This is a genomic window from Paenibacillus sp. FSL R5-0810, from assembly GCF_038002285.1.
In the GTDB taxonomy this organism is placed as follows: domain Bacteria; phylum Bacillota; class Bacilli; order Paenibacillales; family Paenibacillaceae; genus Paenibacillus_AQ; species Paenibacillus_AQ lactis.
In genome coordinates this window covers 2,482,229-2,943,601 of sequence record NZ_JBBOCF010000001.1, presented here as the reverse complement: position 1 = coordinate 2,943,601, position 461,373 = coordinate 2,482,229, and the positions used below count along the sequence as shown (strand labels likewise).

At 53.4% G+C, this 461,373-nt stretch carries 443 protein-coding genes, 1 tRNA gene, 1 riboswitch and 1 other annotated feature (2 of these 446 only partly in view); of the genes, 370 read left to right on the top strand and 74 right to left on the bottom strand.

Annotated features, from left to right (window positions below):
* A protein-coding gene (locus MKX76_RS13390; RefSeq protein ID WP_144866493.1) for an ATP-dependent DNA ligase crosses the window boundary here: on the top strand, nucleotides 1-430 show its 3' portion. 428 nt of this gene lie to the left of the window's left edge; the window shows 430 of its 858 coding nt (coding positions 429-858); the start codon falls outside the window, past its left edge; the stop codon is at nucleotides 428-430.
* 329 nt (nucleotides 431-759) lie between these two features.
* Nucleotides 760-1,323 carry a dihydrofolate reductase family protein gene (locus tag MKX76_RS13385; protein ID WP_007129541.1) on the top strand — a complete coding sequence of 188 codons (564 nt, stop codon included), beginning with the start codon at nucleotides 760-762 and terminating at the stop codon, nucleotides 1,321-1,323.
* A 392-nt stretch (nucleotides 1,324-1,715) separates the two neighbouring features.
* Here the strand turns inward: MKX76_RS13385 and MKX76_RS13380 are convergent.
* A tRNA-Val gene (locus MKX76_RS13380) sits at nucleotides 1,716-1,788 on the bottom strand.
* Nucleotides 1,789-1,929: 141 nt separating this feature from the next.
* Here MKX76_RS13380 and MKX76_RS13375 point away from each other — a divergent pair.
* Both MKX76_RS13375 and MKX76_RS13370 read left to right on the top strand, forming a co-directional pair.
* Nucleotides 1,930-2,193 carry a hypothetical protein gene (locus MKX76_RS13375; protein WP_341033938.1) on the top strand — a complete coding sequence of 88 codons (264 nt, stop codon included), beginning with the start codon at nucleotides 1,930-1,932 and terminating at the stop codon, nucleotides 2,191-2,193.
* 377 nt (nucleotides 2,194-2,570) lie between these two features.
* Nucleotides 2,571-3,014, top strand: a complete 444-nt coding sequence (locus MKX76_RS13370; RefSeq protein WP_341033937.1) for a GNAT family N-acetyltransferase — start codon at nucleotides 2,571-2,573, stop codon at nucleotides 3,012-3,014.
* 65 nt (nucleotides 3,015-3,079) lie between these two features.
* Here the strand turns inward: MKX76_RS13370 and MKX76_RS13365 are convergent, their stop codons facing one another.
* A complete protein-coding gene (locus MKX76_RS13365) occupies nucleotides 3,080-3,313 on the bottom strand; it encodes a DUF3892 domain-containing protein (RefSeq protein WP_007129599.1) in 234 nt (77 codons plus the stop codon).
* 142 nt (nucleotides 3,314-3,455) lie between these two features.
* Nucleotides 3,456-4,193 carry an MBL fold metallo-hydrolase gene (locus MKX76_RS13360; RefSeq protein ID WP_341033936.1) on the bottom strand — a complete coding sequence of 246 codons (738 nt, stop codon included), beginning with the start codon at nucleotides 4,191-4,193 and terminating at the stop codon, nucleotides 3,456-3,458.
* Between the two features lie 228 nt (nucleotides 4,194-4,421).
* On the opposite strand from MKX76_RS13360, the gene MKX76_RS13355 reads away from it, so the two are divergent.
* Both MKX76_RS13355 and MKX76_RS13350 read left to right on the top strand, forming a co-directional pair.
* The gene (locus tag MKX76_RS13355; protein WP_007129601.1) at nucleotides 4,422-4,976 is read left to right on the top strand and encodes a hypothetical protein; all 555 of its coding nucleotides are present in this window, start codon (nucleotides 4,422-4,424) and stop codon (nucleotides 4,974-4,976) included.
* Between the two features lie 98 nt (nucleotides 4,977-5,074).
* Nucleotides 5,075-5,398: a DUF1292 domain-containing protein gene (locus MKX76_RS13350; RefSeq protein ID WP_007129602.1), complete on the top strand. Its 324-nt coding sequence runs from the start codon at nucleotides 5,075-5,077 to the stop codon at nucleotides 5,396-5,398.
* 170 nt (nucleotides 5,399-5,568) lie between these two features.
* Here MKX76_RS13350 and MKX76_RS13345 read toward each other — a convergent pair whose 3' ends face one another.
* The 3 genes from MKX76_RS13345 to MKX76_RS13335 all read right to left on the bottom strand — a co-directional run bounded on the left by MKX76_RS13345 (nucleotide 5,569) and on the right by MKX76_RS13335 (nucleotide 8,982).
* Complete coding sequence (locus tag MKX76_RS13345; protein ID WP_028405205.1) at nucleotides 5,569-6,405, bottom strand: endonuclease/exonuclease/phosphatase family protein; 837 nt, start codon at nucleotides 6,403-6,405, stop codon at nucleotides 5,569-5,571.
* A 308-nt stretch (nucleotides 6,406-6,713) separates the two neighbouring features.
* Complete coding sequence (locus MKX76_RS13340; protein ID WP_040738464.1) at nucleotides 6,714-8,189, bottom strand: aminotransferase class I/II-fold pyridoxal phosphate-dependent enzyme; 1,476 nt, start codon at nucleotides 8,187-8,189, stop codon at nucleotides 6,714-6,716.
* 163 nt (nucleotides 8,190-8,352) lie between these two features.
* Nucleotides 8,353-8,982, bottom strand: a complete 630-nt coding sequence (locus MKX76_RS13335; RefSeq protein ID WP_341033935.1) for a YktB family protein — start codon at nucleotides 8,980-8,982, stop codon at nucleotides 8,353-8,355.
* 267 nt (nucleotides 8,983-9,249) lie between these two features.
* On the opposite strand from MKX76_RS13335, the gene MKX76_RS13330 reads away from it, so the two are divergent.
* Together MKX76_RS13330 and gndA are read left to right on the top strand one after the other, a co-directional pair.
* Complete coding sequence (locus MKX76_RS13330; RefSeq protein WP_007129606.1) at nucleotides 9,250-9,846, top strand: hypothetical protein; 597 nt, start codon at nucleotides 9,250-9,252, stop codon at nucleotides 9,844-9,846.
* A 223-nt stretch (nucleotides 9,847-10,069) separates the two neighbouring features.
* Complete coding sequence (gndA, locus tag MKX76_RS13325) at nucleotides 10,070-11,479, top strand: NADP-dependent phosphogluconate dehydrogenase (RefSeq protein ID WP_028405207.1); 1,410 nt, start codon at nucleotides 10,070-10,072, stop codon at nucleotides 11,477-11,479.
* A gap of 42 nt (nucleotides 11,480-11,521) precedes the next feature.
* On the opposite strand, the gene MKX76_RS13320 is transcribed toward gndA, so the two are convergent.
* Nucleotides 11,522-11,884 carry a hypothetical protein gene (locus MKX76_RS13320; RefSeq protein WP_007129608.1) on the bottom strand — a complete coding sequence of 121 codons (363 nt, stop codon included), beginning with the start codon at nucleotides 11,882-11,884 and terminating at the stop codon, nucleotides 11,522-11,524.
* Nucleotides 11,885-12,106: 222 nt separating this feature from the next.
* On the opposite strand from MKX76_RS13320, the gene MKX76_RS13315 reads away from it, so the two are divergent.
* Nucleotides 12,107-12,619 (top strand): shikimate kinase, encoded by a 513-nt coding sequence (locus MKX76_RS13315; RefSeq protein ID WP_028405209.1) that lies wholly within the window; start codon nucleotides 12,107-12,109, stop codon nucleotides 12,617-12,619.
* 124 nt (nucleotides 12,620-12,743) lie between these two features.
* On the opposite strand, the gene MKX76_RS13310 is transcribed toward MKX76_RS13315, so the two are convergent.
* Nucleotides 12,744-13,049, bottom strand: coding sequence for a rhodanese-like domain-containing protein (locus tag MKX76_RS13310; RefSeq protein ID WP_007129610.1), 306 nt, complete (start codon nucleotides 13,047-13,049; stop codon nucleotides 12,744-12,746).
* 176 nt (nucleotides 13,050-13,225) lie between these two features.
* On the opposite strand from MKX76_RS13310, the gene aroA reads away from it, so the two are divergent.
* From aroA to ptsP, 4 genes are all read left to right on the top strand, one after another.
* Nucleotides 13,226-14,518: a 3-phosphoshikimate 1-carboxyvinyltransferase gene (gene aroA, locus MKX76_RS13305; protein WP_341033934.1), complete on the top strand. Its 1,293-nt coding sequence runs from the start codon at nucleotides 13,226-13,228 to the stop codon at nucleotides 14,516-14,518.
* Nucleotides 14,519-14,566: 48 nt separating this feature from the next.
* Nucleotides 14,567-14,989 carry a CoA-binding protein gene (locus MKX76_RS13300; RefSeq protein ID WP_007129612.1) on the top strand — a complete coding sequence of 141 codons (423 nt, stop codon included), beginning with the start codon at nucleotides 14,567-14,569 and terminating at the stop codon, nucleotides 14,987-14,989.
* 198 nt (nucleotides 14,990-15,187) lie between these two features.
* Nucleotides 15,188-17,071, top strand: coding sequence for a glucose PTS transporter subunit IIA (locus MKX76_RS13295; RefSeq protein WP_007129613.1), 1,884 nt, complete (start codon nucleotides 15,188-15,190; stop codon nucleotides 17,069-17,071).
* Nucleotides 17,068-18,831 carry a phosphoenolpyruvate--protein phosphotransferase gene (ptsP, locus tag MKX76_RS13290; RefSeq protein WP_007129614.1) on the top strand — a complete coding sequence of 588 codons (1,764 nt, stop codon included), beginning with the start codon at nucleotides 17,068-17,070 and terminating at the stop codon, nucleotides 18,829-18,831. The genes MKX76_RS13295 and ptsP overlap by 4 nt, the downstream gene beginning before the upstream one ends.
* Nucleotides 18,832-19,086: 255 nt before the next feature.
* Here ptsP and MKX76_RS13285 read toward each other — a convergent pair whose 3' ends face one another.
* Complete coding sequence (locus MKX76_RS13285) at nucleotides 19,087-19,617, bottom strand: type 1 glutamine amidotransferase domain-containing protein (RefSeq protein WP_341033932.1); 531 nt, start codon at nucleotides 19,615-19,617, stop codon at nucleotides 19,087-19,089.
* Nucleotides 19,618-19,914: 297 nt separating this feature from the next.
* Between MKX76_RS13285 and MKX76_RS13280 the strand changes: the two genes are divergently transcribed.
* The 4 genes from MKX76_RS13280 (at nucleotide 19,915) to MKX76_RS13260 (ending at nucleotide 22,725) form a co-directional block, all read left to right on the top strand.
* A complete protein-coding gene (locus MKX76_RS13280; RefSeq protein ID WP_244152689.1) occupies nucleotides 19,915-20,352 on the top strand; it encodes a hypothetical protein in 438 nt (145 codons plus the stop codon).
* Between the two features lie 292 nt (nucleotides 20,353-20,644).
* The gene (locus tag MKX76_RS13270; protein WP_232239316.1) at nucleotides 20,645-20,725 is read left to right on the top strand and encodes a monothiol bacilliredoxin BrxC family protein; all 81 of its coding nucleotides are present in this window, start codon (nucleotides 20,645-20,647) and stop codon (nucleotides 20,723-20,725) included.
* A gap of 170 nt (nucleotides 20,726-20,895) precedes the next feature.
* Entirely contained in the window at nucleotides 20,896-21,906 is a 1,011-nt protein-coding gene (gene ccpA, locus MKX76_RS13265; protein ID WP_007129617.1) for a catabolite control protein A, read from the top strand.
* Nucleotides 21,907-22,023: 117 nt separating this feature from the next.
* A complete protein-coding gene (locus MKX76_RS13260) occupies nucleotides 22,024-22,725 on the top strand; it encodes a 5'-methylthioadenosine/adenosylhomocysteine nucleosidase (protein WP_007129619.1) in 702 nt (233 codons plus the stop codon).
* A 110-nt stretch (nucleotides 22,726-22,835) separates the two neighbouring features.
* Here the strand turns inward: MKX76_RS13260 and MKX76_RS13255 are convergent, their stop codons facing one another.
* Nucleotides 22,836-23,468 (bottom strand): GNAT family N-acetyltransferase, encoded by a 633-nt coding sequence (locus tag MKX76_RS13255; protein WP_007129620.1) that lies wholly within the window; start codon nucleotides 23,466-23,468, stop codon nucleotides 22,836-22,838.
* Between the two features lie 295 nt (nucleotides 23,469-23,763).
* On the opposite strand from MKX76_RS13255, the gene acsA reads away from it, so the two are divergent.
* Entirely contained in the window at nucleotides 23,764-25,488 is a 1,725-nt protein-coding gene (gene acsA, locus MKX76_RS13250) for an acetate--CoA ligase (protein ID WP_028405213.1), read from the top strand.
* 345 nt (nucleotides 25,489-25,833) lie between these two features.
* On the opposite strand, the gene MKX76_RS13245 is transcribed toward acsA, so the two are convergent.
* Complete coding sequence (locus MKX76_RS13245) at nucleotides 25,834-28,908, bottom strand: penicillin-binding protein 1A (protein WP_210095531.1); 3,075 nt, start codon at nucleotides 28,906-28,908, stop codon at nucleotides 25,834-25,836.
* Between the two features lie 117 nt (nucleotides 28,909-29,025).
* Between MKX76_RS13245 and MKX76_RS13240 the strand changes: the two genes are divergently transcribed.
* A complete protein-coding gene (locus tag MKX76_RS13240) occupies nucleotides 29,026-29,376 on the top strand; it encodes a hypothetical protein (RefSeq protein ID WP_341033929.1) in 351 nt (116 codons plus the stop codon).
* Between the two features lie 41 nt (nucleotides 29,377-29,417).
* Here the strand turns inward: MKX76_RS13240 and rpsD are convergent, their stop codons facing one another.
* A complete protein-coding gene (rpsD, locus tag MKX76_RS13235; protein ID WP_007129623.1) occupies nucleotides 29,418-30,020 on the bottom strand; it encodes a 30S ribosomal protein S4 in 603 nt (200 codons plus the stop codon).
* A gap of 478 nt (nucleotides 30,021-30,498) precedes the next feature.
* On the opposite strand from rpsD, the gene MKX76_RS13230 reads away from it, so the two are divergent.
* The 5 genes from MKX76_RS13230 to MKX76_RS13210 all read left to right on the top strand — a co-directional run bounded on the left by MKX76_RS13230 (nucleotide 30,499) and on the right by MKX76_RS13210 (nucleotide 35,579).
* Nucleotides 30,499-32,478 (top strand): sensor domain-containing diguanylate cyclase, encoded by a 1,980-nt coding sequence (locus MKX76_RS13230; protein ID WP_210095530.1) that lies wholly within the window; start codon nucleotides 30,499-30,501, stop codon nucleotides 32,476-32,478.
* A gap of 224 nt (nucleotides 32,479-32,702) precedes the next feature.
* On the top strand, nucleotides 32,703-33,557 hold the full coding sequence (locus tag MKX76_RS13225; RefSeq protein WP_210095529.1) for a hypothetical protein: 855 nt from the start codon (nucleotides 32,703-32,705) through the stop codon (nucleotides 33,555-33,557).
* A gap of 127 nt (nucleotides 33,558-33,684) precedes the next feature.
* Complete coding sequence (locus MKX76_RS13220) at nucleotides 33,685-34,800, top strand: aminopeptidase (RefSeq protein ID WP_007129626.1); 1,116 nt, start codon at nucleotides 33,685-33,687, stop codon at nucleotides 34,798-34,800.
* 97 nt (nucleotides 34,801-34,897) lie between these two features.
* Entirely contained in the window at nucleotides 34,898-35,143 is a 246-nt protein-coding gene (locus MKX76_RS13215) for an HPr family phosphocarrier protein (RefSeq protein ID WP_007129627.1), read from the top strand.
* 148 nt (nucleotides 35,144-35,291) lie between these two features.
* Nucleotides 35,292-35,579 carry a YlaN family protein gene (locus MKX76_RS13210; protein WP_007129628.1) on the top strand — a complete coding sequence of 96 codons (288 nt, stop codon included), beginning with the start codon at nucleotides 35,292-35,294 and terminating at the stop codon, nucleotides 35,577-35,579.
* 135 nt (nucleotides 35,580-35,714) lie between these two features.
* Here the strand turns inward: MKX76_RS13210 and cax are convergent, their stop codons facing one another.
* Entirely contained in the window at nucleotides 35,715-36,794 is a 1,080-nt protein-coding gene (cax, locus tag MKX76_RS13205; RefSeq protein WP_312889674.1) for a calcium/proton exchanger, read from the bottom strand.
* Nucleotides 36,795-36,981: 187 nt separating this feature from the next.
* On the opposite strand from cax, the gene MKX76_RS13200 reads away from it, so the two are divergent.
* Nucleotides 36,982-37,368: an Asp23/Gls24 family envelope stress response protein gene (locus MKX76_RS13200; protein WP_007129630.1), complete on the top strand. Its 387-nt coding sequence runs from the start codon at nucleotides 36,982-36,984 to the stop codon at nucleotides 37,366-37,368.
* Between the two features lie 70 nt (nucleotides 37,369-37,438).
* On the opposite strand, the gene ftsW is transcribed toward MKX76_RS13200, so the two are convergent.
* Both ftsW and MKX76_RS13190 read right to left on the bottom strand, forming a co-directional pair.
* Nucleotides 37,439-38,656 (bottom strand): putative lipid II flippase FtsW, encoded by a 1,218-nt coding sequence (gene ftsW, locus MKX76_RS13195; protein WP_028405217.1) that lies wholly within the window; start codon nucleotides 38,654-38,656, stop codon nucleotides 37,439-37,441.
* 10 nt (nucleotides 38,657-38,666) lie between these two features.
* Complete coding sequence (locus MKX76_RS13190; protein ID WP_007129632.1) at nucleotides 38,667-39,014, bottom strand: YugN family protein; 348 nt, start codon at nucleotides 39,012-39,014, stop codon at nucleotides 38,667-38,669.
* Between the two features lie 257 nt (nucleotides 39,015-39,271).
* On the opposite strand from MKX76_RS13190, the gene MKX76_RS13185 reads away from it, so the two are divergent.
* The 9 genes from MKX76_RS13185 (at nucleotide 39,272) to MKX76_RS13145 (ending at nucleotide 48,309) form a co-directional block, all read left to right on the top strand.
* Complete coding sequence (locus MKX76_RS13185; protein WP_341033927.1) at nucleotides 39,272-39,775, top strand: NUDIX domain-containing protein; 504 nt, start codon at nucleotides 39,272-39,274, stop codon at nucleotides 39,773-39,775.
* A 33-nt stretch (nucleotides 39,776-39,808) separates the two neighbouring features.
* Nucleotides 39,809-40,978, top strand: a complete 1,170-nt coding sequence (locus MKX76_RS13180; RefSeq protein ID WP_144866596.1) for an amidohydrolase — start codon at nucleotides 39,809-39,811, stop codon at nucleotides 40,976-40,978.
* 163 nt (nucleotides 40,979-41,141) lie between these two features.
* Nucleotides 41,142-42,962 (top strand): DNA repair helicase XPB, encoded by a 1,821-nt coding sequence (locus MKX76_RS13175; protein WP_341033924.1) that lies wholly within the window; start codon nucleotides 41,142-41,144, stop codon nucleotides 42,960-42,962.
* Nucleotides 42,959-44,689 carry a helicase-associated domain-containing protein gene (locus MKX76_RS13170; RefSeq protein ID WP_341033923.1) on the top strand — a complete coding sequence of 577 codons (1,731 nt, stop codon included), beginning with the start codon at nucleotides 42,959-42,961 and terminating at the stop codon, nucleotides 44,687-44,689. The genes MKX76_RS13175 and MKX76_RS13170 overlap by 4 nt, the downstream gene beginning before the upstream one ends.
* Nucleotides 44,690-44,785: 96 nt before the next feature.
* Entirely contained in the window at nucleotides 44,786-45,223 is a 438-nt protein-coding gene (locus MKX76_RS13165) for a YlbF family regulator (protein WP_028405222.1), read from the top strand.
* 47 nt (nucleotides 45,224-45,270) lie between these two features.
* Entirely contained in the window at nucleotides 45,271-45,534 is a 264-nt protein-coding gene (locus tag MKX76_RS13160) for a YlbG family protein (protein ID WP_007129638.1), read from the top strand.
* Between the two features lie 363 nt (nucleotides 45,535-45,897).
* Nucleotides 45,898-46,335, top strand: a complete 438-nt coding sequence (locus tag MKX76_RS13155; RefSeq protein WP_007129639.1) for a hypothetical protein — start codon at nucleotides 45,898-45,900, stop codon at nucleotides 46,333-46,335.
* 128 nt (nucleotides 46,336-46,463) lie between these two features.
* Nucleotides 46,464-47,360 (top strand): selenium metabolism-associated LysR family transcriptional regulator, encoded by an 897-nt coding sequence (locus MKX76_RS13150; RefSeq protein WP_210095676.1) that lies wholly within the window; start codon nucleotides 46,464-46,466, stop codon nucleotides 47,358-47,360.
* A gap of 70 nt (nucleotides 47,361-47,430) precedes the next feature.
* Nucleotides 47,431-48,309, top strand: coding sequence for a PHP domain-containing protein (locus MKX76_RS13145; protein ID WP_341033922.1), 879 nt, complete (start codon nucleotides 47,431-47,433; stop codon nucleotides 48,307-48,309).
* 121 nt (nucleotides 48,310-48,430) lie between these two features.
* Here the strand turns inward: MKX76_RS13145 and MKX76_RS13140 are convergent, their stop codons facing one another.
* A complete protein-coding gene (locus MKX76_RS13140) occupies nucleotides 48,431-50,185 on the bottom strand; it encodes an Rqc2 family fibronectin-binding protein (protein WP_341033921.1) in 1,755 nt (584 codons plus the stop codon).
* Nucleotides 50,186-50,371: 186 nt separating this feature from the next.
* Here MKX76_RS13140 and MKX76_RS13135 point away from each other — a divergent pair, with 186 nt between their 5' ends.
* The 18 genes from MKX76_RS13135 (at nucleotide 50,372) to spoVM (ending at nucleotide 71,063) form a co-directional block, all read left to right on the top strand.
* A complete protein-coding gene (locus MKX76_RS13135) occupies nucleotides 50,372-53,161 on the top strand; it encodes a calcium-translocating P-type ATPase, SERCA-type (RefSeq protein WP_007129643.1) in 2,790 nt (929 codons plus the stop codon).
* A gap of 76 nt (nucleotides 53,162-53,237) precedes the next feature.
* Nucleotides 53,238-54,074 (top strand): diaminopimelate epimerase, encoded by an 837-nt coding sequence (dapF, locus tag MKX76_RS13130; protein ID WP_007129644.1) that lies wholly within the window; start codon nucleotides 53,238-53,240, stop codon nucleotides 54,072-54,074.
* Between the two features lie 211 nt (nucleotides 54,075-54,285).
* A complete protein-coding gene (locus MKX76_RS13125; RefSeq protein WP_341033920.1) occupies nucleotides 54,286-56,157 on the top strand; it encodes a bifunctional homocysteine S-methyltransferase/methylenetetrahydrofolate reductase in 1,872 nt (623 codons plus the stop codon).
* Nucleotides 56,158-56,195: 38 nt separating this feature from the next.
* Nucleotides 56,196-57,083, top strand: a complete 888-nt coding sequence (locus tag MKX76_RS13120; RefSeq protein WP_028405229.1) for a YicC/YloC family endoribonuclease — start codon at nucleotides 56,196-56,198, stop codon at nucleotides 57,081-57,083.
* Nucleotides 57,084-57,135: 52 nt separating this feature from the next.
* On the top strand, nucleotides 57,136-57,396 hold the full coding sequence (gene remA, locus MKX76_RS13115; protein WP_006209218.1) for an extracellular matrix/biofilm regulator RemA: 261 nt from the start codon (nucleotides 57,136-57,138) through the stop codon (nucleotides 57,394-57,396).
* Nucleotides 57,397-57,409: 13 nt separating this feature from the next.
* Nucleotides 57,410-57,982 carry a guanylate kinase gene (gene gmk / locus MKX76_RS13110; protein ID WP_007129647.1) on the top strand — a complete coding sequence of 191 codons (573 nt, stop codon included), beginning with the start codon at nucleotides 57,410-57,412 and terminating at the stop codon, nucleotides 57,980-57,982.
* Nucleotides 57,983-58,042: 60 nt separating this feature from the next.
* Nucleotides 58,043-58,243, top strand: a complete 201-nt coding sequence (gene rpoZ, locus MKX76_RS13105; RefSeq protein ID WP_007129648.1) for a DNA-directed RNA polymerase subunit omega — start codon at nucleotides 58,043-58,045, stop codon at nucleotides 58,241-58,243.
* Nucleotides 58,244-58,369: 126 nt separating this feature from the next.
* Nucleotides 58,370-59,653, top strand: a complete 1,284-nt coding sequence (coaBC, locus tag MKX76_RS13100; protein WP_007129649.1) for a bifunctional phosphopantothenoylcysteine decarboxylase/phosphopantothenate--cysteine ligase CoaBC — start codon at nucleotides 58,370-58,372, stop codon at nucleotides 59,651-59,653.
* Nucleotides 59,653-62,181, top strand: coding sequence for a primosomal protein N' (gene priA / locus MKX76_RS13095; protein WP_341033919.1), 2,529 nt, complete (start codon nucleotides 59,653-59,655; stop codon nucleotides 62,179-62,181). Before coaBC ends, priA begins: the two co-directional genes overlap by 1 nt.
* Before the next feature lie 43 nt (nucleotides 62,182-62,224).
* On the top strand, nucleotides 62,225-62,719 hold the full coding sequence (gene def / locus MKX76_RS13090; protein WP_213617033.1) for a peptide deformylase: 495 nt from the start codon (nucleotides 62,225-62,227) through the stop codon (nucleotides 62,717-62,719).
* Nucleotides 62,716-63,657: a methionyl-tRNA formyltransferase gene (gene fmt, locus MKX76_RS13085; RefSeq protein ID WP_213617035.1), complete on the top strand. Its 942-nt coding sequence runs from the start codon at nucleotides 62,716-62,718 to the stop codon at nucleotides 63,655-63,657. Before def ends, fmt begins: the two co-directional genes overlap by 4 nt.
* The gene (gene rsmB / locus MKX76_RS13080) at nucleotides 63,654-65,018 is read left to right on the top strand and encodes a 16S rRNA (cytosine(967)-C(5))-methyltransferase RsmB (RefSeq protein ID WP_341033917.1); all 1,365 of its coding nucleotides are present in this window, start codon (nucleotides 63,654-63,656) and stop codon (nucleotides 65,016-65,018) included. The genes fmt and rsmB overlap by 4 nt, the downstream gene beginning before the upstream one ends.
* A 158-nt stretch (nucleotides 65,019-65,176) precedes the next feature.
* On the top strand, nucleotides 65,177-66,217 hold the full coding sequence (gene rlmN, locus MKX76_RS13075) for a 23S rRNA (adenine(2503)-C(2))-methyltransferase RlmN (protein WP_007129654.1): 1,041 nt from the start codon (nucleotides 65,177-65,179) through the stop codon (nucleotides 66,215-66,217).
* Between the two features lie 6 nt (nucleotides 66,218-66,223).
* Nucleotides 66,224-67,000, top strand: coding sequence for a Stp1/IreP family PP2C-type Ser/Thr phosphatase (locus MKX76_RS13070; protein WP_007129655.1), 777 nt, complete (start codon nucleotides 66,224-66,226; stop codon nucleotides 66,998-67,000).
* On the top strand, nucleotides 66,997-69,150 hold the full coding sequence (pknB, locus tag MKX76_RS13065; protein WP_007129656.1) for a Stk1 family PASTA domain-containing Ser/Thr kinase: 2,154 nt from the start codon (nucleotides 66,997-66,999) through the stop codon (nucleotides 69,148-69,150). The genes MKX76_RS13070 and pknB overlap by 4 nt, the downstream gene beginning before the upstream one ends.
* 97 nt (nucleotides 69,151-69,247) lie before the next feature.
* Entirely contained in the window at nucleotides 69,248-70,156 is a 909-nt protein-coding gene (gene rsgA / locus MKX76_RS13060; protein ID WP_007129657.1) for a ribosome small subunit-dependent GTPase A, read from the top strand.
* Between the two features lie 5 nt (nucleotides 70,157-70,161).
* A complete protein-coding gene (gene rpe, locus MKX76_RS13055) occupies nucleotides 70,162-70,821 on the top strand; it encodes a ribulose-phosphate 3-epimerase (protein ID WP_007129658.1) in 660 nt (219 codons plus the stop codon).
* A 161-nt stretch (nucleotides 70,822-70,982) separates the two neighbouring features.
* A complete protein-coding gene (gene spoVM / locus MKX76_RS13050; protein ID WP_034273235.1) occupies nucleotides 70,983-71,063 on the top strand; it encodes a stage V sporulation protein SpoVM in 81 nt (26 codons plus the stop codon).
* A 532-nt stretch (nucleotides 71,064-71,595) separates the two neighbouring features.
* On the opposite strand, the gene rpmB is transcribed toward spoVM, so the two are convergent.
* Nucleotides 71,596-71,784 carry a 50S ribosomal protein L28 gene (rpmB, locus tag MKX76_RS13045; protein WP_007129659.1) on the bottom strand — a complete coding sequence of 63 codons (189 nt, stop codon included), beginning with the start codon at nucleotides 71,782-71,784 and terminating at the stop codon, nucleotides 71,596-71,598.
* A gap of 368 nt (nucleotides 71,785-72,152) precedes the next feature.
* Between rpmB and MKX76_RS13040 the strand changes: the two genes are divergently transcribed.
* The 4 genes from MKX76_RS13040 to MKX76_RS13025 all read left to right on the top strand — a co-directional run bounded on the left by MKX76_RS13040 (nucleotide 72,153) and on the right by MKX76_RS13025 (nucleotide 77,354).
* Nucleotides 72,153-73,940: a DAK2 domain-containing protein gene (locus tag MKX76_RS13040; protein ID WP_040738474.1), complete on the top strand. Its 1,788-nt coding sequence runs from the start codon at nucleotides 72,153-72,155 to the stop codon at nucleotides 73,938-73,940.
* A 48-nt stretch (nucleotides 73,941-73,988) separates the two neighbouring features.
* Nucleotides 73,989-74,846 (top strand): DegV family protein, encoded by an 858-nt coding sequence (locus MKX76_RS13035; RefSeq protein ID WP_007129661.1) that lies wholly within the window; start codon nucleotides 73,989-73,991, stop codon nucleotides 74,844-74,846.
* Nucleotides 74,847-74,864: 18 nt separating this feature from the next.
* Nucleotides 74,865-76,916 carry an ATP-dependent DNA helicase RecG gene (gene recG, locus MKX76_RS13030; RefSeq protein WP_007129662.1) on the top strand — a complete coding sequence of 684 codons (2,052 nt, stop codon included), beginning with the start codon at nucleotides 74,865-74,867 and terminating at the stop codon, nucleotides 76,914-76,916.
* Between the two features lie 150 nt (nucleotides 76,917-77,066).
* Nucleotides 77,067-77,354: a stage VI sporulation protein F gene (locus MKX76_RS13025; protein WP_007129663.1), complete on the top strand. Its 288-nt coding sequence runs from the start codon at nucleotides 77,067-77,069 to the stop codon at nucleotides 77,352-77,354.
* Between the two features lie 109 nt (nucleotides 77,355-77,463).
* Here MKX76_RS13025 and MKX76_RS13020 read toward each other — a convergent pair whose 3' ends face one another.
* A complete protein-coding gene (locus tag MKX76_RS13020) occupies nucleotides 77,464-78,174 on the bottom strand; it encodes an SOS response-associated peptidase (RefSeq protein WP_028405240.1) in 711 nt (236 codons plus the stop codon).
* Between the two features lie 125 nt (nucleotides 78,175-78,299).
* On the opposite strand from MKX76_RS13020, the gene MKX76_RS13015 reads away from it, so the two are divergent.
* The 8 genes from MKX76_RS13015 (at nucleotide 78,300) to MKX76_RS12980 (ending at nucleotide 86,919) form a co-directional block, all read left to right on the top strand.
* A complete protein-coding gene (locus MKX76_RS13015) occupies nucleotides 78,300-79,601 on the top strand; it encodes an NCS2 family permease (RefSeq protein ID WP_007129665.1) in 1,302 nt (433 codons plus the stop codon).
* Nucleotides 79,602-79,820: 219 nt separating this feature from the next.
* Entirely contained in the window at nucleotides 79,821-80,204 is a 384-nt protein-coding gene (locus MKX76_RS13010) for a hypothetical protein (RefSeq protein WP_007129666.1), read from the top strand.
* Nucleotides 80,201-81,472, top strand: a complete 1,272-nt coding sequence (locus MKX76_RS13005) for a DNA polymerase IV (RefSeq protein ID WP_028405242.1) — start codon at nucleotides 80,201-80,203, stop codon at nucleotides 81,470-81,472. The genes MKX76_RS13010 and MKX76_RS13005 overlap by 4 nt, the downstream gene beginning before the upstream one ends.
* Nucleotides 81,469-81,807, top strand: a complete 339-nt coding sequence (locus tag MKX76_RS13000; protein WP_007129668.1) for a YolD-like family protein — start codon at nucleotides 81,469-81,471, stop codon at nucleotides 81,805-81,807. The genes MKX76_RS13005 and MKX76_RS13000 overlap by 4 nt, the downstream gene beginning before the upstream one ends.
* A gap of 152 nt (nucleotides 81,808-81,959) precedes the next feature.
* The gene (locus MKX76_RS12995) at nucleotides 81,960-82,550 is read left to right on the top strand and encodes a YdhK family protein (RefSeq protein WP_007129669.1); all 591 of its coding nucleotides are present in this window, start codon (nucleotides 81,960-81,962) and stop codon (nucleotides 82,548-82,550) included.
* Between the two features lie 426 nt (nucleotides 82,551-82,976).
* Nucleotides 82,977-84,470 carry an arylsulfatase gene (locus MKX76_RS12990; RefSeq protein WP_341033913.1) on the top strand — a complete coding sequence of 498 codons (1,494 nt, stop codon included), beginning with the start codon at nucleotides 82,977-82,979 and terminating at the stop codon, nucleotides 84,468-84,470.
* A 161-nt stretch (nucleotides 84,471-84,631) separates the two neighbouring features.
* Complete coding sequence (gene dhaK, locus MKX76_RS12985; RefSeq protein ID WP_028405246.1) at nucleotides 84,632-86,398, top strand: dihydroxyacetone kinase subunit DhaK; 1,767 nt, start codon at nucleotides 84,632-84,634, stop codon at nucleotides 86,396-86,398.
* 332 nt (nucleotides 86,399-86,730) lie between these two features.
* The gene (locus MKX76_RS12980) at nucleotides 86,731-86,919 is read left to right on the top strand and encodes a hypothetical protein (RefSeq protein WP_007129672.1); all 189 of its coding nucleotides are present in this window, start codon (nucleotides 86,731-86,733) and stop codon (nucleotides 86,917-86,919) included.
* 134 nt (nucleotides 86,920-87,053) lie between these two features.
* Here MKX76_RS12980 and pdxR read toward each other — a convergent pair whose 3' ends face one another.
* The 4 genes from pdxR to rocF all read right to left on the bottom strand — a co-directional run bounded on the left by pdxR (nucleotide 87,054) and on the right by rocF (nucleotide 91,990).
* Nucleotides 87,054-88,490, bottom strand: coding sequence for a MocR-like pyridoxine biosynthesis transcription factor PdxR (gene pdxR, locus MKX76_RS12975; protein WP_040738478.1), 1,437 nt, complete (start codon nucleotides 88,488-88,490; stop codon nucleotides 87,054-87,056).
* Nucleotides 88,491-88,667: 177 nt separating this feature from the next.
* Nucleotides 88,668-89,588 carry a TIGR01777 family oxidoreductase gene (locus tag MKX76_RS12970; protein WP_251536948.1) on the bottom strand — a complete coding sequence of 307 codons (921 nt, stop codon included), beginning with the start codon at nucleotides 89,586-89,588 and terminating at the stop codon, nucleotides 88,668-88,670.
* A gap of 197 nt (nucleotides 89,589-89,785) precedes the next feature.
* Nucleotides 89,786-90,988 (bottom strand): ornithine--oxo-acid transaminase, encoded by a 1,203-nt coding sequence (locus tag MKX76_RS12965; RefSeq protein ID WP_007129675.1) that lies wholly within the window; start codon nucleotides 90,986-90,988, stop codon nucleotides 89,786-89,788.
* Nucleotides 90,989-91,081: 93 nt separating this feature from the next.
* Complete coding sequence (rocF, locus tag MKX76_RS12960) at nucleotides 91,082-91,990, bottom strand: arginase (protein ID WP_251536946.1); 909 nt, start codon at nucleotides 91,988-91,990, stop codon at nucleotides 91,082-91,084.
* 717 nt (nucleotides 91,991-92,707) lie between these two features.
* Between rocF and MKX76_RS12955 the strand changes: the two genes are divergently transcribed.
* The 7 genes from MKX76_RS12955 to MKX76_RS12925 all read left to right on the top strand — a co-directional run bounded on the left by MKX76_RS12955 (nucleotide 92,708) and on the right by MKX76_RS12925 (nucleotide 99,354).
* A complete protein-coding gene (locus MKX76_RS12955; RefSeq protein ID WP_251536944.1) occupies nucleotides 92,708-93,691 on the top strand; it encodes a LacI family DNA-binding transcriptional regulator in 984 nt (327 codons plus the stop codon).
* Complete coding sequence (rbsK, locus tag MKX76_RS12950; protein WP_251536942.1) at nucleotides 93,691-94,575, top strand: ribokinase; 885 nt, start codon at nucleotides 93,691-93,693, stop codon at nucleotides 94,573-94,575. The genes MKX76_RS12955 and rbsK overlap by 1 nt, the downstream gene beginning before the upstream one ends.
* Complete coding sequence (gene rbsD, locus MKX76_RS12945; RefSeq protein WP_007129679.1) at nucleotides 94,572-94,970, top strand: D-ribose pyranase; 399 nt, start codon at nucleotides 94,572-94,574, stop codon at nucleotides 94,968-94,970. The genes rbsK and rbsD overlap by 4 nt, the downstream gene beginning before the upstream one ends.
* Nucleotides 94,971-94,985: 15 nt before the next feature.
* On the top strand, nucleotides 94,986-96,467 hold the full coding sequence (locus tag MKX76_RS12940) for a sugar ABC transporter ATP-binding protein (protein ID WP_251536940.1): 1,482 nt from the start codon (nucleotides 94,986-94,988) through the stop codon (nucleotides 96,465-96,467).
* Nucleotide 96,468: 1 nt separating this feature from the next.
* Nucleotides 96,469-97,437, top strand: a complete 969-nt coding sequence (rbsC, locus tag MKX76_RS12935) for a ribose ABC transporter permease RbsC (RefSeq protein WP_007129681.1) — start codon at nucleotides 96,469-96,471, stop codon at nucleotides 97,435-97,437.
* A gap of 14 nt (nucleotides 97,438-97,451) precedes the next feature.
* Nucleotides 97,452-98,369, top strand: a complete 918-nt coding sequence (gene rbsB, locus MKX76_RS12930) for a ribose ABC transporter substrate-binding protein RbsB (RefSeq protein ID WP_007129682.1) — start codon at nucleotides 97,452-97,454, stop codon at nucleotides 98,367-98,369.
* A 724-nt stretch (nucleotides 98,370-99,093) separates the two neighbouring features.
* Nucleotides 99,094-99,354: a hypothetical protein gene (locus MKX76_RS12925; protein ID WP_341033912.1), complete on the top strand. Its 261-nt coding sequence runs from the start codon at nucleotides 99,094-99,096 to the stop codon at nucleotides 99,352-99,354.
* Between the two features lie 379 nt (nucleotides 99,355-99,733).
* Here the strand turns inward: MKX76_RS12925 and MKX76_RS12920 are convergent, their stop codons facing one another.
* Nucleotides 99,734-101,344: a helix-turn-helix domain-containing protein gene (locus MKX76_RS12920; RefSeq protein WP_341033910.1), complete on the bottom strand. Its 1,611-nt coding sequence runs from the start codon at nucleotides 101,342-101,344 to the stop codon at nucleotides 99,734-99,736.
* On the bottom strand, nucleotides 101,341-103,089 hold the full coding sequence (locus MKX76_RS12915) for a sensor histidine kinase (protein WP_341033909.1): 1,749 nt from the start codon (nucleotides 103,087-103,089) through the stop codon (nucleotides 101,341-101,343). The genes MKX76_RS12920 and MKX76_RS12915 overlap by 4 nt, the downstream gene beginning before the upstream one ends.
* Nucleotides 103,090-103,405: 316 nt before the next feature.
* On the opposite strand from MKX76_RS12915, the gene MKX76_RS12910 reads away from it, so the two are divergent.
* The 4 genes from MKX76_RS12910 to MKX76_RS12895 all read left to right on the top strand — a co-directional run bounded on the left by MKX76_RS12910 (nucleotide 103,406) and on the right by MKX76_RS12895 (nucleotide 108,100).
* Nucleotides 103,406-104,332, top strand: a complete 927-nt coding sequence (locus MKX76_RS12910) for an ABC transporter permease (RefSeq protein WP_341033907.1) — start codon at nucleotides 103,406-103,408, stop codon at nucleotides 104,330-104,332.
* Between the two features lie 16 nt (nucleotides 104,333-104,348).
* Complete coding sequence (locus MKX76_RS12905) at nucleotides 104,349-105,269, top strand: carbohydrate ABC transporter permease (protein ID WP_007133118.1); 921 nt, start codon at nucleotides 104,349-104,351, stop codon at nucleotides 105,267-105,269.
* 102 nt (nucleotides 105,270-105,371) lie between these two features.
* Nucleotides 105,372-106,937, top strand: a complete 1,566-nt coding sequence (locus tag MKX76_RS12900) for an extracellular solute-binding protein (protein WP_445669853.1) — start codon at nucleotides 105,372-105,374, stop codon at nucleotides 106,935-106,937.
* Nucleotides 106,938-107,041: 104 nt separating this feature from the next.
* Nucleotides 107,042-108,100 carry a Gfo/Idh/MocA family protein gene (locus MKX76_RS12895; protein WP_341033904.1) on the top strand — a complete coding sequence of 353 codons (1,059 nt, stop codon included), beginning with the start codon at nucleotides 107,042-107,044 and terminating at the stop codon, nucleotides 108,098-108,100.
* Nucleotides 108,101-108,152: 52 nt separating this feature from the next.
* Here the strand turns inward: MKX76_RS12895 and MKX76_RS12890 are convergent, their stop codons facing one another.
* Nucleotides 108,153-109,127, bottom strand: coding sequence for a hypothetical protein (locus MKX76_RS12890; protein WP_007133115.1), 975 nt, complete (start codon nucleotides 109,125-109,127; stop codon nucleotides 108,153-108,155).
* Between the two features lie 391 nt (nucleotides 109,128-109,518).
* Between MKX76_RS12890 and MKX76_RS12885 the strand changes: the two genes are divergently transcribed.
* The 21 genes from MKX76_RS12885 to MKX76_RS12785 all read left to right on the top strand — a co-directional run bounded on the left by MKX76_RS12885 (nucleotide 109,519) and on the right by MKX76_RS12785 (nucleotide 135,010).
* Nucleotides 109,519-111,096, top strand: coding sequence for a cobyric acid synthase (locus tag MKX76_RS12885; RefSeq protein WP_445669852.1), 1,578 nt, complete (start codon nucleotides 109,519-109,521; stop codon nucleotides 111,094-111,096).
* A 201-nt stretch (nucleotides 111,097-111,297) separates the two neighbouring features.
* Nucleotides 111,298-112,326 carry a hypothetical protein gene (locus MKX76_RS12880; RefSeq protein WP_341033902.1) on the top strand — a complete coding sequence of 343 codons (1,029 nt, stop codon included), beginning with the start codon at nucleotides 111,298-111,300 and terminating at the stop codon, nucleotides 112,324-112,326.
* Nucleotides 112,327-112,343: 17 nt separating this feature from the next.
* Nucleotides 112,344-112,583 carry a glutaredoxin family protein gene (locus tag MKX76_RS12875; RefSeq protein WP_007133112.1) on the top strand — a complete coding sequence of 80 codons (240 nt, stop codon included), beginning with the start codon at nucleotides 112,344-112,346 and terminating at the stop codon, nucleotides 112,581-112,583.
* Between the two features lie 295 nt (nucleotides 112,584-112,878).
* Nucleotides 112,879-113,097: a hypothetical protein gene (locus tag MKX76_RS12870; RefSeq protein WP_007133111.1), complete on the top strand. Its 219-nt coding sequence runs from the start codon at nucleotides 112,879-112,881 to the stop codon at nucleotides 113,095-113,097.
* Nucleotides 113,098-113,120: 23 nt separating this feature from the next.
* Entirely contained in the window at nucleotides 113,121-113,810 is a 690-nt protein-coding gene (locus MKX76_RS12865) for a hypothetical protein (RefSeq protein ID WP_007133110.1), read from the top strand.
* Entirely contained in the window at nucleotides 113,807-115,006 is a 1,200-nt protein-coding gene (locus tag MKX76_RS12860; protein ID WP_341033901.1) for a glutathionylspermidine synthase family protein, read from the top strand. The genes MKX76_RS12865 and MKX76_RS12860 overlap by 4 nt, the downstream gene beginning before the upstream one ends.
* Nucleotides 115,007-115,684, top strand: coding sequence for a hypothetical protein (locus tag MKX76_RS12855; RefSeq protein WP_007133108.1), 678 nt, complete (start codon nucleotides 115,007-115,009; stop codon nucleotides 115,682-115,684). It begins immediately after the preceding gene.
* Nucleotides 115,681-116,073, top strand: coding sequence for a DUF350 domain-containing protein (locus MKX76_RS12850; RefSeq protein WP_007133107.1), 393 nt, complete (start codon nucleotides 115,681-115,683; stop codon nucleotides 116,071-116,073). The genes MKX76_RS12855 and MKX76_RS12850 overlap by 4 nt, the downstream gene beginning before the upstream one ends.
* A 38-nt stretch (nucleotides 116,074-116,111) precedes the next feature.
* Nucleotides 116,112-117,131, top strand: a complete 1,020-nt coding sequence (locus MKX76_RS12845) for a potassium channel protein (RefSeq protein WP_007133106.1) — start codon at nucleotides 116,112-116,114, stop codon at nucleotides 117,129-117,131.
* A 93-nt stretch (nucleotides 117,132-117,224) separates the two neighbouring features.
* Complete coding sequence (locus MKX76_RS12840) at nucleotides 117,225-117,506, top strand: HPP family protein (protein ID WP_341033900.1); 282 nt, start codon at nucleotides 117,225-117,227, stop codon at nucleotides 117,504-117,506.
* 782 nt (nucleotides 117,507-118,288) lie between these two features.
* Entirely contained in the window at nucleotides 118,289-120,523 is a 2,235-nt protein-coding gene (locus tag MKX76_RS12835; RefSeq protein ID WP_341033899.1) for a hypothetical protein, read from the top strand.
* Nucleotides 120,524-120,571: 48 nt separating this feature from the next.
* Entirely contained in the window at nucleotides 120,572-121,765 is a 1,194-nt protein-coding gene (locus tag MKX76_RS12830; protein ID WP_028407312.1) for a HEAT repeat domain-containing protein, read from the top strand.
* A 43-nt stretch (nucleotides 121,766-121,808) separates the two neighbouring features.
* A complete protein-coding gene (locus MKX76_RS12825) occupies nucleotides 121,809-123,176 on the top strand; it encodes a glycosyltransferase family 2 protein (protein ID WP_007133103.1) in 1,368 nt (455 codons plus the stop codon).
* A 52-nt stretch (nucleotides 123,177-123,228) separates the two neighbouring features.
* A complete protein-coding gene (locus MKX76_RS12820) occupies nucleotides 123,229-124,023 on the top strand; it encodes a response regulator transcription factor (RefSeq protein WP_007133102.1) in 795 nt (264 codons plus the stop codon).
* Nucleotides 124,024-124,223: 200 nt separating this feature from the next.
* Nucleotides 124,224-125,585, top strand: a complete 1,362-nt coding sequence (locus tag MKX76_RS12815; protein ID WP_341033898.1) for a nucleotide sugar dehydrogenase — start codon at nucleotides 124,224-124,226, stop codon at nucleotides 125,583-125,585.
* A 19-nt stretch (nucleotides 125,586-125,604) separates the two neighbouring features.
* Nucleotides 125,605-126,513, top strand: coding sequence for a hypothetical protein (locus tag MKX76_RS12810; protein ID WP_034275207.1), 909 nt, complete (start codon nucleotides 125,605-125,607; stop codon nucleotides 126,511-126,513).
* A gap of 658 nt (nucleotides 126,514-127,171) precedes the next feature.
* Nucleotides 127,172-128,620: a polysaccharide deacetylase family protein gene (locus MKX76_RS12805; RefSeq protein ID WP_341033896.1), complete on the top strand. Its 1,449-nt coding sequence runs from the start codon at nucleotides 127,172-127,174 to the stop codon at nucleotides 128,618-128,620.
* Nucleotides 128,621-128,647: 27 nt separating this feature from the next.
* Complete coding sequence (locus MKX76_RS12800) at nucleotides 128,648-129,958, top strand: nucleotide sugar dehydrogenase (protein WP_341033895.1); 1,311 nt, start codon at nucleotides 128,648-128,650, stop codon at nucleotides 129,956-129,958.
* A gap of 19 nt (nucleotides 129,959-129,977) precedes the next feature.
* Nucleotides 129,978-131,846 (top strand): glycosyltransferase, encoded by a 1,869-nt coding sequence (locus MKX76_RS12795; RefSeq protein ID WP_341033894.1) that lies wholly within the window; start codon nucleotides 129,978-129,980, stop codon nucleotides 131,844-131,846.
* 37 nt (nucleotides 131,847-131,883) lie between these two features.
* On the top strand, nucleotides 131,884-133,641 hold the full coding sequence (locus MKX76_RS12790) for a polysaccharide deacetylase (protein WP_341033892.1): 1,758 nt from the start codon (nucleotides 131,884-131,886) through the stop codon (nucleotides 133,639-133,641).
* A gap of 304 nt (nucleotides 133,642-133,945) precedes the next feature.
* Nucleotides 133,946-135,010 (top strand): glycosyl hydrolase, encoded by a 1,065-nt coding sequence (locus tag MKX76_RS12785; protein WP_341033890.1) that lies wholly within the window; start codon nucleotides 133,946-133,948, stop codon nucleotides 135,008-135,010.
* Nucleotides 135,011-135,792: 782 nt separating this feature from the next.
* On the opposite strand, the gene MKX76_RS12780 is transcribed toward MKX76_RS12785, so the two are convergent.
* Both MKX76_RS12780 and MKX76_RS12775 read right to left on the bottom strand, forming a co-directional pair.
* Nucleotides 135,793-137,940 (bottom strand): YhgE/Pip domain-containing protein, encoded by a 2,148-nt coding sequence (locus MKX76_RS12780; protein ID WP_251536912.1) that lies wholly within the window; start codon nucleotides 137,938-137,940, stop codon nucleotides 135,793-135,795.
* 40 nt (nucleotides 137,941-137,980) lie between these two features.
* Nucleotides 137,981-138,352 carry a hypothetical protein gene (locus MKX76_RS12775; RefSeq protein WP_007133090.1) on the bottom strand — a complete coding sequence of 124 codons (372 nt, stop codon included), beginning with the start codon at nucleotides 138,350-138,352 and terminating at the stop codon, nucleotides 137,981-137,983.
* A 473-nt stretch (nucleotides 138,353-138,825) separates the two neighbouring features.
* On the opposite strand from MKX76_RS12775, the gene MKX76_RS12770 reads away from it, so the two are divergent.
* Nucleotides 138,826-139,515: a YitT family protein gene (locus tag MKX76_RS12770; RefSeq protein ID WP_028407303.1), complete on the top strand. Its 690-nt coding sequence runs from the start codon at nucleotides 138,826-138,828 to the stop codon at nucleotides 139,513-139,515.
* Nucleotides 139,516-139,844: 329 nt separating this feature from the next.
* Entirely contained in the window at nucleotides 139,845-140,444 is a 600-nt protein-coding gene (locus tag MKX76_RS12765) for a hypothetical protein (RefSeq protein ID WP_007133087.1), read from the top strand.
* A gap of 160 nt (nucleotides 140,445-140,604) precedes the next feature.
* On the opposite strand, the gene MKX76_RS12760 is transcribed toward MKX76_RS12765, so the two are convergent.
* From MKX76_RS12760 to MKX76_RS12750, 3 genes are all read right to left on the bottom strand, one after another.
* Entirely contained in the window at nucleotides 140,605-140,787 is a 183-nt protein-coding gene (locus MKX76_RS12760) for a hypothetical protein (protein ID WP_028407302.1), read from the bottom strand.
* An 88-nt stretch (nucleotides 140,788-140,875) separates the two neighbouring features.
* Nucleotides 140,876-141,844, bottom strand: a complete 969-nt coding sequence (msrA, locus tag MKX76_RS12755) for a peptide-methionine (S)-S-oxide reductase MsrA (protein WP_007133085.1) — start codon at nucleotides 141,842-141,844, stop codon at nucleotides 140,876-140,878.
* Nucleotides 141,845-141,930: 86 nt separating this feature from the next.
* Nucleotides 141,931-142,557: a TVP38/TMEM64 family protein gene (locus MKX76_RS12750; RefSeq protein WP_245256268.1), complete on the bottom strand. Its 627-nt coding sequence runs from the start codon at nucleotides 142,555-142,557 to the stop codon at nucleotides 141,931-141,933.
* Nucleotides 142,558-142,837: 280 nt separating this feature from the next.
* Here MKX76_RS12750 and MKX76_RS12745 point away from each other — a divergent pair, with 280 nt between their 5' ends.
* Complete coding sequence (locus MKX76_RS12745) at nucleotides 142,838-143,149, top strand: hypothetical protein (protein WP_210095757.1); 312 nt, start codon at nucleotides 142,838-142,840, stop codon at nucleotides 143,147-143,149.
* Between the two features lie 117 nt (nucleotides 143,150-143,266).
* Here the strand turns inward: MKX76_RS12745 and MKX76_RS12740 are convergent, their stop codons facing one another.
* Complete coding sequence (locus tag MKX76_RS12740) at nucleotides 143,267-144,085, bottom strand: helix-turn-helix transcriptional regulator (protein ID WP_007133082.1); 819 nt, start codon at nucleotides 144,083-144,085, stop codon at nucleotides 143,267-143,269.
* 152 nt (nucleotides 144,086-144,237) lie between these two features.
* Between MKX76_RS12740 and MKX76_RS12735 the strand changes: the two genes are divergently transcribed.
* From MKX76_RS12735 to MKX76_RS12685, 11 genes are all read left to right on the top strand, one after another.
* Nucleotides 144,238-145,338: a Gfo/Idh/MocA family protein gene (locus MKX76_RS12735; protein ID WP_007133081.1), complete on the top strand. Its 1,101-nt coding sequence runs from the start codon at nucleotides 144,238-144,240 to the stop codon at nucleotides 145,336-145,338.
* 250 nt (nucleotides 145,339-145,588) lie between these two features.
* The gene (locus MKX76_RS12730) at nucleotides 145,589-146,674 is read left to right on the top strand and encodes a Gfo/Idh/MocA family protein (RefSeq protein ID WP_007133080.1); all 1,086 of its coding nucleotides are present in this window, start codon (nucleotides 145,589-145,591) and stop codon (nucleotides 146,672-146,674) included.
* A 54-nt stretch (nucleotides 146,675-146,728) separates the two neighbouring features.
* Nucleotides 146,729-147,697, top strand: coding sequence for a sugar phosphate isomerase/epimerase family protein (locus MKX76_RS12725; RefSeq protein ID WP_007133079.1), 969 nt, complete (start codon nucleotides 146,729-146,731; stop codon nucleotides 147,695-147,697).
* Between the two features lie 45 nt (nucleotides 147,698-147,742).
* On the top strand, nucleotides 147,743-148,465 hold the full coding sequence (locus MKX76_RS12720; RefSeq protein ID WP_007133078.1) for a ThuA domain-containing protein: 723 nt from the start codon (nucleotides 147,743-147,745) through the stop codon (nucleotides 148,463-148,465).
* A 197-nt stretch (nucleotides 148,466-148,662) separates the two neighbouring features.
* Nucleotides 148,663-149,325: a uracil-DNA glycosylase gene (locus MKX76_RS12715; RefSeq protein ID WP_007133077.1), complete on the top strand. Its 663-nt coding sequence runs from the start codon at nucleotides 148,663-148,665 to the stop codon at nucleotides 149,323-149,325.
* Nucleotides 149,326-149,478: 153 nt separating this feature from the next.
* Complete coding sequence (locus tag MKX76_RS12710; protein WP_007133076.1) at nucleotides 149,479-149,799, top strand: winged helix-turn-helix transcriptional regulator; 321 nt, start codon at nucleotides 149,479-149,481, stop codon at nucleotides 149,797-149,799.
* Nucleotides 149,800-150,107: 308 nt separating this feature from the next.
* The gene (locus MKX76_RS12705; RefSeq protein ID WP_007133075.1) at nucleotides 150,108-150,770 is read left to right on the top strand and encodes a hypothetical protein; all 663 of its coding nucleotides are present in this window, start codon (nucleotides 150,108-150,110) and stop codon (nucleotides 150,768-150,770) included.
* 177 nt (nucleotides 150,771-150,947) lie between these two features.
* Nucleotides 150,948-153,386: a nitrite reductase large subunit NirB gene (gene nirB, locus MKX76_RS12700; protein ID WP_341033884.1), complete on the top strand. Its 2,439-nt coding sequence runs from the start codon at nucleotides 150,948-150,950 to the stop codon at nucleotides 153,384-153,386.
* A gap of 39 nt (nucleotides 153,387-153,425) precedes the next feature.
* Nucleotides 153,426-153,590 carry a hypothetical protein gene (locus MKX76_RS12695; protein ID WP_341033882.1) on the top strand — a complete coding sequence of 55 codons (165 nt, stop codon included), beginning with the start codon at nucleotides 153,426-153,428 and terminating at the stop codon, nucleotides 153,588-153,590.
* A gap of 173 nt (nucleotides 153,591-153,763) precedes the next feature.
* Nucleotides 153,764-154,090, top strand: a complete 327-nt coding sequence (gene nirD, locus MKX76_RS12690; RefSeq protein WP_341033881.1) for a nitrite reductase small subunit NirD — start codon at nucleotides 153,764-153,766, stop codon at nucleotides 154,088-154,090.
* A gap of 45 nt (nucleotides 154,091-154,135) precedes the next feature.
* Nucleotides 154,136-154,936 carry a formate/nitrite transporter family protein gene (locus MKX76_RS12685; RefSeq protein WP_341033880.1) on the top strand — a complete coding sequence of 267 codons (801 nt, stop codon included), beginning with the start codon at nucleotides 154,136-154,138 and terminating at the stop codon, nucleotides 154,934-154,936.
* A 297-nt stretch (nucleotides 154,937-155,233) separates the two neighbouring features.
* On the opposite strand, the gene MKX76_RS12680 is transcribed toward MKX76_RS12685, so the two are convergent.
* Both MKX76_RS12680 and MKX76_RS12675 read right to left on the bottom strand, forming a co-directional pair.
* Nucleotides 155,234-155,392, bottom strand: coding sequence for a hypothetical protein (locus MKX76_RS12680; RefSeq protein ID WP_007133071.1), 159 nt, complete (start codon nucleotides 155,390-155,392; stop codon nucleotides 155,234-155,236).
* 585 nt (nucleotides 155,393-155,977) lie between these two features.
* The gene (locus MKX76_RS12675) at nucleotides 155,978-156,703 is read right to left on the bottom strand and encodes a Crp/Fnr family transcriptional regulator (RefSeq protein WP_007129684.1); all 726 of its coding nucleotides are present in this window, start codon (nucleotides 156,701-156,703) and stop codon (nucleotides 155,978-155,980) included.
* 383 nt (nucleotides 156,704-157,086) lie between these two features.
* Here MKX76_RS12675 and adhE point away from each other — a divergent pair, with 383 nt between their 5' ends.
* From adhE to MKX76_RS12575, 20 genes are all read left to right on the top strand, one after another.
* On the top strand, nucleotides 157,087-159,720 hold the full coding sequence (adhE, locus tag MKX76_RS12670) for a bifunctional acetaldehyde-CoA/alcohol dehydrogenase (protein WP_341033879.1): 2,634 nt from the start codon (nucleotides 157,087-157,089) through the stop codon (nucleotides 159,718-159,720).
* A 387-nt stretch (nucleotides 159,721-160,107) separates the two neighbouring features.
* The gene (pflB, locus tag MKX76_RS12665) at nucleotides 160,108-162,354 is read left to right on the top strand and encodes a formate C-acetyltransferase (RefSeq protein ID WP_285852556.1); all 2,247 of its coding nucleotides are present in this window, start codon (nucleotides 160,108-160,110) and stop codon (nucleotides 162,352-162,354) included.
* Between the two features lie 106 nt (nucleotides 162,355-162,460).
* Nucleotides 162,461-163,180, top strand: a complete 720-nt coding sequence (gene pflA, locus MKX76_RS12660; protein WP_007129687.1) for a pyruvate formate-lyase-activating protein — start codon at nucleotides 162,461-162,463, stop codon at nucleotides 163,178-163,180.
* Between the two features lie 217 nt (nucleotides 163,181-163,397).
* Nucleotides 163,398-164,750: an ABC transporter substrate-binding protein gene (locus tag MKX76_RS12655; protein WP_341033877.1), complete on the top strand. Its 1,353-nt coding sequence runs from the start codon at nucleotides 163,398-163,400 to the stop codon at nucleotides 164,748-164,750.
* An 84-nt stretch (nucleotides 164,751-164,834) separates the two neighbouring features.
* Complete coding sequence (locus tag MKX76_RS12650; RefSeq protein WP_007129689.1) at nucleotides 164,835-165,719, top strand: carbohydrate ABC transporter permease; 885 nt, start codon at nucleotides 164,835-164,837, stop codon at nucleotides 165,717-165,719.
* Nucleotides 165,720-166,547: a carbohydrate ABC transporter permease gene (locus MKX76_RS12645; RefSeq protein WP_007129690.1), complete on the top strand. Its 828-nt coding sequence runs from the start codon at nucleotides 165,720-165,722 to the stop codon at nucleotides 166,545-166,547. It begins immediately after the preceding gene.
* A gap of 21 nt (nucleotides 166,548-166,568) precedes the next feature.
* Nucleotides 166,569-168,428 (top strand): cache domain-containing sensor histidine kinase, encoded by a 1,860-nt coding sequence (locus tag MKX76_RS12640; protein WP_028403701.1) that lies wholly within the window; start codon nucleotides 166,569-166,571, stop codon nucleotides 168,426-168,428.
* Complete coding sequence (locus tag MKX76_RS12635) at nucleotides 168,403-169,188, top strand: response regulator transcription factor (RefSeq protein ID WP_007129692.1); 786 nt, start codon at nucleotides 168,403-168,405, stop codon at nucleotides 169,186-169,188. Before MKX76_RS12640 ends, MKX76_RS12635 begins: the two co-directional genes overlap by 26 nt.
* A gap of 97 nt (nucleotides 169,189-169,285) precedes the next feature.
* Nucleotides 169,286-170,926 (top strand): glycoside hydrolase family 3 protein, encoded by a 1,641-nt coding sequence (locus tag MKX76_RS12630; protein WP_028403700.1) that lies wholly within the window; start codon nucleotides 169,286-169,288, stop codon nucleotides 170,924-170,926.
* A gap of 172 nt (nucleotides 170,927-171,098) precedes the next feature.
* Nucleotides 171,099-173,918 (top strand): stalk domain-containing protein, encoded by a 2,820-nt coding sequence (locus tag MKX76_RS12625; protein ID WP_028403699.1) that lies wholly within the window; start codon nucleotides 171,099-171,101, stop codon nucleotides 173,916-173,918.
* A 271-nt stretch (nucleotides 173,919-174,189) separates the two neighbouring features.
* Nucleotides 174,190-174,657, top strand: coding sequence for a Fur family transcriptional regulator (locus MKX76_RS12620; RefSeq protein WP_028403698.1), 468 nt, complete (start codon nucleotides 174,190-174,192; stop codon nucleotides 174,655-174,657).
* A complete protein-coding gene (yidD, locus tag MKX76_RS12615) occupies nucleotides 174,654-174,905 on the top strand; it encodes a membrane protein insertion efficiency factor YidD (protein WP_007129696.1) in 252 nt (83 codons plus the stop codon). The genes MKX76_RS12620 and yidD overlap by 4 nt, the downstream gene beginning before the upstream one ends.
* Nucleotides 174,906-175,539: 634 nt before the next feature.
* Nucleotides 175,540-177,528, top strand: a complete 1,989-nt coding sequence (gene metG, locus MKX76_RS12610; RefSeq protein ID WP_341033876.1) for a methionine--tRNA ligase — start codon at nucleotides 175,540-175,542, stop codon at nucleotides 177,526-177,528.
* Between the two features lie 196 nt (nucleotides 177,529-177,724).
* A complete protein-coding gene (locus MKX76_RS12605; RefSeq protein ID WP_341033875.1) occupies nucleotides 177,725-178,798 on the top strand; it encodes a metal ABC transporter solute-binding protein, Zn/Mn family in 1,074 nt (357 codons plus the stop codon).
* Nucleotides 178,799-178,902: 104 nt separating this feature from the next.
* The gene (locus tag MKX76_RS12600; RefSeq protein WP_007129699.1) at nucleotides 178,903-179,652 is read left to right on the top strand and encodes a metal ABC transporter ATP-binding protein; all 750 of its coding nucleotides are present in this window, start codon (nucleotides 178,903-178,905) and stop codon (nucleotides 179,650-179,652) included.
* Between the two features lie 20 nt (nucleotides 179,653-179,672).
* On the top strand, nucleotides 179,673-180,503 hold the full coding sequence (locus MKX76_RS12595; RefSeq protein ID WP_186311071.1) for a metal ABC transporter permease: 831 nt from the start codon (nucleotides 179,673-179,675) through the stop codon (nucleotides 180,501-180,503).
* Between the two features lie 16 nt (nucleotides 180,504-180,519).
* Nucleotides 180,520-181,233: a cytochrome c biogenesis CcdA family protein gene (locus MKX76_RS12590; protein ID WP_007129701.1), complete on the top strand. Its 714-nt coding sequence runs from the start codon at nucleotides 180,520-180,522 to the stop codon at nucleotides 181,231-181,233.
* 165 nt (nucleotides 181,234-181,398) lie between these two features.
* Nucleotides 181,399-181,824 (top strand): transcriptional regulator MntR, encoded by a 426-nt coding sequence (mntR, locus tag MKX76_RS12585; RefSeq protein ID WP_007129702.1) that lies wholly within the window; start codon nucleotides 181,399-181,401, stop codon nucleotides 181,822-181,824.
* A 116-nt stretch (nucleotides 181,825-181,940) separates the two neighbouring features.
* Complete coding sequence (locus MKX76_RS12580) at nucleotides 181,941-183,497, top strand: family 10 glycosylhydrolase (RefSeq protein WP_251536898.1); 1,557 nt, start codon at nucleotides 181,941-181,943, stop codon at nucleotides 183,495-183,497.
* 84 nt (nucleotides 183,498-183,581) lie between these two features.
* Nucleotides 183,582-184,508, top strand: a complete 927-nt coding sequence (locus tag MKX76_RS12575) for a patatin-like phospholipase family protein (RefSeq protein WP_007129704.1) — start codon at nucleotides 183,582-183,584, stop codon at nucleotides 184,506-184,508.
* A gap of 63 nt (nucleotides 184,509-184,571) precedes the next feature.
* Here MKX76_RS12575 and MKX76_RS12570 read toward each other — a convergent pair whose 3' ends face one another.
* Nucleotides 184,572-184,904 carry a hypothetical protein gene (locus MKX76_RS12570; protein WP_028403694.1) on the bottom strand — a complete coding sequence of 111 codons (333 nt, stop codon included), beginning with the start codon at nucleotides 184,902-184,904 and terminating at the stop codon, nucleotides 184,572-184,574.
* A 7-nt stretch (nucleotides 184,905-184,911) separates the two neighbouring features.
* On the bottom strand, nucleotides 184,912-185,904 hold the full coding sequence (locus tag MKX76_RS12565; RefSeq protein WP_007129706.1) for a DUF1385 domain-containing protein: 993 nt from the start codon (nucleotides 185,902-185,904) through the stop codon (nucleotides 184,912-184,914).
* A 155-nt stretch (nucleotides 185,905-186,059) separates the two neighbouring features.
* Between MKX76_RS12565 and MKX76_RS12560 the strand changes: the two genes are divergently transcribed.
* The 31 genes from MKX76_RS12560 (at nucleotide 186,060) to spo0A (ending at nucleotide 212,421) form a co-directional block, all read left to right on the top strand.
* On the top strand, nucleotides 186,060-186,557 hold the full coding sequence (locus tag MKX76_RS12560) for a YqhR family membrane protein (RefSeq protein WP_007129707.1): 498 nt from the start codon (nucleotides 186,060-186,062) through the stop codon (nucleotides 186,555-186,557).
* A gap of 77 nt (nucleotides 186,558-186,634) precedes the next feature.
* Nucleotides 186,635-187,081 carry a type II 3-dehydroquinate dehydratase gene (gene aroQ / locus MKX76_RS12555; protein ID WP_007129708.1) on the top strand — a complete coding sequence of 149 codons (447 nt, stop codon included), beginning with the start codon at nucleotides 186,635-186,637 and terminating at the stop codon, nucleotides 187,079-187,081.
* 52 nt (nucleotides 187,082-187,133) lie between these two features.
* Entirely contained in the window at nucleotides 187,134-188,204 is a 1,071-nt protein-coding gene (locus tag MKX76_RS12550) for a M24 family metallopeptidase (protein ID WP_341033872.1), read from the top strand.
* A 60-nt stretch (nucleotides 188,205-188,264) separates the two neighbouring features.
* Nucleotides 188,265-188,822 (top strand): elongation factor P, encoded by a 558-nt coding sequence (gene efp / locus MKX76_RS12545; RefSeq protein WP_007129710.1) that lies wholly within the window; start codon nucleotides 188,265-188,267, stop codon nucleotides 188,820-188,822.
* Nucleotides 188,823-189,072: 250 nt separating this feature from the next.
* Entirely contained in the window at nucleotides 189,073-190,326 is a 1,254-nt protein-coding gene (locus tag MKX76_RS12540; protein ID WP_341033869.1) for an aspartate kinase, read from the top strand.
* Between the two features lie 175 nt (nucleotides 190,327-190,501).
* On the top strand, nucleotides 190,502-190,768 hold the full coding sequence (locus tag MKX76_RS12535; RefSeq protein ID WP_007129712.1) for a YqhV family protein: 267 nt from the start codon (nucleotides 190,502-190,504) through the stop codon (nucleotides 190,766-190,768).
* Between the two features lie 103 nt (nucleotides 190,769-190,871).
* Nucleotides 190,872-191,870, top strand: a complete 999-nt coding sequence (gene spoIIIAA, locus MKX76_RS12530) for a stage III sporulation protein AA (RefSeq protein ID WP_007129713.1) — start codon at nucleotides 190,872-190,874, stop codon at nucleotides 191,868-191,870.
* Complete coding sequence (spoIIIAB, locus tag MKX76_RS12525; RefSeq protein WP_007129714.1) at nucleotides 191,863-192,381, top strand: stage III sporulation protein SpoIIIAB; 519 nt, start codon at nucleotides 191,863-191,865, stop codon at nucleotides 192,379-192,381. The genes spoIIIAA and spoIIIAB overlap by 8 nt, the downstream gene beginning before the upstream one ends.
* Before the next feature lie 15 nt (nucleotides 192,382-192,396).
* Nucleotides 192,397-192,600, top strand: coding sequence for a stage III sporulation protein AC (gene spoIIIAC, locus MKX76_RS12520; protein ID WP_007129715.1), 204 nt, complete (start codon nucleotides 192,397-192,399; stop codon nucleotides 192,598-192,600).
* Between the two features lie 9 nt (nucleotides 192,601-192,609).
* Nucleotides 192,610-192,999, top strand: coding sequence for a stage III sporulation protein AD (gene spoIIIAD / locus MKX76_RS12515; protein WP_007129716.1), 390 nt, complete (start codon nucleotides 192,610-192,612; stop codon nucleotides 192,997-192,999).
* A gap of 76 nt (nucleotides 193,000-193,075) precedes the next feature.
* Nucleotides 193,076-194,227, top strand: coding sequence for a stage III sporulation protein AE (gene spoIIIAE, locus MKX76_RS12510; RefSeq protein ID WP_051424999.1), 1,152 nt, complete (start codon nucleotides 193,076-193,078; stop codon nucleotides 194,225-194,227).
* Nucleotides 194,228-194,264: 37 nt separating this feature from the next.
* A complete protein-coding gene (gene spoIIIAF, locus MKX76_RS12505) occupies nucleotides 194,265-194,990 on the top strand; it encodes a stage III sporulation protein AF (RefSeq protein WP_340900951.1) in 726 nt (241 codons plus the stop codon).
* A 14-nt stretch (nucleotides 194,991-195,004) separates the two neighbouring features.
* Nucleotides 195,005-195,643 (top strand): stage III sporulation protein AG, encoded by a 639-nt coding sequence (gene spoIIIAG, locus MKX76_RS12500; RefSeq protein WP_007129719.1) that lies wholly within the window; start codon nucleotides 195,005-195,007, stop codon nucleotides 195,641-195,643.
* A gap of 79 nt (nucleotides 195,644-195,722) precedes the next feature.
* Nucleotides 195,723-196,586, top strand: coding sequence for a SpoIIIAH-like family protein (locus tag MKX76_RS12495; RefSeq protein WP_251536890.1), 864 nt, complete (start codon nucleotides 195,723-195,725; stop codon nucleotides 196,584-196,586).
* A gap of 170 nt (nucleotides 196,587-196,756) precedes the next feature.
* Complete coding sequence (gene accB / locus MKX76_RS12490) at nucleotides 196,757-197,257, top strand: acetyl-CoA carboxylase biotin carboxyl carrier protein (RefSeq protein WP_007129721.1); 501 nt, start codon at nucleotides 196,757-196,759, stop codon at nucleotides 197,255-197,257.
* A 55-nt stretch (nucleotides 197,258-197,312) separates the two neighbouring features.
* Nucleotides 197,313-198,656, top strand: coding sequence for an acetyl-CoA carboxylase biotin carboxylase subunit (gene accC, locus MKX76_RS12485; RefSeq protein WP_028403687.1), 1,344 nt, complete (start codon nucleotides 197,313-197,315; stop codon nucleotides 198,654-198,656).
* 120 nt (nucleotides 198,657-198,776) lie between these two features.
* Nucleotides 198,777-199,193, top strand: coding sequence for an Asp23/Gls24 family envelope stress response protein (locus MKX76_RS12480; RefSeq protein WP_007129723.1), 417 nt, complete (start codon nucleotides 198,777-198,779; stop codon nucleotides 199,191-199,193).
* A 70-nt stretch (nucleotides 199,194-199,263) separates the two neighbouring features.
* Complete coding sequence (gene amaP, locus MKX76_RS12475; RefSeq protein ID WP_251536888.1) at nucleotides 199,264-199,803, top strand: alkaline shock response membrane anchor protein AmaP; 540 nt, start codon at nucleotides 199,264-199,266, stop codon at nucleotides 199,801-199,803.
* Between the two features lie 15 nt (nucleotides 199,804-199,818).
* Nucleotides 199,819-200,052 (top strand): DUF2273 domain-containing protein, encoded by a 234-nt coding sequence (locus MKX76_RS12470; protein WP_007129725.1) that lies wholly within the window; start codon nucleotides 199,819-199,821, stop codon nucleotides 200,050-200,052.
* Between the two features lie 282 nt (nucleotides 200,053-200,334).
* Entirely contained in the window at nucleotides 200,335-200,793 is a 459-nt protein-coding gene (nusB, locus tag MKX76_RS12465) for a transcription antitermination factor NusB (RefSeq protein ID WP_007129726.1), read from the top strand.
* A gap of 54 nt (nucleotides 200,794-200,847) precedes the next feature.
* On the top strand, nucleotides 200,848-201,708 hold the full coding sequence (folD, locus tag MKX76_RS12460) for a bifunctional methylenetetrahydrofolate dehydrogenase/methenyltetrahydrofolate cyclohydrolase FolD (RefSeq protein ID WP_007129727.1): 861 nt from the start codon (nucleotides 200,848-200,850) through the stop codon (nucleotides 201,706-201,708).
* A 1-nt stretch (nucleotide 201,709) separates the two neighbouring features.
* The gene (gene xseA / locus MKX76_RS12455; RefSeq protein ID WP_007129728.1) at nucleotides 201,710-203,077 is read left to right on the top strand and encodes an exodeoxyribonuclease VII large subunit; all 1,368 of its coding nucleotides are present in this window, start codon (nucleotides 201,710-201,712) and stop codon (nucleotides 203,075-203,077) included.
* Complete coding sequence (gene xseB / locus MKX76_RS12450; protein ID WP_050954023.1) at nucleotides 203,061-203,339, top strand: exodeoxyribonuclease VII small subunit; 279 nt, start codon at nucleotides 203,061-203,063, stop codon at nucleotides 203,337-203,339. Before xseA ends, xseB begins: the two co-directional genes overlap by 17 nt.
* Nucleotides 203,340-203,361: 22 nt before the next feature.
* On the top strand, nucleotides 203,362-204,237 hold the full coding sequence (locus MKX76_RS12445; protein WP_186311077.1) for a polyprenyl synthetase family protein: 876 nt from the start codon (nucleotides 203,362-203,364) through the stop codon (nucleotides 204,235-204,237).
* Nucleotides 204,238-204,361: 124 nt separating this feature from the next.
* Complete coding sequence (gene dxs, locus MKX76_RS12440; protein ID WP_007129731.1) at nucleotides 204,362-206,269, top strand: 1-deoxy-D-xylulose-5-phosphate synthase; 1,908 nt, start codon at nucleotides 204,362-204,364, stop codon at nucleotides 206,267-206,269.
* Between the two features lie 19 nt (nucleotides 206,270-206,288).
* The gene (locus tag MKX76_RS12435) at nucleotides 206,289-207,155 is read left to right on the top strand and encodes a TlyA family RNA methyltransferase (RefSeq protein WP_007129732.1); all 867 of its coding nucleotides are present in this window, start codon (nucleotides 206,289-206,291) and stop codon (nucleotides 207,153-207,155) included.
* A gap of 69 nt (nucleotides 207,156-207,224) precedes the next feature.
* On the top strand, nucleotides 207,225-207,716 hold the full coding sequence (locus tag MKX76_RS12430) for a hypothetical protein (protein WP_007129733.1): 492 nt from the start codon (nucleotides 207,225-207,227) through the stop codon (nucleotides 207,714-207,716).
* A gap of 22 nt (nucleotides 207,717-207,738) precedes the next feature.
* Nucleotides 207,739-208,188 (top strand): transcriptional regulator AhrC/ArgR, encoded by a 450-nt coding sequence (gene ahrC / locus MKX76_RS12425; RefSeq protein WP_007129734.1) that lies wholly within the window; start codon nucleotides 207,739-207,741, stop codon nucleotides 208,186-208,188.
* A 53-nt stretch (nucleotides 208,189-208,241) separates the two neighbouring features.
* Nucleotides 208,242-209,981, top strand: a complete 1,740-nt coding sequence (gene recN, locus MKX76_RS12420) for a DNA repair protein RecN (protein ID WP_007129735.1) — start codon at nucleotides 208,242-208,244, stop codon at nucleotides 209,979-209,981.
* Nucleotides 209,982-210,081: 100 nt separating this feature from the next.
* Complete coding sequence (gene spoIVB, locus MKX76_RS12415; RefSeq protein WP_007129736.1) at nucleotides 210,082-211,419, top strand: SpoIVB peptidase; 1,338 nt, start codon at nucleotides 210,082-210,084, stop codon at nucleotides 211,417-211,419.
* 198 nt (nucleotides 211,420-211,617) lie between these two features.
* Nucleotides 211,618-212,421, top strand: a complete 804-nt coding sequence (gene spo0A, locus MKX76_RS12410) for a sporulation transcription factor Spo0A (RefSeq protein ID WP_007129737.1) — start codon at nucleotides 211,618-211,620, stop codon at nucleotides 212,419-212,421.
* 371 nt (nucleotides 212,422-212,792) lie between these two features.
* On the opposite strand, the gene MKX76_RS12405 is transcribed toward spo0A, so the two are convergent.
* Complete coding sequence (locus MKX76_RS12405) at nucleotides 212,793-213,695, bottom strand: ArsR/SmtB family transcription factor (protein ID WP_028403680.1); 903 nt, start codon at nucleotides 213,693-213,695, stop codon at nucleotides 212,793-212,795.
* Nucleotides 213,696-213,978: 283 nt separating this feature from the next.
* Between MKX76_RS12405 and MKX76_RS12400 the strand changes: the two genes are divergently transcribed.
* From MKX76_RS12400 to MKX76_RS12375, 6 genes are all read left to right on the top strand, one after another.
* Entirely contained in the window at nucleotides 213,979-215,220 is a 1,242-nt protein-coding gene (locus tag MKX76_RS12400) for an extracellular solute-binding protein (RefSeq protein ID WP_387731126.1), read from the top strand.
* An 84-nt stretch (nucleotides 215,221-215,304) separates the two neighbouring features.
* Complete coding sequence (locus MKX76_RS12395; RefSeq protein WP_341033864.1) at nucleotides 215,305-216,180, top strand: carbohydrate ABC transporter permease; 876 nt, start codon at nucleotides 215,305-215,307, stop codon at nucleotides 216,178-216,180.
* Nucleotides 216,181-216,242: 62 nt separating this feature from the next.
* Complete coding sequence (locus MKX76_RS12390) at nucleotides 216,243-217,157, top strand: carbohydrate ABC transporter permease (RefSeq protein WP_007129741.1); 915 nt, start codon at nucleotides 216,243-216,245, stop codon at nucleotides 217,155-217,157.
* 68 nt (nucleotides 217,158-217,225) lie between these two features.
* Nucleotides 217,226-218,200: a glycoside hydrolase family 43 protein gene (locus tag MKX76_RS12385; RefSeq protein WP_251536880.1), complete on the top strand. Its 975-nt coding sequence runs from the start codon at nucleotides 217,226-217,228 to the stop codon at nucleotides 218,198-218,200.
* 273 nt (nucleotides 218,201-218,473) lie between these two features.
* Entirely contained in the window at nucleotides 218,474-219,361 is an 888-nt protein-coding gene (locus tag MKX76_RS12380; protein ID WP_007129743.1) for an NAD-dependent epimerase/dehydratase family protein, read from the top strand.
* Nucleotides 219,362-219,403: 42 nt separating this feature from the next.
* Nucleotides 219,404-219,616, top strand: a complete 213-nt coding sequence (locus MKX76_RS12375) for a hypothetical protein (protein WP_251536878.1) — start codon at nucleotides 219,404-219,406, stop codon at nucleotides 219,614-219,616.
* A gap of 156 nt (nucleotides 219,617-219,772) precedes the next feature.
* Here the strand turns inward: MKX76_RS12375 and MKX76_RS12370 are convergent, their stop codons facing one another.
* Entirely contained in the window at nucleotides 219,773-220,078 is a 306-nt protein-coding gene (locus tag MKX76_RS12370; protein WP_028403675.1) for a DUF2627 domain-containing protein, read from the bottom strand.
* A 158-nt stretch (nucleotides 220,079-220,236) separates the two neighbouring features.
* Here MKX76_RS12370 and lpdA point away from each other — a divergent pair, with 158 nt between their 5' ends.
* From lpdA to lipB, 5 genes are all read left to right on the top strand, one after another.
* On the top strand, nucleotides 220,237-221,658 hold the full coding sequence (lpdA, locus tag MKX76_RS12365) for a dihydrolipoyl dehydrogenase (protein WP_341033862.1): 1,422 nt from the start codon (nucleotides 220,237-220,239) through the stop codon (nucleotides 221,656-221,658).
* Between the two features lie 173 nt (nucleotides 221,659-221,831).
* Nucleotides 221,832-222,872: a thiamine pyrophosphate-dependent dehydrogenase E1 component subunit alpha gene (locus MKX76_RS12360; RefSeq protein ID WP_007129747.1), complete on the top strand. Its 1,041-nt coding sequence runs from the start codon at nucleotides 221,832-221,834 to the stop codon at nucleotides 222,870-222,872.
* Complete coding sequence (locus tag MKX76_RS12355) at nucleotides 222,863-223,849, top strand: alpha-ketoacid dehydrogenase subunit beta (protein ID WP_007129748.1); 987 nt, start codon at nucleotides 222,863-222,865, stop codon at nucleotides 223,847-223,849. The genes MKX76_RS12360 and MKX76_RS12355 overlap by 10 nt, the downstream gene beginning before the upstream one ends.
* 18 nt (nucleotides 223,850-223,867) lie before the next feature.
* Nucleotides 223,868-225,262 carry a dihydrolipoamide acetyltransferase family protein gene (locus MKX76_RS12350; protein WP_341033861.1) on the top strand — a complete coding sequence of 465 codons (1,395 nt, stop codon included), beginning with the start codon at nucleotides 223,868-223,870 and terminating at the stop codon, nucleotides 225,260-225,262.
* Nucleotides 225,263-225,399: 137 nt separating this feature from the next.
* Nucleotides 225,400-226,095 (top strand): lipoyl(octanoyl) transferase LipB, encoded by a 696-nt coding sequence (gene lipB / locus MKX76_RS12345; RefSeq protein ID WP_028403671.1) that lies wholly within the window; start codon nucleotides 225,400-225,402, stop codon nucleotides 226,093-226,095.
* Nucleotides 226,096-226,103: 8 nt separating this feature from the next.
* On the opposite strand, the gene prli42 is transcribed toward lipB, so the two are convergent.
* Nucleotides 226,104-226,205 carry a stressosome-associated protein Prli42 gene (gene prli42 / locus MKX76_RS12340; RefSeq protein WP_007129751.1) on the bottom strand — a complete coding sequence of 34 codons (102 nt, stop codon included), beginning with the start codon at nucleotides 226,203-226,205 and terminating at the stop codon, nucleotides 226,104-226,106.
* A 111-nt stretch (nucleotides 226,206-226,316) separates the two neighbouring features.
* On the opposite strand from prli42, the gene MKX76_RS12335 reads away from it, so the two are divergent.
* Nucleotides 226,317-227,444, top strand: coding sequence for a tripeptidase T (locus MKX76_RS12335; protein WP_341033860.1), 1,128 nt, complete (start codon nucleotides 226,317-226,319; stop codon nucleotides 227,442-227,444).
* A gap of 146 nt (nucleotides 227,445-227,590) precedes the next feature.
* Here MKX76_RS12335 and tnpA (MKX76_RS12330) read toward each other — a convergent pair whose 3' ends face one another.
* From tnpA (MKX76_RS12330) to mciZ, 3 genes are all read right to left on the bottom strand, one after another.
* A complete protein-coding gene (gene tnpA / locus MKX76_RS12330) occupies nucleotides 227,591-228,064 on the bottom strand; it encodes an IS200/IS605 family transposase (protein WP_007128375.1) in 474 nt (157 codons plus the stop codon).
* Between the two features lie 276 nt (nucleotides 228,065-228,340).
* Nucleotides 228,341-229,555: a tetratricopeptide repeat protein gene (locus MKX76_RS12325; protein WP_341033859.1), complete on the bottom strand. Its 1,215-nt coding sequence runs from the start codon at nucleotides 229,553-229,555 to the stop codon at nucleotides 228,341-228,343.
* 97 nt (nucleotides 229,556-229,652) lie between these two features.
* Nucleotides 229,653-229,817, bottom strand: coding sequence for a Z-ring formation inhibitor MciZ (mciZ, locus tag MKX76_RS12320; RefSeq protein WP_084046461.1), 165 nt, complete (start codon nucleotides 229,815-229,817; stop codon nucleotides 229,653-229,655).
* Between the two features lie 95 nt (nucleotides 229,818-229,912).
* On the opposite strand from mciZ, the gene MKX76_RS12315 reads away from it, so the two are divergent.
* The 16 genes from MKX76_RS12315 to MKX76_RS12240 all read left to right on the top strand — a co-directional run bounded on the left by MKX76_RS12315 (nucleotide 229,913) and on the right by MKX76_RS12240 (nucleotide 243,479).
* Nucleotides 229,913-230,494: an NUDIX hydrolase gene (locus tag MKX76_RS12315; RefSeq protein ID WP_341033858.1), complete on the top strand. Its 582-nt coding sequence runs from the start codon at nucleotides 229,913-229,915 to the stop codon at nucleotides 230,492-230,494.
* Between the two features lies 1 nt (nucleotide 230,495).
* On the top strand, nucleotides 230,496-231,716 hold the full coding sequence (locus MKX76_RS12310; protein WP_251536874.1) for an endonuclease Q family protein: 1,221 nt from the start codon (nucleotides 230,496-230,498) through the stop codon (nucleotides 231,714-231,716).
* Between the two features lie 98 nt (nucleotides 231,717-231,814).
* Nucleotides 231,815-232,438, top strand: coding sequence for a stage II sporulation protein M (gene spoIIM, locus MKX76_RS12305; RefSeq protein WP_028403667.1), 624 nt, complete (start codon nucleotides 231,815-231,817; stop codon nucleotides 232,436-232,438).
* A 109-nt stretch (nucleotides 232,439-232,547) separates the two neighbouring features.
* Nucleotides 232,548-233,012 carry a ferric iron uptake transcriptional regulator gene (gene fur, locus MKX76_RS12300; RefSeq protein WP_007129758.1) on the top strand — a complete coding sequence of 155 codons (465 nt, stop codon included), beginning with the start codon at nucleotides 232,548-232,550 and terminating at the stop codon, nucleotides 233,010-233,012.
* Nucleotides 233,013-233,260: 248 nt separating this feature from the next.
* Complete coding sequence (locus MKX76_RS12295) at nucleotides 233,261-233,494, top strand: YqzK family protein (RefSeq protein ID WP_341033857.1); 234 nt, start codon at nucleotides 233,261-233,263, stop codon at nucleotides 233,492-233,494.
* Nucleotides 233,495-233,529: 35 nt separating this feature from the next.
* On the top strand, nucleotides 233,530-234,414 hold the full coding sequence (locus MKX76_RS12290; RefSeq protein WP_340900937.1) for a site-specific tyrosine recombinase: 885 nt from the start codon (nucleotides 233,530-233,532) through the stop codon (nucleotides 234,412-234,414).
* 66 nt (nucleotides 234,415-234,480) lie between these two features.
* On the top strand, nucleotides 234,481-235,305 hold the full coding sequence (locus MKX76_RS12285) for a purine-nucleoside phosphorylase (protein WP_341033856.1): 825 nt from the start codon (nucleotides 234,481-234,483) through the stop codon (nucleotides 235,303-235,305).
* 180 nt (nucleotides 235,306-235,485) lie between these two features.
* Entirely contained in the window at nucleotides 235,486-236,673 is a 1,188-nt protein-coding gene (locus MKX76_RS12280) for a D-alanyl-D-alanine carboxypeptidase family protein (protein WP_341033855.1), read from the top strand.
* Nucleotides 236,674-236,764: 91 nt separating this feature from the next.
* Nucleotides 236,765-237,118, top strand: coding sequence for an anti-sigma F factor antagonist (spoIIAA, locus tag MKX76_RS12275; protein ID WP_007129763.1), 354 nt, complete (start codon nucleotides 236,765-236,767; stop codon nucleotides 237,116-237,118).
* A complete protein-coding gene (spoIIAB, locus tag MKX76_RS12270; RefSeq protein ID WP_007129764.1) occupies nucleotides 237,115-237,573 on the top strand; it encodes an anti-sigma F factor in 459 nt (152 codons plus the stop codon). The genes spoIIAA and spoIIAB overlap by 4 nt, the downstream gene beginning before the upstream one ends.
* A gap of 11 nt (nucleotides 237,574-237,584) precedes the next feature.
* A complete protein-coding gene (sigF, locus tag MKX76_RS12265; protein WP_007129765.1) occupies nucleotides 237,585-238,340 on the top strand; it encodes an RNA polymerase sporulation sigma factor SigF in 756 nt (251 codons plus the stop codon).
* Between the two features lie 221 nt (nucleotides 238,341-238,561).
* Nucleotides 238,562-239,206, top strand: coding sequence for a stage V sporulation protein AA (locus MKX76_RS12260; RefSeq protein ID WP_341033853.1), 645 nt, complete (start codon nucleotides 238,562-238,564; stop codon nucleotides 239,204-239,206).
* Nucleotides 239,203-239,631 (top strand): stage V sporulation protein AB, encoded by a 429-nt coding sequence (locus MKX76_RS12255; RefSeq protein ID WP_007129767.1) that lies wholly within the window; start codon nucleotides 239,203-239,205, stop codon nucleotides 239,629-239,631. Before MKX76_RS12260 ends, MKX76_RS12255 begins: the two co-directional genes overlap by 4 nt.
* 25 nt (nucleotides 239,632-239,656) lie before the next feature.
* Nucleotides 239,657-241,294, top strand: coding sequence for a spore germination protein (locus MKX76_RS12250; RefSeq protein ID WP_007129768.1), 1,638 nt, complete (start codon nucleotides 239,657-239,659; stop codon nucleotides 241,292-241,294).
* A gap of 117 nt (nucleotides 241,295-241,411) precedes the next feature.
* Nucleotides 241,412-242,743, top strand: coding sequence for a diaminopimelate decarboxylase (lysA, locus tag MKX76_RS12245; RefSeq protein ID WP_341033852.1), 1,332 nt, complete (start codon nucleotides 241,412-241,414; stop codon nucleotides 242,741-242,743).
* Nucleotides 242,744-243,047: 304 nt separating this feature from the next.
* Complete coding sequence (locus tag MKX76_RS12240) at nucleotides 243,048-243,479, top strand: peptidylprolyl isomerase (protein WP_007129770.1); 432 nt, start codon at nucleotides 243,048-243,050, stop codon at nucleotides 243,477-243,479.
* A 396-nt stretch (nucleotides 243,480-243,875) separates the two neighbouring features.
* Here MKX76_RS12240 and MKX76_RS12235 read toward each other — a convergent pair whose 3' ends face one another.
* Nucleotides 243,876-244,280: an acyl-CoA thioesterase gene (locus tag MKX76_RS12235; protein ID WP_007129771.1), complete on the bottom strand. Its 405-nt coding sequence runs from the start codon at nucleotides 244,278-244,280 to the stop codon at nucleotides 243,876-243,878.
* A 208-nt stretch (nucleotides 244,281-244,488) separates the two neighbouring features.
* Nucleotides 244,489-244,640: riboswitch (FMN riboswitch) on the top strand.
* 260 nt (nucleotides 244,641-244,900) lie between these two features.
* Here MKX76_RS12235 and ribD point away from each other — a divergent pair.
* From ribD to MKX76_RS12145, 18 genes are all read left to right on the top strand, one after another.
* Nucleotides 244,901-246,004 carry a bifunctional diaminohydroxyphosphoribosylaminopyrimidine deaminase/5-amino-6-(5-phosphoribosylamino)uracil reductase RibD gene (ribD, locus tag MKX76_RS12230; protein ID WP_007129773.1) on the top strand — a complete coding sequence of 368 codons (1,104 nt, stop codon included), beginning with the start codon at nucleotides 244,901-244,903 and terminating at the stop codon, nucleotides 246,002-246,004.
* 27 nt (nucleotides 246,005-246,031) lie between these two features.
* Complete coding sequence (gene ribE, locus MKX76_RS12225; RefSeq protein ID WP_007129774.1) at nucleotides 246,032-246,697, top strand: riboflavin synthase; 666 nt, start codon at nucleotides 246,032-246,034, stop codon at nucleotides 246,695-246,697.
* 53 nt (nucleotides 246,698-246,750) lie between these two features.
* Nucleotides 246,751-247,992, top strand: a complete 1,242-nt coding sequence (locus MKX76_RS12220; RefSeq protein WP_007129775.1) for a bifunctional 3,4-dihydroxy-2-butanone-4-phosphate synthase/GTP cyclohydrolase II — start codon at nucleotides 246,751-246,753, stop codon at nucleotides 247,990-247,992.
* A gap of 1,148 nt (nucleotides 247,993-249,140) precedes the next feature.
* A complete protein-coding gene (gene ribH, locus MKX76_RS12215) occupies nucleotides 249,141-249,608 on the top strand; it encodes a 6,7-dimethyl-8-ribityllumazine synthase (RefSeq protein ID WP_007129777.1) in 468 nt (155 codons plus the stop codon).
* Between the two features lie 51 nt (nucleotides 249,609-249,659).
* A complete protein-coding gene (locus tag MKX76_RS12210) occupies nucleotides 249,660-250,469 on the top strand; it encodes a segregation and condensation protein A (RefSeq protein WP_186311073.1) in 810 nt (269 codons plus the stop codon).
* A complete protein-coding gene (gene scpB, locus MKX76_RS12205) occupies nucleotides 250,438-251,040 on the top strand; it encodes an SMC-Scp complex subunit ScpB (protein ID WP_007129779.1) in 603 nt (200 codons plus the stop codon). The genes MKX76_RS12210 and scpB overlap by 32 nt, the downstream gene beginning before the upstream one ends.
* A gap of 271 nt (nucleotides 251,041-251,311) precedes the next feature.
* Nucleotides 251,312-251,995 (top strand): DUF2953 domain-containing protein, encoded by a 684-nt coding sequence (locus MKX76_RS12200; protein WP_210094618.1) that lies wholly within the window; start codon nucleotides 251,312-251,314, stop codon nucleotides 251,993-251,995.
* Nucleotides 251,968-252,417, top strand: a complete 450-nt coding sequence (gene ytfJ / locus MKX76_RS12195) for a GerW family sporulation protein (protein WP_007129781.1) — start codon at nucleotides 251,968-251,970, stop codon at nucleotides 252,415-252,417. The genes MKX76_RS12200 and ytfJ overlap by 28 nt, the downstream gene beginning before the upstream one ends.
* A 119-nt stretch (nucleotides 252,418-252,536) precedes the next feature.
* Nucleotides 252,537-253,715, top strand: a complete 1,179-nt coding sequence (locus MKX76_RS12190; protein WP_445669843.1) for a D-alanyl-D-alanine carboxypeptidase family protein — start codon at nucleotides 252,537-252,539, stop codon at nucleotides 253,713-253,715.
* Nucleotides 253,716-253,778: 63 nt separating this feature from the next.
* Nucleotides 253,779-254,411: a nucleoside recognition domain-containing protein gene (locus tag MKX76_RS12185; protein ID WP_251536872.1), complete on the top strand. Its 633-nt coding sequence runs from the start codon at nucleotides 253,779-253,781 to the stop codon at nucleotides 254,409-254,411.
* Between the two features lie 6 nt (nucleotides 254,412-254,417).
* A complete protein-coding gene (locus MKX76_RS12180; protein ID WP_007129784.1) occupies nucleotides 254,418-254,951 on the top strand; it encodes a spore maturation protein in 534 nt (177 codons plus the stop codon).
* A 163-nt stretch (nucleotides 254,952-255,114) separates the two neighbouring features.
* On the top strand, nucleotides 255,115-255,456 hold the full coding sequence (locus MKX76_RS12175) for an N-acetylmuramoyl-L-alanine amidase (protein ID WP_251536870.1): 342 nt from the start codon (nucleotides 255,115-255,117) through the stop codon (nucleotides 255,454-255,456).
* 21 nt (nucleotides 255,457-255,477) lie between these two features.
* A complete protein-coding gene (locus MKX76_RS12170; RefSeq protein ID WP_007129786.1) occupies nucleotides 255,478-256,233 on the top strand; it encodes a pseudouridine synthase in 756 nt (251 codons plus the stop codon).
* Between the two features lie 124 nt (nucleotides 256,234-256,357).
* Entirely contained in the window at nucleotides 256,358-256,885 is a 528-nt protein-coding gene (locus MKX76_RS12165) for a redoxin domain-containing protein (RefSeq protein ID WP_007129787.1), read from the top strand.
* The gene (locus MKX76_RS12160) at nucleotides 256,882-258,576 is read left to right on the top strand and encodes a cytochrome c biogenesis protein ResB (RefSeq protein ID WP_341033850.1); all 1,695 of its coding nucleotides are present in this window, start codon (nucleotides 256,882-256,884) and stop codon (nucleotides 258,574-258,576) included. The genes MKX76_RS12165 and MKX76_RS12160 overlap by 4 nt, the downstream gene beginning before the upstream one ends.
* On the top strand, nucleotides 258,573-259,826 hold the full coding sequence (ccsB, locus tag MKX76_RS12155) for a c-type cytochrome biogenesis protein CcsB (RefSeq protein WP_007129789.1): 1,254 nt from the start codon (nucleotides 258,573-258,575) through the stop codon (nucleotides 259,824-259,826). Before MKX76_RS12160 ends, ccsB begins: the two co-directional genes overlap by 4 nt.
* A gap of 98 nt (nucleotides 259,827-259,924) precedes the next feature.
* Nucleotides 259,925-260,641, top strand: a complete 717-nt coding sequence (locus MKX76_RS12150) for a response regulator transcription factor (protein WP_007129790.1) — start codon at nucleotides 259,925-259,927, stop codon at nucleotides 260,639-260,641.
* Between the two features lies 1 nt (nucleotide 260,642).
* Nucleotides 260,643-262,073, top strand: coding sequence for a HAMP domain-containing sensor histidine kinase (locus MKX76_RS12145; RefSeq protein WP_007129791.1), 1,431 nt, complete (start codon nucleotides 260,643-260,645; stop codon nucleotides 262,071-262,073).
* Between the two features lie 94 nt (nucleotides 262,074-262,167).
* Here MKX76_RS12145 and serA read toward each other — a convergent pair whose 3' ends face one another.
* Nucleotides 262,168-263,760 (bottom strand): phosphoglycerate dehydrogenase, encoded by a 1,593-nt coding sequence (serA, locus tag MKX76_RS12140; RefSeq protein ID WP_028403649.1) that lies wholly within the window; start codon nucleotides 263,758-263,760, stop codon nucleotides 262,168-262,170.
* Between the two features lie 186 nt (nucleotides 263,761-263,946).
* Nucleotides 263,947-264,179 (bottom strand) — a binding site (T-box leader).
* A 237-nt stretch (nucleotides 264,180-264,416) separates the two neighbouring features.
* Here serA and MKX76_RS12135 point away from each other — a divergent pair.
* Genes MKX76_RS12135 through MKX76_RS12125 form a run of 3 tightly spaced genes read left to right on the top strand, consistent with a single transcriptional unit; the run spans nucleotide 264,417 to nucleotide 266,237 of the window.
* Nucleotides 264,417-265,016 (top strand): CPBP family intramembrane glutamic endopeptidase, encoded by a 600-nt coding sequence (locus MKX76_RS12135; protein ID WP_213615251.1) that lies wholly within the window; start codon nucleotides 264,417-264,419, stop codon nucleotides 265,014-265,016.
* Nucleotides 265,003-265,425: a hypothetical protein gene (locus MKX76_RS12130; protein WP_007129794.1), complete on the top strand. Its 423-nt coding sequence runs from the start codon at nucleotides 265,003-265,005 to the stop codon at nucleotides 265,423-265,425. Before MKX76_RS12135 ends, MKX76_RS12130 begins: the two co-directional genes overlap by 14 nt.
* Nucleotides 265,422-266,237: a metallophosphoesterase gene (locus tag MKX76_RS12125; protein ID WP_213615249.1), complete on the top strand. Its 816-nt coding sequence runs from the start codon at nucleotides 265,422-265,424 to the stop codon at nucleotides 266,235-266,237. Before MKX76_RS12130 ends, MKX76_RS12125 begins: the two co-directional genes overlap by 4 nt.
* Nucleotides 266,238-266,298: 61 nt before the next feature.
* Here MKX76_RS12125 and MKX76_RS12120 read toward each other — a convergent pair whose 3' ends face one another.
* Entirely contained in the window at nucleotides 266,299-267,213 is a 915-nt protein-coding gene (locus MKX76_RS12120; RefSeq protein WP_213615247.1) for a polysaccharide deacetylase family protein, read from the bottom strand.
* Nucleotides 267,214-267,306: 93 nt separating this feature from the next.
* Between MKX76_RS12120 and MKX76_RS12115 the strand changes: the two genes are divergently transcribed.
* The 44 genes from MKX76_RS12115 to MKX76_RS11900 all read left to right on the top strand — a co-directional run bounded on the left by MKX76_RS12115 (nucleotide 267,307) and on the right by MKX76_RS11900 (nucleotide 304,536).
* Nucleotides 267,307-267,678: a hypothetical protein gene (locus MKX76_RS12115; RefSeq protein WP_341033846.1), complete on the top strand. Its 372-nt coding sequence runs from the start codon at nucleotides 267,307-267,309 to the stop codon at nucleotides 267,676-267,678.
* Nucleotides 267,679-267,880: 202 nt separating this feature from the next.
* Nucleotides 267,881-268,492, top strand: coding sequence for a genetic competence negative regulator (locus MKX76_RS12110; protein WP_007129798.1), 612 nt, complete (start codon nucleotides 267,881-267,883; stop codon nucleotides 268,490-268,492).
* A 57-nt stretch (nucleotides 268,493-268,549) separates the two neighbouring features.
* Nucleotides 268,550-269,245: a glutamic-type intramembrane protease PrsW gene (prsW, locus tag MKX76_RS12105; protein ID WP_007129799.1), complete on the top strand. Its 696-nt coding sequence runs from the start codon at nucleotides 268,550-268,552 to the stop codon at nucleotides 269,243-269,245.
* A 76-nt stretch (nucleotides 269,246-269,321) separates the two neighbouring features.
* Nucleotides 269,322-269,468: a hypothetical protein gene (locus MKX76_RS12100; RefSeq protein WP_007129800.1), complete on the top strand. Its 147-nt coding sequence runs from the start codon at nucleotides 269,322-269,324 to the stop codon at nucleotides 269,466-269,468.
* 89 nt (nucleotides 269,469-269,557) lie between these two features.
* Nucleotides 269,558-270,907, top strand: coding sequence for a germination protein YpeB (gene ypeB, locus MKX76_RS12095; RefSeq protein WP_028403646.1), 1,350 nt, complete (start codon nucleotides 269,558-269,560; stop codon nucleotides 270,905-270,907).
* A gap of 181 nt (nucleotides 270,908-271,088) precedes the next feature.
* The gene (locus MKX76_RS12090; RefSeq protein WP_341033844.1) at nucleotides 271,089-271,751 is read left to right on the top strand and encodes a flagellar brake protein; all 663 of its coding nucleotides are present in this window, start codon (nucleotides 271,089-271,091) and stop codon (nucleotides 271,749-271,751) included.
* Nucleotides 271,752-271,873: 122 nt separating this feature from the next.
* Nucleotides 271,874-272,119, top strand: a complete 246-nt coding sequence (locus MKX76_RS12085; protein ID WP_034272109.1) for a DUF5359 family protein — start codon at nucleotides 271,874-271,876, stop codon at nucleotides 272,117-272,119.
* Nucleotides 272,120-272,304: 185 nt separating this feature from the next.
* Entirely contained in the window at nucleotides 272,305-273,009 is a 705-nt protein-coding gene (gene cmk / locus MKX76_RS12080; protein WP_007129803.1) for a (d)CMP kinase, read from the top strand.
* A complete protein-coding gene (locus tag MKX76_RS12075; RefSeq protein ID WP_007129804.1) occupies nucleotides 273,006-273,599 on the top strand; it encodes a lysophospholipid acyltransferase family protein in 594 nt (197 codons plus the stop codon). The genes cmk and MKX76_RS12075 overlap by 4 nt, the downstream gene beginning before the upstream one ends.
* Before the next feature lie 117 nt (nucleotides 273,600-273,716).
* Nucleotides 273,717-274,940, top strand: coding sequence for a 30S ribosomal protein S1 (rpsA, locus tag MKX76_RS12070; RefSeq protein WP_007129805.1), 1,224 nt, complete (start codon nucleotides 273,717-273,719; stop codon nucleotides 274,938-274,940).
* A 209-nt stretch (nucleotides 274,941-275,149) separates the two neighbouring features.
* A complete protein-coding gene (gene der / locus MKX76_RS12065) occupies nucleotides 275,150-276,472 on the top strand; it encodes a ribosome biogenesis GTPase Der (protein ID WP_007129806.1) in 1,323 nt (440 codons plus the stop codon).
* An 11-nt stretch (nucleotides 276,473-276,483) separates the two neighbouring features.
* Nucleotides 276,484-277,113, top strand: a complete 630-nt coding sequence (gene plsY / locus MKX76_RS12060) for a glycerol-3-phosphate 1-O-acyltransferase PlsY (RefSeq protein WP_341033839.1) — start codon at nucleotides 276,484-276,486, stop codon at nucleotides 277,111-277,113.
* Nucleotides 277,106-278,146: an NAD(P)H-dependent glycerol-3-phosphate dehydrogenase gene (locus tag MKX76_RS12055; RefSeq protein WP_007129808.1), complete on the top strand. Its 1,041-nt coding sequence runs from the start codon at nucleotides 277,106-277,108 to the stop codon at nucleotides 278,144-278,146. Before plsY ends, MKX76_RS12055 begins: the two co-directional genes overlap by 8 nt.
* A gap of 64 nt (nucleotides 278,147-278,210) precedes the next feature.
* Complete coding sequence (locus MKX76_RS12050; protein ID WP_007129809.1) at nucleotides 278,211-278,486, top strand: stage VI sporulation protein F; 276 nt, start codon at nucleotides 278,211-278,213, stop codon at nucleotides 278,484-278,486.
* Nucleotides 278,487-278,630: 144 nt separating this feature from the next.
* Entirely contained in the window at nucleotides 278,631-278,810 is a 180-nt protein-coding gene (locus MKX76_RS12045; RefSeq protein ID WP_007129810.1) for a DUF2768 family protein, read from the top strand.
* A 42-nt stretch (nucleotides 278,811-278,852) separates the two neighbouring features.
* Entirely contained in the window at nucleotides 278,853-279,443 is a 591-nt protein-coding gene (locus tag MKX76_RS12040) for a hypothetical protein (RefSeq protein WP_213615243.1), read from the top strand.
* A gap of 61 nt (nucleotides 279,444-279,504) precedes the next feature.
* A complete protein-coding gene (locus tag MKX76_RS12035; RefSeq protein ID WP_007129812.1) occupies nucleotides 279,505-279,864 on the top strand; it encodes a 2Fe-2S iron-sulfur cluster-binding protein in 360 nt (119 codons plus the stop codon).
* 18 nt (nucleotides 279,865-279,882) lie between these two features.
* Nucleotides 279,883-280,641, top strand: a complete 759-nt coding sequence (locus MKX76_RS12030; RefSeq protein WP_373872048.1) for a hypothetical protein — start codon at nucleotides 279,883-279,885, stop codon at nucleotides 280,639-280,641.
* 459 nt (nucleotides 280,642-281,100) lie between these two features.
* Nucleotides 281,101-282,579, top strand: a complete 1,479-nt coding sequence (gene spoIVA, locus MKX76_RS12025; RefSeq protein ID WP_007129814.1) for a stage IV sporulation protein A — start codon at nucleotides 281,101-281,103, stop codon at nucleotides 282,577-282,579.
* A gap of 258 nt (nucleotides 282,580-282,837) precedes the next feature.
* On the top strand, nucleotides 282,838-283,110 hold the full coding sequence (locus MKX76_RS12020; protein WP_007129815.1) for an HU family DNA-binding protein: 273 nt from the start codon (nucleotides 282,838-282,840) through the stop codon (nucleotides 283,108-283,110).
* 85 nt (nucleotides 283,111-283,195) lie between these two features.
* The gene (gene mtrB / locus MKX76_RS12015) at nucleotides 283,196-283,420 is read left to right on the top strand and encodes a trp RNA-binding attenuation protein MtrB (protein ID WP_007129816.1); all 225 of its coding nucleotides are present in this window, start codon (nucleotides 283,196-283,198) and stop codon (nucleotides 283,418-283,420) included.
* A 172-nt stretch (nucleotides 283,421-283,592) separates the two neighbouring features.
* Nucleotides 283,593-284,135 (top strand): hypothetical protein, encoded by a 543-nt coding sequence (locus tag MKX76_RS12010; RefSeq protein ID WP_007129817.1) that lies wholly within the window; start codon nucleotides 283,593-283,595, stop codon nucleotides 284,133-284,135.
* A gap of 110 nt (nucleotides 284,136-284,245) precedes the next feature.
* Nucleotides 284,246-285,106: a heptaprenyl diphosphate synthase component 1 gene (locus MKX76_RS12005; RefSeq protein ID WP_007129818.1), complete on the top strand. Its 861-nt coding sequence runs from the start codon at nucleotides 284,246-284,248 to the stop codon at nucleotides 285,104-285,106.
* A 3-nt stretch (nucleotides 285,107-285,109) separates the two neighbouring features.
* The gene (locus tag MKX76_RS12000) at nucleotides 285,110-285,871 is read left to right on the top strand and encodes a demethylmenaquinone methyltransferase (RefSeq protein ID WP_260985699.1); all 762 of its coding nucleotides are present in this window, start codon (nucleotides 285,110-285,112) and stop codon (nucleotides 285,869-285,871) included.
* Nucleotides 285,864-286,736, top strand: coding sequence for a UbiA-like polyprenyltransferase (locus tag MKX76_RS11995; RefSeq protein ID WP_007129820.1), 873 nt, complete (start codon nucleotides 285,864-285,866; stop codon nucleotides 286,734-286,736). Before MKX76_RS12000 ends, MKX76_RS11995 begins: the two co-directional genes overlap by 8 nt.
* A complete protein-coding gene (locus MKX76_RS11990; protein ID WP_007129821.1) occupies nucleotides 286,736-287,338 on the top strand; it encodes a UbiX family flavin prenyltransferase in 603 nt (200 codons plus the stop codon). Before MKX76_RS11995 ends, MKX76_RS11990 begins: the two co-directional genes overlap by 1 nt.
* A gap of 1 nt (nucleotide 287,339) precedes the next feature.
* Nucleotides 287,340-288,203 carry a menaquinone biosynthesis protein gene (locus tag MKX76_RS11985; RefSeq protein ID WP_007129822.1) on the top strand — a complete coding sequence of 288 codons (864 nt, stop codon included), beginning with the start codon at nucleotides 287,340-287,342 and terminating at the stop codon, nucleotides 288,201-288,203.
* Nucleotides 288,200-289,174 carry a polyprenyl synthetase family protein gene (locus MKX76_RS11980; protein ID WP_251536865.1) on the top strand — a complete coding sequence of 325 codons (975 nt, stop codon included), beginning with the start codon at nucleotides 288,200-288,202 and terminating at the stop codon, nucleotides 289,172-289,174. Before MKX76_RS11985 ends, MKX76_RS11980 begins: the two co-directional genes overlap by 4 nt.
* 109 nt (nucleotides 289,175-289,283) lie before the next feature.
* A complete protein-coding gene (gene ndk, locus MKX76_RS11975) occupies nucleotides 289,284-289,727 on the top strand; it encodes a nucleoside-diphosphate kinase (protein ID WP_028403634.1) in 444 nt (147 codons plus the stop codon).
* Nucleotides 289,728-289,781: 54 nt separating this feature from the next.
* On the top strand, nucleotides 289,782-290,582 hold the full coding sequence (locus MKX76_RS11970; protein ID WP_251536863.1) for a CheR family methyltransferase: 801 nt from the start codon (nucleotides 289,782-289,784) through the stop codon (nucleotides 290,580-290,582).
* 250 nt (nucleotides 290,583-290,832) lie between these two features.
* Entirely contained in the window at nucleotides 290,833-292,002 is a 1,170-nt protein-coding gene (gene aroC, locus MKX76_RS11965; RefSeq protein WP_077565432.1) for a chorismate synthase, read from the top strand.
* A gap of 1 nt (nucleotide 292,003) precedes the next feature.
* Nucleotides 292,004-293,104 carry a 3-dehydroquinate synthase gene (gene aroB / locus MKX76_RS11960; protein WP_251536861.1) on the top strand — a complete coding sequence of 367 codons (1,101 nt, stop codon included), beginning with the start codon at nucleotides 292,004-292,006 and terminating at the stop codon, nucleotides 293,102-293,104.
* Nucleotides 293,101-293,487 carry a chorismate mutase gene (gene aroH, locus MKX76_RS11955; RefSeq protein ID WP_007129828.1) on the top strand — a complete coding sequence of 129 codons (387 nt, stop codon included), beginning with the start codon at nucleotides 293,101-293,103 and terminating at the stop codon, nucleotides 293,485-293,487. Before aroB ends, aroH begins: the two co-directional genes overlap by 4 nt.
* Before the next feature lie 366 nt (nucleotides 293,488-293,853).
* A complete protein-coding gene (gene trpE, locus MKX76_RS11950) occupies nucleotides 293,854-295,407 on the top strand; it encodes an anthranilate synthase component I (protein WP_341033832.1) in 1,554 nt (517 codons plus the stop codon).
* A 19-nt stretch (nucleotides 295,408-295,426) separates the two neighbouring features.
* Nucleotides 295,427-296,467 carry an anthranilate phosphoribosyltransferase gene (gene trpD, locus MKX76_RS11945; RefSeq protein ID WP_028403632.1) on the top strand — a complete coding sequence of 347 codons (1,041 nt, stop codon included), beginning with the start codon at nucleotides 295,427-295,429 and terminating at the stop codon, nucleotides 296,465-296,467.
* A complete protein-coding gene (gene trpC / locus MKX76_RS11940) occupies nucleotides 296,457-297,263 on the top strand; it encodes an indole-3-glycerol phosphate synthase TrpC (RefSeq protein WP_341033830.1) in 807 nt (268 codons plus the stop codon). Before trpD ends, trpC begins: the two co-directional genes overlap by 11 nt.
* Before the next feature lie 14 nt (nucleotides 297,264-297,277).
* Nucleotides 297,278-297,952, top strand: a complete 675-nt coding sequence (locus MKX76_RS11935) for a phosphoribosylanthranilate isomerase (RefSeq protein ID WP_341033829.1) — start codon at nucleotides 297,278-297,280, stop codon at nucleotides 297,950-297,952.
* Nucleotides 297,949-299,148 carry a tryptophan synthase subunit beta gene (gene trpB / locus MKX76_RS11930; protein WP_341033828.1) on the top strand — a complete coding sequence of 400 codons (1,200 nt, stop codon included), beginning with the start codon at nucleotides 297,949-297,951 and terminating at the stop codon, nucleotides 299,146-299,148. Before MKX76_RS11935 ends, trpB begins: the two co-directional genes overlap by 4 nt.
* Nucleotides 299,145-299,972: a tryptophan synthase subunit alpha gene (gene trpA, locus MKX76_RS11925; RefSeq protein ID WP_341033826.1), complete on the top strand. Its 828-nt coding sequence runs from the start codon at nucleotides 299,145-299,147 to the stop codon at nucleotides 299,970-299,972. Before trpB ends, trpA begins: the two co-directional genes overlap by 4 nt.
* 53 nt (nucleotides 299,973-300,025) lie before the next feature.
* Nucleotides 300,026-301,123, top strand: coding sequence for a histidinol-phosphate transaminase (hisC, locus tag MKX76_RS11920; RefSeq protein WP_341033824.1), 1,098 nt, complete (start codon nucleotides 300,026-300,028; stop codon nucleotides 301,121-301,123).
* 68 nt (nucleotides 301,124-301,191) lie between these two features.
* Nucleotides 301,192-302,286 carry a prephenate dehydrogenase gene (locus MKX76_RS11915; protein ID WP_341033823.1) on the top strand — a complete coding sequence of 365 codons (1,095 nt, stop codon included), beginning with the start codon at nucleotides 301,192-301,194 and terminating at the stop codon, nucleotides 302,284-302,286.
* 402 nt (nucleotides 302,287-302,688) lie between these two features.
* On the top strand, nucleotides 302,689-303,282 hold the full coding sequence (locus tag MKX76_RS11910) for an RNA polymerase sigma factor (protein ID WP_028403627.1): 594 nt from the start codon (nucleotides 302,689-302,691) through the stop codon (nucleotides 303,280-303,282).
* A complete protein-coding gene (locus MKX76_RS11905; RefSeq protein ID WP_144871492.1) occupies nucleotides 303,279-303,881 on the top strand; it encodes an anti-sigma factor family protein in 603 nt (200 codons plus the stop codon). Before MKX76_RS11910 ends, MKX76_RS11905 begins: the two co-directional genes overlap by 4 nt.
* Nucleotides 303,882-303,915: 34 nt before the next feature.
* Nucleotides 303,916-304,536: a histidine phosphatase family protein gene (locus tag MKX76_RS11900; RefSeq protein WP_341033822.1), complete on the top strand. Its 621-nt coding sequence runs from the start codon at nucleotides 303,916-303,918 to the stop codon at nucleotides 304,534-304,536.
* A gap of 113 nt (nucleotides 304,537-304,649) precedes the next feature.
* On the opposite strand, the gene MKX76_RS11895 is transcribed toward MKX76_RS11900, so the two are convergent.
* Nucleotides 304,650-305,408, bottom strand: a complete 759-nt coding sequence (locus MKX76_RS11895; protein ID WP_341033821.1) for a class I SAM-dependent methyltransferase — start codon at nucleotides 305,406-305,408, stop codon at nucleotides 304,650-304,652.
* Nucleotides 305,409-305,903: 495 nt separating this feature from the next.
* Here MKX76_RS11895 and MKX76_RS11890 point away from each other — a divergent pair, with 495 nt between their 5' ends.
* The 8 genes from MKX76_RS11890 (at nucleotide 305,904) to MKX76_RS11855 (ending at nucleotide 311,942) form a co-directional block, all read left to right on the top strand.
* Nucleotides 305,904-307,040 carry a hypothetical protein gene (locus tag MKX76_RS11890; protein WP_341033819.1) on the top strand — a complete coding sequence of 379 codons (1,137 nt, stop codon included), beginning with the start codon at nucleotides 305,904-305,906 and terminating at the stop codon, nucleotides 307,038-307,040.
* Between the two features lie 111 nt (nucleotides 307,041-307,151).
* On the top strand, nucleotides 307,152-307,331 hold the full coding sequence (locus MKX76_RS11885; protein WP_007129842.1) for an IDEAL domain-containing protein: 180 nt from the start codon (nucleotides 307,152-307,154) through the stop codon (nucleotides 307,329-307,331).
* A gap of 104 nt (nucleotides 307,332-307,435) precedes the next feature.
* Entirely contained in the window at nucleotides 307,436-307,852 is a 417-nt protein-coding gene (locus MKX76_RS11880) for a DUF2487 family protein (RefSeq protein ID WP_341033818.1), read from the top strand.
* Between the two features lie 194 nt (nucleotides 307,853-308,046).
* On the top strand, nucleotides 308,047-308,592 hold the full coding sequence (locus MKX76_RS11875; protein ID WP_007129844.1) for a ubiquinol-cytochrome c reductase iron-sulfur subunit: 546 nt from the start codon (nucleotides 308,047-308,049) through the stop codon (nucleotides 308,590-308,592).
* A gap of 15 nt (nucleotides 308,593-308,607) precedes the next feature.
* Nucleotides 308,608-309,279 carry a menaquinol-cytochrome c reductase cytochrome b subunit gene (gene qcrB / locus MKX76_RS11870; protein ID WP_006209500.1) on the top strand — a complete coding sequence of 224 codons (672 nt, stop codon included), beginning with the start codon at nucleotides 308,608-308,610 and terminating at the stop codon, nucleotides 309,277-309,279.
* A 21-nt stretch (nucleotides 309,280-309,300) separates the two neighbouring features.
* Nucleotides 309,301-310,185 (top strand): menaquinol-cytochrome c reductase cytochrome b/c subunit, encoded by an 885-nt coding sequence (locus MKX76_RS11865; RefSeq protein WP_007129845.1) that lies wholly within the window; start codon nucleotides 309,301-309,303, stop codon nucleotides 310,183-310,185.
* A 183-nt stretch (nucleotides 310,186-310,368) separates the two neighbouring features.
* Entirely contained in the window at nucleotides 310,369-311,004 is a 636-nt protein-coding gene (locus MKX76_RS11860) for a DUF1405 domain-containing protein (protein ID WP_028403620.1), read from the top strand.
* 68 nt (nucleotides 311,005-311,072) lie between these two features.
* Nucleotides 311,073-311,942, top strand: a complete 870-nt coding sequence (locus MKX76_RS11855) for a sporulation protein YpjB (RefSeq protein WP_341033816.1) — start codon at nucleotides 311,073-311,075, stop codon at nucleotides 311,940-311,942.
* A 63-nt stretch (nucleotides 311,943-312,005) separates the two neighbouring features.
* Here MKX76_RS11855 and MKX76_RS11850 read toward each other — a convergent pair whose 3' ends face one another.
* Complete coding sequence (locus tag MKX76_RS11850) at nucleotides 312,006-312,875, bottom strand: YitT family protein (RefSeq protein ID WP_341033815.1); 870 nt, start codon at nucleotides 312,873-312,875, stop codon at nucleotides 312,006-312,008.
* A 220-nt stretch (nucleotides 312,876-313,095) separates the two neighbouring features.
* On the opposite strand from MKX76_RS11850, the gene MKX76_RS11845 reads away from it, so the two are divergent.
* From MKX76_RS11845 to MKX76_RS11695, 31 genes are all read left to right on the top strand, one after another.
* Entirely contained in the window at nucleotides 313,096-313,431 is a 336-nt protein-coding gene (locus MKX76_RS11845) for a nucleotide pyrophosphohydrolase (RefSeq protein WP_373872047.1), read from the top strand.
* A 51-nt stretch (nucleotides 313,432-313,482) separates the two neighbouring features.
* On the top strand, nucleotides 313,483-314,049 hold the full coding sequence (locus MKX76_RS11840) for a tetratricopeptide repeat protein (RefSeq protein WP_213615207.1): 567 nt from the start codon (nucleotides 313,483-313,485) through the stop codon (nucleotides 314,047-314,049).
* Complete coding sequence (gene dapB, locus MKX76_RS11835; RefSeq protein ID WP_144871499.1) at nucleotides 314,039-314,842, top strand: 4-hydroxy-tetrahydrodipicolinate reductase; 804 nt, start codon at nucleotides 314,039-314,041, stop codon at nucleotides 314,840-314,842. The genes MKX76_RS11840 and dapB overlap by 11 nt, the downstream gene beginning before the upstream one ends.
* Nucleotides 314,843-314,859: 17 nt before the next feature.
* Nucleotides 314,860-315,282, top strand: coding sequence for a methylglyoxal synthase (mgsA, locus tag MKX76_RS11830; protein WP_028403615.1), 423 nt, complete (start codon nucleotides 314,860-314,862; stop codon nucleotides 315,280-315,282).
* The gene (gene bshB1, locus MKX76_RS11825) at nucleotides 315,279-315,986 is read left to right on the top strand and encodes a bacillithiol biosynthesis deacetylase BshB1 (RefSeq protein WP_341033814.1); all 708 of its coding nucleotides are present in this window, start codon (nucleotides 315,279-315,281) and stop codon (nucleotides 315,984-315,986) included. The genes mgsA and bshB1 overlap by 4 nt, the downstream gene beginning before the upstream one ends.
* A gap of 32 nt (nucleotides 315,987-316,018) precedes the next feature.
* Nucleotides 316,019-317,182, top strand: coding sequence for an N-acetyl-alpha-D-glucosaminyl L-malate synthase BshA (gene bshA, locus MKX76_RS11820; RefSeq protein ID WP_341033813.1), 1,164 nt, complete (start codon nucleotides 316,019-316,021; stop codon nucleotides 317,180-317,182).
* Between the two features lie 49 nt (nucleotides 317,183-317,231).
* Nucleotides 317,232-318,530, top strand: coding sequence for a CCA tRNA nucleotidyltransferase (locus MKX76_RS11815; protein WP_341033812.1), 1,299 nt, complete (start codon nucleotides 317,232-317,234; stop codon nucleotides 318,528-318,530).
* Nucleotides 318,517-319,506: a biotin--[acetyl-CoA-carboxylase] ligase gene (locus MKX76_RS11810; protein WP_341033811.1), complete on the top strand. Its 990-nt coding sequence runs from the start codon at nucleotides 318,517-318,519 to the stop codon at nucleotides 319,504-319,506. The genes MKX76_RS11815 and MKX76_RS11810 overlap by 14 nt, the downstream gene beginning before the upstream one ends.
* Nucleotides 319,507-319,797: 291 nt before the next feature.
* Nucleotides 319,798-320,676, top strand: coding sequence for a 3-methyl-2-oxobutanoate hydroxymethyltransferase (gene panB, locus MKX76_RS11805; RefSeq protein ID WP_007129857.1), 879 nt, complete (start codon nucleotides 319,798-319,800; stop codon nucleotides 320,674-320,676).
* The gene (panC, locus tag MKX76_RS11800; RefSeq protein WP_341033810.1) at nucleotides 320,673-321,563 is read left to right on the top strand and encodes a pantoate--beta-alanine ligase; all 891 of its coding nucleotides are present in this window, start codon (nucleotides 320,673-320,675) and stop codon (nucleotides 321,561-321,563) included. The genes panB and panC overlap by 4 nt, the downstream gene beginning before the upstream one ends.
* A complete protein-coding gene (panD, locus tag MKX76_RS11795) occupies nucleotides 321,556-321,939 on the top strand; it encodes an aspartate 1-decarboxylase (RefSeq protein ID WP_341033809.1) in 384 nt (127 codons plus the stop codon). Before panC ends, panD begins: the two co-directional genes overlap by 8 nt.
* Nucleotides 321,940-322,049: 110 nt before the next feature.
* The gene (locus tag MKX76_RS11790; protein WP_341033808.1) at nucleotides 322,050-322,679 is read left to right on the top strand and encodes a hypothetical protein; all 630 of its coding nucleotides are present in this window, start codon (nucleotides 322,050-322,052) and stop codon (nucleotides 322,677-322,679) included.
* Between the two features lie 228 nt (nucleotides 322,680-322,907).
* Nucleotides 322,908-325,775: an ATP-dependent DNA helicase DinG gene (gene dinG, locus MKX76_RS11785; RefSeq protein WP_341033807.1), complete on the top strand. Its 2,868-nt coding sequence runs from the start codon at nucleotides 322,908-322,910 to the stop codon at nucleotides 325,773-325,775.
* Nucleotides 325,776-325,843: 68 nt separating this feature from the next.
* Complete coding sequence (locus MKX76_RS11780; RefSeq protein ID WP_007129862.1) at nucleotides 325,844-326,506, top strand: redox-sensing transcriptional repressor Rex; 663 nt, start codon at nucleotides 325,844-325,846, stop codon at nucleotides 326,504-326,506.
* Nucleotides 326,484-327,782, top strand: a complete 1,299-nt coding sequence (locus tag MKX76_RS11775) for an amidohydrolase (protein WP_341033806.1) — start codon at nucleotides 326,484-326,486, stop codon at nucleotides 327,780-327,782. Before MKX76_RS11780 ends, MKX76_RS11775 begins: the two co-directional genes overlap by 23 nt.
* Nucleotides 327,783-327,810: 28 nt before the next feature.
* A complete protein-coding gene (locus MKX76_RS11770) occupies nucleotides 327,811-328,329 on the top strand; it encodes a cell wall elongation regulator TseB-like domain-containing protein (protein ID WP_213615191.1) in 519 nt (172 codons plus the stop codon).
* Between the two features lie 263 nt (nucleotides 328,330-328,592).
* Nucleotides 328,593-329,126: a hypothetical protein gene (locus MKX76_RS11765; protein WP_007129865.1), complete on the top strand. Its 534-nt coding sequence runs from the start codon at nucleotides 328,593-328,595 to the stop codon at nucleotides 329,124-329,126.
* Nucleotides 329,119-330,621 carry an AAA family ATPase gene (locus MKX76_RS11760; protein WP_007129866.1) on the top strand — a complete coding sequence of 501 codons (1,503 nt, stop codon included), beginning with the start codon at nucleotides 329,119-329,121 and terminating at the stop codon, nucleotides 330,619-330,621. Before MKX76_RS11765 ends, MKX76_RS11760 begins: the two co-directional genes overlap by 8 nt.
* Nucleotides 330,622-330,805: 184 nt before the next feature.
* The gene (locus MKX76_RS11755; RefSeq protein ID WP_007129867.1) at nucleotides 330,806-331,678 is read left to right on the top strand and encodes a 3-hydroxyacyl-CoA dehydrogenase family protein; all 873 of its coding nucleotides are present in this window, start codon (nucleotides 330,806-330,808) and stop codon (nucleotides 331,676-331,678) included.
* The gene (locus tag MKX76_RS11750) at nucleotides 331,675-332,883 is read left to right on the top strand and encodes an acetate/propionate family kinase (protein ID WP_341033805.1); all 1,209 of its coding nucleotides are present in this window, start codon (nucleotides 331,675-331,677) and stop codon (nucleotides 332,881-332,883) included. The genes MKX76_RS11755 and MKX76_RS11750 overlap by 4 nt, the downstream gene beginning before the upstream one ends.
* 29 nt (nucleotides 332,884-332,912) lie before the next feature.
* A complete protein-coding gene (gene asnS, locus MKX76_RS11745; protein WP_341033804.1) occupies nucleotides 332,913-334,208 on the top strand; it encodes an asparagine--tRNA ligase in 1,296 nt (431 codons plus the stop codon).
* An 18-nt stretch (nucleotides 334,209-334,226) separates the two neighbouring features.
* A complete protein-coding gene (locus MKX76_RS11740) occupies nucleotides 334,227-334,973 on the top strand; it encodes a DnaD domain-containing protein (RefSeq protein ID WP_007129870.1) in 747 nt (248 codons plus the stop codon).
* 181 nt (nucleotides 334,974-335,154) lie between these two features.
* The gene (gene tnpA, locus MKX76_RS11735; RefSeq protein WP_213613863.1) at nucleotides 335,155-335,628 is read left to right on the top strand and encodes an IS200/IS605 family transposase; all 474 of its coding nucleotides are present in this window, start codon (nucleotides 335,155-335,157) and stop codon (nucleotides 335,626-335,628) included.
* Nucleotides 335,629-336,148: 520 nt separating this feature from the next.
* Nucleotides 336,149-336,421 (top strand): CD3324 family protein, encoded by a 273-nt coding sequence (locus MKX76_RS11730; protein WP_007129871.1) that lies wholly within the window; start codon nucleotides 336,149-336,151, stop codon nucleotides 336,419-336,421.
* A gap of 136 nt (nucleotides 336,422-336,557) precedes the next feature.
* Complete coding sequence (locus MKX76_RS11725; RefSeq protein WP_341033803.1) at nucleotides 336,558-337,583, top strand: phosphotransferase enzyme family protein; 1,026 nt, start codon at nucleotides 336,558-336,560, stop codon at nucleotides 337,581-337,583.
* Between the two features lie 238 nt (nucleotides 337,584-337,821).
* A complete protein-coding gene (locus tag MKX76_RS11720) occupies nucleotides 337,822-340,329 on the top strand; it encodes a WD40/YVTN/BNR-like repeat-containing protein (protein ID WP_341033802.1) in 2,508 nt (835 codons plus the stop codon).
* 270 nt (nucleotides 340,330-340,599) lie between these two features.
* Nucleotides 340,600-341,406: a CPBP family intramembrane glutamic endopeptidase gene (locus tag MKX76_RS11715; protein WP_028403599.1), complete on the top strand. Its 807-nt coding sequence runs from the start codon at nucleotides 340,600-340,602 to the stop codon at nucleotides 341,404-341,406.
* Between the two features lie 359 nt (nucleotides 341,407-341,765).
* Complete coding sequence (locus tag MKX76_RS11710) at nucleotides 341,766-342,377, top strand: RNA polymerase sigma factor (protein ID WP_007129875.1); 612 nt, start codon at nucleotides 341,766-341,768, stop codon at nucleotides 342,375-342,377.
* Entirely contained in the window at nucleotides 342,374-342,829 is a 456-nt protein-coding gene (locus MKX76_RS11705; protein WP_007129876.1) for a hypothetical protein, read from the top strand. Before MKX76_RS11710 ends, MKX76_RS11705 begins: the two co-directional genes overlap by 4 nt.
* A 25-nt stretch (nucleotides 342,830-342,854) precedes the next feature.
* Nucleotides 342,855-343,970 carry a hypothetical protein gene (locus tag MKX76_RS11700; RefSeq protein WP_028403596.1) on the top strand — a complete coding sequence of 372 codons (1,116 nt, stop codon included), beginning with the start codon at nucleotides 342,855-342,857 and terminating at the stop codon, nucleotides 343,968-343,970.
* Between the two features lie 29 nt (nucleotides 343,971-343,999).
* Nucleotides 344,000-344,140 carry a hypothetical protein gene (locus tag MKX76_RS11695; protein ID WP_007129878.1) on the top strand — a complete coding sequence of 47 codons (141 nt, stop codon included), beginning with the start codon at nucleotides 344,000-344,002 and terminating at the stop codon, nucleotides 344,138-344,140.
* A 64-nt stretch (nucleotides 344,141-344,204) separates the two neighbouring features.
* Here the strand turns inward: MKX76_RS11695 and MKX76_RS11690 are convergent, their stop codons facing one another.
* The 8 genes from MKX76_RS11690 to MKX76_RS11655 all read right to left on the bottom strand — a co-directional run bounded on the left by MKX76_RS11690 (nucleotide 344,205) and on the right by MKX76_RS11655 (nucleotide 352,053).
* The gene (locus MKX76_RS11690; protein WP_007129879.1) at nucleotides 344,205-344,498 is read right to left on the bottom strand and encodes an SdpI family protein; all 294 of its coding nucleotides are present in this window, start codon (nucleotides 344,496-344,498) and stop codon (nucleotides 344,205-344,207) included.
* Nucleotides 344,499-344,626: 128 nt separating this feature from the next.
* The gene (locus MKX76_RS11685; protein ID WP_007129880.1) at nucleotides 344,627-345,292 is read right to left on the bottom strand and encodes a methylthioribulose 1-phosphate dehydratase; all 666 of its coding nucleotides are present in this window, start codon (nucleotides 345,290-345,292) and stop codon (nucleotides 344,627-344,629) included.
* 1 nt (nucleotide 345,293) lies between these two features.
* Nucleotides 345,294-345,974 carry a 2-hydroxy-3-keto-5-methylthiopentenyl-1-phosphate phosphatase gene (locus MKX76_RS11680; RefSeq protein ID WP_341033800.1) on the bottom strand — a complete coding sequence of 227 codons (681 nt, stop codon included), beginning with the start codon at nucleotides 345,972-345,974 and terminating at the stop codon, nucleotides 345,294-345,296.
* Nucleotides 345,971-347,185, bottom strand: coding sequence for a 2,3-diketo-5-methylthiopentyl-1-phosphate enolase (locus MKX76_RS11675; RefSeq protein WP_341033799.1), 1,215 nt, complete (start codon nucleotides 347,183-347,185; stop codon nucleotides 345,971-345,973). The genes MKX76_RS11680 and MKX76_RS11675 overlap by 4 nt, the downstream gene beginning before the upstream one ends.
* A complete protein-coding gene (proC, locus tag MKX76_RS11670; RefSeq protein ID WP_213615175.1) occupies nucleotides 347,182-348,051 on the bottom strand; it encodes a pyrroline-5-carboxylate reductase in 870 nt (289 codons plus the stop codon). The genes MKX76_RS11675 and proC overlap by 4 nt, the downstream gene beginning before the upstream one ends.
* Before the next feature lie 38 nt (nucleotides 348,052-348,089).
* Complete coding sequence (locus tag MKX76_RS11665; RefSeq protein WP_341033798.1) at nucleotides 348,090-349,337, bottom strand: glutamate-5-semialdehyde dehydrogenase; 1,248 nt, start codon at nucleotides 349,335-349,337, stop codon at nucleotides 348,090-348,092.
* A 47-nt stretch (nucleotides 349,338-349,384) separates the two neighbouring features.
* Nucleotides 349,385-350,488, bottom strand: coding sequence for a glutamate 5-kinase (proB, locus tag MKX76_RS11660; protein ID WP_040738589.1), 1,104 nt, complete (start codon nucleotides 350,486-350,488; stop codon nucleotides 349,385-349,387).
* Nucleotides 350,489-350,862: 374 nt separating this feature from the next.
* The gene (locus MKX76_RS11655) at nucleotides 350,863-352,053 is read right to left on the bottom strand and encodes a pyridoxal phosphate-dependent aminotransferase (RefSeq protein ID WP_251536840.1); all 1,191 of its coding nucleotides are present in this window, start codon (nucleotides 352,051-352,053) and stop codon (nucleotides 350,863-350,865) included.
* A gap of 281 nt (nucleotides 352,054-352,334) precedes the next feature.
* On the opposite strand from MKX76_RS11655, the gene MKX76_RS11650 reads away from it, so the two are divergent.
* On the top strand, nucleotides 352,335-353,147 hold the full coding sequence (locus tag MKX76_RS11650; protein ID WP_341033797.1) for a carbon-nitrogen family hydrolase: 813 nt from the start codon (nucleotides 352,335-352,337) through the stop codon (nucleotides 353,145-353,147).
* 118 nt (nucleotides 353,148-353,265) lie between these two features.
* Nucleotides 353,266-353,451: a hypothetical protein gene (locus tag MKX76_RS11645; RefSeq protein WP_007129888.1), complete on the top strand. Its 186-nt coding sequence runs from the start codon at nucleotides 353,266-353,268 to the stop codon at nucleotides 353,449-353,451.
* A gap of 195 nt (nucleotides 353,452-353,646) precedes the next feature.
* On the opposite strand, the gene MKX76_RS11640 is transcribed toward MKX76_RS11645, so the two are convergent.
* A complete protein-coding gene (locus MKX76_RS11640; protein WP_040738633.1) occupies nucleotides 353,647-354,576 on the bottom strand; it encodes a LysR family transcriptional regulator in 930 nt (309 codons plus the stop codon).
* Nucleotides 354,577-354,758: 182 nt separating this feature from the next.
* On the opposite strand from MKX76_RS11640, the gene leuC reads away from it, so the two are divergent.
* The 20 genes from leuC (at nucleotide 354,759) to MKX76_RS11540 (ending at nucleotide 384,677) form a co-directional block, all read left to right on the top strand.
* Complete coding sequence (gene leuC / locus MKX76_RS11635) at nucleotides 354,759-356,183, top strand: 3-isopropylmalate dehydratase large subunit (RefSeq protein ID WP_028403588.1); 1,425 nt, start codon at nucleotides 354,759-354,761, stop codon at nucleotides 356,181-356,183.
* A 19-nt stretch (nucleotides 356,184-356,202) separates the two neighbouring features.
* Entirely contained in the window at nucleotides 356,203-356,805 is a 603-nt protein-coding gene (gene leuD, locus MKX76_RS11630; protein ID WP_028403587.1) for a 3-isopropylmalate dehydratase small subunit, read from the top strand.
* Between the two features lie 257 nt (nucleotides 356,806-357,062).
* Nucleotides 357,063-358,493, top strand: coding sequence for an N-acetylmuramoyl-L-alanine amidase family protein (locus tag MKX76_RS11625; RefSeq protein WP_341033796.1), 1,431 nt, complete (start codon nucleotides 357,063-357,065; stop codon nucleotides 358,491-358,493).
* Nucleotides 358,494-358,623: 130 nt separating this feature from the next.
* Nucleotides 358,624-359,325: a GerMN domain-containing protein gene (locus MKX76_RS11620; RefSeq protein ID WP_341033795.1), complete on the top strand. Its 702-nt coding sequence runs from the start codon at nucleotides 358,624-358,626 to the stop codon at nucleotides 359,323-359,325.
* 202 nt (nucleotides 359,326-359,527) lie between these two features.
* Complete coding sequence (locus MKX76_RS11615; protein WP_341033794.1) at nucleotides 359,528-360,907, top strand: N-acetylmuramoyl-L-alanine amidase family protein; 1,380 nt, start codon at nucleotides 359,528-359,530, stop codon at nucleotides 360,905-360,907.
* A 38-nt stretch (nucleotides 360,908-360,945) separates the two neighbouring features.
* Nucleotides 360,946-361,542, top strand: a complete 597-nt coding sequence (locus MKX76_RS11610; protein WP_007129895.1) for a GerMN domain-containing protein — start codon at nucleotides 360,946-360,948, stop codon at nucleotides 361,540-361,542.
* A 77-nt stretch (nucleotides 361,543-361,619) separates the two neighbouring features.
* On the top strand, nucleotides 361,620-364,346 hold the full coding sequence (locus MKX76_RS11605) for an S-layer homology domain-containing protein (protein ID WP_341033793.1): 2,727 nt from the start codon (nucleotides 361,620-361,622) through the stop codon (nucleotides 364,344-364,346).
* A gap of 92 nt (nucleotides 364,347-364,438) precedes the next feature.
* The gene (gene nth, locus MKX76_RS11600) at nucleotides 364,439-365,125 is read left to right on the top strand and encodes an endonuclease III (RefSeq protein WP_007129897.1); all 687 of its coding nucleotides are present in this window, start codon (nucleotides 364,439-364,441) and stop codon (nucleotides 365,123-365,125) included.
* A 25-nt stretch (nucleotides 365,126-365,150) separates the two neighbouring features.
* Nucleotides 365,151-365,432 carry a hypothetical protein gene (locus MKX76_RS11595; RefSeq protein WP_007129898.1) on the top strand — a complete coding sequence of 94 codons (282 nt, stop codon included), beginning with the start codon at nucleotides 365,151-365,153 and terminating at the stop codon, nucleotides 365,430-365,432.
* A 995-nt stretch (nucleotides 365,433-366,427) separates the two neighbouring features.
* Complete coding sequence (locus tag MKX76_RS11590) at nucleotides 366,428-370,081, top strand: dynamin family protein (RefSeq protein WP_341033792.1); 3,654 nt, start codon at nucleotides 366,428-366,430, stop codon at nucleotides 370,079-370,081.
* Between the two features lie 753 nt (nucleotides 370,082-370,834).
* Entirely contained in the window at nucleotides 370,835-372,613 is a 1,779-nt protein-coding gene (locus tag MKX76_RS11585; protein WP_007129900.1) for an ABC transporter ATP-binding protein, read from the top strand.
* Entirely contained in the window at nucleotides 372,610-374,475 is a 1,866-nt protein-coding gene (locus tag MKX76_RS11580; protein WP_144879101.1) for an ABC transporter ATP-binding protein, read from the top strand. Before MKX76_RS11585 ends, MKX76_RS11580 begins: the two co-directional genes overlap by 4 nt.
* Before the next feature lie 142 nt (nucleotides 374,476-374,617).
* A complete protein-coding gene (locus tag MKX76_RS11575; RefSeq protein ID WP_007129902.1) occupies nucleotides 374,618-375,079 on the top strand; it encodes a GNAT family N-acetyltransferase in 462 nt (153 codons plus the stop codon).
* Between the two features lie 232 nt (nucleotides 375,080-375,311).
* Nucleotides 375,312-376,052: a CAP domain-containing protein gene (locus tag MKX76_RS11570; RefSeq protein WP_028403579.1), complete on the top strand. Its 741-nt coding sequence runs from the start codon at nucleotides 375,312-375,314 to the stop codon at nucleotides 376,050-376,052.
* Nucleotides 376,053-376,196: 144 nt separating this feature from the next.
* The gene (locus MKX76_RS11565) at nucleotides 376,197-377,093 is read left to right on the top strand and encodes a GDSL-type esterase/lipase family protein (protein WP_028403578.1); all 897 of its coding nucleotides are present in this window, start codon (nucleotides 376,197-376,199) and stop codon (nucleotides 377,091-377,093) included.
* A 48-nt stretch (nucleotides 377,094-377,141) separates the two neighbouring features.
* On the top strand, nucleotides 377,142-378,110 hold the full coding sequence (locus MKX76_RS11560; protein WP_341033790.1) for an ABC transporter ATP-binding protein: 969 nt from the start codon (nucleotides 377,142-377,144) through the stop codon (nucleotides 378,108-378,110).
* A complete protein-coding gene (locus MKX76_RS11555) occupies nucleotides 378,103-379,092 on the top strand; it encodes an ABC transporter permease (RefSeq protein WP_007129906.1) in 990 nt (329 codons plus the stop codon). The genes MKX76_RS11560 and MKX76_RS11555 overlap by 8 nt, the downstream gene beginning before the upstream one ends.
* Before the next feature lie 243 nt (nucleotides 379,093-379,335).
* Nucleotides 379,336-381,315 carry a DNA topoisomerase IV subunit B gene (gene parE, locus MKX76_RS11550; RefSeq protein ID WP_028403576.1) on the top strand — a complete coding sequence of 660 codons (1,980 nt, stop codon included), beginning with the start codon at nucleotides 379,336-379,338 and terminating at the stop codon, nucleotides 381,313-381,315.
* A gap of 11 nt (nucleotides 381,316-381,326) precedes the next feature.
* Nucleotides 381,327-383,786 (top strand): DNA gyrase subunit A, encoded by a 2,460-nt coding sequence (gyrA, locus tag MKX76_RS11545; RefSeq protein ID WP_144869462.1) that lies wholly within the window; start codon nucleotides 381,327-381,329, stop codon nucleotides 383,784-383,786.
* Between the two features lie 459 nt (nucleotides 383,787-384,245).
* Nucleotides 384,246-384,677, top strand: coding sequence for a MarR family winged helix-turn-helix transcriptional regulator (locus tag MKX76_RS11540; RefSeq protein WP_040738635.1), 432 nt, complete (start codon nucleotides 384,246-384,248; stop codon nucleotides 384,675-384,677).
* 167 nt (nucleotides 384,678-384,844) lie between these two features.
* Here the strand turns inward: MKX76_RS11540 and MKX76_RS11535 are convergent, their stop codons facing one another.
* The 5 genes from MKX76_RS11535 to MKX76_RS11515 all read right to left on the bottom strand — a co-directional run bounded on the left by MKX76_RS11535 (nucleotide 384,845) and on the right by MKX76_RS11515 (nucleotide 391,054).
* Complete coding sequence (locus MKX76_RS11535; protein ID WP_341033787.1) at nucleotides 384,845-386,206, bottom strand: lytic polysaccharide monooxygenase; 1,362 nt, start codon at nucleotides 386,204-386,206, stop codon at nucleotides 384,845-384,847.
* Nucleotides 386,207-386,672: 466 nt separating this feature from the next.
* On the bottom strand, nucleotides 386,673-387,407 hold the full coding sequence (locus MKX76_RS11530; protein WP_341033786.1) for an RluA family pseudouridine synthase: 735 nt from the start codon (nucleotides 387,405-387,407) through the stop codon (nucleotides 386,673-386,675).
* Nucleotides 387,408-387,411: 4 nt separating this feature from the next.
* The gene (locus tag MKX76_RS11525) at nucleotides 387,412-388,275 is read right to left on the bottom strand and encodes a class I SAM-dependent methyltransferase (protein ID WP_007129912.1); all 864 of its coding nucleotides are present in this window, start codon (nucleotides 388,273-388,275) and stop codon (nucleotides 387,412-387,414) included.
* A 165-nt stretch (nucleotides 388,276-388,440) separates the two neighbouring features.
* A complete protein-coding gene (locus MKX76_RS11520; protein ID WP_341033784.1) occupies nucleotides 388,441-388,959 on the bottom strand; it encodes a GNAT family N-acetyltransferase in 519 nt (172 codons plus the stop codon).
* A gap of 76 nt (nucleotides 388,960-389,035) precedes the next feature.
* Nucleotides 389,036-391,054, bottom strand: a complete 2,019-nt coding sequence (locus tag MKX76_RS11515; RefSeq protein WP_341033783.1) for an endonuclease MutS2 — start codon at nucleotides 391,052-391,054, stop codon at nucleotides 389,036-389,038.
* Nucleotides 391,055-391,655: 601 nt separating this feature from the next.
* Between MKX76_RS11515 and pepF the strand changes: the two genes are divergently transcribed.
* On the top strand, nucleotides 391,656-393,455 hold the full coding sequence (gene pepF, locus MKX76_RS11510; protein WP_144879109.1) for an oligoendopeptidase F: 1,800 nt from the start codon (nucleotides 391,656-391,658) through the stop codon (nucleotides 393,453-393,455).
* Nucleotides 393,456-393,512: 57 nt separating this feature from the next.
* On the opposite strand, the gene MKX76_RS11505 is transcribed toward pepF, so the two are convergent.
* Nucleotides 393,513-396,542: a PAS domain S-box protein gene (locus MKX76_RS11505; RefSeq protein ID WP_341033782.1), complete on the bottom strand. Its 3,030-nt coding sequence runs from the start codon at nucleotides 396,540-396,542 to the stop codon at nucleotides 393,513-393,515.
* Between the two features lie 418 nt (nucleotides 396,543-396,960).
* Here MKX76_RS11505 and MKX76_RS11500 point away from each other — a divergent pair, with 418 nt between their 5' ends.
* The 4 genes from MKX76_RS11500 to MKX76_RS11485 all read left to right on the top strand — a co-directional run bounded on the left by MKX76_RS11500 (nucleotide 396,961) and on the right by MKX76_RS11485 (nucleotide 399,431).
* Complete coding sequence (locus MKX76_RS11500) at nucleotides 396,961-397,305, top strand: hypothetical protein (protein ID WP_007129917.1); 345 nt, start codon at nucleotides 396,961-396,963, stop codon at nucleotides 397,303-397,305.
* A gap of 266 nt (nucleotides 397,306-397,571) precedes the next feature.
* On the top strand, nucleotides 397,572-398,027 hold the full coding sequence (locus tag MKX76_RS11495) for a VOC family protein (RefSeq protein ID WP_007129918.1): 456 nt from the start codon (nucleotides 397,572-397,574) through the stop codon (nucleotides 398,025-398,027).
* Entirely contained in the window at nucleotides 397,994-398,818 is an 825-nt protein-coding gene (locus MKX76_RS11490) for a DNA alkylation repair protein (protein ID WP_232239199.1), read from the top strand. Before MKX76_RS11495 ends, MKX76_RS11490 begins: the two co-directional genes overlap by 34 nt.
* A gap of 28 nt (nucleotides 398,819-398,846) precedes the next feature.
* Nucleotides 398,847-399,431, top strand: a complete 585-nt coding sequence (locus MKX76_RS11485) for a TetR/AcrR family transcriptional regulator (RefSeq protein ID WP_007129920.1) — start codon at nucleotides 398,847-398,849, stop codon at nucleotides 399,429-399,431.
* 205 nt (nucleotides 399,432-399,636) lie between these two features.
* On the opposite strand, the gene MKX76_RS11480 is transcribed toward MKX76_RS11485, so the two are convergent.
* Both MKX76_RS11480 and MKX76_RS11475 read right to left on the bottom strand, forming a co-directional pair.
* Nucleotides 399,637-400,590, bottom strand: coding sequence for an aldo/keto reductase (locus MKX76_RS11480; protein WP_341033780.1), 954 nt, complete (start codon nucleotides 400,588-400,590; stop codon nucleotides 399,637-399,639).
* A gap of 22 nt (nucleotides 400,591-400,612) precedes the next feature.
* The gene (locus MKX76_RS11475) at nucleotides 400,613-401,608 is read right to left on the bottom strand and encodes a Gfo/Idh/MocA family protein (protein ID WP_341033778.1); all 996 of its coding nucleotides are present in this window, start codon (nucleotides 401,606-401,608) and stop codon (nucleotides 400,613-400,615) included.
* Between the two features lie 126 nt (nucleotides 401,609-401,734).
* Between MKX76_RS11475 and MKX76_RS11470 the strand changes: the two genes are divergently transcribed.
* Nucleotides 401,735-402,571: a helix-turn-helix transcriptional regulator gene (locus tag MKX76_RS11470; RefSeq protein ID WP_007129923.1), complete on the top strand. Its 837-nt coding sequence runs from the start codon at nucleotides 401,735-401,737 to the stop codon at nucleotides 402,569-402,571.
* A gap of 163 nt (nucleotides 402,572-402,734) precedes the next feature.
* Nucleotides 402,735-403,325 carry a hypothetical protein gene (locus tag MKX76_RS11465; protein ID WP_007129924.1) on the top strand — a complete coding sequence of 197 codons (591 nt, stop codon included), beginning with the start codon at nucleotides 402,735-402,737 and terminating at the stop codon, nucleotides 403,323-403,325.
* Between the two features lie 202 nt (nucleotides 403,326-403,527).
* Here the strand turns inward: MKX76_RS11465 and MKX76_RS11460 are convergent, their stop codons facing one another.
* Both MKX76_RS11460 and MKX76_RS11455 read right to left on the bottom strand, forming a co-directional pair.
* A complete protein-coding gene (locus tag MKX76_RS11460; RefSeq protein WP_034272088.1) occupies nucleotides 403,528-404,340 on the bottom strand; it encodes a hypothetical protein in 813 nt (270 codons plus the stop codon).
* Between the two features lie 217 nt (nucleotides 404,341-404,557).
* Nucleotides 404,558-405,172 (bottom strand): DUF1796 family putative cysteine peptidase, encoded by a 615-nt coding sequence (locus MKX76_RS11455; protein ID WP_341033777.1) that lies wholly within the window; start codon nucleotides 405,170-405,172, stop codon nucleotides 404,558-404,560.
* 469 nt (nucleotides 405,173-405,641) lie between these two features.
* Here MKX76_RS11455 and MKX76_RS11450 point away from each other — a divergent pair, with 469 nt between their 5' ends.
* From MKX76_RS11450 to MKX76_RS11410, 9 genes are all read left to right on the top strand, one after another.
* Complete coding sequence (locus tag MKX76_RS11450) at nucleotides 405,642-407,027, top strand: MATE family efflux transporter (RefSeq protein WP_028403564.1); 1,386 nt, start codon at nucleotides 405,642-405,644, stop codon at nucleotides 407,025-407,027.
* Between the two features lie 179 nt (nucleotides 407,028-407,206).
* Nucleotides 407,207-407,467 (top strand): metal-sensitive transcriptional regulator, encoded by a 261-nt coding sequence (locus MKX76_RS11445; RefSeq protein ID WP_007129928.1) that lies wholly within the window; start codon nucleotides 407,207-407,209, stop codon nucleotides 407,465-407,467.
* A 136-nt stretch (nucleotides 407,468-407,603) separates the two neighbouring features.
* Nucleotides 407,604-407,831, top strand: coding sequence for a sulfurtransferase TusA family protein (locus MKX76_RS11440; RefSeq protein WP_007129929.1), 228 nt, complete (start codon nucleotides 407,604-407,606; stop codon nucleotides 407,829-407,831).
* A gap of 63 nt (nucleotides 407,832-407,894) precedes the next feature.
* Nucleotides 407,895-408,380 carry a DsrE/DsrF/DrsH-like family protein gene (locus tag MKX76_RS11435; RefSeq protein WP_028403563.1) on the top strand — a complete coding sequence of 162 codons (486 nt, stop codon included), beginning with the start codon at nucleotides 407,895-407,897 and terminating at the stop codon, nucleotides 408,378-408,380.
* A gap of 145 nt (nucleotides 408,381-408,525) precedes the next feature.
* Nucleotides 408,526-409,113, top strand: coding sequence for a sulfurtransferase TusA family protein (locus MKX76_RS11430; protein WP_251536819.1), 588 nt, complete (start codon nucleotides 408,526-408,528; stop codon nucleotides 409,111-409,113).
* Between the two features lie 101 nt (nucleotides 409,114-409,214).
* A complete protein-coding gene (locus MKX76_RS11425; RefSeq protein ID WP_213615140.1) occupies nucleotides 409,215-410,342 on the top strand; it encodes an MBL fold metallo-hydrolase in 1,128 nt (375 codons plus the stop codon).
* Nucleotides 410,343-410,447: 105 nt separating this feature from the next.
* Nucleotides 410,448-411,230 carry a sulfite exporter TauE/SafE family protein gene (locus tag MKX76_RS11420; protein WP_007129933.1) on the top strand — a complete coding sequence of 261 codons (783 nt, stop codon included), beginning with the start codon at nucleotides 410,448-410,450 and terminating at the stop codon, nucleotides 411,228-411,230.
* A gap of 174 nt (nucleotides 411,231-411,404) precedes the next feature.
* On the top strand, nucleotides 411,405-412,010 hold the full coding sequence (locus tag MKX76_RS11415) for a class I SAM-dependent methyltransferase (RefSeq protein WP_213615138.1): 606 nt from the start codon (nucleotides 411,405-411,407) through the stop codon (nucleotides 412,008-412,010).
* A 58-nt stretch (nucleotides 412,011-412,068) separates the two neighbouring features.
* A complete protein-coding gene (locus tag MKX76_RS11410; protein WP_213615287.1) occupies nucleotides 412,069-413,070 on the top strand; it encodes a phosphotransferase in 1,002 nt (333 codons plus the stop codon).
* Here MKX76_RS11410 and MKX76_RS29750 read toward each other — a convergent pair.
* The 7 genes from MKX76_RS29750 to MKX76_RS11380 form a co-directional block, all read right to left on the bottom strand.
* On the bottom strand, nucleotides 413,018-413,287 hold the full coding sequence (locus MKX76_RS29750) for a cysteine-rich CWC family protein (protein WP_213615136.1): 270 nt from the start codon (nucleotides 413,285-413,287) through the stop codon (nucleotides 413,018-413,020). The two genes, MKX76_RS11410 and MKX76_RS29750, sit on opposite strands and share 53 nt — an antisense overlap.
* Nucleotides 413,288-413,477: 190 nt before the next feature.
* Nucleotides 413,478-414,083 (bottom strand): YjgB family protein, encoded by a 606-nt coding sequence (locus MKX76_RS11405; protein ID WP_213615134.1) that lies wholly within the window; start codon nucleotides 414,081-414,083, stop codon nucleotides 413,478-413,480.
* Nucleotides 414,084-414,450: 367 nt separating this feature from the next.
* On the bottom strand, nucleotides 414,451-414,729 hold the full coding sequence (locus MKX76_RS11400) for a YxcD family protein (RefSeq protein WP_007129937.1): 279 nt from the start codon (nucleotides 414,727-414,729) through the stop codon (nucleotides 414,451-414,453).
* A 3-nt stretch (nucleotides 414,730-414,732) separates the two neighbouring features.
* Nucleotides 414,733-415,200 (bottom strand): hypothetical protein, encoded by a 468-nt coding sequence (locus tag MKX76_RS11395; protein WP_213615132.1) that lies wholly within the window; start codon nucleotides 415,198-415,200, stop codon nucleotides 414,733-414,735.
* Between the two features lie 80 nt (nucleotides 415,201-415,280).
* Nucleotides 415,281-415,838, bottom strand: a complete 558-nt coding sequence (locus MKX76_RS11390) for a PadR family transcriptional regulator (protein ID WP_028403557.1) — start codon at nucleotides 415,836-415,838, stop codon at nucleotides 415,281-415,283.
* 203 nt (nucleotides 415,839-416,041) lie between these two features.
* Nucleotides 416,042-416,611, bottom strand: a complete 570-nt coding sequence (locus MKX76_RS11385) for a beta-class carbonic anhydrase (RefSeq protein ID WP_007129940.1) — start codon at nucleotides 416,609-416,611, stop codon at nucleotides 416,042-416,044.
* A 34-nt stretch (nucleotides 416,612-416,645) separates the two neighbouring features.
* Nucleotides 416,646-416,975 carry an iron-sulfur cluster biosynthesis family protein gene (locus MKX76_RS11380; RefSeq protein WP_007129941.1) on the bottom strand — a complete coding sequence of 110 codons (330 nt, stop codon included), beginning with the start codon at nucleotides 416,973-416,975 and terminating at the stop codon, nucleotides 416,646-416,648.
* Between the two features lie 135 nt (nucleotides 416,976-417,110).
* Between MKX76_RS11380 and MKX76_RS11375 the strand changes: the two genes are divergently transcribed.
* The 24 genes from MKX76_RS11375 to MKX76_RS11260 all read left to right on the top strand — a co-directional run bounded on the left by MKX76_RS11375 (nucleotide 417,111) and on the right by MKX76_RS11260 (nucleotide 445,467).
* A complete protein-coding gene (locus tag MKX76_RS11375; RefSeq protein WP_251536817.1) occupies nucleotides 417,111-418,628 on the top strand; it encodes a carboxypeptidase M32 in 1,518 nt (505 codons plus the stop codon).
* 249 nt (nucleotides 418,629-418,877) lie between these two features.
* On the top strand, nucleotides 418,878-419,885 hold the full coding sequence (locus tag MKX76_RS11370) for an ABC transporter substrate-binding protein (protein WP_251536815.1): 1,008 nt from the start codon (nucleotides 418,878-418,880) through the stop codon (nucleotides 419,883-419,885).
* Nucleotides 419,886-419,925: 40 nt separating this feature from the next.
* The gene (locus tag MKX76_RS11365) at nucleotides 419,926-420,699 is read left to right on the top strand and encodes an ABC transporter ATP-binding protein (RefSeq protein ID WP_251536813.1); all 774 of its coding nucleotides are present in this window, start codon (nucleotides 419,926-419,928) and stop codon (nucleotides 420,697-420,699) included.
* 65 nt (nucleotides 420,700-420,764) lie between these two features.
* Nucleotides 420,765-421,544: an ABC transporter permease gene (locus tag MKX76_RS11360; protein WP_373872050.1), complete on the top strand. Its 780-nt coding sequence runs from the start codon at nucleotides 420,765-420,767 to the stop codon at nucleotides 421,542-421,544.
* A gap of 121 nt (nucleotides 421,545-421,665) precedes the next feature.
* Nucleotides 421,666-422,646, top strand: a complete 981-nt coding sequence (locus MKX76_RS11355; protein ID WP_028403553.1) for an aromatic acid exporter family protein — start codon at nucleotides 421,666-421,668, stop codon at nucleotides 422,644-422,646.
* Between the two features lie 129 nt (nucleotides 422,647-422,775).
* Nucleotides 422,776-423,342, top strand: a complete 567-nt coding sequence (locus tag MKX76_RS11350) for an outer spore coat protein CotE (protein ID WP_007129947.1) — start codon at nucleotides 422,776-422,778, stop codon at nucleotides 423,340-423,342.
* Nucleotides 423,343-423,449: 107 nt separating this feature from the next.
* The gene (locus MKX76_RS11345) at nucleotides 423,450-424,706 is read left to right on the top strand and encodes a putative amidoligase domain-containing protein (protein ID WP_007129948.1); all 1,257 of its coding nucleotides are present in this window, start codon (nucleotides 423,450-423,452) and stop codon (nucleotides 424,704-424,706) included.
* A 59-nt stretch (nucleotides 424,707-424,765) separates the two neighbouring features.
* A complete protein-coding gene (gene mutS / locus MKX76_RS11340; protein ID WP_213615128.1) occupies nucleotides 424,766-427,570 on the top strand; it encodes a DNA mismatch repair protein MutS in 2,805 nt (934 codons plus the stop codon).
* Between the two features lie 301 nt (nucleotides 427,571-427,871).
* Complete coding sequence (gene mutL, locus MKX76_RS11335) at nucleotides 427,872-429,851, top strand: DNA mismatch repair endonuclease MutL (RefSeq protein WP_007129950.1); 1,980 nt, start codon at nucleotides 427,872-427,874, stop codon at nucleotides 429,849-429,851.
* A gap of 17 nt (nucleotides 429,852-429,868) precedes the next feature.
* Nucleotides 429,869-430,648 carry a class I SAM-dependent methyltransferase gene (locus MKX76_RS11330; RefSeq protein ID WP_007129951.1) on the top strand — a complete coding sequence of 260 codons (780 nt, stop codon included), beginning with the start codon at nucleotides 429,869-429,871 and terminating at the stop codon, nucleotides 430,646-430,648.
* Complete coding sequence (gene miaA / locus MKX76_RS11325) at nucleotides 430,638-431,585, top strand: tRNA (adenosine(37)-N6)-dimethylallyltransferase MiaA (protein ID WP_007129952.1); 948 nt, start codon at nucleotides 430,638-430,640, stop codon at nucleotides 431,583-431,585. Before MKX76_RS11330 ends, miaA begins: the two co-directional genes overlap by 11 nt.
* 54 nt (nucleotides 431,586-431,639) lie before the next feature.
* Nucleotides 431,640-431,879, top strand: coding sequence for an RNA chaperone Hfq (hfq, locus tag MKX76_RS11320; RefSeq protein WP_007129953.1), 240 nt, complete (start codon nucleotides 431,640-431,642; stop codon nucleotides 431,877-431,879).
* A gap of 262 nt (nucleotides 431,880-432,141) precedes the next feature.
* Nucleotides 432,142-434,823, top strand: a complete 2,682-nt coding sequence (locus tag MKX76_RS11315) for a transglycosylase domain-containing protein (protein WP_213615126.1) — start codon at nucleotides 432,142-432,144, stop codon at nucleotides 434,821-434,823.
* Nucleotides 434,824-434,924: 101 nt separating this feature from the next.
* Nucleotides 434,925-435,482: a DUF402 domain-containing protein gene (locus MKX76_RS11310; RefSeq protein WP_028403546.1), complete on the top strand. Its 558-nt coding sequence runs from the start codon at nucleotides 434,925-434,927 to the stop codon at nucleotides 435,480-435,482.
* Complete coding sequence (locus MKX76_RS11305) at nucleotides 435,482-436,141, top strand: YdcF family protein (RefSeq protein WP_028403545.1); 660 nt, start codon at nucleotides 435,482-435,484, stop codon at nucleotides 436,139-436,141. Before MKX76_RS11310 ends, MKX76_RS11305 begins: the two co-directional genes overlap by 1 nt.
* An 82-nt stretch (nucleotides 436,142-436,223) precedes the next feature.
* Nucleotides 436,224-437,207 carry an AAA family ATPase gene (locus MKX76_RS11300; protein WP_213615124.1) on the top strand — a complete coding sequence of 328 codons (984 nt, stop codon included), beginning with the start codon at nucleotides 436,224-436,226 and terminating at the stop codon, nucleotides 437,205-437,207.
* A 126-nt stretch (nucleotides 437,208-437,333) separates the two neighbouring features.
* Entirely contained in the window at nucleotides 437,334-438,620 is a 1,287-nt protein-coding gene (hflX, locus tag MKX76_RS11295; RefSeq protein ID WP_213615122.1) for a GTPase HflX, read from the top strand.
* Nucleotides 438,621-439,069: 449 nt separating this feature from the next.
* Entirely contained in the window at nucleotides 439,070-440,323 is a 1,254-nt protein-coding gene (locus MKX76_RS11290; protein ID WP_213615120.1) for a methionine gamma-lyase family protein, read from the top strand.
* A gap of 82 nt (nucleotides 440,324-440,405) precedes the next feature.
* Entirely contained in the window at nucleotides 440,406-440,816 is a 411-nt protein-coding gene (locus MKX76_RS11285; RefSeq protein WP_007129961.1) for a MerR family transcriptional regulator, read from the top strand.
* Nucleotides 440,817-440,867: 51 nt separating this feature from the next.
* Nucleotides 440,868-442,196 carry a type I glutamate--ammonia ligase gene (gene glnA / locus MKX76_RS11280; protein ID WP_007129962.1) on the top strand — a complete coding sequence of 443 codons (1,329 nt, stop codon included), beginning with the start codon at nucleotides 440,868-440,870 and terminating at the stop codon, nucleotides 442,194-442,196.
* Between the two features lie 329 nt (nucleotides 442,197-442,525).
* Entirely contained in the window at nucleotides 442,526-443,068 is a 543-nt protein-coding gene (locus MKX76_RS11275) for an RNA polymerase sigma factor (RefSeq protein ID WP_321184922.1), read from the top strand.
* The gene (locus MKX76_RS11270; protein ID WP_213615118.1) at nucleotides 443,065-443,880 is read left to right on the top strand and encodes a hypothetical protein; all 816 of its coding nucleotides are present in this window, start codon (nucleotides 443,065-443,067) and stop codon (nucleotides 443,878-443,880) included. The genes MKX76_RS11275 and MKX76_RS11270 overlap by 4 nt, the downstream gene beginning before the upstream one ends.
* 285 nt (nucleotides 443,881-444,165) lie before the next feature.
* The gene (locus tag MKX76_RS11265) at nucleotides 444,166-445,230 is read left to right on the top strand and encodes a YeeE/YedE family protein (protein ID WP_034272143.1); all 1,065 of its coding nucleotides are present in this window, start codon (nucleotides 444,166-444,168) and stop codon (nucleotides 445,228-445,230) included.
* Between the two features lie 12 nt (nucleotides 445,231-445,242).
* Complete coding sequence (locus tag MKX76_RS11260) at nucleotides 445,243-445,467, top strand: sulfurtransferase TusA family protein (RefSeq protein WP_007129966.1); 225 nt, start codon at nucleotides 445,243-445,245, stop codon at nucleotides 445,465-445,467.
* A gap of 205 nt (nucleotides 445,468-445,672) precedes the next feature.
* Here the strand turns inward: MKX76_RS11260 and lexA are convergent, their stop codons facing one another.
* On the bottom strand, nucleotides 445,673-446,299 hold the full coding sequence (gene lexA / locus MKX76_RS11255; protein ID WP_007129967.1) for a transcriptional repressor LexA: 627 nt from the start codon (nucleotides 446,297-446,299) through the stop codon (nucleotides 445,673-445,675).
* A gap of 177 nt (nucleotides 446,300-446,476) precedes the next feature.
* Here lexA and MKX76_RS11250 point away from each other — a divergent pair, with 177 nt between their 5' ends.
* The 5 genes from MKX76_RS11250 to MKX76_RS11230 all read left to right on the top strand — a co-directional run bounded on the left by MKX76_RS11250 (nucleotide 446,477) and on the right by MKX76_RS11230 (nucleotide 449,583).
* Nucleotides 446,477-446,848: a LysM peptidoglycan-binding domain-containing protein gene (locus tag MKX76_RS11250; RefSeq protein ID WP_213615116.1), complete on the top strand. Its 372-nt coding sequence runs from the start codon at nucleotides 446,477-446,479 to the stop codon at nucleotides 446,846-446,848.
* Nucleotides 446,849-447,121: 273 nt separating this feature from the next.
* Nucleotides 447,122-447,328: a DUF896 domain-containing protein gene (locus MKX76_RS11245; RefSeq protein WP_007129969.1), complete on the top strand. Its 207-nt coding sequence runs from the start codon at nucleotides 447,122-447,124 to the stop codon at nucleotides 447,326-447,328.
* Between the two features lie 216 nt (nucleotides 447,329-447,544).
* The gene (locus MKX76_RS11240; protein WP_007129970.1) at nucleotides 447,545-448,069 is read left to right on the top strand and encodes a hypothetical protein; all 525 of its coding nucleotides are present in this window, start codon (nucleotides 447,545-447,547) and stop codon (nucleotides 448,067-448,069) included.
* A gap of 39 nt (nucleotides 448,070-448,108) precedes the next feature.
* Complete coding sequence (locus tag MKX76_RS11235; protein WP_007129971.1) at nucleotides 448,109-448,900, top strand: HAD family hydrolase; 792 nt, start codon at nucleotides 448,109-448,111, stop codon at nucleotides 448,898-448,900.
* A gap of 278 nt (nucleotides 448,901-449,178) precedes the next feature.
* Nucleotides 449,179-449,583 carry a FixH family protein gene (locus tag MKX76_RS11230; RefSeq protein ID WP_007129972.1) on the top strand — a complete coding sequence of 135 codons (405 nt, stop codon included), beginning with the start codon at nucleotides 449,179-449,181 and terminating at the stop codon, nucleotides 449,581-449,583.
* A gap of 108 nt (nucleotides 449,584-449,691) precedes the next feature.
* Here MKX76_RS11230 and MKX76_RS11225 read toward each other — a convergent pair whose 3' ends face one another.
* Nucleotides 449,692-450,228, bottom strand: coding sequence for a cupin domain-containing protein (locus tag MKX76_RS11225; protein WP_007129973.1), 537 nt, complete (start codon nucleotides 450,226-450,228; stop codon nucleotides 449,692-449,694).
* Nucleotides 450,229-450,396: 168 nt separating this feature from the next.
* Between MKX76_RS11225 and metH the strand changes: the two genes are divergently transcribed.
* The 10 genes from metH to MKX76_RS11175 all read left to right on the top strand — a co-directional run.
* The gene (metH, locus tag MKX76_RS11220) at nucleotides 450,397-453,837 is read left to right on the top strand and encodes a methionine synthase (RefSeq protein ID WP_007129974.1); all 3,441 of its coding nucleotides are present in this window, start codon (nucleotides 450,397-450,399) and stop codon (nucleotides 453,835-453,837) included.
* An 87-nt stretch (nucleotides 453,838-453,924) separates the two neighbouring features.
* Nucleotides 453,925-454,854: a ribonuclease Z gene (rnz, locus tag MKX76_RS11215; protein ID WP_007129975.1), complete on the top strand. Its 930-nt coding sequence runs from the start codon at nucleotides 453,925-453,927 to the stop codon at nucleotides 454,852-454,854.
* Between the two features lie 413 nt (nucleotides 454,855-455,267).
* A complete protein-coding gene (locus MKX76_RS11210) occupies nucleotides 455,268-456,056 on the top strand; it encodes a TIGR01457 family HAD-type hydrolase (RefSeq protein ID WP_007129976.1) in 789 nt (262 codons plus the stop codon).
* Between the two features lie 53 nt (nucleotides 456,057-456,109).
* The gene (mutM, locus tag MKX76_RS11205) at nucleotides 456,110-456,928 is read left to right on the top strand and encodes a DNA-formamidopyrimidine glycosylase (RefSeq protein WP_007129977.1); all 819 of its coding nucleotides are present in this window, start codon (nucleotides 456,110-456,112) and stop codon (nucleotides 456,926-456,928) included.
* Nucleotides 456,918-457,766 (top strand): deoxyribonuclease IV, encoded by an 849-nt coding sequence (locus MKX76_RS11200; RefSeq protein WP_007129978.1) that lies wholly within the window; start codon nucleotides 456,918-456,920, stop codon nucleotides 457,764-457,766. The genes mutM and MKX76_RS11200 overlap by 11 nt, the downstream gene beginning before the upstream one ends.
* Nucleotides 457,767-457,784: 18 nt before the next feature.
* Nucleotides 457,785-458,126: a cyclic-phosphate processing receiver domain-containing protein gene (locus tag MKX76_RS11195; RefSeq protein ID WP_007129979.1), complete on the top strand. Its 342-nt coding sequence runs from the start codon at nucleotides 457,785-457,787 to the stop codon at nucleotides 458,124-458,126.
* On the top strand, nucleotides 458,123-458,470 hold the full coding sequence (locus MKX76_RS11190) for a thioredoxin family protein (RefSeq protein WP_007129980.1): 348 nt from the start codon (nucleotides 458,123-458,125) through the stop codon (nucleotides 458,468-458,470). The genes MKX76_RS11195 and MKX76_RS11190 overlap by 4 nt, the downstream gene beginning before the upstream one ends.
* Nucleotides 458,467-459,240 carry an ABC transporter ATP-binding protein gene (locus MKX76_RS11185; protein WP_341033768.1) on the top strand — a complete coding sequence of 258 codons (774 nt, stop codon included), beginning with the start codon at nucleotides 458,467-458,469 and terminating at the stop codon, nucleotides 459,238-459,240. Before MKX76_RS11190 ends, MKX76_RS11185 begins: the two co-directional genes overlap by 4 nt.
* Before the next feature lie 5 nt (nucleotides 459,241-459,245).
* Nucleotides 459,246-460,310, top strand: coding sequence for an SAM-dependent methyltransferase (locus tag MKX76_RS11180; RefSeq protein ID WP_028403538.1), 1,065 nt, complete (start codon nucleotides 459,246-459,248; stop codon nucleotides 460,308-460,310).
* A 155-nt stretch (nucleotides 460,311-460,465) separates the two neighbouring features.
* Nucleotides 460,466-461,373, top strand: partial view of a serine/threonine protein kinase gene (locus MKX76_RS11175; protein ID WP_028403537.1) — the 5' portion only. Its footprint extends 556 nt past the window's final position; only the first 908 of its 1,464 coding nucleotides appear in the window; the start codon lies at nucleotides 460,466-460,468; the stop codon falls past the right edge of the window.

The following is a 461,373-nucleotide window of genomic DNA, read 5'->3' as shown; positions in this document are numbered from 1 at the left end:
CTTCGGTATCATACCCTTTGTGGAGGGAGCAGGAGAGGCACTGTTTGGGCAAATGAGGGCCCAGGAGCTCGAGGGGATGGTCGGGAAGCTTCAGGGCAGCCGGTACGAGAGTCGCCGATCACCAGCCTGGCAGAAGGTCATCAATTGGACCTATGCCGAAGTGTTTATCACCGGCTACCGGAAAGAAGAATTCGGTTGGTTAACGACTGTGATGACGGAAAACGGGCGTCTGCGGCCGACTGGTATTGTCGAGCTGGGCGTGCCGCCGAAGGCCAAACGAGCCTTTTACGGAGTGAGCCAGCAGCTTGTAACGGGTGAGGATAAAAATTTCGTTCACCTGAAACCACGGATCCGGGCGAAGGTGAAAACCCGGAACTGGACCAAGGCAGGCATGCTGCGGTCGCCGGCGTTTGTTGAATTTGTCATTTGAATAGCAGAAGGAAAATCCCCTCTTCTTATCAAACCTATGGCTGTAAGGAAAAATAGAAGGGATTACTTGACCTGAAATAACTTATAACGGAGATACAACTGAAGGAGATTGAAAGGATAAAAAGCTGCCCTTAGGCGGCTTTTTCTTTTACATAAGAACGCAGGAAGAAGGTGTATGATATGATTCCGTTGCCGAAGAGCGTTGGGTTTATAATTTATTTGGGAAATGCAGGGATCGACTTCTCGATGTCGAAATACCAAATACCAATGAGTGAGAATCAAATCGGCTCCATGTTGTGGAAGTACTGACCATTAGAAGGGTGGTATCCTATGATTGAACTGGTGTATCATGTTGCCGTAACTGCTGATCTGTTCATTGCGGACAAAAATGGCGTTGCGGATGATTCCGTATTTCTGTATGCGGATGACGGCGGTGATTTCTTCGAAAGTGTCCGGCAGTATCATGCTGTATTGATGGGTAGAAAAACATATGAATATGGATTTCAATATGGATTGAAGCCGGGTGAACCTTCCGGAATTGCGCAGGCGGCTCATCCTGGACTGAAGCATTATATTTTCTCGAATCAAATGGAATTTGAATCCAATGAGCAAGTGGAGCTTGTCAAAGAGGATGTGGTGTCGTTTTGTACGAGGCTAAAACAGGAAACTACGGATCAGCAGAAAAAAATATGGTTATGCGGAGGAGGAAATCTGGCCGGAAAGCTCCTCGACCACCAATTGATTGACACGTTGATTTTGAAGGTCAATCCCATCATTCTTGGTGAAGGCATTCCGTTGTTTGGAGCCAGCAAGAAGAAAATCAATTTGAAATTAACTGACATCAAGTCTTATGAAAGCGGAGTGATCGTGCCTACTTATCAGATTATATATTGAGAGTCTGTATGCACCAGAAAGAGCTGCGCTATACTTACGAGTGCTGAATTTGTAAATACAAAGGAAGTACAACTTTAGCTTTATCTAGTGCCCTTCTACTCCTTGACGGGAAATCGTGTGTCATATAAAAAAAGCACCTAATCGGGTGCTTTTTTTATGGGATTTGATTAACGGGATGAGTGATGTGTCAACTTACCGCGCAAACATATCAGGAAAAGAACCTGCCATTCACCCGGATCGACAAATTTGTTTGAGATATGGGGTAAAGCCCAATGAACAACAGATTTACTTTACCCTCAATAAAACCCTTTCGGCACCAATTCGACATTTCTGGACTGGTGAGTGAATGAGATAAAACAAAAGAACCCTTGCTACGCAAGGGTTCTCGGTGATGATCTGTAGTGGGCTCGAACCACTGACCCCCACCCTGTCAAGATGGTGCTCTCCCAGCTGAGCTAACAGATCAGAAATAAAATAAAAAATTGAGGTAATTCATATACTACCAGCAGACAAGCTGGCTGTCAACGGTTTTTTCGTTATAAAATAGGACGTTTCGGTTCAGACTAGGAAAAGTGCCATTTTTCCATAAACAGGAGCGTGAATTCCATGAAACAAGCAGCTTACTTCAGCATGAATCGAATCGCGGTTGCTGCTGTAACCCTAACCACCATCGCAGTCGTCAGCGGATGCAGCGTTCCGGAACGGACGTCGGTTCAGCTTGAGCCCTTGAACTCGCCTTCGGCTCCCGTTCTGCTGGATGTATACAGCCGTTCGGTTCAAAACGAAGTATATTCAAGGGATGGGGAGTTTCGTCCCGAACCGATGTCAACGCTTGAATCCGATCCAACGCTGCCCGAGCTGACCCATTGATTCCGTTTGGCATCAATCGTTCATCAGAGGAGCGGTAGTCCCGCTACTCGATCGGTTCCTTGTCATAACGTGCAAGCGCGGATGTTCGGTAACCGCCGGCCACAAGGCTGGCGGCCGCAATTTAACCAAGTTATCTATTCCTCATCCCATTTGCGGGAGTAACCCTTCTTTATTGCCCAGAATACTGGAAAAATGATGAGGACGGCAATGATAGCGGCTACAAAAATCGTGCCTCCGATTCCCATGCTCGGCCTAGCTCCTTTCTAAGAAGACGTTAGCTTCTACTATACAGGAAATCAAATCTTTTGTATAATATTTCGATCTGATAAAGATAGAGGGTTCCGATAGACGAATCTACATAAAGAGGTGTGAATCAAGTGGCAGCAGAGATTATTAATGTGACGACCGAGGAGCAGCTGGAGCAAGCACTGGACATCCGTAAAGATGTATTCGTGCTGGAGCAGAAGGTGCCGATTGACCTGGAGATTGACGATTATGACCGGTTGGATGCGGAGGCCTGGCATGTATTGATCAAATCGGAAGGGCAGTATGCCGCAACCGGCCGTTTGACCTACTATAATAAGGATTCGGCGAAAATGCAGCGGATCGCCGTCCGCAAGCCGTTCCGCTCCAAAGGCATCGGCCGGGTGCTGATGATGGCATTAGAAGCGCAGGCTCGGGAGCTGAAGCTGCCTTATGCAGTGCTGGATGCCCAAGTACAGGCAGAGCCGTTTTACCGTAAGCTCGGATACGAGACGATATCGGATGAACCGTTCGACGATGCGGGGATTCCCCATGTTCGGATGAAAAAAGAGCTGTAATCCTGCTCATCCCCGGCATGAAGAAGAGGCCCAGCGTTGGATCGCAGGGCCTCTTTATCGATCTTTTAGAATGTCGGCAGATTGTCCAAATTGTTGCTTGGATCGCCATCGGCATTCGAACGGAGATGCTCGTCACCGTCACGTCCGCGAAATACATTCACATTCTTGATTTGTTTATTTTTCGCCATTTGCTGGGCTGTTTTGTAATCGACGACCGTTCCGTCCTCGAGCTTCAGCTCGACGATATCGCCATCGCCGTTTTTCCGTACGCCTACGACTTCTTGCGAATTGTTTTCCATGATATATCGCCTCCCGGGTATAGAGTTCCCGGGTCCGATCCTATCTATGCACCCCAAAACCATGCAGTATTCTGAATCTTCCGTCGGTCTGCTGCGGATATTCAAGCCTCGGACAGCTTGGAATCTCTTTTCCCGTTTCGACCTATAACTCGTAGATACGCTGCTGCTCCAGAAATTCCATCAATCCGGTCTTGCCGATATAATCTTTGGCATTGTCCCCATAGTGCATTAGATAAGTGCGTTCTTGAATATTCTCCGGCAGACTAAGCAGCTCCTCCAGCGTGGTGTGGACCTCGCCCGGCCCCTGCAGCTGACACTCATGCAGAATTACCTCGCACCCCCGGTCCTGTACCAGTGTACGAAGCAGCGCAGGATCGAATACCATATCGGCGCTGTAAAAAATCCGTTCATTCAAATAAAGCGAATAGCTGCTCTTCCCCGGGATATGCCGGGTTTGAATCAGCTCCACGGACAATCCGGACGAAATATCCGTCTTTACCCCCGGCTTCAGCGGACGGACGTCAAAGATATCGTCCAGCGAGGTGATTTGACCTTCTTGATACATGCCGCCCCGCAAGGTGTTCTCCCACAGCGGCTGGACAAGCGCTTCGCCGATGTAGAGCGGAAGCTTGCGCTTGTATTGCAGCTTTGTGATAAAAGCAAGCTCCTCCAAACCGCCGACATGGTCCCCATGAATGTGGGTGATCAGCACCGCATCGATGTCATTGAACGTAGCCCCGAGCTGGTGCAACGCCATAGGGGCTGTAATCCCGCAATCGACCATCAGCGTATACCCGTTGTCATCAATCAGCGCGTTATTGTTGTAGTACTGCTTGGCAAACGCACCGCCGGTGCCAAGCATTTGCAATTTCAAAGTCAATGTGCGTAACCTCCTGATGTATGATGTGAAAATCCTGGCAAGCTACTTTATATTGTACCGAAACCAGGGCGGAAGTACACGGTCTTTAAATACCTTCTTAGGCGGTAGTTTCATCAACAAAATCAGACAAATTTTTTTTCGCAAACTGCTGGACAGAGCGCAACTTGTTATTTGGGTTGTAGTATACACATATAACAACATGATGAGCTATTGGGGGGAACGGATAAGATGAAGTGGAAGAAAGTGATGGCGTGCGTTCTGGTCCTTTCGTTAATGGGTGGCAGTACGCTTTTATTTGCGGATTCCGTCCAAGAGCGTGTTCGGGTATGGCTCAACGGACGCGAATTAAAGGACGGCGGTTATGTGATCGACGGCAAAACCTACGTGCCGGTGCGGGAGTTTGACGGTGCCGTGGACTGGAATTCGAAGACAGGCAATGTCGAAGTGATTAAACCTAATGTGCATATTTTCCTGTTCAAAGGGGACACTGTATTCGGGAACGTCAACAGGGGCAAGCTGAAATTCAACGTATTCAGCCAGGTCGACAGCCTGAATAACGATATCCATGCGGTGAAGGTTGCGATCGAAGACCCATCCGGTCATGTCAAGGATATTCAATCCCAGGTCGTTCAAGACCGGAAGGACAATTTTTGGTTCCGCACCTATGATTTTACGTATGACTTTAAAACGTCAGGCAAATACTCGGTCGGCTTTTATGTCCAGGTTAAACCCGATTCCGGCTTCGTCAAGGTTGCCGAAAAGGTGATCACGGCGCTGAACTAAACGCAGGTTGTGGCCGCCTCAGGAAAAATTGACCTGAAGAAGCCTTACGTGATACGATACGAAAGTATGATAATTTAACCCGAAGTGAGGTTTTTTCAATGAGCGAACACAAACACGAACACGGAGATGCTTGCGGCTGCGGTCATGATCATGACCACGACCATGATCATGAGGAGTTTGTGCTTACATTGACGGATGAGCAGGGCAAAGAAGTGGAAATGGTTCTCGTAGAAACCTTTGATGTGGGCGAGAAGCTTTATGCACTGCTGCTTGAGCGCGACAATCCGGAAGCGGACGGCGTCATCCTGCGTATGGAAGAAGAGAACGAGGAAATGGTTCTTTACAATATCGAGGACGAAGCGGAATGGAACGAAGTAGAGGCCGCTTATAACGAGCTGGTCGCTGCAGCGAATCAGGAATAACATCCGCATAGGAGCAAGAAAGCAGGCTGCCTCTGGGAGATCTCCCGGAAGCGGCCTGTTTTTGCGTTCGATAAAGGAACCGGATTTCATCCTGGTATGCGCCGCTCTATGCGTTCACTCCATCAGGTTAGTGATAAGTATTTGTGCCACACCTCCAGATTACAGTATCGTTAACGGCCGCCCTTTCTTGCGAAGACGACCTCCGTCACGATCGGCAAATGATCCGATGCCTCTGTGTGGATGACACGCTGGTTTGCGTGCGAAACGCCGGGAGAGGTTAAAATATAGTCAATCGTCACCGACGGGTTGCGAACCGGAAAAGTATAGGCGTCCTCGATGCCTTGGAAGCTGTCGACGAATAAGCCGCTGTTCAGCAATAGCCCAACTTCCTCGCTTGCAGGCTCGGCGTTCAGATCACCAAGCAGCAGGGCCGGACCATCGGAGGCGGAGGTCGAAGCGAGATCGACGATTTCCTGCGCCTGCGCCAATCGGCTCGTTACATCAAGGCCAAGGTGCGTGTTATATACATTGACATGGACTCCCCGTACATTGATCACGGCATGCAATACACCGCGTTGCTCCTTGCCGAAGCTGCTAAGCCACACGTTTTCGGACTTCAGGATCGGATATTTGCTAAGAATCGCGGTTCCGTACTGACGGTTCTCAGTCTGTCCTTCGGCTGGAGCCAAATCCAGGTTTGCCCCGTAAGCATAATGATAGCCAAGCAATTCAGCCAATTCTTTGGCTTGATCCTGGAAGCCGCTTCGCTCCCCATAGAACCGGTCCACTTCCTGCAGACCGACGATGTCCGCTCCGGCATCCCGGATGACTCCTGCAATCCGTTCGAGACTTAATTGATTATCCAGGCCGACGCCATGGTGGATGTTGTACGACATAACGGTTGCCGGCACCTTGCCTCCATATCCGTTGTCCGCGGCCTGAGCGCCGAATGGAAGCATGGACATAAGCAGCAGGGCAGTGAAGAGCGAAACTACTTGTTTTTTCATCAACAAATCTCCCTTCTATGAATAGATGCTGGAAGAACAAATAACCATGATATGGATGGATGAAGCGGTTCCAAACTTATTATACATCGCTACTGTAAATGCCGGATGAAATTGGATAGAGGGAGGGGGAAATTGAGGAGAAGGACATAGCCTTCCGTTAAGCAAAGCCCTCGGGTGATTCAAACGGCCAGTGTCATTAGCCCGTGTTATTTGCAAAAAGGAGAGACTATGGTCCCTGATCGACCATCGCAAAACCAAAAACCCGGAGCAAACCTGCTCCGGGTTAGACTTGCGTAAAATAAGTTTCATTAGAAGATCGGATCGGCTTCTACAATAACCTTAACATTCTGAATGCTGCGGTCCTCAGGGCCTTTCACCGGGAGTCCGACCTCGACGTGATCGATAATGTAGTCGATGTTTTCCTGGGAAATAACTTCACCCGGCAGCAGGATCGGGATTCCCGGCGGATAGACATAAATAAATTCGGCGATGATCCGTCCGGCCGATTCTTTAAATGGAATGATCTCGGTATCCCCGTAGAAGGCATCGCGCGGGATAAGCGACAGCTGCGGAATCTCCGGTGTCTTCACAACAAGCTCATTGATTTCATTCACATGAATATATTCGTTGGACAGCTCGCGCAGAGCGGTCAGCAGCGTATCGATCGTATCCCGGTTATCCCCCGGGGTAATGAGGCACAGGATGTTGTACATATCGCTGAGCTCTACTTCGATATTATAATGATCGCGGAGCCAGTTCTCGGTCTCGTACCCGGTAATGCCCAGATGGCGGACATGGATCGTCAGCTTGGTCGGGTCATAGGAGTAAGTCGCCTCGCTGCCCAGAATTTCATCCCCGAAGCAATATAGCCCTTCAATCTCGTTGATCTGACGACGGGCATACTGTGCGAGCTCGATCGTTCTCGCAGCCATTTCCTTCCCGTGCAGCGCCAAATTGCGGCGTGACGTATCCAGCGATGCAAGCAGGATATAGGAGGTCGAGGTCGTCGTCAGCATGCTGATGATGGTCTGCACCCGATACGGATTAATATAGCCGTTCTTCGTGTTTACGTTCAGCACCGAGCTTTGCGTCATGGAGCCGCCGAGCTTATGGACGCTGGTCGCAGCCATGTCGGCGCCCGCTTCCATAGCGGACATCGGCAGCTCCTCATGGAAATGGATCAGCACGCCATGCGCTTCGTCAACTAGAACGGGCACGTTATAGCTGTGGGCAAGATCGACAATTTCCTTCAGATTGGCGCTGACGCCGAAATAGGTCGGGTTGATGACTAAGACGGCTTTGGCGTCCGGATGGCGCTTCAGTGCTTTGCGCACCGAGCTGATCGTAATCCCGTGGTCGATCCCGACGTTGGGGTCCTGAGCCGGGGATACGAATACGGGCTTGGCCCCGGTGAAAATAATGGCGGACAAAACGGATTTATGCACGTTGCGGGGAACGATAATTTTATCCCCCGGGGCACACACGGACATGATCATGGTCATGATCGCCCCGCTTGTCCCTTGTACGCTGAAAAACGTATGGTCCGCGCCAAAGGCGTCGGCGGCCAGCTTCTGGGCCTCTTCGATCACGCCGGTAGGCTGATGCAGATCGTCCAGCGGCGCAATGTTGATCAGATCTATGGAAAGGGCGTTATCCCCTATAAACTCTCGAAACTCGGCATCGGTGCCTAAGCCCTTCTTATGCCCCGGAATGTGAAATTGAACAGGGTTTTTGGCCGCGTGTTCCTTGAGTGCGGTGAAGAGCGGTGTACGGCTATGGTCCATTGACGCTGTCACAACCTTTCCTTATGTGTATGGTTAATATTTGTCGGTTACTGCTTTTATATAAGCAAAATTGAGTATAGCAAAATGGGGGGGGAATGCAAGAAATTTTCAAGCACGAAAAAAAGAGCTGCTCAAGCAGCCCTTTCAAATGATGATCCTGCGATCAAAACGACATTTTGTAAAGCGGCAGAAGCGTCTCGAAGGTCTCCTGGACCTTCTCCAGCAGCTTGTCCCCGCTCAGCTTGACCGCTTCCTCGCGCGGGATGCGAAGTCCGCACATCACTTCAGCCTTCTTGACCTCCTTCAGCTTATGAATAAGCTTCTCGAAGTCGCCTTGGCTCATCGCTTGATGGGGCGTTCCCTCGGGGTTCATATGGTCCATAGACCAATAGAAATGACCCGGCAGCGCTTTGATCGTCTTCTTCAGCTTCGCTTCAAGGTTGGCTGCGAACACGGCTTTGTTCGGGCTTTCGTAAATGATCGCAAAAATAACAAACAGATGTGTGCCGAAAAGACCCACTTCAAAATGAGGGAGCGCTTTGTAGCCGCGCTTATTGGCAGCCCAGGCGACCCATGTATCGATCGGAGGGTTAACCTTGCGTCTGGCATGCTTCGCAACATGAACGAACATGTCCTCGCCTGCGAGAGCGGAAACAAGGGGGGCCAGCTCCGCTCCGATCAACTCCAGCTTTGGCCGAACGTGCTCGATGAGCGCTTCCATTCGAGCTTCGAGCCCAGGGACGGAGAATACGTCGAAATCTTGATCGTTAAATCCTGTGAACGCTGTTGTCATCTATGTGAAATCCTCCTGTTAAGTATCTTCATATGACCTATACTAGCTCTTTCCAATACCTTATTATACCATAGCTCACGCGTACTTCCCGCATGATGGGCATAAGCTTCACTGTAATTTCATCTGGGGAAAAATAGTCAATAAACCAAGTTACCGTTACATAAGATGGAGTATAAGATATAGATAAGACAACGTCAAAAAGCTGTGCAAGAGGGGGAATCTTCACCGTCGTTTTGTGATCGGTAGTAAACCGGAGGAGGGAGTGCCGTGAATAAGAGCGAGGAAGTGGAGTATTGCAACCTGGAGCTCCGGTTTGATCGCCGGCATATCCAGGACCTGATCAAGGAACTGATCCAAGAAGGATACTCACTGTATTGGAGCGAGAATGAGTCGCAGTTTATCATATCAATCCGGACAGGACGCAAGCTGGTAAAGCTTCGGTTTCAGCGCACAGGCAGCGGGTTTAAACTGGTCGGCGATTACATGATCCGGGATCCGAGGCTGGCGGAATGGATGGAGAAGCTGATCGAGAATACCCGAGGGCACGCTGTCGTCAAACGCTTCAAGGACCGGCAAATTTTAATCGAAAATATACTGTTCGGCGAAGTTATCCGCCTTGTGGAGATTACGGGCTATCGCCAGCGCGTCCTGTTCCAGAAGGGGACGCCGATGACAGAGCAGGAAATGATGCGATTATTCGAATCGGACGAAGGGGAACGAAGACTGCTGCTGTGCAGGCTGGAGACCGATGATGAGCTGGAGAAGCTGTATGAAGCGATGCAAGCGGGCGACAAGGAGAAGATCATGAGCTGCAAGCAGAGATTGAAGGAGCTTGCCTTAGAGCTGATGAGGCTTGAGTGGTAAGTCCCATTTTCATAGTTCCATGCCAAAAGCACGAACAACACTCCGAGTCAAAAGGGGTGTTTTCGCGCGCGTTCGCAGGTGATCCCCTTGAAGCCGGCGATCGACGTTTTTGTTACAGGGGTTCACTTCTCCACAGAAAAACGTTAAAATGAGAATAATGTAATCATCCCGATAGGGATTGGGTTGCTTATAAAATATACTGGAGTAAAGGATGGAGAACCAGATGTCAAAACAACAAATCGGTGTCATCGGCCTTGCTGTCATGGGTAAAAACCTGGCCTTGAACATCGAAAGCAAAGGTTTTACCGTTTCTGTATATAACCGCTCTCCGCAAAAAACGGAGGACATGCTGAAGGAAACCGTCGGCAAGCAGGTTAAAGGCACCTATTCGATCGAGGAATTCGTGGATTCCCTTGAGAAGCCCCGCAAAATTCTGATTATGGTTCAAGCCGGACAAGCTACGGATGCTACCATCGAGCAGCTGATCCCGCACTTGGACAAAGGCGATATCATTATCGACGGCGGTAACGCCTACTTCCCGGACACGCAGCGCCGCAGCAAGGAATTGGCCGAGAAAGGCTTTAACTTCATCGGTGCTGGGGTATCCGGCGGCGAAGAAGGCGCCCTGAAAGGTCCATCGATCATGCCTGGCGGACAAGAAAGTGCATACAAGCTGGTTGAGCCGATCCTGACGGCCATTTCCGCTAAAGTGAACGATGAACCTTGCTGTACATATATCGGTCCTGACGGTGCCGGACATTATGTGAAGATGGTTCACAACGGCATTGAGTATGGAGATATGCAGCTGATCTGTGAAGCATACCAATTGCTGAAAGACGTACTTGGCCTGAATGCGAAGGATCTTCATGAAATCTTCACGGAATGGAATAAAGGCGAGCTCGACAGCTATCTGATCGAGATTACCGCCGACATTTTCTCCAAATACGACGAAGAAACCGGCAAGCCGATGGTGGATGTCATCCTGGATACAGCCGGACAAAAAGGCACGGGCAAATGGACAAGCCAAAGCTCCCTGGATCTTGGCGTGCCGCTCTCTATGATCACGGAATCCGTATTCTCCCGCTTCCTTTCCGCGATGAAGGACGAGCGCGTTGCGGCAAGCAAAATTTTGAATGGTCCGAAAACCGCTCCATTCGACGGCGACAAAGCGGAATTTATCGAAAATGTCCGCAAAGCGCTGTTCGCAAGCAAAATCGTATCTTACGCGCAAGGCTTCGCTCAGCTCCGCGTTGCATCCGATGAGTACGGCTGGAATCTGCAGTACGGCAATCTTGCTAAAATCTGGCGCGGCGGCTGCATTATCCGCTCCCGCTTCCTGCAGAACATCACGGACGCTTATGAGAACAATCCGGAGCTGAAGAACCTTCTGCTCGATCCGTTCTTCAAAGAAATTATCGAATCGTACCAAGATGCATGGCGTAAAGTCGTGGCATCCGCGGTATCGCTCGGTATTCCTGTTCCTGGCTTCTCCAGTGCGCTGGCTTACTACGACAGCTACCGTACGGCGAACCTTCCGGCGAACCTGCTTCAGGCTCAGCGCGATTACTTCGGGGCGCATACGTTCAAGCGTGTAGACAAGGAAGGAACGTTCCACTACAACTGGATGGAGTAATTGTCCATGGCAAGATGAGCTTGTCGTCTCACCAGGAGGAGGTCAATTCCCCTCCTCCGCCGGAGGGAGAAGCTGAGGTTTGCGGACCGGAGAGGGGGCTAACGCCTCCTGCAGCTCCGAAAGTCCGTGCATGGCCTCCAGCAGGCAAGTGCGAATGTCGCCGCTTTGGGCGTGGACATGGCTTCCGCTTCCAAACAGAAGCAGTGCGGCTTCGCAATAGCTGTAGAAGTTTTGCAGCAATCGTGGCTTTGAAAGATCCAGTAGGGCTGGATCCTTCGAAGCCACTTTTTTTTGTACAAAATGCAGCACCCAAACCACATCCTCTCTGCATAGAGGATAGGAGGGATCGAGGATCCGGCGGATACGCAAGGGCGCCGAGGCGATCGAGGAACGGTGATCGGACATATGGACGCGGTTCCTCCTTTCTTTCATTCTTGTATTCTTCCATTTCAGTATATGATCCGGATGTCCAAACTAGACTTTCTGTTAGATCTATCAGTTTACCTTACTAAAGCGGCGTATTGTTCAGTAAGCAAGAAGCCAGTAAGCCAGATCCATTGTCGAAAGTTTTCGGGCTATGGTATGATATGAACAACTTTACAGTGAAGCAGCAAATGGGGTGTAGCATTGAATACAAGGAGCGGGAACATCATCCTGATCGGGATGATGGGAACGGGGAAGTCAACCGTAGGGCGTCTCGTCGCCGATCATCTGAACTATTCGCTGGTCGATCTTGATGCCGAGATTGAGAGAATGGCCGGTAAAAGCATTCCGGATATATTCGCAGCGGACGGAGAGGGCTGCTTCCGGGATATCGAGACGGCGGCGCTTCGCGAGGTGCTGCATCGGACGAGCCAGATCATCGCTACCGGAGGGGGAGCGGTGCTCCGTCCCGAGAATTGCGAGGCGATGAAGCGGGGAGGCTGGGTCGTCGCATTGACGGCGGATGCCGATACGATTGTGGAACGGGTCCGGGGCGATGCCAACCGGCCGCTGCTTGCGGGCAATGTAGAGGAGCGAGTGCAGAGCATCCTAATGGAAAGAGCCGATAAATATCGTTTTGCCGATCTGATGGTGGATACCGCAGGGCTGACGGCGGATGAAGTCGCGGCTGAGATTTTAATGCATTACCGCGGCTAAGATGATCAGTGCTGGTCGGATGATAAAGAGCCTGTTCCAGGGAAAATGTGAAGTGTTCTAGCGGGAGAGACAACAAGGCGGGGGAAACTGTAGCTTCCCCCGCCTTCCTGCAGACAATGAGCGGCTACTCCTCTTCATGCCACTGAAGCATGCCGCCTTTCAGGTTGATCACATTATGAATTCCTTGATGGCTCAGAAATTCGCACACATGCTGGCTGCGTCCGCCGCTGCGGCATATAATGACGACCTCTTCATTTCGAGGGATCTCATCGAGCCTGGCGGGGATTTCGCCCATCGGGATATGCTTGGCGCCGTTGATCATGCCGGCTGCCACTTCCTCGTCTTCCCGGACATCGATCATGTACACTTGCTCGCCGTTGTGAAGACGGCGTCTAAGCTCAGAAGTTTCCATCTGGGGAATCGGTTTCATCAGTTGACCTCTTTTCTGCAAAATGATAACGTCCCGAACAATCGGGCCGCCGGAAAATTTAAAAGTGATATGAACAATGATAACCAAGCGGCGATTTCTCTGTCAATCGACTGCCTTAGGATCATTTGGAAAACAGCGTACAAGCGCTATACTATATACAAGGAGAGATACATATTATGGATATCATTGTAAGGCCTACTCCCAAACTACAAGGCGAGATCGGGGCGTTGTCGTCCAAAAACTACACGACGCGCTACCTGCTTGCAGCCGCGCTGGCCGAAGGAACGAGCACGGTTTATTATCCGGCTCACAGCGAGGACAGCGATGCGATGAGACGCTGCATCCAAGATCTTGGAGCCGTCCTCGAGGAGGACGATGAGAAGGCGGTCATTACCGGCTTCGGCAAATCGCCGCGAAACGTGAAGGAATTGAATGTAGGGAATGCCGGAGCGGTGCTGCGTTTCTTAATGGGCGTAGCGGCTTTGTCCGAAGAGGTTACATTTGTAAACACATATCCGGAATCGCTAGGGAAGCGTCCGCATGATGACTTGATCGATGCGCTCGGGCAATTGGGCGTACAGGTGGAGCATAATGACGGGAAGCTGCCGATCACGATACGCGGAGGCAGCCCGAAGGGCGGACGCATTACCGTCTCCGGCGAGGTCAGCTCGCAGTATTTGAGCGCACTGCTGTTCCTGACGCCGCTGCTTGCCGAGGACAGCGAGATTACGGTGACCGGGGATCTGAAGTCGAAGGTGGTTGTCGGTCAGACGCTGGAAGTGCTGGAGCAGGCCGGGATTATGATCCATGCGGACGAGGACTACATGTTCTTCCGGGTTCCGGGCGGCCAGTCCTACAAAGCGCAGGTCTACACGGTTCAAGGCGACTATCCGGGTTCCGCCGCAGTCCTTGCCGCAGCAGCAGTAACGGAATCGGATGTAACGATCCGCAACCTCGCGGAGGACAGCAAGCAAGGGGAGCGCGCGATTATCGACGTGCTCCGCATGATGCAGGTTCCTCTTACGCACGAGAACGGCAATGTGCGCGTCCAAGGGAACGGGCGGCTCAAAGCACTGGAATTTGACGGGGACACGGCGACGGACGCGGTGCTGGCGATGGTGGCGGCCGCCGTGTTTGCTGAAGGCACCTCCCGTTTTTACAATGTTGAGAATCTTCGGTACAAGGAATGTGACCGAATTACGGATTATTTGACGGAGCTGCGAAAGGCAGGCGCTAATGTGGAAGAACGTCAAGCTGAGATTATCGTTCACGGCCGTCCGGAAGGCGTCGAGGGCGGTGTCGAAATTAATGCCCACTATGATCACCGCGTAATTATGGCTTTGACGGTGGTGGGGCTTCGCTCCAAGCAGCCGCTGCGAATTCGGGACGCGCATCATGTCGCCAAATCCTACCCGCAGTATTTCGATCATCTGAAGGCGCTTGGGGCCGATGTGGAATGGGTAAAATAAGGGTAGCAAAGAGCCATTCGAAAAACTCCGAAAGGTGGTAACCATCCCATGGCATTTGAAAATCCGAGCCGCGAGCAAATTGCGGATATCTTGAAAAATGCAGGCAACATCGCCGTAGTCGGCCTGTCCGACCGCCCGGACCGCACTTCCCATATGGTAGCTGCGGCTATGCAAAGCCGGGGGTACCGGATCATTCCGGTAAATCCCGGAGCAGACGAAATTCTTGGGGAGAAATGCTATCCTTCCTTGAAGGACATACCGGAGCCTGTAACGATCGTGAATGTATTCCGGCGGAGCGAATATTGCGCCGACGTGGCACGGGAAGCTGCAGAGATCGGCGCCAAAGTGCTCTGGCTGCAGCAGGGCATCATCAGCGAGGAGGCGGCAGCGATCGCCGAGGAGAACGGCATGATCGCGGTCATGGACCGCTGCATTAAGGTAGAGGATTCGATCGCCCTGCGCGGCAAATAATTTTTTTATTTCGAGTGGATGGAAGAAGGGCAAGTCTTGCGAGAGAGTAACCGGCAGTCAAGGATGCGGCACAATCGCGAATCCTGATTGTTTTTGGTTCGATCAAGCAGGACTTGCTTTTTCGTGTGGGGGTGCGGTTTTCTTTTTGACAAAAAGAGGTGGAACGCTTACCATCAAGGATAGAAAGGAGGGCTCGCCTTGAATTGGTTGGGATCGTTGCAGCAGCTGGGCAGAGCCGTTATGCTCCCTACAATGGCGCTTCCGGCCGCAGCTCTCCTGCTTAGCGTGGGCAGTCTGCCGTGGGCGGCCTGGGGCTTCGGAACTTTGGGCGAGATTGCCCAAGCGGCGGGACACGGCGTGTTTTATTATATGCCGTATTTATTTGCCATCGGGGTTGCCTGGGGGCTCTCGAACCAGGGAGGGCCTGCAGGTCTTGCGGCTCTGGCCGGCATGTTTATATATGATCAGGTGATTTCCCGTCTGGGGGATGGAGGCGTTCAGCCCTCCACCTTGATCGGGATCATTTTTGGTGTGCTATCCGGATATGTCTATAACCGCTTCAAGCATATTAAATTGCCTGAGGCGATCCAATTCTTCGGAGGATCCCGCTTCGTGCTGTTGTTCATGGGGCTGTTCTCCGCCGTGTTCGCATGGTTCATGCTGGGGATGGCTCCGATCGTGCAGCGCGGTCTGGACTCCTTCTACGAGCTGACGGTGCATATGGGCGCTTTCGGTTTGTTCCTGTACGGCATCCTGTACCGGGTGCTTACGGCATTCGGCCTGCACCATTTGCTGAATAATGTATATTGGTTCCAGCTTGGAACGTACGAGACCAGTGACGGCACGATTGTTCAGGGGGATCTGCCGCGGTTCTTCGCCGGCGATCCGACGGCAGGCGATTTCATGGCCGGACTGTTTCCGATCATGATGTTTGCGCTGCCGGCTATCGCATTTGCAATCATCCAGGAGGCGCGCGAGGATTTAAAGCCGAAGGTAAAGAAAACGTTTATGCGTTCGGCCCTCGTCTGTTTTTTGACCGGGGTATCGGAGCAGATCGAGTTCGCGTTTTTATTCGCCTCTCCTTATCTGTATGTGCTGCACGCACTGATGGCGGGCTTCGCCATGGTGCTTACGTACATGTTTGATATCCATCACGGCTTTTCATATTCGGCAGGCTTCATCGACTATGTGCTCAACTACCACCTGTCACAGAATGCCTGGATGATCATACCGATCGGCATCGTATACGGGCTGGTCTATTATTTTCTGTTCCGCTGGGCGATTCGGACCTTCGAAATTCCGACGCCGGGGCGCGAGGAAGGCTCGGCTCTGGAAGGACGGGCCGGAGATATTCCGTATCAGGCGCCGCTCATTCTGGAAGCGCTGGGGGGCAAGGACAATATTGTACAGGTTCAGTCCTGCATGACCCGGTTAAGATTGACCGTGTATAATGACCGCCAGATCGATTCCGACGCGCTCAAGCTGCTTGGCTCGGCAGGCATTATCAAGCTTGGCGGGGGCAATGTGCAAGTGGTGTTCGGGACCTACTCCGAGCTGATCCGCGAGGAAATTAACAAGCTGATGCAGCAGGATCTGCCGCGGGTGCTGTTCAGCGCTCCGGTACAAGGACGCATGCTGCCGATTGACGAAGTGCCGGACGATATTTTCGCCGCCAAGCTGGTTGGCAACGGGGTGGCATTTATACCCGAGAAGGGGGAGCTCGTCTCTCCGGTATACGGTACGGTGATGCATGTGTATCCGACGATGCATGCCATCGGGATTTCCACCCCGGATGGTCTTGAGGTGTTGATCCATATCGGCATCGATACCTCCCAGCTGAAGGGGCCGTTTACGGCTGTCGTCAGCGAAGGGGATACGGTCGAGCCCGGCCAGCTGCTGGTCAAATTCGACCTGGCGTATCTGAAGGCCCACGCCGCATCGCTGGCTACGCCGATGGTGATCACGAATCCGGATAAGGTCAGATCCTGGAGCTATGCTCCGTTCAAATCGGTCAAGAAAGGACAGTCATCCGTCATGTCCGTCGTATTAAATGAGAGTAACGCTGGGGGTAGAGAAACATGATACAAGGCATTGGCGCAGCAACAGGCGTAGCGATCGGAAAGGCTTTCGTATTGCCGCATTGGGAGCTGGATCTTCCGGATTCCGAATTGGACGCCGTCGATTTGGCCAAAGAGTTCGAGCGTCTATATGAAGGCATACGAACCTCCAAGAACGAAATCGAATACATCAAGAATGAATTCAAAGAAATGGTGGGGCACGAGGAGTCGCAAATTTTTGACGCGCATCTGGCCATCCTGGACGATCCGGTGTTCATGAACGAAATCCAAGGGATCATCGAACGTCAGTACAAGGCGGCCGAAGTGGCGGTTAAAGAGGCGATTGACCATTTTGTCTCCATGTTCGATTTGCTTGACGACGAATACATGAAGGAACGGGCGCTGGACATCAAGGATGTAGGCAACCGGCTGTTGAAGCATCTGCTCGGTGCGCCGGAGGTTAAGCTGCCTTCCGACACGCAGCCTTATATCCTGGTTGCCAAGGAGCTCTCGCCGTCCCAGCTGGTTCATCTCAATCCGTCCCATGTTCTCGGGATTGTCACCTTGAACGGGGGCAAAACCTCCCATTCTGCAATTATGGCCCGTGCCCTCGGCATCCCGATGGTATCCGGCATCGAGAACAAGCTGGAGAAGCCGATCCAGACCGGTGAGCTGCTTATTGTGGATGGGGATGCAGGGCATCTTTACCTTGAACCGGATCCGCTGACTTTGGAGCGTTATGAAGGCATTCGCGACGAGCAGCGGAAGCGTAAAGAGCAGCTCCAGCTGCTGGCCACGGTGGATGCCGTCACCAAAGACGGGACATTCTTTAACCTGGCTGCCAACATGAGCTCGGTGAAGGAGCTTGATATCGCTCTGCAGAACGGGGCTAAAGGAGTGGGCTTGTTCCGGACGGAATTTCTGTATATGGACCGCCACAGCTTCCCGACGGAGGAGGAGCAGTTCGAGGTCTACCGTCATGTTGTGGAGAAGGCCGGGCAGTCCTCCGTCGTCATTCGCACCTTTGATATCGGCGGTGACAAGCAGCTTGATTATTTCTCGCTGCCGGAGGAGGATAATCCGTTCCTGGGCTACCGCGCCATCCGGATCTGCCTGGATCGCACGGAGCTGTTTCAAACCCAGCTGGCTGCGATTCTTCGGGCCAGCGCCTTCGGCAATGTCAAAATCATGTATCCGATGATTTCGTCGGTCGAAGAGATCCGGCAGGCCAACGGGATTCTCCATCAAGCGATGGCGGATCTTGACCGCCGTGGCATCGCTTATGATCCGAATATCAAAGTAGGCATCATGATCGAAGTGCCGGCAGCGGTGGCCATTGCGGATCTGTTGGCGGAGGAAGCGGACTTCTTCAGCATCGGCACGAATGATTTGGTTCAATATGTGTTGGCCGTGGACCGGATGAACGAGCAGATCGCCCATATGTACCATCCCTTTCATCCGGCTGTCTTGCGCATGCTCCGGACGACGGTTGAAGCGGCGCATCAGGCGGGGATTCCGGTCAGCGTATGCGGGGAGCTTGCCGGAGATGAGCGGGCGATCCCAATCTGGCTTGAGCTGGGCGTTAAAGACCTCAGCATGTCGCCGCAATCGCTGCTGCGCGTGAAGCACCGTATTCTGAATACCAATGCGGCGGAGGCGAAGAAGGAGGCGGCTGCCTGCTTCAAGCTGCGGACCAATACGGCTGTGGAGGAACGGCTGAATGCATTTGCCGAGCGATGCAGCTTTGCAAGCGGAGGCAGCGGCACCGACAGTTCGGCTTCATAGGAGCTTCCCTGCACGTTGTCCGGCTCTATCGTGCGACTCTTTTTTCGAAGGACAAGCTATAACGGACATACGGAAACCTTAGGACATAGGGAGCGTAGTCCGGGATATAGAAGCAGCAAATGGAGTCATTAGAGCATATCCGATCAAAACGAGTATATCGTGGCTATAATAATCAAAAGCCGCCTGTTTCATGCGATTTTCAAGAAGGAATCGCATTCGAAACAGGCGGCTTTAGTGTTTAGAGATGGACGAAGCTTACCCGCGTTCGGCGAGCGCATCGCAAAAGGCCTTGCCGTATGGCGGCAAATCCGGCGGGCGGCGGGCGGATATGATGTGGCCGTCAGTCACGACCGCTTCATCCTTCCAGATCGCGCCGGCGTTCTCCATATCATCCCGGATCCCCGGCGTGGACGTGACGGTGACGCCGTTTAATATTTTGGCAGAAATGAGGACCCAGCCCGCATGGCAGATCTGGCCGATCGGTTTCTTGGCCGCATGCATTTCCTGAACCAGCTGGAGCACTTTGCCATAACGGCGCAGCTTGTCCGGCGCCCATCCGCCCGGTACGAGGATTCCGTCGTAATAGCTGCTGTCCAGCTCATCGAAACCGTATTCGGCTGTGGCAGGCACGCCATATTTGCCGATATACGTTTTTCCTTTTTCGGCACCGGCAAGATGGACCTCGGCCCCTTCCTCACGAACCCGGTATACCGGGTACCATAATTCCAGATCCTCGAATTCTTCATCCACAAGCGCAATGACTTTTTTTCCTGATAGTCTTGTCATCGTTATAAGCTCCTTTCCCGTGTGCACCTCTTGACTTCAGCACAGGCTGCGATCTCTTCATCATTGTAACAAAGATCGGCTGAGGTTTCATGGAAACCGTCACGTCCGCACACCAATTAAGAAATCGGATACATATTTGGTAAATAAAGCATTATCACATTTTTGAAGGAATCTCTGGTATGATAGTCGAATAGAACTAATTTAGGTGACAGATTTGTGACAATAGAGTTTGAAAAAGATTATGTTGTTAGATTTGGGGTGGGCGATTTGTTCAAAACCTGTAACTGCGGACAATCGATGAGGTTGGAACTGCGAAAGCTGATTCATGAAAAAAGGATCCGAATATGCCATGTACCAGTATACTCCTGCCAGGCCTGCAAGAAGTATGAGCTGCTTCCACTGATTAAACCGCATCTGCTTCGATATATTGCATCACTGGGCCATGGCGCCGAGAGACTAAGGGTTTCGTTCGCGGACGTTAATGAAGCGGCTTACGTTCTGCGGGAGGTGTTCCGTACATACGTGGATGAATCAACGGTGGATGAAGAGGACCAAGAGCTGCAAGCACGCTGCAGGGAGGCTTTTGACGAAAGGATCAATATGCTGCTGGACCTGTTTTGCTGTGCGCAAGGAATGAAGGATGAGGAGTGGATGAAGCAAATCGAGGGACGTTTGGAGCAACTTAGCGCTTTGAAAACGCTGATTCCTGAAAATTCAGGCTATTTCGCCAGATAATTTTCAGAAAATTTTCGTGGTTGTTGGATTTTTCACGCACTTTTTGTTAGGATAGAGGGTAGGAACTTCAATACAATGATAGGGAATGTATATCCTACGGCGTCGTTGTCGAAAATGACTACTATTAAACAATTACGCGCCGCGCTTGATTCTACGGATAGAAGACCCGTGCTATTGTTCAAGCATAGTACCGGATGCCCAATTGTGTGCGTGAATCTACGGGAAGCGAAGGCAGTCTTGCTTTAGCGTCCCAGCGGGCAAGCTGGCTATGATTTGACTTAGGCCACCCGCGATCCGTCCGGTATCGTACCAGGCAGCAGAGGATCTTGGCATCCGACATGAATCGCCTCAAGTTCAAGTTATACTTGTGTAGAAGGAGCGCCAGTCTGGCATACATCCATTCCCATATTACGACTGAAGCGCTGACCACCCGATTGAAACGGCATGAATTGCCGTGTCATTGCATGAAGCAGTAATTTGTCGTATCATAAATTCAATTGGTATTGAACGAATGAAAATCTATTGGCAATGGAGAGAAGGAATTTGACGGTAACCATTTACGATGTTGCGCGCGAAGCAGGCGTTTCCATGGCGACGGTATCCCGGGTTGTTAACAATAACCCGAACGTAAAGCCTCAGACCCGGAAGAAAGTTTACGAAGCGATTGAACGTTTGGGATATCGTCCGAATGCGGTAGCCAGAGGTCTGGCGAGCAAGAAGACGACAACCGTAGGCGTTGTAATCCCTGATATTTCGAACTCGATCTTTGCGGAAATTGCCCGCGGTATCGAGGATATTGCGAATATGTACCACTATAATATCATCTTGTGTAATGCCGATAAGCGGAAGGAGAAGGAGATCCGCGTCATTAACACCTTGCTCGAGAAGCAAGTGGACGGGCTCCTGTTCATGGGCGGAACCGTGACGGACGAGCATATCCAGGCGTTCCAGACCTCCGCTGTTCCGATTGTCCTGTGTGCCACCAGCGATGAGAAGGGCTCCTATCCGTCGGTAGATATCGACCATGAGCAGGCTGCATTTGATGCGGTGAACACCTTGATCCGGCACGGACATCGTGAGATCGCGATGATCAGCGGCACCCTTCAGGATCCAGCGAACGGCTATGCCCGCTTCCAGGGATACAAGAAGGCGCTGGAAGCTGCCGGTATCGAATATCAAGAGGATTTGGTCCGTATTGGCAACTATCGCTATGAATCCGGCGTTGAAGCGATGAAATATTTCCTCGGGCTGAAGAAGAAGCCGACGGCTATTTTTGCGGCTACCGATGAGATGGCGATCGGCGCCATCCACAGCATCCAGGATGAAGGCTACAAGGTTCCGGATGATTTCTCGATCATCAGCGTGGACAATATCCGTATGGCCTCCATGGTTCGTCCTCAGCTGACAACCGTGGCTCAACCGATGTATGATCTTGGTGCGGTGGCGATGCGGCTGCTGACCAAACTGATGAAAAAGGAAAATGTGGAGAATCCACGCGTGATTTTGCCGCACGAGACGATTCTGCGTCTGTCGGTAAGCCATGTAAACGAGTAGGCTTGAAATGGATGCATCGGATCGAGGCATCCATAAATTTGAAAAAAAGCTCCTGAAATCAAGGGGCTTTTTTCTGCTGAAAGCATTTTCGAATATCATTTGCGGAGGGGTACAGGAATGTCAACACAGGTAATCGGTCTGATCGGGGCCATGGACGAAGAAATCGAATTGCTGCTGCAGCAGCTGGAGAATAAGGATACAACGGTGAAAGCAGGCGTTTCCTATGCCGCCGGGACCATTCACGGCAAGCAGGTGGTCGTATGCAAGAGCGGCGTCGGCAAGGTGAACGCTGCGGTTACAACCCAAATCTTAATCGATGCCTTTGGCGTGTCGAAGATTGTGTTTACCGGTGTTGCCGGTGCCCTCCACCCGGAGCTTAACATAGGCGATATCGTCATTTCGTCCTCATGCATGCAGCATGATATGGATGTGACGCCGCTCGGTTTTGCGAAAGGGGTCATCCCTTACCAGGAGGTGTCCGATTTCCCGGCGGATCAAGCGCTGATAACGCTTGCCGAGGAAGCGTGCAAGGAGCTGGCGGACGGGCATTATATCGTCGGCAAAGTCCTGTCCGGCGACCAGTTTATCGCAAGCCGGGATACCGTGCAGATGCTGTACAGCGAGCTGAACGGGGCGTGTGCGGAAATGGAGGGCTCTGCCGTAGCTCAAGTATGCCACATGAATGCGGTGCCGTATGTTGTCATTAGATCGATGTCGGACAAAGCGGACGGCTCGGCCCACGTCAATTTCCCGGAGTTTACGGTGAAAGCTTCCAAGCGCTCCCACGAGATTGTAAATCATATGCTGACGAGGCTTTAAGAGGCCTCAAGAGGCGTCAGATCCCTTAGGCTTAGGCTAGGATGAACGCAGCGGACCTGCCCGCAGAATCAATATCCCCGAGGGTAAGCCCCCGGGGATATATTGGTTTCTTAGTACATAAAGCGCTGCCTGAAGCGAATGCGGTCGAACTGCTCCTGCGATGACAGCGGGACTTGTCGGCCGATCCTTACCATAAGACAGTTGGCAGGATGGGAGCATATTTCCGGATCGTCGGTCGCGTACCATTCCATATCCACTACCTTCATCAGCCGTTCCATCATTTTGCGGTAGTCCCATACGTTCAAGCCGCTCCCCTTAAGATCCCAATGCCAGTAATATTCGGTCGTAAATACGATATACCGCTCCATCTGGTCTTCCTCGAATGCGGTTTTGATCATCTGCTGGCCGAGGCCCATCGAGCGATAGTCACTAGCGACTTCGATCGCCCCCAGCTCAATTAAATCTTCCATCTTCCCTTCAGACCACCGTTCTTGCTCATCGGGGTAATGGAAGGTTACATATCCTACAATCCTATCGCGGTCCCGCGTGATAATAATTCTGCCCTCGGGGAGGCCTGCAATTTCCACCAATGCCTCATGCTGCTCCGCAGGACGGCGAAACGCCTTTAGATCAGGGTGCATCGTAAGCTTGGATAACTGCTCGGGAGGTACAGGTCCTTCGATGATCAGGCGGCGGTCTTCAGGAAACAAAACATGAGACTGGTAAAGCTTGCAGTGTTCCATCCGTTACGCTCCTTTCATTTCCATACCCTACTTATAGCAAAAAAATAAAAAAATGAAAAGCAATGACAGGAAAACATAACATATGATATAATCACTTCGACATAAAACCTTCACAATTATAACATTGACAACAGGAGTTGGCTTAACGAATCCCTAGGGTTAATTGCTCGATAATCGGAGGCAACGTGACGACCCGCCGCAAGCGCAATGTGCAACTTCCAATGTTTCATTCAATTCAATTTGAAAGCGCTGTCCACCAGGACGAGACTGATTTGAGAATGAGGAGGATGTTATGATGAATCAGACGCATAGCGAAATTTTACCAAGTGAAGTCTCGCATTCCAATATGAAGAGCTACGAGGAAGCACGTTCCGAGTTTTCATGGGATACGATCGAGAGACATTTTACATGGTACGAGACGGGGAAAGTCAACATGGCTTATGAAGCCATCGACCGTCATGTAGCGGAGGGAAAAGGGGATAAGATCGCGCTTTTGTACAGCGATGCGACAAGAGACGAAGCGATTACCTATTCCGAGATGAAAGAGCAGTCCGACAAATTTGGCAATGTACTTCGTAAGTACGGGATCGGAAAAGGCGACAGAGTCTTTATTTTCATGCCGCGGAGCCCGGAGCTCTACGCGAGTCTGCTGGGAATTCTCAAGGTCGGCGCCGTAGTAGGGCCATTGTTCGAAGCCTTTATGGAGACGGCGGTGAAGGACCGGCTGGAGGACAGCGGTGCCGTAGCCTTGGTCACGACGCCTGCCCTTCTGCCGCGCGTCAAGCGTGACGAACTGCCTGAGCTGAAGCATATCTTCGTGGTTGGGGATCTGGAGGAAGAGGATCCGCAGCTGATCTCTTATTTCCGGGAGATGGAATCCGCGTCCAGTGAGCTCGAGCTCGAGTGGCTGGAGCGGGAAGACGGATTGATCATGCATTATACTTCGGGCTCGACGGGGAAACCAAAAGGCGTCTATCATGTGCAGAATGCCATGATTCAGCATTATTATACCGGCAAGGTCGTTCTGGATCTGAGAGAAGACGATATATACTGGTGTACGGCTGACCCGGGCTGGGTAACAGGTACCTCGTACGGCATTTTTGCACCGTGGCTGCACGGCGTTACGAATGTGATCCGCGGCGGCCGGTTCAGTCCGCAGGACTGGTACGGCACGCTGGAGAAGAACAAGGTGACGGTGTGGTACAGCGCCCCGACCGCCTTCCGGATGCTCATGGGAGCAGGCTCGGATCTCATCGACCAATTCGACCTGAGCCATCTGCGGCACGTATTGTCCGTAGGAGAGCCGCTGAACCCTGAGGTGGTACGGTGGGGCTATAAAGCTTACAAGCAGCGGATACACGATACATGGTGGATGACCGAGACCGGCGGGCAGCTGATCTGCAACTATCCGAGCATGGCGATCAAGCCGGGATCCATGGGGCGTCCGCTTCCAGGCATTACAGCCGCGATTCTGGATGATCAGGGGAACGAGGTTGCTCCATATACGATGGGCAATCTGGCCATCAAGACGCCTTGGCCGTCCATGATGAGAAAGGTCTGGAACAACCCTGCCAAGTATGAAGAATACTTCCGCATTCCGGGCTGGTATATCTCCGGCGATACGGCGTATATGGACGAAGAAGGCTACTTCTGGTTCCAAGGCCGAATCGATGATGTTATCAATTCTTCCGGCGAGCGCATCGGGCCGTTCGAGGTCGAGAGCAAGCTGGTTGAGCATCCGGCCGTAGCGGAGGCGGGCGTCATCGGGAAGCCGGACGTAACCCGCGGCGAAATCATTAAAGCGTTTATCTCCCTGCGCGAAGGATATACGCCTTCCCAGGAGCTTAAGGATGAAATCTACCGTTTTGTAAAAGAGGGACTGTCCGCTCATGCCGCTCCGCGCGAGATTGAGTTTAAGGATAAGCTGCCGAAGACACGGTCAGGCAAAATTATGCGCCGGGTATTGAAAGCCTGGGAGCTGGATCTGCCGACCGGGGATTTGTCCACCATCGAGGATTAATATCATAACCTAGTGCACAACAGGCTGACTTGCCACTGATCCTACAGTGGGAGTCAGCTTTTTTTGATGTGAACACGTGAATCGGACAATGGATGCCGAATTATCGCGTCCTGAACGTGGGAACGGGGAGGTGATTGCATGAAAAAAAGGAGGCGCCCCGAGGCAAATGAATTGAAATGTGGTCCGCTGTCTGCAGTAACACGTCTAGGCTTGTCGTCCAAGCGAGACGCTGAGCATCGTGGAGCAGTCATCATGACACCGTGCACAGCATAAAAAAAACGCTTCTAACGAAAGCGCACCCGGAAGGATGCGGTTCTTTCGAAAGAAGCGGCTTCGTTGATGTCTTTATTCGGTTTTCTCGAAATAGACGGTTGGCGAAGGTGCTGATTCCCCGGCCGAATTCACGGCAGTCACTCGAAACGTACCGCTCATCGGCCCGCCTACGTAATAATAGTCGGTGCTTTTGCTTGTGCCGAGAACTTGATAGTTCCCGTCACTGTTCGGACTGTAGTAAATGTTATAGGCGATGACCTCTTCCTCCGGCGCATTGCCGCTCCATTTGGCCGTGAAGCCATCCGGCGTAGCGGTTATCGTTGGCTGCCCGGGAGCTGCCGGAGGAGCAGTAACGCCTTCGGAGCCCAGGTCATCCTCCGGAACCTCTTCGGTTAGCCCTTCATCCGTGCCGAGGTCTTCCTCCGGATCCGCCTCTTCCGAGGTGGTAAAGCCCGGTGCGCCGGTACCTACGATCGTGCTAGGCTCGGAAGCATTGCCGGCCACATCCACCGCCACTACGTAATACGAGGCAAACAGGCCGTCGGATCCCAGGCCGGAGAAGACGTAATTGCCATCGGCCAGAACAACCTGGCCTTGATGGGTGAACGGGCTGCCGTTGACCGATTTATAGAGGCGATAGCCTACGACGTCCGGCGAGCCGCTCGCGCTGAAGCTGATCGCTCCGCTGCCGATGTTGTAATGAACGTTTTTCGGCGGCGTAGGCGCCCTTCCGTCATCTTTTCTCGGATCGATCTTGGTCGGCATGCCTTTCTTGGCGTCTTGCGGAAGATAGTATTCCAGCGGTCTGCGTTCTCCCTTCATCACCTTCAGCGCATTCTCGAGCTCTTGGATCAGCTCATCGATCGGCTTCTCCCGTTTAACGACGATCTGCTCTTTGAGCATATCGAGCGGAGTTGCTTCCTGCGGAATGTAATTCACGCCGCGATAGGTAATGTATTTAGCCTTGGCAATGCCATCGTCCGGCTCGGTCGGTACATATTTGGCGTTGAAAATATCCGTAACGAATCGGTCGGTTAGCGCCGTAGGCACTTTCCCGCTGTACGCGGATACGGTCTTGGAGATGATACCCTCCGGCTTCTCAAAGCTCTTCGTCGGGAACAGCTCAGGCTTAACGTCGGTGACCTCATTCATAATTTTCGCCCAGATGCTCTGGGCATGCTTCCGCTGATCTCCGACGAGCACATGCTTTTGCTCCTTGTAGCCGACCCAGACGCCCAGCGTGATGTCAGGCGAATAGCCCATGAACCAGACATCACCGTAGTTCTGCGTAGAGCCGGTTTTGCCGACAATCGGAATTTCATTGAATTTCTTATACGTATCCCGGACCTTGCTTCCGGTACCGTTCGTAATGACGGTACGCATCATGTCGGTCATGAGATAGGCTGTTTGCTCGGAGAACACTTGCTCCGGCTTCACTTCGTGCTTGTAGACGATATTCCCTTTGGAATCGACGATCTTCTCGATCATAAAAGCATCGTTGAATCTTCCTTTATTGCCGATGGAGCTGTATGCATTCGTCAGCTCTTCGACGGTTACGCCCCGACTAAGGCCGCCCAGTACGCCCGTCGCTGCGGAGTAATCCTTCTCCTCCAGCGTGGTGATGCCGAGCTTTTTGGAGAATGCCCAGGCATTGTCGATACCGACGGTGTTGTTGAACAGTTTCAACGCGACCGTGTTGGTGGAATCGTTCAGCGCTTGCCGGGCCGTCATCAGGCCTCTGTAGCCGGTGTATGCGTTCTTCGGTATATGATACACTTTCGAGTAATCTTTCAAAATGATGGGTGAGTCATCCACAACGCTGGCCGGCTGAATCGCTCCGGATTCAAGCGCCGGCAAATAAGCGGCGATCGGCTTCATGGCCGAGCCCGGCTGTCGTTTCATCTGGGTGGCGTGGTTCATCTGCTCGATGTTGAAATCACGCCCTTCGATCATGCCGAGGATGGCTCCGGTTTTGTTGTCGATCATCATCGCGCCCGTTTGCTCCACGCCCTTCTCGCTGTCCGGGAAGAAGTTGCTGTCATCTTCCGCAATGGCGCGCATCGTGCGGTATACCGTGCGGTCAATCGTTGTATATACTCGATACCCGCCGGTCAGCAAATCCGGTGTTTCCTCATCTTTTTTCTCTTTGCGGTCATTGGCAGAACCCTCGAGTTCCAGCTGTGCCAAAATATCGGATGCCTGGCGTTCCACTTCCATCATGAGATACGGATAAGTCACATAAGCCTTCTGCGTCCGCGGTGCCAGCGCTCCCTTAATATCGAAGTCCAGCGCTTCGCGATATTCCGCCTGCGTAATTTTGCCTTCCTTGAGCATGCTGTCCAGCACCCGATGCTGGCGATCTATCGCCCGTTTGAAGGCCTTTTCATCAAATTCGCCCTTCCCGTTAAAGGCAGAGTAGGAGGATGGAAGCTGCGGCAGGCCGGCAAGATAAGCAGCCTGGGCGATATTCAGGTCCTCCAGCTTGTTGATGTTGAATATCCCTTTAGCGGCAGCTTTGATACCGAACACCTGGTAACCGCTTGAACCGTTGCCGTAAGGCACCTTGTTCAAATAGGCGGTCAAAATCTGATCCTTGCTTAGAAACCGCTCCATACGCATCGCCAGCAGCATTTCCTTCACCTTCCGGTTATCCGTGCGGTCACGGCTGAGGAAGGTCAGTCTTGCAAGCTGTTGGGTCAGCGTGCTTCCCCCGGTCTGGACCGGCTCGTTCAGCAAACGTTCTTTAACTGCGCGCGCAGTGCCTTTTATGTCAACACCCTTATGTGTATAAAAACGGTTGTCTTCTATGGATATGACGGCATCTTTAACGATTTGGGGAATTTCTTCAAATTCGACAGGTCGTCTGTCTTCTTCCGTCCTGAGCTGCCCGATCGGCGAGCCGTCACGGAAGTAGGCAAACCCGGTAATGGCATTATCGTTCATCGTCTTCTCGATGAGTGCCCGCGACCTTACAGGCTCATCCTTAACGATCGAGGTGACATAGCCCGCAACGGCTCCTCCGGCGAACAACACACCTGTCAGGCCTATAATAAAAAGCCATCCGATGACAGATCCGAAAACCCGCAGAAAGGAACGTTTTCGCGGTTTTTTCTGTTTTCCGGAACCCTGTTTTTTCTCCTCAACCATGAATGATACTCCTCCTTTTTAACGCACCTATTATAGCATAAATCGAAGGGTTTGAATCATTTGTCCTTTATAGAATGTCCTTTTTTAAAGAAGAATGATTTATTTTGGAATGCTTAAATGCTGGATGCATTTATTACCACACCAAGGAGGCTTCAAGGAGGCGCTGCTAGCGGCCGATCGCGGAGCAAACAGACGGGGAAAACGGTTAACGCGAGCAGTCGACTCAGGCCGCATGAACCGCCAATCGACAGCTCCTGGCTCAAAATACGGACGGAGAGGGGCGGGGAACAAGCATGGACGCGAAACAAGTGGATTGGAAACAAGCATGAATTGGAATCAAGGATGGATTCGAAACCAGCAGGGACGGGGAGGGCAGGGGAAGGCTCGAGAGGATCGTGGGTGGCGGCAGCTTCGACGCTGCATATTGAGGTAATGAATGGGAAAGCCGGCAACAAAAAAGAAACCTGAAGGCCGCTATGGCTTTCAGGTTTCTTGGGCTCCGCAGAATCTTAGCGGTTGTAGAATTCGACGATTTGCTTCTCGTCGATATCTTGGGAAAGCTCGGAACGCTCTGGAAGACGGATATATTTCCCTTCCAATGCAGTTTCGTCGAACTCAAGGTAAGCAGGCAAATGTACGCGGTTAGCCAGTGCTTCTTTAACGGAAGTAAGGTTGCGGCTTCTTTCACGAAGACCGATTACATCGCCAATGCTTACGGAGTAAGAGGCGATATCAACTTTCTTGCCGTTTACAGTTACATGACCGTGAGCAACGAGCTGACGGGCACCTGCACGGGAATTGCTGAAGCCAAGACGATACACGAGGTTGTCCAAACGGCTTTCAAGCAGGAACATGAAGTTCTCACCCGCGATCCCTTTCATGCTGGTTGCTTTATCGAACAGGGTGCGGAATTGCTTCTCGCCCAAGCCGTACATGTGGCGCAGCTTTTGCTTTTCTTGAAGCTGCATGCCGTAGTTGCTGACTTTTCTCCGTTGGTTAGGACCATGTTGTCCAGGAGGGAAAGGGCGTTTTGCTAATTCTTTACCTGTACCGCTCAGGGAGATTCCCAGACGGCGGCTCAATTTAAATTTAGGACCGGTGTAACGTGCCATTGTTATATAGACTCCTTTTTTAAATAAATTTCATTAGGGCTCTATTTGCGCCGTATTTGTTTGCTCTAACCAGTTAAGCCCGGAAGATCTGCCAGGAAAGTTCAGCCGCTGTCCCGACAGTAACAAATAACGTGAGGGTGACACAACGTTTCCGCCCAAATTCATCGAATGCATTGCATTCTTACTCAACAATAAATATTATATGAAGTAATGACTTAAAGTCAAGCTTAACCTATCGAAAAGGTTGAAAGGAGTTTGTCTAATTTTGTCGATAGGACCATGGACCTAAAAATATTGCGATGAATGCAGAAAAGTTAATGCAAAAATGGGTAGAAAAGAGTGATATAAGATTGGATTATGTAGTCGTTTATATCTAGATGTCTTTCAGCAAGAATGGAATCCTTACATATATTAAATACAATTTATGGACGCCAATGTCTTAGACAGGCCTTTATAATGGTACAAAGGAGCGCCCAATATGTCAGAGGAACAACCGAAAGTGTACGAAAGACCGCCCGGTTATGCGGACATGTTCAATGATGCCGGGCGTAACGCTGGAAGCAAGTCCGGTCTGTCCCTTCAGGGATTGGATATAACCGCTTATGATTATCCCTATCTTCAAACGCTAATCGAAAAGAGCTATTCGGAGTGGCAGAAGGAGAACGCAGGTGCAGAAGCATTAAAGAAGTTCAGGTGGGCCGTTCTGTCTCATCAAGGGGCATGGCTGTCAGGGGATTCTGGGCTAAGGGAATATTTTGCTGCCGGGGAAGACGGAGCCGTGCACCGGTCATTGAGCGACAAGATGCCCGCATCCGGAATGAATCCCGGCCTGTACGAAGGCAGTGTCGTATGCTCGGTGCCGCTGTTTACACGAAGCGAGGGCGACTTGTTCGCTGTGATGGTCAGCGTGTCGCCCGGCTCTGCGGGGGAAGAGCTGGCGCTGATGGTGACGGAGTCCCAGGCGCTTCTGTTTCGGACATGCTTCTACCGGAAATTCGAATCCATGTTTGTTAATGATCTTGTGCGGGTTCATGACCATGCCAAGCTTGAAGCTTACCGTCGTTCGGTGCTGTTTCAGTACGTGAAGCGCATGCATGTCCAGATCGATGTTCACAGCGTGTTAAGCGAGGCGATCGAAAGCGTGCTTGCGTTGTATCCGGAAGCGAAAGTGGAGCTGTTCATGTCCCAGGACCATGAGAGCAGCCATCCGCTCGTCCGACCCCTGCTTCTTCAGCATTGGCAGGAGGATGTATATGTCCGGACCTTTATGGAGGGCACCCTAACGATCCGCGAGCATCCCGAGTCGCAGAACACCGTCGAGATCGGAATACCGATGGGCGGCAAGCAGGGGGTTTACGGGGTTCTGCATATCGAGGTGGACAAGCCGGTGCTGCCGGATATGGACCTTGAGCTGCTGGGGATGATGGCCGACGCTGCGGGGACCGCGTTTGAGAATGCTAAGCTGTATGAGCAGTCCAACCTGATGATCCATGAGCTGCGGATGATCAATGAGCTGACGCAGAGGCTGAACAAAAGCCTGCATTTGGCGGAGATATTCCAATTCGCGAACCATGAGCTGCTTAAGATCCTTGAGGCGGACTATTGCTGCATTCTAATATACAATGCGGAGCTCGGCGGCCTTGAAGTGGTGTCCTGCAATGCGGAATGGCTGGCGAAGGAAGTCTTCGAGAAGGATTATGGCCTCGGCGGCCTCGTATATCATTCGAAGGAGCCGCTGATTCTATCGGATTACAATGAAGAGCGGCCGGCCGAATCGAAGCTGATGGAGACCACGAACTCGAGCTCGATGATTGCGACGCCGCTAACGGTGAACGGCGAGGTTCGGGGCGTCGTGCTGCTGACCCATGCCAAACGGCATTATTTTTCCTATGACAGCTACCGCCTGCTTCAGGCGCTGACCAGCCACATCGGCCTGGCGATCGGGAATGCCTTCCTGCACGCCGAGGTCCGCAGAATGGCGAACCGGGACATGCTGACCGAGCTGTATGCAAGGCATTATCTCGACGAAGTGATCTATGAATGCCAGAACCGTGATTTTTGCGGAGCCCTCATCGTTATTGATATCGACCAGTTCAAACAGGTGAATGATACATTCGGCCACCAGCGGGGCGACAAAATATTGAAGCAGGTCAGCAACATCGTCAAGAGCACGATCCGTCACAGCGACATTCCGGCCCGTTGGGGCGGAGAGGAGCTGGCGGTATATCTGCCCGGCATCGAAATTCAACAAGCCGTGCAGGTGGCGGAGCGGATACGCACCAGGGTTGCCGAGGAAACGGATCCGAGAGTGACGGTATCCTGCGGAATTTCGGAATGGAACTGGACGAACAACAAGATCAGCGTGGAATCATTGTTTTATAGAGCGGATATGGCTTTGTATGAAGCCAAGAAGAACGGCAGGAATCGCATTGTTGTCGAGAAAGCCGAAACGGTATGAACGAGGCTGTCCCGTAAGAGGGGATAGCCTCGTTTTATTATCCTCCTGACATTCAGGAAGTTCAGGCCCAGACCAACGGTCCCGAAAGCTCTTTTAACAACCCGGCCGCTAATGGGTATACCGGTCTGTTAATAAGATGCAAGGCTGCGCTTTTGATTCACGGCTGCATAATGTCGTGCCCTGCAAGATAGCCTAAGAGCATGACAAATGAAAGGCTGATGATCATGTGGAAAAAACTGCGGGTCGTGCGGGGCATGCTCTGTACCGCCCTGTTGCTGTTAAGCCTGCCTGCCTGCGCATGGCAGGATAGTCTAAGTCCGGAGGATTCTTTCAAACGGGCATTGGCTGGGTTATCCGGGGTTGATAATTTCGCTTTTAAAGGGGAGGCTGCGATCCGGACGGAGGAGAGCGGCTTGTTCCAGCAGACGCTTGCTTTCGAAGGCAAGCTGCAGAACCATACGAATTTAACGTTGTCCTCGAGAACACCGGGGCGTACGATACAGGATAAGACTTCGAAAGGGAGTCTACAGCAGGCGACAGGCGATTCGGTTTATTCGACGGATGGAATGACCGTCTCACTGAAGCGCAAGGAGGGCAAATGGAATGCGCTTACCTCCGGGCAGGCGGAGGAGTTGTGGATGACCCGGCTCAATCCGCTGGAGCAGCTTGAATATATTGGAGAATCTGATAAGAAAATATCTGCGGAGCTGGGCGCGGCCAGGGGGACGAAGGTGCTCCGGATTGAGCTGTCGCCGGAGGCCGCGGCCAATATGACGAAGCGATCGCTTCAAGGACAGATGAAACTGCTTCTCGAGCGAATGCAGCGGAAGGGTGACCCGCTGTACAGTGAGGATCCCAAAGTCCGGGCCCGGCTGAAAGCCGTATGGGAGCGGGACCATGAGGAATTGACCCGAATGCTTGATCAAGCGGAGGCTGCCTCTATCTGTCATCTGACGATCGATAAGCGGTCACAGCTGCCGATCCGCATGACGATGGAGAGGTCGGTGTCCTATGTGGACCGGTCCGGCAAGGCGAGAACCGAGGCGCTCTTATCCGACGTTACATTTATTGGCTATTGATATGCGGGAAGAGCAGCAATTCTGCATCCTATAGCTGACGGAGGGCGGCAGTGCGTGCTACAATGAGGTATAAATTTACCGCTGTTCAATTTTTGGCAACGGTCTCAACATAAGGAGGACTAGACATATGCGTGACCCCAGAATTCAGAAGCTGGCTCATAATCTCGTGACCTACTCGGTCGACATGCAGCCGGGTGAAAATGTGCTGATCGAAATGATCGGCTCGGAACGGGATTTGCTGAATGCAATCATCGAAGAGGTATCCAAGCATGGTGGACGTCCGTTCGTGCAATTGACCGACCGTACCGTTCAGCGCGCCATGCTGAAACATGCAAGCAAGGAGCAGCTTGAGCTGTGGGCGGAGTTCGATGTCGCCCGTATGAAGAAGATGGACTGCTACATCGGGATTCGGGCAGGCGAGAACGTGAACGATTTGGCCGATGTGCCTGAAGAGAATATGAAGCTCTATAACGCACTATATTCACATCCGGTACATAGCGAAGAGCGCGTCAAGCACACGAAGTGGGTGGTGCTCCGATATCCGAATGCCAGCATGGCGCAGCTAGCCAACACCAGCACCGAGGCGTTTGAGGACTTCTATTTCGACGTCTGCAACCTGGATTATTCCAAAATGGACCGCGCCCAGGATCCGCTTGCAGAGCTGATGAGAAAGACCGATAAGGTCCGCATCGTTGGTCCGGGCACGGATCTTACCTTCTCCATCAAAAATATCGGTGCCGAAAAGTGCTCCGGCCAGAAGAACATTCCGGACGGAGAAGTATATACCGCGCCCGTACGGGATTCGGTAAACGGGACGATCGCATACAATACTCCGACGCTGTATAACGGCGTCACCTTTGAAAACATCAAATTCCGTTTCGAAAACGGTAAAATCGTAGAGGCGACGGGCAGCGACACGAAACGCCTGAACGAGATTCTGGATTCGGATGAAGGGGCGAGATACATCGGAGAATTCGCCATCGGCTTCAATCCGTATATTTTAACGCCGATGAAGGATATTCTGTTCGACGAGAAAATCGCCGGCAGCCTGCATTTTACGCCGGGGCAGGCATATGATGTAACAGACAACGGCAACCGTTCCTCCATTCACTGGGACCTTGTGCTGATTCAGCGTCCGGAGTACGGCGGCGGTGAAATCTATTTCGACGATCGGCTGATCCGCAAAGACGGATTGTTCGTCATTCCGGAGCTGGAGGCGCTAAATCCGGAAAATCTTAAATAGATTGGAAAATAGGTTGCATAAGAAAACGGATTCAATGTATCATGAAGGTGCAATGTGAAGTATTTTTTCAGATCCTAAAAGTTACGGAGGGATTCGTATGTCCAATAACAACACAGCGATCGTAGAAATTTCGCAAACGGCCAGTAAGTTCTCGTCCTCCATCGTCTTGCAGGCGGAGAACAAGTACATCGACGTGAAGAGTATTTTGGGCCTGTTCACCACGCTGGTGAGCAACCAAAGCTACGAGCTGCATGTACACGGACCTGATGCTGACGAAGCTAAACAAGCAATGATCGACGTATTTAACAAGCATGGCTTGAATGTCTCCGTCGTGGCTGAATAACAGCCGAAGAACACCCTTCCACCGAATGGAAGGGTGTTTTTTCGTTAGCAGGGGGTCTATTTTTTTCAGGTCCTTGTATTGCTCCGCGATTTCGACTAATATTAAAGATAGTAACTGTGCTGTGATTTTGGACATAGGGGGGAAGATCATGACTTCATCTGATCTACAGGAACAGCTGAATCTTAAAGCGATCAGTCTTCTACATGAAGATGCAGATAAAATCCTAAAGCTTATTGAAGTACAGATGGAGAATCTGGCGACCCGTTATTGCCCTCTCTATGAGGAAGTGCTGGATACCCAAATGTACGGTTTTTCGAAAGAGGTCGATTTTGCGGTACGGGCCGGACTTCTTCCGGAAAGTACAGGGAAGCAGCTGATCAGCAAGCTCGAACGCAATCTGGCGCTCCTGTACGAAGCCATGAATCAATCCGAATAGCCTGTACTTGTACAGGCGCATACATAGAAGAGGCTGTCCGAATGGTCTATTGACCCGGACAGCCTCTTGGTATGTTATGGGACGTTAGTTAACGGCGGAGAATCCTGCGGCCAATCAAATGACGCGTCCCAAAGGCTATACTAGGAAGAAGGACACGCCAAGGATGATATAGACAGCTAATAGCAGCAAGCCCTCGTACCAGTTGGAGGCGCCGTCCTGGGTGATGGATCTGGCTATGAATACGGCAACGCCGATGGCCACAAGCTCGAGCGTCGTGAATACGAGATCCATGGTGTCGCCCATAAAGAAGCTGACGAACACAAGGACAGGGGCGACAAACAGGGCGATTTGCAGGCTGCTGCCGACCGCAATTTCCACGGCGGCGCTGATCTTGTTCTTCAGTGCCAGCATGATCGCTGCGCTGTGCTCAGCCGCGTTACCGATGATGGCTACCAGAAATGCACCGATAAACAGCTCGCTGAGACCGTATTCGTGGCTGATCGGCTCCAGCACGCCGACAAGCCATTCACTGACGAAGGCGACCATAACCGTTGCAATGATGAGATACAGAACGGAGCGTCCCTTCGACCAGGTCGGTTCTTGTTCATGTGCAAGCGCATCCTGATCGCTCTTATCTTCGCTGACATCCGCCAAGTACTCCTTATGCGTGATCATGGAGAAGCCGAGCCATGCTATGTAGGAGACGATCAGAATTCCTGCGACGATCAGGCTGAGCAGCTTCGTTTCGTCTTCCGTAATCGAATGGGTATTCAAGAAGACAGCGGGAACGAATAGTGCGATGATGGCCAGCGTCATAAGGGAGCCGTTCAGCCCTGCCAGCGTCATGTTGAATTTCTGGATTTTAAACTTGAGCCCTCCCGCAAACAGGCTCAGACCGAGTACAAGCAGCAAATTGCCGATGATCGAGCCGGTGATGCTCGCCTTAACCATGTCGTACAGGCCTTCACGAATCAGCAAGATCGCGATGATCAGCTCGGCGGCATTGCCGAAGGTGGCGTTCAGGAAGCCGCCAAGGCGCTGGCCGGCATAATGGGCGACGCTTTCGGTCGCTTTGCCCAGAAAGCCGGCGACAAAGATGACCGAAATGGAAGAAAGGATGAACTGGAGGGTGAAATTCCACCCTGCATAATGACCGATTGCGCTGAGCAGAAAGGTCACGATGAGAAGCGCCGGGCTCAACCATTTTTTCATAATGTACACCTGCCTTTTGTATTGTCATTCGAAGAAGCGATCGTACGAGCCGAAACGACGATTCTCGGGGTTCTTTTTACAATATACCCATTTTTTTTGAAAAATTATCCGGTGTTTGTGATGCGGGCATTTGCTTTTTGGGCCTGTTAGGATTTACAATAACGGATAATGAGGTGAAGGAGGATTTGGCATGACGGAACAACTTCAACTGGATAACGGTTTAATTCGGATATCGGATGATGTCGTATCGAAAATTGCCGGACTGGCAGCCTTGGAGACACCAGGAATTGCAGCGATGTCCGGCGGATTGTCGGAGGGCTGGGCCAAGCGGCTTAGCGGTAAAAATGTGCAGAAGGGTGTTACGGTAGAGGTAGGGCAGCTCGAGGCCGCAATCGATTTGCGCATCATTGTGCTCTATGAGACGCCTATACATGAAGTGTGCCGCATGCTTCAGCAGAATGTCCGCGAAGCGGTCGAGAGCATGACCGGCCTTCGTGTCGTTGAGGTCAACGTCAAGGTCGAAGGCGTGGCGTTCAAGGATGACGAAATCGACGATCTTCCGCAGCGCGCGAAATAAGTCGATACGCTTGGGAGGGGAAGCGGCTCTCCCTGCAGCAATGAACACAATGGATTGTACATAAAAAAGACTACCGGGCTGTCCGGTAGTCTTTTTTAATGACGGATTTGACCTGTTCCTGCTTCGCCGGCCGGTTGCTGTCCCTTGAGATGCTGAGGACAATCCCCATGCTGAGCATCATGACGAGCAGGGATGAGCCGCCGTAGCTGATGAACGGAAGGGTCACGCCGGTAATCGGAATCGTGTTGGTCACGCCGCCGATATTGATGAAGGCCTGAATGGCGATGAGGCCCATGATGCCCACGCCCGTCAGCGTCCCGAAAGGATCGGAGCATCGGAGCGAGACGATAATGCCTCGGATAATGAAATACAAGTAGAACAGTAAAAATAATGCCGTGCCGATAAAGCCGAATTCCTCGCCGATGACGGAGAAAATAAAGTCGTTGTAGGGGTTCGGCAAGTAATGCAGCTTCTGCACGCTCTCGCCGAAACCTGCTCCGGTGACACCGCCTTGGCCGATGGCAATCAGGGATTGAACCAGGTTGTAGCCCGTACTCGATTCATCCTTGAAGGGATCCAGAAACGCCTCGATCCGTCCGACCTTATAGTTCTTGGAGGCTTGCTCGGGAGTATCGTCCGAGTTAAAGAGCGAGCCGACGCCGAGCGTAAGCACCAAACCGAGCGCGACGAGCGAAATACAGCCGAGAATATGCTTGAGGTTGGCACCGCCCGCATAGATGAGCAGCCCGCAGGTCGCGACCAGAATGAAGCAGGAGCCGAGATCCGGCTGCAGCATGATGAGTCCTGCGACGATGCCCACGATGATCAGGACGGGGAAGAATCCGCCCTTCCATTGACGGATGCGTTCCCCTTTCTTCGTGATCAAGGCGGACAGATACACGATCGTAGCGATCTTGGCAAGCTCGGTAGGCTGAATGCCCAGGGATCCGAGCTGGAACCAGCTGACGGCGCCGTTGGTCGTCTTACCGAGCATTACGACCAAGATAAGCAGGATCAGTGTTAGAAAAAATACAGGAAGGAACAGCTTCTTGTATTTCTTGTAGTTGATGTTCATTGCCACGAACATGACAAAGGTACCCAGAACGGCAAAGGCGGCCTGACGCTTCGTGAAGTAAAGCGGATCGTTGTTGAATTTCTCATTGAAGACGGTCAAGCTGGAGCTGGAACTGAACACCATAATCAGTCCGAATCCCACCAGCAGCAAGGTCATGATGAGCAGCTGGAAATCAGGAGTGCCTCTCTTCGGCTGAGGTTTGGTCGTATTCATGGCGTAACCACTACGCTTCCAGCAGAGCTTTCAGCTCCTGAATCTTCTTGGTGGCCACATTCATAACCGGCTGAGGAGCCATGCTCTCATACTCCAGACCGTGAGGGAAGGTAGCCTTGCCCATGTAGACCGCTTCAATCTTAAGAATGGTGTCAGGCTTCTCCAGCTTGCCTTCCACGGCGCGGGTGTTGATGCGCAGGAAGTATTCTGCCTGGTTCTTTTTATCTTCGATTTTCAAATCGTATGTAGCGCGGTAGTATTCCCACTGCCAGCGAATGAACCCTACCTTTTCCGCACATTCGTCGAGGTAAGCCAAATCGCTGTGTAATCCGTCTAAGCCTGTATTTTCAAAAATCATGTGGTCATAAACCCCCTTAATATTCCTAGCAAAGTTCTTTAATATGATAGTATGTTTCAGGAACTTCTGCAAGCCTGTAGCGCCCGTCCGGCCTCAATTTGAGACCATGTATCCAGAAGATATTTTGGTGACGACAGGCATTCCTCTTTTCTGTTAGAATAAAACGAGGAGCAAATCGGTTTTGAAATGTACGCTTTCCATCCGCGCGGTTATATATTCATATGGTTTATATCATACAGCGAAAGGCGGGGGGTCAAATGAACCGGACCGTGTACAAGACGGAATATTATGCAGTCGAGGTGAACGAGCAGCACGAAATCGTTGTATTCGACCAGCTGCCGGAGTCAGCCTCGGTGGTAGCGATGCATGAAGGCTGCCTGCTGCTGGTTCGCCAGTATCGGGAAGCGGTGGACGAGATAACCTGGGAGCTTCCCGGAGGGACCGTCCGTCCCGGGGAAGAGGCTGCTGCGGCCGCCCGGCGCGAACTGGAAGAGGAAGCGGGCATACGATGCAAGGATCTTAGCTATATGGGCAGCGCTTACCCGATGGCTTCGCTTGCGAACCGGAAGGTGCATTATTATTTTACGGATGTGTTGAAGCCGGCAGGAGCTTTGGACCGCCGTCCGGACGATGACGATGTGGCCGCCGCATGGGTTCCGCTTCGGGACGTGTTCCGAAAGGTTCAGCAAGGCGGCGTAGACGCCATGGTCGGACATGGCCTGCTTCTGGGGAGCCTTAACGGTTATTTTTCGATCGAATGATCGTTCATAGTTCGGGGAGGATGATGAAGCTTGATGAAGGAAGCATTTTGGGAACAGTGGTTTCCGCGAATGGTAGAGTGGCGACGTCATTTACATATGAATCCGGAAGTATCGTTTCATGAGAAGGAAACCTCGAGATTTGTTGCGGACCGGCTGCGGGAGCTCGGCCTCGAGGTAAAGACCGATGTCGGCGGTCACGGCGTCATTGGCATTTTAAGAGGCGACAAGCCGGGAAAAACGATCGTGCTGCGGGCGGACATGGACGCCCTGCCGATCGAGGACGGCAAGAGCTGTGAATATAAATCCAGAGTTCCGGGGGTAATGCATGCCTGCGGGCATGACGGCCATACCTCCATGCTGCTTGGAGCGGCCGCTTACTACAGCACGTACCGGGAGGAGCTTCCGGGCGAAATCCGGTTCATGTTCCAGCCTGCGGAGGAGGTGTGCCCCGGCGGGGCGATCGAGATGATCAAGGACGGCGCCATCGAAGGCGCCGATGTGGTCTACGGGCTTCACCTGTGGACACCGCTCCCGGTCGGCACCGCAGCGAGTGCTCCGGGTCCGCTCATGGCCGCAGCCGATGAATTCTTCATCGATATTACCGGTCGCGGCGGTCACGGCGGGATGCCGCATGTAACGGCTGATGCGCTTGTAGCCGGGGCCGCGCTTGTCATGCAGCTGCAGACGATCGTGAGCCGAACGGTCGATCCGCTTCAGCCTGCGGTCGTCACGATCGGTACGATGCAGGCAGGCACAGCGCAGAATGTGATCGCATCGTCCTGCCGGATTACGGGAACGGTGCGCACGTTCGACGAGGCTACGCGGACGCTGATCCGTGAGCGGATCGAAATGATGGCCCGCACCGTATCCGAGACCTATGGCACGGAATCGTCGGTCCGTTATCTGATTGGCTATCCGGCCCTGGTGAATGATGAGCAGGAGACGGCCCGATTCTTCCGTACGGCGCCGAAGGTGTTCGGAGACGAGTTTGTGCAGCTGTCGCCGAAGCTGATGCCGGCCGAGGATTTTGCTTACTACCTACAAGAGCTTCCGGGCTGCTTCATGTTCGTGGGCGCAGGGAACCCGCAGAAGGAAGCGGTATACCCGCATCACCATCCGATGTTTGATTTCGATGAAGAGGCGATGCGGTACGGCGTTCGGCTGCTCGTGGAGATGGTATCAAGCTGCCGGGAGGAAGGCTAGAGAATCTGCCTTCTTTGACGGCAGGCGCATGAATGGACGTTTTTTGGCAATCCTATAGATTATAAGGGGAAGTTCAGATCCAATGTTTGTTTGGATGTGGACTTCCTTTTTTTAGGAGCCGGAAGACCCTTGCCGCAAATTCATGCAAAAGGAGGAGTAGACGATGAACCCAAAGCCATGCATCGTCCAAAGGGATCGGACCATTCTGCTTGAGACCGCACACCCCGAATTCGAGCAGGCCCGCCGGCAGCTGTCGCAGTATGCCGATCTGGTCAAAAGTCCTTCGTCGTTTCATACATATCGCATTACCCCCTTATCGCTCTGGAATGCCGCCGCCAGCGGAATGAGCGCCGAAACGATCTGCTCCAGCCTGCAGGGGCTGGCCAGATGGGAGGTTCCGGTACAGGTTCTGGCCGAAATTCGTCAGCTTGTCAGCCGTTACGGGCAGCTGTCGCTGCTGCCGCATCCGGACAAGGAGCAGCACCTGCTTCTGCGCAGTGACAGTGAGTCGCTGCTGAACGAGCTGCGGAGCCTGCGCACGCTGGCGGACATCGGGCTCGTCTTCCGTTCATCCAAGGAGGCGGAGGTCCCGGCGGACCGGCGGGGCTTATTGAAGCAGGAGCTGACGCGTCTCGGCTATCCTGTCCTGGACCATGCGGGGTATCAGGACGGGCAGTATTTGGACATCCGGTGGCGGGGAGAAACCGATCCGTTGGCCGCAACTCCAGGCAACGAAAGCCTGCCGGAAGCTTCCGATCCCCGGAAGGAGGAGAAGGTGCAAGGCTTTCGGCTTCGCGATTACCAGCGTGAGGCGGCCGCATCCATTCGGGATGCCGGGGGTTCAGGGGGCAGCGGCGTGATCGTGCTGCCTTGCGGGGCGGGGAAGACGGTGATCGGCATGGCGGCAATGCGCGAGCTGCAGTGCGAGACGCTGATCCTCACGTCCAATACAACCTCGGTCAGGCAGTGGGTCGATGAGCTGTTAAGGAAAACGACGCTGACCCCGGAGGACATCGGCGAATATTCCGGACATCGGAAAGAAGTCCGGCCGGTCACCGTCGCCACGTATCAGATATTGACGCACCGGCAGGGCAAGGGGGACGAGCAGCTCCATATGAAGCTGTTCAATGAGCGCCGCTGGGGGCTGATCATATACGATGAGGTTCATCTGCTGCCCGCCCCGGTATTTCGAGCTACCGCCGATATCCAGGCCACACGCCGTCTGGGTCTGACCGCGACGCTGATTCGGGAGGATGGACGGGAGCATGATGTATTTTCGCTGATCGGTCCGAAGCGGTATGAGATGCCGTGGAAGGAGCTCGAGGATCAGGGGTGGATCGCCGAGGTGGACTGCCTGGAGGTTAAGGTGCCGATGACTTCGCATCTGAAAGAGAAATACCTGGCTGCAGGAAAGAGAGAGCAGTATCGGCTCGCGGCCGAAAATCCGTCCAAGCTGTCAACCCTTATCCGGCTTGTCGAGCGCCATCCGGAGGCACAGATCCTCATCATCGGCCAGTACCTGGATCAGCTGAAAGCCATTGCCGATCGGCTGCAGGCGCCGCTCATTACCGGGCGGATGGCGCAGAACGAACGGCATGCCTGGTATGCCGCTTTTCGCAGCGGGGAGACCCGGCTGCTCGTCGTCTCCAAGGTTGCCAATTTTGCGGTGGATCTGCCGGATGCGTCGGTGGCTATCGAGGTTTCCGGCAGCTACGGCTCGCGTCAGGAAGAAGCCCAGCGTTTGGGGAGACTGCTGCGGCCCAAGCAAGGTGAGAATAAGGCGCATTTCTATACGCTCGTAACGGAGGACAGCCGTGAGGAGTTTTTTGCGCTGCGTCGCCGTATGTTCTTGATTGAGCAGGGCTACGAGTATCGGACGATGACCGTCATGGAGGGGGCGGTCCCCGCCCCTGTGCATGCGAAGCAGACTTCGGGTCGCAAAGAACCGAGACCGGCGGGCAGAAGGGAGGCGTCAAGCCCATGACGGCGATGGGGGATCATGAAAGGGGAGGAACGGCCAGCCTGGATCAGCTGCGTCCCCTGGAGCGCACAGTGCTTTCCTTCATTTGGCGCAGGTTCGCCGGGAGGCCATATAGCGACGACCATTTGCGCACGCTGATCATTCCGCGTTTGAGCGGCGCGGAGGTGCAGCTTGGGGTGCTGCTCTTACGGAGGCGGGGATGGATTAAGGCGGCAAGCAAAGGATGGAACGAGTGGGAGTACTGCATTCCGTTTCATAAGCTCGGATTCCTTCAATCGTCGTTTGGCGGTTTGCAGGCAGTTCCGTCCGCGGGAGAACCTTCCAAGCTGCTGCAGGAAGGAAGAGCCGGCATATCGCTTGATGTATTCAATACGCTGGTATATGCGGAGAAAACCTCTTTGGCCGTTACTTCCCGTGGCGTGCTGCACAAAAAGCATATCCGGCGGCTGGAGGAGATCGCAGCCCTTTCTCCAAACGATTTGGATCCAGCAGTGCTCCGGTTCACTCAGCATGAAGCGTATCCGCCTCAAATAGCGCTTATTCTTGACCTGCTCCAGTCTCTCGGGCTTGCCGCCATCCAGCGGCACGGGCTGATCATTGATCGCCGGGCTCTTGGAGAATGGCTGGAGCTTTCGCGCGAAGCGATGGATAACAGGATCCTCTTCATTCTTATGGAGCGCTGCACTCCGGAGAATCCGGCCTACCAGCATTTCGTCTGGCGTCTGTGCGATCCGTCCTTGACTTGCGGGCGGTGGATCGATCCGGGCCTGCTGCTGTCGGACAGCCATGACGGCAGTCAGAAGGAAGATGGTGCCGGCACCATTAGCCGTTTACACGCCGGGGAAGCCTTCCCATGGCTTCGTTTGCTGGCAGGCTGCGGGTACATCGACCTCGGAGAGAATGATGACGGAAGGATCGTGTTTCGATGGCGCATGACGCCGCTCCCTGCGTTATTCGGAGGTTTCGCAAACAGCGAAGCAGGAAGCGGCCGGTTGTATATTCAGCCCGATTTCGATATCCTGATCCCGCCCGACGTTCCTTATACGCTTAGATTTCAGGCTGCGCTGTTTACGGAACGGTTATCGGATGACGTCATGTCCGTTTATCGGCTGACCCGCGACTCGGTCATGGAGGCCGCAAGGGCAGGCATCGGCCCGGAGCAGATCATCCAACTGCTCGAGAAAGGGGCGGCGGCCGGATTCCCTGACCATGTCCGGACCGCGATCGTCCAGTGGGGCATGGGAGCGGACGATTCGGAAAACCGCCCGGGCCACCGGCTTCAGCTGGGTAACGCGGACCTTGCCGATGGTGGGAGCAGTCGATATCCGCTGTCTTGGTCCCTTGATTCCGCAGCGGCTGTGATCACGGAGCGGGCTGGCAGCATTGGCGAAGCGGAGGACGAGCCTGACGAGGTGGATGAGCGGTTGCCGGATATTCGCTCTCTGCTCCCGGATTTGACGCGGATTCCTGCCATGTGGACGAAGGATTGGCGGGCTTACCACAGCTCGACGGCCAAGCAAATGATGGAGCAGGCGCTCGCTTTATCCGTAAAACTGGAAATTTCGATTTACGGCAGACGAATGGAATTCATTCCGCGCGAGCTGGGGCGAAACCCCTGGACAATAACAGGCGCCCTGTTTCCCCCTGGCGCTGACGGCCCGGAGTCGATCGTGCAGCTTAGCGAAGGACAATGGAGAGAAATGCGCTTGCTTATCCCTGGAAGCGTATGAATTCCCCCTTCTTAAGAGACGCACGTTATGCTATGATGGAAGAGTCCACGAATGCACAAGCAAGGGACGAATCTAATAGAGAAGCGGGATGAGTTCATGAGCGTATCGGAAATAAACACGATCGATATGGCCGAGGTGCTCACCTATGCCTACGAGATCGGCGATATGATTAATGCTTCCGTCGAAGTGGCGGATTACTTATATTGGAAGCAGGCGGTTGAGCGAGACCCGGCCATCCAGAGCCTGATCAAGAAGCTGGAAGCCAAGAAGGAGCTGTTCGAGGAGACGCAGCGGTTCGGTCACTTCCATCCGAACTACCATTCGGCGAAGGATGAGGTCAGCAAGGTGGAGGCGGAGCTGGAAGCCTTTGAGCCGGTCGCCCGGTTCAAACAGGCGGAGAAGAATCTGGATGATCTTCTGCACTCAATGTCCGAGCGAATTGCCTTCTCGGTTTCGAGCAGCATCAAGGTCCCTAGCAACGATCCTCTTCCGAAGAAGGGCTGCGGCAGCGGCGGCGCCTGCCAGTGCGGCTAAAGCGCTGCGAGCCGATAAGAGAATGAAAGCGAGGCGAGGACCTTAGGATGTTGGCGGAACGTACCGGTTTTATTATATGGGTCAGCGATGTCAAGGCAGCGAGGAATCTGGAGAAGTACGGCAGCGTGCATTATATTTCACGCCGGATGCATTACGTTGTGATGTACGTCAACGCGGACCGTGCCGAGGAAACGATGAAGAATATCCGGAGATTATCTTACGTACGTAAGATCGAGCGCTCTTACCGGAACGAGATAAAGACGGAATATAACAGTAAAGGTCCTGACAAGGCGAAGTTCTACGGTCCATAGACCGGAGACGAAGCTTGCAGGCGCAGTTTGAGGACAGAAACGACATAAGGCAACCACTGGTTGCAACAGCAGCGGATTAGCGGCCCTCCGGGGCCGTTTTTTTTATTGTCCGGCGGGGAAGACGATGATCCGACGTGAACCCGCGTTTTCATTTTTATAAAAATTATCGGCAAAAGCTAGAAATCAATTGGAATAAATCGGAATCTCCGGCGATAATATAGATACAACTAGAGGAATTACTAAATTTTCGGTAAATGTTCACAAGAAGCAAGGTTTCAATCTTGTGAATCCTAGTGGAATGATGTAATATGTTGGGTATATATACATAGATATAAAGACCCATTTGGTGGAGAGTGATATTCCATGCGCGACAAAGGGACTGAGCGTTGGAGCACATACGAGCCGTTTTATATTACATTGAATGATAAAAAAGTGGCTGACATCGTCGTTACCAATCATGCGAGAAGCCGGTATACGGATCGGGTAAAGGGCGACGACACGACCCATGAGGAAATCGGGGCCTGGATGTGGGAATGCCTGAAGCAGAACCGGATCGTGCCGTACTATCGCAATGAACAAGACGTTTATTTAATTGACGACGATTTGGTCGTGGTAGCGGAGTTTTCGGAGCTGGAGGATGAGCGTGATCTTATCGGCAACCCGCTGCATCGGATGATTATCGTGACTTTTTTGGGGCGCATGTCGGAGACGATTGAGCTTCGCGACCTGAAGTCATATTATTCGTGGCTGCGCCATTCGCGGCGCATGACCTTGATCAAGAACAGTCGTAAACGAAAATAATTTTAAAAAATAATAGATAGAAATCCACATTGGCATGCGAGCGATCTGCGCGGATGTCTTTTTTGTGCGTTTGCCGGCAATCGGCTACAATGGTGTTGAGCCAGGCAGCGAGAGGGGTAACGATCGTTATGAATTTTCATCAGCTACATATTTTTTATACGGTGGCGGAGCGGGGGAGCTTCTCGGCGGCCGCTCAGGCGCTCCACATGAGCCAGCCTGCGGTCACGATGCAGATCCAGGCTCTGGAGGAGCATTTCGGCACGAAGCTGCTGAACCGCTCCACGAAGCGCATCGAACTAAGCGAGGCCGGTCGGATTCTGCTGCCCTATGCCCGGAAGATCCTCGAGCTCTCGCGGGAAACGGATGCGGCGATGGCGGCCTTTTCCAATATGCTGCTCGGAAGGCTCCAGCTCGGCGCAAGCCTGACCATCGGCGAATATGTGCTGCCGCGCCTCCTTGGACCGTTCGGGCGGGCGTATCCCGACATATCGATTATGCTGAAGGTGATGAACACATCGCAGATTCTCGAGGAGATCGCGGGCCATCAATTGAATTTCGGGCTGATCGAAGCGCCGGTGGAGCATCCGGATATGGTGCTTGAGCCGGTCATGGAGGACGAGCTGAAGCTGATTGTCCCATCGGGGCATCCGCTTGCGGAGAGACCGGATCCAATCGAGCTGAGTGAAGTGCTGACTTATCCGTTTGTGCTTCGAGAGAAAGGCTCCGGTACCCGGAAGGTGATGGAGGATGTGTTGATAGAGCGGGGAATTGACCCCGGGGCAATTCGGACCGTCATGGAGCTCGGCAGCACCGGCGCGGTCAAATCGGCCGTGGAGGAGGGGCTGGGGATCACTATGCTCTCCACCTCAACCGTCAAGCACGAAACCGCGCTTGGGCTGGTCAAGATGATTGATATCGCGGATGCATCGTTCAAACGCAATTTCTATGCGATTCAGCTGCGGTCCGCCCTGCTGCCGATGTCCGCGACAACCTTCCTGACTTATTTGAAAGAGCAGCGGCAGTAACCAGAGGCTTGTTGAAGGCGCAGCGGCTGCAAGCTTTGTGGTTATGGTCAAACGCGAAAGGAGAATGGAAATGCCCATACGATTACCGGATGACGTAAAGGGAGGCTGTGATTTGCATACGCACACACAGGCTTCGGATGGAATGAATCGTCCCTCTGAAAATGTACAGCTCGCATTCGAGCGCGGCTTAAACGCGCTGGCCATTACGGATCATGACACGGTCGCCGGCGTCGAAGAAGCTCTCCTTGCCGGACAACGTCACGGCATTGAGGTTGTGCCCGGCGTGGAAATCAGTACCATGGCCGGCGGCAAGGACATTCATATCCTGGGGTATTATGTGGATATCCATGACGAAGTCTTTCTCGGACGGCTGGCGGAGCTCCGGCGAACGAGGGAGCTGCGCAATGAGAAGATTTTAGCGAAGCTTAAGGAACTCGGGATCAGCATCACGATGGATGAAGTCATTCGAGGATTGGGGCGGGAGCTTGCTCCCGATGAGAGCATCGGCCGACCTCATATCGCCGATGCGCTAGTCCGCAAGGGACATGCCGGCAGCATGCGCGAGGCGTTTGACCGCTATCTTGCGCAAGGGGCGGCAGCCTATGTGCCCCAGGAGCGGATTCATCCGTCGGCGGCTTGCGATTGGATTCGCGATGCCGGAGGCGTGCCCGTGCTCGCCCACCCGGGCATTTATGAGGACGATGAACTGGTGGAAACGATCATTCGGGAGGCCGGGCCGAGGGGAATCGAGGTGTACCACTCCGACCACGGAGCGGACGATGAAACCCGCTACCTGGCCATGGCCCAGCAATACAGCCTCATCGTGACCGGCGGCTCGGACTATCATGGCGTGAGGCAGGGCGAGGTGTTTCACGGAGACATCGGTGCAAGGCGCGTAGCGGCCGAGGTGCTGGAGCAGCTGCGGAATTCGCAGGGATCCGTACAGTGAACGGACATGGATCAGACATATAAATAAAAACGGGTATCCCCGATTTTCGTTTTCATGGGGGATACCCGTTTTTATTGTCTTGGTTCTTATTTGTTCCAGGCAGCCCAGATAAGGACCGGCGCTATCGGTTGTTTTTCACGGTGCTCGGCAGTCCCTTGATCAGCTGTTCATCCGGCGTGACGAACAACGTCTTCTGATTGTCGTAGATCACATATCCCGGCTTCGCCCCGCTTGGCTTGCGGACATGCCGGATCAAGGTGTAGTCGACGGGCACGCTGCTGGACTCCTTGGCCTGGCTGTGGTAGGCCGCCAGCTGCGCCGCTTCCTGCAGCGTCGCCTCCCCGAATTCGCTGCTGCGGATCACGACGTGCGAGCCTGGAATATCCTTCGTGTGAAGCCAAGTATCGTTAGGGGATGCAAGGCGGTTGGTCAGGTACTCGTTCTGCAGATTGTTCTTCCCGACGTACAGCTCGATGCCCTCCGATGATGTGTAGACATGAAGCGTAGGCTTGTCGTTCTTCTTCTTTTTCTTCGTCTTGCGGCTTCGGTCCCGGAGGTACCCTTGCTGGATCAATTCTTCCCGTATTTCGTCAATGTCGTTCAAGGTGGCATGGTCCAGCTGCTGAAGGAGATTGTCGAGATAGCCGATTTCCTCGCGGGTTTTGATCAGCTGCTCGTTAATGACGGCCAGGCTGTTTTTATATTTGTTATATTTTTTAAAATAGCGCTGGGCATTATCCGATGGCGTCAGGAGAGGGTCCAGCGGAATGGTGACGAGCGCCTGCTCTTCATCGTAATAGTTGACGAGCCGGACTTCCCGGTCCCCCTTCTGAATTTGGTGCAGCGAGGCGAACAGAAGCTCGCCGAAGATCCGGTAACGGTCCGCATCGCCGGCTTCCTCCAAATCCTCATGCAGTTTATCGAGCTTCTTGATATTCTTGGTCCGCTCGTTCTGCAGAAAACGCAGAAGATCGCTTACCTTCTGCTTCACGGCGTCGCGCTGGGCTTTATCGCCGTAATAATCCTCCATGCACTCGCTCACCGAGCCATAGGTCTTGGTCTCTTCCGCCAGATGGGTGAGCGGAATGACCGAGAACACCGACTTTCCCTTTGCATTAAGTCCGGATACGGGGCTGTACCGATGATGGCGCACCATATCCATCACCTCGTTGAATGCGCTCCACAGGCTGCCGCAATTTTTCTCGGACTCTCCGCCGGAGGCATCTTCCGCTCCGGCCCGGTGCGTGATCTCTTGGGCGGCGAGCGGGCTCAAACCGCTGAAGGTGCCCACAAGCCATGAAACTGCCGGCTCCTCGCTGAGCAGGCATGCCTCGCGGAAAGCCTCTTGTCCCGTTTCAAGCGGATTCTGCTTGAACTGCTCGGGCGGGCTCGTGTAGGCAAAGCCCGGCATGACAACTCTGTAGCTGCTGATCGCCGGCGTGACATGGTGAATGCCGTCCAGGATCGTGCCCGTGGCCGGATCGAGCAGAATGATGTTGCTGTGCCTGCCCATCAGCTCAACGATGATTTTTTTGGTGGATACATCGCCCAGCTCGTCGCGCTGCCGGACCGTGATCTCGATAATCCGCTCCATGCCGACCTGCGTTATGTCCTCAATGATGCCGCTCTCGCAGTGCTTCCGCATCACCATGCAGAACATGGGCGCTTCCGCCGGATTGACGAACGCTTCGCCGGTAAGATGCACCCGGGGATACGTCGGGTTCGCGGACAGCAGCAGCTTTGCATTGCCTTGCTGCGTGCGGATATGCAGGACGATGTCCCTCTCATTCGGTTGATATATTTTATTGATCCGCGCGCCCCGGCATGATTGAAGCTCATGCACGAGCGCACGTGTAACGATTCCGTCCAGTGCCATGAATACATTCTCCTTCTGTCTCTTACCCTTCCTATCGTACTTCTCTATGATGCCATATTTCCCGTAAAAACTTAATAGCCCCTTCTGTGATAATTCAGGTTTTGTCCGAATACATTTACGTAGCAGGGGTGGAAAAGCTGTCAATCCGCCGGAACTTGCGTAAAACAACCGGGAGGGAAAGGAAGCATGGAACAAAAGCAATGGCACCAGATGGATGTGGATGAATTGCAGCAGGTGCTGCATTTGCGTCCGGAGCAGGGCCTCACGGAAGAGGAAGCCGGGGAAAGACGGAAAACCAGCGGTTATAACGAGCTCTCCGAGGGGGCGAAAATTTCCCCGCTTGTTCTGTTTTTGAACCAATTCAAGGATTTCATGGTGCTCGTGCTCCTTGGGGCGACCCTGATCTCCGGATTGCTTGGGGAGTATCTGGATGCCGTAACCATCGTGGCGATTATACTGATAAACGGGATACTCGGTTTTGTCCAAGAGTTTAAAGCGGAGCGGTCGCTGCGGGCTCTGAAGCAGCTGTCCGCCCCGTCCTCCAAAGTGCTGCGGGACGGTAAAGTGGTGCATCTGGCGGCCAGGGAGCTGGTGCCTGGAGACGTGGTGCTGGTGGAGAGCGGCGACCGCATTCCGGCCGACGTCCGCTGGCTGGAGACGAGCAGCTGCAGCGTTGAGGAGTCGGCATTAACCGGGGAGTCGATGCCGGTGAACAAGCATGCCGAGCCGATCCCCGAGGCGGATGTGCCGCTTGGCGACCGCAAAAATATCGGCTTTATGGGCACGATGGTCACCCGCGGTTCCGCCAAGGGCGTTGTCATCCGGACTGGAATGGATACCGAAATGGGCAAGATCGCCGATCTGATCCAGAGCACCGAATCCCAGGAAACGCCGCTGCAGCATCGTTTGGAGCAGCTAGGGAAAATATTGATCGGCGTTTCGCTCGCGCTCACGGTTCTGGTCGTCGTGGCGGGCATCCTCCACGGGCAGCCGGCGGCAGGCATGTTCCTGGCAGGCGTCAGCCTTGCGGTCGCAGCCATTCCGGAGGGGCTTCCGGCCATCGTAACGATCGCCCTGGCGCTCGGCGTCCAGCGGATGATCAAGCGCAAGGCCATTGTGCGGAAGCTGCCTTCGGTCGAGACGCTTGGCTGCGCCTCCGTCATCTGCTCCGACAAGACGGGCACGCTGACCCAGAATAAAATGACCGTCACCCGGATCTGGCTTGGGGGCCGCATCTTGGAGGTGACCGGACAAGGCTATGATCCGACTGGACAAATCCTCCATAAGGGCAAGCCGGTCGAGCTGCGGTCCGATCAGGCGCTGCGCCGGCTCCTGCAGATCGGGGGACTGTGCAACAACGCCGAAATCGTCGAGACTATACAGCAAGATACGCGTAACAAGCGCAAAGGCAAGGAGGAGCCTGCGGCCCCTTCCGCTTGGGAATTGAAAGGGGACCCGACCGAAGGCGCCCTGCTGACCCTGTCGTCCAAGATGGGTTTGACCAAAGCAAGCTTGGCATCCGTGTACCAGCGGGATAAGGAATTTCCGTTCGATTCGGAACGGAAGCTGATGTCCGTCATCGTCAGCCATCAGGGGGGACGCCTGCTCTGCACGAAGGGCGCGCCGGATGTGCTGCTTGAAGCCTGCACGTATATTTTATGGGACGGAAACGTCGTGCCGCTTACACCGACGCTGCGCCAGAAGGTGCTGGCCGCGAACGAAGGCATGGCTTCCGAAGCGCTCCGGGTGCTCGGCCTTGCATACCGCGATCTCCGGCCTTACGACAAGCCGGAAACGGACAAGGAGGCGGAGGGCCAGCTGATCTTCGTCGGATTGGCAGGGATGATCGATCCGCCTCGACGCGAGGTGCGCGACGCGATTGCAACCTGCCGCCGGGCGGGCATCAAGACCGTGATGATTACCGGCGACCACAGGACCACCGCCGAAGCGATTGCCGGCCAGCTTGGCATCATGCCGAGGAACGGCTTGTCCTTGACCGGGCAGGAGCTGTCTCGGATGGATGACAAGGAGCTGGACGCCAAAGTGGACCAGACCTTCGTCTACGCCCGCGTATCCCCGGAGCATAAGCTCCGAATCGTCAAATCGCTGCAGCGCAAGGGCCATGTGGTAGCGATGACCGGCGACGGGGTCAATGATGCGCCGGCCATCAAGGCGTCGGATATCGGCATCGCGATGGGCATCACCGGCACGGATGTGACCAAGGAAGCCTCATCGCTCGTGCTCAGCGACGACAACTTCTCGACCATCGTGTCGGCCATAGAGGAAGGCCGGAGCATCTATGAGAACATACGCAAGTTCATTCGCTATTTGCTGGCATCGAATGTCGGGGAAATTCTGACGATGTTCTTCGCGATGATGCTTGGCCTGCCGCTTCCGCTCGTGCCGATTCAGATTCTATGGGTAAACCTCGTGACCGACGGGCTTCCAGCGATGGCGCTTGGCGTGGACCAGCCGGAGAAGGACCTGATGGAGCACAAGCCGAGAGGGGCCAAGGAGAACATTTTCGCCCGCCGGCTCGGCTGGAAAATTATCAGCCGCGGCGTTTTGATCGGCCTTTGTACGCTTGGAGCCTTCTGGATTACGCTGTCCGGCTCGCCAGACGATTTGGTGAAAGCCCAATCGGTCGCCTTTGCCACGCTTGTGATGGCGCAGCTGATCCACGTGTTCGACTGCCGCAGCTCACGCTCCATTTTCCACCGTAATCCGCTGCAAAACAAAGCGCTGGTGCTGGCAGTGCTCTCTTCGATCCTTCTGATGCTGGGGGTTATGTACATCGAGGTATTCCAGCCGATCTTCAAGACGGTTCCGCTCGGACTGAAGGAATGGGCGCTGGTGCTTGTCGCCGCCGGAATCCCGACCTTCCTGATGGGAGCCGGCAGCGTATGGGGTGGACGAAGAAACCGCAACCGCAGCCGCCGCAGCATGATGCCGAAGAGTGCAAATATTTCGGCATAAAGTCAATGGGTGAGCCCATCCGATCTAGTATATGCTAAACTCAAGTTTTGCTATTGCAGAGGAGATGGGTTTGACGATGGAATTTACAAAAATGCACGGACTCGGCAACGACTTCGTTGTCGTGTACGGAGAACAGGAATTGCCTTCGAACGCCTCCGAGCTGGCTGTGAAGCTGTGTGACCGCTTCTTCGGCATCGGCGCGGACGGACTCGTATATATATTGCCTTCAGCCAAGGCGGATTTCACGATGCGGATCATGAACTCCGACGGATCCGAAGCGGAGCAATGCGGCAACGCGATCCGCTGCGTTGCGAAGTACGTTTACGATCATGGCCTGATCGACCGCACGGAGATGACGATTGAGACGCTGGGCGCGGGCGTGCAGAAGCTGCGCCTTACCGTCGAGGCAGAAAGGGTCGCCAGCGTGCGGGTCGATATGGGCGAGCCGATCCTGGATGGACTTCGCGTGCCGACAACGGTGGATCAGCATCCGGTGGTGAACCATCCGATCGAGGTTGACGGGCGGGAATTTCGCTTTACGGCCGTGTCGATGGGGAACCCGCACTGCGTAATCTACGTAGACGACGCTGTCAGCTTCGATCTCGGCACCTGGGGGCCGAAGCTGGAGGTTCACCCGCTGTTCCCGCGGAAGACGAACGTCGAATTCGCGACGGTCAACTCCCGGAATCAGATCGATATGCGGGTATGGGAGCGCGGGGCAGGACCAACGCTTGCTTGCGGCACCGGCGCCTGCGCCACGCTTGTAGCCTCCGTCCTGAACGGTGCGGCTGACCGCAGCGCGACCATTTCCCTTAAAGGGGGAGACTTGTTCATCGAATGGGATGAGCGTGACAATCACGTATATATGACCGGGCCTGCCGAAGTTGTGTATACAGGAACCGTTGTCCTGTAATATGATTCCTGAAAGGCTGCTGAAGCGTTGATATCGGAATCGTTAGATCGAACTGGATATACCGGTATTTGCGGCATTATCTGTCCATTGCCTGGAATTACAAGAAGGAGACCTGAAGGAGACCTGAACGGGTCTCCTCTTTGTCTCTTTATCTTTAGGAAGGTTTTGTGATACATTAGTGAAAATATTAGTCAGGTGGAGGGAAGGCACAGTGAAACCGGATCTAAGGCAGGCGTGGGAGAATCAGGTACTGATCGGGGACGGCGCCATAGGTACCTATCTATATCAACTAGGGTTCCCCGTAGGGATATCATATGAGGAGCTGAACCTGACCTCTCCGGAGGTTATCGGAAACGTTCACCGGCAGTATGTTGACGCCGGCGCGCAGTTGATCGAAACGAATACATTTTCGGCCAACTACGACAAGCTGTCCAAATACGGCCTGGAGTCCAAGGTCGGGGAGATCAACCGGGCAGGCGTGCGCATTGCCCGCGAGGCCGCAGGCCGCGACGGCTATGTCGTCGGCGCTGTTGGCTCCATTCGGGCCGGCCGCAGAAGCAACATATCGACTGGCGAGCTGAAGCGGTACTTTGAGGAGCAGCTCAGCGTTCTATTATCCGAGGGCGTCGACGGCATCCTGCTGGAAACCTTCTATGATGTCGAAGAAATCCAGCTGGCGCTGCAGCAGGTCCGCAAGCTGACCGACCTGCCCGTCATTTGCCAGTTCGCGGTCGAGAATATCGCCCGGACGCTCGACGGCTTCTCGATGCAGGACGCTTACCGGATTCTCAGCCAGGAAGGAGCCGACGTGATCGGTTTCAACTGCCGGACGGGACCGAACGGGATCATGCGCGCATTGGAAACGCTAAGCGGGGTTATGAATCTGCCGGCATCGGTCTATCCTAATGCTGGGATCGCCGATTACGTGGACGGGGAATTCCGTTACGGCGCCAGCCCTGAGTATTTCGGTCAAATGGCGGTGCCGTTCGCGGACCTCGGCGCCCGGATTATCGGCGGATGCTGCGGAACGACGCCGGCTCATATCGCGGAGATCGCTTCGACGTTATCCGGTTACGTGCCATCGCCTCTGCCGGAGGTTGAACCGGCCGAAATCAACCGGATCGTGATTCAGGAGCCTGCGGAAGGCAATCAGCCGGAGCGCTCTTCCGAGCCTTCCCTCGTCGATCTTGTGAAGGAACGTCACACCGTCATTGTGGAGCTGGATCCGCCGCGCGACCTCGACATCACGAAGTTTATGAAGGGGGCCGAGGCGCTGAAGAACGCGGGAGCGGATGCGCTGACGCTAGCCGACAACTCCCTCGCGGTCACCCGGATGAGCAACATGGCGCTGGGGCATCTTGTACAAGCCAGAATCGGCCTTCGGCCGTTGATTCATATCGCCTGCCGCGACCGGAACCTGATCGGGACCCAATCCCATATGATGGGCTTTGACGCGCTTGGCATCGACCATGTGCTTGCAGTTACGGGCGACCCGGCCCGTTTCGGCGACCTTCCGGGCTCGAGCTCGGTTTACGATATGACCTCGTTCGAGATCATTCGGATGATCAAGCAGCTGAACGAAGGCATCGCCTTCTCCGGCAAGCCCTTGAAGCAAAAAGCCAAGTTCGTTGTCGGGGCTGCGTTTAATCCGAATGTGCGCCATTTGGATAAGGCGGTTGCGCGCCTGGAGAAGAAGATTGCGTCCGGCGCGGACTATGTAATGACGCAGCCGGTATATGATCCGGAGCTGATCGTTCGGCTAAGAGAAGCAACCGCTCATCTGGATATCCCGATTTTTATCGGCATTATGCCGCTGGCCAGCGGACGGAACGCAGAGTATCTGCACAATGAGGTGCCGGGCATTCAGTTGTCCGATGAAGTACGCAGCCGCATGGCAGGGCTGGAAGGGGAAGCCGGACGAGCGATGGGCGTCCAAATCGGCAAGGAGCTGCTGGATGTCGCAACCAAGCATTTCAACGGCATTTACCTGATGACGCCGTTTATGTTCTACGAAATGAGCGTGCAATTAATGGAGTACGTCTGGGAGATATCGGGCCGCCGACTGTCCCCCTTGTTTCATTAATAATTATCAATTACAATAGTGTAATGGATGTGATTCCGATGTCATTGAGTATGACCGGATATGGACAGTCCGCCGTCGATTTTCAAGGGTATCATGTGTCAATAGAAGTGAAGTCGGTCAATCACAGGTATTGTGAAGTCGTGTTCAGAATGCCTCGTGAATGGTCCCGCTTTGAGGATTCGCTTCGGAGGGCCGTGCAGACCCGGATCGGCCGCGGACGGGTTGATGTTTACATTAACAAGGAAAATAACGGCGAGTCCCCGGATGCGGTGCTGAATCATGCCATGGTCAAAGCATACTTGCAGGCTGCAGAGGAATTGAAACCTTACGGTATTCAAGGAGAATTGACGGTACGCGACATGCTGTCCCTGCCGGATGTCCTCGTCAGTCCCGGGGGGCTTCCAATGGATGAAGCGCAGCAGCAGGAGTGGCATGATGCGCTTCTTCAAGGTCTCAACAAGGCGCTTGACGGCTTGGTGCAGATGCGGAGCAAGGAAGGGGCATTCCTGGTGAAGGACATCGAGGAGCGGCTTGGCCGTCTTGAATCGCTTCACAGCGAAATGGCCGAGCTGGCGCCCGAAGTGCCGGAGGAATACCGGAAGCGTCTGAGACAGCGCATTGAGTCGCTCGATGACGGGTCGCTTGCCGTTGATGAACATATATTCGGTATGGAAGTGGCTTTGTTTGCCGAACGCTGCAACGTCGAGGAGGAGCTGATCCGTCTTCGCAGCCATTTGGAGCAATGCAGGGAATTGCTTAATCAGAAAGGCCCTGTTGGCCGCAAACTTGATTTTCTGATTCAGGAAATGAACCGAGAAGTCAATACGATTGGATCGAAGGCCAATCATCTGACTCTGGTAAACCGTGTTGTCGAAATGAAAGCGGAACTGGAGAAGATTCGTGAACAAGCCGCCAACGTGGAATGAACTCGGCTTAATCGGCAAATAGAGTCAAATGTATAGGGGGAGCAGTCGCACTATGGCAATCAAACTTATTAATATTGGCTTCGGAAACATCGTATCGGCCAATCGGATCATTTCGATCGTGAGCCCTGAATCGGCGCCGATCAAGAGAATTATCCAAGAAGCACGGGACCGTCATATGCTGATTGACGCTACATACGGCCGAAGAACGCGGGCTGTTATTATTACCGACAGCGACCACGTGATTTTATCGGCCGTGCAGCCAGAAACCGTGGCGCACCGTCTATCCAGCAAAGATGACGACAACGACGAATAAGATGAGGAGTACTATGTCTAGAGGATTATTGATTGTATTATCCGGTCCATCCGGGGTAGGGAAGGGAACCGTCTGCACCGCTCTTCGGAGCCGTGTTCCGGAATTGGTCTATTCCGTGTCGGCCACGACACGTTCGCCTCGCCTCGGCGAGGTAAACGGCGTAAACTATTTTTTCAAAACCCGCGAGCAGTTCATGGAGATGATTGAGAACGATCAGCTTCTGGAGTATGCGGAATATGTCGGGAACTACTATGGTACTCCGCGGGATTTCGTGGAGGAGACGCTCGCCCAGGGCAAAGACATCATCCTGGAGATTGAGGTCCAGGGCGCTCTGAAGGTGAAGGAGAAATTTCCGGACGGAATCTTTGTGTTCCTGATGCCGCCGTCGCTTGAGGAGCTGAAGGACCGAATTCAGGGCCGAGGCACGGAAAACCAGGCAACCATCGAGCATCGCATGTCCGTTGCCGTCGATGAGATCAATTTGCTTCAGCATTATGACTATGCGGTCGTAAATGACGAGATTAATCTCGCATGCGAGAGAATAGAAGCTATTATTATAGCCGAGCATTGTAAAGTGAGAAAATAAATCTTGCCAGCCCATATCGGCTGCGAGATTTCTAGTATAGAAAGAAGAGGTGTTAGAGCTATGTTATACCCATCCATTGATGAAATGATGAACAAAGTCGACAGCAAGTACTCGCTCGTTGTTGCGGCTTCCCGCCGTGCACGTCAGCTCCGCGAGGGTCAACCGAGCGAACTCCAAAATCCGAAATCACATAAATTCGTAGGCGTTGCGCTTGAGGAAATCTACGGCGATTATGTGAAGATTGAACGGGAAGAAGCTTAAACGGCTTCTCCTACATCTGAATAGGAATGCGTTCGCGCAAAAAAATGTGACAACCGAAAGGTTGTTATTTTTTTGCGGGAGCGATGATAGGGTACCTTCAGACCAATCGAAAGCGGGGGAATTGTCATGTTGAACGGGAAAGTCATCGTCCTTGGCGTAACCGGCGGCATTGCCGCTTATAAAGCGGCCACGCTGTGCAGCCGGCTTGTTCAAAGGGGAGCGGACGTGCATGTCATAATGACGGAGTCCGCGAAGCAGTTCATTACGGAATTGACGCTCCAATCCCTGACCAAAAACCCGGTATATTCCGATACCTTCGACGAGAGGGATCCTTCGGTCGTTTCGCATATCCATCTCGCCGATATGGCGGACCTCTTCCTCGTTGCGCCGGCGACGGCCAACGTGATCGGCAAGATGGCCCACGGCCTGGCGGACGATATGCTGACAACGACGCTGCTCGCCACGACGGCGCCTGTCATGATCTCGCCGGCGATGAACGTCCATATGTATACGCATCCGGCGGTTATGGCAAATTTGGAGACGCTGGCTTCCCGCGGCGTTGGCATGATCGAGCCGGGCGAAGGGCTTCTGGCTTGCGGCTATGTCGGCAAGGGAAGGATGGAGGAGCCGGATACGATCGTGGAGGTCGTGGAGCGTTTTTTCCAAGAACAGGACAAGCAGGGCGGCCCATCCTTAAGGGTTGACGGAATGCCCGGGTCTTCAGCCGACCATGCAGCGAACGGATCGCATGGCTTGCTGAGCGGCAAGAAAGTCGTCGTTACGGCGGGCGGCACGATCGAGCGGATTGATCCGGTCCGATATATTACGAATGATTCTTCCGGCAAAATGGGATTTGCGATTGCCAAAGCCGCGAAAGAGCTTGGAGCCGAGGTCCATTTGATCGCTGCTCATACCGACGAGGCGCCGCCCGAAGGGATCGAGACGGAAAGGGTGGAATCCGCGGAGGATATGTACCAGGCGGTGCTGCGCGCGTTTCCTGACAGCGATATCGTGGTAAAGGCGGCGGCCGTTGCCGATTACCGTCCACGGGAGGCGGCTTCGTCCAAAATCAAGAAGCGCGGCGATACGATGACGCTGGAGCTGGTGAAGACAACGGATATTTTGGAGAATTTGGGACGCCGAAAGACGACCCAATTCCTGATCGGCTTTGCAGCCGAAACCGACTCCGTAGAGCAGTATGCCAGAGAGAAGCTGAAGCGGAAAAATTGCGATTTGCTCGTAGCCAATGACGTCACGGCAGCGGGCGCGGGATTCGGCACGGACACCAACCTCGTCCAGATTTATGACGCAGAGGGGCTCGTCGAGCGGCTTCCGCTCATGTCCAAGGAGGAAGTGGGCCGGCGGCTGCTGACGCTGGCGGCCGAGCGGCTGTCCGGGAGGTTTTCTTAATGGAAATGGCACGGGTTATTGTGGACGTGCCGTCCAAGGATACGGACCGTCCATTCGACTATTTGATTCCGGAGCGGCTCCGTCCATGGATCGAGGTCGGCAGCAGGGTCGGCGTCCCATTCGGCCACCGGACGCTGCAGGGCTTCGTCGTATCCCTTCATCCGCGTCCGGAAATGGAGACGTCGAAGATGAAGCCGATCCAGGAAATATTGGACGTTATGCCGCCCCTGTCGCCAGAGCTGATCGAGCTTGGCGAATGGATGAAGGAGCGCTACGCCTGCCGGCTGATTACGGCGCTGCAATCCATGCTCCCGACGGCACTGAAGGGGAAAGCGGAAAGGTATATCTCGCTTGGGGACGGCAGCGGGCTGGAAGCCGAGCAGCCGGACAGCCTGTTTGCGCTGCTGCCGGAGAGTGAGCTGGAGCAGCAGCTGATCGCTTTTGTATCCCAGCGGGGCGAAGTGTCCCTGCAGCAGCTCACCCGCGCGTTCCCGGATGCCGCCCAAGCCATCAAGGGGCTGATTGAACGCGGAAGGCTGAGCGAGCATCAGCAGATTAAAGATAAATTGCAGAAGAAAACATTGAAGGCGGTTGGTCTTGCCGTTACGGCAGAGGAGGCGGAAGGGATCCTGGCTTCGTTTCCGGCAAAGGCTCGGAGGCAGAAGGAGATTCTGCAGCATTTGCTTGAAATGGAGCCCTTCCTGCCGCTCCCGCTGAAAGACCTGCTGCAGACGCTTGGCGTTACGGCGGGGACGGTCAAGTCGCTTGCCGATAAGGGCTGGGTCACGCTGGAGGATGTGGAGGTGTTCCGCGACCCTTACCGGGGACGGAATTTCAAGCCGAGCGAGCCGCTGGCGCTGACGTCCGAGCAGCAGCATGTTTACGACAGAATTGTTCGTACGCTGGATGAGCGTGCGCACGGCGTGTTCCTGCTGCACGGGGTAACCGGCAGCGGCAAGACGGAAATCTACCTTCAGACGATTGCCAGATGCCTCGATCAGGGGCGCCAGGCGATCGTCCTGGTGCCTGAAATTTCGTTGACGCCGCAGATGGTCGAGCGCTTCAAGGGGCGCTTCGGAGACCGTGTAGCCGTCATGCATAGCCGCCTCTCGGACGGGGAGCGCTACGACGAGTGGCGCAAAATCCGGGAAGGCCGGGCTTCGGTCGTGGTCGGGGCAAGATCCGCGGTGTTTGCTCCGTTCGATAATCTCGGACTCATCATCATGGACGAGGAGCACGAAACTTCCTATAAACAGGAGGAAACGCCGAAATACCATGCGAGAGACGTGGCGATCCACAGGGCCCGTCGCACCGGCGCCGCCGTCATTCTGGGCTCGGCGACGCCTTCGCTGGAGAGCTATCATGCGGCGAGATCGCAGGCGCAGGATGAATTTGCCCCGGTTCTGCTGGAAATGCGGGCCCGGGCGCTCGGGAACAAGCTGCCGGCGGTCCGCGTGATCGACATGCGCGAAGAGCTTCGCGAAGGCAATCGCTCCATGTTCAGCCGGCCGCTGCACGAGGCGATTGCCGGTCGACTTGAACGGGGAGAGCAGACGGTGCTGCTCCTGAACCGGCGGGGATACTCCACCTTCGTGATGTGCCGGAGCTGCGGATATGTGGCGGGCTGTCCGGAGTGCGACATCTCGCTGACGTATCACCAGAAATCGAACAATCTGCGGTGTCATTACTGCGGATATGCCGCCAAGACGCCGGAAGTGTGCCCGGATTGCGGCAGCGAGCATATCCGCTACTTCGGAACGGGCACGCAGCGCGTGGAGGAAGAGCTGGCTAAGCTCTTTCCCGGCATTCGCGTTATCCGCATGGACGTGGACACAACGACCGAGAAAGGCTCGCACGAGAAGCTGCTGAAGCAGTTTAGGGAGAAGAAAGCCGACGTGCTGCTTGGCACCCAAATGGTAGCAAAGGGGCTCGATTTTCCCGATGTGACGCTGGTTGGCGTCATAACCGCCGATTCCGCGCTGAATCTGCCCGATTTCCGGGCGGCGGAGAAAACGTTCCAGCTGCTTACGCAGGTTGCCGGACGCGCGGGTCGGCATCAGCTGCCGGGCGAGGTGGTCATACAGTCCTACACACCGGAGCATTATTCGATCGTTCATGCAAGCGGTCATGATTATTTATCCTTCGTCAAGGACGAGCTGAAGCACCGCAAAGCGCTTCATTATCCGCCTTACTGCAGGCTTATTCTGGTGACGCTGTCCCATGAGCAGCTGCCGCTGCTCGTGCGCATGGCTGAAAATTTTGCCGCGGGGATCAAGGCCGAAGCCGACCGGCGCGGGTGGTTCGGGAGCCTGGACCGCTTCGACGCAAGCGCGCTCGACATTCTCGGACCGGTGGCTTCGCCGATCCCAAGGCTTAAAAATAGATACCGATTTCAATGTATGATAAAATGGCGGGGAACGATGGACGCCGTCTCGCTGACGCGGTCCGTGGCCGAGCAGCTTCAGGACTCGGCTCGGGACAGTACGCTTCAGATCAGCATTGATGTCGATCCGCAAATGTTAATGTAAACCCGCATATACTGATGAAAAGCACAAGGATGGTGTCGTTGAGATGGCAATTCGCTTGATCGTAAAGGAACCGGATGAGGTTCTTCATAAAAAAGCAAAGGAAGTTACGAAAATTACGCCGAACGTTCAGAAGCTGCTGGACGACATGGCCGATACGATGTATGACGCGGACGGCGTCGGCTTGGCAGCTCCCCAGGTCGGCATTCTGAAACGGCTGATCGTTGTGGACGCAGGCGATGAGCACGGATTGATCAAGATGATCAACCCGGAAATCATCGAGAGCGAAGGCGAACAGTTCGGTCCTGAAGGCTGCCTCAGCATTCCGGGCTGGAACGGGGATGTGCGCCGCGCGGAGAAGGTTACCGTCAAAGGACTGGACCGGGAAGGCAATGAGCTCGTCGTGACCGGAACCGGGCTTTTGGCTCGCGCGTTCCAGCATGAGATTGATCATCTGAACGGGGTGTTGTTTACCGATATCGCCGAACGGGTGTATGAATATACGCCGGAGCAGCCGAGAAAAGAGCTGGAAAACCGATGAATATCGTATTTATGGGAACCCCTGCATTTGCCGTACCGAGCCTTGAGATGCTGATCGAGGAAGGGTATAACGTCGCAGCCGTCGTTACCCAGCCGGATCGTCCCCAAGGCCGCAAAAAGGTGCTGACGCCGACGCCGGTCAAGGAAGCCGCGCTTCGCCACGGCATCCCGGTGCTGCAGCCGCAGCGCTTGCGGAACCCTGAGGCTGTAGCGGAGCTGGCGGAGTATAAGCCGGATCTGATCGTTACGGCGGCGTACGGCCAAATTTTGCCGAAATCGGTGCTCGATTTGCCGCCGCTCGGCTGCCTTAACGTGCACGGCTCGCTGCTCCCGGCTTACCGAGGAGGCGCGCCGATTCAGCGCAGCATAATCAACGGCGAGAAGGTTACGGGCATCACGCTGATGTACATGGCTGAAGGGCTGGATACCGGCGATATGATCGCCAAAGTCGAGGTTCCGATCGAGGATGAAGATACGGCCGGGACGATGTTCGACAAGCTGAGCATGGCCGGCGCGAGACTGCTGAAGGAGCAGCTGCCGACTTTGGTTCAAGGCAAGGTTGCGGCCGAGCCGCAGGACGAGTCCAAGGCGACCTATGCACCGAACCTGACCCGGGAGGACGAAAAGATCGATTGGTCGAAAACCTCCCGTCAAATTTATGATCAAATCCGCGGCCTGGTTCCGTATTCGGGCGGCTTCACGCTGTGGAACGGGGACGTGTTCAAGGTGTGGGCCTGCGCCAAGCCGGATAAAGGCGACCAAGGCAAGGGCGATGGAGAGCCTGGAACCGTACTGGAAGTTAGTGAGAACGGAATTGTGGTCAAGACCGGCGACGGCGTGTTGACCCTATTGACGGTGCAGCCAAGCGGCAAGAAGGCGATGGACGCAGCCCAATTCGCGCGGGGGACGAGCCTTGCGCCGGGGACGGTGCTGACGTGAGCGGCAGCCCGAAGGGACGTCCGGCGTCGCCGCGGGAGCTGGCGATGCATGTGCTGACACAGGTTGAGCAGGAGGGAGCGTACAGCAACCTTCTGCTCAACACCGCTTTGCAGAAAGCAGCCCTGTCCAAGAGCGATGCGGGTCTGGCCACAGAGCTGATCTACGGGACGATTTCCCGGCTGAACACGCTGGATTATTTTTTGGACAAGTATGTGAATAAAGGCACCCGCAAGCTCCAGCCTTGGGTGAGGGCCTTGCTGCGGCTGAGCCTGTACCAGATTATCTACCTGGACCGAATCCCGGATCATGCGGTGGTGAGCGAAGCGGTCAATCTGGCGAAGCGCCGGGGGCACCAGGGAATCTCCGGGATGGTCAACGGCGTGCTCAGAAATATACTGCGCCAGAAGGAAAGCTTGGCGATCCCTGCCGATCTGCCGGCCGCGAAGCGGATCTCGCTTCAGCATTCGCACCCGGAGTGGCTGGTCGAGCGCTGGATTTCCCAATATGGCCGGGAGACGGCGGAGGCGATCTGCGCGGCCAACAATGAACCGCCGGCGGTCAGCGTCAGAGTAAATACGACGATGATCAGCCGGGAGGAGATGCTGAAGGAGATGGAGGGCCACGGCTTGCAGGCCGCCCCATCCTCCCTTAGCCCGTACGGCATCGTCGTGAAGGGCGCCGGCAATATGGCCCTGACCGACTGGTATCGTGAAGGCATGATCTCCATCCAGGATGAAAGCTCGATGCTGGTCGCCGAAGCGGTCGGTCCGGAGCCCGGCATGCGGGTGCTGGACTGCTGTGCCGCCCCTGGCGGAAAAAGCGCCCACATGGGGGAATTGATGAAGGACGAGGGCTCCATTGTAGCGAACGACATCCATTCTCACAAAGGCAAGCTGATCGCAGATCAGGCGGTCCGGCTGGGGCTGGACTGCATCCGAACGGTAACGGGCGATGCGATTGAGCTCCCCGCCCGGTTCGAGCCGGCTTCCTTTGACCGGATTCTGCTGGATGCCCCGTGCTCGGGGCTGGGCGTGATCCGCCGGAAGCCCGACCTGAAATGGGGGAAGACGGAGGAGGATATCCGCGAGATCGCGGCGCTGCAGTCAAGGCTGCTGGATTCCGTCTCGGCATTGCTTCGCCCCGGCGGGGTGCTGGTCTACAGCACCTGCACGATCGAGCCGCAGGAGAATGAAGGCGTGGTGACGTCCTTCGTGAACCGTCATCCCGAATTCGAGCTCGATGAAACGGGCAGCCTGTCCCGGCTCAAGGACAACGCGCTTGTCCGCGGCGGCGGCATTCAGATTCTGCCGCAGCACTATCATAGCGACGGCTTCTACATCGCAAGACTGCGAAGACGCTAAAACGAACCCGCGCGCCAGCCCGGCAAGAGGCCCTGCAGCCGTATCCCGCCCGCCGTGCTCTCCGGCGGGTTTTCTCTTTTACCGTCTCTTTTATTTATGGTAAAATAGGAAGAATGAAAAAAGAGTTGCATATGAATGAAATAGACAGGTGTGGTGAAATGAAACCCTTTATATACGATTTTTCGTTGGAAGAGCTTCAGGCATGGGCCCAGGAGCAAGGCGAGCCCGCGTTTCGCGGCTCCCAGATTTACGATTGGCTGTACGTTAAGCGCGTCGATTCCTTCGAGGAGATGACGAATCTCTCCAAGGAGCTTCGCTCGAAGCTGGATGCGTCGTTCAGCTTTGTAACCTTGACGGAGATTACCAAGCTTGAGTCGAAGGACGGCACGGTCAAATTTCTGTTCGGCCTTCATGATGATCATGCGATTGAAACGGTCATCATGAAGCACAACTACGGCAACAGCATTTGTGTTACGACGCAGGTGGGCTGCCGGATCGGCTGCACGTTCTGCGCATCGACGCTGGGCGGCCTGAAGCGGAACCTGACGTCCGGGGAGATCGTCGCCCAGGTGGTTCAGGCGCAGAAAATTCTGGACAAGACGGGCGAGCGCGTCTCCAGCATCGTGATTATGGGCTCGGGCGAGCCGTTCGAGAACTATGATGCAACGATGAAGTTTTTGCGCACGATGATTCACGAGAAAGGACTGAACATCGGACAGCGCCACATTACCGTGTCGACGAGCGGCATCGTGCCGAACATTTATAAATTCGCCGAAGAGGATACGCAGATCAATCTGGCGATTTCGATTCATGCGCCGAACGATAAGCTGCGCTCGAAGCTGATGCCGGTTAACCGCCGCTTCCCGTTCGACGACGTCATTGAAGCGCTGCGCTTCTATCAGGCCAAGACCGGACGGCGCATTACGTTTGAGTACGCGCTGATCGGCGGCGTGAACGACCAGGTCGAGCATGCCGAGGAGCTGGCGGACGTCATCAAGGATATGAACTGCTTCGTCAACCTGATTCCGGTCAACCATGTGCCGGAACGCAAATACGTTCGAACATCGCGCAATGACATTTTCAAGTTTCAACGTGCGTTAGCAGACAAGGGGGTCAATGTGACCATCCGTCGTGAACAAGGCCACGATATCGCTGCCGCTTGCGGACAGCTCCGGGCCAAGCATATGGAGTTGAGGTGAGAAGCTTTGATCAGAACGGTTCATGTCAGCCATGTCGGACGCGTTCGTCCTGTCAATGAAGATTCTGTGTTTGTGAGCACGCTGGAGCACGGTTATACGCTGGGTGTGGTCGCTGACGGCATGGGAGGCCATTTGGCAGGCGACACGGCCAGCCGGCTTGCGGTCGATACGGTAGCCGCGGATTTATCCTCCCTCGAGCCGGGGATTCCTTTGGAAGGGATTCGTGCCGCCCTCGGGGATGCGATTCTGCATGCCAACGAAGTGATCTATCAAGAGGCTTCGTCCGATGAGCGGCTTCACAATATGGGCACGACGATTGTAGCGGTGCTGCTCAGCGGCTCCGAAGGCTATATCGGGCACATCGGGGACAGCAGAGCTTATAAGGTTGCTTCCGGGCAAGTGACGCGCCTTACGGATGACCACACACTGGTGAACGAGCTGTATAAAAGCGGACAGATCACCGAAGATCAGCTGGAGACCCATCCCCGAAAAAATGTGCTGAGCCGTGCGCTCGGAACGGATGAGGATGTGACGGTTGAGCTTACGCCGGTATCCATTTCGGACGGCGAAGTGCTGCTTCTGTGCAGCGATGGACTCAGCAACCGGGTAAGCCGCGACCTGATTGGTCAAATTTCCGGCTCCCTTGACCTTCCTCTGGAGGAACGGGCGGATCGCCTGCTTCAACTGGCGCTTCTCGCCGGCGGCGAGGACAACATTACAGTCGCTATGTTTGAGCATCAAGAAGAGGTTGTCGGGCAACGTAAAAAGGGGTGGGATTCATGATCGGGCATGAATTGGCTGGTCGTTACAAAATTATAGAACGCATCGGCGGAGGCGGAATGGCGCTCGTCTACAAGGCTCAGGATATCCTGCTGAACCGGAATGTAGCGATCAAGGTGCTGCGCCAGCAGTTCGTCCATGACGAGGAATTTATTCGCAGATTCCGGCGCGAGGCGCAATCGGCCGCATCGCTGTCCCATTCCAATGTGGTCAGCATTTACGATGTCGGCCAAGAGGAAGACGTGCACTATATCGTCATGGAATATATCGAAGGTCAGAATTTGAACGAGATCATTAAAGAGCGGGCGCCGCTGCAGGTGGACGAAGCAGTGCGGATCGCCACCCAGATCTGTGATGCGCTGGATCATGCCCATCATAACCAGATTATTCATCGGGACATCAAGCCGCATAACATTCTGATCGGACGGAACGGACGGGTGAAGGTGACCGATTTCGGGATTGCCCGGGCCGTGACGTCGACGACGATTACGCAAACCGGATCGGTTGTCGGATCCGTGCATTATTTTTCGCCCGAGCACGCCAAAGGCGTCGTGACGGGTGAAAAATCGGATTTATATTCCTTAGGTATCGTGTTATATCAAATGCTGACCGCCCGTCTGCCGTTTCTCGGCGAGAGTCCAATCAGCGTTGCGCTGAAGCATCTGCAGGAGGAGTTCGACGAGCCGCGGGAGGTCAATCCGCTCATTCCGCAAAGCGTGGAGAACGTCATTCTGAAATCGATGCGCAAAAATCCGGAGGAGCGCTACCAGTCCGCTCAAGAAATGATGGCTGACCTGGAGACATGCCTTCTGCCTTCCCGCTTGAACGAGCCGAAGATGGAGTTCGAGGAGGACGAGGATTCCACGCGGGTGATGCCGGCACTCAAGACGATGCAGCGCAGCAGCCATCATCCGGACGATGAGCCGGATGAGGATGACGAAGAGGATGATGATGAGGACCGGACGCCGGGCAAACCGAAGAAGAAATGGGTGAAGCCGACGGTCATCGTCGCTTCGGTGCTGCTGTTCCTGGGAATCATGGCCGGTGTGGTCATGTATGTGAACAACATGCTTGAGGTTCCGGAGGTTACTGTACCTGGGGTAATTGGCATGACCGAGGAGGAAGCCATCCGGACGCTGGAGGGCGAAGGATTGACGGTGGATCCGGAAGTGATCCGCGAATACAAGCCGAACGTTACGGAAGGCGAAGTATTTGACCAGAGTAAGCCGGAGGGCACGAAGGTGAAGAAAGACTCTCCGATTCAGTTGTCCGTAGGGGCGGCGAAGCCGCTTGAGAAAATGCCGAACCTGAGCGGGAAAACGTATGAGCAAGCCGTCGAGGCTTTGACCGCGTTGGGCATTGCCGCTGAGGCAATAAATAAGTCTGAAGAAAACCATGACGAGATCGAAGCGGGTATGATCATCAGCCAAAATCCATCTCCCGATACGGACCTCGATCCTGATAAGGCCGCAGTCAGTCTGGTCGTCAGCAAAGGCAAAAAATTTGTCAAGATGCCGGCTCTCGTCGGCATGACCGAAGAGCAGGCCAGAGATGCGATCGAATCGCGGGGCCTCGTCGTTGATGCGGTCAAGCAAAAACCGAGCTTCGAAGTCAAACAGGGCATCGTGATGGAGCAGTGGCCTTACGAGGCGAACGCAGAAGTCGCCCCTGGGGAGAAAATTACATTTTTCGTCAGCTCCGGCTATCCGCCCGAGGCGCTGGAATACAATTACAGCGTTCCGATTTCTCCGGCTTACGAAGGGCAGGAGAGCAAAATTCGCATCGTGTTCTCGGACGCGCTGGGCGACAACCAAGAGGCCGTAAACAAAACGATTACGACCTCGGAATGGGTATCGGTGAAGCTGCTGCTCGCACCGGATAAGCACGCAACCGTCCAAATTTTCCGGGATGGCCGTCAGGTGGAAACGTACAGCGTCAGCTACAGCGACGTCAAGAACGGAACCGTGCCGCAGCCGACGATGGAACAGCCGCCTTTACCGCCGGATATGCAGGTTGATACGAATCCGGATGAAGGCACCGAAGGAACCGATGGCGGTGAGGAAGGCTCGGACGCGGAAGACGATTCCGCTTACGAGTGGGAGCCGGGCAACGGCAATGGAAATGGTCATGGCCGGGGCAAGGGCAATGAATGATCAAACGGTTATTCGATAGCAGCCGGTCTGGAATATACCATCGTGAAAACCAAATGAAATACATCCAAATTTCAACAAGAAAGGTGAGGCCTATTTTATGCTCGAGGGACTGATCGTGAAGGCACTAAGCGGATATTACTATGTGAAACCATTGCGAGATAACCAGTTGATATCCGGGGAGGACCAAGCGGTTCAATGCAGAGCCCGCGGCATTTTCAAAAAGAGAGGCATCTCTCCGCTCGTTGGAGACCGCGTCATGTATTCATTGACTGAGAATGGAGAGGGGACCGTGGATGAAATTCTTCCACGGTCTTCCGAATTAATTCGCCCGCCTGTCGCTAATGTCGACTTGGCGGTGCTCTTGTTTTCGGTTAAGGAGCCGGATCTGAACCTGCTCCTGCTGGACAAGTTCCTCGTGCATATTGAGCATGCGGGGCTTGACGCCGTCATCGTTCTGACCAAGCAGGATCTGACGGACGCTTCGGACGAATCCGCGGAAAAGGTGAAGCGGATGTACGAAGAGATCGGCTACGAGGTGATGATCACCAGCTCGCTCCAAGGCATTGGCGTCCAGCAGGTGAAGGATCGCCTGGCAGGCGAGATCAGCGTGTTCTCGGGGCAATCCGGGGTCGGCAAGTCGACTTTGCTCAATGCCCTGATGCCGGGACTGGCGCTGGAAACGAGCGAAATCAGCCTGCGCCTCGGGCGCGGCCGCCATACGACGCGGCACGTCGAACTGATCGAGCTGGATAACGGCGGGTATGTAGCGGATACGCCGGGCTTTAGCCAGCTGGACTTTCTGGAGCTTGGCGTCGAGGAACTGTCCAGCTGCTTCCGGGAATTCGCTCCGCATGCGGCGGAATGCAAATTCAGAGGCTGCAGCCATCTGCATGAGCCAGGCTGCCGGGTGATCCAGGCCGTAGAGGATGGAACCATCCAAGCCGGCCGCTACGAGCACTATGTGGAGTTTTTTACGGAGATGAAAGACAAGAAGCGGAGGTATTAAGCGATATGATTAAAATAGCGCCATCGATATTGTCGGCCGATTTTGCCAAGCTAGGGTCCGAAATCAGGGAGGCGGAGGCAGCCGGAGCGGACTGGATTCATGTGGACGTCATGGACGGCCATTTTGTTCCCAATATTACGCTCGGGCCACCGATCGTTCAGGCGATCCGGCCGCATACGACGCTGACGCTCGACGTGCATTTGATGATTGAGCAGCCGGAGCGCTACGTTGCCGATTTTGCCAAGGCCGGAGCGGATTTGATCACGGTTCATGCCGAAGCCTGTCCGCATCTTCACCGCGTCGTTCACCTAATCAAGGAGCAGGGGGTAAAAGCTGGGGTTGCCATTAACCCGGCCACACCGGCGCATGTTCTGGAGGAAATTCTTCCGGATCTCGACCTCGTGCTGGTCATGACCGTCAATCCGGGCTTTGGCGGACAAGCCTTTATCGAACGGACGGTAGGCAAAATCTCGCAGCTGCGGGCACGCGCCAATGAACTCGGCCTGTCTTCCCTTCATATCGAAGTGGACGGCGGCATCACGGCGGAGACGGCGCCGCTGGTAGCGGGCGCGGGTGCGGATGTGCTGGTGGCGGGAAGCGCGGTATTCGGCAAGGCCGACCGGGCCGAGGCGATTGCCCGAATCCGGAACAGCGCAACATCTTAATCCGGAAGCGGCAGTCCGAATGTCATAGGGCGGAGAATTTCCGCATAAATATGGTTACATGAGCTGGGTTCTCATGTAGCCTTTTTTGTCTGTGTTCACATCTATGGGCTTGGTGCATAACATAGTCTAGGAAGGCATGAGAATGATGGGGAGGGTGAGACATGAAATTCTATACGTTCAAGCTGCCGAAGTTTCTGGGAGGTTTTGTGAAGGCGATTCTCAACACGTTTCACAAGAGCTGACAGCTTGTCCCGGCGTAACACAAAACCTCCGCCCGGGACGGCCGCGCCATGCCGGTAGGGGAACAGGCAGGATGCAAACCGATGGAAGTGCCCGAGCGAACAAGACATACTGCAGCTTAAGGGGCTGTTCTTGCGCGGCGCAAAGGAGTGCAGGCTTGGCAGCGGGCCGGCCTTAGCTTCTTATGCGCGGTTAAAGAGGCCCAGGACATAATGAACGCCATATGGAGCCCGTACCTAAACCGGAAGTTTTTCTTGCATACAGAACAGAATGCATATCTTTCGGAAGACCCGGCATTAAGGGCATTCGCTTATCTTTGCCGCTGAAGGCTTGCTAACGGGGATTTCGCGATACAGACGGGGAGGAGCTGCTTTCTCCCACTAAAAAAAGCACCTGCGATCCGCTGAAGGTGCTTTTTGTTTAGGAGCATATATGTATCGTAAACGCAAGAAAAACTTCCTTGTCCCGATGCCGCCCATATCTTTGGAGCGCCTTGGAGATTACAGAAGTTTTTCTTCATATAACATGAGATGATTATACGCGAGTCACTTTACCGGATTTCAATGCGCGAGTGCTGACGTATACACGCTTAGGCTTGCCATCCACGAGGATGCGAACCTTCTGAACGTTAACGCCCCAAGTACGCTTGTTGTGGTTATTAGCATGGGAAACATGGTTACCGCTGCTTGGTTTCTTGCCAGTTACATAACATTTGCGAGCCATCAATTACACCTCCTTGTTCCTAAACCCTGCATGAAACAATACTTAAATATAATATCACAGTAAAAATTGCCGCGTCAACTGCCCTAAAAACATTTATTTCTCTTTCTTCTTATAGTACAATGTTGATTAGTCCATAATATTCGAAAGACAGTGTATTGTGGGCTGGTCGGCATGACTCCGTAAGCATCTGGAGACTGCCCGAGACGAGAGGAGACGAGATCAGCCCATCAGCATGTTGCGATCGGTTTAATCATAGAAAGTCTATTATTTATCGCTTTGGGCATTTCGTCGGCTATTAGCTATCAAATAGAGATAACAGTTTTCGTAAGAAGGTTTAAAGGGTATCAAGCCAGGAAGGGGAATTCTCATTGAGTAAGCGTTCTTTGAATGGAACAGAATTTACCGCGATGGTCCTAGCCGGAGCGGAGCAGCTGCAGCAGCATGCGGAACATGTCAACTCGCTGAACGTGTTTCCGGTGCCGGACGGCGACACGGGAACGAACATGAATTTGACCATGACCGCTGGGGTTGCCGAATTAAAGAGCAAGCACTCGGAATCCGTCGGACACAGCGCCGGTGTACTGTCCAAGGGGCTTCTAATGGGCGCGCGGGGGAATTCGGGGGTTATTCTGTCCCAGTTATTTCGCGGCTTCAGCCGGTATGCGGCGCCTTATACAGAGCTGAACGCGCATCAGTTCGCGGCTGCATTACAGACCGGGGTCGAAGCTGCCTATAAAGCCGTAGTCAAACCCGTTGAAGGAACGATCCTTACCGTTGCCAAGGAAGCGGCCAAGCATGCCGTCTATTATTCCCGCCGCAGCAGCGACATCATCGAGCTGATGGAGCAAGTGCTGGCTAAGGCGAAAGAGACGTTGTCGCAAACTCCGGAAATGCTTCCGGTGCTGAAGCAGGTCGGCGTCGTAGATTCGGGCGGACAGGGTCTTGTGTATATTTATGAAGGATTCTTGGAAGCGCTCCGTAGAGAGGATGCACCCGGCACGTTCGCTGCCGCAGGGGGACAAGCCGCAACGGTCGCAGCCAAGGCTGAGCCTATCAGCACCCCGGCTCCGAGCCTGCAGACGGTTACCGCACCTCCGTCATCCGCTCAATCCCAGTTGTCGACGGAAGATATCGAGTTCTTGTATGATATGGAATTTTTCATCAATCGTCAGCTTGGTGATGGAGCACGTGCCGAATTTGATGAGGATCAGTTCCGGAAAGCGCTTGCTGTTAATGGGGATTCGATCATCGTCATCTCCGATGACGAAACGATTAAGGTTCATGTTCACTCCAAAGCTCCAGGTGATGTGCTGAATTTGGCACTGCTTTATGGCGAGATCACCCAGATTCATATTTTGAACATGCGTGAGCAGCATCGCGAGCTGCTGACGACCGGCATGGATATCGCGCCGATGCCGGAGCTGTTTGCCGATATCCCGGCCGAGCCGAAGACTCCGGAAGCTCCGGCCGTGCCGCCGGCGGATGAGATTGCGCCGTACGGATTCATTGCCGTATCCTCGGGGGACGGCATCTCGGACATCTTCAAGAGCTTGGGCGTTGACGTCGTGCTGTCCGGCGGACAGACGATGAATCCGAGCACGGAGGATTTCGTGAACGCGATCTCCTCGATCTCGGCACAGCAAATCTATATTTTGCCGAACAATTCCAATATCGTGCTGGCTGCCCAGCAGGCTCGAGAGCTGCTGGAGGGCGAGCGTCAAGTGACGGTTATTCCAAGCAAGACGATTCCGCAGGGCATTGCGGCCGCGTTTGCTTTCCAAGAGGATGAGAGCACGGACGTGAACACGGACAACATGCTGGATGCGATTTCCCGTGTGCAATCCGGGCAGGTGACTTATGCGGTACGCGACACGACGATCGACGATTTGGAGATTAAGGCGGGACAGTTCATCGGAATCCGCAACTCCAGCATTGTGGCAGCGACCCCTGATCTGATTACGACGTCCCAGGAGCTGCTTGGCAAGATGCTTCAATCCGGAGACGAGATCGTCACGCTGCTTACGGGAGCGGACGCGTCGGAGGAATCAACGAACGCATTGACGAGCTGGCTTGAAGAGCAGTATCCGGATGCGGAGGTTGAGGTGCATTACGGCGGACAGCCGATCTATGCCTATCTGTTCTCCGTAGAATCTTGATCAATTGGACCGGTGTTAATTTAAAGGTATTTTTTAGGAGGGGTTCCGGTGAATAAGACCGTGATTGTGACAGACAGCACAGCGGATATTCCGGCAGACCTGGTGAAGCAGCACAACATTCATATCGTGCCGCTGAGACTGATGTTCGGGGAAGAGACCTATTTGGACGGTGTTGAAATATCGGCAGGGGAATTCTACAAGAAGCTGATACAATCAACGCAGCTGCCGACCACCTCCCAGCCGTCGCCGGCGGATTTCGTTGCCGTGTATGAATCCATTCTGGACCGGTATCCGGGCTGCTCGATTATATCAATACACATTTCATCGGGACTGAGCGGCACCTACCAGTCCGCTTTGCTCGCGACCTCGCTCATTGAGCGGGATGCGGATATAACCGTATGGGATTCCAAGTCCGCCTCCTACGGCTTCGGCCTGTTTGTCGTACATGCGGCAAGGCTTGCCGAAGAGGGAGCGGCGGCTGCGGATATCGTGGCCTCCTTGGAGGAGCTGCGCAGCAAACGGAGACTGTATTTCCTGGTCGATACGCTGGAGTACTTACAGAAGGGCGGAAGGATCGGCAAGGCTTCGGCCGTGCTCGGTACGCTGCTTAACATCAAACCGATCCTGTCCATTGATGATGAAGGCATTATTTTTCCGGTAGAGAAGGTTCGCGGACGCAAGAAAGCGACCGCCCGCATGATCGAGCTGTTTCAGCAGGATCTGCCGGGAGTTCGTCATATCAAGGTGGCTGTGGGACATACGGCCGACCGGTCTCTGGTGGAGGATTTCCTGCAGCAGCTATCAGCGGTGTTCACGGTGGAGGATGTCGTATATTCCGAAATCGGCCCCGTGATCGGCACGCATGTCGGGCCGGGAACGATTGCAGCTTATATTTGGCCTGCTTAAGTGAGGTAGATGATAGATATGAGTCTCAAACTCGATTCCATATCCGTCAGACAGATCAACGGCGTGAGCGCTCTGAAAGAAGGGGAGCTTCACGCCTTTGGCGTCTATACGGTTAAGGATTTGCTCGAATATTATCCGTTCCGGTATGAGGATTACCGGCTCCGGAGTTTAAGCGAAGTGAAGGACGGGGATAAAATCACGATCCAGGCGAAAGTCGCCAGCGTTCCCGTTCTGCAGCGTTACGGGCGAAAGTCCCGTCTGACCTGCAAAATGCTGGCTGAGAGCTGGATGTTTACGGCGACCTGGTTCAATCGGCATTTTCTGAAGGACCAGCTGACCGCCGGGCGGGAAATCGTGCTGACCGGGAAGTGGGATCAACGGAGAATGCAGCTGACCGTCTCGGAGTCCGAATTCCCTGATAAAGGGGCATTCCGCAGCGGCACACTGCAGCCCGTCTATTCCATCGGCGGGAAAATTACGCAGTCCTGGATCCGCAAGACGATGGGACAGGCATTGGAGCAGTACGGGGAGATGATCCCTGAAATTTTGCCGAAATCGCTGCTGCAGAAGTACGATCTGATGCCGCGGAAGCGTGCGATTATGACGATCCATCAGCCGGTCGATTCCAGGGAAGGACAGGAAGGCCGGCGCCGGATGGTATATGAGGAGCTGTTTCTGTTCCAGCTGAAGATGCAGGCGTTCCGCGCATTGAACCGCGGCCGGATGGACGGGGTGGTTCATACGGCCGATAATGCCACCATCCGGGAATTCGTGCGCAGTCTGCCGTTCGAGCTGACCGATGCCCAGAAGAAGGTGGAGCTGGAGATTTTGCATGACATGCGCTCTCCTTATTGCATGAACCGTCTTCTTCAAGGAGATGTCGGCTCGGGAAAGACGGTCGTTGCGGCTATCGCCTTGTATACGACCGTGCGATCCGGCTTTCAGGGGGCCTTGATGGTGCCGACCGAAATTTTGGCGGAGCAGCATATGCGCTCCCTGCAGAAGCTGTTCGAGCCGTTCGGCATTACGGTAGGCCTGCTTACCGGAAGCGTGACGGGGAAAAAGCGCAAGGATCTGCTGGCCTCGCTCCAGATGGGATTGACGGATGTCGTTGTCGGCACGCATGCTCTCATCCAGGACGATGTATTTTTCCGGCAGCTGGGTCTTGTCGTCACCGATGAGCAGCACCGGTTTGGGGTCAATCAGCGGAGCATCCTCCGCCGTAAAGGCTACAATCCCGATGTGCTTACGATGACCGCAACGCCGATACCGCGGACGCTGGCTATTACCGCCTTCGGCGATATGGATGTGTCGACGCTGTCGGAGCGTCCGAAAGGGCGCATTCCGATCACCACGTATTGGGTCAAGCATGATCTGATGGACCGTGTGCTTGGCTTTATCTCCAGGGAAGTGGATCAGGGCCGGCAGGCGTATCTGATCGCGCCGTTGATCGAGGAGTCGGATAAGCTGGATGTGCAAAATGCGATCGATCTGCATGTCCAGATGCAGCAAGCGTTCCCGCGCTATCGGGTCGGCTTGCTGCACGGGCGGATGACGCCCGCCGAGAAGGATGAAGTGATGCGCCAGTTCTATGAGAATGAAGTGCAGCTGTTAATTTCGACCACGGTCGTGGAGGTCGGCGTCGATGTGCCGAACGCCACCCTGATGGTCATCATGGACGCCGACCGCTTCGGCTTGTCGCAGCTGCACCAGCTGCGGGGCCGGGTCGGCCGTGGTCAGCATGCGTCGTACTGCGTGCTGGTCGCGGATCCGAAGTCCGAGGTAGGGCAGGAGCGGATGCAGGTGATGACCGAAACGGAGGACGGCTTCGAGGTGTCGCGGCGGGATTTGGAGCTGCGGGGTCCGGGGGATTTCTTCGGGACCAAGCAGAGCGGTCTGCCGGAATTCCGTCTGGCCGACATGGTGGCCGATTTCAAAGTCGTGGAGGAGGCAAGGGATGATGCGGCCGCTCTGGTGAGCGACAGCTCCTTCTGGACCTCCCCCGAGTACGAGCCGCTGCGGGATTATTTGCAGCAGGAGAAGATTTTTCAAGGCGATATTATGGATTAATCCTAAGGGCTTACAAGCTCGAAGAAGAGAAGCAGCCCCGGCCGGGAGCGGGAGCAGGAGCAGGATGCGGGAATCCGTTGGCACAATGGACGGGCCTTCGTCATATACTCAAAAAAGGCGACAGCAATTATTACGGGAGGTGCCTTACCATTGAGTTATCAGCAGTACGGGATTAGTCCGCAGCTGGTGGAACGCATCAAGCTTAAGATGAAAAACCCGCTCGTCAAAGAAAGAATCAAGGGCCTGACGCAGGGCTTGACCAAAGCGGATCTGCAGAACAGCATGAAGGTGCATCAATTGGTGCGAACCGCCAGCGGCATCTTAAATGAAAAGCTGAGCTCCGTACAGGAACAGCAGATCGTTCAATTCGTGCTTGCACAGCGCATCGATCCGAACAATACATTTCATTTAATCAAGCTGTGGGGGATGTTCCGTTAAAAACTGAGCGTGCATCGGGAGATTTCAGCATAAGACGAAGCCCCCGCAGGAGGGTCTCCTCCTGAGCCGGGGGCTTCTTGCGCGTTTGGATCCATACGCTGCGGGGATGTCAGCTGCTTGTTATCGAGCGGATGCATTCCTCCGTATCATTCTTGACGGAGTTGACGATGGTGCTGACGGGATGGGCCTCCATCTCCTCAGCGGGATAGGGCCTCAGGAGCGCACGAAGCGATTGGAGCGCGGAGGATGCGCCTGCATCGCTTCCCTCCGGGGCGGCGCTCCGGTCAAGCCATAGCGCTTCGTCTTCTTGGCGGAGAATGACAGGCATCCGGTTATGAATGGGCTCCATCAGCGTGTTGGGCTCTGTTGTAATGATGGTGCAGGTGCTTAATTTCTGCCCGTCCGGCGTGATCCACGTGTCGTAGAGCCCGGCCATGCTGAAGATGCGGCCGCTGCGCATGCTGATGCGAAGCGGCTGCTTTCCTTCGCCGGTTTTCTGCCATTCGTAAAATCCGTCGGCAGGGATGAGGCATCTTTTCCGATAAAAGGGTATCCTATAAGCAGGCTTCTCCTCAAGCGTTTCACTCCGCGCATTGATCATCTTGCTGCCGGCGGAGGGGTCCTTCGCCCACGATGGGACGAGCCCCCATTGCAGCTGGCCGATCCGGTTGGACCGCCCGTCATGGATGATGGCCGTTACCATTTGCGTCGGGGCAATATTGTAGCGCGGCATGTGAAAGGGAGAGACGGACTCGGGATCGAGCATATACCTCATCATCAGCTCTTCCCAGGTGACGGTGAGCGTAAAACGTCCGCACATTGGTTATTTCGGCCTCCTCAACTAGCGAATTCATCGGTTTGAGTTGAGTATACCATGCAGGGATCGCATTCCCAAGAAGCTCCGGCTTCTCTCATGTTACGAGCATTAGAAATGGAGGATATTTTGTGTTTGATTTAAAAGCTAACGGCACCTCGGTAAAGACCGAAGTGGTTGCCGGTATTACGACCTTTTTTACAATGGCTTATATTACGGTGGTGAACCCGCTCATATTGTCTGAGGCCGGTGTGCCGTTTGAGCAGAGCTTTACGGCGACGATCATTGCTGCCGTGATCGGTACCCTGCTGATGGGGCTTGTTGCGCGCTATCCGATCGCTGTTGCACCCGGGATGGGGCTGAATGCGTATTTTACATACTCGGTCGTTCAGGGGCATGCGGGACTTGGGTACATCGAAGCGTTCTCGGCGGTGTTCATTGCCGGCATCCTGTTCCTGCTGCTGTCCATGACGACTCTTCGGCGCAGGCTGATCGAGATGATCCCGGCGAATCTGAAGCATGCGATAACCGTCGGAATCGGGTTGTTCATTGCCTTTCTCGGCTTGCGGATGAGCGGTATCATTACAGCGCATCCGGATAATCTGGTGGCGCTCGGTGACCTGCATCAACCCAGCGTGGTGCTCGCACTGGTTGGTTTGGTCGTAACTTTGGTGCTGTTGTCCCGCGATGTGAAGGGCGCTTTGTTTATCGGGATGATTATTACGGGAATCATTGCTTATTTTGCGGAAATGCTGTCGTTTACGAACGGTGTCGTGTCAGCGCCTTCGCTCCCTGAAGGGATTCTCGTATGGAACCCGATCACGGCGGCTTCCGATGTTATTTCCCACAGCCTGTATGCAGTCGTATTCTCCTTCCTGCTCGTCACGCTGTTCGATACGACCGGAACGGTCGTCGGCGTTGCCGAACAGGCCGGCTTTATGAAGGATAACAAGCTGCCCCGTGCCGAGCGTGCGATGTTCTCGGACTCCGTGGCGACCGTTGCCGGCTCGATGGTCGGCACCAGTCCGACAACCGCCTATATCGAGTCGGCTGCAGGCGTTGGCGCAGGGGGGCGGACCGGCCTTACGTCCGTGGTCGTGGCGCTCCTGTTCGTGGTGGCGGCCTTCTTCAGCCCGCTCATCGGTGCCGTCGCCGGCTTGTCCGCGATTACGGCGCCTTCGCTGATCGTGGTCGGATGCCTGATGCTGAGCAATGTCCGCCATATCGATTGGAAGGACTTTGACGAGGCGTTCCCGGCCTTCCTCGTTATTCTCACGATGCCGCTCACGTCCAGCATTGCGACCGGCATTGCGTTCGGGTTCATTTCGTACCCGCTGATGAAAATCGTAAAGGGCAAGTGGAAAGCCGTTCACCCGCTTATGTATATTTTTGCCGTGCTGTTTGTCCTGCAGCTTGTTTTTGTTCCGCATTGACTTCTTGCCCGGCAGGACCACCTTGCTTGATGGTCCGTTTGTCTTAACCAAGCCCCTTCGGCCTTGCGCGCCGGAGGGGCTTCGTTCGTTGCGAAAGTTTAATATATCCCGCTAAAGTTCCGGGGCGCTTCGGGGACAACAGGGTTAAATTTACATTGATAAAAGAACGAATGTTCGCATATAATACAAACAAACGTTCCCGTTACGAGGTGGATAGTGATGTTGAGTATTGGGCTAAAGTCAGACGAAACCAAGCTGGTAAAGGACTACGCTCTATTGCCGTTATTGCTCGATGTGCTGGAACATGACCGGGACATTCTGTTCCGGTCGGATCTAAAGACCTCAGAGCTGACCAAGGTTATGATCGAGCGCATAGAGAGGGCGGCATTGGCCGATTTAACGGCAGCTCGAAGGAATATGCGGGAGATCGGCTTAAAGGTGTACGACAACCGAAAGACCCGACTCGGGATTGAAGTGGAATTTATGTGCAGAGGGTACCGACATAAGCTGTCCATGCTGTGGGGGCTGATCGAGGCGGAAATCGAGGAGCGGTCGTACAGCTACCTGGGCTTGAAAATCGCAGACAAGGGGTGTCTGTCATGAAGCCGGCCAAACGGGTTGTCATGTTGGCGGACTGCCAGTCGTTTTACGCGAGCGTGGAGAAGGCGGAGCATCCGGAATATAAAGGCCGACCTCTAGTCGTTGCCGGCGATCCGGAAAGACGGTCCGGCATCGTGCTGGCGGCATGCCCGCTTGCTAAGAAGAGAGGCATAACGACAGCCGAGAGGCTCGGGGAGGCGCTCGCGAAATGTCCGGACGTCGTCGTTATCAAGCCGCGGATGCAGAGGTATATCGATGTCTCCATGCAGATCACGGAGATCTATAAGTCCTATACCGATTTGGTCGAGCCGTACAGCATCGACGAGCAGTTCCTTGACGTGACGGGCAGCTTGCATTTATACGGCTGCACGCCGGAGGAGCTTGCCCGAATGATTCAGGATCATGTCCAGGATGCGACAGGGGTGTATACACGCTTTGGAATTTCCGAAACGAAAATCCTCGCCAAGACCGCCTGCGACAATTACGCGAAAAAATCCGCATCCGGAATCTACACCCTGCCTAAAGAAAATCTTGCCGAAACGCTGTGGAAGCTTCCCGTAAACCAGATGTTTATGGCCGGCAGCAGGATGACCCGGCATTTCAATGTCATGGGGCTGCCGACGATCGGCAGCGTTGCCCAGACCCCTCTCCCTAAGCTCAAGCAGATGATGCGGCGGAAGTTCGGGAAAAACTCGGATATCCAGGCTGAATTGTACTGGAGAATTGCCAACGGGATCGATGATAGTCCCGTACGTCCGGGGACGCACCAGGTTGATCCTAAGTCGGTTGGTCATATGATGACCCTGCCCCGCGATTACGGCAGGCTGGAGGAGATTAAGGTCGTGCTGCTCGAGCTGACGGAGCTTGTATGCCAGCGATGCCGCGGACTCGGCTTTATGGGCCATGTCGTAACCGTCGGCTGCATGGGAGCGGACTTTGACCGCCCTACGGGATTTTCGCGGCAAATGAAGATGGAGGATCCCTCCAACATTACGAATCAAGTTTACCGCTGGGCGTGCAGGCTGCTGGAGAAGTATTGGGACGGCCTGCCGATCCGCAGGGTGGGCGTCAGTTTATCGCAGCTTACCCCGGATACGGAATATCAATTGTCCCTGTTCGATATGGGGCGCGAGAAATCGATGGCGCTTGAGCGGGTGACCGATGCCTTAAAGCGCAAGTATGGGGATAGCATCGTCATTCGGGCCGTCTCCAAAACGGAGGCGGGCCAAGCGCTGGATCGTTCAGCTAAGATAGGAGGACACTTTAGATGACAACACGAAAAAAGCTGGAAGGCAACGGGCTGTGGGAATCCAGCCGCATGATGCTGCCCGAGCACAAAGCGACGATTATTCGGCAGCAGCTTGAAGAGGGAAGAAAGGATAAGCCAAACCTGGATCCGCAGGAAATGGAGCTGATCGAGCGCATGCTGGCCGAGTCTTTCCATGAGCACCGGACCATTTCGTTACAGCTTTACGATGAATACGAGGATGTTGAGCTCACCGGAGTCGTTACAACCGTGCTGACTCAAAGACGGGAGATCAAGCTGGTCCTCGGACCCGGGGAGTGGGAATGGATAAAGATCGATGAGATCGTATCCGTCAGATAGGTTGGTTTGGGACGGCGGCAGATTACCTTCCGCCGTTTTGGGTATGACTAGAATAATAAGGGGTAGAAATGAATTTGAACGAGCTACACAGGTTCTTCACAACTGGTTGATATGATCGTAAGCATCACGGATCGAAAGGAGTTTTTGGAACCATGTTCAAAAAAGGATTAAAACCGATGATTGTATGGCTCATTGCCGCTTTCTTGCTCTTGGCCCTGGGAGCTTGCGGCAACGCAAATACGAACGGCGAAACGAGCAATGCAGGAAAGCAAGACCATGCGGGGGAGATGGACCACAGCAAAATGAACCATTCCGGTTCCGGCGAGGTGCCTGAAGGCTTGAAGGAAGCCAAGAATCCGACTTATGGCATAGGAACGCAAGCCGTGATAGACTCCGATCACATGGCGGGCATGAAGGGAGCAACGGCAACGATTGTCGGTGCTTACGACACAACGGTTTATACGATTTCGTACACGCCGACCACCGGCGGAGAAGAAGTCAAGAATCATAAGTGGGTCATTCACGAAGAATTGCAGAACCCGGGAGCGCCACCTTTGCAGCCAGGCACGGAAGTCGTTGTCAATGCAGACCACATGGAAGGGATGAAGGGCGCAACCGCGAGGATCGATTCGGCCGAGCAAACGACGGTGTATATGGTTGACTTCACGCCAACGACAGGCGGCGAGGAAGTGAAGAATCATAAATGGGTGACAGAAAGCGAATTATCGCCGGTCCAATCATGATTTGGCATGCTCAGAAGCATGGCGGAAGTCCCGGCATGTGATGAGGTAATATGTATTCCTGAATGGAAGTCATCGATAGTAAGGGCGTGGCAAATGGGTTGTCATTGCAGTCAATTGCAGTCATTTGCACGCCCACGCTCTAGGAACGGGCTCGCTGCGGCGTGTCCGTTTTGTTCGTTTACCAGCTCGTTGACACCTCCCGAGTCCGTCACCTTAAAGCCGATATTTCCGGAGGCCGTTGGAAGCTAGACGCCGGACGAGGATGGAACCAAACCAAACAGCTGCTGCGTCACGAAAAGATCAGGAAGCACCCTAGGTCACGGCAAGATCAGGAATATAGGTTTACTTTTCATCCAAACGAAGGTTTAATGAAGGTGAATGAAATTGAAAGCGTTTTAGAAGTACATACGCGAGGGAGGTAATGGAATGCATTCGAGCCAAAGCCAAGAAAGACCTAATATTTTGTTGATTACGGTAGATCAGATGCGTTTTGATTGTCTTAGCATTGCAGGCCACCCCATCGTCGAGACGCCCAATCTGGACGAGCTCGCCCGAAACGGCGTACGGTTCAGCCGCGCCTATTCCGCTACGCCGACCTGCGTGCCTGCACGTGCAGCCATCTTTACCGGGCAATCGCAGCGAACTCACGGCCGCGTCGGATATCAGGACCGTGTCCCTTGGAATTATGAGAGAACCTTGCCTGGAGAACTGGCGAGAGCGGGTTATCATACGCAGTGCGTCGGTAAAATGCATGTGTATCCTGCGCGCAGCTTGATGGGATTTCATAACGTAGTCCTCCACGACGGGTATCTGCACCATAACCGCAACAATCACAGCATTCCGATGCGGGAGCACTACGATCAAGTCGACGATTATGTTCCGTGGCTTCGCGAGCGGGTACCCGGTGCGGATCTGATCGATCTCGGCCTTGACTGCAACGCATCGACGGTCGCCCGGCCTTGGCATCTGCCCGAAATGCTGCATCCGACCAATTGGACGGTCACGCAATCCATTGATTTCCTCCGGCGCCGGGACCCCGGGAAGCCGTTCTTCCTGTGGATGTCCTTCGTGCGCCCGCATCCGCCATTCGATCCCCCGCAAGCCTATCTGGACCTGTATGAGGAAGCCGAAATACCGGAGCCGCCGGTTGGAGATTGGGCAGAGAAGGAGGATGTCTCTCAGGCGGGGCTTTCCCCGGTCACGGGGCGGGGAATCGTGCCCAAACGGCGCCTGCGTAAAGCAATGGCGGCATATTACGCCCTGATCACGCATTTGGATCATCAGATCGGTCGTTTCCTTCAAGCGCTGCACGAATATGGGGAGCTGAACAATACGGTGATTGTGTTCACCTCCGACCATGGCGAGCTGCTCGGGGACCACCATTTGTTCCGAAAATCTCTGCCGTACGAAGGAAGCGCCCATGTGCCGTTTATCGTAAACGATCCGGGGAACCGGTTGGGATTAAAACGCGGCCTGGTGGCGGATCAACTGGTGGAGCTGCGGGATATCATGCCATCGCTGCTTGAAGCAGCCGGTGCGCCTATCCCGGATACGGTGGAAGGACAGAGCATCTGGGGGCTCGCATCGGCAGAACAGGGAGGGAAGGAAGGAGCCGTGGCCTGGCGCAGCCACCTGCATGGCGAGCATGCTCAAGGGCTTCAGTCGAGCCACTGGGTCACGGACGGGAAGGAGAAGTTCATCTGGTATTCCCAAACCGGCGAGGAGCAGTTCTTTGATTTGGAGCATGATTCGGAGGAGCTGCACAACGCAATCCGGGATGAACCGTATCAGGAGCGCATCAATCATTGGCGATCCGTCCTGGTTCGGGAGCTGGAAGGGCGCGAAGAGGGCTATACGGATGGCCGGAAGCTCATTGCAGGCCGCCAGCCGAAAGCCGTGCTGTCGCATATCCGGGTGTGAGGTTGAATGCCCGCATGTTTTCGAATCCGTCATCCGAAAATGACGCAAAGTCGTGAAGGGTTCCCTGGGCCTGCACGCACTTCAGGTATACTTTATGTATAATGACAGTATGGTCATGTCGCTTGGAGCAGCTGAATTTCGATAGAAAAGGATGCGATACAATGAAAAAGATCATGAACAAACCGGAGAACCTCGTCAAGGAAATGTGCAGCGGTTTTGTCATGGCTCATCCGGAGCTGGAGTTTGACCCGAAATATACGTTCATTAAGAAAAGGGAGCTTAATCAGGATAAAGTCACCCTGATCAGCGGCGGGGGCAGCGGCCATGAACCGGCGCATGCCGGCTTTGTAGGGAAGGGAATGCTGGACGCGGCCGTCTGCGGCGACGTGTTTGCTTCGCCATCCCAGATTCAGGTATATCAGGCGCTCAAGTCAACGGCAAGCCGCAAGGGAACGCTTATGATCATTAAAAATTACAGCGGAGACATGATGAATTTCAAGAATGCCGCTCATCTGGCCGGCGAGGACGGTCTTCAGGTCGATTACGTCAAGGTTGATGACGACATCGCCGTGGAGGACAGCCTGTATACCGTAGGGCGGCGAGGCGTGGCAGGAACGGTGCTGGTACATAAAATCGCCGGTGCAGCCGCTGAGGCCGGGCTGTCTCTGGAAGAGGTCAAGGCCGCGGCGCAAAGCGCGATTGCCAACGTCAAAAGCATCGGCTTCGCGCTCACCTCATGCACGGTGCCTGCCAAAGGCACTCCGACCTTCTCCATTGGCGGTGAGGAGATGGAATATGGAGTCGGCATCCATGGCGAGCCGGGGATCCGGCGGGAAAAGATGCTGTCCGCCGATGAGCTGGCGAAGCGGATGGTAGCGGAGCTGCTGGAAAGCCTGCAGGCCGGGGGCGCTTCCGTGAAAGAGGTTGCCGTGCTGGTCAACGGATTCGGGGGAACCCCGGTCCAGGAGCTTTACTTGCTGAACCATGCGGTTATGCGGGAATTGCATCGCCTGAATGTGGCGGTATACCGGGTTTTTGTCGGGAACTATATGACCAGCATTGATATGGCAGGCGCTTCGCTATCCATCATGAACTTAAATGATGAACGGAAGCGCTGGCTGAGCGCGGAATGCAGCACGCCGGCCCTCGTCGTCCGGGAGCTGCATGATCATTATCCGGTCCGTTACATCGGAGAAGCGGCGGAGAAGGACAGCACGAAGCCGGTATCGTTCCGGACGATAACCGACGAGGCATATGCGGTGATTCAAGAAGACCGTCTGTCGCTTCACAATCTGATCTATGCAATCGATAAAATGAGCGAAATCATTATTGAGAATGAAGTTCCGTTCTGCGAGCTGGATGCCCATGCAGGTGACGGCGACTTCGGCATGAGCGTGGCCAAAGGCTTCAAGCAGCTCAAAACCGAATGGGACGATCTGCTATCCCAGGCGAAAGATATGGGAAGCTTCTTGGGGGCATGCTCGCTGGTCATTATGGAGCACTGCGGAGGAGCATCCGGTCCGATATGGGGCTCCGCCTTCCGCGCAGCGGGCAAATACGCCGGCAGCCGTACGGAGCTGACCGTATCGGAAATCGCCGATATGCTGGCTGCGGTCGTTCAGGGCATCCAGGAGACGGGGGAACGATCCTTCGGCAGAGGAGCCGTCGTCGGCGACAAGACGCTGATGGATGCCCTGATCCCTTATGCGGAGTCCTGGAAGGCGAGCGCAGGCTCCGGCGAGGATTTGATCGAAGCCGGCGTGAATGCGGCCCGGGCTGCGGTGGAAGGCGCGAAGCGGACGGAAACTTTCGCAGCGCGGATGGGACGGGCCGGCACGGTCGGCGAGCGGAGCATCGGGTATCCCGACGCTGGTGCCCATGCGCTCGGCGTCATATTTACGGCGCTCTCTGAGTCTTTTCGGAAATAGCCCCTTGCAGCTTCTCCCAGGCATGGAAAGACGACCTCGGCTCTTTAATTTCTTGGGGTTGAGCATGTATTCTTCCGGGGCTGGTATTTATCTGCTGCCGGGCCGAAACGAAAAATCCCAAGGAAGCAGAGCGCTGGATGCATGGGGACGGTGAGCACGGTAGGCCGGGCACAATTGGATGGGAGCAACTGCCTGGCAATTGGATGGTGTGCGGGTCCCGTTTGTTCATTATAATGAAACTTGAAAGTAAATCGCCGGATCAACTCATGGAGCCGCTCCATGGGGTGTTAGGTCACAATGAATAATCGAATGGGGTTGTATGGGGATTGGTTATGTACATCATCGTGATCGCCCTGGCAATCATCGGGGGCGTATCCACGCTGCTGGTGGGATTGTCCAAGGAAAACCAGAAAGAAAATCCGAACTATATGCGCAAAACCCGAAAAAATCTAACGAAGCTGCTTATTATCTATCTGGCTTCCATCATTGCGTTCATCGCGATATGGCTGATCTTTAAATGACGATAGGCGCGCAAGGCTCCCGGTCAAGCACCGGGAGCCTTTTGCGTGGTTACATCATTGCGTGGTTACATCATTGCGTTGGTTACATCATTGCGCGGTTACAGTAATGCGTGGTCAGCGTAGTAGGCGGGGTCTCAGTTTAAGATGGACCTTAAGGCAGCGGCGAACCGGGAGATGCCCTCCGGGATATCCTCCGTATTCGCCCGGCCGTATGTGAAGCGCACGTGGCCGGAGGCAGATCCGTAGACACTGCCCGGAACGAAAACCATGCCGCGCTGAATGCAGGCTTCAAGGAGCTTGCCGTCATTCACCTCAGGCGCGATGGTGCACCACAGATGCAGTCCGCCCTCCGGGTGTCTCCAGCGAATCATACCGGGGAGCTCACGCTCCAGTGCGGCGATCGTTAAATTGCGTTTATGGCGCAATCTGGACCTCAGCCGGTCGATGTGGGGGAGGAAATAGCGGGAGTTCAAAAATTGGGCCGCTACCTGTTGGGGGACGACGCTTAATCCGAAATCCATCTGCTGCCTCGCGTCGGAGAGCCGTTTGACGATCGAATGGGGGGCCACCATCCAGCCGACGCGCAGTCCGGACGCCGCCATTTTCGAGAAGGAGCCGATGTAGAGAACGGAGCCGGCGCGGTCGGCAGATTTCAAAGAGGGCGCTGGCTTTCCGTCATAAGCTGTCATGCTAAACGGATCATCCTCAACGATCGGCAGTCCGAGCTCGCCTGCAATATGCAGCAGACGCTCCCTTCTTTCCGGAGAGAGCAGGGCCCCCGTCGGATTCTGGAAGTTTGGATTGAGAAAAATCATTTTGATGCGGTGTTTATGATACAGCTCGTATATGTCATCCGGATGGATGCCCTGTTCGTCGACGGGAAGCCGGAACAAGCGCAGCCCGGCCGATTGGAACATAGGCAGGGAGTAGCAGTACGAAGGATCTTCGATAGCAACCGCATCCCCCGGCGACAGCAAGCATTGCGTAATGAGATACAGCGATTGCTGGGACCCTGATGTAATTAAAATGGACGATGCCGCCGTATGGATGCCCCGGTATTCCCGCAAAAATGAAACGAGCGTATCCCGCAGCGGCTCATAGCCCTGCGGGTTGTCGTATCCAAGATACATCATGGGCCATTTCTCGCTCATGATGGCATGAAGCTCCTCGAGCGGCGACAATTCGGCGGCAAGCTCGCCGCCTGCAAAATCGATCATCGAAGGATCGAGCTCAAGCGCCTCGCGGATTCTGCGCAAAAAGGGCGGGCTTGGAAGAAAGCTGCCGCCTTCGGCATAACGGTGCCAATTCGGCGTATGCTTTGGCGTGACGCCCCACTTCGTGACGCTGACTCGCGTGCCGCTGCCTGGACGGCTCTCCAGAATTCCCAGCGAGCGAAGCTCCGAATAGGCCAAGACCACGGTGCTGCGGTTGACACCGAGCTGATCCGCCAGCTTTCGTTCCGACGGAAGCACGCTGCCGGCCGGGAACTCGCCGTAAGCGATTTTTTGCTCCAGTTCGTCGGCGATCTGTTTATAGAGAGGTTTGGCACTGGTCCGATCAAGTTCCCACAAATTGTTCATCCTTTCGGTTGAAGATGGTTGCGGCGCTTTTGTTATCATACCATCCTTCGCAAGCCTCATCGCTTTTCAATATGTAACATAATGATGACAAATTCCATATAGGTTGCTGCATATTGGCTGGCCTCATAGGTACGCGCTTGGTAAGTTAGACGATGAGCAGGGAGGAAGCTATTTCTGCGCCTTTAACTGCGTTAGGGCCGCTTTAAGCTCGGGATACCGGAATCGGAAGCCGTGGTCCAGCGCTTTTGCCGGTACGATGCGCTGGCCCTTGAGCAAAATGAGCGACATTTCGCCGAGGGCCCCCTTAAGCAGAACAGCAGGGAGGGGAAACCAATGCGGCCGGCGGTACACGCTGGCGACCGTTCGCCCGAACTGGTCATTCGTGACGGCATGCGGCGAGGCGGCATTAACCGGGCCTGATATATCGTCATGGCGGATGCAGTAATCAATCAAGCCAACCATGTCGTCAATATGAATCCAGGAGAACCACTGCTTACCGTTTCCGATTTTGCCGCCTGCCCCGAGCTTATAGGGAAGCAGCATCTTCGGAAAAGCGCCGCCTTCATTGCCGAGAACGACGCTGATGCGAAGCTTGATCAAGCGCTCGGCAGGAATGCGGTCCGCTGCTGCTTCCCATTGCTGTACGACACGGGACGGGAAATCCTGAACGGCAGCAGGGCTGGTTTCATCGAACGTCAACGTTTCAGATGTGCCGTAAATGGCCATGGCCGAGGCTTGGACAACGACTGACGGCTTATGCTTCAGGCGGTGCAAAAGTTCAGCCACGGTCAAGACGGTCTGCTGCCGGGAATCCATAATCCGTTTCTTCCCGCGTTCCGTCCAGCGCTGGCTGAGCGATGCTCCGGCCAGATTAATCAGCGCATCCAGATGCTCGAACCGCTCCGGGCTGTCCTTCATATTATCCCAGGTGAGATAAGACAATTGCCCTTGATTATGCTGAATCGGGAGCTGGCGTCCCGCGTCAGGGAGCGATCTCGTAACGATGATAACCTCATGTCCTTCGCTTAACCAGCGTCTGGATAACGCTTGCCCGATAAAGCCGGTGCCTCCGCATATTGCATAACGCATGAATTTCCGCCTCCTTCATCTGACCCTTATCGATCTGATTTCATCATAGATGACGGCGGGGATGCAATCAACCGCGGCAGGCCCGTCCGCCAGCCCGTTAGGTCGGCGAGGTTGCTTGCGAACGGGCTGCATTTTGCAAAGGCAAAAGGCAAAGGCGTGACGCGCTAACGGCAAAGCTTGGCGGTGCGCCTTCAAAATTATGGGGTCGTATCCTGAAAGGCCTGTCTGACACATTCAAATGCCTGATCCAGCTCGGACTTTCGTATGATGAGCGGCGGAGCGAAGCGGATGGTATGCTCATGGGTTTCCTTGCACAGAATGCCAAGCTTCATGAGCCGTTCACAGTACGGCCGTGCAGGAACGTTAAGCTCCATGCCGATGAACAGGCCTCTTCCCCGTACTTCCTTTAAATCGGGATGCTGGATTGTGCGCAGCCTGCCGGCAAAATATTCGCCAAGCTCCCGTGACCTTTCCGCGAGCTCTTCCTGTTCAAGGACATCCAGCGCAGCGATCGCCACGGCGCAGCCCAGCGGATTTCCGCCGAAGGTTGAGCCATGGGAGCCGGGCTCAAAGACGCCAAGCACGTCTTGATCCGCTGCAACGGCTGAGACGGGAAACACGCCGCCGCCTAACGCTTTGCCCAGGATGTAAAGATCCGGCTCCACCTGCTCCCAGTCGCAGGCAAACCGCTTGCCCGTCCGGCCGAAGCCGGTCTGGATCTCATCGGCGAGCAGAAGGACGCGATGGCGGCTGCATAGCTCCCGTGCTTCCCTTAAGTAGCCGTCCGGCGGGATGATGATGCCGGATTCGCCCTGGATCGGTTCCACCAGAAATGCGGCGGTATTCGGCGTGATGGCCTGCTCCAAGGCATTCAGGTCGCCGTAGGGTACCGGCTTAAAGCCCGGCGTAAACGGGCCGAACTCCTTCCGGTATTCCTCCGACGAGGAGAAGGAGGTGATGGTGATCGTCCGGCCGTGGAAATTGCCTTCACAGACGATGACCTCGGCCTGATCCTCGGGGATGCCCTTGTTCCGGTACGCGTAACGGCGGGCTGCCTTAAGGGCCGTTTCCACCGCTTCCGCTCCGGTATTCATCGGAAGAATCAAGTCTTTGCCGGTATAGCTAGACAAACGTTCATAGAAGAAGCCGAGCTGATCATTATAAAATGCGCGCGAGGTCAGAGTCACTTGATCCGCTTGGTCCTTAAGCGCCTGAATGATCCGGGGATGGCGGTGACCGGCATTTAGGGCGGAGTATGCGCTAAGCATATCGATATAGGTATTGCCATCGGCATCGGTGACGTGAACGCCTTCCGCTTTCGTCACGACGACGGGAAGCGGGTGGTAGTTGCGGGCGCCGAACCTTTCGGACCGCTCGATATGGGATATACTGCGGTGCATGCTTTTTCGTCCTCCTTCGGGCCATAAAGAGCATGCAGACGATCAGTGCCAGCCTGCATACACTTACTTCTCCCGTGTAATACGTCGTAAAGCTTATAGAATTCGTTCCCCCAGCAGGGAGGATATGAGTCCAACCAGGAGCCGGGACGTACGCTGGCCGGAGTCCAGCAGCGGATTGCTCTCCACGAACTCGGCGGAGACGAGGATTCCGGCTTCATGCAGCGTTTCCAGCGCAAGATGTGCCTCCCGGTAGCTGAGGCCGCCCGGCACCGGCGTCCCGGTCCCCGGAGCGATCGATGGGTCGACGCTGTCAATGTCAAAGGAGAGGTGGACGCCATCCGTTCCGGAAGATGCGATGCGAATCGCTTCCTCCATGACACGAAACATGCCCAGACGGTCGATATCCTGCATCGTGTAGCAGGTGATGCCCTCGCGGAGGATCAGCTCCCGCTCGCCCTGGTCAAGAGACCGTGCTCCGATAAGCACAACATGCTCAGGCGATATAAAAGAGCCGTCGCCGCTGATTCCGGTCAGCCGGGCGTCGCCTTTCCCAAGGCCGACAGCCAGCGACATGCCGTGAATATTGCCCGAGGGCGTTGTGTCCGGCGTGTTCAGATCGGAATGCGCATCCATCCAGATGACCCCCAGCTGACGATAGTGCCGGGTTAATCCGGCAAGGGTGCCGATTGCGATGCTGTGGTCGCCGCCGAGCACAAGGGGGAAGTGGCCGGCTTCCGCTGCAGCGTGGATTCTGGCGGTCAGCGCTTCGTTTACGGCGAGGACCTCGTGTAGATTTTTTAGCCGGGCGTCTCGTGCCGTGCCTTTAGCATGCGGCGGCGGAGCAAGCCGTTCGGCGATATATTGGACGCCAAGCGCCTGGAGCTTGCGCGCCAAGCCTGCCCGGAACAGGGCCTCCGGTCCCTGGGCGGCGCCCCTGCGTGCGGCACCCCGGTCGAACGGAACGGAAAAGACGGATACTTGGGAGAATCGATGATTTGTCATTCAATGCTCACCTCCCGTCATGAGTGATACGGTTTTTGGTTTTCGCTGGTTCTGAGGGGCAAGACGCCTTGATCGCTGTTTGCACCCCGCGATGACCAGCCTTGGCAGCGGCATGCTGCGGCCCAACGTCGGGTAGCATACGGATGCTGCACCAAGCCCGCATCCCGCAGCAGAAATTTAAGCGCCCCTGCTTCGTTTGATTCGGTCATCCGGATCCGGTTAGCTCGAAGCGAATCCGAAAAAAAGAGTAAGGTGGTACATGCGTGCAGACGAGCAGTCACGGAAATGGGACGGGGATGCGAGAGCGGGATGGAATGCTGCCTGTCATGCATCATATGCTTTGGCCTAGCTGTATGGCTTGGGCGGTTAGTCAGGCGAAAGGACAAATATGGCGACAGCCTAAAGGACGATCGAAGTTGGCGACATCGCAGATAGGCGACGGTGGGGAGCAAGACAGAAGGCGATTGCCGATAGGCGATGATGAGGGAACAAGACGGAAGGCGACTGCCGGTAATCCATGGAGAGGAAGCAGGACGTGAGATGATTGCAAATAAACAATGGTGAGTGAAGCAATGCGGGAAATAGTACATTTCCAATAGACTGAAATCGCTGTAAAAAAATCCCGGAGTTAAAATGCTTGCGCCATGAAAGCGTTTGTGATAATCTATACCTGTAACCGGTTACACACCGGTTTACATGGATGAGGTGATGACGCAGATGACGACCATTCGAGATGTGGCCAAGCACGTTGGTGTTTCGGTCGCTACCGTTTCACGGGTTTTAAATGGAAACGGTTACGTACATGAGGATACCCGCTCCAAGGTGGAGCAGGCGATCCGCGAGTTGAATTATACGCCCAATGAGGTGGCAAGGTCTTTATATAAACGAAAATCGAAACTAATCGGATTGCTGCTTCCGGATATTATGAACCCGTATTTCCCGCAGCTCGCCCGCGGTGTCGAGGATGAGATGCAGGAGAACGACTACCGGTTGATTTTCGGGAACAGCGATGAAAGCAAGAAGAAGGAAATGGAGTACATCCAGACCTTTATCCAGAACAACGTGGTGGGGGTCATTTCCTCAACCAATGATCCTGACGCCGACATGTATCAGGATTTGAACATACCGGTCGTATTTTTGGACCGGACATCCAATGACCGGCCGTCGGTATATGCCGATGGACGTGAGGGCGGACGGATCGCGGCAAGGGAAATCGTGCGCCGCGGCAGCAAGGCAATCACCTTGATGCAAGGTCCGGCGAACGTGCGGCCGGCGCAGGAACGCTTTGAGGGGGCAGCCGAAGCATTGGCGGAGCAAGGCGCATCGTTTCAGGTGCTGAAGACGACATCCTTTTCGTTATCCCGCGCAGAAGGCTTTGCCCAGGAAGTGTTCCGGCAGTATCCCGATACGGACGGCGTCATTGCAAGTAATGATATCCTGGCATCCGCCGTATTAAAGGAAGCGCATCGGCTGGGAAAGAGAGTGCCGGAGGACGTGCAGATCATCGGCTTTGACGATATTTTGCTCAGCAGCCTGCTGTACCCTTCGCTGTCGACCATTCATCAGCCTGCTTATGAAATGGGCCGGGAGGCGGCCAAGCTGCTGATCGGACTGATTGAGGGAGAACGGATGGAGCGAAGCAGCGTCGAGTTTTCCGTCACATTTATGGAGCGCCAGACAACGAGAAAGGTGGAATCATAATGGCTAAAATAACGGTAATCGGAAGCGCATCCATGGACCTGGTGGTAACGTCCGCCAAGCGTCCGGGAGCAGGCGAAACCGTGCTCGGGGACAGTTTCAAGACGGTCCCCGGCGGAAAGGGAGCGAATCAAGCGGTTGCTGCAGCAAGGCTTGGCGCCGAGGTGACCATGATCGGCCGCGTAGGCGACGATTCGTTCGGCCAGGTCATTTTGAACAATTTGAAAGCGAACGGTATTGTTGCCGACTATGTGGAACCGGTTACAGATATGGAGAGCGGAACGGCTCACATTATTTTGGCCGAAGGGGATAACAGCATCGTTTTTGTGAAGGCAGCGAATGACTTGGTAACGCCGGACTACGTTGACCGGGCCGCCGAGGTTATTCAAGGATCGGATATCGTGCTGATCCAGCAGGAAATTCCGGAGGAAACGGTCGTGCATGTCAGCGATTTGTGTGCGAAATACGGCGTATCGCTTATCCTTAATCCAGCACCAGCCCGGCCGGTGCCGCAGTCGGTCATCGAGAAAGCTGCTTATATTACGCCGAACGAGCACGAAGCGTTGGTTCTGTTTGGCGAAGAGCCTCTCGGCGAGGTGCTGCGGCGTTATCCGAACAAGCTGATTGTGACCGAAGGGAAGAAGGGCGTACGCTATTACGACGGTTCGCAGGAGGTTGTTGTTCCCGGCTACAAGGTCGAAGCGGTCGACACGACGGGCGCGGGCGACACGTTTAACGGGGCGTTCGCGGTGGCCCTTGCCGAAGGCATGAGCCTTTCGGACAGCCTGGATTTTGCCAATCGGGCGGCTGCCTTGTCGGTAACGAAGTTCGGGGCACAGGGCGGCATGCCGACCCGCCGCGAAGTGGAAGGGGGCAGCTTGCGATGAAGAAGAACGGCATGCTGAACAGCCATATTGCGAAGGTGCTGGCCGATCTGGGACATACGGACCGTATCGTTATCGGCGATGTCGGGCTTCCGGTGCCGCCGGGAGTTCCGAAGATCGATCTGGCCTTGCGTCTAGGCACCCCGGGCTTCAAGGAGGTCGTGGATGCCATCGCGGAGGACATGGTCATCGAGAAGGTAGTGATCGCCGAAGAGATGAAGGCTGAAAATAAGGAAACACTGCAATATATACATGATACATTCCGGGATTGCGAGATTGAAGCTTGCCCGCATGAGCGGTTCAAGCAGCTGATGGGAGACGCGAAGGCGGTCATCCGCACGGGTGAAGCGAAGCCGTATGCGAATTGCATTTTACAGGCGGGGGTTCATTTCGGTTAATAAGGAGGTTGCACCATGAACATTGAGATGAAGAATATTCATAAGTCCTTCGGGACAAACCGGGTGCTGGCAGGCGTGGACTTTGATCTCCGGGAAGGAGAGGTCCATGCCCTGATGGGAGAGAATGGTGCGGGTAAATCGACACTAATGAACATCCTGACCGGGCTGCACAGCCGGGACGAAGGCACGATCGTCATCGATGGCCAGGAGACGTACTTCAGCAGCCCGAAGGAAGCGGAAGAGAAGGGCATCGCTTTCATTCATCAGGAGCTGAACATCTGGCCTGAGATGACGGTGCTGGACAACCTGTTTATCGGCAAGGAGCCGACGTCGGGTCTTGGTTTTTTGAACATGAAGCAAATGAAGGCGCTTGCGAAGGAGCAGTTCGGCAAATTATCCGTGAAGATTCCACTGACCCAGGAGGCCGGTGAATGCTCCGTCGGCCAGCAGCAAATGATCGAGATCGCCAAAGCGCTGATGACCAAGGCGAAAGTCATTATCATGGACGAACCGACGGCGGCGCTGACGGAACGGGAAATCGAGAAGCTGTTCGAGGTCATCCGTTCGCTCAAGAAGGAAGGCGTCTCCATCGTCTATATCTCGCACCGGATGGAAGAGATCTTTACGATATGCGACCGGATTACGGTCATGCGCGATGGCAAATCCGTTGATACGAAGCCGATTCCAGATACGAACTTCGACGAGGTTGTTCGCAAGATGGTCGGACGGGAGCTGACCGAGCGCTATCCGGCCCGGCATCCCGTTCCAGGCGATGTGGTGCTGGAAGTGAAAAACATCAGCAGCAAAGGTAAATTCGAGAACGTAAGCTTCTCGGTAAGAGCCGGCGAAATCGTCGGAATGTCGGGACTGATGGGCGCAGGACGCACCGAAATGATGCGGGCCATCTTCGGACTGGATCGGCTTGATAGCGGCGAGATCTGGGTGCGCGGCAAGAAAGTCAATATCCGAAAACCGGATGACGCGGTTAAGCACGGGATCGGTTTTATTACCGAGGACCGAAAGGATGAGGGCCTAGTGCTGGACTTCTCCGTCCGCGAAAATATGGCGCTGACGAATCTGTTCAGCTTCTCGTCCAAGGGGTTCATATCGGCGAAGAAAGAGCTGGATTTTGTGGACACGCTGACCAAGCGCCTACAGATCAAGACCCATACGACCGAGACGCCGGCCCGGAACCTGTCGGGGGGCAATCAGCAGAAGGTCGTCATCGCCAAGTGGATCGGCATTGGTCCGAGCGTGCTCATCCTGGACGAGCCGACACGGGGAGTGGACGTCGGAGCCAAGCGGGAAATATACCAGCTGATGAATGAGTTGACCGAACGCGGCGTAGCCATTCTGATGGTTTCTTCAGAGCTGCCGGAGGTGCTCGGCATGAGCGACCGAATCCTTGTCGTTCACGAGGGCCGGATTTCCGGAGAAGTGAGCGGAGAGAACGCAACGCAGGAACAGATCATGACTCTAGCTACAGGAGGACAATAATATGACAACCATTCATGATGCGAAGGCGGGAAAAGGCTTTAATGTCTCAGGCTTCACGCAAAAGCTCGGGCCGCTGCTCGGACTGATCATTCTCATCGTCATCGTTTCGGTTCTGAATCCGAGTTTTTTGGAACCGCTCAATATTCTGAACCTGCTGCGCCAGGTATCCATTAACGCCCTGATTGCATTCGGGATGACGTTCGTCATTCTGACGGGAGGCATCGACTTGTCGGTCGGCTCCATTCTGGCACTGTCCAGCGCATTTGTCGCCAATATGATGGTGGCGGGCTTCGACCCGATTCTGTCGATTATTATCGGGGTGGCACTCGGCGGTGTCATGGGGATGATTAACGGCCTCATGATCACGAAAGGAAAAATGGCTCCGTTTATTGCAACATTGGCGACCATGACGATTTTCCGGGGGCTGACGCTCGTCTATACCAATGGGAATCCGATCACGGGTCTAGGCGACAGCCTGGCGTTCCAGCTGTTCGGCCGCGGTTATTTGCTGGGCATTCCGGTGCCGGCCATTACCATGATCATCACGTTTGCTGTACTGTGGGTAATTTTGCATAAGACATCGTTCGGACGCAAAACCTATGCGATTGGCGGCAACGAAAAAGCTTCGCTTGTATCCGGTATTAAGGTTTCACGAGTGAAAATTATGATATATTCCCTGGCAGGCATGCTGTCCGCCCTGGCGGGTGCGATTCTGACATCCCGTCTGAACTCCGCCCAGCCGACGGCAGGAACATCGTACGAGCTTGATGCCATCGCCGCAGTCGTGCTTGGCGGTACGAGCTTGACCGGCGGACGGGGACGGATCGTCGGCACCCTGATCGGTGTGCTGATCATCGGTATCCTGAATAACGGACTCAACTTGCTCGGTGTCAATTCCTTCTATCAGATGGTCGTGAAGGGCGTCGTCATTGCGATTGCCGTTCTGCTCGACCGGAAGAAATCGGCTTAAGGGAGAGAGGAACTATGAAAAAAATAACGCTATTGCTCATGTCGCTCATGCTGGTCTTCATCACCGGCTGTTCCCTGGAGCCGCCGGAATGGGCGAAGCCGAAGCGGAGTGGAAACATTGAAGATATGAAGATCGGCCTGTCGATCTCCACGTTGAACAATCCGTTCTTCGTATCGTTGAAGGACGGAGTCGTGGAAGAAGCGGCCAAGCAGGGAATCGAGGTCGTTGTCGTGGATGCGCAGAACGACTCCGCCAAGCAGAGCAACGACGTGGACGATCTGATTCAGCAAGGGGTCGACGCGCTGCTGATCAATCCGACGGATTCTTCCGCCATTTCCACGGTGGTGCAGACGGCGAACAGCCTTGACATACCGGTCGTAACGCTGGACCGCTCTGCGGATAAAGGCGAGGTAGCGGCGCTGGTCGCATCCGATAACGTGAAGGGCGGACAGATGGCTGCGGAATTTATCGTGGAGCAGCTGGGCAAGGACGCCAAAGTCATTGAGCTGGAAGGCGTTCCGGGAGCATCGGCAACGCGTGAGCGCGGCAAAGGCTTCCACGACATCGCGGATGAGCAGCTGAACGTAGTTGCGAAGCAGGCGGCTGATTTCGACCGGACGAAAGGTCTGACCGTAACCGAAAACCTGCTGCAGGGCAATCCGGATGCAAAAGCGATTTTCGCCCATAACGACGAGATGGCGCTCGGCGCAATCGAAGCGATCCAAAGCTCCGGCAAGGATATTATGGTCATCGGCTTTGACGGTAACGAGGATGCGTTGAAATCGATCGAGACCGGCAATATGACGGCAACGGTCGCGCAGCAGCCGGAGCTGATCGGTCAGCTTGCGGTTCAAGCGGCGAAGGATGTGCTGCAAGGCAAAGAGGTGGAGAAAAACATCGCCGCTCCGCTGAAAATGGTCGTGAAGGAGTAGTTGTGCAATACGCGTGGCTGGCTAAAGCTTGGTGTGCGTATAATGCCGCTGTGCTGAAGGATTAGAGGCATGGCCAGCTCAAGTGGGTTTGAAGGCATAAGGAGCGAGGGCCGCAGAAACTGATCTTTAAGAAATTAGGACAGAACGAACGCGGCTCACAAATCTGGCTCAAAGAAGGAATATAGATTTAACGCGGTCCTGGTTGAAAAGCCGGGAGCCGCGTTTTTTTATTGGCTTTTTCCAATGAGAGGCCTTCTGAGCGGATCGTTTGGCCGCAGTTAGGGAGAATCGGTCGGTAAAGTCGCTATGAATGCTCGCTGCAGGGCGAGGGTGAGTCCGGAAGGAGCGAGGAAGTCCCCAAAAAGTACTTGTGGAGAGCAAACGAGCCTGAGAAGGGCGAGCAAGTCCCGAAAAAGTACGTGTCGAGCGGAAACGAGCGCAAAAAGGGCGAGCAAGTCCCGAAAAGGGACGTGTGAAGCGATAACGAGCGCAAGAAGGGCGAGCAAGTCCCGAAAAGGGACGTGTGGAGCGCAAACGAGCGTAAGAGGGGCGAACAAGTCCCGGAAAAGTACTTGTGGAGCGCGACCGAGCCTGAGAAGGGGGAGCAAGTCCCCAAAAGGTACGTGTGAAGCGATAAAGAGCGCAAGAAGGGCGAGGAAGTCCCGAAAAGGGACGTGTGGAGCGCAAACGAGCGTAGAGGGGCGAACAAGTCCCGAAAAGGGACGTGTGGAGCGCAAACGAGCGCAAGAAGGGCGAACAAGTCCCGGAAAAGTACTTGTGGAGCGCAAACGAGCGTAAGAGGGGCGAACAAGTCCCGGAAAAGTACTTGTGGAGCGCGACCGAGCCTGAGAAGGGCGAGGAAGTCCCGAAAAGGGACGTGTGGAGCGCAAACGAGCGCAAAAAGGGCGAGCAAGTCCCGAAAAAGTACGTGTCGAGCGGAAACGAGCGCAAGAAGGGCGAACAAGTCCTGAAAAGGGACGTGTGAAGCGATAACGAGCGCAAGACGGGCGAGCAAGTCCCGAAAAGGGACATTGAGCTGCCATAAAGTCACTGATCCATCCTTCAATCCCGCAAAAAGGCTTCAACGGAGCAGGCGGAATCATGCCGGAAAAGCGGAGCGTTCTCCTTTGTCCTCTAATTTTAACTACAGATAAGATCATTCCAGAAAATTAGAGGACAACAGAGATTGGAGGCATGATCCGCATGCGGAGTGATGGCACACAGAAGGCGGTATGATCCGCATGAGGAGTAATGGCTCACAGAAGGAGGCATAATCCGCATGCGGAGTGATGACACACGGAAGGAAGCATGACCCGCATACTTTTTATAGGACATGGAGCTGCCGCGCAGCATGCTCTTCTCCCTCACCCCAACACGCGCTGCCCCTCGGCCACCGCCCGGCGGTAGTCGCTCGGCGACCAGCCGGTATCCTGCTTGAACAGCTTCGAGAAATAAGAATAGTTCGAATACCCGACTTTGGCCGCGATCTGATAGACCGAGAGCGAGGTCGTTTCCAGCAGCTGCCGGGCCGCTTTGATGCGGACCTGAATGATGTAGGTGCCGAGCGATACGCCGGTTTCCTTCTTGAATACGCGGGCCAAGTAATCCGGATTCAGATAGACGATTTCCGCGAGGCTGGCCCTGGTCAGATCGTCCCCGTAATGGCGGTGGATGTACTGCCGGATTTCCTCAACGACCGTAGGAGAGGGATCGCCGAAAAAGTGATAGTCCGCCGCGGTTTGCACCAGATACGCGATATATTTCTCCATATCCTCGATCGAGTTCAGCGATTGCAGGAACAGCTGGTCATGCGTCTTGCCGCTGTACAGCTTGTGCGCCTGGATTTCCCGGCTCTTCAGATAGGCGTACACCAGCTGTACGATGTCAATCCGGAACTGCCTCAGCACGGAAGCATTGCAGACGCCTTGGCGGGCAAGATTCCGCAAATAGCCGCGAATCTCTTCCAGAAATGCCGCCGGGTCATTCTGGTGCAGAAGCGCCTCCCATGAAGCCGAATCGGGCGGAGAATAAGCGGTTTCCTCCAGCGGATGATGCGCCAGGAACATGATTTGATTGCGCTTCTTGATCAGATCCTCGTTCATCTGCAGCAGCTCCCGGATGGAGCCTGGAACGCGTCCGAGCTCCGCGGTATCGGCGATGCAGCAGCAGGCATCGCTCTTGAGGAATTTGTTGGCTTGCTGAATGAACGAGAGGAACGCCGACTCGATCGCCGCAGGATCCGAAGCCTGGCTCCATTTCAGCACAAGGATCCAGTTATAATCCCTAAACTCCTGGATCGTCTCCACCGAGAAGCGAGGATCCACAAGCAGCTCGCTAAGCACATTGAGCAGCGCGTAGTCGAACAGATCCTTGTCTTCCTTCCCGAGGCTCCGATCGTACGGGAAAATGGTCAGATGGACCGGGGTAAACAGATCCGACGCGAGATAAGACACATCATGCTCGGCGGCCGATTCCGCGATGGCGGCGGCGTCCACCGAAGGCCTTTTCTCGTGTATCCATTTGCGCCAGAATTGCTCCTGCAGCTTACGCTGATTTTTTTTCCACAGCTGTCCTTCCTTCAGCGCCTCCTGATAGCTTTGCTGCTCCTTTGCTTTGTATACTGCTTTGGAAATGATCAAGGTGAGCTTATCGAACTCGATCGGCTTCAGGAAATAATCGAAGCTCTGCAGCTCGATCGCCTTCTGCGCGTAGTTGAAGTCCGCGTAATTGGTCAGGAAGATGGTCTGCACGGCGTACCGCTCCTCCCGGATCCAGGCTAACAGCTCAAGGCCGCTGCCCTGCGGCATTTCGATATCGCAGATGAGGATCTGCACGGTATGCTGCTGCAGGATCTCCCGGGCCTGGGCGACATTATATGCGGTAAACACCCCCTCAATCGAGAGCGCATTCCAATCGATCTTCTGCTGCAGGGCGGCTACGACAAATACATCATCATCCACAAGCAATACGTTCATCGTTCGGCTCCTTTCAGGGTTGCGTCGGATAGCAGCAGCGGCAGCTCAAGGATGATCCGGGCGCCGCCGTCCTCGCGGTTATCGAAAAACGTCCGGGCCCGGCGCTGGTAGAGGAGCTCCAGGCGCTGCAGGGTGTTCATGATGCCAATGCGTTTTCCGCCAGCTTGCTTAAGCGGCCGCCCGTTCTGAAGCTGCTCGAGGATGTCCGGCGGGAACCCGGGCCCGGTATCGGAAATTTCGATGCAGAGCCGGGGATGCTCTCCCTCCGTTTGCAGAGAAACGTCAAGGCTGATTAACAGCGTCTGGGTGCGGGATACGGCATATTTGACGGCATTTTCAATGAAGGTTTGAAGCAGCAACGGCGGGATTTTCAGCCCGCTCAAATCATCGGTCATTCCGGCAATCCGGTACATGAACGCGTCCTGGTAACGATGCTTTTGAATTTCCAAATAAATGCGGACATGCTCAATCTCGTCGCCCAGCCTGACCAAGTCATCGCCGCTTTGAAAGATATAGCGGAAGTATTTCGATGTGGACAAGGACATGTACTCGATCTCCTTATGCATCTGCATCTGCGCCATACTGTAAATATTCGTCAAGCAATTCAGGAAAAAATGAGGGTTGATCTGCAGCTTCATATAGTTCAGCTGGATCCGCTGCTTCTCCAGCTCTTGCTCGTACATTTCGATCTTGAATTTCTTGATCTGTTCAATCAGATGCTTGAACTGGGAATTGACCTGTTCCAGCTCGGTGATCTCGCTGCTTCGAAAATCGAGGCTTTCGCTGTCCTCATGAATGCGCCTCAGATTTTCCGAGAAATTCTGAATGGGCTTCAGCACCTTTTTCTTGAAGTACAGCATGACGACGCTGAGCGTGCAGGTCAGCACAACGAACAGCAGCATGATGAGCAGCTGGGCGATCATGATTTTCTCGAACATGCCGAATTGGATCACTAGCTGCACATGAAAGGACGCATTGGAGAACGCTTTGGTCACAGTGGTTGTTGAGGGCGGGAACCTCAGCAAGGAAGCGGCCGAACCGCTGACGCGGGTACGCGGATCATCGTCCGCTGCCGGGCCCGATATAGCTTCTCCGTTTGATCCGATCAAGGAAACGTAGCCTTCCTCGCCCAGGTTCAGCTCGCGCAAGGGCCGGATCAGGTCGTCGGCGGAAATGAGGCAGATCAAGTAGCGGTTATGATAGGGTACGATATTCACGATGTAGTGGGTATCCCGGACGCGGATCGGCTTCCAATTGGAGTAGAAGGTCTCATAGACGTTTTTGCTATCGGTTAAGGAAACGATCTGCTCCTTGATCTCAAGAAACTCCGAATACGTCACGGACATCGGGGCGTAGTTTTGGAAGAAGTCCTGCTCCTTCAGATAAAAAAAGAAATTGTAGCCCTGGCCGTAATTTTTTTGCAGCTCGTTAAATCGTTTATGAACGCGTTCGCTTGCTTCAATGAAATCGACGTATTCGGTATCCTTGTCATCCAGCGTCTTCACGCTTTCGTCGTTAGCCAGCGTCCATCCCATGTAATGATTGATATAAGCGAAGTCATGGTTGATCTGCTGGATATACAAATTCGCCGTATCCTGCAAATACCGCGTGGACTGCTGCTTGACGATGAAGATCGAAGCGAAGCTGATCACGAGATCGACGACAAGGGCGAAGATCGAGATGAAGAGCATGATTTTGACATAATGCCGAATCGGATAAGGCTTGTTATAAAGCGACTTGACCATCGGAATTCTCCAGTTCCTTTCGCGAACGCCTTGAAATGAAAGCGTTTTAAGGATAGTAAGGCTATTATAAAACGAAAGACGCAAAAAAACATGGCGTTCCTGGAGGCCTCCCGCGATAAAGTCCGGATATTGCCGGTTTAAGTCCGGATAACGGCAGGACATTGCCGAAACCGGGGCCCCAAGTCTCGGTAAGGGTAAAAGAAAGGTCCGATTAGCGTTTCACAAGGTCCGGTTAACGCTGCTCCGCCGGAGTATACTGAAGCTGTTCGATTCAACCTAACGCTTTGGAAGCGGCGGGAGAGAAAGGGGGATTCCATTGAAAGCAGGCCAACTGAACGACTCCCGGCAGCTTATTTCGAGAATCAAGAAAAATTGGGGGCTGTACCTGCTGCTGCTGCCCGCGGTGGTGCTGGTCCTGTTGTTTTCCTACGTGCCGATGTACGGCATCCTGATCGCCTTTAATGATTACAGTCCTGCGGCAGGCATTATGGACAGCCCGTGGGCGGGGCTGAAATACTTCGAGAAATTTTTCCGCTCCTATCAATTTGAGAGCACGATCAAAAACACGGTCGTCATCAGCCTCTACAGCGTGGCTACGTTTCCGATTCCGATCATGCTCGCATTGATGGTCAACCAGATGCGTCCCAACCGGTTCAAGCGGTTTTTCCAGACGGTGACCTACATGCCGCACTTCATATCGACGGTGGTCATGGTCGGCCTGATGCTCATCCTGTTCTCGCCCAGCACGGGCTTGATCGGCAACCTGTTCCGCCTCTTCGGTGCCGAGGCGCCGAATCTGATGGGCTCGGCCGGGTGGTTCAGCAGCGTCTATGTGTGGTCCGACGTGTGGCAGCACATGGGCTGGGACAGCATCATTTATATCGCGGCCCTGTCGGCCGTCAATCCCAGCCTGTACGAGGCGGCGACGATGGATGGCGCGAGCCGTTGGCAGAAGATCCGGTACATCGATATCCCGATGCTGATGCCGACCATGATCACGCTATTGATCCTTCGAATCGGAAATCTGCTTGGCGTCGGCTTCGAGAAGGTGTATCTGATGCAAAACAACCTCAATATCACGTCCAGCGAGGTGATCGCGACCTATGTGTACAAAATCGGGATGCTGAGCAGCCAGTACAGCTTTTCCTCGGCCATCAACCTGTTTAACACGGTCATTAATTTCGTGCTCCTGATCATGGTGAACTACATTTCCAAGAAGTACAGCGAGAACAGCTTATGGTAGAGAGAGGAGGGTTTCAATGAGCGGAATGGAAGCAAAAACGAAAAAAGGGGCGCGCGCCGTCTACACCCGTTCCTCTGACCGCATCCTGGAGATTGCCATGTACATCTTCGCCGTCCTCTTGTTGATCGTTCTGATCTATCCGATCTATTTTATCGTCATTGCCTCATTCAGCGATCCGGCAGCCGTTGCGAACGGGCAGGTGTGGCTGTTTCCGAAAGATTTTACGCTGGCGGGCTATCAGGAATTGCTGAAGCATTCTAATATATGGGTGGGGTACCGTAATACGATCCTGTATACCATCGTGGGAACGGCGATCGGCCTGGCGGTCAACATTTCGGCAGCCTACGCGCTGTCCAGACGGGATTTGGTCGGCGGCAAGTACATTTCCCTGCTTTTTATATTCACGATGTTCTTTAACGGCGGCCTGATCCCTACCTTCATGACGATCCGGGATTTCCAGCTGTACGATACGTTTCTCGTCATGGTGCTGCCGTTCTCGGTGGCGGTATTCAACATTATCGTAGCGCGGACGTTCTTCAAGACGAGCATCCCCGAGGATTTATGGGAGGCGGCCCAGATCGACGGATGCGGGAATCTGAGGTATTTTGTCCAGATCGTCATCCCGCTCTCGAAAGCGGTAATCTCGGTCATCGCCTTATGGACGGCCGTCGGCCATTGGAATTCATATTTCAACGCGCTGATTTATTTGAAAGATTCGAATCTGTATCCGCTGCAGCTTATCCTCCGAAACATTCTGGTGACGAACCAGATGCAATCGGCCCTCGGAACGGGGGAAGCCGCAGCCGTCGCGCTGCGCTTGGCTAACCTGATGCGGTATGCGGTCATCATTGTCGCTACGGTTCCGATCATGTGCATTTACCCGTTTGTGCAGAAATATTTCAACCAGGGGGTGATGATCGGAGCCGTAAAGCAATAATGTTCGATTCAATGCATGTCCTATCATCAAAAAGCTTGGGGGGTTTATGGAATGGTAAAGGGCTTGAAGCTTAAGGCATTTCCGGTCAAGACGGCGGTTTCGATGCTGCTGGCTCTGATGCTGGTGTTTAATCTGGCGGGGTGCAGCGGCGGCGGCAAGGAACCGGCGGCGGAGCCGGATGCGGCTTTTAATGAAGAAGGGCTGCCGATCGTGAATGAACCGATCACGCTGGACGTGTTGACCGTTCGATGGGGGAATATGGGGGATACGTTTCTTCAGAATCAATGGCTGAAAGATCTGGAGAAGCAAACCAACGTGAAAATCAACTGGCAGATCATGTCCTCGAACGACTGGGGCGAACAGAAATCGATCATGCTGGCAAGCGGGACGCTCCCGGACATCATTTTCGGGGATATTGTGTTCAGCGATTCCGATATCGTCAACAATCTGTCCTACTTCCGGCCGCTCGACGAATACATCGACCAGTACATGCCCAATTTAAAGGCAGCGATGGAAGAGACGCCGGAGATGAAACAGATGAGCACCTTCCCGGACGGAAAGATCTACTCCCTTCCGGCACGGCTCCCGTCCAGACCGGAATCGTCGATCCAGCCGATCATCAACAAGACCTGGCTTGACAAGCTTGGATTGGACGTACCGGACAATACCGAAGAACTGTACCAGGTGTTCAAAGCGTTCAAGGAACAGGATCCGAACGGGAACGGAAAAGCCGATGAAATCCCGGTCAGCGGTTCCGGGGATATCAGCGTGGATTTATACAATCCGTTCGGCATCACCGACATCAATGCCAACAGCATGATGGTGGTGGACGGGGAGCCCGTATACTATCCGATTACGGAAAATTATAAAGAAGCGATAAAATGGGCGCATCAGTTGTACGCCGAAGGTCTGATCGACCAGGAGGTGTTCACCCAGGACAACACCATGCTGACGGCCAAGCAGCAGAATCCCGACGCTCCGCTGATCGGCTTCTCCAATCAGTGGGTACCCGATGCCGTGTTCGGGAAGTGGAAGGATCAATACATCGCCATTCCACCGATCGCCGGTCCTGACGGAAAACGCTATCAGGGCGGAGAGCCGGGCGGCTTGAGCCTGCGGCGGAACCAGCTGCTCATTACGACCTCCAACGAGCATCCGGAGGTATCGGCGCGCTGGGCGGACCAGTTCTATACCAATGAAGCCAGCATCCAGAATTTCTGGGGCGCGATCGGCACCGTCATTAAGAAAAACGACGACGGTACGTACACGCTGATGAATCCGCCGGAGGGAACGAGCGCGGATGCTTGGTACTGGGAGCAGTCGGTTCGCGATTTTGGACCGAAGTACGTCAGCCCGAGCTTTGAGCGCAATATCATCCTGGACGAAACGACAGGAGACGGCTTGAAGCTGGTCATCGATAAGCTGGGCAGCGATTATGTGACCACCCCGTTCCCGAACGTCATGTACAGTGCGGAGGAATTCCAGGAGCTGCCTACGCTGACGACCGATATCGACGGTTATGTCAGCACAACCCGGGCAAAATGGATTACGGAGGGCAACATTGATCAGGAATGGGACGCTTATGTGAATAAGCTGAACGAAATGGGACTGGAGCGGCTGCTCCAGATTCGCAAGGATGCTTATAAACGGTATACCAGCGCAAAGTGATGCCAGTATAAGGCGAATGCGGCCCTGCAGATGCGAATAGGCAGGGCCGCCGCCGTTTTGCGCGGGGCAATCTACATTTTAAGAACAAGAGGAGAGCGTTAGACATGAACAAGTTTCGGATCGGTTTGATTGGACTCGGCGGTATGGCGCAAGAGCATATCCGCTGGATGAAAGCAGAGAATGTGTATGAGTTTGTTGCCGTCAGCGATGTGAACGGGGACGCGATGGCGAGAGTCGGCGATCAGCTCGGCATCGAAGACGGCAAGCGCTACGCGAATTATAAGGGACTGATCGAAGACCCGGATGTGGACGCGGTCGTCTCGGTGACGCCGAATAACGTGCATGCCGACATCATGAGTGCATGCCTTCATGCGGGAAAACCCTTTTTGGCGGAGAAGCCGTTTACGCGGATCTTCGAGGAGGCTGTGCCCTTGCTGGAATTGTACGAGAAACATCCGGTCCCGGTCATGATCGGCTTTACGTATCGTTATACGCCGGCATTCCGCTATGCCCGGGAGATCGTGCGTTCCGGGAAACTGGGCACGGTCCGGCATTTCTCCCACCAATATCTCCAGGGCTTTGGCGTCCCGCATCAACAGGTCCCGTATATGTGGAGGTATAACAAGGCCGTCACCGGGACGGGGGCTCTGGGCGATCTCGGCTCGCATATGATCGACATGGCGCGCTTTCTATTCGGAGAGTTCGAGGAGCTGACCGCCCAGCTGCAGACGATCGTTCCGGAACGCCGCGATCCGGTCACGGGAGCGATGGCGAAGATTGAGGTCGATGATTTCGCAAGCTTTCAGGCCCGGATGACAGGGGACGTTATGGGCGTGTTCCAAACGTCGCGCAATGCATTCGGCTCGGGCAACCAGCATGAAGTAACGATCTACGGCGATTTGGGGACGGTTCATGCGGGAACGCTTGACCCCGACCACATCGTGTGGATCCGTGAGGAAGAGGGCGGACAGCTGGCGAGAGCACTCGTCGAGGTGCCGGCTCATTGCAAGGTCACGCAGTATGCCGACTTTGCCGCCGTTTTAAGAGGGACCCCGGCAGACGGCGTGCCCGGCTTTATGGACGGGTACCGGAACCAGGAGGTGCTGGATGCCGTCGTCAGAGCAAGCGAATCCAAGTCTGCCGTCCGGCTTAGGGCGGATTGAGCGTATCCCGACCGGTTTAAGCGTGTGTGACTTGTCGTGCGCTGATGCCCGCTCACCATGCTTTCCCCATCCAGATATACAGCGGCATTAAAACAAACAGGAACAAGCAAAAGTTAACGGTTACAAAAAGGTATCTGAGTATGGGCTTACGGTGGAATTCTACAGGTGTGCGTAAACCTCCGGTGCCCTCGATCACGAACAGGATCAGCAGCGTGTGGATGATCGTATGGCCGATCACCTCGATGTGACCGAATACAAGGCTTGTCATGAAGAAGATTCCGGTGACGAGCAGTGCGGTAAAGCGGTTCATAATTCCCATGATAAAGGCCCATGCCAAGCCGATCTCAACGAAGGCGCTGATCAACACGAATTGCTCGAGGGTAAAACCGAAGGTGGGAAGTCCGTAGCTGCCCATGACGGAGCAGGCAAGCGCTGGCATGGTCAGCTTTTCCATGGCGAGCCAGGACAGCGAGAACCCCATACATATATAGAGGACGGCGGGAGCGGTTCTCATGAAAGGCGTGTCATAAACGAACAGGCAATAAACGATCCCCACATACATCAAATAATCCAAGGCGTGAAAAACCCCGTATTCCAGCGAAGCTTGGATATACAGCAAGAACAGAATGGCACCGCTTACTTTTAACGTTTTCGTATTGGCCAGACAGGCGGCGGCAATGAATAGCCCCAGGACGATCCACATCGATTTGATGGTGAATTCGGGGGCAAGGTAAGACCCGCTGAATAACTGCAGCAGAAGCCCGATGCCAAGGCCGGTTCGCAGGATGAGCTGGGTGTGCTGCTTCATTCGGCATAGCCATGTATGAATTCGCAGGATCGGACGCGCACGGCTGATCGGCCCGGAGACGGCGCAGGCGAGCCAGAGCATCAGGACGGTAAACGCTAGCCAGAACAGGAAGGACGGGGTGACGATGCGGGAGAAAGGCAGGGGGTCCCATTCGAAGCTATCCGTAAACCATTTTACGTGCACATAGAAGTTGCTAATCTTGGAGAAATGCATTACCATTCACTATGTTCCTCCCTTAACCACTCTAATCACCTATCCAAGATAATACAAAATTAACTTAAAAAGTATATTCTGGACGAATATATCCCTCCTTGTGAAAAATTTATCCCATAAAGAACGGTCAGACGGACGAACCTATCGTTTCTTCAGACGCGAAAGATGGAGCGATCCTAAACGCTGTTTTGTTATAATGGTCCTAACCTAAGTTTAATAAAGGAAAAGAGTGACACAGATGAAGCAAAGCGATGTGGGAGGACCTCGACCGTTCGAGGACAAGACTCGCCGTGACTACGATCATCCCGAGACACAGCATGAGAGCGGCGATCTCAAATACATAACGGAAGCAGCGGGTACGCCCATGAAGGGGCGTGAAGAGCGGGGAGCCGTGCTTATGCTGCAGGGAACGGCCTCGGATGTCGGGAAAAGCATTGTCACGACGGCATTGTGCCGCATTTTTCTCCAGGACGGCTACCGGCCGGCTCCATACAAATCGCAAAACATGGCGCTTAATTCGTACGTGACGCCAGACGGAAAAGAGATTGGGCGGGCACAGGGCGTTCAGGCTGAAGCCTGCGGCATCGCTGCCACGACCGATATGAATCCGATTTTGATCAAGCCGGTGAAGGACATGACGTCCCAAATCGTCATTCATGGCGTGCCTGAAATGCAGATGAGCGCGATGGATTATAGGAATCGGTTCCTGCCGAAAGCAAAGGACATTGTGCTCGAGGCACTTGAACGACTGCGCCGGCAGCATGACATTGTCGTGATGGAGGGAGCTGGGAGTCCGGCAGAGATCAACCTGAAGGACCGGGACATCGTCAATATGAATTTAGCGGGCTGGGCCGACGCCCCGGTAATCCTCGTTGCGGACATCGACCGCGGGGGCGTGTTTGCCTCTATCGTCGGTACGCTCGAGCTGCTGGAGCCCCATGAGGCAGCGCGGGTGAAGGGCTTCATCATCAACAAGTTCCGAGGGGATGTTGCCTTGCTTAAGCCGGGCCTCGATTGGCTCGAAGAGCGCACAGGCATTCCGGTGCTCGGGGTTCTGCCCTACATTCCGGACATGCGCATTGAGGCGGAGGATTCCGTCGTGCTGGAGAAGCTTGCGCTTCGCTCAGGACCGCGGAAAGAGCTCGATATCGCGGTCATCCGGTATCCGCGGATCTCGAATTTTACCGATGCGGATGCATTGGCCGGCGAACAGGACGTCCAAGTCCGCTTTGTAAGCTCGGCGGATGATTTGGGCGAGCCGGATGTCATCATCCTGCCGGGCTCGAAGGATACGATCGGCGATCTGGAATTTTTGAGGGAGCAAGGCTTGGCACAGTGCATTATGGACCGGGCGCGGGAGAGAAATGTACAGATTGTCGGCATTTGCGGCGGCTACCAGATGATGGGCAAGCGTCTATCCGACCCGGATGCGGTGGAAGGAGGCGCACGTGAAGCGGAGGGGCTCGGGCTGCTGCCGCTGACGACGATCTTCAGAAAAGAGAAGAGAACCGTTCGGGTCCGGGGAAAGCTGGCGCAGGGGCATCCCTTAGCACTGGGCACTCCGGTTCCCGCTGCCGATATGCCCATTGAAGCGTACGAGATTCATATGGGGATCAGTGAATGGAGCGGGTCAAGCGAGGATGGAGCGTATGCACCGCTGTTCATCATGGGACCCGGCCCCGATGGGAACGCCGATTCTTATCCGATGGAAGGTCACTCGGAGGGACTGGGCACTGCGGACGGTTCGGTATGGGGCAGTTATTTGCATGGCCTGTTTGACAATGACGAGCTGCGCAGGGCATGGCTGAACGGCATCCGGCTGAAGAAAGGGCTGGCCCCGATCGGGGAAACCTTCAACGCACGCAGCCGCAAGCTAGAGGAATTCGACCGGGTAGCGGGCATCGTGCGAAGCCATCTGGATATGGACAAAATCTATGCGATGAGCGGATTAAGGCAGCGGGTCATCCAGGAATAAATGGATTTTCAAACGGGAATATAAATAATAAAGTTGGAGTGGCACCATGCCGACGGCATGGTGTTATTTTGCGTCGATTTTCAATTTTTTGCTCCCCAAATGAACATTACCCTTGATTAAATATAGGATAGGGGGGTATACTAACTACAAGCAAAGAAGCATTCATGCAAGTGTACACCTACAGGATTGGAGTGATCGCGGATGAGTAAGAAAATGGCTTTTCTGACATTAACAACCCTGCTGGCTTTCGGTTTCTTCACGGGATGTGATGATCCGAAAGGGGGAGACTCAAGTTCCGGAAACCAACGATCCCCGCAGGATAAGGCCGGCCGTGAGGCGCAGCTTGACGGGCAAGGCGAGCATGGAGCGCATGAAGCCGAAGAAGCTTCAGCACATGGCATACAAGATGTGCAAGAGCCGCACGAGGCGCGAGGAAGTCATAGAACATCAGAGGCTCATGGAACGCATACGGCAAACGCATCACATGGAGCACATGCAGGACATGGAGCACATGCAGAGCATGGGGCAGGGCATGGAGTTTCGTCGGACGACTACAAGGCGGCCTTCCAATTCAACGGGGCGCTGAACGCAGGCAGCGACACGGAGCTGACCATCAAGATTACCAACAAGGATGGGCAGCCGGTGCAGCAATTCGATGTTAATCATGAGAAGCTGATGCATCTGATCATCGTCAACCACGATCTGTCGTACTTTGAGCACATTCATCCCGATTATCTGGAGAACGGCGTCTTTACCGTGAACACAACATTTCCGGCAGGCGGGAAGTATAAGCTGTTCGCGGATTTCGTTCCCCAGGGCGCTCATGGGGCAACACTTAGCGAGTGGGTAACGGTCGCAGGAGAGGAACAGGCGCATGCACCGATCAAGCCGACAAACCTCGTGCAGCAAGTGGACGGCAAGCGGGTCGAGCTATCGCTCAGCAACACGCTTTCGAATGAAGAGGCTGTGCTCGCCTTCGAATTTCAGGATGCGGAAACCAAGCAAGGCATCGATAATTTGGAGCCGTACCTGGGCGCAATCGGCCATGTCGTTATTTTGTCGGCCGATGCGGAGGAATACATTCACGTGCATCCGGTGGATGAAGACGGAACCGGACCCAAGGCGGAGTTCGCTACAATCTTTCCGAATAGCGGCATCTACAAAATCTGGGGACAATTTCAGCATAAGAACGAGGTCTTTACGACTGCGTTTGTGGTAGAAATCCAATAAATCAAGGAGTGATCGATATGTCCGAAGCGGTAAAAATATATACGATACCAACGTGCAGCGACTGCAATTTTGCCAAACGTTATTTGAAGGAACGGAACGTCCCGTATACGGAATACAACTGTGAAGAAAATCCGGCTTACGCCGAAGAAGTACGGGAGCTGACCGGAAAATCAATCGTACCGACGATCGTGATCAACGGCCGGGTGTTTATCGGCTTTGCCGACAACCTGGACGAGATTCGAAAGCTGATTCCATAAAAAAACTGTTTCACCCATGGCTGGTGGGGGAAGAAGCGCAGGCGATCCTACAAGGATTGCCGCGCTTTTTTTCGTTGCGCCGGAGCAGATGGAGCGGTCGCTTTCGTGCTTACCGCCGGGAAAATTTTTCGAAGTTTAATCCAAATTCACAGGTGTCAAAAATCAGTAGGGGTGTTATTATATGGTTTGTGTCTTTCTTAGGAAAACGGCGATTGATCATGGATCGAGAGGAATCATGAAACGATCGGAGATATGTCACGTATCAATATTCACCAAGCTTTGAAGGAGGGAGATTATGTTGGATAACGGCATGAATGTCATTCTGTTCGAGAAGAAGCCGGACGGAGAGCTCCGGCAGATTGAGGAGCGGACATGGACGATGAACATGGTGACGGCGCTCGAACACGTGAATTATATCGTAGCGGGCGGCCAGGAATATGAGACGATTGAAGGCAGGCTGAATGTAGATTCCGGAAAATTGGAGCTGCTGCTCGTTCCGATGCGGAATGTGTGAATCTTTGTCCGAAAGGAGCAATCATGTTGAGTAATGAAAAAGACAAACAGGAATCGCCGGCATCCAAATGGCTGACACCGGAAGGCAAGCCGATTCGCGTCCTGTCGAGCTCGCTCGGCATCGCGCTGCTCGCCAATGCGTTTCTGGTATCCGGAGCCACCGCAGCCGGCAACCCGAACGAACTGGCCTCGGAAGCCGTATCTTCGGCTGATGAGCCGAAGCTGGTCTCATGGTCGACCGAGGAAGTGAAGAAATATTTCGATAAGCATACCGACTGGAACATCCCGTTCCCGGAAGAGGAGGATTTCCAGAAAGCCGAGGAAGGCTCGACGGGGTCGGGCTCCGGCGGCACGACGGTCATCAATAACTACAGCGGATACAATGCCGGCTTCGGCTGGGACGATCTGCTGCTCTACCATATGCTGTTTAACAACGGGTCCTATTACTCATCCAGAGGCTGGTACGATAATCACCGCGGCTATTATGCCAACACCGGCAAGCCATACAAGCCACGCACGTACACAAGCGGCGCCTTTCAGAACAAGCCGGTGGTCAACTCCAACGTACGTCCTAAGACCTCGACCTCGTCTTCCGGGACGATCGTTCGGCGCTCGACCTCTTCCAAATCCGGAGGAATCGGAGGCAAGTCCAGCGGCTTCAGCTCGTCGTCCAGCTCTAAATCCAGCTCAAGATCGGGCGGGTTCGGCGGATGACCGATTCGGGCGTGTTTGAAGTCGCAGGACAGCCGGCCCATAACCGGAGCGAGCGAGTGAAGCAGCTTGCCGAGCTCGGGTTCACGTGGGCCGATCTGGAAGAGGAGCCGTACTGGATCGACCAGATCGTGACGATGAACGAAGACGTTTACAATGAGCTCGAGGCTGCGGCCTCCATGCTGTGGCGGATCGTGGACAAGACCGTTCGCTATATTCACGGCAATCATCATATTTACCATCTGATCGGCATCCCGGAAATTCTATGGGAAATGCTCGATCGATGCCCCATACCGGAAGAAGGGCTGATCAGCCGCTATGCCCGATTCGATTTTGCGGTTTCGCATGACGGTGCGATCAAGCTGCTCGAGCTGAATGCCGACACGCCTACCGGTTATGTGGAGGCCTCCATTGCCACCCCTTGGCTATGCCGTCAAGCAGGCATCCGATCCGTGAATGACCGGATGGCTGGACTGGTTGCAGAGGCTTGGGGCGTGGAGCGGCCGGATACGGCAGCCTGCATCGGCTATGGCGAGCACCTGGAGGATTCCGGTACGATTGAGGCTTTGGTCCGGCACAGCGGATTGGACGTCCGATTGGTGGATTGCCTGGATCTGTGGGTGGACGAAGGCGTTTTGAGGGACGGCGACAACCGGGAAATCCGCAGGATGTTTGCCTTGTATCCAAAGGAGTGGATGTCCGTCGATGAGGGCGGTGACGCACTGGCCTACGCGATTGAGACCGGAAACCTTGCGCTGTTTAATCCGCCGCACAGCATTCTGATGCAGTCCAAAGGTCTGATGGCCGCGATCTGGGGCATGTTCGAGCTGGGACTGCTGTTCGGTCCGGAGGAACGGGAGGCCATTGAGAAATACATGCTCCCGACCTATAACAAACCGGTATTCTCCGGCAATTTCGTCTCCAAGTCGATGTTCGGCAGGGAAGGCGGCTCGGTAAAGCTGTACGATAACTCGGGGGAGCTGGAGGTAGAGGATCAGGACGGTTACGACACCAGTGTAATGTTCCCGACGGTCTATCAGCAGCGAGCCGAGCTGGCCCGAATCCGCACAGCGGAGGGCGAGTTTCATCTATTAACAGGCTTGTTCATCCTGAATGGCACGCCTTGCGGGCTGCTGGGACGGGCGGGCGGTCTGATTACGGGAAATACGAGCCATTTTATCGCAATAGGAGTGAAGTAAATGGAATGGAATGAAGGAAAGGAGCACCAAGCTGCGCCTCGCAGGAAACGCAGATTCTCGCTTGCCGCATACGGATGGCTGGCGGCAAGCCTGATGCTTTTATTCGTGCTGAGCGCGTGCTCCAGCAGCCAGACGGTGTTTCATACCGGGAGCTCGGGGGAGGAATCCATTTCTACGGCAAGAGTGCCTTGGGATTACCGGATTGTCGAGGGCACCGTGGGTGATCTGATCGGCGGGGATATGACCGTGCTGCCGGATAATGAGCTGCTGCCCAACGACGGCAACTATGCGACCGGGGACAAGATCTGGACGCTGCAGTTTATGGACGCCGAGCTGACGACCGACGAGAACCAGCGGAATAATATCCGCTTATCCTCTTGGCAGACGATCAAATCCTACAAGGATGAGAAATCGGCCCAGGCAGATCTGACCAACCTCAAAGTCATCGTCAAAACGGATGTGGAGCTGGTAGGCGTGTACGCAACGACGCATAAAAACGAAACAAGACGCTTTGCCGTAATCGAGCTGCCGACGGGGAACCGGATCAAGCAGCCGATCGACGAGAAGCGTTATACAGCAATGGAAAAAGAGAAGACGGTTGATGTTGTATTGGAGGAAGTACATGACTTCGCCGATTACGACTTGGCCTATGCAAAATTTCGGGGGTGGGCGGAGTGACGGTTGTTATCAATATCGCAGTTAGCGTGGTGTGCATGATTCTGCTTCAATTGCTGGGGATGCTAGTATTCAGCTGGATGACCCGGTTTAACGACATGGAAGAGCTGAAGAAGGGGAACGCGGCCGTAGGGCTGGCCTTCGGCGGCAAGTTTATGGGAACGGCGATCATCTTGGGCGTCTCCGCCTATACGAATTCATCGATCTGGCACATGATGCTGTGGTTTGCCGTCGGGTATGTGTGCCTGATCGTCGTCTATTGGGTGTTTGAGCTCGTAACGCCGGGCCTGAATATTTCCGAGCATTTGCAGAAGGGGAATATGGCCATCGGCATTTTGCTTGCGATGGTGTTTATCGGCACGGCTTTTGCTGTAAGCAGCCTGATCATCTAAAGCTTCGTGCAGCAAATGCGGGAGAGGAGCAGTAGTGGGTGCATTTTATCCTAAAATGGTCTTTAAAAATGATGCGTCTGCGCAAAACCACCATCACCTGCATCGTGGTGCTGTTTGTCGCATTGAGCGCAACCGCCGCCTATTTGCTGGAGCCGGATACCTATAAAACGTGGTTCAACGCGCTGTACTGGGTGCTGACCACGATGGCAACGGTAGGTTATGGCGATTATTATGCCGTCACCGTACCGGGTAAGGTGCTGACGATATTTTTGTATATTTTCGGCATCGGGCTCCTCAGCCTGGTGATCGGGAAGATCGTAGAAGCTTTCGGCAGCATGCAGCGACAGAGAGGAGCGGGCAGATTGAATTATCGCGGCAAAGATCATGTCATCATTATCAATTGGAGCAAAAAAGCACAGTCCGCCATCGATGAAATATTGTCCTATGATTCGGCACCGGGCATCGTCGTTATCGACGAATCCGGACGTCATCCGGTTGAGCATCTCGAGCAGGTGCATTTTGTTAGCGGGGACCCGGCTGCAGATGATACGTTATCCAGAGCCAATATCCATGAGGCGAAAGCGGCGATCATCTTTGCCGATTCGCGGATTGACGAGGCTTCGCTGATCGATGGGAAGTCGCTTCTCATCGCCTCGAGCATCGAGCGGCTTGCGCCCAAAGTGCATACGACGGTTGAGATCGTGCAGGAGCAGAATGTTCAGAATTTTCGTCATATTGATGTGAATGAATTTGTGCTGTCGCACGATGCCGTTTCCCGGTTAGCGGTCCGCGCCGCGCTGCAGGAAGGCAACTCGGATGTACTGATGCAGCTGCTGAGCCGCTCGTTTGGCGATGACATTTACGAGATTCCGGTGAGCAGCGTCTGGAAGACCTATGGCGATGCTTTCCAGGATTTGCTCCGTCAGGGCGCAACGCTGATCGCCGACCGGAGCGATCTGGGAATCAACCGCAAGCTGGGACAGCCGATTCCCGGGGATGCACGGCTCTATATCGTTTCGGATGAGGCGACATATCGGAGAATCGCAGATAAAGAATAAAGGTAAAGGCTCGTAAGCCCTCGCGCTCAAGATGACAATCTTGCCGGCGGGGGCTTTTTTTTTAGGTCCATTTTCGGGATGAAAAGGACGTCATTGGCCCGAAAGGTCCATGAGCAGATGCTCACTGCTTCTCTCCTGCTTCATAGGAAATCGCTTAAGCTTTCTAGGAGAGAGGGCCTCTGCTTCATAGGCCGCCGCCCCGATCCCGACCGTACGGCCCATCCTCCGGCAAGCGTTGCCCCGCTGGTCGTCATGAAGGCCGGAAGCGGCTGGTCGTTTCTGCTGACCTCGGTGCTGGCCGGAGCAATCATCATTGTGCCGGTTGCCCTTCTGGCCAATCATGCGGTAAAGCAGCGGAGATATCCAGCTTTTTGAGGGTACATCCTTTTTTTGCTTTGTAAAATTAATGGATGCACAGGCAATATATATCTTTATATTGGAGGATCAGTTCCATGGACATGCGGCGACCGGGAATGGATCCTTTCTTTGTTGCGGCGGCGATAATTAAGAATTTGTAACTAATACATATACCATAAAAAGCGGATTTCGAAACAGCATCCCGGAAAAATAGGATAGGATTACCACTTGAACCTGAGTTGTAAAACTATAGAATAAAAACCAACCCGGTACGGGACTCTATTCTTATTTTGTAGATATGGATAATATTTACAAACCTTGATGGAATGCGGTTCTCAGCCGTTTTTTTATAAGACTAAGGTATCAATTTTGTAATAACTATGGATAAAGATGTAAAAACGACCGGAACTTTAGCAATTTTTCTGCGTTTATATTAACGATTCACGAAAATTTTCAGAAAACCTTCGTGATTACGCTGAACTCATCTCATGTACTGCTGTATAGGGATTCTTCGGGTTAAACAGCGTCCAATTTTTTAGACACGCAGCGAGCTAACATTCGGATGCAATCTTGTCAAACAGCACGGCTGAGAGAAGAGCAAAGCATGCTTCGGGGGAGAACCACGAATGATTGAAGGTTTTACTTCTTTATGACTACTATTCCAATGGGAAAAGTTAGTAAAGAAGAAATATGGTATCGGGCGTGTATCGGCCGTAGAATGACGAGTAGCAGCTCCGTCTTCACGAACAAGCCGGTACGCAATCATTATGGATTGAAAGGGCAGGTGAACGAAGAAGACGATGAGCAGACGAAAATGGTGGGTTGCCGCAGCACTGTGCACTATAGTGCTTCTGAGCGGTGCCGCTGTAATACTCGGAAACTTCCGTCCGGTCATAACGACGTATGCGGGAGCGGACGGTGTGAAGATGAAATTCAAAACGGAAGGCACTTCTTTCCTTGTGTACGGGGAAGATGAGAGCTGGCGTGAGATATTCGCCAAGGGCGTCAATCTCGGCGCGACCGTTCCGGGACATTTTCCGGGTGCGCTGCCGGCAACCGAAGAAGACTACTTGCGTTGGTTCAAACAGATTGATGATATGGGAGCAAACGTCATTAGGGTCTACACCGTACACAATCCGGTCTTCTACTCGGCCCTGGTGAAGTACAACCGGGACAAGGGTGAGGATCCCCTCTATTTCATGCAGGGGATATGGTCTCCGGAAGAGCAGCTGATCGAGCGTCGGGATGCATACGACGAAGAGATTGTGCAGACGTTTAAAGCCGAGATTTCCAAGGCGGTTGCGGCTGTATACGGCGATATTACCGTAGAGCCGAAGCATGGACAGTCAAGCGGCGAGTATAAGACGAATGCGGGCAAATATTTGATGGCCTGGCATTTGGGAACCGAATGGGATCCGTCCATGGTCGACAACACGAACAGGGTACATAAGGATGCTCCAAGATACGACGGGGCATTCTTCTCCGGCACAAAGGATGCGAGTCCCTTCGAGAACTGGCTTGCCTCATTGCTGGATTATACGGCTCAGCAAGAGCAAAAGTACGGCTGGCAGCATCCGATGACCTTTACGAATTGGGTCACGACCGATGTGCTGGAACATCCGGGTGAGCCGCTGTTTGAAGAGGATCTGGTGTCCGTCGATGCCCGGCATATTGAACCGGTTAACTGGAGTGCCGGATACTTTGCGGCCTATCACGTGTATCCTTACTATCCGGATTTCTTCCGTACCGACAAAACCTTGCAGACGATTCCGGACGGGAATGGAGGATATAACACCTACAAGGCCTACCTCCGCAAGCTGAAAGCGGAATATGACGATATGCCGATCATGGTTACCGAGTACGGCGTGCCATCATCGATCGGCGTCTCGCACCACGGCCCCGGCGGTCGGGATCAAGGGGGGCATGATGAAGCCGAGCAGGGCGAAATTAATGCCTCACTGACCCAGGAGATATTCGATGAAGGCTATTCCGGGGCGATATTGTTCATGTGGCAGGACGAATGGTTTAAGAAAACATGGAATACGATGCCTTTTGAAATACCGGCAGACCGGCGGGCATTCTGGTTGAATGTGCTGACGAACGAGAAGATGTTCGGCGTTCTCGCCATGCAGCCGGGAAAAGAAGGGCAGATTTCCATTGACGGCGATTTGGCCGATTGGGATAAGCTTCCTGAGGGAGAGGTCAAACAGTGGGAAGGGACGGCCCCGGGCGTTAAGGGAATGAAGCTTACGCATGATGAAGCATACCTGTATATCGGGATGGAGCTTGAGGAAGCCTTCGATCCGGAAGATTCCAAGCTGTTCATCGGAGCGGATACGATTCCCGGCGGGGATATTCCCAAGAAGGAGCTTGCTGGAAGATCGCTTACAGGGGGCGAACTGGAGACGCTCATCCAGCTTGGTCAGGATGACGAATCCCAGGTAAGCATCGCGCCGTCCTATGATTTCCACAGCCGTTTGTACGGCAAGGACGGATATTGGATGCTGCCGGAGAAACCGAAAGCCGGGAGCAAGGATGATCCGATCGTCCCAGGCGGCACATTCCATGCCTGGAAGCTGGCGATCAGTCTGATGATGAACCCGCCGGACACACGGTTTGCACACCCGTTCATTGACGAGACGGTGGGCATGCTCAAGCGGGGCAGCAGTGATCCGGAGTCCCCGGATTTCAACTCTCTGACTGCTTGGCAGTCCAAGGACCGATTCGTGGAGATGCGCATTCCTTGGATGCTGCTGGGCTTCGGAGACCCTAGCTCTCTTCAGGTGGTCGATTACAGTCCGCTCAAAAATAAACGGGAGTTTTCGACCGTGACAACCGAAGGAATAAAACTTGCTCCATGGATCGCGAAGCGGTCGGAGCTTGACGGGTCGGCAGACCCTGCGGCGGACACACGGGAGATCGATCTCGGGAAGATTCAGCCGTACACCTGGGAGCTGTGGGAAACGCCTGTGTACAGTGAGCGCTTGAAGCAAAGCTATTACGATATGCAGGAAATATTCACTCGTCTGCCTTAAGTTCTCGAGGGCGGCCAGATGCTAAATATAAAGAGGAGGCACTCGATTATGTTTTCAAATTTAGCCTTGGCCTACGGATTTATCTATGTTTGCCTTGGCCTGATTGCAGCCGGAATCATTGTGCTGTTCTACATGAAGATCAAGCATAATGCCGAGCAGCGGGAAATGGAGCATTATGCTGCCAAGCATCACGATTACTTTGTTTATGTTCAGGCCCATCTGCATGATGATATCAAGCTTGAGCTGCCGCCAGGGAAGCTGACCCGTGCCGAGCGCAGGGTCATCCAGGCGAAATTCATCGAATGGATCGAGCAGTTCAAGGGAGAAGCGAGGGAGAAGCTCCTTCACCTGTGCAGGGAAGCGGGCTTCGTGGAAGAGGATCTGCGGGCGTTGTCCAGCCCGCGCAAAGGACGCCGCATTGAAGCGGCGTACCGGCTCGGGGGCATGCGTGCCGAAGAGGCGGTACCGCAGCTTCAGCAGCTGATGAACCGGACCCGTTACGGACCGCAGACCATCATCTTGGCCAGAGCGATTGCCAAGAGCGCGAATGAGCAGCGGCAAATCCGTGAAATGCTGTCGCGGTTGCTGTCGTACGGCAAGGCCATTCATCATATGGCCGCCGACATTTTGCTTGAGACTCGGCTGGACGCTCCAAGCTTGATGCGCAAGCTGCTGGATGATCAGGACCCGGGACTCGTCAAGGTGGCGCTCGTTGCGATGTGGGGACAGGCTGTTCCGGCAGCCGTTCCTACATTGAACCGGCTGGTCGGCTCTGAGGAGAAGGATGTGCGGGCCGAGGCGGTAAAGCTGTATCTGGGCTCCAATCCGGCGCTTAAAGACGATACGATCGCTGCGCTCATGCGCGATCATGCCTGGGAGGTCCGGGCAGCGGCAGCCAAAGCGCTCGGAAGGCTTCATGCGGCCGGAAGCATTCCGCTACTGGCTGAGGCGCTGAAGGACGAGAACTGGCATGTCCGCAACAATAGTGCGGAAAGCTTGGCGATGCTGGGCGAGCAGGGCTTCGAAACGCTGTGCCAGGCCGCTCTTACGGGCACAGGTCCTGCGAGAGAGACGGCGCTGTACCGGATTGAACGGATCATGGCGAAGGAAGGCGACCATGAAGAGGTCGAGCAAATGGTGGCATTCAATAAGAAAAAGCTTGTTTATGACCGTTACTTCGGCATTCAACCAAGTAAACGGATCGGAACAGTTGCAGGAGTAGGAGGGGATTACACTGCTTAGGGATATCCTGCTCACTTACGGCACGGTGGCGATTTACTACGTCATGGCCGTCAGCGCGCTATATTTTGTAATAATTATGCTTTCTTTCAGAAACATCTGGGATATTTACAGACGGGCGTCCTATTCCAAATATAATACGCTCTCGGGGTCGGAGCTCGTCCCGTCGGTTTCGCTGCTGGTTCCTGCATATAACGAGGAGTTGACCATCACGGAGAACGTCCGCTGTCTCATGACGCTCAATTATCCGACCTATGAGGTAATCGTGATCAACGACGGCTCCTCGGACCGGACGCTCGATGTGCTGATTAAGGAATACGAGCTGACGCTGCTGCCTAATCCGGAAGTTCGCGGAAGGCTCGAGACCAAACCAGTGCGAGGGGTCTATTACAACCCGCAGTATCCGCATCTGTACGTCATCGACAAGGAGAACGGCGGCAAGGCCGATTCCTTGAATGCGGGCATTAATCTTTCGCGTTACCCGCTCATTTCCTCGATTGATGCGGATTCCCTGCTGGAGAAGGATGCATTGATCCGAATGGCTCGGATGTTCATGGAGAATCCGGAGGAGACGGTGGCCATCGGCGGCGACGTTCGGATCGCGAACGGCTGCGTGATCGAGAACGGAGCGGTCAAGAACGTATCCCTGCCGCGCAAAATGTGGCCGATGTTCCAATCGATCGAATATATGAAAGCCTTCCTGGGCGGACGGATCGGTTGGAGTCAGATCAATGGCCTGATTATCGTCTCCGGCGCCTTCGGCATGTTCCGCAAAGACTACGTAATCGCTGTAGGCGGCTACCGGGGCGGCTATCCCGGCGAGGATATGAACATCATCATCAAGCTGCACCGCTATATGCTTGAGAATAAAATCCGATACCGCGTCGCTTTTTGTCCGGAAGCGGTGTGCTGGACGCAGGCGCCGGACACGTACAACATTCTGTCCAACCAGCGCAAGCGCTGGGGACGCGGTAACCTGAAGAACATGATTGAGAACCGCGATATGGTATTCAATCCGAAGTACAAAGTCATGGGGCTCCTGACGATGCCCTACAACGTTATTTTTGAAGCGTTAAACCCTTACTTCAGAATTACGGGCCTTCTGGCTCTGCTTGGATATGTCATGCTGGATATGACCAATTGGCACGTGCTGCTGGTATTCGGATTGGTGAATTTCCTGAGTGGTTATCTGCTCAGCATCGGCGCACTCCTGCTTGAGGAAATCGCCTTCCGCCGCTACACGAAGCTGTCCGACCTGGTGAAAATGCTTCTGTTCTCGGCGCTGAAATTCGTCGGTTATCATCAACTGGGTGTGCTGTGGAGAGTACAGGGCCATATCCAATACCTGCAAAACAACAATTCATGGGGGACCATGACGCGGCAGAGCTGGAAAGATAAGAAGGAAGCGGCATGACATCAGGCCCAAAGTTCACATCAAAAAATAAAGAGAGGTGGGACTAGCAGTTATGTCTCAATCCGTAACATTGCAACGTGGACAGGCGGTTGATTTTTACGGCCGTCTGGAGGAGGAAGTGAGAGAACACCAAAGCGGCGCAGCCTTGCTGTTTCTGTACTGCGAAGGCCAGCCCGGAACGGAGTCCTGCGTTCAGCAATTCGTGGATCAGCTGCCGGGCGTGGAAACGGAGGTGCTTCGGGACGAGAGCACGGGCGTGCTTGCCGTCGTTATGCCGGGATTCACGCTCGATGCGGCCCACTATCAGGCGCTGCTGCTGAAGCAGCACTTGCAAAGCCGGCTTCAGCAGGCGGATCCGCGGATTACGCTGGCGGCCATACAGGAGGCGCCGTCGATGCAGACGATGAAGCAGATGGCTGAGACCGCGCGTCTCAGCATATCCTCCGACATTCATATATTCACGGAAGAGGATACAGGCGGCGCTCAAAGCCGCATCCTGATCGTGGATCAGGACAAAGCGGTTAGGGAATTTCTCCAAATTCGGCTTACGATGCAGGGTTATGAAACGCTGGAGGCCGTGGACGGTCTGGAAGCGTTGGAGCTCATCCCGAAATGGGAGCCGGATCTGGTGCTGACCGAGCTGAACCTGTATGGGATTGACGGCCTTCCGTTCATTCATCATATCCAGCAGCTTGATATGAAACATCCGCCAAAAATCGTTGTGCTGACGGAGAAGCGCGTCGAGCAAACGATTAGTCAATGCTTCCAGAGCGGGGTGGATGATTATGTGACGAAGCCATTCTCGCCGGTGGAGCTGGATGCCCGCATCCGGCGCTGCCTTCACTAAAGCGGGTGGACTTCAACGGTTCACTCACCGCAGGCGAAATGTTCATGGGAGCGGGAAATCGAGCTTTTTAGGCTGCAAGCTGCATCATTGCCGTGCCTCCCATAAGAAAGAGAGACCTACTGTATATTTTTGAGATCCTTCTAAATGAAGGATTTCAGGCAGACCGAACAGACTATACATCCGATGGAGGTTGAATGCTTGTGAACGAAGAATACGAAACTTTATTGAACGCCATTGAGAATAAAAAGGCGGTATTAGGTGTTGTGGGACTGGGCTATGTGGGACTGCCGCTGGCTGTAGAAATGGTCAAGCAGGGTTTCACGGTTGTCGGGATCGATCTTGATCCGAACAAGATTGACCGGATTTACCGCGGCGATTCGTATATTACCGACATTTCGTCAGAGGAGCTAGCCGCATGCATGGAGACCGGACGCTTCAAGCCGACGACCGACTACAGCATGATCGCGGTGATCGACGCAGTCAGCATCTGCGTACCGACTCCGCTCAGCGAAAACCAGGACCCGGATACGTCTTATATTACGATGGTGGTCGATCAAATCAAGCGATTCATGAAACCTAATCTGCTCATTACGCTGGAGAGCACAACCTATCCGGGAACGACGGAGGAGCTGATCCAGCATGAGATCGAGAAGCTCGGGTTCAAGGTCGGCAAGGACTTTTACCTGTGCTTCTCGCCGGAGCGGGTGGATCCCTCCAACAGCAAGTTCAATACGCGGAATACCCCGAAGGTGATCGGCGGCACGACCGAAGCTTGCCTTGAGCTGGGCGTTGCGCTTTACCGTCAGTATGTCGAGACGGTGGTTCCGGTCAGCAACCCGAAAGTAGCCGAAATGTCGAAGCTGCTGGAGAATACGTTCCGCAGCGTGAACATTGCCTTCGTGAATGAGATGGCGATGATGTGCGACCGGATGGGGATCGATGTCTGGGAAGTCATCAATGCCGCCGCTACGAAGCCGTTCGGATTCATGCCGTTCTACCCGGGACCGGGCATCGGCGGACACTGCATTCCGCTAGATCCGATGTATCTGTCCTGGAAGGCGAAGGGCTTCCGCTTCTACAGCAAATTCATCGAGCTGGCCCAATCGACCAACGACAATATGCCTTACTACGTCATTAACAAGACGGCAACGATACTGAACGAATATGCGAAATCGGTCAAGCGCTCCAACATTTTGCTGCTGGGAATGGCCTATAAACCGGATATCAGCGACCTGCGGGAGTCACCGGGGCTTGAGGTATATGAGCTGTTCAAGGAAAACGGGGCCAAGGTGGAGTACTACGATCCGTACGCCAGCAGCTTTGTCGACAAGAATGGGGTGACGGTCCGCAGCGTGGAATACGATCTGGCCAGATTCCGCAGCTACGATTGCATCGTGCTGATCACGAATCACAGCAAGCTGGACTACGGCACCATTGCATCCCTTGGTGTTCCGATTCTGGATACGCGAAATGCGTTTAAGGATTACGCGCGTCCGCATATCTATAAAATCGGCCATTCCGTCCAGCATGTGACCGAGCCGGACGAAGCGGTTCTGATCTAAAGACATCGAAAGGAGAGGAATGAGGTTGAACCACGCAAAAGCAAAGTACGGCATCCTTGCGGTCCTCATCGGTCTTTTGCTGCTGATCCTCTTTCTTCCCCATTCCGAGAAGGTGAATCAGAACAAGGCGACCTGGCTGTGGGATGCAAGTCTGATTCGGAACGAGACGGAGGAAATTGTCGCGTTCAGCGTGAATCACGGAATAACGACGATCTTCCTGCAGATCCAGCAGGATGTGCAGGAGGAGGAGTATCGCCGCTTTATATCGGCGGCATCGCGTCAGGGCATCCAGGTTCACGCGCTGGACGGCCACCCGGAGTGGGCTTACGAAAACGGCCGCGAAGAAGGGCTTAAGCTGTTGTCTTGGCTTGAGGCCTACAACCAAGCAGCCTCGCCGGAGGAGCGGTTTCAGGGTGTGCAACTGGATGTGGAGCCTTACGTGCTGAAGCGTTGGGATCGCGAGCAGGCGCAGGTGGTGAAGGAGTGGAGCGCCAACCTGGAAGCCTGGGTGCAGGAGGCCGAGCGCATCGCCCTTCCCCTTAGCGCGGCTGTTCCTTTCTGGCTGGATTCCGTACCGGGGCCGGAAGGCAACCAAGCGGGCTCTTTCAGCCGCTGGATGATCGAGCGTACGGATTCGATCGCAATCATGGCTTACCGTGACAGCGGCGAGCAGATGTACGAGCTGTCCAAGGAGGAGCTGGAGCAGGCGGATGAGCTTGGCAAATCGGTTTGGATCGGGATGGAGCTTGCCAATACGGATGAAGGAGAGCATCTCACCTTCTATGCCAAGAGCCGGGGAGAAATGGAGGACGAAGCGAAACGGGCCGCCTCGCTCGGAAGCGAGCATCCGTCATTTGCCGGCATCGCGGTCCATCATTATCAGGCTTGGGTGCACAAGAACATGGCGATGGCTGAGGATGAGCAGTAGAGAGGCAACTATCCGGACATTCATCCCTTGCTCCGATCCGTGAATAATAGGCTTTGATTCTCGACGATAAAAGATTTGCATCAATGAACCGGAAGCGGTATGTTAATGATTGAGACTTCGTGTTTCGCAAAAACACCTTCGACGTCTTCATAGACGGGCGAAGGTGTTTTTTTGTTTCTAATTTTTTTGTTTCTAATTTTTTTGTTTCTAATTTTTTGTTTCTATATTATTTGTTCTCTATAACCAGCTGCGGATACCGTCAAAATCGATGCGCTACGAAAACATCCTGGGGGATTTGAGCCGCTGCCAAAATTTTTCGAAAAAAAATTTTTTGAACGGATAAAGTGGGTGGAGACGCGGATTACGGGCCGATAGCGGCTTTCCTTCGACCTATGGCGTCCTTCTGCATATTCCGACTTATTCAGATTTTATTTAGAGTGCCTCTATATACTGATCAATGGCATGCGGCTGGATCGATCAACTATCGCTCGCAAAAGAACAGGTGAAGCGGGATTTTCATGTCGAGTTTCTTTGAAAATGAAAGTAATTGATGAAAAAAATTGAGAAAAGCTGTCGCAATTAGAAAAAATAATCTATATTCTAATTAGGAAATTAGAAGGGAGACTAAGGTCCCGCAATGAATAGAAGGAGTATAAATATGAATGGAATATCTACAAAATCACGGGCCGTGTTACGCAGTATCCTGATCGTCGTCGTTCTGTCGCTGCTGCCTGCGTGCAGCCTCTTCGGAGGATCTGCTGCAACCAAGGAGGAGCCCGGCCCGGTGGAGCCTGCAGCCAAGGTCGAACGGTTCACCGGCGAGAAAAGCCGGGAGATCGATTTCGTGTATACGGCGCGAAAAGAGCTGTCCTTGACCTTTAACGGCATGGGGGACAAACAGACGATGCAGGCACTGCTGAACGAGCTCGACACATACAATATCAAGGCGACCTTTTTTCTTCCCGGGATGAGAGTCGCGGAGGAGCCTGATATCGCGAAGGAGATTTTGGCCAGAGGACATGAGATCGAGAACAATACGCTCAACGCGCTCGATATGAGCAAGCTCGATTATGACGGGGTATACAAGGAGATTCGTCTGGCGAACGATGTCATCCAGCGCGAGACGGGTGTTCAGCCCCAGTATGTTCGGACCCGATCCGGCGACTACTCTGAAGATGTTCCGCTGGCGGCCGCGCATCTAGGGATGAAGGCCGTCGTAAGCTACAACATTAATCCGAAGGACCGCAACATGCAAAGCGCTCAAGAGATTGGCGAGTATATTGCCAGGTATATGTCCAGGGGCGGAGTTATTTCACTGAATACGGATATCAATCCGGAAGTGGTCGGTGCCGTGAAATATATCGCGGAGGCTGCAAGTGACATCGGGTATTCGCTTGTAACACTGGACGAGCTGGTGAACAACGGCGGCGTCCGCAAGCCGCTGGAGCAAATTCCCGGTTACGATGCAGCCAAGATCAATCCCGATTATGAAAATTCGAAGTATGAGCTGGTATACAACGTGAACATGGGCCGCAAAGAGGTGGCGCTGACGTTTGACGATTTTGGCAGTGACAAAACAGTGACCCGGATTCTGGACATTCTGGCGGAGCACGATGTCAAGGCAACCTTCTTCCTGCGGGCCAAGGGCGTTGAGTCCAACCCGAACCTGGCCAGGGCCATGGTGGAAGGCGGTCATGATGTAGCCAACCATTCCTACAGCCATCCCGTCGTGACCACTCTTACTCCGGAGGAACTGCAAGAAGATGTCGTAAAAGCTCACCAAGTCATCACGGAAGCCATTCAGGAGCAGCCGGTCATGCTGTTCCGGCCACCAACAGGCGTCGTCGACGATGTGCGCGCCAAGGCGCTGGCGGCAACAGGTTATCCGGTAATCGCCATGTACGATGTCACGACGCTGGATTGGGACGTCAACAACAGCGCGGACGACATTGTTCGCGGGGTCATGACGAAGACGGAGCCGGGAAGTGTCATCCTGCTTCATATGCTCGATGACATCCATACGATCGAAGCACTGCCAAGTGTGCTGGAAGGACTTAAGGAGAAGGGCTATACATTTGTGAAGATGGCGGACATGATCCAGGAATAACAAATTGCAAAATGGGGATGGAATGAGATGGATATTTATCAGAAGATTGCGGACCGTGTTGACAAATTGGCGGTGGTGGGGCTCGGCTACGTCGGGCTGCCGCTGGCCGTTGCCTTCGCCAACAAGGTCAACGTCATTGGCTTCGATCTGAATTCAGAGAAGGTCATGCAGTACCGAAACGGCATCGACGCGACCGGAGAACTGGAGCTTGCGCTTGCCGGATGCACGGCCGAGTTTACATCCGACCCGGATAAACTGAAGGAGGCCCGTTGCTTCATCGTTGCGGTCCCGACACCGGTCAAGAGCGGGAATGTTCCCGATCTGAAATTCGTACGTGATGCGAGCCGTATGATCGGCCGTGTGCTTTCACCAGGATCCATCATTGTGTATGAATCGACGGTATACCCGGGGGTCACCGAGGATGTGTGCATACCGATCCTGGAAGAGGAGTCGGGGCTTACTTTCGGAACGGATTTCAAGGTCGGGTACTCTCCGGAGCGAATCAATCCGGGGGATCGGGTGCATCGGTTGGAGAATATCGTAAAGATCGTCTCGGGCAGCGATCCCGAGGCGCTGGAGACGGTAGCCCGGCTCTACGAGCTGATTATCGAGGCAGGCGTTCACCGGGCCGAGAGCATCAAAGTCGCTGAGGCAGCCAAGGTGATCGAGAATGCCCAGCGGGACATTAACATCGCGTTCATGAACGAACTAGCGATGCTGTTCAACCAGATGGATATCGATACGAACGCCGTTTTGCGGGCAGCCGGGACAAAGTGGAATTTTCTCCCATTCCGACCAGGGCTGGTCGGCGGGCACTGTATCGGGATCGATCCTTATTACCTGACTTACAAAGCAGAGGATTCGGGGTATCATTCAAAAATCATACTGGCCGGGAGACATATTAACGACGGCATGGGCAAATACATCGCACAGCAGGTCATCAAGCTTGCCGTTCAAAAAGGATTGGACATTAGCCACGCCAAGGTGGCTGTGCTGGGACTCACCTTCAAGGAGGATTGCCGCGATATCCGCAACTCCAAGGTGATCGATATCATCCGGGAGCTGCAGGATTACGGTGTGCAGCCGCAGGTGATCGACCCTCACGCCGATGGCAAGCAGGCCTATAAGGAATATGGGATTGAGCTGACCCCCTTGGAAGAGCTTCAGGATATTCAGCTTGCGATCGTGGCAGTCGCGCACAGCGAGTTCAAACAGCTTGGAATTACGGAGTACACCGAGATGTTCGGCTCCGGCCAAGCGAACATTATGATTGATGTAAAGGGCATTTATCCGAGAAGTTTATTCGAGAATAACGGCTTCCATTACTGGAGCCTGTGACGATGGATGGGAGAGCTCAATGTTAAAGTTTAGAAAAAAAGACAAGAGGATTAAGGAGGTTCTGACGGAACCTCGAGCCGACCGCCGTACCCTGTCCTACGTGCCGGATCCTGAACAGATCCGGGTAACTGCCGACCGAAGAGGCAAGCATGCGATGAAGAATGGGAACGACGTAGCCGATCCGGATTACCTGAATCAGTTGCGAACCCTCAGTCTGCGCTATGTCGCGGAATTCGATGTACGGATTTTTCCTGGCGGGCAGGGCCGGAAAGCAACCATTCAAGGGACCTCTTCAGACATATCGGCCACGGGTATGCTGTTGAAGCTGCCTGCAGCAAATCCTGACGTTAAAATCGGGGACAAAGTGAGGGCGAAATTCCGAATTCCGCCTGGCGCCATGCCCGAAGGATTTGAATCGCGCGTTAATATCGACGCTACCGTCGTCCGCACCTTCGTAGATACGAATGGCGGGGGGCAGGTCCACATGCTGGCTATCGAATTTGACAAGCCGCTGACGGAATACATGAAGCGCAAGCGCTGGGGCTACTCCGTTTACTCGGCCAGCGCGCTGCTGTTCGGAGCCGTACTCTTCATTATGCTCATGCGGGCGGAGAGCATCATCTATTTCAAATATAATATGGTCCTGTATTTGTACAGCTTGATCGCCGCGCTGTTCCTCCTGACCCGGTACCTGTTCGGCGCTCTTTACCGGGATGTGCCGATCAATCCGGAATATACGCCGGGCGTATCGATCATCATCCCATGCTTTAACGAGGCGGAATGGATCAAGCGTACGATCCTTAGCTGCATGAACCAAGACTACCCGGTCGATAAGCTGGAGGTTATCGTCGTGGATGACCGATCGACGGACCAATCGGTGGAGCAAATCGAGGAGATGATCCGGGTCATCCATAATGAAGCGGAGCGTTACTCCACCCGGGAGCGGCTTACGTATACGGTTCTGCCTGAAAATGCCGGTAAGCGGGTCGCGCTGGTGAAGGGCGTGGAGATGGCCAAGCACGATCTGGTCGTGTTCGTCGATTCGGACAGTTTCCTCGACCCGATGGCCATTCGCCATCTCGTGCAGCCGTTTCAGGATCCGAAGATGGGCGGCGTCGCCGGCCGGACCGACGTAGAGAACAAATATACGAATTCCATTACAAAACTGCAAACGGTTCGCTATTATATCGCGTTTCGGATCATGAAGGCAGCGGAGTCGTGGTTTGACAGCGTAACCTGCCTCTCGGGGCCACTATCATGCTACCGGAAAGAGCTGATCCTGCAGCATGCTGACGCTTGGCTTAACCAGAAGTTTCTGGGGAGGCCGGCTACGTTCGGGGATGACCGGAGCATGACGAACTTCATTTTGAAGACGCACCGCACGGCCTACCAGGATTCAGCGATTTGTTCAACGATCGTACCTTCCCGGACGAAGGTATTCCTGAAGCAGCAAATGCGCTGGAAGCGCTCCTGGCTGCGGGAATCGCTGCGGGCCGGAGGATTCATTTGGCGCAAAGAGCCGTTTATGGCCCTGTTCTTTTATATCGGTTTGATCGTGCCGATTGCGGCACCGGTCGTCGTCGTGTATAACCTGATGTACGTTCCAATCGTTCACGGCATTTTCCCGGGGACCTTCTTGATGGGGCTCCTGATGATGGCCCTGCTCATGAGCCTCGCGCATCTGCTCCTCCGGAAAAGCAGATTGTGGGTGTTCGGCTTTGTGTTCTGCCTGTTCTATGAGTTCGTGCTGTTATGGCAGATGCCAGTCGCCTGGTTCACGTTCTGGAAATCGACCTGGGGTACGCGGGAAACGCCGCAGGACGTCGAGGCGAAGCTGAAGAAGGAAGCGCGCAGGCGCAAAGGCAAAAAATTCGGACTGCCGCAGTAAAGGCAGCTGCCGATGTTGAAATGAGGATGGCGCAAAAATGAGTAAGAAGCGTAACCCTGCCCTCAACGTTAAGAGGAAAAATCGCAGGAAAGTCATAAAGGTCATCGGCCAAATCATACTCCTGGCGGTGGCGGCCGTCGTTTTGGTCAACGCGGTCTTCGACCTTCAAACCTACCAGGAGCCGGATAAGTCAAAATGGCGCCAGGACAAAGGCTTCATCGCCTTGTCCTACTTCGGAGTCGGCCGCAGCGGAACGTCCAAGCTGGTGTCGCAAGACCAGCTGGACGCCCAGCTCAAGGCGCTGCACGATCAAGGCTACGAGACGATCTCGCAGCAAGACGTGATCGATTATTACGAGAAAGGCGCGCCGCTGCCGGATAAAGCACTGTTCCTGTCGTTTGAAGACGGACGGAACGATTCCGCGTTGTTCGCGCAGCCGATTTTGGAGAAATACAATTTCAAAGCAACCTTCTTGTCCTATGCGGACAAAATGGGCAACAGCGAACGAAAATTCCTGCAGCCGAAGGACATGCTGAAAATGACCCGGACCGGCTATTGGGAGCTTGGGACGAACGGTTACCGCCTGAGCTATATTAATATTTTCGATGAGGACGGCCGCTACATGGGCGTCAAGGACGAAAAGGCTTTGACCGACAAATCGAACGTGGAGTATTACAACCATTATTTGATGGATTTTATCCGCGACGAGAATATGATTCCGCTCGAGAACCGCGTGGAGATGGAAGCGCGGATCGGCGCCGATTATGCGGCGATGCGCGACGTGTACAGCAGCAAGCTCGGTTACGTGCCGGGCGTCTATATGATCATGCATGCGAATGCCCTTGGCGAAGGGATGAATGCGCTGGTGGACAAGGCGAATACAGAGCAGATCCGGCAAACGTTCACCATGAATTTCAGCCGCGAGGGGACGGCGATGAACGACAAGCAGGGCGATCTGTACAACTTGACGCGTGTCCAGCCGGCGCCTTACTGGTCCACCAACCATCTGATCATGAAGCTGCGCAAGGATTCGGGGCAGGATATGACGTTCGTGACAGGCGACGAAAAAGAGGCAGCCCGCTGGGCATTGGAGAGCGGAGCGGCCGAATTTGACGGCAGCCGCATCACCGTAACCTCTCCTCCGTCCGGTGAGGGACGCATTCGGCTTAGCCAGGATCCCGGCGCTGATACGACCGTAACGGCCAACCTGCTCGGCAACGTGGTCGGGCGGCAATCGATCTATGTTCGTTTGGACGAGCAGGAAGATTCGTTCCTGCGGCTTGTTCTGGAAAATAATGTGCTTCGGGTAGAACAAAAAGCACCCGGCCAAGAGCCGGAAGAGCTGTTCGAGCAGACGCTGCCAGACGTGAAATGGGGCGAAGAGGACTTAAGGTTCGATAAAGCATCCGTATACACGAAGGAGCAGACTTTATCAGGGGATCGGGACGATGATGAAGAATATCCGATCAATATTCTCTGCAACAGGAAGCTGGAGATGACGGCACTGGGCGATAAGCTAAAGGTTAGTATTGACGGCCAGGTTATCCTTGACAATCAGACGGTGGACAGCGCAATCCGTGGAGGCGGTGTGGCTCTGGGATCGATGTATCATGAGCAGAACAAAAAGGATGACATTTATGACGGGATCTTCGAGAACGTAACGGTAACTGCCATGGACGCGGATGGCGGCAAGGACGTACGGTATACGAACAAGCCTTCAGGCTTGGAAGGCGTCGTTTGGCGCGTTCGCCGGACATTCGATACGGCTGTGAATTGGGCGGTCGAAACTTTCTAAATGGATCGAGCCGTTGAAATCTTCTTAAGTGAGATCCAGGAGGTAGCGGCACCCCAGGTGAAGTTTAGGCGGTCGACACACTCTAGATGGAGAGGCCAGGTGGTCGGGACATCCTAGGTAAGATCATAGATGGACGAGACACTCTAGATGAGAGATCCAGATGGACGAGACATCCTGTGTGAGACCGGTCGAGGCTTCTTGAGTAAGACCCGGTCTGTTAAGGCACTCAGGTGAGTTTAGATGACCCAGAACATCCTAGATGAGCTCCAGATGGATGGAACATGATCAGAAGGTGGCGGTAATTATGAGCCTCAACAAAAAATGGATCTGGGCGGCGGCCGTCACTGTTCTCGCTGCTGCGTTTTTTCTGTGGCGCGAATGGAGAAGCGGGTCGGATGAACCGCCGCCACAGCCGTCGTCCGGGATTCGCCTGTCCGCGTGGATTGCGGATTGGCAGTGGAAGCCCGGGGTGCTAGATCTGGAGCAGCTTGGCGGGAGCGTCAAGGAGCTTAGCATGTTCGCGGCTTATTTTAATCACCGGGATGAGCTTCATTTTACGGAACAGTACGGAGAGGCGCTGCCTGAAGTCCGAGAGGCTGCGACAGCAGCCGGCGTGGAGCGCATGCTGCTGACCATCGTCAATGATCGGTTTGGCGAGGATGGAACGGCGGTTCAGAAGGACCCGGACCTGGTGTCAAGGCTCGTAGCTACGGACACGGCACGGGAGGCGCATATCAATCAGATCGTCGAGACGGCGAAGAAATCCGGATTCGGCGGGGTAGAGATCGACTACGAGAAGGTTCATAAGCGTGATCTTGGCGAGCTGACTTTGTTCTATGGCGAGCTGTACGAGCGCCTTCAGGCAGAGGGATTGAGCCTTCGCATCGTGATCGAGCCCGGCATGAAGACGGAAGTATTGGATTTTCCGGAGGGGCCGTCTTATGTCATGATGGCCTATAATCTGTACGGCGGCCACAGCGGGCCGGGACCGAAGGCCGACCACCGGATGATCCGGAATTTAGCCGACAAGCTGCGCCGGTTTCCCGGAAACACCTCCTTGGCGCTGTCGGTGGGAGGATTCGATTGGCCGGATGGCGGCAAGGTCGTCTCGCTGACCGAGAAACGGGCAGCCGAGCTGGCGGCCTCAAGCTCCGCCGCTCCGCAGAGGGATGCCGATAGCGGCGCTTTGCACTTCGAGTATACGGACGATGCAGGTGTCCGTCATACCGTGTGGTATGCGGACGGGACCACGCTTGCAGGCTGGATGGCAACGGCTATGAGCGCCGGCATTTCGGACATCGCTATATGGCGTCTGGGCGAGCTCGAGCCCGATACGCTGAAGCGGTTGAGGGAGGAGGCGGGCAGTTGATCAGCTTGAAGGAGCCAAAGTAGCAGGTAAAAGCCCGATCAAGTCCCTTTTGAGGACTTGTGGAGCTAAAGTGGCAGGTAAAAGCCCGATCAAGTCCCTTTTGAGGACTTGTGGAGCTAAAGTGGCAGGTAAAAGCCTGAACAAGTCCCTTTGGGGGACTTGTGGAGCTAAAGTTGCAGGTAAAAGCCTGAACAAGTCCCTTTGGGGGACTTGTGGAGCCGAAGTTGCAGGTAAGAGCCTGAGCAAGTCCCTTTTGAGGACTTGTGGAGCTAAAGTGGCAGGTAAACGTCAGAACAAGTCCCTTTGGGGGACTTGTAGAGCCAAAGTAACTGGTAAACGCTCGAACAAGACCCTTTTGGGGACTTGTAGAGCCAAAGTAGCAGGCAAAAGCTCGAGCAAGTCTCTTTAGGGGACTTGTGGAGCAACCGGAGCTCCTCTGTTAAAGGGGCAAAGAGGTTTGGCAAAAATGCGAACTCGGTAGCTACCGTTTAAATTTGCAAATGAACGTGGCAATCGATCAAAAATAAAAGTGGCGGCGCACAGATCACATCCCGTGCGCCGCCATTTTTTGTTTTGAATTAGGGAGAAAACGTAAGCTGACCTACTTATGGGGCTGTTTTCTTCTTAATACACGTTAAAGCGCAGATACGCGCATACCTACCAACGTGAGAGTCACAGGCGATAGCCGCGCGTATTTTTCCATCTGAGCAATCACAGGCGATAGGCGCGCTTTTTCCATCTGGAGAGTCACAGCTGGTACTGCGCATTTTTGCCATCAAGGATCAATGAATCAGCTTGGATTCCCTAGCCTTGCGGACCAGTCCGCTGCTCGCCCGGTTGATCGGCTTCTTAAGGACGATGCCGATTACAAGGGCAATGGCGGCGAATATTAGCAGCATCAGCAAATCCTGAATGACGACATCCCATAGGATGCCGCCAACGGCTTCACGCATCATGCTGATGGCATAGGTGAATGGCAGATATGGGTGCAGCGCCTGGAAGAAGGGCGGCGTCATCTGGATGGGGAACGTGCCCCCCGCGCCGGCCAGCTGCAGAACGAGCAGCACGATCGCCAGCGCCTTGCCGACATTTCCGAACACTGAAACAAGCGTATAGACGATCAGCATGAATACAGTGCTGACCAGAAGAGCGAATACGATGAACCAGTTCGGATCGGCAACGTAGGTTTTCAGCAGATACAGATCGCCAACCGTGACGAACAGCGCCTGCAAAAGCGCGATGGTGAGAAACGTCAGGTATCGTCCGAAATACACCTCCACACTGCGAGGACTCCTTTCCTCATCATGAACGTCGACCGTGAGCAGCGAAACGAGCAGCAGCGCCCCGACCCACAGCGATAAGGTGGTGAAGAAGGGGGACATGGCCGAGCCGTAATTGGGAATCGGATACAGCCGATTTTCCTTCAAGACAACAGGCTCGGCAAAAAATTGGCTTTCGAGCTCGAAGTTGTTTTGCAACAAATCGATAATCTCCTGAATATCCCCGCCTGCCTCCAGCTCGCGTATTTTATTGGCCAAATTCGTGATGCGCTGCTCCGCCTCCGGGAGCCGGCTTTTCGCGAGCTGTACTTCTTGACCGCCGAGCTTCAGGCCGGCCCCGGCATCCTTTAGAAGCTTCTGGATATCCGGAACGCTTGCCAGCGCCTTATTGAGCTCGCTCTTTACCCGCTTCGCCGTGTCTTCGCCTTTGTTGAAGGCACCTCGAATCGCCGGGCCGATCTCGCTGTCATACCGCGTGAGCAGAGTGCCGGTCACTGTGTGAATGTCATCTGCCAGCTTCTTCAGCTTGTCGATCGACTCTTGCGGCGGCGTGTCTCCTTTCTCAAGCGCCTCTCCGATTACGGTAAGAACGGACTCGGCGGAGGCAAGCCGAGCGGCGATTTCATTCAGCCGTTCCGCCCCCGAGGCGGCTGCAGGGGAGATGCTGCCGAGCCGCTGGAACAGTGCGCCGAGTCGCTTGGCTGCCTCTGATCCGACCTTGGCCCGCTCTGTGGCGGCTCGGATCCGGCGTTTGAGCTCTTCGGGATCGATATCGGTCTGCCCGAGCGCATCCGCGGCTTGCGATATGGTACCCGATACTTGCTCGAGCACCTCCAGATCCTGCCGGATCGCGGGATCAAGCGAAGCGGAGGCCTCGGCTGCGCGATCTGCAAATTCAGCCAGCGCCCCAGCCATCTGCTCTCCTGTCTGCGCGATATCCTTGAGGCGTGGCAGCGCGGCATCGGCCTCCTTAACAAGGCGGCTGGCGAGCTTGATATCCTCCTCAGCCGTCTTGACCGCTTGATTCAGCTCAGGGAAACTGTCCTCCAAACGGAACAGCAGGTCCCGGACCCTGTTAATGGTCGGCAGCTCGTTCTTGATTTCGATGCCCAGCCGGTTGAAAATTTCAAAGATGGTTCCGTTGGCCGTTTTGATGAAGTTTTTACTAATCTCCTCCACGACGCCCGATGCGCCCTGTGCGGTCACTTTTGGGGAAATGGCATTGATCTTTTCATTCGTATAATACAGAATTTCGGCTTTGATCGGTTCATCCCCAAGCACGGTTCCAATGCGTGCTGAAAAATTCTCGGGTATGACGATGGCCGCGTAGTCATCGCCGCGGCGCACGCCTTGAACCGCCTTTTCGCTGTCCTCCGTGAACCTCCATCCCAGCTTTTCGTTGGTTTTCAGGGATGCAACGATTTCTTTACCGAGATTAATCGGCTGATCGCGCAGTGTGGTGCCTTTATCCAGATTGGCTACGGCAATCGAAATGCCCGATGTCTGGGCGTAGGGATCCCATGAGGCAAGGATGTTAAACCATGCGTACAGCGAGGGAAGGACCGCAAGCCCGAGAATGATGACGGATGCGGCCCAGTTTCGGGTTATTCTTCTGAGATCGGCTGCATAGATATGGAAGATATTCTTCATAAAAGCTCCTGCCTTGTCCGTATTTGGAGCTTAGTATGGCTTATAAACGATTTTGGGATACCGCCCCGATCCGTGAAGCGAGATCCTGAATAAAGGCAGCCGAATCGAATGCCAGCATGCACTCGTATCCTCTGCACAAATACTTGATTTCGAATCCGGCGGCGGTACGGCTGCGGCCCAGGATGCGTATGCCGCGGCGCCGCATCTGCTGTCGGGCCGCCCAGAGCCGGTCCGCGTTGTCTTTGCCGGCATGCCGGAGGAGGAGAGCATACAGGTCAGCCAGCTTGAGCTCTAGGGTTGGCAGCAGACGAATATCGCGTTTAAGCACGGATTCAAGGACCGCATGCAGCATGTAGTCTTGAATGAGGGCTTCGTCCTCCCGAGTGGGAAGGGGGGGAGCCGACCGTTTCATGAGCGACACATCCTCAACAATAGATTCATCAGGGAACATATGTTCTATTATACCCATGGTATGCCAATCGTATGCTTCCTGCAATCCATAATTTTTGCCAGAAGGGAGGGGCGGCAACGAAGGCATCAAAACCGCTTGATTTTTACAAAAGTTTATGTGATTTCCATTAATTGAATGCTGTCTGTTTAGCTTGCTGCTCTTTTGTGTTATAATACTGTTAGCAGTCAACTAAAAGAGAAAGGATCAGGATACCATGAGTCCCCGAAGGACGAATCCCCAAAGGACGATTTGGAAACGTTATGATCTCTCATACACATAGCTTCCTTCGTAGAGCGAAGTCGGACGTCTGAAGACCAGGACGGTCTCTACGAAAGGAATGGGAACTATGGTTCGAAGGATGAACTCCTCACGGTTGCCTCTGCGTAGAGATTGGCCTGTGTCTGACCAATCTACTACGACAAGAGGGATCCTGTATGAGGAAAAATCAAGAGTCGATTATCGCCATGTCGGCGATGATGTTCGGAACGTTTTTAATGGCATTTGCGTATTACCACATTAATTTTTATAATCATTTGACGGAAGGCGGATTTGTTGGCCTGGCGCTGCTCGGCAAGTATGTGCTGGATATTCCGCCTGCGCTCAGCATGATCCTGATGGATATTCCGGTATTGCTGATCGCTTGGTTTGTAAAGGGAAGAAAATTCATCATTCATACGGTTGCGGCAGCGAGCATGTTCACGCTCTTTTATGCATTGATGGAGCGATACTCGACGCTCGTCATCGATCTTGGGAATAATCTATTGGCAGCTGCGCTGCTGTCCGGGGTGTTAACCGGCTTTGGTGCCGGCATCGTCCTCCGATTCGGCGGAGCTACGGGTGGAGATGACGTGATCTCTGTTCTGTTCAGCGAATGGAGCGGACTGAAGGTAGGAACGGTCTTTTTCCTAATGGATGCGATCGTGCTTCTCCTTTCCCTGTTCTATATGCCGCTGGTTGAAACCTTGTATACCATATTAGCCGTATCCATTGCGGGGCAAATCATCACATTGACGGTAACCTTCGGTACAGAGAGAACCGGCAAGAAGCAAGGCCCGAAGCCAGCGCGCTCCCAGCGAGCCGCCGTTGCGCCGAAACCTGCGCAGCATACGGTAAGCGGCCGGTGATGATCCGGGTGTACGAGAGGAAGGGGCGGTCTATGCTTAAGCCCCAGAATGAAATGCACTTGTTCAATAAGGGAATCCATCATACAAGCAAAACGGCCTTTTTCCTGAATGTGATCGGGGGGAAGGCCGTTTAACTTGTACTGGCGTTATTTTGGCGTCTTAGAGGCAAAGAAAATGCGAATACTGCACCGAATAAGAAACACAACCATGCCGGTCGGATCTTGGTCTGCTTACGATAAAAAAGAAGACCGGTCTAAAGCTGCGGCAAACCTGAGCTTCATCCTGAACATCCGATATGGGGCAAAACATTATGGAATAGGAGGACAAATATGAAACGAATGCCATTTGAGCGTCCTACCGAGCATTACGATGAGGGGGTTTATCACATTGATGAACAAATTTGCAAGCTGCTAAAAGAACGTAAGAAGCTCTCAAACCAAAATCCAGGTTATCCGCCATTTGAATACATAGAGAAATGGGCAGCTGATTATGATTTCTATCCGGATTATTTAAAATTGGTGTTTGGTGCATTGTTAAACGAACAATATTTTAAACCCGTCGTAAAGCCGACCGGATTCAGAAAGCATATTCCCGTGCTGAAATCCGTGGAACAAGGGGAATTCTTCTATACCGTGACCTCTGTACGGCAATATGACAATGCAAGCGTAGTCACCTTCAATATGGATTGGGACGTAACAAACGAATCGGAACAATCATATGAACTGAAGCATTTCGAATTATATGTGGGGGATGAATACGACTGCAGCATGGATACCGGACGCAGTACCTCTGGTCATTCCTCGTTTAACTACATCATATCCCCGCCGCTTCCTGATCAAATCCAAGGGATGGAATTCATTTTCAGTGAGTTCAGCAGACCCTTCTCGAATAAACCAACAGGCCAAACAATCACGATACGAGCAGATTAATTTCCATTTCATGAATGAAACCAGTGGCTTGGGTAGTGAGTGTTTAGCTTTTCCTAGAATATTAGCGAGATTCGATAGACACAACCAATATGAAAAAAAACAAGTCCCGTTCTCAGGACTTGTTTTTCTATAAATGATATAGGTAGCGTAAACCATCAGGCTACTCCTTCTCATCCGGATGGTTCTCGTCCCACTCCTGGGCTTTGGCCGTGGCGATGGCAATCGCGCGGCCTTCATCGTAATCTTCCTCCAGCAGGGCGTTCGCGATTTCCACGGCTTTGTTCCGGACCCGGGGCTCGAGGTTTTTCATGGACGGCGGATAGTCATGCTTGCTCCAAGGCATCGTGAAATCCCTCCATTTATATGTTCGATTACTGTCATATTACCCGGTCGGGCCCGATATTAATCGGATGCAAAGACCGAAGACCCGCTTACTTCTCAAACAGCTGCAGGTATTCGCCGTAGCCTTCCTTCTCCAGATCCTCCTTCGGAACGAATCGAAGCGCGGCCGAATTGATGCAGTAGCGAAGGCCGTTCGGCCCTGGACCGTCGTCAAACACATGCCCCAGATGGGAATCGGCTTTCTTGCTTCTTACCTCGGTGCGCACCATCATGTGGCTAAGGTCGAGCTTCTCCTTGATGTTGTGCTCGCGGATCGGCCGCGTGAAGCTCGGCCAGCCGCAGCCGGCATCATATTTGTCGGTCGAGCTGAAAAGCGGCTCGCCGGAGACGATATCCACATAGATGCCTTCGCCGTCATGGTCCCAGAACTCGTTGCGGAACGGCGGCTCGGTCGCGTTATTCTGGGTGACCTCATATTGGATCGGGGTCAAGCGCTGCTTAAGCTCCTCTTTATCGATCGGCTCGGACCAATGGCGCTCGATGAAATCCTCCCTGCCGGAGCCTTTACGATACCGCTTGTAATGGCCCGGATTTTTTTTGTAATAATCCTGATGGTACTCTTCCGCCTCGTAAAACGTGCTGGCCGGAATAATCGGCGTTACGATCGGCTTATCGAATCTACCGCTTGCCGCAAGCGCTGCCTTGGATTGCTCGGCGAGCTCGCGCTGCTCCTCGGTATGATAGAAAATAGCGGTACGGTAGGACGTTCCGCGATCATAGAACTGCCCGCCTTCATCGGTCGGGTCAATCTGCTGCCAGAACAGCTCCAGCAGCTTCTCATATGGGAAGACCTCCGGATCATACGTAATTTGGACGGCCTCGTAATGGCCGGTCGTATCGGAGCAGACCTCCTCGTAGGTCGGGTTCTCGGTGTGGCCGCCGGTATAGCCGGACACCACCTTCAGGATGCCTGGCAGTTCGTCAAACGGAGAGACCATGCACCAAAAGCACCCTCCGGCAAACGTGGCCAGTTGACTTGGGGCTGTACGATTATCCATATTTTATCCCTCCATGCGTTCATTACAAGATGATGAAACCTTATGTTCTATTATAATCTTTTTTACCCGGTGAAACCAAAATTTCGTCAAACGTTCGCACGGCGCCGTTTCATGTATCGGTAAAGGACCAGACCGGAAGCTGCTGCCAGCATAATGGCTGCTGCTAGCAAGGCGAACAGAAGAGGCCGGTCCGCGAGGCCGCTTCCGAGCCAGGCATACAGAACTATTGCAGGGATCTTGCCGAGCGCCGAAGCGGCCGTAAAGGTCCAGAACGGAACCGAAGCAACCCCGGCGTATAGGTTCACACCCATCTGTGGGATGATCGGAAGCAGCCGTGCCAGGAATACCGCCCGAAAGGGATGCCGCTCCACGGCTTCCGTAAAGGCGTGCAGCATCTTATACTTGCCGAGCAGGCGCCTGCCGGATTCCCGGTACAGCGTCCGAACGCCAAAATAAACGATGCAGGCCGCCGCCGTCGTACCGAGCCATGTAACGATCGATGCCCATACAGGACCATAAGCGTATCCGAGCAAGGCAATGACGGCTTTATAGGGGACGATGGGAATCAGGGCCAGAAGAGCGGCCAGCAGCGTCATGAGCGGGAGGGAACGGTTCTGCTGAAGCCAATCCAGCAGCTCGTGGCGGAACGCAAGACCGGCTGCGAGGATTCCGGCATAAATCGCGGGAATCATCCATCGGCTCCATGTTTTCATAAATGTATAACCTCGCTTTAACAGACAACAGGAATAGGAATATGATAACAAACAAATGGACGGACCGAAAAGCTAATGCCAGTAAAAGAAGAAATCATCTCGGGGACCTTCCTGTCGCGGACGGCTGATCCCTTAAAGTGGCGGCTGGGAAGCATAAGGTAATTACGAAATCGATTTAAACCCCCGCTTTGTTTACATGGCCTTGAAGCGTTATAATGTCCTCATGATGTAGAAGGCGGCCATGGGCATGGCTGCTTCTCGGGTGAGGGGGAGAGAGAGAATGGATGCTGAAGGAAAATCCATGGAAGACCGGATAGTGGAATCCTACCGGCAGGACGAGGATATGATGATCCTTGTGTTTGCGCAGTGGTGCGTCAATCACGGCCTGGATCCGGCGGAGCTGTACCGGAAGGCGTATCCCGGACAGCCGGAGAACGAACGGCTGGGCCGCGTCCTGGAGCTGACGGTGCCGAAGGAGGAGGCTGGGGATATCCCGGACCAGACGGTTCTTGGCGTGCTGTCGATGTACGGCAATGACGATTTGGCAGTGGTCGTTGCCGAAGCGGCGGCCGCGCGGGACGCTCGGCCGTAAATCGCAGCCCTTGAGGGACGATAGCGCGTTTCTCGTCTATGTAACTAAAATGGAAGGACCGGCAAGGAGCAAATCCTTGGCCGGTCCTTTTTGTGTCGCTCGCAATCGATCGCTGCTTTAAGTCGGCGTCCGGCTGTTCATCCGGAACTGCTTCGGCGATTGGCCGAATCGGGAGCGGAACACCCGGTGAAAATAGGTGTAGTTGGCAAAGCCCGACGTTTCAGCGACGTCCTCCAGCGACAGCGGGCTGAATACGATTCTCTCCTTGGCCATGTTCAGGCGGACATCCATCGTATACTGCATGATGGTGGTTCCGAAGGTTTCCTTGAACAGGTGCACGGCTCGGGAAACGCTGATGCCCACATGCGCGGCGACGTCCTCCAGCTTGAACATGGAGGATGCGTTCTCTTCGATATAATTTTTCATTCGGTAGGCCAGATAGGTCTTCGGCGTGGTGGTCGGCTGCTCGGAGAGCAGGCGGTCGACCTCCAGGCAGAGAATTCTAGCCGTGTAGTCCGATATTTCCGGATAAGGGTTCGAGACCCGGCGCTGCTCCAGAACGATCTGGCGGAACAGGCTCAAGTACCGCTCTTCGATCGGGACGCGGATTTTGGAAGGACGCTTCTTCGATTTCCACCAGGCATCCGCCCAAGGCCCCTTGAAAAAAATATGATAATCTCCGCTCTCAATCGTCAGCTCTCCCATGGCATTGACTTCATCGTCAATACGGAGCTCGTAGAATTGGCCCGGAGGAAAAATCAGCAAATCGCCGGCTTCGACGAGCGCAAGCTCGTCATCAATGCGGGCCCGGCAGCGGCCGTCGGTCTGCCACCGCATCAGGTAGGTATCAAATCCGTCCGGCATCGTCATGTTAAAGGGCTTGCGATGAAATGAAAAATCGGCTGCTACGACTTGGTTCGTTAAATTGGAATCCATTGCTTACGTCCCCTTCTGAATCACACAAAGAAATGAAGAAAATAATGACCAGATTGTTCATGTTTCGATCATATTATTCATTTTAAACGAAAGCATTAAAGAATACCATGGTACTAGTCCGGGGCACATCTTACACTCAAGGAGTGACATCGATGAACAAAATGAAAGCAGGCATTATCGGCTGCGGCAACATCAGCGGCATTTACTTCACGAACTTGAAGAACAGCCCGTGGATCGAGATCGTGGCATGTGCCGATTTGATTATGGAGAACGCTAAAGCGAAAGCGGAAGAATTCAACATCCCGAATGTTTATACCGTCGAGGAGATGCTCGCACAGCCCGACATTGAATTTATTATCAATCTGACGATACCGGCCAGCCACGCGAATGTGGATATCGCCGCTTTGGAAGCGGGCAAGCATGTGTACAGCGAGAAACCGCTGGCCATAACGCTGGAGGAAGGCCGGCGGGTGCTGAACCTTGCCGATCAGCGGGGGCTTCGCGTTGGCTGCGCGCCGGACACGTTCCTTGGCTCCGGGGTTCAAACAGCCAAGGCGGCTATCGAGTCCGGAAAGATCGGACGGCCGATCGCCGCTACGGCATTCATGATGGGATCCGGGCCGGAAGCCTGGCACCCGAACCCGGAATTTTTCTATGCTGCGGGCGGAGGCCCGATGATGGATATGGGACCTTATTACGTATCGGCATTGGTCGAGCTGCTTGGTCCTGCACGCCGTGTCAGCGCTTCGACCGGCATCCAAATCCCGGATCGGACGGTTGGCTCGGGCCCGCTTCAAGGCAAGCCTATCCACGTGCAGACGCCGACGCATTTGGCGGGAACGCTTGATTTTGAGAACGGTGCCATCGGCACGATGATCACAAGCTTCGATATCTTCGGCGGTTCTAATCTGCCTTGGATCGAAATTTATGGAACCCAGGGCACGCTCAGCCTTGGCGATCCGAACTTCTTCAATGGCGAAGTGAAGCTGAAGAGACACGGCTCGGACGCATGGGAAGCGCTGGAACCTGTCTTTGAATGCGGCACGAACGAGCGCGGGCTTGGCATCAACGACATGATCCAATCGATTCATGAGCAGAAGGACCATCGCTCCAGCGGCCGTATGGCCTATCATGTGCTGGAGATTATGCAGTCGTTCCAGCAGTCCTCGCTCGAAGGAAGACATATCGTTCTGAAGAGCACGTACCGTTACGGCAGCCTTCCGGCTCCACAGCAGGCCGAATCCGCCGAATAACGGCCTGAAAGGCTTAGGACCATGATATGGTTTGCTTCATCCAGGAGGGCCGATGGTCCCTTTGTGTCCAATGAGTCCATCGTGAACTGGAATCCCGGCCCATCATCCTGTACACTTGGTCATGAAGCAAGCATATAAGCTTATGAAGGCGCATGCGCGAAAGAGCTTCACCCGCGCAATCACCGAATGTAAGCGTTACACCATCGCTATCATTATTTTCTAAGATGAATTCACAGGGGAGGAAACGGATATGTCGAAAACATTACGAATCGGTATTATCGGCTGCGGCGGGATTGCCAACGGCAAGCATATGCCAAGCTTGAAAAAGCAGGCGCAGGCCGAGATGGTTGCCTTCTGCGACATTCTGGTCGAGCGTGCCGAGAAAGCGGCTGCCGAGTACGGCGCTGAAGGAGCCAAAGTCTATTCCGACTACCGGGAGCTTCTGAAAGACGAAAGCATCGACGTTATTCATGTGTGCACGCCGAATGATTCCCACTCCGAGATCACGGTAGCGTCCCTGGAAGCCGGCAAGCACGTGATGTGCGAGAAGCCGATGGCGAAGACCGTTGCCGAGGCGAAGCTGATGCTGGAGGCCGCGGAGCGTACGGGCAAGAAGCTGACGATCGGTTATAACAACCGTTTCCGCAACGACAGCATGTATCTTAAGGGAATCTGCGAGAATGGCGAGCTTGGCGATATCTATTACGGCAAAGCGCTTGCCCTTCGCCGCCGCGCTGTTCCGACCTGGGGCGTATTCCTTGATGAAGAGAAGCAAGGCGGAGGGCCGCTGATCGATATCGGCACCCATGCGCTTGACTTGACGCTGTGGCTGATGGACAACTACAAGCCGAAGAGCGTGCTCGGTTCGACCTTCCACAAGCTGGGACAGCGCGAGAATGCAGCCAACGCCTTCGGTCCTTGGGATCCGAAGCAATTCACGGTCGAGGACTCCGCATTCGGCTTCATCACCATGGAGAATGGCGCAACCATCCAATTGGAATCCAGCTGGGCGCTCAACGTGGTGGAATTCGGGGAAGCCAAGACGATTCTTGCCGGCACGGAAGGCGGCGCCGATATGCAGGACGGCCTTCGCATTAACGGCGAGAAAATGAGCAGACTGTACGAAACGAAAATCGACCTGAACGCCGGCGGAGTGGCATTCTATTCCGGCACCAGCGAAAGCGATGCCGATCGTGAAGCGAGAATGTGGCTTGAAGCGATCATCGAAGACAAGGATCCTGTCGTTAAGCCGGAGCAAGCCTTCGTGGTCACGCAAATCTTGGAAGCTATCTATGAGTCGGCGAAGACCGGCAAAGCGGTTTACTTCGACAACTAAGTTCTAAATGATCACCACATACTTAATACTTTTTGAAAAACCAGGAGGTATACAATGAAACTAGGCGTATTTATGGTATTGCTGAGCGGACGTAAATTTGAGGATGCACTGGATTACGTGGCTTCCAAAGGCTTGAAGGCGGTTGAGATCGGCACGGGCGGATACCCGGGCAATGCTCACTGCAATCCGGCCGAGCTTCTCGAGAACGAAACTGCGCTGAAAAACTTCAAAAACGCCGTGGAATCCCGAGGCTTGATCATAAGCGCGCTCAGCTGCCACGGCAACCCGCTTCACCCACAGAAAGCGGTAGCAAAGGAGTTCCATGACGTATTCGTTAAAACCGTTGAGCTTGCAGAGAAGCTGGAAGTACCGGTCGTTAACACCTTCTCGGGATGTCCGGGGGACCACGAGGATGCCAAATATCCGAACTGGCCGGTAGCCCCGTGGCCTAATGATTATCAAGAAATTCTGACTTGGCAGTGGGAGAACAAAGTCATTCCATACTGGACCGAGTGGGGCAAATACGCTTCTGACCGCAACGTAAAAATCGGACTCGAGCTTCATGGCGGATTCTCCGTGCATACGCCGGGAACGCTGCTCCGCCTTCGCGAGGCGGCAGGTGAAGTGATCGGGGCGAATCTTGATCCGAGCCATATGTGGTGGCAGGGCATCGATCCTGTTCAAGCGATCCACATTCTGGGACGCGCCGGAGCCATCCATCACTTCCATGCGAAGGATACCAGCATTGATCCGATCAACGTGAACAAACACGGATTGACCGACATGCAGTCCTACGCGAATATGCTGGACCGCGCTTGGCAGTTCCGCAGCGTCGGCTTCGGGCATGATGTGAAGGAATGGGCCGATATGATGAGCGCCCTTCGCCTTGTCGGATATGACTACGTGGTGAGCATTGAGCATGAAGACGGACTGATGTCCGTTGAGGAAGGCTTCTCCAAAGCCGTGCAAAACCTTCAGCAAGTGCTGATCGAAGAGCCGCTTGGAGAAATGTGGTGGGTCTAACATCGTACAGCAGCAAGCGAATACGCAATTAGGGGGAACAGCAGCATGCTTAATGTAACCATTTGGAATGAGTTCGTACACGAGAAAATCCACGATGAGGTCCGCACCGTATACCCAAGCGGGATCCATACGGCTTTGGCGGAGGGTCTGCAAAATCCGGATTTTATCATCCGCACGGCAACGCTGGATCAGCCGCAGCACGGATTGACGGATGATGTACTGGACTCAACCGATGTGCTGTTATGGTGGGGGCATATGGCTCATGACCAGGTCAGCGACGAAATCGTCAGCAAGGTCGTCAAGCGGGTATTGGACGGTATGGGGCTGATCGTCCTGCATTCGGGACATTTTTCGAAGCCGTTCAAAGCCCTGATGGGAACAAGCTGCGATTTGAAGTGGCGCGAGGCGGGAGAGCAGGAAATCATTTGGAGCGTGAATCCGACGCATCCGATCGCTGCGGGCCTTACAGGTCCGATCATCATTGAGCATGAGGAGATGTACGGGGAATTCTTCGATATTCCGGCACCGGATGAGCTGGTCTTTGTCAGCAACTTCGAAGGCGGCGAGGTATTCCGCAGCGGGTGCACGTTCAAGCGCGGCCACGGGAACATTTTCTACTTCCGTCCAGGGCATGAGACGTATCCGACCTACTACAACCCTGAAGTGCTGAAAGTCATTACGAACGCGATCCGTTGGGCTTACTCCACAGCAGGCAAGCAGACATTCGGCAACAGTCAGCCGGTTCGTCCGCTGCCGGTGCTGGCATAAATCCCGATCATCGCAAAACGAGCCGAGCAAGGCATCTGCCTTGAACGGCTCGTTTTCTACTTTATAGCCGAAGTGATGCCATTCATTTTTTTATGGGTAAAGGATACAATATACTGAAGCATGGGGTATTTTAAATACTAGGTAGAATATCGAAATTTCACGCATCGCGGATGAGAGTGCAAGGGAGGGGATGACGGATGAAGGATACCCGAAGCGCGCCTGTAAGTCCGGAGACGATCGCCTTATGCAGATCCAGGCTTGCGCATGAGCCTGTCGAAGGATTTTTGCTGGGGAGTGGGGCCGTGCCGGCCAAAGTCATGTTCGTCGGAGAAGCGCCCGGGGCTACCGAGATTCAGGAAGGCATGCCTTTTACCGGCCAAGCCGGCCGGGAGATGGACGCCTATTTGGAGCGGCTGGGTCTCTCCCGCAGCGAGGTCTATATTACAAGCACGGTAAGGAGCCGACCGTTCAAAGAACGCATCATCACCCGGGCTTCCGGCGAAAGGGTGGTCAGCCGTTCGAACCGAACGCCCACGAAAGCCGAAATCTTGGCCCATGCGCCGATTCTGGACGAGGAAATCCGTTTGGTTCGCCCGCAATTCCTGATCCCGATGGGGAATATTGCGCTGCACCGGTTGATCGGGAGCCATGAAACCGTCACTTCGCTGCACGGGAAAATGATCGAGGGGCCCGTTCAGCAGGCGGCAGAACGTGACAATCCCGCTGCCGGCTATCGATTTTCGCTGGAAACCTATAACATTTTTCCATTGTTCCATCCGGCTGCCGTCCTGTATAACCGAAAATTGTCCCGGACCATCGAATCCGACCTGGATATTTTGGCACGGATATTAACGGAATAAGTGCTGAATTTATGGGAAAAAGGGGCCAGGTGGTTTTCAGCTTCCCGAAAATGTGTTAAAATGAAACATACTAACTAATCGTAAGTTTTTCGATCTCACGATAAACGAATAACTTTTTGAACACAAGGTGACTTCGTAAAGAGGTGAAAGGATATGGAAGTTACAAACATTTCGCTGTGTCCCCGCTTTGAATCCGCGTTTTCTTTTCTGGGTAAACGGTGGAACGGATTGATTATCCAGACGTTGATGAGCGGTCCGAAGCGTTTTAAAGACATCTCCAATCTGATTCCGTCCATGAGTGACAAGATGCTGTCGGAGCGGATGAAGGATCTGGAATGCGAAGGAATTTTGATTCGACATGTGTACCCCGAAACGCCGGTTCGTATTGAATACGAGCTTACGGAGAAAGGCAAAGCGCTTCGCCCGGTCATGGAGCAGATTGCTTCCTGGGCTGAACAATGGGTCGAGAAATGATCCATTGGCGGCGTTCCCATCACTAGCGGAACCCTGACATGAGAACAACTCATATCAGGGTTCTTTTTTATTGAATATCAGATCTATAAACGTTCCGGAGGATTTGCCGGCTGATATCACAAGAGAAACGACCGCGAAACGAGGTCTGTCTCCTTTGAGCGTGTGTCGGTAGACGTTTTTCTTATGCAGCTAGATGGGGGATTGGAAAGAAAAAAACGGGAAAACCTAACCGGACATGCACCTGCCCCGCCGTTCGTTTATATGATGTCAGTAGATCCGCTTGACGCCAGTTGAAGGAGGCGATCTTAATGATGGAACGCGGCTATATTTCCTATTTTCAATATGGACAAGAAGACATCGCCGAGCTTGCAAACGCTTCGCTCAAGGTTAGGCATATTGTGGAGAAGACTCGCCATATGCTGGGCCAGCATGCCGTTGAGGAGCGGTTGACGGTTTTAAAAGGAACAAGCCCAGATCAACCCGGACGGAGCGGAGAGGGCGGAGGCATGTTTCAGAAATGGGTGAAGGGTCCGCGCGGCTGGAAATTTATCGATTATGAGAAGTACGGCGTGCAGATCGGAGACAGACTGGAAGGCAGCGGGGCGAGGCGATTGCTGCAGATGCTCATCTGGTCGCATTATGAAAATATCCTCATGCTGCATCCGTTTATAGGCGGGGAGCCCTTTTATGACGGAGAGGAGCTTGAAGTGATCGGCAAGTATTTCGTGCCTACGTACAGCAGTGCAATTCCCTTCTTGCAGAGCGGGAAAGCATTTAAGGCGATCCGGGCGGGGATTCCGCTGTATCAGGAGCTGATTCCCGCACCGGTGGTCATCGCCGGGGCCCAGGGGGAAGAGCTTGCAGGCAATTGGGTGACCGGAGTGAACCTGAACGCTGCCGGATATGCGGGGATTATGCCCTATTTGAAAACGAACGGAAGACGGGAGTTCATGGAAGCCCGCATGATATAGGCATTCGAAAGGATGAAACCTTGCCTTCCTGTTGAGGCGGGGTTATTTTTGCTGAGTATTAAAAATTTTAACTAAGAGTGTGAAATATATCACAAATAATTCGGGCATAAGACGATATAATCAATTTGAAAGGATTGGATGGGGATAACGCAACAATACAGTGTGGGAGGAATAACCATGCCAGCAGCAAAAAAACAAAAGCTAGTGGTCATCGGCAACGGGATCGCAGGAATCAGCACGGTCGAGCAAATTTTAAAGCTTAGCGGGGCATTCGATATTACCGTGATCGGCCAGGAGCCGCACCCGAATTACAACCGGATTATGCTCTCTTATGTGCTTGAAGGCAGCAAAACGCTGGATGACATCGTCTTGAATGATTGGAAATGGTATGAAGATAACGGAATTACGCTGCATACGGGAACAAGCGCGCAGCGGATTGATGAAGCCGCCAAGGTTGTCATGACGGACAACGGGATGGCTGTTCCCTATGATCATGTCATAATCGCAACGGGATCCAAGCCCTTCATATTGCCGGTACCCGGCAGCGACAAAGAAGGCGTTATCGGCTTTAGAAATATCGCCGACTGCACCCGGATGCTTCAGGCAGCGAAAACGTACCGGAAAGCTGCGGTCATCGGAGGGGGATTACTGGGATTGGAGGCTGCCAAAGGCCTCGTGAGTCTCGGCATGGACGTGACCGTTGTGCATCTGATGAACGATCTTATGGAGAGCCAGCTCGATTCCGTGGCGGCGCAGATGCTGCAGCATGAGCTTGAGCAGCAGGGCATCCGCTTTTTATTAGGAAAACAGACGGTTGAGGTATTGGGGAAAACGCGGGTAACCGGTCTTCGTTTCAAGGACGGCGATGAGCTGGACGCGGATTTGGTCGTCATGGCTGTCGGCATCCGTGCCAATACGGAGGTAGCGCAGGCGAGCGGGATCGAGGTCCGGCGGGGCATCGTCGTGGACGACCATCTGCGAACCTCGATGCAGGATGTGTACGCCGTCGGCGAATGCTGCGAGCACCGCGGCGTATGCTACGGGCTTGTTGCGCCGTTATTCGAGCAAGGACAAGTGCTGGCCAAGCGGTTATGCGGCGTGGACACCCCTCCGTATGAAGGGTCGATTGTGTCGACCAAATTAAAGGTTAGCGGAGTAGACGTATTCTCGGCCGGGGAATTTATCGAGCAGCCGGAGCATGACGTTGTTCTCGCCAAGGATGATTGGAAGAAAACCTATAAGAAAATCCTGCTCAGGGACGGAATGATCGTAGGTGCCATTTTGTTCGGGGATGTGAGCGAATCGGCCAATCTGCAGTCTTTGATACGAAAAAAGGCGCAGATGACCGACGACATCTATCACTCGATCATGGGCGGCGGCTGTGCCGGAAAAGGGGCGGACGCAGCGACGCGCATCGCGCAAATGCCTGACGACGAAATCGTGTGCGGCTGCAACGGCGTGACAAAGAAAGCAATCGTGGACGCCATCACGGTTCAGGGAATGACCACCGTGGATGAGATCAAGGCATGCACCGGGGCGACGCGGTCTTGCGGCGGTTGTAAGCCTGTGGTAGAGAAGATTCTCCAGAGCGTATTGGGAGACGGCTTTACGACGGCAGCCAAGCAGGGAATCTGCCCGTGCACGACGCTCGACCGGGATACCATCGTTGCGGAGATCCGGGCCAAAGGCTTGACCACCACGAAAGAGGTCATGCATGTTCTGGATTGGAGCAATCCGGAAGGGTGCTCGAAATGCCGTCCGGCGCTAAACTACTATCTGACCATGCTGAACCCGCTGACGCACCGGGAGGAGCGCGAGTCGAGGTTCGTGAATGAGCGGATGAACGCCAACATCCAGAAGGACGGCACGTATACGGTTGTCCCTCGTATGTACGGCGGCGTGACAACTCCGGAGGCGCTGAAGAAAATTGCGGACGTATCCTTAAAGTATAATGTCAAGGTCGTCAAGGTGACGGGAGGACAGCGTCTGGACTTGGTCGGCGTCAAGAAAGAGGACTTGCCGAAGGTGTGGGAGGAGCTGGATATGCCTTCCGGTTATGCCTATGCCAAATCGCTCCGGACCGTCAAGACCTGCGTCGGCTCGCAATTTTGCCGATTCGGCACGCAGGACTCGATGGGAATGGGCGCTTACCTCGAACGGAAGTTCGAGCGGCTGGACTTTCCGGCCAAATTCAAAATGGCGGTGAACGGATGTCCCCGCAACTGTGCCGAAGCTTGCACGAAGGACATCGGCATTGTAGGCAATGACGGCGGCTGGGAAATCTTTGTCGGCGGCAACGGGGGAACGAAGGCGCGGCTCGCTGATTCGTTCTGCAAGGTGAAGACCGATGAAGAGCTGATCGAAATATGCGCAGCCCTCATGCAGTATTACCGAGAGACGGGAAATTATCTGGAGCGGACTTCGGAATGGGTCGAACGGCTTGGTCTTGAGGCGATTCGCGAGGCGGTCCTTCATAACACGGAACAGCGCAAGGAGCTCGTGGAGCGAATCGAGCTGGCGTTGTCGCAGCTGTCGGATCCTTGGAAAAAAGTGCTGGAAGATGACAAGCTTCGGGATGTATTGTACCGCGACGTGCAGCCGGTCGTCGCGACATAGCCGCGGCGATTCGGGCGAGTCCGGCATGGGGCGAGTAACTTGAGTACACTAGCGCTTATCGCCCCAGACATTCCCGTTGAACCCTTGGTTCGGTATCCGGGTGAGCAGGGCCATGCAAGCAGGTCTATACCGCTGCCTGCACTCGGCCAAACGCCGGATCAGCGTCATGGCCTCGTGCTCGATCAGACCTGGGGGATGGGTTAATCGCAGTTGAAGCACCGGATTGACGTAAGAAACGCGTCGCATGTTCCGGCGCAGCAGAATGTTATAAGTTTTTTATAGAGATGTTTCACAGTTGCATGGGTCTTCGGAATATTGGTCCGGCTATTCGTGCTCATGCATACATGGCAAACGTTGTACATGGAGGTTGATCCTATATGGAAAGTAGTCAATACGTAGTTATCGGGCAGGCTGAGGATTTTCTGCCCCAGATCGGCAGGGTCGTAAGGGTCGGCGAGCAGGAGATCGCCGTCTTCCGGACCTCCGATCATCGATGGTTCGCGCTGGACAACAACAATCCGCACCCGAAAGGGGGCCCGCTGGCGGAGGCAATACTGTCCGGGCATTATATTTACGACCCGCTGTACGATTGGAAAATCGAGCTGGTGACAGGTAACGTTCAGGCGCCCGATTCAGGGAACGTGCGAACCTATCCTGTCCGGGAACGGGAAGGAAGGGTCGAGCTTTGCCTCACGAAGCGGTAATTCTCCATCGCATCATCAAACCGACAGAATAAGAGGTGTTGTCCCATGTTCGCAAGCGACGTGGAAGCCGTCGTCCAGACAGCGGTCAAGAAGAAAGAAATGATGAATGAAAGTCTGCTGCGCTATATCGTCTCAACCATGCTCGCCGGCGCCTATGTCGGCATCGGCATTGTGCTGATATTTAAGCTGGGGGCTCCGCTCGCCGCGGATGGCTCGCCGTTTCAATCTCTCGTTATGGGGGCTGCGTTCGGCATCGCGCTGACGCTGGTCGTATTCGCCGGATCGGAGCTTTTTACCGGCAATCATATGGTATTCACCATGAGCACGTTATCCGGAAAAACAACCACCCTGGATACGCTTAAAAACTGGGGGATCGTGTTCATCGGTAATATAGCAGGGGCAGTGCTGCTTAGTTATCTGGTTGCGGCCACCGGTCTTTTCAAGGGCATTCCGGCCGATCACCTCATCTTTACGGCAGCAGCTAAGAAAATGAACGACCCGTTCATGGAGCTGTTTTTCCGGGGAATCCTGTGCAACTGGCTGGTTTGCTTGGCCATCTGGACGGGCATGAGAGCGAAAAACGAGGTCGCCAGACTGATCTTGATCTGGTGGTGCTTGTTTGCCTTTATTGCTACGGGCTACGAGCACAGCGTTGCAAACATGACGCTGCTTACACTTGCCAATATTCTGCCGGGACATCCGGAGACGGTGTCTGTCGCCGGCTGGATCAGCAACATGATTCCGGTAACGCTCGGCAATATTGTTGGGGGCGGGCTGTTTGTCGGCAGCGCGTATTGGTTTATTTCAACTCCGAAAGGAAGCAAGAAGCAGCAAGCTTCAGGCTAAACGAAAATACCGGGTTTTTAAAAAGCAGCCTCAAGTATTTCAAACAGTCACTTGTAGTATAACAAAAGTAGAAGTAATCAAAGTGCACCAAGGGTTTAAAGCAGGCCGAATCTGATATCTTTTCTATTGCGTCTCATATAAACATCCGGTAACGAAAAAAAGCGGACTCTACGCCAAAGGGCGGGGTCCGCTTTTGTATGCAGTGCAAAGTGCGCAGCCCTGCCCGTCTCTTGCCTTGAAGTCCCTCGCGGCAGAAGATGTCAGGCAGGATTGCTGCGCGTAATGTCCTCCAAATCCTTACCGGTGTTCCACCAGGTCAATCGCACCCAGCACGACATGGGCCAGTCCGAAGCCAAGAATACCGGTTGCGGCAAGTTTATACTTGCTGCAAAGCAGAGCGGCGCCTGAAGCAGAAACTACAGTTCCGAGAACAGCAGGAATCAAACCTTCACGCATGCGTTACACTCCCTTTGAAATGGTTTTGGAAAGACAGGGATTATTGTGGGCAAAGACAGGCAGATTATGCACGGCGGTGGGGATGGGAGGATCGAAGAGGGGGGAGCGCCAGTGAACAAGTCCCGAAAGGGGACTTGGGGGAGCGTAAAGCGCGCCACAGGCGCAAACAAGTCCCGAAAAGGGACTTGTGGAGGTGAAATGTGCGCCAGAGGAGCAAACAAGTCCCCAAAAGGGACTTGTAGTGGCGCAATGAGCGCCAGAGGAGCAAACAAGTCCCCAAAAGGGACTTGTGAAGGCGCAATGCGCGCCACAGAAGCAAACAAGTCCCGAAAAGGGACTTGTAGTGGCGCAATGCGCGCCAGAGAAGCAAACAAGTCCCCAAAAGGGACTTGTAGCGGTGGAATGCGCGCCAGAGGAGCAAACAAGTCCCCAAAAGGGACTTGTAGTGGCGCAATGCGCGCCAGAGGAGCAAACAAGTCCCCAAAAGGGACTTGTAGTGGCGCAATGCGCGCCAGAGGAGCAAACAAGTCCCTAAAAGGGACTTGTGAAGGCGCAGCGCATGCCACGCAGGGTGACCAAGTCACCCTAGATCCGGCAGATTTCCTTCGGACACAGCTCGCAGTGGCAGATTTCCTGCAGCATCGACAAGTCTTTAATGACGATCAGCCCGCCTGCATACTCGATCGCTTCTTTTTTGCGGAGATCGCTTAGCATGCGGTTGACACTCTCGCGCGTGGCTCCGATCATGTTCGATAGGTCCGTATGGGTAATTTTTTTGTTGATCAAGGTGCTTCCGTCAGCCTGCTCCTGCCCGTACGTATTGCCAAGACGGATCAGCGTCGAGCACAGCGCCCCTGGTTTGCCGTACATCATCAGATCCCGAAATTTGGTCTGGGTAATCCGGTGGTGGACGCCCATCCACTTCATGAAATCAATCGCGAAGTCGCAATGCTGGCAAACCAGCAGCTCCAGATCCTTGTTCTCGATGACGCCGACCACGCTGCTTTCCAGCACTTCAGCCGAGTAGCTGTGGTTGCTGCTGATGAATGGATCGGCATGCCCGATCAGATCACCCGGATGATACATATATAGAATAAGCTCTTTGCCTTCATCGGTCGTTTTCGTTAATTTGATCCGTCCCTGCTTTACATAGTAAAGCTTGTCGGCCAAGTCGCCTTCCCAGAACAAATGCGAGCCTTCAGGGAGTGCGCGTTCCTTCATGGTAACCAGCAGACGGTTTCGATTTTGTTCCGAGAAGCACTGGATATTCCCTAAGCTTTCTAGTTCTAAAACGTTGTCTACAGTATTCATGTCGGTATCTCCTAACATCTTTAAATTTGATCAGTTCAATCTTGAATGATTTGTTACCTCCATTATAACGTGAAAAAAATCACTTGAAAGGGTATTTGGGAGGAAAATAGTGGCGAATTTTCAAACTTTGTGATCTAGTTCACGTATAGGGAGGATCCTCTTAACCTTTTCTCGGCCTTGCGCCACTCCGGTCGCGACAGATATCGGATAGCCAATTCCGAAGAGGATGTCATGAATCATAAAAATATATAGCCGAACCAATAATATGTGAAATAATTCACATAATATTATGAGACGCTATGTTACGATCGAACCGTAGACAACAGAAACCAATAAACAACCGCGAAAGCAACCAAACAGAAAATCATGGGAGGATGAGAGAGATGGCTGTAAGCAAAGCACCTGGAGAAACCAAAGCATCCGCAGAAACCAAAGTCAAAGAACAAACGGCTGAACAATACGTACAGGGCTTAATCGACCGGGCGAACCGGGCTCAAGCGCAGTTTATGGAGCTGGACCAAGAACAGGTCGACCGAATCGTGCATGCGATGGCGATGGCCGGGCTCGAGAAGCATATGCAGCTGGCAAAAATGGCGGTCGAAGAAACCGGACGCGGCGTATACGAAGATAAGATCATCAAAAACCTGTTTGCAACAGAGTACATCCATAACAATATTAAATACGACAAAACGGTGGGCGTGATAGAGGATAACCCGTACGACCAGTTCCAAAAGATCGCCGAGCCGATCGGGATCATCATGGGGATCACCCCCGTAACGAACCCTACCTCAACCACCATCTTCAAAGCACTGATTTCGATCAAGACGCGCAACCCGATCATTTTCGGATTCCATCCGTCGGCACAGGCTTGCAGCCGGGAGGCTGCTGCCATTTTGCTGGAGGCCGCGCGTAAGCATGGAGCCCCGGCGGATTGCATTCAATGGATTGAGGAGCCGTCCATGGAGAAAACCCATGCTTTAATGCATCATCCGGACGTGGCGTGCATATTGGCAACCGGCGGTTCCGCCATGGTAAAAGCGGCTTACAGCTGCGGCAAGCCGGCACTCGGCGTCGGTCCGGGAAACGTGCCGTGCTTTATCGAGAAGTCGGCGGATCTCGACCAGGCCGTGAATGACCTGATTTTATCGAAGACGTTCGACAACGGGATGATTTGCGCGTCGGAGCAGGCTGTCATTATCGAGGAGCCCGTGTTTGAGCAAGTGAAGAAGAAAATGATGGCGGCCGGCTGCTATTTTATGAACAAGGAAGAAACCGTGAAGCTGTCGGTTAAGGCCATGATATCCGACAAATGCGCGGTCAATCCGGCGATCGTCGGTCAGCCGGCGGTTAAGATTGCCGAGCAATGCGGCCTTGATGTCCCGGCAGGCACCAAGATTCTGGTAGCCGAGCTGGACGGCGTCGGGCCGGGCTATCCCCTGTCCGTGGAGAAGCTGAGCCCTGTGCTGGCGTGCTACCGTGTCAAAAACGCGCAGGAAGGCATCAAACGTTCGGAGGAAATGGTCGCCTTCGGAGGGATGGGACATACGTCCGTCATTCATTCGCATAATGAGGATGTGATCCGGGCGTTCTCGAGCCGCATGAAAACCTGCCGCATTCTGGTGAACCAGCCGTCCTCGCAGGGCGGAATCGGGGATATCTACAATACGAATCTTCCATCCCTGACGCTGGGGTGCGGCTCGTACGGACGCAACGCAACCTCTTCCAACGTAACGGCCGTTAATCTGATCAACGTGAAAAGGGTGAACCGCAGAACCGTGAATATGCAGTGGTTTAAAGTCCCGGATAAAATATACTTCGAAAAAGGCTCCACCCAGTATCTTGCCAAAATGCCGGGCATATCGCGCATTGCCATTATCACCGACCCGATGATGGTGAAGCTCGGGTACGTGGAGCGGGTTGAGCATTACTTGCGGCAGCGAAGAGCGCCCGTAGCGATCGAGGTGTTCTCGGAGGTCGAACCGGATCCTTCAACGACTACGGTTGAACGGGGAACCGAAATGCTGAACAGGTTCCAGCCAGACTGCATCATTGCTCTCGGCGGCGGTTCGCCGATGGATGCGGCGAAAGCGATGTGGCTGTTCTATGAGCACCCGGATGCCGATTTCAAAGATCTGAAGCAGAAATTTATGGATATCCGCAAACGGGTGTATAAGTATCCGAAGCTTGGCCAGAAAGCGAAGTTCGTTGCCATTCCCACTACATCGGGCACAGGCTCGGAGGTCACGAGCTTCGCCGTAATCACGGATAAAGTTTCCGGGCACACCAAATACCCGCTAGCCGATTACGAGCTGACGCCGGATGTGGCGATCATTGATCCGGAATTTGTCTACACGCTGCCGAAGACCGCCGTCGCCGACACCGGCATGGACGTGCTGACGCATGCCATCGAAGCCTATGTCTCGATCATGGCGAACGATTATACGGATGGGCTTGCCATCAAGGCCATTCAGCTCGTATTCCAGTATCTGGAGCAATCGGCGCTTACCGGCGACAAGCTGGCCCGGGAAAAAATGCATAATGCCTCGACGCTGGCCGGCATGGCCTTCGCCAATGCGTTCCTGGGCATCAACCACAGCCTTGCGCATAAATGGGGCGGTCAGTATCATACCGCACATGGCCGGACGAATGCGATCCTTATGCCGCACGTCATCCGCTACAATGCGAAGAAGCCGACAAAATTCGCCGCTTGGCCGAAATATACCCATTTTGTGGCTGATCAGCGGTATGCCGAGATCGCTCGGATTCTCGGTCTGCCGGCTAGGACGACGGAGGAGGGCGTCAATAGTCTGATCCTTGCGATTCGGGAATTGAATGCCAAGCTCGGCATCGAAGAATCGTTCCAGCAGCTTGGCATTGATCCACAGGATTTCGAGAATCGCGTCGACGAGCTAGCCGACCGTGCGTTTGAGGACCAGTGTACGACGAGCAATCCGAAGCTGCCGCTCGTGTCGGAGCTTGCGGATGTATATCGCAACGCGTTCTATGGACGGTTTTAACCATACGAGACGAAGGGTAAGTAAACCCTAGAGGGATGGATGCAGCCTTCTGCCGGCCACGTCAGCCGATAGCAGAAGGCTGCATATTTGTTTCCAACCCCGGCCTGCAAATTCGGGTGATAAAAGTCACGAAAAGCTGCATCCTTGTGACTTATATCACAGATGTAAAGATCCACCAGGGTTACAATAAGGGTGTACAAAATAAGCGAGATGAATCTCGGATCTTTACAAATGCAGCTTGCGGGCAAAAGACGGAACCGGCGCGCCTCAATTAGTGAAATAAATCACATTTAAGGGCTTGAATCTGAAAGCCAGAGACTTCCCGCGGTGCGGAGGGTTCCCGGCGTATTGCCGCAGGCCGCAGCTTAAAACTAGGAGGGATTCGAAATGTCGGTGATGGAGCAGTATGCAGGCTGGAGAGGTTTTAAGTCAGGGAAATGGAATAGGAGAGTCGACGTCAACGATTTTATTGCCAGAAACATAACGCCTTATGAGGGGAACGAGGAGTTTCTTGCCGGGCCGACGGATAACACAAAGGCTCTCTGGGACATCGTATCCGATTTAACCCGCAGGGAACGTGAGGCCGGAGGGGTGCTGGACGTTGATGTGAATACGCCGTCGACGATCACCTCCCATCAGCCGGGATATTTGGACAAAGAGAAGGAGAAGATCGTCGGACTTCAGACCGATGAGCCGTTCAAGCGCTCGATTCAGCCGTTCGGCGGCATCCGGATGATGATTGACGCATGTAATGCGTACGGCTTTGAAATGCCGCAGGGCATCGTGGATATGTTTACCCATATCCGCAAAACCCATAACCAGGGTGTGTTCGATGCATACACTTCCGAAATGCGGGCAGCGCGCAAAGCCGGAATCATCACCGGCCTTCCGGATGCTTACGGACGCGGACGCATTATTGGGGACTACCGCCGAGTGGCCTTGTACGGAGTCGACGCGCTTGTGCAGGATAAGCTTAGGGAGCTGGCCGAGCTTGAAGTGGACGCGATGGATGAGCCGGTTATCCGTCTGCGCGAAGAGCTGTCGGAGCAGATCCGGGCGCTGAAAGAGCTGAAGGAAATGGCGGCCATGCACGGTTATGACATCTCCAAACCGGCCAATACGGCGAAGGAAGCGTTCCAGTGGCTGTATTTCGGCTATCTGGCGGCGATCAAGGAGCAGAACGGGGCCGCGATGTCGCTTGGCAGGGTATCTTCCTTCCTTGATATTTACATCGAGCGCGATCTCGCCGAGGGCAAGCTGACGGAAGAGACGGCTCAGGAGCTGGTGGACCATTTTGTCATGAAGCTGCGTATCGTAAAATTCCTGCGTACGCCGGACTACAATGAACTGTTCAGCGGAGATCCGACTTGGGTGACGGAATCGATCGGCGGCATGTCCGTAAACGGCGTTACCCGCGTGACGAAGAACAGCTTCCGCTTCCTGCATACCCTGTATAATCTGGGACCTGCTCCGGAACCGAACCTGACTGTCCTATGGTCCGAGATGCTGCCGGAAGCCTTCAAGAAATATTGCGCCAAGGTTTCGATCGAAACCAGCTCGATCCAATACGAGAACGATGATCTGATGCGCCCGATTTACGGGGATGACTACGGGATCGCCTGCTGCGTTTCGGCGATGCGAATCGGCAAGCAAATGCAATTCTTCGGCGCAAGGGCGAACTTGGCCAAAGCGCTGCTATATGCCATTAACGGCGGCAAGGACGAGAAGAGCGGCGCCCAGGTCGGCCCGGAATATCCGGCGATCACGGCCGAGGTTCTCAGCTACGACGAGGTCATGAAGCGGTTCAAGCCGATGATGGAATGGCTGGCGAAGCTTTATATGAATACGCTGAACGTCATCCACTATATGCATGACAAATACAGCTATGAACGGATCGAGATGGCGCTGCATGACCGGGATATTTTACGGACGATGGCATGCGGGATCGCCGGCCTGTCCGTAGCGGCGGATTCGCTGAGCGCCATCAAGCACGCGAAGGTTAAGCCGATTCGAAATGAGCAGGGGATTGCCGTGGATTTCGAGATCGAGGGGGACTTCCCTTGCTACGGCAACAACGATGACCAGGTGGACAGCATCGCGGTGGAGCTGGTGGAATCGTTTATGAGCATGATCCGCAAGCACAAGGCATACCGGGATGCCATGCCGACGCAGTCGGTGCTGACCATTACGTCGAACGTCGTTTACGGGAAGAAAACGGGAACGACGCCGGACGGTCGCAAAGCGGGCGAACCGTTCGCGCCAGGGGCGAATCCGATGCACGGCCGCGACAAGAAGGGAGCGCTCGCCTCGCTGACGTCGGTTGCAAAGCTCCCGTACGAGGACAGCCTCGACGGTATCTCGAATACGTTCTCGATCGTGCCGAAGGCGCTGGGCAAGGACGCCGATACCCGCATCCGCAATCTCGTAGCGATGCTGGACGGATACTTTGGCGATGACGCCCACCACTTGAACGTCAACGTATTCGACAGAGAGCAGCTGATCGACGCGATGGAGCATCCGGAGAACTACCCGCAGCTGACGGTGCGCGTATCCGGATATGCGGTCAACTTCGTCAAGCTTACCCGCGAGCAGCAGCTGGATGTCATCAACCGGACCTTCCACGGTTCGATGTGATGATAGGCGATAAAGGCATAATACGAAACTTGGCCGGTAGAGCCGGAACACGAGCAGCGGGAGAATGTCCCGAATGACAAAGCGGATACAGAAAGGATGATGCCCCATGCTGAAAGGCCATGTACACTCCATAGAAACGTTCGGAACGGTGGACGGTCCGGGTATCCGCTTCGTGCTCTTCATGCAGGGCTGCCTGTTAAAATGCCAATACTGCCATAACCCGGACACGTGGGGGTTGCACGAAGGTCAGGAGATGACGGTGGAGGAGGTATGCCGGGAGATCGAGCCGTATTTAAGCTATTACCGCGGTTCAGGCGGAGGGCTGACGGTTTCCGGCGGGGAGCCGACGCTGCAATACCCGTTCGTGGCCGAATTGTTCAAGGAAGTGAAGAAACGCTGGAACTTGCATACGGCCTTGGACAGTAACGGGTACAACGAACCGGATAAAATTGCGGAACTGTTGGACTATACAGACCTTGTGCTGCTGGACCTTAAGCATATTCGCGACGACAAGCATATCGCGCTTACAGGAAAATCCAATGAGCGCACGCTGAAGATGGCCAGATGGTTGTCGGACCACGGAAAAAAGATGTGGATCAGGCATGTATTCGTTCCGGGCATCCACGACGAAGAGGAAGATCTTGCCGATCTGGGGCAGTTTATACGCACGCTTAAGGGCGTGGATAAATTCGAAATCCTGCCGTATCACCAAATGGGCGTGTACAAGTGGAAGGAGCTTGGGATGGCCTATCCGCTGGAAGGCGTGCCTTCGCCGACAGAGGAGGAAGTGGCGCGCGCATACCGGTTGATTGGAGAAGTTATCTGAGGTACTGCTTAGTCCGGTATCCCTTTATAGCAGAATTAATGCCACATAATGTGTCAAGATAAATGACAGTGACCTTTCCTGAATATGGAAGGGTCACTGTTTTTTGTGGAAGATTTTATCCCTAAGATAGAATAATGTCGACCTATCGGAGAATGGAATCGCTTTCTATAATGAAGATGTAACAAAAACAAACAAACCTTTTGGAGGGTCAAAGACAATGAAGAAAAAGGGTCTGGCATTACTCATGTCGCTTCTATTCGTCTCGTCTGCGCTGTTGTCCGCTTGCGGAGACAAGGGAGCCGAGAAGCCGTCAGGCGGTACGGGCGGTGCAGCGGGCAACGAACCGTTTGAGATTACGATCCGCCACACGCAAGTGGGCGAATCCAAGAAATTCCGTCTTGCGCTGCTGAACGACGTCGTCAGCAAAACCGAGGCGGCGGTGCCTGGCCTGAAGATCAAGCTGGATGCCGTCGATTCGGAGGTGAACCGCAAAGAGAAGCTTAGAGGCGAGATGGCCGCCGGCAAGCCGCCGGAAGTGTTCGATGTGTTCGGAAGCCCGGACGCAGGCGTATATGCAAAGGAAGGGCTGATGCTCGATCTGACGCCAATCCTTGACGAGCTTGGCATTAAAGACAAATTTACGACGCTGGATCCTTTCACCCACGATGGCAAAATCTACGGATTGCCAATCGGTGGCTCCATCGAAGGTATTTTCTATAACAAAGAATATTTCGAGCAGAAAGGCCTCTCCGTTCCGAAATCGCTGGCCGAGCTGGAGCAAATCGCGGAAGCGATCAAGGCGGACGGCAAAATCCCGTTTGCGCAATCCTCGAAGGACGCGTGGATTCCGCTGATGACTACCAACAACCTGTGGAGCTACTACGCAGGACCGGAAGTGACGTACGGCTTCAAGACCGGCGAAACGAAGTGGACCGATCCGAAAGTGGTCGAAGGCGTGAAGAAGCATCAGGAATGGGTGGAGAAAGGTTATTTCAAGAAGGGCGAGCTCGGATTCGAGTATGCGGACATGAGAAACCAGATTCTCTCCGGCGAAGCTATCATGATGATGGACGGCTCATGGGCCAACTCGGTATTCCGTGATCCGGAGCAGGCTGGCGATATGGTCGGCAAGATCGGTTATTTCAACCTGCCGCCTGTAAATGCGGGCGACCCTGTCGTCGTCATGCAGGATGCGAATAACGGTTACGGCTTCTCGGCCGAAGTGGCCAATGATCCGCGTAAGCTGCAGGCCGTCAAGGAATTTATCAAGAACATGTGGACCGATGAAATGCAGCTGCGCGGTCTGAAGGAAGACGGTGTGCTTCCGGCAATGAAGATGGATCTGGAAACGATGAACTCGACGTCCGACGATCCGCTTATGCAGGATATTTTCAAAGGGGTCAGCGAGATCGGCAAATCCTTCCCTGCCTTTGACGCGCTCGTGCAGGCTGACGTGAACACCGCGCTGAGCATGGGCATCCAGCAGGTAATCGGCGGCGAGCTTGACGCTCAGAAGATGCTGGAGAACGTTCAAGCGGCGCAAGAAGCAGCCAACGCTGCGGAGGAATAATCAAGTGCAGGCGAGTCAAGGCACTACCCGCTGTCATGGGGGTGCCTTTTCGCCTAAACGACAGACATCAATACGGAGGTTACTATGAATAAAGCGCTGAGAAATCCTCTGATCTACATCTTGTTCGTCCTGCCGGCATTCATCCTGTTCCTGGCTTTTTTCATTTACCCGATCTATACGGCGATTGACAACAGCTTTACGAGCTGGAACGGCATTTCCAAGGACGTGAAGTATATTGGATTCGATAACTATGCTACGGCCATGTCGGACGTCGCGTTCTGGAAATCGGTTAAGAACAATGTCTATTTCATTCTTTTCTCATGTTTGGTCCAGGTTCCGCTGATCGTCATCTTCTCGCTCCTTATCGCCAATGTGAAGCGGTTGAAAGGACTGTACAAAACCGCCGTATTCGCTCCGTCGATCATGTCGACGGCCGTCATCGGCATTCTGTGGGGCTTCATTTATAATCCGGACTTCGGCTTGATGAATCAACTCCTCGGGCTGTTTGGCGTGGAGCCGATCTACTGGCTGTCCGACAAAAACTGGGCGATGCTCTCGATCTTGATCACAAACGCTTGGCAATGGACCGGCTTCTACATTGTGATGGTGCTGGCCGCAATCATCTCCATTCCCAAGGAGCTGGATGAGGCGGCGGCAATCGACGGGGCCACCGGCTGGCAGCGAGCCATGAAAATTACGCTCCCTTTGGTTATGCCGATCATCTCCGTTGTCATCATGCTGTCGATCGCCGGGGCGATGAAAGCAGCCGATATTATCCTGGTAATGACCAAGGGCGGGCCGGCCGGCTCGACGGACGTCATGGCAACCTATATGATCCGTTATGCCATTACGAGCTTTAAGCACGGCTTCGGCAATTCGATTGCCGTTCTGATCTTCGTCTTTACGATGATCATTACCGCGCTCTATCAGGTACTGATCGCACGCCGCAACGAAAGGATTGAATACTAAATGAGAGCGATGAAGAAACTGATCCCGCATATTTTCCTGATGGCTTACCTGCTCGTCATTTTGTATCCGTTCCTGTTCGTTCTGTTCTCGTCGGTAAAGACGGATAACCAGTCGATCGCGGCCAATCCGTTCGGGCTGCCCGACACCTTCGTGCTCGACAATTATGTCAATGCTTGGGTGAACGCGAAGATCAGCACTTATTTCTGGAACAGCTTGTATATCGGCGTGCTGTCCGCATGCTTGTCGATCCTGTTCGCGGCGATGCTGGCCTTTGCCATTACGCGTATGCGTTACAACCGGATCAGCGCCATCCTCTTCCAGTGCATCCTGCTGGGCATGCTTATTCCGAACAACTCCTTGATGCTGCCGATCTATGGCATCATGCGTCAATTGGACATTCTTAATACGCATATGGCGCTCATTCTGCCTTACGTGGCTAATGCGATTCCCTTCTCCGTAATCATTCTTGCGGCCTTCATGCGCTCGCTGCCCGGAGAAATCGAGGAAGCCGCCGTCATCGATGGATTGAGGTCTGGGGGCTTGTTTGCTAGAATTATCTTGCCTCTGACCGTTCCGGCTATCGTAACCGTGTTTATCATTAATTTCTTGGGGAATTGGAACGAATTTTTGCTTGCTAACTATTTCTTGTCCAATGACGAGTTGCGAACACTTCCAGTCGGGATGGTCGGTTTCAGGGACGCTTACAATATGAACTACGCCCAAATGTCGGCGGGGATCGTGTTCAGTGTTCTGCCGGTTCTGATCATCTATGCGATTCTTCAAGAGAAGATCATTGAAGGGGTCACCGCGGGAAGCGTGAAGGGGTAATACGAAAGCGGGAGCATGCGTATGAATCTGCGGAACAAATTGTTTACGGCTTTTTTGGGACTCATTATCATTCCGTTGTTTTTGCTGGGCCTATTTACTTTTTTTATTACCTATAACTCGATTGAGGAAAAATACAGCCAGCAAGCCGAATATTCGCTTAAGGCGATCAGCTACAGCATTCTGAATGTATTCAAGGAGATGGAATACGTCACGGACAACGGGATTGCCACCTCCGTGTTCGCAATGGCGCTGAATGCGAAGGATCCGAACGATCAGAACCTGATTAAGGAGTCCAATGCGGAGCAGCTTAAATTGAACGACCGGCAGCGCAGCTTCCGAAATCTACTATATAACCACCCTGCAATCAGCTATGCCTTTTTGTATCATTTCAACCGGGAGTCGCCCCCGATTCCGATCTTCAGCAAAGAGAATTTCCGAACGCTTCCGTATGACCAGTTTAAGAGCAGCCCGTTATATGATGAAGTGGTGGCGCTGAATGGAAGACCCATGTGGCTAGCCCCGCATGAATTTCAGGAGCTGACAGGCGAAGAGCCGGTATTTACCCAGATTCGGCTGATCAAAGATGTGACGACGCTGCGCAAGCTCGGCATATTGGTCGTCCAGATCAAGAAGTGGGAGTTCGAGGAAATCTTTCGCAATTTAACGATACCTAACAATCTGCAAAACACCTCGTTCATGCTCGTGAATAATGAAGGACTGGTTCTGTTTGATCCGGAGAACAGCATGGACGGACAAAATATCAAGCAATACATGAAGCATAAGGTCGAGTTCAAGCAAGGCTACCAGAGCTTTAAGGCCAAGTTCAACGGGAAGGAGCACATCGTTTCCATTTACCACCTGAATGATTACGGCTGGAATCTGGTCTCCTTCACCGATTGGAACTCGTTGTCCCAGGAAGTAACGTCGTTTGCCAAGTGGTTCTTCGTGATTATGGGCGTCTGCCTTGTCACCGCAATCGTCTTTAACCGGCTGTTCATGAACCGGATTACCGGGACAATTGCCGTCATTGTCCGGTTTATGCGCCGGGTCGAGGACGGAGACCTGAATGCGAGAGTCGAGGAGAAGGGCGAGGATGAGCTTCTGCTGCTCTCCAAAGGCTTTAACAATCTGATGAACCGGATCAACGATCTGTTCGTGCAGGTGAAGAAGGAGCAGCGGCAGAAGACGGAAGCGGAGATGCGGGTGCTGCAGGCGCAGATCAAGCCGCATTTCCTGTTCAACACCCTGGAGTCCATCAATGTGCTTGCCATCCAAAACGAAGGCCGCAAAGTGAGCGAGATGGTATACCGGCTGGCGAGCATCCTGCGCATCAGCATACAAGGCAAGGAAGAAATTACTTTGGAGGAAGAGATCAAGCATCTGCAGAGCTATCTGGAGATCCAGAAGTTCAGGTTCGAGGATGTGTTCGACTATGAAATCGACATTCCGAAGGAGCTGATGCACAGCCGCATCCTCAAGCTGACGCTGCAGCCGCTGGTGGAGAACAGCATCCAGCACGGATTTGAAGGAATCTCGTACAAGGGACTCATCCGGATATCGGCATGGAAGGAACTCGGCAATGTTATCATCCGGGTGGAGGACAACGGGCTTGGAATGACCCCGGAGCAGCTGTCGATGTTTGAATATATGGTGCATGACGATTCGATGTCGCAGCAGGCGAAGCTGCAGAATTTGAAGGTGAATCAGGAACGCCGCGGGCTTGGACTGCGAAGCGTAGCAGACCGCATACGCATTCAGTACGGCGATTATTACGGTCTGTTTATCTGCTCGAGCCGTCCCGGCGGCACCGTTATACAATGTGTCATACCCAATTATGATAGGGGGGACGGGCAGCGTGTTGAAGGTATTATTGGTCGATGACGAGGCTCCGATCTTGAACAATCTGAACAGGGTGCTCCCGTGGGAGGAGATGGGCATGAAGGTGATCGGTTTGGCCCGCAGCGGGACGGAAGCATTGGAAATCGCCGAACAGTATACGCCGGATCTGATTTTGTCGGACATTCGGATGCCCGTGATGGACGGCCTGACATTCATTTCGAAAATTCGGGAAGAGGGGAGCCGCGCGGAAATCATACTGCTTACCGGCTATCAGGAATTCGAGTATGCCAGGGAAGCGATTAAGCTCGGCGTCAAGGATTATATCAGCAAACCGATCCATTATGGCGAGCTGGAAAATAAGGTGCGCGAGATCGGGGAGGAAATCCGTAAGAAGAGGGCGAAAGAGAAGTATTACAGCACCGTTTCGCTGATCGACGATGTTCCGGGGCCGGAGACCGCCAAGAAGACGCCCGAGCAGCTGGTCGCTTCCGCCCTGGAATATATCAATACCAATATGGGGCAGGACCTGGGCATTGAAGAGCTCTCGGAGCATTTGGGCATCAGCTCGAGTTACTTTTGCCTGCTGTTCAAGAATCACGTGGGGCTGACCTTTGTCGAATATTTGACGAAGCAGCGGATGGAGGCGGCCAAGTTCCTCCTCGTGAACAGTGATAAGAACATTGCCCAGATCGGCTCCTTTGTCGGTTATCATGAGCGGCGCTATTTCACGAAGGTGTTTCAGAAAGCGACCGGCATGACCCCGTCCGAATTCCGGGAAATGTCCGGCAAAGCAACAGTATGAACTTATTCTGGACGCTGCAGGCAGCTTATGCATCATGCGCTCGATTTCATCTTAGCCTGCGAAGTCCCTAATATGAGAGAAAGTAGGTACGTAATCGATGAAGTGGACTGCAGCAGATTTAACCTTGGAGCAAAAAGTTGGACAAATGTTCATTTGCGGATTCAATGCGCTGACACCGAATGAGCATGCCAGAGTATTGATCGAACAGCATCAGATCGGCGGCATCTGTTATTTCCGCCGCAATGTGGAGACCCTGCCGCAGCTTGCGGAGCTGTCGGAAGCCCTCCAGCGCATGGCCGCGGAGAAGCAGAGCATCCCGCTGTTGATTTCAATCGACCAGGAGGGCGGCATGGTTGCCCGCATTGACCATGACGGGATCAGCCGCATTCCTGGAAATATGGCGCTCGGCGCTTCAGGCAGCGTGGAGGATTGCTATGAGGTGGCAAGGATCGGAGCCCGCGAGCTGCGCTCCCTCGGCGTAAACATGAACTTCGCCCCTTGCCTTGATGTTAACAATAATCCGCGCAATCCGGTCATCGGGGTGCGTTCCTTCGGCGAGGATCCTGAAGCGGTGGCAGCCCTTGGCGCGGCAAGTATCAGAGGATATCAGGAAGAAGGCGTATCCGCTACGGCCAAGCATTTTCCCGGGCACGGCGATACGAGCGTCGATTCCCATCTGGGCAGAGCGTCGGTTCCGCATGACAGAGAGCGCTTGAACCGGGTGGAGCTGTATCCGTTCATCCAAGCGATCAAGCATGGGGTAGACGCGATTATGACGGCCCATGTCAGCTTTCCGGCGATTGAGCCGAGCGATCTGCCAGCCACCTTGTCCCGCGCGGTGTTGACCGGACTGCTCCGGGAGGAGCTGGGCTTCGAAGGACTGATCGTAACCGATTGCCTGGAAATGCACGCCATTTCCAAAGAATACGGCATACCAGAAGGCGCCATCCGCGCGATCCAGGCCGGGGCGGACTGTGTGCTCGTCAGCCATACGCTCTCGGAGCAGACCGCGGCGATTACAGCTGTCATCGAGGCTGTCCGGAGCGGAAGAATTCCGATGGCGCAAATCGATGCTGCCGTGGGCCGGATCCTGGCTTTGAAGGAGCGTAATGCCAAGCTGGCAGCCGAGCTGCCGGTTCAGCCCGTAGCCCGGGTGAGCGAGGAGACGAAGCAGCTGCTGTTCGATATTGCAGGTAGAGGCATTACGCTTGTCAAGGACGAGGGACAGCTGCCGCTGCAGGCGGAGGAGCCAGTAGCGGTGATCTGGCCGGAGCTGCTTAAGGCAACCCAGGTTGATGAGGCATGGAGCAAGAGCTATACGCTGGGCAACGCGCTTAGAAGTAGAGGGGTCCAGGCGGATGATGTGCGCGTCGGCACCAATATGACCGATGAAGAGGTAGAGCAGGCGCTTCAAGCGGTGAGCGGTTATACGCAGATCGTAGTCGCTACGTATACCTCCGAGAGTCGTCTTCCGGAGGGGCAGAAGAAGCTGGTGGAGCGGCTGTCCGCGCTCGAAGGCGTAACGTTGATCGTCGTTGCGACCCGCAACCCGTACGATCTTATCGATCTCCCGCCGGTTCCTGCGTATTTGTGCACGTATGAAAATACACCGTACTACATGCAAGCCGCTGCGGATGTGCTTCTCGGTAAGCTAAAGCCGGGCGGCAGGCTCCCGGTCGGAATCAGCGAGACTTATCCGCTGGGCTGGAGCTATAACCAGAACGTTGCAAACCGTTAAATCACGATAATTAACGTTAAATCACGTGAAAAACCGGAGCTATCCTCCTGGAGGGGGCTCCGGTTTTACTATTATCCTGACCATTTATAGCAACTTTTCAGGATTTATGGCGTCTAATAGTATGTCTGATAGAGACAGTAGAGACTATAAAGCAGTTTTAAAGGAGTAGAGGATGAACTTCAGAAGAATCTCATTGATCACCGTCCTTGCTGCGGCACAGGTATTTGCAGCCGTTCCGGCAGCGGCAGCATCACCGGATTTGACGGCTCCGGCCCAATCCGCCGGTTCGACGCTGCAGTCCACTGCGGTGGAACAAGGTGAGCAAAGCCTGCAGCAGCAGACGGATCAGCAAGACGTACAGCCAGAACAGCAGTCAGTAGAAGAACAGTCGGTCGAAACGGATTCAATAGAAACGGATTCAGCACAGCAAGAAAGTGCGGATTCGATTCCGGATGAAGCCGAGGGAGTTTCATCATCCGTTGATACGGAGCAAGACAGTAAACAGTCAGCGAATCAGCAGCAAGCAGAGGAAGAGGGGAACGGTTCGGGAGAGACCGGGAATAGCTCCGGTAACACCGGGAACGATACGAACATATCGAGCACCTCCGAAACATCGCCGGCTTCCAAGAATGAGCTTGTGCTTTTGATGAACAGTGACGTGATGTACCATAACGGACAGCGCTATAAGGCCGGGGAGCCGATGGCCGTCAAGAAAGGCGTATCTTATATAGCGGTACGGGCAATGGTCGAGCGTGCAGGTCTTAAGCTCTCTTTTGACAATAAGACAAAGGAAACCATTATCATCAAGGATGGCAATGAGCTCCGCTTTAAGACAGGGAGCAGCAATTATAAAGTAAACGGACAGGTCCGCCCGATGAAGGGGCCGGCCTATATTTCCAACAATGTGTTTATGGTTCCATTAACTTCGATTACGCAAGCGCTTGATATTCCATATACGGTTAATCAATCCGAGAAGAAAGTGATTCTTGACCTGTCCCGTAGCGGCAGCGGAGACGGAGGCAGCAGCGACGGCGGAAGCACGCAGCCTGAGCCGGGAGACGGCAGCGGGGGCAGCCAGGTGCCTAACCTTCCGAATCTTGGTCCTAACGATCTGATCCTGATGATGAACAGCGACGTTATGTATCAAGGCGGCAAGATGTATAAGGCCGGACAGCCGATGGCCGTAAAGCGGGGGGTATCCTACGTCGCGATCCGATCGCTGGTCAATCGGGTAGGGCTTAAGCTTACCTATGACGCGAAGACGAAGGAGACGATTATTATCCGCGGCGGCGACGAGCTTCGGTTCAAAACGAACAGCAGCGTGTACACCGTCAACGGAGAACGCAGAACGATGAAGGGACCTGCGTATCAGAGCAACAATACGTTCATGGTACCGCTGACAAGCATTACGCAGGCACTGGATATTTCCTATAAGGTGGACCAGCCGAACAAACGCATTATACTCAGCCTGAGCACGAAGCCGATCGCGTCCTTCACCGTGTCGCCGGCCGAAATTTATGCCGGAGAGACCTATGTTACGTATCGGACGAATGCCTATTCCCCGACAGGACTTCCCATTGTGGATGAGCGCTGGGAGGGACGGGAGGAGATGTTTAGCCAGCCGGGCACCTACCCTGTCACCTACTCGGTTCAGGATTCAAGCGGCGAGTGGAGCGATCCATACACGCTGAATATTCAGGTCCTCGCACCGAATACGCCGCCGGTCGCCATGTTCACGACAGACAAAGAACAATACAAGATGGGTGAGAAAATCACCTATATCGACCAGAGCTACGACCAGGACCCGGGCGATGAGCTGACTTACAAATGGGAAAATAACGAAAAGGCGTTCTTTACCGCGGGTTCGCACAAAGTCCGGTTAATCGTAACGGATAAAAAAGGCGCGACCAGCACGTACGAGAAGGTCATTACCGTGACGAACGAGGTATTGTATACCCAAGACCAGTTCAACCAATTGTTTACGGATATCGGCGATAGCTATTCATTCAACGGCTCCGTGGTACCGACTTGGGACTTGCTGCCGATTACCCGAAGCTCCGAGCCGACGATGCTGATCCGCAGCAACTCGCCGGAGACGGTGTACCAGGAAGGGATCGTTTATCGGGAGACCGGCAACGGCAGCACCCGGTTCATGATCCATCATATGAACGCTACCGGGAAAAATATGAAGATGTACGTCGTGGCCACCAATATCAACAGCTTACCGACAAGGCTGACAACCGAATATTCCGGCATGGGCGGACCGATCAATATTCCGACCGCAACAGGCAAGGCGGCTGTGCTTCGTTACCTGGAATCCATGCAGTCATCGGCCGATTATCAATCCATCACGATGGCTCCGGGGGAGAGCAGAGTAATTCTGAAGGATCTAAGCGCCCAATCGCTGAAGAACGGGCAGGTTGTTTCCATGCTCGCTGACCTGTATTCGGATGCGCCGATCCGTTATGATGTCATCATGATCGATGAAACGAAAGACCCGATCCAGAAGCTGCCTCACCTGATTTTGCAGTCGCCGGACGGTGTGCATAATCGGGGATCCTATGCGGATTCGACGAGAATCATCGAATCCTACGAGCTTGTAGGCAACAAGCCGGGGCGTCTTGCGATCGGGGACAATACGAATGACCCGAACCTGGAAGGATACGACGGGATTAACGGCTCCTATACAACCAATGCCGGCAATTTCGGCGTCCTGTACAAAATCAAGCTGCACCGCGTAGCGCCGAATACGCTGATCACGCTGAATCCGCGCGGCGGCAAATACATGGGTGCCATGATGGTCAACGGCAAGATTATTCAAACGCCGAATACGAGCAATGGAGCGGTATCCGCTCCGAACGATGCAGCCGTGCTGTATCGAACAGGCAGCTACGAGGAAACGGTGGAATTTCTCTTCACGGCAGCGCCGGGAAGCAGCCTTCCGATCAATCTCCTTGTGCAGCCGCTGCCCGAGTTAAAGAACGAATCCTGATAAGATGATGAAATTGTAACGATGAATGTTGTTAGCACCGGGCACAGCGATCCTAACATGACCGCTCTTTGGTGCAGGGGAGGCTGTTTTCGAACCGTAAATAACGGTTTCGAAGACGGCCTCTTTCCGGCTTCATGGCGGATACAGCTGCGGGCTCAAGCGTAGTGCCATAAACCGACGTTCGGGCAGGAGGGATAACCGCTTTCATTGACGATGGCTGTTTTTTCAGGCATTATTAAGGGAGTTGACACGAACAGGAGGTCACTTGCGTATGCTTACGACGGAACAGATTATTGACGCCATGTCGGAACATGGGCTGCGCATTACCGATCAGCGAAAGACGCTTGCCAAATTGTTTGGAGAGCATGAGGGCTATCTGACAGCCAAGGACGTTTATGAATATATGGGCCGGAAGTACAGCGGGCTAAGCTTTGATACGGTATATCGTAATTTGCGGGTCCTGTATGAGCTCGGCTTGCTGGAGCAGGTTGTGTTTGAGGAAGGCATCAAATTCAGAGGGCGCTGCAGCGAGGATCATCACCATCATCACATGATCTGTCTGCAATGCCAGAAAACGTACCCGATTACGTTCTGTCCGATGCAGCTGACCGACACGCCGGACGATTTTCAAGTCGTCCAGCACAAATTCGAGGTGTTCGGCTACTGCCGCGATTGCTGCAAGGCGGATGCCGGCGGACAGGCGGCCAAGGGCAAAGGAAAGCAGGAGCAACAGGTATGAGCACCGCACGCCGGGTGGTGAAGGTTCCGATCCACTTCTATCGGAAATTCATCTCTCCATTAAAGCCGGCGACCTGCCGTTTCTATCCGACTTGCTCAGCCTATGCCCTTGAAGCGATCGAAGTTCACGGTGCTCTGAAGGGCTCCTGGCTGGCTGCTAAACGGATTGCCAGATGCCACCCGTTTCATCCCGGGGGGATCGATCTTGTCCCGCCCCGGAAGGGCGAGGAGCCGGCACCGATGGAATAGGCGGTTGCAAGCTGCCAGATGATGAGCGAATAAATTCTATGAAATTGCCCATGCTGTGTTCATAAGAGCAAGATACACCTTGACACTCGTTGTTATGGTTGATTAAAATGGATACAACTTATTGATCGAGATCAAAAAGTGGGATTTTCAGCACCAAGAAGGCTGGATGAAGCTAGGGACTGAGGAGCGGAGCGTACGTTTTGGGTACGTGAGCACCGGAAGGCCCGGCTGAATTCAAGATTCGATGCCGAGTTACTTCTTGTCTCACTTCGTGATCAAAAGACGACTTTTTGATCAACCCTTTTATAATGATTTCCAATGAAGAGATAAGTACGAGAGCTGTCGCCATGTCCAGAGAGCCGGGGAAGCTGCAAACCGGTCTTGGCGCATTTCGGAAAATGGTCTTGGAGGAACCGCTTTTGAGCGTGCAGCTGAACAAGGATGGCTGCCGTAAAGGAGCGGCGTGAGCCAGCGTTAATGGCGGTCCGCGAATGAAGCGGCAGATGAGCCTGTAACCTGTAAGGGTTGCGGGGAAATTGGGTGGTAACACGTGAGATCAGCTCTCGTCCCATTGGGACGGGAGCTTTTTATGTTGTTTCGAGCATCTCCATTTCATGGCAAAGGAAGGATTACAATGACAGACAAGAAGACATTTTACATTACAACCCCGATCTACTATCCGAGCGACAAGCTGCACATCGGACATGCGTACACGACGGTGGCCGGCGACGCGATGGCGCGCTACAAGCAGCTGCGCGGATATGATGTCCGTTATTTGACGGGCACGGATGAGCATGGTCAGAAGATCGAGCGGAAAGCGGCCGAAGCCGGCAAAACGCCGCAGCAATTCGTTGATGACATCGTGGCAGGCATTAAGGATCTCTGGAAGAAGCTTGACATTTCGAATGAGGATTTCATCCGGACAACCGAGAAACGCCATACGTCGGTTGTACAAGAGGTATTCGAGCGGCTGCTGAAGCAGGATGACATTTACAAAGGCGAGTACGAGGGCTGGTATTGTACTCCTTGCGAATCGTTCTTCCTGGAGCGTCAGCTGGTTAACGGCAACTGCCCGGATTGCGGCCGGCCGGTTGAGCTCGTGAAGGAGGAAAGCTACTTCTTCCGGATGGGCAAATACGTGGACCGTCTCCTGCAGTATTATGAGGAGCACCCGGATTTCATTCAGCCGGTATCCCGGAAGAACGAAATGATCAACAACTTCATCAAGCCGGGTCTTGAGGACCTCGCCGTCTCCCGTACAACCTATGAATGGGGCGTCAAGGTCAAGAGCGATCCGAAGCATGTGATCTACGTATGGATCGATGCGCTGCTGAATTATATCACGGCGCTTGGCTACGGCTCGGAGGACAGCTCGCTGTTTGACCGGTATTGGCCGGCGGATGTACATCTGATGAGCAAAGAGATCGTCCGGTTCCATACGATCTACTGGCCGATCATTCTCATGGCGCTGGATCTGCCGCTTCCGAAAAAAGTGTTCGCACACGGATGGCTGCTGATGAAGGATGGCAAAATGTCCAAATCCAAAGGCAATGTGGTCGACCCGGTTACGATGATCGACCGCTACGGTCTGGATTCGCTCCGTTATTATTTGCTGCGGGAGGTTCCTTTCGGAGCGGACGGCACATTCACACCGGAAAGCTTCGTCGAGCGGGTGAACTCGGATCTGGCCAATGACCTCGGCAATCTGCTGAATCGGACCGTGGCGATGGTATATAAATATTTCGACGGTGAGGTTCCCGCCTTCAAGGCAGGCGTGACCCCTTACGATTCATCCATCGAGGAAGCTGCTAAGGCGGTCTATGATAAGGTCGAGACCGCGATGGAGAATATGGAGTTCTCCGTAGCTCTGACGGCAATTAGCCAGTTCGTCAGCCGCAGCAATAAATATATCGATGAGACCCAGCCGTGGGCACTGGCCAAGGATGAGAGCAAACGCGAAGAGCTTGCATCCGTCATGAGCCATTTGGTGGAGACGCTGCGTGTTGCCTCGATCCTGCTGCAGCCGTTCCTGACCCGGACGCCGAAGAAAATCTGGGAGCAGCTCGGTCTCACGGAAGGAGATCTGACAACTTGGGATAGCGGCCGCGACTTCGGTGCGATACCGGCGGGAACGAAGCTTCAGAAGGGCGACCCGATCTTCCCTCGCCTCGATCCGGAGCAGGAGGTCGCTTATATCGCCGAAGCGATGACGGGCGGTGCAAAGGCTGCTGAGGAAGCCAAGAACGATCCGCAGCCGGCAGCTTCGGCTGCGGATGCCGAGGAAGCACCGGAGCTGAAGGAGGAAATCGGCATTGAGGATTTCGCCAAAGTCGAGCTTCGTGTTGCCCAGGTTACAGCAGCCGAGCCGGTGAAGAAGGCCGACAAGCTGCTAAAGCTGCAGCTCGATCTGGGCTTTGAACAGCGTCAAGTCGTGTCCGGAATCGCGAAGTTTTACAAGCCGGAGGAGCTGGTGGGGCAGAAGGTCATCTGTGTGACGAATTTGAAGCCGGTGAAGCTCAGAGGCGAGCTGTCCCAGGGCATGATCCTGGCTGCCTCGAAAGGCGATCAGCTCACGCTCGCAACGGTGCCGGAGAGTATGCCGAATGGCGCAATCGTCAAATAATCAGCGCTTGAAATTGAATGAAGAAGGTTAGAAGGGTGTACCCTGTTAACGGGTACGCCTTTTTTCTATGGAAGGAACGATATGAGCAAAAAATTAATAGTAACGGTTACGATGTAGTTGACAATCTCGTTTTTCTTCTCTTATAATCTTGTTAGTAATGTTTACGATTAGATAGAACGGAGCGGGTGAGGGAATCATGAGCAGGAACAAGAAAGCGAAGTGGACATGGGGAATGGCAGCATTGCTGTGGGCACTGCTAATCGTGTCAGGCTGCGGCAGCAAATCCGGCGGCAGCATTGTGGAAGGGAAAATCAATGTCATAACGACCTTCTATCCCATATATGAATTTACGAAGGAAATTGGCGGTGAAGAGGTTAATGTCGTTAATCTGCTGCCGACCGGAGTCGAGCCGCATGATTGGACGCCGAAAAGCCAGGACATGGTCAATGCCTCCAAGGCCCAGTTGTTTCTATATAACGGTGCCGGATTTGAAGGCTGGGTTCCTTCATTTCTCAAGGGACTGAATAAGGATTCCGAGGTGAAGGCCGTCGAGGTAAGCCAAGGCATTCAACTGATTGATGCCGAGGGAGATGACGGCCATAATCATGGAGCCGGTGACGAGGCTGGACATGAACACAGCCATGAAGCGGCCGGAGAGGCCGCAGAAGAAGAGCATGATCACAGTCACGATGAGGCCGCAGCGGAAGAGCATGCCGCAGGGTCGGGCACAGCCGAAGGAACCAGCCATCATACCGATCCTCATACATGGGTGAGTCCGAAGTCAGCCTTGATCATGGCCGAGAATATCAAGAACAGCCTGGTCGATGCGGATCCGGAACATAAAGCGCAGTACGAACAGCGTTATGAAGCGCTGAAGGATAAGCTTGCTAAGCTCGATCAAGCTTTTACCGAACAATTGTCCGGCCTTCCGAAGAAAGACATCGTCGTCTCCCATCAAGCATTCGGATATTTATGCCGGGACTACGGGCTTACGCAGCACGCGATCATGGGATTGTCCCCTGATGCCGAGCCGCGCGCGCAGGATATCGTGAATTTGACGAAAACGGTAAATGAAAAGGGACTCCGTTACGTATTCTTCGAGGAGCTTGTGTCGGATAAGCTGGCCAAGACCCTTGCAAATGAGGCCGGTGTAGAGACGCTTGTCCTAAACCCGGTAGAGGGATTGACGAAGGAGCAGGCGGAGAACGGAGAGAACTACTTCACGATTATGGAGAAAAATTTGCAAAATCTAAAGAAGGCCTTACAATAATAGAGAAGGGGGGAGCTAAGTCCCCTCTTCTTCCTGTCATTACAGGGTATAAAAGCTGCATAAATTTTGATAGCAAAATTTAAAGATAGAAAGGCGGCCAGGTTATGGAACCGGCAGCACAGGATTGCCACCAAACGATTATACAAATCGATAATGTATCCTTTAATTACCGGGATCAGAAGGTGATTAAGGACTTGAATTTCTCAATTAAAGAGCGGGACTTTGTAGGCATTGTCGGCTCGAACGGAGCGGGCAAGACCACCTTGCTGCGGATGATCGTCGGGCTTCTGCCGGCTGCGGAGGGCTCGATCGAGCTGTTCGGCCAGCCGATCCGCAAATTCCGGGATTGGGAGCGCATCGGCTATGTGCCGCAGAAAAATGCGTTCAATCCGCTCTTTCCCGCTACCGTCCGGGAAGTCGTTCTTTCGGGATTATATAACCGTAAGAAGATGTTCCGCCGCATCAGCCGCGAGGATCACCGCAAATGCGAGGATGCCCTGGAGGTTATGCGGATTCAGGATATTGCGGATAAGCGGATCGGCGCATTGTCCGGCGGCCAGCAGCAGCGCGTGTTTCTCGCGCGCGCGCTGATCAACCGTCCGGATCTCCTCATATTGGACGAGCCGACAATCGGAATCGACGCCGAGACGCAGGCCGGTTTTTTCGACTTGATCACCCATATGCATGCGCATCACCACATGACCTTTCTGATGGTCACGCATGATCTCGATATGGTGAAGGATTATTTGGGAGAATCGCCGGTATCGCATAACGGAAAAATCCAGTTTTTCGTTCGGCATTCCCATGAGATCGAAAACTGCGAGATCGAGGATCTTCAGCATTCTCTCGTTTAAATTAGGTATTAATTCATTGGATGCAAGAGAAGGAGACGTTGTCATTGCTTGATATATTGCAAAGCGATTTTTTTCAGCGGGCGCTTGTCGGGGGAATATTGATCGGCATCACCGCACCGCTCATCGGAATATTTCTTGTGCTGCGCCGGCTGTCCATGATCGGAGATACGCTGTCCCATGTGACGATTGCCGGCGTTGCGCTCGGATTTCTGATTGAAGTATACCCGCTGGCTGCCGGGCTTGTGTTCGCGGTTGCGGCATCCTTCGCGATTGAGAAGCTGCGAAAGGCGTACAAGAGCTATGCCGAGCTGTCCATTGCGATCATCATGTCAGGCGGCGTAGCGCTCGCGTCGCTGTTCTTCACGCTGGGAATGGGCTATAATACGGATGTCATGAGCTATCTGTTCGGCAGTATCTACACTTTGGATACGACGGATATATATATGGTTGGCGGCGTTACCGTTATCGTCATTGCCGTGGTCTTCCTGCTGCTTAAGGAATTTTTCCTGTTAAGCTTCGAGGAGGACGCTGCCAGCGTCAGTGGACTGCCGGTCAAAGTGATGAACATGGTGATCACGGTATTGACCGCGCTCGTCGTCAGCACGGCGATCAAAATCGTCGGCGCACTGCTCGTGTCCGCGCTTCTGACGATACCGGTTGCCATCAGCCTGCTGCTGGCACGCAGCTTCCGGAGCTCGATCATTCTGTCCGTGGTCATCTCGGAGATCGCCGTCATCGGAGGTTTGATGCTGGCCGGCGTATTTAACCTGGCGCCTGGAGCAACGATTGTACTGCTGCTGATCGGCCTGCTCATCGTCGCATTGGTCGGCAAAAAGGGTTTTACGACGTAAGGAGGTCTAACATTCAATGGCTGATATTAACGTCGGCATCGCATTTGCAGCCGGATTCGCATCCTTTATATCTCCATGCTGCTTGCCGTTATATCCGTCTTATTTATCCATCATCACCGGCATGTCGGTCAATGATTTGAAGAATGAGCAGAATCGCAAGGAGGTCCGCTTCCGGACGATGACGCATACCCTTGCGTTCATTCTTGGTTTTTCGGCGGTTTATTACACCCTTGGATGGGGAGCGGGGCTGTTCGGGGAGTTCTTCATGGAGTACCAGGACCTGATCCGCCAGCTGTCCGCGCTGTTAATCATTGTTATGGGGCTTATGCTGGTCGGCATTTTCCAGCCCCGATTTTTGATGAAAGACCGGAAATTCAACTTTAAATCCAAGCCGACCGGATACATAGGAACCTTTCTGTTCGGAATCGGATTTGCCGCAGGCTGGTCGCCTTGCGTCGGACCGATTCTGACCGCGATTATCGCGCTTGCCGCTTCGGATCCCGGCACATGGTTTCCACTGATCACATCTTACTCGCTAGGCTTTGCCGTACCGTTTTTTATTCTGGCCTTTTTCATCGGATCGACGCGGTGGATTTTGAAGTATTCCAGCATCTTGATGAAGGTGGGCGGCATATTGATGATCCTGATGGGGATCCTGCTGTTTACGGACCAAATGTACAAAATCACAATTTGGCTGCAGGGCATTACGCCTGAATGGCTGAAGTTTTGATGCTGCTTGGCTCCTTTTGGCTCCAGGCTCTTGCATATTGGTAAATGGTGGGATATTCAGGGGCCAGGACTTGCCAACAGGTCTAAAAAACATGTATCATTACAAGAGCAGGTAAATTGAGGTTTTGGTACAGGTTATGTAATTATAGAAGAGAGAGGGAAGAAGATGCCGACACCTAGCATGGAGGATTATTTGGAGCGCATCTACAAACTGATTGACGAGAAGGGATATGCGCGCGTTTCGGATATTGCCGAAGGCTTGGAGGTTCACCCCTCATCCGTCACGAAAATGATTCAGAAGCTGGACAAAGACGAATATTTGATATATGAAAAATATCGCGGCTTGGTACTGACCAGCAAAGGGAAGAAGATGGGCAAGCGGCTCATGGAGCGCCACCATCTGCTCGAGGAATTCCTCGAAATGATCGGTGTTCAGGATGAAAATATCTATAGGGATGTTGAAGGAATCGAGCATCATTTAAGCTGGGATTCCATTACGCGTATCGAAACGCTGGTTGAGTATTTCAAGCGGGACGAGAACCGGCTGCAGGAGCTGCGGGACATTCATAACGAACTGGTTAGCGAATCGTAATGGGGCATCTGTCCGCTTGTGACAGATGTCTTTTTAAACGGGTAGGCATATTGAAGATGTTGGGTTCATAGGTTAGCATTACCTGCAAATTTCATATTTTCGGAGGATTAATAGAAATGAAGCTTCGGCGATGGTTACTTGTATTGATCATGCTGCTATTATGTCTCCCGTCGGTAGTCTCCACAGCACAGGCGAAGTCGGCTGGTATCAGCATACAGCTGGACGGCGTGAAGCTGGAAAGTGACGTATCCCCATACATACTGCCAAAAGTGAACGTGACAATGGTTCCGACCCGGGTCATCAGCGAAGGACTTGGCGCTTCGGTCGTCTGGGAACAGTCCAAACGGACGGTAACGATCCGTAAAGACGGCAACACCCTGCAGTTGACCTCGGGCAAAACCTCCGCATTGGTGAATGGATCAGCGGTTGCGCTGGACGCTTCGGTTCAGATCAAGCAGAGCCGTGTTATGGTACCGCTCCGATTCATCAGCGAAAATCTTGGCTTGAAGGTAGAGTGGAACCAATCGGCGCAGCGGATTTCGCTCTTCTCGGGCTCCGAGGTTACCCCCCCGCCCGTCTCTACGGTCGAAGAGGTAAGAGGAGCTTGGATTTCGACGGTATTTAATCTCGACTGGCCGTCGCCTAAGAGCACGAGCGAACAGCAGAAAGCAGAATACATCGCGCTCCTGGATTCTCTCCAGGAAGTCGGCATCAACACCGTATACGTTCAGGTTCGTCCGGCCGGGGATGCCCTGTATCCATCGGAGCTCGTTCCTTGGTCAAAGGTGCTGACGGGGATACAAGGGGCGGACCCGGGCTATGATCCGGTTGCTTTCATGGTCGAAGAGACGCACAAACGGAATATGGAATTCCACGCGTGGTTTAACCCGTTCCGGGCCAACACCGACGTGCTGACCGCGTCGCTGGATCCGTCCCATGTCGCCCTTGCGCATCCGGACTGGATCGTAAACACCGGCAAGCAGCTGTACATCAATCCGGGAATACCGGATGCGCGCCAACATATTATCGATACGATCATGGAGGTTGTAGATCAATATGATATCGATGGGGTGCATCTGGACGATTACTTCTATCCGTCCAATACGACCTTTAAAGACGACGCAGCTTACCGCTTGTATAATGATGGTTCGTATACGAACATCGGCGATTGGCGGCGGGCGAACATCAATGATTTTGTAGCTTCTTTAGGCCAATCGATACACGAGTCCAAGCCGGGCGTCGAGTTCGGCATCAGTCCGTTCGGTGTGTGGAGGAACGCCTCCGTGGACAAGACAGGGTCGGATACGAAAGCGGGCGTAACCGCCTATGACAGCATGTATGCCGATGTTAGAGCCTGGATCCAGAATGGCTGGATCGATTACGTTGCCCCGCAGATCTATTGGAGCATGAGCAATTCAACGGTTGATTACGATAAGCTGGTGGACTGGTGGGTGAACGAGGTAAAAGGCACGGGCGTCGATCTGTTGATCGGCCATGCCCCATACAAGCTCGGCACGTCCGAGGTCGGATGGCAGAGCGCATCGGAAATTATCAATCAGCTGAAGTACAATCGAGGATTTTCTGAGATCAAAGGCAGCATCTTCTTCCGTGCGGAGAACATTTTGAGCAATCCGTTAGGTCTTAAAGAGCAATTGCAATCATATTATAAATAAGATTTGGCGCACGTCCTACAGGTATGAATCATCCCCCGCCCTCATACATAGTCATTAGACCATGTGAGGCGGGGGATTTTCTGTATGCAGATCAATGCGGTTTTTGAAGGCGGCGGGGTCAAGGGCATCTCTCTCGCCGGCGCTGTTAAAGCAGCCGAATTGGCGGGGATCGAATTTAGCCGCGTTGCCGGAACGTCCTCCGGATCGATCGTCGCGTCCGTGCTTGCAGCAGGGTACCGAGCGGATGAAATCCGGAAGATCATTGAGGAGACTCCATTTCATACCTTCCTCCAGCGCGCACCGGTGTTCAATGCAAAGATCATCGGACCGGCTTTGAGGGTGTTGATCAAGAAGGGGCTGTATTCTGGGGAAGCGCTGGAGAACTGGATCCGAAAAATTTTGCTGGACAAAGGCATATTCACCTTCTCCGATATTCCGGCCGGTAAGCTCTACATCGTTGCTTCGGATATTACGAACGGCAGACTGCTGGTGCTGCCGGACGATTTGCGCCAATACGGCATTAATCCGGCAACGTTTCCCGTCGCCAAAGCGGTGCGGATGAGCTGCAGCATTCCCTATTTTTTCGACCCGGTCATTCTTCGGCTCATAGGCAGAGCAGCTAAAGGGAAATCGTTCGCCGAACAATTTGTATATATCGTGGACGGGGGGCTGCTTAGCAATTTTCCGCTGTGGCTGTTTGACCGTGAATCGAAGGGAGGCCCGAAGCCTCTGCCCGTGCTCGGCTTTCAAATGGTGGGGAAGAACAGCAATTCACCGCATGAGATCGACGGTCCCTTCAGCATGCTGACGGCGATGTTCGAGACGATGCTGTCGGCGCATGATGAGCGGTATATCGAGCAGCAAAACCGCAGCCGCACCATCAAAATCCCGACCCTTGGCATCGGCACGACCCATTTTCACCTGACCAAGGAGGAGAGCATGAACCTGTACAATTCGGGCTTGACGGCAGGCACGCAGTTCTTCTCAAGATGGAAACCCGAACAGATGTGAATAAGTAAACAATAAAGCGCAGATTCCGAGGCTGCTGAAGCCTTGAAATCTGCGCTTTTGCTTCTAGTGATATTTCGGTAGATCATCGGAAGGGTCGGACTTGCCCTTCTGACCGTCGATGACCTGGAACGGATACTGTTTGCGTGTTGCGGACGGGCTTGTTTTTCTCGCCGGTTGGCTCTTGCGCGCCAGCTTGGCCGCGGTTCGCTTGGACGGCTTCACCTTCGGACGCTTGTTAAAGCGGCGGGGCGGAAACTTGTACAGCACATAGACGATTGCGACGATGATGGCCGGAATCAGCACCATCATCCTTGTGCTCGGGCTAATCAGCAGGCCCAAAACGCCTACTGCGGCTAACCCGATAGCCGTCCAAAAAATGATCGCATGCCTTCTCATGGATTCATCACCCTTTCGCGGGATCCAGCACACTTCCTGTCACAGTTTGCGACACGGGAACATTCTCGTATTGGGCATCTAATTCACGCATTCTGTTAAAGGATGCGATGGATACTTCGACTTGGTCATCCGTCGGCTCCTTCGTTGTGAGCAGCTGCAGCCACAACCCCGGGTAACCGAGGAAACGGAGAACGGGAATATCTCGCATGGCATTGGTAAGCTTCAGGAACTCAAAGGAAATGCCGAGCACGACCGGAAGAAGAGCGATTCGCTGGATGATCCGTTCTGTCATCGTATCCCATGGGACAACCGAATATACAACGACACCGAGCACGATGGTCAGCATCATGAAGCTGCTGCCGCAACGGTAATGCAGCCTTGTATATTTCTGCACGTTCTTGACGGTCAGCTCTTCACCGGCCTCATATGCGCTGATCACCTTATGCTCGGCGCCGTGATACTGGAACAGCCGCTTGATGACCGGCGTTTGGGAGATCGCCCATAGATAGACAAGAAGCAGGATCAATTTAATGATACCTTCAATCAGGTTATGCACGATATAGTTATCAAATGTATTCCCGAATAAGAAATCCTCAACAAAAACCGGCACGAGGGTAAAGAGCAGCTTGCCGACGATAAAGGACAGCACGCTGACCGCGGCAACGCCGATGATCATGCTTAGGCTCCAGCCGGATTCTTCCTTCTCCTTCTGCTTCTCACGCTCCTCCGGATCCAGGCTGTCGTCAGCGAATGCATCTGCGGAGTAGTTCAGATGCTTCGAGCCCTTGATGGTGGAATCTATCAGACTGACGATGCCGCGAAGAAGCGGAACCTTCCGCAGCTTCCGTACCCATTCCTTATCCTCGCGAGGCACCTCTAGAAACTTGATCTCATTATTCTTGCGACGAACGGCCGTTACGTTGACATGCTTGCCGCCGAACATAACGCCTTCGATTACAGCTTGGCCTCCATAGCTGATCGGGGTTGACTTTTGGGACAACCAGTTCACCCTCCCTGACATGTTTTTCGTTCTATTAACTATTGTATCGAATTTTGAAAGTAATTTCTAGTTGGATTGACCCGTGGGAAGCGGAGCATACTATCTGCTAAAGAAGGGAAGATGAGCATCGACTACCAAGCGAAGGAGGATTCAACATGACCGAAGGTCAATTTCGACAGGAGAACAAGGTGACGAATCCGTTTTTGTACGCCCTGGAGCTGGGGTATTACGCTGGGCTGATTTGGGGAGCAGTAAGATGGATTTTTTATACGCTGAAATTCACGAGGGTGGTGCCCGGCTTCTTGATGGAGCCCTTCTTCAAGCATGAGTTTCTCGTCACCGCGGCGGGGCAGATTGCGGGCTGGCTGTCGTTTATCGCGTTCTCCGTTATCGCTTCGCTGATTTACGTGTTTCTTTTCCGCAAGCTCAAAGGTCCCTGGCCCGGCATCATTTACGGCGTCATTTGGTGGATCGTGCTTTATATCGCCCTCAACCCTTGGCTCCGGTTTACGGCTCCGGTTAAAAAGCTGACGTGGGATACGAACATATCCGAGTTTTGCATTTTTATATTATGGGGACTCTTTATCGGTTACACGGCTGCCCAGGAATTTACCGACGAACGGATGCGCGAGCCGAAGCAGGTTACGGGTTAAAAACAATAAACTTCTCAATCCGATACCGCCTATGGTAAAATAGCACTTGGTTATTTGACGAAAAGGTGGGAAACCCTATGAAAACCATATGGGTGATAAACGGACCGAATTTAAACCTGCTCGGCTTCCGGGAACCGGGGATATACGGTTCGCTCAGCCTGCAGGCGATCGAGGATAATTTGCGCAAGCAAGCGGATGCTGCGGGGATCGGGATTACCTTCTTTCAGTCTAACCACGAGGGTGCGATCATTGACCGGATCCATGAAGCGATCGGGCAGGCGGATGGAATACTGCTGAATCCGGGCGCGCTGACGCATTACAGCTATGCTGTGCGCGATGCGGTCAGCTCGGCGCGGATTCCCACCGTGGAGGTTCATCTTTCGAACATTCATGCTAGGGAAGAATTCCGTCATACTTCCGTCATTGCGCCTGTTGCTGCCGGTCAAATCGCGGGCTTCGGCGCGGCCAGCTACACGCTGGGCTTGTCAGCCCTTTTACAAATTCTGGAGACCAGGGAGGCATAGCGGCGTTTGGATACCCGCTTTGATCCCGGCATGGGTGAGAGGAGATGGAACAATGAGCAGCAAACGAGTAGCAGGACTGCGCGAGAAGCTCGAGGCCAAAGGCTTGTCGGCCATGCTGATCGGTAGCCCGATCAACCGCAGATATTTGACAGGGTTTACGGGATCCGCAGGATATGTGCTGATCACGAAGGAACAGTCGTATCTGCTGACGGATTTCCGTTACATGACACAGGCTCCGCAGCAAGCGACCGGCTTTAAGGTCATTGAGCACGGAGCGAAGGTTATGGATACCGTAAAAGAACTGCTTCAATCCGAAGGCATTGCCTCGCTCGGTTTCGAGCAGGACCATGTTACATACGGGGTTTATTCCGGTTATACGGAGCAGCTTGCACCGATCAGCCTCGTTCCGGTATCGGGTCTGGTCGAGGAGCTCCGTATCATCAAGGATGCCGAGGAATTGAAGATCATGCAGCGCGCTGCCGATTTGGCCGATGAAACGTTCAGCCATGTGCTCACATTGCTTCAAGCGGGCAAAACCGAGCGCGAAATCGATCTGGAGATGGAAATGTTCATGCGCAGCCGCGGCGCGACTTCCTCCTCCTTCGACACCATCGTCGCTTCCGGAGAACGTTCTGCGCTACCGCACGGCGTTGCCAGCGCCCGGGTGATTCAAGGCAATGAGTTCGTCACCTTTGATTTCGGCGCACTCCTGGATGGATACTGCTCGGATCTGACCCGGACGGTAGCCCTCGGCAGCCCGGATCCGAAGCTGAAGGAGATCTATGACATCGTGCTCGAAGCACAGCTGCATGCGCTTGCGCATATCAAGCCAGGCATGACTGGACGCGAGGCCGATGCGCTGGCACGCGACATCATCACCCGGTACGGATATGGCGAGTATTTCGGGCATAGCACGGGACATGGACTGGGCATGGAGGTTCATGAATCGCCGCGACTGTCCAAGGCGAGCGACGATATCCTGAAGCCGGGCATGGTCGTAACCGTGGAGCCGGGCATTTACTTGCCGGGTCTTGGCGGTGTCCGTATTGAAGATGATATTGTGATCACGGAAACGGGTATTCAAATATTGACAAGCTCGTCCAAAGATTACACCGTGCTCTAATGAAAGGCCGCAACAACGAACAAGAATTATTCAAACCGTATCCTTTAGGAGGGAAATTCAGTGATTTCAGTCAATGATTTTAAAACAGGATTAACCGTAGAAGTGGATGGCGATATTTTTACCGTTTTGGATTTTCAGCATGTTAAGCCAGGTAAAGGCGCCGCATTCGTACGCTCCAAATTGAAGAACTTGCGCAACGGCAACACGGTGGAGAAAACATTCCGTGCCGGTGAAACGATCGGACGCGCGCAAATTGACAACCGCGGCGTGCAGTACCTGTATGCAAGCGGACAGGAGCATGTGTTCATGGATAACGAAACCTATGACCAGTTCAGCTTGACCAGTGAGCAGCTGGAATGGGAACTGAATTTCCTGAAGGAAAACATGAATGTTAACATCATCAGCTATCAGGGAGAAATTCTCGGGATCAACCTGCCGAACAGCGTCGAGCTGAAGGTAGTGGAAACCGAGCCGGGAATTAAAGGCAACACAGCGACAGGCGCTACAAAAAATGCGAAGGTGGAAACAGGCCTCAATGTGCAAGTTCCGCTGTTCATCAATGAAGGCGATGTGCTTCTGATCGATACCCGTGAAGGAAAATACATCTCCCGCGCATAAGGCTGGCTTATTAGGCGAAACGATCTAATCGCCCCGCCTCTGCCAATATCTTCTGTTGCAACGCGACTCCTGTACGTCAAGTACGGGAGTTTTTTATATTTTCTAGATTGAAGGGCGCTCAGAGCGGCATTTCTTTCAGACGAAAGCCTTGACGGAGGGTGTTACTTTCGTATTATACTGTTTTAAAGTGAGAAACCATGAACCAATGCACTGGTACATACTGATTATCATGTGGGGAGTGAAAGAGGCATTGTCATTGTACGTTATGAAATTCGGAGGCAGCTCTGTAGGCGATACAGAACGCATGAAGCGCGTGGCCGGACGAATTGTAGAGAAACAGGATGAAGGCCATCAGTGCGTTGTTGTTGTATCCGCGATGGGGGATACCACCGACGATCTGATTGATCAAGCTAAACTATTAAACGAGAACCCGCCCGCACGGGAAATGGATATGCTGTTAACGACCGGAGAGCAGATCTCGATCTCGCTTCTCTCGATGGCGATTCATAGTCTAGGGCGCAAAGCTGTATCCTTTACGGGATGGCAGGCCGGATTCCGGACGGAAGCCGTCCACGGCAAAGCCCGTATTACCGATATATCCCCGGAGCGAGTGCACAAGGCGCTGAATGACGGAAATATTGTCATCGTTGCCGGCTTCCAGGGGATGTCGGAAGAAGGCGAAATCACGACCCTCGGCCGCGGAGGCTCGGATACGACCGCGGTGGCGCTGGCTGCAGCGATTTCGGCCGATGTGTGTGAAATCTATACGGATGTGGACGGGGTATACTCTACCGATCCGCGCGTAGTAAAATGCGCACGGAAGCTCCCTGAGATTTCATACGATGAAATGCTGGAGCTGGCGAACCTTGGGGCAGCGGTGCTTCATCCCCGAGCAGTTGAATACGCCAAACACAATCAAGTGAAGCTTGTTGTCAGATCAAGCTTTAATCATAACGAGGGAACGGTTGTTAAGGAGGAAACGAGCATGGAACAAGGTGTAGTGGTCAGCGGTATCGCATTCGACAAGAACGTTGCCAGAATCAGCATTATGGGTGTTGCCGATACCCCTGGCATTCTGGCGCAGGTGTTCGGCGAACTGGCCAAAGAAGGGATCGACGTGGATATCATCGTACAAAGCGGTGTCCAAAACGGGGAAGCAGACTTTTCCTTCACCGTATCCCTGCATGAGCGGGAGCGTGCTTTGTCCGTCATCGAACGGATCCGTGGCGAGCTTCCGTACCGCGACGTAACCTCCGAGGACAATCTGGTAAAGGTATCGATCGTCGGCGCGGGCATGGTAAGCCACCCTGGCGTTGCTGCCCAAATGTTCGACGTGATCTCCCGTCAAGGGGTCAGCATTAAGATGGTCAGCACCTCCGAGATCAAAGTATCCTGCGTGATTGACGGAAGCAATCTCGAAGGCGTCGTTCAAGCACTTCATACGGCGTATGGACTGGACACCGACCAGCAGGCAAGCGTCGGAGGCCCGCAGGTTCGCCGCTAAGTTCATATCATTCTAGTTCGGTTCATAGAGCAAAGACTGTCTCAAGGGCAAATGCCCGGGGGCAGTCTTTTTTTTGTTGTGAGATTCGTGTCTATGAAATAAAAAAATAGAGATAAATTCGGGGATGAATGCATATTTTTAATCATCACGCAATGGAAGAAGGAGGGAGAACTTCATGTTGGACAAGTTCGTCGCCAGCATGGCAACGCTTCGGCTGTTCTCGGGCAGCCTCGAGATCGTTGCTGCGATTGTCATGCTGCGGCTGAATCAAGTAGATAAAGCGCTCGCCGTCAATTCCGCGCTAGCGTTTACCGGCCCGCTCATTCTGATCCTAACCACGACAATCGGGCTTGTAGGTATGGCGGATAAGCTGTCATGGGGGAAGATCGGCTGGATATTGTGCGGGGTTGCCTGCCTCTTATACGGAATCTTAAAAAAATGATAGATTCCCGTCATAAATGCAGAGTACAAGCATACACATGGGATAAGAAATCTTTTTAACAGAAGGCAGATTTTCAAAAAAGGACAACTTGGGGGAAATTGATATGACACTGAATTGGCTGGGGCTGTTTCCCGAATCCGTCAAACGAATGCTGCTGAACCTGCCGAGTGAGCTGCTGGAGCATGTGGAGGAGGTGCGAATCCGGGAAGAGCGTCCCCTCGAAATCAATTCGCAGGGCAGATACCACTTTCTGGATCGAAACGGCGGATTGACGCTGCGGCCGGAGGAGGCGTACAAGCCGACACGGGAGGATACACACAGGCTGCTGGATCTGATCAGTAATCATTCCCTTTACACGATGGAAGAGGAGCTGCGGAAAGGATTCATAACGATCCCCGGCGGGCACCGGGTCGGGCTGGCGGGGCGGACGGTTCTCAGCGGAGGGAAAGTGGAGCATATCCGGGATATCAGCGGCTTTAATGTTCGGATTGCCAAAGAGATCCGCGGGGCGGCCGACGAGATGCTTCCGCATTTGCTGGACCGCAAACGCAAGCGTGTCATGCATACTCTGATTCTTTCTCCTCCTCAGCATGGAAAGACGACGCTGCTTCGGGATCTGGCCCGGCAAATCAGCTATGGCCAGTGGGGGGCAGGGACCGTTCGATGGCCTGGCATGAAAGTGGGCATTGTGGACGAACGCTCCGAAATCGCCGGCTGCCAGCGGGGGGTTCCCGGGTTCGATGTCGGTCCCAGGACGGACGTGCTGGACGGTTGCCCCAAAGCAGAGGGCATGATGATGATGATCAGGTCCATGTCGCCGGACGTTCTCATTGTGGACGAGATCGGCCGGGCCGAGGATGCGGAGGCAGTTGTTGAGGCGCTCCATGCCGGCATAAGCGTCATCGCCACGGCTCACGGCTCTTCCGTCCAGGACATGCGGGGACGTCCTGCTCTGTCGGGACTGATCGAGAATCGAATGTTTGAAATGTACGCGGTTCTCAGCCGCACCGGGGATGCAAGGTCGTTCAAGCTTTATGACGGAGGGCAGCGAACGCTTCAGTCCGCTGCCAGCGGTCCGCCTGGCGGTGATGCCTATGCTTAAACTGGTAGGTGCTTTGCTCGTCATTGGTGCAGGAACGCTCGCAGGCTTCTATCAGGCCCAGCAGTTTGCGGTCAGACCAAGGCAGCTGCGGGAGCTGATACTGGCGCTCCAGCGGCTTGAAACCGAGATCAGCTATGGCTTTACGCCGCTTCCGGATGCACTGGAACGAATCAGCGCCTCTCTCCGGGATCCACTGAAATCCTTGTTCGCCCAAGCCGCGCAGTATATGAGGCCGGATTATGGCTTATCGGCAGAGGACAGCATACGCAAGGCTCTGGAGGATTACTGGAAGCGGACTTCCATGAAAAACGCCGAGAGGGAAGTGATGGAACAGCTCGGCGGCGTACTTGGCACCAGTGACAGGCAGGACCAGATGAAGCATATTGCGCTGGCCGCCCAGCAGCTGAAGCATGAAGAAGAGGCGGCAAGGGATGACCAGGCGAAATATGAAAAGATGAGCAAAAGTCTGGGGCTGTTAATTGGAGCATTGATCGTCATTTTGATCTTTTAGCGAGGTGCCAAGGAAATGAACATTGAAGTCAACGCCATCTTCCAGATCGCCGGGATCGGCATCATCATCGCCATGATTCATACGGTCCTGAAACAGATGGGCAAAGAGGATATGGCACACTGGGTGACTCTCATCGGTTTTGTGGTGGTGCTGTTTATGGTCGTAAGGCTGCTCGATGATCTGCTTAAGGAAATCAAAAGTATTTTTCTATTCCAGTAGGTGGACCTTATGGAAATTATCCAGGTGGTAGGCCTCGGTCTTATCGCTACCGTACTGATTCTGGTCGTCAAGGACCAGAAGCCGTTATTCGCCTTCCTGCTCGCCGTGGCGACCTCCGTCATGATCTTCCTGTTCCTGATCGGAAAGATCGGCGACGTGATCCGGATGCTGGAGGATTTGGCCGAGAACTCCGGCGTCCAGATGATCTATCTCAAAACGGTGCTGAAGATTATCGGGATAGCCTACATCGCTGAAATGGGGGCGCAAATCGTAAGGGATGCCGGTCAGGAATCGATCGCTTCCAAAATAGAACTGGCGGGAAAAGTGCTCATATTGGTACTCGCTGTACCGATTATCGGGATCATCATCGAGACGGTCCTGAAGCTCCTCCCGGCATGATTAAGGAGGGAGGGGCGTGGCACATGCAGGATCATCGAGGAGAACCGGTTTATACAGGCTGATCGTACTGCAGCTCATGCTGCTGGTGTCCGGCATGTTCATAAGCATCGCCCCTGCAGCCGCTGCCGAAAATCCTGCCGGGGACTTGGTAACGGAGCAAACGGAGCAGCTTCCGACCGAGCAGGTGGAGAAATATTGGGAGCAATTGATGAAGGATTACGGCGGATTCTTTCCCGAGGGCAGGACGCCGTCCCTGATGGAAATGCTTCTTCCGGGCGGCGATGGCTTCAGCTTTAAAGGCATCATGTCCGGCCTTGGAAAGTATCTTTGGCACGAGGTGCTGTATAACGGAAAGCTGCTAGTAACGATCATCATGCTGAGTATCATGAGCTTGATCCTGGAAAACTTGCAGACGGCCTTCGAGAAGGGCACCGTGAGCCGGGTAGCGTACACGATCTGCTACATGGTGGTGCTGGTCATTGCGGTCAACAGCTTCAGCGTCGCGATCGGCTACGCCAAAGACGCGATCACCGGCATGATCGACTTCATGATGGCGATGCTGCCGCTGCTCTTTGCCCTCATGGCATCGATGGGCAATGTGGTGACCGTCTCGGTCGCGCATCCCTTGGTGATCTTCATGGTACATACGGTGGGAACCTTGATTAGAACGATCGTATTTCCGCTGCTCTTCTTCTCGGCACTTCTGCACTTGGTCAGCTCGCTGTCCGTAAAGTACAAGCTGACCCAGCTTGGCAATCTGCTCCGGGGCATCGCGATGGGCTTCCTGGGCGTCATGCTGACCGTCTTCCTCGGCGTCATCTCGGTGCAGGGCATCACGAGCTCCGTGACGGACGGGGTCACGATCCGAACGGCCAAGTACGTAACCGGCAACTTCGTTCCGGTGGTGGGAAAAATGTTCGCGGATGCGACAGATACCGTAATCTCGGCATCGCTGCTCGTTAAAAATTCAATCGGTCTGGCAGGGGTCATCATCATCTTGTTTCTCTGCGCGTTTCCGGCGATCAAGATTTTGACCCTTGCCCTGATCTACAATCTGGCGGCAGCCGTCATGCAGCCGCTGGGCGACACGCCGATCACAACCTGCCTGCAGGCGATCGGCAAGACGCTGCTGTACGTATTCGCCGCACTGGCTGCCGTGAGCATGATGTTTTTCCTGGCGATTACGATTCTGCTTACCGCAGGCAATATAACGGTCATGATGCGGTGACGACGGGCTTGCCGGCCAAGGTAAGGGGGGATGATCGATGGACTGGCTTTCGGATTGGCTCAAAAATGTCATCATGGTCGTGCTCTTCGCCGCTTTCGTAGACCTGATTCTTCCGGGGAAAGCACTGGAGAGGTACGCGCGACTGGTTCTGAGCCTGATCATCCTACTTACGCTGCTCAGCCCGATCATCCGCTTGCTGACAGACCCGCCGGAACAACGGCTGGCCCAGGAACTGGAGCGGCAGGAAAAAGGGCTCCCGCAGGAGATGCAGCTGGAATCCATTCTGGCCCAAGCCGAGAAGCTGAAGGATGTGCAGCAGAGCCAGAGCCTGGAGTGGGCCGGCAGCGAGCTTGCCCGCGTCATGAAAGAGGAAATCGCAGCCGAGACGGGAGAAGCGGTGCAAGAGGTTGAGGTCGTGCTGGCAGCAACCCGGGCGGAGGACGACTCGTATACGGGAGCGGATATCCGCTCCGTGGATGTGAAGCTAAGCGGACCATCCGATGCTGCCGTTTCCGAAGAGGGCTCCGGGGCGAAAGAGCCGATTGGGATAACCCCTGTCGAATCGATTGAAGTAAATTTAGAGTCCGGCACAACGGATAACAATGGCAGTCAAGCGCCGTCTCAAGGTCGCGAGGCAGTAAGCAAAGATTACAAAGCACGAGAGGAACAGATCGTCAAATACATCAGCCAGAGATGGGATCTTAACCCGGATCTGATTACGATACATTTGCCGGAGCATGGGCAGGATGACAAAAAGTTATAACGGAGGTGAGGATGATGGGAAAATGGCTGAAGCGGCTTGAACAGTGGCTTGGCGGCGGCGCCGGCGGAGCCAAAAAAATGCAGACCTTCCGCTGGCTGATTATACTCGGTCTCATCGGCGTCGCAATCATGCTGTTCAACTCCTTCGTCAATGTAAAGAAGCTGGATCATGAAAATATCGGCCGCGAGCCGCCGGAATCCGCGGCCGTATCGACCGGACAGGGCAGCGAGCCCGCCGGCGGAAGCAGCGAGTTTGAGAGCATCGAGCAGGATTTCGAGATGCGGACGCGGACGATGCTGGAGCAAATCGTTGGGGTTGGTGCCGTGGATGTGATGGTCACCGTGGAATCCACGGAGGAGCTTGTCGTTCAGAAGGACATCAAGGACACCCAGGAGCTGACCGAGGAGACCGATGCCAACGGCGGCAGGCGCCATGTCACGAGCTATCAGCGCGACGGGCAGATCGTGACTTATGATTCATCCGGTAAAGAGACGCCGATCGTCACTAAGCGGATTAAACCGCAGGTTCGGGGCGTGCTCGTCGTAGCCAAGGGAGCAGAGAACGAGATCGTCAAGAACTTGATCGTGGATGCCATCCAGCGGGGGCTGAATGTACCGTCCCACCGCATATCGGTTGTCCCGCGAAAGCAGTAGCAGTGTTTTACCGCCCGAATGAGCAACTCATACGAGGCTCAAAACCAAGGCTTTTTATTCCAAAGGAGGATACGTTCAAATGAATAACAAAAGACAAACCATATGGTTGGTTTCGATGCTGAGTTTAATGGTGATCCTGTCAGCGTACTATCTGTTCACGGATGAATCCAGCACGAAAGCGCCGCCTGTCGCCGAAAGCACGCAGGTTGACGGCCAGAAGCCTGCAGCCGGCCAAGGCGCAAACGGCACAAGCGACGAGCTGGTTGTTAACGAAGTGATCGAGGAAGGAACCGACGGAGATTCCGGCGCGAACGAGCAGAATGCCGAGAGCACGGACACTGGAGCACAGACCGGCAGCGAAGATCCGGCTAAAGCGGCACAGGGAGATCAAGGCAAAGAAGGAGAGCCTAGCAAAGAAGGAGAGCAAGGCAAGCAAGGAGAGCAGGAGCAAGCCGGAACCAAGGACAGCGCGGAAGAGCCTAAGGTAACGGAGACCAAAGAGGGTGAACAGGCGCCTGCGGAAACAAGCAGCACGCAAGGGGGCAAAACCGAGCAGGAGGTGCTGGAGGAAGTAGCGGCCCAAGCCTCCTCGGCGCGAGCTCAGCTGGATGCCTATAAGCTGGACCGGGAACAGAAGAACATGAAATTATATGACGATTTGATTTCGAAGATCGACAACCATGAGAGCAAGCCGGAGGAGACGGCACAGGCTTCCGAGCAATTGAAAGAAGCGGAGGAAAAAGAGGAGATCATTCTCAACATCGAGGCGCAGCTGCAGCAGCAATTCGGCAATGCCGTCGTTAAAGAAGAGAGCGAGAAATACAATGTCGTCGTGCTCAGCGACAAGCTTGACGCCAAAGGCGCCGCCGATATCGTCGGTCTCGTCATGAAAGAGCTGAAAGTAACGCAGGATAAGGTTACGGTTCAATATGTTGCCCCGTAAAAGCATCCGCAGTTTTTCAACATAAATCACCTTTATACGATAAACATTGCGGAGTCCGGGATTTCCCTGGACTCTTTCTATTTCGCTCGATTGTGATATAATACTCTAAGCTATCGACTGACTGTCCGAATCAGGGCTTCTACAGAAAGTGAAGGAGTGAACGACTGATCATGTTTAAATTAAACGAGATTAAAGAGCTTATTAAGCTGGTGGATGAAACATCCGTACATGAATTGGAAATTGAAAATGAAGGCACGCGTTTGTCCATTAAGAAGCCGAACCCTGCCGAAGCCGTTATTCAGCAAGTAGCGCCGCAAGCCTACATTCCTGCGCCTCAAGCCATGGCACCGCAAGCTGTACAGCAGCAGGCCACGGTCAACCAGGCTCCTGCCGCGGCAGCGCCACAGGAAGCAGCGGAGGTTAACAGCTCATTACATAAGATCGTATCACCGATGGTAGGGACCTTCTATCGCGCCCCTTCCCCTGAAGCGCCTTCTTTCGTCAGCCCCGGGGACAAGGTAACCGAGAAGACAACGGTCTGCATCATTGAGGCGATGAAGCTGATGAACGAGCTGGAGGCCGAGGTTAAAGGGGAGATCGTCGAAGTCCTCGTCGAGAACGGCCAGCTGGTCGAGTTCGGGCAGCCACTGTTCCTGGTGAAGCCGGAGTAGTGCACGCTGTACTCGCCATGAGCGGGAGTCTTATGAGTCCGAAGGAGGTTACTTCATGACATTTCAAAAAGTCTTAATCGCGAACCGCGGCGAAATTGCAGTCCGCATCATCCGCGCATGCCGGGAGCTTGGCATCTCGACGGTTGCGGTATATTCCGAGCCTGATCGGGACTCTCTGCATGTTCGCCTTGCCGATGAAGCTTACTGCATCGGTCCGACGTTATCGAAGGACAGCTATCTGAACTTTACGAATATTATGAGCGTGGCGACATTGACCGAATGCGATGCCATCCATCCGGGATACGGCTTCCTTGCCGAGAATGCCGACTTCGCCGAAATCTGCGAATCCTGCAACATCACCTTTATCGGTCCGTCTGCCGATGCCATTAACCGCATGGGTGACAAGGCGGTTGCCAAGCAGACGATGAAGGATGCCGGCGTACCGGTTATCCCTGGCTCAGACGGGCTGATCGAGGATTTGAACGAAGCGATTATGCTGGCCCGCGATATCGGCTATCCTGTTATTATCAAAGCCACCGCAGGCGGCGGAGGCAAGGGCATCCGGATCGCCGAGGACGAGGAAGCGCTGATTAAGCAGATTACGACGGCCCAGCAGGAAGCGCAGAAAGCCTTCGGCAATGCCGGCGTTTACCTGGAGAAATATTTGACGGGAATGAAGCACGTCGAAATCCAAATTATTGCGGACAAGCACGGGAACGCGGTCCATCTCGGAGAGCGCGATTGTTCCGTTCAGCGCCGGAGACAGAAGCTCGTTGAGGAAGCGCCTTGTCCGGTGATTACGGAAGAAGTACGTACCCGGATGGGAGAAGCCGCCGTGCGCGCAGCCAAGGCGGTCCAATACTCCGGAGCGGGTACGCTGGAGTTCTTGCTCGGTCCGGACGGGCAGTTCTATTTCATGGAAATGAATACGCGGATCCAGGTGGAGCATCCGGTAACCGAGATGGTAACCGGAGTTGACTTGATTCAGGAGATGATCTCGGTTGCTGAAGGGAATCCGCTCAGCTTCACCCAAGAGGATATCGTCATCAACGGATGGTCGATCGAATGCCGGATCAATGCCGAGAATCCTGACAAAGGCTTTATGCCGGCACCGGGTACGATTCAATTCTACCTTCCGCCGGGAGGACCTGGCGTGCGCGTGGACAGCGCGGCTTATCCGGGCTATACCATTTCGCCGTATTACGATTCCATGATCGCGAAGCTGATCGTATGGGCGCCGACTCGAAACGAAGCGATTGCGAAGATGAAGCGCGCGCTTTCCGAATTCGAGATTGAAGGCATTTATTCCACCATTCCGTTCCACCAAAAACTGATGAACCATCCAACCTTTATCAAAGGCGATTTCGATATTAAGTTTTTGGAAGAAAATGAGGTATAAATCGTTTGGCCAAGTTTGTCATAAACTTGGCCGAATGGTATAGTATGAGTAATAAGAGCGCATGCCTTAAGCAGTCCCTCGAGCATCCGCAAACTTATTCCCGAAAGGTGTGTTGAGACTATGGCTGAGACATTGCCAACTACAGAATTTGAACGTACGGATATCGGTGAGATTCAGATTGCGCCGGAAGTCATTGAAGTTATCGCAGGGCTTGCAACGGTGGAAGTCCGCGGGGTTGCAGGAATGAGCGGCGGCTTTGCCGGCGGCATCGCTGAGCTGCTTGGCCGGAAAAATCTGTCCAAAGGCGTCAAGGTAGAAGTCGGACAACGCGAAGCGGCTGTTGATGTATCCGTTATCGTTGAGTACGGACATCGTCTTCCGGAAGTAGCGGGTGAAATCCAGCGCAACGTGAAGCGGTCCATTGAGAATATGACAGGTCTTACCGTCGTTGAGGTCAATGTACATATTCATGATGTTCATTTCATGAAGACAAGCGAGAAGAACGACGATCTGGATCTGGTGCAGCGCGTGAAATAAAATGGATCATTTCATAGCCCCCGGCAGCAATGTCGAGGGTTTAATCTAATTTAAGGAGGCTGTGCGGGTCGTGGCCAAAATCATGGACAGACTTCTGCTGTTTATATACAGCTTGAGTATCGGTGTTATATCTGTAGTTGCCATCCTCCTGTTAAGCGGTGCGGTTCCGTACCATTTGACGTTTGCCCAGGAGCAGCAGCTCGTTCTGGCGGGGATTATCATTGCTGCCGTATTGTTTCTCCTCAGCATCCGGTTCTTTTACATTTCGGTACGTCGCGACCGTTCCACGCTCAATTCGATCGATCAGCGCACGGAGTTTGGAGACATTCAGATTTCGGTGGAAACGATTGAAAATCTGTGCCTGAAGGCAGCTTCCAAGGTGCGAGGCGTGAAGGATCTGAAGTCCCGAATCAAGGTGTCCCAATCAGGGCTTGAGATTGCGATCCGTGCCGTGGTGGACGGCGAGGAATCCATTCCTGCGCTGACGACCGAGGTGCAGAAGCAGGTGCATGATTTCGTTGAAGAGACGACGGGAATTCCAGTCTCGTCCGTATCCGTATATATCGCTAACGTGGTTCAGGCGCCTAGCTTTAAGAGCCGCGTGGAATAGAGGTGAATTTCCCAAATGCCTTGGAAAGAAATATGGGAGAGTCACAGAGGGCGGATCTTCGGTGTCGCCGGCGGTCTTGTGTGCGGACTGATTTATCTATTATCCGGTTTTTGGGATATGCTGTTCTTTGCATTAGTGGTATTTATCGGCTATACGTTTGGCAAACGCAAGGATTTGAACCAAGGCTCCATCTTCCACTTTCAGGAATGGGGGCGCTGGTTGTCCGAGCGTTGGCGGCCGTTTAAATGAACCCTGTGATATGCTTCTTTCGGCAAAAAAGCTAAAGGACAGGTTAATGATGCCTTTTTTGCAGAAAGCAGCGGTTCACAGGTTTTTTTATTGTGAGGATTTTGGTGAAGATCTAAAGTACAAGCAGCAATATATAAAGAGTTTAACGGTTTAGCTCGTCTATATATTGCTTTCATAAGCTGCTGAAAATCGAGTTTTGCAAAAGACTGGTCAAAACTTTATGGAAAATTGATAATACTAATCAGAAAAATGGATTCAGGCAGGGTCCACAGGAGGAACAAAATGAAAAGACGTGTAGCTAGGGAGATCGCCGTTCAAAGCCTGTATCAGATGGAAATGAACGAAGTCGACAGCCTGGAGGCTGTATCGATGCTGCTCTCGGAGGCGGCCGAAGAGAATGAGACGGAGCGTGTGATCGGCGACGAGGTTCAGATGAAGGAGTATGTGCTGCAGCTGGTCAACGGGACATGGAATTCCAGGGAAACGATTGACCAGCTGCTCGCTCATTACTTAAAAGGCTGGCAGGTTAGCCGCCTTTCCCGCGTGGATCGCCAGATTCTCCGTCTGGCTGTGTACGAGCTCGGATACCGCGATGACGTGCCCGGTAAGGTGGCCGTCAATGAAGCGATCGAGCTATCGAAGCATTTCGGTACCGAGGAATCGGGTAAATTCGTAAACGGCGTATTGGGCCGGATTATCCAGGAGCTGGATCAAGTTAAAGCGAAGTTGCAACAATCATAATTCTACGCCCAGGATGGCAGGCGGATCATTCAATCATAGTGAGGAGAGATTAGGATGACAGCAGCAACGATCATTAATGGTAAACAGATATCCGAAGAAATTCGCGAAGGGATTGCGCTGGAGGTGCAGCAGCTGTCGAAGCAGGGCGTGCGCCCGGGCTTGGCGGTTGTGCTGGTGGGTGACGATCCGGCTTCCCATGTTTATGTCCGAAATAAGGAAAAGGCGTGCCACGATCTCGGCTTTTATTCCGAGGTGCACCGGCTTCCTGCCGATTCCAGCCAGGAAGAGGTGCTAGCTCTGGTGGACAAGCTGAATAAGCAGTCGTCCATTCACGGGATTCTTGTTCAGCTTCCGCTCCCCGGTCATATTCAAGAGAAGGCGGTAATTGATGCGATTGCCGTTGAAAAAGATGTGGACGGGTTCCATCCGGTCAATGTGGGCAACCTGGTCATCGGGGACGACAGTCTGCTGCCATGTACCCCGGCGGGCGTCATTGAGCTGATCAAACGGACAGGCGTCGAAATTTCGGGCAAGCATGCCGTCGTTATCGGCAGATCCAATATTGTGGGCAAGCCGGTATCGCTGCTGCTGCAGCGGGAAAACGCCACCGTGACGATGTGCCATTCGAGAACGAGCAACATGCCGGAAATCGCGAAGCAGGCCGATATTTTGGTCGTTGCCATCGGCCGGGCGAATATGATTGACGCCAGCTATGTCAAGCCGGGCGCCGTCATTATCGACGTCGGCATGAACCGTCTGGAGAACGGCAAGCTGGCGGGAGACGTTGATTTTGCGAGCGTGAAGGAGATCTCGGGTCCGATTACGCCAGTTCCCGGAGGCGTCGGTCCGATGACCATCACGATGCTGATGAAGAATACGCTGCTGGCCGCCAAACGGCTGAGCGGAATTGAATAATATGAAATCCGTGGATCCGGGACGCGTCCTGTCCGTTAAGGATTTGAACCGATATATTCGAATGAAAATGGAAGGCGACTCCAGGCTGTCCGACGTCTGGATTCGCGGGGAGATTTCGAATTTTACGCATCATTCCAGCGGACATATGTATTTTACGTTGAAGGATGAAGGCAGCCGAATCCGGGCGATCATGTTTGCGAGCCATAATCAGCGCTTGCCGTTTATCCCGAGAGAAGGCTCGAGGGTGATAGCCAGAGGCAATGTCTCCGTCTATGAGCGGGACGGTCAATATCAGTTCTATGCCATTCAGATGCAGCCGGACGGAATCGGCAGCCTGTATCTCGCTTACGAGCAGCTCAAGTCAAAGCTGGAGGAAGAGGGCTTGTTTTCGCAGGAGCTTAAACGCCCGCTTCCGAGCTATCCCAAGACGATCGGTGTGATAACCTCACCGACCGGGGCAGCTGTTCGCGATATTATAACAACGATTCAGAGACGGTATCCGCAGGCGACTGTACAGCTGTACCCGGTCCTGGTTCAGGGAAAGTCGGCAGCACCCTCCATTGTTAAGGGAATCCGTGCGATGAACGAGCTTGGCGAAGCGGATGTGCTCATTGTCGGCCGGGGCGGAGGCTCGCTGGAGGAGCTATGGGCATTCAACGAGGAGATCGTCGCCAGAGCGATCCATCAATCGAATATTCCGGTGATCTCGGCTGTCGGCCATGAGACGGATTTTACGATCGCCGATTTTGTAGCCGATGTGCGTGCAGCGACGCCGACAGCGGCTGCGGAGCTTGCAGTTCCGAGCCGCGCGGAGCTGAAGGGACAGATTGTGCAGCGCCAGCGGCAGCTGAATCAAGGGCTTCAGCAGCGGCTTCAGCGAAGCCGGGAGCGCCTTGCGAGACTTCAGCGCTCGCCGGTGCTGAACCATCCTCGCCGCTACATGCTGCAGCATGCCGAGCGCTTGGACATGCTCTCCTACCGATTGCAAGGAACGCTCAAATCGCAGCTGTCGCTCTACCGTCAGCGCCAGCGGTCGCTGCATCAGGGATTGATCAGATCCAATCCGCGCGCCCAGGTCGAGCAGGCATCGCTGCGGAAGGAGCAGGCGAAACGCCGCCTGATGCTTGCCATGCAATCGATCCGCAAAGCCAAGCTGTCCCAGCTGCAGACGGAGATCCGCCATCTGGATGCGCTTAGTCCGCTTAAGATCATGTCCCGAGGGTACAGCCTGGTTTATGATGAGCAGGAACAGAAGCTGATCAAATCAGTGGAAGATGTGCAGCTCGGCGATTTGGTTCAAGTGAGGGTCAATGATGGCCGGCTGCAGTGTCAAGTGTGGGGAATAAAGGAGGATGAAGAACGTGTCTAGTGAGGCAAAAGACTTGATGGAGATCAGCTTTGAAGAGGCGATGGCACAGCTGGAGCAGATCGTCGAGCAGCTGGAGGACGGGGACGTCCCTTTGGAGAAGGCGATCGACTTGTTCCAGCAAGGGATGAAGCTGTCTCAAATGTGCAGTCAAAAGCTGGAGCAGGTTGAACAGAAAATCGAGATGATTGTCGAAGAAGGCGGGGAGCTCAAGCGCAAGCCCTTCGGCGGCGCACTTGATGAGACAGGTGAATTGAGTGAATAATAGACTTCCTTTTCAGCAATATATGAATGACATCTGTGACAGGCTGGACAGCGAGCTTACGGCCCTTTTTCCGGAGGGATGGAAAGTTCCTGAAACCCTTCATCGATCGATGACGTATTCCTTAATGGCAGGCGGAAAGCGTCTGCGTCCGCTGCTGGTCATCGCGGCTTGCGAAGCAGCCGGCGGAAGCAGAGAAGCGGCTCTGCCGGTGGCGTGCGCCGTTGAGATGGTGCATACATATTCGCTCATCCATGACGATTTGCCTGCGATGGACGATGATGATTTCCGGCGGGGGAAGCCTACGAATCATAAAGTGTTCGGTGAAGCAGCGGCGATTCTGGCGGGCGATGCGCTGCTGACGCATGCTTTTTACAGCATTGTGCAGTCCTCGCGCAAGCACGGGATTCCTGCCGATCGGGTGCTGTCGATTGTGGAGGACCTTGCGGAATATGCCGGGCCCCGGGGAATGGTTGGCGGCCAAGTGGCCGATATGGAAGGAGAGCAGGGATTAACCAGCCTTGAGCAGCTGGAGTATATTCATCTGCATAAGACAAGCGATCTGATCATGTTCTCCCTCATGGCTGGAGGACGGGTAGCAGGCTGTTCAGAAGCCCAGATCGATTCGCTTCGCTCCTTCGGCAAGCATATCGGGCTGGCCTTCCAAATCCAGGACGATATCCTCGACTTGATCGGCGATGAGGCCAAGCTTGGCAAGCCGACGCAAAGCGATGTGAAGCAGGAGAAGGTGACCTATCCGTTTTTTATCGGCTTGGAAGCCTCCAAGCGGGAGGTTGAGCGTCTGACCGCCGAAGCGAAGAGCGCCATTTCCGAAGGGAATTTTCCGGACCCGTCCAGACTGCATGAAATTGCAGACTTTCTCTTGGCTCGGGACCACTAGAGCGGGGTTACTTGCACACCGATTATTTGTGATATAATGTCTTTAAATGGCTGATGATAGCGCAGCCTTTCATGGTTTATGAATTGCTAACTTTACTTTATCAAGGAAAGCGGGGAGATTCTTCGTGCTGCTTCCAAATATCAAACATCCCAACCAACTGAAAAAACTGTCGGTGGACGAACTTGAGGACCTGGCGGTGCAAATCCGTCAGTTTCTGATTGAAAAGCTGTCCGTGACCGGCGGTCATCTTGCACCGAATCTGGGAGTGGTTGAACTCACGCTGGCCTTGCACTATTGCTTTGACAGCCCTCGTGACAAGATGATTTTTGACGTGGGCCATCAAGCCTATGTCCATAAGATATTGACGGGACGGATGGATAAATTCGACACCTTGCGTAAATACAAGGGCTTGTGCGGTTTTGTGAAACGTGCGGAAAGCGAGCATGACGTCTGGGAAGCCGGCCACAGCAGCACTTCCCTCTCGGCAGCGATGGGCATGGCGATGGCGCGGGATTTGAAAGGCGACAACAACCGGGTAATCGCGCTCATCGGCGATGGCGCCCTTACGGGCGGGATGGCGTTTGAGGCCCTGAATCATATCGGCCATGAGCGGAAGAAGCTGATGGTCATCCTGAACGATAATGAAATGTCGATTGCTCCGAACGTCGGGGCGATGCATAACTATTTGAGCAAAATCCGCTCGGACCGCTATTATTTGCGGGCGAAGGACGAGGTCGAGATGCTGCTCAAGAAAATTCCGGCGATCGGCGGCAAGCTGGCGAAGACCGCGGAGAAAATGAAGGACAGCCTCAAATATATGATGGTTCCCGGCGTTTTGTTCGAGGAGCTTGGATTTACGTATTTGGGACCTGTGGACGGTCATGATTTAAGCAAGCTGATCGATACGCTGCAGCAGGCCGACAATGTCGACGGGCCGGTGCTGATTCATGCGGTAACCACCAAGGGCAAAGGCTACCGTCCTGCCGAATCGGATTCCCATAAGTGGCACGGCATCACGCCGTACAAGATCGAATCCGGCCAAGTGCTGAAAGCGGTAGGCAATCCGATGTATACGGAAGTGTTCGGACAAACGCTCGTTGAGCTCGGCGAACAGGATGAGCGCATCGTTGCGGTCACGCCGGCAATGCCGGGCGGCTCGGGCTTGATTCCGTTCGGCAAGAAGTTCCCGGACCGGATGATCGATGTCGGCATTGCCGAGCAGCATGCGGCGACGCTTTGTGCCGCACTGGCCATGGAAGGCTTGAAGCCGGTATTTGCGGTATATTCCACCTTCATGCAGCGGGCATACGACCAGATCGTCCACGATATCTGCCGCCACAATGCCAACGTGATGTTCGCCATCGACCGTGCGGGCTTTGTCGGCGCTGACGGCGAGACCCATCAAGGGGTGTACGATGTGGCCTTTATGCGCCATATTCCGAACATCGTCATCATGATGCCGAAGGACGAGAATGAGCTTCGCCATATGATGAAGACGGCGCTTGACTATAACGACGGGCCGATCGCCTATCGCTATCCGCGGAACAATGTCCGCGGCGTTCCGTTGGATCCGGAGCTCAAGCCGATCCCGATCGGTACATGGGAAACAGTCCGCCGCGGCGAGGGCTACGCGATTTTGGCGGCCGGTCCAATGGTGCAGCTGGCCGAAGAAGCGGCCGATCTGCTTAAGCGGGAGGGCATTTCCGTTGAGGTTGTGAATGCGCGTTTCTTGAAGCCGCTTGACGGCGATATGCTGAAGAAGCTGGCGGCGTCCGGAACGAGCATGATCGTTCTGGAGGAGGTTTCGCAGGCCGGCAGCCTTGGCAGCAGCGTGCTGGAGTACTTTGCCGAGCAAGGTATTCATGACGCGGTTGTCTCGTTAATGGGGATTGAGGACAGGTTCATTGAGCACGGCAGCATCCAAGAGCAGCGGGAAGAGGTCGGATTGACGCTGGAGGCGGTATGCAACGAAATCCGCAGTCTCAAAACTGCTCGTACGGCTACGCTCGGGAAGAGAAGTTTTACGTCTTAGAAACCATCAGGAGTGTTTTATGGAATCATCTCACAAGGAACGTGTTGATGTCCTGCTTGTGGAGCAGGGATATTATGATAGCAGGGAGAAAGCCAAGTCTGCCATTATGGCGGGTCTGGTCTATGCCGGAACCGAGCGAATCGAGAAAGCCGGCATGAAAATCCCGCGTACGACGGAGCTGAAAGTAAAGGGCTCTGTGCATCCTTATGTAAGCCGGGGAGGTCTTAAGCTTGAGAAGGCGATCTCTCATTTCGGTCTCGATATGAAGGGCAGAACGATGCTGGATATCGGCTCATCCACCGGCGGTTTTACCGATTGTGCGCTTCAGCATGGAGCCAGCTACGTCTATGCGATCGATGTCGGATACAATCAGCTCGATTGGTCGCTCCGGAACGATGAACGTGTATGCGTCATGGAGCGGACGAATTTCCGCTACATGACACCCGAGGATCTGAAAGGCCCCCGGCCGGATATCGCCAGCATCGATGTATCTTTTATTTCGCTGCGTATCATTTTGCCGACGCTCAAGACGCTTCTGGACAGACCCGGAGATGTGGCAGCTTTAATCAAGCCGCAATTCGAGGCAGGACGGGAGAAGGTCGGTAAATCCGGTGTTGTCCGAGACCCCAAAGTACACAAGGAAGTTTTAACGCAGGTGCTTCATTTTGCTGAAGATATCGGATTCAGGCTGAACAATCTGACCTTCTCGCCCATCACGGGCGGCGAAGGCAATATTGAATTCCTGGCCCACTGGCGGCTTGAGCCGGAGGACGCGGCTGAAACGGAAGAACCGGTTCAGCACATGGATCATGCCGAGCTGGATCAATGGATCGACAGCATTGTTAAGCAAGCAGCTCATACATTCACGGGAAACTCATCGAAATGATGGGTTTCTTTTGCTGAAAAAGAGGAATTTATGTTCCCATCCGCGAATATCAAAATTCGAGGTGAGAGGATGAATGAGCGTTATGATGGATTGTTGATGGTGCTGCTTGGCATCGTGATCGTGCTCTTGATCGGCTACAGGGTCAACCGCTGGCTGATGTCACCGCAGCCCGACCTGCTCCCGGGAATCCCGATCAATGACCGCATTCCGGATCACCCAGTCATTGGGTTGCTTGAACAGGAAGGATATGAGGTTGTCGGGGGTAAAGTAAAGGTAAATCTGTCGTTTGACACGGGACACAAGCCGATTCGCAGCAGACTATTCATTGATTACGTCGCATCCGGCAGCAACGGGGAGCTGTATATGGTTAAACTGGCACGTGAACGGATGCCGGTGGACTGGACAGGGGCGGGTATCCGGGATCGGCTGATGCCTTACCTGCTGCTGTACCCGGAGTGTGCCGGGCTCCTGTATGTAGATATGAACGAGCAGGAAGTGCACCGACTCACCATGGATTGGTCCGATGAGGAATGGAATGGAAATGACGAATACAACACCTAAATTTCGGGAGGCTCTTACGAATATGAAGGGACAACGCCATATTAAAATCAGGGATATCATTACCCACCAGGACATCGAAACGCAGGACGAGCTGGTTGATGCTCTCCGTGCCGAGGGTTTTCAGGTGACGCAGGCTACGATATCCAGAGATATTAAGGAATTGCTGCTGATCAAGGTACCGACCGATGACGGAAGGTATAAATATTCGATGCCTACGGATCAGCGTTATAATCCGGTGCAGAAGCTGAAGCGGGCGCTGGTGGATAATTTCGTATATATTGACCGGGCCGGCAATCTGGTTGTGATGAAATGCTTGCCGGGCACCGCAAACTCGGTAGCCGTGCTCCTTGACAATATGGAGTGGAGCCAGATCATGGGCACGATATGCGGGGATGACACCATTTTGCTGATTTGCCGCACGGAGGAGGACGGAGAACACGTTGTATCTCAGATCAAAAGCTATATCTCTTAAGATTGGTTTTCGCGAGGCATACATCCGATTTACGGGTTTAGGGGGTTAAAGGGATGTTAAATACGTTATCCATTCGGAATTTGGCTGTTGTTGAGAGCGTGGACGTACAATTCTACCCGGGCTTTCATGTTCTTACAGGGGAGACAGGCGCGGGAAAATCCATCATCATCGATGCGCTTGGGCTGATTGCCGGCGGGCGCGGATCGGCGGATCTGATCCGGTACGGCTGCGATAAGGCGGAGATTGAGGCGCTGTTTGATCTTCCCCCGGCACATCCCGTGTGGCAAACACTAACGCATTTAGGCATTGAGGCGGATACCGAGGAGCATTTGCTGATCCGCAGAGAGCTGACATCGCAAGGAAAAAGCACCTCCCGCATTAACGGTCAGCTTGTGAACTTGAGTATGCTCCGTGAGGTAGGGGAGAAGCTCATCAACATTCACGGCCAGCATGAGCATCAGAGCCTGCTGCGTTCGGAACAGCACATGAGCCTGCTCGATACGTACGGGGAGAAGATCATCGGCCCGGCCAAGCGTAAATACCAGGAGCTGTATTCGGAATTTAGCAAGGTGGAGCAGGAGCTCAAGGAACTGCAAGAGACGAGCCAAAAGGCATATCAGATGCTCGACATGTATCGGTTCCAGCTGGAGGAAATTGCGGCGGCCCAGCTAAAGCCGGGAGAGGACGAGGAGCTGTCCGAGGAGCGTGTCAAGCTGTCCCACAGCGAGAAGATGATGGACTCCGTCGCAGGCGCCTACGAGCTGCTGTACGGGTCATCAGGCTTGGAGGCGGTCAGCCGGGCGCTCAGTCGGCTAGAAGATGTCTCGGCCTATGACGAGAAAGGGCTGAAGCCGCTCGTGGAGCAGCTGCAATCCGCTTATTATCAGCTGGAGGATGCCGTGTTCCAGCTGCGGGATTACCGGGACGGCATTGAATTTAATCCGGAGCGGCTGAATGAAATCGAGCTTCGTTTAGATATGATCTCCGGTTTGCGGCGGAAATATGGGGATAATGTGGAGCAAATTCTGGAATACTACGGGAGAATTCAGCAGGAAACCGACATGCTGGAGAACAAGGACGAATTTATCCAGGGATTGGAGAAACGGCGGGACGAGCTGCTCGCTGTGGCTCTGGAAGCTGCCAAGAAGTTGAGCGATGCGCGTAAGCGGTGTGCGCGGGATTTGGCGACCCAAGTGGAGCGTGAGTTGAAGGATCTTCAAATGGAACGAACCCGGTTTGAGGTTCGTCTGGAGCTTCAGGATGCGCCGGATGGTTACGAATATGAAGGACAACGAATCCGATTGACGAAACAAGGGATCGATGCAGCAGAGTTTCTTATATCGGCGAATCCAGGAGAACCGCTGCGCCCGCTCGCTAAAATTGCGTCCGGCGGCGAAATGTCCAGGATCATGCTCGCCATGAAGAGCATCTTCGCCCGGCATGACCAAATTCCGGTCCTGATCTTTGACGAGGTGGATACCGGCGTTAGCGGCAGGGCCGCTCAATCGATCGCGGAGAAGCTGTTCCTGCTCGCCAAGACATGCCAGGTATTCTCCATCACGCACTTGCCGCAAGTGGCATGCATGGCCGATCATCAGTACTTGATCGAGAAGAAGGTCGTATCTTCAAGAACGATGACCCAGGTGCAGAATTTAAGCGAAGAGGGGCGGATCAAGGAGCTCGCACGGATGCTCGGCGGAGTCGAAATTACCGAAAAGACACTTCATCATGCCCAGGAAATGCTCAATCTGGCGGCGGCGCAAAAGGCTTCCAGAACGGCTTCGGGTCAATGATTGACAGTTATAAAAGCCAGGGGGCAGGGTAACTTAAAGGTACGCAATTGGCGACCACCTTTTCGTCAAGCGAAAGAAGAAAAAGGGAGCGTGACAGCCATTGAAGCCCAACCTCAGGAGAAAACTGCTCGGTTTCGTTCTTGCTTTCCTTCTTTGTTACCTTGGAACTGCTGAGCCTGTCCAATCTTTTGCGTCATTGCCTGATGAGCTTAGGTTGATTGCCGGCCGGCAGGCCCGTCTGGACGTGGCGATGCCCGTCCAAGCCCTCGCTTCAGTCGATCGTCCCGATGTGGTGCAGTTAAACGGCTCCCGGGCGTCGAAGCTCCAAGTATCATTAAAGCAGCCGCTCCAGCTATATCCCCAGCAAAGCGGCACAGCAGAAGTTACCCTGAAATTATTCGGTAAAATTCCTTTGAAGACAGTCCATGTGAATGTGATGCCGGAGCTGAAGGTGTTCCCTGGCGGACAGACAATCGGCGTTAAGGTTAAATCCTCCGGCATCCTGGTGGTCGGACATCATCTCGTTCGCGCTTCGAACGGGGCAAAGGTATCTCCCGGCGAAGCTGCAGGTCTCAAGCTTGGAGATCTGCTCACCGCCATGGATGGCAAACCGCTGACCGATGTAACGAAGGTGGCCGAGATCGTGGAGAAGGCGGGGAGAGCCAAACGACCGCTTGATATCACGTTCAAACGCAGCGGCAAGGTCATGAAGACAAAGCTGAGTCCTGCTTTCGACGAGGACGATAAAACCTGGCGTCTAGGGCTTTATATCCGCGATTCTGCTGCAGGGGTGGGCACCTTAACCTTTTATGCCCCCCACCAGAAGGTGTATGGCGCGCTCGGCCACGTCATTACCGACATGAATACCCAGACACCCATTGAAGTGGGGAGCGGGCAAATCGTGCAATCCAATGTCACATCCATTTCAAGAAGCGAAGAAGGGGAACCAGGCGAGAAACGGGCGACCTTTTCCAAAGACGGCAAGGTGCTTGGTAATGTTGAGCGCAACACCCATTTCGGCATTTTCGGCAAAATGAAGGATCTGCCGGAGCATGGTCTGTACACGGAGCCGATTCCAATCGCCATGTCCCACGAGGTGAAGGAAGGGCCGGCTGAAATACTGACCGTGGTCGAAGGCCAGGAGGTCGAGCGTTTCACCGTTGAGATCGTTCATGTCTCCAAACAGGATGCACCCGCAACCAAAGGGCTTGTACTCCGGATCACGGATCCTAGGCTTCTCAAAAAGACCGGCGGAATCGTGCAAGGCATGAGCGGCAGTCCAATCGTTCAAGACGGCAAGTTGATCGGGGCGGTCACCCATGTGTTTGTGAATGATCCGAAATCCGGCTACGGCTGCTTTATCGAGTGGATGCTTCAGGACTCCGGCGTACTACCCTCTGCAGAATCAAAACCAACACAAAATCTTAAGGCAGGTTAATGCCTTGAGATTTTTTGTCGTAATACGACGAAATACATATTAATTTGAAATAAAATATTTAATTATAAATCAACTTCAAAAAAAAATAAAGAAAAAATAATTTTCGACAGAAGGAATTTAAATCCGTCTGTCGAAAACCATATACACAAGAAAAATAACCAAAAAATCCTAAGTGATCGGATAAAGGAGGAGCACGAATTGCAAAAGATTGAAGTATTATTGGCAGACGACAACCGTGAATTTACGAATTTGCTCGGCGAATACATTTCGGATCAACCCGATATGGTGGTTTCCGGAATCGCTTATAACGGGGAAGAAGTACTGAGCATGATCGAGGAAACGGGAAAAGTACCGGATGTGCTGATCCTTGATATTATTATGCCGCATTTGGACGGTCTCGGCGTACTTGAGCGTCTTCGTGATATGAATCTGTCCCCGCAGCCGAAAGTGATCATGCTGACCGCATTCGGTCAGGAGAACATCACCCAGCGGGCTGTCCAATTGGGAGCTTCCTATTATATTTTGAAGCCGTTCGATATGGAGGTGCTGGCTAGCCGGATCCGCCAGCTGGTCGGTTCCCCAAGCAATCTGTCGTCCAGCACGCCGTTTACGAACGTCAAATCCAATGTCGTACCAATGGGCAAGGGCAAAAATCTGGATGCGAATATTACCTCGATCATTCATGAAATCGGCGTGCCTGCGCATATTAAGGGATATCAATACCTGCGCGAGGCCATTACGATGGTGTACAACAATATTGAAATTCTCGGCGCGATCACGAAGACGCTGTATCCGGCCATCGCCGAGAAATTCAAGACAACGCCATCCCGCGTGGAGCGTGCGATTCGTCATGCCATCGAGGTTGCATGGACGCGCGGCAACATCGACAGCATCTCGCATCTGTTCGGCTACACGATCAACATCAGCAAATCCAAGCCGACCAACAGCGAATTCATCGCGATGGTTGCAGATAAGCTGAGAATCGAGCATAAGGTCTCTTGAAATGATGGTGTAACGCGGAAATCTGACGGGGATTAGAACCGGTGTCCGTTAGTCCTTTATCGGACTTGACTTCGTATGTCTCGATAACCGATATGCGGTTTCGTTCGAACTCCTGAGCTTTCCGTATTCACCTCGAGCAATTGCCATTATCGATCGGATGTATTTAAGCTGAAATACGAAACGAACTTTGCAAACCTTCCTTACCATCCAATGAGAAGCTCATAACCGGGTCCCTTTCTATGTGCTAGGGACATCGTGTTGTGGGCTTTTCTTATGGCATCGAGAGTACAGCTTTGAAACAAAAAAGGGGTCCTTCCTTTGGTCCGCAGACCTTCAGGAAGAACCTCTTTTCATCGTTTCCCGGGCAATAATTACAGATAGTAGAGCTTAAACTCGATATCCTGGTCATGATTGCCGAATTTTTTGCCAAAGATCGTAGCCCCGCCGACATGCTCGGCATCCTCTTTAACCTCGATCCGAAAGGTCCAACGGTCACAGGTCGTATCCAGGTCCTGAACGGAGATCGCGGACAGCGGGTCACCGTCAATATAAGTGCCGTGCGATGTAATCCGTATGGTCTTCAGGAGCCCATACTGGTTAATATTGTGCGGCCACCAGTCCGGCGTAAACTTCCCTCTCGTATCCGCAAAGTCACCTGGACTCGTCCAGGTGCCGAGCTCGATGCCATTTAGCGAAAACGTAATGTCCGAAGGCCAGACGTCATTGGAAAACGGAAATTCAGAGGAGATTTCCAAACTGATCTCGAACTGCTGCAGCTTCTCGTCCTTCTTGAGGAAGTTCGGGATGTTGTATTGAACGAACCCCTCGGTGAACCATAGAATTTCCGCGTCCACGCGCTTCGGATCCATAAAATATTTCGGTTCGTCGACTCTTCCGATAAATTCCTTATCGGTTGCCAGACCGCAGGTCGGCTTAAGATCATAGTCCGTGTAGTGCCCGATCGGCACCGAGGTCTCGTAAGAGGCGAAGGAATGAAAGATTTTTTTGGGAAAATTGATTTCGATATGATCGACCTTCAAAATCGATATTTTCTGCTGACCCGATTTTCCGGGCACCTTCTCGGTCTTGATGATTCCGGCATCCTCCAGCTTCTTGATATGCTTGGTGACAATCGCGCTGCTGAGCTGAAGCTCGTGGGCAAGGTCCTTGATGTTCATTTTATTTTTGGAGAGAAGCTGGATAATCCGAATTCGAACCTCGCTCGCCAGCGCTTCATAGACGACAAGAGAGGATTTGTCTATTTCCAACTGCATCGATCCCACTTCTTTCAATTGGATTTCATTTCCTGACTTTCTTAACTAATATGAATGATACCACAACTATGGTTAACCTGTACATAAATCAATCAAAATAATCAATCAAAATAATGATGATTTAATTAACTAAAACGTTAATCAAACAGAAAATAATATAATTAAATTTATAGAAATGTTATTGACACCGTTTTCAAGGTGCATGTATACTGGACAACAGTTAATCGTTTCCATAGCGTTTGAATGAAAGGGTTAACGAAATGAATTGTAACAGGAGGAGAACGTGTTGAAGAAAAAGATGGGGGTTTCATTAATACTTGTATTGTTGGCCGTATCCGTATTATCCGGTTGCGGCAGCGGGGACAAAAATACGATAACCTTCTGGACGCCTCTCACAGGGGACGACGGCGCGTACATGGATCAACTGGTGAAAGACTACAATGCCACAAATCCGGAGTATAAGGTTAAGCACGTCATCACATCAGACATGTATACGAAGATCTCTACGGTTCTCAACTCCGGCAAGGGTGTTCCCGACCTGGCCATCATCCATGCGGATCGTGTTCCCGGCTTTGTCAAGCAAGGGGTCCTTGAGCCAATGACCGGTGTTATGCAAGCGCAACCAGAGCTGAAGGAAGAGAATTATTTGCCGCAGGCTTGGAACACAGGCAATATCGACGGCACCCAGTACACGGTTCCCCTGGATATTCACAGCAATGCGATGTACTACAACAAGGATTTGCTTAAGAAGTACAATGTGGAAAGCTTCCTGGACGATGATGTCGTAACGATTGATGAAATGCTGTCGCTCCAAGGTAAGCTGGACGAAGGGGATTATGTCGTTAACGATGCCTTGTTAGGCTGGGTGGTGCTGGCACAGATTCAGAACCTCGGCGGCGACATTCAGCAGGACGGCAAGCCGGCCGTAAATACGGAAGTGATGAAGCAGGCGTTCCAAGAGATTAAAAAGATTGCCGATGCCGGTCTGATGACACCGTTCGGCGAGGACGGCTACTTGATGTTCCAATCCGGCAATGTGCTGTTCTCGACAGACGGAACCTGGAGCTCGACCGCTCACGCAGCCGTAGAGAACCTGAATTTCGGCGTGACAAACATCTACTCCGCAAATGCGGACAAGTTCACGAACCGCGCTTCCTCGCATCTGTTCGCGATGCTGAATAACGACAAACGGACGGATGAGAAGGAAGCAGGAATCGGTCAGTTCCTGGAGTTTATTCGCCAGAACTCGATGGAGTGGGCGAAGGCAGGACAGATCGTCGCAAGTAAGCAGGTCATTGAAAATCCGGAATACAACAAATACATCCAGTCCTTCTTTACAGCGAGCGATAAACAAATTGAGTCCTTGTACATTTATACTTACGAATACTACCCTTACGTAGCTGAAGCCGTTGATACGTACGCCGCAGATATCGTACGCGGAAACGTTGATATCGATGAAACTCTCCAAACGATGCAAAAGTTCGTCGAGGATAAAATCGCTGAGGGCAGTAAGGCAGCGGAATAGGCCGTGCGCATGAACCGATAGCAAAAAAGCAATGTGCCATCCGATCATGGCGCATTGCTTTTCCCAAAGGAGAAATGAAAGGGTATGAAAAAGAAGTCGCTGACACCTTATTTCTTTGTAGGTCCACATTTGATTCTGTTTGCCGTATTTATTTTTTTGCCGACCATCTACGGTATTTATGCATCATTCACACAGTGGAACCTCATCAATGATCCGGTCTGGGTCGGACTGGCCAACTACAAAACGATTTTGTTCGATACGGAGTCTACGTTTTACACTCAGTTTTTTAACGGGATCAAGAACACGTTGATTTTCGTTGTCTTAAGCGTTCCGATTCTAATTGTCATTCCGCTCTTGATCGCGGTGGCGCTGGAGCATAAAAAGGTGAAAATGAAAGGGCTTATGCAGTCCATTCTGTATATCCCCGGCTTGATCTCGATTTCAGCCGCAGCGCTGATCTGGTCTTTGATCTTTAACAAGCAGCTCGGCATTACGAACAATCTATTCGGTTCCGAAACGGTATGGGCGGCCAATCAGCCTTACGCCTGGCTTATTATCATCGTAATCACGGTATGGGGTGGAGTTGGGGGCAATATGATCATCTACCGTGCTTCGATCAGCGGCGTGTCCAAGGATCTGTACGAGTCGGCAGAAATGGACGGAGCCGGGCCGATCCGGAGATTCTCAAGCATTACCCTGCCGTCGATCCGTTTCCCGCTGATTTATACCTTCGTGATGACAACGGCCGGGTCGTTCAACGTATTCGGGCAGCCGTTAATGATGACCGACGGCGGGCCAAGACAAAGCACCACCGTGTTGATGATGTACATCCGTCAGCTTGCCTTCGGCCATGGGGAATCCATTGCCGGTATGGCATCCGCCATGGCGGTCCTGCTCGGACTGGTCATTCTCGTCATCTCGGCATTCCAGTATTACGTGATGAATCGGAATGCTTCATAGCCGCTTTGCAAACTGCGGCCGGCTAATCTAACGCCAAACGTTAAAAGGTAGGTGTACTGTACATGTCGAACCCGGTGTTGAAGGATGCGGAGACGGCTCCAAGGGCGGCTAACCGCAAAGGCGTCCGGTCATCCTCATCCAGCTTGAATATATCGAAATATTTAGCCTATTTGTTTCTTATCGTTCTATGCGTCATATGGGTCATTCCCGTAATTTTCGGCATAACGACATCCTTCCGTTCCCAAACGGAGGTCGTAACCACCGGTTTTCGGCTGCTGCCGGAGAACTGGATCTTCGATAACTATGTTGCGATCCTGGAAAATACGTCAACCGCGCCGATCCTGCGCTGGCTGATGAATTCGGTCTTTATTGCGACGCTGCACACACTGCTGGTCATTGTCGTGATTTCAATTACGGGCTACGGATACTCCCGTATGAACTTTAAGGGAAGAGACACGCTGTTCTTCACGCTGCTTGGCATTTCCTTCTTTCCAGGCGTCGTTAACCTCATCCCGTCCTATAAAATCATTGACGCCTTAGGCTGGGTGAATACGTCCTGGGCGATGATTATTCCCGGTCTTGCGGGAATGGGGAATATCTTTCTCGTCCGCCAGTTTATGAAAGGCATTCCGAAGGATCTCGACGAATCCGCCAGGGTTGACGGTGCCGGTGATTTCCGGATCTATTATTCCGTTATATTGCCGCTCATCAAACCGGTGCTGATCGTGTGCGGGCTGTTTTCCTTTACCGGATCCTGGAATGATTTCCTCTGGCCGGTCATCGTATATACCGATGTCGAGAAGATGCCGGTTACTGCGGGGCTGCTGCTGCTTCAGGATATTTACGGAAATTATCGCATGATCGGGCAATTGATGGGGTCGGCCATTCTGGCCATCATTCCGACTTTGCTGTTATTTCTTTTTGCCCAGAAGTATTTTGTGCAGTCCATAAATCTGAATGCCGGGATTAAAGGATAAGAAAACGGACCATTTGGGTCCCCGCCAATAAATATAAAAATCATTATACTTGGATAGGAGTTATCATCATGTCAGAATTGAAATTGAACAATCCCCTCATCGAGCAGAGGGCAGACCCTTGGATTTATAAGCATACCGACGGTTATTATTATTTCACGGCTTCGGTTCCCGAGTACGACCGGATTGAGCTGCGGCGCTCCCGTACCATCGCCGGATTGGCGGAGACGGAGGGAACAACGATCTGGGTGAAGCACGAAACCGGATGGATGAGCGCCAACATCTGGGCACCGGAAATTCATTACATCGACGGCAAATGGTATGTGTATTATGCCGCTGCGCATACATCCGAAACTAGAGACGGATTATTCGATCATCGCATGTTTGTGCTCGAGAATGAAGCTGCGAATCCCCTTGAAGGCGAGTGGGTCGAGAAAGGGCAGGTCGTGACGAAATGGGAGTCTTTTGCCTTGGACGCCACAACGTTCGAGCATCGCGGTACACGGTACTATGTGTGGGCTCAGAAGGATCCCGGCATTCCCGGGAACTCCAATCTGTATATCTCGGAAATGGAGAATCCATGGACACTCAAGGGAGATCAGGTCCTTATCTCCAGGCCGGAATATGATTGGGAGAAGCAGGGATATCTGGTCAATGAGGGCGCGGCGATCTTGAAGCGGAACGGCCGGATATTCATGACGTATTCAGCAAGTGCAACTGACCATAATTATTGTATGGGGTTGTTAACAGCGGATGAGAGCAGTGATTTGCTGAATCCGACTTCATGGGTGAAGTCGCCGGAGCCGGTATTTGCTACTTCGGAGGCCAACGGACTGTATGGACCCGGGCATAACAGCTTCACCGTATCGGAAGACGGCACGCAGGATATTCTCGTCTATCATGCGCGAAGCTACAAAGAGATCGAAGGCGATCCGCTGTACGACCCGAACCGCCATACCCGGGTACAGCTGATCCGGTGGAACGAGGACGGTACGCCGAACTTCGGCGTGCCGCGGCCGGATACGAAGCTTGTCAACGCCGACTGATTCGATTGCATGAACAATAAGAGCTGCCAGACATCCGTTGCTACGTACAATGGAATGCTGGCAGCTTTTCGGTTTTAATGGTCATTAACGAGAGGATAAGGGCAGGATTATCCTGGACGATGGACGATATCTGTCGAAACATGGCTAAACAATGGGATAGCAGCCTAAACCGGCAGCTTGAACGGATAGCTTAGAAGGAATATCGCCCCGCAATGGAGAACAAAGGTACAGTGCGAATTTTCGGTTCATTAAATCGTGTGGGAGGAATATGCAATGGCTAATATATTGGTCTTGGGCGGAACCCGTTTTTTTGGCAAACGACTGGTCCAGCGCCTGATCGATAACGGGGACGAGGTCACCATTCTTACGCGGGGCAACCATCAGGACCCGTTCGGCCGGCATGTGCGGCGGATTGCGGCGGATCGGAAAGATCCCGGCGCGCTGAAGCGGGCTGCCGGTGAAGCGGATTGGGATATCGTGTATGATAATATATGTTATACGCCGGAGGAAGCCGGGCAAGCAGCCGATATATTTGCAGATCGAACGGGCCATTACGTGCTCACGTCGACGCTGTCGGTTTATGATTTTGCCGATCATTCGCTCCGCGAGGAGGATTTCGATCCATACCGGTATCCGATTATTATGAACGACCAGCAGGACTACAGCTATAAGGAAGGAAAGCGGCAAGCTGAAGCTGTGCTGTTCGGGAGGCATAATCTGAACGTTACGGCGGTGCGGCTCCCGATCGTGCTTGGCCCTGACGACTATACCAAGCGGCTGCTGTTCCATGTCGAGCATGCGGCTGCCGGCGAGCCGATCGGATTGCCGGCGCCTGATGCGGAAATATCGTTCATTCATGCGGAGGAGGCTGCCGAGTTCCTCCAATGGGCAGGGACAACCCGGTTCGAAGGGCCGATTAATGCCTGCTCTGACGGAACGATAACGATTCGTGAGATTATGGGAATGATCGAGAAAGAGATCGGCAGATCGGCGCCGCTTATCCCGTCTGCGTCCCCTGAGCATATGTCTCCGTTCGGAATTCCGGACAATTGGACGATGGACAACACGAAGGCGTCTGAAGCCGGCTTCCGGTTTTGGAATTTAAGGGATTGGATGCCCCGGTTAATATCCGAGCTATCAACCGATGTGAGGTTAAAGTAGCTTATAAGCGCAGGTGAGGCTATCCAGAAAGGAAGAAACAGCATGAATGACAAAATCGAAGCTTTCAAGGCGCGAATCCAGCAGTTGACGGCTGACGGAAAATGCTCCCCCGAGGCTGCTGCGCTGATCGACGAAATGTACGCGGAGCTTGAGACGGCCTACAAGCAGAACCTGAACCTGAGGAAGACGGCGCTTAAGGCCGTATCGAAGCAGGAGAGAATGTCCAGCAAATTGAAGGATGCGCTCATGGAGTAGTTAGGTTCTGGTTCTGTAATGTGAACGTCAGCCCAAAGGAATGAAGACTTCGATTCTCAAATGTTCGTAATCGAAGTTGAACTAGCTAAAGGGGATGCCCGAAAGATCTGATAGATCTCAAGGACATCCCCTTTTCTCAGTGGATCATGCCTTCCGTCAGCTTCCGGATGAGGTTCCCGGCTTCGGTGCGGAACGCTTCTTCTTAAACCGGGGGCCGACATAATTCCGCTTACGGTCACGGAACAGAATCCAGCCGCCAAGAAAGCCGATGCCGATTACAAAGAGCGCAAGACCGCCAAGGAATGGAAGCCAGCCGAAGGAGGGATCGGTCACGCGATCATCTCCATGGACGGCGATATATAGGAACACCGCATCTTTCATCATTAAGAAGCCTTTCATCGCCATAAAGCCGGGAACGACCAATATAAGAATGGCGATAAACCGGGAAATAATCATTTTCATAAGGAGATTCCTTCCTGAGACTGATGTAAAGTTCTATCGTTTATCATACCTTTTTCCATAGGAGATGTCTATTTGGTTTAGGTGTCTTTCGATTTTGTGTTCAGCTAAAAAGAGAGTACAATGAGAGAGAAACTGGACTTATGTTGGAGGTGCCGATTGTGGCAATTACATGTGATGTAGCGATACTTGGCGGGGGGACCGGAGGATATGTTGCAGCCATCCGGGCGGCCCAGCTTGGAAAAAATGTGGTCATCATTGAACAGGACAAGCTCGGAGGAACCTGCCTGCATCGCGGATGTATTCCGAGTAAAGCCTTGCTTCGGAGCGCCGAGCTATTTGCAGAGATGAAGGACAGCGAGCGTTACGGCATCGAGTCAGACGGCGTCCGTTTATCGTTTGGCAAAGTGCAGCAGCGTAAAGAAGGCATCGTTCATAAACTGTATCAAGGCGTTCAATATTTGATGCGGAAAAATAAAATTACCGTGGTCCAAGGAAAAGGGAGAGTCATCGGGCCTTCCATCTTCTCGCCGCGGAGCGGGGCGGTAGCTGTGGAGCTTCCGGACGGCGAGATGGAGACGGTCGTTCCAACCCATCTGATTATTGCCACCGGTTCCAGACCACGTCATCTGCCCGGGCTTGAGCCGGACGGTGTACATATCCTGACCAGCGACCATGCACTCCAGATGGAGGAGCTCCCTGAATCCATCATCATTGTCGGAGGCGGCGTTATCGGCGTGGAATGGGCCTCGATGCTGAATGATTTCGGCGTGAACGTCACTGTGGTCGAGGCGGCGACGCATCTTGTGCCAGCGGAGGATGAAGAGATCGGACGGGAGCTTCAGAAGCAGCTTGCCGGAAGGGGCGTTAACATCCTGACAGGCGTCAAGCTGCTGATCGAAACCTGTGAGGTTCAAGAAGGACGCGTTACGATTACGCTCGAGCATGACGGCGAGAGCAGGACGCTGACCGCTGACAAGCTTTTGATGTCCGTAGGAAGGGTTGGCAATACCGACCAGATCGGCCTGGAAAATACCGATGTCCGCGTGGAGAACGGAGTCATTGCCGTGAATGCGAACATGCAGACGACCGAACCGCATATTTATGCGATCGGCGACTGCATTGGCGGTCTTCAGCTTGCACATGCCGCCAGCCATGAGGGGATCACGGCCGTGAATCATCTGGCAGGCGAGGCCCATATGACTTATCGCAAAGAGTGGATTCCGCGCTGCATTTATTCCCGTCCTGAGGCGGCCAGCGTTGGCCTTACGGAGAAGGAAGCCCGGGATCGCGGGCATGCGGTCAAGGTCGGCAAGTTTCCATTCTCCGCGATCGGCAAAGCGCTGGTCAACGGGACGCAGGAAGGCTTTGTAAAAGTGATCGCCGATCAGGAGACGCAGGATATTTTGGGCGTGCATATGATCGGTCCGCACGTTACGGAGCTGATCGGGGAAGCGGCACTTGCCCAGGTGCTGGATGCCACGCCTTGGGAAGTAGGAGCAGCGGTTAATGCGCACCCGTCTTTGTCGGAAATCATAGGCGAAGCGATGCTGGCCGTGGACGGAAAATCGATCGGTTTATAGGCCTAAAGGCATTCTTTGTGGAATCCCTCATTTCTTTTTGGTTAAAAAGGGATTATAATAACATTAAGCCAAGTCTTAGTACCAGGTTTTAATACTTGCTCTGATATGCTACTGTTGACGGTGCGACTGCACCGATCCTGGAGGGCGAGGCTCATGATAAAGGAGGGATCTCCATGAAAGAACAAGAAACGATGACTTCGAAGACCAATCGGCATGAACAGCTTGGGCTTACAGACGGACAGGTTCTGGACATGTACAAATATATGGTGCTGGCGCGCAAGTTCGATGAGCGCAACCTGCTGCTGCAGCGTGCCGGCAAAATTAATTTTCACGTATCCGGGATCGGACAGGAGGCTTGCCAGGTCGCTGCGGCTTTTGCCCTCGACCGGGAGAAGGATTATTTCCTGCCATACTACCGCGATTACGGATTTGTGATGGCTGTAGGCATGACACCGCGAGAGCTCATGCTGTCGGCATTTGCCAAGGCGGAGGATCCGAACAGCGGCGGCCGGCAAATGCCCGGGCATTTCGGGAGCAAGCGGCTGCGTATCGTGACAGGGTCCAGCCCGGTCACAACGCAGGTTCCACATGCGGTAGGCATCGCGCTGGCTGCTAAGATGCAGAAGAAGGATTTTGTTACGTTTGTTACGTTTGGCGAAGGCTCGAGCAACCAGGGAGATTTCCATGAGGGCTGCAACTTTGCCGGCGTCCATAAGCTACCTGTTATTTTGATGTGCGAGAATAATCAGTACGCGATTTCGGTTCCGATTCACAAGCAGCTCAGCGGCAAAGTGAGCGACCGTGCGCTGGGATATGGCTTCCCGGGCATTCGGGTAGACGGCAATGATGCGCTCGCTGTATATGCAGCAGTTAAGGAAGCGCGTGAGCGGGCGATTCGCGGCGAAGGGCCGACACTGATCGAGTCGATGATGTATCGTCTGTCTCCGCATTCCACCTCCGATAACGATTTGGCTTATCGGACGAAAGAGGAAGTCGAAGAGAACTGGAAGAAAGACGGCGTGGTCCGGTTCAAGAATTATCTGATCGATTGCGGATTATGGGATGAAGCGCGGGATCAGGATCTTATTGCACAATTGAATCTGGAAATTAAAGAAGCGACCGAATCCGCAGACAATGCGCCATTCCCTAAGCCGGAAGATACGCTTCTTCACGTATATGCCAGTGATGAAGGAGGGGCTCAAGCATGGCGGTAATGGAGTATATTGATGCCATTCGACTTGCAATGAAGGAAGAGATGCAGCGGGATGAATCGGTATTCGTGCTGGGCGAGGACGTTGGCGTTAAGGGCGGCGTCTTCACCACAACGAAAGGCCTGATGGAACAGTTCGGAGAAATGCGCGTGATGGATACCCCGCTCTCGGAATCGGCGATCGCCGGCGTAGCCATCGGAGCCGCCATGTACGGCATGAAGCCGATCGCGGAGATGCAGTACTCGGATTTCATGCTTCCCGCGACCAACCAGATCATCAGTGAAGCAGCCAAAATCCGTTACCGCTCGAATAATGACTGGAGCTGTCCCGTGGTTATCCGGGCGCCGATCGGAGGAGGAATCTTCGGCGGCCTGTACCATTCCCAGTGTCCGGAATCGATATTCGTCGGGACACCGGGCCTTAAGATCGTCGCCCCTTTCTCGGCGTATGATGCGAAGGGATTGCTGAAGGCAGCGGTACGCGATCCGGATCCGGTCCTGTTCTTCGAGAATAAAAAGTGCTATAAGCTGATCAAGGGCGAGGTTCCGGATGACGATTACGTCGTACCGATCGGGAAGGCGAATCTGCTTCGGGAAGGGGCCGACATTACGGTGATCGGCTACAGTCAGCCGCTGCACTTCGTGATGCAGGCTGCCGAGGAGCTGGAGAAGGAAGAGGGCATCACCGCCCACGTGCTCGATTTGCGCACCTTGCAGCCGCTGGATCAGCAGGCGATTATGGATGCGGCCCGTCAGACGGGGAAAGTGCTGATCGTGCATGAGGACAACAAAACCGGCGGTGTTGGCGCTGAAGTAGCGGCGATCATTGCCGAGCACTGCCTGTACGATCTGGATGCGCCGATTATGCGTTTATGCGGTCCGGATGTGCCGGCGATGCCGATCAGTCCGCCGATGGAGAAGTTTTTTATGCTGAACAAAGATAAAGTCAAAGAATCCATGCGTCAGCTGGCGCTTTACTAAGAACAGGGAGTTGTGAGCATGTCCGATAATCAGAAATTAACCGATGTTGCGATGCCTCAGCTCGCGGAATCCCTAGTTTCCGCAACGATTGCCAAGTGGTTAAAGAAGCCGGGGGATCCGATCGAGCAGTATGAACCGATCTGCGAAGTCATCACGGATAAAGTGAATGCCGAGATTCCGTCGACGATGGATGGCGTGATGGGAGAATGGTTGGCACAGGAAGGCCAAACGGTGAACGTAGGTGAAGTTATTTGCCGGATCGCTACCGTGGCTGCTCCGGAGCGTACGCCATCCGCTCAGCCTTCGGGCTATCCCGCACAGGCTTCCCCAAGCCGTACGGTTTCGGCGGAAGGAGAATCCATGCGTCACCGGTACTCTCCTGCGGTTCAAAGCCTGGCGGCAGAGCACCAAATTGTTTTAAACCAGGTACAAGGCACCGGAATGGGCGGCAGAATTACACGTAAAGACGTTCTGGCCTATATCGGGCAGGGACGACCGGCTGCTGCCGCAACCGCAGCTTCCGGCATGGTCTCGAATGAAGCCGAGACGGCGGCACAACGATCAGCTTCGCCGTTCGAAGGCATGCAGCGCCAGACGCCTGCCGCACCGACGCCGCCGCCCGGAACGCCCATCCCGGATGTGCGTCATTCCGGGCTTCACTTGACCGAAACGCCGAAGATCCCGACCATCGAAGTGGAAGGCATGGAAAACGGGCGCTCGGAATATTTTATTGATGTTACGCCGATTCGTAATGCGATTGCGAGAAATATGCGCCAAAGCGTCACCGAAATCCCGCATGCCTGGACCATGATCGAGGTGGATGTGACCAACGTCGTGCTGCTGCGGAACAAACTGAAGGATGAATTCAAACGGAAGGAAGGGGTCAATCTCACCTATCTGGCATTCCTGCTGAAGGCGGTTGTCAATGCGATCAAGGATTACCCGATCATGAATTCCTTCTGGGCTGTCGATAAAATCGTCGTCAAACGCGATATCAATCTGTCGCTTGCCGTAGGTACGGAGGATTCGGTGCTTACACCGGTCATCCAACGCGCTGACCAGAAGAATATCGCCGGCCTTGCCAGAGAGATCGACGAGCTTGCGCGCAAGACCCGCGAAGGCAAGCTGACGCTCGATGACATGCAGGGCGGTACCTTTACGGTAAACAATACGGGCTCCTTCGGCTCCATCCTTTCTTACCCGATTATTAACTATCCGCAGGCAGCGATCCTGACGTTCGAATCGATCGTGAAGAAACCGGTCGTGATCAATGATATGATCGCAGTCCGTTCCATGGCGAACCTGTGTCTGTCATTGGATCACCGCATTTTGGATGGCGTCATCTGCGGCCGGTTCCTGCAGCGGGTTAAGGACAACCTGGAGAGCTTCAGCCTGGATACGAAGCTGTACTGAGTTGGAACAATTCTTGGTGGTAACATCTGTAAATCGACTAAGCAACACCTGTAAACGCCCGTGCATATGCTCACGGGCTGTTGTGATCATGGCATTCATTCGGATATTGGACCCCAGTGGAGAGAAGGGTGAGCACAATGACGAAACCGTTAAATGTCTCTTACACGCCGATGCTCGATTACGGCATGGCCTGGGAGCTGCAAAAGCTCCATGTAGCGGAAATCGACAAAGGGGAGCGTCACGAAAGCCTGATGCTCCTCCAACATCCGCCTACCTATACGATAGGCTCGCAGCGTCATCCGGAGCATTTGCTGCTCAGCAAGGAAGAGCTGGAGAAGAAGGGCATTGGCCTGTTCGAGATCGATCGTGGCGGGGATATTACATATCATGGACCCGGACAGCTGGTCGGGTATCCGCTGTTAGTGCTTGAAGGCGGCAAGGGGCTGGATTTGCACGGATTCCTCCGCAGCGTGGAGCAGGTCATTATCGATTATTTGGCCGCGCACCAAATCGAAGCAGGCCGCAAGCCGGAGTATACGGGCGTGTGGGTCGGCGACCGCAAAATATGCGCGATCGGCGTGAAATTCAACAAGCGCCGGCATGACCGGGGATTTGTCACGAGCCACGGCTTCGCTTTTAACATTAAAGCGGGCATCGCCGAATCCGGCTTCACGGGAATCATTCCGTGCGGGATTCAGGAATATGGCGTGACATCGCTGGAGGATTGCACCGGCCGCACCTTCGAAGTCGAGGAAGTAGCGCGGGAGATCGTGCCCTACTTCACCGAGGTATTTTCCTATAAGGCGCATTGGCCGGATAAAGTCTGGACATAAGCTGTCGCTTAACGTAAAAGAAGGGGCTCCAGGACAATAAGCAGCGTGGATCCGATCATGGCGATCAGCATGAGATAGATAAAAACTCGAAACCATTTTTTACGTTGCATGGTGCAGCTCCTTTGAAAAAGTTTAATGATGTACATCATTATAGCAGCATTTATTCCGTTTGGAAGGCTATAAGTCCATTGTATCGTAACTGCGAAAGAGAGGGAAGTCCAGTGATCTCAAGAGAACGAATCATTCAAGAGTTTATGGAACTGGTTCAGGTGGACAGCGAAACGAAGCATGAAGAGGCGATATCCGGCGTATTAAAGGAAAAGTTCGGAAGCCTTGGCCTCGAGGTCGTCGAAGACGACGCAAAGGATAAGACCGGGCACGGAGCAGGCAACCTCATCATAACCTGGAAGGCGGAAGGCGCGGAGAAAGCGCCGAAGGTACTGTTTACCTGCCATATGGATACCGTTACACCCGGCCGGGGAATTAAGCCGACGCTCGGGGAAGACGGCTGGATTCGCAGTGACGGGACGACGATTCTCGGCGCGGACGATAAGGCCGGAATCGCCGCTTTACTCGAAGGGATCCGGGTGATCCAGGAGAACAAGATTCCGCATGGCCAGATTCAATTCGTCATCACCGTCGGCGAGGAATCCGGTTTGGTCGGCGCTCGTGCGCTCGATCCGAAATACCTGGAAGCAGAGATGGGGTTTGCGCTCGATTCAAACGGAGAGCTGGGTTCCATCGTCGTTGCCGCTCCGACCCAAGCAAAGATCAAGATGATTATTAAGGGGAAATCGGCGCATGCCGGCGTGAATCCGGAGGATGGCATCAGTGCCATCCAAGTCGCCTCCAAAGCGATATCCAAAATGAAGCTCGGGCGCATCGATAAAGAAACGACAGCGAACATCGGCAAGTTCCAGGGCGGCGGAGCTACCAACATCGTGTGCGATTACGTGGAGATCGACGCCGAAGCGAGAAGCATCGTGCAGGAGAAGGTGGATAAGCAAGTTGGCGATATGCGCGAAGCGCTTGAAACCACGGTTCGGGAGTACAATGCAAATTGCGAGTTTATTAGCGAGATTGTGTATCCCGCATATAGCTTTAATGAGCATGATGCAGTCGTGCAGCTTGCGCAGCGGGCGATCCGCGGGCTTGGCATGCAGGCCGATACCTTCACGTCCGGAGGTGGCAGTGATGCCAACATTTTCAACGGACTCGGCATTCCGACGGTAAATCTGGCGATCGGGTATCGCGACATTCATACAACCAAGGAACGGATTAAGGCTGAGGACTTGGAAAAAGCTGCACAGATCGTTGTGGCCATCGTGCAAGAAACAGCAAAATCCTAATACCAATCAGAACCACCCGTCAAACGGGTGGTTTGCTCTTGGGGTATAACCCCTTGTTGCCAAACTGCGCCTAAAGACGCTAGCCTGACAATAAAATTGTTCAGGCTCAGTGTAATTTGTCACTTTCACTTACCAGTTAAACTGGTTTACTTCTTCTTGCTACTGTTTTTGCTGAATGGGTCTTCATACTCTTTCACACTCAGTTTATCAATTGCCTGGTCGTGTGCTTCTTGCTCACGGATATATTTTGCCACGGTGGCTTCATTCAAGCCCACTGTGCTGACGTAGTATCCCTCCGCCCAAAATTTTCGATTGCCATATTTATACTTCAAGCTAGCATGCTTCTCGAATATCATGAGTGAGCTTTTCCCCTTCAGGTATCCCATAAATGATGATACTGAGATTTTGGGGGGAATTGCTACCAACATATGTACATGATCGGGCATCATGTGGCCTTCGATTATCTCCACTCCCTTGTATTTGCATAATCGTTTGAAAATTTCGATTAAGTCTTTCCTCACTTGATTATAAATCTCTTTCCGTCTATACTTCGGGGTGAACACAATGTGGTACTTGCACATCCACTTCGTGTGAGCTAAACTATAGCTCTTGTTTGCCATCTAAGACCATTCCTTTCATTATTGAGCCTGAACATCTCAATTTTATCGGAATGGTCTTGTTGGTCAAACCCTCGATCCCTCCACCCGCATAGCGGGTGGTTTTTTGTTTCGCACGCTTCGCGAGCTCAACTGGCTAAAGCCATAAGAAATAAAGTCCGCAGCGGGCATCACCCGCTGCGGACTTTTTATAATGCTCTCATCGCCTCGACTCAAGAAGCGTGGAGCGTTTTTATATTTCAGAGCTTCTTTCGAGCGAAGGAAGTCTTTACATGAGTGCTAATTGACCAGCGAGCGTTCAGTCTCAAAGGGGTCGTTCCGTTGCTGTGCCGGGGACCAGGACGTGTGCCACCCCGTGCTCTCGACCACGTGCAGGGCCGCATTAATTTTGCCCAGATATGCCTCGATTTCTGTTCTGGCTTCAGCCGAAGCATACACTCTTTCCAGCCTTCCGGAGAGCGAGATCAGGGTGGACTGCAAATAACAGGCCGCTTCGCCGAATCTTGCCGCAGTATATGAGGGCCGATGGCTGCGAAGCTGCGCGAATAACTTCGCGGACTCTTCATAGGAGCCTTGGTCGTACAAACGCTCTGCCGCTACGAAAATCAGATCGGTGCTGTACAGGCCCGGGTCCTGCAGGGGCAGTTCTTCGAGCACATGGATTTTTGCCGCTGCAAGCGACTTATATCCTTCCTGATATAACAGGCAAATCAGTGCATAATAAGCATGGTCGCCATATTCAGCCAGCAATTCCTCGGCCGCATCGATCATGCCGAGCGATACCGCGATGTCAGCCCATTCGATTCGCTCGGTCAAGCTGAGACTGGCTTCCAGCTGCGTACGCTTCAGCTTCCGTTCACAGAGAAGCTGAATGATCCGATGCTTGCTCTTCCGGTCCGTAAGCTCATTCAGCCCTTCCCCGCGACCCGCCTGGTTGCCTTGGTTCATAAGCTGCAGCGCTTCGGGGATTCGGTCGCTCCGGATCAGGCTGCATATGTACATATGCCATTGTTCATGGGTTAAACGGTCAAGGCGCGAGAGACATTCTGCGGCAATCGAATAGGAGCCGATATAATATAGCGCCTTGCCCAGCATTGCTTCCGAATTCGTGCAGCCTCCTGCTTCCCGCGCAAGGGAAGCGTAAATATCGGGATCTGCCGTTCCCTGCGCATGGAGGAGGGCAGCCCACTGGTTCAAGGCCTCCTGTGCATATGCTCCCTTCTTCGAGAGAACGGTCCGAAATGCATTCTCCGCATCTTGGAAAGAACGAAGACGCATGCTTAATAGACCATACTCAAGCCAGATCAGATCCGAATCTTTCCATTCGGTCTGGGCCCCTTGGTCTCTATTCAATGGAGAGGATAGCGCCGCTTCCCTGAAGCTCACAAGCGCTTCCTCAAGATATCCGCGTCTTTCGTACCACTTCCCGCGTTCATAGATCGTTGAAGGCGGGCTTGTAATTGGTTCGGTTTCAATAAATGGTATATGTCGCATGTCGAAGCCTCCCAATGTAATAACACAGGTTCCGGTGTGAAAGTCATGGTCGAAATTCGAAAAAAAGAGAAAAAAGTCGAAAAAAGAGTCTAAAGTCCTAGTAATGCCGGGCGCTTGCGTGTTTATTCAATCTCTTGGCGGTAATAATATCCATGATGGTTGCCTCTGGCCCCCATTGATTCTGCCATTGCTTGAGCATAATGCGGATCTGCCAGGCTCGTCCCACCATATGAATCGAATGCTCCCCTTGATAGCTCTTCATCACGCGTTCCTTCTTTCTCTGAAATTTTGATATAATACACCTTATGCAATAGCATGGGCAGTCATGCCGTTTTTAAACTTAAGGAGGCTAAATCTATGAACGTGACCGGCAGCAGCAACCGCGAAGCTTCAAATAAAATGCTGGAAGAAACGACAATATCGACGCAGCCTGTATTCGACGGGAAAATCATTTCCCTTCAGGTGGATACCGTCCGCCTTCCGGACGGGCAGACAGCAACGCGGGAAGTCGTAAGGCATCCTGGTGCCGTAGCGGTCCTTGCGTTAAAAGGGGATAAAATGTTGGTCGTCGACCAGTTCAGGCAGCCGCTGGGGCGCTGCGAGGTGGAGATTCCCGCCGGCAAGCTGGAGCGCGGCGAGGATCCGATGGAAGCTGCAAAGCGGGAGCTGCAGGAGGAGACGGGCTATGCATGCGGTTCGATTCGCAAGCTGCACTCCTTTTACACGTCCCCGGGCTTTGCCGACGAAATCATTCATCTCTATCTGGCCGAAGATCTTGTGAGTGGAGCCATGAACCCGGATGAGGATGAATTTCTCCAATTGATGGAAGTCACGCTGGAGGAAGCCTATGATCTTATAAGAGAAGAAAGAATCAGCGATGCCAAAACGATTCTGGCGGTGTATGCATGGAACATGTATACGATGACGGGAACGATCTGACATGAGTTCGGGTAAGAAGCTTGACTTCCAGCAGGACCTGCACAGCTACTATTGCGATATGCATATTCATATCGGCCGAACGGACAGCGGACAAGCTGTCAAAATTAGCGCAAGCAACAACCTGACGTTCGAGAACATTGCGGCGGAAGCCTCCGAACGGAAAGGCATCCGGATGATCGGCATTATCGACTGCCACTCTCCTTCCGTGCAGGACGATATCACCCGCTGCCTGGACAGCGGAGTCATGGAAGAAATCGAGGGCGGGGGCATCGCCTACCGGGATACGGTCATTCTTCTCGGCAGCGAGATCGAAATACGCGAGCCGGGCCTGGGAGCGGCGCATGTGCTTGCGTATTTTCCGGATTTGGGCACCATGCGCGAGTTCACGGACTGGATGTCCCGCTATATGAAAAATGTCCAGCTGAGCTCGCAGCGAATCTATGTGTCTCCGCGGGAGCTGCAGCAGGAAATCATCGGCCGCGGCGGCCTGCTCATTCCCGCGCATGTATTTACGCCTCATAAAGGGCTGTACGGCAGCATGGCGGATCGGATGAGCGATGTGTTTGATCTTGAAGGGATTGCAGGCATCGAGCTTGGTCTCAGCGCCGATTCCTCGATGGCGGGATTGATCAGCGAGCTCGACCGCTACACCTTTCTGACCAATTCGGACGCGCATTCGCTGGGGAAGATCGGAAGGGAATACAACCGGATTGATATGGCCGGCCCATCGTTCGAGGAATTCAAAATGGCGCTTCAGATGAAGGAAGGGCGGAGGGTGTCGGCGAACTACGGGCTGAACCCGAAGCTGGGGAAATACCATCGGACCTATTGCGGCGGATGCGAGAGCATCCTCGATCAGGAGCACTTAGCTGCCGAATCCGGGCCGTCAAGATGCCCGTACTGCGGCAGCACCAAGCTCATCCAGGGCGTCCTTGACCGGATCCTTGATATTGCAGACCGGGAGGATCCGCGCATACCGCCGACCCGGCCGCCATACCATTATCAGGTTCCGCTTGAGTTCATCCCCGGCCTCGGCAAATCGGCTATGGGGAAGCTGCTGGCCGCCTTCGGGACCGAAATGGCGATTCTTCATCAAGCCACCGAAACGGAGCTTGCGGAGGTCGCCGGGGAGAAACTTGCAGCCAGCATTGTCAAGGCAAGAAACGGAACGCTGGCCCTGTCCTCGGGCGGTGGAGGCACCTATGGCAAGGTGATGAAGTAAGGACACGCCGGGGTCCGTCCCCGGAACCTTTCTTCCAGTCATAGAATTCGAGAGGGGATCATAGAGTAGAGTAGAGACAGGAAAGGAGACTCTATTCTATGCAATCATTCCGCCAGACGTTAAAGGATCAGACACCGCTCTATGTATTTGTTGCTGTCTTGTTTCTGGTCGGCGTGCTCTTCGGGGCGCTGATGGTCAATGCGCTGTCGTTGGAGCAGCAGCAGGACATGGCCAGGCACTTGAACCATTTTTTTATTAACGTGCAGGACAGCAACGAAACCATGATGCAGTCCTCCTACTGGAGCATAGCGGGTCTTCATCTGAAATGGATCGGACTAATATGGATTTTAGGCTTGTCGGTGATCGGCCTGCCGGGCATTCTCATTTTGGATTTTTTGAAGGGAGTGCTGATCGGCTTTACCGTCGGATACTTGGTTGGGCAATACTCGTGGACCGGTCTGCTATTCGCACTGGTATCCATCGCGCCGCAAAACCTGGTCATTATCCCGATGCTGATGATGTGCAGCGTTGCAGCCATCTCGTTCTCCCTATATATCATCAGAAATCGATTTTTGATGCATCGCGGAGGCAGCATGGTACGGCCGCTGACATCCTATGCACTGATAACGCTCTGCATGGTGGTTCTGGCGCTGTGCATTTCGTCCTTTGAGACGTGGGTAACGCCGGCGATGATGCAGTGGGTAACCCCGATGCTGCTGTAATGCCGCGTGTTTTAGCGGAGAGTAAAAGCGTTTGACTTTGTTTGTCAAATCCCCCTATAATGAAGGAAGTGACAATGACGTGCAGTGATTTCCAAGGGGGAGGGAAACGATGGAAGCGCGGATCGACAAAATTAAGCAGCAGCTGCAATCCCAAGGTTACAAATTAACGCCCCAGCGGGAAGCCACGGTTAGCGTGTTGTTGGAGAATGAAGACGACCACCTTAGCGCAGAAGATGTATTTATGCTCGTGAAAGAGAAAGCTCCGGAGATCGGTCTGGCAACCGTATACCGTACCCTGGAGCTGCTGAGTGAGCTTCATGTCGTAGAGAAGATCAATTTCGGCGATGGTGTCGCAAGATACGACCTTCGAACAGATACTTCGAAACATCATCACCATCATCTAATATGCACTCAATGTGGAAGCATGGATGAAATACGCGAGGATTGGCTCGGTCCCTTAGAGGAACGACTGGAGCGCGAATTCAATTTCACCGTGCACGACCATCGGCTTGATTTCCACGGCATATGCTACCGTTGCAAGGAGAAGGGCAAGAACGACCCTGATAAATCTTAACTTATAACCAACATCATATGGCGTGGTGATTCATCACGGCAAAGCCCTCTTTAACGCATACAGCCGGGAGGGCTTTTCATTTGGGTAGGAAATGGACATGAGTACATACTCGATTCAGGCGGGAATCGTGCCGAATTGCGCTTTGCCCCTTATCGGATGCCGGTATATATGCCGGCCCGGTATCATAGTCTTAATGTGACGAGCTTTCGGGCTCAAGCGTACAAAGAACACAAGGGGGACGCATGATCATGATTATATCGATCCGCAAAATCGCCGCATGGATCCGCTTCATTTCCATGTTCGCCCTGTTAACGATGTTTTTCTATTATATCCTTGGATGGGTGGGAGACTGGTTAACCCCATCCGACCCTTACCGTACGCCGTCCGGTCATGCCGTAAAGGCATTTCAGCCGGAGAGCACGTTAGATGCTAGATATTCGCCGATGGAACGTCTCCGTTTATATTACTGGTATGGCGAGTAGATGTTCCAAAGGGCATGCAGGGTCAGGTGGAAACGATGCTTCAATATGTAGATGAATACTTAGAATATTTGGAAGAGTCAAAACGATTGTCGCCGCGAACGATTGAGTCGTACCGGACGGACATCACCAGCTTTATCGCGTTTGCGGCCGAGAGGGACGTCACGGAACCAGGGGATGTTAATCGTGCGCTGCTCGGAATATACCTTGGCCGAATGCGCCAGCAGGGGAGGGCGGCTTCGACCCAGCTGCGCTGCATCGCGTCGCTCCGGTCTTTTTTTCAGTATTTGGTCCGCCGGGCCGTCATCATCCAGGATCCCACCTTGCTGCTGGAATCGCCCAAGCCGGAGCGCAGGCCTCCTAAGGCTCTTGAGGAGCAGCAGGTAGACAAGCTGCTGGCGGCTCCGGATTGCGATTCTCCGCAAGGGGCAAGGGACAAGGCGATGCTCGAGCTTCTCTATGCCTCCGGAATTAAGGTTTCGGAGCTAGTGTCGCTGAGCCTGGCCGACGTGGATCTACGGATGCGATTTTTGCGCTGCGCGGCAGGTGAGGGTAAGGAACGGATCCTGCCGATCACAAGAACCGCTGCCCGGCATGTGGAGTTTTATGTCCATGAAATGAGGGACAAGCTGCTCAAGGATGATGGGGAAGACGGACTGTTCCTGAATACGCAGGGCAAACGGCTGTCGAGGCAGGGCTTTTGGAAAATTATCAAGAAATACGGCAAGTCGGCCGGTATCGAGGAAGAGATCACGCCTCACACGCTCCGGCATTCCTTTGCGGTCCATTTGCTGCAGAACGGAGCTGACCTGCGCTCGGTACAGGAAATGCTTGGGCATTCGGCACTTTCCACGACGGGCATGTACCAATCGGCCAAGAAGAGCATGAAGGAAGTGTACGACCACTTTCATCCCAGGGCTTGAATATAGACAGCTTTGCATATGAACTGCAAATCATAATCGATAACCATACAGTTAGGAGAGAACGAGATGAGTTCAGTAAACCAAGCAAGCATTAAAGAAGCGGCGGAATATATCCGCCGGCAGCATGACGTCAAGCCCGAGGTAGGTCTCATCCTGGGTTCGGGTCTTGGCGTCCTGGCGGATCTGATGGAGAATGCGGTATCGATCAACTATCAAGACATCCCGCATTTTCCGGTATCGACGGTTGAAGGTCATGAAGGCGAGCTGCTGCTGGGAACGATTCACGGCCGAAGCGTCGTGCTGATGAAGGGCCGGTTTCACATGTATGAGGGCTACGGCCCCGAGCTGACTGCCTTTCCTGTCCGGGTCATGAAGGAACTTGGGGTGCAGAGCCTGCTTGTCACCAATGCGGCCGGCGGCATCAACACGTCCTTCGAGCCGGGAGATCTCATGCTGATCTCGGATCATCTGAATATGACGGGAAAAAATCCACTGATCGGACCTAATGATCCGGCGCTGGGCGTCCGGTTCCCGGATATGTCCGAGGCATACAGCCGCAGACTGCGGCAGCTGGCGAAGGAAATTGCCGTGAGCCAGAGCGTTGTCCTCAGAGAAGGGGTTTACGCCGGCTTGCTGGGTCCAACCTATGAAACGCCGGCCGAAATCCGGATGCTGCGTACCCTTGGCGCCGACGCGGTTGGCATGTCAACCGTTTCCGAAGTGATCGTAGCAAGACATGCCGGACTAGAGGTGCTTGGCATTTCCTGTATCAGTAACATGGCAGCGGGAATTTTGGATCAGCCGCTTTCCCATGACGAGGTAATGGAGACCACGGAGAAGGTACGAGAGAAGTTTCTCGGTTTGGTCATGGCGATTATCCCGAAAATGTAATCCATCTTACGGAAGAACAGAAGACCTGTACTTGCGAGGCGAATAACGCTGTCGTTTAGTACGGGTCTTTTTTTGCATCCAGCCTAAATACTGGAATAATTTGTTTCCAACCTGACGACAATGGTTAGAGAGACCCGTATACGTACGGGATGCCATTACGAGTGTCAGGAGGGGACGGAATTGAAAAAAGCGTTAATCGCTGGACTGTTTGCTTTCATTGTTGGATGGTCCAGTGCGGCAGTTCCAAGCTATGCCGAGGAAAACAGTAATACCGGCGGATCATCCCAAGGGGAGCTGGCGCCTAGTGCCCGTTCCGCCATCTTGCTTGATGCGGATACCGGAACCATCATTTACGAAAAAAACAGCCATGATAAGCTGCCTCCGGCCAGCATCACAAAAATTATGACGATGCTGCTGACGATGGAGGCGATCGACGAAGGACGTTTGAAGTTAACCGATAAGGTTCGCACCAGCGAGTATGCCGCTTCGATGGGGGGATCCCAAATCTTCCTCGAGCCCGGGGAAGAAATGACCGTCGAAGAAATGCTCAAGGGGATCGCTATGGCATCCGGCAACGACGCTTCCGTTGCGATGGCAGAGAAGATTGCAGGCACGGAGGAAGCCTTTGTCAAGCTGATGAACGAGAAAGCGGCGGAGCTCGGGATGAAGGATACGCATTTCGTCAATTGCAACGGATTGCCGGCAGACAACCATTATACTTCGGCGCATGACATCGCCCTGATGAGCCGCGAGCTGCTGAAATACGAGGGAATCACGAAGTATACCGGCGCCTATCAGGATTATTTGCGAAAGGATACGCCAAAGCCGTTCTGGCTGGTCAATACGAACAAGCTGGTCCGTTTTTACACGGGGGCGGACGGTTTGAAAACCGGCTATACCTCGGAGGCCAAATTTTGCTTGTCGGCAACGGCCAAGCGGGACGGATTGCGCACGATCGCGGTGGTGATGGGAGCTCCGGATACGAAGACGCGCAACAATGAAGTGTCCCGGTTATTCGATTATGCCTTCTCCCAATATGCGATGCATTCCATTTATAAGCCGGGTGAAGTGCTCGGGGTCCTGAAGGTGCAGAAGGGCAGCGTGCCGGAGATTACCATTCAGGCCGACAAAGAGTACAACGTGCTGGTCAAAAAGAATGCGAAAACCGAGGATATCCGGCATGAGCTTCAATGGACCGAAGGTCTGAAGGCTCCGGTTGCCGCCGGGCAAGTGATCGGAAAGCTGTCGGTTTACCAAGGGGACGCGCTGGTGAAGGAATTTGAACTGACGTCACCGGTCGAGGTGAAGAAAGCCGGATTCTGGAAGCTTTTTAAACGGACGACAGGCAAGTTGTTTCATGTAGATTGATAGGAGTTTTCTTCTAGTTTTGTCGGGGAGCAGGAAAGTCTTTTTCCATTGTAGAAATCTTTGTTCATGTCAGGGAGGAGAGTGAGCAAACATGAATCTGCATGTTGATATGGAGCATCACAGGCATGTGCTGATCGTTCGTTTGTCCGGGGAACTCGACCATCATACGGCCGATTCGGTTCGTCTTCAGCTGGATGAAGCCATCCAGCGGCGGCAAACGGAGCACTTGGTGCTGAGCTTGAAGGATCTGGAGTTTATGGACAGCTCGGGTCTTGGCGTCATTCTGGGACGCTATAAATTCATCAAGCAAAAAGGCGGCAAGATGGCGGTCTGCGACGTCAAACCGCAGGTTTATCGTCTGCTTGAAATGTCGGGCTTGTTCAAGATCATGCCGATCTATGAGAACGAGGGTACGGCGCTCTCGGGTTTGGAGGTAGTGTCATGAGTGAAGGTAAGTCGCAGCATAATTTTATGACTCTGCAGTTTGCCGCCAAGTCGGAAAACGAATCCTTTGCCCGTGTTGCCGTGGCAGCGTTCATATCCCAGCTGGATCCGACGATGGATGAGCTGAGCGACCTGAAGACGGTCGTATCCGAAGCGGTGACCAACTGCATCATTCACGGATATGACAGCAATCCGGAGGGGATCGTGAAGATCGAAGCTTCGATTGACGGAGATATCATCACCCTCTGTATTGAAGATGACGGCCGAGGCATCGAGGATCTGGAAATGGCCAAGCAGCCGCTGTACACGTCCAAGCCTGAGCTGGAGCGATCCGGTATGGGGTTCACGATTATGGAGAACTTCATGGATGAATTTGAAGTGGTCAGCCAGCCGGGCAGCGGCACCTCGATCAAAATGAAAAAGAGGATCGAATCTAAGAAAGCTTTATATAATTAGGGGTTGGACAAATGGATGCCGATGTGAAAAAAACTTCGCAGACTTATTTGGACGACGCGGAGGTCAAACGACTCATTGCACTCAGCCAAAACGGGGATCATGTTGCCCGGGATACGCTTGTCAATTGTAATATTCGGCTTGTCTGGTCTGTCGTTCAGCGGTTTATGAACCGGGGGTATGAGCCGGATGATCTTTTTCAAATCGGCTGTATCGGTCTCCTGAAGTCCGTGGACAAGTTCGATCTCAGTTATGACGTAAAGTTCTCTACCTATGCCGTGCCGATGATTATCGGGGAGATTCAGCGCTTCCTGCGGGATGACGGGACCTTGAAGGTCAGCCGCTCCCTCAAGGAAATGGCCAATAAAGTCAGGAAGAAGCGGGACGAGCTGTCCAAGCAGCTCGACCGTCTGCCGACGGTGAAGGAGGTTGCCGAGGAGCTGGGGGTAACGCCGGAAGATGTGGTGTTTGCCCAGGAAGCCAACAAGCCGCCGACCTCCATTCATGAAACGGTATTCGAGAATGACGGGGATCCGATTACGCTGATGGATCAGATAGCCGATGATTCGCAGGAGCGCTGGTTCGACAAGCTGGCTTTGAATGAAGCGATCGGAAGCTTGACCGAACGGGAACGCCTTATCGTTTATTTGCGGTATTACCGGGATCAGACGCAATCGGAAGTGGCCAGCCGGCTCGGGATTTCCCAGGTACAGGTGTCGAGGCTGGAGAAAAAAATACTGCAGAGCATACGGAATGAAATCGCGCAGTAGCGTAATTGCCGATTCCGGTATGCTGTGTGCTCGATACGAGCGCCTCTTTCGAAATGGAGAGGCGCTTTTTCGTGCTCGCGAAGAGGTATAGCTATGCTCCTTTCTTTGTGAATGCAGCATTATTGGATCATTTGAGGGCGCAGTCTTTTTGGAGAAATGGAGTAGAATCCACAGCGATTTCCCATACTAACGGTAATTTAGCAGTAAAGGAGTGTTTTTGGATGAAGGTCAATCCCACTCCGACGGTGTTTCTGCAGCTGCGAAGCCGCATACGTATTCCGAAAGACAAAACCGTCAAGCTTGGCGATGTCGCTTTCATCGTCTGCGATCCGGAATGGGAAGAACGGCTTGCCGCCCTTCCCCTCGTGCAGCCGAAGGACATGGACGGCAATCGGATGGTGATGGACTTGATCCAGATCATACCGAGGATCCGGCAGCTCATTCCGGACGTGCATATCGAGCCAATGGGCAACCACCATACGCTACTCGAGCTTACCGGACCGGAGAGCAGAAGCTCCAGGCTGTGGTTCCCGCTCGTTTGGCTGCTGCTGTTTTTTGGGTCGGCGCTTACGATTATGAATTTCCATGCGGACGTCAATATGCTCGAGGTGCAGATTCGAATAGTCGAGATGCTAACGGGAGAAAGGGATGAGCATCCTTACCTGTTCCAAATTGCCTATTCCCTTGGTCTTGGGTTCGGCATGACGGTATTCTTCAATCATTTGTTCAAGAAAAAGTGGAACGAGGAGCCGACACCGCTGGAAGTCGAAATGTATTTGTATCAGGAAAACCTGGACCAGTATGTCGTGGCCGAAGAGTATCGGAAAATGAATAAGGCGGCAGAAGGGCGCGGGAATGAATCATGATGACCTCGATGCTCCAGGGAATTTTTACGTGCGTGCTTGGCGTGGCAGGGGGGATCGCGGTCGGGGGCGGAGTCATTGCCCTGATCATCGTGCTCGATATCATCCCGCGGCTGTCCCAGTTAACCTCAACCTATCACCGGGTCCATTGGTATGAGGGAGCGCTGATTTCCGGCTCCTTTATCGGCACGCTTGCGGACTTCTGGCATTGGTCGGTTCCGCTCGGACCGGTTGTGAGCACGATCATCGGGCTGATGTGCGGCATCTTTATCGGCATGCTGGCAGCAGCACTGACGGAAGTTTTGAATGTTTTGCCGATTTTGGCGAAGCGGCTTCGTTTAACCGGTTATTTATTCGGGCTGCTGATGGCGATGGTTGCCGGAAAGGTCGCCGGCTCGCTGTTCGATTGGCTTATATACAATCAGTGATAGTTACACGATCAGGAGGTATAGAATGGACGAGAATACAACCTATAACGAAGGCATAGAACCGGACATCCCGGTAATCCCGCCATCCGAAATCAAGGAGCTGGAGGAGGAGGCGCTCAAGGAAAAGAGAAATGCGGAAACCTCGGACAGCACGGAGGAATCGGTCATATACTGGCAGGGCGAGGATCGGGTGCCGGAGAAGATCAGCGTCCTGAAAGAGACGCTGAAGGAAGTGATGGGCTATGGCGTTTCCTTTGACGTCATCATCCGCGAGATGACCTTTGCGGGAAGGCCGGCAGCGCTCTTGTTCCTAAACGGCTTCACGAATGATGTTATCGTTTCCGAAATATTAACCCGTCTTACCTACCTGACGCCGGAGGATGTCAGGGACGGCCACGCGCTGAACGATATGATGAAGGCGTATATTCCTCATGTCCAGGTTGAACAGGTGTCGAAGCTGAGCAAGGTGATCAATGACGTGTTATGCGGAATCTGCGCGTTGTTCATCGAGGGCGCAAGCACCGCCATCCTGCTGGATACCCGGAAATATCCCGTGCGCGGGCTTGAAGAGCCGGCGGTTGAACGCGTCGTTCGTGGAGCTAGGGACGGGTTCACGGAGACGATCGTAACCAATATCAATCTCGTGCGGCGGCGGGTCCGCGACCCGGGGCTTCATGTGGAGACGATGAAGGTAGGAAGACGGACCAAGACGGATGTGAGCCTGCTCTTTATCGACGATATTGCCGATCGCGTGCAGGTAGAAGCGATTCGCCGGAAAATAAAGCAGCTTGATCTCGAAGGGCTGCCGCTCGGCGACAAGCAGCTGGAGGAAGCAATCGTGAATAAGGGCTGGCATCCGTACCCGCTCGTCCGATACTCGGAACGGCCGGACGTGGTAGCCTCCCACCTGCTGGAGGGACGGATCGTCGTCATGGTCGATACATCGCCCAGCGTAATGATTATGCCGACGACCTTCTTCGATTTATGCCAGCATGCCGAAGAGAACCGGCAAACCGCGTTTATGGGCACCTATTTAAGATGGATCCGCTTTGGCGGCATCTTCGCCTCGATGTTCCTGCTCCCGCTCTGGATGCTGCTTGTCGTCCATCCGGAGCTGAAGCCGCCGGCGCTGGATATCCTTGGGCCGCAGGAGAATGCCAAAATTCCGATTATCGGGCAATTTCTGATCGTCGAATTCGGCGTCGATCTGCTGCGTTTGGCGGCCGTTCATACGCCGACGCCGCTCGCCTCGGCCATGGGCTTGATCGCTGCGATTCTGATCGGCGATATTGCCGTCAAGACCGGGCTGTTCGTCAATGAGGTGGTGCTTTATATGGCCGTTGCAGCTATCGGCATGTTCGCCACGCCGAGCTACGAGCTCGGGCTCGCCAACCGGATGGTCCGGCTCGTCCTGCTCGTAGCGACGGCGCTGTTTGGTGTGAAAGGGTTCGTGATCGGCAGCACGCTGCTGATTCTATCCTTGACGACGCATCGCTCCTATAACTCGTCGTACTTATGGCCGTTTATACCATTTAGTGCAAAGGCCATGGGCGAGATTTTATTCCGTAAACCGCTGCTGACGTCAACGAGACGCCCGGCCCTCAACAAGACGAGGGATCACACCAAAATGGGGACTGAAATGAATTCCAAAGGAAGGCATTGATAATAACACAAATGATGTGTTGAAAAATCCATTTTGCTTACGTTTCGTTGTCTGCTATACTGTGAACAATTATTCGATTATCCTATTTTTGATAAAGCGATCGGAGGAATTGTAAGCATGTTTCTACACGGTACCAGCAAGATTAACGAACAGGGACGTTTGGAGATCGGCGGATGCGACACATCCGAATTGAAAGCCCAGTACGGTACGCCTCTATATATTGTGGACGAGCAAGCGGTCCGGAATCGCTGCCGGGAATATATTGAAGCCTTTAAGGCTTCCGGTTTGAAGTTTCAAGTCGCGTACGCCAGCAAAGCGTTCTGCGTGATGGCCATGTGCCAGCTCGCTGAGGAGGAAGGGATGTCGCTGGACGTCGTTTCCGACGGGGAGCTGTACACGGCGCTGCAAGCCGGCTTTCCAGTACAGCGGATCCATTTTCACGGCAACAACAAGACGCCTGAAGAAATCGAAATGGCCATTGATGCCGAAATCGGCTGCTTTGTCGTGGACAATGTAGTCGAGCTGCATATGCTGCAGGCGATCGCGGCCGAGAAGAACCGGAAGATGAACATTCTCCTTCGTTTAACGCCGGGCGTTGAGGCGCATACCCATGAATATATCTCGACCGGCCAAACCGATTCCAAATTCGGATTCGATATCGGAAACGGCTCGGCGTTTGAAGCGGTGAAGCTGGCAGCGGCACAGAATAACATTCAATTGATCGGCATCCATTCCCATATCGGCTCGCAAATTTTCGAAGTCGAAGGATTCCAGATGGCCGTTGGGCGCGTTGCCGAATTTGCGGCGAAGGTCAAAGCAGATCTTGGCATCACCTTCAAGGTAGTCAATCTTGGCGGCGGATTCGGAATTCGCTATGTCGACGGAGATACCCCGCTGCATGTTTCCGACTACGTTAAAGCGATTACGGATGCGGTGAAGACCCATTTTGCCGGCATTGACAGCGAGCTGCCTGAGATTTGGGTAGAGCCTGGCCGCAGTATCGTGGGTGAAGCAGGCACCACGCTCTATACGGTAGGGACCAGCAAGGACATTCCGGGCGTGCGGAAATACGTGGCCGTAGACGGCGGAATGACTGACAACCCGAGACCGGCCCTGTACGAATCGAAATATGAGGCCATTCTGGCCAACCGTGCAAACGAGAAGCCGGAGGAGACGGTTTCGATTGCAGGCAAGTGCTGCGAGAGCGGTGACATGCTGATCTGGGACCTGGATCTGCCTAAGGTTAACACGGGAGACCTGCTGGCCGTATCCTGCACAGGGGCTTACAACTATTCCATGGCAAGCAACTACAACCGCATCCGCAGACCTGCCGTCGTTTTTGTTAAGGATGGTCAGAGCCGGCTTGTCGTTCGCCGTGAGTCGCTCCAGGATATTATCAGCAATGACGTCGTTCCTGCCCGGATCGCCAAAGAAACCGTTACAAGCTAAGTCGTTTCCATCGGCAGAACCAGCGCCTTACAAGGTGTGAGTCAGCATCCGAGGATTCCTTTAAAAGCCCGCCAGACCGCTTGATCGGTTTGGTTGGGCTTTTTTACAGACCAAATAGCCTTCGCGGACGATGGACGCTGAAAGCATCTAAGCGTGAAGCCCCCCTCAAGATGAGATTTCCCAGTATGTAAGACTAAAGATGCGGGTTCATTTTGCGTCCCAAGTTATTTCATAGTAAACTAGAACTTGCATGTTTTATGAAATGCGTATCTTAGGGAATGTACATCGAAAGGAGATATTCGATATGGCAAAAAAAGCGAGAATCACACTGGAAAACGGCAAAGAGGTACTGCTCGATCTGTTTGAGAAGGATGCGCCGAACACGGTTGCTAATTTTGAAAAGCTTGCGAATTCCGGCTTCTATAACGGTCTAGTATTCCACCGCGTCATTCCGGGCTTCGTTGCTCAAGGCGGCTGCCCGAACGGAACAGGTACAGGCGGACCGGGCTACACGATCGATTGCGAGATCAACCCGAACAAGCATGAGCGTGGAAGCCTGGCTATGGCGCATGCCGGACGCAACACGGGCGGAAGCCAGTTCTATGTATGCTATGAGCCGCAGCCTCACTTGGACGGACAGCATACCGTATTCGGCAAGGTCGTTGAAGGCATGGAGCATATCGATGCTTTTAAAGGCCGCGACAAGATGGAAAAAGTCGAAGTATTCGAAGCGTAACATGTAAGTGTTGGATGGACAGGCCACTCTTGTGGGGGCCTGTTTTTTTATGCGTGGGTTCGGCCATGTATGGAACTTCCTGGCGGACAGCATGTGCGCGGCTGTCCAATACCTAGCCGTCGGTGATAGACTGCTCATGAGAGGTGCAAAGCCGGTGTACTAGGGTTACTGCAACACGGAGACACCCTTAAAAGGCAGAAATCAACGGAGCAGGCGGAATTCCTCAGAAGAAGCGAAGCGTGCCCCTATATTCCCGGATTTCGGCATTGGGAAGTCAATTCAAGGAAATCCGGGAATAACAGGGATCGTAGGAGGGATCCGCATGCGGAATTTTGAGTTACCCAGAGGCCTTGAAGGGTTATCCGCAAGCATAGCCGCTAATTAGTTTACTCCAGATCAAGACGAAGCCGGTAGAAACAACGCCCGCAGTTCTTCCGGAACCGGTCGGCTCTTGCGGGTGCGGATATCGATCGTCACGATCGTTACAGCGGCATCGGCGCAAAGCTCCCCGTCCGTGTTATGGATCTGCTGAAGCAGCACAAAGCTGCTTAGTCCAAGCTTGTGAGACTCGGTTGAAATGTTCAGGCGCTCTCCCTGCCTGCATTCCTTCCTGTAATTAATATTAATGTTGACCGTGACAGTCTGCACACCCAATCCTTTCAGTACATCGTAGTGCAGATTCCCCGCCTCGTACCATTCTTCTCTTCCCCATTCCAGGTACTCCAGATATTTGGCGTTATTCACATGACCATTCACATCGATTTCCGTCGGTCTTACGATGATGTTAAGCGAGGTTTTCATTTACATGATCTCCTTTAACCTATACAATTCACGGTTTATCCTCCGCATTACTTGGTTCTCGTTGAGCGCACCGATTTCCTCCCGAACCTGCAACGGATATGAATTTATACAACCAAAAAGTTAATGACTAAATAAAAGTTAGTTAATTATCTTGCTTTTTTGCCTATGGAGTGTTAAGATTCATCGTAAGCAACAGCTAATTTCATATTGAATCCTTCGGGGCAGGGTGAAATTCCCTACCGGCGGTGATGATTGCAGCTCCGGCTGCGACTTAGTCCGTGACCCGGATACGTTATCGTATGCGGTGGACCTGGTGAAATTCCGGGACCGACAGTATAGTCTGGATGGGAGAAGGAACGAAAGTGGACTTGAGAGCATGTACAATAGCTATCTCTTGTCTTAGCTTTCTGATGTCATGCGTTATGTGAGGCTTTTCACATATGACGATTCTAGAGCGGGTGTGCTTTTTAAAGCGCCGCTTCTTTGGACGTTATATGAGAACCTCGGAACTAACGGTTATTTATGATGTCGTAAAGTGAACTGGTTTATTACGCCCTGTTTTGGATGAATCGCTTATCCTGAAACAGGGCTTTTTTATTCTGGAAAGGGGCTTGGGTAGCATGGAAGTCGTCAACGATGAATTTTATATGTCGCTTGCGCTGGATATGGCGGAACGCGCGCAAGGCCAGACCGGCATTAACCCCGTCGTCGGCTGTGTCGTCGTGAAGGACGGTGCTCTTGCGGGCGTCGGCGCCCATCTGGAGCGGGGAACGCCGCATGCTGAGGTCCATGCACTGAATATGGCCGGGAGCAAGGCGGCCGGAAGCACCGTGTATGTAACCCTTGAGCCCTGCAGCCATTACGGAGCGACTCCTCCATGCAGCGAGAGGCTCATAGCGGAAGGTGTTAAACGGGTCGTTGTCGCCTGCCAGGACCCCAATCCGCTGGTTGCCGGCCGTGGTCTGCAGATGCTGCGGGCAGCGGGCATTGAAGTGACGACAGGCGTCCTCGAAGAGCGGGCCGTCCGGTTGAACGAAGCCTTCAACAAATTTATTACGACCGGACTGCCGTTCGTCACCTTGAAGACAGCCAGTACGCTGGACGGGAAAATCGCCTCAAAGACCGGCGACAGCAAGTGGATATCCAATGAGGTGTCCCGGGAGCTGGTGCACACTCTCCGGCATCGACACCAGGGAATCATGGCAGGGGTTGCCACCGTTATTGCGGACGATCCGTCGCTGACGACGAGACTCCGCGTTGAAGGTCTTCAGCCCGTACGAATCATCGTGGATTCGCAGCTTCGCATCCCTTTGAATTGTCGTGTAGTCAGTGATGGCGCTGCCAAAACAGTCGTGCTGGCCACGGAGCTGGCCGACAAGGCGAAGCGGACCGCGCTGGAAGAACGGGGGGTGCAGATTCTGGTCTGCGGTCCCGGCCCGAGAGTCGACCTGCAGGCTGCGCTTATGGAGCTTGGTCGCATGGGCATCGCCTCCATCCTGGTTGAAGGAGGAGGAACCTTAAGCGGAAGCTTGCTGGAGAACAAACTGGTGGATCGCATCATCCAATTCATTGCCCCGAAGATTATTGGAGGGTTCGATGCACCGGGAAACTATATGTTCAGCGGGTATGAGCTGATGAGCGAAGCGATTGAGCTGACAGGACTCGAGACCCAAAGACTTGGCGACAATATTTATGTGACCGGCCAGCCGGTATGGAAGTCGTAAACGATTGAATGAAAGGAGGGATAGGATATGTTTACAGGGCTGATTGAAGAGATCGGCGAGATGAGACGAATCGGCCGCCAAGGCGAAGCGATGGTGCTCAGCATTTCGGCAAGCAAGGTCCTGGATGATCTAAAGCTAGGCGATAGTGTTGCTGTCAACGGGGTTTGCTTGACCGCGACAACGATCGATAAAGACAGCTTTACCGTCGATGTCATGCCGGAAACGTATCGAAACACCAATCTGAAGCAGCTACAACCGGGAAGCAAAGTCAATCTGGAACGGGCCATGGCAGCCGGCGGACGATTCGGCGGTCATATCGTACAGGGACATGTGGATGGGGTCGGCGTGATTCGAAGCGTGAGATCCGATCAGAATGCGGTCGTCTATGAAATTGCCCCGTCGAACGACGATGTGTTCAAATATATCCTTCCGAAAGGGTCCGTAACGCTGGACGGAATCAGTCTGACCGTCGTTCGAACGACGGATCATTCCTTCACCGTCTCCATCATTCCCCACACGCTTGCCGAAACGGTGCTGGCTTATAAGGGACCGGGGGATACGATTAACATCGAGTGCGATATTTTGGGCAAATACGTCGAGCATCTGCTGAATTACGGCAGTGAAGGAAACAGCTCCAGAAGAAGCAAAGCGGGGATTAGCCGGGATTATCTAGCCGAGCACGGATTTGCTTGATTGAAGCATCAGATTGCCCCGAACGTTTAGACTTACGAGAAGGAGGAGTAGGAATGGAAGAGCGATTTTCTTTTCATACCATAGAAGAAGCTTTGCAGGATTTGAAGGAAGGGAAGATCGTTATCGTCGTTGACGATGAAGACCGCGAGAATGAAGGGGATTTTATCGCTCTGGCCGAAAAGGCAACCCCCGAGGTGATCAATTTCATGATTACGGAAGGGCGTGGACTGGTGTGTCTCCCGATGACGCCCTCGCGGGCTCAGGAGCTGGATCTGAAACCGATGGTTAGCCAAAATACGGACTATCATGGAACGGCCTTCACCGTTTCCATCGACCATAAAGATACGACAACCGGCATATCGGCCTATGAGCGCTCCGTAACGGTTCGCGGCATTATGGACCCGAATGCGACCGCAGCGGATTTCCGCAGACCGGGCCATATGTTCCCGCTGATTGCCAAAGAAGGGGGCGTCCTTCGCCGGGCAGGTCACACGGAGGCGGCTGTCGATCTTGCGAAGCTGTGCGGCTCTTACCCTGCCGGTGTCATCTGCGAAGTCATCAAGGAAGACGGAACCATGGCGCGTCTGCCGGATCTGATCGAAATATCGAAGAAGCACGGGATGAAGCTGATCAGCATCAAGGATCTGATTCATTACCGCAATGAGAAGGAGAAGCTGGTGCAGCGGGAAGTGGCGGTGCGGATGCCGACGGATTACGGGGTATTCCAGGCCGTGGCTTACACGAACGATGTCGACAACAAGGAGCATGTAGCGTTGGTCAAAGGCCAGATTAACGGCGATGAGCCGGTGCTGGTTCGCGTCCATTCGGAATGCCTGACCGGGGATGTCTTCCACTCCCACCGCTGCGACTGCGGCCCGCAGTTCGAGGCCGCGCTGCGGCAGATCGAGGAGGCCGGCAACGGCGTGCTGCTGTACATGCGCCAAGAGGGACGCGGCATCGGCTTGATCAACAAGCTGAAGGCATATAAGCTGCAGGAGGAGGGCTTCGATACGGTCGATGCCAACCTGAAGCTGGGCTTCCCGGCGGATTTAAGAGATTACGGCATTGGAGCGCAGATCCTAAAGGATCTCGGCATTCGGAAGATTCGGCTGCTTACCAACAACCCGCGGAAGATCAAGGGCCTGGAGGGATATGGGCTTGAAGTTGTGGAGCGGGTGCCGATCCAGATGCCGGAGAACGAGGACAATACCGGATACCTGCATACAAAGCAGGCTAAGCTTGGGCATATGCTGAAGTTCGACGATTTGGAGCAGAACGAGAGCGCTAATTCGTAAAGGGAAATGCCCCGGCGGAAACGATTTTCAAATAATCGCTCTCTGCTTCAATCGATGATGCCTCCGTCGCATCGGCCAAAAGCTCAAAGCAGCTGCCCGCGCCCCCATCGTTGAATGGACCCAGCGGAGCGGCGGAATGCAGCAGGAGAAGCGAAGCGTTCGCCTTTGCCTCCGGATTCCTACCTTGTGTGTAAGTTATCCAGGGAATCCGGTGGCAACAGCGATCGGAAGCTGCATGTGACGCGCAGCGGACAACTTTCTGAATAAATGCGCCCACCAATTAAGGGGGCATGAATCCTCCAACTCTACGACGTAGTGATTCCAGATGCATTCGCCAACGCCGACGAGCCTCGAAGCAGCAGCCCGCAGTTGCTACAAGAATGGACCCAGCGAAGCGGCGGAATGCAGCAGGAGAAGCGAAGCGTTCGCCTTTGCCGCCGGATTCCTACCTTGTGTGTAAGTCATTCAGGGAATCCGGAGGCAACAGCGATCGGAAGCTGCATCCGGTGCGCAGCGGACAACTTTCTGAATAAATGCGCCCCCCAATTAAGGGGGCATGAATCCCCGACTCCGCAAGCGTAATGGTCCATGACGCATTCGCCAACGCCGACGAGCCTCGAAGCAGCAGCCCAACATCCGCAACCTGAATGGACCCAGCGGAGCGGCGGAATGCAGCAGGAGAAGCGAAGCGTTCGCCTTTGCCTCCGGATTCCTACCTTGTATATAAGTCGTTCAGGGAATCCGAAGGCAACAGCGATCGGAGGCAGCATCCGGTGCGCAGCGGACAACTTTCTGAATAAATGCGCCCACCAATTAAGGGGGCATGAATCCTCCAACTCTACGACGTAATGGTTCCAGATGCATTCGCCAACGCCGACGAGCCTCGAAGCAGCAGCCCCGCATCGGCAACCTGAATTGACCCAGCGGAGCGGCGGAATGCAGCAGGAGAAGCGAAGCGTTCGCCTTTGCCGTCGGATTCCTACCTTGTGTGTGAGTCGTTCAGGGAATCCGGTGGCAACAGCGATCGGAAGCCGCATCCGACGCGCAGCGGACAATGCAAGAATCGCATCAACGAGCGCTCATCGAGCGCAAAAGTGCAGCATGCATCAACAATAACAATACTCCCATTTGAAAGGATGACCATAACCATGGCAAACATTTTCGAAGGCAACTTAGTATCGGAAGGCTTGAAATACGGAATCGTGGTAGGCCGGTTTAATGAATTTATTACCAGCAAGCTGCTGAGCGGCGCGCTCGACGCGTTGAAGCGTCACGGCGTGCAGGATGATGAGGTGGATGTAGCATGGGTGCCGGGCGCATTCGAAATTCCGTTGATCGCCCAAAAAATGGCAGAAAGCGGCAAATACGACGCCATCATTACCTTGGGCACCGTCATTCGCGGATCGACAACCCATTACGATTACGTGTGCAATGAAGTGGCGAAGGGCGTGTCGGCGATCAACCTGAAGACCGGTGTGCCAACCATCTTCGGCGTCGTGACGACGGAGAACATTGAGCAGGCCGTTGAACGCGCCGGAACGAAGGCTGGCAACAAAGGCTGGGATTCCGCGATGGCGGCGATCGAAATGGCAAACTTGACGAAAAGCTTAAAATAGTGCTTATTTAATGTAGTGCTCTTTTTCATCAGAGCACTGCATTTTATTTTTATGGCGGGAGGATTCACCGTGAGCGTATTATATAAGCTGGAGACGTTTGAAGGACCGCTCGATCTGCTGCTTCACCTGATTGATAGAGCGGAAATCGACATCCAGGATATCCCCGTCAGCGAGATTACCGAACAATACATGGCCTATCTGCACAACATGCAGGAATTGGAGCTTGAAATTACAAGTGAATTTCTGGTGATGGCGGCGACGCTGCTGTCTATTAAATCGAAGCTGCTGCTTCCAAAGCCTCCGGTTATCGAGATGGACGAGTTTGATTTTTACGAAGAGGAAGATGTGGATCCGAGAGCGGAGCTCGTTCAGCGGCTGATCGAATATCGTAAATATAAGGGAATTGCTCAGCATCTCCATGAGAGAGAATGGGAGCGGAGCATGATTTACTCGAAAGAGGCGGAGGATTTAACGCCCTATATGCCGGAAGCCCAGGAGAATCCGGTCGAAGGGCTCCACGTTGCCGATTTGATCCGCGCATTCCAGAAAGCCTTAAGCAAAGCCGTAAGACGAACTTCATACGCCCGGATTCAGCGCGATGAAATATCGGTTAAGGATCGGATTCGCCAGGTGATCGATACGCTCGAGCAAGCCGGACCCGGAGGAAGGGTGCTGTTCTCCAAGCTGCTTCATGAGGAGATGGAGCGGCATGAAATCGTGGTTACCTTCCTGGCGATTTTGGAATTGATGAAGATGAAGCAGATCGTTTGCTATCAGGAGCGGCTCTTCGAGGATATTGTGATGGAATGGAGAGGGGAAGAACGCATTGATGGATTATCCGAAGCTGAAATCGATTATTGAGGGACTGCTGTTCTTGGCGGGTGAGGAAGGCCTGTCGGTCAAGCAGGTCGCAGAAATTACGGAGCAGTCCACGGGGCTGGTGGAAGAAGCGCTTGAGGATATGAAGGAGGAATGGGCGCGCCAGGAGCGGGGATTGCAGATCGTCCAAATCGCCGGCAGCTACAAAATGGCGACGCTTGCGGAGCATGCGCCATATTTCGAACGTCTGGCATACTCGCCTTCGCGCTCCTCCCTGTCCCAGGCGGCGCTCGAAACGCTATCCATTGTCGCTTACAGACAGCCGATCACGCGGGTTGACATCGAGGAGATCCGGGGTGTCAAATCCGAGCGGGCGATTCATACGCTGACCACCAAAGGCTTGATTGAAGAGGTGGGCCGTGCGGAAGCGATCGGCAGACCGATTTTGTATGGCACGACGAAATTATTCCTCGATTACTTCGGGCTCGCCAGCATTAAGGATTTGCCGGAGCCGTCCCAATTTGAGGATGCCGAGTCGCTCGAGGAAGAGACGCAAATGCTGTTTGATAAGCTGGATGGTCATCAGCTGACATTTGATGATGTGGAGAATTGATCGATAAACAGATGTTCTATACGAAATTTCGAATCCCGAGCGGAGGACGGCTCGGGATTTTTTTTGCGTTGCATGGTTCCTTTCCAATCAGCCCCTTGTTCGATAAGCTCCACCACCATCCTAGATTAATGGCTAAGGGAAGCACAATCCATTCATTATCTCCGGTGAGCGGAGGGGACGAAGGTGAGCGGGTTCGCATTATTTACCTGGTGATTTGCCATACTAAGCCAAGCGGATGTATTATATCAAGCTCGTTGCTGGGGGTTACGTTGTGAGCATTTGGATTTATCTTGCGATCGGACTTGTAGTACTGCTCATTGTGCTGGCTGTCATCGTGTTGAACTCGGCCGTGACGGTCCGGCTGGATATGGTCATGCGAAAAAATGAATACAAGCTCCATGCCGAGGTAAAGATGGTCTATGGCATGATCAAGCGGATCTATGATCTGCCCTTTCATCTGGCGAACGGCGGCATTGAATTCAATCAAGAATCGGTCTTCAAGCAGGGGATGACATTTGGACAGGATGAACAGGCGGATCAGAGACAAAAAAGTCGTACCATTCGGTTTCGGCAGTATTCAACAGCTATAATGGCCACCAAAGGATTTAAGAAATGGCTGAGGCAGACGTTGGCAAACGTCCATCTCCGGGACATCCGGTGGTCTACGGAGGTGGCCCTTGAGCATGCCGCCGATACGGCCGTCGCTTCCGGGCTGCTGCACGCCGTTAAACATACCCTGCTCGGCTGGTTGTCCTATCGCCTGATTATGGAGGAAAAGCCGGCCGTCGATGTCGTACCCCGCTTTAACGGACCGCCGCATTTTTCCACAGAGCTGAACTGCATAGCGAAAATCTCCTTCGGAAAAGCTATGGTTGCTGGACTGGTATTCATAGTTCGCGTGTTAAAGGTGAAAGGAGGAGTTAGATCATGGCAGAACACCCTATTCAAGGCTTGATGCAAACCGCGATGGAGAACATCAAGGGAATGGTGGACGTGAATACGATCGTTGGCGATCCCGTAAACACACCTGACGGCAGCGTAATTTTGCCAATCAGTAAAGTGGCGTTTGGCTTTGCGGCCGGCGGAAGCGACTACAACATTGAAGCCGGAGGCACCCGCCATCCCGCAGACGGGACGCATGGCCATTCATACACGCACCCGTTTGGCGGCGGAAGCGGCGGCGGCGTATCCATCAGACCGATTGCGTTCCTTGTCGTAGGCAAGGAGGGCGTCCACATCGTTCCGCTCGACAATCAGACGCATCTGTTCGAGCGCATCATTGATGCGACCCCGTATTTGCTGGAGCAGATCCAAGCGATGTTCCAATCAGGCAGCAACGCCAATGCCAACGGTGGCGGTAACGGGTCGACGTACTAAGCGCTGCATAGCAAATCCCCTCTCGCATGAAGCGATCTGGGGATTTTTGCATGTGGACATACTTTCTGGAGGGACAACATATACTTGTACAAGATTTCTGAACACCGGAGGATAAAATAATGAAAATGAAACGGACGAATTGCAAGTCCTTGTTATCCATATTGCTGGTGGTTTGTCTGATGGCCGCGGCCGGCCCTGCCTATGCGGATCATGAGAAGGGGCCGGCGAATCACGCCCAGGCGGCCGCGTTGATCGATGTTACATCGGGCAGGCTGTTGTACAGCAAAAATGGGGACGAGCGGCTGCGGATCGCCAGCCTTACCAAAATCATGACGGCGATTGTAGCCATCGAGCACGGCAAGCTGAACGACCGGGTCACGGTTTCGAAGAACGCATTTGCCAAGGAAGGCTCCTCCCTCTTCTTGAAGCTTGGCGAGGAGATGACCTTGGAAAACCTGCTCTATGGCTTAATGCTCCGTTCGGGCAATGACGCCGCCACCGCCATTGCGGAGCATGTGGGAGGGACGGAGGAAGGCTTCATCCTGCTGATGAATCAGAAGGCCCAGGAGCTCGGATTAACCAACACGCATTTTATGAATCCGCACGGGCTGGATCATGACGAGCACTATTCCTCCGCCAATGATGTTGCCAGGATGACAGCCTATGCGCTTCAGAACCCGACGTTCAAAGAAATCGTGAAGACACCGACCAAGCGGGCGCCTAACCCGAACGAGTCCTGGGATTACAAATGGGATAATAAAAATAAAATGCTGCGCCTCTACGAAGGAGCTGACGGCGTTAAAACCGGTTTTACGAAGAAAGCGTTCCGCTGCCTGGTCAGCTCGGCCACGCGAAACGGTCAGCAGATTGCTGCGGTTACGCTCAATGACGGCAATGATTGGAATGACCATGCGAACATGCTTGATTACGGCTTCAACCATTTTCCGCTGAAGCAGGTTATCGAGAAAGGGCAAAAAATACAAGGCTACTCGCTCGTTACCGGAAGCACGTTTAAGTATGCATTTACCCATGACGAGGAAACCCGGCTAGTCAAAAGGCTCGTTCTTCACAAGCAAGGCTCGCCGGATGTGTCCTTCGGACTCAGAGGACACATCGAGCTGCTGCTGGACGGTGTCAGCATCGGCAAAGTTCCTGTATACGAGCAAGGCGCCAGACTTCCTGAGCCGCCGTCCGCCTTGCAGAAGTCCAGGAGCGCCTCCGCGCAGGGAGCTGCCTTGTCGTTATGGCAATCGGCCGCCGAAGTGTTCAAGCATCTGGTGCGTGCCAATCATCATTAGATTTCGCTAAGAGGGGAACTCCTCTCGATACGGCGAGTCAAAGAACGGGGGCGTAGAAGAGCTATGATCAATATGATTTGGATGGGGATGATCCTGATCGGGTTTGGCTTTGCGGCTGTGAACGGAAATATCGACGCGGTGACCAAAGCCGTGTTTGATGGAGCTCAAACAGGCGTTACCGTGTCCTTCGGGCTGATCAGCATCCTGGTCTTTTGGCTTGGCATGATGCGGATTGCCGAGGATTCGGGGCTTCTGAAGAAGGTTGCCGTCATGCTTGGACCGGTCGTACGGTTTCTGTTCCCCGACGTGCCGAAGGACCATCCGGCGATAGGGTATATCTTATCGAATATGAGCGCGAATTTATTCGGTCTCGGCAATGCGGCAACGCCGATGGGAATCAAAGCGATGCAGGAGCTGCAGAAGCTGAATCCGGATAAAGGCACCGCGACACCGGCCATGTGCACGCTGCTGGCACTTAACACAGCCAGTATTACGCTGATTCCGACAACGTTGATTGCCATCCGCTTGAATTACGAATCGGCAAATCCGGCCGAAATCGTAGGAACGACGCTGCTGGCTACGGCCATCGCGACAGCGGCAGCCATTCTCGCCGACAGATGGTATAGAAGGCGTACGATTCGGCGGAAGCAGCCGTCCGGAATCGGGGCTGGAAGGAATCCGGATATGAAAGGGTGATGAACATTGCTGTCATGGATTAGCGTCATCTCGGCCTGGTCTATTCCCATTATGGTCGCGTTCATCCCGCTTTATGCCTATACTCGCAAAGTACCGGTATATGAATCGTTTGTGGAAGGAGCCAAGGACGGCTTCTCCACTGCAATCGGCATCATCCCCCATTTGGTCGGGATGATGGTGGCGATCAGCGTCTTCCGATCATCCGGGGCGCTGGAGTTCTTTGTGGGATGGACGGGCCCGTTTCTGCAGTCCCTCGGGGTCCCGGGCGAAATTTTGCCGCTCGGCCTGCTTCGTCCGCTGACTGGGACGGGATCGCTCGCTTATACAACCGAGCTGATCCGCGCTTATGGGCCGGATTCGATGATCGGCCGGATCGCTTCCACGATCCAAGGAAGCACGGATACGACTTTGTACGTGCTGACTGTCTATTTCGGCGCGGTTGGCATCCGCAACGGCAGATATGCGCTAAAAGTCGGACTGTTTTCGGATCTGGTCGGGTTTATTGCCGCAATCGCCGTATGTCTGCTCGTATTTGGATAGCGACATTGCAATTATACCAGCTTCATTTCCCCAATTCTCGTGCGTGTGGCCTGCGCGATAATCGGGGATTTTTTGTTTTGATAAGGGAACACGCGCCTATACCGCCGGGGCCGCAATGTCATATACTGCTGAATCAAATTTGTGCGGCAGAGGTGATGATGATATGGAATTCGAAGGCTTTGTAATCCATCATTCCGTATGCGAGCAGGAGCCGCGGGTGAGGTTCGATTTTACAATACATGCGGACGGATCGGTCACGTCTTCCCCGATGCTTCTGCATCATAAACTGATTCATATCTGTCTGGAAGGCAATTTCAACCGTCGCTACGAGCTCATGAGCCTTGAGCAGAAGAGCCAGCTGTTTACCGCCAGCAAAATCATTATGGAGCTCTCGAGACTGCATGATATTTCCCCGTTATATCTGTTTCCACATGCAGAGAGCTGCCCTGGAGCGGATTTTCCGTGGAACGCGCTTGTGATTTATCCTGTCGATGGTTATCATTAGGGATGAGGTGACCTATCGAACATGGAGAGATTACAGAAAATTATGGCACAGGCCGGAGTCGCATCCCGCCGAAAGTGCGAGGAACTGATTCTGGAGGGCAAGGTGCAGGTGAACGGGGAGACCGTTACCGAGCTCGGCACGAAGGCCGACCCCGACCAAGATATCATTACGGTTTCAGGGAAACCGATCAAGCATGAGAAAAAGGTCTATTTAATGTTGAATAAGCCAAAGGGAGTTATTACGAGCGCATCGGATCCGGAAGGCCGGAAGATCGTATCGGACTATCTCAAGGGCGTAAAGGAGCGCGTCTACCCGATCGGCCGTCTGGATTACGATACGGAAGGGCTGCTGCTGCTGACCAATGACGGCGAATTCGCCAATCTGCTCAGCCACCCCAAGTATCATGTGCCGAAAACCTACCTGGCTACGGTGAAAGGGGTGCCCCACGGAACCGAGCTGGACAAGCTGCGTCAGGGCATCATGCTGGAGGACGGAATGACCGCTCCGGCCGAAGTCGAATACCGCGACGTGGACCCGGACAACAAGCAGTCCGTCATCACCATTACGATTCACGAGGGACGCAACCGCCAGGTGCGGCGGATGTTCGAGGCGATCAATCATCCGGTCATCCGGCTTAAGCGGATCGCGTACGGCGATCTGCTGCTTCAGAATCTGAAGCGGGGCCTGTACCGTCACTTGACGCCAAGTGAAGTCAATGAGCTGCAGCAGATGGCCAAGGCGGCGAAACCAGGCGGTAAACCGAAGAAAAAACGGTAACCCGACACATAATATTCAAAATGGCGAGCGGCGTTTATGACGAATTTCGTTATAATTGTTCATAGGATGTTCACACCCGCCTGCACATTTATGATGAAAGTCATAGAAAGGAAGCTGCTGCACTATGGGCAAATCGAAGAAAAGCATTCAGATCGTTATCCTGCTTGCCATCGTTCTAATCGGCGTGTACGCCGTTGCAACCGTTGTATTCGGCTCCGACGAGGTGCCTAAGGTCGGTGAGAAGGCGGCGAATTTCGAGCTTCTGGGCATGGATGGCAATGTACATACCATGAGCGAATACGAAGGCAAAGCCAGAGTTATCAATTTCTGGGGGACCTACTGCCCGCCTTGCGTCCGGGAGATGCCGGCGCTGCAGGCACAGTGGGAGAAGTGGAAGGATCAAGGGGTCGAAATCGTTGGGATCAATGTGGGCGAGAACAAAATGACGGTTGAAAATTTTGTGGCCCAAACCGGCGTGAAGTTTCCGATCCTGATGGATCCGGACCGGGATGCGGTGGCCAGCTACGGCGTTGGCCCGATGCCCACGACCTTCTTCGTGACGGCTTCCGGGAAGATTCACCATATTCGTATCGGCGAGCTGGATCTGGACACACTGGATAAACAAATTGAACAGTTGGTGAAAGCAAAATGAGTGAAGGTTCCAAGCCTTTGATCCAAAACACGAAATGTGAATGCGGACATCAGAATCCGCCCGGAACCGTCCTGTGCGAAGCCTGCGGGAAACCGCTGACAAAGGAAGCAGAAGCCCAGCCGATCCTGGAAATGCGTTATGACGGGGTGGCCCGCCGCTCGCAGAAAGCCAACCCCGGCTTTATCGACAAAGTCTGGAATTTCTTCTCCTCGGTGAAGGTTGCGATCTATTTGATCCTGCTGACGCTGATCGGCTCGTCGCTCGGAACCATCTTGCCGCAGGAGAGCACATTCCTTAACATTGACCCCTCTGTCTACTACAAAGAGGAGTACGGACAGCTGGGGCATATTTATTATCTGCTCGGGCTGTCCCATACATATACATCCTGGTGGTTCGTGCTTCTGCTGGTCATGATCGGCGCATCCTTGGTCATCTGCAGCCTGGACCGCGTCCTGCCGCTGTACAAGGCGCTAAGCAGACAGCGCATACCAAAGCATATGTCGTTTCTGACCCGCCAGCGGGTGGTGTACCAGGGGACGGTTGAACAAGACGGTGCCGAGTGGGTTGAGCGGGTGAAGCCGCTGATCAAGAAAAAAGGATACCGTGTCCGCACGGACGGGGGCACGCTGCTTGCGGAGAAGCAGCGGTTCAGCCGATGGGGGCCGTATGTGCTCCATATCGGCCTGATCATTTTTCTTTTAGCTGTCCTTGGACGGAATTTGCCGGGCCTTCATATGGACGAGCATATGGCATTTCCCGAAGGCGAGCCCGTGCACATCAAGAACACGAGTTATTATCTGATGAATGACGGATTCAAGGTAGAGTTCTATACGGAAGAGGATATGCCGAATGAATTCAAAGGCAAGGGCAAGGTGCTGCCTAAGAAATTCGAAACGGAGGCGATCCTGTATGTGTGCGAGTCCAATTGCAATACACCGGGCCAAGAGCCGCAGCTTAAGGAGGTCACCCGCCATAACATCGAGGTGAACCACCCGCTTAACTACAAGGGGCTGAAGGCGTATCAATTCGATTATGATTTGACTCCGATTCTCCGAACCGTATCCCCGATGTTGATTGGCAGCAAAACCGGGGAACAATATGGAAAGATCGATCTGTCGATCAAGGATCCCGTAAGAGAGTACAAGGCAGGGGATTACACCTTGAAGCTTACGCAGACGTTTACGGATTTCGGCCTCGGCGACGACGGGAAGCCGGTCAATCTGTCGCCGAACCCGAACGCACCCGCGTTCCTGTTCCTGATCAAGGGACCGAACCTGCCGGCGGACGGCATTCAATATTTCTATTTCCCGAAACAGGTCGACAAGGAGCGGTTCCAGCAGGATGCGATCAATGCGCAGCTTGCCGGAGGCGAGAATCTCGTAACGCTGGACGTACTGAGCATGGATGACGTCGACTTCGCGGAGTCAACGACGTATTTGAACATCCGCGTGGATAAGGCGATGCCTTTCATCTGGGTGGGCGCATTTATCGGCATGATCGGACTGGTTATGGGCTTCTATTTCCATCATCGCCGGATTTGGCTGCGGGTCGATGACGGAACGCTGACGCTCGGTGCCCACACGAACAAGAACTGGTTCGGTCTGCGCAGGGAAGTCGCCGCCATCCTGAATCAGATGAATATCGAGGTCGACGAAAAGTCGCTGGAGAATAACAGGGGGAGTCAAGCATGAATCTAATCGATTTTAGCGGTGATGCATTTGTTGTGTCCTTTTTGCTATATTGCGCATCGTTTATCATGTATGCCATTGCGGTGATGGGACGCCGCTTCCGGAAGCGGGAGCCCGAGGCCCATCTTGCCAAATGGGGCAAGATCGCATTCGTGACAGCATCGATCGGCCTGATCGGCCATCTGCTGTACTTCTTCACCAGATGGGCAGGCTCCGGGCATGTGCCGGTGAGCAACATGTACGAGTTTATGTCGTTCCTGTCCATGGCGATCATGATTGCATTTCTGGTGCTGTATTTTATTTACAAAAAATCGCTGCTCGGCCTGTTCGCGCTGCCGCTCGTCATACTCATTATGGCGTATGCGGCCGTGTTCCCTCAGGAAGTGCAGCCGTTGATTCCTTCGCTGCAGTCGTATTGGCTCGGCATTCACGTCACACTGGCCGCGCTCGGCGATGCGTTCTTCGCCGTCGGCTTTATCGCTGGTCTGATGCACCTGCTGCGGACGGTCAACTTCACCGCTACGGATAAAGGCGCGCGGAGGGAGCAGCGCTGGCTCGAGCTCTGCATGTTCGCGATCGTCGTCCTGCTCGGCTTCATTTTGTCGGTCTACAGCTTCCGCACAGCCGGTTACGAAGCCGTGTTCAATCAGACGCAGATTGACCCTAAAACGGAAACCAGTAAAATAGTAAAAGTGGAGTACAATATGCCTCCGATTGTAGCTCCGTATCAGAGCGAGACGGAAAGCATGCAGTCATTCCTGGGCATGAAATCCCCGCTGTTCGAAGCTCCGTCATGGATGCATGGCGTGAACGCGGGGAGGAAGCTCAACACTGTGATCTGGTCGCTGGTGAGCGGCATCATCCTGTATGGATTGCTGCGGCTGTTCATCCGTAGACCGATCGCGAAGTTCATTCAGCCTGCGCTGAACAAGCTGAATCCGGATGACCTGGACGAAATCAGCTACCGTGCGATTGCGATCGGGTTCCCGGTATTTACGCTGGGCGGGCTCATCTTCGCCATGATTTGGGCGGAGATTGCATGGGGTCGCTTCTGGGGCTGGGATCCGAAGGAAGTATGGGCGCTGATAACGTGGCTCTTTTACAGCGTGTACCTGCATTTGCGGTTGTCCCGCGGATGGCAGGGCAAGTACTCGTCCTGGCTGTCGGTTATCGGATTTATCGTCGTGATGTTCACGCTGGTTGGCGTCAACCTGATCATTGCCGGTCTGCATTCCTATGCCGGAACGGATTAAGATGAAGTTTAATAGCAATGGATTAGAAAATCAGGAGGGCCCTTACGATTCGAGGGCCGTTCTGATTTTCCCCTATAACAATGAAGGAGCTGCTGTCAATGTCTGAGCATGGTAACCGCATACTCGTAGTCGATGATGAAGAGCGTATTCGGCGTTTGTTGAAGATGTACCTGGAGAAGGAAGGATATGAGATTGAAGAGGCTGAAGACGGGGAGACTGCCCTTCGCAAGGCAACGGGTGAGGATTACGGACTTGTCATATTGGATGTGATGCTGCCGGGTATGGACGGAGTCGAGGTATGTACGCGTCTTCGTCAGGTGAAGTCGACGCCGATTCTGATGCTGACTGCCAAGGGAGAAGAAATCAACCGTGTTCAAGGCTTCGAGGTCGGCGCGGACGATTATGTCGTCAAGCCGTTCAGCCCGCGGGAGGTCATCTATCGGGTCAAGGCGATTCTGCGCCGCTCTTCGGCAACGGCTTACCTTAGCAAAGAATCCAACCCGAGCAACAGCATTGTCTTCCCTCATCTTGTCATTGAGCACGACGCCCATCGGGTAACGGCGGGGGGACAGGAAATCAGCCTTACGCCGAAGGAGTATGAGCTGCTGCATTATTTGGCCTCGTCGCCGGATAAAGTCTTTTCCCGGGAAGAGCTCCTGAAGGATGTTTGGAATTATGAGTTTTTCGGTGATCTGCGCACCGTCGATACGCATGTGAAGCGGCTGCGGGAGAAGCTGAACAAGGTATCGGCGGAAGCTGCCGCGATGATCACAACCGTATGGGGAGTAGGCTACAAGCTGGAGGTTCCGAAGTAACGTGAACTTCTGGAGATCGCTTGTCGGCAAGCTGTGGATCACGATTACGTGCTTGGTTGCCTGCGTGCTGTTGACGCTAGGATTATTTTTGCTCCCCTACATTGATACGACCTTCACCAATTCCAGTGCAATCAAACGTTTGTTTACGTATGTGTCGATCATCGGATTCTCGATGACGACCTTTTTCGGGCTTTTCCTGTTAACGAAAATCACTCAGCCGATGCAGCAGCTGATTGAGGCTGCCAATGACATCCGCAAAGGCAAGTACGGAACCCGTCTCAATCTGGTGACGAGCGATGAAATCGGCGAGCTTGCGAATACATTCAATCATATGGCCGCCGAGCTGGAGACGAATATCCGCAATCTTAATCACGAGAAGGAGCATTTGTCCAGCGTGCTTCGAAGCATGAGCGACGCCGTGATTACGTTTGACAACCACGGGCAGGTTATTCTCGTCAATCCCCCCGGACAGGAAATTATGAAGACCTGGAAGGGACTTGAATGGGATGATGATCTGCAGGGGGGCGGCTGGGCTGCGGACGTGATGCCTAAGCCGCTGAGCGAGCTGTTCTACAGCACGGTGAACGAAGGCCGGGATCAGAGCGCGGACCTGCATGTGAACCAGGGGATCTGGTCGGCCCACATGGCACCGCTCTATTCGGATGACGTGATACGGGGCGCTGTCGTCGTGCTCCGGGATATTACCGAACAGGTTAAGCTGGAGAAGATGCGGACCGATTTCATCGCCAACGTATCGCATGAAATTCGCACCCCGCTCTCGATGATGCAGGGATACAGCGAAGCGCTGCTCGACGGGATGGCTGCTTCGCCTGAAGAAGGCCGGGAGCTGATCCAGGTCATCCATGAGGAATCGCTGCGCATGGGCCGTCTGGTGAAGGACTTGCTGGATCTGACGCGAATGGAGGCGGGACACGCCGAGATGTCGCTACGGCAGGTTGATGCAGGCGAACTGTGCGAGCGTGTCTACCGTAAGTTCTCCGTAAGAGCCAAGGAACAGGAGATTGATCTGCAGCTATCCCTGCATTCGGACCTCATCCTTGAATCGGCTGACGAGGATAAGCTCGAGCAGGTGCTGACCAACCTGTTGGACAACGCTTTCCGGCATACGCCGTCCGGCAAGCAGGTGAAGATCCAGGCACACCGGGTCAAAGCGCCGAAGGGCGATGCGCTGCAGGTGATCGTCTCCGACCAAGGCGTCGGCATACCTGCAGGGGATTTGCCATTTGTGTTTGAACGTTTCTATAAGGCCGATAAAGCCCGCGTCCGCGGCGAAACCGTCGGAACGGGGATCGGTCTGGCTATTGTCAAAAACATCGTGACTGCCCATCACGGCACGATTACAGCAGCTAGTGAGGTAGGGAAAGGCACCGTGTTTACGGTGACGATTCCTATCAATGCGGCAGAATCTTAGGAAAAGAACGCCTAAAAGACAAAACACGCTCCAATCGGAGCGTGTTTTTTGTTGAAATTCGTGGGCTAATCTTGTTCAACGTGGAACATAGGGATTAGCTGAGCACGATTTGCTGAGCTGTATTGAGTTCTGGAAGTCCGGTCAGCTTCACGAGCACTTCCTTAGGGACGTCCTTGTCAACGGTCAGGCACATGATGGCTTCGCCGCCGATGACCTTCCGGCCGACCTGCATCGAGGCGATATTCACGTCGTTCTCGCCGAGCAGGGTGCCGACGCGCCCGATAATGCCTGGCTTATCGTTGTGCGAGATCAAGATCAGATGGCCTTCAGGCGAAACGTCGACCGGGAATTTGTCGAGACGCACGATCCGTTCGCCGTATCCGAGAAGCAGGGTGCCTGCAACGATGCGTTCCTGCCCGTTTTGCGTTTTTAGCGTTACGGTAACGAGGTTCGCAAAGTCCTTTGTTTTCGGAGTTTGAGAAACGACAACATGAAGATCGCGGCTCTTTGCCAAGTGCATCGAATTGACGATGTTCACTTCGCTGCCGAGATGACGCTCCAGCACGCCTTTCACAATGTAGCGGGTGAGTGCTTGGGTATCGACTTCCGCCAGCTCGCCTGCATAATCGACATGAATCTCTTTCACGGCATGAGCGGTAATTTGAGCCGCTACGCTGCCCAGCTTCTCGCCGAGGGAGAAGTATGGCTGCAGCTTGTTCATGACGCTAGCCGCGACAAGCGGGAAGTTGACGGCATTTTTGAACGGCTCGTTGCGCAAAATATGAAGGACCTGCTCCGATACGTCAATGGCCACGTTCTCTTGGGCTTCAATGGTGGATGCGCCAAGATGCGGAGTGACGATGACCTTCGGATGGCTAAGGAATGGATGGTCGCTTTCAGGCGGCTCATGCTCGAACACGTCAAACGCGGCTCCAGCCACAATGCCTTCGTCGATCGCTTCGACCAATGCGCGTTCGTCGATAATCCCCCCGCGGGCACAGTTCACGATGCGCATGCCGCGCTTCATGACCTCGAATTGCGGGCGGGCGATCATATGACGGGTTTCCGGAGTCAGCGGCGTATGAACCGTGATGAAATCGGCGCTGCGGATAATGCTGTCTACGGATGCGAGCTCAACGCCGAGCTTGTCGGCGCGTTCCTCGGTCAGGAACGGGTCGAATGCCATGATATTCATGCCGAATGCCTTCGCACGCTTTGCGACTTCGCTGCCGATCCGGCCCATCCCCATAACGCCCAAGGTTTTGTTGCGCAGCTCCACTCCGAGGAAGGATTTGCGGTCCCATACGCCGTTGATCGTCTTGGCATAGGCCTGCGGAATATGGCGGGCCAGAGCGATCATCATGGCAAACGTATGCTCAGCGGTCGTGATCGTGTTTCCGTCTGGAGCATTGATAACAACAATACCGCGCTTCGTGGCGGCTTCGAGGTCGATATTATCCACTCCGACTCCGGCGCGGCCAACCACTTTCAGCTTCGTTCCGGCACTCATAATACGCTCGGTTACGCGGGTCTGGCTCCGGACCAGAAGGCCGTCGTACTCTCCGATTATGGCAGTGAGCTCATCTTCGCTGAGCCCTGTCTTTTTGTCTACCTGCACATCGGCTGCATCCATCAATTGCTGGATCCCCAAATCGCTGATCGGATCCGATACCAAAACTTTAAACATGGTTTCACTTCCTCCTTAAATTCTCTATAAATAGTGCTGCAAATATTGAATAAGGAGCGCGCCGGTTAACGCGCATCCGTTATACCGTTGGTTTGGTAAGGCTTGGTTTCTTATAGCAATTGACGCGGTGTCGTAGCAAAGGACCGGGAAATATAAAAACTCCCGACTCCGCATACTACCTCCGTAGTAAGGGACGAGAGTTATTCGTGGTGCCACCCTTATTCGCTGTCCGTAAACTCGAACAGCCTCAAGCGGTCTTATCAGACCATGATTGGTAACGGAATCATCCGATTTGCGCCTACTATTGATTTCAGCGAAATATCTCAGGAACGCTCAAGAATAACCTTCCGCCGCCGATTCTCACCAACCATCGGCTCTCTGCAGGCGTAACAGCTTCTTATTTCCATCATCGGTTTTGTACGAGATTAATTTTTTCATAATGTATCATGGCTTTTACATTGTGTCAATAGGTGGCGATCATCGGTATAATAGGGCAATAAACGGTCTTATGCTTACGGCAGCCTTGAATGTCATGCCAAGAATTTGCTATGATGCATATGCCCGCCATATTTCGCGTTAGCCCTGGATTTGTCGGATTTAGGGTGAAGAAGCATCGAACCGTTCAAATACAAAGATGAAAGACAGGCACAACTTCTATGAAAAAATTTAAAATAAGAGTGAAAAGAATCGAAGCTCACCAGCTAAACGACCGACTTCTTCTTATTAATTTGTACCTGACCCAAGCGCTCACGCTCATTGTCGGCCTGATCTGGATTTTGTTCCAGGGCCGGAACCCACTGGCGCTTCTCGCTGTGCCGAAGGAGCTGGAGTTTCTGTATTGGGGGCTGGGGCTTGCAGCGGCCATGCTTGTTGTGGATTTGATACTATCCCGCTTTGTGTCCGAGGACAGTATGGATGACGGGGGAATCAACGAGATGCTGTTCCGGAATCGGCCAGTATGGCATATTATCGTTATAGCGATCGTCGTTTCCGTATGCGAGGAGCTTCTGTTTCGGGGAGCGATTCAGCATGCATTCGGGCCATATTGGACCAGCATTTTATTTGCATTGATCCATGTCAGGTATCTGAAGCATTGGCTTCCGACCGGCTGGGTATTCTTGAGCAGCTACGGTCTTGGTCTTGTCTATATTTATACGGGAACATTATGGGCACCGATCCTGTGCCATTTCCTGATCGATTTCATTTCGGGAATGCTGATTCGATTTCGGAGGAAAGAGGAGAATGAACGAACTTAGCAGAATGGAAAGACACCGGAGCCGAAACAAAGGCCGGAAGAACAAAGCATCTTCTGTCTCGCCTCCATCGCCGGCAGCAAAGCCGACAAGACAGGATGCTGGTGAATATACCGAATATACCGGGCTTAGCCGGTCTAAGCCGAGGATGGCCGAAGAGCGGCGGACATACACAGCCAGCGCGGAAGAAGGGCTATCACGGTCCCGCAGAAAGCAATCGGCCACCCAGGACAACATGGAGGAAGCCACAGCTCCGCGGCGAACGCATACATATTCTTCCTACCGTGTTCGGATGAGCAAATGGTTTGTGAACTCATTAATCGTCATATTTATTTTATTGATGGCCAGCTTGCTGTGGTGGGGGCTGATCGGGGCGCCGCCCGTAAGCGAGCTGATAAAGGAGTTATTATGAGCATATGGTTGTGGCTGTCGGGTGCTGCGGCAGCGGGAGTCGGTGTTCTAGGCTGGATGAGCGCCGAAGCGAAGGGCTACCGGGTCCGCGAGGAAGAAGTGGTGACGGAGCGAATCCCGGCGTCCTTTGACGGATTCAGAATTCTGTTCCTGACCGATATCCATCGGAGGGAGTTGTCGGAACGGAAGCTGATGGCTGCGCTGCAGCCTGTAGACTGCGTCCTGCTTGGCGGCGACATTACGGAGCGAGGCGTTCCCCTGGAGAGGCTGAGGCATAACATGGAGGTGCTCCGGCGGGTTGCACCCGTCTATGCGGTCCTCGGCAACCACGATTTGTACGCAGGCAAGGATGCGGTGAAGAAGGTGCTGAAGGAAACCGGCGTGACCCTGCTGAGCGATAAAACGGTCCGGATCACGATCGGGAATGACTACGTCTCCCTTAGCGGCATTCGCCAGCCTAAGAGCAAGCGGCATCCTTATTCCCATTTCAAAGGCAGCCTGCACGGCGACGAATACCATATTTTGCTCGTGCATGATCCGGTTTGGCTTAAGGGCAGGGAAGAGGCGAATTGTGATCTGCTGCTTGCCGGCCATACGCACGGCGGACAAATCGTGCTTCCGCTTGCGGGCGCGGTCCGGCTCGAGCGTTTCTACAAATCCTTTAAGTCCGGCTGGTATTCGATCCCAAGGGCTGCAAGCGAGAAGCTTCCGGACACGCGCATGCTGATCAGCCGGGGCTTCGGAACCTCGCACATCCCTCTACGGCTGTTATGCCCGGCGGAGTACCATGTGCTGACTTTGCGTAAAATGTGAAAAAGCCTTCATTCTTCCTTCCAGATAAAGCAAGGAGAAGAAGGCTTTTTTTGTGTTGTAATCAGCGGATCTGAGGCTCAATCGTCCGGGGATCCACGAAACCATAACCTTTGGCTTCCAGCTTGGTCAGCAAATCGTCGAGCGCTTCGACCGTCCAGGGAAGCTCATGCATCAAAATATTGCTGCCCGGATGGAGCTGCTCCAGCACGTTGTTGATGACCGCCTCGGGCTTGTTTTTATTTTTGCTCTCCCAGTCCAGCGAGCCGTTCGACCATGTCATGTACAGCAAGTCATTCTCTGAAGCGATATCCTTGACGGCATCTCCGCCCGACCCGAACGGAGGTCGGAAGAACGCAGGCTCCGTACCGATCGTATCCTTCACAATTTGCTGTACATCTTCAATTTGCTGACGGACCTTTGCTTGGCTCTCCTGCTTCAAGTCGATATGGTCCCAAGCGTGATTGCCGATGATCTGCCCCCGGTCATGGATGATGCTGAGCAGCTCGGGATTTGCTTTTACACGGTATCCGTTAACGAAGAAAATAGCCTTGGCCTGGTGCTTGTCCAGCGTGTCGATCAGTCGGTTGATCATGTCCGCATCCTTCGGTCCATCGTCGAAGGTGAGCAGCACGACCTTAGAAGGCACGGATTCGTCATTCGGGACGATGCGGTACACCTTATTCATATGATACTTGAGTTCCGGCTTCTCATCAGCTGCCGGCTGCTCGCTGGCTTGTTCATCAGCAGTGCCGGGTACTTTCGTACCGCCGGCAGTTCCGCTCGACTCCTTATCGGCGGCAGCAGGAGGGGCTTCTTGTTCCTGAGGCGTCACCGGCTCAGCCGTTTTCGTATCTGGCTTAATCGGATTGCCTGATTCAGCGGGCACGCTATGGTTCTGGCCGTTTCCTTGGTTTCCGCAAGCGCTGAGCAGAATGCAGCAGGCCAGCAGGATGATCTTTGTTGTCGTTTTAACCATGATTCCATCTCTCTTTCCTGTATTTATGTAGCATGAGTTGCCTCCGGCGCGAGAACACTAACCCTGAGTTTAACATAGAAGGAGGTATCATTTGTGAAGACTTCGTCATTTCTGTACGGTGTAATCATCGGTGCGGTAGCAAGCCGTATGATATCCCGCAAAGGCAGTTTGTCGCTTGCCTCGATGATGAAAGACGTTAATGTTGGCCGTTTCGCCGACACCGCTTTAAGCAAGATTCAAAACGGAATCGGGAATAACAATGGCTCAAGCCAAGAAAGCGTGCGTCCCAGTTCAAGCCGACATGATTCCTCTAATCCCGTTGGAGCTGCAGGGGTATCGTCATCGTCTAATTCGAAGGCTGCCAACCTGAAGCAGCTGAAGGATTTTATCCGCAGCAATCCGGACGTGAAACAAGAGGTTGAGCAAATCTTGAAAGAAACGCATACCGTCTTACCGGGATTGTAAACGATGCAATTCTTTTTGAATCATTCCGTGGGGAAACCATCCTTCCATCCCTGTGAATGATTCTTTTTTCTTAAACTACATATTTACGTGCATTTACGGGTATTAAATGATAAAATCAATTATATAAAACCATTTTTATCACGTCATAATCCAGACATCATAATTTGTTATAAACTTTTGTATACGTTAGGAGGATCCTGTCATGAAAATAGAACGTTTGAGTCAAGATAAGATACGGATTTTCCTCACGTTTGACGATCTGAGTGAGCGTGGGATCCAGAAGGAAGAAATGTGGCAGGAAATACCTAAAGTTTATGACCTGTTTACAGAGATGATGGATCAGGCATACAGTGAGCTCGGATTTGATGCCACCGGACCGCTTGCCGTTGAGGTGTTTGCACTGCCTGCCCAGGGCATGGTGGTAATTGTGACGAGAGGGAAGTACGATCATCATTTCGGCGGCTTGTCCGAAGACGATATGCCGGACGAGATTTATGAAATGGAAGTAACGCTGGATGAAAGTGATAAAATCGTCTATGTGTTCCAGGATTTCGAAGTGCTCATTGAAGCTTCGCATATGCTGAAGGACCTCGTGGACGGAGCAGGTACGCTTTATCACTATATGGATAGATGGTTTTTGTATCTGGAGCCAGAGGAGCTTCAGAGCGACAAGTTGCCGGCGATCATTGCAGTTCTGGCAGAATTCGGCGAATCCTCCTCGGTAACGGAGGCTATGCTGGAGGAGTACGGGAAGAAGATCATGCCTCAGCAAGCGATTGAGGTTATTTGCAGTCACTTCCAGCGTCAGCATTAATACAATGTGGGCGTGAGTGCCGGACTAGAGGCTCGAAACTAACGGAGGGGAAATTTGGTGCTGGTGTTCTCGATCATAGCGTCGGCTTTGGCGCCGGGACTCGCGTTGCTCACGTATTTTTACCTGAAGGACAGGTATGATCAGGAACCTTTGCATATGGTCATCAAGGTATTTCTGCTTGGGGTTCTGATCGTGTTTCCTGTCATGATTCTGCAGCGGGGAATGATACTTTGGCTCGGCGATCATCCGGTTGTCCAATCATTGCTCGTATCTGCGGGCATTGAAGAGTTTTTGAAATGGTTTGTCATGTATCACATTATTTTCAACCATACGGAATTCGATGAGCCTTACGACGGGATTCTATATGCTGCGGCGATTTCGTTGGGCTTTGCTACAGTAGAAAATTTGCTGTACGCATGGTACAGCCAGGCTGCATTCGGTCCCATGTTCCTTCGAGCGCTGCTCCCGGTGTCCGGTCACGCCATGTTTGGCGTGATTATGGGCTACTATATCGGGCACGCCAGGTTTTCAGGGGAGAATCGGAAGAGGTTTTATCTGGCTCTTTCGTTCATCGTCCCTTGGATATGGCATGGACTGTATGATTTGATTTTAAACCTCTTGACGCATACGTGGATCTGGTTTATCGTTCCGCTGATGGTACTGTTGTGGTACGGAGGCATGGGGAAAATCTCCAGAGCAAACAATCGCTCGCCTTTTCGTTTCATCAACCGGGAGGAAGAGATTAACACGTAATCAAAAAGGACACACTGGGGCTATAGGCGCTTACGCTGACGGCATAAACGCCAATATAGCTCTGGAGGTGTCTTTTTTGCGTATCAAGGTGAAAATTTTGTGCAAGGATTGCGGCGAGCGCTTCATTCTTCGCGGAAAGAAGGAGCACGGCCGGATCGAGACCGGCTTTAAGCAATGCTTATGCAACAATCGTGATCATTTCGAGATTGAGGAAGATTTCTAAAACATGAAGTGATCGTACAGCGATGCATAAGACTTCTTTTTTCTAGTCAAACTAACGGCAGTGAGTAGAAGAAAGGAGACTAACGCATCATGTATAAACGACTTAGCGCGATTCTGTTCCCTGTCGCCACCGTTTTGTTGATCGGGGCTTTGGTGTGGGGATATCAGGAGAACAAAGAGAAGAACGCGATATTGATTAATGCAGAAAACCAGTATCAACGCGCCTTTCATGATTTGTCCTATCATATGGACCGGCTGCATACCGAGTTAGGGAATACGCTCGCCGTCAGCTCCACTTCTCAGGGAATGCACCGGAAAGGCCTCATGAACGTTTGGCGCATTACGAGCGAAGCTCAAAATGAGATCAACCAGCTGCCACTGGGTCTGCTGCCGTTCAACAAGACGGAAGAATTCCTGTCCCGCATCTCTAATTTCGCCTATAAGACAGGCGTTCGTGATTTGACGAAGGAGCCGCTGAGCGAAAATGAAGTCAAGACGCTCAAAACACTCTACGCCAATTCCGGTGAAATTACGAAGGATCTTCAATCGGTGCAGAACAAGGTCATTGCCAGCGGGCTGCGCTGGATGGATGTCGAAACTGCGCTCGTGTCGAACAATACGCAGGACAACTCCATTATCGACGGCTTCAGAACCGTTGACAAAAAGGTCGAAGCTTATCCCGAGCTGGACTGGGGCCCTTCGGTCAGCAGCATTTACGACCGCAGGTCCGTGAAGCAATTGGCCGGCATGCCTGTCTCCGCAGAGGACGTCAAACGCAAAGCGCTGAAATTCTCGGATTCGGACGGGAACGCCAGGGTACGGGTAACCCAAAACGGGAAGGGGACCGATTGGTCATCCTATACCGTTCATGTGAATCAAAACCGGGGCCACAAGATCAGCATGGACTTCACCGAGAAGGGCGGCCAGCTGATCGCGTACACGAAGGAGCGCAATGTAGGCGCGAAGAAAGTTTCCGTGCAGGATGCCATCGATAAGGCACAGGATTTTCTTGCTAGAAAAGGCTATACCGATATGACGGCGGTGTCCGCAGACCAATATGACAATATGGCGAACTTCTCCTTCGTGCGTGAGGAGGACGGCGTTCTCATCTATCCGGAGAAGATCACGGTCCGTTCAGCCATGGACAACGGGGAGGTCCTCGGATTTCAAGCAAGCGATTTTGTGTACGAGCACCAGATCAAGCGCGAGATTCCGCAGCCTAAGCTGAAGCTCGCCCAAGCGAAGAAAACGCTGAACCCGGAGTACAAAATTCTGTACAACCGCAAGGCGTTAATCAAAAACGACCGCAACGAGGATGTGCTGTGCTATGAATTTGGAGGGCGCATCAACGGGTCGCAGTATCGGATCTATATCAATGCGGATACCGGACTGGAAGAGACGGTTGAAGTCGTAAAAGACGCGCAAGCCGGAATTCGATAAGATAACAAACGGACGTTTTGAGGGCGGGCCGCTCAAGCTTCATTGCTTGGGCGGCTTTTTGTATGATGGAGAAACATGGAAGGACAAGGCTCGACAGACCGCGCGAAATTCGTTCAAATTATCCCATAAAGACCGCCTGCCCGTGATATAATGGGAATTATTGATTATGAAGAAATAGTAGGTGAGCGCTTTGTATCCGAAGATCAATGAGGTCCTCTATATCCAGCTCGATACGGGGGATCAGAAGGAAGCCGAGGTCTTGTATAAATCCCGCATTTCCGACATGGACGGCGAATCGATTTATATGGAGGTTCCCCTTCAAGAAGGAACAGGAAGACTGAAGAAGCTTTATATCGGCGATGAGATATCCGCTTACTTTCTGACCGAAGGCGGTGTAAAGAATTATTTTAATTCCTATGTGCTGAGCCACCATGAGGACGTCATCAAGCTGGTGCGGATCAAGAAGCCGGAGTCCGACCAGATTACGAAGGTGCAGAGAAGAGGCTTCCTACGGGTACAATCCGAGCTGGAAGTAGCCGTGACGGCAAAGGACGGAGCCCGGTTTCTAACCAAGACCGAGGATGTCGGGGGCGGCGGCATCTCGCTTTATTTGGAGCCGGGCCAGTCGCTCAAAGAGGGGGATCTTCTGGATTGCTGGATTCTGGTTCCCTATAAGAACGGATCGGTTGAGCATATCCCATTCGAAGGTGAAGTCGTCCGGTTGAAAGAGCTTCCCGTGGGCCGGAGCATCGTTATGATGAAATTCACCCAGATTCTGGACATGGAACGTCAAAAACTGATCCGGTACTGCTTCGAGAGACAGTTTGATTTTCGAAATCGATAATCTCTGACCGCCTGGATGCATATATTCGTTCAGGCTGTGGCACACTACCGGAAATTTCATGATGGAAGGAATGTTGTGTCATAACCGAGGAGCAAAGCAAATCGATCAGGGGGCAGCGGGAAATGGAGCCCGGTGAAGCGCAAGATTCGATCGGACAAGCCCTGGAAGCGCTGGCCGGAAAGCTGCTCTTCCGCGTGCTGATCGGTCTCGCGGCAGCTTTGGTGATCATGCAGCTGCTGCTGCATTATGAGCCTGCCAGGCCCTATATTTCGCCGGTTCAGCAGATGGAGGGAGTCCCCGTAAACGAGCAAAATGTCAACGATTGGATGGGGGGAAACACCCCTTCTCTTTTGCATCACTCCAGCTAGTGTGGTATAATTTTCACGTCGCAGGCAGGCGCCTGCTTTTTTCTTGAAGGTTAAGAAGGTATGAGTCTAATCTTGCACTTTCTTATCTTATTTTCTCTAAAATCATCTGTCATTTGATCCGTTTCATGAAAAATGCTAGAAGCGACAGATGGGCTGGAGACGTACGTTTGAGGAGGAATGCCCCGTTGGTTATGCAGGGGACAGGTTACCAGGACAGAATCAATATTGCCATCGACGGTCCTGCAGGGGCGGGTAAAAGCACAGTAGCACGTATGGTGGCCAGCAGGCTTCAATACATCTATGTGGATACCGGCGCCATGTACCGGGCGGTCACTTGGTTTATGCTGAATCAAGGAATTGATGCAGAAAATCACGAAAAAGTGCTTCAACATGCGCAAAATATGGTGATTGAATTAAAACCGCATGAAACAGGCCAAATGGTGTTGTTGAATGGGGAAGATGTCACACCGTATATCCGATTGCATCAGGTGAGTGCATCCGTTTCCAAGTATGCGCGGATCGAAGGCTTGCGGACCAAGCTTGTCCATCTGCAGCAGCAAATGGCGACACAGAAAGGCGTCGTCATGGACGGACGCGACATCGGCACTACGGTTCTACCGGACGCTGAACTCAAGATCTTCATGACGGCCAGCGTCAAGGAGCGAGCGCTCCGCCGGTTCAATGAGCTTCGCGACGAGAGCATTACGCTGGAACAGCTGGAACATGATATCGCAGAGCGCGACCGTCTCGATGCAGAGCGTGAAGTATCGCCGCTTCGATGTGCGGAGGACGCCATCGTTCTGGATACGACGCATATGGATATCAACCAGGTGGTCGAAGCGATTCTTTCATATTGCGAAACTGTATTGGATGGGGAGAGGAAGGCATGATTTACGTTTTTTGCAGAGCGGTAGTCCGCGGTTTGTTCGCTATTCTGTACCGGTTTGAATCTGTCGGCGTACATAATATCCCTTCCGAGGGCGGCGTACTGATCTGCAGCAATCATCTCAGCGTGCGCGACCCGATTTCGGTCGGCATTCACGTGAAGCGCCAGGTTAAATTTATGGCGAAAGCGGAGCTGTTCAAAATTCCGGTATTCGGATGGCTGATTGACAAGCTTGGCGCATTTCCGGTAAAGCGCGGCGGCGTCAGCAAGGAATCGATCAAGACCGCACTGACCATTCTGCGTCAGGGTGAAGTGATGGGGATTTTCCCGGAGGGCACCCGGAATTCGGATGCAACGGCAGCGAAGCGGGGGGCGGCAAGCTTTGCGCTCCGGAGCGGCGCGACGGTCATTCCGGCGGCGATCATCGGAGATTACAAGCTGTTTCGGAAGGTTAAGATCATTTACGGAGCACCCGTAGACTTATCCCGTTTCGAAGGCGACAAATCGCCGGAAGCGCTCGATGCCGCAACTGAAATCATTATGAGTAAAATCCATGAAATGCGGGCAACCGGTAAGCCGACCGTGAACGGATGAATCGGTTTGATGCATAAAAAGCGCCATTTTCATGGAAAGATACTACAGCAATTATGTTTTGAACTTCGCCTATGCGAGTTTAAATAAATGGGGTTTGAATTGAGGAGGTTATTTGACATGTCGGAAGAAACAAGAAATCAAGAGTCTGCTGAAATGCAAAGCCAGGAGCAGCTCGACCAAATCGTATCCTTGAAAAAAGGGGACACCGTGAAAGGGACGATCGTCAAATTGGAGGACAACCAGGCTTATGTAAGCATTGGATATAAATACGACGGCGTAATTCCTGTTCGCGAACTGTCTTCTGTACAGCTGGACAACGCATCCGATGCGGTTCAGGTTGGCCAAGAGGTTGAGTGCAAGGTTGTCAGCATTAACGACGACAAGGAAAGCCTTGTTCTGTCCAAGCGCGCAATCGACGCCGAGAACGCTTGGGATGAACTGGAGAAGCATTTCGAAGCACAAGACGTGTTCGAAGTGACTGTTGCAGACGTCGTTAAGGGCGGTCTTGTAGCAGACGTTGGCGCACGCGGCTTTATCCCTGCTTCCATGGTAGAGCGTCACTTTGTAGAGGATTTCAGCGACTACAAAGGCCGCACGCTTCGCGTAAAAGTGAAGGAGCTTGACCGTGAGAACAACAAGGTGATCCTTTCCCAGAAGGACGTTCTGGAAGAGGAATTCGAAGCCAACAAGCAAAAGGTGATGGCCGAGCTTAAAGAAGGTCAAGTGCTCGAGGGCACGGTGCAGCGTCTGACCCAATTCGGCGCATTCGTTGACGTAGGCGGCGTTGACGGACTGGTTCACGTATCCGAAATCGCTTGGAACCACGTGGATAAGCCTTCCGACGTATTGTCCGAAGGAGATCAGGTTCGCGTGAAGGTGCTTAAGGTTGACCCTGAAAAAGGAAAAATCAGCCTCAGCATCAAGGCTGCCGGCCCAGGACCTTGGGAAACTGCAGGCGAGCAATTCCACACCGGCGACATCGTTACAGGCGTCGTTAAGCGTCTTGTAAGCTTTGGCGCATTCGTTGAATTGGCTCCTGGCGTAGAAGGCCTGGTTCATATTTCTCAAATCTCGCACAAGCACATCGGCACTCCGCAAGAGGTGCTGAAAGAAGGACAGGAAGTTCAAGTGAAAGTTCTTGACATCAATCCTTCCGAGCAGCGCGTAAGCTTGAGCATTAAAGAAACAGAGGAAGCGCCGGCACAAGCTCCTAGAGCAGAAAAACCGTCCAAAGGTCCTAAAATCGACCTGAAAGACAACCCGAACGTTTCTTTGAACAATCAGGGTATGAGCGTAACGCTTGGAGAGCGCTTTGGCGATAAGCTGAGCAAGTTCAAGTAAGCCCGAAAATTGTCATGTACGGTCTATTGACCTGTCATAACGAGTCGGCGAACCCACATTTCTGGGTTCGCCGTTTGTTTTTGTTAGGGACGAAAGCAAGCGGATGTTGTAACATGGGGAAGAGCATAATAGAAATGATATGAAAGGTTAGCCAATTGAAACGATTTTTGCTATGATGATAATCGTAAGAATTGACAGGAGGAGTGAATATGGCAAGACCCGTAGTGGCCATTGTCGGAAGGCCAAATGTTGGCAAATCAACGATTTTTAACAGGCTGATCGGCGATAGACTGGCCATTGTTGAAGATAAACCGGGCATAACCCGAGACCGGATATACGGAAGCGCCGAATGGAACGGCAAAGCGTTCAGCGTGATCGATACCGGGGGAATTGAGATCGACGGAGACGACATGATCTTGAAGTCGATCCGGATGCAGGCTGAGCTGGCAATCGAAGAAGCAGACGTCATTATTTTCATGTGCGATGCGAAGACCGGTGTGACGCAATCTGACGAGGAAGTGGCACAGATTCTGTTCCGGTCGGGCAAACCGGTCATTCTCGCGGTTAATAAAGTGGATAATTTGAAGCGCGCTGAAGATATTTATGAATTCTATTCCCTTGGCTTCGGCGATCCGGTAGGCATATCCGGAAGCCACGGCACCGGGATCGGAGATCTGCTGGATGTGGTCGTTGAGAACCTGCCGGATCTGGCGGACGACGACTATGATGAGGACGTGATCCGTGTCGCGCTGATCGGTCGTCCGAACGTTGGGAAATCGTCGCTTGTCAACGCCATCCTAGGCGAAGAGCGGGTCATCGTCAGCGATATTGCCGGCACTACCCGCGATGCGATCGATACCCCATTCGAGAAGGACGGTCAGCGTTATGTGTTGATCGATACGGCCGGCATGCGAAAACGCGGCAAGGTGTACGAGACGACGGAGAAATACAGCGTCATGCGCGCCATGCGCGCCATTGAGCGGGCTGACGTTGTTCTGGTTCTGATTAACGGCGAAGAGGGCATTATCGAGCAGGACAAGCATATCGCCGGCTATGCGTACGAGGCCGGAAAAGCTTCCCTGTTCGTTGTCAACAAATGGGATGTCGTCGAGAAGGATGACAAGACGATGCAGCAGTTCGAGCGCAAGATCCGGGACCATTTCCTGTTCATGACCTATGCGCCGATCGTATTCCTGTCGGCCAAGACCAAACAGCGGCTGCATAAGCTGCTGCCGGTAGTCAAGCATGTGGCAGAGCAGCACTCGCTGCGCGTCCAGACGCATCTGCTGAATGACGTTATCTCCGATGCGATTGCGATCAACCCGCCTCCTACAGACAAAGGCAGAAGATTGCGCATTAACTATTCAACACAGGTAGCGGTCAAACCGCCGACGATGGTTGTATTCGTTAATGACCCGGAATTGATGCACTTCTCTTATGAACGATATCTGGAGAACAAGATCCGGGCCGCATTTGATTTTGAAGGTACACCCATCAGGATATTTACACGAAGAAAGTCTGATGAGAGTTAGGGGAGAATAGCTTGGTTCTGGAGATCGTAGCGATACTTGTATGTTATTTATTGGGTTCGGTGAGCTTTAGCGTGCTGTTTGCCAAGTTTCTCAAGGGAATCGACATACGGCAGCACGGCAGCGGCAACGCAGGGGCGACCAATACCCTTCGTGTCCTTGGAAAGGGACCTGCAATCCTGGTGCTTGCACTCGACGTTCTCAAAGGCATTGCAGCCGTATGGATTGGCCGGTGGCTGGGCGGAGACAATGAATGGCTGCCGGGTCTTTGCGGCATTGCAGCCATAATTGGCCATAATTGGCCGCTTTATTTCCGCTTTCGCGGGGGCAAAGGCATCGCGACGGCGATCGGCGTGCTTGCAACGCTGTGCTTCCTGCCTGCGTTCTATGCAGGCATCATCGCCATTTCGTCGATTGTATTTACCCGGTACGTTTCATTGGGGTCTCTTATTTTCGTTGTGCTTACACCGATATTTTTGCTGATTGCCGGGTATCCTTGGCCGGTATTTTGGACAAGTCTCATAATATGCATATTCGCCTTCTGGCGACACCGCAGCAACATTGTGAAGATCGTACAGGGCCGCGAGAACAAGCTCGGCTCCGGCGGTAAAGGCAAGGATAAAGGAGGAAAGCGCGTTGTCTGACAAAGTGGCCGTTCTCGTTGCTGGAAGCTGGGGAACAGCGCTGGCAAGCGTTCTCGCTTCCAACAACCGGGAAGTGTGGGTTTGGACCAGAACGGAGGAGCAGGCTCGGGAGATTAACGAATCACACACCAACAATCGGTATCTGCCGGGGATCACACTCCCCTCCAATATACAAGCGACTACCGATATGAAAGCAGCCGTTCAATCGGCAGCTGCCGTCGTGATCGTCGCTCCATCCTCAGCCATGCGTGAGGTTGCCGGGCAGCTTAAGGAGCACTGGAATGACGAGATGCTTGTCATCCATGCAACGAAGGGCTTCGAGCTCGATTCGTTAAAGCGGATGTCAACCGTAATTGCCGAAGAACTCGGCTGTGAGGAAGGACGGATCGTCGTGTTATCGGGGCCGAGCCACGCGGAAGAGGTGGTAAGACGGTGTCCGACGACCGTAGTCGTGGCTTCCGCGGATGCGAACGCGGCCGAAGCCGCTCAAGATTTATTCATGAATACCTATTTCAGGGTGTACACGAACCGGGATATGCTGGGCGTTGAGCTGGCAGGTGCTTTAAAGAACATTATCGCGCTCGGAGCGGGCATGTCCGATGGGCTCGGCTTTGGCGATAATGCGAAAGCGGCGCTGATTACGAGAGGCATTGCGGAGATGCTGCGCGTCGGCATGGAGATGGGGGCGAACCCGTTAACCTTTGCCGGCCTCGCGGGAATCGGCGATCTCGTCGTCACCGCGACGAGCCGACACAGCCGAAACTGGCGTGCAGGCTCCATGCTGGGACAGGGCAAGAGCCTGGATGAGGTGTTAAGCTCCATGGGGATGGTTGTGGAAGGCGTTCGGACGACCAAGGCAGCCTATACCATCTCTCAAAAGTACGGCGTCCAGATGCCGATTGCGGACCAGTTATATCACGTGCTGTTCGAAAACCGCGACCCTCGAAGCGCTGTGGAAGGGCTGATGGGACGCGGGCCGAAGACCGAGATGGAAATGATGCCGCTCGAAACTTGGGAGCAATGGCATACCTAGCTTATTCACCAATCCGAGGACTTCCTCATATATTAAGTTGAGGATGCCCGGAGGAGGGGTGGAAATGAGCAAAAGCTTTCACAAGGATGTTTTGAACGCGATTAACAAAAAAAGCGGCAAAAAAATTTCTGCAGGGGCTGTCAATAAGCTGGCTAGTACGGTAAAACCGTCTACCATGCAAAATGAAGCCCAGCTCCGTCAGCTGATCAAGCAGGTATCGTCCATGGCGAATATACCTGTCAGTGAAGATACGGTTCAGGAAATTATTGCAGCTGTTAAGAAGAGCGGGATGAATCCGAGCAATATGGAAGCCTTGATGAAAATGATGATGAACAAATAGGTTCGCATAAGCGTGTTTGGCGCCGAAGCCGCGCCCGTTCTCGGGTGGCGGCTTTTGCTTTTTGGGCAGCGCTTGGATGAGCGGATGCGGTTTTCATGGTATAATAGGTTGAATATTACATGAGAGAATGGAGAGTTTCGTGACATGGATCCGATGCAAAAGATGTGGCTGTCCCTTGTCGCATTGTTGATTATGGCTCTGTCCGTCATCGTCGTTACGCTTGCGCGAAGCAAGACCAAGGGGTTTATACGCGGTGGTTTGTCGTTCGTGGCCTTTATGATGATGATCGTGGGCTTCATCATTGGACTGGCTTCAATTATTTAACAACAGGAAAGGATCGCGTCAAGATGGTAAAAGGGGTGCCGAATGAAGCTGAGTGATCTGCCAGGGCTTGAGAGCCTGCTGTACGAGACTGTCTGCAAGCTGAACCTTACGGGTCAGCCGTGGGTGCTTGGAGGAAGCTGCAGCTTGCTTCTTCAAGGCGTACAGCTGGACAAGCCGCCGAGAGATATCGATATTTATACGGATGCGGAAAGCGTCCATGAGCTGCATGCCTCGCTTGCCGATTGGGCGGAAGACGCGCCTCACCTGGATCAAGAAGGTATGTATGCCTCCATATTGAGCCACTATGGTCGGTACGGCGTATCTATCGAGCTGGTGGGTGGCTTTACCGTCATGACGGGGGGATCCGAATATCGTGTGGAAATCGGTCCGCTGCTGCATCATGCGGCGCCGGAGCATCGGATTCAGGGCACGGTTGTCCGTTTAATGCCGCTGTCGCATGAATTGGTATTCAATGTGCTGCGAGCCAGGCCGGACCGGTATGAAGCGATTGCCGCAGCCATCCTGCTCAACCCGAATGAGCATCTTCCGCTGCTCTCGAAGATCTTAACCCGGAACAGGCTCAACATGCAGCATCGTTCGACCTTGAGCGGTCTGCTTGACCATTTGATTTGAGTGCCGATGGTGCTCTGCACGGTCCCCATACATACAAGGCAGGAGAGGAGTGCACTAGCCATTGGATTACGAGGTGCTGTTTCAGCCGGATGGCAAGAAGGCCAAGGTTCGTCCATTGACGAACGTGCTGGACGCCTCCCGCCGGGCCGGCGTGCGCATCCCGACCCGCTGCGGCGGCAAAGCCGGCTGTTTGATGTGCAAGGTGATCATACCGGAGGGAGAGCGCGAGTCGTGCCTGCCCCCTGAGGACAAGGAGCGGAGGAAGCTGGGCTCCGCCCTGCTGGAGCAGGGCTACCGGCTGTCCTGCCAGACGAAGATCACTGGAGACTTACAGGTAAGCATTCCCGAGGATCCGCTGAAGGCGGCTATCCGCAAACAGCTGGAGGCCGCACGAAACCGGGATGCGGATGACTTTATTTAAGCGAAGGATGATGTTGATTTGAATAGGATCAATCGGATGATTCCTACTGCAGAAAGTGCAAAGCCCCTTTTTGCAGCCCTGGTCCTGGTGTTGTTCTCATTGCTGATGACCGGATGCTTGTATCCTGACGAGGGAGCGGGCGAGAATAAAGTTTCGTATAGAGAAAGTGTTAAGCGGATTCAATCCGCGGTTGATGATTACTTTAAGGAGCAAGGGGTGCTGCCTATCATTACGGCAGGGCCAGAGGTGCCGCGTTATGAGAAGTACCGGGTAGACCTTGAACTGCTGAAGAACCGCGGATATATCGATCAAATCCCGGCGACCGCCTTTGAAAAAGGAGGAACCGGCTATTTTCTGATCATTAATGAAGAAAGTGATCCGACCGTCAAGGTGATGGATTTGACAACCGTTCAAGCGGTCAACGATGTACAGCGTGCCGTCAATTTGTACAAAATGGGCAATGACGGAGCCCTGCCGGCCGGTGAGACGCTGTATCCCGGCTATAAGGCGGTGGACCTGTCAAAGACCGATGCCAAATCGTTGAAGCTGATGAGCGTATTCTCCGGCCAGGAGATGACCTTCATCATGGATGAGGCAGGCAAGGTGTATGCCGATTATGCCTTCGATATTATGCAGGCCGTCCAGAAGGATGGCTCTGAGCCCAAAGAAGGCGAGGACTTAAGGATTTTCCTGGAGAAGGAATCCTATTTCGTCCCGGTGAAATCCGTCCCGTATGCCTGGATGAATCAACAGCCGGTTGCGCAGCCGGCATCCTGAATAATTCGATAGAGCATTCCCTTCGTAGGTTAACCTACTGGGGAATGCTCTTTTTCTATCGATCAAAAAGTTTATCCATATTGCCAATCTAGTGGAATATCTATCAAGATCGCGACATACACATAATCTGAAAGAGTCGTGCGGGCATGATGCCGGTTGCCCATAGCATGATCGAGTTAAGAGAAGCATCTATCAAAGCAAAAAAAATGGACGGAGACATCGTGGGCAACCGTCATATTTTTAGACCCGGTACATAAGATGTTACTAGTCCAAATGCATGTACGAGTTACGCCGCTTTGCCGTTTCCATCCATAAACCCATGGAATCTACGGCGGCGGACTGCTGGCGACAAAGGTGAAAGCTGCTCATCTGTTGCAATGGCTTTGGCTATGAGTGGAACACGAAGCGGATGCTCTTAAAGCATTTTTCCTTCGGAGTAATTTGAGGAGGGGATCTCTTTTGGAAAAAGTGGACATTTTTAAGGACATTGCCGAACGGACCGGAGGGGACATTTATTTAGGTGTCGTCGGGGCCGTCCGTACGGGAAAATCAACCTTCATCAAGCGTTTTATGGAGACGGTTGTACTCCCGAACATTACGAACGAGGCGGATCGAGTAAGAGCTGTCGATGAGCTGCCTCAAAGCGCTGCAGGAAAAACGATCATGACCACCGAACCGAAATTTGTACCGAACAATGCGGTGCAGATCAAAGTAACGGAAGGATTAGAGGTCAACGTAAGACTGGTGGACTGCGTCGGGTATGCCGTGGAAGGGGCCAAAGGCTATGAGGATGAGAACGGTCCGCGAATGATTTCCACGCCATGGTTCGAGGAGCCGATTCCGTTCCAGGAGGCGGCTGAAATCGGAACCCGCAAGGTCATCCAAGAGCATTCCACGCTCGGCGTTGTCGTCACGACCGACGGAAGCATCGCGGAAATCCCGCGCAGCTCCTATGTCGAGGCGGAAGAGCGGGTCATTGAGGAGCTCAAGGAAGTTGGCAAGCCGTTCGTTGTCGTCATCAACTCCACCCGCCCTAGAAGCGAGGAGGCGCTGCAGCTCCGCAACGAGCTGGCCGAGAAATATGATATTCCGGTCATGACGCTCAGCGCGGCCACGATGACCGAGGATGATGTCACTGGGGTTCTCCGTGAAGTATTGTATGAATTCCCGGTTCATGAAGTGAATGTCAACCTGCCGAGCTGGGTCATGGTGCTGAACGAGAACCATTGGCTGCGCAGCAACTATGAGAACTCGGTAAGGGATACGGTGAAGGATATCCGCCGTCTGCGCGATGTCGACCGGGTCGTAAGCCAGTTCATGGAATATGACTTTATCGATCGGGCCGGACTTAGCGGCATGAATATGGGGCAGGGTGTGGCCGAGATTGACCTCTTCGCGCCGGACGAATTGTACGACCGCATTTTGATGGAGGTCGTCGGGGTAGAAATCCGCGGCAAAGACCACCTGCTGCAGCTGATGCAGGAATTCTCCCATGCGAAGCGCGAGTATGACCGGTTCGCAGAGGCGCTTGAGATGGTCAAGACGACCGGATACGGCATTGCCGCGCCTTCCCTTGCCGAAATGGCGCTGGATGAGCCTGAGCTGATCCGCCAAGGCACCCGCTTCGGGGTAAGACTGAAAGCGACCGCGCCGTCCATTCATATGATCCGCGTCGATGTCGAATCGGAGTTCTCGCCGATTATCGGCACCGAGAAGCAGAGCGAGGAGCTTGTCCGCTATCTGATGCAGGACTTCGAGAACGATCCGATCAAAATTTGGGAATCCGATATTTTCGGCCGGTCCCTCCATTCCATCGTCCGGGAAGGCATTCAGGGCAAAATCGCGATGATGCCGGACAATGCCAGATACAAGCTTCAGGAAACGCTGGGGCGGATTATTAACGAGGGCTCCGGCGGTCTGATCGCAATCATTCTGTAAGTGAGCGCCAATATGGTGGTGAAAACGCAGTCGCTAACGGGCCAAAAGTCCCGATTAGCGGCTGTTTTTCGTGTTTTCTCCGGTCCGCTAAAGCAAAACGCTTGAAATTATGAGATGGCTGTATTACTATAAATTTGTTCCGCGTCATGCATTCGAAACGCGAAATAGGGGAAAATACCCGATTGCACGTATAATTTGCGGTAAAACGGAAACAGTGTATAGCAAGTGGAGCACATTCCTAGTTAGGGAGGTGAAAGAATGAATAAATCGGATCTGATTACTCAAGTAGCTGAATCTGCTGAGCTTTCCAAGAAAGATGCGACTAAAGCGGTTGATGCCGTTTTCGATGCAATTTCCGAAGCACTGCAAAACGGGGATAAAGTCCAATTGGTTGGTTTCGGCAACTTCGAGGTTCGCGAGCGTTCCGCACGGAAAGGCCGCAACCCGCAAACAGGTGAAGAAATCGAAATCCCTGCGAGCAAAATTCCTGCATTTAAACCTGGTAAAGCGCTCAAAGACGGAATCAAATAAAGATTTCTACATATTACCTAAGAGCACAGGTCGTGAATTCGTTCACGGCCTTTTCTTTTAGATTTACGGCGAGGAGGTCTGGGGAATGGAGAACGTTCAAAACGGCGATTATTTCGTTGTCAAGGCGCTGGATCACGGCGTACAGGTGATCGGCCTTACGCGCGGACAGGACACACGGTTTCATCATACCGAGAAGCTGGACAAAGGCGAAGTCATCATCGCCCAATTTACGGATCATACATCTGCGGTGAAAATCCGCGGCAAAGCTGAAATCATCACGAAGCACGGCAAGATCGAATCCGGCAGCTGATTTTTAGGGCAGGTTATTCGAGAACGCTATGACCGATGAGGGCTAAAGGCAAGATCATCGAACATTCATCTATTGTTTTCTTTTGCAGCAGGCATAGCCTGCTTTTTTTCTTTATACAATGAGGTATGGACTTAAGAGGAGCGGAAGAAACTAAGGCTAGGGGGTATTCGACATGAGGCAATGGCAAATTGTACGGGCTGTGCTTGTACCGGCCGCGATCGCATTCATGATGCTCGTCATCCTGCTGGAGTTAAAGTCGCATGCGCGCCAAAAAATCGAGACGGTCACCGCTGCGGTCCCTTATCACAGCCGTGAGCTGACGGATGCCGGCTTGGTCGACTCGCTGATGAATCTTCCGCTTCATCTTAAAATAAGCCGGGCGGATTATGATGACGGCTCACTGACGATGGATATCAAGCTGAGTGATCCCGGGGAGGACGTCGGAGACGTGTATGAGGATATAGCCGGCATTATGTCCTTCGCGTTCGAAGGAACGGATAATGTGAGGCAGCTGTACTTGAGGGTGATCGCGATCGATCGCTGGGGCGGGAAGCGGTATCTGCTTCTTGCTTCGAATATGAACAGAGAATCCTGGGAGCCGCGCTACGCAGAAGCGCTGAGCCAGCTTCGAAACGGCGATGTGCCGCCATCCTTGGCAGCCTCGCTCAATTTAACTTTTACGAATCTTTGGCAGAAGCAGTTCAGCAGTCCGTGAAACGGTTAAAATAGTAAGTGACAGGCATGTACGTGCCCGGAACATGTGTTATAATAGATTGGATTGTTGGCTCAATAGACCATAGAACATCAAGTGCACGGAGGCTGAGGATGAAACCGTATCGCGTACCAGAACTGGCAGAGAAATATATAAATTATGATATGATCCAGAATCACACGGAACTACCGGACTTTCCGGACGCCCGTGTTCATTTGCTATACATATTTTTGAAGGACTCGGGAAGAAATATTGCCGGACTCGAAGAATTATACGCGCTGGTCGCCTCGCTGGTTCAGATGGGTCTTGATACGCATGAGAGCATCGATGTTGCCGAGGGCAACCAAGGGGAGGCCATGATGCGCTCCCGTCAATTAAAGGTGCTCGCCGGGGACTACTTCAGCAGCCGGTTTTACCAGCTTCTTGCACAGAAGGGCGAAATTGCGGTCATCTCGCTTTTGAGCCGGGCGGTAAGCAGTGTTAATGTGATGAAAATGAACCTGTATGGCAAAATGAAAGATACGCTGGTGCCTTCTGAAGAATATTTACGGCAAACGGTACAGCTGAATATGCAGCTGTTTCTTTCTTTTACCCCCCTGCTAGAAAAATCGGTTCACGAGACATGGAGGACGCTGCTGAAGGAATTCACGCAGTGCGAAACCCTGGTTCAAGAGATGAAGCGCTGCGTCTCTCCGGATTCGGGAAGATGGAGCTACAGTTATTGGCACTTGATCGAAACGGCAAGCGAAGAGGAACGCAGGCTGCTGGTCGGGAAGAAGGCGGACCCGAAGGATTGGAAGAAGCTTATTCTGAAGTACAAGGCTGCCGAGCGGCTCCTGGACAAGCTGCGGGAGACGGTGGCCAACCTGCAGCAGCTGCTTGCGGGACGGTCTGGGGATTGCCCGTACAGTTGCTTGCTGGAGCCGTTCCTGCACCGGCTTGGCACCGTTTCGTCTGTTGTAAGGGGAGGATAGGTGATGTCAGTGGATAAACAAACGATGACGCCGGATTCCCGGCGTAACGGCAGCACGCCGAAAGAGGAGCATGTCCATTCCGTATTTGAGAGCATTGCCGGCAAATACGATATGATGAATGACATCCTCAGCTTTAGAAGACACAAGACCTGGCGCAGGTTCACGATGAAGAAGATGAATATGCGCCAGGGCGATACCGCAATTGACTTGTGCTGCGGAACTTGCGACTGGACGATTAGCATGGCCCAGGCAAGTGAAACTGGACACATAGTCGGGCTGGATTTCAGCGAGGGGATGCTGAAGGTCGGCCGGGAGAAGGTTGCCAGGAACGGTCTTGAGAGGCAGATTAGGCTGGTGCAAGGCAATGCGATGGAACTGCCGTTCGAGGACAATCAATTCGATTATGCGACGATCGGTTTCGGACTGCGGAACGTTCCGGATTATATGCAGGTTCTTCGCGAAATGCAGCGTGTGGTGAAGCCGGGCGGGATGGTTGTATGTCTGGAACTGTCCAAGCCGACCTGGCAGCCGTTCAAAGGACTTTATTATTTCTATTTTCAACAACTGCTGCCACGCATGGGACAACTGGTGGCGAAGCGCTATGAGCAGTATAAATGGCTGCCCGACTCGCTGAAGCTGTTTCCCGGCAGAGAGGAGTTAGCCGAAGCTTTCCGTCAGACCGGACTTAAGGAGGTCCAGGCCTATCCCTTGACTGGTGGCATCGCAGCCTTACACATTGGGATCAAGGAGAATCGGAATGTTTAAGAAAATTGGGACTTATCTGGAAATGATCAAAGTGGAGCATACCTTGTTTGCTCTGCCTTTCGCATTTATGGGGGCGATTCTGGGGTCGGCCGTGGTGTTCGATCACCTGCCTTCCTGGGGAGACATCGGATGGATTTTTCTGGCCATGTTCGGAGCACGCAGCGCCGCGTTCGGACTCAACCGGCTAACCGATCAATATATTGACGCCAAAAACCCGCGGACAGCAGGACGGGCCATCCCGGCTGGACTGCTTAAACCGTTTGAAGTCATCATTTTTATTATTTTATCGTTCGCCGTCTTTTTCTGGGCGACCTATGAGCTGGACCCGTTTGCTTTCCGGCTGCTGCCGATCGCTATCTTTTTGCTTATTATTTATTCCTTTACGAAGCGCTTTACCTGGCTGTGCCATGTCGTGCTTGGCTTGACCACCGCGCTTGCGCCGCTGGGAGGCTGGGTCGCCGTTACAGGTCAGGTGGATTGGAAGGCGCTGCTCTTTTATGTCGCGCTGGCGTTCTGGACGGCCGGATTCGATGTGATCTATGCATGCCAGGACCAGGAGTTCGATGAGAAGGAAGGCTTGTATTCGATCCCTTCCCGTTTCGGCTTGCATCACGCGTTATGGTTCGCCCGCGGCTTTCATGCCGTTACTGCCTTGGGCTTTATCGTTCTATTTTTCATCACACCGCTCAGCTGGTGGTATCTCATCGGGATGATTATCGCTCTTGGCATTCTGTTCTATCAGCATTACATTCTGTCGCCGAACGATATGAGCCGCCTGCAGACCGCCTTCTTTACGATGAACAGCACGCTGAGCATCGTCCTGTTCGTCTTTACTCTGATTGATTTGGTGGTGCGTTACCTGTGATGGAGGCCGTGCGGAGAAAAAGCTGGGTTGTCGGAATAACGGGCGCAAGCGGAAGCATATACGGCGTGCGTCTCACGGAAAGCCTGCTGTCGCTTGGATATGACGTTCACCTCGTCATTACGAATGCCGGATGGCGTGTGCTGAAGGAGGAGATGGGCTTCGAAGCGGCGAGCCGGGAGGCTGCCGTTCTCGAGCGTTTCGGAGGGTACGAGGGACAGATCGTTTATCATCCGATCGCTGATATCGGGGCCACCATTGCCAGCGGCTCCTATCTGGTCGAGGGCATGATCATTATGCCATGCTCCATGGGCACATTATCTTCCGTGGCCCACGGCGCTTCCGATAATTTGATGGGACGGGCCGCCGACGTCATGATGAAGGAAGGGCGCCCGCTCGTGCTCGTTCCGAGGGAAACGCCGCTGCATGCGATCCACCTGGAGAACATGCTGACGCTGGCCCGGCTCGGGGTGAAGATCATTCCGGCGATGCCGGCATTTTACTTCGGGCCGCAAACGCTCGATGATATCGTGAATTTTATGGTGGGCAAAGTACTGGACAGCTTGAGAATCGAACATCATTTGTATAAAAGATGGGGTGACTAATATGCCGGGGGAAGACAACAAAACCATCATCGGCAAGATCAGTTATACCAACGCTTGGCCCGTGTTTCATTACGTGGATCCTGCAGCGCTCGGCACGCCGGCGGATATGGTCGCGGCCGTTCCGGCCGAGCTCAACCGGAGAATGCACGAGGGCAGCATCCAGATCGGCGCATTATCCTCATTCGCCTATGCGGAGGTAGCGGATCGCTTGCTGCTTCTGCCGGATTTATCCGTGAGCGCGGACGGGGCGGTTAACTCGATCTTCTTGTTTACGAAGGTGCCGCTTCAGCAGCTGAAGGAAGCTAAAGTCGCGCTTACGAATACGTCGGCAACGTCGATCAACTTATTGAAAATATTATTGGAGAAATCGCTCGGCGGTACTTACTCCTACATCACCTGCGAGCCGGATCTGACCGAAATGATGGCCCAAGCGGATGCGGCCCTTCTGATCGGCGATCATGCGATCCGGGCTTCATGGAGCAATACGGAATATTACAGAACGGATCTTGGCCAGTGGTGGAAGGATTGGACGGGGTGCAGCATGACGTTTGCCGTCTGGGCGGTCAACCGGGACGCCGTGGAGCGCAACCCGGAGGGCATGGCGGAAATCGCCGATATGTTCCTTGAGAGCAAGCGGCGGAGCTTGAGCGATTTGACCCCGATCGTTGAGGAGGCTGTCAGCCGGATCGGGGGAAGCGCGGCATACTGGAAGCATTACTTTACGAACCTGTGCTACGATTTTGATGAACGACAACAGGAAGGACTTCGCTTATATTTCAAATTCGCTTATGAGCTCGGCCTGCTGGATCATGTCGTCGTGCCGGAGCTGTGGAATGAGAAACGAAGCGTGCGGGTGAAGAAATGAAACGATTTGATATATTCGGAACTCTTAAAAAAGATATGGATGTCATCGAAAAAGAGCTTTACCGCAGTGTCGAAGGCGACAGTCCCGAACTGACGGAGACCTCGCTGCATCTGCTCCGGGCGGGCGGCAAGCGGCTTCGTCCCGTATTTGTTCTGATGGGCGGCAAGTTCGGCAGCTATGACATTGAGAAGCTGAAGCATGTCGCCGTGCCCCTGGAGCTGATTCACAGCGCTTCTCTGGTGCATGACGATGTGATCGACGATGCCAGCACGCGCCGGGGAAAGCCGACGGTGAAGGCGAAATGGGACAATCGGATCGCTATGTACACCGGTGATTACATATATGGCAAAGCGTTGGATTTGACCACCCGGCTAAAGCAGCCGGAAATTCATCAGATTTTGGCGAAAGCGATGGTGGAGATGTCTATCGGCGAGATGGAGCAAATCCGTGATTTCTTTAACGTCTCGCAGGATGTCAGAAGGTATCTGCTGCGTATCCGGCGCAAAACCTCTCTTCTGATCGCGATCAGCTGCCAGCTTGGAGCGCTGGCTGCCGATGCGGACCGGAGAATCGCCGCCAGTCTGTACCGTTTTGGATACAACGTCGGGATGGCTTTTCAGATCCAGGACGACCTGCTGGACCTGTGCGGCAGCGAGAAGCAGATCGGCAAGCCGCCGGGAAGCGACATGCGCCAGGGGAATATCACGCTCCCGGTCATCTATGCCCTCGAGGATCCCGAGCGCAGGGAGCCGCTGCTGAAGGAGCTGGACCGCATTCATGCGTTGAACGGCCAGTGCGATGTCTCCGAGGCCGTTAAGCTTGTGACGTCGAGCAGCGGAATCGCCAGATCGGAAGCGCTGGCGGACCGGTATATTACGAAGGCGCTTGACGCCTTGTCGGACCTCCCGGACATCAAGACGAGAAAACAACTGAAGGATATCGCACATTTTATAACCAAGCGGTCATATTAGTCATATCGACACGAGAAGCTTTCTGTTAAAATAAGGGTACACATGTAACATCACATGAGCATGATAAGATTGTTCAATATCCTGGCAGGAGAGGAAAGTGATGAGGGCTATGGAACGTACTTTTTTAATGATTAAGCCGGATGGTGTCCAGCGCGGACTGATCGGCCGCATCGTCGGCCGTTTGGAGGATAAAGGCTTCAAAATGGTCGCGGGCAAGTTTCTGCAGATATCGGACGAGCAGGCGAAGCGCCATTATGCCGAGCATGAAGGTAAGGATTTTTACGATAACCTCGTCGGCTTTATTACGTCGGGACCGGTATTCGCGATGGTATGGGAAGGCGATGACATTATCGCCCTGTCCCGTCAGGTCATCGGCAAAACGAATGTGAAGGAAGCGCAGCCGGGTACGATCCGCGGCGACTTCGCCTCCCACACGCCGCATAATCTGATCCACGGATCGGATTCGCCTGAAAGCGCTAAGCGCGAGATCGCCAACTTTTTCGACGAGTCGGAGCTCGTTCAATATGAGAAAACGCTTGCTCCTTGGCTGTAGCCGATAAGCGGAAGTTAAGCAAATTATAATAATTTACAGTAACAGGATGATAAGATGACGGAACATGGATTATTGCCGGAGGACCAGGATTATGTCGGCTTCGTTCGCAGCATCGAGCGGAGCACGGGAATTAATCTGGCGGATTACAAAGAAGCGCAGATGAAACGGCGGCTGACGACGCTGCGCAACAAGAAGGGCTACTCGACCTTTGCGGCATTTTATGAAGCGATGATGAAGGACAAGCCGCTTTTTCATGAATTTCTGGACCGGATGACGATCAACGTGTCAGAGTTTTGGCGGAACCCGAACCGGTGGGAAATTTTGAAAGAGAAGATCCTGCCTTCCATTGCCGAGCAGAACCCGGGTACGCTTAAGCTGTGGAGCGCTGCCTGCTCCACAGGCGAGGAGCCGTATACCCTGGCGATGATCTTGGCGGAGAAGAAGCTGCTGAACCGGGCGCGCATTATGGCAAGCGATATCGATGAGGGAGCGCTGCAGAAGGCGAAGGAAGGAATGTATCTTGAGCGTTCGTTAAAGGACGTGCCGCCGGAGGTAGCCTCACGGTATTTCACGGAAGAAGGCCCCTTGTACCGGTTCAGCGACACCTTGAAGAAGGAGATCGTTTTCCAGAAGCAGAACCTGTTGACGGACCGGTTCGATACCGGCTTCGACCTGATCGTGTGCCGCAATGTCATGATTTATTTTACAGAGGATGCCAAGCATAAGCTGTATATGAAGTTTGCTGCAAGTTTGAAGCCCGGCGGATTTCTGTTTGTGGGCAGCACCGAGCAAATCTTCAATCCGGGCCAATACGGCTTGGAGAGCAACGAAACGTTTTTTTACCGGAAGCTCTAGTTCACTGTGTGCGAAGCGGCAGCCGGAGCGAACAGCCGGCATAAGGATCGATAACATCCAATCATGGCCCGCATCGCTATTGCGAGCAGGCTGACCGTATAGGCGAAGCGCTTTTCCATCCGGGGATGAGAGGCGCTTTTGCTGTATAGAGGGATTCTTGTCAAAGCGTATTAGCTATACTATAATGATCAGAAGATATTTACGGATTTTAGCGTTTTAACGCTTAAAAGTTTAAAGGGGGAAAAGCATCATGAGTTTACGTTTTCTAACGGCGGGAGAAACGCACGGGCCTCAGCTGACTACGATTATCGAAGGGCTTCCGAGCAATATGAAGATCGATTTCGATGCGCTGAATTTTCAGCTGCACCGGCGCCAGAAGGGGTACGGCCGCGGACGCCGCATGCAGATCGAGAAGGATACGGCCCAGATTCTCGGGGGGGTGCGCCACGGATATACGACCGGCGCGCCGGTTGCGCTTGTCGTGGAGAACAAGGACTGGACGCACTGGAGAAACATCATGAACGTGGAGCCGATCGAGGGCAATGACGAAGCGAAGCGGCGTGTGCACCGCCCAAGACCCGGCCATGCGGATCTGAACGGCGGGCTGAAATATAATCTGAAGGATTTGCGCAACGTGCTGGAGCGCTCCAGCGCGCGGGAGACGACCGTACGGGTAGCCGTCGGCGCCATCGCCAGACAGTTTCTGGAGCAGTTCGGCGTGAAGGTGGCGGGACAGGTCATCCGAATCGGCGAGATTGAGGCGCCTCCGCACAATCTCCCCATTGACGAGCTGATCGAGCGCACGGAGGCCTCCTCGGTCCGTGTCGTCGACGCGGAGACGGAGAAGAAGATGGAAGCCTACATCGACCAGATCAAGCAGGAGGGCGATTCCATCGGCGGCGTTGTCGAGTGCATTATCGAGGGATTGCCGGTCGGTCTTGGCAGTCATGTCCAGTATGACCGCAAGCTTGACGGCCGCATCGCCCAGGGCGTGATGTCGATTAATGCCTTTAAGGGCGTCGAGGTCGGCATCGGATTCGAAGCCGGAGAGCTTCGCGGCTCCCAAGTGCATGATGAGATCATGTACAGCGAGGAACGCGGCTACTACCGCGCAACCAATCGCTTGGGCGGCTTCGAAGGCGGGATGACCAACGGCATGCCGATCGTTGTCCGCGGCGTCATGAAACCGATCCCGACGCTGTATAAGCCGCTTCAAAGCGTGGATATCGATACGAAGGAGCCTTTTACCGCCCAGGTGGAACGCTCGGATGCATGCGCGGTCCCTGCGGCCAGCGTTGTCATGGAGCATGTGGTGACATGGGAGGTAGCGAAAGCGTTCCTGGAGAAATTCGGCGGCGATTCGATGGAGGAGATCCATGCGAATTACCAAAACTACCTGAAGCAGCTGGAGAGCTACTAAGATGAGGACGCTGCGAGTTGAGCTGGGGGAGCGCTCATACCCCATCTATATCGGGTCCGGGATCTTGGATTCGATCGGGAAACTGAGCAGAAAGCACGGCATTAGCATCAAGAGCCCCCAGATGATCGTGACGGATGACAAGGTTGCGCCTCATTACTTGGCCCAGGTAGAACAAGCGCTGGTGTCGGAAGGCTATTCGGTTGTTACGCATACCGTACCGTCCGGGGAATCCTCCAAATCGCTGCAAGTGTATGAAGAGGTCATGACGACCGCGATTCAAGGCAAGCTGGACCGCAGCTCGGCGGTGTTTGCCCTCGGCGGTGGCGTCGTCGGCGATCTCGCCGGCTTCGTTGCGGCTACGTATATGCGCGGGGTCACGTTCGTGCAGATCCCGACAACCATTCTCGCCCATGACAGCAGCGTGGGCGGCAAGGTTGCGGTCAACCACCCGCTTGCCAAAAACATGATCGGTGCCTTCCACCAGCCGGCGATGGTGCTCTACGACGTGGATACACTGAAGTCACTCCCGCCGCGCGAGGTCTCGTCCGGGCTCGCCGAAATGGTGAAGCACGGTCTCATTTTGGACCGCGATTTCGCGTATTGGTGCAGGGAGCATGCCGAGGAGCTGCTCGCCCTTGTACCGGAAACTTTGATCTACGGCTTGGAGCGTGGCTGTGCCATTAAAGCCGATGTCGTCTCCAAGGACGAGCGGGAAGGCGGCCTTCGCGCCATTCTGAATTTGGGCCACACGATCGGCCATGCGATCGAAGCTGTCGGCGGTTACGGGCGTTTCCTCCACGGGGAGGCGATTGCGATCGGAATGGCCGGCTCGGCTAAACTGGCAGGCATGCTGGGAAGAGACCAGAGCCTGTACGCCGAGACGGTCGGCATGCTGCAGGCATTGAATCTCCCGGTGACGCTTCCTGCCGATATCAAGGTCGAGGACATTATGGACGCGATGCAGCACGACAAGAAATTCGCCGAAGGCCGGATGGTGTTTATCGTCCCCGAGGCCATCGGGTCAGTCAGCATCGTCAAGGATGTACCGGTCGATGCTGTTCGAACGGTCGTTGAACAGCTGAAGGGAGAGGTTAATACATGATGAATCGGGGAATCCGGGGAGCCACAACGGTGACCCGAAATGAAGAGCAGGAGATTTTGCAGGAGACGCTCCGCCTGTTGGAAGAGATCGTTAGGCGCAACGACCTTCAGCCGGAATATATAAGCAACATCTGGATTACGATGACGCAGGATTTGGACGCGGCGTTCCCTGCTCGCGCCATCCGCCAGCTGGAGGGCTGGGACCTCGTGCCTTTGATGTGCTCCGTCGAAATACCGGTGAAGGGCAGTCTTCCGCGCTGTATCCGCTTCATGGTGCAGGTCAATACCGACAAGAGCCAGAGCGAGATCAAGCATGTATATTTGAACGAAGCGAAACGGCTTCGCCCGGATTTGTCCGGCGCGGGCGCCGACAAGCAAAATTAAGGGTTGCAGATTACCGCCATCATCCTGTATAGTGGTATCAGAATATAGCTGAGTAGAGTTTAGGTTTCACAGATGAGTTGAGTTGAGAAGAGCAGAGTTAAGCATCTTAGGCAATTTCATACCGGGATTAGGAATCCGTGGTTCATTGATGATGATTGGGCTATTCTACCTTGTGCGGAAGGAATGCCGGCAGATGCCGTATTCTATGTCGCGTCAGGTATACGAACAGCACGGCATTGGATTTGGTGAAGCCTTTGGGGATTTCTGTACCGTGCTCTTAATAAACAATTCTCATATGCAGACGAACCAAACCTCTACTTCGGTAGAGGTTTTTTTGTATTTGACAATCATGAAGGAGGGTTTGGCATGGCACATCCATCGATGGAGCAAGTGGTGGCAATGGCAGGCGAATATAATCTGATTCCGGTAGCGATCCGACTGTTGGCCGACATGGAGACGCCGATTCGCTTATTTCAGCGGTATGCGGAGCGGAAGCGGGCATTTTTACTTGAAAGCGTAGAGGGCGGCGTGCAATGGGCGCGCTATTCGTTCATCGGAACAGATCCCTTCTTGATGATTCGGGGCAAAAAAGGCGGCATCGAAATCGAAATGAACGGCGAGCGTTCCGTGCTGAAGGGAAAGCCGGTAGAGGAGCTCAAGGCGCTTCTGCGAAAGTACCGCAGCCCGCAGCTTAAGGATATGCCTCCGTTTACAGGCGGGGCGATCGGATTCTTCGGATACGATCTGCTGCAGTATTACGAGAAGCTGCCTGCGCATGCGCTCGACGATTTGGGCATGGATGATATCCGGTTCATGTTCTGTGACCAGGTCATCGTGTTCGACCACGTGAAGCAGCAAATCATGCTCATCGGCAACGTGCACGTCGAGCCTGGGGATACGGACGAGGACATCCGTCAGAAGTATGACCATGTGCGGCGCAAGCTCGAGGTCGCAGCGGAACAGCTGCAGGAGGACGGGCCGAGGGAGAATGTGAATTCCAGAAGCATCCCGGCAGATATCGGGCTGGGAGACATTCAATCGAACATGACCAAAGAAAAATACATGGACAATGTAGAGAAGGCGAAGGAGTATATTCGGGCGGGCGATATTTTTCAGGTCGTGCTGTCCCAGCGGTTTCATATTGAGACGGACGTATCGCCGCTTCACGTTTATCGCGTGCTCCGCACGCTGAACCCTTCGCCGTATATGTATTACCTCAAATTGGACGATGACATCATCGTGGGAACCTCCCCGGAAGCGCTGGTCAAGGTTGACGGCCGGCGCGTAGAGACAAGGCCGATTGCAGGAACCCGGCCAAGAGGCATCGACGAAGCCGAGGATCAGCTGTTGGCTGAGGAGCTGCTGCAGGACGAGAAGGAGCGGGCGGAACATCTGATGCTGGTGGATCTGGGACGAAACGACCTCGGGCGCGTGTCGGAGTTCGGCTCGGTGAAATGCGACACCTTTATGGAGATTGAAAAATACTCGCATGTCATGCACATGGTATCCGGGGTTTCCGGACGTCTCAGCGAAAATAAGGACTTTTTCGATGCGTTCCTTTCCTGCCTACCGGCCGGAACCGTGTCAGGCGCGCCGAAGCTGAGAGCGATGGAGATCATTGCGGAGCTCGAGCGGGAAGCCAGGGGCGTTTATGCCGGAGCGATCGGATATCTCGGTTTTGGCGGCAACATGGATTCCTGTATTACGATCCGGACGATTATATTCCGCGGGGGAAAAGCATATGTTCAGGCCGGCGCCGGCATCGTATGGGACTCCGTTCCCGAGAAGGAGTATGAGGAGACGGTCAATAAAGCCAAAGGCATGCTGAAGGCGATCCGGGTGGCGGAAGCGATGTTCCCGGCGAACAGCGGCGCTGAGGATTTCATTAATCAGGATTATCTGTATCAATACACACCTTAACTCAGAGGAGGAGAATGAGATGAACGTTATGGAACCGATGCAATCCAGCATTTCCAAGCTGATTGAAGGCCAAGACCTGAGCCGTGAAGAAGCGCGCGGGGTGATGCAGTCCATTATGGACGGGCAGGCCACTCCTTCTCAGATCGGAGGACTGCTGACCGCCCTGCGGATCAAAGGGGAGACTGTCGATGAAATCACCGGCTTTGCCGAAGCGATGAGAGGCGCCGGCGGGCGAGTCGTCACGGAGCGCAATCGGCTGTTGGACACTTGCGGAACCGGGGGGTCGGGCATTCATAAATTCAATATTTCAACGGTATCGGCCATCATATCCTCCTCGGTATCGGTCCGGGTGGCGAAGCACGGCAACCGCTCCGCCTCCGGGCGCGCCGGGAGTGCGGACGTGCTGGAAGCGCTGGGGGTGAACATTCACCTGACGCCGGAGCAGGCCAAGGCTTGCCTTGACGATATCGGCATCTGCTTCCTGTTCGCCCAGATCTACCATCCTTCGATGAAGCATGCGGCCGCGCCGCGGAAGGAGCTCGGGGTCCGGACGGTGTTCAATATGCTGGGGCCGCTGACGAATCCGGCCGGGGCCGACCGGCAGATGCTCGGGATATATGACATGAGCAAGACGGAAACGATCGCCCATGTACTGAAGGAACTCGGATTGAAGAGAGCGATGGTTGTCACAAGCCATGACGGTTTGGATGAAATCAGCGTTTCGGCTCCGACCCGAGTATCCGAGCTTCGGGGCGGCGAGGTGCGGACCTACGATATACATCCTGCCGACCTAGGCCTGCAGGTCCATCCGATGGACGCGATTCTCGGCGGTGACGCCAAAGAAAATGCCGCGATTATCGGCTCGGTGCTCCGCGGAGAGAAAAGCGCGTACCGGGATATCGTCCTGGCGAATGCGGGAGCCTGCATCTACGTATCCGGGCTCGCCGACAGTCTGAAGGAAGGCGTGCAGCAGGCTGCGCACGCTATTGATTCAGGGCTTGCCCAGGCAAAACTGGAGCAGCTTATTATACGGACGGGGGAATTAAGCTATGTATCTTGATCGAATCGTAGCCACGAAGAAGCAGGAGGTCGCGAAGTTGCGCGAAACATTTTCCGCTGCGGAAGCGGAAAGCCGGATTCAGGAGCTGCCGCCGACTCGCGGATTTGCTAGGGCGCTTGCGGAAGGACGCAAACGCAGCATGGGCTTGATCGCCGAAGTGAAAAAGGCTTCGCCGTCCAAGGGGTTGATCCGGCCGGATTTTGATCCGGTCATGATCGCGAAAGCCTACGAGGCCGCCGATGCCGATTGCCTTTCCGTCTTGACGGACCGGGAGTACTTTCAGGGGAGCGGAGAATATTTAAAGGCTGTACGCGAGGCTGTCCGTTTGCCTCTGCTTCGCAAGGATTTCATTATCGACGAGACTCAAATTTATGAAGCGCGTTTGCTTGGCGCCGATGCGATCCTGCTCATTGCTGCAATTCTTACGCAGGAACGAATGGCGGAATTTATGGACCTGGCCGCTTCCCTAGGACTTGACTGCTTGATTGAGGTCCATGACCGCGAGGAGCTCCAGACGGTCCTTAAGCTGAATCCGTCTTTGATCGGCATTAACAATCGGAACTTGCGTACATTCGAAACCTCGCTGGAAACGACGGCCGATCTGGCAGGCGAGGTGCCTAAAGGCGTGACGCTTATTAGTGAGAGCGGCATATCGCGGCCTGCGGATATCTCGTATTTGCATTATGTAGGCGCACATGGCGTGCTGGTCGGAGAACATTTCATGAGACAGCCGGATGTATTCCGTGCCGTTAATGATTTGATGGGACCGCTGCCGGTGGCCGCTGACTCGGAGTAAAGGGGAGCAGCTGGATGAAAGATACGGCCGTAAAAATATGTGGACTTCAAAGCGTTGAAGTGCTAAAATCTATGATAAACTTACCTGTGGATTATATCGGATTTGTATTTGCCAAGAGCCGGCGGAAGGTGACGCCTCAGCAGGCCGGGGAGCTGATCGGCATATTAAAGGAGTGGAGCCCGGGACAGGCACCCGCCGCCGTCGGCGTGTTGGTTAATCCTGATTGGAGTGAGCTTGAGGAGCTGCTTTCGCATGCCCCGCTCGATATCGTACAGCTGCACGGTCAGGAAACGCCGCAATTTTGCCGGGAAGTGAAGGAGCGCTTCCCGGTTTCCGTTTTTAAAGTGGTATCGATCGGCGGAGAGAAGAGCGATGAAGCACGAATGGCTGCGCTGGACTCGTATGCAGGCTGCATTGACGGCTTGCTCGTCGATACCTTCGATCCGGAATATGGCGGGGGATCGGGCAAGACATTCGCCTGGGACCTCATTCCGCCATACCAAGATTGGGCCAAGCAGCATGGAATTCCGCTCTTCGTGGCCGGAGGGCTCGATGCGGATAATGTATCGCAATTAATCAGCCGGTACGCTCCCGATGGCGTGGATGTATCCAGCGGCGTCGAGAGCGAGCCGGGCGTGAAGGACATACAGAAAGTGAAAGCATTCGTGGAAAGGGTGAAGGGCATATGAGAACAGAGCTTCCTGACGTTAATGGACGTTTCGGGGTGTTCGGCGGACGGTTTGTACCGGAAACGCTGATGAACGCCTTAATCGAGCTGGAGCAGGAGTATAACCGCTACGCGGAAGATGCTGAATTCAAGGAGGAGATCGCCTATCTGCTGAAGCAGTATTCCGGCAGGGAGACTCCGCTGTATTACGCCGAGCGGTTCAGCCGTCATCTCGGCAAGGCCAAAATTTATTTGAAGCGGGAGGACCTGAACCATACGGGCGCCCATAAGATTAATAATGCCATTGCCCAAGGCGTGCTCGCCAAACGGATGGGCAAGACCAAGGTAATCGCAGAGACTGGCGCCGGTCAGCATGGAGTGGCTACGGCCACCGTGGCCGCGCTGCTTGGACTGGAATGCAAAGTATTTATGGGCGAAGAAGACACGAAGCGGCAGCAGCTTAACGTATTCCGGATGAAAATGCTTGGGGCCGAGGTTATACCGGTCACGTCCGGAAGCCGCACGCTGAAGGATGCCGGCAACGAAGCGCTCCGATACTGGGTCAGCAACGTGGAGGACACGTTCTACGTGCTCGGTTCGGCTGTGGGGCCGCATCCGTACCCGATGATGGTACGCAACTTTCAGCGAATCATCGGAGACGAGACGCGCAGGCAGATTCTGGAGAGCGAAGGTCGTCTGCCAAGCATGATTTTGGCACCGATCGGCGGCGGCAGCAATGCGATCGGTATGTTTTATCCGTTTCTGGAGGATAGCGAGGTCCGGCTGGTCGGCGTCGAGGCGGCCGGCAAAGGCGTTGAGACCGAGTTCCATGCCGCTACGATGACCAAGGGAACCCAGGGCGTATTCCAAGGCTCGATGAGCTATTTGCTACAGGATGAGTACGGCCAGGTTCAGGAGGCGCACTCGATCTCGGCCGGCCTGGATTATCCAGGTGTCGGCCCAGAGCACTCGTATTTGAAAGATATTGAACGGGTTCAATATGAGCCCATCACCGATGCGGAGGCGCTGGAAGCACTACAGCTGCTGTGCCGGACCGAAGGGATCATTCCGGCACTGGAGTCCGCGCATGCGCTGGCTCAAGCCGTGAAGATGGCCCCGCAATGGACCGAGGAGGATCTGATCGTCATCAATTTGTCGGGTCGCGGGGACAAGGACGTAGAATCCATTATGGCATACACGGGAGGGAAGACGATATGAACCGGATCGATCAGACGTTTGAAACTTTGAAATTGCACAACAAAACGGCGCTCATCCCATATCTGACCGTTGGCGATCCCGACCCGGAAACGACCCTGGACATCATCGCCGAGCTTGAAAGCGCCGGTGCTGACATCATTGAGCTGGGCGTGCCGTATTCGGATCCGCTGGCGGACGGACCGGTGATCCAGCGGGCTTCCGAGCGGGCGCTCAAGAACAAAGTCACGATCCGCACCTGCATGGACATCGCGCTAAAGGCTCGGGAACGCGGAAGCCGATTGCCTTTCATCCTGTTCACTTATTATAACCCGGTGCTGCAGATGGGCCTGGACACCTTCTTCGAGGAGGTGCTGAAGCACGATATCAGCGGCCTGATCATCCCGGATCTGCCCGTGGAGGAATCGGCGGAGATCCGTAAGCGTTCAGCGGCGGCAGGGGTTCACCTCATTCCGTTAGTGGCACCAACCTCCCATGAACGGATCGCTACCATTCTTTCGGAGGCGACCGGCTTCGTATATTGCGTGTCCTCGCTCGGCGTAACGGGTGAACGTACGGATTTCTATTCCGGCGTTGAGGCATTCCTTGAGACGGTGAAGGAATACAGCCGTGTGCCGATCGCGATCGGCTTCGGTATTTCTACGGGGGAGCAGGTGGCCAGATTCTCCAAGATCTGTGACGGCGTCGTTGTCGGCAGCGCGATCGTGCGTACGATCGAATCGAATATTCCGCTGCTGGAGCGTGAGGAGACCCGCAGCCAAGGGCTTTCGCAAATCGGACAATTTGTGGCACAATTAAAAGGTGCGAAGCTTGCCCTAGACCGTTAGGGTGATTACAGAGTTAAGTTTAGAGTAGATATGAAAGGTGAGGCGAATATCAAATGAAACCAAAAGCGCAAATCGTGGATCTTCCCGTCTACCAGCCGGGAAAACCGATCGAAGAGGTGAAGAAGGAGCTTGGGCTGGATCACGTGATCAAGCTGGCTTCGAACGAAAATCCATACGGCTGCTCGCCGCTTGCAAGAGAAGCGATCACGGCGGAGCTGGAAACGCTCAGCCTGTATCCGGACGGCAGTGCAGCGGAATTGACAGCTGCGCTGGCGGAGCATTTGAACGTTGCAAACCCTCAGATTATTTTCGGCTGCGGCTCCGATGAGATCATCGCGCTCATTATCCGGGCGTTCCTCGTTCCCGGCGACGAAACGATCATGGCCGACCAGACTTTTTCGGTATATAAAACGAACGCCGAGATTGAAGGTGCGGTCAGCGTCGAGGTTCCGCTTGTCGATGGAAAACACGACCTCCAAGGCATGCTAGACGCGATCACGGATAAAACCAAAATCATCTGGGTATGCAATCCGAACAACCCGACCGGCACCATCGTTTCGGAGGCGGAGCTTGTTCAGTTCCTTGACGCCGTTCCTGAGCACATCATGGTCGTTCTCGATGAAGCTTACTTCGAATACGTCACCGATGCTTCGTACCCGAACAGCATCCCGCTGATGGGTCGCTACGCGAATCTGGTCATCCTCCGCACCTTCTCCAAGATTTACGGGTTGGCGGCGATGCGGATCGGATACGGGGTTGCTCAAGAAGAGGTGATCTCCCTCATCAACCGTGTACGGGAACCGTTCAATACGGGACGTCTAGCGCAGGCAGCAGCCAAGGCAGCGCTGAAGGACCAGGCGTTCGTGGCCGAGTGCCGCAAGCGGAATGAAGAAGGGATCAAGTACCTTCAAGGAGAACTGGACCGTCTCGGGCTGTCGTATTTCCCGGCACACGGCAACTTCATCATGATTGATGTGAGAAGATCCGGGAAGGATGTCTTCCAGTCCCTCCTCAGAAAGGGCATTATTATCCGCCCGGGATTCGAGCGGTATCCGAATTGGATTCGGGTGACGGTCGGGTCGAAGGAACAGAACGATGCCTTTATCGGAGCGCTTGAGCAGGTAATCGCTGAAGTTAGCCCAGTAGTATAGCATTCAAGGAACAGATTAGAAATAACCATAATCAGCTAAACATCGCAGTTTGAAACGAGTGAGAGAACATGACCATGCATATATCCATATTTGGTGTCGGCTTAATCGGCGGATCGCTGGCATTATGCTTTAAAGGCAAGCCGGGGATCACCGTTACGGGCTACGCGCATACCGAAGCTTACGCCGATCAGGTGAGGGCCAAAGGCGTAGTAGACCATGTTACATTATCGGTGGAGGAGGCTGCCCGGGACGCAGACGTTATTTTCTTATGCGTCCCGGTGGGCAGCTTAGAATACTACCTGAAACAGTTAAACGAAATTCAATTAAAGCCCGGCTGTATCATAACCGATGTGGGAAGCACGAAAGCAAGCATTGCCGAGTGCGCCTCACAGCTTGAGCTAAAGGATGCCTGCTTTATCGGCGGACATCCGATGGCCGGTTCGGAGCGCTCCGGCGTCGGGGCGGCTTCGACGCTGCTGTTCGAGAATGCGTATTATGTGCTTACCCCGGCGGATAACGTCCCGGAGGAGAAGCTGGATACCCTTGCACGTCTTCTGGCACATACCCGGGCACATATCGTACGGGTCGAGCCTCGGCTGCATGATGAAATTGTGGGGGCCATCAGTCATCTGCCTCATATCATTGCCGTCGCGCTTGTCAATCAGATAAGCGCTTATAACGACGATAATGCGCTGTACCGAACGCTGGCTGCCGGAGGCTTCCGCGATATTACGCGGATTGCTTCGAGCGACCCGGTCGTTTGGCGGGATATTCTGCTGAATAACCGGAGCGTCATGCTGCCGCTGCTGCGTGATTGGAACGAGGGAATTCAGCGCTTTATGGACATGCTGGAGGAAGGCGACGGCTCTGCCATAGAGGAGGCCTTCCGCAGAGCGGGCGAATTCCGCAGCGTGCTGCCGGAAAGACGCAAAGGCATGATTGTATCCCAGTATGACCTCTATCTGGATGTGCCTGACCATCCGGGAATTATCGGCCGTATTGCGACCGAGCTCGGGGCCAACAGCATCAACCTGAGCAATATTCAAATCATCGAGAGCCGGGAAGACGTGCCGGGTGTAATGAGGCTTTCCTTCCGAAATGAAGTGGACCAAGAGCGGGCGAAAGAGCTGCTGTTATCGAAAGGGCATCCCGTTTATCAATAGCTGCTGCGGTTGTTTTCAAACAACCGCAAATAAATACGTTTACAGTATTGACAAAATGAAAACGTATACATATAATAAAAGTACAGTATGGTTTCTCTCCACTCCTATCCAAAATATTGCACTATGTGCGGCCGTCTTCGGATGAAGGCGGTTTTTTTTTGTCATTTTCCTGAACATGCCATGAAATCTGGCATAAAACTGATTCTTTCTCCAATGTGTGCTATAATGCTAGAGTGCTAGTGTAGAAGATTTGGGGAAATTGCCAAATACATAGAATAGTCAGTCACCAAGAGGCGTAACTATATATGGTTTGACGGTACTTTTACAGATCCTAATTGATCGTTTCCTTGGACATTCAAGGAAGTTGAGGCACCGATGGGAGAAGGAGGAACGAAAAATCATATGACGGATTCCCAGTTAATACAAGAAATCAAGCAGGGCAATACCGAGCTGTACTCGGAGCTTATGCGGCGTTACCAGAGAAAAATATTGGCATTTGTCTATCATATGTTAAAGAGCTCCAACATGGAGCTGATGGCGGAGGATTTATGCTCCGAGACATTCTATAAGGCTTTCCGCAGCCTGCATTCGTTTCGCGAGGTGGATGCATCGTTCTCGACGTGGCTGTATACCATTGCGCGAAATACGGTGCTGAGCGAGCTCCGGAAGCATCGCAGCGGTACGCTGCCGCTGGAGGAGAGCGGGGTCGTTCCCGTGGCGCCGATTGAGGTCGCGCCCGAGCAGGCGATTTTACGAAGCGAACGCGTACATATGGTAAGGGAAGCTATAAATAATTTACCGGAGAAGCAGCGGTCAGCGCTGATTCTCCGGGAATACGATCAGCTCGACTATCAGGAAATCGCAGACATATTAGGTCAAAGCGTCAGCTCCGTCAAATCCCTTCTGTTTCGAGCCAGAGGCAGTGTCAAAATTCAGCTCGAGCCTTATTTCTATGAACCGGTCTTGGAAGAGCTGAGAGGGATGAAGAGCAAATGAATTGCGAAGAAGCCCGAGAGCTGATGGAAAGTGTCTGGGATTTGCCTGACGAAGATCCGCGGCGACAGCGGCTGAATGCGCATGTAAAAACCTGCAGCGCGTGCGCGGCGGAGCACGAATTGTGGCTTCAGAGCTTGAACATGGTCCATGCTTTGGAGGAGGAGGATATTCCGGGGATCGACAGCGAACGAATCAACCGCAATGTCATGGACCGTATTTATCGGGATTTTCCTTGGCTGGTCGAGGAGACCTCAAAGAGCCGCGCAATAAGCCGAGTATTTCGCAAGCGGCTGACCTTATGGATTGCCGGATTTTTGGCATTGTTCGTGTGCAGCTTCATCTATTTTGCCGTCATCGGAAGTCCGGCCGAGCCGAAGCCCGAGGCTGTCGCTACCGGAATTATCCCGACGGGAATCGCCGATACCGGTCAAAGCCTGACAGCGAAGGATTATAACATTCCGAAGACCAACAGCGGAATTATCGATCCGTTTGTGGTTGGAATGAGTCCTACCGAGCCGCAGTATTGGATGCTGCTGTCGCTTCTGGGTGTGGGGCTGGCCATGTATTTCCTGATGAGGCTGAATCGGGTCAGACGATAGCGAATGCATCGAAATATACAAGAGGAGGAAGATCATGCTGATAGGGTTGGTTCGCCACGGTTTAACGGACTGGAATGCGATGGGCAAAATACAGGGACAGACGGATATTCCGCTGAATGAGGAAGGACGGCGGCAGGCACGGCTGCTTGGCGAGCGGCTTCGTCAGGAGCCCTATCATTGGGACTTTGCGATCAGCAGCGGTCTTTCCCGTGCCGAAGAAACCGCCCAGATCATCGCGTCCATGCTCGGCATTCCGGTAGCTGAGCCGGATCCCCGTGTAAGGGAGCGGAGATACGGCCAGGTGGAAGGGCTCACGGCGGAGGAGCGGGAGGCCCGGTTCGGAACCGACTGGCATCAGCAGGATTTGGGCCAAGAGACCGATGTGGAGCTGATGTCCAGAGGACTTGTCTTTTTGGATGATATGGCGATCAAGCATCGGAACAGCAATATCATCGTCGTAAGTCACGGCGGTTTCCTGGCACAGCTGTATAAGCTCGTCTGCCGCGGTCAACTGAGCCAGCGTATCGGAAATCTGTCGCTGACGATCGTGGAACGCAAGGATGATGACTGGTCGCCGCTGCTCTATAACTGCACCAAGCATTTGTTGACGGAACCAGCGGAAGGCCAGGACACGAATGTGCTGCCGACGAAGTAATAACCCTCGATACAGAATACGCCCCTGATCCGATGACTCAGCAGGTCATCGATCAAGGGCGATTTTTTTATTTAAAATGAGTTCGGCAGGGGGAAACCCTCCACAATATCAGTTTACAACGAGGCAATCATAATAAAACGATGCTGCCTCACCTCGAAGTAGCCCTGCGATTGGATCATCACGTGTATGTGGTGCAGCTCATCCCTAAAACGATCCACCGTGAAATCCGGGACCTGCCACGGAATGGCTGAAAGGTAGTAAATGAGCGCGCCGATATCGTAAAACCGCTGGACGGGGTAATCCTCGCGCGCGAACGTGACGTTAAACCCGTGATCCCGAAGCTCTGAGGCTGCGTAATCGAGGTTCCAATGGGCAAACTCGGCATTGAGCGGAACGCCGAACAGATCATTGATCTGGTAGCAATAGGTTCCGCCGACTTGCTGGGTAATAAATACGCCCTGCTCGGCCAGGATTCTCCGAATCTCGGACGGCGCATACGATTCGTGCTGGTTCATGACCACATCGAACAATCGATCAGGCAGCGGAAGCTTATCATCGTCTTCTACATATACGACTTGAACGCCGAGCGGCTCCAGCTTGCGGCGCGCAACAGGCACAATCGGGGGGTACCCTTCCGTGGCATAGGTGATCTTCGGGAACGGCTGCAGCGTCGATAAAAACTCTCCGCCTCCCGTTCCCATATCAAGCAGAATTCGCGCATCGCGGAAATAAGGGATCAAAATGCTTCCCAGCGACCAAGGAAGCAGCTGCGTCTGCATCCGGCCTGACCCGGTTATATAGGAGAAATCCCAGCCGGAGAATGCCCGTTGGGCTTCATTTAAGTATTGTTCAAAACGATCATCGATCTTCATTTTTATTCGAACCTCCATATGTTCATCACTAGATAATGTCGGCTGGCTGCTTGATGGATATAAAGCAGGGGCCATCAGCCGGAGGTCCTCGAATCCTGAATCCGCGTTGTTATGTTTCGTGTTCCCGGGTCGCCATGACGGATCACCTCTTTCGTTCGCTAACCGTATTCGTGCATCTCATCCGTTAACCATTCGTTGAGTCAAAGATCCGTTACATGCACGGGCAGACGTTGTAATCCAGCTTAACATATATTCCCTTTCATTGAGAATATCCCAGATTCTATCATGGATTAAGAGGGCATAGAAATAGTATAAAAAAATACGCATTCTCACGTTTATGAAGCCGCTATTCCGTTAAAAATGATAAAACCACCATACAGATCAGTTTGATTCCGACGCTTACTAGGGACATGAAACTTCATGAAACGAGAGAGAACAGGTATCAAATGATCGAAACATTCCCATAATGGATGTAAAACGGCGAGGCGATGAACGATGAATCTAGCGGATATGCTCACTTATGCCGATATTGGTCAGCTCAGCAGCATCGCGAATCACTATCAATGCGACGCCAAGAGAAACTCGAAGCATGAATTAATCCAGAGTATCTTAAGCAAGCTTGGAGGAAGGGAATTTTTAGAGGAGCAGATCGGCAGCTTGTCCCTGAGCGATCTTCGCTTTCTGAACCATCTGGTATTTGACGCCAGGAGCGGTTACAGTCTGGAAGAGCTGACGGCGGCCATCCGCCAAGCTGCGGAGGTCAACAGCGACAATCCGCAGGGGAAGAGCGCAGGGGGACAAACCGAAAGCCCTCGCGAAGCCGTAGCGCGTTACCGCAGAAGCGGCTGGCTGTTTAACGGATTCACCCATTCCACGAAATATATGTTCCAGGTTCCTTCCGATTTGAAGCTGCGCTTCAGGGAAGTGATGCGCGAACGCCTTCTTGAACCGCTGCAGCGGCTGCCGGGCGATCCGGAGGCCTACCGGGACGAGCAGGGGCTGATCGTGGATGATTTGCTGCTGATGCTCAAGTATATCGGCGGCCATGACATCGAGCTGAACCTCGAAGGTTTTATGTATCGGCGGAACCAACAACAGCTTATGGGCATGCTCCACATTGATGAACCGCTCATAGCCAAAGGGGCGTGGAGGTTCGGATACGGCCGATCCTGCATTGCCTATCCCGACCGGCTAGCTTTGTTATACGATTATGCGTATGCAAGGCAATGGGTCAGGGAGAACGGCAGCCGGCTGGTGCTTACCGACAGCGGGGCCTCGCTTCTCGATGAAGGAAATCAAGTTAGCGTGATGCAGATATTCCGCTTTTGGTTAAGACTTTATAAAGGCGCAATTCCCAATATTACCTCGCTTGTATACTGGATCAGTCAATGCACGCGGGATTGGGTAAGTGCCGCATCGCTCTACGAATCGCTGGGATGGCTCGTCCGCCCGTTCTATTATGACAGCCCGCAAAGCATTCTCGAACAGCGGCTGATTCGGATGCTGATGCATCTGGGCTTGCTGCGGATCGGGGAAAGCGCGGCGCACGGCACAGCGTACAAGATGACAGCGCTCGGCTTAAAGGCAGCGGAGGCTTGCATCCACATCAACGATTCAAAAGAGCTGAAGTAAAGGCAGGAAATGGCCGTCCGGGTGACGCATGATATGGTGGTCGAAGGAGATTAGGAAAGCGAAATACGAGGAAAATTACTTATTTAAAATTTGGTTTGGAGGTGCATCCTAATGGATAAAATGAAGGTTACTTACGAAGTTATGTTAGGTCTGGCTGCTGAAATGGTATGGGACGAGGCATTGCGTAAGCATCGGAGTGAAGAACTGTATAAGGAAATCGACGCAGCGCTGGCATCCGGAGATGAAGTGGCTTTCAAAAACCTGACGGATGAACTGAGGACTTTGAACTGAAGAAATGCCTCCATGCATTTCTTCTTTTTTTTGCCTTACCTGGGCTCTCACTCGTATAATGATGTAAAAAGCGTTTGGCGTGAGAGAAAGGATGTAACTTTTAGATGAAATTTAGTGAAGTGGACGAGCAGACATGGCCGGAGCTGCAGCCTTATTTTGACACCTGCTTAATACCGTTCACCGGTTTGACCGGCCAGGAGCCTCCATGGGAAGCAACCAGCGCGCTCGAGAGACTGCGAGACTTCATGGATTTGGCGGAAATTCCGTTTAAGGGCAGAATCGTTACATATCCTGCCGTGCAATATGGAAAGACTGAGGATACGACGCTTTTAAATGAAGTATGTCACAATGTTAAAAAGGCCGGATTCAAATATGTCGTCGTTATGACGGCGGACGGTGATCTTAGCCCCGAGGATGTCCCCGAGAGCACGCTTGTGCTGTCCCGGCGCAGGATTGAGGCGGATGGAAGCAAGGCCGCCGCAGCCGTTTCAGCAGGCATCAGTGAAATGTGGCAGGGGTAGTGAATAACGGTGCATGAAATTGTGACAAAATACCAACAATTTATGAGAGGCCTGTTGGAAGCGAACCCATTTTTGGCCTTCACATTCTTGACGGTCTTGGGTGCCTAATATATTATTAGTATGTCCTAGTACGTCGTGTGATTTTAATCATTGATGACACTTAAGAACGGTTGACAAAGGGGGTTGAACACAGAATGAGCAGCAACCACAATGACGAGCATGAAGAATCGCACAATCCACCCCGCCGGAAAGAGATGTCCCGCAGACAATTTCTTACATACACGTTGGGCGGTGCCACAGCTTACATGGCTGCTGGGGTAGTTTTGCCAATGCTCCGTTTTGCCGTGGATCCAATTCTTCAGAACAAGGAAGAAGGGGCTTTCGTTAAGGTCGTAGAGGAGAGCAAAATTACCAACGAACCACAAGAGTTCCATTTTGAGCTGCAGCAGCAGGACGGCTGGTACAACAGTACAGCTACGCTGACGGCGTGGATTCGCAAGAATGATCAGGGTGAGATTATAGCGCTTTCGCCGATTTGTAAGCATCTGGGATGCCTTGTCGGATGGAACAGCAACAAGAATTTCCCGGATGAGTACCACTGCCCTTGCCACGGTGCGCGTTATACGCCGGACGGCAAGAACCTTGCAGTCGCGCCGAAGCCGCTTGACCAGTACGAGACGAAAGTGGAGAACGGCTGGATTTACCTCGGCGAAATTGTACCAAATACCGTAGTATCATAGGAGGCGTAGATTCGGATGTTGAAGAATGTCTACAACTGGATTGACGAGCGTCTCGATATCACGCCGATTTGGAGAGATGTTGCGGACCACGAGGTCCCTGAGCACGTAAACCCTGCACACCATTTCTCCGCGTTTGTGTACTGTTTCGGCGGCTTGACGTTTTTCATCACAGTCATCCAGATTTTGTCGGGAATGTTCCTGACGATGTATTACGTGCCCGATATTATCAACGCGTACAACAGTGTTGAATATCTGCAGACGCAGGTCGCCTTCGGGCAAATCGTCCGTGGTATGCACCACTGGGGTGCTAGCTTGGTTATCGTCATGATGTTCCTGCATACGATGCGCGTGTTCTTCACAGGCTCTTACAAAGCGCCTCGTGAAATGAACTGGGTAGTCGGCATGCTTATTTTCTTTGTTATGCTTGGCCTTGGCCTGACAGGCTATCTGCTGCCATGGGATAACAAAGCTTACTTTGCAACAAAGGTTACACTCGAAATTGCGAACTCCGTGCCTTGGCTCGGTCCGATCATTAAAGAATTGCTGCAGGGCGGTACCATTGTAGGCGCCGAAACGCTCACACGTTTCTTCGCCATCCATGTTTTCTTCCTCCCGGCTGTGCTCCTGGCCCTACTGGTAGGACACTTTATCATGATCCGCAGACAGGGTATTTCCGGACCACTATAAGAAGAAGGGAGGCGCAAATTTATGGCACATGGTCATAAATCTGATGAGAAAGTTGTTTTTGTCGGTGATTCCCGTGTACGCAAGGGCAACGGCTGGGTCGTACCGCCGGATTACACCGCTTACCCTGGCAAATCAGAAGCGTTCATTCCTAACTTCTTGTTGAAGGAATGGATGGTTGGTGTTGTCGTTCTGGTCGGTTTCTTAGTTCTGACCATCTCGGAGCCGGCGCCGCTCGGTTATCCGGCTGACCCGGGGGCATCCGTAATTCCGATGCCTGACTGGTACTTCTTGTTCCTTTATGAGTATTTGAAGCTTCCGTACGCTTCCGGCGATTATGTGGTGCTCGGAACGATCGGCGTGACCGGTATCGCATTCGGCTCACTGCTGCTCGCGCCATTCCTGGATACAGGCAAGGAACGCCGCTTCTATAAGCGTCCGATCGCTTCATCGCTCATGATTTTGTCGCTGATTTCCATCGTCTATCTGACGAACTCGGCATGGACGCACTATCAGCATGAGCTGAAAGAATCCGGTCAGAAGCCTGAGCATATTCAGCGGGAAGAAGAGGCTGAAGAGAAGCACGCCGCAGGCCTGCCGACTTCGAATGCGAAGCAGCCTGAGGACAGCGTGGTTGCGATTGTCGACAAGGACAATCCGGCCATGGAGACGTTCAAGACGGCTACATGCATCTCATGTCACGCAGCTGACCTGAAGGGAGCATCCGGTCCATCGCTGCGCGGTGTCGGTGATACCCATACGAAGGAAGAGATCGTTGCCATTATCGAGAAAGGTCAAGGCTCGATGCCTCCGATGAAAGACACTGCACTTAATGCCGGTGTAACGGAAGAGGAGCTCGACCAATTGGCCGAATGGCTTGCAAGCCAGAAGGCTGAAGCGGCCGAATAGCACAAAGCCAGAACCTGATCGCATCTTGCGGTCAGGTTTTTTTCTTTGAAAGGCTATCATTGATGATCCCGTGCGGTTGAACCGGAAACGAACTGCGACAGGTGAAAAAGAGAGTTAGATAGGTTATAATACCCGTTAGTCGCGAACAGCGAATGTATGTTAACACGTTGAGGGGGACGGAGATTGTCACTATCATATTTTTGGAGCAGGGAATTCATCGGAAAACGGCCGTTCCTGTGGCTGCTGCTGATATGCAATGTGCTCGGTACGATTTATGGATACATATGGTATGGCCATCAAATTTCCGACACGTTGAGCCGGGGCCAGATTTGGCAGGTCATCTTCGTGCCCGACAGTCCCACGGCCAGCTTGTTCTTCAGCATTGCGATCTTGCTGCTGCTTTATCCACCTAGGACGGCCTTAGGCGCGATGGTGCAGCAATGGATCGAAGCGCTGGCGGTCGTTACGTCGGTGAAGTACGGGATCTGGGCGGTCGCGATCATCTTCGCGGGACAAGCCCAAGGGGATGTTCTGGTGTGGCAGGACTGGATGCTGGTCGTATCCCATACGGCGATGGCGGTGGAAGCGCTCCTGTTCGTAAGGCTGTTTCATTATCGCTGGACCGCCCTTACCGGGGCGATTGCTTGGACATTCCTGAACGATACGGTGGATTATTCTTTTGGTGTTTTCCCTTGGCTGCCGGGTCAGCTGTACGACAACTTGTCGGCCGTTGAGCTGTTCACCTATCTGCTTACGCTGTTTAGCGGTCTTGCTGCTTGGTTGTCCAGGAAATACGCATTGCAAAAATCGAGCATGTAACCCAAGGCACCTTTCGGGTTCTATGGACATCCCTCCTGCCATAACATAAACGGTAGGAGGGATGTCCCATGTTACGAATCATGCCCAAACTGAGCCGATACGTGCCTGCGGTTCTAGTTCTGCTCATATTAGCGATCGGTACGGGGAATCCGATATGGGCGGGGTCGGCCGCTGTTAATGATGCAGACGAAACCTCACCTGCTGCCCCGATTCAAGCGAAGGCATTTAATAAGGAAGTGGAGCTGCTGTACCGCTACGTTGAGGAGGGCAATATCCAGGCGGTTTTGGAGCAGGTCAGGAAAGTCTCCGGCTTGTTCGAGTCCTCTTCCTTTCAGGGCATAGCCGGAGTTGAAGGCATTCATGTGCTGGCCGAGAGCATCATTGAAATGAAAGAAGCGACTGCGCATGCCTCCCAGGATCCGCAGCACTGGATGTTGACCGCGGGGAAGCTTCGGTTGGCCGCGGACAGCCTGACCCATACGAATGACGCGCTGTGGCTGCAGTATTTTAAGGTTGTGAGAGAAGACTTGGATAAGATGAGGGAGCTTGCGGGTAAACAGGATAAGCAGGGAATGGCGAGCGCATTCGAGAGCCTGCAGGGGCATTATGAGCTGATTCGTCCTTCGGTCATCATTCAGCGCAAGCCGGATGAAGTCAATATGGTCGAGTCCTGGCTATCTTATGCGGGGGGACTCGTGTCGTCCGGCGATACCGAGGGGGTTTTGCGGATCGTTCCGCAAGGGGAGGAACTTGTGAATACCTTATTCGGTAAAAAGAGGGATGAGCCTGCCCTGGCTCCGCTTGGCGAGGTAAAGGAGCCGTGGACCTGGCAGGTCATCATAGGCGCAATCATCCTGGCTGCATTAGCCTTTGCAGGGTACCGGAAATACCAGGGACAACTGAACAGTACGAAGCCGCTGTTTCCGCCCAAGCTTTAAAGGCCTGGGAGCCGGGGGGCAGATTGAATGAAAGCAATCAAGAGTAGCCCGGCGAAAGCCGGGCTATTCTTCTTTAAATCCTTCCCCATGCACATCATTGACATCGTTTATGATCATAAATGCTTGCGGGTCGATGGACTTCACGATCTCGGACAACCGCCTGATTTCCTGCCTGGAAACGACGCAGTAAATGATGTGCTTGGCTTTTTTGGAGTATACGCCAATCGCCGGGATCAATGTAACTCCCCGCTCCATGTCAACGGTGATGCGATCGGCGATTTTCTCCGCTTGATCGCTGATGATGGTAAAGGCCCTCGCGGCATATGCCCCCTCCTGGATAAAATCGATCACCTTGGAAGCGATGAATACGGCAACCAGGGTGTACAGAATTCGTTCAAGCGGGATAAAAAACAAGGACAGTCCGATGATAAGGATATCCAGACTGAGGATCACCTGCCCCATGCTAAAACCAAATTTGCGGTTAACGATTCTGGCGATAATATCGGAGCCCCCGGTCGTTCCGCCAAAACGAAAAACGATCCCGAGTCCTGCCCCGAGCGTGACTCCGGCGTAAAGGGAGGCGAGAATATAATCATGCTCCGTCCGGAAGGGGAGAATCCAGCCCTTGTCGATCAGAAGCTCGAACAGCCAGAGAAACAGCGTTAAGGACGCGATTCCGAGCCCGGTATAGATGGATTGGCGCTTGCCGAGAATTTTCATCCCGAGCAAAAACAGCGGGATGTTGATGACCATCGTAGAGATGGAGGGGGCGATATTAAACGCATAATTAAGAAGTACGGTAATGCCGGTAACGCCGCCTTCCATCAGTTCGTTCGGAATGATAAAGTACAGCAATCCGAAAGCATAGATCGCCGTCCCGAACATAATCGGGATGATCAACTGAAGCTGCCCGAGCCATTTGCTTGATCTCATATTACCCCTCGCATTCTGGTCTGTAATGTTCCGATATGATCAGGTTTCCAGATTAACCCGACTAGTATGTACCGATCGGGGAAGGGATAAAAAATATTTGTTTTCAAAACCGCTTTACGATAACATAGGTTTAAAACAATCTAGGGATCCCTTCATGGAATGAGGCGGATTCGGGAAGATTGGGCAAAGCCTGGAAGAAAACGAGCATTGAAGGGAGTTAATGATCTTGGGAAAATCAATGGCTGAAATGCAGCAGGAAGTCGATCGCTACATCTCGCAATTCAAAGAAGGCTATTTCAGCCCGTTGTCCATGATGGCCCGGATGTCGGAAGAGGTTGGCGAGCTGGCACGGGAGGTTAACCACCAATTCGGTGAGAAGCCGAAGAAAGCGGAAGAAGCGGACAATTCCATTGAGCTCGAGCTTGGCGATATTTTGTTCATCACGATATGCTTCGCGAATTCGCTTGGCATTGATTTGACCGAAGCCCATAATAAAGTGATGCACAAATTCACGACGCGTGACGCCGACCGGTGGACGAAAATAAACACCGATTAGGCCGCTGTTACATATGCTGTACCAAAACCCGCTGCGGGGGAGGGACAGCCAGTGAAATCGGAAACTTATATACAAAAAGCTTATCGATGCATACTTCAAAATGATTTCGAAGAGGCGCTCCGCTGGTTCGAGGAAGCGATCCAGGCCAATCCCGGGGATGCTGAGGTTCATTACCGCTGCTCGATCACGTACGGCCGGAGCAACCGACTGGAAATGGCAATCTCCCACGCGGAGGAAGCGGTGCGGCTTCAGCCGGACAAACCTGAATACACCCTTCATTTGCAGCATATAAAGGCAGCTGAGCTGGTTCAGAGGGCGAGAAGAATGGTTGAGGGACGTACGGATGTCACCAAGTCGGAGCTGTATCAGGCGGTTTCGCACCTAAAGTCAGCTGTCGCGATGGATCCCTTACACTCGCAGGCCTATGTATGGCTGGCCCTCGTTTATAGCGAGCTGAATGAGCATGCCATGGCCATTGCCACCTTGAAGGAAGTGATTGCTTTATATCCGCAGGAGAGCAGTCTGCAGCATATTATGGAAGAGCTTAAGCAGCGTCTGAGATCATATTTGCAAGAACCGGCATCGGACGGAAAGAGAGGACATGAAAATGGCAGATAAAATATCGGTAATCGTTGTCGGCGCCGGCGGCCGGATGGGTAAAGAGGTTGTGAAGCTGGTGCTGGAGGATCCCGAGCTTGAACTGGCGGCTGCCGTTGGGCGGTCGGATGCGGGCAAGGATGCGGGGACCCTGGTAGGTCTTCCGGCCTGCGGTATTGCAGTGACGTCGGATTTGGAAATGGCGCTGGTGGAGTCGAAGCCTGACGTTATGGTTGATTTTACGGCGCCTCAGTTCGCATACAGCAATACGGCGCTGGCAATTAAGCACGGTGTCCGTCCGGTCATGGGCACTACCGGCTTCACGCCGGAGCAGATCGAAGAGCTGGACAAGCAGTGCGAGGAGCGGGGAATCGGCGGTTTGATCGCACCGAACTTCTCGATCGGCGCCATTCTGATGATGAAGTTTGCCGCCCAAGCGGCCAAGTACCTGCCGCATGTTGAAATCATCGAAACGCATGGCGATCAGAAGCTGGACGCACCGTCCGGGACATCGATCAAGACGGCCGAGATGATAGCCGCTAACCGCGAGGAAATCCGGCAAGGCAATCCGAAAGAGGAAGAGGTTATCGAAGGCGCAAGAGGCGGTTATTACAAAGGCTTCCGCATCCACAGCTTGCGGCTCCCCGGCGTATTTGCGCAGCAGGAGGTCATATTCGGCGGTTACGGACAAAGCTTGAAGATCCGTCACGATTCCTATGAGCGTGCAGCCTATATGCCGGGCGTGAAGATGGCAATCGAGAAGGTAATGGGATATACCGGATTAATCTATGGATTTGATCATTTTATCGACTAACATAGGGGAGAAATCAGATGAATATTGCATTTATCGCACATGACCGTAAAAAAGAAGAGATGGTCAACTTTGTTATCGCCTATGAGGGCGTTTTTAAAGACCATAACCTATATTCGACCGGCACGACAGGTACGCGCATTATGGAGCAGACCGAGCTGAGCATTCACCGTTTCGCTTCCGGCCCGCTTGGCGGCGATCAGCAGATCGGGGCGCTCGTGGCGGACAACGAAATGGATCTTATCATCTTCCTGCGCGATCCCTTAATGGCTCAGCCCCATGAACCGGACATTAACGCGCTGCTTCGCTTGTGCGATGTCCAGGGAATTCCGCTTGCAACGAATGTGGCGACGGCTGAAATTTTGGTCAAAGCACTGGACCGTGGAGATTTCGCATGGCGGGAGCTTGTTCACAAGTATAAGCCGGGCGTGGACGGACAATGAGCGACAAGCTGGATATTTTAATCTTCGGCGCGCATGCGGATGATGCGGAGATCGGCATGGCCGGCACGATCGCGAAGCATGTCGCGGCAGGACGGTCTGTCGGCATATGCGATCTGACGCAGGCGGAGATGTCGTCCAATGGAACGGTGGAGATCCGCCGAGGGGAAGCGGAGCAAGCAGCCGAGGTGCTGAACCTTAAGGTCCGGACAAACTTGGGACTGCCGGATCGCGGTTTATTCGCAACGCCCGAGCATGTCGAGCGGATAACGGCCGAGATTCGTAAGCACGCTCCGTCCATCGTGTTTGCTCCGTACTGGGAAGACCGCCATCCGGATCACGTGGCTGCCAGCCGGCTTGTTGAGGAAGCGGTGTTTAATGCGAAGCTGCGGCGGTATTTGCCTGAGCTTCCGCCAGTCAAAGTGGACGAGCTCTATTTTTACTTCATTAATGATATCGGCAGAACGGATCTGATCGTGGACGTGACCGAGCATTACGGGACGAAGGAACGGGCACTCTCCTGCTACCGCTCGCAATTTGAGAAGACGGACGAGAATGCGGTGTCCACTCCGTTAACCGAGGGTTATATCGAACGTGTGCGGGCCAGGGATTCGTTATTGGGCGCGCGCAGCCTTATTCCTTATGCGGAAGGCTTTGCCTCGAAAAGTCCGTATACCGTTCATCTATTCGGCTCCAAACAGGCATAATATACAGAAGGTGACGTTGAAGGAGGCCTTATATGAAACAGCAACCATTAAAAATAGGGATTACCTGCTATCCTTCATTGGGCGGGTCTGGCGTGGTGGCGACGGAGCTTGGGAAGCTTCTGGCGGAGCAAGGCCATCAGGTTCATTTTATAGCACACAGCATTCCGTTTCGTTTAGGCTCCTTTCATAAAAATATTTTTTATCATGAGGTAGAAGTAAACGATTATTATGTATTCCGGTACCCGCCTTATGATCTGTCGCTGGCGACCAAGATGGCGCAGGTGGCGAACATGCAGCAGCTTGACGTGCTTCATGTTCATTACGCTGTTCCGCATGCCGTCTGCGCTTTCCTCGCGAAGCAGATGGTGGGGGACCAGCTTAAAGTCGTAACAACGCTTCACGGGACCGACATTACGGTGCTGGCCCAAGACGAATCGCTGAAGGACTTGATCCGATTGGCGATCAATGAGAGCGATGCCGTAACGGCGGTTTCGGAGGATCTGATCCGGGAGACAAGGGACCTGCTCGACATTACCCGCGACATCGATCTGACCTATAATTTCGTTGATCCGAGAGTGTATTACCCTCGACATTCGGAATCGCTCCGAAGGGATTACGCCAACCCGGCGGAGAAGGTTCTGATGCATATCTCCAACTTCCGCCCGGTTAAACGGGTAGGGGACGTGCTGGATATATTCGATCGGGTCCAGCGGAACATGCCTGCGAAGCTGCTGCTGGTAGGGGAAGGGCCGGAGCTTCCGAAGATCCAATGCCGCATCAAGGAGATGGGGCTGGAAGATAAGGTTCATTTCCTCGGCAAGCAAGACGAAATAGCGCATGTCATCTCCATGGCCGATGTGCTGCTGCTTCCATCCGAGAAGGAAAGCTTCGGCCTCGTTGCACTGGAGGCGATGGCCTGCGGCGTGCCGACGGTAGGCTCTACGGCCGGAGGGATTCCAGAACTGGTTACGCACGGCGAGACGGGCTTCTTGGCCCCGATCGGCGATACGGCGGCGATGGCGGAGCATGTGCTTACCATATTCAAAGATGCGGAGCTTGCGGAACGGATGCGCAAGGCTTGCCTGCAGCGCGCGACAACGATGTTCTGCAATGAGTTGATTCGCGGCAAGTATGAGCAAATCTATTACCGAGTATTGGGGCGGGAGGTCAACGAGCTGAAGCCGATATGCGGCTGAAGCTCAGATCCTCTCGTCTATTTTTCGGATAAAGAAGGAACGTCAAATCATGAGAAATGGGCAGAAATCAATACAATGGCAATATGCGGATCAGGCGATGGCGGATCGGAGCGCGGAAGTCATCCGGACGCTGCTTCAGCATGGCTATGAGGCATATTGGGTCGGCGGTTGCGTTCGCGATGAGTACATGGGCCGCCGGGTCAGCGATATGGACATCACGACCTCTGCCCGGCCGGAGATAACGGCCTCGTTGTTCCCCAAAGTCATTCCGACCGGCATCCAGCACGGAACGGTGACGGTTCTGATGGAAGGGGAGGCCTTTGAGGTGACGACCTTCCGGATCGAAGGCGGATACGAGGATCACCGTCATCCGACGGAGGTGGCTTTTGTCGGAGATGTCGAGCAAGATTTGAGACGGCGGGATTTTACGATGAATGCGATGGCGATCGGGCTCGACGGTACATGGGTGGATCCGTTCGGCGGCCGGGCGGATATCGACCGGCGCAGGATCCGCTGCGTTGGCGAAGCATCCTTGCGCTTTCGGGAAGACGCGCTCCGCATGGTCCGTTGCATTCGGTTCGCTTCGGTATTCGGCTTCTCGATCGCGCCGCGAACGTGGAAGGGGATCCTTGCGGAGAGAGATACGCTGAGCTTTATCGCCATGGAACGGATCCGGAGCGAATTTGAAAAAATCATGACCGGTCCTTCGCCGCTGCGGGGCTTGAGCATGTTCGTCCGCAGCGGGCTTTATTCACGGATGAAGGCGCCGTTCCCTTATACCGGCCATGATGACAGCATGTTATCGGCTATCCCGCTCATTGACCCGGAGCATGCGTACATCCGTTGGTCGCTCCTCCTGCTGGCTTGCGATATCCGGTCCCAAGCCGCGGATGAGCTGCTGCGGGGATGGACGTTCTCCAACAAGCAGCGGCAGGAAATCGTGAGTCTGATGTCCATTCAAGAAGAGTGGCTTACAATCACCGGAGCCGATAAAGATGGAATGGATAAGCTTCCATGGGTTCGCCTTGTGCTCACCCATGGGAAGGCGTCGGCTGGAGGCTGGCTGCGAATGCAGCAGGCGCTTCATCATTCCGGTGCCGCAGCGACGGCGGAGACTGCAAACAGGCAGCTTGCCGAATGGCTGGAGGAGATGCAGATCCAGAGCCTGAAGGATTTGGCAGTGACCGGCAATGAGCTGGTTCAGGCGCTAGGCAAACGCGGCGGCCCATGGCTTGGCGAGCTGCTTGGTCAGCTGCTGCTTCTTGCAGCGGCCGGCCAGATTAACAATGATAAAGAATCGTTGATTGATGAAGCAAAGCGGGTGGTAATGAATCATGAAGGATCATGATCAAGGGTATTCCTTGCTCCGTATGTTTCAGGAGCATCCCGGTCAGTTCCTGTCGGGAGAAGAAATCAGCCGCAGGCTGTCCATCAGCCGGACGGCGGTATGGAAACAGATCAACAAGCTGCGAAGCCTCGGCTATGAGTTCGAAGCGCTTCCGAGGCTCGGCTACCGTATGGTGGACGAGCCCGACGTGCTGGATGAACAGCTGCTGGGAGCCGGAATGAAGAGCCGCTACTTCGGCAAGCAGATCAAGCTGCTGGACCGAACCATATCGACGCAGGAGGATGCCCGGGAGTTGGCAGAGGCAGGCGCGCCTGAAGGTACGCTCATCATCTCGGAAGAGCAGACCGGCGGGCGCGGCCGGATGGGGCGCAAATTCCATTCGCCCCGCGGCAAGGGCATCTGGATGAGCTTGATCCTGAGACCGAAGCAGCCGCTGCATTTAACCCAGCAGCTGACCCTGCTCACGGGGGTGGCGGTATGCCGCGCAATCGGAAAATCAGCGGGTGTGCAGACACAAATCAAGTGGCCTAACGATATTTTATATGAAGGCAAGAAGGTTTGCGGCATTCTGCTGGAATCCACCGCGGAGGACGGGCGGATCCGTTATTGCGTAGCGGGAATCGGGATCAGCGTAAACCTGAAGGAGACCGATTTTCCGGAGGAGCTGCGAAGCGTGGCGACTTCGGTAAGGATGGCTGGCGGGAACGTCGTCAACCGGACAGAGCTGATTCAAACGATCATGCAGGAAATGGAAGTTCTCTACGAATTATATAATGAGCAGGGTTTTGAGCCTATCGCCTCCGCATGGGAGGCGCTGTCGGGCACGGTCGGGCGCGAAGTCCGGGTACAGTCGGGGCAAGGCGACTTCACGGGAACAGCTACCTGCTTGAATAAGGACGGCGCCCTTATGGTGCGCAGCGACGCAGGTGAAATGGTTCCGGTGTACTCCGGCGAAATTCTTTTCAATACCAGGTAAATCAAACAGGGTGAAAAAATTTTCGGACTTTGTTATACTATAGCCAGAGGCGGTATCGCGATCGATTGCGAGCTGCACTCTTGGCAAGTAGCGTTAGGAATCATGCATTATTTTAGAACACCTTCATAACTGTTATGCCGGTTACGTTGGATTCTGCTCTGAGCCGAAAGGACCGAGACAGAAGGGACGATCGCGAGTGACTCTTTTTTGCCTTTCGGACCTTTTTAGCAAGCTGTGCTAAAAGGTTTTTTTGTTGTGCTTATACTTTTACGACAGGGAGGCTGTGTCACAATGACAGGCAAGCAACCATTGAACATTGTTAAGATGAGGAATATGAAGCGGGACGGCAAGCCGATCAGCATGCTGACCGCATACGACTACCCGTCCGCAAAGCTGGCGGAAGAGGCGGATATCGATATGATCCTGGTCGGGGATTCCCTCGGCAACGTCGTTCTGGGCTACAATTCAACGATTCCGGTTACGCTGGATGACATGGTGTACCATACGCGTTCCGTAGCCCGCGGTGCGGAGAATACGTTCATCGTTGCCGATATGCCGTTTATGACGTATCACGGGGGAATCGACGAAAGCCTGAAAGGCGTGCGCAGACTCATGCAGGAGGGACATGCACATGCCGTCAAGCTCGAAGGCGGCGCTGAAATCGCCGATACCGTCAAACGGATCGTTCAGTCGGGCGTGCCCGTGCTCGGTCACATCGGCCTGACTCCGCAGTCGGTCAACCAAATCGGCGGCTACCGGATTCAAGGCAAGGACGCCGAGGATGCCAAGCGGCTGATGAACGATGCCAAGGCGCTCGAAGCAGCCGGCGCATTTGCGGTCGTGCTGGAGCTTGTCACAGAAGAGGCCGCAGCCGAAATTACGAAAGCATTGAGCATTCCGACTATCGGGATCGGCGCCGGCCGATATTGCGACGGTCAGGTGCTTGTGTACCATGATATATTGAAATACGCTTCCCCCTACCGTGACAAACGGTTTGTCAAAACTTACGCGGACATCGGATCCGTCATCCGTGACGGAATCGCCCAATATGTAAGAGAAGTCAAGGACCGCTCGTTCCCGGCCGAGGAGCATGTATTCAAATCCGAGAATAAGCAAGCCTCCGAACCGGCGCTCTACGGCGGCAATAAGGAAAAGGTGGGCACTTCATGAACGTCATTCGCACCATAGCGGAAGCAAGAGCATTTATCCAAGCAAGACAACACGAAGGAAGCGGAGCCGTCGGACTTGTACCGACCATGGGCTATCTGCATGAAGGACACGCCAGTCTGATGCGCAAGGCCCGGGAAATGTGCGGAACGGTCGTTGTCAGCATATTTGTCAACCCGATCCAGTTCGGACCGGGCGAGGATTATGAAACCTATCCGAGAGATGAAGCGCGGGACCTTGCCTTGGCGGAAGCAGAAGGGGTGGATGCCGTATTCATCCCGTCCGTTGAGGAAATGTATCCGCAGCCAACGAAAACGAAGATAACTGTTGCGGAGATTACCTCGCTGCTCTGCGGCGCTTCGCGTCCGGGGCATTTTGACGGGGTGACTACCGTTGTATCCAAGCTGTTTCATATCATAAAGCCGGCCTATGCCTTCTTCGGGATGAAGGATGCCCAGCAGGTAGCCGTCATTGAGCAGATGGTTCGGGATTTGAACATGGACGTGAGCATCGTTCCTTGCCCGATTATTCGCGAACAAGACGGTCTCGCCCTAAGCTCCCGCAACGTTTATCTCAGCCCGGAAGAGCGGAGGCAGGCGCTCGTCTTGTCCGGCTCCCTTAGAGCGGCGCAGGCGATAGTTGAGCAGAACCACGAGGTGACGGCAGGCGAGATTCGTACGCTGCTTCGGGAGCATATTACGCAGTCGCCGCTGGCCGACATCGATTACGCGGAAGTGCTCACGTTCCCGGAGCTTTCTCCTATTGCGGATTCTGAGCAGGCTTTAGGGACAGATCGCGGAGTCATTATGGCGCTCGCTGTGCGGTTCGGCCGTACGCGCCTGATCGATAATGCGTTAATTCAACCGAAAGTGGGGGATTCCCATGTTTAGAACGATGATGAAATCCAAAATCCACCGTGCGACCGTAACGGAAGCGAATTTGAACTATGTGGGCAGCATTACCATCGATGAGAATCTTATGGAAGCGGCAGATTTGCTGGAGAATGAAAAGGTTCAAATCGTGAATAATAACAATGGCGCCCGGCTGGAGACCTATGTCATTAAAGGAGAGCGCGGCAGCGGAGTGATTTGTCTTAACGGAGCTGCGGCACGGCTCGTGCAGCCGGGGGACAACGTCATCATTATTTCTTATGCCATGATGTCCAAAGAGGAATATGAGAACCATACGCCGACGGTCGTAATCGTTGACGACAACAATAAGCCTGTAACGACTTCATACCGGGAAGTACACGCAGCTGTGCTGTAATGACCAAAATGTGTCGGGAACGCAAAGGGATGAAAAGGACCACTTCTACAAAAAATGAGTTCAGGTCGACGCACTGATCTCATTTTTTCGCTAAGGGTGGGATGCACGCTATGTTTCAACATGTATTCGCCGAAATGAACAACATGTTAGATGAAATTGTGAAGCATTACCCTACCGCAAATGGCCCTAAGAAGCAGGCGCTTGTACAAAACTGGAATATGCTGAAGAGCATGAGCGACGGCATTATTGAGGAATGGCTCCGTTTCGAGGAACGGATGGCCGTCTTCCGCGAAAATGCTGCATCTCCTCCGGTTTTTCCGCCGACCGAGGCGCCTGAGCTGCAGCATGATGCCTTCATCCGGGGACAAGGGTATTATAAGCTGCTGATGTTTGAGCCGGCGATCGCGCAGTTCAAGCTCGCTGCAGCCGTGTATCCGGATAGTCTCTTGATCAAGCTGTACATTGCATTATCCCAGCTTCACTTGGGGGAGACTTCCCAGGCATCCGACGTGCTAATGTCCATCCTGCCGATGGCTGAAGACCGGAAGCTGCGGGCCATGGTGTATAACGCGCTCGGCTGCATTCAAGCTTTAAACGGATGCCAGGCGAAGGCAGAGGAATGTTTTACCCTTGCGATTCACAGCGACCCGACATTACCCGACCCGATAATCAATCTAGAGGTTTGCAAGAAAAACCGGGGTGATCTGCAGTACGGCAGTCAGCTGATCTCGCTGCTGTAAGCAGCAGTCTGAACAAGAAGCGATGCTAAGGCTCAGGGAATGAGCTGTTCAGCATCGCTTTTTGCCGTTGTTGTAGAAGTACTGAATGCCTCTAGGGACATGCCAGAAATGTGAATTCCATGCAGGAGTCCGGGTCATGAGGAGCCGGTATTCTGTATGCCGGAATGTTCAAAAGCCGCAACTTCTGGTATGCTGTTAATTAGTCTGGAAGAAAGGGATTTTAACGAAATGAAATTTGCCGTATTGGATTTTGAAACCACGGGCAACCAGTCTGCCGATGAAATTATCCAGGTCGGGCTGGTCATCATCGAAGAGGATCGGGGCATCTCCCGCGTGTACGGCACGTACGTCAATCCCGGGATTCCGATTCCTCCGTTTATTACCGGTCTGACCGGAATTTCCGACAGCGATGTAGCCGATGCGCCGTCTTTGGAGGAAATGATGATGGAGCTCGTGCCCATGCTGGACGATGTGGTTCTGGTCGGGCACAATGTGGCTTTCGATTTTAACTTTTTGCAAAACGCGCTGGATCGCTGCGGTTATTTACCGTTCAGCGGCCGGATTTTAGATACGATGCACTTTTTGAAAATATGCTTCCCCTCGCTGCCATCTTATCAGCTCGGCATGGTTTCCTCGCATTTCGGCCTCGAGCATGACCGTCCGCACCAAGCGGACAGCGATGCGCTTGCCACAGCGAATGTGCTGCTGAAATGCCTGGAGGAGATCGATGAGCTTCCTCTGCTGACCATCCAGCGGCTGAGCGATCTGTTTGCGGAAGAGGACAGCGATTTGGCCTGGTTCTTTGATGGCATCCGTGTGGAGCGCGAGATGCAGGCCGTCCAGGATGGCAGCGTTCATACCTACTACCGCCAATTCGCATTAGGCGTTGAGGATTGGACGGACATCGCTCCGGTCCGCGATGAAGCGGAGCCCAATCCGCTGGCGAACATGAGCTTTGATGAGTATATGGATGAGGTTCGGAGACGTTTGAAGGAAGTGCTTCCACAATATGAGAGCCGGGATGCGCAGGACATCATGTTCCAGGAAGTGATGCAGGCGCTTGATGAGGACAAGCATCTGTTGATCGAAGCCGGCACCGGTACTGGAAAATCGCTCGGATATTTGCTCCCGTCCATTTACCAAAGCGTCAAGCAGGAGCAGAAGGTGATGGTCAGCACGCATACGATCAACCTGCAGGAACAGCTTCGAGACCGCGACATTCCTCTGCTTACCCAGGTAGTGCCGTTCCCTTTTAAAGCAGCCATCTTTAAGGGAAGAGGTCATTATTTGTGTTTGAGAAAATTTGAACATAAAATAAATAGGAGAGATTTTCATTCGCCGAAGGAGGACGTCATTACGGCGGCCCAAATGCTGGTATGGCTCACACAGACCGAAAGCGGCGATGATGAGGAGCTGAATCTCGGCGGCCGCGGAGGCGATTTCTGGGAAACGATCGCCAGCGATTCCGATTCATGCCTTGGACGAGGCTGCCCGTGGTTCCGCAAGTGCTACTACCATCGGGCGAAGCATGAGGCCGGCATTGCGGATGTTGTCATCACGAATCATTCCAAGCTGTTTACCGATGTAAAAGCGAACCACCAGCTGCTTCCGAGCTACGAGCGGCTCGTCATCGACGAAGCCCATCATTTGGAGGATGTGGCCGGCAAGCATCTCGGGCTGCAGATGAAATATTTTACGGTGGTTCATACATTGACGCGTCTATACAAGGACAGCCGAAGCGGGCAGCTCCCTGCGCTGCGGCAGCTGCTCCAGGCTTCTCCCCATGAGAAATCCGGGGAATGGTCGGCGGTCATCGACCGGATCTATCCTGATCTGATCACGGTGAAAGAAACTTGGGACCGACTCAGCGACCAGCTGTTCGGCCTGCTTCCGGAACGCGGCGATGCTTCTCCTGGAGATGCCGGGCAATACACGCTGCGGCTCTCGCCTGCGAAGAAGCCGAAGGATTGGGGAGCGCTCGCCGAGCTGGAACAGCAGATTCACGTGACGCTGGGAGACGTCGTTCGCAAGGGAGACAAGCTGATCGCCGAGATGAAGGAAGAGCTTGACGATTACAGTGCGGACAGCCTGCTGACTGACCTGTCGGGCTTGTTTAAGGATCTGGCTGCGCATCGCGAGGATTTGCGGTCCTTCATGGCCCTGAATGACGAAGGCACCGTATACTGGATGGAGGCCAACGGCAATTTCCGCAGCAAGTCGCTGCAGCTCTACGCCGTGCCCGTTGATGTGAGCAAGCATTTGAAGGAATTGTTTTTTGACAAGAAGCGGAGCGTGATTCTGACATCGGCGACGCTGTCGGTCGATAAATCGTTTCAATTCATGATCGATAATCTAGGGCTCCAGGAGGCGGCGGACGCAGGGAATCTGAACACGGTTCAGCTGCCGTCCCCGTTCAATTACAGGGAGCAGGCGCTTCTTGTCATTCCGCGGGATTTTCCAAGCGTGAAGGGCTCCGTGGGGGATGCGGTATTTGTGGATACGCTCGTGAAGTCGCTCTCTGAAGCGGCAATAGCTACCCAAGGTCGTATGCTCGTCCTGTTTACGTCGTACCGGATGCTTCGTCAGGTGCACGAGCCGCTGAAGGAAGCGCTGGCTGCCAGCGAAATTACGGTGCTTGGTCAGGGAATGGATGGTACGAGCCGTACGAAGCTGATACGCCGGTTCCAGGATAGCAGCGCGTCGGTTCTGCTCGGGACCAGCTCCTTCTGGGAGGGCGTTGACATTCCCGGAGAAGCGCTGACCTGCCTGGCGATTGTCCGGCTGCCGTTCCAGCCGCCCAACCATCCGCTGGTCGAGGCGAAGAGCGAGCTGCTGCAGCAGCAGAAGAAGAACCCGTTCATGAAGCTGTCGGTGCCGCAAGCGGTCATCCGCTTCAAGCAGGGCTTCGGGCGGCTTGTTCGGACCGCCCACGATAAGGGAATCGTGATCGTCTACGATACCCGGGTAATCGAATCGTATTATGGAAAATACTTCTTGTATTCCCTGCCCGGACCGAAAATGGAGCATATGCCGACCGAGGGGATCGTCCCCCGTATTGCGCAGTGGCTTGAGGAAAGGGAGAATGAAAAAGAGTGAACCTAAAGGGGAGCAAGGCTTTATATTGGAAGCGATGAACTATCATCCTATTAATAGGGGGAGCATGCATGAAATCGGATAAAATTTCAGAGGCCGTAGTCCGCAGATTGCCAGTCTATTTGCGCTATTTGAATGAGCTTCATAAGCGGGAGGTGTCCACCGTCTCCTCACAGGAGCTTGGGCAGAAGCTCGACCTGAACCCGGCCCAAATCCGCAAGGATTTGGCCTATTTCGGGGATTTCGGCCGGAAGGGCATCGGGTATGATGTCTCCTATCTCATTGAGAAAATCCGCCAAATCTTGAAGCTGGACCAGAAGATCAACGTTGCGCTGGTGGGTGCGGGCAATCTCGGACATGCGCTATCCAATTACAACGCGTTTCTGAAAGATAATATGAAGATTGTGGCGATTTTCGATTCGTACCCTCCGAAAATCGGGCTGAAGATCAATAACTTGACGGTGCAGCCGATGGAAGAGCTGGACAAGACGGTCCAGGAATACGGCATTCGAATCGGGATCATTACGGTACCGGATTTTGAAGCGCAAAACGTAGCCAATCAGCTGATCAACGCCGGAATCGAGGCGATTTTGAATTTTGCCCCGACGATTCTGAAGGCGCCGCCTCATATCCGCATTCACACCGCGGATTTTACGACGGATCTGCAAAGTCTGGCTTACTATTTGGACAATGGGAAGGAGGATGCGCAGCATGACAACGAAGTGGATGGTTAAGAACGGAACATTTGCCGTGCTTCAGGAAGGACAGCCGGTTCTCCGCGGGTATATGGTTGTGGAGGACGACCGCATCACGTATTTGGGAGAAGAGGAGCCTCAGGTCGATGCAGAAACCCAGGTGATGGACGGAACGCATCTGTTATTCCTTCCAGGGCTGGTCAACACGCATGGACATGCAGCCATGTCGCTGCTTCGCGGCTTTGGCGATGATCTGGCCCTGCAAGTTTGGCTGCAGGAGAAAATGTGGCCGATGGAAGCGAAGTTTACGGCCGACGATGTATTTTGGGGCACTTCGCTCTCGGTGCTCGAGATGCTGAAGGGCGGTACGACAACCTTCGTTGACATGTATGACCATATGGATCAGGTCGCCAAGGTTGTCCAAGACTCCGGAATGCGGGGAGTGCTGACAAGAGGCGTCATCGGGCTGTGTCCTCCGGAAGTACAGAAGCAGAAGCTGGATGAGGCGATTGCCTTTGCAAAGGACTGGCACGGTCAGGCGGAGGGCCGGATTACGACGATGATTTCGCCGCATGCGCCTTACACCTGCCCGCCAGACTTCATTGAGAAATTCGTTCAAGCGGCGCATGATTTGAATCTGCCGATTCATACCCATATGTCCGAAACGGCAGCCGAAGTGCAGCAGAATGTGAATGACTACGGACAGCGTCCGGTGGCCCATCTGGAGAAGCTCGGCGTGTTCTCGCGTCCGACGCTGGTTGCGCATGCGGTGCATTTGACGGACGAAGAGATTGAAATATTGGCTAAGCATGATGTCGCGGTATCCCATAACCCCGGCAGCAACCTGAAGCTGGCCAGCGGTGTTGCGCGTGTTCCCGAGCTGTTGAAAGCAGGTGTGACAGTGTCCCTTGGAACCGATGGACCAGCGAGCAATAACAACCTGGACATGTTCGAAGAAATGCGCCTGGCCGCCCTTATCCACAAGGGCGTCAGCGGCGATCCGACGGCTATTCCGGCAGCCGAAGCGCTTCGAATGGGAACCGAGTATGGAGCACGGTCGGCATTTCTTGATAACGTAGGCAGATTGGCCGTCGGGATGAAGGCGGACATGATCGCACTGGATACCGATCAAGCGCATTTCCTGCCGCGCACGGACTACATTTCGCATTCAATTTACTCGGCCTCCGCCAAGGATGTGGAGCATGTATGGGTTGACGGCAAGCAGGTGGTTAAGCACGGCTCCTGCCTCACGCTGGATGAGGAACGGATCCGCCGTGAAGCCCAGCGTTCATTCGAGCGTCTTTCGACCCTTTAGGTCAGATTAAGGGGGAGGATCAGACGGTTTGAAAAAGAGAACAAAGTGGATTTTGCTTAGTATATCCGGGCTGCTGCTGGCGCTGCTATGCGTGCAGCTGTACTATTCCTATGTCATGAAGGACACGTGGAATGAGGAGAGCCTGGCGGTGCAAGCCGCTCGCCAGCATGGCGGCCTGGTGACGAAGGATAAGACCTACAAGTCGGTATGGGGCGAGAACAACAATTATTGGGTCATCACGGGAACGAATCAGGACCAGCAGCAGATCATGGTCTGGGTGAAGTTTACGGATGATAATCTTCCTGTTGAAGGCAAGGATGCGGTTCAGGCCGTGCTGCTCAGCAGCGGATTGTCCGAGGAGCAGATGCGCGAGCAGATTCGCAATGAGATGCCGGGTGCTGTGATCAAGCGGCTGCTCCCCGTCATGTATGAAGGCGAGTATACATGGCAGCTCCAATATGAGAATCAGGGCCAATTAGGTTATCGCTTCTATCGCTTCCAGGACGGACAGGCGATCGGAGAGGACATTATTCTTCCCAATCAATAAATCAGTTATACAGGAAAGAGGCTTTCTTGTACGCGATTGTACAAGGAAGCCTCTTTGTTTTGGGTTTGTAAGCGCTGTCTGAAAAATATGGAAAAACTGTTCTTAATATTTTCACAGGAAGGCATGAAAAAGTATAGATTATGTGATATACTCATTGTTGTACTCATTAGACAGAAAACGATCTATTAGTCATAGCATATGATACTGTATATAAATGTGATTTATTCTAATCTACAAATTACTACTACTGAAGGAGGCACTTCATGAAACTGCGCATTGTCCCTATCATGCTGACGGTTGTCATTTCGGCATTGGTGCTCTTCGGCGGATGGTTTCTATATCAGCGTTTCGCCGTCCAGAGTCCGCTGGCCGATGTTGTTTCTCAATATGAAGGCGTGAAAAGTTCTCATATAGATATTAAACAGGATGCCGTATCTTTGAAACTCGATTTGGCTCCGGACACGAATTTGCAGGGCTTGGTTCAGCACATCAAGCGTGAAGGCAAATCCGTGATCGGCAGCCGGGAGCTTAAAATTCAAGTCGAGGACCACTCCTCGGAGGCGTTGGATGAGTGGTGGGAAAAGGCGATGCTGTCTGTTGCGGAGGCAATGGATAACAAGCAATACACCAACATCCAGAAATCCCTGGATCGGCTGGCCGCCGGTACGCCGAATCTGAGCGCAAAAGCGACGATCGACGACAACAATGTCTACATCAGCCTGTCGGATGGAAAGTCTGGTAAATTCATCATCTTGCCGCGTCAGCCCGGAACAATGGAGGTGTGGAGCCATGCCTAAATGGACGAAAGAAGTAGCGATCGGCTTTGTCCCGGTATTGCTGGTATTCCTGGCTTTTATCGGGGTGAATATCGTGCCGGTTATCATCGCGGTTGCTCTCGTAGGCGGATTGCTGTTCATCGCGAAGATGAGAGGCGGGATCGCCGTCGGAGCAGGAAATGAACGCAAACGCAAGAAAGCGGGCCCCTCGAAGCTGACCTTTGAGGAGATCGGCGGGCAGGACAATGCCAAGCAGGAGCTTCGGGAGGCGCTTGATTTTCTGATCCGTCATGAAGATATCAAGAAATTCGGAATCCGTCCGCTCAAGGGCATTCTTCTCACCGGTCCTCCGGGGACGGGGAAGACGCTCATGGCCAGAGCGGCCGCCCATTACACCAATTCCGTATTCGTGGCTGCATCGGGCAGCGAATTCGTTGAAATGTACGTCGGCGTCGGAGCCGGACGCATCCGGGATTTGTTTAAGGATGCCCGCACCCGGGCCGAGAAGGAGAATAAACAGAGCGCAATTATCTTTATCGATGAGATCGACGTCATCGGCGGGAAGCGTGAAGGCGGGCAGCAGCGCGAATATGATCAGACGCTGAACCAGCTGCTGACCGAAATGGATGGGATCTATTCGACCGAGGCGCCGCGTATTCTCGTCATCGCCGCCACGAACCGCAAGGAGATGCTGGATAGCGCCCTGCTTCGTCCGGGAAGATTTGACCGCCATATTCAGGTGGATCTGCCGGATAAGAAGGGACGAGCCCATATTCTAAGACTGCATGCGGCCAACAAACCGCTGCATGAGGATGTGGACCTTGAGAAAATCGCCGAGGAAGCGTACGGCTTCTCGGGCGCCCAGCTGGAAAGCGTCATGAACGAAGCGGCGATTTACACGATGCGCGAGAATGAGCAATTCATTCACCAGCGCCATCTGTCCATGGCCATCGATAAGGTCATGATGGGTGAGCGGTCAGACCGCGAATCCAATATCGAAGAGAAGAAGCGGGTAGCGATCCATGAGCTGGGTCATGCCATTATGGCGGAGCTCGTACGCCCCGGCAGCGTGAAGCAGGTGGCGCTCAGCCCCCGCGGCAAAGCTCTTGGCTATGTGCGTCACAATCCGCAGCAGGAGCAGTATCTCTATACGAAATCGTTCCTGGAAGAGCAGATTATGATCGCGCTTGGCGGAGCCGCCGCGGAAGAAATCTATTACGGCGGACGGAGCACCGGCTCCAGCAATGACTTTGAGCAATCGCTTAACATTGTGGAGACGATGATGAAATCCGGTTTAACCTCGCTTGGCATCATCAACATGAATATGGTTACGACCGAGGAATTGATGCGGGAGAACAATATGATCCTAGAAGAGCTCATGTCCCGGACGAAAGGCCTGTTGGAACGGAATCGGGCGATATTCGACAATTCGCTTGACATCCTGATGAAAGAGGAAATTTTGTCCGGAGAGCAATTTCGTTGTCAATTTCGTGAAAACGCGCTTTTACCAGCATAATTTGTTATGCTGGTTATTTTTTTTTACTTTTTTCTCATGCTAAGATATTATTATATTTTGTGCTCTAAAAATGCATGTTCAAAAAGTCGGTTTTTTAATTTTTTGGACAACCTCTAAAAATGCATTTTTCGACAAATAGGGGTACAATACTGTATAGAGATAAGGAAAGGGTGGAGTAGAAACCATGTACTTCAAAAAAATCGGCGTTGTCGGCGGCGGTACGATGGGGCAGGGCATTGCGGAAATGCTCGCCGCCAAAGGGCTCGACGTGCTGCTCGTTGAGAAATCTCCAGAGAGATTGGACTATTCATACCGCATGATCGAAACCAGTCTGGATAAACAGCTGGAGAAATGGGGCATCACGCAGGCGGAGAAGAAACTTATACTTAGCCGGATTCAGAAAGTGACGCATATCAAGGAGCTTGGCACCTGCGATATGGTCATCGAGACGATTATAGAAGATTTGGATGCAAAAAAAGAAGTATTTGAACAGCTTGACCAAGTATGTCCGAGCAATGTCATCTTGGCGAGCAATACATCCACGCTCAGCTTGACGGAGCTTGCCAGCTCCACGAAATATCCGGAGCGTGTTATTGGCATGCACTTTATTCATCCCGTATCCAAGGTGGATCTCGTTGAAATTATTCGCGGCTTGAAAACGTCCGAACAGACGTTTACCGAAACGAAGCGTTTTGTCGAGGAAGTGGCTGACAAGAAGGGCATCATGGTCTATGAATCTCCGGGCTTCGTAACGACGCGCATGATTACGCTGATGATCAACGAAGCGCTGCATCTGCTACAGGAAGGCGTTGCGTCCGCGGAGGATATCGACGACGCGATGCGAATCGGCTACAACTTCCAGCACGGGCCGCTCGAGATGGCGGACCGTTTCGGTCTTGACTCCATTCTTGCCGCGCTGGAACGCATGTTCCGCGAATACGGCGAGCTGAAATACCGTCCGTCCATCGTGCTTAAGAAGATGGTGCGTGCCGGACAGCTTGGCGTGAAGACCGGCGAGGGCTTTTTCAAGTACGACAAGGATGGTGACCGGATATGAATATTCTCGTAATTAACGCGGGCAGTTCCTCGCTTAAATATCAGCTGTATAACATGACGGATGAATCCGTGCTGGCCAAAGGCCTGGTGGAGCGGATCGGGATGGATTCCTCGATTCTGACCCATAAGCCGACCGGGAAACAGGAAGTGACCGAGGTCAGTGAAATATTGGAGCATACGACCGCGATCCGCAAAGTGCTCGGCATGCTGACGAATGAAGAGCATGGCGTCATCGAATCCATCGACAGCATTCAGGCCGTCGGCCATCGGGTCGTCCACGGCGGCGAGTCCTTCAAGGAATCGGCCCTGGTGGACAGCGAAGTCAAGGCGGAAATCCGCCGCCTCTTCGACCTGGCTCCGCTTCATAATCCCGCTTCCATGATGGGGATCCGCGCAGCGGAAACGAATATGCCGGGCGTACCGCAGGTCGTTGTGTTCGATACCGCCTTCCATCAGACGATGCCGGAAAAATCATACCTGTACGCTATCCCGAGAGTTCTTTATAATAAATATAAAGTACGTCGTTACGGTGCGCACGGTACGTCCCATGCTTATGTCAGCCAAGCGGCAGCCGAGTTTCTGAACCGTCCGATCGAGGAGCTCAAGATCATTACCTGCCACATTGGCAACGGGGCTTCGCTGACTGCCGTAGACGGCGGGAAGTCGGTCGATACATCGATGGGGATGACGCCGCTTGAAGGCTTGATGATGGGGACGCGCAGCGGCGACCTGGATCCTGCCATCGTTCCTTTTGTCATGAATAAGGAAGAGCTTACCGTCAATGAAGTGAACTCGATGCTGAACAAGCACAGCGGTTTGCTCGCGATTTCCGGAATCAGCAGCGATATGCGCGAAATTACGGAAGGCATGGAAAAAGGCGAGCCGAATACGACTCTGGCATTCAACATGTACGAGTACCGGCTCCGTAAATATATCGGGTCCTACGCTGCGGCAATGAACGGCGTGGATGTCATCGTATTTACGGCAGGCGTAGGGGAAAACTCGATCGTCCTCCGCAAAAAGGTGCTTGAGCAGCTTACCTATCTCGGCGTAGAATTGGATGAGGAGCTGAACAGCATTCGTTCCGGCGAGCCTCGCCGCATTTCAACGGCGAATTCAAAGGTCGAGGTGCTTGTCATTCCTACCAATGAGGAATTGGTTATCGCTCGGGATACGCATCGTATCGTACAAGCTTTATACCGTTAATTCGCAGTGATAAAGGGAGAGATTTTAGCATGGCCACCAAAAGTGTGATTCGTCACGTCAGCCAGCATGTCGGTGAGACGGTAACCATCGGCGCCTGGATTAACAACAAGCGTTCCAGCGGCAAGATTCAATTCCTGCAGCTTCGGGACGGTACCGGATATATTCAAGGCGTAGTCGTTAAGAATGAAGTGTCCGAGCAGGTATGGAATGATGCAAAAAGCCTGACGCAGGAGAGCTCGCTCTATGTAACGGGCGTGATCCGCGAGGAGCCCCGCAGCCAATCCGGTTATGAGATGACGGTAACGGGCATCGAAATCATCCATCTGACAGAGAATTATCCGATTACGCCTAAAGAACACGGCGTCGATTTCCTGATGGATCATCGCCATTTGTGGCTTCGTACGCAGAAGCAGCGCGCGATTATGGTCATCCGCTCGGAAATTATCCGTGCGATTCAGGAGTACTTTGATACGAACGGATTTACGCTGGTGGATCCGCCGATTTTGACGCCGACATCCGCGGAAGGAACGACGAACCTGTTCCATACGAAGTATTTCGACGAGGATGCCTACCTGACGCAAAGCGGACAGCTGTACATGGAAGCGGCCGCCATGGCGCTCGGCAAGGTCTATTCCTTCGGTCCGACATTCCGGGCAGAGAAATCCAAAACCCGCCGTCACCTGATCGAGTTCTGGATGATCGAGCCGGAAATGGCCTTCACGGATCACGAGGAGAGTCTGAAGGTACAGGAGCAGTTCATCGCTCATGTCGTGCAATCGGTCGTTAAAAACTGCCGCCAGGAGCTGGAGGCGATCGGCCGCGATATTTCCAAGCTGGAAGCGATCCAGGCTCCGTTCCCGCGGATTACGTATGACGAGGCCATCGAATTCCTGCACACGCAAGGCTTCGATATTCCTTGGGGTGAGGATTTCGGCGCGCCGCATGAGACGGCCATTGCCGAAAAATACGATAAGCCGGTCTTTATTACGCATTATCCGGCCGGCATCAAGGCCTTCTACATGAAGCCGGATCCGAACCGTCCGGAAGTCGTGCTGTGCGCGGACATGATCGCCCCGGAAGGCTATGGCGAGATCATCGGCGGTTCGCAGCGGATCGACGATCCGCAGCTGCTGGAAGAGCGTTTCAAGGAGCATGACCTGTCGATGGACACCTATCAGTGGTATATGGATCTGCGTAAATACGGAACGGTTCCACATTCCGGCTTCGGGCTTGGACTGGAGCGGACGGTAGCCTGGATCTGCGGTCTGGATCATGTGCGTGAAACGATTCCGTTCCCAAGAACATTGTATCGGTTGTATCCATAAGCCGTGAGAGGTGAGTCTATGGATCACGGCAACGCCGGAGGCAACCGGGGATCGTGGGCCGATGGCGCGGCAGCGGGAATGAGCCAGGGCATGGCGATTATTCCGTATTCGCTCCTTCGCCACTACCGGAAGCTGGGCCTGACGGACCGGGAGGCGATGCTGCTGATCCATTTGATCGGATTTCAGCAGGTCGAATTCAAGGCATTTCCGTCCCTGGAGGAGCTGTCGGATGTAACCGGCATTCCGGCCGCGTCGATCGCGCCCAGCCTGCAGCGGCTCATGAAGGATGGGCTGCTCGGTATCGATGAGTACGTCGACGGAGCGCAAGGAATCCATTATGAGCGGTACAACCTGAACGGGTTGTACAAGAAGCTGGCGGATTGCATGGCCGAAGAGGATATGACCCCTCAGCCGGACCGTATCAAACCCCAGTCCCCGCTCTCGGGCCGGGGAGGGTCCGCGCCGATGGATCCCGCAGGAGCCCGGACGGTTCCGGAGAAGGAAGAGCGCAATCTGTTCACCATTTTCGAGAAGGAGTTCGGCCGCCCGCTGTCTCCGATGGAACTCGAGACGATCTCCGGGTGGGTGGATGCGGACCGTTATCCGGATGAGCTGATCCTGCTGGCCTTGAAGGAAGCGGTGTTTGCCGGAAAGCTGCATTTCCGCTACATCGACCGGATTCTGCTGGAATGGAGCCGCAATCGCGTGCGCACGGCCCAGGATGCTAAAGCCTATACGCAGAAATTCAGAAATATCGGAAGATAGACAAGCAGCACGTCCTTAGAGGCGTGCTGTTTTTGTTTATGGCTTTAGCCAGTTGAGCTCGCGAAGCGTGCGAAACAAAAAACCACCCGCTATGCGGGTGGAGGGATCGAGGGTTTGACCAACAAGACCATTCCGATAAAATTGAGATGTTCAGGCTCAATAATGAAAGGAATGGTCTTAGATGGCAAACAAGAGCTATAGTTTAGCTCACACGAAGTGGATGTGCAAGTACCACATTGTGTTCACCCCGAAGTATAGACGGAAAGAGATTTATAATCAAGTGAGGAAAGACTTAATCGAAATTTTCAAACGATTATGCAAATACAAGGGAGTGGAGATAATCGAAGGCCACATGATGCCCGATCATGTACATATGTTGGTAGCAATTCCCCCAAAAATCTCAGTATCATCATTTATGGGATACCTGAAGGGGAAAAGCTCACTCATGATATTCGAGAAGCACGCTACCTTGAAGTATAAATATGGTAATCGAAAATTTTGGGCGGAGGGATACTACGTCAGCACAGTGGGCTTGAATGAAGCCACCGTGGCCAAATATATCCGTGAGCAAGAAGCACACGACCAGGCAATTGATAAACTGAGTGTGAAAGAGTATGAAGACCCATTCAGCAAAAACAGTAGCAAGAAGAAGTAAACCAGTTTAACTGGTAAGTGAAAGTGACAAATTACACTGAGCCTGAACAATTTTATTGTCAGGCTAGCGTCTTTAGGCGCAGTTTGGCAACAAGGGGTTATACCCCAAGAGCAAACCACCCGTTTGACGGGTGGTTCTGATTTTGTGCGGGTAATCGATGCATTATTGGGGGTGGAAGTACAATTTCTTGAAAGAGCCGCCACATTCGTTTCATGAACCATGCATGGCACATGTGTTGATCCCGAGCAAGCCGTCTCAATCACTCATGTGTACTTCGGGCACGGATTTCGCTATAATGAACGTAACCTGTCGGAATTCCATTATCTTGAAGGGAGGGGCCAAATATGAAGAAGTTGACAGTGTGCTCTATGCAAAGTCTATTTGATGAACAACGGCGGTTGTTTGCATGGAGCGAGAAGATGGTTACCGCCTGATTTCCTCTTGGTGAAAAGAGGCCGTTTATCACGTGGACTTTGCATCCTTAAAATTTCGAATTTACATTTTAAGGAGCAAGGATGCCATGAAATATATAAACGCGGATATTATACTTCCTGAGGAGCTGTTGAAGGAAGTGCAGAAATATGTGCAAGGCAAGATGGTGTACATCCCGAAGCCCGAGGGGCTGCGGAAGAAATGGGGAGAGAACTCCGGAAGCAGGGCCTATTTGAAAAATAGGAACGAGGAAATCCGCCGGAAATTCACGGAGGGTGCTTCCATCGACGATCTGTCCTCACAATATTGCTTGTCGTGCGATTCGATCAAGAAAATCGTTTATACCAAAAACAACAAGTAAGCGCAAGTCACATTAGATCCACGTTCTAATGTGGCTTTTTTGTGTTTACATTGGTTCAACTCATTTGCTGCATATCCCTGGGCATGGTTGGCCGGTTAGAATCGATGATGAAGAACCGGGACGAAGAGGTGTAGATATGGAGCATGATATAAAAGTGGGGGCGGAAGAAACACGGGCAGCTTTACTGGACCAGGCTCAGAAGCTGGCAGGGTCCGCGTGCAAGCATTATGAATTGGAAGGCGCCGATGTGGAGTTTATCGGATTTTCCGAGCATGCAACCTACCGTATTCGTACGGCAGGGGAGGACAAGCATCTATTGCGGATCCACTTGGATGAGCGAAGCCAAGCGGAGATCCAGTCGGAGCTGCTCTTTCTCGAAGCATTACAAGGAGTCGAGGGCATACACGCACCCTCAGGCGTTCCTGACCGAAACGGAGAAACCGTGATAGAGCTTCGTACGGACGATGGCAATGCCTCTTCATATATAACGCTGATGAAATGGGTTGATGGGCAACCTGCTGAAGGGAGGCTCACGGATCGGCAGGTGCATAATATCGGTAAATTGCTTGGCAGCCTTCATCAAGCTGGAGAGCAGTTCGTTCCTCCATCCGGTTTTATCCGGCCGCACTGGGGGAGACAAAGCTTTGACATGGCAATGACCAGACTCTCGCGATACTACTGCAGCTTTTTAACGGAGCCGGATTGGCGTTTGTATGGACAAGCTGCAGTAAAGATCCAAACAGAGCTGGCAGGGATGAAGAAGGACAGGCATAGCTATGGACTGATCCATGCCGATCTGCACATTGGAAATATCGTATTCGACGAGGATGACCCTCGTCCGATCGACTTCGGAAGATGCGGCTCTGGATATTTTCTGTACGATACGGCAGCAATCCTGCTCGCACTGGGGCCCGAACAGCGACGGGATTTGCTCCGGGCATATGATGAAGCCCGCGAAGTGCGCCAGGATGAAGTGAGGAAATTGGAGTGCTTTTTTATCATGACGATGATGGAGAACTATAGTCACCACGCTCCCAATCCGCTGGAGTGGGAAGGCATGCGGGCTGAACAGCCGTACGCCTTGGCCTATATTCAGGCGTTTCTAAAGGATGAGTCCTTTCTGTTCCGCAAGCTAGAACCGGTGAGAAGGCAGGACCACTAATTTTTACATGAAAATATATCCAAAATGGCAGGTGTTATTGCGGCTCCATTCCATATAGAATAGGTGGCGTAATACACTGTCGTTCTTTTTGGCAAGCGCTTTCAATTTATACTGCGCATTTGGATTTCAACCAGTCATGAATGGCGCAATAAGAGGGGGGAGCATCGAACCGATTCAACGAAAAGTTATCGAAAGGCTCGCAGTTTATGGTCGTCTACAACGGTACAGGAGGGATTTCATGTTCAAAAAGCTATGTAATATCACCTTAGTCGCTTCGCTGACATTCTCGATCGGTGGAGCTGCTTTCGCAAGCTCGCCGGGAGATCAGGCCAAGGAAGCACCAGGAAGGAAAGGCATCCAGGAACAAGCTTACAGCTGGGACCGCGCAAAAGTGGTCGGCGGCGGCTTCATTCCGGGCATTGTATTCAATCCGAGCGAGAAGGATCTCATCTATGCCCGTACCGATATTGGCGGTGCTTATCGCTGGAATCCGGAGACCGGCTCCTGGATTCAGCTAATGAATTTCGTAGGCTTCGACGAATGGAATATGCTCGGTGTGGAAAGCTTGGCAACGGACCCTGTGGATCCGGACCGATTGTATATCGCGGCCGGTACATACACGAACGACTGGACGGATATGAACGGTGTGCTGCTTCGATCGAAGGACCGCGGCGACAGCTTCGAGCGTACAGCGCTTCCATTCAAGCTTGGCGGCAATATGCCGGGCCGGTCCATGGGTGAGCGGCTCGCGATTGATCCCAACGACAATCGGGTCCTGTATTTGGGGGCGCGCAGCGGAAACGGGCTGTGGAGAAGCACAGATTACGGGAAAACCTGGGGCAAGGTGGCCAGCTTCCCGAATGACGGCAGCGCAAAGGATTATTATGGCGATATCGTCGGACCGGTATGGATTACATTCGACCCGACAACGGGCAGCCGGGGAAAAGCAACGCAGACCATTTACGTCGGAGTTGCCGATACGGTCAACAGTATTTACCGGAGCACTGATGGCGGCCAGTCATGGGAGCTGCTTCCCGGGCAGCCGCTGCAAAATTTCTTTCCGCATCACGGCGTATTAAGCTCAAATGGGAATTTGTATATTACGTATAATGAGTTTATCGGTCCATATGACGGCGGAACGGGAGCCGTATGGAAGTACAATACGAAGACGGGCCAGTGGACGGATGTCAGCCCGACAGGCAGCACCGAGCATCCGTATGGAGGTATCTCGGTGGATGCCAGACATCCGGATACGCTGATGGTGGCGACGATGAACAAGTGGTGGCCGGACGAGTTCATCTACCGCAGCACGGACGGTGGCAAAACATGGACATCGCTATGGACGCTTGACTATTCGAAGGATCCGGTAAGAGAAAACCGGTTTACGATCGATTACGCGATATCTCCATGGCTGGACTGGGGAGAGAAGAAAGCGCTGCCCGAAATTTCGCCTAAGCTGGGCTGGATGATCGGCGATCTGGAGATCGATCCGTTCGATTCGGACCGCATCCTGTATGGTACGGGGGCGACGCTATACGGGACCGATAACATGACCGCACTTGATCGGGGGCAGAACGTCAACATTTCCGTGCAGGCGAACGGGATCGAAGAAACGGCGATTCTCGGCTTGATCAGTCCTCCATCGGGAGCCCCGCTGCTGAGTGCGATGGGGGATATCGGGGGCTTCCGGCATGAGGATTTGACGAAAGCGCCGCAGATGATTACCAATCCGTATCTGGGTACCAGCACTGATATCGACTATGCGGAAATGAACCCCAACATCATCGTTCGGGTAGGGAATGCGGAAGGAACGGCTCCAAGAATGGGCATTTCTATGGATAACGGGAAGACCTGGACACCGGCCGCCAATGCCTGGCCATCGGCCGAGGGCGACAAAACCGAAGGCGGATGGGTGGCCGTCGGCGCGGACGGAAGCCGGATCGTTTGGAGTCCGAAGAGCAGTTCATCCGAAAGCGTACGCCCTGTAAGCTACACCAAGGACCGGGGAGTTACCTGGCATGCTTCGCAAGGGATACCGGAAGGAGCGATCATTTCTTCCGACCGGGTAAATCCGAGCAAGTTCTATGGCATAGCCAACGGCAAGTTCTATATCAGCAACGATGGCGGCGCAACCTTTACAGCCTCTCAGGCGACGGGGCTGCCGCAGACCTTGACCAGCAAATTCAAAGCGGTTCCGGGAGCGGAAGGGGAAATATGGATCGCTGCGGCCAAAGACAACAGCAACACGCAAAGCGCTTATGGTTTATGGCACTCCACGGATTCCGGCAATAGCTTCGTCAAGCTGGAGGGTATCCAGGAAGCGGCTACCATCGGCTTCGGCAAGGCTGCACCTGGACAAAACGTGATGGCGCTATACAGCTACGCCAAAATAAACAACAAGTACGGGGTTTACCGTTCGGACAACGGGGGAGCCAGCTGGATTCGAATCAATGACGATGAGCATCAATTCGGATCGGCCAATCGCGCCATAACCGGCGATCCGCGGGTATACGGAAGGGTGTACATCGGGACCAACGGTTTGGGCATCGTGGTCGGAGATATCCAGTCCGATTCCAAGGGAAACGCGAAGCCTGGCAATCAGGATAAAGACAAAGACAAGGATAAAGATAAAACAGAAAAGCAGGACGATAAAAATAACAAGGACAATAAGAACAATAAGAACAGCAAAAACAATCAAGGGAATAAGAACAACGGCAAAAACAACAACGGCAATAAGAACAACTAGCAATAAGGTCTTCAGCAACATTAACAAAAACAGTTGAGCGTGAGACGAAACGTCTACGCGCAGCGGGCCGGGAAGGGATCCTTCTCGGCCTTTATTTTTGGTATCGATTCGAATTAAGGTTTCGTTTTTCTCTAAACCTGCTTCATCCAATCTATGAATACGTAAGCTCCTGCCTGATTGGAGAAGGCGTATGCCAACTTAGTGTATTGAATATGAGCCGTTTCAAGCGTATCATGAAAAGACGACAGTATTTCGGATGGGGAGAACAGTTTGCTGCATAAGAAAATATCAGGCGAATGGACCGCCTGTTTGTTATTGATGGTTATTACCATCATAGGTGCCCAGATGGCTGCACCTGGAATGGCATGGCTATGGGGACTGGGCCTCATTCTGGCGGGTTATGCTCTCCGTAACGCCTCGGAGGAGTTAGGCAGAGCTGCGATAATAGCTGCTTGCATTACGTTTGGATACCGGATGTACAGCGCGCTGGGAGACTACATAAAAGAATGGCTCGCCGATGACATGGGACTGGCAGTGGGGTTGTCAAGGCTAAGTTTAATCGCGTTCATTCTGCCCATGGCCATCTTCAGCTGCTTCCAAAAAAGCAAGCCCCGTTATATGGCCGTAGGGAAATGGAGCAATCCGATCTATTTCCCATGGATCATGCGAGGGTTATACAAGGAACCGATCTGGCGATTTATCCTCATATTTACGGCCGTAACGGGAGCCGTATTTGCCTTCCTCATCGATTGGGGGCAGCCTGGACTCATCGCTCTGATCGGATATGCGCTCCTCTTCGCATCCATCAATGCCGTTCTGGAGGAGCTGCTGTGGCGCGGTTATATTCTAAGCCGCCTAACGGAAGACTTCGGCGAAATCCAAGGACTGGTGATTGCCGGAGCTGCCTTCGGTTTCTACCATCTGCACTTGGGCTTCCCATGGATCGTCTGCCTGTTATTTTCCTTCTTTGGCATGATGATGAGCGGCGTAGCCATTCGCTCACAGGGTCTGGCTCCGGTCATCACCATGCATTTCGTCATGAATATGTGGTTTGTTCTCAGCGGGATGATCCTCTGACGGCAGCCGGTGCAAGGAATAGACGGTTAACAGCTGCGGCCGGAGATCTCAAATCGAACGATTCTCCATTTCATGTCATTGTCACGGACAAAATGCTTGCGGAATCATCCGGCAATTGAACAAGAATTAACCGAAATCGAAAATAGCGGCAGACCTAGGGCGCCTTCGGGCCGCCCTCTTTTTATGGAGTCCGGACTCTGCGTCCAAGCACATCCTGCAATATGGTTGATTCCGACCGTCTGAGACAAACTAGGCGTTTACCGGCAATGCAAGCTTCTGCTTCCACGCCAAAGGGGAGACTAATTTGCTCTGTCTTGACGCACGATTTTTAGTAGTAACGAAAAATTTTTTTTCAAAAGTTGCAGGGGCGGGCATGTAGTCTTGCGTCAATTGATATTGGGAAGGAGGGGAGAGTTATTGAAGCTGAACGATTAATAAGACGCATCCTTCAAGGCGAGCAGGAGGCCTTTCGGGAGCTGGTTGATACGTACAGCCAGCATGTGTTCCATACCGCATACTCGGTGCTTCGAGATATTAAGGATGCGGAGGATGCGTCGCAGGAAGTCTTCATACAAGTCTATAGAGCTCTCCCCCAATACCGTTCCGAAGGCTTTAAGACATGGATCACCCGCATTGCCTTAAATAAAGCGATCGACATGAAACGTAAGCGGGATCGTAAACCGCCTGAGCATGGGGCGGGCGGAAGTGAAGAAGTATTAGACAAGCTCCCCTCCGCGGAAGAAGATACCGTTACTTTGCTCATTCATAAGGAGCGTAGGGAGACGCTGCGGGCGCGAATTGATGAGCTGCCTGCCAATCACCGGGAGATCATATCGGCATTTTATTTGGAAGAGAAGAATTATGAGCAGATTAGCTCCGAGCTGAACGTGTCGGTCAAAACGGTGGAATCAAAGCTGTACCGGGCCCGGCAATGGATCCGGACGCACTGGAAGGAGGAAGAGTGGAAATGACATGGTCGATTCAAGAGCGCAAAGCAATGACAGAGCGTTATATAAAAGGGGAAGCCGCCCCGGAAGAACGGGCTTTGTATGAAGAGCGCCTGTTGTCGGACGATTCGTTGCTTGAGCTCTATATGGAGGCGCTTAGCCGCCAAGACGGACTGCCGGATCTGCCGGACCCGGCCTTATTCGCGGATCGAGTCATGAATCACGAAAAGATTAAGCCGTATCCGCGAAGAGCAGCCGCATACGCATCGGACCGGCCGAAGCGATGGTATGAGAAGGCGATCGTTCACTATGCGATTGCCGCATCCGTCACACTGCTGTTCCTGTTTACCGGTGCGTTCGAAAGACTGCAGTCGGTCAGTCCGGAGCAAGGGGCGCCGCTTTCCCAATCGCCGTCCTACAGCGATCAGCTGGTAGAAAAAACATCGGGCTGGATTGACAGCCTGCTGCCCAAATAAGGATTTTTGGAAAGGAAGATGAACTGTGCAACCGCAGCGTAGCAAAATGCTTGCATTCATATTGAATTTTGTCCCTGGCCTCGGCCACTATTACTGGGGGAGAAACGGACGGGCAGTCCTCTATCCGCTGCTCTTCTTCGGCGGCTTGTTAGGAGGATTGGTGCTCACGTTTATGGCTGGCTCCAATACCGTGTTTGTCATGAGCATCCTTGGCGCATTGCTGATCTGGGGCATCAGTATGCTCGATTTACTAATGGCTCTGCTTCGTTACACGCCGGTTTCCTACGTTTATGATGAATATGGCCGACCCATGGAAGTGCCGAACGAACGAAGCGACGATTCCGAACGCTTCTTCACGATCCTGCTGTCGTTTATACCCGGGCTGGGACATTTCCAGCTTGGCTTGATGCAGCGCGGATTGTCTTTTCTGATCGCATTCTTCGGGCTTGGCACCATCCTGGTGTTCCTGACCGGATTGACGCACGAGTCGGTATTTCTGCTCTTTCTGGGCATCTTGCCGGTGATCTGGCTGTACTGCATGTTCGATGTCGTTCAGCTCCTTAACCGTAAGCAGGCAGGAGAGTTCTTGATGGACCGGACGCTGTTCGAAGAGTTGGAGAGCGGTCGTGAGAGCGGACGGCGCAGCAAAGTGTTTGCTACGATGCTGTCTGCATTCCCTGGAGCGGGGCAAATGTACCTCGGACTGCAGAAGCGGGGCCTCCAGCTGATGATCCTGTTTCTGGGCAGCATCTATGTGCTGGATGTGCTTAGACTGTCCTTGTTTCTGTTTATGATTCCGCTGATCTGGTGCTATGCCTTTTTCGACGGCCTGCAGCAGGTCAGCCGCTACGGCCGGGAGCCGCTGCGCGACCGGCCGATCATCGCCAGCACATCCGGCCAGCAGCGCTGGCTCGGTTTAGGACTTGTGCTGCTGGGCATTTACTTCGTATTTTCCAGTGTGGTCCTGCCGTATCTCGAGACGCTGTTCCCGAATCTGTACCTGGATTCCCGGATCCGGGATTTCATGAAGACGGCGATCGTTACGGTGCTGCTGATCGGCGGCGGCATCAAGCTGATGATGGCACCGAAGCAGGGAGCACGGTTCGAGGACCGGCCTTACGATGATTTCGACCGCGATTAATCGGCGGAAGGGATGAGGAGGAGATATTTGTGGTTAAAAATTTGGCGTATGTGCTGTACATTTTATTGTTTGTGGTGACATGCCTGTTCGTCGTAAACCATTACCTGCCATCGGATCCGGAGCCGTATGCGAGGATTTCCTACGTAGAGTATGAGCAGGGACATTTATAAAGGCATCCGTTAGTCATATCCAAGAAGCAAAAAACATGTAAAACGATCCTGGAGAAGGATCGCTTTACATGTTTTTTAATTTGCGTTCAACCAGGATGTAAATCAGGATAAACACGACGAGCGTTGCAATACCCGTAGCCGTAAAGCTGCCGGTCAGCCTCGCGATGGCGAGCAGGACGACCCCGAAGATCATGAGCAGCAGGCTGACGTAGGCGTTGGCGACTTTAAAACGCCGCTCGCTTTTAAGCGAAGACGTTGTTTTGTAGGCATAAAAGCTCTTGATGCTCTTGGGAGGAACCAGGTATAGGAGCAATCCATACAAAATAAAGATGATGCCTATGGCTAATCCTTGAATCACGGAATACTCACTCCTCAGGAAAATGATGCCCGCTCTGTGCCCCGAGCGTCTAGAAACAATCGGGGCGCAGCGGACTTTGCGTAAAGCGGTTTGCCCGGCGTCCGGGCTCGCTCACATAGGGTTAGGGTTTACCTTGCCTGGTTACTGCCTGCAGCGTTCAGGAGAAGGCGGCGGTAGGTGTATTCAAAAATAAATTCAAACGCCTCCAGATGCTTCTTCGCCTCGAAGGCGTTCCGCCCCCAGGCATAGATGCCGTGATTCCGCAGAAGGATCCCGGGCACGGAGGGATCAAGAGCATCCGGGACAAGCGCCGCGATTTTCGGGATGTCCGCATAGTTGGGCAGAATCGGTATGGAGATGGCGGCATCCTCTTCCCAAATATTGAACGCCTTGATCAGCTCGATGCCCTGCGCAGGAACGAAGCCCTGATCACCGTACCATTCGCTGACCAGGTTGTTGTCGATCGTATGCACATGGAAAATGGCCCCGCAGCCGGTCTTGCGATAAATTTCGCAGTGGATCAAGGTTTCGGCGCTAGGCTTGAGCCCGGTCGTCTCGCACGGCTTCCCGTTACGGTCAACAAACAGATAATCCTCCGGCGTATGTACGGACTTGTCCTTTCCGCTCGCGGTTATAGCAAAGTAAAACTCCTCGGGCGTAAAGTCGCCGACGCGGACCGAGAGATTTCCGCTTGTTCCGGGAAACCAGTTGCGCGAGGCAAAAAGCTCCTTGACGCCGCGCAGGTCGTCAAGGGCTGCTTGTTTTTGTTCCAGCAGGATATCGGCAAATGCCATATCACAGCACCCCCTGTTTCAGCTTGTCGTTCAGATCGGCATAGATGTCGGTAAAGGTCTCGAACGGCACATGATGCACGCCCAGCTTCCGGCACTGCTCCGTGAGCGTGGAGCGCGAGTAAACCAGATCGGCCTGCTTGGCCCCTTCGAAATCGGTGAGGCTGTCTCCGATCAGAATCCGGTAATATTGATCCGCCGGGAATCGGTCCATCACGGTAACCTTGCACATGCCGCAATCGTTGGTGCACGAATCCTTGCATGGATGCGGCCATGTAATCTCGATCGTGTCCCCCTCAAAATTGGAGCCGTTGCAGAATATATGGTCTGCCGGAATGCCGTACGGCTGCAGGATCGGATCGACGAAGAAATCGATACCGCCGCTCGTGACGAAAAACTCGATGCTTTCTTGCTTCAGATACTCAAGAAAAGCGCCGAAGCCCTCGCGGATGCCGGCATGCTCGAGCACGAAGGACGTAATCTCCTCTTTCATGGAGGAAGGGAAGAGGGCGAACATCCGCCCGACCCCTTCCCGGATCGAGATCGTCCGCTCGACCGTATCCTTCATGATTCCCTCATAGCCTTCCGGTTTGAAATGCTTCATAATGGCTACGATATTGTCGTTGTTCGTGATCGTTCCGTCAAAATCGCAAAAAATGACGGGCGTTCTTCCTTGAGCTGTCATGCTTCTCCTCCCCAGATGTCCAGCGCGGCTTTCAGTTCTTCGTGCTCCTCCGCATAGTGGGCGAGCGGCACGGATTTCATCGTGGCTTCGATCGCCTGAACGAAGGCTCTTCCGCCGGCTTCCGTGCCCAGCGGATGGCCGTGGATGCCTCCGCCGGCATTCACGACGACATCCGTACCGAAGTCGCGGATAATGCGCGGCACGAGTCCGGGATGAATGCCTGCCGACGGAACCGGCATGCTCCGCTTGACGCCGAGCTTGACGGTATGCAGCTCGTCCCGAATGCCGAGGTTCTCTTCCCGCGGCATCGTGACCGAGCCGTAAGGCGACGGGAACAGGACCAGGTCGGCTCCGGCGATCCGCATCAGCTGGCCGAGCAGAACCGGTGCGGCAATTCCGTGATACGGAGACGGGTAGATGGCTCCTGCCAAAGCCGGATGAGCAGCGATCGGCACGATGATGTCCGGATCGGAGCTGAGCTCGTGCAGGACGTCATACCCGTAGGACAGGACGTTGAACAGCAGCGCGTTGGCACCGGCGTCGATCGCTCGCAGCGCCTGATCCCGCAGCTTCGAAGTATGTCCTGTCAGATTGGCTGCATACAGCAGCTTTTTGCCCGTCTGCTGCTCGACCTCGCGGGCAGCTTCGATACATAAGCGAACCCGTGTCTCGATCGGGGTCAGCTCATTTTCGAACAGGATTTCATCATCCTTGATCAGGTCAACGCCGCCGAGGGCCTGGCGAATGAATTGCTCCCTAAGCTCATCGGCGCTTAACCCGATCACCGATTTGAAGATGCTCATCAAGAGCGGACGGTCGTGAACCCCGAGCAGGTCGCGGACGCCGTCGATCCCGAATTTCGGCCCCGGGAAAGCCGATAGGAATTCCGGCGATAGATCCAGGTTGGTCAGCTTGATGCGGCCGTCCATGGATATCTTGCCGAATACCGTCACAAGCAGGGCAGGAATGTCCCGGCTGAAGTTGATATCCGGATAGGCGATGCTGATATCGGCATAACGGCTGCCGGGCTCCCAGCCTTCATGGACCTGGATGTCCACCACTTCGCCAAGATGCTTCTGCATGGCTTCCTGCTTGGCCGCAGGCAGCTCGGTCCAGCTCCCGACCGTCATGCCAACGGCGATGGATGTCGCCTTTTTACGAAAATCCGCCTGGTCGTCATAAATTCTGTAGGTTGCGATTGAACGGCTCATAGGGCTTGCTCCTTTAGCATCGCGCCCATTTCTTTGGAGCGCTCTGCGCAGCGGTTGACGGCAGCGATGACCGTCTCGAAGAAGTCGCCGCGGTCCAGCGTTTCAAGAGCTGCTTGCGTGGAGCCGTTTGGCGATGTGATTTTTGCCCGGAGGGCTGCCGGCGGCTCGCCGGTCTGCTGCACCATTCGGGCTGCGCCCAGAATCGTCTGGAGCGTCAGGTCGCGGCTTTGTTCAGGCGATAAGCCGCCGCGGATGCCGGCAGCGGTCATGGCCTCCATCATATAATAGAAGTAAGCTGGACCGCTTCCCGAGATGCCGGTAAGAATGTCCATCTTCTCCTCTTCAATGACGGTCACCTGGCCCACCGCTTCAAATAATGTAAGGACAAGCTGGCGCTGCTCCTCGCTGATTTCCTTGGAGAAGGAGATGCCGGTCGAGCCGAGTCCGATCGAAGCGGACGTATTCGGCATCGTGCGTGCTATTGGCTGATTCGTGCCGAGCAGCGTTTGGGTCGTATGAATCGAGAGGCCGGCAATGACCGAAATGATCAGCTGATCGGCGGACAGCATCGACCCTAGCTCCTTCAATACCTTTGCAGCATCCTTTGGTTTCATGGCCAGCACGATGACTGGGGAGGTTTTGAGAATTTGATGCTTCGCGTCCGCATCGCTGTTAAACTGGACGCCGTAGCGTTGACTGAGCTCCTCGAGACGCTGGACATTGCTGCGGTTCAGCATCGTAATGCGCTCGGGCTGTACGACATGGCGGGTTACAAGGCCCTTCACGATCGCTTCAGCCATCGAGCCCGCCCCGTAAAATGTAATGGCTTTATCGATCAGCGGGCGGTTCTGTGGGGTTTGGCACATAGTAGGTTTCCTCCTTCATGGATGATATGAATGTATTTTTATTCTCTTATTTGGCCACTACCGATAATAACATATTTGGAGGAAGTAAGCGCAGGAAGGCCCATAGGTCCCCGGGCGTGCAGCTTCTGGGTGCTGATACCGATTTCGGCCCCGAAGCCGAATTCGAATCCGTCGGTAAAGCGCGTCGACGCATTATGATACACGGCGGCGGCATCGACTTCCTGAAGGAAGCGCTCGGCATTCTGCCCATTCTGCGTCACAATGCATTCGGAATGCTTGGTGCCGTATTCTGCAATGTGCGCGAGAGCCTGATCGAGATCGTCCACGATTTTAACATTTAAAACATAGTCGTTGTACTCGGTCGCATAATCCTCGGAAGAGGCTTCGCGGGCCCAAGGTGCATAAGACAGCGTGCGCGCGCAGCCGCGAAGCTCTACATTCCGTTCCTTGAAGGCTTCGGCCAAGGAATGAAGATGGGATTTGGCAAACGCCTCATGGACGAGCAGCGTCTCCATCGCATTGCAGACCGAAGGGCGCTGAACCTTGGCATTGAGGCTGATCGCGGCAGCCATGTCGGGCTGAGCCGACTCGTCGATATACGTATGGCAGATGCCGGCACCTGTTTCAATGACGGGCACGGTGGAATTCATAACGACATTTTGAATCAGCGAGCTGCCTCCGCGAGGAATAATGACATCGAGCAGCCCGTTCAGCTTCAGCATCTCGTCAACGGACGAGCGGTTCGCGTCCTCGATGAGCTGCAGGGAGGCCGCAGGGAGCGCGGTCCGCTCCATCGCTTCGTGGAGGACCTCCACGATTTTGCGGTTGGACGAGAGAGCGGAGGAGCCCCCGCGGAGCACGACGGCGTTGCCCGTCTTTAGGCAGAGTCCCGCCGCGTCCACCGTTACATTCGGGCGGGCTTCATAGATGATGCCGATGACGCCGAGAGGGACGCGTTTCTTTACAATATGCAGGCCGTTCGGACGCTCAATCGTCTCGAGCGTGTCGCCGATCGGGTCCGGAAGCTCCACGATCTGCCGCAGCCCCTCGGCAATGCCGCGGATCCGTTCTTCATTCAGCGCAAGCCGGTCCAGCAGGGAGGAGGACGTTCCGTTCTCCTTGCCGCGCCGGAGGTCTTCGGCATTCGCCTCCATGATATCACTGGCGCGCGCGATCAGCGCGTCGGCCATTTCAAGCAGAGCCTTATTCTTTTCATTCGTGGTCAGCTTGCCGAGCACGGCGGCGGTTTGTTTGGCAAGCTGTGCTTTTTCCCTTACTTCACTCACGGTTCATTCCTCCTTATAATCAAGCGATCGTTATGATCCAATCATCGTTATTTCAGGGTAATCCATTCGTCCCGGTGAATCACCTCAAGCCGGTGCACGTCGCCGATCAGCTCGAACACGCGGCTGCTCGGCAAGCCGATGACGGCCTGCAGCTGCTCCTCGTCATAATTGACGATGCCCCTTCCGAGCCGTTCCCGGTTCATGTTCAGCACTTCGACGACATCTCCGGCATGGAAGCTGCCTTCCAGCCGCTTGATGCCGACCGGCAGCAGGCTGTGCCCGCCGTGAAGGAGCGCTTCCTCCGCGCCCTCATCGACGATGATCCGTCCCAAGGGAGATGACATAAAGCCTAGCCACTGTTTTTTCATCGGCAGAGAGGAGAGCTGTGTTGCGAAATACGTGCCCTTCCCCTGATGCTCGTAGGCCAGCAGCAGATCTCCCGCCGCGTCCGCTTTTCCGATGAAGACCGGAACGCCGCCGCGCGTTGCGATTTTGGCTGCGTCGATCTTGGAACGCATCCCGCCGGTACCGACGCTGGTGCCTGCGCCTCCGGCCATGCCGTATATCTCTTCGGTAATTTCCTCGATCTCCTCATACCGGGTGGCACCGGGAGATTTGCGCGGATCCGCCGTATACAACCCGTCGGTATCCGTCAGGATGATGAGCTGCTGCGCTCGAACGAGGTTAGCCACGAGGGCGGAAAGCGTATCATTGTCTCCGAATTTCAGCTCATCAATCGAGACGGTGTCATTCTCGTTAATGATCGGTATGATGCCCTGCTTCAGCAGCTCCGAAATGGTCATATTCGCATTGTTCATGCGCTTCCGGTTCGCAAAATCAGTCCGGGTCAGCAAAATCTGCGCCGCCTTCAGCCGGTGCTCCGCCAGGGCATTCTGGTATGCCCTCATCAGCAGCGCCTGGCCGAGCGCAGCCGCGGCCTGCTTCTCATGAAGCAGCTTCGGCCTGCTCTCATAGCCGATCTCCCGGAAGCCTGCGGCAACCGCGCCGGAGGTCACGAGGAGAACCTCGTGGCCGGCACCGCGCAGGGCTGCCAGCTCGGCAGCGAAGAAGGCGACGGAATCCAGATTCAAGCCGCCTTCCTCGGTTGTGAGGGAGCTGCTTCCGATCTTGACGACGATGCGTGAGCTCATCGCAATCACTTCCTTGTACGTATTTTTAGTCTCTAGCATTGATGGATGCATGATCATAGAAATAAAAAAACTTCCGTCCTTATGAAAAAGGACGAAAGCTAGTCTTCCGCGGTACCACCTTTATTGATGAGCTTATAGTCATGCCCATCCGGCTTTGGCCTTGTAACAGAAGGCGCTGTCCTGCTTGAAGCAGGCCGCTCGGGGGTAGGTTTCGGAAAGTGGCCGCGCCGAGCCCTCTCAGCCAGTGGAGCTCGTTCTCTGGTTTGCGCGCCGTTGCTTTCGTACTGGTCCCGTCATCGCGTTTGACGATTCAATGTTCATGTATTGCAAGAATATCATATTGATGCCGTTTTTTCAAAGCAAAAACGAAGCTTCTAGAAGAGGCCCAGCTTGCCGATTCGATATGCCGCTTCCTGCATCCGCTCCTCGCTGCTCAGCAGACCGACGCGGACATACCCTTCACCGTGATCGCCGAAACCGACTCCCGGGGCAACGGCAACCTTGGCTTCCTCAAGGAGCAGGTTTGCAAACTCAACGGACGTATAGCCCTTGGGAACAGGCAGCCAGCTAAAGAACGAGCCTGCCGGCTTCGGCGCATCCCAGCCGATCTCCGACAACGCTGCGAAGAATGCGTCCCGCCGGCTTTGATAACGGCTTACCAGTGTTTGGACGCAATCCTGGGGGGCAGTCAGGGCAGTAGCCGCTGCTGCCTGAATTCCTCCGAACAAGCTGACGTAAATATGGTCCTGAAGCAGGTTGATCAACGAGATGATCTTCGCGTTCCCGAGAGCGAAGCCAACCCGCCAGCCGGCCATATTATACGTTTTGGACAGCGTATAGAACTCCACGCCGACGTCCTTGGCTCCCTCAGCCTGCAGAAAGCTGACAGGCTGCTTGCCGTCGAAGCCGATCGCGCCGTAAGCGAAATCGCTGGCCACAACGATTCCGTGCTTTGCGGCAAAGTCCACGGTCTCCTCGTAAAAGGACAGGGGAGCTACCGCCGAGGTCGGGTTGTTCGGATAGTTCAGGAACATCAGCTTAGCCCGCTCCCGGTCGGACGGGGCGATGCGGCTATAATCGGGAAGAAAGCCGTTGTCCGCCGTAAGCGGCATAAACTTCATTTCAGCGCGGGCAAGAGCAACGCCGGACCAGTAATCCGGATAACCCGGATCGGGCACGAGACAGACGTCCCCGGGATTAAGGAGCACTTGCGGGAGCTGGACGAGCCCGGTCTTTCCGCCGAACAGAATGGCGACCTCGGTTTCCGGATCCAGATCCACGTTATAATCCTCCTTATAACGATGGGCAATCGCTTCCTTAAGAAACGAATAGCCGGTAAACGGCGAGTATTTATGATATTGAGGATTGTCGGCTGCCTCCTTCAGGCTTGCCACGATATGAGGAGGCGTCGGCTGATCGGGATTCCCCTGGCCGAGATTAATGACGTCGTGACCCTGGGCCACCTGCCTGTTGACATTCGAGACCAGCGTCGCGAAAAACTGGGTCGGCAGCGTCGGCATTATCTCGGCCGGCTCGATATGGAATGGTTGATTAGGTTTGCTCATGGCGGATTCATCACTCCGGTTATTGAATTGCGCTTGATTCCCCTTCATTATGCATGGTTGTATCAGCGGTCTTAAAACAATTAGCATTAATTTATCACGATTTATCCGGGGTGTATAGAGGGAAATGGCGTACAGGGTTGCGGCGGCAGGCCCTTCGGGGCTATGATGATGTCAAGAACAGCCGAGGGTTCGTTTGGACAAGGACCGCTTGCGCTAAACCATGAGTATTTGACCTGATTCCTAATTCAAAAGAATATAGGCATGACAAGGGGGAACCGAAAGTGACTGGAGGAGCTAAGCCTCAATTGAATATCGCGCTCATTCAAGCTTATATCGAGATAGGCGAACCGGGCGCCAATACGAACCATTTGGCGGCGATGATGGAGAAGGCCGTATCCGCAGAAGAAAGGCCGGACGTGATCGTGCTGCCGGAAATGTGGAATACCGGGTATGCGCTGGACCGGATTGGAGAGCTTGCCGACCCGAACGGGGAGGAGACGAAGCGGCGGCTGAGCGACTTCGCCAAGCGGCATGGCGTTCATATCGTAGGCGGATCGGTAGCGGAGAAGATCGGCGATCGGATATACAACACGATGTACGTATTTGGAAGGGATGGCGAGATTACCGCAAGGTATTCGAAAATGCATCTGTTCCGTTTGATGGATGAAGAGAAGTTTCTTCATGCCGGAGAGGAAGCGGTCACCTTTGATCTGGAGGGCTTGAGAGCCGGGGCATCGATCTGCTATGACATCCGATTTCCTGAGCTGTCCCGTACGCTGGCGCTGGCAGGCGCGAACGTGTTGTTCGTTCCGGCCGAGTGGCCGCATCCGAGACTCCATCACTGGAGGACGCTCCTGACGGCCCGGGCTATCGAGAATCAAATGTATGTCGTTGCCTGCAATCGGGTCGGCCGCAGCGGAGAGACGGAGTTTTTCGGGCATTCCATGCTGATCGATCCTTGGGGTGAAGTGATTGCCGAAGGCGGTGAAGAGGAATCCATCGTCACCGGCACGCTGGATTGCACCCTACCAGGTGAAGTAAAGGGGCGGATTCCGGTGTTCGAGGACCGGAGACCTCACTTGTATTTTAAGTAAGGTTTTTGCAAAAATCCAAAGCAAAAGAATGCAAGGATGCGCACCTGAAATTTCAGTTTCATATGCGGACAGGCGGGTATACTATGGGTAATCCGACTGAGAGGAGGTTTTCGAACGCATGGCAGAGAACAACCAATTCGACAGCCGCGGCATTGAGCAGGAAGATCAGAAGGCGCAGTTTCGCAGCTTCGTCGAGCAAGTAACGGGCGGCGGAAGCAACAGCAGGAACGAGTCCTTACAAGATCAATCGCGCACGGCCGATGAGCAAAATCGGATGATCGACCAGCACAATCTGCGAAAATAGCTCGCCGATCAAAATTCACGGCAGCTGACGCTCTTTCGCAGGTTAGGATGGCAGGCACGGTGCTAGGACAGAGAAAAATAAAAAAAGCAGGCCCTTGTTATAGGTCATTGACCTTGGCAAGGGCCCTTTGCTGCGGGTTTATACGAATAGAAGGAACCCGTTTCCGATTTCGGATGAATCAGGACGGACTCCCGATTACTCACGTACGCTTTCCACCACGAGTTTATCCATGACCTGCTTGAAGGTATCGATGAAGGCGTCCGCCGCCTTCGACAAATACCGTCCATTGCGGAAGGCAACGACTAGCGTCCGGCTGGGGACCGGCTCGGCAAGCGGCAGATAGACGGGGATAAACTCGCTTCGCTTCGCTCTGGCAATGAATCGCGGGACTAGAGTAACCCCCATGCCCGTAGCGACCAGGGACTGCAAGGTTTCGATGTTATTGCTCTCGAACACCACCTTCGGCTCGAAGCCTGCTTCGCGGCAAATATCGAATGTAAGCTTCCGAAAGCCCTGACCCTTCTTCAGCACCACGAATTCCTCGTCCCGGATTTCATCAAGGGAAATCGGCCGGAGCGGGTCATGCGCCGCCCGCCGTGCCAGCTTATGCTGCGGCGGAACCGCGAGATCGATCATCTCTTCGCCGATCGGAATCCAGGATAGCGAAGGCTCGGTGAGCGGGAGCGCCAACAGGCTCAGATCAGCCTTGCCGCTCGCCGTCAGCTTCTCCAGGTTCATGGAGGTGTCCTCCAGGAGCGTGATTTCAATATCCGGATACCCTTTCTTGAACGCCGGCAGAACCCTTGGCAGCAGATGGGACCCCGTGATCGGCATGCTGCCGACGACGACCTTGCCTTTGCGAAGCTGGGAAATGTCGGACATCTCCTGCTTCAGCTGCTCGACCGCGTCCATGATCTTCTGGGCATGCTCCACAAAGCTTGCGCCTGCGTGCGTCAGCTCGACCGAGCTGGTGTTGCGCTGAAACAGCAGAACGCCAAGCTCCTTCTCCAGCTTGGACAGCTGCTGGCTCAGCGAGGGCTGGGCGATGTGGAGCTTCTCCGCGGCCCGGGAAAAGTTCTTGTCCGCTGCGATTTGCAGCGTATATTGCAGTTGTCTAAGTTCCATGAAGATCATCACCCCGTTATAGCTGTATCCTATTACATCTATAGTTATTATATCTTGGAACAATGAAGATGGAAATGATATATTACTATCAACGTAAGGATGATGCGCTGCAAAGCTTGTACCACAAGGCGATCAAGGGCGGTCATCCTGTCAATGGACGATAGAACAATGGGGTGATATTGATGGGTAAGAAGACAATGTTCGAGAAGATTTGGGATAATCACGTTATTCATCAGGAAGAGGGTAAACCGGGCATTTTGTACATCGACCTGCATCTCGTTCACGAGGTGACTTCGCCGCAGGCGTTCGAGGGACTGCGTCTCAGCGGCCGCAAAGTGCGCCGTCCGGAGCTGACATTCGCTACGATGGACCACAACGTGCCGACTAAGGACCGCTATAACATTACGGATCCGATCTCCAAGCAGCAGATCGATACGTTGACCAAGAACTGCCAGGACTTCGGCGTAACGCTGTTTGATCTGGACACCATCGATCAGGGCGTCGTTCACGTCATGGGACCGGAGCTGGGACTGACGCATCCGGGGAAAACGATCGTGTGCGGCGACAGCCACACCTCCACGCACGGGGCATTCGGAGCGCTAGCTTTCGGGATCGGCACAAGCGAGGTTGAGCATGTGCTTGCAACGCAGTGCCTTCAGCAGGCGAAAGCCAAGACGATGGAAGTGCGCTTTGTAGGCAAACGCAATCCAGGCGTAACGGCTAAGGATATGATTCTTGGCGTCATCGCAAAATACGGAACGGATTTTGCGACCGGATACGTCATTGAATACACGGGCGAGGCGATCCGGGAGCTGTCGATGGAAGAGCGGATGACGGTCTGCAACATGTCGATCGAAGGCGGAGCGAGAGCAGGGATGATCGCACCGGATGAGACGACCTTCGAATATTTGCGCGGACGTCAATACGTGCCGCAAGGCGAAGCCTTTGATGAGGCTGTAGCAGCTTGGAAAGAGCTCGTAACCGACGAGGGTGCCGAGTTCGACAAGGTTGTGGAATTCGACGTTGAATCGCTGATTCCGCAAGTAACCTGGGGAACAAGCCCGGGCATGGGAACCGACATTACGTCAACCGTTCCGAATCCGGCCGATTTCAAGACGGAAAACGAACGGAAAGCTGCTGAAAAGGCGCTTGAATACATGGCGCTCGTTCCTGGTACGCCGATGTCGGAAATTCCGATCGATTACGTGTTCATCGGCTCCTGCACCAACGGACGCATCGAAGACCTGCGTGCAGCGGCGGCGGTTGCCAAAGGCCACAAAGTGGCGGATAACGTGACGGCAATCGTCGTTCCGGGCTCGGGACGCGTCAAGCTCCAAGCCGAGAAGGAAGGGCTTGACAAAATTTTCATCGAAGCCGGTTTTGAATGGCGTGAAGCGGGCTGCAGCATGTGTCTTGCGATGAACCCGGACGTGCTTCAGCCAGGACAGCGCTGCGCTTCGACGTCGAACCGGAATTTCGAAGGACGTCAAGGCCGCGGCGGCAGAACGCATCTCGTATCTCCTGCCATGGCGGCAGCGGCGGCCGTGAAAGGCCATTTCGTTGATGTTCGCGACTGGAATTTTGTTGCTGAAGAAGTTGTAAGCTAAGAGGACGGAGGAGAAACGTATGCAAGCATTTACGAAATTAACCGGTATCGTGGCGCCTGTCGACCGCGTGAATGTCGATACCGACGCAATTATACCTAAGCAATTTCTGAAACGGATCGAGCGCACAGGGTTTGGGCAGTTCCTGTTCTATGAATGGCGCTTTGACGAGCAGGGGGAGGAAATTGAAAGTTTCCCGCTTAACCAGCCGCGTTATCAAGGCGCTTCGATCCTGATTTCGCGGGCAAACTTCGGCTGCGGTTCCTCCCGGGAGCATGCGCCTTGGGCAATCCTGGATTACGGCTTCCGCGTTGTCATTGCACCGTCGTTTGCCGATATTTTCTATAACAACTGCTTCAAGAACGGCATTCTGCCGATCAAGCTTTCCGAGGAGCAGGTGGAAGAGCTGTTCCAGCGCACCGATGCCAATGCCGGTTATCAGCTGAACGTCGATCTTGAGAGCAAGACGATTACCGATAATCAAGGATTTCATATCGACTTCGACCTTGATGAGCACCGCCGCCAGTTTCTGCTTCAGGGCTTGGACGATATCGGCTTGACGCTCCAGCACGAGAGCGAGATCGACGCTTACGAGAAGAAGCACGCATCCCGTCTGTTTGCCTAATTGCGAAGGTTTGCTCGTCAAAAGATTACAAGATTATTAAACTTCCATTTCTTATGTAGGAAATGGAAGTTTTTTTTGGTATGATGGAAGTAATATGCAGCAATTGTTCACAGAAGAGCGTGAATGTCGGTATTTGTCCGGTACATTTTTTCTCCGAAAATGCCGATTTACATAAATGATAGATTGTAAGTGGCGGTTTGTCGGTATGTCGGTTCTATATGTAGAAAATTCAATCATGGGATGATCGAGGTGGATTCATGAAGAAGTTAGGTTTTTTGTTGGCGCTGATTCTTTGTTTGCTGGTGTTTCCTAAGTCCGTGGACGCGGCTTCTTCCGGCGCAGCCATTTATCTGGACGGACAGCAGCTGAATTTGTCGTCCGGCGTCAAAGTCGACAACATCAAGGGAAATGTGATGATACCGATCCGGGTCGTATCGGAGAACCTCGGATTTGACGTGCGCTGGGACAAGTCCTCGCGGTCGGTGACGGTGTCGAGTAGCGACAAGAGCGTGCGCATGGTTGTCGGCAACGCTCAAGCGGAGCTGGACGGCGAACTGGTCGATTTAAATCTTCCTCCGGTATTAAGCGGGGACACGACGCTGGTCCCGCTGCGCTTCGTCAGCCAACAAATGGGCCTGGACGTCAAGTGGGACAACGCAGCAAAAGCGGTCTACCTGACATCGCCCGTTCCTTCGTCTCCGGATGCAGGTACCTCGCCGGGGAGCGGAGGAGGTTCGGGGACGGACTCGTCTGCTCCTGGGAATAACGCCGATTTATCGACCTTGACTGGGATTTCTTTCAGCGACAATCGTTTGATGATCTCCACAGAGGGAACGGTTGCTCCGAGTGTATTTCCGATGAAGGGGCCGGACCGCATCGTGGTGGATTTGCCGAATACGGTATTTTCCGATGCCTTTCTGGCCGATCACGTAATGAATCCTACAAGCGGCGGCGAGATGGCCGTGACAGATTATCCCGACGTATCAAAGATCCGGTTTGCGCTCTTCAGCCATAGCCCGTCAACCGTACGGGTTGTCATTGATTTGAACGGACCTGCGAGCTACGGGGTGACGCATGAATCGGGGCTCACGATCGTGGATCTGAATGCAGAGGGAGATATGGTGATACCGCCTGTTCCTCCGGTATCGGGAAGCGGGAAGAAGATTGTGGTGATCGACGCCGGACATGGCGGCAGCCAGCCGGGTGCGACCAGCGTGACGGGCAAATCGGAGAAGGTCATGAACCTTGACCTGGCACTCAAGGTTGAGGCCCTGCTTAAGAATGAGAAGAACATTGAAGTCGTGATGACACGCAGCGATGATTCCACGCTAGGACTCAAGGATCGGGTGAAGATCGCCAACGATTTGAAAGCGGACATTTTCGTTTCGATCCACGGCAACAGCAGCACGTCCAGCAGTCCGAACGGCACGGAAACATATTATACGAGAGATGCGAGCAAACAGCTTGCCAACGTGATCCACAAGCATTTAGCCAAAGCGACTGGGCTGTTCGACAGGGGCGTTAAATACAGCAGCCTGCATGTAACCCGGGAAACGAAGATGCCGGCGGTCCTCCTCGAAATCGGCTTCCTGAGCAATAAGGGTGATGAAGCCCAGTTGTTTAACGAAGATTTTCAGAATCGTGTTGCACAAGGTATTGTTGAGGGTATAAAAGAATATCTTAAGTGAGGTTTTTACTTGAGGCTCATCGAACCGCAGCTACTTACATAGGACTGATAAAAAAATGATGAGACCTGAATACTTCCTTCACGTACAATTACCTGTACAAGATTTTATGAACCTAGAGGGGGACACAACGATGAACAAGAAATATTGGATGACAGGAATGCTGGCGCTGCTGCTTGTTTTTAGCGCAGGCTGCGGCCAGAAGCCGGCTGCAGCCCCCGCCGATACTCCGGAACAGACCGTGGATGCGGATCAGGCGGATCCAGGCGATCAGGCGGCTGGCCAAGATAACGAGGATGAGGCAGTAGAACCGGTTAACGCGGGAGCACCGGAGGGAACAGGCCAGACTGCGTCCGGCGGGGAAAGCACAACACCACCTGCCAGTGGACAAGATACGCCTCCGACTGAACCTGAGAAGGTAGATGCTGCCGTCAACCCTGAGAATAAGTCGAGCATCAAGCTCTACTATACCGACCCGGAGGTAATGGAGCTTAAAGAGGCAAGCCGTGAGATCACCTACTCGGGTGACGAGGATAAGTATAAAAAAGCATTCGAGGCTCTCCAAACGAGCTCTGACGCATCCCTTAACCCGTTATGGTCGGATAAAATTACGTTGAAATCGTTAAAGTTCGATCAAGGTGCATTGACGCTCGACATCAGCAAGCCGGCTGAGGCGAATCTGGGCGCGGGAGGCGAAATGTTCGCCATTGACGCCTTGCAGAAGACCTTTTTCCAATTTGAAGAGGTCAAATCGATCGAACTGCTGGTCGACGGACAGCAGATCGAAAGCTTGATGGGGCATGTGGAGCTTGAACATCCTATGACTCGAAAATAATACTGTTGAACTACTTGGTTTCTCATATATGAAAGCCGAAACTCCTATTTCAGTGATGAAGTAGGAGTTTTTTTTGGTAATATGGGAACAATTTCGCAACTTTCAGCCAGGGTCAGCGTCTAAAGTTTGTCAGGTAATGTCGGACAGGCCGATTGCAGAAACGCCAATCTATGGCAAAATAATAGGATGGTAGGGGTGAAGGATGAAGAAGTTCGGTTTTTTATTGTTTCTGGTTGTCATGATGATTGCGTTTCCTAAGATGGCGGATGCAAGTTCGTACAGCGCAAAAATTTACCTGGACGGTCAACAAATCAATGTGTCATCGGGTGCCAAGGTGGAAAACATCAATGGGACGGTCATGGTGCCGATTCGAATCGTATCCGAGAATCTTGGCTTTCAGGTTGATTGGAGTAAGGCAACCAAAACGGTAACTGTCCAAGACGGATCCCAGAAAGTAACGATGACTATCGGAAGCCAGTATGCCGACATCAACGGGCAGCGGGTCCAAATGACCAAAGCGCCGGTTCTTCGAGGCGGGACGACGATCGTTCCGATTCGATTTGTCAGTGAACAGATGGGGATGCAGGTTCGATGGGACAACGGGACAAAATCGGTGCATTTGACTTCCGGCAATGCAGGAAGCAACCCGGATGGAGACGATGGGGCCCACACGGCCACGGTAGACGGCATAAGCTTCAGCGACAATAAACTGATGGTTGCTGTCACAGGCAATGCCAAACCGAGCATTTCGAAGCTGGGCAATCCGGACCGTATCGTCATCGATATGGTCAATACGGAGTTTTCTGACAGCTTCGGCACCATGAACGATTATGACGAAGTGAACAAATTCGGACAGATGGCGGTGTCCGGGTACTCCGACGTGAAGTCGGTTCGTTATTCGCTCTATAACAGCAGCCCTCTCACGGTTAGGATCGTGCTTGATCTGAACCAACCGGCAAACTATACGGTTTCCGGGCTTGAGAACGGCTCCGGGATCTTGACCGTGGCACTGACTGCTGCTACAGATCCATCACCGGGTACAAGCGGCAAAAAGATCGTCGTGATTGATGCCGGTCATGGTGATCATGATCCGGGGGCAATCGGCGTCACGAAGAAGAGGGAGAAGGATTTCAATCTTGCCATGGCGCTGAAGGTCGAGAAGCTGCTTGCGAATGAACCGAATATTGATGTTGTGTTGACCCGAAGCACGGATAAATTTCTCGAGCTGAAGGATCGCGCAAAATTGGCGAACGATCTGAAAGCGGACGTTTTCATATCGATACATGCGAACAGCGCCCCTTCCGCCGCAACGGGCACGGAAACGTATTATTACGACCAATCCGACAAAGCGCTGGCAGCCGCCTTGCACAAAGAAATCGTCAAGGCCATGGGCTTGAAGGACCGCGGAGTAAGATACGGCAATTTCCATGTCATTCGCGAGACGAAGATGCCGGGAGCGCTGCTGGAAGTCGGCTTCATGAGCAACAAGACCGACGAGAGCAAGCTGTTTGATCCCGCAACCCAGGATCGTGTGGCAGCGGCCATTGTTCGCGGTATTAAAAATTATTTGAATGTGAATTGATGAGACGAGTCCAGCGTAATTTGCAGGAGGTGGCGATTTTGAACAAAAAAATATGGTCGGCCGGATTTCTGGCAGCCGTCATGCTGATCGGCGCCGGCTGCGGACAGAAGCCCGGAGCTGCGCCGGACGACACGCCGGAGCAGGTAACTCCTGCACCCGAAGATCAGACAGGCCAGGGAAGCGGCGGCGTGACGAACGGCTCGGGCGGGACGTCAGGAGCCGGAAACGAAGCGACTGCGCCGGAAATGAAGACGGAGAGCATCAAAGCGTATTATACCGACCCCGAGATGATGGAGCTGGTCGAAGGTACGGCTGAGATTTCCTATAAGGATGAGCTTGGGAAATACGAGGCCGCATTCAAGACGCTCCAGCAGAGCAGCGATGCGGACAAGCTTCCGCTGTGGGAGAAAATCCAGCTTCATTCGGTACAATTCGAAAGCGGCAAGCTGACGATTGATGTAGCCGTTCCGGACGAAGCCAATCTGGGGGCCGGCGGAGAGTCGTTTGCTGTCGATGCGCTCAAGAAGACATTTTTCCAGTTCGACGAGGTGGAATCGATCCAGCTTCTCGTAGACGGACAGCAGACGGAGTCCTTGATGGGGCACGTCGATATGGAAAATCCGATGACTCGGTAATGATGGTTGAAGGAGATCACGATCTGCTGTCGAATAGTAGTATATGATGAAGCAGTAGTTAGGAGAGGGGAAAGAGAATGGTACTTAGACACAGCAAACATATTCATTCCAAAAAAGTGGTCTCCGCCGTCATGGCCGGACTTATAGCATTGGGGGGCGGCGCTTCCGCCGTATCAGCAAATGAAACGTCGGGAGGCACGGCAGCAAGCACAACGCAATCAAGCCTAAGAGCATTCAGTGATGTCGCTGCAGGCTATTGGGGAGAAAAGTACATTTATCAGTTGGCGGCACAAGGGATCGTTACGGGGAGTAGCGGAAAGTTCAGACCGAATGATCCGGTTACACAGCAGGAAGCTGTGACGATGGCGATCCGCTTTTTAAGCATGCAGGATCAGCTAGGCAGCGGCGCTGCGACATTACCGACAAATATTAAAGTTAACGATTATTTCACGCAGTACGTTCAACTGGCTTTTCAGCAAAACCTGCTCGACAAGCAAAAGGAGTCCGGTTATTCGGACGAAAAGGTCATCTGGGGTGCGCAGAAGGCATCGCGGGAATGGGTTACCGAAATGCTGGTGCGTTCCATCGGACGTACCGCGGAGGCAAATGCCGCCAAGAATAATGCGACAGGCTTTGCAGATAATGCCAAAATTTCTCCGGATCGCCTTGGCTATGTGAATGTAGCGGTAGAGTTAGGGCTGGCCCAGGGCGTCAACGGCAATAAGTTCGATCCGCAAGGAGCTGTGACTAGAGCCCAGCTGGCAACGTTCTTCAGCCGTGCGCAAGCGTATATCGATACGAAATATGCCAACCAATACGAAGGCTATATCGCTTCCTTGGATAATGGCAAGCTCGAATTGTACGTTGACGGCAAGCTGCAATCGTTCAAGCTGGATGCATCGACCGCGTACTTTACTTCGGATTCCGCGAAGAGACAGCAATTCTCCGATCTGAAACCTTATACGAAGGTTGTGGTCGTAGCGAATAACGGAACTGCGGCTTATGTGGAAACCACGGATCCTGCACAGCAAGTGGAGCGTTTCGAGCGTACATATGCACGACTGTCGCCAAATCATGTCATTTGGTTCGATACAGGCAGCACCTTTGAGGAGCTGAGCTATGATGCCAATACGCTGTTCCTCGATCAAAACGGGAATAAAATTGATCCGAAGACCCTTGCAGCAGGCAGCCTGCTTACCATTGAACGCGAAACCTTCAGCCCGCAAAAACGAATCGTATCGATTCGCGTTAAGAGCGGGCTGGTGAATAAGTCGTCTGAGGGCGTCATCACGAGCATCGACACCGTAAATAAGACGATCACTCTGAAGGACAGCACAGGATACGAGGATACGTTTGCCTGGGACGAGAAGTCCGTGATCCGTTACCAGAATCAAATTCTGACTCCGGCTGAGCTGAAGGCGGGCTACACGGTGAAATTTTCGGTGGAGAACAGCGTTCTTCAGTCCGTGGAAGTTGCGCAAAGCGTAGAACGTACCGTTCAAGGCATGTTGTATGCGGTTGAAGAGAACGGCAAGACGATCACCTACAAGCGCAATGGCAGCACGCAGCTCGAAACGAAGTTTTTGGCTGACAAGCCTGAGATTATCGTCAGCGGCGTAGCGAAGCCGGTTCTCTCGGATCTGCTGGCAGATGCGGTTTCCGGAGACAAGGTTTTGCTGACGATCAATGGGGAAGAGCAAGTGACCAAGATTGAGGTAACCGGCCGGCAGATGGAACAGCTCGATGCCGCTACCATCGTGAACTATGATCCAAAGACGCGTTGGTTGACCGTTCGTGATGCGAATAACCAGCCGCGGGTCATCATTTTGGATGAGAAGACGAAGCTCGAAGCAAGCACGGGAACGACGCTCGATAAAGTGGAGCCGCTCTTGGGCGCAGGACGCAAAGTGAGCGTGTCGGTTATCGGGACCCGGGCACTGTCGCTGGAAGTTGTATACAAGGTCGAAGGCAAGGTCAGCAGCATCAATACGTCCAAGAAAATCATCTCGATTGTGGACGCGAACGGTAAAGTGGAAGAAATTCCGTATAACACCACGCTGATCGTTGAAATTTTCGGCAAATCTTCCGCATCGCTGGCGGATGTCCGAGTAGGTGACGAAGTGTCAGCTCAATTGTCGACCAACCAGGATTATCTGCAGACGTTAAAAGTGAAGACGGCAGCCCAGTTCGAGGTTGTCTTTACGGAGCCTTCGAAGAACCGGATTCGTGTAAAAGCAAACGGAACGACCAGCGATATTTATACCGATAAAGCAACGCTGACGGGCGAGAGCGGACAAGCTATCCTGCTTGCCGACCTCCGTCCGGGCACGCTGGTCAACATATCCCTTCAAGGTAACACGGCCGTGGCCATATCTGAAGTGAAGCTGACGCTTGGCGAGATCACGAATGTGGACGCATCCGGTAATGTGGTGACCGTGAAGGATTATGCCGGCAACAGTCAAGCCATTGGGGTAAGCGCAGGAGTGAAGGTCGTCCGCAACGGCTCGACGGCTACGAACTTGAGCACGCTTGCCGCTTCAGATCGCGTTGAAATCCGTAAGGATATTCAAGGCGTGACGATTATTAATGTGATGGAAAAGCTGGAGCGCTCCTTCTGGCAGTCCAGCAATTCCGAAATCCAGGTGAAGCGCAAATCGATCAACGATAACTATCGCTTCGCCCTGTCGGATAAAGTATTTGTTCATCAAGGTGACACGACTTTATCCGTGCAATCCCTGAAGGAAAATGATAATATTGTACTGTACCTGAACAACGGTGTCGTTGTGGAGATTGTAAAACAGTAGGATTTATCATCCGGGGATTACTTGAGACACACCGTCTTGATGCGGGGGCTTCTTCGCATCAAGATTTTTTTTTGCGGGAGGGAATTCATATTATGAATGCGGCAACGGTACGTCATATTCTGGATACAATGGCAACGATGTTTCCGGATGCACACTGCGAACTGAATCACAGCAATGCGTTTGAGCTGACCATCGCTGTGCTGCTGTCCGCCCAGTGTACGGATGAAACCGTGAATAAAGTGACCAAGGATCTGTTTCAGAAATACAAAACTCCGCTGGATTACGTATCGGTGCCGCTCGAGGAGCTGGAGCAGGATATCCGGCGGATCGGCTTATACCGTAATAAGGCGAAGCATATTCAGAACCTGTGCGCGATCCTGATCGAGCAGTACGGCGGCGAGGTGCCGGAAGCTCATGACGAGCTGGTCAAGCTGCCGGGCGTTGGACGGAAGACAGCGAATGTCGTCGTATCGAATGCTTTCGGCGTCCCGGCCATCGCTGTGGATACGCATGTCGAGCGAGTGTCCAAGCGTCTTGGTCTGGCTGCGTGGAAGGACTCGGTGCTGGAGGTGGAGAAGAAGCTGATGAAGCGGGTGCCTCGTGAGGAATGGACGATAACGCATCATCGGATTATTTTCTTCGGCAGGTACCACTGTAAAGCACAAAATCCGCAGTGCCAGATTTGCCCGCTCCTCGATGTCTGCCGTGAAGGAAAGAAGCGTATGAAAACATCGGCAGTCAGGAAGAATAAGGAACAGCCGAGAGTAAGCAAGACATAGACAAGATAAGAGGATGGGATAACACATGAAATGCATCTCCGTTTACACCGACAACTTTGAATTGTTCTCCGATATTTTCGAGCATGTGGTGGAGAGCCAAAACCAACTGAACGAGAATGAAGAGCAAGAGGTGGAAGGCGTGACCTTCAGCCATTCCGGGGACGCGCCGGAACACTATTTGGAAAGAATGTCGCAAAAGCCCGAAGTCGTGGTTATGCGCGACAAATCCCGCGGTTTGACGATTCTGCAGCACGGCAGCGTGTTTGAAATTTTGATTCCGGCGGAAGACGGAACCGTAGTATCGTAAAGCTCGTTTGACTGCGCTTCGCAATTTGGTCCATTTAAGCTGAGCACAGCGGCACGGATTTTCATAAGCGATACTTCTTCAGGACCTCAGGAAGGCGCCTGAGAGAACTTCGGGTAGCGAAAGGCGGCAGGGCATTGCTGCTAACCGTTCCCGATGTTTACGAGTGAGGTATCCAATCGATCCGATGTTTGACAAGAGGCTGTCCCGTAAGGTCTATGACCCGGGGCAGCCTTTTCGTATGTTGAGGAAGCAACGGGGGAAATGCTTGCGGGGGATATGACGTATCGTTCACCCGATGACGTAATCTCGAAGAAGCAAACGGGCACGGGGAACGTGAGGAGCATGTCGGTTAATTAGAGTCCTCTCCGGATGCGTCGTTTTCTTTCATTAATATAAGAATATAATAAGATGATCTCTGGACCGAAGGAATCGTAAACAACGGACATGTGGATAGAAAGCCGGATACATACACATCGAACAGGAGATCGGAAGACGATGAGTTAGAACCATACGAATGATTATAACGAACGGTAAGCAAGCACTGTATCTGAAGAAGGGAATAGCTTTCCGTCGCATTCCGAACAGAAGGCAGCGACCGGAAGCATAGGCTTTCGTTCGCTTTTGCAGGCGGATATCCCCACCTCCGTAACAACAGGAATCGGAAGAACCATTCATGCATCTCCTTAACATAGGGGAGCGGAATCAACCATCGCATGTAGTGCATTGTACTTTAAAGTCACAAGCAAGTAGTTCACCCACCATCCACGGGGGATCAGGCTGCATAATTGTTGATAACGAGGCATGTCCGCTTCACGAAGCATGAAAGGATGGATTCGGGGAGGAGCTTAACGTGTTCTTCGCTCATGAAATGTCGCAAAATCGCAGCGGGATCGAAATGCGATGATTCCTTTAATGCCCGAGCGATGATACAATAAAAAGATGTGAATAGAATGTGTCAGAAATATAAGATTCATGGATTGGAGCGAGAAAGGACATTGAAGATAGCCGAACGTGAACTGGGAGCCCATGAGCTTAACAAGACGATGACAACGGTTAAGGACCGCTTTTTGGATTGGAATGACGAATCATCAGCGGCTCTAGCCGAGGATTTGATACGCAAGGGAGCGAGCGGGGAGCTGACGCTGGCGTTTTGCGGCCACTTCTCGGCCGGCAAGTCCAGCATGATCAATGCGCTCTGCGGCAAACCAGTGCTGCCATCCGGTCCGGTGCCGACCAGCGCCAATATCGTCACGATCCGCAGCGGCACACCGAAAGCACTCATTCATCGCGCAGCCGATGATCATGGCGAGCCGATGACGGTGACGATCGAGGAGCTGGCTGATTATTGCAAAGAGGGCAGAGCCTATTCAGCCATTGAGGTATGGGAGGACATTCCGCTGCTCGGGGAATCCGGCGTTCTGATGGATACGCCGGGGGTAGACTCGACGGATGACGGTCACCGTTTGGCTACCCACTCTGCGCTTCATATGGCCGATGTCGTTTTTTACGTGATGGATTATAACCATGTGCAGTCGGAGAGCAATCTCTTGTTTGCGAAAAGCTTGTCGGATTGGGGAAAGCCGCTGTATCTCATCGTGAATCAGATCGATAAGCATCGGGACCAGGAGCTGTCGATAACGGATTATTTGCAGGACGTGAAAAAGGCCTTTGCGCAGTGGAAAATTGCCTATAAAGGACTTCTCTGCACGTCGCTTAAGGTGAAGGAGCATCCTTATAACCAATGGGAGCGGCTCAAGTCGCTGATTCGTGAACTTATCGCGATTAAAGATCCGCTTCTTGGCTACAGCGTATCCTGCTCCATGCATCATGCGGCGGATCAGCATGTGGACGCTTTCGCCCGCTCTCTCCAGCCCGAGAAAGAACGGCTGCTTGAGGAAATGGGCGGTGAGGAGGCGGCAGCGGCCCTTAAGGCGCGCCTTGAAGAGCTGGAGTCACGGAAGCGGGAGGCGGAATCGCTGCCCGGAACTGCCCGCCAAGCGCTTCGCAGCGAGGCGGATTCTCTTCTTGCCAATGCGAACTTAACGCCGGCGGATGTGCGCGAGCTCGCCCGCCTGTTCTTGGAGAGCCGCCGCAGCGGGTTCAAGGTCGGCTTCCTATTCTCGGGCGGAAAGACCGAAGAAGAGAAGCGCCGCCGTCTGGAAGCGTTCCATGCCCGATTGAAGGAACAGATCTCCGCTCAGGTCGATTGGCATGTCCGGCATTTGTTCCGAAGCATCACCGAGAGCTATACGGAGTGGAATACGGAATGGGAAAGCATGCTGGATCATGAGCTGCCGACGGTTCAGGAGGATATGGTTACAGGCGGGATCCAGTCGGATGCGATTGTTTCCGGGGAGTATGTGCTGAACTATTGCCGGGAGCTGGCCGAGCGCATCAAGGCCAGCTATCGCCGTGCCGTGTCGGAGCTGGCCGACCGGCTGCAGGCGGTGTTGACGGACGCTTCAGCCGTCCGTCTGCAGGAGCTGGGGCGCCAGCAGGAGGAGCTGCTGGCGCAATCAGCGGCTTCCGCCCGCTATGCTGCGCTGCAGCAGGCGGAAGCCGCCCGCGCGGCGGAGCTGGCGCAGCTGCTCCCGCCGCGCGCCTCCCTCACCCCCGGCCTCCTGCCGGAGGTGAGGGAGCCGGAAGGGCAGCCCGCCCAGGCGGCTGCCCAAGGCGGCGCCCCGGCTGCGCAGCCGGGGCAGGGGCGCACCGCTCCGCGCCGCAGCAGCGCTGCGCCGGGGGCGCCCCAGCGGCGCCAGCAGCTTGACGCTGCGGCAGCGCAGCTGCAAGCGGCCGCCGCGCTGCTGGCGCCGTACCCCGCGCTGGGCTCCGCCGCGCGGGATTTGACCGCCCGCGCCGAGGCGCTCGCGGGCGGCTCGTTCACGATGGCGCTGTTCGGAGCGTTCAGCGCCGGCAAATCCTCCTTCGCCAACGCCTTGCTTGGCGAAGCGGTGCTGCCGGTTTCACCGCACCCGACGACGGCCGCGGTGAACCGCATTCTCGCGCCGGCTGAAGGAAAGCCTCATGGGACCGCAGCCGTGCGCATGAAGAGCCGCGAGATGTGGTGGGACGATCTGAAGTATTCCTTCAGCGTGCTGGGATTGCCAGAGCCGAGCCCGGACCGCTGGAGGGCGGCAGCGGAACAGCTGACACCATCGGGGCTGCATCCGGCAGCTTTGCCGCATTACGGATTTCTGAAGGCGGCGGCTGCCGGCTGGGAAGAGATGGAGGGCAGGCTCGGGACGACGGAGCTTGTGCAGCTGCCGGAATACCGCGGATATGTCGCCGATGAGCGGAAATCCTGCTTCGTGGACGGGATTGATCTGTATTACAGCTGCCCGCTCACCGAGCAGGGGATCGTCCTGGTCGATACGCCGGGAGCAGACTCGCTGCATGCCCGGCATACGGGCGTCACGTTCAGCTATATTAAAAACGCCGATGCGATTGTCTATGTGACGTATTATAATCATGCCTTTTCCAAAGCGGACCGCCAGTTCCTGTCCCAGCTCGGACGGGTGAAGGACAGCTTCGCGCTTGATAAAATGTTCTTTATCGTAAATGCCGCCGATCTTGCCCAGTCTGAAGAGGAGCTGGGGGAAGTCATCAAGCACGTGCGCAGCAATTTGACGGCGAACGGCGTCGGCAGTCCGCATCTTTATCCGGTGTCGAGTCAATCGGCCTTAACCGGGAAGCTGCAGGACGATGCCGGAATCCTCGCCGCATCGGGGTTTCCGGCATTCGAGGAGGCGCTTGGGCGCTTTGCCGCGGTTGAATTGCCGAAGCTGTCGCTGCGCGCCGGGTATGATGAGGTGGCTTCCATCCGGGACCGGATTCGGACATGGGCCGAGCTTGCCGCTCAGGACGCTACGACGCGCCAGCAGAAGATCCAAGCGATGGAAGAAGTGCGAAGACAGGCGCTTGTTCGGCTAGAGCAGTTAACGGAGGATACGATGGCCCGCGATATAACGCAGGAATGCAGCGAGCTGTTGTTCCATGTGCGGCAGCGGCTCGATTACGCGATGAACCGATTCTTCCAGGAATCGTTCAACCCGTCCGTCCTCCGCGAAGACAGCGGAAATATGAAATCGGCATTTGCCGCGTGCGGCCAGGATTTGCTGCGTACGCTGTCCCTGGAGCTGGATCAGGAGCTGTGGGCGACAACGCTCCGTTTGGAGCAGGCGGGACGCAAGCTGACCGAAGGCGCAGCCGGAAAAGCGGCAGCCGATATTCAAGCGATGGAGGAGGGATTGGCGCTCACCCTCCGGCGGGAGCCGGATTGGCCGTCTCCGGAGCTTGCCGAAACGGAGCTTTCGATCGACGGAGGCTGGCTGGCATTCTGGTCCTTGTTCAAAAATCCGAAGCACTTTTTTGAGGGCAGCGGCAGCGTCAAGCTCCGCGAAGCGGCCGAGCCGAAGGTGAAGGAGGCGATCGCCGCCGTCGTCAGCAAGCGCGAGGAGCAGCTGGCGGAGCATTATGCCCGCATGGTCGCCAACTCCTTGCGCCATCATGCAGGAGCGCTTGAGGAACAGCTTCAGGAGTCGGTTGAAGCCATCATCGACTCGCTGAAGGACGGGCAATCCCCGCAAGTGTGGAATAAGCTGGCTGACGATTTGCAGGAGCTGACGGCGGCCGGACCTCTTCAAGGCTGATTCCGGCATCCTTGTTTCAACCGAGTGGGGACGATATTCCTAATCCAATTGAACAAATACGGGTCACGGATAAATCCGCGCCAAGTATGTTCCAGGTTTTGAATGGATGACAGTAGGTTCGTAAAAACGTTACACGCACCGAACGGAACATGCAAAGGTGCGTAAAAACGGTCCATTGCTTTGCAGAATAAACATCCATAGCGCAGACGTCTTCCGAGCCATGCATCATGGCGGCGGAGGCGTCTCTTTTTATGGAACCGTGAATTACCTTTTTATGTAACTTTATTTCGCGTGATTGAAGAGCAATGGCTGCACAAACCCCATGTATTTGGCGCCTGCCCCTGCACTTGCCATGTTCTAATGATGACTGCTGCCGATTAACAGCGTCGACTAATGACTGCTGTACGATCAACAGATCAACAGCGTCGACGTTCGGACGACAAGCATAGATGCAGGCTCCTGGGGACAGAAATCATAGAAAACCAACCTTCCGATACCCTTCTCCAAAAAGTCCGGAACCGGGACGAAATGCACAGTGGCTGCCCGAAGCGGTCGCTTCCGGGAGAAAGAGTAGCATAGGTGAGAATTAACGATTATTTAATCAGTAAACAAAGATAAGTTTAACTATTTGCCTTCATTAGGTCCTTTTGGCTCATTTATGACCGTTATTTCTCTTTGCCGCCCGTTCAGGTCGATGATAAACTTCATAAATGCTACATAACCTGAACGAAAAAAATCCTACGGAGGAAAATCATGAATGTTCTTAGGCAACTGCAGGGCTTCTTTTGGGAGAAACGGAGTTATCTCTTTCTCTCCATTCTCTGTCTGGCGATTGCAACGGCGCTGGGACTTGTGTACCCGTACCTCTTGCAAGTCCTGATTGACGATGCGATCAAGATGGAGAACTTCGGCATGGTTCCGCAGCTGGCACTGACCGTATTGGGGGTTGTCATCCTCAAAGCCTCCATGCAGTTTCTGCACGGCTTTTTTGGAGGGAGGCTGGGCAACTACCTCGCCTACTCGCTGCGTAACGCCTGCTACGAAAAATTGCAATTTTTATCGTTCCGTTACTATGACACGGCACGCACCGGGGACTTGATGTCGCGGCTGACCGGCGATCTGGAAGCGATCCGGATGTTTATCGGCTTCGGCTTCGCACAGCTGCTCAATCTGGTGCTGATGGTCACCTTCGGGTCCATCATGATGTTCACGATCAGCTGGAAGCTGACGCTGATCACGCTTGTCGCGATGCCGTTTCTCGTCGTCGCCGCACTCAAATTCGAATCGAAAATTCATCCGGCGTTCCAGGAGATGCGGCTTGCGCTCAGCTCGCTGACCACGGCCGTACAGGAGAACATTACGGGTGTCCGCACGGTCAAGTCTTTCGCCCGCGAGCCGCATGAAGTCGAGAAGTTCTCGGAGCGCAACGAACGCTACAAGACGAATCAGATCTTTGCATCTTCCTTGTGGGCACGCTACTTCCCGATGATGGAGCTGTTCGCAAACATCAGCGTCGTTATATTGCTCGGCGTCGGAGGAAGCCTGGTCATTAACGGATCGATGTCGGTCGGACAGCTGGCGGCATTCTTTACCCTGATTTGGTACATCATTGGACCGCTGTGGGGGATCGGCTTCCATATCAACAACTATACGCAATCGAAGGCGTCCGGCGAACGGGTGCTGGAGCTTCTGAATCAGCCGATTGACGTGAAGGACCGCGAGAATGCCGTGGATTTGGTGCCTAGCGAAGTGAAGGGGCATGTCGAATTCAACGAAGTGACTTTCGCATACGGAAACAAAATGGCGGCTGTCAAAGACATTAATTTGAATGCGCCTCCAGGCTCGGTAATCGGCCTGCTGGGCGGAACCGGATCCGGCAAATCGACGATCATTCAGCTGCTTATGCACGCGTACAACGTGAACCAGGGGACCATCACGCTGGACGGCATCAATATTAATGACATCAAGGTGCGCAGCCTGCGAAGCCAGATCGCTACCGTATTCCAGGAGACCTTCCTGTTCTCGTCGAGCATTCGCAACAACATCGCTTACGGCATGAAAGACGTGAGCATGGAGGATATCATTCGGGCTGCAAAGCTGGCGAAGGCGCATGATTTTATTATGGAAATGAAGGACGGCTACGATACGATCGTAGGCGAGCGGGGCATGGGGTTATCCGGCGGCCAGAAGCAGCGGATCGCGATTGCCCGCGCCCTGCTGAAAAATCCAAAGATTCTGATACTGGACGATGCGACGAGCGCGGTCGATATGGAGACCGAGCATGAAATCCAATCCGGTTTCCAGGAAGTCATGAAGGGAAGAACGACCTTTATTATCGCCCACCGCATCTCCTCGCTGCGCCATGCCGACGAAATTCTCGTTCTCGACGAAGGCCGGGTCGTTCAGCGCGGCAAGCATGAGGAATTGATTGCAGTACCGGGGCCATACCAGGATGTATACAAAATACAATATGCGGACCTTATCGCGAGGCAGGCTCAAGCGGGAGGGAAGCAAGGGCAGGTGCAAGCATGAACGCCAACGTAAATACAGAACCCCATCATAGGAGAAAGGCTCCCAAGTCCGAACAGGACCCGGGGGCGAAGAACGAACGCTTTGTATACAAGGATGACGATGCGATCGAGAAACCGTTTAACTGGAAGCAGCTGACGCGGCTGATCTCGTACATGAAGCCTTACGCTAAGCAAATTTTGCCGCTGGTCGGGCTGATGATGATCATCGGAACGATCACGAAGCTGGCGATTCCTTTTCTGACAAGTCAGGCCATTGACCATGCCATCGAGCCGGAAAACGGAAGTCCGAGCCTGACGCTGCTCTATCAGATTACGATAGCCGTGCTGGCCATGTACGTGATTCAATGGATCGCAGGCATCTTCCGGATCAAGTACACGAATATTATCGGGCAGCGGGTCATTTACGATCTTCGCGCCGACTTGTTCAGGCACATTCAGCGGCTGTCCTTTAACTTCTTTGACAAACGGCCGGCAGGATCGGTGCTCGTGCGGGTGACGAATGACGTCAACTCGCTGCAGGATCTGTTCACGAACGGGGTCGTCAATCTGATCATCGACTGCGTTCAGCTCGTCGGCATTGTCGTTATTCTGCTCGTTATTAACTGGAAGCTCGGTCTTGCGGTAATCGTTACGGTGCCGATCATGTTCTTCATTTCCACGAAGCTTCGCGTACGGATCCGCCGGGCGTGGCAGGACGTGCGCATCCGGAACTCCCGCATCAACTCCCACTTGAACGAGTCGATTCAAGGGATCCGGGTGACCCAGGCATACACGCAGGAAGAAGAGAACATGAAGTTCTTCGATCATATGAACCTGGACAGCAAAAAGTCTTGGGATAAGGCCTCGGCCATGAACCAGTCCTTCGGTCCGCTGATTGAAATAACGGGCGGCTTCGGAACGCTGATACTTTTCTGGCTCGGTGCAACGCTTATACAGCAAGGAGAGCTGACGATCGGTCTCTTGATCGCCTTTACCCAATATGTCGGTAACTTCTGGGAGCCGATCAACCGACTTGGTCAAATGTATAACCAGCTGCTGGTTGCCATGGCTTCGTCGGAGCGAATCTTCGAGTTTATCGACGAGAAGCCGAGCATCGATGATAAGCCGGGCGCAGTCAAGCTGCCGAAGATTCAAGGGGACATCAAGCTTGAGAACGTTGTGTTTGAATACGAGAAGGGCCGCCAGGCGCTGAAAGGAATCAACCTGGACGTAAAGGCCGGGCAATCGATCGCCCTCGTCGGTCACACCGGCTCCGGCAAGAGCACCATTATCAATCTGCTGAGCCGTTTTTACGACATTACGGACGGCAAGCTTACCATCGACGGCTATGATATTCAATCGGTCACGGTGGAGAGTCTGCGCAACCAGATCGGCATCGTGCTTCAAGATACGTTTATCTTCTCCGGAACGATTCGGGACAATATCCGTTTCGGCCGGCTGGATGCAACGAACGAGGAGATCGAGCAGGTGGCCAAAGCGGTCGGCGCTCACGAATTCATCGTTCAAATGCCGAGCGGCTATGACACCGAGGTCGAAGAACGCGGGAACATGCTGTCCATGGGTCAGCGCCAGCTGCTGTCCTTCGCCAGAGCGCTCCTTGCCGATCCGAGAATCCTGATTCTGGATGAGGCGACGGCGAGCATCGATACGGAAACCGAGCTCAAAATCCAGGAAGCGCTAAAAGTCCTGCTTAAAGGCCGCACCTCCTTCATCGTGGCGCACCGTCTCTCGACGATCCGGCATGCGGATCATATCGTCGTTCTGGACCACGGACGGATTATCGAGGAAGGGAACCATAACCAGCTTATGCAGAAGCAGGGAACCTATCATGGACTTATTGAAGCGCAATACCGCTTTTTGTAAAAACGTCTTAACAAAGGTTTAACAAAACCGACACAAATGTAAAAAAAATGTCGCCTGACACTTGCAATCTTCTTCATAAACTTACAAAATAGAAATAGAGTGATTCAAGAATTTCATAGAAGAAGGGAAGCATGAGGGTATAATGAGCATCGAAAGCGTATTGTCTGCGCCTGCACTGCTGATTCGAAACTTTGAGAAGAATGATTTGGAAGCTGTCACATCCTTGATGCGAGAACTGAATTATCCGACCACGCTGAATGTGATGCGTGAACGGATGGAGAACATGTCGTGCAATCCGCTGTACTGCAACATGGTTGCTGAATTGGACGGAACCGTCGTCGGCATGATCATGCTTCGTCAAGTCAAATCCTTCGTTATGACCGAACCGGTCACTCAAATTACTTCGGTTATTGTAACCTCAAGCTGCCGCCGCCAAGGCATTGGCAAACGATTAATTCAAGCTGCAGAAACTTGGGCAAGACAGCAGGGCAGCGACCTCTTGTTTCTCACGAGCGGCAACCGGGAAGAATTAGCCCCGGCACATGCATTTTATGAACATATCGGATTTGAAAAGGCAGGCTATCAGTTTAACAAAAAGCTGTAGCCGCATCCCTTTTGTTAACCCATCCCGGGCACGGGATGGGTTTTTTCTTGTTTGATCTGAAGGATTTCCAACAATTGTGCACTTGTCGCGGGTATCAATTATGTTACAATGTGTTCGTAGATGGTTACAAAAATGTTACCAACGCTTGATCCTCTGACACCAAGAACTCACCCTCTAGAATCTATGAGGATCAAGCGGCCCAACAACAAGACTACAGGAGATGATGAATTTCATGAATAAGCAATGGATGAAGAAAGTCGCAGGCGGCAGTATCGCCGCGGTAATGGCCGTAGGCATCATGCTTCCTACAACAGCTTCCGCTGCACCGGCTGAGAACAGCCATGTTGCAAGCTGGCAGCAAAAGATTCAGCAGTTTCTGGAGTCCCAAGGCTGGGAAGGACAGTTCAAATGGGTAACTCAAATGCCTCAGGCAGAAAAGCCTGAAACCTCGAAACCAGCGGTGCCTAAACCGGAAGCGTCCAAGCCGGAAGCCGAGAAGCCGCAAACTCAGCAGCCAGCGGAGAAGCCGCAAACGAGCAAGCCGGAAACAAGCACGCCGGCGAAGCCGTCCGAACCATCCGGATCGACGGGCACGAGCGAGCAATCGAGCTTTGCTTCCCAAGTTGTCGAGCTCGTTAACCAAGAACGCGCGAAGGCAGGCTTGAAGCCACTTACCGTACATGCCAAGCTGACGACAGTTGCGCTGGATAAAGCGAAGGATATGAATAATAACAATTACTTCAGCCATACTTCCCCAACCTACGGCTCGCCGTTTGATATGATGAAAGCTTACGGAATCTCTTACGGCTATGCCGGCGAGAATATTGCTAAAGGCCAGCGTTCGCCGCAAGAAGTTATGGATGCATGGATGAACAGCCAGGGACACCGTGAAAATATTTTGTCTCCGAACTTCACGATGATCGGGGTAGGATACTACAACGGTTACTGGGTGCAAGAATTTATCAGCCAATAATACGGAATAATCTACAGGGGACTGTCCTGATCGCGAGAGCCTGCTCTTGCGTTTCGGGACGGTCTTTTTTTGGCTTTATGATTTGCAAATTTTTGAAAGAAGTTTTATGGTAGAGTACATGAGGATTTTTGCAGGGGGAGAGTCATGAGAACATCGTCATGGATATGGAGGATTACCGCTTGCGCCTCGGCATTGGCAACCATTGTGCTCGTCATTGGCTTTATATATGCATGGAATGATATCAACTATCCACAAGGAGAGCCTCTTGCCGCAGGGAGCGATTCGGGATCCGAATCACCCTCAGCGCCTGGTGCCGTGCCGGGGAAAGGAGCCGGGGCGGATCAGGAGGAGCAGGCGGGCAAGGACGAAGACACGACGACTGCACAGCCGCTGCCGGATCACCTGAACGTCACGGCGATCGGCGATTCTCTTGCCAAGGGAACGGGGGACAATACCGGGAGCGGGTTTGTCCGGCGGAGCATCGATCAGCTGAACGGTGACGGGCGATCGGCCAAGCTGCTTGCTAACTTGGCGATCAACGGGATGACAACCGAGGCGCTTCTGCCCAAGCTTGACGACAAAGGCATCCGTTACGCCCTGCAGCGGGCAAACGTAATCATGCTGTCGATCGGCGGCAACGATTTGTTTCAGAACAGCGGCCTTTTGAGCGAAGAGACCGACCCGGATGCGCTCGAGATCGACCCGGTCAAGCTGATGGCTTCGCTGCCTGAGGCCTCCGAGCGCCTGCAGTCGATTCTGCAGAAGCTTCGGGCCATTAATCCGGATGCCCGCATCATTTATGTCGGGCTGTACCACCCGTTCGCTGATTTGAAGGAGTTGCAGATCCCGGGGAATATCGTCGTATCGACATGGAATCATAGCGTAATGGAAATCGTGAATCAGGACCCGAATATGACGCTGGTCCCCACGTTTGATCTGTTTCAGCACAAGCTGGATGCCTATTTGTCATCCGACCATTTCCATCCGAACGGTGCGGGATATCAGGCCATTGCGGACCGGATCGTACAGGGCTTGAAGTAAAACGGGGATACAGGGAACCCATCGATTCATAGAAGGAGTTGGGGCCGCTTGAATGACCATTTCTCGGAAATCGTGTTATCTGTAAAGAATGTGACGAAGAAAATCGGACGAAAATGGATTATACATGATGTGACCTTCGACGTTCGCAAAGGGGAAATTTTCGGATTTCTTGGCCCGAACGGAGCGGGGAAGACGACAACGATTCGGATGCTCGTCGATCTGATCAAGCCGACCTCAGGAACGATCAAGGTGTGCGGCTATGATGTCAACCGGCAGCAGGAGCAGGCGCTGCGTCACATCGGTTCCATCGTTGAGAATCCCGAGATGTATTCTTTTCTGACCGGCTGGGAGAATCTCGAGCATTTTGCGCGCATGCAGCAGGGAATCGACCGTCAGCGGATCGCCGAAGTGGTGGATATTGTCCGGCTGGAACGGAGAATACATGATAAGGTAAGCACGTATTCGCTCGGCATGAGGCAGCGGCTTGGAATCGCACAGGCGCTGTTGGGAAGACCGAAGCTGCTTATCCTGGACGAGCCGACCAACGGACTGGATCCGAAAGGCATTAAGGAGATGCGCCATTTCATTCAACAGCTGGCGGAGGAAGGCCTCGCGGTATTCGTTTCAAGCCACCTGCTGAGCGAGATCCAGCTGCTGTGCGACCGGGTTGCCATCATTAGCGGAGGACGAGTGCTCGCCGTCGGCGAAGTCGATGCACTGATCTCCGGGAGCAACGATTATGTCGTATGGGAGCTGAAACCGGCTGCGCAAGGGAAGCGGATACTGTCAGGGCTGGAATACTGCGACATCGTGGAAGAGCCTGAGTCGGTGCTCGATGATAACCTGCTGGCAGGCATGTCGGCTGAGGCGATCGTAACGCTCATTTCTCCCGAGCATACCTTCCGCGCGGTCGAGCGGCTGGTTGCCTCAGGGGTAGAGGTTCGGGAAGTCCACCACATGAATCCTACACTGGAGCAGCTGTTTCTCCAAATGACGGAGGGGGAGAGCCTTGAGTAACCTTGTCCCGTTGATACAGAACGAATGTTTGAAAATTATGAAAAGGAAGCGTTTTTACGTCGTCCTGCTCGTCCTGCTCGTTCTGGTGCCGATGTTTACCTATGCGCAGATGAAGGCGGCGGAGCGGAGCCAGGAGAAGTTCAACAGTGACTGGCGCCTGGAGCTTCAGCAGCGGATCACGGACAATGAAAACTCGCTCAGCAGCGATCGGGTGCCGGATGAATGGAAGAGATACCGGCAAATTTTTATTCAGCAAATGCAGTATTATTTGGAGCATGATGTGAATCCTAATCATCCAAACGGGGTTACCTTTACCCGGGAGTTCCTGAATAATGCGATATCATTATTCATTCCGCTATTGATTATGGCGATCGCATCGGATATCGTATCCGGAGAGCGCACGTCAGGAACGATCAAAATGCTGCTTACGCGGCCGGTAAAACGGTGGAAAGTGCTTCTCAGCAAGCTGGTCGCCCTGCTGATGTTCGTGTCGTTGATCGTCTTATCAACGTTTATCATCGCCTATCTCATTTCGGGACTGGCTTTCGGATATAAAGGCTTTGACATCCCTGTATTTACCGGTTTTCGGATTGTCGGCTCGGAAGTGGATATGACCGGGGTGCATGCGGTGCCGCAGTGGATGTATCTGCTGATGCAAGGCGGCTTGGTTTGGTTTGTCGGCATTTGCGTGGCCATGCTGGCGTTTATGGTTTCGGTCCTTGTCCGGAGCACGGCGGCGAGCATCGTCATCATGATGGCGGCCCTGATCGCCGGCAATATCCTGACCAATATGGCCTCTGCATGGAGCAGCGCAAAATATTTGTTTATGGTAAACCTGAATTTAACGGATTATTTGGCCGGCAATTTGCCCCCGATCGAAGGGATGTCGCTGAATTTCTCCCTTGCCGTACTGGCGGTCTGGGCAGTCTGTGCGGTGATCGTTTCATTCAGCGTCTTTACGAGAAGGGATATCTTGAATTAAAATGGACAAAGCACGAAACATTTGTTTGCATTTTTACGGGAGGATATTGCAAATACCCAAAGCACGGCTTTCAATCCGCAATATATACACGAATTGGTTTGGTTCGTCTGTATATTGTACACTGGAGCGGCTGGATTCGAATTTTGCATGATCCTTGACCGAAGCATTTAAAGCTTGGTGTAAACGGATGGCACAATGAATAGAACTGAACATGATACGCGAAAATTTGAAGGAGGAGCATGAATGGTCGAACAGATCGATTTGTTTGCAGAGTCATCACCGAATGGCGGTGAAAGCCGTTCAGGATACGATGCTGACGACATTCAAGTGCTCGAAGGCCTTGTTGCGGTACGCAAACGGCCAGGCATGTACATAGGGAGCACAAGCTCGTCGGGCTTGCATCATCTAGTGTGGGAAATTGTAGATAACGCTGTCGACGAGCATTTGGCCAAGTACTGCTCGAGAATTGAACTTACATTGCATAAAGACGGGTCCGTTACCGTGTATGATAACGGACGGGGCATTCCGACCGGCATGCATAAGACCGGCATTCCAACGCCGCAGGTCGTATTTACGATCCTGCATGCGGGCGGCAAGTTCGGCGGCTCCGGATACAAGAAGTCCGGCGGCTTGCACGGTGTCGGCGCTTCGGTAACGAACGCATTATCCGAGTGGCTGGAAGTGGAGATTTACCGCGAGGGCAAGATCCACCGCCAGCGTTTCGAATATTGGCAGGACAAGAAAGGGAAAGAGCATGTCGGGGAGCCGGTTACCGGACTTGAGGTGCTTGGCAATACGTCGAAGACCGGAACGAAAGTTACGTTCAAGCCGGATGCGCGCGTTTTCTCGTCCGGCATCCAATTGAATTACGACACGCTTGCGGAGCGGCTGCAGGAGATTGCGTTCCTGAACTCGGGGCTTCGCATCGTCTTGAAGGATGAGCGCAGCGGAAACAGCGACGAGTTTTTCTACGAAGGCGGGGCCAGCCAATTCGTTCAGTTCCTGAACGAGGGCAAGGATGTGCTGCATGACGTCATCCATTTCTTTGCCGAGAAGGACGATATTGAGGTGGAAATTGCCCTTCAATATAACGCAGGTTATACGGAGACGCTGGCATCGTTCGTCAACTCGATTCCAACGCGCGGCGGCGGCACGCATGAGACCGGCTTCAAGACCGCATATACCCGCGTAATGAACGATTATGCCCGCAAGAATAATCTGTTGAAGGAAAAGGACAAGAATCTTGAAGGCAACGATCTGCGGGAAGGCATGATGGCCGTCATCAGCGTGAAGATGGCCGAGGTGGAATTCGTCGGGCAGACGAAGGACCAGCTCGGGAGCGCTTCGGCGCGCAGTGCGGTTGACAGCATCGTCACCGAGAAAATGCAAATCTTCCTCGAGGAAAATCCCCAGGTTGCCCAGACGCTGCTCAGGAAGGCCATCCAGGCTTCGAAGGCGCGCGAAGCGGCGCGGAAAGCCCGGGATGAAATGCGAAGCGGCAAGAAGCGGAGCGAAAGCTCGAATCTTGGCGGCAAGCTGACGCCGGCGCAGTCGAAGGATTTTTCAAGAACCGAGCTGTTCATCGTCGAAGGCGATTCGGCGGGCGGTTCGGCGAAGCAGGGGCGCGATTCGAAGATCCAGGCCATCCTGCCGCTTAAAGGAAAGCCGATGAATCCGGAAAAATCAAAGCTGGCCGACATTTTGAAGAATGAAGAGTACCGGGCCATCGTTTCGGCGATCGGCTCAGGAATCGGCAATGAATTTTCCTCGGCGGACAGCAATTATTCCAAGATCATTATCATGACGGACGCGGATACGGACGGCGCCCATATTCAAGTGCTGCTGCTGACGTTCTTCTACCGGTACATGAAGCCGCTGATCGACGAAGGCCGTGTCTACATCGCACAGCCTCCGCTGTATAAAATCGCCAGCAAATCCGGCAAACTGGAAACGGTCCGTTATGCGTGGACCGAAGAGCAGCTTGCGAACTACTTGAAGGAATTCAAAAATTACGAGCTGCAGCGTTATAAGGGACTTGGCGAGATGAATCCGGAGCAGCTGTGGGAAACGACGATGAATCCCGAGACGCGGACGCTGCTTCAGGTGCAGATCGAGGATGCGGCCAAGGCGGAAAGACGCGTATCAACCCTGATGGGAGATAAGGTCGATCCCCGCAAACGTTGGATCGTAGAGAACGTTAATTTTGCGGAGTTTGAGGAATAGAAGGTGGAAGCATGAGTTTATCTGAACAATTTTTGCCGGCTTACCTGGAAGAGGTTGTAGGGGACCGCTTCGGCCGGTATTCGAAATATATTATTCAGGACCGGGCGATCCCCGATGTTCGCGACGGGCTGAAGCCGGTTCAGCGCCGCATTTTGTATGCGATGTACGACTCCGGCAACACGCCGGACAAGCCCTACCGCAAATCCGCCAAGACCGTCGGTGACGTCATGGGTAATTATCACCCGCACGGTGATTCGTCCATTTACGAGGGGATGGTCCGGATGGCCCAGCCTTGGAAGATGGGGCATGTACTGGTCGACGGACATGGCAACTGGGGCTCCCAGGACGATGACCCGGCTGCAGCGATGCGTTATACCGAGGCGCGGCTCTCGCCGATCGCGATGGAGCTTCTGCGCGATATCGAGAAGCGGACCGTGCTGTTCAAGGACAATTTCGACAATACGGCGAAGGAACCGGTCGTTCTGCCGTCCCGGTATCCGAATCTGCTTGTCAACGGGGCAAGTGGAATCTCGGCGGGCTTTGCGACGGAGATTCCGCCTCACAACTTGCGGGAAGTAATTGATGCCTGCATTGCGGTCATGCAAAAGCCCGAGATCGAGCTGTCGGAAATTATGACCTTTATCAAGGGACCGGACTTTCCGACAAGCGGCATCATCATGGGCGGCGAAGGCATCCTGGATGCCTACCGCACCGGCAAAGGCCGCGTTTACCTTCGCTCCAAGACGGAGATTGAATCGCTTCGCGGCGGCAAGCAGCAGATCGTCATTACGGAGATTCCATATCAGGTGGTCAAGTCGAGACTGGTAACCGCGATGGAAAACATCCGGCTGGAGAAGAAGGTCGAGGGCATTGCCGAAGTGAGAGACGAGAGCGGACGCGAAGGGCTCCGCATCGTGGTTGAGCTGAAGAAGGACGCCGATGCGAACGGCATTCTTGCTTATTTGTTCAAGAAAACCGATCTGCAGATTACGTACAATTTCAATATGGTGGCGATCGTAAACAAAACCCCTCAACAGCTGGGCCTTAAAGCGATGCTGGAGGCATACATTGAGCACCAGCGCGAGGTCGTCACGCACCGAACGCAGTATGAGCTGGAGAAGGCGGAGGACCGGGCGCACGTATTGGAGGGCCTGGTCAAGGCGCTGAACATTTTGGATGAGGTCATCGCGGCGATCAAAGCATCCAAGAACCGCCAGGATGCACAGAATAACCTGCAGTGGATGTTCGGCTTTACGGAGCGCCAGGCGGATTCTATTCTAACTTTGCAATTATATCGCCTAACGAATCTTGAGATCCATTCGCTGCAAAAAGAGCTGGACGAGCTCATGAAGAAAATCGACAACCTGCGCGGCATTCTCGCCAGCGACAAAAAGCTGATCGGGGTAATCCGCAAGGAGCTGCTCGAAATTCGCGAGAAATACGGTGTGGACCGCCGCTCCCTCATCCAGGAAGAAGTGGAAGAGATCAAGGTGAATCTTGAGGTGCTCGTCAATGCGGAGGACGTGCTTGTTACGATGTCCCATGACGGGTACATTAAGCGGACCAGCATGCTCTCCTTTACGCGAAGCGGTGGCGAGCTGGAGAGCTCAGGTATCAAGGAAGGGGACCACATCACCCGTTTATTCGAAGTGAACACGCTGGACAACCTGCTGCTGTTCACAAGCCGCGGGCAATATTTCCTGCTGCCGGTTCACCAGATACCGGAATATAAGTGGAAGGATGCCGGAACGGCGATCGTCAATGTCATCCAGCTTCCGAAAGAGGATTCGATCGTATCCGCCATTCCGGTAACGAATTTCGAAGAGCCTGGAAAATCGCTCGTCTTCGTTACCCGTAAAGGGCAGGTGAAGCGAACCGAGCTGAAGGATTATGTCACCAAACGATCAGGAGCCGTCGCCGCAGCGAAAGTCGCAGCGGATGACAGCGTCATCCAGGTCGTGATGAGCGACGGAACGAAGGATATTGTGCTCATCTCCAAAGACGGCATGAGCATTCGCTTCAAGGAGCAAGAGGTGAACCCGATGGGACGCGTGTCCGGGGGCGTCCGGGGGATCCAGCTCCGTGAAGGGGACGAGGTGGTGTCCGCCCTGTGGGTGGAAGAGGATGAAGGCGAAATCTTGACGATTACCGATCTCGGTTACGGCAAACGCAGCCTGCTGATTGATTATCCGGTCCAAAGCCGAGGCGGCAAAGGAATCGCCACATTCGAGTTCAAGGAAGGCAAGCGGGTGAAGCCGAACGGCAGCACCATCGCCGGAGCATTCTATTGCAGAGAACCGATCGATATTACGGCCTACGCTGATGACGGGCAAGCCTATCCGATTCATTCCGAGAAGGTTCCGATAGCTGAACGGAAATCGACAGGCAAGCTTCTGGCCGATGTCGGCAAAAAAGGACAGATTGTGAGTCTGGTCCATTTGCCTAACAACGGACAGGACAAAGAAGTTTAGTTTCGCTAAGCTTTTGATGTAGACAAAGCATCCCTTGCGGGTCACATGTGCGTCTCTATGCGCAAGTGCGATTCGTGAAGGGATGTTTTTAATATTTTGATTTGAAGCAACGAGCGCTCCTAGGAAGTATAGACAGGGGATAACTAGATAGCGGAAAAGTTACTCGCTGTGGCTTTTAATTTATACTTTTTGACATATGTCTTGCCATGTCGAAGGAATGTGATTATTGAAAAATGCCGTCATACCAAGGCTGGTGGGTTTTGTCGCATCGTTGGAAATTATATTTTTTAACGAAAAAAGAAGGATATTGGTAGGCGATCCGCGAACAATTAATCCAATAAACGACTTAGGAGAGTTGGCAGCCCGCACCTAACAACCGGCGGTCCATGGAGATGAGATGCAGATATCGAATGATTTCGAATCAGGTTCGATCAGACATAGCAGAAGGGATGGATGAACATGCATACTGCTGAATTCGCGAAGGTATGGTCAAAGCTGGCCAAGGATTATAAGCTTCATATGGAGGCCGGACTGGCGCCTACGTTGACCGAAGCGCAATTGACCGTGCTGGAGGTGCTTCAGGAACAGGAGCGGATGAAGCCCTCGGATTTTATCCCGTATATGGCCACCAGTCCGGCTGCGGTCACGATGCTTCTTGATCGCATGGAGAAGAATGGCTTGATCAAGCGGGAGCGTGATGAGCATGATCGGCGCATTGTGTGGGTTACGATTTCCTATAAAGGAAACGAGGAATACAGCCGGGGCATGCGGGTGCGGGATGAGTATCTGTCACAGGTGTTGAATCGCATTTCATCGCATAATCAGCAGCTGCTGGTATATTTGCTCGGTAAGATCAGCACGTCTCCGCAGGAAGCTTTAGTGGAGGTATAGCGGCTAGCCTATCATTCGGATGACGCTATCATCCGGATGATCCTCACGCCGGCTGAAATGAAAGCAGCCCCACCCGTGTCGAGCCGAAAACGGTTCGCGAATGGGGGGCTGCTTCTTTTTTGCTCTATGCGCTGCCAGATTTTACTCTAGCGGCCATTTAGCATCCATTATTTCAGGAGCCATAAAGCAGGGACATTGGCTGGCTCCCAGCCCGGAAGAGACGTATGGGCTTGGCGGCATTCATACGTTTTCCCGTCATAGGTTACAAGCGCCCCCTGCTGATAGGAGGTATTTGGAGCCCATGCAGGGATTTCCGGTGCCGACCCGTCCAGCGTCGTTACCTCCAGCGCATTGCTGGCGGCCGATACATTGCCGGCAGCATCGCGTGCTTTCACGGTAAACGTATAGGCTGTACTCGGCGTCAGGCCAGTGACCGTGTAGCTGAGGGCGGTGCCGGAAACGGTCGTAACCAAAGCGTCTCCGCGGTATACTTCGTACCCGGTTACACCGACATTATCGGTTGCCGCATTCCATGCCAGCGATACGCTGGTCGATGTAAAGCCGGCGGCTCTCAGATTGGCTGGTGCGGAAGGAGCCTGCGTGTCGGGGAGCGGATCGCTTGTCGAGGCGGTCAGCGGAGCGCTTGCGGCCGAGACGTTGCCTGCCCCGTCGTGCGCCTTCACGGTAAACGTATAGGAGGTTCCTGCTTGTAACCCCGTAACCGTATGGCTCAGGGTAGTCCCGGATACCGTGGCGACCCGGGAGGAGCCTTGGTAGACTTCATAGCCGGTTACACCGACATTGTCCGTTGAGGCGTTCCAAGCGAGCGAGATAGAGCTGCTGGTCGCTCCGGTCGACCGAAGGCCGGTCGGGACGCTCGGAGGCTGTGTATCCTGATTGCCACCGCCATTGTTCAAATTCACGTCGATGACGTTATAGAAGGCGTTGCCCGTATCGGCGATTTCCCATACGGCGAGAATCAGATAGTAGCCGCTGCGGTCGTTCGGAACGTTGCATGTATGCGTTACCGTGTTCGGCGGTCTTTTGCCTCCGTCATTGAAGGAGCAGAACAGCTCGAGATCGGCTCTTGCCAGCGGCTTGTTGGAATCCCAGCCCTTCTTCGTAATATAATACTTCCAATCGGATGTCGCATGCGGGGCAGTCAACACCCATTTAAAAGTGTTCGGACCGCCGTTCATGTTCACTTTGCTCCAGCGGGTCGGGGTTTGCTCATAGAGCTCGGTAAATATGCCTGCGCCCGTGATTTGCCCGTCAGCCGGTCCGCCCGTCGGGAAATTTCCTTTCCCCTCCAGGGACTGCGGTTCATAAATAATCCGGCCGCAATTTTTATTCTCGCCGAGCTTGCATTTGTAGGCACGACTGGCAGGCGATTCGATATAGCCATGTGCGGATGCAGTATTCGCCGTGATGACCATCACGAGGAAGAACAGCAGCAAACTTCCGAGAAAAATCCACAGCGGTTTCAACGACAGGCGGCGTGGAGCTTGAACGTGAACGTTTTGAATCATGAAAATCCCTCCTTCAACATGTGTACTTCTTTATGAATAGTCTGGTTGCAAGCTTCAGCCATTCTTAGGTCATGTGCAGCGCTTTGATAACGACCAACGATGCAAATGACAGGCTGACTTCGGATCTCTCACCTCCTTAAAAATTGAAGTCTATATAAACTCAAAGGGAATGAGTTTATACCATGATTGTACAAATTAACTAAATAATGTTAAACTATTCTGATTACTATTCTTCGGTATTCCTCGGGTCGTGTAAAGGATAATATTGTATTTTTGAGGGATAAAATATTTGAGTCTGATCGGGTGGCCATATAAAAAGACGAGATCCGCTTCGAAGTGAGCAGCGGATCTCGTCTTTTATGTCCAGCATGGAAAGCCGTTGGTCATGCTGTTGGTTATCATCAAATATTTCTTGTCCAACGATTCAAACGAAAGGTAATGAGCTTGATAGAGTTCCTTCTTACGATCATTGGCTTTCGAGCGTTCGCATCAACGCATCCATGGAGAACTGGGACCATGGATGAACGGCAGGAGGCGTCGATAAAATATTAACCTCGTCTTTGGTGGTAGGGTGGGGGAATCCGACCCGTACAGACCAGAGCGCAATTTGCTGCCCGGCTTGATTCACCTTGCTGCCGTATTTTTGATCCCCATAGAGGGGGTTTTCCGCATGGCTGAATTGCACGCGGATTTGATGCGGCCGGCCCGTGTGCAGCTCGATCAGCACAAGACTTAGGCCATTCTTGGATTCAAGGACGGTGTAATCCAATAGCGCTTCCTTCGCTCCATCCGTGCCTTTGGGAACGACCCGGACCGTGTTTGTTTTCGTATCCTTCAACAGGTAATCGTGAAGCCTTCCGGAAGACTTTGACGGTATACCGTGAACGATGGCCGCATACTGCTTATGAAAGTTCCTTGAGCGGACGGCTTCCGATAAACGGGAGGCTGCCTTGGAGGTTTTGGCAAACACCATGGCTCCTCCGACCGGACGGTCCAAGCGGTGCACCAATCCCAGATACACATTGCCCGGTTTGTTGTACCGTTCTTTGATGTCCTGCTTCAGGATGGTCAGCATATCGGGATCGCCCGTAGCATCCTCTTGGGACGGCACATTGACCGGCTTGGCTACACCGAGCACATGATTATCCTCGAAGAGAATCGGTACGCTCGGGTGCACGCGGTTAGAATCCCGGTTACTCATCGCATCAGGACTCCCATCTGCCGAGAATGCCGCATGGGAGGTTCAGTCCGGAGCGTGTGATCGGAAGACCGATTTCACCGGCGCTGATCGTACCGCCATACTTGGGCTTCATCGTCATGGAGAGCATATTGTGCAGAACGGTCGGTGAAATGCCGGTCGTATAGGAATTGATCAGCATAAACAGCGGCTGATCGGAGACGATGCTCATGCAGCTTTCGAGGAACGGGTACAGACTCTGCTCAAGCTTCCATGTTTCGCCTCCCGGTCCGCGGCCGTAGGACGGCGGGTCCATAATGATTGCATCATATTTGTTGCCGCGGCGCTGTTCCCGCTGCACGAATTTAAATACATCATCGGTGATGTACCGAATCGGCTTATCGGCAAGGCCGGATAGAGCGGCATTTTCTTTTGCCCACTGGACCATGCCCTTCGCCGCATCGACATGCACGACCTGGGCGCCGGCATAGGCTGCCGCTACGGTTGCACCGCCGGTGTATGCGAATAGATTAAGCACCCGAATCGGCCGCTTGGCCGCTTGGATTTTGTCCATCATCCAGCGCCAGTTCGCCGCTTGCTCCGGGAACAGGCCCGTATGCTTGAAGTTCGTCGGCCGGATGTGAAATTTTAATTGATCATAGGAGATCGTCCAGCGTTCCGGCAGCTGCTTCTTCATCTCCCACTGGCCGCCTCCGGACGAGCTGCGGTGGTAGTGGCCGTGCACGTTCCGCCATAATCCGTCCTCCCGTTCGATAGGCCAGATGATCTGCGGATCCGGGCGCCGAAGAATAACATCGCCCCAACGCTCCAGCTTCTCGCCGCCGCCGGTATCAAGAACCTCGTAGTCTTGCCAATCCTGAGCTACATACATGTTGAAATCCATCCTTCAAATAGTCATTTAGATTTTATTGTACAACAAACCGGAAGCCGAATGCCACCTAGTACAGCCGGTGAGCGTGAAGGGATAGTGCTTGCTTTTACGGCCTGCTGGAATAGACGGCGCGATCCTGTCCGGTGCGCGGCTTCCGTGCTTTTTTTAGCCGAGTCCTTCGAATGCAGAGTGGAAACGAAATTTCCCCTGCATCGATTCAAGAGCGCCTCGTTGAACCTCTGCTACCATAAAGACCTCGTCGGGCACCGTAAATTGGTTGATCTCGAAGCCGTGGGCTCTGGCCTGAACAAAGCCAAACCGCGGGTAATAGTCCTTGTGGCCGAACAAGAAGACGAGCGGATACCCGTGTGCGCCGCATCGTTTCTTGCCTTCTGCGATAAGCTGTCGGCCGACGCCCCGCCGCTGGTATTCGGGAAGAACCGCAAGCGGTCCGAGGGCGGCCACCTTATGCATCGTCCCCCCGTCATCCAAGGTGGCAGGACTGAACATAATATGGCCGACCACGATGCCGTCATCTTCAGCAACGATGGATAGCTCGGGGTCTATTTCGGGATCCTTGCGCAGCCGTTCCATTAATATTATCTCCTGCTGGCCGCCAAAGGCGCGCAGCAGAAGCTGGTGGACGCTTTCGATATCGCCTTTGTTCTCCGTTCGAATCATCATATCAAAATCTCTCCCTATCAGCGTTGGAATTGGTTCAATGTTCTATACTTGGTTGACGGTAACTCCGCCGGCATATTTATATTTCATCCGGCTTTGTTTCGATTGTAAGTCCATCAACATGTTTCCGTTTCATTAAATTTCGTTTCTTGCGGTTCTCTTTGCTCTCGAATACGATGTCGAGATCATAATCATCCGGATACAATTCTTCAGCAGCGATGAACGACTTCAGCCGCTTGTGGTTGATCCGATGCTTAGCCTGCTGAATCATTACGCCGATATTCCCCTTGGCATCCATCGTCTCATACACGGTGCCGCTTCGCTTCAAATAAGGCACATAGACCCGGTCGCCGAGGCGGAAAAGGGGAGGAGAGGCGGCCTCTACGTTCTCCGTTGCTGTCGCTCTAGTGCCTGAACCCGAGGACGCTGGGGCCGTAGTCGAAGCTTCATCTGCCTCTGCAATCTCCGGAGCCTCTGTGGATGCCGAGCCTGCTTGTGGCAAGGCAGCTGCAGAGTCGACCTCAGCGGCTTCAGCGCTCGTCTCCCCGGCTTCCGCGATGCGGGCCGTTACCGCTTTGGCCTCCGTAATTTCACGGGATCTCGCGATAATCGATTCCGGAATCCCGAGTTTTGCCGCGATAACAAAGGCATAGCTGTGACCTGCCTCGCCAATGCGCAGCCGGTACAGCGGCTCCAGCGTCTCGGTATCGAATTCCATGCGCGCATTTTCAAATCCCGGGGTGCGTGCGGCAAAGTTTTTAATCTCGGTAAAATGGGTGGTTACGACTACAGTTGATTGACGCTTATGAAGTTCCTCCAATATGGCGATCGACAAGCCGACTCCTTCTCCGGGATCGGTCCCTGAGGCCATTTCATCCAGTAAGATCAACGTGGAGCGGCCGGCGGTTTGGAGGATCTCCCGGATGTTGCGAATATGCGCAGAGAAGGTGCTGAGCGCATGCTCGAGGCTTTGCCCGTCTCCGATATCGACCGCAACCTCGTCGAAGACGGCGCACTGGCTGCCTTCTCCAACGGGAACGAGCAGCCCTGATTGCACCATCAGCGTAATGAGTCCGACGGTTTTAAGCGCCGATGTTTTTCCGCCGGTATTGGGGCCTGTAATGATTAACGTCTTATACCGATCGCCGATCGCAAAATCCAGCGGCACCATGGAAGCGCCGATCAGTGGATGCGTGGCGCTCTGGAGCCGGATCAAGCCTTCCTGATTGATGCCGACGTTCCTGCCACCGATGGACAATGCATATTTGCCTCTGGCGATAATGAAATCATATATGCCGACGGTATCCGCATTCATTCTCAGCTCGTGCTCATACTGCTCGGTCATCGAGGTCAGCTCGCTCAGCACTTTGGTCTCCTCACGGGCTTCATCGGCATGCAGCAGGTTCAGCTCCATCTGCAGCGTTTGGAGCTCGGAGGGCTCGATAAACACCGTTTGGCCGCTCGCGGATTCATCCAGCACGCTGCCATTCAGCATTTTCCGGAACTCCTTCTTGATCGGCAGGACATACCGGTCCCCGCGCTTACTGATGACATGCTCCTGCATGATCCCTTTATAACGGCTGACAAGACTGTCGAGCTTGCGCTTGATCCGTTCTTCGGCAACAAGGATTTTCTTGCGGATTTTGGCCAAATCTTTGCTGGCGCCGTCAACTACCCGGCCGGCATGGATGCTGTGCTCAAGCTCGGACAGCAGCGGCTTCAGCTCATGCATGGAGGAGGCGTAAGAGCTGACGGTCGGTGCGATGGCGCTCTTGTTCTCCATATATTTGATCAGTTGACGGCAGCTGCGAAGGAACTGGATCAGATGCCCGAAATCCCGTTCGGTTAGCACATACCCGGTACCGATCAGGTCGAGAATCAGCTCGATCCCTTCAAGCGACGGTATGGGTACGCTGGCACCCGCATTCAGCAGCGCACGGGCTTCCTCGGTTTCATCCAGCCTGTGGCGAATGGCTTTCAATTGCGTGAGCGGAGTCATGTTCCGGATATGCTGGATACCCAGATACGACATGGCGAAGCGTTCAAGCTCGCCCTGGATCCGGTAATACTCTAATTTGTTTAATGCGGCAGGATTCATGTTCTTCGATTCTCCTTTTTTGTTCATAATGGCTAGGCAATAGGCTTGGTGATCGTCTCACGGGAAACGCAAATAGGGCGGAAAGTGAACATGGGGTTCACTCTCCGCCCGGGCGTGAGGCTATTCCGATTCGGTATGCTCTTAAGCTGCGCCTAAATAACCCTTGGCCTAGGCAAGGGATGACGAACCTAAAAAATCCGCGCCAAAACTGCAGCGCGGATGAGCATAGCATATCTGAATAAAGCCTAAAGGGGCTTCAATTGATATCCGCAGTTCTTAACTAATTCACCGGAGGAAATGTAGATACGCATCAAGAAATAAACATAAACCTCCACAGGTTATGTCCATTATTTACCAATCTTGACGATCATGCATTCCATCCATATGAAATTGGCTTAGTTAAGAACAACCACCGACATCAAAATCTCTCCTTTAGATAAGGTATGGTCCTACTATAAACATATTCCAGATTAATTGTCAAGGGGCAGGAGGGAAATGGCTGTGTTGGTCGAAACTGTGATATGATGAAAATGGTTTCTTAAACGAAAGATGAACAGACGGGATCCATTCGATCGCACAACATGTGAGAGGAGCTGTAGCCATGGGGAAAATGCTGGCTAGAAATGAGGTTAAAGTCGAAGCAACCTGGAATCTGGACGATTTATTCGCGTCGGAGGAGGAATTCGAATCAGGCTTGCAGGACGTGGAAGCGCAGGCGGCCCGATTGACGCGGTTTAAAGGGAGACTGGGCGAGGGGGCGCATGTGCTTCTTGAATGCTTGAACGAGCATGAAGCGCTTATGGAGCGAATCGGGAAGATATCGGCCTATGCCCATCTCCGGCAATCGGAGGATGGGACCAATCCGGCGAATCTCGCGAGAGCTGCCAAGACGGGCGATTTGGTATCGCGGATCAAATCCTCGCTGACATTCCTTGAATCGGAGTTGCTGGAGCTAGAGGAAGGCGTCATCGATACATATATCCATCAGGAGGAAGGGCTTAAGTCGTATGCTCGCAGCCTGGGGCTGCTCCTGGAAACGAAGCCGCACCGGCTCAGTCCCGAATCGGAGCGCGTTCTTGCATCGCTTAGCGAAGTGCTTGGAGCCCCGTACCGTATTTATTTGCGGGGCAAGCTGTCGGATATGACGTTCGACGATATTTCGGTACGGGAAGAAACGATGCCGGTTTCGTTCCGTTTATACGAGAACGCGTATGAGATGTCGGAGGATACCGAGCTCCGCCGTGAAGCGTATGCTTCGTTCACCAAGTCGCTCCTAGGCTCCCGGCACACATTTGCCGAAGCTTACGCGACCGAGGTGAAGAAACAGGTCGTGCTTTCCCGCTTGCGCGGCTACGAGTCCGTGACGGACATGCTCCTGCAGCCGCAGCAGGTGACCAAGGAGATGTACAATCATATCCACGATACGATTCTTTCCGAGCTTGCTCCCCATATGCGCAGGCTCATGGCCCTGAAGAAGCGGGTGCTTGGGCTGGACCGCATGCTGTTCTGCGACTTAAAGGCGCCGATGGATCCGGACTTCAATCCAAGCATAACCTATGAGGAAGCATGTGCTACAATTACCGATTCCCTGGCGATTCTGGGTTCTGAATATACGGATATCGTCGAGACCGCATTTGCGAACCGCTGGGTGGATTATGCCGACAACATCGGTAAGTCGACGGGGGCCTTCTGTTCCTCGGTTTACGGCGTGCATTCCTATATTCTGGTGACGTGGGCGGACAACATGCGAGGCGCCTTTACGCTGGCGCATGAGATCGGCCATGCCGGCCATCTGATGCTGGCGGCCCGCAACCAGCGCATGACCAATGCTCGGCCTTCCATGTATTTTATCGAAGCCCCGTCAACGATGAACGAGCTTCTGTTGGCAGACCATCTGATGAGCAAATCCCAGGATAAGCGGATGCGCCGCTGGATCATTCTTCAGCTGCTCAGCACCTACTATCACAATTATGTTACGCATCTGCTGGAAGCTGAATTGCAGAGAAGAGTATATGCGCATGCGACGGCGGATCAGCCGATCACAGCAGATACGCTCTCGTCTTTGAAAGGCGCCGTGCTGTCCGACTTCTGGGGAGATGCACTGGAGCTGGACGAAGGCGCTAAGCTGACCTGGATGAGGCAGCCGCATTACTATATGGGCTTGTACCCGTATACCTATGCGGCAGGTCTGACGGCTTCGACGGCCGCGGCACAGCTCATTCGCGAGGAAGGGCAGCCTGCGGTCGATCGCTGGCTGCAAGTGCTTAAGGCTGGCGGCAGCATGACGCCGCTGGAGCTGATGTCACTCGCCGGAGTCGACATGACGACATCCGAGCCGATCTCTAGAGCCGTAGCCTATGTCGGATCGCTGGTGGATGAGCTGGAGTCCTTATACGCTTAAGCTATCACAAAAAAAGGGAGAACCGAAGGCGCGTCTCATGCCAATCGGTTCTCCTTTTTATTCATATGCTTCCTCAACGGGAGTGAGGGACGTGTCCTTTGGCTCTACGGCCCGTGTCGGTATGGAGAAATAGAACGTGGAGCCGCCGAATTCCCGGCTGTCTACCCCGATGATACCGCCCATGAGCTCGACAAGCTTCTTGCTGATCGCGAGTCCCAGCCCGGTGCCGCCGTACTTGCGGTTTAACGATGGATGGAGCTGTGAGAAGGAGAGGAACAGCTGATGCTGACGGTCGGCCGGAATGCCGATCCCGGTATCCGTAACTCGAATCGTCAGCGTAAGCTCACGGGTGCCGATGCGCCGGACGGCGTCGGCAGTCAGCGTCACGCTGCCTTGCTCCGTAAATTTGATGGCATTGCTGATCAAATTGACGAGCACCTGTCGCAGCCGCAAAGGATCCGCAACAATGACATCAGGGACGCTGTCTTCGTTCACGCTCCATGAAAGGGTTAGTCCTTTCTCGCTGGCTTTGGCATTGAACAAGTCTACGACGCTTCCCAGCAGGCTGCGGACATCGATCGGTTCCTCGCCAATCGACATTTTACCGGTCTCGATCCGGCTAAAATCGAGGATATCGTTCAAAATATGCAGGAGCGATTCACCGCTCTCCTTAAGAATGTCCGTATAATTTGCCTGTTCTTCATCGAGGTCGGTCGTCTTTAGGAGATCGATCATCCCCATTATGCCGTTCATCGGCGTACGAAGCTCATGGCTCATCATCGTCAAAAATTCCGTCTTGGCCTGATCTGCCCGCTCAGCCGATTCTTTGGCGCGTATGATCTCTTTCTCGTCGGTAATATCGCGGAATACCATCACGGCACCTTTGCGCTCGCCCCGATCCCAGATCGGATTGACCTGGTAATTGGCCAGGAAGCTGGTTCCATCGCGCCGCCACAGCACGATTTCGGTTCGAAGGAGAGGCGTTCCTTGCAAGAGAGCCATCTCAAGGGGGGAGTTCCTCCCGCGGTAAAAGCTGCCGTCATGCCGAATCTCCCTGATGATTTGATCGCAGGATCTGCCGATGACATCACCCGCATCTTCCCCCAGCATGGACGCACCGGCCGGATTGATGAAGGCGACTTTGCCGTTAATGTCCAGCCCGATAATGCCTTCGGACACCGTGTTCAGCAGCAGCGTGAGCTCGCGACTCAGCTTCTTGATCTCCTCCATCGAACGGTTGCGCTCCGTAATGTCCCGGGTAATTCCATAAACGCCGACAACTTCTTCATCCACGATGATCGGAATGTTAACGGTATTGATTTCGATCGGATGACCATCCTTGTGAATGATCGACAGGTCATAGCTCTGCGGGTTTCCTTCCTTCGCTTGGTTAAAATGGTACTGCGTCCGCGGCAGATCCTTATCCGCCACGATGGGACCGTAATACATGCCGACAAGCTCGTCCAGCGAATAACCGGTTAATTTCTGCAAATTCGGATTGGCCGTCAAATACTCGCCTTCCAGATTCATGGAGTAGACGGCAAGCGGATTGTACTCGAACAGCGATCGGTACCGCTGCTCGCTTTCCTTCAGCTTGAATTCGATACGCTTCCGTTCGGATATATCGCGGGCGATGGAGATGATTTCACGATGCCCGTCCTGTCCCGTAATGAACTTGCAGTTCACTTCGAACCAAATGTGCCTGCCGTCTTTATGCAAGTAACGGAAGGTGATCGGGGTAAGGGAGGTCTCGTCTAAGGTTCGCTGCAAATACGCTTTGAGCGGCCCGATGTCCTCCGGATATACGTAATCGAATGCACTGGTCCCCACAAGCTCTTCAGGATTATAACCGAGGAGCGAATAACAGGAAGGCGAGCAATATAGAAAGGTACAGTCGTCAATCGTATTCCGCGATATGAAATCCAGCGAATTTTCCGTGATCAGCCTGTATTTCTTCTCGTTCTCAACCAATTGCTGCGCGATCAGTGATTCTTCGGTAATATCCTGGGCCATTCCGACCAGTTCGATCGGTTTGCCTTCGCTTCGGGCCGATACTTCCCACTGTGCCCGGAGCGTACGAATGGTGCCGCCTTCAACCTGAATCCTGTAAATAATCTCGTCGGGCTGTCCCTTGATTGCCGACAGGATCGCACGCCGGAGACGTTTGCGGTCTTCGGTGACAACCGCGGAAAGAAGGGATTTATGATCACGCTCAATCGGCTCCAGTTGGTAGCCGTAAATTCGGCGTATTTCTTCACTGAAGGATAATGTCCGGGTCACAAGATCCCATCTCCAGGAACCGATTTTGGCGATCCGCTGGGCACGGGCGAGCGTGTCTTCATCGATTTTGCGCTTGGTAATATTGCGTGCGATCGCCAGCACCTTTGTTATTTGACCTTCGGCCCCCCGGATGACGTGGAAGGAGGTTTCAAACCATAGATAGTGTCCGTCTTTATGGCGGATACGCCTGTTGAATATTTCGCTATCCGAGAACAGCTTTCCGGGCTGTTTCATTTCTTCGGAGTCGGCCGAATGGTAAAACTCGGCGCGATGCCTGCCAACCATCTCTTCCTGACGATATCCTAACAAGTGGGTTGCGGAAGGGGAGATGTATTCAATGATTCCATCGGCATTGCTGATCGAGATGAGATCTTGTCCGCTCTTCAGGATGAGCGCAAGCAGCTCCTCCTGACGGATCATCGGCAAGGGGGCTTCCTTGATCTCCGCTCGGTCAATGCAGCACAGGATGAGCGGTTCTTTCCCGTTTGCCGGTGACGCCAAGAGAGAGAACTCCGCTGTTATGGACATTGCCCGTCCATCCGCGGACTGAAATGAAATCGTCTCCTGAAGTCCATTGGCGACATCATAGCTTTCAATTCGCTGCAAAGCTTTTTGGGAGAGGCCCTTCAGAACCAGGAGCTCGCGAGGCTTTCGCGTCAGCAGCTCGGAACGCGTGGATCCAAGGATTTCGCAGAAGCGTTCGTTCATCATCACAATCTGCTCTGTCTTTAAGGATATCAAAACCGCCCCGACAGGCAGTTTGTTAAACATGGGTTCCCAGAACCAATCTTCCGTAAAATTCCTCATATCATAGGCTGCCTCCCTGAGAAATGCTCTACCACTTGATCATAGTGGATCGTTCATTGTTCTAGCAATAGATAAAAGGATACAAATCAACATGACAAAACTTATGCGAAAGAGCTTACCGGTAAGCCCTGCGCGTACGAGGTTTGGTGCAAATATGTAGGATGGTACCGAACATGCTCGCCTTTAGCGGGTATTGACACATTTTTATGGGAACCTCCGGTTTCCGCCCTTCAGAAAATAGCTCCTGCGTCTTGTGATAATCCCGCATATGTGTGCTTATACAATTCGTAACCTCCTTGTTTGGTTGTACTATACCCGTATCATTCTGCGTTTAAACTGCTTTTCAGTTGTAGGCTAACACCCTATGCGGGCTAATTGCATACTATGCAGGGTAGAAGATAACGAAGGAGGAAGTTTCATGAACACATATCCATCTCAACAACAAATGCTGTTTCAATGCGATCATCATATGGCCCATTCCATGAAAAAGCATAAGGAGAACGCCCATGCTGCCTTGAAAAAGGCGATGAAGCACAAAGTTCGCGTAGAGACGCTGGATGATGAAGTCTTCGAGGGGGTCATCATCAATGTAGACGCCAAATACGTATATATCCAGATCGAGCAGGAAGGAAGCAGAGGCTTTTATCCCGGCTATCCATATCCGAGACCGCCGTTTGCGCCGTATCCGTACAATCCGTATTACAGCAACGTTATCCTGCCGCTCGCACTGTTTGACCTGCTGGCCGTCAGCCTGCTGTGGTAATTATTCATTAGTGCGCGGGGTGCTCCTGAAGGTTCTTGGACCAGGTGCACCCCTTATTTGATAGAGCGATGAAGATCGGCACCCCGCGTGTCAGTGAATAATGGCATTGACGAAAAATACGAGAAACCTGCCGTTGGTTCACGCAGCTTCTCCTCCATCTAGCGTCGATTTTTTGAAGGGAGCGGAAAAAATAATTTCAGCTATTTACATACATGCTGTATGTATGTTAAATTTAAGCCAATCATGAATAAGGAGTTGTTGATCCAGTGAACGTACAAGGCTTTTACCCGGTTATTATGTCCGGGCACATGGAGGAGAGTAAGGATTTTTATACCCGTTTATTTGGCTTTGAGGTTGTCTTTGAAGCGGACTGGTACATAAGCTTGAAAAGAAATGCCGGACCGGACAAGCTGTATGAGCTCGCCGTATTGTCTTGGAATCATGAAACGGTGCCGGCTGCTTTTCAGAGAGAGGTGCAGGGATTGATTCTCAATTTTGAGGTGGACAATGTCGACGCTGAATACGACCGGCTGATCAAGCAAGAGGGTCTCCCGCTTCATTTGGACATTCGCGACGAGGCGTTTGGCCAAAGGCATTTCATCACAAGCGATCCGAGCGGCGTGCTGATCGACATGATCCAGATTATTCCGCCATCCGAGGCCTTTGCGGACAATTACAAGGAAGACGTATGGACCGATCCGGAACCCAAGGCCGTCCAATGACACATTCCCAGCCCTTAAAGAATTATTTCGGGAGGGAGCTTGCCCTGACCCTATCGGATTTGATTCAGCCGCTCGTTGCCCGGTTTCCTGTCGACTCCTTCGTGGAGGCCGTAACCCGGCAATCCGAATCCCTTGAGCTCAAAGGGAGAGTTGCGATGATCGCGGCCGAGCTTCATCAAGCGTTGGCCATGCCGTATGAGGGCAGTTTGGAAGTGCTGCTTGACATCCTCGGCCCGGAAAATGAAACCGAGCAGGGCATGTTCACGAACGGCTATTTTTTAATGCCGGTTGCGTACTATGTCGAGCGTTACGGACTTCAGCATTTTGACCTGTCCATGCATGCCTTATATGAAATCACGAAGCGGCATACTTCGGAGTATGCCATCCGCCCTTATTTGCTGAAGTATGAGGATCAGTGCCTTGAACGATTGAAAGCGTGGAGAACGGATTCCAGCCTGCATGTCCGCCGACTCGTCAGCGAGGGGACACGTCCCCGTCTCCCTTGGGCTAAGCGGATTCCGGTTATAAAGGGGGATCCTTCGCATCACCTTGCTTTGATCGAGCCGCTGCTGAATGATCCATCGTTGTATGTCAGAAAATCCGTGGCCAATCATCTGCACGACCTAAGCAAGGATTACCGGGATTTCGTCATTACTTGGCTGGCGGAGCGACAGCACAGCGGCGGGGAGCATTTTCCTTGGATCGTCCGGCATGCGTGCAGATCATGGATGAAGGGCAGCGAAATGAAGAGCATGCACGAGCTTTTCTCTTCTGCTATATTTACAACATAGAATGAAGATTTGAAGAGAGGCATTTACGATGAAAAGAAGCAAGACGGAAGCGCAGGAGACGATGGAACGTCTGCTGCAGGTTGCAAGAGAAGAGTTCGCGGACAAAGGCTATGCAGACACCGCACTGGAGATGGTCGCGGATATCGCCCAAGTAACCCGGGGCGCGCTCTATCATCATTTTAAGAATAAAAAAGGGCTGTTTCTCGCCGTCCTGGATCTCGTACAGCGCGAAGTTTCAGAACGTGTCGCCTCGGAGGCGGGCCGTTCAAGCGAACCCTGGGAGCAGCTTCTGCTGGGCTGCCGGGCTTTTATCGCCGCGGCGGTAGAACCGCAGAACATGCGGATCATGCTGATCGATGGTCCGGCAGTCGCCGGCTGGGAGACTTGGCGCCAGATGGACGAAATCCATTCGATGCGTCATCTGCGGGAACAGCTGGATGGGATGCAGCAGAAGGGGGAGATGAAACAGCTGCCCGTCGATGCGATGACCCATGCGTTATCTGGCGCAATGAATGAATGCTCGTTGTGGGTGGCGGAAGCGGAGGATACGGCTCAGGCAGCTGATGATTCGATGCGGATTATTGAAACGATGCTGACGGGATTTAGGCGCTGACAGGCCATACTCCGATCGCGGATATCGAAATAGGAGATAAGCAGCCGGCCGGCAAGGAAAAAGCACCCGAATGGAGGGGGTTCTCCAAAGTTCGGATGCTTTTTTTAAAAAAAAATTTATGCTCAGCAGAATTATGTGTGCTGCGAGGGAGGCTCAGGGCTGCAGCGTTCGAAAACCTCCTGCTGCCCTTCATCCATCCGGTCGATCAGCTTAACGATAGAGGGAGTTGTTCGCTCGTAAGATCAAGCCAATCCAATTCTTCCCGCGTCAGCTTGATCTGCGCTCCCTCATCACAGGATTTCAGTTCTTCCGCGTTTTGGGCGCCGATCAGCGCGCAGGTCGGGAAGGGCTGATTCAGGACATAAGCGAGTGCGATCTGAATCGTCGTAACCTGCTTGGCTTCGGCAAGCTTCTTGGCCCGCTCGAGCCGCTCCCAGTTGGCATCGCTATAGAACACACGGACCAGATCTGCGTTGTCCCGCACCTCGGGAGTGAATCGCCCCGTGAAAAATCCTCTGGCCTGCGACGACCAGGACAATAGCGGGAATTGCTCGGCTTCATGCCATGCGCATGTCTCTGCATCCGCAGATACGCAGCCTTTCCAGAAAGGCTCATTCGGTTTCGCAAGGCTCAAATTCGGACTGCTGAAGGAGAAGCCGACGAGTCCGTTCGCTTCCGCATATTGATTTGCCTCCCGGATCCGTTCCCAGGTCCAGTTGGACACGCCGATCGCTTTCACGGTTCCGGATTCGATATATTCGTTGAGCGCCTCCACTACCTCGCCAGCCGGAACATTCGGATCGTCGCGATGCAGTGCGTACAGATCGATATAGTCGGTCTGCAGCCGCTGCAGGCTGTCGGTGATGTCATTCTTGATATCCTTCCGGGTCACGCGCGGTCCGTTCTGGTCGTGGTGAGCGCCCTTGGTCAGAATAACAAGCTGCTCCCGGTTGCCACGCTCCTGCATATAACGACCGATCACTTCCTCGCTTTGGCCGCCGCAATAAATATGGGCCGTATCGATCGAATTGCCACCGATGGCCAGAAATGCGTCCAGATTGGCAGCTGCCCGCTCGTAGGAATCATGGTAGAAGTAGTCCGATCCTTTCATCAGCACGGAGACGGGTTTGTTCAATCCCTTGATTGAAATATACTTCATGTTCATACCTCCTTTAAAAATGTCACAGTACGATTCTTGACCGCTCATGGGCGGATTTCAGACATGCGTCAATGACCCTCATATTACGGACGGCATCTTCTGTTGTGTATCGGAGCGGCTTGCCGTCCAGTACCGCTTCGGCGATACGGTCACCCTGCTCGCTGTATGCGTTGGCGGAAGGAACCTCGATTTCCTTCCGGCCTTCACTGGTCGTCAAGAAGAAATTGGCCCCGTTCTCGGGCAGGCTGTATGCATACGGCACCTCGATCAGCCCTTCGGTCCCCACGATTTCAAGCGGATTACGGTAGGCGGCCCACATGCCGCAGTCAAAGGTCAGCGATACGGCACCTTCAAATTCGACCAGTCCGGATGCCATCATGTCGACATGATCATGCTCCGGCGAGAAGAAGGCCTGAACGGTAACGGCTTCAGGCTCTTTATCGAGCAGAATCCGGGCTGCGTTAATCGGGTAACAGCCGACGTCATAAATGGAACCGCCGCCCCAGTCCTTACGGAACCGGACGTTGCCATGGTTGGCCGAGCTGTTAAAGGTGAAGGCGCTGCGGATGCCTCGGATCTCGCCGATCGCTCCGGATGCGATATATTCCTTCAAGATATCGTACCGCGGGTGGTAACGGTACATGAACGCTTCGGCCAGAATCACGCCGGCTTTCGCTGCGGCATCAGCCATCTCGGCGGCTTCGGCCTCCGTCAGCGCGATCGGCTTCTCGCAGAGCACATGCTTTCCGGCTTCGGCCGCCCGGATGCTCCATTCTTTATGTAAATGGTTAGGAAGGGGAATGTAGACCGCATCAATGTTAGGATCCTCGAGCAGGGCTTCATAGCTTCCATACGAGATATTTATGTTAAGCTCTTCGGCGAGTTGCCTTGCTTTATCCTCCTGCCGGCTCGCGATGGCTGCAACTTCATTGCGACGGGATTGCTGGAGTCCGGGAATGACCGCACGCTTGGCGATGCTGGCGCAGCCCAAAATGCCCCACCGTAGTTTCTTGCTCATCTTCATCAGTTCCTCCTTCGTTACTTGAATAAGATTATATTGCGATTATAAGAGAGAATAATTAAAATTAATATAATATTATTTTGTATTGGATTAAAACAATATTGTCATCGAGGAGACCTAGGAATGAAACGCCAAATCCACTTGCTGACCCTGCCGGAGATGCCGTTCTTCTGCTTTCCGGAATCGGTGGGCATTTACCGGGAGGAGCCGGAGCACTCGGTTACGCGGGCTGCCGGGGCACTGAACAATTTCAACATTCATTACGTCGCTTCCGGTACGGGGTATGTGGAAATCGATCAGCAAGTGCATACGCTGGGGCCCGGCGAAGCCGTCCTGTATTTCCCCATGCAGGCACAGCGTTATTACAGCAGCGAAGATGACCCATGGGACGTCCGCTGGTTCCATTTTTACGGGAGCGGGCTGCAAAATTATTTGATCGAACGGGAATTTCATCGCAGTCCGCTGTGGAGTGTCCGTCAGCCTGCTGCATTTGAGGAGGCGCATGAAACGCTGTTAAAGGAGGCGGAGAGGCATCGGATGCTGAACCCGGCCCAGCTGTCGACGCTAACCTATTCGCTGCTGACGGTCTTCGTGGAGCAGGCATCCGCGCTCTCTGACCATAAATCCAGCAACTCGGGCAGCCGGATTCTCGAATTGCTGCCGATCATTCAGCAGGAAGCCGCCAAGCCGTTTATACTGGAGGAATGGGCATCAAGGATCGGGGTAAGCACCTATTACTTCTGTAAGCTCTTTCGAAACGTCATGGAAATGACGCCGATGGAATTCGTCACCAGGTGCCGCCTGCAAATGGCCAAGCAATGGCTGCTGGAACACAAGGACAAGACGATCGGACAAATTGCCGTTGAGGCTGGATATCCGAGCGTCAGCTACTTTAATAAGCGGTTTATGGAGCATGAAGGGATGACGCCGTCTTCCTACCGGCGCTTGCACGGAGGATAGTCTGGTCGTCCTGTTCCCACGTACGGGAACGAGCCCGACTTAGGTCCAGGTTCTAATCACTTCTAGAGTCGGTTTTGGCTTTGGTTTAACCGGATTACAATGGAGTTAACGAGGGATTTGACGAAATCCTGACCGATGATCAAGTTAAACGGGGGAAAGACCAATGTCCGATACAAAGAACTTATATATATTGCTAACCGATACGGGAACGATGTTTACGAGGCTGATCAAGCGAATTACGGCTGCGCCGTATAACCACGCTTCCATTGCATTGGATGGCCAGCTGAATGAGGTGTTCAGCTTCGGCCGGAAATGTGCCGATAATCCATGGGTGGGAGGCTTTGTGGAGGAAGACGTATATGAAGGAACCTTCAGCCATTTTCCGGGTACGCGATGCGCGTTATTGCGCTTTGAGGTGACTCAGGAGCAATATGATCAGGTCCGCGCGGTGATCCAGCGCTATAAAGACGAGGAGGACGCCTACCGGTATAATCTGATCGGATTGTTCGGTGTTCTAATGAGGCTGGATATTACGAGAGAGCGGTCCTACTTCTGCTCTCAATTCGTTGCCGAGACGTTGCGCCAGAGCGGGATTCGCCTGTGGGACCGTTCGTCCACGCTGGTGACGCCGCATGATTTTCTGCTGCACCCCTCGATGGAGGTAGTGTATGAAGGCATGCTGTACGACTATCCGCTTCTAGATCAGACAAGACTGGCAAGCTTCCATCATCCGCTTCAATCGGCGGCACAGTAGAAGGCATCCTGAAGTGCTTGGCATACAGTTGGATAGGATAACGATCATCCTCTGCCGGACGGCAGAGGATGATTTATGTGGCCGCTACTCTCCAATGGGAGTCGAGCCGATCCTCATTAGAATCTTGTCCATACTTTCCTATTGAAGTTGTGTCGATACTTTTCAAGCTTGATTCGTCACTAGCCCATAGACAGGGATGCCGTTATTTGATGTGACCATTAGCCTGCCGGATTATCGTTTCGATCCGCTGTTCGTGTTGGAAAACGCTCTTCTTCTTCGCCAGAATTTGGCCGGAGAGGGTGAGCATCCGTGCCAAGGTATCCGATGTCCGTGGCGGATCCTGCGACTTTACGGCGGCTTTAAAGTTCTTCCATTCAGTGTTCAGCAGCTTGTTCGGGGTCGAGATCGCACTCTTGTCGCTTTTGATTTTGCTCTTATACGGCTCGATCCCGGAAAGCACGGACCGCACTTTGGCCGCCTTGCCGGTACGTTCCTTCTTGGCTGCCGTCAGCGCCGCTTGCTTCTGCTTGATATCCTGCCTCCCAATATTCACCAGCAGCTTCATGCTGTTAGCCTGCGTCTGCAGCATCTTGGATAACGTCTTGTCCTTCAATTTCTTGGCTGCCGCAACCTGCCTGTTTAGCGCCGTGTAGCTGTCGAATAAAGGCTGATATTTACGCTTCGCCGCATTCAGCTGTTCCTCCAGATTGCGGATCTTGTCTTTATCCAGATCGCTGATCCTTCTGCGCACTTCCGAAGCCTTGGCTTCGTTGGCGTAATGCAGCGAAGCGATTTTATCATCCCATTCCATGGTCTCTTTCCGTTCGGCTTTAAACGTATCATACTGCTTGAGCAGCCTGGTACCGCCCGACCCGCCGGCACGGCCTGCGGTTTCGCTTAGCTGATGGTTGATCGCATCCGTGAATTCGATCGCTGCGGCCGCGGCCTCCCGGACCGGCACTAGACCAATTATCAATTGCATCGCAAGATAGATCATGAACATTTTCTTCATCATGACAGTAATGCCCCTTCCATCCATTGGATTCGTTCCAAGAAGCCGCTCGTAAGCTCATACGAAGTCCGGGTAACAACGCAAAAAAGCACCCGGGCAGCAGGCATCAATGCCTGGCTTACGGGTGCTTCCTTCGTAAGAATCCAGAATTAGTTTAGTAAAATATACAATATATAACCTATATTTGTCAATCATGTCTATGGTCAATTCTTTAAAAAGTTTAAGCGAGTCGAATCTTTGACAGAATCGCTGCCCATGCTTCCGTATCGCCTTCCCACGTCCTGCCTTTCGGGATGCGAACAAGCCTGGCATCTTCAGCGAACGAAGGCAGCTCCACGATGTCCGAGTCTTCTCCATGAAGAATAAATAGCATGGAAATATGGGGATTGGCATACGTTTCATGGATGGAGGCATAGATGGCTTCGGCATCCTGCTGATGTTGAATGATCCGCACGAGAAGAACGCTTTGGCCGGATGCCAGGCAATCATTAAACCGTGCGATCCTTCGATCCAGCCGTTCCCGAAATTCGGCATAGTCGTGTAGCGGCGGCTGGTCGGGCGTATTTTTAAAATCGTGAAATGACAAACAGGTTGACTGCCGATCGCGCACATAGTAGGTGTTTACGGATTTGCCGTAGATCTCCAAATGCTCGAGCTGCATAAAGCCTTCAAGCCGTCTGCGGATCACGCCGCAAAAATCGACGGTCGATGCGAAATTGAACCAATCCCAGGGACCTGCCTGACGCCGCAGACCGTTTCGCTTGAGCTGAGCGGCAACCTGGCAGTTATGCCCCAGGCTGAAAATTGCCTCGTACCGGTACGGTTGTGTCTCCATTTCGAAGACCTCCCTTCCAATCTATCATTTCTTATTCTATGTTGATTGATAGAAAGGGTAAGGGCGCAGGAGAATTACAAGGAGCGCTTTAACCTCCTTAACCAACCGTCACAGGTAATTGTTTCGGTAAGCGGATGCGGACCGTTTCGGGCAATCTTCTTTCATTTCCGGCATTAGCATTATTGTGATAGCGGGAAGCTCCCATATACGGCGGTTTACGGTCTATTACTATGGAGCCGGCTCATTGACAGGAGTAGAGGTCAGGTGATATCCTCCAATCAAACACGGGGTTTATCCGGGAAGACAACGAAACGATCCGAATCTGCCCCCTTGCCGCGGGCCCTGCTCCGGCTTGTGAGGTCGGTTACGGCGGCAGCGAATATACCGTTAACCAGAAGCTCTTCACTTACGAAGAGTTTTTTTCATGGCGGAAGAACCGTGTACTACAGCGAAAAGAATGTGATGACAGATGTTGGTTCGACTACGAACCCGAATGAACGGTTTACTACAAAATCATTTTTCCGGAGAGTCGATGGACTACCGGCAAATCTTTGCACTCATGCTTCCGATTCTGATCGACCAGGCTTTTATCATCGGCCTTAACTTGGTCAACACGGCGATGATCAGCTCCTCGGGAGTGGCGGCGGTCAGTGCCGTCAACATGGTCGATGTGCTGAATATTTTTCTGATCAACGTATTCGTAGCGGTGGCTACCGGAGGTACGGTCGTGGTCGCACAGTATAAAGGCAGCGGCAATGGGCAGATGGTGTCCAGGGCTTCTGCGGCTACGGTCACCTCGGTGACGATTATTGCACTAGCGATCGCGCTGCTTATCATCGGGCTGCATAATCCGATACTCCAGCTTCTGTTCGGCTCCGCTTCACCGGAGGTATTGGAGAGTGCCCGGATCTACCTGATCGGCAGCGGAACATCCTTTCTAGGAATTGCGGTCGTACAGGCGGTATGCGGAGCGCTCAGGGGCATCGGAAAGACGCGGGCCTCGCTTGCGCTGTCGCTGATTATGAATCTGCTGTATGTGGTGCTGAATATTTTATTTATTACGCTGCTGCATATGGGGGTCTTCGGCATGACTCTGGCCATTAACATTGCCCGTTTTGCGGGTGCGGCCTGCGCGCTGTATTATTTATTCAAGGTCGACGCAACGCTGCATATCCGGCTGAAGGACTTGTTTCATTTTCCATTGTCGATGCTTCGCAAAATCATGTTTATCGGCCTTCCGTTCGCGGCAGAGCAGATGTTCTTCAACGGGGGAAAGCTGCTGACGCAGGTGTTTATCGTAAGCTTAGGCACCTATGCGATCGCTACGAATGCGATCGGCGGATCACTCGCGATGCTGACGCAAATACCCGCGAGCGCCTTGTCGCTGACGATCGTAACGGTAGTCGGCCAATGTATCGGCCGGGGGGATATTGCGGATGCCCGGAAGTTCATCCGGTCATTTCTATGGCTGGGTGCCATCTCTCTGGCGGTAATGGGACTTATCCTGATCCCGCTGTTCAATCCGCTCGTCGGATTGTTTAATCCGCCGCAGGAAATCGTGCATGAACTGTTCGTTGTCATGCTGATCAACGTGATCATTCAGGTCCCGCTGTGGTCGATCAGCTTCATACTCCCCTCCGCACTCCGGGCGGCGGGAGATTCACGGTTTACTTCCATTACCTCCATGATGACCATGTGGCTGTTTCGGGTCATCCTCGGTTACATCATGGGGATCGTGCTCGGCTGGGGCATTCTCGGCGTCTGGCTCGCCATGAACTGCGAGTGGGGCGTGCGGGGCGCGCTCTTCCTGTGGCGGTTCCGCGGCAAAAAGTGGTATGCGCATAAACTGATTTAGCTATCATCCCTATATGAGCTAAGCCCCTATCGTGGGGCTTTTTTTATTTCTTCGGCTGACCTGGATCATTTTTCTAACTTGACTATATACCCGGTGGGGTATATATTATAAGCGTGCCGCATCCGTATTCTTAAGCTTAATCCTTGAATTTGGATGGAATAAACCGAGGAGGTATGAGGGTGAGATACGATGATCAGATGAAGAACCGGGTAAAACGGATCGAAGGCCAGCTCCGCGGCATTCTGAGGATGATGGAGGAAGGGAAGGATTGCAGGGAAGTCATTACGCAGCTATCGGCGACGCGCGCAGCGATGGACCGGGCGATCGGCGTCATCGTCAGCGCCAACCTCGTGGACTGCGTCAAAGAGGCTGTGGAGAAAGGCCGGGATACGGAGCAGCTAGTGGTTGAAGCGGTGAATCTGCTCGTCCAGAGCAGATAACGTCACAGGCTATCTAAAAGGGCATTTGACCCAGGGATCAGAATTCGCAAAGGGTTGATGTCCGTTTGTTTTATCATATTATATACCCATGGGGGTATAAATTAAATGGTTGAAACTACGAAGGAGGAATTTTGGAATGCGTGCTGATCAAGTATTGGATGCCAAAGGCTTGGCATGCCCAATGCCAATCGTTAAAACGAAGAAGGCAATGAAAGACATGGAGCAGGGACAAGTGCTCGAGATTCATGCTACTGATCCGGGCGTGAAGAGCGATTTGACGGCCTGGGCCCAATCGATGGGGAACGAACTGCTCGAGCACCGCGAGGAGGACGGCGTGTTGAAGTTTTGGATCCGCAAAGGATGATTTTTGTATCAATAAATATACCCATAGGGGTAGAAGATCACATAAAAAGGAGGAAGAGATATCGTGACCGAACAGAAGCGAACGACCATTATCTTATTCAGTGGGGATTATGATAAAGCGATGGCGGCCTACATCATTGCTAATGGCGCGGCTGCGTATGACCATGAAGTGACCATCTTTCACACCTTTTGGGGGCTGAACGCCCTGCGGAAGGATGAGGATGTGCTGCTGCCTAAGAAAAAAGGGTTCATGGAGAAAATGTTTGCCAAAATGATGCCGAGAGGCGCCAACAAAATGGGGCTGTCGAAAATGAATTTTGCCGGCATGGGACCTAAAATGATAAAGGATGTCATCAAAAAGCACAATGCGGTTCCGCTGCCGCAGCTGATCGAGATGGCGCAGGAGCAGGATGTCAAGCTGGTTGCTTGCACGATGACGATGGATCTTCTCGGCCTGCAGGCGGAAGAGCTGATGGACGGGATCGAATACGCGGGAGTGGCAGCCTATTTGGGAGATGCCCAGGATGGGAATGTAAATTTGTTTATTTAAAGAATTAGGTTCCGTGGCAATTGCGAAAGTGTTCTGAGAATTAAAGCCGTTTTTCTCTAATGAAATAAGATGCATATTAACATTTTTTTATTCGAAATTATACCCCTAAGGGTATATGAAAATCCGAATGGAGGCTAGATCTTTAATGACTACAATACAATCCGATGCGAAGCTGGACGCGAAGGGGCTGGCATGTCCAATGCCGATCGTACGTACGAAGAAAGCGATGAAGGATCTCCAAGCTGGCCAGGTGCTCGAGGTGGAGGCGACGGATCCGGGATCCAAGGCCGATTTGAAAGCCTGGGCGGAAAGCGCCGGGCATCAGTATTTGGGCACGATGGAGGAAAATGGCGTACTGCAGCATTATCTTCGCAAATCGTCCGAGGAGGAAGGAGGAGAGCTCATGTATTCCAATGTGTGCGAACCTGCTGAACTGCAGAAAATGCTGGATTCCGGCGAGCCCGTTGTCCTCTTGGACGTGAGGGAGGCAGCCGAATATGCTTTCCGACACATTCCAAGCTCGGTTTCGATTCCGCTCGGAGAGCTGGAGTACCGTTTAGGCGAGCTGAACAAGGATGACAGGATCTATGTAATCTGCCGGTCGGGCGCCCGCAGCGACTTGGCGTCGAAAAAGCTTGCAGACAGCGGCTTTACGCATGTCGTTAATGTCGTACCCGGCATGAGCAGCTGGAGCGGGCAGACGGCCGGCTTGGACAATGGGCAGATGAAGTAACCGGTATAAGTGACGGGAATGGTAGCTCGCACCTCGGTATTCAAAAACGATAGAGGAACTTGATGAATAACCAAACCTCACAATAGAGAGGAAGATACAGGATGGCAATTAGAGCTATGCTTCCGCAGGAAGCGGCAGAGAAGGCAATTCGCAAGGAGCCGTTATTCATTCTTGATGTTCGCAACCCCGCCGATTTTGCAGATTGGAAGATCGAGGGCGAACGATTCAAGCATCTCAACATTCCGTATTACGAGCTGATCGACGGGGTGGAGGAAATATTGGAGCAACTTCCGGCAGAAGAAGAGATTGTGGTCGTTTGCGCCAAGGAAGGCTCGTCCGTTATGGTCGCCGAATTGCTGGCCGAGCAGGGACGGAACGCTGCTTACTTGAAGGGAGGCATGAAAGCATGGAGCGAGCTTCTCATGCCGCTTAAAATCGGAGATTTGAAGGAAGGCGGCGAATTGTACCAGTTCGTTCGGATCGGCAAAGGGTGCCTGTCGTACATGTTGGTGTCCGGCCATGAAGCCGCATTGTTCGACGCGACACGGATGACCGAGGTATATACTGATTTCGCTGCAAAAATGAATGTGCAGATCAAGCACGTCTTGGATACGCATCTGCATGCCGATCATATTTCGGGCGGGCGAGCCATCGCCGAGGCTGCAGGCGCAAAGTACTGGCTGCCTGCAAAGGACGCCGGAGAGGCGGCATTCAAGTATGAGCCGCTCGAAGACGGAGACGAGATTCTGCTTGGGAGCAGCGTGATCCGGATCGAAGCGCTCCATACCCCTGGTCATACGGCTGGTTCTACCTCATTCCTAATCGATGATCAATATTTGCTGACCGGAGATATCCTGTTCATCGATTCGATCGGCCGTCCGGACCTTGCTGGACATGCGGAGGATTGGGCGGGAGATTTGAGGAAGACGCTGTACTCCATATATAAGGAGCTGTCCGGGGAGCTAGTCGTGCTGCCGGCTCACTTCATGATCATGGACGAGCTGAGCGCGGATGGGACTGTAGCGAAGAAGCTTGGCGAGCTGTTTGAAGAAAACCATGGTCTGAACATCCGGGATGAGAAGGAATTCAGATTGCTGGTCACGAAGAGCCTGCCGCAGCAGCCGAACGCCTACTTGGAGATCCGGCAGACCAATATGGGAATGATGCAGCCGAATGCGGAGCAGCAGCGGGACATGGAGATTGGGCCGAACCGATGCGCGGTTCGGTAATAAGGGCATGGAAATATGACCGTGTAAACGGTCATGCCTGATTGCAAAAGCGAAAAGGGAACCGGATGACGGTTCCCTTTTTTAAAGAATAAAGGGGGCATGAACATGGAATGGACTGTAACTTACATCTTGGCGATATTCCTCATCGGTTTTATCGGTTCCTATATTTCGGGCATGGTAGGCATCGGCGGTTCCATCATCAAATACCCGATGCTGCTGTATATTCCGCCATTATTCGGCTTTGCGGCATTCACGGCGCACGAAGTATCCGGCATTAGTGCTGTACAGGTGTTTTTTGCCACGATCGGGGGCGTGTGGGCTTACCGGAAGGGCGGGTATTTGAATAAAACCTTAATTTTGTATATGGGTTCGGCGATTTTACTTGGCAGCCTAATTGGAGGCTTCGGTTCCAACCTTATGAGCGAAAGTTTCATCAATATCATGTACGGCATATTGGCATTGCTTGCTGCCGTCATGATGCTGATCCCCAAGAGGGGAGTGGACGAAATTCCGCTGGATCAGGTGACGTTCAACAAATGGCTTGCAGCCGGACTGGCCCTTGCGGTCGGTATCGGCGCAGGGATCGTCGGGGCGGCAGGCGCGTTTTTGCTCGTGCCGTTGATGCTGGTCGTCCTGAAAATTCCGACGCGGATGACGATTGCCACTTCGCTCGCAATCACCTTCATCTCCTCCATCGGGTCAACGGCAGGCAAGCTTGCGACAGGGCAGGTCGATTACGGCCCGGCCGCCATTATGGTCATTGCCAGCCTGATCGCTTCCCCGCTTGGCGCTTCCGCCGGAAAGCGAATGAATACGCGTGTGCTGCAGTTGATCTTGGCCATTCTCATTTTGGCGACAGCTATTAAAATTTGGCTCGATATATTGTAGCTCCGCTGTATCTTAGTATAATGGCAATAACGGATTTACCGCTGAGGAGGGCGAGCTAAATGACCCGATGCAGCTGCAGGGTTTGCTCCTAATTTGGATATGATGGGGGCAGTCCTTCATTGAAGCGGCAAGATGAGAGCGATGGAATCCGAATAAGAAGGCGGGTGGCAGGAGATGAATCCGTGGAACGAGCGTTTCCAAGGAGAGGAATATGTATACGGAACGGAGCCGAACGCTTTTGTGGTCGACATGCAGAGCCGGCTTTCATTAACCGGCCAGACACTTGCGATTGCAGAAGGGGAAGGTCGAAATGCGGTATATCTGGCCGAGCAAGGTCACGATGTAACCTTGTGGGATTACGCAGAAGCGGGGCTGAACAAGGCGAATAAGCTTGCGAAGGAGAAGGGCGTTAAGATTGCTGCCCGTCTTCAGGATCTGGAGGATGCGGCGTGGACGCCGGATCAATGGGATCAGATCGTGTGCATATTCGGACATTTTCCGAAGGCGCTGCGCCTGCGAACCCTTCGCGGCGTTAAAGAAGCGGTGAAGCCGGGGGGGTATTTCATAACCGAAGTGTATTCGATGAACCAGATTCCGTATCAAAGCGGCGGTCCGCAGGAGATGGACATGCTGTATGAGCCGGAGGATTTTTTGCGGAGCTTTGCGGATTGGAGAATCATTCATTTTTTTATGGGAGAGGTTCATCGCAGCGAAGGAGCGCTGCATCAAGGCTTGTCCCATGTCATTCAATTTGCCGGGCAGAAGCCTGCTTTCACGTAAGCACCGGAGGAAAGGAATGTGAAGGGTGTTTTCAAAGATTAGGCAAGAACCTCATGTGATGATTGAACGTTTGATCCAACAGTTTTGGCCGGAGTGGGTCGGGACGGTCAGTCAAGGCGCGGGCGGCTGGAACAATACGACGCGTTTCATCCATCAAGCAGACCGCGGCTGCGTGCTGCGCATCTATAACACCCACCGCGACAAAGACAAAATCGAATTCGAGCTTGCCGTGCTGGAGTCACTGCGGCAGAGCAAGCTCTCCTTTGACACGCCGATGCCGATCCCCTCGGCAGCAGGGGAACGGATCGTGCAGCTCCCGGACGGAAGCGAACGATATGCGGTGGTGTTTGGATTCCTTGAAGGAGAGCGACCGGAAAGGAACAGCCTCCAAGCGGCTTATTCCTTCGGGGAGAAGACGGGAGAGCTATTGAAAGCACTGGAGCGGATTGACATACCCCGTCCTCCCGCATACCGGCCGTATTATGAACTGCTCCAGTCCTATCCCGCTTGCACGAGGGAAACGATCGAGGCGTTCTGTTTGCAGCCGGAACCGGCATTTCGCGATCTGCACCAGGAGCTTCTGCGGTTACTTGATGCGTACGACGACATCTGCGGCAGACTCGGAGAGCTGAGGAAGCTCCCGCAGCAGCTGGTCCACGGGGACCTCAATTTCTCCAATTTGCTGGTCGATCCCCGTCAGCCCGAGAAGGTTACGGCGCTGCTGGACTTTGAATTTTGCACCCGGGATGTCCGGGTGATGGAGCCGGCGGTGGCGATCTCCGGATTCCTTGGATTCGAGGAGGAGCGTGAGGCCATCAGCCGATTCTGCCAAGGATTCGGGAGCCGGATCCGCTTGAGTCCGGAAGAGATTGAGGCGATCCCGGTGTTAATCCGGCTGCGTATGGTGGATGTATTTCTCCACTTCATGAGCCGGTACCATGAAGGCACGGATAGTGCCGCGGTGCTGCAAGAGCAGGTCCCGATGCTGGCGTCAGGCTTGAGGCAGCTTACGGACAGCATGGCGTGGATCCGGGAAGCTGCGGCGAGGTTTCTGCTTTGATTGCTTGAAGACAGGATTTACAGATGCAGGTCCTTCCAGCGTATCCCACGGGAACGCTATTCAAGACGCGATCCGGAAAGCTCTCCCTCATACACCAGCATTCATTTGCATCCGGGAGCTTCGCTGCGTATGCGCACTGATTGGGCTGCCGGCAAATCGGACAGGTCGTCTGATCGACGCCAGCCTCGTCTTTCGGCTCGACAGGTTTAGTATCCATCGAATAGGAGCACCTCGATTCATGGTTCATCATTCTTAAGCGTATTCGGATATGGCCACGTTGTCCAGTAAGATCTCTGGTATGCGACCATCACAATAACCCGGCCCTTCACCATGGAAGAGCCGGGTTTCTTAGCATTTCGTCGGTCGGCAGAAGACAAAAGCGTTACGAGAGCCGCTGGGGGAGGGCGTTATTTTTTCAACAAATTGATATGATCCAAATCCGTGCTGCTGTTAAAGATGAACTCCAGCTTGTACGCACCCCGATGATAAGTGAGCTTGGTCTGCGTGATACCGCCGTTCTTGAACGTCGTGGTGGACGCTGGGGCATACCAGTTCTGCTTCAGCATCTTCATCGTAATGCCGCCGATATTCGTTTGCCGTTCCACATTCGTGCCGAAATAACGAATCTCCCGAATCTTGTTCAGCTTATATGAAATTGCGTAACCGGGATTACCCATATTCGCGCTATATAGATCAAAATCATCTGCATGCTTGCGCGAAATGGAAGGTTCTCCGATCGTGTTGATCACGTCCTGACGGGTGCTCTTGCCAACGGTCAGTTGGCCGACCACGCCGGGAAACTGGCCTTTCAAAGCGGGTTTATAGAAGCTGTTCAGCGTCTTTAACGCTTCCTTGGCTGCATAGCTGTCGGCAGCGGCTGCCTCGGTGTGCCCGGCCGCCTCGGCATGTGGCGCGGAAAAAACGGCCGGAGTGAATCCAAGCCCCGCCAAACCGACGGTCCCTGCCACCGTAAGTGCGATGACGGCTTTTGAAATACGCTGTTCGTTGTTCATGATGTATCCTCTCCTTGTAACATGACATTACCACAAGTGATCTTCTTTAAACAAAATCTATGTTTATCGTAGTGGAAGAGAGGAGGGATTGGGTTACGAATCCATGAAAATGAAATTTCAGAATTGTGACCAATGGATAAGGGAGTATACATAGGTATCGTAGGACCTCCCGTTCTGATGGATGTACTTCCGAAGGAGGCCTTCCTTCTCAAAGCCTAAGCGGTTGAGCAAGGCATGGGAAGCTTCGTTGTCGATCAATGCGCTTCCGTTTCGAGGATCGGAAACATGACTAACCTCCCGTTATAAAAAACTGCCGCTCCGCTAAAGAGCGAAGGGCAGTTTGGGTTGAATGAATGTTAAGGCTATGCTATTGCTGCACGATGGCGATAATTTCGTCTTCCAGCTCCAGTCTGACCTGTTCGCTGTATGCACGAATGTTATATTCGGAGTGCAGATAACGGAGGATGGCTTCGATCAGGTTCGCTTCGATCAAATACTGCGTTCTTCCGTTAACCCATACTTCCGCCGTATATCCGGTATCCTCATCCCAGCTCAGCTCGAGCGACACGTCCGTCGGTTTCACGCCTCTGCGCTCCGCCTGATGCAGGCAGACCGCATTGACGATTTCGTCCATGCTAAGAATCATGGCTTAGTACCTATTGTTGTTATTGTTGTAACGGTCATCATCATTACGATGATGCTCGACAGCCGGCTTGCGGCGGTTTCTCACGGCGCGTACAACCATCATGATCACCATGATGAGCGCCCAAATCGCAATGAGGTTAATCAGCAAGCCCATAATCTCGCCCATGAAGCCCATGCCTGCGAACATGCTGCCGAACAGGAGTCCTGCCAGACCGCCGATCATCAAGCCTTTCATCAAGCTGCCGCCGCTGAAGAATCCGCGGTTTGCTGTATTTCCTGCAGTAGTCCCGGATTTATTCGAGTTGCTCGTGCTGTTGGATTGCTGCACGTTGCTATCGTTCTTTTTCGGGGTGTTCGAGTAGGACTTCGTTCCGGATTTGAAGCCGCCTCTGCGGGCATCCACGGAATCGACCGGCGCGAGCGCTACAAAGAACAGGGTAAACGCAACTAGAATCGTAAGTACTTTTTTCATCTTGTACTGTCGTACCTCCCGGTAATTAAAATTAGAGAATGATTCGTAATACGGACGGGTCACGATAAGGTTTCAAAAAATTAATCACCATGCTTCGCTGCCGATGTACGCTGATGCTCCTTCAGCAAGCCAAGCACCCAGTCGCACCATTTCAGCTCGGTTTCGGCCATCATCAGGCCTTTGGTTGCCAAAATGTAATTGCTGAACGCTTTGCTTCCGATTTCCCGGGTATCCTCGGGGATCCCGGCCAGAATCTGCTCGAAGTAACGCTTCTTCTCTAAATAACTGCTTCTGCGGTCCTCGTAGATATCAATCGCGATGCCGATCTCGGTTAGCCACAGGCAGAAGGTGCGCAGAGAAAGCTCATCCTTGGTGACGGCAGGCGCAATGGGCTGGTACATCCATTCGCGCAGCTTTTGCATGCCTTTCTCCGTAATCGCATAAATCTTTTTGTCCGGTTTGTCGGTCTGCTGAACCCAATGCGAGGATAGCAGCTGCTTCTCTTCCATACTGGCAAGCAGAGGATAGATTTGACTGTGCTTGGCCTGCCAAAACGGTTGGATCCGAAGCATGAGGTCATAACCCGACGACTCTCTTCTGGCGAGCAACCCTAACAAGCCGTATGACAACGTATTCATGGACATGACTCCCTTTGAAACGCATATCGTGGACACAAGGCAATGATGTTCATTGACTAGGGGTCCGATTGATAAAAAGTGTACACTGAAACTGTATGGTTTGACAACAGGGGAGAGGGGTTACGTGATGGTTTTTGGTAAAATTGTGACTAAAAAAGCACAAACGCAGCATGCGTTTGTGCTTGGAATTGACTTTTATTGCTTTATTTGCCTTCGTAACCATCGACAACAAGATCCAAAGCCCCGGTGTTCGGGTCGATGACCATGCCGTGTACCGCCACGCTTTTTGGCAGCAGCGGGTGGTTCTTGATAAGACTGACGGTGTTCCGCACGCCCTCGGTTACGTTATCGAAGCCGCGAAGCCATTTCGTGAGCCGAATGCCTGAATTTTCAAGGGTGGAGAGTACTTCGTCCGAAATGCCGCGCTCCTTCATATGGGAGATCATGACGTCAGCATCCAGCGCAGCCATGCCGCAGTCATGGTGACCGACGATGATCACTTCCTCAGCTTGAAGCTCATACAGCGCGACCAGCACGCTTCGCATGACGCTGCCGAATGGCTGGGAGATGATGGCACCGGCGTTCTTTATGATTTTGACATCGCCGTTCTTGAAATTCATTGCTTTCGGAAGCAGCTCAACCAGTCTTGTATCCATACAGGTTACAACGACGAGCTTCTTATCAGGGAAGCGGTCGGTCAGGTAAGGCTCATACTCTTTCTTCTCTACAAAGCTGCGGTTATGCTCCAGAATGCGGTCCAAATGTTTTTCCATAGGGTATCTCTCCTTCTGTATCTAAGAGTTAGGTTTAAACACGGGTGTCGGTTGCTATGATATTTGTTCCATACGTCTGATTGCGGCTTGTGAGACGAAAACTAGCGGTGCCGGCGTGCAAGTCCAGCTTAAGCTCTTCCTCGAAAAAAACCTCCTGCTTGCCATGAATGACCAGAGGGATCGAGGCGTTTGTTTGAATCACGGTATCGCCGTCGGCAGCACCGTCCACGACCTGCAGTCCCGGGACGCCGTTAACGGCACATCCGCAGCCCTCGGTATCATAGATCAGTCTCACGGCCCCAGGCCTGCTCCCGAGCATTTCCTTAAGCTTCAGGTCGGCCTCAGGGGATAGTTGGATGATCACAGTTCTAGGCCTCCCTCTATGCAGCATCTGATTTTGCTGTTTCTGAAAGTTGATTATATACCTAGCAGAACGTATCATCAATAGAGTAGTTATGAATCCAATCCAAAAAAATTTAAAAGAGCAGGTGAGCTGATTATGGAAGTGCAGGTATCTCAGCAATGGGAGCAGTTTCAGCAATTGGTACGCAAAATCATGAGCTATTATGAAGCGCTCGGGGTCCTTCATTGGGATCTGCGGACAGGCGCCCCGCGCAAAGGCACGGACATCCGCTCGGAGACGATTGGCATATTATCGACGGAAGCTTTTAAACTGCAGGTCTCGGAGAAGATGGGACAGTTTCTGCAGTTTTTTGCGGATCCGAAGCACGAGGGGCAGCTGGACGAACGCCAACGCCGCATGGTAGCAGAGATACGCAAGCTCTATGAGCAGAACAAATCGATTCCGCCGGAACGCTTTAAGGAGTACTCCATTCTTGCCTCACAGTCGGAGACGAAGTGGGAGGAAGCCAAGAAGAACAGCGATTTCGCCGGATTCGAACCATACTTAACGAAGATCGTGGCATTCAAGCAGGAGTTTATCGACTATTGGGGAGTGAAAAGCACCCGATATGACACGCTTCTGGATATGTATGAGCCGGATTTGACGGTGGAGAAAGTGGACGCGATCTTTGACCGGCTTAAAGCTCGGCTTGTGCCGCTTGTGCATGCGGTTTCGGAATCGTCCTTCAAACCGGAGACCGGCTTTCTGAAGCAGCTGTTCGATATCGGCCAGCAGGATAAATTCAGCAGGTTCCTGCTTGGGCAGATGGGATATGACTTTGAGGCCGGCCGGCTTGATGAGAGCGTCCATCCGTTCGCTACCGGACTCAATCCCGGCGATGTCCGGATCACGACCCATTATTTGCAGGATGACGTTCTAAGCGCGGTGTTCAGCTCCCTGCATGAAGGCGGTCACGCCTTGTACGAGCAAAACATCGACAAGAGCTTGGCGGGCACGCCGCTGTCTTCAGGGGCATCGATGGGCATCCACGAGTCCCAGTCGCGCTTATGGGAAAACATGATCGGTCGCAGCCGGCCGTTCTGGCGCCGATACTTCGGCGATCTTCAGCAGCATTTCCCTGAACAGCTGAAGGATGTTTCGTTGGAGGATTTCTATCTGGCCGTCAATAAAGTCGAGAACTCCCTGATCCGGATCGAGGCCGATGAGCTGACTTATAATCTCCATATCATTATCCGTTATGAGATCGAGAAGCAGCTCTTTAACGAAGGGCTTTCCGTGAAGGAGCTTCCGGAAGTATGGAATGCGAAGTACAAGGAGTATCTTGGCATCATGCCTCCGAATGACGGACTCGGCGTCCTTCAGGATGTGCATTGGTCCGGCGGGGATTTCGGTTATTTCGCTTCGTACTCGCTCGGCAATATGTACGCAGCGCAAATGCTGCATACGCTCCGCAAGGAAATGCCGAATCTCGATGAGCTGATCGAGCAAGGAAATTTGGCGCCGATCAAGGAATGGCTGACGGAGAAAGTCTACCGGTTTGGAAAAACGGAAACCCCTTCGGAAATTATTTTGCGTGTAACCGGTGAAGAACTGAATCCGGACTACTTGGCCGACTATTTGGAGGCAAAATATAAAGAGATTTATAAGCTTTAATCTCAACATAAACAAGAAGCCGTATCACGGTTCCCGAAGAAATGAGCGTTAACGGGACGGTACGGATGAATTGAATGAAGCATGATAAGAAGCGGCGGTGCATAGGGATGATGTCCCAGCACCGCCGTTTTTTTTATGGTGAAAGAGCACGATTGCGGTCCTTCCACCTCTATGATGGCTAGTTAACCATTTGGCGAGTGGGTGCATATGCTGAAATGAAACGGTAGGTTAAGGGAATGGAGGGGTAGCATGAAGCGTCGAATATGGCGGGCGCTGGCGGCAAGCCTGCTGCTTGTGTGTGCCGCAGCGCTGGCAGGATGTGGAGGCGGCAGCGGCTCGGCAACGAAGGTCAAGGTGGGCGAAGTCACGCGCTCGATTTTCTATGCTCCGCAGTATGTCGCACTGGAGAAAGGTTTTTTCAAGGAAGAGGGGCTTGATGTCGAGCTGCAGACGACTCCCGGCGGCGATAAAACGATGACGGCGCTCCTGTCGGGGGCCATCGATGTTGCGCTTGTCGGATCGGAAACTTCCATTTATGTGTATCAGCAGGGCTCGGAGGATCCGGTGATTAACTTCGGGCAGGTGACGCAGACGGACGGCACGTTTCTCATGGCGCGGAACGAAGGCGGCGAATTTGATTGGGATCAGCTGAAGGGGAGTGTGTTCCTCGGCCAGCGCAAAGGCGGGATGCCGCAGATGGCCGGAGAATTTACGCTGAAGAAAAAAGGCATCGATCCCCATGCCGATCTGGAGCTGATTCAGAATATTGATTTTGCAAACATCGCCTCGGCTTATGCCTCGGGGACAGGGGAATACGTGCAGCTGTTTGAGCCGCAAGCCTCGATATTCGAGAAAGAAGGGCGCGGCAAGGTGGTGGCATCCTTCGGCGTCGAGAGCGGAAACTTGCCGTACACCGTGTTCATGACCAAGCAAAGCTACATCGATAACCATGAGGCTACGGTGCAAAAATTTACGAATGCTCTATATAAAGCCCAGCAGTGGGTGGACGCAAACAGTCCGGAGGACATCGCCGATGCGATCATGCCGTATTTCAAGGACAGCGACCGGGATATCGTCGTCTCGTCTGTGAAGCGTTATAAGGAGCAGGGAAGCTTTGCGACGGATCCGATCGTGGATGAAGCCGAATGGAACAATCTGCTGGATGTCATGGAACAGGCGGGGGAGCTGAGAGAACGGGTCGCCCCTGACAAAATCGTCAACAACAGCTTTGCGGAGAAGGCCAAACAGGCAAAGTAGCGTTTCATCTCCCATCCATGGAATGAAAGGAGAGTGCACCATGGTACCGGTAGTAGAACTGAACGATATCACGCATGTATACGTGACGGATCGGGAAGCCTCTCTGGCTGTGGAAGGAATTGATTTGAGCGTCGAGCCGGGCGAGTTCGTCAGCTTGGTCGGGCCGAGCGGCTGCGGCAAGACAACGATATTGTCCGTCATTGCCGGTCTGCTCCAGCCTACGAAAGGAACGGCGATCGTCAACGGCAAGCAGGTCAGCGGCCCGTCGCCGGAAGTCGGCTATATGCTTCAGCAGGATTACTTATTCCCGTGGCGGACCATCATGGACAACGCCTTGATCGGATTGGAATTGACGGAGCGTCTGAATCCGGACAGCCGGAGCGAGGTGCAAAGCCTGCTGAAGGAGATGGGGCTTGCGGGCAGCGGTCCATTGTACCCGGCCCAGCTGTCGGGAGGCATGAGACAGCGGGTAGCCCTGGTGCGTACGCTGGCGACAGATCCGGGGCTGCTGCTGCTCGACGAGCCTTTCTCCGCGCTGGATTATCAGACCAAGCTGCAGCTGGAGGACCTGATTGTCGAGACGCTGAGGGAGCGGGGAAAAACCGCGATCCTGGTAACCCATGACTTGTCCGAAGCGATCGCCATGAGCGACCGGGTCGTCCTGCTGAACCGCAATCCGGGACGCATTCACCGCATGTTCGCAGTGCCGGAGAACATAAGGGCTGTACAGCCGTTTTATGCCCGCAAGGAATCGGGGTTTAATGAATTATTTCATGAAATATGGGGCGAAATGCAGCGAATCGGGAAGGAGTGAAGCCATTGACAACCAATCGAGAGCGGAAAGAGCCGGCTTCTTCTTCAAACCGCTGGCTCCAGGATATTTATGATAAGCATAGGAGGAAAAAGCGCAGCATCCAGAGCCGGGTGCTCACCGTCCAGCTCAGCTTGCTGCTCCTGTTCTTCGCGTGGTGGGAGGCGGCGGGCAGAATGAAGTGGATCGATGTCCTCCTCTTCAGTTATCCAACCAAAATCTTCTCGAATATTTGGGATAACATCGTGACCGGGGAGCTGTGGGGTCATCTGGGGATTACCGTCGGAGAGACCGTTGTCGGATTTCTTCTCGGGACCCTGGTCGGCACCCTGCTTGCGGTCATCATCTGGTGGTCGCCTTTCTTGAACAAGGTGCTCGATCCTTACATGGTTGTATTCAACAGTATGCCGAAGGTGGCGCTGGGGCCGATATTCATCGTCATGTTTGGCGCTGGATTTACGGCGATTGTCGTGACGACGCTGTCGATCACGGTGATTGTGACGACTCTCGTTGTATACAACAGCTTTAATGAGGTGGACTCCAATCTGATCAAGGTGGTCCGCACCTTCGGCGGCACGAAGCGGCAAGTATTCCAGCGCGTCATTCTGCCTGCTTCCTATCCGGCTATCGTATCGACCTTGAAGGTAAATGTGGGCATGGCCTGGGTTGGCGTGATCGTAGGTGAGTTCCTGGTTGCCAAATCCGGGCTTGGATATTTGATTATGTACGGATTTCAGGTATTCAACTTCACGCTCGTGCTGTCGAGTCTCCTCATTATTGCAGTCGTGGCAACGGCGATGTACCAAATCGTCGTATATATTGAAAGAAAGCTGCTGGCCCACAGGTAGCATCACGTTCAAAGACTCGCTTCCACGGCAGAGGCTGAAGCCGGTTGTGAATGACATGAAAATAAGCTAGGATGGAACAAGATTGAACTTGATTATCCACGCTTGGGGGCTTTTGATTTTCATGGGATTTCGTGTCATTAAAACCGCTGTGGCAAGTCTGCTTGCCATCCTAATAACCGATGCTTTCAATATACCGGGGGCTACGTCCGCCGGTCTTCTTGCGATCCTTGGCGTCGACGTCACCCGCAAGCGCAGCGTTATCTCCATCTCGTCGCGTTTCTTTGCGTCGCTGCTGGGGCTGGCGCTGGCTTGTATTTTATTCTATCTGCTCGGGTTCCATTATTGGGTACTGGCGCTATACATACTGCTCGCCTTTCCTCTCATATCGAGGGCGAATTTCAAGGAAGGCATCGTCACCAGCTCGGTTGTTGTGTTCCGGGTGTTCCAGGGAGAAGAGATTGCGCCGGACATTATGCTCACTCAGGTTGCGCTGCTCGTGATCGGCCTCGGCTCCGCGATGCTTGTGAATCTGGTGTACATGCCCAATAGCGAAGGAACCATGATGGACATCCGGCGTAAGGTGGACGGGCTGTTTTCCGTGATCTTCAGTCATTTCTCCCTGACTTTAAGAGATCCGGAGCATATCTGGGACGGAAAGGAAATGATCGAGGCCAACCGTCAGATCGACCGGGGGATTGAGGAGGCGAAACGGGCATCGGAGAACCAGATGATCCATCCGGACGGAGCGTGGAACATCTATTTTTATATGAGAAAGGAACAGATGGAGAATATCCAGAGCATGATGCATCAAATCTCTCAGGTATACGAGAGGCTGCCGCACGGGATTCTCGCTGCCGAGGTATTCGAGCAATTAAGCAAGGATGTCATATCCGAGGGATATACCGGCAAATCGGAAGCTTTGCTTAATGAGCTGGAGGAACGTTTCAAGAAGATGGAGCTGCCGGCCACGAGGGAGGAGTTCGAGGTCCGGTCGGCGATTCTCCAGCTGTGCCGCGAGCTTGCTTATTACTTGAATATTTCAAAGAAATACAAGGCCCCTACTGCCAAAAAACCGCAGAAGCATGCGGGTTCCGCAGGCTGAATGCGATAATTCTGAACGTTTCTTTCAATTTTTTTGGCATCATCCGAATTTATTTGGACCACTTCATTCAACATTCGCCCATGTCGTGCATACACATGTATGGAATGAGTGTAAGGAGGAGGTTCGAAGATGTCATTGAGTCATAAACACCAATGTAGAGAAATCATCACGAAGGCGATCTGCGGCAAGGGTCGTAAGTTCTCTACCGTAACACATACCGTGACTCCGCCTAATAATCCGACCAGTATTTTGGGGGCTTGGATTATAAACCATCAATACGAGGCGGTTGCCGCCGGAGACGGAATTGAGGTTATTGGTACTTACGATGTGAACATCTGGTATTCCTATGACAAAAATTCGCAGACCGACGTGGCTAAAGAGACGGTATCTTATGTAGAACGCGTACCTCTCTCCTATCTGGATCCGAAGCATCGTGCTTCAACGGTTGAAGTGTCGGCGGAAGCGACACAGGAGCCGAGTTGTGTGGAAGCTAGCGTATCCTCCAATGGCACGAGTGTCATTCTACGGGTAGAGAGAGAGTTCGCGGTAGAGCTTGTTGCCGAGACGAAGGTGGTCGTCAAAGTGTGCAGCCACCATCACGGCGACTATGAAGACAAAGAGTTCGACTACGTCCTGGGAGACGGAGACGACGATTACGAAGACCTGGACTATGAAGGTCTGGAAGATGAATTGTAAGTTAACCCTCCATCAGGGAAGCTTATAATCCAGCATATGCGGTGAAAGCAGCTTTGCGGAGGGCGGATGCCCTCTTTTTTATTTTATTTTTGAGGAGGCCGGCTAATATGGCGCTGACCATGGGAACAGCAGGGGAACAACGCGGATTTGCCGTTCTTGACGGCTCTGCTGCAGCGCGCGCTGCGGCTAGATTGTCGAGAGCCGGCATACCGTGCCGGCTTACCGCAAGGCACGAGCCGGCAGCCGGCTATGCGGCCAGATACTCGGTGCGCGTACGGGAGCTGACGGCCGAATGGATAAGGCATGATCAGACCGGAGGCGGCAGCACGCGCCATGAGCCGGAGCATGGCAGCGGAGGATATGCCGACGGCCTTCACCGGAGGCTGGAGAAGGCTGCCGTGCGTTCGCTGTACACATTGGGTGCCGAGGAAGGGGAAGTCGTTATCGCGGCTCGGCCCGGCCGCAGATATGTAGTGGAGGAAATTCGGCTCCATGGATCTCCCGGCGGGGCCGTTATGAGCGCCAAGGCTGCTCCAGCAGGACGGTACAATCGCCAGAGCTTGGGAGGTACGGAGGCGGGAGAGGGGAATCTGCTGCTCGGAATGGACCCCGAATTTATTCTGATGAAGGATAACGGGGAGATCGTCCACGCATCGGAGTTTATGCAGCGCGGGGGTCTGGCCGGCAGTGATGCCGTACGGTTTCGCGGAGAAGTCATTTACCCGCTGGCAGAGCTGCGGCCTGATCCCAAGGCGCAGCCGAAGGAGCTGATTCGCGAGCTGCAGCGGGCGATGCGTGAAGCGTATGCCCTCATAACGGACCGGACGCTGTCGTGGCGGGCGGGGGCATTGCCTTATAGGGATTTTCCGCTCGGCGGCCATATCCACTTCAGCGGCGTGCCGCTGAATATATCGCTTCTACAAGTGCTCGATAATTATTTGGCACTGCCGCTGGCTCTACTGGAAGACCCGCAGGGACGGCAGCGCAGGCCGCGCTACGGATTTCTGGGCGATTTTCGCCGCCAGCCGTACGGCGGATTCGAATACCGGACGCTCCCCAGCTTCCTGATCTCGCCCTTCGTGACCAAGTTTTCGCTAGCGATCGCATACTTGGCGGCCAAATACAGCGACCTGCTGCCTGCCAGGCCGCTGAATGCCGAGCGGTACCACCGCGCGTACTATGAAGGCGACAAGGCCGTGCTCAGGGAATGTGTTCCCGGCTGGCACCGGGATCTGTCAGCGCTGCCGGAATACCCGCAGTTTGCCTTCGAAATCGAAAAGGCGCTGTCGTATATCGAAAGCGGCCGGACGTGGGATGAGAGCAGGGATATCCGGCCGCTTTGGAATATTCCTTCGATGCCGTGAGACAAAGGATGCATTTCTGTTATAATAGAGTTCAGCTATAAACGGCATGGAGGTAAGTCATGGCTAAATATACGCCGATGATCGAGCAATATTTGAAAGTGAAGGAACAAGCGCAGGATGCGTTTCTTTTTTTCCGTCTGGGCGATTTCTATGAAATGTTTTTTGATGATGCGATTTTGGCTGCCAAGGAGCTGGAAATTACGCTGACCGGCCGCGAGGGCGGAGGCGCCGAGAGGATTCCGATGTGCGGCGTGCCTTATCATTCGGCAGAAGGCTATATTCAGCGTTTGATCGAAAAAGGCTACAAAGTGGCTATATGCGAGCAGATGGAGGATGCATCCGTCACGAAGGGCATGGTCCGCCGGGAGATCGTCCGGGTCGTCACGCCGGGAACGATCATGGAAGGCAAGGCGGTTAGCGATAAATCCAACAACTATATGGTGTGTGTAACGGAGGCGGGAGGTCTTCTGTCTCTTGCCGCATGCGATCTGTCGACCGGGGAGCTGTACGTCACCTCGGTGCCATTCTCCGAGGAATGGCTGAGGGATGAGATTAATATTTACGAGCCGTCCGAAATTATCGGGGATGCCAAGCTGCTGGAGATCATTGCTTCCCAGGCGCTTCCCGGCAGCCGCAACGTGGTGCATACGGCATGGGAACGCCGGGAGGACGGTCTGGTCAAATCGCAATTCGGCGAGGCTGCCTGGGCCCGTCTTGAGGAGGAGCGAAGAGCGTGCATCTCTCTCTTGATCTCGTACCTAAGCGAAACCCAGAAGCGTTCGCTCGGCCAGCTGACCCAGATCGATTCCTATGAACCGGGGCAATTCATGGTTCTCGATCCGTTCACCAGACGCAATCTGGAGCTGGTCGAAACGGTGCGGGAGCGGTCGAAGAAAGGCTCGCTGCTGTGGCTTCTGGATCAAACCGAGACGTCGATGGGAGCGAGGCTGCTGCGCCGCTGGATCGATAAGCCGCTCTTGTCCCGTGCGCGGATCGAGGAGCGGCTAGAGGCTGTTGAGCATCTGTACAACCAGTACATACTGCGTGAAGATTTGCGGATGGCGCTGAAGGAAATTTATGATCTCGAGCGTTTGGTAGGCCGGATCGCATTCGGCAGCGCCAACGGCCGCGATCTGAATGCGCTGAAGCTGTCGCTGCGGCAAGTCCCGGCGCTGAAGGAGCTGTGTGCGCAGTCAACCTCCAGTACGCTTCGCCGATTGGCGGAGGAGACCGATACATGCGAGGAATTGTATCAGCTTATCGAGGATGCCATCGTGGATGAACCGCCGGTTTCGGTGCGGGACGGGGGAATCATTAAGCCCGGTTACCATGAGCGGCTCGACGAGCTGCGGGAAGCGAGCACGAACGGCAAACGCTGGATCGCGGAGCTTGAAGCGAGGGAGCGCGCCGCAACGGGGATTAAGTCGCTTAAGATCGGCTACAACAAAGTGTTTGGCTATTATATTGAGGTCACGAAATCCAATTTGTCCTCATTGCCGGAAGGCCGGTATGAGCGCAAGCAGACGCTGGCGAATGCCGAGCGGTTCGTCACGCCTGAGCTTAAGGAGAAGGAAGGACTGATCCTTGAAGCGCAGGAGAAGATGGTCGATCTCGAATATGCTCTGTTCACCGAGCTGCGGGACAAGCTGAACATGCAGGTGTCCAGATTGCAGAAGCTGGCCGAAAGAATCGCTGAGATGGATGTGTATCAATCGCTGGCTGCGGTCAGTGCGGAGCACCGGTTCGTGAAGCCGGAGCTGAGCGATGGCTATGATTATATCGTCGAAGGCGGACGCCACCCGGTGGTGGAGGCGGTGATGAAGGATTCGGCATTTATCGCCAATGGAACGGAGCTGCGCAAGGAGGGTTCTTCCATCCTGCTGATCACCGGTCCGAACATGGCGGGAAAAAGCACGTATATGCGCCAGGTTGCGCTGCTGTCGATTCTGGCCCAGATCGGCTGCTTCGTGCCGGCGGAGCGCGCCGTCATTCCGCTGGTTGACCGCATCTTTACCCGGATCGGGGCCGCTGACGATCTGATCGGAGGCCAGAGCACCTTCATGGTGGAGATGGCCGATATTCAGGTCATGACCGAGAAGGCGACACCCCGAAGCCTCATCATTATTGACGAGCTGGGACGGGGAACCTCCACGAGCGAGGGGATGGCGATCGCCCAAGCCGTGATCGAATATGTGCATGACCATATCGGCTGTAAGGCGCTTGTGTCGACGCATTTCCATGAGCTGGCCCATCTGCAGGAAAGCCTTAAGGGGCTTAGCAACTATTCGATGGCCGTTCAGGAAAGCGGGGACAAGGTGCATTTTCTGCGCAAGCTGATTCCGGGCGCCGCCGACAGCAGCTACGGCATATACTGCGCACGGCTGGCAGGTCTTCCGGGCAGCATCATCGATCGTGCCTACGGACTGCTGCAGGGCCTGGAGCAGGCTTCCTTGGCCGCTGTCGCTTCCGAGCATGGCGCTGCGCTCCAGCGTATCGAATCAGCACAAGGAGGCACTGTAGGAGGTTATGCCAACACGCGACAGCATGACGTTGTCAGGGAAGCGGTGGAGGCAGCCGAGCCATTGGCGAGGGCAGGATCAGAAAGCCTTGAGAGCCGCGAAAACGGCAGAACCGGAGAGGTGATTCAGCTCTCGATTTTTGACGATGAGGCTGTCAGAGAGCCGCAAAATGCCGCAATCGGCAAGGAGAAAGCGGCTTTTGAGGAGGCAGGCGCCTCCGCTTCGCAGGATCCGTCCGTTCGGGCGCTCATCGAAGCGGTGAAGGGTGCAGACCTGATGAATATGACGCCGCTGCAAGCGATGCAGCTATTAAATGATCTGAAGATGAAGGCGAAGGATATGTAGCGGTGATTAGCCGAATCGCAATCGTAACCAGTCTGCATTGTGATTCAAAGCTGATTTGCATTGTGATTCAAAGCTGATTTGCATTGAGACTCAAAGTATTAGCAGCTGCACAGAGCTCCATTGTGACCCAAAGCTGTTTTGCAATCTTAGCTACATTGTAGTCACATTGTAGTCACATTCTAGTGAAAGCTGCGCTGTAATTACAGAAGTTTTGTTCACGAAGTAAGTAATGGTAATTGAGCCTGCAGTTTATAAGACGAAATTGCATTTAAATTCAGCAAGGAAACGGAGGTAGGGGATCATGGGAAAAATTCGCGTATTGGACGAGCATATTGCGAACCAGATTGCAGCCGGTGAGGTGGTTGAACGGCCTGCCTCCGTGGTGAAGGAGCTTGTGGAGAACGCGATCGATGCCGGCAGCACGAGAATCGACGTGGCCGTCGAGGAAGGCGGCCTGGACAGCATCCGCGTAACGGATAACGGCTCCGGCATCGATCCCGACGATTGCGAGACCGCCTTCTACCGGCATGCGACGAGCAAGATTGCCGAGGGGCGAGATCTGTTCCAGATCATCAGCCTCGGATTTCGGGGCGAAGCGCTCCCTTCGATCGCGGCGGTGTCCAAGGTGCGCGTCGTGACGTCGAATGAACAGGACGGCCGCGGGCGTAAAATCGAAATCGAGGGCGGCAACCTGCGTGTGAACGAAGAGACCGCTGCGCCTAAAGGGACGGATTTCCTTGTCAGGGAATTGTTTTACAACACGCCGGCAAGGCTGAAATATATGAAGACGATTCAAACGGAGCTGGGCCATATTTCCGATTATATGTACCGCTTGGCGCTGTCGAGACCGGATATCGCGTTCACGCTGCGCCATAACGGCAACACTCTCCTGCAGACGCTCGGAAACGGAGATGCTTTGCAGGTCATCGCGGCCATTTACGGCACGCAATCCGCGAAAGCGATGATGAAAATCGAAGCGGAGAATATGGACTATACTCTTCAGGGGTATATTAGCCGCCCTGATTTTACCAGAGCCAACCGGAACGGCATGTCCTTGATCGTCAATGGACGATATATTCGAAACTACGGTCTGATGCAGGCGGTGCTGAAGGGATACCATACGCTCCTGCCGATCAACCGGTACCCGCTCGTCGTGCTTCAGCTGTCGATGCACCCGTCGCTAATCGACGTAAACGTCCATCCGTCCAAGCTGGAGGTCCGCTTCAGCAAGGAGCCGGAGCTGTTCTCGTTCATAGAAGAAGCGGTTCGGAATGTGCTCCGGCAGGAGATCCTCATTCCGCGCCCGGCTAAGCAAACGATCGGCAAGAGCGATAACGCTTTTATCCAGGAGCAGCTGAATTTTCCTGCTCCATCCTATGGAGCGCCGGCTCGCGGGGAGCGTGCGGAGATCCCTCAAGACGGCTTGGGCGGCAAGCCCCCGGGTGAATCTTCTGGGCGTGAATTCCGGCGGGAGACGGCCCCGAGACCGGATTCGCTGCAAGAATCCGTAACGGGCTCTTCCGGAGACTACAAGGAATGGACTGCACAGCAGCCGCAGATGAGGGAAACGGCTGCGGCGGCCGCGTATCCTTCGAAGCCAAGCTATGAGGACCGTGCGGCGGATCGCAGATCGGCCAATGTGCCGGCCGTCACGAAGGAATGGATGGCGGCGGCATCGGGCCCGGCTCCGGACATTCCGCCGTTTCCGCAGCTAACCTATATCGGGCAGCATCATGGAACCTATATTATCGCGCAAAATGAGACCGGCCTGTATCTGATCGACCAGCACGCGGCTCATGAGCGCATTAACTACGAATACTACTATGAGCAATTCGGCAAGCCTGCGGATGCCTCGCAAGAGCTGCTGCTGCCGATAACGCTGGAGTTCACGCCTTCGGAAACGGAGAAGGTGAAGGAACGCCTGCATTGGTTCGAGAAGGCCGGCGTATACATGGAATTTTTCGGAGGGAACACCTTCCTGGTCCGTTCCCATCCGTTCTGGTTCCCGAAAGGCGATGAGAAAGCGTTGATCGAGGAAATGGCCGAGTGGGTGCTGAACGAGCGGCACATCGATATTGCCAAGCTAAGGGAAGCTTCCTCGATCATGTGCTCCTGCAAAGCCTCGATTAAAGCGAACCAGAAGCTGACCGAGCAGGAGGCCATGACGCTGATCCGGCGTTTGGCCGAATGCCGGCAGCCGTATACCTGCCCGCACGGACGACCGATTGTCGTCTCCTTCTCCCCGTACGATTTGGAGAAAATGTTCAAGCGCGTCATGTAAAAGCAAGGAGGAAATTCATGATTATTACAACTGGAGAAGCGGAAGCGCCTGACATCGTTGAACGCGCCAAGCGCTTAGCCCAGGAAACCGGCTGCCGGTATGTTCCAAGAGGCGGCCAATCGTTAAGAAAGCTGGCCCGCCGGATGGGCGAAGAGGACGTGCTGGTCGTCTTGCACGAGCATGTCCGCTTAAGCGGTCCGGATGGCTCGGTCACGGAGTTTCACCCCAGCATGGGCTTTGTAAGGCTGAAGCGGGTGCTTCGCGGCAAACCGGACCCGATGCTGGAGGCTTCGCGCATGGAGGAGGGCGACTCGGTGCTCGACTGCACGGCAGGGCTGGGCGCGGACGCGCTTGTTTTTTCCGGAAAAGGCGGGCCGAACAGCCGCGTGGTTGCACTGGAGAGCTCCCTGCCGCTGTTCGCGATGCTGAAAGAGGGGCTCAGGACCTATAAGAGCCAGTTCGAGGCGAGTGATCAAGCGATGCGGCGCATTATGGTCAAGCATGGACATCATTTGGAATATTTACGGTCGCTGCCGGACCGAAGCGTCGATATCGTTTATTTTGATCCGATGTTCCGTGATCCGATTACAAGCTCCGACTCGATGAATCCGCTCAGACTCTATGCGAACGGCGAGCCGCTGGATGAGGAAAGCGTGAAGCAGGCGGTCAGAGTGGCCCGCAAAACCGTTGTCATGAAGGAAACGCGGTACAGCGGCGAGTTCGAGCGATTGGGCTTTACGGTCATGCAGCGGGGGCAGTCGAAAACTACGTACGGAGTGATATCCATTGACAGTTGAATCCAAACCGAGATTGCTTGTTCTGATCGGTCCTACAGCCGTCGGCAAAACGAAAATGAGCATCGAGATCGCCAAAGCCTTTAATTGCGAAATTATTTCCGGCGATTCCATGCAGGTATACCGCGGCATGGATATCGGGACCGCCAAAATTACGAAAGACGAGATGGAGGGGGTTCCCCACCACTTGATCGATATCCATGAACCGGATTACCCTTACTCGGTGGCGGAATTTCAGGAGCAGTCCCAGCGCTTGATTACCGAAATTACGGAGCGCGGCAAGCTGCCCTTCATCGTCGGCGGCACAGGGCTTTATGTCGAATCCGTCTGCTACGGCTACCAATTCAGCGAGAGCGGAGCGGATGAGGAATTTCGCAAGGAGCAGTTCCGTTATGCGGATGAATACGGGGCGGAGGCGCTTCACCGGAGGCTTGCGGAAGTGGACCCGGAGAGCGCGGAGCGGCTGCATCCGAACGATCTGCGCCGGGTCGTTCGTGCTTTGGAAGTATTCCATGTGACCGGCATCCCACTTTCGTCCCAGTTGGCCCCTCAGAAGAAGGAGTCTCCGTACCGATTATGCCTGGTCGGTTTGACAATGGACAGGCAAATGCTATATAACCGTATTGAAGAGCGAATCGATCTGATGTTGAAGCAGGGGCTCGTCGAAGAGGTGGCAGCGCTAATGGAGAAAGGGTTCGGCCCCGGGCTTGTTGCGATGCAGGGTCTTGGCTACAAGGAAATCGTTTCGTATCTTCAAGGGGAATGCAGCTATGAGGAAGCGGTGACGCTGCTCAAGCGCGATACCCGCCGGTTTGCGAAGAGGCAGCTATCTTGGTTCCGCCATATGAAGGACATCGAGTGGGTAGACGTCACCGACTCGGGAAATTTTTCTGCGAACTATCAAAAAATCCGTGCTATAATAGCAGGAAAGTTTCACTAATATCTTGAATATATTCTTCAAAACAATCTAATTGAACCATTGGGGGTACGGCTAATGAACAAGTCCATCAACATCCAAGATACGTTCTTGAACCAACTGCGCAAAGAGAACATCCCGGCTACGGTATACCTGACCAACGGCTTTCAGATCCGTGGAACGATCAAGGCTTTTGACAACTTTACCATCGTGATTGACAGCGACGGCCGTCAGCAAATGGTGTACAAGCATGCCATCTCCACGTTCATGCCGCAGCGCAATGTTTCCCTGATGCAGGATAGCAGCAACGATCAATAAAATTCACGGATTTTTGCACGATATGCTTGGGATAATGTCTCTATACCTGGATTTCCCTAATCATCGCTGCAATCATGAGGTCATTAGCGGCCCTGGCTTCTTGGAATGATCGCGTCCTGATTAACTTGAAACTTTTTGGTTTATATTTCGTTTAGTTTATAAGGAGTGCAGAGAGCAACCTGAGAAGGTTGTTCTTTTCTTTCCGAGAGTCTGTAATGTGTACAGAGTTTTGTATCCCGCAAGGGAGCAAGGAGGGGGACAAATGGCTGGAAGAGATAACGAGATGTCCAGGGTGAACAAAAACAAAGATAACCCGAAGGCATCCAAAGGATCCAAATCAGGGTCGAAGAAGAAGAAAAAAGGCAGAGGCAAGCGGATTGCATGGGCTTTGTTTTTTACGGCGGTTATCGCCATATTTTGCGCCCTGGCAGGGTATCTGTTTATCTTGGTCAGCGGCGAGAAGCTTCTGGATCAGAATAAGGATAAACTGACCGCTTACGGTACCTCGAAAGTATATGATCGACAAGGCAATTTAATGGGCGAATTGTCGATCCAGAAGAGCGATCCGGTTGAATACAAGGATATTCCGGAGCAACTGGTTAATGCATTTATAGCAACAGAGGATAGACGATTCTGGGAACATAACGGCGTCGACATTTGGTCGATCGGCCGCGCTGCCGTGAAGGATATTATGGCCCGTTCCATGGTGGAGGGCGGAAGTACGATCACCCAGCAGCTGGCGAAAAATATTTTTCTGACCCGGGACAAAACCTTCTTCCGCAAAGCGACCGAAATGTCGATCGCGCTGGCGCTGGAGCGGAAGCACAGCAAGGAAGAGATCATTGAAATGTATTTGAACCGGATTAACTTCGGCGGACCTTACTACGGCATTAAGGCGGCTTCCGAGCGTTATTTCGGCAAATCGGATCTTAAGGAGCTTGAGTTGTGGGAAATGGCAACGCTGGCCGCCATGCCGAAGGGGCCTTCCCGGTACAACCCGCTGAAAAATCCGGAGCTGTCCAAGGAGCGCCGTGCGGTCGTGCTGACGCTGATGGAGCAGCAGGGCTATATTACGGCCGAAGAGGCCGAGAAGGCGAAGAAAGTCGATTACGACTATACGCCGCCGGAAAGAAAGCAGAAATATACGGCCTTTATCGACTACGTCATGGATGAGGCTGAGGAGAAGTGGGGGCTTACCGAGGACGATTTGAATATCGGTGGCTACCAGATCTATACGACGATGGACGCGAACGCCCAGCAGGCGATGGAGGAAGAATTCAACAATCCGGCCAACTTTGAAGAGAGCCCGGATGAGGAGATCGTTCAAGGCTCCATGGTTATCATTAATCAGGAGAACGGCGGGATCGTGGCGATATCGGGCGGCAGAGAGTATATGCGCGGCGGATTCAACCGTGCGACCGACAGCCGTCGTCAGCCGGGCTCGGCACTGAAGCCGATCGTGTCGTATGCGCCGGCTCTGGAATCCGGCAACTTTACGAAGGATTCCAGGCTGAGCAACAAGAAGCAATGCTTCGGGGATTACTGTCCGAACAATCTGCATGGATACTCCGATACGATCAGCATGCCGGAAGCGATTCAGCGCTCCGAGAACATCCCGGCGGTATGGCTGCTGAACCAGATCGGGGTTAAAACGGGGGTCGAGTTCGCCAAGAGTCTGGGCATCCAGATGACGGAGGCCGACGCGAACCTGTCCCTGGCTCTTGGCGGCATGAATTCCGGAACGAACACGTTCGAGATGGCTCAAGCGTTCAGCGCATTCGCCAATGGCGGCGAGCTGAAGGAAGCATTCGCAATTAAGGAAATACGGAATAATCAAGGCAAAGTCGTGCATGAGAATAAGGGAAGCAAGGGCAAGCGAGTCATGAGCGAGTCGACGGCTTCCCAGATGACGGAAATGATGGAGCGTGTCGTTCAGGACGGAACGGGCCGGAATGCCCGGATCAGCCGTCCGGTTGCCGGTAAAACCGGCACGACGCAAAGCGGCTACGAAGGCATCAGTTCCAACCGTGACGTCTGGTTTGTCGGTTACACGCCGGAACTGACGGCGGCCGTATGGATGGGATACGACAAACCGAACAAGCAGCATCTGCTGAAGCGAAGCAGCTCAATGTCCGCAGCGCTCTGGGGCAAGATTATGGAGAAGGCGGTTCAGTCCTATGAGCCGAAAAACTTCCCGAGCACCGAGCCGGCCCCGCCGGTGGTGGAGACGCCGAAGCTAGAGCCTGTCAGCGGCCTGACCGGATCTTATGACGGCGCGAATCAGACCGTCTATCTGAGCTGGAATGGCGTTCAGGGCAGCGGCATTCAATACCGGATTTACCGCCGGGAAACCTCGGAGAGCGAATTCACGCGGATTCTGAATGCGGTGAACAGCACCTCCACGGATGATATGAGCGCGATGGAGGGGCTGACGTACGAATATTACGTAACGGCCTATGACCCGGCAACGGATCAAGAATCCGAGCGCTCGAACGTGCTGCAGATCGCTGCCGTATCCGAGCTGCCGCCGGATGATCTTGAGCCGGATCCGGGGGATATTGAGGATGTAATTCCGCCGGATGAAGGAGATGCCGGCGATGGCATCGACATACCAAATGGCGAAGACAACGGTAACGGCCAAGATAACGGCAACGGCCAAGGCAATGGAAACGGCCAGGGCAACGGCAATGGTCAAGGCAACGGAAATGGAAACGGTCAAGGCAATGGCCAAGGAAACGGCCATGACAATGGCGGTACCAATCCGCCTGCGGACGGCGGACAGGGCGATGGATCCGGGTCGGATGCGGGTGATGGCACGGGCGGCGAGGATTCGGGAACGATTGAAGGCACCACCGATTCGGGCAACGTCACGACGGTTCCCGGAACCATCGTGGAGCCGGATGTTCCGGCCACCGAGTCTGATCCTAACCAAGTTAGTCCATAATGAACAAAGAAGCCTTCGCGGATAAAGCGAGGGCTTCTTTGTTTTGAGTGTGAAACCTAAATGTGGTAAGCTGGGAATACGATATGGGGAGGAAGAGTTCCATGAAACGTAAATTCGGAGATCGGGCAAATTGGCGCCGTATCACCCGCCGGCACTTCACTTCCCGGTATGTGGATTCCGAGCAATTCACAGGGTACCTGACCTTATACACCATATATGGCCTGAAAGAACCATTATGGAAAACCTATGGCCGCCATACATACCGCATTGCGGACAAAGGCTACTCTTGGCTGCAGTATTATCCGAAGGACAGCCATTATATCGTTACGGCCATGTTTGACGATAAGCGAAACATCGTGCAGTGGTATATCGATATTTGCAAGAAGCAGGGCGTAACCGACCAGGGCGTACCGTGGTTTGATGATTTGTATCTGGACGTTGTGGTCGTCAGCAACGGCGAAGTATTTTTGCTGGATGAGGATGAGCTGGAGGATGCCCTGAACCGCAATGATATTACCCGCGACGACTATCGGTTGGCCAAAGTAACGGCGAAAAGCCTGCTCCGGGCGATCGATGCCCATGAATTCCCCTATTTCATGATGTCTCTGGAGCATCGGCAGCAGCTATTTCATAACGGCGAATTCAGGAGGAAGTCATAATGCGGCAGGAAATAAACGGAGAAGAGCGGGTTATACGTTCCAAGACCGGGAAGAAACTATGGATGAAGAGGGCTCTGTATGCGCTGCTTACCCTCGTTGCGGCTGGCGTATTATGGTCAGGGTATGCGTATTGGAAAATCGAAAGCGCCGTCAGCAATCCGGCTGACAAGGCGGACGTCGGCATCATACTCGGGGCATCCATGTGGGGAGATCAGCCGAGTCCGGGGCTCCGCGAACGGCTTGAGCATGCTCTCACCGAGTATAAGGAAGGGCGGTTTGGCACGTTTATCGTAACCGGCGGACTCGACAAGCCCGGCTATCCTTACACCGAAGCCGAAGGGATGCGCAATTATTTAGTAGCGGCGGGTGTTCCGGAGAGCGACATTTTTTTGGAAAACGAAGCGACCAGCACCTATGAGAATTTGCTGTACAGCCAGGCAATTATGAAAGAGCAGGGATGGAAGACCGCGATCATCATCACGCATGATTATCACGGCACTAGATCGATGGAAGTGGCGGCGACGCTCGGCTATGAGCGGCCAACGGTTTCGCTGACGAAATCTACCGTGCTGCCGATGGCGAAGCATAAATCCAGGGAAGTGCTTGCCTATACGAAATGGACGGCCGATCGGCTTCTGATTGCAGCCGGGCTCCTATGAGGACGAAACTTCTAATAAGCAGGCTGTCAGTAGAATACATTGGAATAGATAGTCAGCCCTTTGGATAAAGAGGTGAGGAGCTATGAACGGGCGAGTAACGGCCGCAAACGGCCGATCTGAAGGACGGCCATCCAGACAGATTAATGTCGTGCTCCGCAGCGCGGAACCTCCGCTTATCAGCAGCGCAGTTCCCGAGCGGGAACCGTCCCCTTCGCCAAACCCTGTTTCCCAGCACAGTCTATTCCAGGAAATACAGAAGGAGCTGGATCAGCTTGTAGGTTTGGATCAAATTAAAGAGCTGGTTTTTGAAATTTATGCCCTGCTTCAGGTGGCCCAGATGAGATCAGAGGCGGGCTTGCTCAGCGGCGGTCATGTATTCCATATGATTTTCAAGGGAAATCCCGGAACTGGCAAAACGACGGTAGCCCGCATCATCGCTAAGCTGTTTCAGAAGATGGGGGTGCTCAATAAGGGGCATCTCGTCGAGGTAGAGCGGGCGGATCTCGTCGGCGAATACATCGGCCATACGGCACAGAAAACGAGAGATTTGGTGAAGAAGGCGCTGGGCGGTATTCTGTTTATCGATGAGGCGTACAGCTTGGCGCGGGGCGGCGAGAAGGATTTCGGCAAGGAAGCGATCGATACGCTGGTAAAAGCGATGGAGGATCACAAGAATCAGTTTGTGCTCATTCTGGCCGGCTACAGCGATGAGATTGATTTTTTTATGAGCACGAATCCCGGCCTGCATTCCCGTTTTCCGATTCAGATGGAATTCCCGGATTATAATTTGGATCAGCTGATCCAAATCTCCGAGCTGATGGCGAAGGAGCGCGATTACATCCTCATGCCCCAGTCGCTCGGGAAGCTCAAGGAGCATCTGCAGAACGAGAAGGAGCAGCGGCTGCATGCGTTCAGCAACGCCCGTTATGTTCGCAATTTGATCGAGAAATCGATCCGCAATCAATCGGTCCGTCTTCTGAATCAGTATGTCACGGGGAACCCCGGAAAGCTGGAGCTGATGACGCTTCGGCCGGAAGACTTTAAATTAAACGGAAAATTACAATGATTTGCCGCGGTTTTTCGGCCATAATGAAGAGGTAACGCAGCATTCGCTTTGAAGGGTTGGTTTAGAAGGGGCGAATGCGGGTTGTATATGTTTTAAGGTACGTTATTGTTCAAAGGAGCTGGATATATGGCAAATATAACACATGATACCTCGACCGAGATTGAAGATAAAGCGATATTGGTGAGCTTGGTGACCGATGCGGTGAAGCGCTCAGGCATCAATCCGGAGCATTCGCTGCAGGAGCTGGTGCAGCTTGCCGAGACGGCAGGCGTGACCGTGCTGGATGTCATCACGCAGAACCGGGAAACGCCGGATTCGAAATGGTTTATCGGTAAAGGAAAAGTAGAGGAGCTGCGCATGGCTGTTGACGGCCTCGGAGCGACTACGGCTATTTTTGACCAGGAGCTTTCAGGGGCCCAGGTTCGTAATCTGGAGGAAGCGCTGGATGTGAAGATCATTGATCGGACCCAGCTGATTCTCGATATTTTTGCACAGCGGGCCAAGACGCGAGAGGGCATCATCCAGGTTGAGCTGGCGCAGCTCACCTATTTGCTGCCGCGTCTGTCGGGTCACGGCAAGAACCTGTCGCGCCTCGGGGCAGGGATCGGGACACGCGGACCGGGTGAAACCAAGCTGGAGACGGACCGCCGGCATATCCGCGACCGGATCAGCGATTTGAAACGCCAGCTGGATGAAGTAACGCGGCATCGCAATCTTCACCGCGAGCGCCGCAAGAAGAGCGGTGCCGTCCAGGTAGCCTTGGTAGGCTATACGAATGCGGGGAAGTCCACCCTGCTGAACCGTCTGACCAATGCCGACGTTTACATTGAGAATCAGCTGTTCGCAACACTCGACCCGACCTCCAGAGTGCTGGAGCTGCCTAGCGGCAAGGAAGTCGTGCTGACGGATACGGTCGGATTCATTCAGAACCTGCCACATGATCTGGTAGCGGCATTCCGCGCAACGCTTGAGGAGGCCAACGAAGCGGACCTGATTCTCCATGTGGTCGATGCGTCCTCCACGATGCGGGAGGAGCAGATGGCGGTCGTCCAATCGATTCTGGAGGACCTCGGAGCAGCGGATAAACCGCAAATTGTCCTGTTCAATAAGAAGGACGCCTGCCAGCCGGAGCAGCTAGAAATGCTGCCTTCCGGAGACGGCTACTTGAAGATCAGCGCTTATGATGACGAAGATTTGACCAGCGTCCGCGAAACGATCCAGGAGCGTTTATCTGGCGGGAACGTGACGTTCCGGATTCCGGCTGACCGGGGCGATTTAAGCTCGGTTGTGTACCGGGTAGGAGATGTCATTGAGCAAACCTTTGACGAGTCCGATATTTTGTACGAGGTGAGGATCAACAAGGCCGATTACGAAAAAATGGGATATCTTCTGGAGGATTATGTCCAGCAATGAGCGGCATAGCGGCAGCGATCGTCTACATGGTTGTTGTCTATAGTCATGGTTGATTGTCTATCGTTAGGCCGCATGCCGGCGGTGAAACCGCGGATGATAGTATGCTTGTTGCGGGATGAAGGACGGATCGTGAAAGTAAGCGAGGCATGAATCAGAATACGAAATCAATTGCAAGTAGAGCCCCAATTCCGGGGCTTTATTTGCGGTTGGGCGGAGTTGGCCGACCCGGATACTCTTAAAAGAAATGGTTGGACCAATGATGGAATCAAGGGGAACCGCGGGTGACAGGGCAGGCCTGTCCGTGCGGCGTTGTAAGGTGGTCCGCTGCCTTATGCCTGAGGAGAGAAGTAGATCATGCAAACGGATCGAGAGGTCAACGGTCGCAACCACCAAGCGAAATATGTTAAGATGTGAGACATGATGTGTTATAGAGGAGAGAGCTGTACGAGATGGTGAAATTTTCGCAAGATTTAATGGATTTAAGCGAGCAGATTGAATGGAACATAGCAGATCGGGTACGTGAGATCGACCGGATCGTAGACTTTAACCAGTGGAAGGTGATCGATGCTTTCCAGAAATACCAGGTGAGCGACTATCACTTCGCGAATTCCACCGGTTATGGATATAATGATCGCGGGCGGGAAGTGCTGGACGAGGTGTATGCGGAAGTGTTCGGGACCGAGTCCGCGCTGGTACGTCCGCATTTTGCTTCCGGGACCCATACGATTTCGGCTGCGTTATTCGGCGTGCTGCGCCCGGGGGATGAGCTGCTGTATATTACCGGACGACCCTACGATACGCTGCATAAGGTCATCGGACAAGCGGGCGACGGCACCGGCTCGCTGCGGGATTTCGGCATCGGGTATGGAGAGGTAGCGCTGACCGAAGAAGGCGGCATCGACTGGGAAGGTGTGGAGAAGGCGATTAAACCGGAGACGAAGGTTATCGGGATTCAACGCTCCAGAGGATATGATTGGCGCTCTTCTTTCACGGTGTCCCAAATTGGCGAGATGGTCAGCCGGCTCAAAGCGATTCGCGAGGATTTGATCGTGTTTGTCGACAACTGTTACGGTGAATTTACGGAAACGATGGAGCCTACCGAGGTTGGCGTGGATTTGATGGCCGGCTCGCTGATCAAAAATCCAGGAGGAGGCATTGCAGAAACCGGAGGGTATATTTGCGGCAAGGAATCCTACGTGGAACTGGCCGCTTACCGCTTGACCGCTCCCGGCATCGGACGCGAAGTGGGGGCTATGCTCGGAACGACGCGCTCGATGTATCAAGGGCTGTTTCTTGCCCCTTCCACGGTTGGACAGGCGGTGAAAGGAAGCCTATATGCAGCGGCTATGTTCGAAGCGGTCGGCTTCATAACCAAGCCAGGCTGGAAAGAGACGCGGACCGACCTGATCCAAGCGGTGTCGTTTACAAGCCCGGAGCATCTGATCGCTTTCGTGCAAGGTATTCAGAGAGCGGCAGCGGTTGACAGTCACGTCGTGCCTGAGCCGTGGGACATGCCGGGTTATGAGCATCCGGTGATTATGGCGGCAGGAACCTTTATTCAAGGAGGAAGCCTGGAGCTGTCCGCAGACGCGCCGATTCGTGAACCCTATATCGGTTATATGCAGGGCGGGCTAACCTATTCTCATGTTAAATACGGGGTACTTATGTCACTTCAACGAATGAAGGATCGCAATCTCTTGTGAGTTATTCTTACATGCGGTTGACGCAGCTGATCAGGAAATGTACAATAAGATCAGAATAGACCACTTGGAAGGTTGATGAGATATGGGTGATGAGATTCGGAGGAATATGGCGTTATTTCCGATTGGCATCGTGATGAAGCTTACGGATTTATCCGCCAGACAAATTCGTTATTATGAACAGCATAATTTGATTGTCCCCGCACGCACATCTGGTAATCAGCGCCTGTTCTCCTTCAATGATGTCGAGCGTCTCCTGGAGATCAAGGCATTGATTGAGAAGGGCGTCAATATCGCCGGCATCAAGCAGGTCATGAACCCTGTCACGAAGGAGTCCGAGGAGGCTACCGTGATCACTGCGGATACGGAAAGCAAACGCCGGGAAATGTCGGAGTCTCAGCTGCGGCGTTTACTGAAGCAGGAATTGATTACCGCTAAAAGACCGGGTCAGGTTTCATTGATTCAAGGGGAGTTATCCCGGTTTTTTAATAAATAAAGAAGCAGTTTAATTCTTGACCAAGCCATTCATGACAAAGGAGAGGGTAAAGTGAGTTATACCAAAGAGGACATACTACGCATTTGCAAAGAGGAAAATGTTCGTTTTATCCGCTTGCAGTTCACGGACTTGCTCGGGACCATTAAGAACGTTGAAATTCCGGTAAGCCAACTGCCTAAAGCGCTTGATAATAAAATGATGTTCGACGGCTCTTCCATCGAAGGTTATGTGCGTATCGAGGAATCCGATATGTATCTGTACCCGGACCTGGATACGTTTATGATTTTCCCATGGGTATCCGAAGATCGCGTTGCCCGTATGATTTGCGACGTGTATCTGCCTGACGGCACACCTTTTCCAGGTGATCCTCGCGGTATACTCAAGCGATGCCTGAAGGAAGCCGAAGAAATGGGCTTCACCTCGATGAATGTCGGCCCAGAGCCGGAGTTCTTCTTGTTCAAGACCGATGAAAAAGGCAATCCGACGATGGAATTGAACGACCAAGGCGGATACTTTGACCTCGCCCCTACAGACCTTGGCGAGAACTGCCGCCGCGATATCGTATTGACCCTGGAAGAGATGGGCTTCGAGATCGAAGCTTCCCACCACGAGGTAGCTCCGGGGCAGCATGAAATCGACTTTAAATATGCAGACGCCGTAAAGGCGGCCGACCAGATTCAAACCTTCAAGCTGGTAGTTAAAACCATTGCCCGCCAGCATGGTCTGATCGCTACGTTTATGCCGAAGCCGCTCTTCGGTGTGAACGGTTCGGGTATGCACTGCAACCAATCGCTGTTCAAAGGCGCGGAGAATGCATTCGTTGACGAGTCGGATGAGCTCGGCCTGAGCAAGACGGCGCGGCATTACATGGCCGGTATCCTGAAGCATGCCCGTGCATTCACGGTGATTACGAACCCGACGGTCAACTCGTATAAGCGTCTTGTACCAGGCTATGAAGCTCCTTGCTACGTGGCATGGTCTGCGAGCAACCGCAGCCCGATGATTCGTATTCCGGCTTCCCGCGGACTGAGCACGCGGATTGAGGTTCGTAACCCGGATCCGGCCGCTAACCCGTACCTGGCCCTGGCGGTTATGCTGAAAGCCGGATTAGACGGCATTAAGCGCGAGCTGGCGCTGCCAGCGCCGATTGACCGCAACATTTACGTGATGAGTGAAGAGGAGCGCATCGAGGAAGGCATTCCAAGCTTGCCGGCCGACCTGAAGGAAGCGCTGAATGAGCTGGTCCGCAACGAGGTGATTTGCGAAGCGCTCGGCGACCATGCGCTGGCTCACTTCTACGAGCTGAAAGAAATCGAGTGGGATATGTACCGTACGCAAGTTCACCAATGGGAACGCGATCAGTACATCACCATGTATTAATAGAGGAATCCCTTGCGCCGTATGGCGTGGGGGATTTTTTTGCTTGGGGGCAATTTAATTATTGAGGTTATTTCGAAGGGTGTGCCCCCAAAACACCCCTAGAAAATCTGTTTTCTATGCCTTGTGGCAAATTCAAGCTTGGACGGCATATCCATCCATCTGAGCTCATCAGAACAGGAAAATATTGCTAGAAAATTTGTGAAGATTCTGGGTCGCTCGGAGGATACGGCCTGCACCTGCTAATGACAGTCGTGCTCGCTGCGGGAAGGATAAATTTTTCTTCAATAAAAGGGAACTTTTCGCCCTGAGTTGGACTCTAATTGGATGAGGTGAATCGGTTGGAGTTCGAATACGTAAAGCACATGGCTTCCATGGATACCGACACGTTAGACGCGATCATGGAGCATTACGGCAGTGACATCTGGAATTACGCATACTTTTTGACGGGGCAGCACGCGCTTGCGGACGACATTGCTCAAGAAGTCTTTATCAAAGCTTATTACGGCATACATACCTTTCGCGGACAATCCAGTTTGAAAACTTGGCTGCTTACGATCACGCGGCATACGGCTTTTCGGCACAAGAAGTCATTTTTTCTAAGGCGCGTAACCTTATTGGATCGGATTCAACCGGCAGGGCACAGCATCTCGGCGGAGACGGAGTATCTGGACAGACAATATACGGATGATATCTGGGATATCATCATGGAGCTCCCGGTTAAATTCCGAGAGGTGCTCGTACTGGATCTTCATTATGATATGCCGATTCAACAGATTGCCGAGCTGCTGGGGATTGCGGCCGGAACGGTTAAATCCAGGCTGTATCGGGCTAGGCAAAAAGTACAGAACAAACTGGGGGAGCATCAGATATGAACGAGCATAAACCTGGGTGGTATGAAAGGGCGAAGAATGGGCCGTTTGATGCCGAGTTGTTGCTGCCTGATCTAAAGAGGCGGGTGCATAAGCGTCTGAAGGAGGGGGAGGGCCGGAGTACAAGGACGCTCAAGCGTCGCAGGAATTGGACGGCAGCCATCGCCGGCGTTTTGTTGATTATCGTCATAACGTGGATAGGATTAGAAGATCAGTTTATGCTCACGCAATACCCTGAGTCAGTTCCAACAGCGAATGAGGATATAAAAAAGCATGCGGGAGCGGTTCGTGCGCAAGGGACCGGGCCGGAAGGGAAGCTGCTCGTCGTAGCGGAAGGAAGCGAGGCCGTTCAACGGCTCGGTGCTCCAAGCTGTTTCGGAATTGAAACGGATCTTTCGTTTTCGGGAAGGTATCATGTCATCCACGCAGCTGCAGATGGCAGCGAAACCGAAATCGGAGTGTTGGAAGATCGAACATTTATCCAGCCGAATTCGGAACCTGTTGAAATGATCCGCTTGTCGCTTCAAGAGGCCGACGTATTTTTGCTTGCCCCGCAGTATCGGGATTGCCATGCCATCGAAATTTATGCTTTCGCCATGGATCGGGGAACCGGCGAAGCCTTCCCGCTTTCGTTCAAGGAAGGAGTGGGCAGCTTTGTCACTTCCTACTACAAGCCGCTGAACCAGCCTATGGTAAGAATGAATCGATTGGTGCTGGAATCAACGGAAGGGCCGGGAGGCGAAGGCTCGCCCGATTTTGACGGGGAGCGCGAGTACAGGCTTGATCTCCGGGAGAGAGCCCTTATTCTGGAATGATGTGCAATATATAATGAGCATCCTTCGGGGTGCTTTTTTTTTAATGGCTTTTTTAAATCCGGTTAGCTTTTAGTGCAGATTCCCAGGGATACTCAAACTAGAGAACAAAACCTGCATGTGAAACATGCGGTTGATTAAGACGACTAAGAAAATATCGGGATTTGTAACTTTTTTCCTGATCAATAATCATTGACTCCTTGGATTAGTGTAAGTAAAATCGTATAGTATACAAAGTATATTGAATTAGTCGGATTAATAGATAAGGGGGCATCGAATTTGGCACAAATGATTATCACAGGGTTATTATGCGGTGCTTTACTCGGATTTGTCATGCAGCGGGGTCGCTTTTGTCTGACAGGTGGATTCCGGGACATGTATCTTACAAAAGATAACCGGATGTTCTACGCCTTGCTGATCGCGATCAGCGTACAGAGTATCGGCGTATTCGCATTGATCCAGATGGGACTTATTCAGTTCCAAGCCGGCGAGTTTAACTGGCTGGCTACGATCCTCGGTTCTTTCATATTTGGAATCGGCATTATATTGGCCGGCGGCTGTGCGACAGGAACATGGTATCGGGCAGGGGAAGGGCTTATTGGAAGCTGGATCGCTCTTTTCGGGTACATGGGGATGAGCGCTGTTATGAAATCCGGGGCCCTGTCGCCGGTGAACAACAGCCTCAAAGGAATTTCAACACCAACGAACTCCATTCCGGCCACGTTCGGTTTATCGGTATGGCCATTTATCGCTTTACTTGCTCTGATTACTATTTTTCTTGTCGTCAAGCAGCTGCGCAAGCCAAAAGTGTTTATTCCGTCGCTGCCGCCGAAGCGTAAAGGCCTTAACCATCTATTGTTCGAGAAACGATGGCATCCGTTCGTCACCGCGATTCTCGTCGGATTGGTTGCGCTGTTGGCATGGCCGCTCAGCGAAGCGACAGGCAGAATGTCGGGGCTAGGAATTACCACGCCTTCCGCTAACATTCTTCAGTATCTGGTAACCGGAGATGGCGATAAATATTTGAATTGGGGCGTGTTCCTTGTACTGGGGATATTCCTCGGCTCGTTCATCGCAGCCAAAGGAAGTCGCGAGTTTCGCTTTCGGGCTCCTGATGCCAAGACGGCCGTATCCAGTTTTTCCGGCGGCATTTTGATGGGCTTCGGGGCCAGCTGGGCAGGCGGCTGCTCTATTGGAAACGGTCTGGTCATGACGGCGATGATGACATGGCAAGGATGGGTTTCATTATTCTTCATGATTTTAGGTACGTGGGCAGCTTCTTATTTTGTATATGTGCGACCACGTGCCAGCGCCAAGAAGAAGGCGGCAGTTTATCAAACGACAACGGCTTAGGAGGTTATATTAATGAAACAAAAATTAGCTGTACTTGGAATGGTATGTCCTTTTCCTTTGATAGAAGCGAAAGAAGCGATGGAATCTCTAAAAAGCGGCGACGAACTGGAGATTGATTTTGACTGCACGCAGGCAACGGAAAGCATTCCGCGTTGGGCTGCTGAAGCGGGCCACAAAATTACTAATTTCGTTCAGCTTACGGATGCATCCTGGTCGATTACGGTTCAGAAGAAGTAACGGATCATACTAGGTCGTGACTGAAGTTACCAACGGATAAAAAAATATATATCAAAATGGCCGGTCATTTGTTTGATCGGCCATCCCTATATCAGCCCAACTTGCTAATTTCCTTTCGTCAACGTGGAAATCTCCGCCCGAATAATAAAGCCCGCTCATCCTCTTGTTGAAAGAGGGAGCGGGCTTCTAATGTGTAGATTTTATGCTAGTGAACATCGCGGAACAATCCAATGACTTTGCCGAGGATCGTCACATGATTAAGTCGCAGCGGCTCATAACTAGGGTTCTCCGGCTGCAGCCGGATATGGTCCTTCTCCTTGTAAAAGGTCTTCACCGTTGCTTCGTCTTCTTCGGTCATGGCCACCACAATATCGCCGTTATCGGCGGTCTGCTGTTGACGTACGATCACATAATCGCCGCTGTGGATGCCTGCTTCGATCATACTGTCACCGACGACGGACAACATAAACACCTTGTCGTCCCCGACATAGTGCTGCGGCAGAGGGAAGTAATCTTCGATGTTCTCGGTCGCCGTGATCGGAACACCTGCTGTAACTTTGCCGACCACGGGAACCCGGGCGATGGTGTGGGTAAACAGGTTGCTGCTCTCGGATTCTTCCTGGCCAAGCAGCTCAATGGCTCTTGGCTTCGTAGGGTCGCGGCGGATCAAGCCTTTCTTCTCCAGGCGGTCAAGATGGCCGTGGACCGTTGAACTGGAAGCTAGTCCGACAGCCTCGCCGATTTCCCGGACAGAAGGCGGATAGCCTTTGCTACGAACTTCGTTTCGGATAAACTCTAAGATCGCCAGCTGGCGGCTGGATATTTTCGACATGCCGTATCAACCCCATTTAGTAACGTTTGGGAAAATTATAACATAGAACTGCCGTTCGTACAAACATAAGTTCTAAAATTATTGGAACAAATGTTCGATTGGGTATTGAAACAAACAGGTGTTCGTGTTATTATCGATTTGTAGTTAAGAGAACACTTGTTTGGGGGATGATATTTCATGTTGAAATATAGTACATACCGCAGCATTTATGAGAACATGCCGACAGAGACGGATTCCGGCTCCGAAGCCTGGATCCATCAGATAAAGTCAAAGATCGTTTCACTTCCATTAACGAAACTGCTGATCATTCTGCTCATCGTTGTATTCGGTTGGACAGGCGCATATTCCGTGTTCGCAGGAGGAACGGAAGAACCCACCGGAGAGAAGCTAGTTATTGTTCAATCGGGTGACTCCTTGTGGAAGATCGCTTCCGTTCATAAGCCAGAGAATGTGGACATACGGGTATATATCGATACCATTCGCAGAAATAACGGGCTGAAGGGTCCGGATATTCAGGCAGGCGACGTATTGTCATTGCCGGTATGGTAAGCGTCCATGCAGGTAACGGCACTCTTAGTCGTTCGGTTTAGATCTTAATATATAGTAGGAAGTGAAATTCGCCATTTCACAGATCGATGAGGTCGTATTTGAAATCTACTATGTAATGACTGAATTTGTCGCACTCTTTATGATATAGATCATGACATTCATTCCTTAATATGTTTATATTCGCTGAATGCAAGAGCTTGCAAGGGTGGTCGCCTTGACAAGCTCTTTTTCACATGGTTAAGTTATAATGATATTTGAAATGGAGGAGAAACCATGGACATCGATACTTTGGTAGAACGCATCAATCTATTGGCACGTAAGCAGAAAAGCGAGGGTTTGACCGAAGAGGAAATGAAGGAACGCGCAGAGCTTCGGGAAATCTACCTTAACAATATCCGCAGAAACTTCAGACAGCAGCTGGAATCGATCGAGTGGGTCGATGAGAACGAGCAAAAAGGCGGCCCCCGTCTGAAGCACTAGGTTTTGTCGATTCATCCTAAAGGACTCATTAGGGCTTCAAATGATGTTTTATTATCAAGCCGGGATGCTGCATGAACGAAGCATTGCTGCTTCCCGGATATAAATGAGTTGAGTTTAAGAAAACGATGCAGGCAAGGGAGTATATTGCCATAACATCCATTCATTTATTCAACTTTTATAGATAGCACAGGCGATATCAGATTTGGGAGGAACGATATGTCAAGATCTTGGGAACGAAAAGTCAGCAAAAATATGCAACAACTGAACAAAAAACGGAAGAAGCAGGGAATGTCCACCTATCAGGGATCTGCCATTTCCGATACAATGGACGTGTTTAAGGGACGGAAATATGTGCTGCCGATCGTATTGCTTGCCCTTGCGGCTCTTTATGCGCTTCTCGGCTCCGCGGCAGCTAAAGCGACGGGCGATAGCAATGGGGTCCTGAACTGGGTCGGTGTCGGCTTGTACATTCTGCTTGCATTGATGATTTTCCTGCGCAAGCCTTATCTGAAGATCGAACGCGCATCCGTGTCCACCATGAAGTTTAATCGGGAGCGAAGATTGGCCGCTTCGGAGATCGAGAAGATTAAAATTGCTTCTGGCTCTGTCGTCATACAAGGCAAGGGGAAAGCAGGCAACTGGGTGTTTTCGCGTATGATCAATTTGTACGACACTCAGGCGATGGGAGAACGGCTTGAAGAGTTCGCGAAGGCCCATCATATTCCGGTAGAACATCATTAATATATATAGCGCCTAAACGAACAAAGGGAGAGGGAGAACATGCCGATTACTGCCGTATTGTTTGACTTGGATGATACGTTGTTGTGGGATGAACGAAGTGTGGAAGAAGCTTTTGAAGTGACAGCCGAAGCAGGTGCCGCTGCAGCTGGGGTTGATGCCAAGGAGTTGCTGAATGCGGTACGGGAAGAAGCAAGATCGCTGTACGCATCCTATGACACCTTTGCATTTACCCAGATGATCGGGATCAATCCATTCGAAGGGCTGTGGGCGAATTTTACGGCTGGGTCGCAGCCGGAATTCCGGAAATTGCAGGAGCTCGCACCGATGTATCGGAAGGAATCCTGGCGTCGCGGTCTTGCTCGTGTTGGCGTTGAGAATGAAAGCCTTGCCGAAACGCTGGCGGAGCGGTTTGCGTCAGAGCGCAGATCCAGACCCTATGTGTATGAAGAAACATTCGACGTGCTGAAGGAGCTGCAAGGAAAGGTGCAGCTGCTGCTGCTCACAAACGGCAGCCCTGATCTTCAGCAGGAAAAGCTTGATGGTGTTCCCGAGCTGGTTCCTTATTTCGATCACATTGTCATTTCAGGCGACTTCGGCAAAGGCAAGCCGGATGTGTCGATCTTCCAGCATGCGCTTGAACTGCTTGGCGCGAAGCCTGGAGAGGCTGTCATGGTCGGCGATAAGCTGACGACGGATATCAAGGGAGGCAATGCGGCCGGACTGCATACCGTTTGGATTAATCGGGTAGATCGGCCCAAGGATCCGGCCATTGTTCCGGAATTTGAGATTAAGCATCTGTCCGAGCTACACGCCATCCTGGCTGCGCTTTAAAAACGAAAATGTCAATCGATACGTCCGAAGAAGCAAATCGTTAGTGACGAGTACATATGGCACAGCCTGGACGCGGTAATCGCGAATCCGGGCTGTTTTTCTATCGAGATCTTGTCATCACGACCCGTTAAATCCCTGTGAGAAACGTCACACAATTGTAAGCTTCGTGAGATCGAAAAAAAAGGTTCTTGGGATATAATGATGGTGAGCAGATTCTGTAAGATCCGGACCATGGCGTGCAGCATACATAGGCACGATATTGTAAAGAGGTGTAGTGCATGACAAGAAGAAAGATAGCATTGATCGCGGCGATGGTATTGATGGCAGTCGCCCTTGCAGCATGTAACGAAAGTAAGGCCGATATTGATGAAGACACGCTCGCCGAGCCGATTATCGTCGATCTGACGATAAACCCGGAAACGGTTGCAGCAGGGGAGAAGGTTTTTATTGAGGCGAAGGTCACGCAGGCCGGTCAGCCTGTGGAAGACGCGGATTCGGTTGAGATCGAAGTCACCCAGGAAGGCGGAGGCTTGTCGGCAACGGTGCCGATCGAGCATGACCAGGGAGGAATATACAAGCTGGAGAAAACCTTCGACCAGCCTGGGACCTACCGCATCATATCTCATGTAACCGCGAGAGGACAGCATTCCATGCCGCTTAAGGAGCTAACGGTAACGGAATAAACGATCGGAACATTTCAAAAAGGCAGCACCGGTACGCCGTTTTCGGGTCCGTGGGCTGCCTTTTCGTATGGAAGCATTAAAAAGCGTTCATCCATCAAGCGCTGTCGATTATTGGAATTGCGGATCCGCCACCGGTGTAGCAATCCAGCCATTCTCTTCAATAAAGAGACGTACGGCCACAATTTGCTTGTTGTCCATCAGCGTGAAGAAGTGAGGCGTATTTTCCGGAACGGAAATGACATCGCCCGGCTCAAGCTCCACATTGAAATAACCTACGTCCTCGGAGCCTTTGATAATGAAAATACCTTTACCGCCTACAATCGCCCGGATTTCATCCTCGGAGTGCGTGTGTACCTCTTCGAATTTTTGGAGCAGATCCTCAAGATTCGGAGTGGATTCGGAGAGCGTGATGATATCCCAAATTTTGTAGCCGCGTCTAGCAGCCAGGTCACGAATTTCAGGATCGAATGCGTCGAGAATACGCTGCTTATCCTCATCGCTTAGCTGAAATTTCTCTTGAAGATCAGCCGGGAACTTATCCATATTCCAATGCTCGTACAGCACTTCTTGTTTTTTCAGGAATTCACGAACATTTTCTTCCCCGCTAATGCGTTCGTTCGTATTACGAATCACGATTTCTGCCATAGGTCTAACCCTCTTTCTCCAGTTGGTTTAATATGTATTATAGACGCGTCACCGCGTTTTGTCATCTGTAAATCATGAATAATACGCGCTGTGGCGCATATTTCGCCTTTTCTATTGAAAAGGATTCTGATACACTAAGATTTAACGTTTTCCGGGGAGGTTTATGAGTTGAACAAGCCTAGCTTACAGGAAGTACTGAAAGAACGAATATTAATCCTTGACGGTGCCATGGGTACGATGATCCAGCGAGAGGACCTCACGGCTGACGATTTCGGCGGCGCCGAACTGGAAGGATGCAATGAAACACTCGTCATTTACCGGCCGGATGTCATCCAGAACATTCATGAGCAGTATCTGGCTGCAGGTGCCGATTTGATCGAAACCAATACCTTTGGCGCAACGTCGGTTGTGCTGGCGGAATACGATATACCTCAGCTTGCCCGGGAAATCAACTTGGAGGCTGCACGGCTGGCTCGGGCCGCTGCCGATAAATATTCGACGCCCGAGCAGCCGCGTTATGTTGTCGGGGCAATGGGACCTACGACAAAGACGCTGTCCGTAACGGGAGGCGTAACCTTCGCGGAGCTGATCGCAAGCTATGAAGAGCAAGCGATTGCGTTAATCGAGGGCAAGGTGGATGCCCTTCTCCTGGAAACATCGCAGGATACGCTTAATGTGAAGGCAGGCAGCATTGGAATTCGCCAAGCTTTTGAGAAGACGGGCATTACGCTGCCGATCATGATTTCCGGAACGATTGAGCCGATGGGCACCACGCTCGCCGGACAGAATATAGAAGCTTTCTATATATCACTTGAGCACTTAAATCCGATCTCGATCGGTTTGAACTGCGCGACAGGACCGGAGTTCATGCGGGACCATATCCGTTCCCTGTCCGAAATGTCCCGCAGCGCCATCAGCTGCTACCCGAATGCCGGTTTACCGGATGAGAATGGCCAGTATCACGAATCCCCTGAGTCGCTGGCACAAAAAATGGCCGCATTTGCGGAAAAGGGATGGCTGAACATCGCCGGAGGCTGCTGCGGGACGACGCCGGAGCATATCAGCGCGCTGAAGGATGCCATGAGCCGGTTTAACCCGCGCCCGCTGACGGGGACGCATCTGCCGGCGTTGTCGGGCATTGAGCCGGTGTACATTGAGCAGGACAACCGTCCTTATATGGTGGGCGAGCGCACCAACGTGCTGGGCTCCCGCAAATTCAAGCGCTTGATCGTGGAAGGGAAATACGAAGAGGCTTCCGAAATAGCAAGGGCGCAGGTTAAGAATGGTGCGCATATTATCGATATTTGCGTGCAGGATCCCGACCGCGAGGAAGCGGAGGATATGGTTAAATTTTTGGAACTGGTCGCCAAGAAGGTCAAGGTTCCACTCATGATCGATACGACGGATCCGGCGGTTATTGATATCGCGCTGCAATATTCCCAGGGTAAAGCGATTATTAACTCCATTAACCTTGAAGATGGTGAAGAAAAATTCGAAAAGGTCATTCCGCTGGTCCATAAATACGGAGCTGCGGTCGTTGTTGGAACGATCGATGAGAAGGGTCAAGCGATTACCCGCGAGGACAAGCTGAAGGTTGCGAAGCGTTCGTATGACCTGCTCGTTCATAAATACGGCGTTTCGCCGGAGGATATTATTTTCGATACGCTGGTATTTCCGGTAGGAACAGGGGATGAGCAGTACATCGGATCCGCGAAGGAGACCATTGAAGGGATTCGGCTTATTAAAGAAGCGATGCCGAAGGTCCATACGATTCTTGGAATCAGCAACGTCTCTTTTGGCTTGCCGGAGGCTGGACGCGAGGTGCTGAACTCGGTATATTTATATGAATGCACCAAGGCAGGTCTTGACTACGCGATTGTCAATACCGAGAAGCTTGAGCGTTATGCGTCGATACCCGAGGAAGAGCGGAAGCTTGCGGAGGATCTGATTTATCGCACCAACGATGAGACGCTGGCGGCATTTGTTGCGGCTTTCCGGGATAAAAAGGTGGAGAAGAAAGAGAAAGTCTCCAATCTAAGCCTGGAGGAGCGCCTTGCTTCCTATGTTGTTGAAGGCTCCAAGGAAGGTTTGATTCCCGATCTCAATGAAGCGCTGAAGAAATACGGACCGCTGGACATTATCAACGGCCCGTTGATGGCTGGAATGACCGAGGTTGGCCGCCTGTTTAACAATAATGAGCTGATCGTAGCCGAGGTGCTCCAAAGCGCTGAAGTTATGAAAGCATCGGTCGCCCATCTCGAGCCTTTTATGGAAAAAAATGAGACGTCGGTTAAAGGGAAGATCATGCTGGCGACGGTGAAGGGCGATGTCCATGACATCGGCAAAAACCTGGTCGAGATCATCCTCTCCAACAATGGTTATGAAATTGTGAATTTGGGTATAAAAGTACCACCGGAGCAAATTATCGAGGCATATCGGCGCGAAAAGCCCGATGCGATCGGGTTGTCCGGACTGCTTGTAAAGTCCGCTCAACAAATGGTCCTAACCGCGCAGGATTTGAAAAACGCTGGCATCGACGTGCCGATCATGGTAGGCGGAGCGGCGTTGACGCGAAAATTCACGAAAACGCGTATTCGTCCCGAATATGACGGCATGGTGCTGTATGCAAAGGACGCGATGGAAGGTCTGGATCTGGCAAACAAGCTGAGCGACCCGCAGCAGCGGGCCGAAATGGCCAAGGATATCGAGGCCGAGATGGAGGCGGATGCCGCTGCCCCGCAGGCCGTTAAGGTTATGCCGAAGCTTTCCCAAGGGCTTCGTTCCAAAATATCAACCGAGGCGCCGGTGTATATCCCGCCGGATATGGAGCGCCATGTGCTCCGCAATTATCCGATATCGCATATTTTGCCGTATATCAACATGCAGATGCTGTTAGGACATCACCTCGGTTTAAAAGGGTCTGTTGAGCAGCTGCTGAAGGCGAATGATCCAAAGGCGGTCTCGCTGAAGGAAACGGTTGACGGAATCCTGAATGAAGCGATCCGATCGGGGATCATTCAAGCGCATGCCATGTACCGCTTCTTCCCGGCACAGGGGAGAGGCAACGACATCATCATCTATGATCCGTCGGATCATTCAAAGATTCTGCATACGTTCACGTTCCCGAGGCAGCAGGTCGAGCCTTATCTATGCTTGGCGGATTTCTTGAAGCCTGTGGACAGCGGCATTATGGACTACGTGGGCTTTCTGGTGGTCACGGCGGGTCATGGTGTCGGCAAGCTGTCCAGCCAATGGAAGGACAAGGGAGATTATCTGCGTTCCCATGCGCTTCAAGCCGTCGCGCTGGAGACAGCCGAGGGGCTTGCCGAGCGGGTCCATCATATGATGCGGGACACGTGGGGCTTCCCGGATCCGGCGGACATGACCATGAAGCAGCGTCTTGGTGCGCGATATCAGGGAATCCGGGTATCGTTTGGGTATCCGGCTTGTCCGGATCTGGAAGATCAAGAGCCGTTGTTCCGCTTAATGCAGCCTGAGGATATCGGCGTGGCGCTGACGGAAGGATTCATGATGGAGCCGGAAGCGTCCGTATCCGCAATGGTATTCAGTCATCCTGAGGCCCATTATTTTAATGTAGATAAAGCTTAACTTGACTATACCGGTGCATCCGGTTCGAAATCCTCCGACCGTTTCGGAGGATTTCTCCGGTTTGCGACCGAAAGGGAGTAGAGAGGGATGGAACTGTATTTTTTGGGAACCAATGCCGGCGTTCCTTCACTCCAGCGCAATGTTACGTCCATTGCCCTGCGTCTCCTTGAGGAACGCAGAAGCTTATGGCTGTTTGATTGCGGGGAAGGAACGCAGCATCAAATATTGAAATCCCCTCTCAAGCTGTCCAAGCTTGAAAAGGTATTCATTACACATATGCATGGGGATCATGTCTTTGGATTGCCCGGATTGCTTTCAAGCCGAGGAGCACAGGGGGTAACCGCACCCCTGACGATCTACGGTCCTCCGGGAATCAAATCGTTCATCGAAACGTCGCTCTCGATCAGCCAATCCCGTGTGCCGTATACAATGGAAATCATCGAGCACACCGGCGGAATTATTTTTGAAGACAAGTACTTCCGCGTGGAGGCCGCAGGGCTTGATCACCGAGCGGACAGCTATGGCTACCGGGTCGTGGAGAAGGATCTGCCCGGAAGCCTCGATCCCAAACGGCTGGAGGCCTATGGTTTGAAGCCGGGTCCGCAATACGGGAAGCTGAAACGAGGCGAAAGCGTAGAGCTAGGGGACGGAAGATGGATTCATCCCGCGGATGTGCTGCTTGCACCCAAGAAGGGTAGAGTTGTGACGATTCTCGGAGATACGCGTCCTTGCCCTGGAGTAGAGGTGCTCGCGAAAGATGCGGACATCCTTGTCCATGAGGCGACCTTTATGGAGGATTTGGCCGAGTTGGCTCATGAGTACTACCATAGTACGGCCAAGCAAGCGGCAGAAGCAGCGGTGCGGGCCGGCGTGAAGTCGCTGTTTTTAACGCATTTCAGCTCAAGGTATAAAGACGTGGAGCATTTGCAGCCGCTGCTGCAAGAAGCGAAGGATGTATTTGAGAATACACGGCTCGCCGAGGATTTCGGCCTGTACCCGGTGCAGCGCAGCACCTAAGCAGGCATTTCCCCAGGAAATGAAGCATTATTTTCCGGGAAAGCGCAGAATATGACAAAGCGATTGCAGAAACGATCAAGCACGGACAGCCTTCGATTTCTTTCGACCGCCCTAGAAGCGGAAGCGAAAAAAACGAAGGCTGGTTTCGTCAAACCCTTGTCGTCTATACATCGTCCATGAGGACGGAAAGGACTCGAACGGAGGATTCCTTGCAACAGGCTGTCCCCTTCTTTACAATGGTACTAGGCTGTTTCAGGATAGCGCGAAGGACAGGACGGAATCCTGCGGGTTCGGCCCAGCTATACATAATCTCATTAAGATTCGAAGAAGCTGACCTTATACGAAATGCCAACGCTTTACGATATGAATCATTCATCGGATGAAAGACAGGAATAAAGAAGGTGCATACATCAATGGAACAACCGAAAGGGATTCTGATTGATTTGGATGGAACCCTATATCATGGAAAGATGCGAATCGAAGGGGCGGATCGACTGATCCTCCGTTTGAAGGAAAGAGGCATTCCGTACTTGTTCGTAACGAATAACTCGTCTAAAACCCCGGAGCAGGTAGCAGCCCATCTTCGGGATATGGGCATACCCGCTTTACCGGAGGAGGTCTGTACCTCATCGCTAGCGGCTGCGAAGCATATTGCGGAGGAGACGCCGGGGGCGAGAGTTGCGATGCTGGGTGAGGAAGGGCTTCGGCAAGCACTGCTCGAGCAGGGGCTTCACATCGTTGAGGAATCGCCGCAGTATGTCGTTCAAGGGATCGATCGTTCGTTTGATTATAACGCGCTTGCCCGGGCCGTTCGCTGGATTCAGGAAGGTGCCGCGTCGGTATTGACCAACCCGGATTTGCTCCTTCCATCCGACGCCGGGCTGATGCCGGGAGCGGGATCGCTTGGAGCGGCCGTGGAAGCGGCGTCCGGTGTGAAGCCGCTGGTCATCGGCAAGCCTTCATCGATTCTGATGAAATTCGCCGCGGATCGTCTCGGGGTTCAGACCGAGGATATTTACGTGGTTGGAGATAATATACGCACGGATATTGCCGCAGGCGTCCACGCCGGATGCAAAACGGTACTTGTGTTAACAGGAATTACGACGGATCAAAATATGCAGTCTCATATCGACGCCGCCGGTGTTTCGCCGGAATATATTTGCCGGGATTTAGATGAAGCGGCCCGGCTGCTGTGTCCGTAGGTAACCTTATTGAATTAGCTGATGATGCTGATGGACGAAAGGGAAGATGAATCATGCCTGAACTGCCGGAAATGGAAAATTACCGAAGATTATTGACTCAGACGATCGTTAATATTCCGATCACGAATGTCGTCGTGAACCGGGAGAAATCGCTCAATGTAACGATGGAGCAATTTACGGAGGCCCTCATGGGAAGCAGGGTTATTTTTGTGGAACGAAGAGGCAAGCATCTCGTGTTTCACCTCAATAATGGTGGCCGTCTGCTGCTGCATCTCATGCTGGGCGGCATGCTGTATTTAGGACGGAAGGATGAGGAGCGCCCATCGCGTTCTACACAGGTTGAGATCACTTTTGGAGACCAGATATTGTATTTCATCGGACTCCGCCTCGGCTATTTGCATTTTCTGACGGCAAGAGAGACCGATGAGGCGCTGAAGCATCTCGGGCCGGAGCTGATGGATCGCCGGATGAACAAAGCTCGCTTTGTCGAGCTGATCGGCAAGCGCCGGGGTGCGCTGAAGAGCACCATGGTCAATCAGCAGGTGATGGCTGGAATCGGCAATTGCTATGCGGACGAAATCGCCTTTGATGCCCGGATTCATCCGCTCTCGAAAATCCAAGACCTGTCTGCAGAGGCGCTGGAGCAGCTGTATGACAGTACGGTTAAGGTGATGACGGAAGCGACGGACGGAGGGGGCTACATGGAAATGCCGTTTCAAGCCGGCGACGCCTTGACCGGATCTTACAATGACAGGTGCAAGGTATATGACCGTGAAGGAGAGCCCTGCGTCCGTTGCGGGACACCGATTATAAAAACGGAGCATACCGGGCGGAAGGTATTCTTCTGTCCGAATTGCCAGCATGAAACCTAAGCTGCGGATCGGAAGCCATGTCAGTACCCGGGGCGGGTTTCTGGCCGCCGCCCAGCATGCCCTTTCCCTGGGATCGCTGTCGTATCAGTATTTTCCGAAAAATCCGCGCAGCCTGCACTTAAAAGCACCTGATTTTACGAATGCCGCTGCATGCGCAAAATTTTGCCGCGAGCAAAATTTGGTCTCGATCGCCCATACGCCGTACCCGACGAACATGGCGACGGGGTTCACGCGCGGTGAAGAGCATTACAGGCTGACGGTGGATTCTCTCAAGAACGACCTGGTAATCGCAGAAGCCTGCGGATCCCTTGGCATCGTCGTTCATTTCGGGCACCTCAAGAGCGATAATCCGCTGGCAGGGTATCAGAATATTATCCAATGCTTGAACGACGTGCTGGCGGATTGGAAGGGACAGACCAAGCTCCTAATTGAGAATCAGGCAGGCGATCATGGTCCAATGGGCATAACGCTGGAGGAGTGCGTGAAGATTAGGCAGCTTGCGAAATACCCTGAAAAAATAGGCTTTTGTCTCGATACCTGCCACTTGTTCGCCGCAGGGGGCTGGGATCCATCCAATACGGAGGAGCTGCTTGCCAGAGGACGCTCGCTGCAGTATTGGGAGCATCTGATTGCAGTGCACCTTAATGATTCAAAATACGGTGCCGGCTCCAGGAAAGACCGCCATGCCCGGATCGGTCAAGGGAAGATCGGTGCGGACGCGCTGAAACAGCTTGCGCTGGCGCCTGAAATTGCCGGCAAGGCACTTGTTCTGGAAAGCGAAAAAGGACCGGACGGTACGCATCGGGAAGATATCGCCACGGTATTGTCCTGGTCTTAAATCAAGGGAGAGTAGGCAATGAAGATCCATCTATATTTGGATGACTGGCGCCCCCATCCGAAAGGATTTGCTTTGGCGCGAAACGGGGAAGAATGTCTGATGATGCTCCGCGAATGTGAAGTGGACGTGCTGTCTCTGGATTATGAGCTGGGACACGATCAGATGAACGGTGGTGACGTGGTGGCGGCCATGATCGCTGAGAAGCTGCGCGCAAAAGAAATATACCTCCATACATCGAGTCCATACGGCCGCCGCAAAATGTACGAAATGCTCTATGAGCATATGCCGGAGGATGTCCGTGTCCATAATGGACCGATGCCGGAAGCGCTGATCCGCGAGATCGCCGAGGGAACGAGATGAAGGCAGTGACGGAGCGGGAATTGCTGGATCGGCTGGAGTGGCTCGAGAGGCTTGCCGGCAGAAAGATGGAAGGCGAGCCGGTCGTAGTCTTTCTGCACACGCCATTCTGCGGTACGTGCGCGGCAGCCCGCAAAATGCTCCATATCGTGGAGCATATTCTCCCGGACGTGGAGATTTTGGAGGCCGATGTCAACTTCCTTCCTGCGGTTGTAAACCGGTATCAGATTCGAAGCGTGCCTGCCTTGATGACGGCCGGCAGCACGCCGAATAAGGAGCCAGAAGTGCTGTACCGGATGGGATCGGTCGAGGATATTTTGAACTTTGTCAGGAGGGTGAAGCCATGATCAAGATGCAGTATGTATCTCTGGTTCGCGGAGAACGCCAAATCCTGCATGATGTTTCGTTGACGGTGCGGCCGGGAGAGCATTGGGTTATTCTGGGGAGGAACGGCTCCGGAAAAACGACGCTCCTCGAGCTGATGACCGGCTATCAGTTTCCCAGCAGCGGTAGGATTGAGGTGCTCGGGAATGTGTATGGTCAATGCGACGTCCGGGAGGTCCGCAAGGAAATCGGCTATATCAGCCAATCGTTAATGGAGAAGCTGACGCTGCATGATCCGGTATGGGAGGTTGTGTCCACAGGCGCCTATGCGTTCTTGCGGTTTTATCAGGAAATCCCGGCAGATGTCCGCGGTAAGGCTTACGCTCTGCTAGAGGAGATGGGCTTTGGACACCTGGCCGAACAGCCGCTTGGCACCTTATCTCAAGGGGAACGGAAAAAGGTGATGCTGGCACGTGCCTTAATGCATGACCCGAAGCTTTTAATTTTGGATGAGCCTTGTGCCGGCCTGGATCTGTACGAGCGCGAGCTAATGCTGGAGGAGATTGGCCGATTAGGAAAACGGGACGTTGCCGTCATTTACGTAACCCATCATATTGAGGAGATTGTCCCGTTATTCACCCATGTAGCGCTAATTAAGGAAGGACGGCTTGAAGGATCCGGCCTGAAGGAAGACGTATTGAACAGCGAACTTATTAAACAAACTTATGATATCGACGCCCGGCTGGAATGGGAAAGCGGTCGTCCCTGGATCAAAGTTATTTCTGGAGGTTAATCCGATTGGACGAATGGAATGTGAATGATGAGCGGGAGCAGCAACAGGATTTCCACAGCAAGCTGGTATGCACGGCGAATCACGGTTTCGCCCCCTATGCCCAAGAGGAGCTGCGCCGGATGTTCGGCAGCTTGAAAAGCTCCGTGTTAATACCCGGCGAAGTATTTCTCGTTACATTGGCAAGATCCGTAGAAGAGGCGGTGAGGATGATTCAATCCCAGCCTCCAATATTTCTGAGGCATCTGTTTCCAGTGAATGTTGAGCTGCCTGCCGGTCAAGCGGAAGAAGCGCTTAACGAGGCGGAGCGGTATTTGCTGAATCGCGATGAGATTGGCAGGAGCCGGGTTGCGATCCAGATCCGGAAGAGTGAAAATAGCTCATGGACGGATAGTCCGGGGGCGTTACGCGATATGCTGCAAAGCCGATTGTCAGCGCTTGAGCTTGAATTTACCGTACAGGAGCCGAAGTGGATCATCTCAATCTTTGCCGATGAAGAAACCTGGTATTTGGGCGTATCGAAACCCGAGGACAATTTGTCCGACTGGAACGGAGGTGCTGTTCGCTTCCAACGCGAGGAGGGTCAGATCTCCAGAGCAAAGTTTAAGCTTCTCGAAGCCGAAAAGCAGTTCGGGATTCCTTTCCGCAGCTTCCGCCGAGCATTGGATATCGGTGCAGCCCCCGGCGGTTGGACCTCGTTTTTACTGGAGCAAGGCTTGGAGGTGACGGCTGTGGATCCGGCGCGCATGCACCCTTCCTTAGAGGGGAACCGGATGCTTCGGGTCATTCATAAAAATGCGGCGGACGTATCCTTTAGGGAGCAGGAGTTCGATCTGCTGGTCTGCGATATGAGCTGGAGTCCGAAGCAAATGGCCAGATTGGTGACAGGCCTGCTGTACAGTCTTCAGACTGGAGGGACGGCCGTCATTACCGTCAAGCTCCTGACCAAGAAGCCAATGGCGCTCATTAAGGAGATTATCGCGGTATTTGAGGAAGCCCGGATGCAGATTCAGGGTGCGAAGCAGCTGTTCCACAACCGGGATGAGATCACGCTCTATATGATTAAGTATTAAAAAAGTCTTTACAAATGAGATCAACCTGGTCTATAATGATTCCAAAATTAACCAAACAACCAAAGGGAAAGCATCCCGTTTCGTATCGATTATCGATACGACGGCGTGCCTTCCCTTTTTTTGTTGCCTATGCAAGGCGAAGGAGTGGACGAAGAATGACGCATGCTTCGAGATTGGTGCACGGCGAAGTGCTGGGCGGACGCTATGCGATTGATCGCGTTATCGGCCAAGGAGGCATGAGCTGTGTATATTTGGCGGAAGATTTGAAGCTCCCAGGAAAACGATGGGCGGTGAAGGAAAGCCAGTCCGAGCCGGCCATGCAGCGCACGGTCGAGGAGGAAGCTCGGCTGCTGGTCAAGCTCAACCATCCCCGCCTGCCGCGGATCGTCGATTTTTTTCGTACTGAAGACACCGGTTGCACCTATTTGGTGATGGATTATATTGACGGTGTAACCTTGGAGAAGTATTTCCGGGAGCGGCGGGCGGATGTCCCGCCCGAGTTTATCATGTCCCTTGCAGATCAGCTGCTGGAAGTCTTGGCTTATTTGCACAGCCATGAGCCGCAGGTCATATTCAGGGACTTAAAACCATCGAACATTATGTTGACGAGAATGCTGGAGGTCCGATTGATTGACTTCGGGATCGCCCGTAGCTATAAGTTGGCCGGAAGCGAGGATACAGTTAAGCTCGGCACGGTCGGGTTTGCGGCACCGGAGCAGTATGGGGGGAGGCAAAGTGATGCGAGATCAGACTTGTATGGTCTAGGCGCATTGCTGCTGTACCTTGCGACTGCAGGCCGATTCACCGAATGGATCACCGGCGTGGAGCGGCATATTCGGGGAGACTTGCCGAGAGAAATGGTGCCGGTGATCCGAAAGCTGCTGCAGTATGCGCCCGAGCAGAGGTACCAGTCGACAGACGAGGTTCGCAAAGCGTTATTCCGCCAGCGAACGTTTGCCGCCGTTCAGGAGCCCAGCCCGGGTTCTGCAGCCGGAACGCTGGTTGCGGCGGTTCTAGGCGCATCGCCGGGTGTTGGCACGACGCATACCTGCATCGCACTTGG

Coding starts and splice junctions, on each gene's coding strand:
- MKX76_RS12350 (WP_341033861.1), top strand. CDS start 223,868: ATGTCCGATAATCAGAAATTAACCGATGTTGCGATGCCTCAGCTCGCG.
- MKX76_RS13260 (WP_007129619.1), top strand. CDS start 22,024: ATGTCAACACAGGTAATCGGTCTGATCGGGGCCATGGACGAAGAAATC.
- MKX76_RS11725 (WP_341033803.1), top strand. CDS start 336,558: ATGGAGCATGATATAAAAGTGGGGGCGGAAGAAACACGGGCAGCTTTA.
- rpe (WP_007129658.1), top strand. CDS start 70,162: ATGATTAAAATAGCGCCATCGATATTGTCGGCCGATTTTGCCAAGCTA.
- aroB (WP_251536861.1), top strand. CDS start 292,004: ATGAGGACGCTGCGAGTTGAGCTGGGGGAGCGCTCATACCCCATCTAT.
- yidD (WP_007129696.1), top strand. CDS start 174,654: ATGAGCACCGCACGCCGGGTGGTGAAGGTTCCGATCCACTTCTATCGG.
- recG (WP_007129662.1), top strand. CDS start 74,865: ATGAGTCTCAAACTCGATTCCATATCCGTCAGACAGATCAACGGCGTG.
- pflA (WP_007129687.1), top strand. CDS start 162,461: ATGCTGAAAGGCCATGTACACTCCATAGAAACGTTCGGAACGGTGGAC.
- pflB (WP_285852556.1), top strand. CDS start 160,108: ATGTCGGTGATGGAGCAGTATGCAGGCTGGAGAGGTTTTAAGTCAGGG.
- MKX76_RS12865 (WP_007133110.1), top strand. CDS start 113,121: ATGTTGAGTAATGAAAAAGACAAACAGGAATCGCCGGCATCCAAATGG.
- MKX76_RS12360 (WP_007129747.1), top strand. CDS start 221,832: ATGAAAGAACAAGAAACGATGACTTCGAAGACCAATCGGCATGAACAG.
- MKX76_RS12395 (WP_341033864.1), top strand. CDS start 215,305: ATGAAAAAGAAGTCGCTGACACCTTATTTCTTTGTAGGTCCACATTTG.
- MKX76_RS12940 (WP_251536940.1), top strand. CDS start 94,986: ATGAACATTGAGATGAAGAATATTCATAAGTCCTTCGGGACAAACCGG.
- MKX76_RS12750 (WP_245256268.1), bottom strand. CDS start 142,557: ATGAAAACATGGAGCCGATGGATGATTCCCGCGATTTATGCCGGAATC.
- coaBC (WP_007129649.1), top strand. CDS start 58,370: ATGTTGAACGGGAAAGTCATCGTCCTTGGCGTAACCGGCGGCATTGCC.
- MKX76_RS12575 (WP_007129704.1), top strand. CDS start 183,582: ATGCAGATCAATGCGGTTTTTGAAGGCGGCGGGGTCAAGGGCATCTCT.
- MKX76_RS11605 (WP_341033793.1), top strand. CDS start 361,620: ATGGTACTTAGACACAGCAAACATATTCATTCCAAAAAAGTGGTCTCC.
- MKX76_RS11245 (WP_007129969.1), top strand. CDS start 447,122: ATGGACATCGATACTTTGGTAGAACGCATCAATCTATTGGCACGTAAG.
- recN (WP_007129735.1), top strand. CDS start 208,242: ATGTTAAATACGTTATCCATTCGGAATTTGGCTGTTGTTGAGAGCGTG.
- MKX76_RS12890 (WP_007133115.1), bottom strand. CDS start 109,127: ATGGTAATGCATTTCTCCAAGATTAGCAACTTCTATGTGCACGTAAAA.
- MKX76_RS11210 (WP_007129976.1), top strand. CDS start 455,268: ATGGAACAACCGAAAGGGATTCTGATTGATTTGGATGGAACCCTATAT.
- MKX76_RS13185 (WP_341033927.1), top strand. CDS start 39,272: ATGAACCGGACCGTGTACAAGACGGAATATTATGCAGTCGAGGTGAAC.
- accB (WP_007129721.1), top strand. CDS start 196,757: ATGTTTAAATTAAACGAGATTAAAGAGCTTATTAAGCTGGTGGATGAA.
- MKX76_RS12175 (WP_251536870.1), top strand. CDS start 255,115: ATGGAATTCGAAGGCTTTGTAATCCATCATTCCGTATGCGAGCAGGAG.
- MKX76_RS13340 (WP_040738464.1), bottom strand. CDS start 8,189: ATGGACCATAGCCGTACACCGCTCTTCACCGCACTCAAGGAACACGCG.
- ahrC (WP_007129734.1), top strand. CDS start 207,739: ATGAAGGGACAACGCCATATTAAAATCAGGGATATCATTACCCACCAG.
- MKX76_RS11315 (WP_213615126.1), top strand. CDS start 432,142: ATGGCTGGAAGAGATAACGAGATGTCCAGGGTGAACAAAAACAAAGAT.
- MKX76_RS11310 (WP_028403546.1), top strand. CDS start 434,925: ATGAAACGTAAATTCGGAGATCGGGCAAATTGGCGCCGTATCACCCGC.
- prli42 (WP_007129751.1), bottom strand. CDS start 226,205: ATGCAACGTAAAAAATGGTTTCGAGTTTTTATCTATCTCATGCTGATC.
- MKX76_RS11910 (WP_028403627.1), top strand. CDS start 302,689: ATGACGGATTCCCAGTTAATACAAGAAATCAAGCAGGGCAATACCGAG.
- MKX76_RS12125 (WP_213615249.1), top strand. CDS start 265,422: ATGAGCATATGGTTGTGGCTGTCGGGTGCTGCGGCAGCGGGAGTCGGT.
- rocF (WP_251536946.1), bottom strand. CDS start 91,990: ATGACAAATCATCGATTCTCCCAAGTATCCGTCTTTTCCGTTCCGTTC.
- MKX76_RS12445 (WP_186311077.1), top strand. CDS start 203,362: ATGAATGACATCTGTGACAGGCTGGACAGCGAGCTTACGGCCCTTTTT.
- hfq (WP_007129953.1), top strand. CDS start 431,640: ATGAACAAGTCCATCAACATCCAAGATACGTTCTTGAACCAACTGCGC.
- MKX76_RS12480 (WP_007129723.1), top strand. CDS start 198,777: ATGGCTGAGACATTGCCAACTACAGAATTTGAACGTACGGATATCGGT.
- MKX76_RS11970 (WP_251536863.1), top strand. CDS start 289,782: ATGACGGAACATGGATTATTGCCGGAGGACCAGGATTATGTCGGCTTC.
- MKX76_RS12250 (WP_007129768.1), top strand. CDS start 239,657: ATGGACGAGAATACAACCTATAACGAAGGCATAGAACCGGACATCCCG.
- MKX76_RS11515 (WP_341033783.1), bottom strand. CDS start 391,054: ATGAATCCTGCCGCATTAAACAAATTAGAGTATTACCGGATCCAGGGC.
- ypeB (WP_028403646.1), top strand. CDS start 269,558: ATGTATAAACGACTTAGCGCGATTCTGTTCCCTGTCGCCACCGTTTTG.
- panD (WP_341033809.1), top strand. CDS start 321,556: ATGTTTAGAACGATGATGAAATCCAAAATCCACCGTGCGACCGTAACG.
- MKX76_RS12900 (WP_445669853.1), top strand. CDS start 105,372: ATGCTGCTGGCTCTGATGCTGGTGTTTAATCTGGCGGGGTGCAGCGGC.
- qcrB (WP_006209500.1), top strand. CDS start 308,608: ATGTTGAAGAATGTCTACAACTGGATTGACGAGCGTCTCGATATCACG.
- MKX76_RS12120 (WP_213615247.1), bottom strand. CDS start 267,213: ATGGTTAAAACGACAACAAAGATCATCCTGCTGGCCTGCTGCATTCTG.
- MKX76_RS13200 (WP_007129630.1), top strand. CDS start 36,982: ATGACGGAACAACTTCAACTGGATAACGGTTTAATTCGGATATCGGAT.
- trpA (WP_341033826.1), top strand. CDS start 299,145: ATGAACCGGATCGATCAGACGTTTGAAACTTTGAAATTGCACAACAAA.
- fur (WP_007129758.1), top strand. CDS start 232,548: ATGGAAGCGCGGATCGACAAAATTAAGCAGCAGCTGCAATCCCAAGGT.
- MKX76_RS12160 (WP_341033850.1), top strand. CDS start 256,882: ATGAGTGAAGGTTCCAAGCCTTTGATCCAAAACACGAAATGTGAATGC.
- MKX76_RS11440 (WP_007129929.1), top strand. CDS start 407,604: ATGCGTGCTGATCAAGTATTGGATGCCAAAGGCTTGGCATGCCCAATG.
- trpB (WP_341033828.1), top strand. CDS start 297,949: ATGAGAACAGAGCTTCCTGACGTTAATGGACGTTTCGGGGTGTTCGGC.
- mntR (WP_007129702.1), top strand. CDS start 181,399: ATGCCGACACCTAGCATGGAGGATTATTTGGAGCGCATCTACAAACTG.
- MKX76_RS12625 (WP_028403699.1), top strand. CDS start 171,099: ATGAACTTCAGAAGAATCTCATTGATCACCGTCCTTGCTGCGGCACAG.
- gndA (WP_028405207.1), top strand. CDS start 10,070: ATGTCAAAACAACAAATCGGTGTCATCGGCCTTGCTGTCATGGGTAAA.
- panB (WP_007129857.1), top strand. CDS start 319,798: ATGACAGGCAAGCAACCATTGAACATTGTTAAGATGAGGAATATGAAG.
- hflX (WP_213615122.1), top strand. CDS start 437,334: ATGGCAAATATAACACATGATACCTCGACCGAGATTGAAGATAAAGCG.
- MKX76_RS11995 (WP_007129820.1), top strand. CDS start 285,864: ATGTTTAAGAAAATTGGGACTTATCTGGAAATGATCAAAGTGGAGCAT.
- MKX76_RS13215 (WP_007129627.1), top strand. CDS start 34,898: ATGTCCAATAACAACACAGCGATCGTAGAAATTTCGCAAACGGCCAGT.
- MKX76_RS12405 (WP_028403680.1), bottom strand. CDS start 213,695: ATGCAGTTGGAAATAGACAAATCCTCTCTTGTCGTCTATGAAGCGCTG.
- MKX76_RS11290 (WP_213615120.1), top strand. CDS start 439,070: ATGGTGAAATTTTCGCAAGATTTAATGGATTTAAGCGAGCAGATTGAA.
- MKX76_RS11190 (WP_007129980.1), top strand. CDS start 458,123: ATGAAGGCAGTGACGGAGCGGGAATTGCTGGATCGGCTGGAGTGGCTC.
- MKX76_RS11640 (WP_040738633.1), bottom strand. CDS start 354,576: ATGGAACTTAGACAACTGCAATATACGCTGCAAATCGCAGCGGACAAG.
- der (WP_007129806.1), top strand. CDS start 275,150: ATGGCAAGACCCGTAGTGGCCATTGTCGGAAGGCCAAATGTTGGCAAA.
- MKX76_RS12315 (WP_341033858.1), top strand. CDS start 229,913: ATGAACGTGACCGGCAGCAGCAACCGCGAAGCTTCAAATAAAATGCTG.
- MKX76_RS11450 (WP_028403564.1), top strand. CDS start 405,642: ATGTTGGTTCGACTACGAACCCGAATGAACGGTTTACTACAAAATCAT.
- MKX76_RS12780 (WP_251536912.1), bottom strand. CDS start 137,940: ATGAAGAATATCTTCCATATCTATGCAGCCGATCTCAGAAGAATAACC.
- MKX76_RS11395 (WP_213615132.1), bottom strand. CDS start 415,200: ATGAAAAAAGTACTTACGATTCTAGTTGCGTTTACCCTGTTCTTTGTA.
- MKX76_RS13320 (WP_007129608.1), bottom strand. CDS start 11,884: ATGTCCGATCACCGTTCCTCGATCGCCTCGGCGCCCTTGCGTATCCGC.
- MKX76_RS11985 (WP_007129822.1), top strand. CDS start 287,340: ATGCCGGGGGAAGACAACAAAACCATCATCGGCAAGATCAGTTATACC.
- MKX76_RS11850 (WP_341033815.1), bottom strand. CDS start 312,875: ATGAGATCAAGCAAATGGCTCGGGCAGCTTCAGTTGATCATCCCGATT.
- MKX76_RS11880 (WP_341033818.1), top strand. CDS start 307,436: ATGAAATTTAGTGAAGTGGACGAGCAGACATGGCCGGAGCTGCAGCCT.
- rpsA (WP_007129805.1), top strand. CDS start 273,717: ATGTCGGAAGAAACAAGAAATCAAGAGTCTGCTGAAATGCAAAGCCAG.
- MKX76_RS12045 (WP_007129810.1), top strand. CDS start 278,631: ATGGATCCGATGCAAAAGATGTGGCTGTCCCTTGTCGCATTGTTGATT.
- fmt (WP_213617035.1), top strand. CDS start 62,716: ATGAATATCGTATTTATGGGAACCCCTGCATTTGCCGTACCGAGCCTT.
- aroA (WP_341033934.1), top strand. CDS start 13,226: ATGGATATCATTGTAAGGCCTACTCCCAAACTACAAGGCGAGATCGGG.
- MKX76_RS12810 (WP_034275207.1), top strand. CDS start 125,605: ATGAGGTTGAACCACGCAAAAGCAAAGTACGGCATCCTTGCGGTCCTC.
- ytfJ (WP_007129781.1), top strand. CDS start 251,968: ATGGCAGAACACCCTATTCAAGGCTTGATGCAAACCGCGATGGAGAAC.
- MKX76_RS12740 (WP_007133082.1), bottom strand. CDS start 144,085: ATGGATTCCAATTTAACGAACCAAGTCGTAGCAGCCGATTTTTCATTT.
- MKX76_RS12620 (WP_028403698.1), top strand. CDS start 174,190: ATGCTTACGACGGAACAGATTATTGACGCCATGTCGGAACATGGGCTG.
- MKX76_RS12495 (WP_251536890.1), top strand. CDS start 195,723: ATGAATAACAAAAGACAAACCATATGGTTGGTTTCGATGCTGAGTTTA.
- folD (WP_007129727.1), top strand. CDS start 200,848: ATGACAGCAGCAACGATCATTAATGGTAAACAGATATCCGAAGAAATT.
- MKX76_RS11580 (WP_144879101.1), top strand. CDS start 372,610: ATGAACGCCAACGTAAATACAGAACCCCATCATAGGAGAAAGGCTCCC.
- MKX76_RS12920 (WP_341033910.1), bottom strand. CDS start 101,344: ATGAACGTATTGCTTGTGGATGATGATGTATTTGTCGTAGCCGCCCTG.
- MKX76_RS11370 (WP_251536815.1), top strand. CDS start 418,878: ATGAAGCGTCGAATATGGCGGGCGCTGGCGGCAAGCCTGCTGCTTGTG.
- dhaK (WP_028405246.1), top strand. CDS start 84,632: ATGAAAAAGATCATGAACAAACCGGAGAACCTCGTCAAGGAAATGTGC.
- MKX76_RS12130 (WP_007129794.1), top strand. CDS start 265,003: ATGAACGAACTTAGCAGAATGGAAAGACACCGGAGCCGAAACAAAGGC.
- MKX76_RS12830 (WP_028407312.1), top strand. CDS start 120,572: ATGTTTTCAAATTTAGCCTTGGCCTACGGATTTATCTATGTTTGCCTT.
- tnpA (WP_007128375.1), bottom strand. CDS start 228,064: ATGGCAAACAAGAGCTATAGTTTAGCTCACACGAAGTGGATGTGCAAG.
- MKX76_RS11250 (WP_213615116.1), top strand. CDS start 446,477: ATGTTGAAATATAGTACATACCGCAGCATTTATGAGAACATGCCGACA.
- MKX76_RS13245 (WP_210095531.1), bottom strand. CDS start 28,908: ATGGTTGAGGAGAAAAAACAGGGTTCCGGAAAACAGAAAAAACCGCGA.
- MKX76_RS11890 (WP_341033819.1), top strand. CDS start 305,904: ATGAATCTAGCGGATATGCTCACTTATGCCGATATTGGTCAGCTCAGC.
- MKX76_RS12240 (WP_007129770.1), top strand. CDS start 243,048: ATGGCAAAAAAAGCGAGAATCACACTGGAAAACGGCAAAGAGGTACTG.
- MKX76_RS12790 (WP_341033892.1), top strand. CDS start 131,884: ATGAGTAAGAAGCGTAACCCTGCCCTCAACGTTAAGAGGAAAAATCGC.
- MKX76_RS11475 (WP_341033778.1), bottom strand. CDS start 401,608: ATGAGCAAGAAACTACGGTGGGGCATTTTGGGCTGCGCCAGCATCGCC.
- MKX76_RS11235 (WP_007129971.1), top strand. CDS start 448,109: ATGCCGATTACTGCCGTATTGTTTGACTTGGATGATACGTTGTTGTGG.
- MKX76_RS11535 (WP_341033787.1), bottom strand. CDS start 386,206: ATGATTCAAAACGTTCACGTTCAAGCTCCACGCCGCCTGTCGTTGAAA.
- MKX76_RS11405 (WP_213615134.1), bottom strand. CDS start 414,083: ATGAACAACGAACAGCGTATTTCAAAAGCCGTCATCGCACTTACGGTG.
- MKX76_RS12165 (WP_007129787.1), top strand. CDS start 256,358: ATGGGCAAATCGAAGAAAAGCATTCAGATCGTTATCCTGCTTGCCATC.
- spoIIIAA (WP_007129713.1), top strand. CDS start 190,872: ATGACACTGAATTGGCTGGGGCTGTTTCCCGAATCCGTCAAACGAATG.
- MKX76_RS12680 (WP_007133071.1), bottom strand. CDS start 155,392: ATGCGTGAAGGTTTGATTCCTGCTGTTCTCGGAACTGTAGTTTCTGCT.
- spoIIAB (WP_007129764.1), top strand. CDS start 237,115: ATGAGTGAAGGTAAGTCGCAGCATAATTTTATGACTCTGCAGTTTGCC.
- pknB (WP_007129656.1), top strand. CDS start 66,997: ATGATCGGGCATGAATTGGCTGGTCGTTACAAAATTATAGAACGCATC.
- MKX76_RS12710 (WP_007133076.1), top strand. CDS start 149,479: ATGGAAGTTACAAACATTTCGCTGTGTCCCCGCTTTGAATCCGCGTTT.
- MKX76_RS13335 (WP_341033935.1), bottom strand. CDS start 8,982: ATGACAACAGCGTTCACAGGATTTAACGATCAAGATTTCGACGTATTC.
- MKX76_RS11570 (WP_028403579.1), top strand. CDS start 375,312: ATGAATAAGCAATGGATGAAGAAAGTCGCAGGCGGCAGTATCGCCGCG.
- MKX76_RS13310 (WP_007129610.1), bottom strand. CDS start 13,049: ATGAAACCGATTCCCCAGATGGAAACTTCTGAGCTTAGACGCCGTCTT.
- MKX76_RS11265 (WP_034272143.1), top strand. CDS start 444,166: ATGATTATCACAGGGTTATTATGCGGTGCTTTACTCGGATTTGTCATG.
- MKX76_RS12765 (WP_007133087.1), top strand. CDS start 139,845: ATGAAACGAATGCCATTTGAGCGTCCTACCGAGCATTACGATGAGGGG.
- MKX76_RS13020 (WP_028405240.1), bottom strand. CDS start 78,174: ATGTGCGGACGTTTTACGCTCACCGTCACCTGGGAAGAGCTGATGATG.
- adhE (WP_341033879.1), top strand. CDS start 157,087: ATGGCTGTAAGCAAAGCACCTGGAGAAACCAAAGCATCCGCAGAAACC.
- proB (WP_040738589.1), bottom strand. CDS start 350,488: ATGAGCTCACGCATCGTCGTCAAGATCGGAAGCAGCTCCCTCACAACC.
- bshB1 (WP_341033814.1), top strand. CDS start 315,279: ATGAGCGACAAGCTGGATATTTTAATCTTCGGCGCGCATGCGGATGAT.
- ribH (WP_007129777.1), top strand. CDS start 249,141: ATGGCAAACATTTTCGAAGGCAACTTAGTATCGGAAGGCTTGAAATAC.
- acsA (WP_028405213.1), top strand. CDS start 23,764: ATGAATCAGACGCATAGCGAAATTTTACCAAGTGAAGTCTCGCATTCC.
- mutM (WP_007129977.1), top strand. CDS start 456,110: ATGCCTGAACTGCCGGAAATGGAAAATTACCGAAGATTATTGACTCAG.
- parE (WP_028403576.1), top strand. CDS start 379,336: ATGGTCGAACAGATCGATTTGTTTGCAGAGTCATCACCGAATGGCGGT.
- MKX76_RS12800 (WP_341033895.1), top strand. CDS start 128,648: ATGGATATTTATCAGAAGATTGCGGACCGTGTTGACAAATTGGCGGTG.
- MKX76_RS12380 (WP_007129743.1), top strand. CDS start 218,474: ATGGCTAATATATTGGTCTTGGGCGGAACCCGTTTTTTTGGCAAACGA.
- lexA (WP_007129967.1), bottom strand. CDS start 446,299: ATGTCGAAAATATCCAGCCGCCAGCTGGCGATCTTAGAGTTTATCCGA.
- leuD (WP_028403587.1), top strand. CDS start 356,203: ATGCAAGCATTTACGAAATTAACCGGTATCGTGGCGCCTGTCGACCGC.
- priA (WP_341033919.1), top strand. CDS start 59,653: ATGGAAATGGCACGGGTTATTGTGGACGTGCCGTCCAAGGATACGGAC.
- MKX76_RS11595 (WP_007129898.1), top strand. CDS start 365,151: ATGAAATGCATCTCCGTTTACACCGACAACTTTGAATTGTTCTCCGAT.
- leuC (WP_028403588.1), top strand. CDS start 354,759: ATGGGTAAGAAGACAATGTTCGAGAAGATTTGGGATAATCACGTTATT.
- MKX76_RS13000 (WP_007129668.1), top strand. CDS start 81,469: ATGACAACACGAAAAAAGCTGGAAGGCAACGGGCTGTGGGAATCCAGC.
- MKX76_RS13010 (WP_007129666.1), top strand. CDS start 79,821: ATGTTGAGTATTGGGCTAAAGTCAGACGAAACCAAGCTGGTAAAGGAC.
- MKX76_RS13155 (WP_007129639.1), top strand. CDS start 45,898: ATGCGCGACAAAGGGACTGAGCGTTGGAGCACATACGAGCCGTTTTAT.
- MKX76_RS13225 (WP_210095529.1), top strand. CDS start 32,703: ATGTGGAAAAAACTGCGGGTCGTGCGGGGCATGCTCTGTACCGCCCTG.
- MKX76_RS12235 (WP_007129771.1), bottom strand. CDS start 244,280: ATGAAAACCTCGCTTAACATCATCGTAAGACCGACGGAAATCGATGTG.
- MKX76_RS12735 (WP_007133081.1), top strand. CDS start 144,238: ATGAACAAAATGAAAGCAGGCATTATCGGCTGCGGCAACATCAGCGGC.
- MKX76_RS12630 (WP_028403700.1), top strand. CDS start 169,286: ATGAAGTGGACTGCAGCAGATTTAACCTTGGAGCAAAAAGTTGGACAA.
- MKX76_RS11790 (WP_341033808.1), top strand. CDS start 322,050: ATGTTTCAACATGTATTCGCCGAAATGAACAACATGTTAGATGAAATT.
- MKX76_RS11575 (WP_007129902.1), top strand. CDS start 374,618: ATGAGCATCGAAAGCGTATTGTCTGCGCCTGCACTGCTGATTCGAAAC.
- MKX76_RS13300 (WP_007129612.1), top strand. CDS start 14,567: ATGGCATTTGAAAATCCGAGCCGCGAGCAAATTGCGGATATCTTGAAA.
- nusB (WP_007129726.1), top strand. CDS start 200,335: ATGAAAAGACGTGTAGCTAGGGAGATCGCCGTTCAAAGCCTGTATCAG.
- MKX76_RS13365 (WP_007129599.1), bottom strand. CDS start 3,313: ATGGAAAACAATTCGCAAGAAGTCGTAGGCGTACGGAAAAACGGCGAT.
- MKX76_RS11540 (WP_040738635.1), top strand. CDS start 384,246: ATGCATACTGCTGAATTCGCGAAGGTATGGTCAAAGCTGGCCAAGGAT.
- MKX76_RS11615 (WP_341033794.1), top strand. CDS start 359,528: ATGAAGAAGTTCGGTTTTTTATTGTTTCTGGTTGTCATGATGATTGCG.
- MKX76_RS12915 (WP_341033909.1), bottom strand. CDS start 103,089: ATGGTCAAGTCGCTTTATAACAAGCCTTATCCGATTCGGCATTATGTC.
- MKX76_RS11750 (WP_341033805.1), top strand. CDS start 331,675: ATGAATATTCTCGTAATTAACGCGGGCAGTTCCTCGCTTAAATATCAG.
- MKX76_RS13280 (WP_244152689.1), top strand. CDS start 19,915: ATGAGGTTGGAACTGCGAAAGCTGATTCATGAAAAAAGGATCCGAATA.
- MKX76_RS13255 (WP_007129620.1), bottom strand. CDS start 23,468: ATGGAACACTGCAAGCTTTACCAGTCTCATGTTTTGTTTCCTGAAGAC.
- MKX76_RS12760 (WP_028407302.1), bottom strand. CDS start 140,787: ATGCCTTGGAGCAAGCATGACTATCCGCCGTCCATGAAAAACCTCGAG.
- MKX76_RS11980 (WP_251536865.1), top strand. CDS start 288,200: ATGAAACGATTTGATATATTCGGAACTCTTAAAAAAGATATGGATGTC.
- MKX76_RS12590 (WP_007129701.1), top strand. CDS start 180,520: ATGGCTGATATTAACGTCGGCATCGCATTTGCAGCCGGATTCGCATCC.
- MKX76_RS12355 (WP_007129748.1), top strand. CDS start 222,863: ATGGCGGTAATGGAGTATATTGATGCCATTCGACTTGCAATGAAGGAA.
- MKX76_RS11760 (WP_007129866.1), top strand. CDS start 329,119: ATGCCTAAATGGACGAAAGAAGTAGCGATCGGCTTTGTCCCGGTATTG.
- MKX76_RS13120 (WP_028405229.1), top strand. CDS start 56,196: ATGTCATTGAGTATGACCGGATATGGACAGTCCGCCGTCGATTTTCAA.
- MKX76_RS11730 (WP_007129871.1), top strand. CDS start 336,149: ATGAAATATATAAACGCGGATATTATACTTCCTGAGGAGCTGTTGAAG.
- rpmB (WP_007129659.1), bottom strand. CDS start 71,784: ATGGCTCGCAAATGTTATGTAACTGGCAAGAAACCAAGCAGCGGTAAC.
- spoIIIAC (WP_007129715.1), top strand. CDS start 192,397: ATGAACATTGAAGTCAACGCCATCTTCCAGATCGCCGGGATCGGCATC.
- MKX76_RS11410 (WP_213615287.1), top strand. CDS start 412,069: ATGATTGAACGTTTGATCCAACAGTTTTGGCCGGAGTGGGTCGGGACG.
- MKX76_RS11300 (WP_213615124.1), top strand. CDS start 436,224: ATGAACGGGCGAGTAACGGCCGCAAACGGCCGATCTGAAGGACGGCCA.
- rlmN (WP_007129654.1), top strand. CDS start 65,177: ATGAAACCCTTTATATACGATTTTTCGTTGGAAGAGCTTCAGGCATGG.
- MKX76_RS11385 (WP_007129940.1), bottom strand. CDS start 416,611: ATGGAAAAACATTTGGACCGCATTCTGGAGCATAACCGCAGCTTTGTA.
- sigF (WP_007129765.1), top strand. CDS start 237,585: ATGGATGCCGATGTGAAAAAAACTTCGCAGACTTATTTGGACGACGCG.
- MKX76_RS11935 (WP_341033829.1), top strand. CDS start 297,278: ATGAAAGATACGGCCGTAAAAATATGTGGACTTCAAAGCGTTGAAGTG.
- MKX76_RS12645 (WP_007129690.1), top strand. CDS start 165,720: ATGAGAGCGATGAAGAAACTGATCCCGCATATTTTCCTGATGGCTTAC.
- MKX76_RS12880 (WP_341033902.1), top strand. CDS start 111,298: ATGAGTAAGAAAATGGCTTTTCTGACATTAACAACCCTGCTGGCTTTC.
- MKX76_RS12860 (WP_341033901.1), top strand. CDS start 113,807: ATGACCGATTCGGGCGTGTTTGAAGTCGCAGGACAGCCGGCCCATAAC.
- dapB (WP_144871499.1), top strand. CDS start 314,039: ATGGCAGATAAAATATCGGTAATCGTTGTCGGCGCCGGCGGCCGGATG.
- lipB (WP_028403671.1), top strand. CDS start 225,400: ATGACGAAACCGTTAAATGTCTCTTACACGCCGATGCTCGATTACGGC.
- MKX76_RS12050 (WP_007129809.1), top strand. CDS start 278,211: ATGAGCAAAAGCTTTCACAAGGATGTTTTGAACGCGATTAACAAAAAA.
- MKX76_RS12640 (WP_028403701.1), top strand. CDS start 166,569: ATGAATCTGCGGAACAAATTGTTTACGGCTTTTTTGGGACTCATTATC.
- MKX76_RS12075 (WP_007129804.1), top strand. CDS start 273,006: ATGATTTACGTTTTTTGCAGAGCGGTAGTCCGCGGTTTGTTCGCTATT.
- ptsP (WP_007129614.1), top strand. CDS start 17,068: ATGATACAAGGCATTGGCGCAGCAACAGGCGTAGCGATCGGAAAGGCT.
- MKX76_RS29750 (WP_213615136.1), bottom strand. CDS start 413,287: ATGGATACTAAACCTGTCGAGCCGAAAGACGAGGCTGGCGTCGATCAG.
- MKX76_RS12550 (WP_341033872.1), top strand. CDS start 187,134: ATGAGCAGCAAACGAGTAGCAGGACTGCGCGAGAAGCTCGAGGCCAAA.
- MKX76_RS11775 (WP_341033806.1), top strand. CDS start 326,484: ATGACAACGAAGTGGATGGTTAAGAACGGAACATTTGCCGTGCTTCAG.
- spoIIIAE (WP_051424999.1), top strand. CDS start 193,076: ATGCTGCTGGTGTCCGGCATGTTCATAAGCATCGCCCCTGCAGCCGCT.
- MKX76_RS12020 (WP_007129815.1), top strand. CDS start 282,838: ATGAATAAATCGGATCTGATTACTCAAGTAGCTGAATCTGCTGAGCTT.
- MKX76_RS13220 (WP_007129626.1), top strand. CDS start 33,685: ATGCGTGACCCCAGAATTCAGAAGCTGGCTCATAATCTCGTGACCTAC.
- MKX76_RS13005 (WP_028405242.1), top strand. CDS start 80,201: ATGAAGCCGGCCAAACGGGTTGTCATGTTGGCGGACTGCCAGTCGTTT.
- MKX76_RS12905 (WP_007133118.1), top strand. CDS start 104,349: ATGAGCGGAATGGAAGCAAAAACGAAAAAAGGGGCGCGCGCCGTCTAC.
- MKX76_RS11400 (WP_007129937.1), bottom strand. CDS start 414,729: ATGATTCTTAGCATGGACGAAATCGTCAATGCGGTCTGCCTGCATCAG.
- MKX76_RS11765 (WP_007129865.1), top strand. CDS start 328,593: ATGAAACTGCGCATTGTCCCTATCATGCTGACGGTTGTCATTTCGGCA.
- MKX76_RS11915 (WP_341033823.1), top strand. CDS start 301,192: ATGACCATGCATATATCCATATTTGGTGTCGGCTTAATCGGCGGATCG.
- MKX76_RS11285 (WP_007129961.1), top strand. CDS start 440,406: ATGGGTGATGAGATTCGGAGGAATATGGCGTTATTTCCGATTGGCATC.
- MKX76_RS12805 (WP_341033896.1), top strand. CDS start 127,172: ATGAATGGAATATCTACAAAATCACGGGCCGTGTTACGCAGTATCCTG.
- MKX76_RS11865 (WP_007129845.1), top strand. CDS start 309,301: ATGGCACATGGTCATAAATCTGATGAGAAAGTTGTTTTTGTCGGTGAT.
- MKX76_RS12210 (WP_186311073.1), top strand. CDS start 249,660: ATGGCGGGAGGATTCACCGTGAGCGTATTATATAAGCTGGAGACGTTT.
- MKX76_RS12570 (WP_028403694.1), bottom strand. CDS start 184,904: ATGAGAAGGCATGCGATCATTTTTTGGACGGCTATCGGGTTAGCCGCA.
- MKX76_RS13375 (WP_341033938.1), top strand. CDS start 1,930: ATGAAACAAGCAGCTTACTTCAGCATGAATCGAATCGCGGTTGCTGCT.
- MKX76_RS11585 (WP_007129900.1), top strand. CDS start 370,835: ATGAATGTTCTTAGGCAACTGCAGGGCTTCTTTTGGGAGAAACGGAGT.
- aroC (WP_077565432.1), top strand. CDS start 290,833: ATGAGTTTACGTTTTCTAACGGCGGGAGAAACGCACGGGCCTCAGCTG.
- MKX76_RS11470 (WP_007129923.1), top strand. CDS start 401,735: ATGAAACGCCAAATCCACTTGCTGACCCTGCCGGAGATGCCGTTCTTC.
- MKX76_RS11780 (WP_007129862.1), top strand. CDS start 325,844: ATGAAATCGGATAAAATTTCAGAGGCCGTAGTCCGCAGATTGCCAGTC.
- MKX76_RS12875 (WP_007133112.1), top strand. CDS start 112,344: ATGTCCGAAGCGGTAAAAATATATACGATACCAACGTGCAGCGACTGC.
- MKX76_RS12715 (WP_007133077.1), top strand. CDS start 148,663: ATGAAGGATACCCGAAGCGCGCCTGTAAGTCCGGAGACGATCGCCTTA.
- MKX76_RS13345 (WP_028405205.1), bottom strand. CDS start 6,405: ATGAAAAAACAAGTAGTTTCGCTCTTCACTGCCCTGCTGCTTATGTCC.
- remA (WP_006209218.1), top strand. CDS start 57,136: ATGGCAATCAAACTTATTAATATTGGCTTCGGAAACATCGTATCGGCC.
- MKX76_RS11845 (WP_373872047.1), top strand. CDS start 313,096: ATGATCTTGGGAAAATCAATGGCTGAAATGCAGCAGGAAGTCGATCGC.
- MKX76_RS11810 (WP_341033811.1), top strand. CDS start 318,517: ATGAAGGATCATGATCAAGGGTATTCCTTGCTCCGTATGTTTCAGGAG.
- MKX76_RS11505 (WP_341033782.1), bottom strand. CDS start 396,542: ATGAGGAATTTTACGGAAGATTGGTTCTGGGAACCCATGTTTAACAAA.
- MKX76_RS12675 (WP_007129684.1), bottom strand. CDS start 156,703: ATGAATACTGTAGACAACGTTTTAGAACTAGAAAGCTTAGGGAATATC.
- MKX76_RS11655 (WP_251536840.1), bottom strand. CDS start 352,053: ATGAGCAAACCTAATCAACCATTCCATATCGAGCCGGCCGAGATAATG.
- lysA (WP_341033852.1), top strand. CDS start 241,412: ATGTTTCTACACGGTACCAGCAAGATTAACGAACAGGGACGTTTGGAG.
- MKX76_RS12170 (WP_007129786.1), top strand. CDS start 255,478: ATGGAGAGATTACAGAAAATTATGGCACAGGCCGGAGTCGCATCCCGC.
- MKX76_RS12685 (WP_341033880.1), top strand. CDS start 154,136: ATGTTCGCAAGCGACGTGGAAGCCGTCGTCCAGACAGCGGTCAAGAAG.
- dinG (WP_341033807.1), top strand. CDS start 322,908: ATGAAATTTGCCGTATTGGATTTTGAAACCACGGGCAACCAGTCTGCC.
- asnS (WP_341033804.1), top strand. CDS start 332,913: ATGGCCACCAAAAGTGTGATTCGTCACGTCAGCCAGCATGTCGGTGAG.
- MKX76_RS13140 (WP_341033921.1), bottom strand. CDS start 50,185: ATGGCACTGGACGGAATCGTTACACGTGCGCTCGTGCATGAGCTTCAA.
- MKX76_RS12795 (WP_341033894.1), top strand. CDS start 129,978: ATGTTAAAGTTTAGAAAAAAAGACAAGAGGATTAAGGAGGTTCTGACG.
- MKX76_RS13135 (WP_007129643.1), top strand. CDS start 50,372: ATGGAACAAAAGCAATGGCACCAGATGGATGTGGATGAATTGCAGCAG.
- MKX76_RS13230 (WP_210095530.1), top strand. CDS start 30,499: ATGTCAGAGGAACAACCGAAAGTGTACGAAAGACCGCCCGGTTATGCG.
- MKX76_RS11465 (WP_007129924.1), top strand. CDS start 402,735: ATGTCCGATACAAAGAACTTATATATATTGCTAACCGATACGGGAACG.
- MKX76_RS12885 (WP_445669852.1), top strand. CDS start 109,519: ATGCTGCAGGGAACGGCCTCGGATGTCGGGAAAAGCATTGTCACGACG.
- MKX76_RS12370 (WP_028403675.1), bottom strand. CDS start 220,078: ATGAAAATGATTATTTCCCGGTTTATCGCCATTCTTATATTGGTCGTT.
- MKX76_RS11625 (WP_341033796.1), top strand. CDS start 357,063: ATGAAGAAGTTAGGTTTTTTGTTGGCGCTGATTCTTTGTTTGCTGGTG.
- MKX76_RS12085 (WP_034272109.1), top strand. CDS start 271,874: ATGGAGCCCGGTGAAGCGCAAGATTCGATCGGACAAGCCCTGGAAGCG.
- trpE (WP_341033832.1), top strand. CDS start 293,854: ATGGCACATCCATCGATGGAGCAAGTGGTGGCAATGGCAGGCGAATAT.
- MKX76_RS13210 (WP_007129628.1), top strand. CDS start 35,292: ATGACTTCATCTGATCTACAGGAACAGCTGAATCTTAAAGCGATCAGT.
- MKX76_RS12005 (WP_007129818.1), top strand. CDS start 284,246: ATGAAACCGTATCGCGTACCAGAACTGGCAGAGAAATATATAAATTAT.
- MKX76_RS12955 (WP_251536944.1), top strand. CDS start 92,708: ATGACGACCATTCGAGATGTGGCCAAGCACGTTGGTGTTTCGGTCGCT.
- MKX76_RS11430 (WP_251536819.1), top strand. CDS start 408,526: ATGACTACAATACAATCCGATGCGAAGCTGGACGCGAAGGGGCTGGCA.
- MKX76_RS11525 (WP_007129912.1), bottom strand. CDS start 388,275: ATGTATGTAGCTCAGGATTGGCAAGACTACGAGGTTCTTGATACCGGC.
- MKX76_RS12785 (WP_341033890.1), top strand. CDS start 133,946: ATGAGCCTCAACAAAAAATGGATCTGGGCGGCGGCCGTCACTGTTCTC.
- def (WP_213617033.1), top strand. CDS start 62,225: ATGGCAATTCGCTTGATCGTAAAGGAACCGGATGAGGTTCTTCATAAA.
- ftsW (WP_028405217.1), bottom strand. CDS start 38,656: ATGAATACGACCAAACCTCAGCCGAAGAGAGGCACTCCTGATTTCCAG.
- MKX76_RS12980 (WP_007129672.1), top strand. CDS start 86,731: ATGTACATCATCGTGATCGCCCTGGCAATCATCGGGGGCGTATCCACG.
- MKX76_RS12310 (WP_251536874.1), top strand. CDS start 230,496: ATGAGTTCGGGTAAGAAGCTTGACTTCCAGCAGGACCTGCACAGCTAC.
- ribD (WP_007129773.1), top strand. CDS start 244,901: ATGGAAGTCGTCAACGATGAATTTTATATGTCGCTTGCGCTGGATATG.
- MKX76_RS11355 (WP_028403553.1), top strand. CDS start 421,666: ATGGGATTTCGTGTCATTAAAACCGCTGTGGCAAGTCTGCTTGCCATC.
- MKX76_RS12470 (WP_007129725.1), top strand. CDS start 199,819: ATGCCTTGGAAAGAAATATGGGAGAGTCACAGAGGGCGGATCTTCGGT.
- MKX76_RS12990 (WP_341033913.1), top strand. CDS start 82,977: ATGCATTCGAGCCAAAGCCAAGAAAGACCTAATATTTTGTTGATTACG.
- MKX76_RS11905 (WP_144871492.1), top strand. CDS start 303,279: ATGAATTGCGAAGAAGCCCGAGAGCTGATGGAAAGTGTCTGGGATTTG.
- MKX76_RS12720 (WP_007133078.1), top strand. CDS start 147,743: ATGCTTAATGTAACCATTTGGAATGAGTTCGTACACGAGAAAATCCAC.
- rnz (WP_007129975.1), top strand. CDS start 453,925: ATGGAACTGTATTTTTTGGGAACCAATGCCGGCGTTCCTTCACTCCAG.
- MKX76_RS11895 (WP_341033821.1), bottom strand. CDS start 305,408: ATGAAGATCGATGATCGTTTTGAACAATACTTAAATGAAGCCCAACGG.
- MKX76_RS12855 (WP_007133108.1), top strand. CDS start 115,007: ATGGAATGGAATGAAGGAAAGGAGCACCAAGCTGCGCCTCGCAGGAAA.
- MKX76_RS12745 (WP_210095757.1), top strand. CDS start 142,838: ATGGATGCTGAAGGAAAATCCATGGAAGACCGGATAGTGGAATCCTAC.
- MKX76_RS13145 (WP_341033922.1), top strand. CDS start 47,431: ATGCCCATACGATTACCGGATGACGTAAAGGGAGGCTGTGATTTGCAT.
- MKX76_RS13150 (WP_210095676.1), top strand. CDS start 46,464: ATGAATTTTCATCAGCTACATATTTTTTATACGGTGGCGGAGCGGGGG.
- mutL (WP_007129950.1), top strand. CDS start 427,872: ATGGGAAAAATTCGCGTATTGGACGAGCATATTGCGAACCAGATTGCA.
- ndk (WP_028403634.1), top strand. CDS start 289,284: ATGGAACGTACTTTTTTAATGATTAAGCCGGATGGTGTCCAGCGCGGA.
- MKX76_RS11365 (WP_251536813.1), top strand. CDS start 419,926: ATGGTACCGGTAGTAGAACTGAACGATATCACGCATGTATACGTGACG.
- MKX76_RS11420 (WP_007129933.1), top strand. CDS start 410,448: ATGGAATGGACTGTAACTTACATCTTGGCGATATTCCTCATCGGTTTT.
- MKX76_RS12705 (WP_007133075.1), top strand. CDS start 150,108: ATGATGGAACGCGGCTATATTTCCTATTTTCAATATGGACAAGAAGAC.
- MKX76_RS12190 (WP_445669843.1), top strand. CDS start 252,537: ATGAAAATGAAACGGACGAATTGCAAGTCCTTGTTATCCATATTGCTG.
- MKX76_RS12295 (WP_341033857.1), top strand. CDS start 233,261: ATGATTATATCGATCCGCAAAATCGCCGCATGGATCCGCTTCATTTCC.
- MKX76_RS12430 (WP_007129733.1), top strand. CDS start 207,225: ATGAATGAGCGTTATGATGGATTGTTGATGGTGCTGCTTGGCATCGTG.
- MKX76_RS11565 (WP_028403578.1), top strand. CDS start 376,197: ATGAGAACATCGTCATGGATATGGAGGATTACCGCTTGCGCCTCGGCA.
- spoIIIAB (WP_007129714.1), top strand. CDS start 191,863: ATGCTTAAACTGGTAGGTGCTTTGCTCGTCATTGGTGCAGGAACGCTC.
- MKX76_RS13160 (WP_007129638.1), top strand. CDS start 45,271: ATGTTGGCGGAACGTACCGGTTTTATTATATGGGTCAGCGATGTCAAG.
- MKX76_RS11230 (WP_007129972.1), top strand. CDS start 449,179: ATGACAAGAAGAAAGATAGCATTGATCGCGGCGATGGTATTGATGGCA.
- MKX76_RS11460 (WP_034272088.1), bottom strand. CDS start 404,340: ATGATGAAGAAAATGTTCATGATCTATCTTGCGATGCAATTGATAATT.
- MKX76_RS12110 (WP_007129798.1), top strand. CDS start 267,881: ATGAAAATAGAACGTTTGAGTCAAGATAAGATACGGATTTTCCTCACG.
- MKX76_RS13190 (WP_007129632.1), bottom strand. CDS start 39,014: ATGATTTTTGAAAATACAGGCTTAGACGGATTACACAGCGATTTGGCT.
- rpsD (WP_007129623.1), bottom strand. CDS start 30,020: ATGGCACGTTACACCGGTCCTAAATTTAAATTGAGCCGCCGTCTGGGA.
- MKX76_RS12255 (WP_007129767.1), top strand. CDS start 239,203: ATGATGACCTCGATGCTCCAGGGAATTTTTACGTGCGTGCTTGGCGTG.
- MKX76_RS11685 (WP_007129880.1), bottom strand. CDS start 345,292: ATGGCATTTGCCGATATCCTGCTGGAACAAAAACAAGCAGCCCTTGAC.
- MKX76_RS11425 (WP_213615140.1), top strand. CDS start 409,215: ATGGCAATTAGAGCTATGCTTCCGCAGGAAGCGGCAGAGAAGGCAATT.
- MKX76_RS11740 (WP_007129870.1), top strand. CDS start 334,227: ATGGATCACGGCAACGCCGGAGGCAACCGGGGATCGTGGGCCGATGGC.
- rbsK (WP_251536942.1), top strand. CDS start 93,691: ATGGCTAAAATAACGGTAATCGGAAGCGCATCCATGGACCTGGTGGTA.
- spoVM (WP_034273235.1), top strand. CDS start 70,983: ATGAAATTCTATACGTTCAAGCTGCCGAAGTTTCTGGGAGGTTTTGTG.
- gyrA (WP_144869462.1), top strand. CDS start 381,327: ATGAGTTTATCTGAACAATTTTTGCCGGCTTACCTGGAAGAGGTTGTA.
- MKX76_RS12375 (WP_251536878.1), top strand. CDS start 219,404: ATGAATGACAAAATCGAAGCTTTCAAGGCGCGAATCCAGCAGTTGACG.
- nth (WP_007129897.1), top strand. CDS start 364,439: ATGAATGCGGCAACGGTACGTCATATTCTGGATACAATGGCAACGATG.
- MKX76_RS12385 (WP_251536880.1), top strand. CDS start 217,226: ATGTCAGAATTGAAATTGAACAATCCCCTCATCGAGCAGAGGGCAGAC.
- xseB (WP_050954023.1), top strand. CDS start 203,061: ATGAAGAACGTGTCTAGTGAGGCAAAAGACTTGATGGAGATCAGCTTT.
- hisC (WP_341033824.1), top strand. CDS start 300,026: ATGAAACCAAAAGCGCAAATCGTGGATCTTCCCGTCTACCAGCCGGGA.
- MKX76_RS13355 (WP_007129601.1), top strand. CDS start 4,422: ATGAAGTGGAAGAAAGTGATGGCGTGCGTTCTGGTCCTTTCGTTAATG.
- xseA (WP_007129728.1), top strand. CDS start 201,710: ATGAAATCCGTGGATCCGGGACGCGTCCTGTCCGTTAAGGATTTGAAC.
- MKX76_RS11305 (WP_028403545.1), top strand. CDS start 435,482: ATGCGGCAGGAAATAAACGGAGAAGAGCGGGTTATACGTTCCAAGACC.
- MKX76_RS11260 (WP_007129966.1), top strand. CDS start 445,243: ATGAAACAAAAATTAGCTGTACTTGGAATGGTATGTCCTTTTCCTTTG.
- gmk (WP_007129647.1), top strand. CDS start 57,410: ATGTCTAGAGGATTATTGATTGTATTATCCGGTCCATCCGGGGTAGGG.
- MKX76_RS11620 (WP_341033795.1), top strand. CDS start 358,624: ATGAACAAGAAATATTGGATGACAGGAATGCTGGCGCTGCTGCTTGTT.
- MKX76_RS12040 (WP_213615243.1), top strand. CDS start 278,853: ATGAAGCTGAGTGATCTGCCAGGGCTTGAGAGCCTGCTGTACGAGACT.
- MKX76_RS11520 (WP_341033784.1), bottom strand. CDS start 388,959: ATGATGATTCGAACGGAGAACAAAGGCGATATCGAAAGCGTCCACCAG.
- MKX76_RS12730 (WP_007133080.1), top strand. CDS start 145,589: ATGTCGAAAACATTACGAATCGGTATTATCGGCTGCGGCGGGATTGCC.
- metG (WP_341033876.1), top strand. CDS start 175,540: ATGACAGACAAGAAGACATTTTACATTACAACCCCGATCTACTATCCG.
- MKX76_RS11240 (WP_007129970.1), top strand. CDS start 447,545: ATGTCAAGATCTTGGGAACGAAAAGTCAGCAAAAATATGCAACAACTG.
- MKX76_RS12220 (WP_007129775.1), top strand. CDS start 246,751: ATGGAAGAGCGATTTTCTTTTCATACCATAGAAGAAGCTTTGCAGGAT.
- panC (WP_341033810.1), top strand. CDS start 320,673: ATGAACGTCATTCGCACCATAGCGGAAGCAAGAGCATTTATCCAAGCA.
- MKX76_RS11705 (WP_007129876.1), top strand. CDS start 342,374: ATGACATGGTCGATTCAAGAGCGCAAAGCAATGACAGAGCGTTATATA.
- MKX76_RS11330 (WP_007129951.1), top strand. CDS start 429,869: ATGATTATTACAACTGGAGAAGCGGAAGCGCCTGACATCGTTGAACGC.
- MKX76_RS12560 (WP_007129707.1), top strand. CDS start 186,060: ATGACCGAAGGTCAATTTCGACAGGAGAACAAGGTGACGAATCCGTTT.
- nirD (WP_341033881.1), top strand. CDS start 153,764: ATGGAAAGTAGTCAATACGTAGTTATCGGGCAGGCTGAGGATTTTCTG.
- MKX76_RS12835 (WP_341033899.1), top strand. CDS start 118,289: ATGAGCAGACGAAAATGGTGGGTTGCCGCAGCACTGTGCACTATAGTG.
- spoIIM (WP_028403667.1), top strand. CDS start 231,815: ATGCAATCATTCCGCCAGACGTTAAAGGATCAGACACCGCTCTATGTA.
- rbsC (WP_007129681.1), top strand. CDS start 96,469: ATGACAACCATTCATGATGCGAAGGCGGGAAAAGGCTTTAATGTCTCA.
- MKX76_RS12820 (WP_007133102.1), top strand. CDS start 123,229: ATGTCTCAATCCGTAACATTGCAACGTGGACAGGCGGTTGATTTTTAC.
- MKX76_RS12775 (WP_007133090.1), bottom strand. CDS start 138,352: ATGAAACGGTCGGCTCCCCCCCTTCCCACTCGGGAGGACGAAGCCCTC.
- MKX76_RS11200 (WP_007129978.1), top strand. CDS start 456,918: ATGAAACCTAAGCTGCGGATCGGAAGCCATGTCAGTACCCGGGGCGGG.
- rbsB (WP_007129682.1), top strand. CDS start 97,452: ATGAAAAAAATAACGCTATTGCTCATGTCGCTCATGCTGGTCTTCATC.
- scpB (WP_007129779.1), top strand. CDS start 250,438: ATGGATTATCCGAAGCTGAAATCGATTATTGAGGGACTGCTGTTCTTG.
- MKX76_RS11390 (WP_028403557.1), bottom strand. CDS start 415,838: ATGAATACGTTGTCATACGGCTTGTTAGGGTTGCTCGCCAGAAGAGAG.
- MKX76_RS11680 (WP_341033800.1), bottom strand. CDS start 345,974: ATGACAGCTCAAGGAAGAACGCCCGTCATTTTTTGCGATTTTGACGGA.
- MKX76_RS12895 (WP_341033904.1), top strand. CDS start 107,042: ATGAACAAGTTTCGGATCGGTTTGATTGGACTCGGCGGTATGGCGCAA.
- aroQ (WP_007129708.1), top strand. CDS start 186,635: ATGAAAACCATATGGGTGATAAACGGACCGAATTTAAACCTGCTCGGC.
- dapF (WP_007129644.1), top strand. CDS start 53,238: ATGGAATTTACAAAAATGCACGGACTCGGCAACGACTTCGTTGTCGTG.
- MKX76_RS11855 (WP_341033816.1), top strand. CDS start 311,073: ATGTTACGAATCATGCCCAAACTGAGCCGATACGTGCCTGCGGTTCTA.
- MKX76_RS12580 (WP_251536898.1), top strand. CDS start 181,941: ATGAAGCTTCGGCGATGGTTACTTGTATTGATCATGCTGCTATTATGT.
- MKX76_RS11480 (WP_341033780.1), bottom strand. CDS start 400,590: ATGAAGTATATTTCAATCAAGGGATTGAACAAACCCGTCTCCGTGCTG.
- spoIIIAF (WP_340900951.1), top strand. CDS start 194,265: ATGGACTGGCTTTCGGATTGGCTCAAAAATGTCATCATGGTCGTGCTC.
- rsgA (WP_007129657.1), top strand. CDS start 69,248: ATGCTCGAGGGACTGATCGTGAAGGCACTAAGCGGATATTACTATGTG.
- MKX76_RS12970 (WP_251536948.1), bottom strand. CDS start 89,588: ATGCGTTATGCAATATGCGGAGGCACCGGCTTTATCGGGCAAGCGTTA.
- MKX76_RS11875 (WP_007129844.1), top strand. CDS start 308,047: ATGAGCAGCAACCACAATGACGAGCATGAAGAATCGCACAATCCACCC.
- MKX76_RS11345 (WP_007129948.1), top strand. CDS start 423,450: ATGGCGCTGACCATGGGAACAGCAGGGGAACAACGCGGATTTGCCGTT.
- MKX76_RS11755 (WP_007129867.1), top strand. CDS start 330,806: ATGTACTTCAAAAAAATCGGCGTTGTCGGCGGCGGTACGATGGGGCAG.
- spoIIIAG (WP_007129719.1), top strand. CDS start 195,005: ATGGGAAAATGGCTGAAGCGGCTTGAACAGTGGCTTGGCGGCGGCGCC.
- MKX76_RS13385 (WP_007129541.1), top strand. CDS start 760: ATGATTGAACTGGTGTATCATGTTGCCGTAACTGCTGATCTGTTCATT.
- MKX76_RS13165 (WP_028405222.1), top strand. CDS start 44,786: ATGAGCGTATCGGAAATAAACACGATCGATATGGCCGAGGTGCTCACC.
- MKX76_RS12595 (WP_186311071.1), top strand. CDS start 179,673: ATGCAAGAGAAGGAGACGTTGTCATTGCTTGATATATTGCAAAGCGAT.
- MKX76_RS11900 (WP_341033822.1), top strand. CDS start 303,916: ATGCTGATAGGGTTGGTTCGCCACGGTTTAACGGACTGGAATGCGATG.
- serA (WP_028403649.1), bottom strand. CDS start 263,760: ATGTTTAAAGTTTTGGTATCGGATCCGATCAGCGATTTGGGGATCCAG.
- MKX76_RS12290 (WP_340900937.1), top strand. CDS start 233,530: ATGCTTCAATATGTAGATGAATACTTAGAATATTTGGAAGAGTCAAAA.
- MKX76_RS11490 (WP_232239199.1), top strand. CDS start 397,994: ATGGACCGATCCGGAACCCAAGGCCGTCCAATGACACATTCCCAGCCC.
- mgsA (WP_028403615.1), top strand. CDS start 314,860: ATGAATATTGCATTTATCGCACATGACCGTAAAAAAGAAGAGATGGTC.
- pepF (WP_144879109.1), top strand. CDS start 391,656: ATGGGGAAAATGCTGGCTAGAAATGAGGTTAAAGTCGAAGCAACCTGG.
- MKX76_RS12260 (WP_341033853.1), top strand. CDS start 238,562: ATGAAGGTCAATCCCACTCCGACGGTGTTTCTGCAGCTGCGAAGCCGC.
- mutS (WP_213615128.1), top strand. CDS start 424,766: ATGGCTAAATATACGCCGATGATCGAGCAATATTTGAAAGTGAAGGAA.
- aroH (WP_007129828.1), top strand. CDS start 293,101: ATGATGAATCGGGGAATCCGGGGAGCCACAACGGTGACCCGAAATGAA.
- MKX76_RS12135 (WP_213615251.1), top strand. CDS start 264,417: ATGAAAAAATTTAAAATAAGAGTGAAAAGAATCGAAGCTCACCAGCTA.
- MKX76_RS11195 (WP_007129979.1), top strand. CDS start 457,785: ATGAAGATCCATCTATATTTGGATGACTGGCGCCCCCATCCGAAAGGA.
- ccsB (WP_007129789.1), top strand. CDS start 258,573: ATGAATCTAATCGATTTTAGCGGTGATGCATTTGTTGTGTCCTTTTTG.
- MKX76_RS11455 (WP_341033777.1), bottom strand. CDS start 405,172: ATGGAGACACAACCGTACCGGTACGAGGCAATTTTCAGCCTGGGGCAT.
- MKX76_RS11485 (WP_007129920.1), top strand. CDS start 398,847: ATGAAAAGAAGCAAGACGGAAGCGCAGGAGACGATGGAACGTCTGCTG.
- rbsD (WP_007129679.1), top strand. CDS start 94,572: ATGAAGAAGAACGGCATGCTGAACAGCCATATTGCGAAGGTGCTGGCC.
- MKX76_RS11645 (WP_007129888.1), top strand. CDS start 353,266: ATGGCAGAGAACAACCAATTCGACAGCCGCGGCATTGAGCAGGAAGAT.
- MKX76_RS11415 (WP_213615138.1), top strand. CDS start 411,405: ATGAATCCGTGGAACGAGCGTTTCCAAGGAGAGGAATATGTATACGGA.
- MKX76_RS12435 (WP_007129732.1), top strand. CDS start 206,289: ATGGAATCATCTCACAAGGAACGTGTTGATGTCCTGCTTGTGGAGCAG.
- MKX76_RS13180 (WP_144866596.1), top strand. CDS start 39,809: ATGAAGGAAGCATTTTGGGAACAGTGGTTTCCGCGAATGGTAGAGTGG.
- MKX76_RS12995 (WP_007129669.1), top strand. CDS start 81,960: ATGTTCAAAAAAGGATTAAAACCGATGATTGTATGGCTCATTGCCGCT.
- MKX76_RS12605 (WP_341033875.1), top strand. CDS start 177,725: ATGAGCAGGAACAAGAAAGCGAAGTGGACATGGGGAATGGCAGCATTG.
- MKX76_RS11815 (WP_341033812.1), top strand. CDS start 317,232: ATGAGAAATGGGCAGAAATCAATACAATGGCAATATGCGGATCAGGCG.
- nirB (WP_341033884.1), top strand. CDS start 150,948: ATGCCAGCAGCAAAAAAACAAAAGCTAGTGGTCATCGGCAACGGGATC.
- MKX76_RS11885 (WP_007129842.1), top strand. CDS start 307,152: ATGGATAAAATGAAGGTTACTTACGAAGTTATGTTAGGTCTGGCTGCT.
- MKX76_RS11990 (WP_007129821.1), top strand. CDS start 286,736: ATGGAGGCCGTGCGGAGAAAAAGCTGGGTTGTCGGAATAACGGGCGCA.
- mciZ (WP_084046461.1), bottom strand. CDS start 229,817: ATGAAGAGCTATCAAGGGGAGCATTCGATTCATATGGTGGGACGAGCC.
- MKX76_RS13285 (WP_341033932.1), bottom strand. CDS start 19,617: ATGACAAGACTATCAGGAAAAAAAGTCATTGCGCTTGTGGATGAAGAA.
- MKX76_RS11225 (WP_007129973.1), bottom strand. CDS start 450,228: ATGGCAGAAATCGTGATTCGTAATACGAACGAACGCATTAGCGGGGAA.
- MKX76_RS12825 (WP_007133103.1), top strand. CDS start 121,809: ATGGCCGTCAGCGCGCTATATTTTGTAATAATTATGCTTTCTTTCAGA.
- trpC (WP_341033830.1), top strand. CDS start 296,457: ATGTATCTTGATCGAATCGTAGCCACGAAGAAGCAGGAGGTCGCGAAG.
- MKX76_RS12325 (WP_341033859.1), bottom strand. CDS start 229,555: ATGCGACATATACCATTTATTGAAACCGAACCAATTACAAGCCCGCCT.
- proC (WP_213615175.1), bottom strand. CDS start 348,051: ATGTGCCAAACCCCACAGAACCGCCCGCTGATCGATAAAGCCATTACA.
- MKX76_RS11375 (WP_251536817.1), top strand. CDS start 417,111: ATGGAAGTGCAGGTATCTCAGCAATGGGAGCAGTTTCAGCAATTGGTA.
- bshA (WP_341033813.1), top strand. CDS start 316,019: ATGAAACAGCAACCATTAAAAATAGGGATTACCTGCTATCCTTCATTG.
- MKX76_RS11675 (WP_341033799.1), bottom strand. CDS start 347,185: ATGAGCCGTTCAATCGCAACCTACAGAATTTATGACGACCAGGCGGAT.
- MKX76_RS12650 (WP_007129689.1), top strand. CDS start 164,835: ATGAATAAAGCGCTGAGAAATCCTCTGATCTACATCTTGTTCGTCCTG.
- rpoZ (WP_007129648.1), top strand. CDS start 58,043: ATGTTATACCCATCCATTGATGAAATGATGAACAAAGTCGACAGCAAG.
- spoIIAA (WP_007129763.1), top strand. CDS start 236,765: ATGAATCTGCATGTTGATATGGAGCATCACAGGCATGTGCTGATCGTT.
- MKX76_RS12965 (WP_007129675.1), bottom strand. CDS start 90,988: ATGCACCGCAGTATATCCCATATCGAGCGGTCCGAAAGGTTCGGCGCC.
- MKX76_RS11720 (WP_341033802.1), top strand. CDS start 337,822: ATGTTCAAAAAGCTATGTAATATCACCTTAGTCGCTTCGCTGACATTC.
- MKX76_RS11270 (WP_213615118.1), top strand. CDS start 443,065: ATGAACGAGCATAAACCTGGGTGGTATGAAAGGGCGAAGAATGGGCCG.
- MKX76_RS12655 (WP_341033877.1), top strand. CDS start 163,398: ATGAAGAAAAAGGGTCTGGCATTACTCATGTCGCTTCTATTCGTCTCG.
- MKX76_RS12010 (WP_007129817.1), top strand. CDS start 283,593: ATGAGGCAATGGCAAATTGTACGGGCTGTGCTTGTACCGGCCGCGATC.
- msrA (WP_007133085.1), bottom strand. CDS start 141,844: ATGGATAATCGTACAGCCCCAAGTCAACTGGCCACGTTTGCCGGAGGG.
- accC (WP_028403687.1), top strand. CDS start 197,313: ATGACATTTCAAAAAGTCTTAATCGCGAACCGCGGCGAAATTGCAGTC.
- MKX76_RS13350 (WP_007129602.1), top strand. CDS start 5,075: ATGAGCGAACACAAACACGAACACGGAGATGCTTGCGGCTGCGGTCAT.
- mtrB (WP_007129816.1), top strand. CDS start 283,196: ATGGAGAACGTTCAAAACGGCGATTATTTCGTTGTCAAGGCGCTGGAT.
- MKX76_RS13170 (WP_341033923.1), top strand. CDS start 42,959: ATGACGGCGATGGGGGATCATGAAAGGGGAGGAACGGCCAGCCTGGAT.
- MKX76_RS12725 (WP_007133079.1), top strand. CDS start 146,729: ATGAAACTAGGCGTATTTATGGTATTGCTGAGCGGACGTAAATTTGAG.
- MKX76_RS12150 (WP_007129790.1), top strand. CDS start 259,925: ATGTCTGAGCATGGTAACCGCATACTCGTAGTCGATGATGAAGAGCGT.
- MKX76_RS11500 (WP_007129917.1), top strand. CDS start 396,961: ATGAACACATATCCATCTCAACAACAAATGCTGTTTCAATGCGATCAT.
- MKX76_RS11530 (WP_341033786.1), bottom strand. CDS start 387,407: ATGAGTAACCGGGATTCTAACCGCGTGCACCCGAGCGTACCGATTCTC.
- ribE (WP_007129774.1), top strand. CDS start 246,032: ATGTTTACAGGGCTGATTGAAGAGATCGGCGAGATGAGACGAATCGGC.
- MKX76_RS12535 (WP_007129712.1), top strand. CDS start 190,502: ATGTTGGACAAGTTCGTCGCCAGCATGGCAACGCTTCGGCTGTTCTCG.
- MKX76_RS12185 (WP_251536872.1), top strand. CDS start 253,779: ATGATCAATATGATTTGGATGGGGATGATCCTGATCGGGTTTGGCTTT.
- MKX76_RS11350 (WP_007129947.1), top strand. CDS start 422,776: ATGTCATTGAGTCATAAACACCAATGTAGAGAAATCATCACGAAGGCG.
- spoIIIAD (WP_007129716.1), top strand. CDS start 192,610: ATGGAAATTATCCAGGTGGTAGGCCTCGGTCTTATCGCTACCGTACTG.
- MKX76_RS12870 (WP_007133111.1), top strand. CDS start 112,879: ATGTTGGATAACGGCATGAATGTCATTCTGTTCGAGAAGAAGCCGGAC.
- MKX76_RS12600 (WP_007129699.1), top strand. CDS start 178,903: ATGGAACCGGCAGCACAGGATTGCCACCAAACGATTATACAAATCGAT.
- MKX76_RS11185 (WP_341033768.1), top strand. CDS start 458,467: ATGATCAAGATGCAGTATGTATCTCTGGTTCGCGGAGAACGCCAAATC.
- MKX76_RS13175 (WP_341033924.1), top strand. CDS start 41,142: ATGAACCCAAAGCCATGCATCGTCCAAAGGGATCGGACCATTCTGCTT.
- MKX76_RS12770 (WP_028407303.1), top strand. CDS start 138,826: ATGAGGAAAAATCAAGAGTCGATTATCGCCATGTCGGCGATGATGTTC.
- MKX76_RS12000 (WP_260985699.1), top strand. CDS start 285,110: ATGTCAGTGGATAAACAAACGATGACGCCGGATTCCCGGCGTAACGGC.
- trpD (WP_028403632.1), top strand. CDS start 295,427: ATGAACGTTATGGAACCGATGCAATCCAGCATTTCCAAGCTGATTGAA.
- MKX76_RS13240 (WP_341033929.1), top strand. CDS start 29,026: ATGCTGGATGCATTTATTACCACACCAAGGAGGCTTCAAGGAGGCGCT.
- MKX76_RS12390 (WP_007129741.1), top strand. CDS start 216,243: ATGTCGAACCCGGTGTTGAAGGATGCGGAGACGGCTCCAAGGGCGGCT.
- MKX76_RS12285 (WP_341033856.1), top strand. CDS start 234,481: ATGAGTTCAGTAAACCAAGCAAGCATTAAAGAAGCGGCGGAATATATC.
- tnpA (WP_213613863.1), top strand. CDS start 335,155: ATGGCAAACAAGAGCTATAGTTTAGCTCACACGAAGTGGATGTGCAAG.